Raw genomic sequence first — 458546 nt, forward strand, 5'->3', positions numbered from 1 at the left:
CCCGTAATCGGGTCCACACATCGGAAGAGCGGAACAGCCACCATCGGAATAAGACGGTGTGTTCCTGCGTCCTCGCTAGTGTTGCCTGCCCGCACCCCGAAGGGCCGTGCAGGTCTTTCCAAAGGAACCTCAACTTGCCGAAGCAAGTCGGGGTATCAACATATTTGGCGTTGACTTTTGGCACGCTGTTGAGTTCTCAAGGAACGGACGCTTCCTTCGTACTCACCCTCGCGGGCTTTCCTCCGGACGTTTTCGTTCGGTGTGTTTCCAACCTTACCAGATCATTTCCGCGCCGTTTCCGGTTTGGATTTTGTTTCCGGTGGCCGTTGGAGGGCCTTTGCCTTTCGGCGTGTTCACTACTTTAGCGGCTTTTCCTGGCGGCTCATAATCGGGCCGCTGAGGTCGGAATTCGGGCATGCCGAAATTCGAACCCGTTAGGGGAAGTCGTAGTAGTGGTTGGCCGCTCCGGGGCTGCTTGGTCGGGTCCGATGGACCGTTCCGACAGCAGTGCCCGTTTCAAGCGGCTCGGGCTACGTTAGGCGTGTGACGGGGTCGAGTCAAGTTGCCCGGCGGCGTGGCTTGTGTGCCCGGTAGGGGCTGACGGTGCGGTCGCCGGAGATCCAGAAGCGCCAGGGGTGGACTGCTCCTTCTCCTCCTACTCCTGTGCGGGGGCCGTTCTCCCGCTGGTCAGGCGGGGTCGGGGTGCCGTTCAGCACGGAGAGGGGGGATTCCGGGTCCGTGCAGAGGTCGGTGCCGTCGAGGGCACGGGTGATGTCGAGGGCGGTGGCCAGGCGGGCGGGGCCTTTGGCCAGTTCGTTGTCGTTTCGGGCTGAAAGTCGCCGTTTGCGGACGAGGTCGGCGCCCTTGGTGATCTCGCCGGCGCGGAGGAGGACACCGCTGGCCTTGTCCTCGGGGCCGCACACCAGGTTGAGGCTGAACCACATGCCGTAGATGAAGTAGACGTACGCATGGCCGGGTGGGCCGAACATCGAGGCGTTGCGGGCCGTGCGGCCCCGGTAGGCGTGCGAGCCCGGGTCGCGTTCGCCGTCGTACGCCTCCACCTCGGTGATGCGCAGTTCGATCGGGCCTTCGGGGGTACGGCGTACCAGGGTGCGGCCGAGGAGGTCCGGGGCGACGTCCAGGACGGGGCGGTCGAAGAACGGGCGGGCGAGCGGCGTACGGTCCGGTTTCGGCGCGATCATGCCTGCCGAGGGTAGTGGAACCCGGGTTGCCCCCACTCGTTGTGCGGGTAGGCGCGGAACCGGGCGCCTGTGTCGAGCGTTTGTACTGGTCAAGGCCGGAAGAGTTAAGGGGAGAGCATGGGATTCAAGAAGCTGCTGGCGAGCCTGGGTGCGGGTGGGGCGTCCGTGGAGACGGAGCTCACCGAGGCGAACGTCGTACCGGGTGGAGTGGTGCAGGGCGAGGTGCGGATCCAGGGCGGGTCCGTGAACCAGCAGATCGAGGGGCTGTCCGTCGGGCTCCAGGCGCGCGTCGAGGTGGAGGGCGGCGACCAGGAGGTCAAGCAGGACATCGAGTTCACCAAGGTGAAGCTCGGCGGGGCCTTCGAGGTGCAGGCCGGGGCGGTGCACGTGGTGCCGTTCGGGCTGGACATTCCGTGGGAGACGCCGGTCACCAGCATCGCCGGGCAGCAGCTGCGCGGGATGAACATCGGGGTGACGACGGAGCTGGAGATCGCGCGGGCGGTGGACTCCGGTGACCTGGACCCCATCAACGTGCACCCGCTGCCGGCGCAGCAGGCGATTCTGGACGCCTTCATCCAGCTGGGATTCCGGTTCAAGAGTGCGGACATGGAGCGGGGGCACATCCGGGGGACGCGGCAGCGGCTGCCGTTCTACCAGGAGATCGAGTTCTTCCCGCCGCAGCAGTACCGGGGACTCAACCAGGTCGAGCTGACGTTCGTCGCGGACGACCGGGAGATGGACGTGATCCTGGAGATGGACCGCAAGGGCGGCATGTTCAGCGAGAGCAGCGACTCCTACCGGGCGTTCCAGGTCGGGCTGCACGACTTCCAGGGGACGGACTGGGCGGCGTACCTCAACCAGTGGCTGGCCGAGGTCGGTGGACAGCGCAACTGGCTCTAGGGTCGGAAGCGTTCCAGGTGAGTGTTGGGCCAAGTAGGAAGGTGTTGACGTGACCGAGGGCAAGAGGGCGCCGCTGCCGCACGACTTCCATCCGCCGGTGGCTTCGTTCCGTGTGGTGAGCGACGACGTCGCGGAGGGTGCGGATCTGAAGGACGCCCAGGTGTACGCGGTCGGGAACACCTCGCCGCAGCTGCGCTGGGAGGGGTTCCCCGCGGAGACGAAGAGCTTCGCGGTGACGTGCTTCGACCCGGACGCACCGACCGGCAGCGGGTTCTGGCACTGGACGGTCTTCGACCTTCCGGCGTCCGTGACCGAGCTGGTGGCCGGTGCGGGTTCGGGGAAGTTCGAGGGGCTGCCGGAGGGTGCCGTACAGGCTCGTAATGACTACGGGTCGAAGGACTTCGGCGGGGCCGCTCCCCCGGCGGGCGAGCGTCACCGGTACGTGTTCACCGTGTACGCGGTGGATGTGGAGAGCCTCGCCGCACTGGGTGTCGGCCCGGACACTCCGCCTGCTGCTGTGGGCTTCAACCTGCGGTTCCACACGCTCGGGCGGGCGCAGCTCGTGGCGGAGTACGAGGCTCCTGCCGAGGGCTGAGTCGCGGTCCGAAAGATTCACGGGGTATTTGCCCGTTCCCGGTCTTGAAAGAGATCGGGAACGGGCAGTTTTTGTTTGGGGGGTGTGCGAGCCCTCCGCCGGGGACGCCGTTAATCCGTTGTCCATTGGAGCGCGTCCCGCCAGAGTTGATCCAAGCCCGCCACGGGGTGGGCCGGCACACGGAGGGTGGGCGGGATGCGTGACACGCTGGTTTTGAACGCGAGCTTCGAGCCACTGTCGACGGTGACTTTGAACCGTGCGGTGGTGCTTGTCCTGACGGACAAGGCCGTGGTCGAGAAGTCGCATCCCGGGCTGCGTATGCGCGCCGCCGCTGTCGATCTTCCGGTGCCGATGGTGATCCGGCTGAGCCGGTACGTACGTGTGCCGTTCCGAAGACAAGCTCCGTGGTCGAGGCGGGGTGTGTTGATACGGGACCAACACAGGTGCGCGTACTGCGGGAAGCGGGCGACGACCGTGGACCACGTGGTGCCGCGGTCGCGCGGTGGTGGTGACACCTGGTTGAACACGGTGGCTTCGTGCGCCGAGGACAATCACCGCAAGGCGGACCGTACGCCGGAGAAGGCGGGGATGCCGTTGCTGTTCGAGCCGTTCGTCCCGACGCCTGCCGATGCGATGCTGCTGTCGCTGAGGGGGGCGGAGTGGGACTCGCTGCCGGACTGGCTGGCGGATTCCGCCGCGTAGGAGTGCGGTCGCAGGAAGAGGGAGCCCGTCTCGTGGTGGAGGCGGGCTTCTTCGCGTACGGGCTTCTTCGCGTACGGGACCGGGTGTCAGGCCAGCAGGAGCTGGATGATCGCGACGATGCCGACGGCGACGATGACGCCGCGCAGGACCGTCGGGGGCAGGCGGCGGCCGACCTTGGCGCCGATCTGGCCGCCGAGGGCGGAGCCGACGGCGATGAGGAGGACGGCGGTCCAGTCGAATTCGGCGACGAAGAGGAAGAAGACGGCGGCGACTCCGTTGACGACGGCGCCCAGGATGTTCTTGACGCCGTTGATGCGCTGGAGGCTGTCGTTGAGGAGGAGGCCCATGAGGGAGAGGTAGAGGACTCCCTGGGCGGCGCCGAAGTAGCCGCCGTACGCGCTGGCGAGGAGGAGGCCGATCAGGAGGGCCGGGCCGCCGTCGGGGTGGGGGCCGGATGCGGGCTCGCCGTTCTGTTCGCGGCGGCGCTTGAGGGCGGCTGCGAGCTTGGGCTGGAGCACGACCAGGATCAGGGCCAGGCCGATCAGGACCGGGACGATCGTGTCGAAGGCGGAGGAGGGGAGGGCGAGGAGGAGGATCGCGCCGATCAGGCCGCCGACCAGGGCGGTGAGGCCGAGGCGGAGGACGCGGGAGCGCTGGCCGCGCAGTTCCTTGCGGTAGCCGATGGCGCCGCTGATGGAGCCGGGGACCAGGCCGAGGGTGTTGGAGACGTTCGCGACGACGGGCGGCAGGCCGGTGGCGAGGAGCACCGGGAAGGTGATCAGGGTGCCGGAGCCGACGATGGTGTTGATGGTGCCCGCGCCGATGCCTGCGGCGAAGACGGCGAGCATCTCCCAGATCGTCATGCGGTTCGTACCCCTCGTGCTGAGTGCTGATGATCGCTGCCGTGTGCAGCGATCATGCACGAGAGGGGTGGCGGATCAGTCGATGGGGGGCTGTTCGCGGCGCTCCTTGCCGCCGCCGGAACCGCCCGAATTCCCGCCAAGGGGGCCGAAGTTGCCCATCGCTCCGGAGAGGCCCTTGAGCGCGTCGCCGATTTCGCTGGGGACGATCCAGAGCTTGTTGGCGTCGCCCTCGGCGATCTTCGGGAGCATCTGGAGGTACTGGTAGGCGAGGAGCTTCTGGTCGGCGTCGCCCGCGTGGATGGATTCGAAGACCGTACGGATGGCCTGGGCCTCGCCCTCCGCGCGCAGGGCGGCGGCCTTGGCCTCACCTTCGGCGCGGAGGATCGCGGACTGCTTCTCGCCCTCGGCGGTGAGGATCTGGGACTGCCGGATGCCCTCGGCGGTGAGGATCGCGGCGCGCTTGTCGCGGTCGGCGCGCATCTGCTTCTCCATCGAGTCCTGGATGGAGGTCGGCGGCTCGATCGCCTTGAGCTCGACGCGGTTGACGCGGATGCCCCACTTGCCGGTGGCCTCGTCGAGGACGCCGCGCAGGGCCGCGTTGATCTCCTCGCGCGAGGTCAGGGTCCGCTCCAGGTCCATGCCGCCGATGATGTTGCGGAGCGTGGTGACGGTGAGCTGCTCGATGGCCTGGATGTAGCTGGCGACCTCGTAGGTGGCGGCTCGGGCGTCGGTCACCTGGTAGTAGATGACGGTGTCGATGTTGACGACCAGGTTGTCCTGGGTGATCACCGGCTGGGGCGGGAACGGGACGACCTGTTCGCGGAGGTCGATCCGGTTGCGGATCGAGTCGATGAACGGGACGACGATGTTGAGGCCCGCGTTGAGCGTGCGCGTGTAGCGGCCGAAGCGCTCGACGATGGCGGCGCTGGCCTGTGGGATGACCTGGATCGTCTTGATCAGGGCGATGAAGACCAGCACCACCAGAATGATCAGGACGATGATGATCGATGACATCGCTTCCCCGTGCCCTTCGTGTTGCTCGACGCTGCGCGGCCAAACCGGTGGGCCGGTGCCGCGGTGATGATCGAGTTTTCCAGATGGTCGTACGCCGTGCAGGGTGTTCCGTCTACCTCACGGACGCTCACATGACCACGGCCGTGGCTCCGTCGATCTCCACGACGTCGACCTGCTGGCCGGGCTCGAAGGTCTGTCCGGCGTCCAGGGCGCGGGCCGACCAGATCTCGCCGGCGAGTTTGATGCGGCCGCCCTCGCCGCTGTCGACGCGCTCCACGACGACGGCCTGACGCCCCCTCAACGCGTCCACGCCGCTGGCCAGTTGGGGGCGCTGACTTCGGTGCCGGGCGGCTATGGGGCGTACCACCACGATCAGGACGACCGACACCGCCGCGAACACGAGTACCTGGGTGACGAGTCCGCCGCCCAGGTACGAGGTGAGTGCGCCCGCGAGTGCGCCGACCGCCAGCATTCCCAGTTCGGGCATCGTCGTGACGACGAGGGCGATGCCGAGCACCGCCGCGCCGATCAGCCACCAGAGCCATGCGTCCATGTTCACAACGGTCATGGTAGGGGCGGGTGGTCGGCGCGGACAGGGCGCACGGGATTCACGTACCGGCTCAAGTGCGGTACGTACGGCAGGACTTAGCCCATCGGGAGGCCCTGCGCGGTGTAGCGGTCGCCGCGGTGCTCGACGACGAGCGGCAGGCCGAAGCAGAGGGAGAGGTTGCGGGAGGTCAGCTCGGTCTCGACGGGGCCGGCCGCGAGGACCTTGCCCTGGCGGATCATGAGGACGTGGGTGAAGCCCGGCGGGATCTCCTCGACGTGGTGCGTGACCATGATCATCGAGGGGGCGTACGGGTCGCGGGCGAGGCGGCCCAGGCGGCGGACCAGGTCCTCGCGGCCGCCGAGGTCGAGGCCGGCGGCGGGCTCGTCGAGGAGGAGGAGCTCGGGGTCGGTCATCATGGCGCGGGCGATCAGGGTGCGCTTGCGCTCGCCCTCGGAGAGGGTGCCGAACTTGCGGTCCAGGTACTCGCTCATGCCGAGGCGGTCGAGGAAGGCGCGGGCGCGCTGCTCGTCGACCTCGTCGTAGTCCTCGTGCCAGGTGGCGGTCATGCCGTAGGCGGCGGTGAGGACGGTCTCCAGGACGGTCTGCCGCTTGGGCATCTTCTCGGCCATGGCGATGCCGGCCACGCCGATGCGGGGGCGGAGGTCGAAGACGTCCACCTTGCCGAGGGTCTCGCCGAGGATGGCGGCGGAGCCGGAGGAGGGGAAGAGGTAGCTGGAGGCGATGTTCAGCAGCGTGGTCTTGCCGGCGCCGTTGGGGCCGAGGATGACCCAGCGTTCGCCTTCCTTCACCGACCAGGAGACGTCGTCCACCAGAGCCCGTCCGTCGCGGACCACGGATACGTCCACCAGCTCCAGTACATCGCTCATGAGCGCGTTGTCTCCCCATGCAGTATCGAAATGTCGCGTGTGCCTGTGGGCACAGCGCCCAAGGAAAACCTACGCCACCACTCGGACAGTCCGGCCCTTGGGATGGGTGCGGCCCGGAATCTAGGCTGGGACGCATGCTCACGGAACCACGTTCAGGAATGCTGGCGGCTTGGGGAAATGCCCTGTTGGGGGGTTTTGTCTCGCCGGATGACGCGGCGACGGCGATTGTCGGGGCCGATGCGGTGCACCGGGTGACCGGCGTGCCGGGTGAGGACGGGCCGGTCGGGCTCACGCTGGCGCTCGGGAGGCTGCGGGCGCTCGGGGCGACCGGCTTCCGGGTCGCGCTGCCCGCGCCGGGGCATCCGCTGGGGCTGAGCGGGCCGCCGGAGTTCAACGCGCGGGCGCTGGAGGCCGAGGAGGCGGTGGTCTGCACGGGGGCGGCACTGGGACTCGTACCGGAGATCGAGGAGATCGGGCCGCGGGGGGACGTGCGGACCGAGGTGACCTGGGTGTGTTCCGCGGTACGGGATGCGCCGCCGGCCGATGTGCCGTCGCTCGGAGAGGCGGAGCGGGAGCTGGCGGAGGCGCTCAGGGACGCGACGGCGGTGCTGGCGAAGCTGGACGTGGCGGGGTCGGGGCCGGTGGCGGAGGCGGCACTCGATGCGTACCGGGCGCGGGCGGAGGCTTCGACGGAGGTGCTGGCACCCGGGTATCCGGCGCGGGCGGTCCGCGTGCTGGAGATGGCGCGGCGGGTGGGGCTGATCGTTTCGCTGGCGTACGGCAACGGGCACGGGGGTGCGGTGAGCGCGTCGGAGATGTGGGCGCGGGGGGAGGCACTGCGGCCGGTGGAGCGGGTGGCGCGGCGGGCGACGGTGGCGGCGTACGGGGCGGTGGTGGAGCAGGGGTAGGGGGCCCGGAAGAGGGGGAGCCCCGCAGCAGGAGGCTGCGGGGCCCGAGTGGGGCGGAGCGCTCGGGTGCCGCTTGTCCCGCCCCGCTGCCGGGGTGCGCCTCCGGGCGGCGCAGCGGAAACGGCGAGAGCCCCGCGGTCAGGACCGCGGGGCTCTCGGAGCGTACTGACGTCAGGAGTTGACGCCGTCGTTGCCGAACGCGGGGTTCAGCAGGCCGATGACGTTGACCGTGTTGCCCACGGCGTTCACCGGGACGTGCACGGGGACCTGGACCTGGTTGCCCGAGCCGACGCCCGGGGAGCGCTCGGCCTTGCCGTTGGCGTCGGCGTCGGCGAATGCGGCACCGGCGGAGGCGCCCGCGGCGATACCGGCGACGGCGAGGACCACGGCGGCCTTCTTGGCAGTGTTCATGAAAGGTATTCCTTCTGCTGTTTACGGGGCGACCCCAACCTCGGGATCACAGGTTGGAGAACGCGTCGGTCCGCGGAACGACACGGCCCCGGACAAAGGTGCGCACGTTCGAAGCAATGCGGGGCCTGCGGGCTGACGCCGCGGGCCGGGCGTGGAACGGCCCCCGGGTGTGTGCCGGGGGCCGTTTTCCGCTGCGCGACGGGTCTCTGGCGAGGACCCGGTCGGTCAGTGGTTGACGCCGAGGTTCCCGAACGCCGGGTTGAGACCGCCGATGACGGTCACGGTGTTGCCGACCACGTTCACCGGAACGTCGACGGGGACCTGGACCAGGTTGCCCGAGCCGACGCCCGGGGACTGGACGGCCTTGCCCTCGGCGACGGACCCGCCGTGGCCATGGCCGTGGCCGTGACCCGTGTCGGTCGCGGAGGCGGCACCCGCACCAGCGGCGATGAGCCCGCCGGCGACCAGGGTGACGGCAGCGGCCTTCTTCAGGTTCTTCACTTCGGTTCCTCCTCGCGGTGGCTGCGGCCAGCCGCCGCAGCACGCCCTGGAGAACGCCCTGCCGCCGACGAGGTTGCGCCGTATGGATGACTTACACCCGACGGTATGAATCTCGTACCGGAGGGCGACGGTCCGGAAGACCCTCGGTCAGTCGGTCAGACCGTGCCTGACCGCGTAGAGCGCGGCCTGGGTGCGGTCGGCGAGGTCGAGTTTCATCAGGATGTTCGAGACGTGGGTCTTGACGGTCTTCTCGGAGAGGACGAGGGCGCGGGCGATCTCGCGGTTGGAGCGGCCGTCGGCGATGAGGGCGAGGACCTCGCGTTCGCGTTCGGTGAGGGAGGTGCTGCGGCCCTGGCCGTTGTGCGGGTCGTCCTGGGCGAGGAGGGCGCCGGCCACCTCGGGCTGGAGGAGGACGTGTCCGGCGTGCACGGAGCGGATGGCTCCGGCGAGGGCGTCCGGGTCGACGTCCTTGTAGACGTAACCGGAGGCCCCTGCGCGCAGGGCGGGGACGACGGTGCGCTGCTCGGTGAAGCTGGTGACGATCAGGACCTTGGCGGGGTTGGCGAGCTCGCGCAGCCGGCGCAGGGCCTCGATGCCGTCGGTGCCGGGCATCTTGATGTCCATCAGGACGACGTCGGGGCGCAGGGACTCGGCCTGGGCGACGCCCTCGGCGCCGTCCCCGGCCTCGCCGACGACCTCTATGTCGTCCTGGATCTCCAGGAAGGTGCGCAGGCCGCGGCGTACGACCTGGTGGTCGTCGACGAGGAGGACGCGGATCTTGGTCTTCCCCGAGGAAGTCTTCCCCGAGGAAGCGGACGGGGTGCTGCGACCGGGTTCAGGCACCGGGGACCTCCAGGGTGATCGTGGTGCCCTTGCCGGGCTCCGAGTGCACGGTCAGGGTGCCGCCGACGCCGCTCGCGCGGTCGCGCATGGAGACGAGGCCGAGGTGGCGGCCGGCCCGGCGGACTCCGGCGGGGTCGAAGCCGCAGCCGTCGTCGGTGACGGTGAGGCGGGCGCGGTCGTCCCGGGGCTTTTCGAGTACGACGTCCACGCGGGCGGCGCCGGAGTGGCGCAGGGCGTTGTGCAGGGCCTCCTGGGCGACGCGGAGCATGGCCTCCTCCTGGGCGGCGGGCAGGGCGCGTACGCCGCAGCTGTCGAAGACGACGTGGGCGGTGTGGGCGCGGTCCATGACCTGGACCTGGTTGCGGAGGGTGGCGACCAGGCCGTCCTCGTCGAGGCCCGCCGGGCGCAGTTCGACGACGGCGGCGCGCAGCTCGTCGGCGGCCTCGGCGGCGAGGGCGGCGACCTGGTGCAGCTCGTCCTTGGCGCGGGCGGGATCGCGGTCGACGAGGGCGGTGGCGGCCTGGGCGGTCAGGCGCAGGGAGAAGAGCTTCTGGCTGACCGCGTCGTGGAGTTCGTGGGCGAGGCGGGAGCGTTCCTCGGCGATGGTCAGCTCGCGGCTGCGCTCGTAGAGGCGGGCGTTGGTGAGGGCGATCGCGGCGTGCTGGGCGAGGAGCGTGAGGAGTTCCTCGTCGGCGGGGGTGAAGCCGCAGCCGCCGTCGACCTTGGGGCAGCGCTTGTTGGCGAGGAAGAGGGCGCCGATGACCTCGTCGCCGTCGCGGATGGGCAGCCCCAGGAAGTCGGACATGTCGGGGTGGGCGTCCGGCCAGCCCTCGAAGCGGGGGTCCTTGCGGACGTCGGCGAGCCGCTCGGTCTCGTTGCCGTGCAGCATCGCGGCGAGGATGCCGTGCTGGCGGGGCAGCGGGCCGATGGCCTTCCACTGTTCGTCGCTGACGCCGTCGACGACGAACTGGGCGAAGCCGCCGTGGTCGTCGGGGACGCCGAGGGCGGCGTACTCGGCGTCCAGGAGGTCGCGGGCGGAGGCCACGATCGTCTTGAGGACATCGCGGACTTCGAGGTGGCGGCTCATCGCGAGGAGGGCGGAGCTGACGGCGGCGAGGCCGCCGGGGGGCAGGTGGGGGCGGCCGGGGGTCATGTCCGTCACCGTACCGGTGGGGGTGTGGGGGTGTATCGGGCGTGGGGGTGAGAGGGGGAGGTCGTAGGGACTAGGTCTTCGGGGGTACGGGGGTGGGGTGGGCGGTGGTGTCGGGTGCGGGGGGGGGCCGGGAGCGGGACGGGCGGGCACGGGGGACCGGACGACGAACGAGGCGTGACGGAAACGTTCGCGATGGTTACGGGTGGTGAAGTTGTTACGTGGTTGATGTGAGGCCGGGCATAGGACGCAGGTCACTTACGAAGGGGCGTAGTGGAGGGATAAAGGGCGTGTGAGCGGGGGCGGTACGGGTCCGGGACGGTCCTGCGGGGGGACGTGTCCACTATCGGGGTTCGTATGTGGGGTCTTTGCGCGGGGATTTTGCGGGCGCTAAGAATTGCAGCCGTCGCGGAGTCCGCGGCAGTCCCCGTCCCCTTCGAGAGGTACGTCTGCATGTCCTCCGCCCCTGGCCATAGTCGCCTGACGAAGACCCATCGGGTCTCGATCGCCGGTGTCGCCGCTCTCGGCGCCGCCTCCCTCGCCCTGACCCTCCTGCCCGGCACCGGTTCCGCCGAGGCCGAGGCCGGGACGCAGGACATGGCCGCGGTCGCGATGGTCGCCCCCGAGGGCACCGGTGCCATGCAGGCGAAGGTCGTCGAGCAGCACGCCGCTGCCGACAAGCGGGTCAAGGACCAGGCCGCCAAGGAGAAGGCCGCCGCCGAGGCGAAGGCCAAGGCGGACGCGAAGGCCAAGGCGGACGCCCAGGCGAAGAAGCGCGCCGAGGAGAAGGAGGCGGCCAGCCGTGCCGCCGCCCGCAAGCCGGTGTACGCGAACAACCTGGACGGCTGGATCCGGGAGGCGCTGGACGTCATGAAGACGCGGGGCATCCCCGGTTCGTACGACGGGCTGCACCGCAACATCATGCGCGAGTCGACCGGCAACCCCCGGGCCATGAACGGCTGGGACGTCAACGCGCAGAACGGCACGCCGTCGATCGGCCTGCTCCAGGTCATCCAGCCGACGTTCAACGCGTACCACGTGCCGGGCACCCCGCACGACATCTACAACCCGGTCTCCAACATCACGGCCGCGGCCAACTACGCCGCCGCCAAGTACGGCTCGATCGACAACGTCAACGGCGCCTACTGAGCACCCCCGCACACGCAGGAAGGGCGGCTCCCGGATCACTCCGGGGGCCGCCCTTCCTCGTACTGCTACCAGGTCACTTGCGCATGACCTCGGGCTCGTGGCGGCGCAGGAAGCGCGCCACGAGGATGCCGCAGAAGGCGCCGATCGCCAGCAGTGCGCCCATGTTGATGAACCACTGCAGGACCTCGTGGTCCCAGAGCGGGTCCGGGTTGCCGGGGTCGTCGAGGTTGGGGCTGACCTTGTTGAAGTCGAGCGTGGTGCCGGCCGCGGCGACCGCCCAGCGGGACGGCATGACGTACGACAGGTAGTTGGCGAAGCCGCCGTTCAGGATGAACAGGCAGCCGGTGAAGACGACCTGGACGATCGCGAACATCACCAGCAGCGGCATCGTCTTCTCGGAGGTCTTCACCAGCGCCGAGATGATCAGACCGAACATCATCGAGGTGAAGCCGAGCGCCATGATCGGCAGGCACAGTTCGAGGAGCGGGAGGCCCTTGAGGATCAGGCCCTCCTTGGGGATCTCGCGCTGCGTGAAGCCGATGAGGCCGACGATCACGCCCTGGAAGGCGGTGATCAGGCCGAGCACGATGACCTTGGACATCAGGTACGCGGAGCGGGAGAGGCCGGTGGCCCGCTCGCGCTCGTAGATGACCCGTTCCTTGATCAGTTCTCGTACGGAGTTGGCGGCACCGGCGAAGCAGGCGCCGACCGAGAGGATCAGCAGGACCGTGGTCGCGGTGCCGTTGGGGGCGATGCTGCCGTTGGCGCGCGGTTTGTTGGGCAGCATGTCCTCGCCGGGCTGGATGAGGAGGCTGACCACGCCGAGGACGGCGGGCAGGATCAGCATCAGCGCCATGAAGCCCTTGTCGGAGGCGATGACGGACGCGTACCGCCTGACCAGGGTGGAGAGCTGGGAGAACCAGCCCTGCGGCTTCGGCGGGCGCATCTGCTGCGGCGGCGGCATGTGTACGGGCGTCGCGGCGACCGCGTCGATGTCCGCTGCGTACATCTGGTAGTGCTGCGAACCGCGCCAGCGGCCCGCCCAGTCGTAGTCGCGGTAGTTCTCGAAGGCGGAGAACACATCGGCCCAGGTGCTGTAGCCGAAGAAGTTCAGGGCCTCCTCGGGCGGGCCGAAGTAGGCCACGGAGCCGCCGGGGGCCATCACCAGGAGCTTGTCGCAGATGGCGAGCTCGGCGACCGAGTGGGTCACGACGAGGACCGTGCGGCCGTCGTCGGCGAGGCCGCGCAGCAGCTGCATGACGTCGCGGTCCATGCCCGGGTCGAGGCCCGAGGTCGGCTCGTCGAGGAAGATCAGGGAGGGCTTGGTCAGCAGCTCCAGGGCGACCGAGACGCGCTTGCGCTGGCCGCCGGAGAGGGAGGTGACCTTCTTCTCCTTGTGGATGTCCAGCTTGAGCTCGCCGAGGACCTCGTCGATCCGCTGCTGGCGCTCCGCCTCGGAGGTGTCCGCGGGGAAGCGCAGCTTGGCGGCGTACTTGAGGGCCTTCTTGACGGTCAGTTCCTTGTGCAGGATGTCGTCCTGCGGGACCAGACCGATGCGCTGACGCAGCTCGGCGAACTGCTTGTAGAGGTTCCGGTTGTCGTAGAGGACGTCGCCCTTGTTGGCGGGCCGGTAGCCGGTCAGCGCCTTGAGGAGGGTCGACTTTCCGGAGCCGGAGGGGCCGATGACCGCGATGAGGGACTTCTCGGGGACGCCGAAGGAGACGTCCTTGAGGATGTCCTTGCCGCCGTCGACCGTCACCGTGAGGTGGCGGGCGGAGAAGGAGACCTCACCGGTGTCGACGAACTCCTCGAGCCGGTCGCCGACGACGCGGAAGGTGGAGTGGCCGACGCCGACGATGTCGTTGGGACCCAGCAGCGCCGTGCCCGACTTCTGCATCGGCTGACCGTTGATGTACGTGCCGTTGTGCGAGCCGAGGTCGCGGATCTCCATGCGGCCGTCGGGGGTCGCGTGGAACTCGGCGTGCAGGCGCGAGACCTGGAGGTCGGAGACGACCAGCTCGTTCTCCAGGGCGCGGCCGATGCGCATGACGCGGCCGAGCGCCATCTGGTGGAACGTGGTCGGGCTGCGGTCGCCGTAGACCGGCGGGGCCCCCGCGGCACCGCCGGGCCGGCTGCTCTGCGCGGCGGCCTGCTGGCCGTGCTGCTGGTACGAGGGCTGCTGGCCCTGCGGCGGACGCGGGGCGCCCTGCTGCGGGGGCGGCTGGTGACCCTGCGGGGGCTGCTGCTGCCAGCTCGGCTGCTGCGGCTGCGGCCGGGCGGCCTGCTGCGGCGGCTGGTGGCCCTGGGGTGCCTGGTGCTGGGCGGGCGGCTGCTGCTGCTGCCAGCTCGGCGCCTGCTGGGCACCCTGCGGGCTGTGCGGCTGCTGTGCGGAGCCGCCTCCCCCGCCGCCGGAGCCGGACAGGACCAGCTGCGGGCCGTCGGTGGCGTTGCCCAGGTGCACGGCGGAGCCGGGGCCGATCTCCATCTGGTGGATGCGCTGGCCCTGCACGTACGTGCCGTTGGTGCTGCCGTGGTCTTCGATCACCCAGCTACGGCCGCCCCAACTGATCGTGGCGTGCCGCCAGGAGACCCTGGCGTCGTCTATGACCACGTCGCCCTGCGGGTCGCGCCCCAGGGTGTACGACCTGGACGAGTCGAGAGCCCAGGTCCTTCCATTCAATTCCAGTACGAGTTCCGGCACTCCATGCCCCACTAGTTGTCCCCCGTAGTTACGCCCGTCACCGGGAGTCTAGGGATGGTGAACATCGGGGGGAACTATTTCAGGCCCGGGCTCGAATACGAAAGTCGGCCCATGTGAAAAGGGGGTGCGCACAGCCGTCGCGCGCCCGTTGACTCGGCAGAAACACCACCGGAGAGTGGTAAGCGGCCATGAGTGCGTACGTCTGCGTACGGATCATGTGGGAGCCGGTCGAAGAGGACTTACCGGTACGGATCGGGTGGTCTGATGGGTGGGAACGGTCGGGTCGGGGTGCGCTGGGGCGACGTACTTCTCGCCTCAATTGCCGCTGTGAGCTGGGCTTTGGTCGGAATGGCGGGCACCGCGGCGCTCGGACTGCACCTGCTCGGGGCGGACGCCGCCGGGTCGTTGCGGTCGATGACGGCCGCGGTCGTCGTCCTGGCGGTGGGCGGCTCCGTCACACCGACCGGGAGCGTCTCGGCCTTCGGGATAGAGGGCGCCGCGGCGCGAACGGCCGTCGACATTGCGCCACTTGGGGTGGGTCTGGTCGGGGCCCTGCTGCTCGGATTCTTCTTCCTGCGCTCGCTGAAGCGCGCGGGGCGGGAGATTCCGGGGAGTGAACTGGCGGTGCGGGCGGGGTCGTTGGTGGTGTTGTTCCTCGTCACGCTCGGTGGTCTCGCGTGGGCGGGTCACGACGTCATCACGATTGACGGCGCGAAGCTCGGACTCGACAAAATTCCCGGAAATGATCTTCCTGGTGGCATCGCGGACAAGCTTCCCGGTGATCTCGGCGGACTGCTTCCGGACCGGATCTCCGACCTCGTCGATGCAAAGGCGACGGTCGGTTTCTCCGTGAATACGGGGACATCGTTGGTGGCCGGTGCGGTGTGGGTGGTCGGGGTGCTGATCATCGCGCTGCTGGCGTCGCGCAGGACGCCTTTGCCCCGGGGTTGGGACGCGGTGCACCGGGTGCTGCGGCCGGCCACGTCGGCGCTGACGGCCGTGCTGGTGGTGGCGGTGCTCGCCGGTCTCGCGGCCGCGCTGTACGCGGCGATCGGGGACGACCGGCCGGGGCGGGTGCTGGGGGCCGCGCTGCTGGGGGCACCGAACGGGGTGTGGCTGGCGGTGCCGTTGGGGCTCTTCGTGCCGTGGGAGGGGCGGGCGACGGGGTCGTTGGTGGGGGTGCTGCCGTCGCCGGCCGATCAGCTGTTGTCGGGGGCCGACGAGCGGGCGTTGTCGGTGGGGCGGCTGGCCGAGTTGGACGGGCGGGTGTGGCTGCTGGTTGTCGCGGTGATCGTGATGATGCTGTACGCCGGGGTGCTGGCGGCGGCGCGGACGCCGCGGGAGGAGCTGTCCCGGGTCGGGTACGCCGGGCAGTGCGCGGTGGCGCTCGGGACGGTGACCGGGGTCGCGCTGCCGTTGCTGGTGTGGCTGACCGGGGTGTCGGCGGACGCGTCACTCTCGGTGCTGGGGTTCGACGCGGTCGGGGCGGGGCTCTCGCTGAGCGGGAGCGTGCCGATGGCGTTGCTGCTGGGTGTGGTGTGGGGGGCTGCGGCGGGGGCGGCGGGGGCGTTGCTGGCGTGCGTGGCGGGGGCGGAGGGGTCGCGGGCGGCTCCCTTGGCGTTGCCGCCTTCGGGAGGGGGGCGGGGGGACCGGACGTATCCGGATCTGGCGTACGTGCCGGGGCCGTACCGGCCGTCGCCCGCGTACGGGCCGGGCTCCGGGGCGGGTGAGGGCGAGGCGAATCCCTATCTGCGGCCGTTGCGCGAGGTGGAGGACGGGGTGCGGCCCCGCCCCGGGGAGCCGGGGCGGGGGGCTCCGGCGGAGGCTTGGGGGCCGGGGGTGCCGCCTGCGCCTCGGGGTGCGGGGGCTTCGCCGGGGGCTCGGGATGCGGGGGCTCCGCCGGGGGCTCGGGATGCCGGGGGCGGTTCGCGGCCGCCGGTCGGGGGTGGTCGGTCCGGGCCGCCGCCTCGGGGTGGGGCTGGGGTGCAGCCGCCGACCCAGGCCGGGTCGCCGCCGGCCCGGAGTGGGCCGCCGCCCGCGCGGGGGGCGGAGCCGCCGTCGGCGGGGTCGATGGGGTCCGTGCCGCATCGGAAGACGAAGGACGGGAGGCATTCGGCGCCGACGATTACGGGGATTCCGGGGCCGCCTGTCCCTCCGGGGGCGCCGGGGAAGGGGCGAGGGGGTGCGGGCTCCTCGGCTCCGCCGCCCGAGGAGGAGGGGCCTCCGCCTCCCGGGGCGCCTGGGAGGGGGCGGAAGTAGGGGGCTGTTCGTGTACGGGGTGGGGTGGGCCGGTGGGCGGTCGGTGGGCCGGTACCGGGGTGACCGGTGGTCGGTTTCGCCCCGGCCCCGCCCCTTCACCTAAAGCGCTCGGCCGCGCGGTTTGTGGGTGGCTGGTCGCGCAGTTCCCCGCGCCCCTGGATGGATGCCCTTCGGGCACCATCCCCCGTCGTGGCCCTGTCCGGTGGTCAAGACGGGTGGGGACTTGGTCGGTGGGGGCCGATACGGTGGGGGGACCATGAGCGCACTGCCGAATAATGATGTTCCGACCCTCCTCGTCAAGATCTTCGGGAAGGACCGGCCCGGGATCACCGCCGGGCTCTTCGACACCCTCGCCGCCTATGCCGTCGACGTCGTCGACATCGAGCAGGTCGTCACCCGTGGCCGCATCGTGCTGTGCGTGCTCGTGACCGAGCCGACCGTCGCCGCCGCCGGTGAGCTGCGGGCGACCGTGCACAGCTGGGCCGAGTCGCTGAAGCTCCAGGCCGAGATCATCTCGGGTGTCGGTGACAACCGGCCGCGTGGGAGCGGGCGTTCGCATGTCACCGTGCTCGGGCATCCCTTGACGGCGGAGTCGACGGCCGCCATAGCGGCCAGGATCACCGACACCGGCGGCAATATCGACCGTATTTTCCGGTTGGCGAAGTACCCGGTGACCGCGGTGGAGTTCGCCGTGTCGGGGGTGGAGACGGAGCCGCTCAGGACCGCGCTCGCGCTGGAGGCGGCGGGCATCGGGGTGGATGTCGCGGTCGTGTCCGCGGGGTTGCACCGGCGGGCGCAGCGGCTCGTGGTGATGGATGTCGACTCGACGCTCATTCAGGATGAAGTGATCGAGCTGTTCGCGGCGCATGCCGGGTGTGAGGCGGAGGTTGCCGCCGTCACCGAGCAGGCGATGCGCGGGGAGCTCGACTTCGAGCAGTCGTTGCATGCGCGGGTGGCGTTGCTGAAGGGGCTCGACGCCGGGGTCGTGGAGAAGGTCCGGGCCGAGGTGCGGATGACGCCGGGTGCGCGGACGCTCGTACGGACGCTGAAGCGGCTCGGGTACCAAGTGGGCGTGGTTTCCGGGGGGTTCACCCAGGTCACGGACGCGCTGAAGGAAGAGCTTTCGCTCGACTTCGCGCAGGCCAATACGTTGGAGATCGTCGACGGGAAGCTGACGGGACGGGTCGTCGGGGAGGTCGTGGACCGCGCCGGGAAGGCGCGGCTGCTGCGCCGGTTCGCCGCCGAGGCCGGGGTGCCGCTGGATCAGACGGTGGCGATCGGGGACGGGGCGAACGACCTCGACATGCTCAACACGGCAGGGCTCGGTGTGGCGTTCAACGCGAAGCCGGTCGTGCGGCAGGCCGCCGACACCGCGGTGAACGTGCCGTTCCTGGACACCGTGCTGTATCTGCTGGGCATCACGCGGGAAGAGGTCGAGGCCGCGGACGGGGACGCCGACCACGCGCACTGAGACGTACGGGAAGGGGGCGCCGGCAGCGGATTCGCTGCCGGCGCCCCCTTCTTCGTAACCCTGTGGGCCGTAGCCCTCGTATCACCGATCAGTCGTGCGGCGCCCAGTAGTCGACCAGCTTGGCCGCGCCCAGTTCCACGGACTTCCACGTGCCGGTGAATTCCAGGACCGCGTACGTCGCGGTCGGGAAGCCGCCCTTGGTCATCTTGGCCAGCGCGTCCGGGTCGGCCTGGCCGGCGAGGCCGTCGGCGACCGCGTGCATGCCCGGGTTGTGGCCGATGACCAGCAGGTTCGTGACGTCGTCGGGGGTCTCGTTGAGGACGGTGATGATCTCGCCGGTGGAGGCTTCGTACAGCCGGTCCTCGTAGACGGTCTTCGGGCGGTGGCCCAGCTCCTGCACGGCCAGCTTCCAGGTCTCACGGGTCCTGGCGGCGGTGGAGCAGACGGCCAGGTCGAAGGTGAGGCCCGTGTCGGCAAGCTTGCGGCCTGCGGTGGCCGCGTCCCGGCGGCCCCGGTCGGCGAGCGGCCGGTCGTGGTCGGACACCTGCGGCCAGTCGGCTTTGGCGTGCCGGAGAAGGACGATCCTGCGGGGTGTATCGACGCTCATGCACCCCAGCTTCGCACGAAATGCGCGCCGGGGCCCGGGGTGTTGGCGCGGTCCCCCACCACGGGTGACCGGTCAGAGCGGCAGTACGTCGAGGAGGAGGCCGAGCAGGTACGCGAGGCCCGGAGCGTCCTGCGCGGCGGGCGACGCGTGCGCCTGCCCGGGGCCCGTCATCAGGACCAGGAGCACGACGAAGGAGAGCACCGGGAGGACCGCCGCCCACCACGGCAGGCGGTTGCCCGTGGGGGCCCGGCGCGCGGTGCGGGCTGGGCTGTGAGCTGGGGCCGACATGGCCGCCTCCGTGAGGTCTGCGGGCGGTACCCGGTGTGGATACCTAGAACCTACGGAGTACGGGCCGCGCGGCCCATCCGGTGAACTACCCACTCGACCCTGAGTCCAGCCCCCTAGGGGATGGTGGGGACAACCCCACCATCGGCCCCCGGGGAGCGGGTCACGGGGAGGCGATCGTGGCGATGACCGCGATGATCACCGTGACGAGGAGCATGGCGCCGAGGACCGCCAGCAGCTTCTTCTGGCCGTTCCGGGGATTCGGGTCGAGTACAGGCATAGTGCCCAGTCTCGCACCCTTTGCCCGCTCCCCCGCCGCCGGGTCAGGCGGCCAGTTCCGCCTCGATGGTGCGGTTGCGGCCGGCCAGGACGCCGACGACCATCTGCGGCAGCATGAGCGCCGCCATCAGCGCGATCGGCAGGCCCCAGCCGCCGCTGGCGTCGTGCAGCACGCCGATGAGCAGCGGGCCGGGGATGGAGATCAGGTAGCCGATGCTCTGCGCGAAGGCGGAGAGCTTGACGACGCCCTGGTGGCTCTTGGCGCGCAGGCCGATCATGGTGAGCGCGAGCGGGAAGGCGCAGTTGGAGACGCCGAGCAGCAGGGCCCAGGCCCAGGCGCCGCCCGCCGGGGCGAGGTAGAGGCCCGCGTAACCCGTCAGACCGCACAGGCCGAGGACGAGGACGACCGGGCCCTGGTTGGTGAGGCGGGTCGCGACGCGCGGGATGACGAAGGCGAGCGGGATGCCCATGGCCATGGTCAGCGCGAGGAGGATGCCGGAGGTGCCGGCGGAGATGCCCGCGTCGCGGAAGATCTGCGGCATCCAGCCCATCGTGATGTACGCGGCCGTGGCCTGGAGGCCGAAGAAGAAGGCCAGCGCCCAGGCGGTGCGGGACTTGACCATGCGCAGACCGGGGGCGGGCACCGCGGCGGCCGACTCCAGGGCCTCGACCTCGGGGGTCTCGGCCTCGGCCTTGGCGGTGGCGGCCTTGCGGTCACGGCCGTGCTTGATCGCCAGCGGCAGCCAGACGCAGAGCGCGAGGGCGCCGAGGATGCCCCAGACGGCGAGGCCGGTCTGCCAGCTGCCGCCGAGCGCCTTGGTGAGCGGGACGGTGGACAGGGCGGCCAGCGAGGTGCCGATCGCGAGGGCCATCGAGTAGAGGCCGGTCATGGTCGAGACCTTGTCCGGGAACCACTGCTTGACGATGGCCGGCAGCAGGATGTTGGACACGGCTATGCCGACCAGGGCGAGCGCGCTCGCGATCAGGAAGCCGGGGGTGCCGCCGAGGAAGGGTCGCAGGAAGAGTCCGGCGGCGATGGCGGTCATGCCCGCGCAGACGATGGACGCCGGGCCGAAGCGGCGGGCCAGGCGCGGGGCCATGATGCCGAACACCGCGAAGCAGACCGACGGCACGGACGTGAGGAGCCCGGCGACCGTGCCGCTCATCCCCAGGCCCTTGCGGACCTCTTCGAGGAGAGGGCCGAGGCTGGTGATGGCGGGGCGCAGGTTCAGCGCGGCGAGGACCAGGCCGACGATCATGAGCCGCACGAGCCATGCGGAGTACGCGGGGGTCTTCTTCTGCGTGTCCGGGGCGGTGCGGGGCTTGTGTGCGGTGCGGGGCTCGGGGCTCAGGGTCCTGGTTTCATCGACTGGCATAAGGTCCATCATAGAATCATGGGATGATTGGTTGTCCAATCGTCGTCCCGACCCCGTCCGCCGCAGCACCCCTCCCCGAACGAGGAGCACCATGACGCTGACCTCTCCCCGGCGTTCCGCACTCTCCGACCAGGTGATCACCGCCCTGCGCAACCAGATCACCTCCGGCGAGTGGCCCGTGGGGTCACGCATTCCGACCGAGCCCGAGCTGGTCGAGCAGCTCGGGGTGGCGCGCAACACCGTCCGCGAGGCGGTGCGCGCCCTCGCGCACAACGGCCTGCTCGACATCCGGCAGGGCTCCGGCACGTACGTCGTGGCGACGAGCGAGCTGGCCGGGGTGATGCACCGCCGGTTCGCGGACGCCGATCCGCTGCACATCGCCGAGCTGCGCTCCACGCTGGAGTCGTCGGCCGGGCGCCTCGCGGCGCAGCGCCGTACGGACAAGGACGTACGGCAGCTGGACGCGCTGCTCGCGCGGCGGGAGGAGGCGTGGGCGTCGGGCGACGCCGAGCAGTTCGTCCTGGCGGACGCCTCCCTGCACCTGGCGGTGGTGGCGGCCTCGCACAACGACGTGCTGATCGGGCTGTACGCGGACCTCGGCGATCTGCTGCGGGACTGGCTGCGCCTGGACATCGGGCACGAGCTGCGGCCCGAGGACCACATGGACCACGCGCGGCTGATCGAGGCCATCCGGGCGGGTGACGCGGAGGTCGCGGCGGCCGAGGCGGCGGGCTACTCGCTGAAGTGCCTGGCCGAGCGGGGGTCGCTCACCCGCGCCTGACCGTGCTCACCGTGGCACCCGCGCCTGACCGTGCTCTCCGTGGCACCCGCGCCTGACCGTGCTCACCGTGGGCGCACTCCTCTGACGGGCGGTGGCGGCAGCGGTGGATCGGGGGCGCGTTCGTGGGTGACCCAGGCGCCGGCGACCTCCTTCCAGCAGCGGCTGGTCAGCCGTACGGTCTCGGCCGGGCCGACCTCGACGGGGGCGGCGTCGCCGTCGAGGTCCCACCAGCGCGCGCACTCGGTGTGCAGCCGGACGAGGTCGGCGTCCGGGTAGGGGTTGTGGCAGTACGCGACGGCCTTCGAGCGCTCGATCACGGTCCGGCAGGCCGACCCGAAGCGGGCCGGCTCGGCGGGGGCGGCGTGCGCCACGGGCGCGGGGCCGTCGTCGGGAAGGGCGGCGTGGACGGCGGCGGTGCCCAGGGTTCCGGCCAGGACTATGGAGGTCAGGACGAGCGCAGCGGCTCTTCTGCTTCTGGCCGACACCCGTCGCCTCCTCCCGTGCGCATCGGGCGCACGCCTCGAGCGACGTACGCGCAGAAATCGGGCCGGTTTCGTCCCGGTTCGATCAGTCTGCGGGGAGTTCGCGGGGTTTTCGACTTGAGAGGCCTCTGACGAGCACGTTCCGTCGAGGAGGGTTGACAGGCCGTTTGGCCTGAATATGTTACATGCAACATTGAGCATGTCCGTGACCCTTCCGGGAGGACCTCCATGCAGCCCAGGCACACCCCTGACGTCGCCCGCCCTCTGCGTTGCGACCTTCTGCTGTCGGGCGGGCGGGTGGTGACCGTCGACGGACGGCGGTCCGTGTACGAGCCGGGCTCGGTGGCGATCTCGGGCAACCGCGTCGTGGCGGTCGGCCCGGCCGCCGAGATCGACGCCCAGTGGGAGGCGGTACGGACCGTCGACTGCCGGGGCAAAGCGGTGCTGCCGGGCTTCGTCGACGGGCACTCGCACCTCTTCCAGGCGCTGGCCAGGGGCATGGGCGAGGGGCTGTCGATCTGGCCGTGGCTGTGCGAGTTCATGTGGCCGTACTCGATAGCCGTGGACCCCGAGGACGCCCGGGTGGCGGCCACGCTGGGCGCGGTCGAGGCACTGCGCTCGGGCATCACCACGGTGATCGACAACCACTACGCGCCGACCGACCCGGACACCGTCCTGGCCGTGGCACGGGCCGTCGAGGCGGCGGGCCTGCGCGGGGCGATCGCGCGCGGGATGCTCGGCCACAAGACCGAGGTGGCGGTACGACGGGGGCTGCCGGACGCGCTCTACCGGTATTCCACCGAGGAGGAGCTGGACATCACGCGGGACTGCATGCGGCGCAGGCCGCCGCGCAGCTCGATGGTGGAGATCTGGCCCGCGCCGCTCAATCTCAGTTACGTCGACCAGGACCTGGTCCGGGGTGCGGTGGAGCTGGCCGCCGAGTTCGGGACGCGCTGGCACACGCACTGTTCGGAGGGGGCCAAGGATCCGGCGAGCTACCTGGAGGCGTACGGCATCCGGCCGGTGGAGTGGCTGGCCAGGGAGGGGCTGCTGGACGAGCGGGCCACCCTGGCGCACGCGATCTGGCTGGACGACGCCGAGGTCAAGCACGTCGGCGAGCGCCGGGCCGGCATCTCGCACAACCCGACCTCCAACGCCTACCTCGCCTCCGGCGTGATGCGCCTGCGCGAGCTGCGGGACGCGGGAGCGGTGGTGTCGCTGGGCACCGACGGGCCGAGCGCCGGGCACCGGCAGGACATGTTCGAGGTGATGAAGCAGACCCTCTTCGGCCAGCGCCAGCACCACCTCGACCCGGCCTCCGCCCGCTGCGAGGAGGCCCTGGAGCTGGCCACCCGCGAGGGCGGGAAGTACGCGGGCACCGGCACCGGCACGCTGTCGGTGGGCGCGGCGGCGGACGTCGTGGTCGTGGATCTGGACCGGCCGCACCTGCGCCCCGTGCACCGCACGGTCGCCACCCTCGTCTACTCCGCGCGCGGCAGCGACGTCGAGATGACGATCGTGGACGGCCGGGTGGTGTACGAGGACGGCCGCTGCACCCTCGTGGACGAGACGGCCCTGCTGGCCGAGGCGCAGGAGCGGGCCGAACGGCTGGTGTCGCGGGCCGGGTTCGACGCCCTGCGCAGCTCCTGGCAGCACTGAGCCGCCCCGTACTCCCCCAGGATTTCCCCCCACCGGCTTCCTCCCGGGCCGCACAGACCTCCCGAGCACCACAGCCTCCCGAGAAATCGCAGGACCCACGGCTGCCCGTCCGCGGCCACCGTACGTGCGCATACAAGGACCCCTGCCGTCACGGGCGGCGGGTGGAGGGAGAACGCACAATGTCCCGCACCACAGAACAGGGCTCTTCGGAACAGGAGTGGACGGACGACCAGTCGTCCGACCCGGTGGAGGCCGTGCCGTCCGCCTGGCGGCTCGCCGTCTACGGGTTGCAGCACGTGCTCGCCTTCTACGCCGGCGCGGTCGTCATGCCCCTGCTGGTCGCGCAGGGAGTCGGCCTGCCGGACAAGGACATCGGGATGCTGGTCAACGCGTCACTGCTGACCTGCGGCATCGCCACGCTGATGCAGGCGGTGGGCTTCAAGGGGGTCGGCATCAAACTGCCGATCGTGCAGGGCACTTCGACCACGGCGGTTCCCTCGCTGGTCTCGGTGGGTCTTGCGGCCGGTGGCGCGAAGGCCGGGATGCCGACCGTGCTGGGGGCGGTGATCGCGGCGGGGCTCGCCCTGTTCGTGATCGCGCCGATCTTCAGCAAGCTGGTGAAGTTCTTCCCTCCGCTGGTCACGGGCACCATCGTGACGATCGTCGGGATCACCCTGCTCGCGGTGGCCGCACGCCAGGTGGGCGGCGGCGACCCGAGCGCGAAGACCTTCGGGTCTCCGGCGCAGCTGGGTCTTGCGGCGGTGACGTTCGTGGTCATTCTGCTGCTGTACAAGTTCTCGCGCGGCTTCATGGCCACGATCGCCGTCCTGGCGGGGCTGGTCATCGGCACGGTGGTCGCCGCGATGCTGGGGAAGACGGACTTCTCCAAGATCGGGGACGCCTCCTGGTTCGGGATGGCGGCGCCCCTGCACTACGGCGTCGAGTTCGACACCGTCGCGATCCTGGCCATCTTCATGGTGATGATCATCGTGGCGGTGGAGTCCATCGGGCAGTTCTTCGCGGTCGGCGAGATCGTCGGGCGCGAGGTGGACGGCAAGGGCGTCACCCGGGCGCTGCGGGCGGACGGGCTGGCCACGGCGGTCGCAGGGGTGCTCAACTCGTTCCCCAGCACGGTCTATTCGCAGAACATCGGGCTGATCCGGCTCACCCGCGTCAAGAGCCGGTGGATCATCGCGTCGGCCGGCGTGATCATGATCCTCTTCGGGATGGTGCCCAAGATCGGGGCGATCGTGGCCTCGATGCCCGCCTCCGTGCTCGGCGGCGCCACGATCGTGCTCTTCGCCACCATCGGCGTGGTCGGCATCCAGATCCTGCTCCAGGCGGACCTCACGGACCAGCGGAACACCATCCTGGTGGCCGCCAGCCTGGGCATCGGCTTCCTGCCGACGGCGTTCCCGCAGTTCGCGGAGCAGATGCCGACCCGGCAACTGCATGCACTTTTCGAGAGCGGAATCATCCTGGGCACCCTCACGGCTGTCCTTTTGAACCTGTTCTTCCACCATTTGCGGCTGCCGACAGGGCGCAGGAAGGAGGCTCAACCCGTTGACCCGCCGGAACATTACATGCAACATGAAGTCCACACGGAGAAGGACCCCGTACAGCAGGGTCCCGGGCCCGTGTAGCACCTGACGACAGCGATGAGGGATGGGGAGGCGAGGATGGCGACCGACAAAGCACAGCAGGCCGTGCAGCACACTGTGAATCCGGTCGCGGCCGGGAGTCTGCTGGCGGACCGCGCGTACGACGAGCTCAAGGCCGCCGTGCTGGCGAACCGTCTGCGTCCGGGCGACGCACTGTCCGTGCCGGCACTCGCCACACAGATGGGCATCAGCCGCAGCCCCGTCAGGGAAGCCGTGCAGCGGCTGATCCACGACGGACTCGCCTCCCACGTCCCGCACCGGGGCGCCGTGGTCTCCACCGTCGACCTGGAGGACGTACGTCAGCTGTACGTGGTCCGCGAGGTCATGGAGGGACTGGCGGCGCGCCTGGCCACCGAGCGGCTCGACGCCACCAAGGTCGGCGAACTGCGCGACCTGCTGGAGCGGCACGAGCGCGTGGTCACCTCGGACTACGACGAGACCGCGCACATCGAGATGGACATGGCCTACCACAGCCTCATCCGCGAGGTCGCCGGGAACACCCACCTGACCTCGGCCCTGGACACCATCCAGGGCAAGGCCCACCTGGCGCTGCACTCGCTGTGGCGCAGCCCGGAGGCCCCCCGGCTCGCCGTGGCCGAGCACCGCCGGATCTTCGAGGCGATGACGGCCGGCGACCCGGACGCGGCGGAGCTGGCGGCGCGGGAGCACATCAGACGCCTGCGCATCCGGCTCTCCCAGGCGGTGGCCGCGGGCCCCGACCAGGACGACACGAGGGGGCCGGGGATCCACCCGGTGGCGTAACTCCCGTACAGCACACAGCACTTGCTGGAACTGCACCACATCGCACCACCCAACCCCATTGCCGTGGAAGGGAAGTGATCGATCGTGAGCACCGCTACCGGAATCCGGAATGGGGTGGGCGAAAGCGTCCGGCGGCCCGACGGCCGGCTGAAGGTCAAGGGGGACTTCGCGTACTCCTCCGACCTGCACGCGGACAACATGGTGTGGGGCGCGACCCTGCGCAGCCCGCACCCCTCGGCCCGCATCGTGCGCTTCGACGCGAGCAGGGCCCTGAAGCTCCCCGGTGTCGTCGCGGTGCTCACGCACGAGGACGTCCCCGGACATCCGCTGTACGGCATGAAGGTCGCCGACCAGCCCGTACTGGCCAAGGACGAGGTCCGCTACCAGGGCGAGCCGGTGGCCCTGGTGGCCGCCGAGCACCCGGAGACCGCCCGCCGGGCGCTGCGGCTGATCGAGGTCGAATACGAGATACGCACCCCGCTGACCGACTCCGAGCAGGCGGTCAGCGGCGAGGGCCCCCGGGTGCACGCCCAACGGGTGGACGGCAAGGACGAGTTGGGCAATGTCGTACGCCATGTCCGCATCCGGCACGGTGACATGGCTCAGGCCGAGCGGCTCGCCGAGGTCGTCGTCTCGGGGACGTACGACGTGGGCATGCAGGACCAGGCGTTCCTGGGCCCGGAGTCGGGGCTCGCGATACCCGCCGAGGACGGCGGGGTCGACGTCTACGTGTCGACCCAGTGGCTGTACGACGACCAGCACCAGATGTGCTCGGCGCTCGGCCTGCCCCCGGAGAAGGTCCGGCTGACGATGTCCGGCGTGGGCGGCGCCTTCGGCGGCCGCGAGGACGTCTCCGTGCAGATCCACTCCGCGCTGCTGGCCCTGCACACCGGACGCCCGGTGAAGATGAGCTACAACCGCGAGGAGTCCTTCTTCGGGCACGTCCACCGCCACCCGGCGAAGATGTGGTTCGAGCACGGGGCGACGCGCGACGGGAAGATCGTCTACGTGAAGGCGCGGCTGGTCTTCGACGGCGGCGCGTACACCTCCACCTCGCAGGTCGTCATCGCCAACGGCTCGTACTTCGCGGCCGGGGCCTACGAGGTCCCGCACGTCGAGATCGACGGCTACTCGGTCTACACCAACAACCCGCCCTGCGGCGCGATGCGCGGCTTCGGCGCCGTCCAGTCCTGTTACGGCGTCGAGTCGAACATGGACAAGCTGGCCAGGGCCCTGGGCATCGAGCCGGTGGAGCTGCGGCTGCGCAACGCCATGACGACCGGCACGATGCTGCCGACCGGGCAGGAGGTGGACGGGCCCGCACCTGCGGCGGAACTGCTGGAGCGGCTGCGCGACCGGCCTCTCCCGCCGCCCGGCGAGGGGACCTTCGGGCTCCCCGGCGGCCTCAACAACACCACCCGTGGCGAGGGCATCAAGCGCGGCGTCGGGTACGCGATCGGCGTCAAGGCGATCGGCTTCTCCGGCGGCGTCGACGACCGCTCGGTGGCCCGGGTGAGGCTGTCCCTCGCCGACGGCGAGCCGGTGGCGCAGGTGCACACCTCGGCCGCCGAGTGCGGGCAGGGCATCGTCACCATCCAGGCCCAGATCGTACGGACCGAACTCGGCGTCCAGCAGGTCACGGTCCTCCCCGCGGACACCCAGGTCGGCGACGCCGGCTCCTCCTCCGCCTCGCGCATCAGCTGGATGAGCGGGGGTGCGGTGCAGGGGGCGTGCAAGGCGCTGAAGCAGCGGATCACCGAGCTGAGCGGCGACGGGGATCTCGGCCGACTCCTCGCCGTGCACGGTTCGTTGGAGGAGGAGTACGAATACTCCCACCGGCGGACCTACCCCGTGGACCCGGAGCGCGGGCAGGGCCAGGCGCACATCGCCTTCGCGTTCGCCGCGCACCGCGCGGTGGTGGAGGTCGACACCGACCTCGGCCTGGTGAAGGTGGTGGAGCTGGCGACCGCCCAGGACGTCGGCAAGGCGATGAACCCGCTCGCCGTCGAGGGGCAGATCGAGGGTGGCAGCGCCCAGGGCCTGGGGCTGGCCCTGATGGAGGAGCTGCACGTGAAGGACGGCAAGGTACGCAACCCCTCCTTCACCGACTACCTCATCCCCACCATCGCGGACATGCCGTCCGTGCCCATAGACCTTCTCGAACTGCCGCACCCCGACTCGCCGTACGGCCTGAACGGGGTGGGCGAACCGCCGACCCTCTCCTCCACGCCGGCCATCGCGAACGCCCTGCGCGACGCGACGGGCCTGGAGCTGGGCAGGGTGCCGGTGCGGCCCGACGACTTCACCGACCCGGTGCGGTCCTGACACCCGACGAGCAGCCGAAGGAGGTGAGGCGGGCCCTGCCCTGGGTCCCCAAACGGTTCACCACGGTCCACACAGCAGTACGTACGACCAGAACCCGCAGGGAAGGAACAGCACCTTGATCATCGACACCCACATGCACCCCACCAACATCGTCGACCAGGCATGGAGGCACGACGGCACGCCGTTCACCGGCGAGCGCACCCTGGAGATGATGGACGGCCCCTACATGATCAACGGGAAGCCGCGCCGTATCGACATGGGCTGCATCATGCCCCCGCCGGGCAACTCGGTGTGGCAGGACGGGATGCGCGGTGGGCGCGAGGGCATCCGGGACTACATGTCGTACATCACCCACCTGGTGACGACGTACCCGGACCGCTTCATCGGCAACTTCATGTACAACCCGCGCTTCGGGCCGGAGAACGGCGCGGCGGAGCTGCGCCACCACGTCAAGGAATACGGCTACAAGATGGTCAAGCTGCATGCCAACATGCACGCTTACCGCCCGGACCGGGCGCTGGACTGGCTGCGTCCGGTGCTGAAGGTCTGCGACGAGCTCGGTGTCCTCGTCCTGATCCACACCGGTGACGGGCCGTACTCGATCCCGACGCAGTTCTACCCGATCATCCGCGAGTTCCCGAACGTCAACTTCATCCTCGGCCACTTCGGTGTGCAGACGGGTGGCGTGTACTGCTTCGAGGCGCTCTACATGATCCTCGACTCGCCGAACGTGTACGGCGAGTCCGGCTGGCTCCTCCAGTCGCGCATCGTGGAGTTCGCGCAGCAGATGGAGAAGCACCAGCTGGTCTTCGGCACCGACTCGCCGCCCAACGAGCCCGGCATGTGGGCCCGTGAGCTGGAGGTCCTGATGGGCCCGCCGCCGCAGGGCATGAACCTGAGCGAGGAGCACCTGGAGGGGTACCTCGGGAACAACGTGGCGAAGCTGCTGGGCATCGACCCGACGCCGCCGCCGCGGGACCAGGAAGAGGCGCAGCTGCGGCTGAAGAGCTCGTTCGCGACGCTGGAGAACCCGTCGGCCAAGTCGGCGGCGGAGATGCGCGCGTAGCTCCCCGGACCGGGGGTGGCTCCGATGCTCGGGAGGCTCGGGGCCACCCCCTTTTCCGTACAGATTTCCCTGCCGATACATAGCTCGTTCTTCGTGTGAGAAAAGTGGTGTCGCCATGCAGCAGCGCATCGGTCATCTCGTTCCCTCCACCAGCGTCGGCGTCGAGCGCTGGGTGGCCCAGATCTGCAAGCCGGTCTCCATCGAGGTGGCCCATCCGATCGCCCGTGCCTCGCTCCCCGAGGTGATGAGCGGCCCGGCGATCGCCCCGTCCCAGTCCGGTGAACTCACCCGTGCCGCCTCGCAGTTGGCGGACGCCGGGGTCAGCGCGGTGGTGTGGAGCGGCAGCTCCTCGGACCTGCACGGGGCGGCGCACGGGCGGGCGATGGCGCGCTGGGTGGAGGAGGTCACGGGGGTACGGGCCTCGACGGTCACCCTCGGCCAGATCGACCTGCTCTCGCGCCGGGACATCGTGTCGATGGCGCTGGTGTCGGCGGGCAACGAGCAGACGGCGGGACGCCTCGCGGACACCTACCTCGCGGCCGGGTTCAAGATCGCCTCGGTGACCGCGCTGGGGCTGGCGAACGCGCGGGAGGCGGCGGAGCTGCCGGTCTCCCGGGTGCGCCGGGTGCTGAAGGAGGCGGACTCGCTGGACGCGCAGTGCATCGTGGTGGCGGGCACGGAGCTGCCGGTGGCGCCCGTGGCGGCGCTGATGGAGCGGGAGTTGGGCAAGCCGGTGTACGACGGGGCGCGGGTGGCGATCCGTACCGGTCTTGAGCTGCTGGGGCTGTCGGTCGTGGCGCCCGAGTGGGGCGAGATGTTCGGCGCGGAGAAGCCGGCCGGGGTGTGCTGTGACTCGCACTGAAGTCTCCCAGGACCTCAGGGACTTCCTGCGTACGTACGCGCAGGCGCACCCCGAGGACGTGCTGACCGTCGAGGAGAAGCTCGACGGCGAGGACGTCGCCGCGCTGGCCATGGAGCTGGCGGCCCGGGGGCGGGAGGAGATGCTGGTCTGCCGGGACGTGGCGGGGCTCGGCACGCCGGTCGTCACCAATGTCTTCGCCTCGCGCAGGCGGGTGGCCCGGCTGCTGGGCACCGACCCGGCCGGGCTGCACGAGGCGTACCAGGCGGCCTCCGCCCGCAAGTGCACCCCGCGCGTGGTGGCGGACGGGCCGGTCCTGGAGGTGGTGGAGTCGGGTGCGGACGTGGACCTGGCCGCGCTCCCCCTCATCCAGCACTTCGCCTCCGACCGGGGCCCGTACATCACCAGCGGGATCATCGCGGCGGAGGCCCCGGCGGACGCACCCGGCCGGGCGGGGAACCTCAGCTACCACCGCTCGATGGTGCACAGCCGCAACGAGCTGGCGACGAGCCTGCACTCGCGCGGCCACCTGTGGCAGTTGCTGCGGCTCGCCGAGGAGCGGGGCGAACGGCTGCCCGTGGCACTGGTGCTGGGCGGCCACCCCCTCTTCATGCTGGCGGCCTCGGCCCGGCTGGGCGCGGACGTGGACGAGCGGGACGTCGCCGGGGGACTCTTCGGGGCGCCGCTCGACGTCGTACGGACTCCGCAGTACGGGATACGGGTGCCGGCGAGCGCGGAGATCGTGCTGGAGGGGTACATCGACCCGGCGCGGCACGCGGAGGAGGGGCCTTTCGGGGAGTTCTCCGGCTACTCCTCCGACCGGTCGACGAACGACGTGCTGACGGTGGAGACGGTGCTGCGGCGCTCCGACGCGCTGCTGCTCGACGTGGTCGGGGGCAACACCGACGAGCACCTCAACCTGGCACGGATTCCGCGCGAGTCGGAGATGGCGCAGAAGCTGAAGGAGCGGTTCCCCGAGGTCACGGCGCTGTACTACCCGACGTCCGGGACGCACTTCCACGCGTACGTCGCGATGCGGTCCTCCCGGCCGGGGCAGGCGCGGCAGATCATGCTCGGGCTGCTGGGCTGGGACCCGTACCTGAAGACGGTCGTCGCGGTGGACGCGGACGTGGACGTCACGGACGACTCGCAGGTGCTGTGGGCGATGGCCACCCACCTCCAGCCGCACCGGGACGTCTTCATGGTCGACGGGCTGCCGGGCAGCCCCCTGGACCCGTCCTCCACCGCGAACGGGACGACCTCGCGGATGGCGCTGGACGCGACGCGGGGGGCGGATTTCCACGGGGTACGGATCCGGGTGGACCCGGAGCGCGTGGAGCGGGCGCGGGGGCTGCTGGGCTGAGCCGTCCCCGGCGGGGGCTGCGTGCGGCACGGGGGCCGGGTCCGGCGGCCCGTGTGAGGCACATGGGGTGAACCCCCATGTGCCTCACCGCAATTGTGGTGTCCCACCACATGGGTGCGGGGCGGCTCCCCTCCCTACCGTTTCGGCCCATGACGCACCTCCCCCGCACCGCCCTCGTCACCGGCGCCGCCCGTGGCATCGGCCGCGCCTGCGCCCGCGCCCTCGCCGAGGCGGGCGCCACCGTGCACGTCGTCGACCGCGACGGCGACGCGGTCAAGGCCGTGGCCGAGGAGACCGGCGGGCACGCCCACGTGGTGGACCTGGCCGACCCCGAAGCCCTCGCCGCACTCCCCCGCGACATCGACGTCCTCGTCAACAACGCCGGGCTCCAGCACGTCGCACCCCTCACCGAACTCCCGCCGGAACGCTTCGAGTTGATCCAGCGGGTGATGGTGACGGCCCCCTTCCTGCTGCTGCGGCAGACACTCCCCCACATGTACGCCCAGCGCTGGGGCCGCGTGGTCAACATCTCCAGCGTCCACGGCCTGCGCGCCAGCCCGTTCAAGGGCGCGTACGTCGCCGCCAAGCACGCCCTGGAGGGGTTGAGCAAGGTCGCCGCCCTGGAGGGCGCCCCGCACGGGGTGACCAGCAACTGCGTCAGCCCCGGCTACGTACGCACCGAGCTGGTCGAGGGCCAGATCCGCGACCAGGCCGAGGTGCACGGCATCAGCCCCGACGACGTCGTCGGCGACGTCCTGCTGACCCGCTCCCCCGTGAAGCGGCTCCTGGAGCCCGAGGAGGTGGCGGCGGCCGTGCTCTGGCTGTGCGGTCCGCACGCCGCGTCCGTCACCGGTGTCTCCCTGCCCCTGGACGGCGGCTGGACCGCCAACTGATCCTGCCCCCGCTCCCCTTCCGACCTCCCCTCCTGAAACCGGTGACCTCCCATGACCACTGCCTCCCCGCCCGCGACGCCACGCACCGGCATCGCCCGTATCGTCGGTGCGAGCCTCATCGGCACGACCGTCGAGTGGTACGACTTCTTCCTGTACGGGTCTGCCGCCGCCCTCGTCTTCAACACCCTGTTCTTCCCGACCTCCGACCCGCTGGTCGGCACGCTGATCGCCTTCGTGACGTACGCGATCGGTTTCGTCGCCCGGCCGCTCGGCGGTGTCGTCTTCGGGCACTTCGGCGACCGGATCGGCCGCAAGAAGCTCCTGGTCGTGAGCCTGCTGATGATGGGCGGCGCGACCTTCGCGATGGGCCTGCTGCCGACGTACGGCTCCATCGGCGTCGGCGCGCCGATCCTGCTGACCGTGCTGCGGCTGGTGCAGGGCTTCGCGTTGGGCGGCGAGTGGGGCGGGGCGGTGCTGATCGTCTCCGAGCACGGGGGCGCGAAGCACCGTGGTTTCTGGGCGAGTTGGCCGCAGGCGGGCGCGCCCGGCGGGAACCTCCTCGCCACGGGTGTGCTGGCTTTGCTGGCGGCGGTGCAGTCGGAGGAGGCGTTCCTGTCGTGGGGGTGGCGGATTCCGTTCCTGCTGTCGGGCGTGCTGGTGGTGATCGGGCTGTGGATACGGGTGTCGGTGTCCGAGTCGCCGGTCTTCCTGGCCGCGCAGGCGGAGGCCGCGCACGGGGCGAAGGAGCAGGCGCCGGTGGTCGAGGTGTTCCGGCGCAGTTGGCGCGAGGTGCTCACCGCGATCGGCACCCGGTTCGGCGAGAACATCTCGTACTACCTCCTGACCTCCTTCCTGCTCGTGTACGTCACCGTGCACCTCGGCCTGCCCAAGAGCACCGCGCTGAACGCCGTGCTGATCGGCTCGGCCGTGCACTTCGTGACGATCCCGGTGTGGGGCGCGCTCTCCGACCGGATCGGGCGGCGGCCGGTGACGCTGATCGGTGCGGTCGGGATGACGGTGTGGGCGTTCGTGTTCTTCGCCCTGCTGGACGGGAAGTCGTTCGCGGTGATCACGCTGTCGGTGACGGCGGGGCTGCTGCTGCACGGGGCGATGTACGGGCCGCAGGCGGCGTTCATCTCGGAGATGTTCGACACCAAGGTGCGGTACTCGGGGGCGTCGATGGGCTCGCAGCTCGCGTCGATCGTGGCGGGGGCGCTGGCCCCGATCATCGCCGTGGAGCTGCTGAAGGACTTCGACACGACGCTGCCGCTGAGTCTGTACCTGGGCGGGGCGGCACTGGTCACGGCGGTGACGGTGTACTTCGCGAGGGAGACGCGGGGGCGGGACCTGACGCGGAACGCGGTGGGCGGGAGTGCGGCGCCGGTGCGGGCGACGGCCGAACACCGCTGACCGGAGCCCCCCGGTCTGCCGAACACTGCTGACCGGAGCCCCCGGTCTGTCGAACACCGCTGACCGGAGCCCCCGGTCTGTCGCGCCCGAGCCCGGCGCGGCAGGCTGGGGCACCTCCCGTTGTCCTCTCGTACGGACGGACCCTCCGCCACATGACCCACACCGCCGACGCCCTGCACGAACTGCTCGATCTGCTCGCCGCCGGCGCGAGTGCCGAGGACCTCGCGGGCCCGGCCGCACGGGCGCGGGCGGCCGGGACCGGTGCGGCGGACACCGCCCGGCTGGCGGAAGCCACGGAGGCGGCGCTGGCGGTACGCCGCACCCTCGACCAGCACCGGCGGCGCGAGGCGGAGCTGGCCGCGCTGTTCGACACGGCCGGTGACCTGGCGGCGCTGCGCGGGCTGGACGCCGTGCTGCGGGCCATCGTGCGGCGGGCCCGCACCCTGCTGGGCGCGGACGTGGCGTACCTGACGCTCAACGACCCGGCGGCGCAGGACACGTACATGCGGGTCACCGACGGATCGGTCTCCGCCGCCTTCCAGCAGTTGCGCCTCGGCATGGGCGAAGGTCTGGGCGGTCTGGTCGCGCAGAGCGCCCGGCCGTACGCCAGCCGCGACTACCGCACCGACCACCGATTCCTGCACACGAGGGCCATCGACCACGGGGTCGGCGAGGAGGGGCTGCGCGGCATCCTCGGGGTGCCGCTGCGGCTGGGCGAGCAGGTGATCGGGGTGCTGTACGCCGCCGACCGGGCGCCCCGCGAGTTCACCCCGGACGCCATCGCCCTGCTCGGTTCGCTCGCCGACCATGCGGCGGTGGCCATCGACGGGGCGCGGCGGATGGAGGAGACCCGGGCCGCGCTGGTCGGCCTGGAGGCGGCGAACGCCACCGCCCGCGCGCACAGCGAGTCCCTGCGCCGGGCCTCCGACGCCCACGACCGGCTCACCGAACTGGTGCTGCGCGGCGGCGAGGTGGGCGAGGTCGCGGCGGCCATCGCGGCCCTCCTCGACGGCAGCCTGACCGTCCACGACACCGACGGCACGGAACTGGCCCGGGTGGGCGAGGGCCCCACCGCCCCGCCGGAGCAGGCCCTCGCCGCCTCCCGCACGCACGGGCGCGCCGTGTACGCCGAGGGGGTGTGGACCTGCGCGGTGCTGGCCGGTTCGGAACTGCTGGGCGCTCTCGTGCTGTCCGGCCGGGGCGGCCCGCAGGGTCCGACCGCCCTCGCCGGCGCCGACCTGCGCCTGTTCGAGCGGGCCGGTCTGGTCACCGCCCTGCTGCTGCTCCTGCACCGCTCGGTCGCCGAGACCGAGGACCGGGTGCGCGGCGAACTCCTCGACGACCTGCTGACCGACGCCCCGCCCGGCCGCCGGGGCACCGGCAGCCTCGCGCTGCGCGCCAAGCGGCTCGGCGTCGACCTGGCGGCCCCGCACGCCGTGGCCGTACTGGACTGCGATCCTCCGGTACGGTCCCGGCTGGCCGCCGACGTGGCACGGCGGGCCCGTGCGCTGGGCGGCCTGGCCGGCACCCGGGAGGGCCTGGTCGTGCTGCTCGCGCCCGCCGCTCCCGGGGAGCTGGCCCGGGACCTCGCGCACGACCTGGCGAAGGCGCTGGGCAGTCCGGTGACCGTCGGGACGGCCGGGCCCGCCACGGGCCCGGCCACGTTCCCGCACGCGCACGCCGAGGCCCGCCGCTGCCTCGACGCCCTGCACGCCCTGGGCCGTACCGGCGACGGCGCGGACCTCACCGAACTCGGCTTCCTGGGCGTGCTGTTGGGCGACCGGGCGGACGTCGCCGCGTACACCGCGCGCGTGCTGGGACCCGTACGGGACTACGACGCGGAGCGCGGAACGGAGCTGCTGCGCACCCTGGACGCGTACTTCGCGCAGGGCGGCAGCCTGGCGCGGGCCAAGGACGTGCTGCACGTGCACGTGAACACGGTGGTGCAGCGGCTGGAGCGGGTCGGGCGGCTGCTCGGCCCGGACTGGAACACCCCCGGCCGCGCCCTGGAACTCCAGCTCGCGCTGCGGCTGCACCGGCTGGCGCAGGGCGGTGGGTCCGCGTCCGTCTCGCCGTTGGCGGAGGGAGCGGGGCCCGGACATGGGTGAGGGGCGGGCCGTCACCGGCCCGCCCCTCACGCTCAGCCCCGAAAGGCTAGGCGCCGATCATGTGCACGCCGCCGTCGACGTGGATGATCTCGCCGGTCGTCTTCGGGAAGAAGTCCGACAGCAGGGCGACGATGCCCTTGCCCGCGGGCTCCGGGTCGGCCATGTCCCACTTCATCGGGGAGCGCTCGTCCCAGACCTTCGCCAGGTCCCCGAAGCCCGGGATGGACTTCGCGGCCATCGAGCCGATCGGGCCCGCCGAGATCAGGTTGCAGCGCAGGCCCTCGGCGCCCAGGTCACGGGCGAGGTAGCGGGAGGTGGCCTCCAGCGCGGCCTTCGCCGGGCCCATCCAGTCGTACTGCGGCCACGCGAACTGCGCGTCGAAGGTGAGGCCGACGATCGAGCCGCCCTCGCTCATCAGCGGACGGCAGGCCATCGTCAGCGACTTCAGCGAGAAGGCGGAGACGTGCATGGCCGTGGAGACCGACTCGAACGGCGTGTTCAGGAAGTTGCCGCCGAGCGCGTCCTGCGGCGCGAAGCCGATGGAGTGCACGACACCGTCGAGCGAGCCCAGCTCGTCCCGTACGAGATCTTCGAGACGGTCCAGGTGCTCCTGGTTCGTCACGTCGAGCTCGATGACCTTCGCCGGCTTCGGGAGCTTCTTGGCGATGCGCTCGGTCAGCGTCGGGCGGGGGAAGGCCGTCAGGATGACGTTGGCACCCTGCTCCTGCGCCACCTTGGCCGCGTGAAAGGCGATGGAGGACTCCATCAGGACACCCGTGATGAGGATGTTCTTGCCTTCGAGGATTCCACTCATGGCGATCAGTGACCCATGCCCAATCCGCCGTCAACCGGGATGACGGCTCCAGTGATGTACGACGCGTCGTCCGAGGCGAGGAACTTCACCGCTGCGGCGATCTCCTCCGGCTGCGCGTATCGGCCGAGCGGCACCTGGGCGACGATGCCCTTGCGCTGGTCGTCCGTGAGCACCTGGGTCATGTCGGTGTCGACAAACCCGGGCGCGACGACGTTGAACGTGATGTTGCGCGACCCCAGCTCACGGGCGAGGGAGCGCGCGAACCCGACCAGACCGGCCTTCGAGGCGGCGTAGTTGGCCTGCCCGGCCGAGCCCAGCAGACCCACCACCGAGGAGATCAGCACGACGCGGCCCTTCTTGGCGCGCAGCATGCCGCGGTTGGCACGCTTCACGACCCGGAAGGTGCCGGTCAGGTTGGTGTCGAGGACGGACGTGAAGTCCTCCTCGGACATGCGCATCAGGAGCTGGTCCTTGGTGACGCCGGCGTTGGCCACCAGCACCTCCACGGGACCGTGCTTCTCCTCGATCTCCTTGTAGGCCTGCTCCACCTGCTCGGTGTCGGTGATGTCGCACTTGACGGGCAGCACGCCCGCCTTTTCGAGCTCCGCGGGGTCGCCCGAGCGGTAGGTGATGGCGACCTTGTCGCCTGCGTCGACGAAGGCGCGGGCGATGGCGAGGCCGATGCCCCGGTTTCCTCCGGTGACGAGAACCGAGCGGCTCAACGGATCACCCTTTCGATAGCGGTCTGGTTCCTCCGAACCTATCCGCCCACCACCCCCGGCGCAGAATCGGGCGGCGACAGTGACACGGGGTGCCACCTGTGGGGACCCTACAGATGGCACCCCCGGGGTCACGGTGGTGTCCGCCCCGCGACCGCGCTCAGCCGTTCGCCGGGTTTCCGCAGCACTTCTTGTACTTGCGGTCCTCGCCGCACCAGCAGGGAGCGTTGCGCGGCGGGGGCCATGCCATGGGCTCGGTGGTACGGGCGAGTTCTGCCTCGTACGCGGCGCGGGTGGCGGGGTCGCCCGGCGAGCGGCCGGTACGCGCCGCGTGGTCGGTCAGGCCGTCCAGGCCGGCGTGGACCACCCCCAGGCGGAATGTGCCTGCGTCGGCGCGGGCGCGCAGCGAATCCTCGGCGTCGCGCCGATGGGCGGCGTGGTCGGCGCCGTCACCGCCGTGGCTCTCGCCGAAACTCGTGGCCGCCTGCGGCCAGGCGGCCAGGAGCCGGGAGAACTCCGCGGCGGGCCAGTAGACGGCCCCGGCCGACACGGTGCCCGCCGGTGCGTGCTCCGCCAGCTGAGCGGCGATCGCCTCCTCGTACATCTCGTCCTGCACCTGTCGGCCCCGCACCGGGTCATGCAGGTCGTCGAGCGGGCGGTGGATGCCGTTGGCGCCGAAGAAGCCGCCCCTGCGGTCGTGGAAGGTGTGGGCCAGGTCGTCCCAGTCGTCGTGGGCCGCGCCGGTCGCCCGTCGCACGCGGTGACGGGCCACGAAGAGCGAGGCGATGCCCGGCGCCCGGGCTTCGATCGTGTCCGCAGTCGTCGGGGCTCCGGCACCCAGGAGGTGGGAGAGGGCCGCCGTGTACCAGTCGGCCGCCGATTCGGCGCTGTCGTACTCCTCGAGCGCCTCGCCCCCGTACTCCCAGGCGTCGACGGACTTCGGGTGCCTGCGGCGCAGTTCCGCCATTCCGGCCCTGGCCTCCTCCGGCCGTCCGGCCTCCCAGAGCGTTGCGATGCGGTAGGCGCGTACGAGGTCCGCGTCCTCGACGGGCGGTCCCTCGGGGTCGAGCAACCGGTCGTACACCTCGATCGCGCGATCGAATTCCTTCGCGTCCTTCCAGGCCTGGGCGGCCTCCTCGAGAATTTCCTCGCGCTGCTCGGGGAACCGCTCGGCGTCGGCTTCGAAATCGCGGGCCCACTGGGCGTAGTCGGGCCCGGTGGATCGCTTCTCGCCGCCCGCGTCGCCGACGACGTGCGTGTTCGTGTTCTTGCTGCGGTGCCGGGTGCTGCCCCTGCTGCGCTTGCTCGCCATGAACAGCACCGTAGCGGCGGGGCGAAGCCCGTACGGACCGTGTGGGAGAAGTGACGGACGTGCTTGACTTTGGGCGGCACGGGCCGGGTCGGGTCGGTGCGCCGGACCATGGGAGATGGGGATGCAGCCAGTGGCTCATGAGGTTGATCAGTCGTTTCTGGAACTACCGTTGCGCGCCCTCGCCGACGCCGCTCTCGCGCGGGCCCGGGCGCTCGGGGCCGCGCACGCCGACTTCCGGTTCGAGCGGGTGCGCAGTGCGTCCTGGCGGCTGCGGGACGCGAAGCCGTCCGGGTCCAGCGACTCCACCGACCTCGGGTATGCGATGCGAGTGGTGCACGGCGGGGCCTGGGGGTTCGCCTCCGGGGTCGACTTGTCGATGGACGCCGCCGCGCGGGTCGCGGGGCAGGCCGTGGCGATGGCCAGGCTGTCGGCGAAGGTGATCAAGGCGGCCGGGTCCGACGAGCGGGTGGAGCTGGCCGAGGAGCCGGTGCACGAGGACCGGACCTGGGTCTCCTCGTACGAGATCAATCCGTTCGACGTGCCGGGCGAGGAGAAGGCGGCGCTGCTCGCCGACTGGAGCGGGCGGCTGCTGCGGGCGGACGGGGTGGCCCATGTGGACGCCTCGCTGCTGACCGTGCAGGAGAACAAGTTCTACGCCGACACGGCGGGGACGGTCACCACGCAGCAGCGGGTGCGGGTGCATCCGCAGCTCACGGCGGTGGCCGTGGACGGGACGTCCGGCGAGTTCGACTCGATGCGGACGATCGCGCCGCCGGTCGGGCGGGGCTGGGAGTACCTGACGGGCACCGGGTGGGACTGGAACTCCGAGCTGGAGGAGATCCCGGGGCTGCTGGCCGAGAAGATGCGGGCCCCGAGCGTCGAGGCGGGGACGTACGACCTGGTCGTCGACCCGTCCAATCTGTGGCTGACGATTCATGAGTCGATCGGGCACGCCACCGAGCTGGACCGGGCGCTCGGGTACGAGGCCGCCTACGCGGGTACGTCGTTCGCGACCTTCGACCAGCTGGGCAAGCTCGCGTACGGGTCGTCGGTGATGAACGTGACCGGTGACCGCACCGTCGAGCACGGTCTCGCCACCATCGGGTACGACGACGAGGGCGTCGCCGGGCAGTCCTGGGACCTGGTGAAGGACGGCACGCTCGTCGGCTACCAGACCGACCGGCGCATCGCGAAGCTCACCGGGCTCGGGCGGTCCAACGGGTGCGCGTACGCCGACTCCCCCGGGCACGTGCCCGTGCAGCGCATGGCGAACGTGTCGCTCCAGCCGGAGCCGGGCGGGCTGTCGACGGAGGACCTGATCGGGGGTGTCGAGCGCGGGATCTACGTGGTCGGCGACCGGTCGTGGTCGATCGACATGCAGCGCTTCAATTTCCAGTTCACCGGCCAGCGTTTCTACCGGATCGAGAACGGGCGGCTGGCGGGGCAGCTCCGTGACGTCGCGTACCAGTCGACGACCACCGACTTCTGGGGCTCGATGGAGAAGGTCGGCGGCCCGCAGACGTACGTGCTGGGCGGCGCCTTCAACTGCGGCAAGGCCCAGCCGGGCCAGGTCGCGGCGGTCTCGCACGGCTGCCCGTCGGCCCTCTTCCGGGGCGTCAACATTCTGAACACCACGCAGGAGGCCGGGCGATGAGCCGCGTGAGCAAGCCGTACGAGATCGTCGAGCGGGCGCTGGAGCTGTCCACCGCCGACGGGTGCGTCGTCATCGCCGACGAGGAGTCGTCGGCCAATCTGCGGTGGGCGGGCAATGCGCTGACCACCAATGGTGTGACCCGGGGGCGCACCCTGACCGTCGTCGCGACGGTGGACGGGGCCGAGGGCACCGCCTCCGGGGTCGTGTCCCGGTCGGCGGTCACCGCCGAGGAGCTGGAGCCGCTGGTACGGGCCGCCGAGGCGGCGGCGCGGGCGGCGGGTCCGGCCGAGGACGCGCAGCCCCTGGTCGAGGGCGTGCCGGTGTCCCCCGACTTCCGGGACGCGCCCGCCGAGACGTCGTCCGCGGTCTTCGACGCGTTCGCCCCCGCGCTCGGCGAGGCCTTCGCCCGCGCCAGGGCAGGCGGGCGCGAGCTGTACGGGTTCGCGAACCACGAGATGACGTCCAGCTATCTCGGTACGTCGACGGGGCTGCGCCTGCGGCACGACCAGCCCAACGGGACGCTGGAGGTCAATGCCAAGTCCCCGGACCGTACGAAGTCGGCCTGGGCCGGGCGCTCCACCCGTGACTTCAAGGACGTCGACCCCGGGGCCCTGGACGAGGAGCTGGCCCAGCGCCTGGTGTGGGCCGAGCGGCGCATCGACCTGCCCGCCGGGCGGTACGAGACGCTGCTGCCGCCGAGCGCGGTCGCGGACCTGCTGGTGTACCAGCTGTGGTCGTCGGGGGCGCGGGACGCAGTGGAGGGGCGGACGGTGTTCTCCCGGCCGGGCGGCTCCACCCGGCTCGGCGACACGCTGTCGTCGCTGCCGCTGACGCTGCGCAGCGACCCGAACGAGCCGGGTCTCGAGTCCGCTCCCTTCGTGCTGGCGCACTCCTCGGGCGGCGACTCGTCCGTCTTCGACAACGGGCTGCCGCTCGCACCGACGGAGTGGATCAAGGACGGGAAGCTGGAGCGGCTGATCACCACCCGCAACACCGCCGCCCTGACCAAGCTGCCGGTGGCCCCGGACATCGACAACCTGATCCTGGACGCGGGCGGCACGAAGTCGCTGGACGAGATGGTCGCGGCGACCGGGCGCGGGCTGCTGCTGACCTGCCTGTGGTACATCCGCGAGGTCGACCCGGCGACGCTGCTGCTGACCGGCCTGACCAGGGACGGCGTGTACCTGGTGGAGAACGGCGAGGTCGTCGGCGAGGTGAACAACTTCCGGTTCAACGAGTCGCCGGTGGACCTGCTGTCGCGGGCCACCGAGGCCGGTGTCACGGAGAAGACGCTGCCGCGCGAATGGGGCGACTGGTTCACCCGGGCCGCGATGCCCGCGCTGCGGGTGCCGGATTTCAATATGAGTTCTGTCAGCCGGGGCGTATAACCTCGGTCAGCAAGCATCGGTACCGGCAATCACCGCGTACCCGCGCATCTACTGCGTACCTGTACATCTGAGGAGATCTGAGAATCGTGACGGACATCGTCGACGAGCTGAAGTGGCGCGGGCTGTTCGCCCAGTCCACGGACGAAGACGCACTGCGCAAGGCGCTCGCGGACGGCCCCGTCACGTTCTATTGCGGCTTCGACCCGACCGCGGCGAGCCTGCACGTGGGACACCTGGTGCAGGTGCTCACCATGCGCCGGCTCCAGCAGGCGGGTCTCAAGCCGCTGGCGCTGGTCGGCGGGGCCACCGGGCAGATCGGTGACCCCCGCCCGACCGCCGAGCGCACGCTGAACGACCCGGAGACCATCAAGGAGTGGGTGAACCGGCTGCGCTCGCAGATCGAGCCGTTCCTCGACTTCGACGGCTCGCAGTTCGCCCACCCGGCCACGATGGTGAACAACCTGGACTGGACCGGCGGCATGTCCGCGATCGAGTTCCTGCGGGACATCGGCAAGCACTTCCGGGTCAACAAGATGCTGACCAAGGACTCGGTCGCCCGCCGGCTGGAGTCCGAGCAGGGCATCAGCTACACCGAGTTCAGCTACCAGCTGCTCCAGGGCATGGACTTCCTGGAGCTGTACCGCCGCTACGGCTGCACCCTCCAGCAGGGCGGCAGCGACCAGTGGGGCAACCTCACCGCCGGTCTCGACCTGATCCACCGGGTCGAGCCGGAGGCGGTGGTGCACGCGCTGGCGACGCCGCTGATGACGAAGGCGGACGGCACCAAGTTCGGCAAGACCGAGGGCGGGGCCGTCTGGCTGGACCCGGAGATGACCACGCCGTACGCGTTCTACCAGTTCTGGCTGAACGTGGACGACCGTGACGTCTCCAAGTACATGCGCATCCTCAGCTTCCGTACGCAGGCGGAGCTGGAGGAGCTGGAGGCGCAGACCGAGGAGCGTCCGCAGGCCCGTGCCGCCCAGCGTGCGCTGGCCGAGGAGCTGACGACGCTGGTGCACGGCGCCGACCAGTGCACCGCTGTCATCGCCGCGTCGAAGGCGCTGTTCGGCCAGGGTGAGCTGACCGACCTGGACGAGCCGACGCTGAAGGCCGCTCTCTCGGAGCTGCCGCACGCGCAGGCGGAGGGCCTGGGGCCGGTCGTCGACCTGCTGATCGCTGCGGGCCTCGCGCCCAGCAAGGGCGGCGCGCGGCGCACCATCAAGGAGGGCGGCGCCTACGTGAACAACGTCAAGGTCACCGCCGAGGACGCCGAGGTCACCGCCGACCAGCTGCTGCACGGCCGCTGGCTGGTGCTGCGCAAGGGCAAGAAGAACCTGGCGGCGGTGGAGATCACGGGCTGAGCCCTCGTCGTACGAAAGCCCTTTTCGTTACGACACGGCAGCGGGCCGGAAACCCCCCTCGGGGTTCCGGCCCGCTCGCCGTCTCAGGCCCTGCTTCTGTTCCCGCGGACCATCGTGTAGAGCGCGTCACCCACGCCGACCACGGCCACAGCGCCGATCAGCTGGAAGAGGTGCCGGCCCCAGTCGACGCCGCGGGTCTCGTCGATCCCGAAGCGGGCGGCGATCCAGTTGCCGATCACTGCTCCGATCATGCCGAGGATCGTCGTCAGCCAGAGCGGGATCTGCTGCTTGCCCGGGATGATCGCCTTCGCGATCAGACCGAGCACCAGTCCCACGATGATTGCCCACAACCAGCTCATGTCGCCTCCTCGTACGGGCGCGGATGTGCGCTGCGACCAAGTCTGGGCGGATACCCCGTACGGCGCATGTCGGACACCGCCGTACGGGGGAGGCATGGTCGGCTTTGCCCAGACTGTACGGGCCCCGCTCTGCCGCCTGTCCGAGGGCGGGCGTACCGTGGAGGGATCCGGGCCGGGGAGCGCCCGGCGCAGGAATCGGGTGGTGGAATCGTGGTGCGGAAGCTGCGCGGGGCCGAGGTCGTACGGATCACCGGAGCCCGCCAGGGCCTCGCGGAGGACGTACGGGGCAGGCAGCGCCGGTACGTCATCTCGATGGCGATCAGGACGGTCGCGGTCATCCTCGCCGCCGTGCTGTGGAACGTGGAACGTCCTGTGGCGATCGTGGCGCTGGCGCTGGGCGTGCTGCTGCCGTACGTCGCGGTGGTGATCGCCAACGGCGGCCGGGAGAACGCGAAACCCCTGCCCAGCACCTTCGTTCCGGCACCGGTGCGGCCCGCGATCGGGCCGCCGCTGGAGGGCACCGTGATGGGCCCCGACGAGGGCCCGTTCCGGGACGCGGAGGCGGCTTCGAATGCGGCGGGTCCGGTCAACGAGCCCCGGGGACGGACCACTTAACTCCGGCCAAGCTCAAGAAAACCTCAGATCAATCATGACGTTCCGGTGCACCGCACCCCGTCCCCCGTGACATACTTCGTAGGCGCTCCGCATCCCCCGTCGGAGCGACGGACCGACGCCGGGCAGCTCCCCCCGTGGCTGCTCGGCGTCGCCTTTTTGTTTTGGGACTGTTGTGGTGAGCGAAGAGAACCCCGTCTGTTCCGCCAAGGGCTGCCGCGTGGACGCGGTCTGGGTGCTGGCCTGGAACAACCCGAAGCTGCACGCTCCGGAGCGCCGCAAGACGTGGCTGGCCTGCGAGGAGCACCGGGAGCACCTGTCGCAGTTCCTCGGTGTCCGGGGCTTCCTCAAGGACGTCGTGAAGCTGGCCGACTGGGAAGAGCCTCCTGCCGTCTGAGGCCCTCCCCCGCCCGGACGTCCGCTCAGCCGCCGATCGCCGACATCGGGCGGTCCGGCTGGAGGAAGGTCGGGTCGTCGAGGCCCGAGCCGGCCTTCTTGCCCCACATGGCGACCTTCCACAGCTCCGCGATCTCCTGGTCCGTGGCGTCCGAGCGCAGGGCGGCGCGCAGGTCGGACTCCTCGCGGGCGAAGAGGCAGGTGCGGACCTGGCCGTCGGCGGTGAGCCGGGTGCGGTCGCAGGCGCCGCAGAACGGGCGGGTGACCGAGGCGATGACGCCGACCCGGTGCGGTCCGCCGTCGACCACCCAGCGCTCGGCGGGTGCGGAGCCGCGCGCGGTGTCGCCCTCCTCGGTGAGGGTGAAGCGGGTGCGCAGGGACTCCAGGATGTCACCGGCGGTGATCATGCCGTCGCGCTTCCAGCCGTGCTGGGCGTCGAGCGGCATCTGCTCGATGAAGCGCAGTTCGTAGTCGTTCTCGACCGCCCAGGCGAGGAGGTCGGGGGCCTCGTTGTCGTTGAGGCCCGGCATCAGGACGGCGTTGACCTTGACCGGGGTGAGCCCGGCGTCGCGGGCGGCGGCCATGCCGTCGAGGACGTCCTGGTGGCGGGAGCGCCTGGTGAGGGTCTTGAAGACGTCGGGGCGCAGCGTGTCCAGGGAGACGTTGACCCGGTCGAGACCGGCGGCCTTGAGGGCGGTGGCGGTGCGCTTGAGGCCGATGCCGTTGGTGGTCAGGGACATCTGCGGGCGGGGCGTGAGGGCGGCGCAGCGCTCGACGATCCCGACGAGGCCGGGGCGGAGCAGCGGTTCGCCGCCGGTGAAGCGGACCTCGGTGATGCCCAGCTCGGTGACGGCGATGGAGATGAGCCGGACGATCTCGTCGTCGGTGAGCAGGTCGGACTTGCCGAGCCACTGGAGGCCCTCTTCGGGCATGCAGTACGTACAACGCAGGTTGCAGCGGTCCGTCAGTGACACGCGCAGGTCGGTGGCGACCCGGCCATAAGTGTCGATGAGCACTGTGGGCCCCCTCCCCGATGGGTGACTGGTATCTCCGACACTACGCGACGGCACTGACAACGCCTGAGGGCCGATTGGCACGAGTCGCGACGGGGCCGCGTCGTAGAGTCCTACGACGCGGCCCCGGGGGTTCGTACGGGAATCGACCGGTCAGTGGGCACCGGTGCCCGTGAGGGACTTGACCTCCAGCTCGGCGTACTTGCCCTTGTCGGGCTCCTCCTTGGAGAGGATCGAGCCGAGCCAGCCCAGCAGGAAGCCCAGCGGGATCGAGATCAGGCCCGGGTTCTCCAGCGGGAACCAGGCGAAGTCGACGCCCTTGAACATCGAGGTGGGCTTGCCGGAGACGACCGGCGAGAACAGCACCAGGAAGACCGCGGCGAAGAGACCGCCGTAGATCGACCACAGGGCGCCCTGGGTGGTGAAGCGCTTCCAGAAGAGGCTGTAGAGGATCGTCGGCAGGTTGGCGGAGGCGGCGACCGCGAAGGCGAGGGCGACGAGGCCGGCGACGTTGAGGTCGCGGGCGAGGGCGCCGAGCGCGATGGAGACGATGCCGATGAAGACGGTGGCCCAGCGGGCGGCCTTCATCTCCTCCTTCTCGGTGGCCTTGCCGCGCCGGATGACGTTCGCGTAGATGTCGTGCGCGAACGAGGACGACGAGGCGAGGGTGAGGCCCGCGACCACCGCGAGGATCGTCGCGAAGGCGACCGCGGAGATGACGGCCAGGAGGATCGCACCGCCGGTGGAGCCCGAGCCGCCGCCGATCTCGAGGGCGGCGAGCGGGGCGGCGGTGTTGCCGGCCTTGTTGGAGGCGGTGATGTCGCCCGGCTTGAGGAGGGCGGCGGCGCCGAAGCCCAGGACGATCGTCATCAGGTAGAAGGCGCCGATGATGCCGATGGCCCAGTTGACGGACTTCCGGGCGGCCTGCGCGGTCGGGACGGTGTAGAAGCGGATCAGGATGTGCGGCAGTCCGGCCGTGCCGAGGACCAGGGCGATGCCCAGCGAGAGGAAGTCAAGCTTGGACAGCGCGGTCGCGCCGTACTTGAGACCCGGCTCCAGGAAGCCCTCCTTGCCGCTGTTGGTGGCGGCGGCGCCGAGGAGTTCGGAGACGTTGAAGTTGAACTTCAGCAGGATCAGGAAGGTGATCAGCAGGGTGCCCGCGATGAGCAGGACGGCCTTGACCATCTGCACCCAGGTGGTGCCCTTCATGCCGCCGATGGTGACGTACACGATCATCAGGACGCCGACCAGGGCGACGATGGCGATCTTGCCGCCGTCGCTGGTGATACCGAGCAGCAGGGAAACCAGCACACCGGCGCCGGCCATCTGCGCCAGCAGGTAGAAGATCGACACGACGATGGTCGAGGTGCCCGCGGCGGTGCGCACCGGGCGCTGCCTCATGCGGTACGCGAGGACGTCGCCCATGGTGTAGCGGCCGGAGTTGCGCAGCGGTTCGGCGACCAGCAGCAGCGCGACCAGCCAGGCGACGAGGAAGCCGATGGAGTACAGGAAGCCGTCGTAGCCGAAGAGGGCGATGGAGCCCGCGATGCCGAGGAAGGAGGCGGCGGACATGTAGTCGCCGGAGATCGCCAGGCCGTTCTGGAAGCCGGTGAACTGGCGGCCGCCCGCGTAGAAGTCGGCGGCGCTCTTGGTCTGACGGCCCGCCCAGACGGTGATCCCGAGGGTGGCGACGACGAACAGGGCGAAGAGGGTGATGATCAGCGTGCGGTGCTCGCCCGCACCCTCACCGGCGGCGAACTGCCACCCCATGTTGAGCGTGCTCATTCTCCGGCCTCCAGGCGGGACTTGATCGCTGCGGCCTTCGGGTCGAGCTTGGTCGCCGCGTGCCGCGAGTAGAACCACGCGATGAGGAAGGTCGTCAGGAACTGGGCGAGTCCGAAGACGAGGGCGACGTTGATGTTGCCGAAGACCTTGGTGCCCATGAAGCCGCCGGCGTAGTTCGACATCAGTACGTACAGCAGGTACCAGGCGATGAAGGCGACGGTCAGGGGGAAGGCGAACGAGCGGTGGGCACGGCGCAGTTCGCCGAATTCCGCGCTCTCCTGCACCGCGACGAACTGCTCCGTCGTGGGCCCGGTGGGCTGGATTTCCGGGCCGCCCTGGGGCGGTGGTGCATCGGTGGTCACGGATTCTCCTCGCGACGCGGTCGGAATGGAGGGGGTCAAGGGGACCTCATCTGGACGGGGGCGGACGGCTTGCCTCCCCCTGTCAACGGCACGGCCCGCGGGGCGTCTCGGTTCAACGGACGCGTTTTCTTTTCCGAACTCATTGATTGCACCCGTTGATCAGCGATAGCTTCGCTGGTCATGTACCCGTCCAACCGCATTTCTGCGGTGGGACGTTCGGCACGGATGATGTGGAGATCCCATGGCTCATCTGGGAAGCAGACGGTCTCGCGTACTGGCTCTGCCCGTCGGGCTGGCTCTGACCGCCTCTCTCGGAGTGCTCCCGCTGGCTACGGCCAACGCGGCGCCCCTGGAGGCCGCACCCGCGGCAGCCCCCGCGGCGGACGGCCCCAAGCTGTCGTACGTCGTCAACATCGAGGGCGGAAAGTCGACGGCCGCGTCGGTCAAGAAGGCGATAGCCAAGGCCGGCGGCACCGTCGTGATTTCGTACGACAAGATAGGCGTCATCGTCGTCACCTCCCAGAACCCCGAGTTCGGGAAGCAGATCCGCACGGTGCGCGGTGTCGAGTCGGCCGGTGCCACCCGCACCAAGCCGATCTCGGCCGCGAGCACCACGGACGTCGGCGGCACCAAGGTGCTGACCGAGGCCGAGGCCAAGCAGGCCGCGGCGCTGGCCAAGAAGGCCGACAGCGTGCAGGACCCGCTGGAGCCGCTGCTGTGGGGTCTGCCGGCGATCCGTGCCGACAAGGCCCACAAGAAGACCCTCGGCAGCAAGCGGGTCAACGTCACCGTCATCGACACGGGCGTCGACGACACCCACCCGGACCTGGCGCCGAACTTCGACACCCAGGGCTCCGCGAGCTGCGTCGGCGGCAAGGCGGACACCACGCCCGGCGTGTGGCGTCCGAACGCCGGCGAGTCGGACCACGGCACGCACGTGGCGGGCACCATCGCCGCCGCGAAGAACGGCGTCGGCGTCACCGGTGTCGCGCCGAACGTGCGTCTCTCCGGCATCAAGGTCGCCAACCCGGACGGCATGTTCTACACCGAGGCGATCGTCTGCGCCTTCGTGTACGCGGCCGACCACGGTGCGGACATCACGAACAACAGCTATTACACCGACCCGTGGATGTTCAACTGCAAGGACGACCCGGACCAGGGCGCCCTGGTCGAGGCCGTCGACCGGGCCCAGCGGTACGCCCGGAAGCAGGGCACCATCTCGGTCGCCTCGGCGGGCAACTCGAACTTCGACCTCGGCGGCAAGGAGATCCAGGACAACTCCAGCCCGAACGACACGACTCCGGGTCCGCGCACCATCGACCCGAAGAAGTGCCTCGACATCCCGATGCAGCTGGACGACGTGATCACGGTCTCCGCCACCGGCGCGAAGAACCTGAAGTCGTCGTACTCCAGCTACGGCAAGGGTGTCGTGGACGTGGCGGCCCCCGGCGGCGACTCCACCGCCTACCAGGAGCCGGAGGGTCCGGCGGTCAGCGGCGGCATCCTCTCGACGCTGCCCGGCGGCAAGTACGGCTACAAGAACGGCACCTCGATGGCGTCCCCGCACGTCTCGGGCGTTCTCGCGCTGCTGAAGTCGACGCACCCGAACGCCACTCCGAACCAGCTGGAGCGGATGCTGACGTCGCAGGCGGAGTCCACCGCGTGCGGTGACCCGTACGACATCAACAAGGACGGCAAGATCGACGCCGTCTGCCAGGGCGGGGTGAACGACAACGGCTTCTACGGGGCCGGGATCATCGACGCGCTGCGCGCCGTTCGCTAGGTGACAGGGTGAGGGGTGCGAGCCGTCGGTACGGCTCGCACCCCTCACGCATGTCCTACAGCCGCACCATCACCTTGAGAGCCGTGCGGGCGTCCATCGCCTTGTAGCCGTCGGGGACCTGGTCCAGGGGGACGGTCGCGTCGAAGACCGGGGACGGGTCGATCGTGCCGTTCAGTACGTCGGCCAGCAGCTCCGGGAGGTAGGCGCGGACCGGGGCCACTCCCCCGCGCAGGGCGATGTTGCGCCCGAACATCACGCCGAGGTCGAGTCCCGTGGCGCTGCCGTGCGGGACTCCCACGTAGCCGATCGCACCGCCGTCGCGGGCGATCGAGACAGCCGTGCGCATGGACTGCTCGGTGCCCACGGCCTCGATGACGCAGTGCGCGCCCTGGCCGCCGGTCATCTCCCGTACGGCGTCCACCGCCTCCTCGCCCCGTACGGCGACGACGTCCGTCGCGCCGAAGGTGCGGGCGATGTCGGTACGGGCCGTGTGCCGGCCCAGCGCGATGATCCGCTCGGCACCGAGCCGCCTGGCGGCCAGTACGCCGCACAGGCCGACCGCACCGTCCCCGACCACCGCGACACTCGCGCCGGGCCGCACACCGGCCCCCACCGCCGCGTGGTGGCCCGTTCCCATGACGTCGGAGAGCGCCAGCAGGGCCGTGAGCAGCCGTTCGTCGGAGGCGGCGTCGGCGGGCAGCTTGACCAGGGTGGCGTCGGCGAAGGGCACCCGGACCGCCTCGCCCTGGCCGCCGTCGGAGCCGACCGAGCCCCAGAAGCCGCCCTCGGGGCAGGACGTCATCAGGCCCTCCGCGCAGAAGTCGCAGGTGCCGTCGGACCACACGAAGGGCGCGACGACCAGGTCGCCCGCCTTGAAGGCGCGCACCTCGGTGCCCGCCTCCTCGACGACGCCCAGGAACTCGTGCCCGATGCGCTGCCCGGGCTTGCGGGCCGACTCGCCCCGGTAGGCCCACAGGTCGCTGCCGCAGATGCAGGCGCGCAGGACGCGGACCACCACGTCGGTGGAGTGCTGGAGAGCCGGATCGGGGACTTCTTCGACGCGGATGTCACGGGGAGCGTGGATGACGGTGGCGCGCATGGGGGGGCATCCTTGCTGGTCAGAGGGCAGTGCGCCTATCACCGTACGCCGGAACGGCCGAGCCTTCGCGCTGGGGCGAAGCCGTGCGCCCCGGGGCGCGCAGCACGCCCAGGGCCAGCAGGCACTGCGCCGCCGCGTAGGTGGCCATCACCCAGAAGTCGGGGGCGGGGAGCTGCGGCCACTGGGCCACTCCGGTGGCGATCAGGGTGTCGGACAGCAGGAACAGCGCGCCGCCGATGCCGGCGTACGGGCCCAGACCGCTCGACCGGAAGGCCATGACGGTGAGCAGCAGGCTGTATCCGGCGACCGGGATGCGCAGGTCGGCGGGGAGGTCGGCCCACAGGAGCGCCACCGTGCCGACGAGCGCGAGGGCGTACAGCGCGCCCAGCGGGCGGCGCATCGGTGCGCCCTTGAAGAGCAGCAGGTAGCAGATGTGGCCGAGGGCGAAGGAGCCCATGCCGAGCATGAAGGCGGGGTCCGCGTCGAAGAGCAGCGCGACGTCTCCGCCCCAGCCGAAGAGGAGCGCCGCCACCAGGAGGCGCGGGCCGCCTCGTACGGCGACGTAACCGGCGAGCAGCGGCATCAGCAGCGGTTTGGTGACGGCGTGCACCGTCCACACGTCCGCCAGCAGGCCGCCGAGGTCGACGGCGGTGGCGAGGAAGAACGCGGCGAGGAGGGCGCGGGCCGCCCGGTCGCGGCTCATGCGGCGGGCTCGGGCTGCTGGGCGGGGGTGGTCGCGGTGGCGGGGGTGTCACCGGTGCTGGTGCTGGCGCCCCTGTCACCCGTGCCGGTGCTCGCGGCGGTGTTCTTCGGCTGCCAGCCCGGGCCGCCGAAGACACGGCCCGCGCGCTCGCGCCAGGTGCTCGCCGCGCGCACGTCGCGGGCGATGGCCGCGTACTCGTGGGTGGCCACGCGCAGGGGGTTGTAGGTTTCGATGTTCTTCGTCAGACCGTAGACGGGGCGGTCCGTCTCGGACACGAAGGAGCGGAAGATCCGGTCCCAGATGATCAGGATGCCGCCGAAGTTGCGGTCGAGGTAGCCGCCCTGCGAGGCGTGGTGCACCCGGTGGTGCGAGGGCGTGTTGAGGACGTACTCGAAGGGGCGCGGCAGCTTGCCGACCCGCTCGGTGTGCACCCAGAACTGGTAGACGAGGTTCGAGGAGGAGCAGAAGGCCAGCGCAGCAGGGTGGACTCCGCACGCGATCAGCGGCAGGTAGAAGGGCCACACGGTGAGCGTCGTCCAGGGCTGGCGCAGCGCGGTGGTGAAGTTGAACTTCCGGCTGGAGTGGTGGACGACGTGACAGGCCCACAGGATGCGCACGACGTGGTGGCCGCGGTGCGACCAGTAGTAGAAGAAGTCCTGCGCGAGCAGCATCAGCGGAATCGTCCACCACAGCACGGGGATGCGGGCGGGCGTCAGCTCGTACACCGCCGTGTAGATGGCGACGATCGGGATCTTCCACAGGAAGTCGAAGCCGATGCTGCCGAGCCCCATGGTGATGCTCGTGGCGGCGTCCTTGGTCTCGTACCCCTCGGCCTCGTCGTCGGGGTGCAGACGGTAGCTGACGATTTCGAGCACGGTGAGCAGGACGAAGGCCGGGATGGACCACAGCACGACATCGGGCAGGTTCGGCATTCCCGCACGATAGGACGGCGGACCGGGGCTCGACTAGGGGTTGTTACCGACAAGTATGTAAGAAGTTTCGTCAGGAGTCGGGAGTCAGGAGTGCGGGCGGTCCGTGTGCCGGTTCTCGTGGTACGTCGGTGACGTGACCAGCGTCAGCAGCCGCTTGTCGATCTCGACGGGGTCGACGAGTTCGGCCAGGACCTGCGTGGGTACGGCGTCGGGGTCGCGCAGGAGCGCCATCAAGAGGTGCTCGGCACCGGTGTGCCGGTGCCCGAGCCCCACGGCGATCCGCCCGGCCTCCGCGACGAGGGCGTCGAACCGGGGCGTGGAAGGGGGAGTTCGCTCTTCTCGCATACGTGCCATGGTGGCCGACCCGCGCCCGGGGCGGAACCGTGCGAACAGGCCCGATGCGGGCGCGCGGAGGCCTATGCGCCGGTGGCTCCCAGCAGGGTGCCGACCAGATAGGTCACTCCCATCGCGACGGCACCTCCGGCCATCGTCCGCACCACGGCCGGTCCGGGCGGCGCCGCACCCAGCCGGGCACTGCCCCAGCCGGTGCAGGCCAGCGCCACCAGTACGGAGACCACCGTGACCGGAAGTCGCCAGGACTGGGGCGGCAGGATGATCGCCAGCAGCGGCAGCAGGGCGCCGACGGTGAAGGCGATGAAGCTGGCCCAGGCGGCGTGCCAGGGGTTGGCGAGCTGGTCGGGGTCGATGTTGAGTTCCATGCTGGTGTGCGCGCGCAGGGCGTCGCGCTCGGTGAGCTGCTGGGCGGACTCCCGGGCGACCTCGGGCGACAGGCCCCGGCTCTCCAGGATCTGCGCGAGTTCGGCGAGTTCCTCCTCCGGCTGCTCGCGCAGCTCCTTCTTCTCCAGGTCGACGGCCGCCTTCTCCGAGTCGCGCTGCGTCGACACCGAGACGTACTCGCCCGCCGCCATGGACAGGGAGCCCGCGAGGAGTCCGGCGAGCCCTGCCGTCAGGAGCGTGGAGCGGGAGTCGGTGGCGCCCGCGACGCCGACGACGAGGCCGGCCGTGGAGACGATGCCGTCGTTCGCGCCGAGGACCCCGGCCCGCAGCCAGTTCAGCCGCGAGCCGAGGTCTTGGTGGTGCGGTTCGTAGGTGCCCGTTTCGTCTGTCATGTCGCGGAGGATGCCACCCTGGTCCTCACCAGACGCGTACCGACCCGCCCGGCGCGAAGGCGGGGCTGGTGGCGTCGGCGGGCACCTTCTCCAACGGCTGGGCGATCTCCTCCACGGTGGGTCCCACCTTGGCGGCGATCGCGTCGAGCAGCTCCAGGTCGAAGCCGTACACCCGGGCGGCGTTCCCGCCGACCATGGCGGCGACCTCCTCGCGCGGCAGCCCGGCGTAGGCGATGCGCAGGCCCTCGCGGGAGTAGGGGGCGGTGCCCTCGTCGTGCGGGTAGTCACTGCCCCACATGATCTTGTCGAGGCCGATCTTCTCGCGCAGCGGCACCTCGTGGGGGCGCATGAAGCTGGCCCCGACGAAGCAGTTGTCGCGCCACACCTCGCTGGGGCTGTTGCCCATCGAGGCAGCGAGCCCGGCGCCGAACTTGGACTCCGCGGTGGCCGCCTTCGTCGCCGCCGCGACGAGCCGCGAGTGGTAGTAGTCCAGCATCTCGACGACGCCGGGGATCCACCCCGAACCCTGCTCGGTGAGCACCAGCCTGAGGTCCGGGTGGCGTTTGAAGGCCCCGCCGAAGATCAGGTGCCAGAGCGCCCGGTGCGAGAACCACGTCGTCTCGACCATGAACACCGCGCGCGCGGCCGGCTCCTCGCCGAGCGGCGGCGACGCCGATCCGCCGTGGTGGTTGACCGGCACGCCCAGTTCCGCGCAGACGGCCCAGATCGGGTCGTACGTCGCCGAGTACAGCTCCGGGATGCCCGAGCCCGGCGGGGCGCCCGGGAGGAGCACACCGCCGGTCAGGCCCGCCTCGTGGGTGCGGCGGATCTCCCGTACCGCCTCGTCCACGTCGTTGAGGAGGATCTGCGCGACGCCGGCCCGGCGCCCGGGGGCGTCCGCGCAGAAGTCGGCGAGCCACCGGTTGTGGGCGCGCAGTCCGGCCCACCGCTGCTCGTACTCCTCCTTGGTGGGCGCGGGGGCCATCAGGGAGGCGGTGGGGAAGAACGGCGGGATGGTGTTGGGGAAGACGACCTCGGCGACGATGCCGTCGGCCTCCAGCTCGGCGAGGCGGCGGGCGGAGTTCCAGTTGCGGTCGGCGGTGTCGGCGAGAAGGTCCTCGTAGGGATTGGTGTAGGTGGCCGCCCAGGCGTCGAAGTCGGCGTGGTGCTTCTTCTCCAGGTACGGCCGGTAGTCGAGGAGGTCGGCGCCGGCGTGGCAGTCGGCGGAGATGACGGTGTACCGGTCCATCACAGGACCCCGATCTGCGGGAAGTCGTGGTCGGTGAGCCAGTGGCGGCCCACTTCGCGGGACTTGGCCCAGGACTGTTCCACGGCGGCCTGGTCCTGGGGCTGGCCCAGTTCGTCGGGGGTGGGGCCGATGCGGCGGGCGAGCGGTGCCAGCTTCTCGGTGTCGAAGCCGAAGACGTCGGCGGCCGCGAGGCCGAGGATGCGGCGGGTCTCGGTGACGGGGATGTCGTGGAAGGTGTTCTTCAGCCACTCGCGGGTCTTGGGCCAGGTGCCCTCGGGGTGCGGGAAGTCGCTGCCCCAGAGGATGTTGTCGACGCCGATCTCGTACCGCTGTGCCAGCTCGCGCCTCTTTGTGTTGGTGGCGCAGACGAACACCTGGCGGTCGAGGTATTCGCTCGGGGGCCGCTTCAGCTCCTCGAACGGGGAGAGCTTCTTGCCGCCGTGCGCGCCGAGGTAGAGGCGGTCCATGAACCAGAGCTGGTTCGGCAGCCACCAGCAGCCGGACTCGGCGATGCCGAACTTCAGGCCGGGGTGGCGTTCGAAGGCGCCCGACCAGAGCAGGAACCACAGGGGGCGGGCGGGCCACCAGGTGACCTCGCTGACGTAGATGCCCAGGTGGTCGCCGTACTCGTGGCGGGGCGCGGCACCGGAGTGGGTGACGACCGGCATGCCGGTCTCGGCGGCGGCCGCCCACACCGGGTCGTAACGCCGGTCGTGGTAGGGGGCCTTGTCGACCCACATCGAGGGGATCATCAGCGCGCCGAGCCCGGACTCCTTGGCACGGTGCACCTCGGCGACGACCTTGTCGACCTCGCCGGTGATCGGCAGCAGGGCGACACCGCAGTGGCGTTCGGGGTTCTCGGCGACGAACTCCGCCAGCCAGCGGTTGTGCGCCTGCGCGCCCGCCATCCCCAGTGCGGGGTCCTGGTCGCCGGAGAGACCGAGGCCCACGCCGAAGGGGGCGGCGGTCTGGCTGTCGACGGCGTCGGCGTCCGGGAAGACGACCTCGGCGGCCACGCCGTCGCCGTCCAGCTCCTTGAGGCGCTGGGCGGAGTCCCAACCGCCGCGCAGGCCCTCCTCGTTGTCCTGGAACCACTTGGCGGCGAAGGCCTCGTTGCGCACGCCGAGGCGGGTCATCTCCTCGCGGCGGGCGTCGCGCTGGCCGAGGAAGTCGTCGAAGGCGCGGTGGAAGGCGCTGTCCAGGTAGGGCCGGTACTGCTCGGTGGGCAGTCCGGCGTGACAGTCGGAGGAAATGATCAGGTAGGGGTCTCGTTCGGTCACGTTCGATCACGCTCCTGGAGGCGGAACCGGTCGGAAGCAGTCACAGCCGGGTCAGCCAGTCGAGTCAGTCGAGTCAGTCGAGGATGAACTTTTCGAGGTACGAAGGATTGGCACGGTCCAGCATCGACTGCGACCGCGCCCGGATCTGCCGGTCGCTGTGCTCGCTCGCCGGGAGCATCCAGAACCGGTCCGCCCTGATCCCGTCCACGACCACGCCCGCGACCTCCTCCACCGGCGTGAACTCGATCTCGTGCCCGGCCTCCTTCATCGCCGCCTCCCACTGGTCGAGGCTGCGGTAGGGCGACTTGCGCGGGCGCTCCTTGGCGTACCGCTGGGGACGGTTGCGGTGCGACTCCCACAACCCGGTGCGCAGCATGTGCGGTCCCGGGAACAGCACGGAGGCGCCCACCTGTGCCTGTTCCGCCTTCAGGTGCGCGTACAGCGACTCCGTCATCGTCACCACGGCCGCCTTGGTGACGGCGTACACGGAAGCCGTCGGCAGGGGTGCGATGCCGCCGTCGCCGGAGGAGGTGTTCACCACGTGCCCGGGCTCGCCGCCCGCGAGCATGCGCGGCACGAAGGCCTGGACGCCGTGGAAGACGCCCCAGACGTTGACGGAGAACGCCCATTTCCAGTCGTTGGGCTCGTGCTCCCACATGCGGCCCTCGGCGCCGGAACCGACGCCGGCGTTGTTGCACAGGACGTGCACCGCGCCGAAGGCGTCGTACGCGGCGTCCGCCAACTCCCGTACGGAATCGCGCTCACTGACGTCGACGACGCGCGCCAGCACCTGCGCACCGCCCTCGCGCAACTCCGTGGCGGCCTTGTCGAGGGCTCCCTCCTCGACGTCCGCGAGGACGACCTTGAGCCCCTCGTCGGCGAACCGCCGGGCCATCGCGAGTCCGATGCCGCTCGCGGCACCCGTGACGACGGCGACCTGTCCCTGACGCAGCTCCATCAGGCGCTCCCCTCCGGCGGGCCGTCGAGGATCTGCTGCGGGTCGTCGTAGCGCTGGTGGATGTACGGCAGCAGGGCCTGCGCGCTCACCCGGTCCACGACCTTCCCGCTCTGGTCGCTGGTCTTCTCGCCGAGGGTGATCTCGACCAGGCGGCGCACGGGGAGGTCGGCGACGGGGTCGTACATCGACTCGCGCAGCACGACGTCGCCGGTGATCTGCTCCAGCTTGCGGACCTTCTCGTGCCGGGTGCACTGTACGAGCACCGGGTCGGCGTCGAAGCCGCGGCCGTCGACGGCGGGGAGGAACTTGAAGTAGAAGTCCACCTTCTCCACCGGCTCCGGCAGCGGCAGCGGCCCGGAGACCGCGCCGCGCACCTCCACGAAGGCGATGCCGTGCCGGGCGAGGGCGGCGCGGACGGTGAGACCGTCGCGCTCGACGGTGACCTCGCCGAGCTTCTTGGGCTCGCCGAAGACCTCGCGGCCGCCGATCAGGGCGCGCTCGTGGGTCATCGGCATGACCAGGGGGTACCAGCCCTCGCGCCCGTTGTACTCGGCGGCGACGGCCACCGAGCCCGCGCCCAGCGGGTAGCCGGGCAGGTCGACCTTGCTGATGTTGGCGCGCACCAGAGGCCGTCCGGTGGGCTTCAGGGGTGGCGGCAGGACGGCCGCCACGGCGTCGGGGTCGCTCTCCCAGACGGCCACCACACCGGTGGACCAGATGTCGGGGAGCTTCGAGCTCTTCGTGCGCGCCGCCTCGATCTCCGCCTCGGTGCGCGGTCCGTACCGTACGCGTGCCATTGCCGTACCACCCTTCGTCGGTCGTGCCGTTCGCGGGTCGGTTCTGCTGTAACACAGTTACAGGAGGAGCGATGAAGGGTAAAGAGACGTGCACCGAAGGAAGTTGGGGGACATGCCGAGAGTGCAGCTCACCCGCGAGGACGTGCTGGACGCCGCCACGCGGCTGGTCGTGCAGCACGGCCCGCAGGACCTGACCATGCGCAAACTGGCCGCCGAGCTGGGGACGGCGGTGACGTCGATCTACTGGCACGTGGGCAACCGGGAGTCGCTCCTGGACGCCCTCGTGGAGCGGACGGTGCAGGAGATGGGCGCGCTGGTGCCGCGCGGCCGCACACCCGTCGACCGGGTCGTGTCGGTGGCCCGCGCCCTGCGCCGCGAGCTGCGCGCCCGGCCGCACCTGATCGCGATGGTGCACGAACGCGGGCTGACGGAGCGGATGTTCCTGCCCGCGCAGCAGGCGCTGGTGCACGAGGTGCACGCGGCGGGGCTGCGGGGGGCGCGGGCGGCGGGGGTGGTGCGGGCGGTGCAGTTCCAGGTGGTGGGGCACGTCCTGGTGGAACGCAACCGGGAGCGCTCCCCTGTGCAGTCCCCCGCCGAGGCCGATCTGTGGTCGCCCGACCTCGCCGAGCACGACCCGGCCCTCGCGAGGGCCTTGGCCCGCCCGGCGGACCCGGAGCGGGTGTTCGTGGTGTCGGTGCGGGCGCTGGTGGGGGCGCTGCTGGGGGCGGCGGCCGGCTGAGGGCCCGGAAGCCGGTGGAAAAACCGGTTGATGGCTCCCGGAGGTCTCTCTACGATCGGCGGCGCGGGGGCGGCTCCGCGCGCGCTTCCTTCTCACTCACCCTGATCCCGTAGCGCGCCCACTCTCCGCCCCCGTCACAAGACGTCGCCGCGCCGGTGCGCGCGCCCGTGTCCCCTTCGCGGAAGGCCCCCTTGCCCTCACCCCAGTCCGTGCTGCTCCGCCGCACCCAGACCGTGCACCTCGACTCCGCCCCGGCCCCCGCGGCCGACCCGCGCACCGCGCCCCGGCTGGTCGTCCTGGAGGCGGAACTCCTCGACCGGGGCTATGCGTTGACCGCGCCCCTGCACGCCGCGTTCGCCGCCCTGGACCATCTGGACCTGGCCCGCGAGGGCCGCCCGCTGCTGTCCGCCGTCGACGAGCTGCTGGGCTCGCACCGCCCGCACACCCCGCTCTACCAGCGCTTCCCGCTGACCGTCCCGAAGGACTCCGGGCAGCTCTACGTGGACCGGGTGTTCGCCCTGCTCCTCCAGTCCCCCGGCCAGCGCTGCGTCCTGTGCGGGGCCTCCTCGACGGTGCATCCGGTGTCGCCGTGCGCCCACCTGGTCTGCCGCACCTGCTGGGACGGCTCGGACTACTCCGCCTGCCCGATCTGCCACCGCCGTCTCGACCCGGCCGACCCGTTCCTGACCCCTGTCGCACCGGCGCCGCGCACGACCTCCCGTCGTGCCGCCTTCGCCGGGGAGCTGCGGCTGCTCTCCCTCGGCACCGACCTCGCTGCCGCGTCGGCCGTCGAGGCCCGGCGGCTGATGGGCCGCCAGACCCCGCTCTCGGGGCAGGAGTACGCGGATCTGGCCGCCCTTCTCCCGGTCCTGCCCGCCGGCCTCTCCGCGCTGCCCGAGGACATTCCCGTACGGGAGACCAAGGCCCTCGTCCTGGGCACCCTGCTGCGCGAGCCGCGCACCGCCGACGCCGTACGGGCGCAGTTGCGCGAACGGCTCACCACCGCCACCGACGTGCTGCGCCTGCTGTGCGTGCACTCCGGAGGCAACGCCGCCGTGCTCAAGCCCCCGCGCTTCCGCAGCCTGCCGCGCGCCCTGCGCCGCGAACTCCTCGCCGTGCTCGACGGCCTGCACCTGGGCTCCCTCATCGAGGACCTGTCCCGCCACCCCGGCCCCTGGAAGCGCGCCGCCGAGCGCCTGCACCCGTACGAGCAGTACGCACGCCACCCGAAGGCCGCCCTCGCCTTCGCGGTCCTGCGCGAGAGCGACGCGTACGCCTTCCCCGCACTGCGCGACCTCGCCGCGCAGCACCCGCAGTGGGTGACGGTCGAGGACGGGCGGATCCGGGCCGTCACCTGGAACGGCCAGGTCGAGGTCGCCCTCGCCGCCCGCGAACTCCCGCACGCCACCCGGCTGTTGCGTCAGCGTCCGGGCGAGCTGCTGCGCCGTCTCGATCACGTACTGCGGCTGTACGAGGCCGAGGGCGCGACCGGAGACCCGGCCCCGCTCACCGAGGCCCTCACCCACGCGCTCCCCCGCGCCGGGGTCGGCGCACTCCTGTCCGCGTACGGCGCGCTGCGCATACGCCACCGGTCCGGCCCCGGCGCACGGCGCGTCTTCTTCCCGCGCGGCGAGGTCACCCGCGCCTTCGCGATCCCGGAGGACCGGGCTCCGCTGCCCGGCGCGCTCACCGCGCGGGTGTGCGGCCTGCTGGAGGCCGAAGTGCTGCGCCGGCTCGCCGCCCGGGAGCCGTACGAGCACGTCCTGTTCGACGAGGCGCTGGAGGACCTCAACGTGCCGTTCGCCGAGCACGCGTCCGCCGCCTCGCTGGTGGCCGTGCCCCGGGGCAGCCGCCAGCCGCTGCCGCCGGGCGAGGTGCTGCGCCTGTTCCTGCACTGGACGCAGCCCGCCGACACCCGGGTGGACCTCGACCTGTCGGTGGCGTTCTACCGCAGCGACCTGACGTTCGCGGGCCTGTGCGACTACACCGCGCTGCGCCACCTCGGGGGTGCGGCCGTGCACTCCGGGGACCTGACGTCGGCGCCCGCGCCCGCCGGGGCGACCGAGTACGTCGACCTGGAGCTGCCGCTGCTCGCGCACGCGGGCATCGCCTACGCCCTGCCCGTCGTCTTCTCCTTCAACAACATCCCCTTCGAGAAGCTGCCCGACGCCTTCGCGGGCTTCATGGAGATCGACGGCGGCCGTCCCCGCGACTCCTCCTACGACCCGCGCACCGTCCGCCAGCGCTTCGACCTCGCGGGCGACTCCCAGGTCTGCGTCCCCATGGTGGTCGACCTGCACCGCCGCGAAGCCCTGTGGACGGACCTCCATCTGCCGCCCGCGGCGGGCTTCCAGAGCATCGCCTCGCACACCGCCGACCTCGGCAGGATCACCCGCGACCTCCTCTCCTACTTCGCCTCGGGCAGCCGTACGACCCTGGGCGATCTCGCCCGCTGGCACGCGGCGGCCCGCGCACCGGAGGCGACCGTGGTGCGCCGGGAGGGGGCGCTGTGGACGTACCGGCGCGGGAGCGGGGAGAGCGCCGCCGCCTTCGCCGCCCGCCTGGCCGCGCTCGAAGTGCCGCAGGAGTACGGCACGTCGGCGGACCTGGAGCGGCTGCTCGCCGGGAAGCGGGTGCTGGTGGCCCGGGTGCACGGGGAGCCCGTGCCGGAGAAGGCGAGCGGCACCGCCTACCGGCTCTTCCCCGGACCCGTCGACGGGCACGAGGACGTGACGCGGGTCACGGCCGGGGACCTCGTCGCGGAACTCGGGCCTCAGCAGCCGGAGGTGGCGTCCGGCGGGGTCGCGGGTACGGCGGCGGAACCCCGCTCCGTACTGGGCGAATAGGGGACTGTCAGTGGCGGCCCGTATTCTCTGTGACCATGCTCGATGACCAGACCACAGCGGCAGCAACCTGGCCGACCGCCTACCCGAAGGGGTACGCGGTCGTCGACGTGGAGACCACCGGTCTCTCCCGCGACGACCGGATAATCTCCGCCGCCGTCTACCGCCTCGACGCGCACGGCGACGTGGTCGACCACTGGTACACCCTGGTCAACCCCGAGCGGGATCCCGGTCCGACGTGGATCCACGGGCTGACCACCGAGGTCCTGGAGAGCGCGCCGCTCTTCCCGGAGATCGCGGGCGAGCTGTCCGAGCGGCTCGACGGGCGGGTCCTCGTCGCGCACAACGCGATGTTCGACTGGTCGATGCTGGCACGGGAGTACGCACGCGCCGGGCACACCGCCCCGGTGCGCCAGCGGCTGTGCACGATCGCGCTCGCCAAGGAGCTGGCGCTGCCGCTGCCCAACCACAAGCTGGCCACGCTGGCCGCCCACTTCGGCGTCGTCCAGCAGCGCGCGCACCATGCCCTGGACGACGCACGCGTGCTCGCGGAGGCGTTCCGGCCGAGCCTGCACGCGGCGGCGCAGGGCAACGTACGACTGCCGCTGCTCGAGTGCCGTCCGCTGACCGAGTGGTCGGACGCGCCCGCCGCGCCCCGGATCGGCTACCAGTCCTCGTACGGCGGCAGCGGCGGCGGCGGACAGGGCAGTTGGCGGCCCTCGAAGAAGCGGCCCGCCTGCCCGTACCCGAACCCGGGGCGCTACGAGGCGGACAAGCCGCTGATGCAGGGGATGCGGGTGGCGTTCTCCGGCGACACCTCGGTCGACCGCGACCTCCTGGAGGACCGTACGGTCGAGGCGGGGCTGCACGTGGCGACGAGCGTGTCGCGGCTCACGAGCCTGCTGGTCACCAACGACCCCGACTCGGCGACGTCCAAGACGCTCAAGGCGAAGTCCTTCGGCACCCCGGTCGTCGACGAGGCCGCGTACACGCACCTGCTGCGGGACGTGGCTCCGGCGCGCGCGGACGGGTGACGGACGGGCGTGCCCTGCACGCCCACCGCTGCCCCGCACCGCACCCTGTGCCTCATGGCACGATGCGAGGTTTGCGGAAACGACTACGGCATGTCCTTCGAAGTGCACGCACAGGGTGCGGTGCACGTCTTCGACTGCTTCTCCTGCGCCATCCACCGGATGGCCCCGATCTGCGAGCACTGCCGGTGCCGCATCATCGGCCAGGGCGTCGAGGTCGAGGGCCACTGGTACTGCGGTGCGCACTGCTCCCGGGCGGAGGGGAAGGTGGGCATCGTCGACAAGGTGTAGGCGCCGAAGCCTTCCGTCCCCCGGCTCGGGCAACCCGCCCACCGGGGGACTTCTCCCGCCAGGTACCGTCAAAGCGTGTACCGCTTCCTGTTGTCCCGGCAGTGGGTGATCCTCACCCTCCTGGCGCTCGTCCTCATGCCCGTGATGGTCGAGCTCGGCTTCTGGCAGTTCCATCGCCACGAGCACAAGGTCGCGCAGAACCAGCTGATCTCCGGGAACCTCAAGGCGAAGCCGAAGCCCGTCGGCGAGCTGACCTCCCCCGGGCACACGGTCCCCACCAAGGACTTCTGGCGCACGGCGACCGCCACCGGCACCTTCGACACCGCGCACGAGGTCGTCGTACGCCGTCGCACCTCCACCGACGACCAGGTCGGCTTCCACGTCCTGACGCCGATGAACCTCAAGGGCGGCGGCACGGTCCTGGTCAACCGGGGCTGGGTGCCCTTCGCCACCGACCAGCAGGCGTTCCCGCACATTCCGGCCCCGCCCAGGGGCGAGGTCACGGTCACCGGCCGGCTCAAGGCCGACGAGACGACGTCCGGCAGCGGCATCAAGGACCTCGAAGGCCTCCCGCCCCGGCACGTCATGCTGATCAACAGCGAGCAGCAGTCCAAGCTGCTGGGCCGCCCGGTGCTCGGCGGCTATCTGGAGCTGACCGCTCCGGTTCCGCCCGGCGGCAGCCCCGAGGTGATCGCCGCTCCCGACTCCGACTCGATCGGCCCGCACATGGCGTACGCCGTGCAGTGGTGGCTGTTCGTGGCGGCGGTGCCGGTCGGCTGGGTCATCCTCGTACGACGCGAGAAGCGCGAGCGGGACGCGGCGGCGGCGGCCGGGGCGGCGCAGGACGCCGAGGAGGCGGCCGAGGCGGAGAAGTCCGCGACGGCCTCCGCCTGACACCGGGGCTGGTGCTCGCAGTTGCCACCAGCGCCGGTGCGCGCAGTTGTCACCAGCGCCGGTGCGCGCCCTGTGGCCAGTGTGAACAGGTGACCGACCTGACGGATTGGCGCCGTCTTCCGCCGGGAACACGCCCTGCGTGACCCAACGCATCGAGGACTACGCGCTCATCGGGGACCTCCAGACCGCGGCCCTGGTCGGCCGCGACGGTTCCCTCGACTGGCTCTGCCTGCCCCGCTTCGACTCCGCCGCGTGTTTCGCGGCGCTGCTCGGCGATCAGGAGAACGGGCACTGGCGGCTGGCCCCTGAGGGTGCGCGCACCTGTGCCTCGCGGTCGTACATGGGCGACTCGCTGGTCCTTCAGACCCTGTGGGAGACCCGCTCCGGCAGCGTCAAGGTCACCGACTTCATGCCGCAGCGCGACCAGGCCCCCGATGTCGTACGCATCGTGGAGGGCCTGTCCGGCGAGGTCACCGTGCACTCCACGCTGCGGCTGCGCTTCGACTACGGGCACATCGTGCCGTGGGTGCGGCGCACCGACGGGCACCGGGTGGCGGTCGCGGGCCCCGACGCGATCTGGCTGCGGGACGTGTCGCGCCCGGCGGACGGCACGGAGGGCGAGGGGCCTCGGGTGAAGACCTGGGGGCAGCAGTACAGCACCCGCTCCTCCTTCTCCGTGAAGCCCGGCGAGCAGGTCGCGTTCGTGATGACCTGGCATCCCTCGCACGAGTCGAGGCCCAAGCTGATCGATCCGTACGAGTCCCTGGCGCAGAGCCTTCAGGACTGGGAGGAGTGGGCGGCGAAGTGCACCTACGACGGCCCGCACCGGGACGCCGTCCTGCGCTCCCTCATCACCCTCAAGGCCCTCACCTACGCGCCGACCGGCGGCATCGTCGCCGCGCCCACGACCTCGCTGCCGGAGGAGCTCGGCGGCGTACGCAACTGGGACTACCGCTACTGCTGGCTGCGCGACTCCACCCTGACGCTGGGCGCGCTGCTGTCCGCCGGATACCTGGACGAGGCCGCGCAGTGGCGGGACTGGCTGCTGCGGGCGGTCGCCGGGGACCCCGCGGACCTGAAGATCATGTACGGCATCTCGGGCGAGCGCCGACTGCCGGAACTGGAGCTTCCGTGGCTGCGCGGGTACGAGAACTCCGCGCCGGTACGGATCGGCAACGACGCCGCCGAGCAGTTGCAACTGGACGTGTACGGCGAGGTCATCGACTCGTTGTACGTCGCCCAAGAGGCCGGGCTCGCGCCCAAGCCGCACGCCTGGAAGCTCCAGCTCAGCCTGCTGGGGTTCCTGGAGACGATGTGGCGCGAGCCCGACGACGGGCTGTGGGAGGTGCGCGGGCAGCGCCGCCACTTCGTGCACTCCAAGGTCATGGCGTGGGTGGCCGCCGACCGGGCGGTACGGACCCTGGAGGCGGACCCTTCACTTCCGGGGGACGCGGCGCGCTGGCGGACGATGCGCGACGAGGTGCACCGGGAGGTCTGCGAGAAGGGGTACGACCCCGAGCGCAACACCTTCACCCAGTCCTACGGATCGGCGGAGCTCGACGCCGCGACGCTGCTCATCCCCCAGGTGGGCTTCCTGCCGCCGGACGACCCCCGGGTGGTGGGGACGGTGGAGGCCGTACGCGCCGAACTCGCCCGGGACGGCGGCTTCGTCCGCCGCTACAGCACCGACGAGGGCGACACGGCGGGGAGCAACCGGGTCGACGGGCTGCCGGGCGGCGAGGGCGTGTTCCTGGTCTGCTCGTTCTGGCTGGCGGACGCGCTGCTGCTGACCGGGCGGGTCAAGGAGGCGCGGGAGCTGTTCGAGCGGCTGCTCGGGCTGTGCAACGACGTCGGGCTGCTGGCCGAGGAGTACGACCCGGCGGCCGGGCGGCAGCTCGGCAACTTCCCGCAGGCGTTCAGCCACATCGGGCTGGTCGGCACGGCGCAGGCCCTGGCCAGGGAAGAGGCCCAGGAGGAGGCGCGGGCCGAGGAAGGTGCAGGATAGGGCCATGGATCTTGGACTGAAGGACCGGGTGTACGTCGTCACGGGTGCGAGCCGGGGGCTCGGCTTCGCGGCGGCGAAGGAACTGGTGGCCGACGGGGCGAAGGTCGTCCTCACGGCCCGCGACGAGAAGGCCCTGGCGGACGCCGCCGGCGAACTCGGCCCGAACGCGGTGGCGTTCGCGGCGGACAACGCGGACCCCGCGACGGCGGAGCGGCTGATCGCACAGGCGCGGGCGCGCTTCGGCGGGTTCGACGGGATTCTGATCAGCGTGGGCGGTCCGGCTGCGGGCGGCACCGCCGACAACACCGACGAGCAGTGGCGGGACGCCTTCGAGTCGGTGTTCCTCGGGGCGGTCCGGCTGGCCCGGACGGCCGCGGCGGAGCTGGGCGAGGGCGGTGTCATCGGCCTCGTGCTGTCGGCGTCCGTGCACGAGCCGATTCCGGGGCTCACCATCTCCAACGGCCTGCGGCCGGGGCTGGCCGGGTTCGCGAAGACCCTCGCCGGGGAGGTCGGGCCGCGGGGCATCCGGGTGATCGGGCTGCTTCCGGCGCGGATCGACACGGACCGGGTGCGGTACCTGGACTCACTGGCCTCCGACCCCGATGCGGTACGGGAGGCGCACTCGGCCCGCATTCCGCTGCGGAGGTACGGGACGCCGGAGGAGTTCGGGCGGACGACGGCGTTCATGCTGTCGCCGGCGGCGTCGTACCTGACCGGGATCATGCTTCCGGTGGACGGGGGGTCCCGGCTGGGGTTCTGAGGGGGTCCCGTGCGGGGCGTGGAGGGGTTTCGGTCCCGTGCGGGTGCGTCGTGGCTGGTCGCGCAGTTCCCCGCGCCCCTGATGGCATGCCTTCCGGGCCTACCGCACCCGGTGGGTTCGGCCGTGGGCACGGAGGCGGACCAGGGCCGGCAGGCGCGGGGTGCCGATGGAGGTGCCCGCCCGCGTCAGGGCGGACTCCGTGACCTCCGTCAGCACCCCCGACGGGGTCGACGACGGAGTCAGGGTGAGGGTGATGCGGGCACGGGGTGCATCCTGACGGCCCATCAGGGAGACCGTCGCCCGGTCCACGCCGGGGACCGACTCGACCTCCTCGCCGAGGACCCGTTCGAGGGCCCGGCCGCGGAGGAGGACGGAGGACTCCGGGTCGCCCACCCGGACCGTACCCAGCCGTTTGCCCCGGAGCTGGACCAGCAGCCACCACAGCCCCAGCACCGCCACCACCGCCAGGCTCGCGACCACCGCCGGCCACCACCAGCCCTCGTCCCGCCACCTGGTCCGCTCCGCCGCGCTCAGCAGCACGTCGTCCCGGCCCGAGAAGAGCCACCAGGAGGGGACGGAGGCCCCGAGGCCCGCCGCCAGCGCCGTGCCGCCGAGGGCGATGAGGGCCAGGCCGGTCAGGCCCAGCAGCACCCTGTTCACCGGGTTGCGCATGCCTGGCTCACCCCCGTTCCACCTTCACCGCGACGGACGGTTCGCGGACGAGGCCCAGGTCCGTCACACCAGCCCGCATCGCCTCGCCCAAGTCCTCGCGTACGTCCTCCAGTTCGCGGAAGTGCGAGACCGCGCGCACGGTCACCCGCCCCCGGCCCACCCGCACCCGCGCCGCCTGCACCCCCGGCACCTCCATCGCCCGCTCGCGCAGCACCAGCGCCGCCGCACCCCGGTGGAGCCCTGCCCGCACCTGACCGTCGCCCCGCATGGGCAGCAGCGCGCGCAGCCCCGGCGTCACCGCCAGCACCACCAGCCACAGGCCCAGCGCCACCGCCAGACCCGCGCCGACCTGCACCCACACCTCGCCCAGCGGGCGCTCGGCGAGGGCGGCGGCGAGTTCGCGCCGCCAGCGCATCCCGGGGCGTCCGGAACGTACCGCGATGACGTCGTAGAGGAGGAGGCCCGCGCCTGCCAGCAGGACCGTCGCCGCCAGCGCCGCCGGGACGCGTCGCGCGGACCAGAAGCGGGCGCGGTCCGCCGGGGCACGCCGTACGGCCGGTTCGCGTTCGGCCTCCAGCGTGGGTACGTGCTCGCTCACCGCATCCTCCCGCTCTCCGGGGCCACCCGGTGCAGCCGCTCGACCAGCACGGTCACCTCGGACACCGTCATGCCCGCCAACTCGCCTACCCTGCTTGCCACTTGACGACGCACCGAGGCGCACTGGGCACCGATGTCCGAGGGGTACGTCAGCTCCATGCCGATCCGCACCCGGGCCGACCCGTCCCGTACGTCGACGGTGGCGTGCGGCTCCCTGCCTTCTTCCGGCGGCTCCGCGAGCGCCTCCCGCGCGGCCCGTGCGGCGATCTTCGCGACGACCCGGTCGGCGATCCGGGTCGCACCGCGCTCGGCGGCGGGAATCGCTCCGGCCACCGGGGCGGCCGCCGTCCGCGTCACCGCGGCCGGGGCCTGGTCCGCGGGCGGTCGTCGTGGTCGCGGCCCCGGTCGCGCGGGCGCAGGAAGTCGCCCGGGTCCAGGTCGCCGTCGAGGTAGCGGCCCACCATGAGGCCGATCAGCCCCAGCGCCGCGACCACCACGAACGCGCCGAACCCGCCGAAGTACCCGGCGAAGCCGAGTGCGATGCCGACCGCCAGGCCGACCAGGGACCAACTCATCGGACCGTCCTCACTGCCGTGTACGGAACTGCCACGTGCGGGATCGCCCCGCAAAGGATCGCTGCGTACGGAGGGGTCTCCCCCGGTGTCGTGCCACCGCGCGCGTTCACTGGAGCCGCTGTTCCGGCTCGTCCTCTTCCTCGTCGGGGAGCTTCACATCGCCGACCGCGATGTTGACCTCGACCACTTCGAGGCCCGTCATCCGCTCGACCGCCGCGATCACGTTCTCCCGCACCGCCTTGGCCACGTCCGCGATGGAGACGCCGTACTCGACCACGATGTCCAGGTCGAGGGCTGTCTGCACCTCGCCGACCTCGGCCTTCACACCCCGGCTGACCGACTTCGCACTGCCGCCTGGCACCCGGTCGCGGACCGCGCCGAAGGTGCGGGAGAAGCCGCCGCCCATCGCGTGCACGCCCACCACGTCGCGGGCCGCGAGTCCGGCGATCTTCTCGACGACGCCGTCGGCGATCGTGGTGCGGCCCCGGGTCGCCGGGTCACCGCCGCCGCGCTGGGGGGTGTTGGCCCTGGAGGCACTGGAGGGGAGTTCCTTTTCCAGTCCGCCTGGCCTGATGCTGCGCTCTTCGGTGTCAGCCATCGCCGTTCGTCCCTTTCCGGGGGGTACGCGCTCCTGGACTCCGTTGCCACACTAAGTCCGCCTGCCCGATGTCGCGCCTGCGATGCGGCAGGCTGGACCCATGACAGACCCCGTGGCAGACCCCGTGGAAGTCACAGCACCCGCAGCGTCCGGAGGCGGTTGGGCGCAGGCCGTGCGCAGGCGCCTGGGCGTGGGGCGGCTGCTCCCGCTCGGCCCGCCCGAGGACGGTTCCTGGCTCACGGAACGCGCGGCCGACACCGTCCTGCGCCGTGCCGCCGAAGGGGTCGGGGGCGTGGCGCTCGGAACCCTCCGGGTGGGGCTCGCCGCCCCGGACGCCCCGCCGCCCGCACCGGCGGTGCCGCCGCCTCCGGGGGCGCTGCCGCAGGGGCCGCTGCGGGTGGAGGCCGAGTTCGAGGCCTCGGCGGCGCAGCCGATCCCGGACACCGCCCGGCGGCTGCGCAGCGCCCTGACGGATGCGGCGCGTCAACGTCTGGGCCTGGCGGTGACGGACGTGGACCTGCGGGTGACCGGGCTGCTCGGGGAGGCGGGGCGGGGCAGCGCGCCGGACGCGCCCGGCAACGTGACGGACGTACGCGAAGAAAAGGCTGCCCCGGCTGCTCCACCCGGGCTACCGGGCTCCCCCGAGGCTTCCGCCGCACACGCCGCCACCGCCGTGCCCGGGGTGCTGCGCCTGACCGAGGTGCTCGGTGCGCCGGTGCACCACGACGACGCGGCGCCCCCCGCGGGCCACGTCCGGGTGGAGGTGGCCGTGAGCGGGGAGCGCCGCGCGCTGGACGTCGCCCGGGAGGTCCGCGCCGCCGTGGCGGACGCGGTGCCGGGGCAGCCCTCGGTGACCGTGCTGGTCACCGAGGTCCATGCCTAGGTCAGGACTAGTACAGCGCTAGTACAGGGCTAGTCGGAGAGCCCCGCCAGGTCCCGCAGGCGGCGGGCCTGCGCCGCGCGCTCCGCGGTGCGCTGGTCCTCGTACGAACGCCCCGAAGCACCCTGGAGCAGCGCCTTGGTCTCCACCGTGGCGTCCCGGGGCGCGGCCAGCAGCGCGGCGGTCAAGTCCCGTACCGCGCCGTCGAGTTCGTCGTTCGGCACGACGAGGTTGGCGAGGCCCGTGCGCTCGGCCTCCGCCGCGTGCACGAAGCGGCCCGTGGCGCAGATTTCGAGCGCGCGGGCGTACCCGACGAGGCCCACCAGGGGGTGGGTCCCGGTCAGGTCGGGCACCAGGCCGAGACTGGTCTCGCGCATGGCGAACTGCACGTCCTCGGCGGCGACCCGCAGGTCGCAGGCGAGGGCGAGCTGGAACCCGGCACCGATCGCATGGCCCTGGACCGCGGCGATGCTGATGATGTCGGGACGGCGCCACCAGGTGAAAGCCTCCTGGTAGCGCGCGATCTCCGCGTCGAGGTCCGCGTCGGAACCCCGCGCGAGGTCGAGGAAGGACGGCTCACCGTCGAAGCCCTCCGGGGCGAACGCCTGCCGGTCGAGGCCGGCGGAGAAGGATTTGCCCTCTCCGCGCAGCACGACCACCCGGACGGTCCCGGGCAACGCCCTCCCGGCCTCCGTCAACGCCCGCCACAGAGCGGGAGATTGGGCGTTGCGCTTGGCCGGGTTGGCCAGGGTCACCGTGGCTACGGCGTCCTCGACGGTGAGTTGCACGCCGTCTTTGTCGAGTACGAGGTCGTGAGAAGCCATGGGGTGCCTCCGGGGTCGGTACGGTGCCGTCACCTGTTAAGTGACTGCACAGTAACCACCCGGAGAACCCGGCCGACCACCGGCCCCGTACGAGCGGGCTACGACGGTCAGGCCGTGGCCTTCTTGCCGCGTGTCGCTCCGCCGCGTCCCCGCAGCGTCACTCCGGACTCACTCAGCATCCGGTGCACGAATCCGTAGGAGCGGCCGGTCTCTTCGGCCAACGCCCGGATGCTCGCACCGGAGTCGTACTTCTTCTTCAGGTCTGCCGCGAGCTTGTCGCGCGCGGCGCCGGTAACCCGGCTGCCCTTCTTCAGAGTCTCGGCCACCCGTGCCTCCTCAAGGAAGTGCGCTCTGGACTTCTCATGATCACCCCTCCCCGCGTTCCTGGCCACCCATTCGGCAAGGTCCGTACAACAAGGTTCGCCGTGGAGGAAGTGACGACCGGCGGCGGAATACGGAATTCCGCGTGTCGTTCGCCATACCGGAATCCGGTGACTCTCGGGAATGTCCAGGTCAGCGCCGCAAAACGATCAGTGGCACGACGAAGGCCCGCCCCGGTGCGGGGCGGGCCTTCGGTTGCCAGGGGGCGCGCCGGGGTACGAGAGGCACTCACTCAGATGAAGGATCACGCGTAGGCCGAATGATCCAGCCGGAGTGGATCAGACCGGGCCCGCTGCCAGGGCCTTTGACGCCGGACTATGCCAGTGCCACGTCTGTCTCCCGGCCGGCCCCGTGCAGGTCAGGCCAGTGCCACGAGGTCCGCGTAGTCGGGGCCCCACAGGTCCTCGACGCCGTCGGGGAGCAGGATGATCCGCTCCGGCTCCAGCGCGTGGACGGCGCCCTCGTCGTGGGTGACGAGGATGACCGCGCCCTTGTAGGTGCGCAGCGCGCCGAGGATCTCCTCGCGGCTGGCGGGGTCGAGGTTGTTGGTGGGCTCGTCGAGGAGCAGGACGTTGGCGGAGGAGACCACCAGGGTCGCCAGCGCCAGACGGGTCTTCTCGCCGCCGGAGAGGACCCCGGCCGGCTTGTCGACGTCGTCGCCGGAGAAGAGGAAGGAGCCGAGGGTCTTGCGCACCTCGACCAGGTCCAGGTCGGGGGCGGAGGAGCGCATGTTCTCCAGGACCGTGCGGTCCGGGTCGAGCGTCTCGTGCTCCTGGGCGTAGTAGCCCATCTTCAGGCCGTGGCCCTCGATGACCTGTCCGGTGTCGGGCTTCTCGGCGCCCGCGAGCAGGCGCAGCAGGGTCGTCTTGCCCGCGCCGTTGAGGCCGAGGATGACGACGCGGGAGCCCTTGTCGACGGCCAGGTCGACGTCGGTGAAGATCTCCAGCGAGCCGTACGACTTGGACAGGCCCTCCGCCATCAGCGGGGTCTTGCCGCAGGGCGCGGGCTCGGGGAAGCGCAGCTTGGCGACCTTGTCGGAGACGCGGACGGCCTCCAGGCCGGAGAGCAGGCGCTCGGCGCGCTTGGCCATGTTCTGCGCGGCGACGGTCTTGGTGGCCTTGGCGCGCATCTTGTCGGCCTGCGAGTTGAGGGCCGCGGCCTTCTTCTCGGCGTTCTGGCGCTCGCGCTTGCGGCGCTTCTCGTCGGCCTCGCGCTGCTGCTGGTAGAGCTTCCAGCCCATGTTGTAGACGTCGATCTGGGCGCGGTTGGCGTCCAGGTAGAAAACCTTGTTGACGACCGTCTCGACCAGCTCGACGTCGTGGGAGATCACGATGAAGCCGCCGCGGTAGGTCTTCAGGTAGTCGCGCAGCCAGACGATGGAGTCCGCGTCGAGGTGGTTCGTGGGCTCGTCGAGGAGCAGGGTGTCGGCGTCCGAGAAGAGGATGCGGGCCAGCTCCACGCGACGGCGCTGACCGCCGGAGAGGGTGTGCAGCGGCTGGCCGAGCACACGGTCGGGCAGGCCCAGCGCGGCGGCGATGGTGGCGGCCTCGGCCTCGGCGGCGTACCCGCCCTTGGTGAGGAACTCCGTCTCCAGGCGCTCGTACTTCTTCATCGCCTTTTCGCGGGTGGCGCCCTGCCCGGTGGACATCTTCTGCTCGTTCTCGCGCATCTTGCGCAGTACGGAGTCCAGCTCGCGGGCGGAGAGGATGCGGTCCTTGGCCAGGACGTCCAGGTCGCCGGTGCGGGGGTCCTGCGGGAGGTAGCCGACCTCGCCGGAGCGGGTGATGGTGCCGCCGGCCGGGTTGCCCTCACCTGCGAGGCACTTGGTGAGGGTGGTCTTGCCCGCGCCGTTGCGGCCGACGAGGCCGATGCGGTCGCCCTTGGCGATGCGGAAGGACGCGTTCTCGATGAGGATGCGGGCGCCGGCGCGCAGCTCGATGCCGGAGGCGGTGATCACGGAAAAACTCCTGTGCGGGGTGTGACGGCGGAAGGTCGGACGGGCGGGCTCTTTACTTCGACGCCGCTAATGCGCAAGGAGAGGTGCCATACGGCCCAGTCTAACGGGCGTTCGCAAGCTCTTTTCGGGGGCTCGTTCGGGGCTCACGGGGGTCAATCGCGCGGGCCCGGGGCGGATTCCCTGCGGCCCCCGGGGTCGGGTGTGCCGCGGTCCTGGTCGTGGGCGGTGCGGCCGTTGCCGAGGGGGTTGCGGCCTGGAGCCATGCGACCCAGCGCGTCGACGGGCACGATCTGCTCGGTCCAGGCCGCCGCCCCTCCACAGGGCTGCGCCACGAGCAGGACGTGCCCCCGGCGGGCGGTGCGGGCGGGGACGAACCGGCAGCCGGGCTTGGCGGGGAGCACCCAGCGCAGGTCGCCGTCGACGGTGCGGTACGCCGCGATGTGGTGCGGGGTGAGCACCGCCAGCATCTCGGCGGCCGGGTCCAGCGGCTGGAGGACTCCGGCGGGGCGGCCGTCGAAGGCGGGGATGGCCCGGTGCCAGCGGACGGCGTGCCCGTCGCCGCGCACGGTGTCGGTGACCAGTCCGTCGCTCCACAGGGCGAAGAGGTGGCCGGGCACCGCGTGCACGGTCAGGGGGGTGTGACCCGTGCGGGTGTACGTCCAGCGGGTGCGTCCGGAGTGCGTGTCGTACGCCTGGATCTGGGCGCCCCGGATGCGTACGGCCGGGTCGGGGGCGGGCCGGGGCCCTTCCGGTGCGACGAGGCGGTCGCCGTAGGGGGCGGGGCGGGTCTGGTGGGCGGCGGTGAGCAGGGGCACGGCCAGGAGGGCGGCGAGGACGGGCAGCAGCAGCCGGGCGGGGCGGGTGCGCAGGGCGGCGGCCAGACGGGCGAGGCGGCGGCGGGTGCGCAGGCGGGCGATCCGCAGCAGCGGGATGGGGGCGGGACTCGCGGGGCGGCGGTCGGGGCTCTGTCCGGGGTCGGTCATGGGTGGCGGGTTCCCCCTTGTGCGGCGGTGCCCCGGGGGTGGGCCCGGCTTGGCTCAGAACGTATCGGCGCGGGCGGCGGGGCGGAGCCCGCTCCGACGGCGACACGACGGAGCGAGGGGACGGTGGTCCCCCGTTCGGCGGTGCTCCGGCGGCCCACGCGAAAGGGCAGAAGGGGATGAATGGGCTGATACTCGGCGCAAGGTGGCGGAGTGCCGTCACCGGGCCGGTCGGGACGAGAACCGGTCAGGCAGCGGCCCGTCACGGCGGCGGCCGGTCCAGGCAGCACAAGCAGAGGGTGGTGTGGCCCCGTGCAGTTCGACGACGACGCCAATCTGGACAGCTCGGAGGTCCGGGACGTGCGCGGCAGTCGCATTCCCGGCGGAAAGGCCACGATCGGCGGAGGCATCGTCGGTTTCATCGCCCTGATCATGGGCGTGCTGTTCGGGGTGGGCCCGGACCAGCTGGGGCTGTCCTCCGGCGAGCAGCAGCCCGGCGGCTCGGTGTCCGCGCAGGCGCAGGTGCAGACGGGCTGCAAGACGGGGCGGGACGCGAACACCAAGGAGGACTGCCGGATCCTGGGCGTGGTCAACAGCGTGCAGGACTTCTGGCGGGCGGAGTTCGCGCGCCGGGGGGCCAGGTACGGCGACGCGAAGACGGTGTTCTTCTCGCACCGGGTGCCCACGGCCTGCGGCACGGCCTCCTCGGCGGTCGGCCCGTTCTACTGCCCCGGCGACCGGCAGGTCTATCTGGACCTGGGCTTCTTCGACGAGCTGCGCACCAAGTTCGGCTCCAGCGGCGGGCCGTTCGCGCAGGCGTACGTGGTGGCGCACGAGTACGGGCACCACATCCAGAACACGATGGGCACCCTGGCCCGCTCGCAGGACGGCCGCCAGGGCGCGAACAGCAACGCGGTCCGCGTCGAGCTCCAGGCCGACTGCTACGCCGGCGTGTGGGCGCACCACGCGACCCGTACGCCCGACGAGAAGTCCGGGAAGCCGCTGATCACGAAGCTCACCGACGTCGACATCCGGGACGGTCTGGACGCGGCGGCGGCGGTCGGCGACGACCGGATCCAGGAGAAGTTCCAGGGCCGGGTGACGCCGGAGAGCTGGACGCACGGGTCGGCGGCGCAGCGGCAGCAGTGGTTCTACAACGGGTTCCGCACGGGCGACATGGGGCAGTGCAACACCTTCCGCTAAGTCATGCTTGGCGGCATTCGCGCTGGTCAGGGCCGATTGTCAGACCCCCCTGCCAGACTGTGTCGTGGGTCACAGAAGTGGCCCGGACGCAGGCGGACGAGCGAGTGAGGGTGGACAGGATGAGCAGCACACCGACCATGTATCCGACCTTCCTGTACAGGGACGCGAAGGCGGCGATCAAGCTCCTGACGGAGGGCTTCGGCTTCACCGAGATCGCCGTGTTCGAGGGCGAGGGCGGCCTGATCGAGCACGCGGAGCTGGCGTACGGAAACGGCGCGGTGATGCTCGGCAGCAAGGGCCGGGCCGGGCAGTTCGCACAGCTGATGGCGGACGCCGGTCCGACCGGTGTGTACGTCGTGGTGGGCGACACCGACGCGCACCACAAGCGGGCCGAGGAGTTCGGGGTGGAGATCCTGATGCCGCCCACCGACCAGGACCACGGCTCCCGGGACTACATGGCCCGCGACCACGAGGGCAACGTGTGGTCCTTCGGGACGTACGTACCGGGGGTGTCGGCCGGCTGACGGGAAGCCCGCCGGCCGGCCTCGCGTCGGCTACGCGCCGCCGGTGTGCACCTGGAACGCCGCCCGGCGCACGGCCTTCGCGAGGGCCGGGTCGGGGTGGGCGGCGGCGAGCGCGACCAGGACCTGCACGGTGCGCGGGTGTCCGACGGCGCGGACCTCGTCGAGCAGGGCGGGGACGGTGCCCTGGACCGCCGATTCCAGGTGGCGGACCAGCAGTTCGCTCTCGCCGTGGTCGGCGACGGCCGCGGCGGTGTCCACCCAGAGCCAGGTGGACTCCTCGCGGGTGAGCCGGTCGTGGGCGTCCTCGGGGTCGTCGCCCTCGTGCTCGGCCAGCCAGAGCAGGGCGTACGGCCGCAGGGCGACCTCTTCGGCGGCGGCGCGGACCTCGGCCTCGGCGGGGGCGCCGACGACACGGAGCGCCTCGAAGGCGAGGCCGCGCAGGAGGGCGTCCTCGCCGCGGGCCACTTCGAGGAGTTCCAGGACGGCGGTGCCGACCGTGCGGGCGGCGAGCCAGGCCCGGTACTCGGCGCGGGCGGGGCCGGGGGTGAGACGGGCGCAGCCGCTGAGCATGGCGTCGGCGGACTGCTCGATGTTCCCGGCGGGGCTCTGCGCGGCGACGCAGATCTGCTCCAGCTTGACCCAGACGGCCCAGCTGCCGAGCGGGGTCAGGGTGGCCTGGCCCTCGCCGAGGGTGAGGGCGCCGACGGAGGCGAGCCCTTCGAGGGCCCAGTCGAGGAGGAGGGAGAGGGGTACGGGCACCGAGTGGTTCGTGGACTGGGCGGGGATGCCGTGCAGGTGGGGCGGGACCTCGCAGCGTTCCTCGTGCAGTTCGGCGACGCGCTGCTCCAGCAGGTCCAGGAGGGCCGGGACCAGGACGGGTCCGGCGGAGAGCTGAAGGAGGGAGAGCACCTGGGGTACGGACTCGACGACTTCCGCGACGGTGACGGGCGCGATGTCCTTCGGCGCGGGGTGGACGATCGACCAGGCGTCGAAGAGGGCGACCCAGCCGCGCAGCACGGCGGCGTCGTCGCGGTCCCAGGCACGCAGCCGCCAGCCGGGGCGGGCGTTGCTGCCGTGGATCTCGACGAGACCGGCGAGGCGGGCCCGGTCCCAGCCGGCCCGGACCTGAGTCTCGGTCAGGCGCAGTGCCTCGGCGGCGCGTTCGGCGGAGACGTCGGACAGGCGTCCGGCCTGGCCGGGGCGGGGAGCGGCGCCGCGGGCGCGCTCGGTGTCGGCCCAGCGCGCCACGCGGGTGGCGTCGGCGAGCACTTCCCGTGCGTGACGGGCCAGTTCCGCCTGGGCGGGGGTTCCCTCGGGGGGGCGGGTTGCCGGGCGGGTACGCCGGTTCGTCACGGCCCGTCGGGCTGTGGCGAGGGGTCGCGGGCGGACAAGTCGGAGCCTGGAGTCGCGCGGTGTACGGGACGTCACGTGCAGCAGTGTCTCCGCTGAGTGCCCGAAAGCCCAAACGGAATCCTCCTCACCGCCCACGCGGCGTCGTGAAATCTGCTACGTGGACGCGTCCGGCGGGGCCCTGCGGGGTCAGACGAGGGGGGTGAGGAAGCGGCGCAGGGCCTCTTCGTAGGCGGCCGGGTCGGCGTTCCACATGGCGGCGTGGGAGGCGTCCCGCACGGTGTGCAGGGTGACCAGGTCGGGGCGGGCGTCGGCGAGGGCGCGGGACGGGCCCCAGGGGGCGACGGTGTCGCCGGGGCCGTGCAGGATCAGCGCCGGGACCCGCAGGCCGTCCGGGTCGGCGGCCTCGCGGAGCCGGTCGCCGTGCGGTCCGGTGCTGCCCTGGGCGGCCCGGACGGCAAGCGGAAGGAGGGCCGCGGGGGTGCGGCGGGCGGTGGCCAGGGCGCGCACCGTCGCCTCCCAGTCCAGCACCGGCGAATCGAGCACCAGTCCGGCGATGTGGTGGCGCAGGGCCGAGGAGGTGGCGGCGTGCAGGGCCATGGCGCCGCCGGTGGACCAGCCGTACAGGATGATCCGCTGCGCGCCCTCGCGGACGGCGTGCCGGATCGCGGCGTCGAGGTCGCGCCACTCGGAGTCGCCGAGGTGGCCGAGTCCGTCCGGGGAGCGGGGTGCGCCCGGGTCGCCCCGATAGGCGAGGTCGAGCACCGGCAGGCGGAAGCGGTGCAGGAACTCCATGACGTTCAGCGGGTGCTCGCGGGTGGCGCCGAGGCCGTGCACGGTGATCACCCAGGTGGTGGCTCTGGCGCCGGGGACGAACCAGGCGGGCAGGGAGCCGAGCTCGCCCATGACGTCGACGTGGCGGAAGTCGAGGCCCAGTGCGGTGCCGGGGTCGCCGCTGTGGACGTTCGGGGTGAGGTGGAGGCGGGCACCGGGTTCCAGGGAGCCCCGGGTGACCCGTTCCAGGCGGCGCACCACGGTGTCGGGCTCGTGCGGGGCGGCCTCCAGGACGGGGCCGACCACGGCGTGCACGCCGTCGCCCTCCAGGCCGTACACCCCCGGCCTGAGCGTGGCGAGCCCCCTGGTCAGGGTGACCTGTCCGGGGGCCGTGGCGTGCACGGTCACGCGGGGGTCGCCGGGGAGGGGCCGGCCGGGGGGCGCCTTGAGCGCCGCGTCGCCGGCATACCGGGCGGCGGCGACCGCTGCCGCGCCGAGGCCTATGAGTGTGGTGACGGCTGCTGCCGTTGCTTTGGCCGGGTGCACTGTCCCAGTGTCCGTACGCCCGGCCCGGGCTGCCAGTGGGCGGGGTCCCCTCGGGGACCTTCGGTGGGTCAGCCCGGTTGGCCGTAGCCGCGGAGGCGGTCGGCGGCGGCGGCGAGCTCGGTCTCGGAGAGGAGGGAGGGGGACAGGCCGGGCACGGAGGAGGCGGTGAGCCAGACGCGGCACATCCACTCCAGCTGGGCCGTGCGGTCGTAGGCCTGGGAGAGGGTGGCTCCGTAAGTGAGGGTCCCGTGGTTGCGGAGCAGGCAGCCGGTGCGGTCGCGCAGGGCGAGGCGGACGTTCTCGGCCAACTCCTTCGTCCCGTACGTCGCATAGGCCGCCGTCCGTATCTGGCCCCCCAGGGCCGCCGCCATGTAGTGCACCAGGGGCAGCCGGTCCACGAGGGTCGAGACGGCGGTGGCGTGCACCGCGTGGGTGTGCACGATCGCGCGGGCGTCGGTGTCGGCGTACACCGCGAGGTGCAGGGGCAGCTCGCTGGTGGGGGCGAGGCCCCCGAGCACCCGGCGGCCCGAGGGGTCGACGCCGGTCACGTCGTCGGGGGTGAGCCGGTCGTAGGGCACTCCGCTCGGGGTGACCAGGACGAGGTCCTCCCCGACGCGCACGGAGACGTTCCCCGAGGTGCCGACGACCAGCCCGTCGGCGACCGACCTGCGGGCCGTGTCCACCAGCTCCCGCCACGCCGCCGCCACCGCGTCCGTCACCCGAGTCGTCGCCATGCTGCGCATCCTGCCAGCAGCGGCGCGGCACTGTAGCCCGGAGGCCCGGGGTCCGTAAGGGCGCGCTCCCGCCCGCCGTCGGATTGGCCGGAGATCGACCGGCTTTTCCCGATCTTCCAGTAACCTCTGCCCAGATTTGTCATGCACGTAGCCATTCCGGGGGGAATCATGGCCCGTGATCACAAACCGTCGCTCCGGCACGTCCGCATCCGCGCCCTCTCAGCCACCGCCGCCGCCACCGCCGCCCTCACCCTGGGCACGACCGTCCTGCTGACCGGCCCCGCGGAGGCCGCCGGCCAGCCGCGCGGCCACGACGTGTCCGGCCACCAGAAGAACGTGGACTGGAAGAAGGCCAAGCAGCAGGGGGCCACCTTCGTCCACGTCAAGGCGACCGAGTCCCACACCTACCGCAACCCCTACTTCGCCCAGCAGTACAACGGCTCCCGCAAGGCGGGCATCAAGCGCGGGGCGTACCACTTCGCCCTGCCCCACCAGTCATCCGGCAGGGCCCAGGCCGCCTTCTTCGTACGCAACGGAGGGGGATGGCGGAACGACGGGAAGACCCTGCCGCCCGCCGTCGACCTGGAGAACAACCCGTACAAGAAGATCAACAAGAAGAACAAGTGCTACGGCCTGAAGCCGGCCCAGATGCGCACCTGGATCAAGTCCTTCAGCGACGAGGTGCGCCGCAGGACGGGCCGCCGCCCGGTGATCTACACGACCACCCTCTGGTGGAACGACTGCACCGGCCGCAGCACCGCCTTCGGCCGGAACCACGCCCTGTGGCTGGCGCGCTACAACGACTCGCCGGGTCCGCTGCCCGCGGGCTGGTCGTACTGGACGATCTGGCAGTTCAACAACGCGCGCGGCTCACTTCCGGGTGACCAGAATCTCTTCAACGGTTCGCACGGCAGGCTGAGCGCCTTCACCCGCCGTTGACGACCCCTTCCGTTCCCCGCCGCCCCTAGGGCTGCACCGCCGTTCCGGTGAAAAGCGGAACGGCGGTGCGGCGTTTCGGGTCACCGGGATGCCCCGCCCAGTTCATCTTCCGTTCACTCAGGTTGCTTACGTTCCAACGGCCACTGACCTCAAACGATTGCCTGGGTAAATGGAACACATCACGCTCCTTCTCGGAATCGTGATCGTGACCGCTCTCGTGTTCGATTTCACGAACGGTTTCCACGACACTGCCAACGCGATGGCGACCACCATCTCGACCGGCGCACTCAAGCCCAAGACGGCGGTGGCCATGTCCGCCGTGCTGAACCTCGTTGGTGCTTTCCTCTCCGTGGAGGTCGCCAAGACGATCTCCGGAGGGCTGATCAACGAAAGCGGCATCACGACAGAAGTGATCTTCGCGGCGCTGGTCGGCGCCATCCTCTGGAACCTGTTCACCTGGCTGATCGGCCTGCCGTCCAGTTCCTCCCACGCACTCTTCGGCGGCCTCATCGGCGCCACCCTGATGTCGGTGGGCGCCTCCGGCGTCAACGGCAGCGTCGTCATCACCAAGGTGCTGCTGCCCGCGATCGCCGCGCCGATCGTCGCCGGCATCGCCGCCTACCTCGCCACGAAGCTCACCTTCAAGCTCGCGTCCAAGACCGACGAGAAGGCGACCGCCAAGGGCTACCGGGCGGGCCAGATCGCCTCCGCCGGTCTGGTCTCCCTCGCGCACGGCACCAACGACGCGCAGAAGACCATGGGTGTCATCACCCTGGCCCTGGTCACCGGCAACGTGCTGGCCCCGGGTGCCAACCCCCCGATGTGGGTCATCGTCTCGGCCGGTGTCGCCATCGCGCTCGGCACCTACCTCGGCGGCTGGCGCATCATCCGCACCATGGGCAAGGGCCTCACCGACCTCAAGCCGCCGCAGGGCTTCGCCGCCCAGACCGGCGCCGCGACGGTCATCCTGGCCTCCTCGCACCTCGGCTTCTCCCTCTCCACCACGCAGGTCTGCTCCGGCTCCGTGATGGGCTCGGGCCTCGCGCCCAAGGGCGGCGTGGTCCGCTGGTCGACCGCGACCCGGATGTTCGTCGCCTGGGGTCTGACGCTGCCGGCCGCCGGTGCGGTCGCCGCCGCCGCCGAGTTCCTCACCGGTCAGGGCACGTGGGGCGTCACCGCCGTCGCGATCCTGCTGGTCGCGGGATCCGGGGCGATCTGGATGGCCTCCCGCCGCAAGCCGGTCGACCACACCAACGTCACGGCCGACGACCTCGACTTCGCAGCCGCCCCGGTTCCGGCCGCCGAGCCCGCCGGTGTCGTCACCACCGCCATCGCCGCGGTCACCCCGCCGCCGGCCGGTGCCTTCCCGGCCGAGACCCACTCGACCACCGGTGACCTGAAGACCACCCTCCACTCCCCCACCCCCGACCCGGCCCGCCCGGCCGCATCGGTCTGAGGGACTTTAAGGACGCATCGACATGAACATCGACTGGGCAGCTCTCGGCACCGTCTTCGGCGTCAGCCTCGTGGCCACCGTCGCCCTGGTGGGCCTGTTCACCCTCGGCATCGTGGGCCTCTCCAAGCAGACCGCGGCCGCCGCCTCGGGCGGCTCCGCCCCGGCCGCACGCACCGGCGCGTACGCCTGCTTCGCACTGTGCGCGGCGGCGGTGGCGTACGGGATCTTCCTGATCGTCGCCTGAGGCGCACTCCTTCCGAAACCGCCCCGCGCCCCGCGCGCGGGGCGGTTTCGCATACGCCCCCTGCGGACCCCCTGTGGACCTCCGCACACCCGCCTCCCGCAGGTCAACACCAGGTTGACGGGTGTTCGCGGGGCGTGGTGGACTGCCGGAGCCAATACGGCGGCATGGAGAGGAAGCCGGTGCGAATCCGGCGCGGTCCCGCCACTGTCACGGGCGACCCGACCAGGGGCGTCCCGAAGCCAGGAACTCCCAGCCGTGCGTCACCTCGATCCAGGGCGCGGACCCTGAGTGAAGGACACATCGCCATGCCCGGCTGCGGTACACGCGGTTCCGTTGTCATGCCCCCGTGCTGCTTTGTCGCCGGTGCGGCCCTCGGGATGGTCTGCGACGCCCTGTTCGGCGATCCGCGCCGGGGGCATCCGGTGGCCCTGTTCGGGAGTGCTGCCGCCGCCGTGGAGAAGGTGTTGTGGCGGAACGACCGGGGGCGGGGTGCACTGCACACACTGGTCTGCGTGGGCGGCGCTGCCGGGGCTGCTGCCGTCGTCTCACGTGTCGTACGCCGCTCCCCCGTCGCCTCCGTCGCGTTGACCGCCGCCGTCACCTGGTCCGTCGTCGGCGGTACGTCGCTGGGGCGCGAGGCCCGGGCGATCGGCGGGGCGCTCGCCGCCGGGGACCTGGAGCTGGCCCGGGAGCGGCTGCCGCACCTGTGCGGGCGGGACCCGCAGGCACTGGACGGGCAGCAGATGGCGCGGGCCGTGGTGGAGTCCGTCGCCGAGAACACGTCGGACGCGGTGGTGGGTGCGCTGGTGTGGGGGGCGGTTGGAGGGGTGCCGGGGCTGGTGGCGTTCCGGGCGGTGAACACGCTGGATGCCATGGTCGGGCACAAGTCGGCGCGCTATCGCCGGTACGGGTGGGCCTCGGCCCGCCTGGACGACGTGGCGGGGTGGCCGGGTGCGCGGCTGACGGCGGCGCTGGCCGTCCTGGCCGGAGACGACTCGCGCGGCGCGCTCGCCGCCTGGCGTGCGGACGCGGCGCGGCACCCGAGCCCCAACGCGGGCCCCGTCGAGGCGTCCTTCGCGGGCGCGCTGGGCGTGCGGCTCGGCGGGACGCTGTCGTACGCGGGCCGGGTGGAGCACCGGGCCGTGCTCAACGGGGAGACCGGGCGGCCCGTGGCCGTGCCGGACATCGAACGTGCGGTGCGGCTGTCGCGCCGGGTGGGCGTGCTGGCGCTGGCCGCGTGTGCGGCGGGGCGGCTGGCGTTCTCGTACGCGAAGGGACGTAACGCATGAGTGGCGGCGGGTTGTTGGTCGCGGGGACCACGTCGGACGCGGGCAAGAGCGTCGTCACGGCGGGGATCTGCCGGTGGCTGGTGCGGCAGGGGGTGAAGGTCGCCCCGTTCAAGGCGCAGAACATGTCGCTGAATTCGTTCGTGACCAGGGAGGGCGCGGAGATCGGGCGTGCCCAGGCGATGCAGGCGCAGGCGGCGCGGGTCGAGCCGACGGCTCTGATGAATCCGGTGCTGCTGAAGCCGGGGAGCGACAAGTCCAGCCAGGTCGTGCTGCTCGGCAAGCCCGTGGGCGAGATGAGTGCGCGCGGCTTCTTCGGCACGGCGGGCGGGAAGACGTACGGGAAGGGTGTCCAGGGCGGGCACCGGGAGGCGCTGCTCGGGACGGTCACAAAGTGCCTGGCGGAGCTGCGCGAGCAGTACGACGCGGTGATCTGCGAAGGGGCGGGGAGCCCGGCCGAGATCAATCTGCGGCGGACCGACATCGTGAACATGGGCATCGCGCGGGCCGCGGACTTCCCCGTGGTGGTGGTCGGGGACATCGACCGCGGGGGCGTCTTCGCGTCGTTCTTCGGGACGACGGCGCTGCTGGCGGAGGCCGATCAGCGGCTGGTCGCGGGGTACTTGGTGAACAAGTTCCGGGGCGATGTCTCGCTGCTGGAGCCGGGCCTGGACATGCTGGAGGACCTCACCGGGCGCAAGACGTACGGTGTGCTGCCCTTCGCGCACGGGCTCGGCATCGACGAGGAGGACGGACTGCGGGTGTCCCTGCGGGGCGCGGTCCGCGAGTCCGTGGTGGCGCCGCCGGTCGGCGAGGACGTGCTGCGGGTCGCGGTGTGCGCGGTGCCGCTGATGTCCAACTTCACGGACGTGGACGCGCTGGCGGCCGAACCGGGTGTGGTGGTCCGCTTCGTGGACCGGGCGGAGGAGCTTGCGGATGCGGACCTGGTGGTCGTGCCGGGGACGCGGGGGACGGTGCGCGCGCTGGAGTGGCTGCGCGAGCGCGGGCTCGCGGGCGCTTTGGCCCGGCGGGCCGCCGCCGGGCAGCCGGTGCTGGGGATCTGCGGCGGCTTCCAGCTGCTGGGCGAGCTGATCGAGGACGAGGTCGAGTCGAAGGCCGGGGTCGTCGAGGGGCTCGGGCTGCTGCCGGTGCGGGTGCGGTTCGCACGGGAGAAGACCCTGGCGCGGCCGGTGGGTTCGGCGCTCGGGGAGGCCGTGGAGGGGTACGAGATCCACCACGGGGTGGCGGAGGTCCTGGGCGGGGAAGCCTTCCTGGACGGGTGCAGGGTGGGCTCGGTGTGGGGCACGCACTGGCACGGGTCGCTGGAGAGCGACGGCTTCCGGCGGGCCTTCCTGCGGGAGGTGGCCGCGGCCTCCGGGCGGCGGTTCGTGCCCGCGCCGGACACGAGCTTCGAGGGGTTGCGCGAGGAGCAGCTGGATCGGCTCGGGGATCTGATCGAGCAGCACGCGGATACGGAGGGGCTGTGGCGGCTGATCGAGTCCGGCGCGCCGGTGGGGCTGCCGTTTGTGCCGCCGGGGGTACGGGGGTGAGGGGGGCTGTTTTGCGGGGTGCGGCCGAGGTTGGCGTGGCCGGGGGCCGTCCGCGTGGGCCGGTGCCGGGCGTGCGGGCAGGGGCCGGAACCGGGGCGGGCCCGGATCGGGCGTACCGCCCCCTTGCCCGCCCGTCCCGCCCCCGGGGGGCGGCCCCGCCGCCCAAGGGGGCGAGGGCGGAAGTGGGAGGGGCGGCCCTGCCGCCCGCGCAGCGAATCCGTATGGAGCCGGAAACGACGATGGAGACCGTATGAGTACGCCTTACCCCTTTACCGCGATCGTCGGGCAGGACGACCTCCGGCTCGGGCTGTTGCTCAACGCCGTGTCGCCCGCCGTCGGCGGTGTGCTCGTGCGTGGGGAGAAGGGCACCGCCAAGTCCACCGCCGTACGGGCCCTCGCGGCGCTGATGCCGCAGGTGCACGTGGTGGAAGGGTGCCGGTTCTCGTGCGACCCGGCCTCGCCCGACCCGGCGTGTCCTGATGGGCCGCACCAGGCCGGTGACGGCGTGTCGCGGGACGCGCGGATGGTGGAGCTGCCCGTCGGGGCCTCCGAGGACCGCCTCGTCGGGGCGCTCGACATCGAGCGCGCGCTGAGCGAGGGCGTGAAGGCGTTCGAGCCGGGCCTGCTGGCCGACGCCCATCGCGGGATCCTGTACGTCGACGAGGTCAATCTGCTGCACGACCACCTCGTGGACCTGTTGCTCGACGCCGCCGCCATGGGCGCGTCGTACGTCGAGCGCGAAGGCGTCTCCGTGCGGCACGCCGCGCGGTTCCTGCTGGTCGGGACCATGAACCCCGAAGAGGGCGAACTGCGCCCCCAGTTGCTGGACCGGTTCGGGCTGACCGTGGAGGTCGCCGCGTCGCGGGACACCGACCAGCGGGTCGAGGTCGTACGGCGACGGCTCGCCTACGACGACGACCCGGCGGCGTTCGCCGCGAAGTGGGCGGGCGAGGAGGCCGACCTGCGCGAGCGGATCGCGGCCGCCCGCGCCCTGCTCCCCCACGTCCGCCTCGGCGACGACGCGCTGCGCCAGATCGCCGCGACCTGCGCCGCCTTCGAGGTCGACGGCATGCGGGCCGACATCGTGATGGCCCGCACCGCGACCGCGCTGGCCGCGTGGGCGGGGCGTGAGGACGTGCAGGAGGAGGACGTACGGCAGGCCGCGCTGCTCGCGCTGCCGCACCGGCGCCGGCGCAACCCCTTCGACGCGCCCGGCCTCGACGAGGACAAGCTCGACGAGACGCTGGAGCAGAACAGTCCGCCGGAGCCCCCCGAGGGCGAGGGCGACGACGACCCGGACCCGAATCCGGACGGACCCGGTGGCGGCGGCGGTCTCCCGCCGCAGGGCGACGGCCCCGACGCGCCCGAGTCCGCCGACTCGGAGCAGGGCCCCGAACAGGACGACACGCCCGAGCAGCAGCCCGCCCCGGCCGGAAGCGGTGGCGCCGAGCAGCCCGCCGCCAAGGCCGCCGAGCCGTTCCGCACCAAGATGCTGAGCGTGCCGGGTCTGGGCGAGGGCGCTGCCGGACGCAGGTCCCGGGCGCGCACCGAGCACGGCCGCACGACCGGCGCCGTACGCCCCCAAGGCGCCCTCACCAAGCTGCACTTGGCGGCGACCGTGCAGGCCGCCGCCCCGCACCAGCACGCGCGCGGACGCACCGGGCGCGGTCTGGTCGTACGCCGTGACGACCTGCGGCAGGCGACCCGGGAGGGCCGCGAGGGGAACCTCGTGCTGTTCGTGGTGGACGCCTCCGGGTCCATGGCGGCGCGGCAGCGGATGAGCGCCGTGAAGGGTGCGGTGCTGTCGCTGCTCCTGGACGCCTACCAGCGGCGCGACAAGGTCGGACTGGTCACCTTCCGGGGGAAGGACGCGGAGGTCGCGCTTCCGCCGACGTCGTCCGTGGACGCGGCGGCGGCCCGGCTGGAGCTGCTGCCGACCGGCGGACGCACGCCCCTCGCGGCGGGGCTGCTCAAGGCGCACGAGGTGCTGCGGGTGGAGCGGCTGCGCGATCCGTCGCGGCGTCCGCTGCTCGTGGTCGTGACGGACGGGCGGGCGACCGGCGGTCCGGAGCCCGTGGCGCTCGCGGGGCGGGCGGCGCGGCTGCACGAGGCGGAGGGCATCGCCTCGGTCGTCGTGGACTGCGAGTCGGGGATGGTACGGCTCGGGCTCGCGGCGGAGCTGGCCCGGGAGTTGGGCGGCACGGCCGTCACGCTGGACGAGCTGCGCGCGGACTCCATCGCCGGGCTGGTCAAGGACGTAACTGGAACTTCGAGGAAGGCCGCGTAACGATGCCGCAGGGACAGCCGGAAAACGTACCGAACGACGGGCTCACCACCCGCCAGCGCCGCAACCGGCCGCTGCTCATGGTGCACACGGGCATCGGCAAGGGGAAGTCGACGGCCGCCTTCGGGATGGCGCTGCGCGCCTGGAACCAGGGCTGGCCGATCGGGGTGTTCCAGTTCGTGAAGTCGGCGAAGTGGAAGGTAGGCGAGGAGAACGCGCTCAAGGCGCTCGGCGCGACGGGCGAGGGCGGGACCGTCGCCTGGCACAAGATGGGCGAGGGCTGGTCGTGGGTGCAGAGGGACCTCCACGGCGACAACACAGACAACGAGGAGAAGGCCCGGGAGGGCTGGGAGCAGGTCAAGCGGGATCTGGCCGCTGAGACGTACAAGTTTTATGTGCTCGATGAGTTCGCGTATCCGCTGCACTGGGGGTGGATCGACGTGGAGGAGGTCGTGCAGGTGCTGCGCGACCGGCCGGGGACGCAGCACGTGGTGATCACGGGGCGGAACGCGCCGCAGGCGCTGCTGGATGCCGCTGACTTGGTGACGGACATGTCGAAGGTGAGGCACCCGATGGACGCGGGTCAGAAGGGCCAGCGGGGCATCGAGTGGTAGCACGGATCGTGGTGGCCGCGCCGTCGTCGGGCAGCGGGAAGACCACCGTCGCGACGGGGCTCATGGCTGCCTTCACGGAGCGCGGGCTGGCCGTTTCGCCGCACAAGGTGGGGCCGGACTACATCGACCCCGGGTACCACGCGCTGGCGACGGGGCGGCCGGGGCGCAACCTCGACGCGTACATGTGCGGGCCGGACTTGGTGGGCCCGCTCTTCGAGCACGGGGCCGCCGGGTGCGACCTGGCGATCGTCGAAGGCGTGATGGGCCTGTACGACGGGGCTGCCGGGCAGGGCGAGTTGGCGTCGACGGCGCAGATCGCGAAGCTGCTACGGGCACCGGTGGTGCTGGTGGTGGACGGGTCGTCGCAGTCGCGGTCGGTGGCGGCGCTCGTGCACGGCTTCGCGTCGTGGGATCCGGAGGTGCGGATCGGGGGCGTCATCCTGAACAAGGTGGGGTCGGATCGGCACGAGGAGCTGTTGCGGGAGGCCCTCGACGGGTCGGGGGTGCCCGTGCTGGGTGCCTTGCGGCGGGCGAAGCAGGTGCGGACGCCGTCGCGGCACCTCGGGCTGGTGCCGGTCGCCGAGCGGCGGGCCGAGGCGGTCGAAGCTGTGGCTGCTCTGGCCGAACAGGTGCGGGGCGGGGTGGACCTGGAGGCCGTGCTGGCGTTGGCACGGGGTGCGGGGACGACCGGTGCGGTGGCGTGGGAGCCCGGCGCCGGGGCTGGGCAGGGGAAGCGGACGGAAGGTGCGCAGCCCGTAGTTGCCGTGGCCGCCGGGCCCGCGTTCACGTTCTCGTACGCGGAACACGCGGAGTTGTTGAGCGCGGCCGGGGCCACTGTCGTACCGTTCGACCCTCTCCACGATGAGCAACTGCCCGACGGGACCAGCGGGTTGGTGATCGGGGGCGGGTTCCCCGAGGTGTACGCACCCGAGTTGTCGGCGAACGAACCGCTGCGGAAGGCCGTGGCCGCATTGGCGGCGGCGGGCACTCCGGTCGCGGCCGAGTGCGCCGGGCTGCTGTACCTCGCGCGGTCGCTCGACGGGCAGCCCATGTGCGGGGTGCTCGACGCCGAGGCGCGGATGTCGGAGAAACTGACGCTCGGGTACCGGGAGGCCGTGGCCGTCGGGGACAGTGCGCTGGCCGCCGCCGGGACGCGGCTGCGGGGGCACGAGTTCCACCGGACCGTCATCGAGCCCGGGGCCGGGGCCGCGCCCGCGTGGGGGTTCACGCATCCGCAGCGCCGGGTGGAGGGCTTCGTACAGGGCAATGTGCATGCCAGTTATCTGCACACGCACTGGGCGTCGGCCCCGGAGATGGCGTACCGGTTCGTGGAGCGGTGCGCACAGCGATGAACGCGCACTCACTCCGCCGCGATGCCCACCACCAGCCAGATGAAGCCCGCGCCCGCCACCGTGCACAGCAGGGTGGAACGGGCCGGGTGGCCGTGGTGGGCCTCGGGGAGGATCTCGGCGGCGGCCAGATACAGCAGGACGCCGCCGAAGAAGCCCAGATAGCAGCCGAGGAGTTCGGCCGGGAGGGTGAACAGCAGCGTCGACGCCGCGCCCACCACCGGGGCCGCCGCGTCCGCGAACAGCATGGCCAGGGCCTTGCGGCGGGCGTTGCCGTACAGGCTGGTCAGTGTGTACGTGTTGAAGCCGTCGGCGAAGTCGTGCGCGACGACCGCGAGTGCCACGGCGAGGCCCATGCCGCCGCCGACCTGGAAGGCCGCGCCGAGGGCGATGCCGTCCATCAGGCTGTGGCCGACCATGGCGGACGCGGCCGTCAGCCCGACCTCGGGGATGCGCTCCCCCTCCTCTCCCCCGTGCGCGGCGTGTCGTCCCGCGAGGAGGTGCTCGCCGACGTGCGCGGCGAGGAAGCCGCCGACGAACAGCAGCAGAGCGGCGGGCACCCCGAACACCACGCTCTCGGCCGCCTCCAGGGCCTCCGGCAGCAGGTCCAGGCCGACCACGCCGAGCATCAGCCCGCCGGCCAGGCCCAGCACGAGGTGCCGCCGGTCGGTGACGCGCTGGGCCACCCAGCCACCGAACAGCGTCATCAGGAACGCGCCGAGCGCGACGAGGACCGCCATGTACGCCATGAGCCCTTGCTAGTCGATGGGCGAGGTGCGGCGCATGTCGGGATGGGCCGATTCGCCGCGCGAAAGGATGTCCGGTGAGTGCCGTGGATGCTTCCGTACGGGTGACCGCACGGGTGGCCGTGGGGGTCGGGGCGTGCGAGGACGCGCCCGTGGACGAGCTGTACGCGTTGGTGGTGGACGCCCTCGCCGAGGCCGGGCTGCCGCTCGGTGCGGTCGGGGCGCTGGCGACCGTCGACGTGAAGGCGGACGAGCGGGCGATCGTGGAGTGCGGGCGGCGGCTGGGGGTTCCGGTGCTGTCGTACGGGGCCGAGGTGCTGGCCGGTGTGACCGTGCCCAACCCGTCCGGGCGGGCGCTGAGTGCGGTGGGGACGCCGTCGGTGGCGGAGGCGGCGGCGCTCGCGGCAACGGGCACCGGCGGCGAACTCCTCGTACCGAAAAGGAAGTCGAGCCCTGCGGGGCGTCCGGCCATGGCGACGTGCGCGGTGGCCCGTACAGGGATGGGTGTGTCGCGGTGACCTTTCTTGACCATGACCTGCGGCATCACGGAGATGCGGAGGTGCGGGGCGCGTCCGCCGGGCTGGTGGATCTCGCGGTCAACGTACGGTCCGGGACGCCGCCGGAGTGGCTGAAGGCACGGCTCGCCGCCTCGCTCGACACCCTCGCCGCGTACCCGGACGGGACGGGCGCGCGGGCGGCGGTGGCGGCGCACCACGGGCTGCCGGTGGAACGGGTGCTGCTGACGGCGGGGGCGGCGGAGGCGTTCGTGCTGATCGCGCGGGCTCTGGAGGTGCGTCGGCCGGTGGTGGTGCACCCGCAGTTCACCGAGCCGGAGGCGGCGCTGCGGGATGCGGGGCACCAGGTGGGGCGGGTGCTGCTGCGGGAGTCGGAGGGGTTCCGGCTGGATGTGGACGCAGTGCCGGAGGATGCGGACCTGGTGGTGATCGGGAATCCGACGAATCCGACGTCGGTGCTGCACCCGGCCTCGGACATCGCTCGGCTTGCCCGACCCGGGCGGGTGCTCGTCGTGGACGAGGCGTTCATGGACGCGGTGCCCGGGGAGCCGGAGGCGCTCGTGGGGCGGACGGATGTGCCGGGTCTGGTGGTGCTGCGGAGTCTCACGAAGACGTGGGGGCTGGCGGGGCTGCGGGTGGGGTACGTGAGTGCTGCGCCGGAGGTGATCGGCTTGCTGGAGCGGGCTCAGCCGTTGTGGCCGGTGTCGACGCCGGCGTTGGTGGCGGCGGAGGGGTGTGTCTCCCCCCGGGCGCAGGAGGAGGCGGCGGAGGCGGCGCTCGCCATTGCCGCCGACCGGGACCACTTGCTGGCGGGGCTCGCCGAGCTGGGGTCGGTGAGGGTCGTCGAGGGGGCTCGGGCTCCCTTCGTACTGGTGCGGGTGCCGGGGGATGTGCGGGGGCGGTTGCGGGAGCGGGGGTTCGCGGTGCGGCGGGGGGACACGTTTCCCGGGCTCGGGGAGGGGTGGGTGCGGGTCGCGGTGCGGGACCGGGGGACGACGGACCGGTTCCTGGCGGAGCTGGGGAAGGTGGTGGCGGAGGGGTAGGTGGGGGGTGCTGCCCCTACTCGCACTCCTCCGCCGAAGCCTCCGCGCACAGGTTCCGCTCGACCTTGGTCAGCAGGAGCAGCAGGGACTCCCGTTCGGCCTCGGAGAGACCGGCAGCCGTCCGCGCCTCCAGCGCCGCCCACGCCCCCGTGACCTTCTCGCGCAGGGCGCAGCCCTGCGGGGTGGCCTCGACCAGCGAGGCGCGGCGGTCCGCCGGGTCCGGGCGGCGGCTCACGTAGCCCGCCTGCTCCAACCGCTGGAGGGACTTGGTCACCGTGGAGGGGTCCAGGCCGACGGCCTTGATCAGCTCCGACTGGCGGACCGGGCCCGCCTCCCACAGGTGCATCATCACGAACTCCTGCCCCGGGTAGAGGCCCAGGCACCTCAGCACCTTCCCCGCCGCGATCCGGTGCAGCCTGGCCACCGTCGCCAGGGAGGAGCTGACCGGTCCGACATCGGGACAGGCGGGGTCGTCGGGGTTCATGGCGGGGCCTCGTTCCAAGCGGCGGCGGAGAGTTCTCATTACTTTAACTTGGTCGGCCAAGTAATGGGTTACAGTGGCGCAGCAGAGATTACTTGGCCGACCAATAAATAGCCTTGGGGGCTTGCCATGACCACCACCGCCTTCACCCCGCACGACCTCTCCGGCACCACCCTCGCCAACCGCATCGCCCTGGCCCCCATGACCCGCAGCCGCGCCGGCGCGGGCGGCGTGCCGACCGAGCTGGTCGCCGAGTACTACGCCCAGCGCGCCTCCGCCGGGCTGATCGTCACCGAGGGCGTGCAGCCGTCGGTGGTCGGCCAGGGCTACCCCTTCACCCCCGGCCTGCACAGCCAGGAGCAGGTCGCCGGGTGGCGCAAGGTCACCGACGCGGTGCACGCCGAGGGCGGCGTGATCTTCGCCCAGCTCATGCACGGCGGCCGGATCGGGCACCCGAGCCTGCTGCCCGACGGGCTCACCCCGGTCGCGCCCTCCCCGGTGACCCCGGCAGGCAAGCTGTTCGCCGGTGAGGGGCTGGTCGAGTTCGGCGAGCCGAGGGAGCTGACCGGCGACGAGATCCGCGAGACCGTCCAGGACTTCGCGCGTGCCGCCCGCAACGCGATCGACGCGGGCTTCGACGGGGTCGAACTGCACGGCGCCAACGGCTACTTGATCCACCAGTTCCTGTCCGCCAACGCCAACCTGCGCACCGACGAGTGGGGCGGCGACACCGTCGAGAACCGCATCCGCTTCGCCGTCGAGACGGTGCGGGCGGTCGCCGCCGAGATCGGCCCGGAGCGCACCGCGATCCGCCTCTCCCCCGGCAACCCGTACAACGACATCACCGAGACCGACGTCGAGGCGACGTACGAGGCCCTGGTCGACGTCCTTGCCCCGCTCGGCCTCGCCTACCTGCACGTCCTGGAGGCCACGGACACCTACCGGGCGCTCACCCCGGTGCTGCGCGCCAAGTTCGACGGGACCTTCATCCTCAACCCGCACACCGAGGGCCCCACCGACCACCGCGCGCTGCCGCTCCTGGACGAGGGGGCCGCCGACCTGCTGGCGTTCGGCGCGCTGTTCCTCGCCAACCCGGACCTGCCCGCCCGCCTGGCCACCGAGGGCCCGTACAACGCCCCCGACCCGGCCACCTTCTTCGGCGGCGACGCGAAGGGCTTCACGGACTACCCGGTGCTGAACAAGTAGCCCCTGGACGCGACGAAGCGGGCCGGCCTCTCCATGAGAGGCCGGCCCGCTTCGTACGAGCGAGCGAACTACTGCACCGGCGTGAAGTCCCGCGCACCGATGAAGTCCGGGCGGCGGACCGGAGCCGCGAAGGGCTCCACCGCCGTGTTCTCCACGCTGTTGAACACGATGAAGACGTTGCTGCGGGCGTACGGCGTGATGTTGTCGCCGGAGCCGTGCATGCAGTTGCAGTCGAACCAGGTGGCCGAACCGGCGCGCCCCGTGAAGAGCTTGATGCCGTGCGCGTCGGCCATCCGGGTCAGCGCCGCGTCGGACGGGGTGCCCGCGTCCTGCATCTGGAGGGACTTCTTGTAGTTGTCCTTCGGCGTCTCGCCCGCGCAGCCCAGGAAGTGCTTGTGCGAGCCGGGCATGATCATGAGCCCGCCGTTGGTGTCGAAGTTCTCCGTCAGCGCGATCGAGACCGAGACGGTGCGCATGTTCGGCAGGCCGTCCTCGGCGTGCCAGGTCTCGAAGTCGGAGTGCCAGTAGAAGCCGGACGCCCCGAAGCCGGGCTTGACGTTGATCCGCGACTGGTGGACGTAGACGTCCGAGCCGAGGATCTGGCGGGCCCGGCCCACCACGCGCGGGTCCCGCACGAGCTGCGCGAAGACGGTGCTGAGCTTGTGGACCTCGAAGACCGACCGTACGTCCTGCGACTGCGGCTCGATGATCGAGCGTTCGTCGGCCCGCACCGCCGGGTCGGCGACCATGCGGTCCAACTCGGCCCGGTACAGCGCCACTTCGTCGTCCGTGATCAGCTGGTCGACGGTGAGGAAACCGTCCCGCTCGAAGCCGGAGAGGTCACCGGCCGTGATCGGGCCCTCGGCGTCCGGGGCCCAGAGGACGGGGTCCTGGCGGGGGGTGGTGACCTCGGTGGCGCCGCGCGTCGGGTAGAGGTCGCCCGTCGCGGACCCTGCGGGGCTGGTGAGTACGTCGGTCATGGCTCAGACCTCCTCGGTCAGCAGCGGGTAGACGCCGTTCTCGTCATGGTCCTCCCGTCCGGTCACGGGAGGGTTGAACACGCACACGCACCGGAAGTCGGTCTTCGGGCGCATGGTGTGGCGCTCATGGCCGTCCAGCAGGTACATGGTGCCGGGCTCGATCCAGTGGGTCTCGCCGGTCTCGTCGTTGGTGAGTTCCGCCTCGCCCTCGACGCACAGGACGGCCTCGATGTGGTTCGCGTACCACATCTGGGTCTCCGTACCCGCGTACAGCGTCGTCTCGTGCAGGGAGAAGCCGACCTTCTCCTTGGCGAGCACGATGCGCTTGCTCTCCCAGGTGCCGGTCTTCGCCTTCACATGGCGGTCGGTTCCTTCGATGTCCTTGAACGAGCGGACAATCACGGTGACATGGGCCTTTCTCTTACGTACGGATTTCGTGTGCGGCGGCGAGGGGTCAGGCGGTTTCGCGGACCGCGCGGGCCAGGATCCGCAGCCCCTCGTCGAGTTCTTCGGCGGAGATGGTGAGCGACGGGAGCAGCTTGACGACCTCGCTCTCCGGGCCCGAGGTCTCCAGGAGCATGCCGAGCTCGAAGGCGCGGCGGCACACGGCGGTGGCGCGGCCCTTGTCGGTGAACTCCATGCCCCAGACCAGGCCGCGGCCCCGGAAGCTGACGCCGGCCTCGGCGTTCTCGTCGGCGATGGCGAGCAGCGCACGCTCGACCAGCTCGCCGCGGGCCAGGGTCTGCTTCTCCATCTGGCCGTCGGCCCAGTAGGCGTTGAGTGCGGCGGCGGCCGTGACGAAGGCCGGGTTGTTGCCGCGGAAGGTGCCGTTGTGCTCGCCGGGCTCCCAGACGTCCAGCTCCGGCTTGAACAGGCAGAGCGACATGGGCAGTCCGTAGCCGCTGATCGACTTCGAGAGGGTGACGATGTCCGGCTGGATGCCCGCCTCCTCGAAGGAGAAGAACGCGCCGGTGCGGCCGCAGCCCATCTGGATGTCGTCGACGATCAGCAGCATGTCCTGGCGGTGGCACAGCTCCTGGAGGGCGCGCAGCCACTCGGCGCGGGCGACGTTGATGCCACCCTCGCCCTGGACGGTCTCCACGATCACGGCGGCCGGCTTGTTGAGGCCCGAGCCCTGGTCCTCCAGGAGGCGCTCGAACCACAGGAAGTCCGGGACCTGGCCGTCGAAGTAGTTGTCGAACGGCATCGGCGTGCCGTGGACCAGGGGTATGCCGGCGCCGGCGCGCTTGAAGGCGTTGCCGGTGACGGCGAGCGAGCCCAGCGACATGCCGTGGAAGGCGTTGGTGAAGGACACGACCGACTCGCGGCCCTTGACCTTGCGGGCCAGCTTCAGTGCGGACTCAACGGCGTTGGTGCCCGTCGGGCCCGGGAACATCACCTTGTAGGGGAGGTCGCGGGGGCGCAGGATCACGTTCTGGAAGGTCTCCAGGAACGCACGCTTGGCGGTCGTCGCCATGTCCAGGCCGTGGGTGACGCCGTCGCGCTCGATGTAGTCGATCAGGGCGCGTTTCAGGACCGGGTTGTTGTGCCCGTAGTTGAGGGACCCGGCACCGGCGAAGAAGTCGAGGTAGGTGTGGCCGTCCTCGTCGTACATGCGCGAGCCCTGTGCGCGGTCGAACACGGCGGGCCAGCTGCGGCAGTAGCTCCGGACCTCGGACTCGAGGGTTTCGAAGACGCTGAGTTCAGGCGCAGTCAGGCCGTAGGCCTGTCCGGTAGGGCTGGTGGTGGGAGACGGGTGGGCGGGGGGCGTGATGGTCACTGCGGTCTCCTGGGATGGGGAGAGGGCGGGTGTACGAAGAAGAAGTTCGGGGCCCGCCGACACGAGGGGCGGGGCGGTACGCGTACGGCTCAGGCCGCGACCGGTGCGATCCGGTACAGCACCTCGGGCAGGTGGCTCTCGCCCGGGTCGGCCGGGAACACGCCCGCGTCGAAGAGGACTTCGCGGCTGACGCTCGCGCCCCGGCGCTCGGCGTAGGAGGTGAACAACCGGTCGGACGGAACGTTGTCCGGCGTGATCGTCGTCTCGACGGTGGTGATGCCGTGGCTGGCGGCGACCTTCAGGGTCAGCGCGTCCAGCAGCGTTCCGGCCAGGCCCCGGCCCCGGTGCGCGTTGTCCACCGCGACCTGCCAGACGACCAGCGTCTCGGGGCGCTCCGGACGGACGTACCCGGTGACGAAGGCGATCGGGTCGCCGCCGGGCCGGTCGCGGGCGACCACCGAGGTCGTCGCGAAGTCGCGACACCACAGGAGGTAGCTGTACGAGGAGTTCAGGTCCAGGACCTGGGAGTCGCGGGCAATGCGCCAGATCGCAGCTCCGTCCTCCACTCGCGGGCTGTCGATCTCCAAAACTGACGTGGTTACTGGGTCTGCTTGTGCGGCAGTCATGTCGATGAAATTTACCGAGGGAATTCAAAAAATGCATGGAGGGACGGGGTTGGCTGATTGCGCTCCTCGTGTTATCGCGCGAGCGCGAGCCGCTGGTGAACCGGTCGCAAATCAAGCAGATTTGCCCGGAAATTACCGGGCAAATCTCCTTGCGTGTGGGGTCGGTCACACGTCCGAAACACCTCGGAACCCCCTGCGAAATCTTGGCGTTTAGCCCTTGGAGGAGCGGGCATAAGAAAACGGGAAGCTGCGGTGAATAAGCAGCTTCCCGTTTTCTGTTCGTCGACTGTGAATTTCCGGGATTACCCGTTATCCCGTCGACAATTATTGGTGAATTATTCGGAGGGCCAGGTTTCCGTCACGGCGGCCCGGGCAGAAGCGATCTCCGTGCCCGGTGCGCCGAGCCGCTCCAGTGCCCCGGCCAGTGCCTCCAGCGAGGCGAGCACGGCTTCGCGGGTGGCGTCCGCGCCGTAGTGGTTGACCCGGATCATCTCCTTGGCGAGCGCACCGCCGCCCGCGATCAGCGGCGCGGAGGGGTCGAGGGCGAGGGCCTTCGCGACGACCTCGGAGGCGTCGAGCCCGCCGGTCACCCGCAGCGTGGTGGCGACGGGGGCCGCGGCCCCGGCTTCGTGCACGAACGGCTCGAGGCCCCCGCCGAGCGCGAGCGCGCCCGCCCGGGTCGCCTCGGCGGCCTTGGCATGCCGCGCCATGACGGTGTCGAGGCCTTCGGCCTCGATGCGGTCCAGGCAGGCTTCGAGCGCCAGCATCTCCAGCTGCGCGGGGGCGAACATCAGCGCCTTGCGGCCGCCGTCGATCCAGCGCGCCTTCCAGTCCAGGAGCGAGAGGTAGGAAGCGCGGGGCGCGTCCGGGTTGGCGGCGAAGCGCTCCCAGGCGCGGGCGCTGACCGAGACGGCGGAGACCCCGGCGGGGCCGCCCATCGCCTTCTGCGCGCCGATGATGCACAGGTCGACGCCCCACTCGTCGGGGCGCACCGGCTCCGCGCCGACGGAGGCGACGGCGTCCAGGTAGAACAACGCACCGTGTGCGCGCACCACTTCGCCGATCTCGGCGACCGGGTTGGTGTTGCCGGTGGCGGCCTCGGCGTGCACCAGGGACACGAAGTCGATCTCCGGGTGGGCGGCGAGCGCCTCGCGGACGGCGTCGGCGGTGACCGCCGCGTGGAAGGGCACCGCGAGGTCGTGCACGGTGGCGCCGCAGTCGCGCAGCCAGTTGCCGAAGGTCTGCCCGTACGGACCGGTGACGATGTTCAGCGCGTGCGAGCCGCGCGGCGCACCGGCGCGGATGCACGCCTCCAGCGGCAGCAGCGCCTCCCCCTGCATGATCACGACGTCCTGCTCGGTGCCGAGGAAGGCGGCGACCTTGCGGTCGATGCGGGCGACGTCCGCGGCGGTGAGGGCGGGCAGGTCCAGCAGGCTCAGGGTCACGGCGGTGCTCTCTTCGGATCAGTGTTCGGCCTTACTCGGCCGAGGGTAGCCCCACCCCCGGGGAGGGGCTCGACGCCCGCCCCTGCTCCCGGGCGAGCCGGGCGACGGCCGTCCGCAGCCACCGGTGCGCCGGGTCGGCGTCCAGGCGCAGGTGCCAGGCCATGCCGTGCTCCGCCTCGGGCAGGTCGAGCGGGATCTCCAGGACGACCAGCGCCATCTCCCTGGTCGCGTACGGGGCGAACGCGGCCGGCACCAGCGCCAGCACGTCCGCGCCCAGCGCCATGAAGCAGGCCGCGCTGTACGTCGGCACGGTGGCCAGCACGTCCCGGGCGAGCCCGAGGGCGTGCAGCCGCTCGTCGACGACGCTGTGCGGGCGGCCGTGCCGGGAGACGGTGACGTGCGGGACGGCGGCGAACTCCTCGACGGTGAGCGGCCGTCGGGCGAAGGGAGCGCCCTCCCTGGCGACCGCCGCGTAGCCGCCGGTGCCCAGCGGCAGGCTGCGCACGTCCGGCGGCAGCGCGGGCAGCACGCCGACGTCGAGGTCCACCCCGTCGCGCAGGTCGGCGGGGTCCTCGTCGCCCTCGGGCAGCATGCGCAGCCGTACACCGGGGGCGGCCTCGGCGGCGTACGCGACGAGGTCGGAGCCGATCGACACGCAGAAGCTGTCGCTGGACCGTATCGTGAACTCCCGTTGCAGTGAGGCTAGTTCGAGCGGCTGCGGCGGCTGGAGCGCCATCGAGGCGGCCTCCAGCGCGGCCCGTACGCCCGGCCGCATGGCCTCGGCTGCGGGGGTCGGCACGAGACCGCGCCCGGCCGGTACGAGGAGGGGGTCGCCGACCACCCGGCGCAGCCGTCCCAGGGTGCGGCTCATCGCGGAGGCGGAGACGCGCATCTCGGCTGCGGCCCCGGCGACACTGCCGGTGCGCAGGAGGGCGTCCAGGGCGGGAAGGAGGTTCAGATCCGGGAGCTGCATGGAACGCAATCCTAGATTGACGATTCGGAACTTGTGGTCAGCATTGGCCGGGGCCGACGATGGACACCTCCCGGCGGCCGCGGGGACCCATCCACTCCACCCACCCTCCCCTCGGAGAGTCATGATCGACGCACGTCAACGCAGCATCGCGCTGCTCGTCGCGGGCTGTTTCTTCATGGAGAACCTGGACGGCACCCTGGTGTCGACCGCCGCCCCCGACATCGCCGCGTCCCTGCACACCACCCCTGCCTCCGTCGGCCTCCTCGTCACCTCCTACTTCGTGACGCTGGCCGTCCTCATACCGCTCAGCGGCTGGCTGACCGCGCGCCTGGGCACGCGGCGGGTGCTGCTGGGCGCCATCACCGTCTTCACGCTCGCCTCGCTGGGCTGCGCCCTGGCCACGGACGTCGGCCAGATCGTCGCGCTGCGGGTCCTCCAGGGGGCGGGCGGCGCGATGATGGTGCCGGTCGGCCGCCTGGTGGTGCTGGGCGGGGCGGCCAAGCCCGACATACCGCGCCTGGTGGCGTTCATCGTGTGGCCGGCGCTCGTCGCGCCGGTGATCGCCCCGCTGCTGGGCGGGCTGCTGACGACGTACGCGAACTGGCGCTGGCTCTTCCTGATCAACATCCCGCTCGGGCTGCTGGCCCTGCTGGTCACCCGCCGTCTGATCCCGGCCGGGAAGCGCGGCACTCCCCCGCCGCTGGACCTCGTCGGCACGGTGCTGATCTGCGCGGGGCTGGGCGGGATCACCTGGGCGGCGCACTTGGTGTCGGAGCCGGTGCAGGCCTGGGGCGTGATCGCGGCCGTGACGGCGGTCTCGGCGCTCGCGCTGGCGGTGTCGGTACGTCATCTGCTGCGCACCCCGCACCCCCTGATGGACCTGCGCACCCTGCGCGTCACCACCTTCCGGGCGTCGGTGACGGGCGGTTCGCTCTTCTGGATCGTGGTCGGGGCGATCCCCTTCCTGCTCCCGCTGCTCTTCCAGGACGCGTTCGGCTGGAGTGCGGTGAAGTCGGGGGCGGTGGTGCTGTTCGTGTTCGTCGGCAACATCGGGATCAAGCCCGCGACGACGTGGCTGCTGCACCGCTTCGGCTTCCGGAGGCTGCTGCTGGTGGCGACGGTCGGGCTGGCGGCGACATCGGTGGCCTGCGGTTTCCTGACGGCGGACACACCGGTCGCGGTGATCGCGGCGCTCGCGGTGCTCAGCGGGGCGGCCCGCTCGCTGGGCCTCACCTGCTACATCACCATCTCCTTCGGCGACGTGCCGCCGGAGCAGATGCGGGACGCCAACACCCTTTCCGCGACGAGTCAGCAGCTGATGGCGGGGCTCGGCGTCGCGGTCGGCGTGATGGCGCTGCGGGCGGGCGGCGCGGTGAGCGCCGGGGCGGCGTACCCGATCGCCTTCGGGCTGCTCGCCCTGGTGGCACTGGCCGCGACGGCGGGCGCGCTGCGGCTGCGCGGGGACTCGGGGCGGGCGGTGCTGGGCGGGCGCGACTCCGGGCGCACGCAGACCGCCGTCGCGGCCGACTGAGGCCGCATCCGGCCTCGTACAGTGCTGGAATGAGCGATCACAAGGTGCTGCACGTGAAGGGCCGGGTGCTGGTCGGGCCCGAGGACGTACGGGACGAACTGTGGGCCGTGGACGGCCGCATCACGTACGAACGCCCGCCTGGTGCAGGGGAGTTGACCACCCTGGAGGGCTGGGCGATGCCCGGTCTGGTCGACGCGCACTGCCATGTCGGGCTCGACGGGCACGGGGCGGTGGACGCCGAGACGAGCGAGAAGCAGGCCCTCACCGACCGGGACGCGGGGACGCTGCTGATCCGGGACGCCGGGTCGGCGGCGGACACCCGCTGGATCGACGACCGGGACGACCTCCCGAAGATCGTCCGGGCGGGCCGGCACATCGCCCGCACCCGCCGCTACATCCGCAACTACGCGCACGAGATCGAGCCCGGGGACCTGGTGGCGTACGTGGCGGCCGAGGCGCGGCGCAGCGACGGCTGGGTGAAGCTGGTCGGCGACTGGATCGACCGTGAGGCGGGCGACCTCACCCCGTGCTGGCCGCGCGGCGAAGTGGAGGCGGCGATTACGGAGGCGCACCGGCTGGGGGCACGGGTCACGGCCCACTGCTTCGCCGAGGACTCCCTCCGCGACCTCGTGGAGGCCGGGATCGACTGCATCGAGCACGCGACGGGCCTGACCGAGGACACCATCCCCCTCTTCGCCGAACGCGGCGTCGCCATCGTCCCGACCCTCGTCAACATCGCCACCTTCCCGCACCTCGCGGACGGCGGCGAGGCGAAGTTTCCGCGCTGGTCGGCGCACATGCGGGAGCTGCACGCCCGCCGGTACGACACGGTGCGCGCGGCGTACGACGCGGGCATCCCGATCTTCGTCGGCACGGACGCGGGCGGCTCCCTGGCGCACGGTCTGGTGGCGGAGGAGGTCGCCGAACTGCTCAAGGCGGGCATCCCGGCCCGGGACGCGCTGGACGCGACGGCGTGGGGCGCGCGGGAGTGGCTGGGCCGGCCGGGGCTGGTGGAGGGTGCTCCGGCGGACCTGGTGGTGTACGAGGCGGATCCGCGGGCCGACGTACGGGTGCTGGGGGCGCCGCGGCACGTGGTGGTGAACGGGCGGGTGGTGTCGGGGCGTTGACGCGAGGGGGCCGTCGCCGTCATGCGTCTCCCCGCGCGCTCCCCCGACCGGGCGAACGATCACCCCCGGAAACGAACCCCCTTCCGCGAGAAGGGGAACACACTCCCGAAAACCACCCCTTGGAGTGAACTAACCCTCCGCGCCCCCTCATTCACTCTCGGTGCGTAAGGATTCCCCTGTCTCGGTCGCCCGACCGCGGCCGCCACGGTGTCCCCCGTGACGGACGGCCGCGGGTCGGGCGGCGTCATTCACGCATGTTCCATTTGTGGGGGTCCACCGCTTTGAACAGCTCTCTCTTTCGCATGCCCGCACTCGCTCAGGCCGCCGGGGCGTTGACGCTGCTGGCCCTGGCCGCAGGCCCGGCACAGGCCACCGGCACCCCTTCCGAGAAGGGGACGGCACAGGCGTCGGTCCTGACGGCGGGCCTGGACGTGTCCCTGCTCAACAAGACGCTGAACGTGCCGGTGAAGACCTCCCTCAACGAGGTGACGGCCCCCGGGACCGCCTCGCGGACGGCGCTGACGGTGACGGTGGACGGCGTCGACAAGGGGCAGCCGGTGTCGATGCTGCGGGCGGACGTGGCGACGGCGAAGGCGGACGTGCGGGCGGAACGGGCGGAGGCGCACGCGGAGTTGGCACGGGCGAAGGTCCACGTGCCGGGCCTGCCCCTGCTCTCGCTGATCGAGGTCGAGAACGTGACCTCCCGGTCGGTGTGCGTGGCGGGGGCGCGCCCGGAGGCGGAGGCGAACGCGCTGGGCCGGGTGACGGTGCTCGGGAAGCGGGTGACGCTGACGGCGGGCGGCCCGACCCGGGTGCGGGTTCCGGCGGTGGGCGAGGTGACCCTCACCCTCTCCAAGACGCACACGACGACACGGAAGGCGGCTGCGGCGGCGCTGGAGCTGAAGGTGTCGGTGAACCCGCTGAAGCTGAACGTGGCGGAGGTGGAGGGCCTGGTGACCCTGGCCTCCACCGCGTGCACGGTCCCGGACGTCCAGACCCTGAAGCAACCGGCACCGGCCGCCCCCCGACCGCAGACGGTGACGGCGGACCCGGTCAACCTGGCCGAGACGGGCGGCAGTTCGGCGACGCCGTACCTGGTGGGCGGCGGGGTGCTGTTGCTGGCGGTGGGCGGGGTGGCGGTGGCCCGCGGCAGGAGGGCGTAATGGACCGCCCCCTGGGGCGGCGGGCCCGCCGCCCCAGGGGGCTAGCCCAGGACGGACAGCACCCGGTCCGCGTCCGCCGACGAGTTGTACAGGTGGAAGGACACCCGCAGGTTCCCCGCCCGGGAGGACACCCGGATGCCCGCCCCCTCCAGTGCGGCCGCCCGGTCGCCCAGGCCGGGCACGGCCACGATGGCGGAGCCGGGTGCCGCCACCGGGGCGTGCCCCAACTCCCGCAGGCCGGACCGGAGTCGGTCCGCGAGCGAGACGTTGTGGGCCCGGACGGCCTCGATCCCGAGCGACTCCACGAGGGCCAGCGACTCCACCGCCCCCTGGTAGCAGAGGAAGGGCGCCGACGTGTCGTACCGCCGCGCGGAACGGGCCAGTTCCGCGATCGGCCCGTACGTGCTGCCCCAGATGTCCTCCGCCGCCGACCACCCGGCCTGGATCGGCGGCGTGACCTCCTGGGCCTCCTCCGAGACGGTCAGGAAGGACGTCCCGCGCGGGCACATCAGGTACTTGTACGCCGCCGAGACGGTGTAGTCGTACGCCCCGGCGTCCACCGCCAGCCACCCGGCCGCTTGGGACAGGTCGGCCAGCGTGCGCGCCCCGTGCGCGGCGGCGGCCGCCCGTACCGCCGTGTCGTCGGCGAGCCGCCCGTCGGCGGACTGCACGACGGCCCACGCCACCAGCGCCGTCTCCGGCCGCACCTCCGCCGCGAGGTCGTCGAGCGGCACGCAGCGCACCTTGAGGTCGGGCCGTACGACGAAGGGCTGCACGAGTGAGGAGAACTCGCCCTCGGGGAGCAGGACTTCGGACCCCGGCGCCAGGGCCGCCGCCACCACCGAGGTCTGCGACGCGACCGACGTGCCGACGGCGACCCGGTCCGCCGCGATGCCGACCAGCCGCCCGTAGGCGGCCCGGGAGAGGTCGAAGGTCTCGTACGTGCCCGCGTCGGGCCGCACCCCGAGGGCGCTCTGCTCGGCGAGCGTGGTGACGGCCTCGACGGTGCGGCGCGGCAGGAGCCCGTACGAGGAGGTGTTCAGATACGTGCCTTCGGGCGCGAACTCTCCCGGAGCGAGCGCGGAGGCGGCGGAATCGGGACGGGGAGTGGAGGTCATACGGGCACTCTGCCCGGCCCTCAGCTCCCCGTCCACAGCGTTTCGCGGGCCGGACCCTCCTGGATCCCGCCCGGCCAACACGCCACCGCTCAGGAGCAGTTGCCGTCCACGTCGCAGGTCTCGCCGTCGGCCGCCGTCGCCACCTGCACCAGCGGCGACCGCCCCTGCCACGCCTGCTCCAGCGCCTGCGTGAAGACCTCGGCGGGCTGCCCGCCGGAGACCCCGTAGCGGCGGTCGAAGACGAAGAAGGGCACACCGTTGGCGCCCAGCTCGGCGGCCTCGCGCTCGTCGGCGCGCACCGCGTCGGCGTACGCGGTCGGATCGGCCAGCACCGCGCGCACCTCCGCCTCCTCAAGGCCCGCCCGTACCGCGATGCCCACCAGCACCTCGTCGTCGAAGACGGACGCGGTCTCGGCGAAGTTGGTGCGGTAGGCGAGGTCGAGCAGCTCGCTCTGGAGGCCGCGCTCCTTGGCGAGGTGCAGGACGCGGTGGATGTCGAAGGTGGAGCCGCTGTCGCGGCCCTCGGTGACGTACGCCAGGCCCTCGGCGTGCGCGTTGGAGGCGACGGTCTCCTCCATGGCGCGCACCTGCTCGGGCGTACGGCCGTACTTCTTCGCCAGCATGTCGACGACCTGCTCGACGTCGCCCTTGGCACGGTTCGGGTCGAGCTCGAAGGAGCGGTGGACGACCTCGACGCCGTCCCGGTGCGCGAAGGCTTCGAGGCCCTTCTCGAAGCGGGCCTTGCCGACGTAGCACCAGGGGCACGCCACGTCGGACCAGATCTCGACGCGCAGGGGGGCGGCGGGGGTCGTCATGTTCTTCTTCTCCAGGTCTCATACAAGTACAAGCGTCAACAACAGGGGCAACCCCCGCGCCGCCGTCCGCATTCCCGCCCCGTCCGCTCTCGCGTTCGATAGCCTGCGGGACCCGCCCGCCCCGCACCGCCCGGAGGACCACCATGCTCCCCTCGAACCCCGAGTCGACGGACCTGCGGATCTCCCTGCGCGAGGTCCGGGACGGCGACCTCCCCGTCTTCTTCCGGCAGACGAACGACGCCGTCGCCCTCGACATGGCCGCCTTCACCGCCGAGGACCCGGCCGACCGCGAGCACTTCGCGACGCACTGGCGGCGGATCCGCAACGACCCGCAGGTGGTCGTCCGGACCGTGGTCGGCCGCACGGCGGACGGCGAGGAGGTGGTGGTCGGGAACGCGGCCGTGTTCGGGCCGCCCCGGGAGCGGGAGATCACCTACTGGATCGGCCGGGAGCACTGGGGCCACGGCCTGGCCACCCGTGCGCTGCGGGCGCTGCTCGACCTGGTGCCGGACCGGCCGCTGTACGGGCGGGCGGCGGCGGACAACACCGCTTCGATCCGGGTGATGGAGAAGTGCGGGTTCGTGCTCTCGCACCGGGAGAAGGGGTACGCGAACGCGCGCGGCGTGGAGATCACGGAGGCCGTCCTTCGGCTCGACGCGTAGGTACCGCCCGCCGCCCCCTCCCCCACGCGGCGGAGGCGGTTCGGCCACGAGCAGGACGTACGCGAGCGTCCCGAGCGGCAGCGTGGAGGCATGACCAGCACACCGCTCACTCCCCCGCGGCCGACCGCCCCGAGCTCCCCCGTCCGGGCCCTGCGCGCCCTGGCGGTCGTCGCCTGCGTTCCGTACCTCGCCCTCAAGGTCACCTGGATCGCGGGCGGCCGGCTCGGCATCCCCGACGGCAGCGCGCTGCTCAAGGAGCCGACGCTGATGGCCGTCGCCAACTCCGTGACCGTCCTGATGGACACCGCCGTCGTCGTGCTGGCCCTGCTGTTGACGCAGGGCTGGGGCCGCCGGGTGCCCGGCGCGCTGCTCGCGCTGCCGATGTGGGCGGCGTCCGGGCTGCTCGCGCCGATCATGGCGGGCTTCCCGTTGCAACTGCTCTTCGGCGACTCCTCCGGCGTGGCACCGCCCGACGAGACGCCCTTCCTCGACGCGTGGGTGTTCGCCGTGGTGTACGGCGGGTTCCTTGCGCAGGGGCTCGCCCTGGGGGCGCTGTTCGTCCGGTACGCGAGACAGCGCTGGGGGCACCTGTGGCGGGGGCCGGTGGCCGGGCTGCCCCGCCCGGACGGCCGGGTCCGGACCACCGGATTCGCCGCAGCCGTGCTGGCGGCCGTCTGTTGCGTACCGCACCTGCTGGCCGCCTTCGGCGCAGGCGCGCACGGGGAAGCGCTCACCGTCAACGCCCGGCTGGTCTCCGGGGTGCACGGCGCGTTCGCCCTCGCCGCCGTCGCCGGGCTGCTGATGCTCGCGCTGCGGCTCGGCGGCCGGACTCCGCTGGCCGTGGCCCTGGCCCTGGCCTGGACGGGAGTGGGGGTGCTGGGCAGTTGGGGCGGCTGGATGCTGGCCACCGGGAGCCTCGTCGGGAGCGCGGACCGGGCCCCGCTCACTGACCTGCTGACCTACGCTGTCCAAGTGATCATCGGCCTCCTCGCCCTGGTGGGCGGAACGTCCCTCTTCGCCCGGCTGAGGCAGCAGCGGGAGCACGCGGCATGAGCCAACGGGCCCTGTGGGCATGGCTGTTCGGGCGGACGGCGCGAATCGGCTGGCTGCACCTGGTGGTGGGCGGGGCGCTGCTGATGCCGTTCTACCTGCTGGCGACCGTGGCCATCGGCCCGTTGACCGGGGAGAACAGTCCCTTCCTTTCGGTGCCGGGGCAGTTCTACGCGTTCGTGGCGGTGCTGCCGCTGGTCGCGGTGTTCGGGCTGCTGGCCCCGGCGCGGCCGTTGTCGGTGGCGACGATCCGCTCGCTGGGGCTGGCGTCGGGGCGGGCCGACGGCTTCCCGGAGGGTCCGGCCAGGACGCGGGCGGCGCGGGTGCGGACGTCGGGGTGGTTCACCCTGCATCTGGCGCTCGGCGGGCTGGTCAGCGGGGCGTCGCTGGCGCTGACGCCGTTCGCGGGCGTGCTGGTGGCCCTGCCGTTCGTGCCCGCGCTGCGCAACTCCGACTGGGGCGTGCGGGAGCTCGAAGGGAAGCCGTGGCTGGTGGCGCTGATGCCGCTCGCGGGCATCCTGGCGATGCTGCTGCTGGCCGCCGCGAGCGCGGGCGCCTCGGCGCTGCTGGCCCGGTGGGCGCCGCTGCTCCTCGGGCCCACTCCGGCCGACCGTCTGGCGGCGGCCGAGCGCCGGGCCGCCGACCTCGCCGTACGCAACCGGCTGGCCCGCGAGCTGCACGACTCGGTGGGGCACGCGCTGAGCGCGGTGACCCTCCAGGCGGGGGCCGCCCGCAAGGTCCTGGACAGCGGGCGGGCCGACGACGTGGAGTTCGTACGGGAGGCACTCGCCGCGATCGAGGACACCACCCGGCGCACGGTCGGCGAACTCGACGCCGTACTGGGGGTGTTGCGGCGCGGCGAGGACGCCCCCGAGGACGGCACCGGCCCCACCCTGGAGTCCCTGGACGGCCTGCTGGCCCGCAGCGGCGTACCGGTGACCCGCACCGGGGACGACGACCTGGCGAAGGTGCCGGAGGCGGTGTCCCGGGAGGCGTACCGGATCGTCCAGGAGGGGCTGAGCAACGCGCTGCGGCACGGCGGCGCGCACCCCGTCTCCCTGCACCTGGCGGTCACGGCAGACCGGGAGCTGGAGATCGTGCTGGAGAACCCCCTGCCGGAGCACCCCGCTCCGGTACGCCCCGGCGGCGGCCGGGGCCTGCGCGGCATGGCCGAACGGGCCGTGCTGCTGGGCGGCCGCACCGAGGCCGGCCCGCACGCGTCCGACGGGGTCTGGCGGCTCACCGCCCGGCTGCCGCTGGCCGACCACCCCGATACAGGCCCCCGATGACCACGACTCCCGCAAGAGGCCCCCGATGACCGCCACGCCCGACGCCCTGGGCACCCCCGCCACCTCCGCCACCCCCGTCCGCCTCGTCCTCGCCGACGACGAGCGCATGGTCCGCACCGCCCTGCGGGTCATCCTGGACGCCGAGCCCGACCTGGAGGTCGTCGGCGAGGCGGCCACCGGTGCGGAGGCCGTGTCCGTGGTGCGGGCGATGCGCCCCGACGTCGTACTCATGGACGTACGGATGCCCGAGATCGACGGCATCCGCGCCACCGAGCAGATCCTCGCCACGCTCCCCGAGCCGCCCCGCATCGTCGTCGTCACCACCTTCGAGAACGACGCCTACGTGTACGAGGCGCTGCGCGCCGGCGCGGCCGGGTTCCTGCTGAAGCGGGCGGCCGCCGAGGACCTGGTGGCGGCGGTGCGCCTGGTCGCCCGGAGCGACAGCCTCCTCTTCCCGGCGGCGGTGCGTTCGCTGGCCGCCGAGTACGGCCGGGACAAGGCGGTGGCCGCGCCGCCGTGGGCGGCCCGGCTGACCGAGCGGGAGGCGGCGGTGCTGCGGCTGATGGCCAAGGGCCTCACCAACGCGGAGATCGCCGCCGCCCTCAACTTCGGCGCGGCCACCGCCAAGACCCATGTGGCCTCGGTCCTCGCGAAGACGGGGGCCCGGGACCGTACCCAGGCGGTGATCCTGGCGTACGAGACGGGTTACATCCAGCCCGGCTGAGCGCCCCCGGGAGAGACTCCCGCACCTGAAGAAAGCATGAGAACCCCCACAGAACGGAACTCCTGTCCGATCCCCGTTCGTCCTCCCGGGCAGGATGAACAAGACGATCAGGCGCGCCGCCGTGTTCTGCCTGCTGCTGGTCCTCGCACTGCTGGTGCGGGTGACCTGGGTGCAGGCCTACCAGGGCAAGGCGCTCGCAGAGAACAAGGACAACCGGCGGAACATCGTGGCGCAGTACGCGCACCCGCTGGGCAACATCATCGTGGCCGGTTCGCCGGTCACCGGATCGGCGAAGACGGAGGGCGGAGACCTCAAGTACAAGCGCACCTACACCGACGGGCCGCTCTACGCCCCGGTCACCGGCTACACCTCGCAGGTGTACGGGTCGACCCAGCTGGAGGGCATCTACGGCAAGATCCTCGACGGCACGGACGACCGCCTGAAGAACCCGTCCGACCTGATCCAGGGCAAGCACACCCGCCCCGGCAACGTGGTCACCACCATCGACCCGGCCGTCCAGAAGGCCGCGTACGAGGCGCTGGGCAAGAAGAAGGGCGCGGTCGTCGCGATCGACCCGAAGACCGGCCGGATCCTCGGCATGGTCAGCACCCCGTCGTACGACCCGTCCACGATCACCGGTTCGCACGACGGCGAGGCGTGGAAGAAGCTCAGCTCGGGCGACGACGAGGACAAGGCGATGACGAACCGGGCGATGCGCCAGCCGCTGCCGCCGGGCTCCACGTTCAAGCTGGTGGTGGCCTCGGCCGCGCTGGAGGACGGCCTGTACGCCTCGGTGGACACCCCGACCGCCAGCCCGAACCCGTACACCCTGCCGGGCACCAGCCAGGTCCTCGACAACGAGAACCGCTCCGCCCCCTGCGAGAACGCCACGCTGCGCACCGCCCTCAAATACTCCTGCAACAACGTCTTCGCGAAGCTGGCCGTGGACCTGGGGCAGGACAAGGTGAAGGCGATGGCGGAGAAGTTCGGCTTCAACACCGACAAGCTGGACGTCCCGGTGCGCGCGTACGAGAGCGTCTACCCCACCGGCATGGACAAGGCGCAGACCGGGCTCTCCGGCATCGGCCAGTTCGACGTGACGGCCACCCCGCTCCAGATGGCGATGGTCTCCGCCGCCCTGTCGAACAACGGTGAGCTGCCCGCCCCGCACATGGTGTCGGAGGTGACGAGCGCGGGCGGCGACGTACTGGAGAAGCACGCGGACGGCGCGGACAGCAAGCGCATCGTCTCCGAGCGCACGGCACAGCAGCTGCGCAGCGCGATGGTCACCGTCGTCGAGGACGGCACGGGCACCAACGCGCAGATCCCCGGCGCGGAGGTCGGCGGCAAGACCGGCACCGCCCAGCACGGCGTCGCCAACAGCAAGACCCCGTACGCCTGGTTCACCTCCTACGCGAAGGACAAGAACACCGGCAAGGAGGTCGCGGTGGCCGTCCTGATCGAGGACTCGGGCGCGGCCCGCTCGGAGGTCAGCGGAAACGGGCTGGCGGCGCCGGTCGCGCAGAAGACGATGAAGGCCGCCCTGGGAAGGTGACCCGGAAAGGGGTGCCGGGCGCGCCCGGCACCCCTTTCCGTGAGGGCTACTTCACGCCCGCCCAGCGCTTGACCGTCGCCTCCGCCTCGGCGCGCTGCTCCGGGACCAGCTTGGAGATCAGGGCGCCGTGGTTGGAGTTCGGGGCGACGTACAGGTGCGAGTCGCGCTTCGAGGGGCGGTAGCGCTCGGCGCTCCACGGGTCGTTCTGGCCGTAGACGAACATCATCCGCTGGCCCTTCTTGTTCACCCAGCGGTCGACGTCCTTGGCGTCCCAGCCGCTGTAGCGGGTGCGCATGTCGGCGGGGAGCAGGGAGTTGGGCTGGTAGATGTCCGGGTAGTTGCGGACGTCACGCAGGTGCTGGAACTTCAGGTCGGCCCAGCCGAGTTGGGCGGCGGCCTGACGGTAGTAGGGGCCGGAGCCCGCGGGGCCCGCGTCGGCGTCGGAGTAGATCGACAGGCCGTGGCCGAGCGACCAGTCGTACAGCTCCTTGTCCGTGGCCTTCTTGGCGTCCGGGACGGTGGGGCAGTTGGTGTACGAGCCGGACTGCCAGAAGTTCCACACCTGGTCCAGGACCGAGAACTCGTAGGCGCGGTCGGTGGTGCCGAGCTGCTTGAAGGTGAGGCCCTGCTCCTTGGAGGTGGCCTCGAAGAGCGGGAGGATCGTCTTGCGGCGGACCAGCATCTCGCGCTGCACGGCGTCCAGCGCGGTGCGGCACTCGGGGGTGCCGACGGTCTTGAAGAAGTTGTCGTAGACCCGGTCGTCGCGGTTGTCGGCGTCGTTGGGTGCGACGTAGGCGACGACGGCGTCCAGGTCCTCGGGGTAGAAGCGCTCGTGGTAGGTCTGCGTCATGCCGCCCTTGCTGGCGCCCGTGCCCAGCCACTTCGCCGTGTAGATGCGCTTCATGGCCTGCACGATGTTGTGCTCGTCGGCGGCCTCCTGCTGGATGGTGAGCTTGCTCCAGTCGGTCTTGCCCTCGGGCACCGACTTGCCGAAGAAGCGGTGCTCGACGCTGATCTGGTTGGCCCCGAGGAGGGTGGTGATCTCGCGGGTGCCGGAGGAGAGGGTGTAGCCGCCGGTGTAGTGCACGACGGGGGCGGTCTCGGCCTTGTGCCACAGCGTGAACTGCTGCTCGAAGGTGCCGCGCCACGGCTTGTCGTGGTCGATGGGCTGTCTCAGCATGAGCGTGAAGAAGGGGCGGCCCTCCTTCTGCGTCTCCGAGACGATCCGCAGGCCGGGGATCTTCTCCAGCTTCTCGCGGATGGTGGCGTCCTGCGCGACGGCGGAGCTGCCGCTGGGTGCCGCGCTGGCGGCACTCCCGGCGAGCACGCTGGTCGTGGCTATGAGTCCGGCACAGAACAGGGCGGGAAGTACCTTCGTACGCACGCTGATTCCCCTCGGGCGGATGGTGACGCAAGTGATGTTTGCGCCGCAGCCCCGCATCGTATGCACGGCTGCCCGCCCGTCGTCAGCCCCTTCGGCCCCCTGATCGGTTTCCGGTGTCCGCTATGTGTACTGCGTGGTGAACTCATCGGCTGCGGGCACCCATTGGGGGTCGCGCCCGCCGAGCCCCACCACCCGGTCCAGGAACGGCGATCCGTCCGGTACGTCCACGACGGGACCGAACATGGGGGCGCGGGCCGGATTGTCCGCCTCCGGGGCGAGCAGCGCGTAGACCACCTGGAGGCTGGAGCGGTCGCAGGCGAAGGGCCGGCCGGTGGCGCGGGCCAGGTCCCAGCCGTGCAGCACCAGTTCGTCCAGGGCGATCTGCGCGGCGACCCCGGCGGGCAGCGGGGTGCCGCCGACGGTGGTGGACCCGGTCCAGGCGTCCTTCTCGTGCCAGGAGTCGACGAGCGCGGCGAGCTGCCCAGGCAGCCGGTGCCGCCAGTCGGCCGGAAGGGCGGGCCCGGCGGGGGGTTCCGGCTCCTTGCGGGCGGCGGCACGGAACGCCGCCGTCAGGTGGACGAGATGGGCGAGGAGGTCCCGCACGGAGAACTCGGCGCAGGGCGTGGGCCCGTCCAGCCCGCCCTCGGCCACGCCGTCGAGGAGCCGGGCGAGTCTGCGGGCCGCCGGTCCGAGGTCGAACACGACGGCGGTGGGGGCGGCGGTCGTGGTGGTCGTCATCAAGGTCCCTCTCCTGGAACTTCCCGGAGCCGCGGCGGCAGCGAGCGGTGCGGCCGTCGCGGCAGCGACGAAAGGAAGACCCCGGGCGGCCCGAAAACTCATCGAAACGGGCCGAAGTTCTTCGGATTTCCTGCGAACTCCCATGTCAGCATGGGTGGATGAGGCAACAGCTGGAAGGAACCGACGGGCCCGCGATACGCCGTCTCGACCTCGGGCACTTCGTCCGCCCCGCGAGCGAGACCGGCACCGGCCGCCCCCGCGCCGAGGCCGTCCTCGCGTACCTGGTGCGCCGCCCGCAGGGCCTGCTCCTGTTCGACACCGGCCTCGGCAGGGGCGACGCGGAAGCCGACGCCCACTACCGGCCCCGGCGGCGGGAGCTGACCGACGCCCTGGCCGGGGCGGGCGTGTCCCCGGGCGATCTGTCGGCGGTGGTCAACTGCCACCTCCACTTCGACCACATCGGCGGCAACCCCGCACTCGCCGGGCTCCCCGTCTTCGTACAGGCGAAGGAGCTGGCGCAGGCGCGGGCCGGGGACTACACGATCGACGCCCTGGTGGACCCGCCCGGCGCACCCCTCGCCTACGAGGAACTGGACGGGGAGGCGGAGATCTGGCCGGGCGTGCGCATCGTGCCCACCCCCGGACACACACCGGGCCACCAGTCGCTGGTGGTGGAGGGACCGGAGGGGGCGACCGTGCTCGCGGGGCAGGCGTACGACTTCGCCTCCGAGTACAGCCACGCGGAGCTTGAGGCACGGGTCGGGCCCGGTCCCGCCGAGCGGCCCTGGCTGGAGCGGCTGGCCGAGTTCGCGCCGCAGCGGGTGCTGTTCGCGCACGACCGGGCGGTGTGGACCCCGTAGACGCATGGATCTAAGGAGCCCGGAAGCCCGGAATCTAGGGCACCTTCCCGATCCGCCGGACCCGCCCGCGCTGCCACGCTGACCCCGCCCCCACCCGGACGGAACGAAGGCGGACCCGGCAGTGACCACAGAGACCACAGAGACCACCAAGCGTCGGCCGCACGTCCTGCGGGACCGCAACGCCGCGCTCTTCCTGTCGGTCGTCGTGGTGTCCGGCTTCGGCACCACGGCCCTGTGGCTGACCGCCGGAATCTGGGTCAAGGACCTGACGGGCTCCGACTCGCTGGCCGCGCTCACCACCTTCTGCATGTGGCTGCCGGTACTGGCGGGCCCGCTGCTGGGCGCGGTCGCCGACCGGTTCCGCCGCCGCCCGCTGCTGGTCTCGGTGAACCTCGCGACGGCGCTGCTGCTCGTCTCGCTGGTCGCCGTCGACACGCCGGACCGGGTGTGGATCCTGTTCGTCGTGCTCTTCCTGTACGGGATGGCCGGCACCCTCACGGACGCCGCCGAGTCCGCACTGGTCGCCACGGCGGTCGACAGATCACTGCTGGGCGACTTCAACGGGCTGCGGATGACCGCCCAGGAGGGCACGAAGCTGCTCGCACCGCTGGCCGGGGCCGCCCTGTTCACCCGGTTCGGCGGGCTGCCGGTGGCACTCCTTGACGCGCTCACCTTCGCGCTGGCCGCCTGGCTGATCGTACGGCTGCGGCTGCGGGTGCGCGAGGACGTCAAGCCCCAGCGCACGGAGGGGAATTGGGCCGACGGAGCACGCCATCTGTGGCGCTCGCCCGTACTGCGGCCCCTGGTGCTCGCCGCCTCCGCGACGATGGTGCTCTCCGGGCTCAACGGCGCCATGATCTTCACCGTCGTCGACAAGGGCCTCGGCCGCTCCCCCGCGTACACCGGGGTGCTGTACGCGGTCCAGGGCGCGGGCACCGTCCTCGTCGGCGTCCTCGCGGGACCGCTGCTGCGCCGGATGCCGGAGCGGGTGCTGGCCGCGGCGGGCATCGCGCTGTTCGCGGTGTCGACGGCGGTGCGGGCGCTGCCGTACGACGCGGCGGTGCTGGCGAGCAGCGCGGGCGTGGGGCTGGGGCTGCCGTGCGTGCTGATCGTGGCGCTGACGGCGGTGCAGCGGGAGACGCCGGACGCGCTCCTGGGACGTACCTCCGCGACCGCCACGTCGCTGGTGTACGGGCCGATGACGGCCGCCATCGCGCTCGGCTCGGGGCTGGTCGCGGTGCTGGACCACCGCTGGGTGCTGGCGGGGGTCGGCGCGGCCGGGGCCGTCACCGCGCTCGGGCTCGGGCTCGCTTTCGGCTTCCGTAGCACGAACCGCCGTACTACGGCCATTACTTGACGCGAACGCATCGCGCTCCCTAGCGTCGCGACGGTCGCCGACCCCACCGGCCGCACCGTCGCGGAACCCTTGAGGAGCCCCTCCCATGCCCGCAGCTTCCCGCACACTCCTGCTCACCGGCGCGGCCGGCGGCATCGGCACCCTGATGCGGGGGCTGCTCCCGGCGTACGGGTACGAGCTGCGGCTGTTCGACGCGACGCCCATCGAGGGCGAGCCGACGGCGGTGACCGCCGACCTGGGCGACAAGCACGCGCTGCGGGAGGCCGTCGAGGGGGTGGACGCGATCGTGCACCTCGCGGGCATCTCCCTCGAAGCCCCCTTCGAGAAGATCCTCCGCGCCAACATCGAAGGCACGTACAACCTCTACGAGGCGGCCCGCGAGGAGGGCGTGCGCCGGATCGTGCACGCCTCCAGCAACCACGCGGTCGGCTTCACCCCGGCCCCCGGCCCGGGCGGCCCGCTGGTCCCCGCCGACACCCCGCACCGCCCGGACACCTTCTACGGCCTGTCCAAGGCGTTCGGCGAGGACCTGGCGCAGCTGTACTGGGACCGGGACGGGATGGAGACGGTGTCGGTGCGGATCGGCGCCTGCTACATGGAGCCCTCCACCGTGCGGATGCTGGCGGTGTGGCTGAGCCCGGGCGACGCCGCCCGCCTCTTCGACGCGGCCCTGACCGCCCCGCACGTCGGGCACACGGTGGTGTTCGGGTCCTCGGCGAACACCCGGCTGTGCTGGGACCTGTCGACGGCGCGGGCGCTGGGGTACGACCCGCAGGACGACTCCGAGCAGTACGCGGAGAAGCTGCTGGCGGAGCACGGCGAACTGGCTCCGGGCGACCCGGAGCACGACTTCCTCGGCGGGGCCTTCTGCACCGACCCGCCGCAGTGGCCGTACTAGGAGCGGGGGCTACGGGCCCGGCCGTCCGGAAGATCTCGGAACGGCCGGGCCCGGGACCGCGGGGCCTCCCGCGCCCTGCGCCCCCGGGACCGACCGGTGAGCATCGCCGACGAACCCACCGGGGGAACCGGAAAAGAGCGAGCGCGCCCGCGATACGGGACAACCTAGGGGGCCGTACGGAACGGCACGATCCGTTCCGCGCGGTCCTCGTCCGCTTTGCGCGGCGAACCCGGCGCTTTGTGCGGTGACCCCGGCGCTGTGTGCGGCGAACCCGGCGCTGTGTGCGGCGAACCCGGCGCTGTGTGCGGCGAACTCGCCGCTTTGTGCGGTGAACCCGGCCCCGGGTGCCGCAGGGTGTGCGAGGGGCTCTCGCCGAACCGGTCCCGGTAGGCGGCCGCGAACCGGCCCAGGTGCCCGAAGCCCCACCGGAAGGCGACGTCGGCGACGGTCGTCCCGGCCGCCCCGCCCTCCGCCGCCCGGGCCAGGTCCGTACGCACCCGGTCGAGGCGGATGCCGCGCAGGTACGCGGTCGGGGTCGTCCCCACGTGCTGCCGGAAGCCCTCCTGGAGGCGCCGGACGCCGACCTGCGCCACGGCGGCGAGGGAGGCGGCGGTGTGGGTGTGCTCGGGGTGGGCGTGGATGAGGTCGAGGACCCGCTTGACGGGGGCGGGCCGCAATGGGGGTGCGGGGGCGGCCAGTTCCTCCCGGTAGGGGTGGTCGGCGGCCAGCAGCAGTCCGTTGAGCAGGGTCTCCTGGAGGGGGGCGGCCATCAGCGCGTGCCCGGGCAGCCCGTCGGCGTCGCGGGCCTCCTCCACGGCCCAGGACATCAGCCGCGCCCAGCTGCGTCCGGCGCCCCGCGAGACGTCGATGTCCGGCGTGAAATCGACGGGCCCGCGCAGGGTGCGGTCCAGCAGGCACTCCAACTGGCGGTGCAGGGCGGCAGGTTCGATCTTCAGGGCGAGCAGCCGGCAGTCCCTGCTCCAGTGGTCGATGCGGGTGACGGACTCCGGGTCGAGGACGCAGCCGCGCTGCGGGGTGGCGACCGCCTCGGCCCGGCCGTGCTGCCGCCAGGCGAGGGTGCCGTCCAGCAGGACGTTGACGTGGTAGTGGCCCAACTCCCCGAAGCGCATCCGCAGATCGGCGCCGAGGACGAGGTCGCCGACGGTGAGGGAGCCGACGTGCGCGGTGTCGATCCGGGACTCGAACTCACCGGGCTCGCCCAGGGGATCGATGCGGGTGGTGTAGAAACTCTCGCCGATCGCCTGACGCGTCTCGTCGAGGTCGGCGGACCTGAAGGTGTGCACGGGCGCCAGGGTAGGACCGGTCCGTCACCCCGCCGGGGCCGCTTCTGTCCAAATTCACTCGCGCGGGCGGTTTCCCGTACCGGACCATTGCGCCCATGCCCCGACCCCATGGATTCCGGTACGAGCAGCGCGGCGACGGCACGGTCGTCATCACCCACCACCAGCGTGCGGCCTCCACCCTGCGCGGTGGCCGGGCGGAGAAGTTTCTGGCGGAGGTGGAGAGCGGCGACGAGCAGCTGGTGATGGCCCGCTGGACGGGTGCGTACAAGTTCGGCAACGAACGCATGGCCCGCAACCACCCCCGCAACCGCTGACCCCACCGGTTTCCGCAGGTCAGACCCCCCTTACTGAGCCATCCGGGCGGTGCACGCAAATTCGTCCGAAGGTAAGGGAACGGCAAAGCGCCCCCGGTCGTTACCTGTGACATGACCGCAATGACCCCTGGCTCGAACATTCCGCTTCCCACCGCCCGCGTGGCCGTGGACGTCGCCGCCCCGGTGCGGCTCGACGTGTCGGGCCTGCTGCTCACCGCCGACGGCAAGGTGCGCTCCGACGACGACTTCATCTTCTACAACCAGGCCTCCGGCCCCGGCGTGACCTACCGCTCGGGCGGCGGCACGGCCCCGGACGCGATCCTGGTGGACACGGGCGCACTGCCGCCGGGCATCGAGCGGGTCGTGGTGACCGCGAGCCCGGACGCCGCCGGCCAGACCTTCCAGGGCATCGAGCCCACGGCCACGGTGCGCGGCGCCGACGACAACGCCGTGATCGCCACCTTCACGCCCCCGCAGCTGGGCACCGAGACCGCCCTGGTCGTGGTCGAGGTCTACCTGCGCAACGGCGCGTGGAAGGTCCGCGCGGTCGGCCAGGGGTACGCGAACGGGCTGGCGGGCATCGCCACGGACTTCGGCGTCTCGGTCGAGGAACCCGCCCCGGCCGCCCCCCAGGCCCCTCCCGCCCCGGTGGCCCCTGCCGCCCCGGTGGCCCCTGCCGCCCCGGTGGCCCCTGCCGCCCCGGTGGCCCCTGCCGCCCCGCCCGCCCCCACCCGCGCCCACGCCGCCACCCCGCCGTCCGCGCCCACCCCCTCCTACGACCCGCGCGTGGCCTCCCCGGCGGCTCCGGCGGCTCCGGCCGCTCCCCCGGCCCCGCCCGCGCCCGCCGCCCCGGCCATGGGCTCCGGCAAGATCAACCTGGACAAGGGCCGGGTGAGCCTGACCAAGAACCAGACGGTCTCCCTGGTCAAGGGCGGCCGCCCGCTGCTCTCGCAGGTCAAGATGGGCCTGGGCTGGGAGCCGGCGTTCCGCGGCAAGGACATCGACCTGGACGCCTCGGTCATCGCCTACGACGGCAACCGCAAGATGATCGACAGCTGCTACTTCGGCAAGCTGTCCATCCTGAACGGTGCGATCAAGCACTCCGGCGACAACCTCACGGGCGAGGGCGCGGGCGACGACGAGGTCATCGTGGTGGACCTCGGCCGCATCCCGGCGGAGGCCACCGGCCTGGTCTTCACGGTGAACTCCTTCACCGGCCAGAAGTTCACCGAGGTCGCCAAGGCCTACTGCCGCCTGCTCGACGGCGCCACGGGCGAGGAACTGGTCCGCTTCGACCTGACCGGCGCCGAGCCGCAGACGGGCGTCATGATGGCCAAGCTGATCAAGCAGTTCAGCGGCGAGTGGGAGATGACCGCGATGGGCGACTTCGTGAAGTCCCGCACGGTACGCGGCATGGTGAAGCCGGCGGCCCAGGCGCTGTAGGCAATCCGCAGGTTGGATCACGGGACCCGGGCAACGATGGCCCCTCGACCTCTCCTACGGGAGGCCGAGGGGCCATCGTGACGAGGTCCTGATCCGGTGGGGTGGGTCACCGGAACACGACCGACCTCTTACTTGCCGCCGGCTCTGATCCACTCCCACTTGTACGCGCAAGCCACAGCGGGAGTGACCACCATGGAGATCATCCACAGGCCCACGCTCGCCGGCGAGTAGATGTAGTAGTGCCATGCCGTCGGCAGGACGAGGGGCACGAGCAGAAGGACGAGCAGTACGCCCCACACTCCCAGCGTCAGACCAGCAACCCGTGCCGCCACAAGTTCCCCCTGCTGTCGTGATCGCGGACACCCGGGAACGACCGTAGCCCCCGCTCGAGCGGGGACGGCGTCGGGTAGGCGGTTGCAGGGACAGGGGGAAAGCGTGGGGACGGAGAGGTCCGGTGCGTGACGGATGCCACGTGCTGGAGGGGTTTGGTGGGGAAGGCCCGGACGTAGCCTGGAAGGCATGTCCACCACCTCTCCGTCCGCCCCCGGCCCGGAGCCCGCAGGGCCCGAGGCTTCCGGTGCGGACCAGACGAACGCGGCGATCCGCCGCCTCGTGGACGCGCAGACGACGGACGGGGCCTGGCCCTCGGAGGAGTACGAACTGCTTCTCGTCGAGTGGGCGGCCGCGATGCGCGACGACGCGACCGAGCCCGTTCCCTAGTCCCGGAACGCGGAGAAACGCCTCCGCCCCGTGTCCCGATCGTGATGATCGGGACACGGGGCGGAGGCGTTTTCCCGGAGCCGCGGGGGCTCAGAGCTTGGTCAACTTGGAGTAGGGGCTGAGGATCCGCCCCTGACGTCCGGAGAAGTCGATGAGCACGGCGAGGTCTCCCTCGACGCCGACGACTCTTCCGAGTCCGAATTGATCATGCGAAACCCGGTCTCCCACCTCGTAGTTCTCAATGGGCGGGGCGGCCGGGGCCGGGACGTTGAAGGGACTGGACGGCAGGTGTCGCCGGGCTCCGGCTGGCTTTGTCATTACCTTCAGTATGCGCCCACCGGAGGCCAGATGCCATGCCCGCATCCCGCCAGGCACTCCCGCCCGCTCCGTCGCACGCCCCCCGTCCGCCCCGCGGCCCGTCCCTCGTCAGGCCTCCCAGGGCCAGTTCGCGGACCGCCCCGACTCCAGGAGGGGGACCATCCTGAAGGCCGCATCCGTCAGCCCGCCGAAGGTGTGGCGGCCGGGCGCGCCGGACGGAGCGTGACCGGTCGCGTACCCCTCCAGGTTCCAGGTGTACGTGGGTACATGGGCCGGGACGGGCTCGAACACGGCGTCACGGTGCGTGGCGGCCGCCTGTTCGTCGGTGACGATCAGCACCCGGTCGTGGCCGGCGTAGTGCTCGCGCACGGCGGCCGCGGTGCGGGTGCCGCCGAGGTCGCCGAAGCGCTCCAGGATCTTCAGCACCGACTCCCCCTTCGTGTACGTCACCGGACGGCTGTCCGTGCCGAACTCGACCAGGTCCGCCGACTCGGCCCGCAGCGCGAGCGCCGTGCCGAAGATCGCCGCCGCGTCCGCCCGGTTGAGCTGCGAACGCTCCGAGACCTGCGACCAGAACATCGAGCCCGAGCGGTCGATCAGCACCAGGGTGCGGCCCGGCAGCGCGGGCACGTTGGCCAGCGAGTGGCCGAGTGCCTGCTCCAGCGGGTACGCCCAGCGCAGCGACGGCGCGTGCTGGTAGGCGGCGAGATAGCGGAAGGGGAACTGCCGTCCCCTGGCGACGACTTCGGGATCCGCGATCTTCGCAGCGACGCGCGCCGCGACCTCGTCGCAGACGCCCGCCTCGTCGAAGTTGCGGAGGTTGCGCAGCAGCGCCATGGTGCCCATCGAGGGGATCATCGCCTCCCAGGCCCGGGCGTCCATCGGCCCCTGGAGCCAGCCCGCGAGGGCCTCCCAGGTCAGGCCCGCCTCGGCCAGGCGCTCGGCGGCGTCCGGCCCGTCCAGGACGGCGGGCCGCTCCGCGACGGGCAGTTCCATGAGCGCGCGGTGCGCGGTGAGCGTCCGGTTGGACGCGGGCGGCACGGCGGTCTCGGGGTGGTGACGGCGGTCCAGGGCGTACTGGAACAGCTCGCCCTGCCACGGCTTGTCGGGGTCGGGCGAGGCGTGCACCAGGTTGAGGACGTCGCCGAAGCGGAACCCCTTGGAGGCGGTGTCGTACTTCAGCAGCGACGTGCCGTGGTAGAGCCGCTGGACGGCGTCGGCGATGCCGCGCTTGACGGGCTTGGGGATGGCGCGGCCGTACAACGCGGTCCAGTACGCGAGGAGTTCGCCCGGCTCGTCGGGGCGCTGGAGGACGGAGGCGATCACGCTGCGGTTCGTCGGGCCCCCGGGCGCGACCCCGGTCGGGCCCGCGTCGAGGCGGGCCTTGACGTACTCGGCGGCGCCGACGATCGACGCGGTGCGCATCTGGCCCTCGCCGCGCAGCCAGCCGAGGAGGCCGGCGGTCCACTCGGGGTCGCTGACGGCCATCTCGCGCACGAGGGTCGCGTAGCGGGTGTCGCGGGCCTCGCCGGTCTCGTAGAAGGTGTTCTGCGTGACGAAGTTGGCGACCGCCAGGAGGAAGAGCTCCGACTTCGCGTCACGGACGTGTCCCGTGCCGCCCTGGTGGTTGACGGTCGTCCGCCCGGTCGTGGTCACGGGCGATACGGGCTGACGCGCCTTCGCGGCACGGGTGTTGAAACGAGCCATGGTGAATTCCCCCGAATTCCCTTGATACGGCATGGGATTGAGGGAGGGCCGCGCGCGAGAAGAAAGGGTGTCCGAGGTCATGAGCGGCGACGGACTGGCTTTCGGTGCTCTACCGGACTGAGCTACACCGACCCGAAGTCGATGACGGGATTCGAACCCGCGACCGCCGAATCAATGAAGTAACCGTTGCCTGCGCACCGGACACCCCTTCTCGCGCTTGGCCTCCCGAGTTCAGAAATGGCGACGGCGTTGAGTTCTCGCAAAGAAGTAGCCGTTGCCTGCGCACCGGGAGGTGCACGAAAGTCTGCGCGCCCAGAGTTCCGATGCGGCGGAACCGGTGATTTCACAGGCACCGAGTGGAAGCGGCACGAGAATTCGTACCGGAATTCCACCCAGGAACCTCCATCGGAAGTAGGTCCTGCCTGCGCACCTGGGCACGGCCCTGACTCTAGGAGTACGTCCCGCACTCGCGCCAGGCATTTATCGCCGGCCGGTGCCGTACGTCACAGCCCCCTCCCCCGCGCAACCGCGCACCCCGCCCCACGCGTCGCAATCAGCGTCCGGCGCCGTCCGGGCGAGCGGGAGGGGAGCCGAGGGAATGTCAGCCGCAGCGTCCGAAGCCGGGTCGACCGGTTCGGGACGGGATCCGGGTCGATACCACGTCGTCGCACCGCTCGGGGAGGGCGGCATGGGGCGGGTGGAGCTGGCGCGCACCCCGGCGGGGCGGCTGGTGGCGCTGAAGACCCTGCATTCCCGGCTGGCGTCCGACGCCCGGTTCCGGGAGCGGTTCCGGCGGGAGGTGGCGGCGGCGCGGGCGGTGGACGACGTGTTCACGGCGGCGGTGCTTGACGCGGACACCGAGGCCGAACTCCCCTGGCTGGTCAGCGAGTTCTGTGCGGGGCCGTCCCTCGTGGACGTCATCAGCGCGCTCGGCCCGCTCGACTCGGCGGCGCTCGGCACGCTCGGCGCGGCCCTCGCCGAGGCGCTCGCCGCGGTGCACGCGGCCGGTCTGGTGCACCGGGACCTCAAGCCCGCGAACGTCGTCGTCACCCACGACGGCCCCAAGATCCTCGACTTCGGACTGGCGAAGGGGGCGGCGGAGGCGGACGGTGAACCCCTCACCGGCACGGGCGAGTTGGTGGGCACGCTCGGCTTCATCGCGCCGGAGCAGCTGGGCCGGGAGCCCGAAGCGGGGCCCGCCGCCGACGTGTTCGCGTTCGGGGCACTGCTGGTACTGGCGAGCACGGGCCGCAATCCGTACGGTTCGGGCACCGCCCCGCAGGTCCTGCACCGCACGCTGCACGAGCCGCCGTGCCTGCTGGGTGTGCCGGACGCGGAGTGGGAGGGCTTCCTGGGCCGGTGCCTGGCCCTGGACCCGGCGGACCGGCCCACGGTGGCCGAGGCCCTGGAGTGGTGTGCGGAGAGGGCTGCCGCGCTGCCGTGGTGGGAGGAGGAGCCGGTCGCCGGTCTCGTACGGGAGCACGAGGAGGCGACGGCGGAGCTGGTCGCGGCGCAGGAGGAGTGGGAGGACGAGGTCCCGGAGGCCTTCCGGGTGCCGGGCGCGCCCGGCTCGGGGGATGTGCCGGGCGCACCCGTGGACGTACCGGCCGGGCCCGTCGACGTACCGCCGCATCCGCAGTCGCCTCCGCGCCGGCGGCGGTTCCTCGCCTGGGCGGGGGCGGCCGTGACCGCCGTGGGGGGCTCGACCACGGCAGCGGTGCTCCTGCTGGACGAGGGGGCGCGGTCGCAGGAGAAGGCGGCCCCGGTGGCCTGGACGGCGGGCCGTACGGTGTGGTCGCGCGACCTGGAGTCCTCGCCGGCGTACGGCGGGGAGGTGCTGCGGCATGCGGAGGCGCTGTTCGTCCGCACCGACTCCCGGCTGACCTGCTTCGACGCGGCGTCGGGCGAGGTGCGGTGGACCTTCGACGACGCCATGAACATCCGGAGCGTGCGGCCGTCGGAGGACACCGTGCACGTGCTGTGGCAGGCGCCCCTCGGCTCGGTGGTCGCGGCGCTCGACGCGAAGTCCGGGGCGCGCCGCTGGGAGACCCGGCCCCTGGTCATGAACCCCTTCCGGCGCAGCGCCACGAACACTCCGGCCAGTGAACTCGAAGGCCAGTCGGCGCACTTGACGGTCGACGGCTCGGTGGTCTGCCTGGTCACCCACTCCACCCCGGCCACCCTGTGGGAGCAGCGCACGGAGCCGGACAGGCGCTGGCGGGCGTACGGGTTCGACGCGCGCGACGGCAGGCCGCTGTGGCACCGGGCGGGCACGGTGACGGGCGTGCCCGCCGTGCACCAGGGCGGCGGGCGGCTCGCCGTCGCCACCTCCGAGCGCGCGGTGTCGGTCCGTGAACCGGCGGACGGGCCCCTGGTGGTCCTGCGCGACCGGGACGGCACCCCGGAGCGGGAGATCCCGGGCGGTTCGGCGCACCCGGAGGCACATCCGGGGGCCACGGGGGTGCGGCACTACCCGGGCCCGGCGGCGGTCGCGGCCGTCGATCTGGCCTCGGGCGAGCGGCGCTGGTCGCGCCCGGTGGGCAATGAGGCGACGGTCACCCCGACGGCGACGGACGGCCTGGTGCACACGGGCGACTGGGGCGATCTGCGCGCGCTGGACGCGGCGACGGGCCACCAGTTGTGGGTACGCACGGACGTGCGCCGCCTCGACGACAGCGAAGGGACCCCGCCCCTGGTGTCCGGCGGACTCCTCTACGCATCCGGCTCCGACCCCTCCCTGCCCGCCGACTCGGGCCGCCGCTCGACAGGTTGGGGCGTGCACGCCCTGGACGCCCGCACGGGAAAGCTGGCGTGGGCGGTGCCGGTGCCCCGCCTGAGCCGGGTCCGCTCGGCGGCGGGCGGCGGCCTGCTGCACCTGTGCGTGGACCGCACCCTGCTGACGCTGCGCGGCCCGGGGGCGGCGTGAGCGGGGCGGCCAAGGAGCGTCCGGGCCCGAGACGCGGCGGCGGCGTGCGGGCCGAGGTGCGGCCGCCTGCTCTGGGGGGCGCCGCATGACCGAGCCGCTGCTGTCCGGCGACCCGCAACACCTCGGCCGGATACGGCTGTCGGGGCGGCTCGGGGCGGGTGGGATGGGGCAGGTGTTTCTGGGGAGGACGGCCGGGGGGCGGCTCGTCGCGGTGAAGACCGTGCATGCGCACCTGGCCGCCGAGCCGCACTACCGGGAGCGGTTCCGCCGGGAGGCCGCCGCCGCGCGGGCGGTCACCGGGGCGTACACGGCGGCGGTGCTCGACGCGGATCCGGACGCGGAGGTGCCGTGGCTGGCGACGGCGTACCTGCCGGGGGTGACGCTGCGGCGCACGGTCGCGCGGGCCGGTCCGCTGCCGGTCGCGGCGGTACGGGCCTGCGGTGCGGCCCTCGCGGAGGCGTTGGCCGCGATCCATGCGGCCGGGATCGTCCACCGGGACCTCAAGCCGTCGAACGTGCTGATCACGGCGGACGGGCCGCGTGTCATCGACTTCGGCATCGCCCGCCTCACCGGCTCACCGCTGTCCGCGCTGACCTCGGCGGAGGACATCATCGGCACGCCCGGGTTCATCGCGCCGGAGCAGGTCACGGAGGGCGTGGAGGTCACGGCGGCGGCGGACGTGTTCGCGCTGGGGGCGGTGCTGGTGTTCGCGGCGACCGGCGAGGGGCCGTTCGGGCGGGCGGGTGCGGCGGTGCTGCTGTACCGGGCGGTGCACGACGCGCCGGAGTTGGGTGAAGTCCCTTGGGAGGTACGGGACTTGGCTGCCCGGTGTCTCGACAAGGACCCGGACCGCCGCCCGGGGGTCCCCGAGGTGCTGGCCGCGTTGAAGGAGCCGGGGGCTCCGCTGTGGTGGCGGGAGGGGCCGGTGGGGGCGCTGGTCCGGGAGGCGGAGCCGCGGGATGCTCCGGGTCCGACGGGATCGCGGGAGGGCACCCCCGCCGAGCCCGAGGACACTCCCGCCGAGCCCGAGGACACCCCCGCCGACCCTGAGGACACCCCCGCCGTCACCGAGGCCCGGACCGCCTCGCGGGCCCGCCGCCGCGCTCTCGGCCGCCGGGCCCTGCTCGGCGCGGCCGGGAGCGGGGCCGCCGGCCTGGTGGTGTGGGCCGGGCTGCGGTCCTTCGGGGCGGGGCCGGAGGAAATCCCGGCCCTCGACTGGAAGTTGACGGGCGGGTCACGGTCTCCCGGGGCACTGCGGTGGTCCCGTACCGCCGAAGAGGGCCTGGTGGACGGGGTGTTGCTGGCCACGGGAGCAGCGGGCGTGCTGCTGGCGCACGGCTCGGACGGCTTCGGCTCCACGCAGGGCGCGGTGCACGCCCTCGGCACGGCGGACGGTGCGGCGCGCTGGTCGGCGGGGAGCCGGGCGGAGGTGCCCCGCCTGTGGGGTGTGGTGGGCGGGGTGCTGGTGGCCCCCGAGCTGAAGGACACCGGGATCGCACTGAAGGACGGCGCGGAGGCGGAGGTGCGGGGGCTCGGGGTGGTGGCACCGGGCTGGTTCGTGGCGGCGGGCGCGGGCGTGGCGGCAGGGGCGGGGCCGGATGTGGTGGCGTACACCGAGAGCGGCGGCAAGGAGCTGGCCGGGCCCTCGTGGAAGCTCCGCTCGACCGGCCCCTGGAGCCGCCCCGCCCTCGCCGGGCGCGCGTTGCTGCTGACCGGTCCCGCACCGACCCCCGTGACCTGCTACGACGTGTCCGACGGCCGGGTCCTCTGGAAGCAGCCGAAGGTCGAGGGGCCCGTGGTCGCGACCGGCACGGACGGCCGCCGGTTCCATCTGCTCACCGGATCGGGCGTCCTGCACGTCCTCGACGTCCGTACCGGCGCGCACCTGGCCGGCCCCTCGCTCGGGCTGCGGCCCGGGGCGGGGGCGAGCGCGCTGGCGTACGCGCACGGGACGGGGCTCGCGCACGCCGCCGGGCAGGTGACCGGTTTCGACCCGGTGACCGGCAAGCGGCGGTGGAGCGTGGCGAGCACCGGGCTGGAGTCGAGCTGGCGGGCACTGCCGGGCGGCACGGGACACGCGCCGCCGGTGGCCGGGGGCCTGCTCCTGCACCGGCCGGGCCCGGGCGTCGTACGGGCGGTGCGGCTGGCCGACGGCACCAAGCAGTGGGAGCGTGCGGGCGGCACGGGTGCCTCGCGTCCCCCGGTGGTCGCCGGGAGCACGGTGTACGCGGCGACGGGCGCGACCTGCACGGCGTACGCCCTCACCAGCGGTGACCCGGCCCGCACCTGGACCGCGCCCGGCACGATCACCGACCTGGCGGCCGACGCCTCGGGCTGGTACGCCCGCCTGGACAAACGCACCGTGCAGGCGGTGAACCGGGTCTGACCGGGCGCGGCCCCGGGGTGCATGATCGTCGTACGGACAGCCGCCCCACCGAAAGGCCCCCCATGCCCACCGCTCCTTTCCCCTCCACCGGCCGCCGCGTCCTGGTCAGCGGCGCGTCCCGCGGTCTCGGGCGCGCCCTCGCCCGGGCGTTCGCCGCCAACGGCGACCTGGTCGCCGTGCACTTCGGCGCGCGGCGCGAGGAGGCCGAGGAGACCCTGGCCTCGCTCAACAGCAGCGGGCACGTGCTGACCGGGGGCGACCTGACCACCCCGGAGGGCGCCAAGGCGGTCGCCGACGCGGCGGCCGAGGGGCTCGGCGGGATTGACGTACTGGTCAACAACGCGGCGGTGAACACCCCGCACCCGCTCGACTCCACCCCGTACGAGGACTGGGCGGCGGCGTGGCAACAGCACGTTTCCGTCAACCTGCTCGCGACGGCGAACCTCAGCCACCTCGCCGCGCAGCGCATGATCGCCCAGGGCGGCGGCGGGCGCATCGTCAACGTCGGCTCGCGGGGCGCGTTCCGGGGCGAGCCCGACCACCCGGCGTACGGCGCGACGAAGGCGGCGGTGCACGCGCTGGGGCAGTCGCTGGCCGTGCACCTGGCCCCGCACGGCATCGCGGTGGCGTCCGTGGCCCCCGGGTTCTTCGCGACCGAGCGCGTGGCGCACCGGCTGTCGGGGGCGGAGGGCGAGGCGATCCGGGCGCAGAGCCCGTTCGGGCGGGCGGGGCAACCGGAGGAGATCGCGGAGGGCGTGCTGTGGCTCGCCTCGCCCGCCGCCGAGTGGGCCTCGGGAACCGTGCTGGACCTCAATGGGGCTTCGTACCTGCGGACTTGAGGTCTGTACCGGCAGAAACAAGGTCGACTCACGCAGATCACCTCTCTTCCCAAGATTTCATGCGGAATGCCTTGACCCCCGGTGCGGGCGGCAATAGACATGCCGTACCGGCCGGGGTCGGGGGAAAGCCCCGGCGGTGACAGCGACCGCGAGGGGGCGAGCCATGTGGATGCCAGGCAGGCCCGTGACCTCCATGAGAGCCGGCTGCTCCAGCTGGCCAATGTGACCGGAGTCAGCACCGGGCGGGACGAGTACACGGGCGAGGACGTGATCGTCGTCTTCGTGACGCGGATCGTGTCCCGCGACGGGCTCCGTTCCACCGACGTGGTGCCCGGGGAACTCGAAGGCGTGCCCGTGCGCGTCGTCGCCATCGGCGATGTCGAGGCCCAGGACGACTCCGAGGAGTTCTGACCAGAGGTCTGGCGCCGGACCCCTGCGCGCTCCCCGGACCCGTATCCGTACGCGTACCGCTCCGCGCCCTTGCGCGCACCCGTACGCCACAGGAATCACTCCGCTCTCCGTACGACACAGGCACCACTCCGTACGACACACGCACCCCACACACTCACCGGGGAAGAGGTGGTCTGGCGTGAGCCAGCCCGAGATGATGCGAGGACCCACCGGCGGGCAGATCAGCGACAGTTCGCGCCAGCAGGCGCTGTCGGACTTCCTGCGTCCGCAGTCTCCGCTCGCCAATGTCGTCGGCTTCGGCCACGGCGTGAAGTGGACCAACGGCGAGCCGACGGGCGAGCCCGCGGTGCTCGTCCTCGTGAACCAGAAGGTTCCCGAGTCGATGCTCCCCGAGCGCGACGTCATTCCGCGCAGGATGGACGACGGCACCCCCACCGACGTGGTGGCGGTCGGCCACATCTCCGCGCAGCGCTTCCAGCAGCGCGGCCCGCAGCGCAAGAGCGCGCACGAGCAGGACCAGTACCGCTCGGACGGCAGCGTCAGCGAGCAGTCGGGCATGCTGTCCCAGCCGATGCTCGAAGAGGCCTCCGGGCTCGGCTCGTTCGAGCCGCAGCTCCTCAAGCGCCGGATGCGTCCGGCTCCCTCCGGCATCTCCGTCGGCAACGTGCAGGTGACGGCCGGCACGCTCGGCAGCGTGGTGTACGACTTCCTGCCCGGCGCGACCACCGATCCGCCGGTGGCGGGGATGGGCACGCCCGCGAAGTTCTACATCCTCAGCAACAACCACGTGCTCGCCGACTCCAACCGTGCGCCTTCGGGCAGCCCGATCGTGCAGCCGGGCTTCTTCGACGGCGGCCGGGCCCCCGCGGACACCATCGGCACGCTGGACCGCTTCATCAGCATCCAGTTCGCCCCGCAGATCCCGCTGGAGCGGCACAACAACATCGTCGACGCGGCGCTGGCGGCGGTCGACTTCCAGGACGCGACGCGCGAGCAGTACTTCAGCGGCGCGCCGAGGGCCTGGCGGCGGCGGACCAACATCGCGGTCGGCGACCGGGTGAAGAAGACCGGCCGCACCACGAACATCAGCTTCGGCCGGGTCATCGCGACCGACGCGACCATCGACGTGAACTACGGCACGGCGGGCACCGCCCGCTTCAAGGACCAGATCCTCACGACGAACATCTCGGCGGGCGGCGACTCCGGTTCGCTGGTCACCTCGCTCGACAACGTCGCCGTCGGTCTGCTCTTCGCCGGGTCCCAGGTCGTCACCGTGGCCAACCACATCGAGCACGTGCGCGCCCTGCTGCGCGTCGAGATCGCCGAGCAGCTGGCCTGACGGCCTGCCCCACGGCGGAAGGAAGGTCCACCACCATGACCACCCACTCACGCAAGTCGTCCAAGGCCGAGTCGGAGCAGCGCCGCGAGCACCGCTACCTGAACGCGCAGGGCGCCGAGGTCAAGACCCGTGACGAGGCGTTCGCCCCGTTGCAGGACGTGACGGCCGAGGCCCTCGCGGTACCCGTGAAGCTCCAGCTCAACAACGGGGCGACCACGTTCGAGATGGAACTGCGCATCAACCCGAACACCTACCCGTTCACGGTGACCGGCGGTCGTATCACCTCCGGGATCTGCGGGGCGCCGTGGGACATCACGGGCGGCTCGATCGGCAACCAGCTGCGGCTGGACGCCAAGCGGGCCGGCCAGGGCTCCTGCGCCAACACCATCACGATCGTCGGCCAGTACCAGAACCCGCCGTCCTACCGGGGCACGTACGGCTTCGACGGGGCGTCGTCGTCCTTCAACCACACCACGCTGTACCAGATCTGACGTCACGTCATTTCTCTGTACGGGCCCGGGGCGCGCGCCCCGGGCCCGTACGCGTGTCTCACTCCTGCTCCCACCACCAGTCCAGCGCGGGCACGCCGGGCACCGGCCCGTCCTGCTCGCCGCCGGGGGCGGGGCGGTCGGTGACGGTGATGCCGTACGAGGCGCCCTCGACCGGCACGGGGTGCCGGTTGCGGGGGCTGGCGTAGCGGGGGGCGTCGCTCATCCACCGCATGCATCCGGCGACGTACGTCTCCAACGCCTGGACGTAGCGCGGGAGTTCGGGGTGGCGGCGGCCGGTGATCAGGCGGTCGGCGCGGGTGGCGAAGTACGTCATCGCCCGGTCCCGCAGGACCACCGCCTCGGGGAGCACCTCGCGGGGGGTGCGGCCGCGCTGGCGGGCGAGGACGTTGACGAGGTTCTGGGCGGGCGGGGTGAGGTGGTCGTCCATGGCGTACGAGAAGAGGTCGTTGTCGCAGGAGACGATGAATCCGGCGGCATCGGTCAACGCCTGCACGGGGGCGGCGAATTGGATGTCCGGCGGGAGCTGTATCGCGTTCGCCACTTCACTGAAGGCGAGCGAGAAGCGGGTGCCGTTGACCGAGACGCGGTGGGCGACGTAGTCGTTGAGGGAGGGCATCCGGCCGCGTTCGGTGTTGGCGGTCTGCCCGGCGACCCCGGCGAGCCAGTCCCGGGTGCCGGTGGTCAGCCGGTGCAGCTGGGTGGGCGTGAAGCGGGCTCGGGTACGGGTGACGAGGTCGTCCAGGGCGGCGGAGAGCGCGCCGGGCGGGAGGAGCCCGGAGCCGGGGGCCTCCAGGGCGCGCAGTACGCGCTGGCCGTGGTCGACGACGACTGCCGTGCGTCCGGCGGCGCTTCCGGAGTCCTGCCAGTCGTCGACGGCCCACGCCCAGTAGTTCCACTCCATGAAGAGCAGGAGGGTCTCGGCGTCGCCGTGCGGGATGGCCCGGCAGACGAAGTCGGGGTTGTGGATGGCCTGCGCCCAGGCCCGCTCGGTGGCGTCGGGGTACAGGTCGTACCGGTCGGCCCAGGCGAGGGCGTGCACACCGAGCGCTTCGGCATCGGGATGCACCCCCGCGTCGGGCAACGGGCAGTAGAACGGCGGCAGCGCATCGCCGAGCGCGGACCTCGGCCCGGCCGCCCCCCGCCGCGCGGCATCGGCGGCGGTCCGCCCGAACCGCTGCGAGACGATCTCACCGGTGCGGGGGGCGGGGGCGCGCCCCGACGCCCCCGGGTCCGCCGAACCGGAGGCATCGCCCGTACGGCTGGACGCTCCCCCCGTACGGCTGGACGCGTCCCCCGTCCGCCCGCCCGACCCCTGCCCTCGCGGGACCGGTGCACCGTGGCCCGGCGTTTCCCGGGGGGACGTGCCGCGCCCCGCGCCCGGTGCGTCGTCGCCCGGGACCGGGGCGCCGGTGTGTTCCGGGGCGGCCTTGGCCGGTGCCGGAGCCGGCGTCGGGCCGCCGGTCAGGCGGAAGAGGAGGAGGCGGGTCTCCAGGGCGTGGTCGCGCCAGACGCGGTAGAACTTGCCGTGGGTGAGGGCCGATTCGACCAGGCGGTCGCGGGCGATCGGCGAGCCCCGGCCCTGGTCGACGGCCTCGATCTCGGCCGTCGTCCACGCCATCGACTGCACCCAGAACTCGGCGACCCGGTCGGTGATGTCCTCGTCCAGCTCCAGTTCGAAGCCCGCCGCGCGGGCCGCCGCGATGTACTCGGTGAGGGTGCCGAGCCGGGTGCGGTAGTAGCCGTCGACGAAGTCCGTCCACTCCGGGCGGCACAGGAAGTGCTCCTGGATGCCGAACCAGCCGCCCGGCCGCAAGGTCTTCGCCATCACCGAGAAGAGCCGCTCGCGGTCCATGTAGCCGGAGCTCTCGATCGCCACCGCCGCGTCGAACGCGCGCTCCCGGTCCCAGTCGTGGACGTCGCCCAGGACGGCGGTGACCTGCCCCTGGGCGCCTGCCCTGCGGGTGAATTCCTCTATCACCGGTATGTGGTCGGGGGTGACGGTGAGGCCGGTGACGTGGGCCCCGTGCTCCTGCGCCCAGAACAGCGAGCCGCCGCCGAGCCCGCAGCCGACGTCCAGGAGTGTCTCGGGCGGCGCGGCGGCCACGTCCCACAGGTCGGCGGCATGTGCCAGCACGGCCTCCTGGGCGGCCAGGATGCGACGTTTGAGGACCCGCTGCGCCACGGTGGTCTGCGGGTGCTCGCCGGGTCCGAACATCCCGACATGGAAGTGGGTACGGGGTCCCGGCCCGTACTTGTGCAGGATGTCGGACGTCTTGCGGGTGTAGTACGTGGGCACCTGGCCGGGATCGAAACCCGCCCGGCCGATGAGGGCCGGGCCTGCGGTGGCGGGCGTCATGGAGGAATCCTTCTCGGGGCCGTGGACGACACGGATGCGCGGCCTAAGCCGCGCCGGGCCGCTCGCGCGCGCAGGAGCGCCCTGGGGCGAGCAGCGGACGGGCGCCCGGTTCCGATGAGTCCCGGGGCGCCGAACAGCCGTGCAGGGGGAGGGACGACGTAGCCCTTCCGCTACCGGTCCCACGGTGGGGGGCCATGGGCCGGGGCCATCGTCATCGGAAACTGCCTCTCGGCCGGCGCACAGCCCTCGGAGGTACGCCACACCCTGCGGCATCGAACCGATACCCATCACAAGGGAGCGTGAACCGGTCAGGATGCGCCCCCCGTGCGCCGTTTTCTTCCGGCCACCCGGAACGGCCCGCTCCCCTCCCGGCCTGCGGCAATGGGCACATGCCCCGGGCACAGGACTGCCCCCAAGTGCTGTGCACCTGGGGGCAGTTCAGGACATCCGCAGGACCGCGTCGGGTCGCCCGCCGTCTAGTCGGCAGCCTCGGCCGCGGTCTCGTCCGCCGTCGCGGCCGTGGCTACGCGCCCGTCCGCGAGCGGGCCTTGAAGGCCGCCTTCTTCGCCTCCTTGGCGATCTTCTTCTCGGGGTGCAGCCGCCCCATCGCGTCCAGCACCGCCGCCGTCGCCGGGTGGTCGACCCGCCAGGCGGAGTCGAGGAATCCGGTGTGCTGCCCCACCAGGCCCACCACCAGTTCCTCCAGCTCCGGGGTCTCCCCGTCCGCGTCGAGCTGGGCGGCGATGGTGTCGACGGCCAGCCAGAACACCATCTCCTCCGGCGGCACCGGCACGTCCGCCGCGCCCCGCTCGGCGAGCCACACCCGGGCGAGCCCGCCCAGTTCCCGGTCGTCCAGGACGGCCCGCACCGCCGGCTCCGCCGAGGCGTCGACCAGCAGCAGACCCTCCTGGCAGCGCAGCCTGCGCAGCGGCGCGCCCGGGTCCTCGCCCCGGGCGGCGGACAGCAGCTCCTCGGCCGCGGCGGCCGGTTCGCGCCGGGCCAGCCACTGCTCCAGCTCGGCGCGTCCGGCCTGCTCGGGGTAGTACGCGAGGGAGTCCAGGAGTACGTCCGCACCCTTGTCGGCGAGGTCGCCGACGGCGGGGGCGTCCACCCCGGCCTCCAGCATCCGGGCCCGTACGCCGTACAGGCCGAGCGGGTTCAGACGCACCATGCCGTACCGGGCGACGTCGTCCTCGTCCAGCTCCTCGGCGGCGGCGGCGGGCGTGTCCGCGGACTCCTCGGCCATCAGCGCCTCGTCCACCGGTCGGTACGCCACCAGGCCCACCGGCTCCAGCACCCGGAACTGGTCGTCCAGACGCATCATCGCGTCCGAGACCTGTTCCAGTACGTCATCGGTGGGCTCGCCCATGTCGTCGGGCACGATCATCGAGGCGGCGAGCGCGGGCAGCGGCACCCAGCCGTCCTCGGGGCCGCCCTCGGAGACGGTGAGCAGATAGAGGTTGCCGAGGACGGCCTCCAGGAACTCCGCTTCCTGCTGCGGGTCCCAGTCGAGCGCCTCGAAGTCGAGTTCGCCGTCCTCGCCGAGGATCGCGCCGAGGTCGTCCAGGACGGGGGCGGTGGCGTCGGCGAAGGCCGTCTCGAAGGCCTCCAGCCACAGCCCGAGCACGTCCTGCGGGGAGCCTCCGGCGATCACCGCGAGAGCCTCGCCGGGCGCGGCCGTACCGTAAGCACCCTCCGCCTCGGGGTCCTCCGGGTCGGTGATGTCCACGAGACCGGTGTCCACCGCCGTGCGCCAGGCCTCGCTCGCGTACGCGGCGGCGTCCTCGTCGTCCTCCACCCCGTCCGCCGGACCCAGCTTCAACAGGGCGGCCGCGTCCGGGAGCTGCTCCTCCACCAGCTCGCCGCCCGCGCCTACCCGGGTGTCCGGCGAGGCCCAGCGGGCGAGCGTGACGGCGCGGGCGAACAGCGGCGCGGCCAGCGCGTCCCGCGCCAGCTCCGCGTCCGAGTGCAGCCGCACCGGCGGCAGGGTGGGGCGGTCTTCGGACATCTGGGGGTTCTCCTCGGTGACGCAGGCGGTGACGCGCGTGGGGCAAAAGGGGGTGGAGCGGGTGGAGCGGCCCCCAGCGTAGACGTATTTGCACCGATGACATGGGGTTCATGTACCCGTCAGGTTTTGTGCACCGGCGGCTCATCCGCAGAGCCTTGACAACACCCGTACGCAGGAAAGAGATTGACGCGCGTAGAACCTTTCCCGCGCGGGCCCCTGCCGTCCGCGCGCAGCCCTCACTTCCGGAGTCCCCTGATGACCTCCCGCTCCCTGCCGAGAACCACCGCGGTCGCCACCCTCCTCACGACGGCCCTCGCCGCGGGCCTCCTCACGGGTGCCGCGTCGGCGTCCGCCGACGACGCTGCCGCCGCCCCGGTCCGCATCCACGACATCCAGGGCTCCACCCGGACCTCCCCGCTCGCCGGCAAGCAGGTCGCCGACGTGGAGGGCATCGTGACCGGAGTCCGTACGTACGGTTCGAAGGGCTTCTGGTTCCAGGACCCGAAGGGCGACGGCAACGCCGCCACCAGCGAGGGCGTCTTCGTCTTCACCTCGTCCAACCCGACCGTGGCGGTCGGCGACGCGGTGAAGGTGTCGGGCACGGTCACCGAGTACGTGCCGGGCGGCCTGAACTCCGGCAACCAGTCCCTCACCCAGCTCTCCAAGCCGACGGTGACGGTCCTCTCCTCCGGCAACGCGGTCCCGGCGCCGGTCCTCATCGACGCCCGCTCGGTGCCCTCCCGCTACGCCCCCGACGGCGACCCGGCGGCCGGCGGCAGCATCAACGGCCTGACCCTCAACCCGCGCCGCTACGCGCTGGACTACTACGAGTCCCTGGAGGGCCAGAACGTCCGCGTCGGCACCTCCCGCGTCGTCGGCGCGACCGACACGCACGCCGAGCTGTGGGTGACGGTCAAGCCGCACGAGAACGCCAACCGGCGCGGCGGCACGGTCTACGGCTCGTACAACGACCAGAACACCGGCCGCATACAGATCCAGCAGCTGGCCCCGCTCGCCCAGCAGCCGTTCCCGAAGGCGAACGTCGGCGACGTGCTGTCCGGCGGTGCGACCGGTCCGCTCGACTTCAATCAGTACGGCGGCTACACGCTCACCGCCCAGTCCCTGGGCAAGGTCACAGGCCGCGGCCTGAAGCGCGAGACGACCCGCAAGCAGGGCAAGCACGAGCTGGCCGTGGCCACGTACAACGTGGAGAACCTCGACCCGACCGACCCGCAGGAGAAGTTCGACGCCCTCGCCAAGGCGGTCGTCGAGAACCTCGCCTCGCCCGACATCGTCGCCCTGGAGGAGATCCAGGACGACAACGGCGCGAAGAACGACGGCACGGTGAGCAGCGCCGCCACGGTCAAGAAGTTCACGGACGCGATCGTCGCGGCGGGCGGCCCGGCGTACTCCTGGACCTCGATCGACCCGGAGAACAACAAGGACGGCGGCGAGCCCGGCGGCAACATCCGCCAGGTCTTCCTCCACAACCCGGCCCGGGTCTCCTTCACCCACCGCGCGGGCGGCGACGCCACGACCGCCACGGGCGTCGTCCGCTCGGGCCGTGACGCGGCGCTCACCCTCTCCCCCGGCCGCATCGACCCGGCGAACGCCGCCTGGACCGACAGCCGCAAGCCCCTGGCCGCCGAGTTCCGCTTCCGGGGCGAGCCCGTCATCGTGATCGCCAACCACTTCGGCTCCAAGGGCGGCGACGAGGCCCTGACCTCGCACCACCAGCCGCCGGTCCGCTCCTCGGAGGTCCGCCGCCTGCAGCAGGCCCAGACGGTGAACACCTTCGTGAAGGACGTCCTGAAGGCGGACCGCAGGGCGAACGTCCTGGTCCTCGGCGACATCAACGACTTCGAGTTCTCCGCCACGACCAAGGCCCTCACCGACGGCGGGGCCCTGCGCGCCGCCGTGAAGTCCCTGCCCCGCCCGGAGCGCTACTCGTACGTCTTCCAGGGCAACACCCAGGTCCTGGACCAGATCCTGACCAGCCCCGCGATCGACGACTTCGCCTACGACAGCGTGCACATCAACGCGGAGTTCGCCGACCAGAACAGCGACCACGACCCGCAGGTGCTGCGCTTCCGCCCGTAGGTCCGCCCGCGCCGCTACACCTCCGCACTCAGGCTCAACGCGGGGGTGAAGCGGCGCACTTGACTGTGCGTCAGTCCGGGGAAGTCCTGGACGCGCCGCCACTCCTCGGGGGTCTCGCCGGGCGCGTCCAGCATCGCGGCGTGCGAGGCGGCGTCGGCCCACTCGGCGAAGTTGAGGGCCCGGGAGCCGTCGAGGCCCACATGGAAGTGGGCGGAGAGAGCGCCGTCCCGCCCGCCTTCGCCGGACGTGGCGCCGAGCGCGGCGAAGACGGTGTCCACCCACTCCCTGGCCCGCACCGGGTCGGGCGCGTCGAAGTCCACCTCGACGACGGCGACGCTGCCCGGGAGGCGGTCGTCGCCCTCGGTGACGCTGCTGCGGTACAGCTCGTACGAGTTCAGCCCGAGGCGCCGTACGCCCGGCACGGCGGCGTCGATCTCGTCGTTCCGCGCGTCGCGGCCCTGCCTGAAGAACGCCCGGTGGGCCTCGTCGTCCGCCCACTGGCTGTAGTGCAGCAGCGTCCGGCCGTCCTCGCCGACGTACACGCTGTACGACAGCGGCCCCCGCTCGGGCCACTCGCGCGACGTCCACGCCTTCTCGATCGCGTCGACGGCGGCCCGCTGGGCCTCCGGCGAACCCACGTCCCAGGTACTGACCTTGACGACTCCGACTCCCGAACGGGTCACATCCGGGCGGCTGTTGACGGCGACTGCGGTCATGACGATCCCCTCGTCCGTGCGCCGGCGAGGCTCCCCCGCGCGGCTTCGGGATCATCCTGGAACCTCAAGTCTGCTTGAGGTCAAGCGGATCGGCCGCCGCTCACTTCGGCGGGGACAGCGTCCACGGGGTCACGTCGAAGGCGTCCACCATCTGCACGTCCCCCTCCAGCGGGAAGCTGCGCGCCGGGAATCCGGGCCCGGCGGCCAGCTCCAGGGCCTGCGCCTTCTCGACGCCGTCGTACGGCCGCCAGTCCAGCCGGGAGTACGCGACCGCGCCCGGCTCCAGCATCACCACGGCGTCCGCCCGCTTGCCCTCCTCGCGGACGTCCACCTCGATGTCGAGCACACGGCCGTCGGCGGCGTACGCCCGGACGTCCGGGCGGCCGGAGAGACTGTAGGGCACGTTGCCGCAGTTGGTGAGGGTGACGGCGGCCGACCGGTGCGACAGGGCCGCCTGGATCTCCCCCAGCTCCACTCGCACACCGGCGTAGCACTCGCGCGTCACCGGCGGACTGTACGTCGCGCCCGCCGACGGCGTCACGGCCTGCGGCGGCGCGCTCGGCCGGCCGGGGGTCACCGGGGTGACCGCGGGCGAGGGCGTCGCGGCGCTCCGCGTGGGCCGCTGCTCCCCCTCCCCGGAAGGGACCAGGAAGCCGTCGCAGCCGCTGAGCACCAGCACCCCGAGCAGCGCCGCCGCGCCCGCCTTCACACCCGTACGGAAATCCACTCCACCGCTCCCCTGGTCCCACTCGTCGCGCGCGCGTCCCCCGCCTTGCCGGGATCATGCCAGATCCGGAACCACAGTCCACTTCTGCTTACCTTTCGAGCGGAGAAGTTCTAAGTGGACCTGAACAGTGCGGACGCCCGAGACTGCACCCATGACGACCCCCGCCGCCCTCGGCCGCGCTCTCTGCGCGATGATCACGCCCTTCTCGCCCACCGGTGACACCCTCGACCTGCCCGGCGCCCAGAAGCTCGCCGACCACCTGGTGACCACCGGCGGCTGCGACGGCCTGGTGCTGAACGGCACCACCGGGGAGTCCCCGACCACGAGCGACGCCGAGAAGACGGCGCTCGTGAAGGCGGTACGAGAAGCGGTCGGCGGGGCCGTCCCGCTGCTCGCCGGAGTCGGCAGCGCGCACACCGCGCACACCGTGGAGCTGGCCCGCGCGGCCGAACTCGCCGGCGCGGACGGCCTGTTGGTGGTCTCCCCGTACTACAGCCGGCCCCCGCAGGCCGCCCTGGAGGCCCACTTCCGCCGGGTCGCCGACAGCGTCGGCATCCCGGTCGTCCTCTACGACATCCCGGGCCGCACCGGGGTGCGCATCGAGCCCGGGACGATGCTCCGGCTCGCCGAGCACCCGCGCATCGTGGGCGTGAAGGACTGCGCGTACGACTTCCTGGGCAGCGCGAAGGTCATGGCCCGCACGGACCTGGCGTACTACTCGGGCTGCGAGGAGCTGAACCTGCCGCTGCGCGCGGCCGGCGGCACCGGCTTCATCAGTACGGTCGCCAACGTCGCCCCGCAGGCGATGCGGGCCCCGCTGGACGCGTACGCGCGCGGCGACGTGGCGGCGGCGACCCGCCTGCACCACCGCACGCTCCCCCTCGCCGAGCTGATGATGGCGTCCGGGCTGCCCGGCACGGTCACCGTGAAGGCCCTGCTGAACGCGCTGGGGCTGCCCGCGGGACCGGTCCGCGAACCGTTGCAGCCCGCCGCCACCGAAGTGGTCGACGGGCTGCTGGCCGCGTACGAGGAGCTGGCGCGTCAGGACTGATCGGGGGCCTCCGCACCCTCCACCACGTACGTCCGCCCCAGCACGGCCGCGTGCTCCAGCACGTCCTCCAGCGGGTCGTCGATCTGCCCGGTGTTCAGCAGGGACACCCGGGGGGCGTTGTGCGAGTTCTCGTGGGTCTCGTCGGCGTGCGCGGCGGAGGCGGCGAGGACCGGAAGGACAAGGGCTGCGGCTGCGACGAGGGCCGTGCGCATGATCGGCTGATTCATGATCGGCTTAACCACCCGCACGGCCCAAAGGTCACGGAGCGCAATCGCCCGCTCCCCGTACCGTACAAAAGCGGCGTGAACCGGCACCTTCCGGTTGTATGTGGCCATGAGCGACACGGACGAGTTCTGGCTGACCAGGCGCACCGGGCTGACCCCGACCGCACCGCCCGCCGAGCGGCTCAGCGACCGGACGGTGCTGGACGAGCCGACCCGGCCCACCCTGCCGGAGCCGGACGCATCCGTGGCCTTCAGCCGGGAGGGGATCGCGGCCGCCCAGCACTTCAAGGACATGCACGACATGTACCGCAGGGAGATGTGCCAGGTGCGCGAGAGCCTGCGGCAGGTGGAGGAGGGCGTACGGTCGATCGGCGACGCCCGCGACGACCTGAACCGGATGTCGATCCGGGCCAACGACTGGGCGCTGGGCGGCATCTGCCAGCGCCAGTGCCTGTCCCTGACCGGTCACCACACGATGGAGACGACCGTCAACTTCCCGTTCCTGGCGGCCACCGACCCGGACCTGGTACCGGTCGTGGAGCGGCTCGACCAGGAACACCTGGCGATCCACGGGCTCATCGAGGACATCGACCGGGCACTGATCCACCTGGTCACTCATCCGGCGGACTTCGCCCCGCTCCGCGAAGCGCTGGACCTGCTGAGCGACACCCTGCTCTCGCACTTCGCCTACGAGGAACGCGAACTCCTCGCCCCCTTCGCCCGCTACGGCCTCCAGTAGCCCCACACCCCTTGGGGCGGCGGGGCCGCCCCCTTCCCCTCCCCCATTGCCCCCTTGGGCGGCGGGGCCGCCCGTCTCCTCCCTCGTCCCCAGCCCCCTTGGGCGGCGGGGCCGCCCCCCCGGGGGCGGGACGGGCGGGCAAGGGGGCGGCCCGCCCGATCCGGGCCCACCCCTGCATCCCCCGGCCCGCCCCCACCACGGGCCGAGCCCCCGAAGTGGCCCGGCCCCGCCCCCGTACCGCCCACGCCTAGTTGTGGCTGTGCAGCACCTCGTTCAGCCCACCCCACACCGCATTGTTCGGCCGCGCCTCGACCGCCCCGGACACCGAGTTCCGCCGGAACAGGATGTTCGACGCCCCCGACAGCTCCCGGGCCTTCACGATCTGCCCGTCGGGCATCGTGACCCTCGTCCCGGCGGTGACGTACAGCCCCGCCTCGACGACGCACTCGTCACCCAGCGCGATCCCGACCCCGGCCTCCGCACCGACCAGGCAGCGCTCACCGATGGTGATCCGGACGTTCCCGCCCCCGGACAGCGTGCCCATCGTGGACGCACCGCCACCGATGTCGGAGCCGTCCCCGACCACGACACCCGCCGAGATACGCCCCTCGACCATCGACGTCCCGAGCGTGCCGGCGTTGAAGTTCACGAAGCCCTCGTGCATGACAGTGGTGCCCGCCGCCAGGTGCGCACCGAGCCGCACCCGGTCCGCGTCGGCGATCCGCACGCCCTTCGGCGCTACGTAGTCCGTCATGCGCGGGAACTTGTCGACGGACGTCACCTGGAGGTGCAGGCCCTCGGCGCGCGCGTTCAGCCGGACCTCCTCCACGGAGTCCACCGCGACCGGCCCCAGCGAGGTCCACGCCACGTTCGCGAGCACCCCGAAGAGGCCGTCCAGGTTCTGGCCGTGCGGCTGCACGAGGCGGTGCGAGAGCAGGTGCAGGCGCAGGTACGCGTCGTGGGCGTCCAGCGGCTTGTCGTCGAGGGAGGCGATGACCGTACGGACGGCCACGACCTCGACGCCGCGCCGGGCGTCGGGGCCCAGCGCCTTGGGGGCGGAGGCCCCGAGGAGTTCGGCGGCGCGCTCGGCGGTGAGGCGCTCGGTACCGGCCGGGCCGGGCTCGGCGACGAGCTCGGGGGCGGGGAACCAGGTGTCGAGGACGGTGCCGTCGGCGGCGACGGTGGCGAGTCCGGCGGCGACGGCGCCGGTGGTGCGAGTAGCAGTCGTATCGGTCATGACAGGAAACCTAACCGGCCGCGCCCCGCACGGGCGAACCGGTCTCGCCCTCCGGAAGCGTGCCGCCCGCGGAAATTCCGCCTTCCGGAAGCACGCCCTCCACGGAAGCGGGCTTCCCCGCGCGCGGCCTCGTCCGCCCCGCCACCACCACCGCCGCCCCCGCCAGCACCGCCACCCCGGTGCACAGCGGCCACAGCAGCCCCGGCGCCGCCTCGTACAGCGCCCCGCCCAGCGGCGGCGCCAGCACCACCCCGCTCACCGACACCCCGGCGTACAGGCTCTGGAAGGTGCCCTGCGCGTGCGCGGGCGCCTGGTCGGCGACGTACGCGTTGGCCGGGGTCTTGTAGAGGATCTCCCCGAAGGTGAGCAGCAGCATCATGGCCGCCGCGACCGCGATCCCCGACCCGAGCATCAGCAGCCCGTACCCGAGCCCGACCAGCATCAGCCCCACCCCGACGATCATCAGCGGGGCGCGCTTGCGCAGGACGGCGGCGGCGGGCAGTTCCAGCAGCAGGATCACCCCGCCGTTGACGGCGAACAGCCACCCGTACACCTGGGTGGCGTGCCCGTGGTCGCCGAGGAAGACCGGGAAGGTGGAGAAGAGCTGCCGGTAGACGATGTCCGCGAAGAAGCTCGCGACGAGCAGCACCACGACAGCGGGCCGCGCCCGCAGCTCCCGCCACACCCCGTGCCCCGCCGGGGCCGGGGCTGCTTTCCGCGCCCGGCCGCGCGCGGGCAGCACCCGGGCCGCGTACAGCGCGAAGAGCAGCGTCCCGACGCCGTCCATGACGAAGATCGTCGTGTACGAGAACGAACCGGCGACCAGCGCCCCGAGCGGGGCCCCCACGGTGAACCCGGCGTTGCCCGCCGCCCGCATCACGGCGAACCCCTGCCTGCGCACCGCGTCCGGCACGGTGACGGCGATCAGCGCCGAGTTGCAGGCTCGGACGGCGCCCTGCGCGTAGTTGCACAGCGGCAGCAGCCCGTACAGCGCGACGACCGGGATGAGGGGCAGCAGCACCAGCGTGGTGCCCGAGAGCACCGCCGCGCACAGCAGCGCCCTGCGGTGCCCGAACCGGTCCCCGAACCCGCCGCCGGTGAAGTTGCCCGCGACCAGGCCGATCCCGCCGATCCCGCTGAGGACACCGGCCTGCGGGACCGAGAGCCCGCGCTCGTCCGTCAGGTAGACGAACAGGTAGATGAAGGTGAAGGCGACGACGGCGTTGAAGAAGATGCCGAGCGCCAGCATCCACACGGCCCTCGGTATGCCCTTGAACGTCTCCAGCATGTCGCCCCCCATAGTCCGTTCCTTTTCGGAACTGACTATGGCACCCTCACTTCCGCAAGGTCAAAGCCTTAACGCCCGAAGCGAGGGGTCCCGTGCGGGAACCAGTCACCACCGAGTCCGAGCACGTCCGCGCCCTGCGCGGGGAGCGCCTCCCGGAACTGCTGCTCACCGCGTCCGACGGCACCCGCCGCGACCCGGTCGCCGACCGCACCCCGTTCACGGTGCTCTACTTCTTCCCCGGCGCGTACGCCGACGCCGCCGCCTACCCGCCCGGCTGGGCCGGCCTCCCGGGCGCGAAGGGCTGCACGCGACAGTCCTGTTCGTACCGTGACCAACTTGCCCTCTTCACGGCGGCGGGCGCCACGGTCCACGGCATCTCCACCCAACTCCCCCATGAGCAGCGGGCCTTCTCCGCCAAGGAGCAGCTGCGCTTCCCGCTCCTCTCGGACGCGGACCTCGCCCTCGCGGGCGCACTCGGCCTCCCGCTCTTCGAGGCGGGCGGCATCACCCGGCTGCGGCGCACGACGCTGGTGGTGGCCCGGGACCGGACGATCCTCGAAACGATCCCCGCGACCACGGACGTCGAGGAAGGCGTACGGTCCGCACTCACCGCGGTCCAGGCCCGAAGCGGTCGGCCAGCCAGTTGCTGAACGCCTCGACGCGCGGGCGGCTACGAGTGTTCTGGAAGGCGCGGATCCGCCACTCCCCGCCGCTGCCCGCATCCCGCACCAGCACGTACGTCTGGACGGACAGCGCCCGCGCGGAGGGCTTGACCTGCTTGCCCTTGAGGACCGCGCCGCGCGAGTGGACGAGGGCGACGTCCGGGGCGGGGAAGGTCACGGAGTCGATCTCGGCGAAGAGCCGGGAGTCCTTCAACACACCCTCGAACAGACCCCGGTGGCCCTCCTCGATGGCGGTCCGGCCGCGCATCCGGCCACCGAAGAAGGTGACGTAGTCGGCGTCCTCGGTGAAGGTCGCGCCGAAGGCGGCGGTGTCGGCCCAGGCGAGCCGGTTGCGCTCGAAGAGGGCGCGGACGGCGTTCTCGTCGGTGGTGTGCTGCGTGATGTTCACGGCTGCTCCTTGGGTTCGCCCGGCGGCGTGGGATAAGATTGCTTGCACACATGCAATATATGCACGCGTGCAAGCAATGGGCAAGGGGTCTGCCCGTACCGGACCCCAAGCCCCCCTCCCGACGGAAGCGAGCAGCCGTGTCCGACCGCACCGCCCCCGATCCCCTGCTCCTCGCCCTGGGCGACGCCTACCGCCCGTACTTCACCGCCACGACCCTCAGCGGGCAGGCCGCCGCCGACGCCCTGGGCCAGAACCCCACCGACTTCCACGCCCTCGACGTGCTGGAGCGCTCCGGCCCCCTCACCACCGGCGCCCTCGCGGCCCGTATCGGCCTCACCCAGAGCGCGACCACCCGCCTGGTCGACCGCCTGGTGCGCAACGGCTGGGCCCGCCGGGTCCCCGACCCCGACGACCGCCGCCGGGTCGGGGTCGAGGCGGTGCCGCTGGCCCCGCAGCAGGTGCGGGACTCGCTGGGCCCGGTGCGCGAACACATCGGCGCGGTCCTCGCCGCCTTCACGCCCGACGAACTCCGCGTCCTCCAGCGCTACTTCGAGCTGGCGGCCCCGGCCCTGCACGAGGCCGCCGCACAGACCCGAAACCCCGGGAGGCCCGCTACTCCGTCACCGTGAAGGTCACCGCCCGCGCCTTCCGCCACGCCGGCTGCGGCAGGTCCTTGGCCGCCACCCCGGTCCCGTACCAGTCCGCCGAGCCGCAGTCCGCGATCAACTGCACGCGCGCGCCGGGCACTTCGAGGTCCGGCACATCGACGACGCACTCCCAGCCGCCCGGATCGCCCGTCGGCAGGTCCATCACGCGGACCGCCCCGTGGTCGGGCTGCCCGTCCCAGGTGTAGAGGGCGTACGGGTCGGAGTTGTCGTCGGCGGCCCAGGACCCGGCGACGATCAGGTACTGGTCGCAGGAGTTGCGGCGCAGGTCCCGCACGCTCAGCCCGTCCAGGTCCAGCAGCACGGGCTCCCCGAAATCGGCCCGCGCCTCCCGCTCTTCCACCAGCGCGTCCACGTTCAGTACGGGGACGAGCAGGGCCGCGCCGCCCGCCTTCGCCGGGACCAGCGGCGCCCGGAAGCCGACGTACGCGATGCTCGTGCTGCCCGGTGCGAACTCGAAGCCCTCCGCGTTGAACGCGTCGATCCGCTTCGGCCCCCGCCCCTCGGCCGCGCCCGCCGCGAAGCCCAGTTCACCGCCCCGGGACTGGTCCCAGGCGATCAGGTCGGCGCGCAGCCCCCGGTACGCGCCGTCCAGCAGCAGCTCGGTGCCCGCACCCGCGCCCCGCACCCGTGTGCGGAACAGCAGCGACCGGTCCGGGCGGAGCTTCCCCTCCTTGCTGTTGGACATCGACCCCAGCCAGTACACGGCGTCCGTGTCGCCCGCACGGGCCACGCCCTCGATGTCGATCTCCTTGCGCGCCCCGAGCCGCTCCCCGAAGTCCCAGCCGCGCACCGGCCCGCCGGACGCCCCGCGCGCGTACAGCCGCAGCGTGTTGGACTCGTCGTCGGCGAGTACGAGATGGCCGCCGCCGACGTCGACGGCCGCCGAGGAGTCGCACGCGCCGGTGAAGTACCGGGTGTCGGCGGCGTGCTGTACGGGACCGGACGCGGCGTAGTGCAGCACGGCGGTGGCGTCCAGCCCGCCGAGCCCGGTGACGCGCAGGGTCAGGTCGCACAGGCCGCGCCCCCGGGCCCGTACCGCCACCTCCCGCTCGGCGCCGCGCCCGCGCACGGTGACGTCGCCGGCGCCCGCGACCCGGGAGTCGGAGGAGGCGACGGCGACGACGGACAGGTCGGCGGGCTCCGCCCCGGCCTGCGAGACGAGCACCCGCACGGTCGGATCGGCGGTGGCGCCGACCGCGCCGGAGAGGTGGTCGGCGGAGAGGGAGACGACCGGGGCAGCAGACGGTGGTGTCATGGCAACGCCCTTCGACGGCACGGCTGTTGGGCCACAACCTAGGACGAAAGGGCCCGCAGCAGAACGTTCCTCGTCACCACCGGCGGAGCAGAACGCTCCCCGTCACCACCGGCGCAGCGGAAAGCGCCCCGTCACCACTGCGTGCTGTGCGCCCACACCCGGCTGAAGTCCCCTGCGGCCAGGTCGGCGCGCCGGGCGAGGAAGTACAGGGGGCTGCCGAGTCCCGGCTGGTCGCCCAGCTCGAAGAGGGGCACCCACTCGTCCCGCTCCCGGCGCAGCGCCTGAAGGTTGCCGGGGACGGCGCACCACTGCCCGAAGACGGTCCGCGGGTCCTGCTCGCCTTCCACCAGGGACTCGTCGCGGCCCTCCCGCCCGTCCGTGCCGGGCACGCCGAGGAAGTCGACGGCGCAGTTCAGCCGTACGTCCTCCTCGTGCTCGTCGAGGTGGCCGAGCATGTCGTACCAGTCGACGGGGCCCGTCGTCAGGTCGTACGCCTCGGCGTCGATCTCCTCCTGCGCGGACGGCGTCAGGTCGAGCGGCCCCTCCCCCTCCTCTTCCTCCTCCAGGACCCCCCGCTCGGCCAGCGCCGTCCCCAGCAGTGCGGGCAAGGTCAGCGCGCGGACGGCGACGACGCGGTACGGCTCCTCCAGATAGGGCCCGTCCTCGGCGAACTCCCGGTCGTCCTCGTCCTCCAGCTCCTCCGGCGGGCTCGGCACCTCCCGGGTCCGTGCGGTCTCCGCGTCGGGGAAGTACAGCACCTGGCAGGGCGTGTGGCCCGCCACGCTGTACTCGGGGTCCTGGACGAAGAGGTACAGCAGCCCCTTCTCCGGCAGCGCCCCCGCCACGTCCGCCCCGGCCAGCTCCGCCAGGTCGAACTGCGCGACGAAACGCAGCCCCCACCCGTCCGGCCATCCGGCCTCCTCCGGCAGTTCCGGCTCCCCGCCGACCCGGCTGAAGACGGCGTCCTCCGTCTGCTTCAGTGCGATCCCGTACTCCGCCATCGCGACGATCTCGTCGGCGTACGGCGCGATCCGCCCGTACGCTGCGATCTTCTGCCGCAGCCCGGCAATGTCCTCGGCCCGTTCCCTGCCCCTGTCCACCATTCCGCAGATCCTACGAACCTCGGTACGGTGACCCTCCATCCCCTCCATCCCCTCTGGCCCCCCTGAGCACACGGAGCACGCAGTGACCTACCCCGGCGGCCCCCACCAAGGCCCCCCTCCCGGCCCCGGCTGGGGCGGCGGCTGGGCCCCGCCTCCCCCGCCCCCGCCGAAGCCCGGTGTGATCCCGCTGCAACCGCTCGCCGTCAGCGACGTCCTGGGCGGCACCTTCTCCGCCTTCGGCCGCCACTGGAAGCCGCTGATCGGGATCGCCGCCCTGGTGCACGGGGCGGCCCTGCTGCTCGTGGGCGGTGCGGCTGCCCTGGCGTTCTGGGGCCACGTGGACACCTTCCACGCGCTGGAGCGCGCGGGCCGCAACGACTCCCCCGTCGGGTCCGAGGTGACGACCCTGGCCGTCAGCTTCGGGCTGGTGGCGGTGCTGGGCGCGGTGTGCCTGCTGTTCGCCACGGCGGTGTCGCACGCGGCCTCGACGGTCGCCCTCCAGGAGGCGGTCCTCGGCCGTCCGACCACGTTCCGCGGAGTGTGGCGCAGGGCGGTGCGCCGGGTCCCCGCGGTCGCCGGGACGCTGCTGATTCCGGCGCTGTCCCTGCTCGTACTGATGGCCCTGTTCCTGACCGGGTACATCGCGCTGATGCTGGCGTACGTCGAGGACGTCGGCGGCAGCGCGGCGAACTGGCTGGCCGCGGTCGGCGTGCTGGGCGCGCTCCTGTTCGTGCCGGTGGCCGTGTGGCTGTGGGTGAGCTTCGCCTTCGCCCCGGCGATCGCCGTCTTCGAGTCGGCGGGCCCGATGCAGGCGCTGCGCCGCTCGGCGCGGCTGGTGAAGGGCTCCTGGTGGCGGATCTTCGGGATCTCGCTGCTGGTGTACGTGATGGCGTGGATGGCGAGCTGGCTGATCCAGATCCCGTTCAGCGTGCTGAGCATCTTCTCGCTGATCCCGAGCATGGCCGCCGTCGCCCCGAACGCCGGCGAGGAGCTGACCGCGGTGCAGGTGATCCTGTCCATGAGCGGCTACCTGCTGATCACCCTGCTGGGCAGCTTCGTCAGCCAGATCGTGGTGATCTTCTTCCCCCAGCTCGCCACCGGCCTGCTGTACGTGGACCAGCGCATCCGCCGGGAGAACCTGGCCCCGAGCCTGGCCGAGGCGGCCTTCGGCCCGCCGCCCCCGCAGCACTGAGACACGACTGTGCCCCCGGCGCTCCTTGCGAGGAGCACCGGGGGCACAGCCGTACGTACAGGCGGGAACTCAGACGTTGAAGCCGAGCGCGCGCAGCTGCTCGCGGCCGTCGTCCGTGATCTTGTCCGGGCCCCACGGCGGCATCCAGACCCAGTTGATCTTGAGTTCGTTGACGATGCCCTCGGTGGCCGACTTGGCCTGGTCCTCGATGACGTCGGTCAGCGGGCAGGCCGCCGAGGTGAGCGTCATGTCGAGGGTCGCGATGTTGGCGTCGTCGACGTGGATGCCGTAGATGAGGCCCAGGTTGACGACGTCGATGCCCAGCTCGGGGTCGACCACGTCGTACAGGGCTTCGCGGACCTCTTCTTCGGAGGCCGGCTTGGTGGTCAGGGTCTCTTCGCTCATGCCGACTTCTCCTTCTTCTCGCTCTCACCCAGGGCCTGGGCGGTCGCGTCCTTCCATGCCATCCAGCTCAGCAGGGCGCACTTGACCCGGGCCGGGAACTTCGAGACCCCGGCGAACGCGACGGCGTCCTCCAGGACCTCCTCCATCGCGTCGTCGGGCTCGATGGTGCCCTTGGACTGCATCAGCTCCAGGAAGGTCTCCTGGATCCTGCGGGCCGTCTCGAGGTCCTTGCCGACCAGCAGGTCGTTCAGCACCGAGGCGCTGGCCTGGCTGATGGAGCAGCCCTGCCCCTCGTAGGAGACGTCCTCGACGCGCTCCCCGTCGTACTTCACCCGCAGCGTGATCTCGTCGCCGCAGGTGGGGTTGACGTGGTGCACCTCGGCGTCGCCGTCGCGCAGGCCACGCCCGTGCGGGTGCTTGTAGTGGTCCAGGATGACTTCCTGGTACATCGAATCCAGCTTCACGATCCCCAGCCCTTAACCGAAGAAGTTCCGTACGTGCTCCAGGCCGTCGACCAGTGCGTCGACCTCGCCGGGCGTGGAGTACAGATAGAACGACGCTCGCGTGGTGGCAGGAATTCCGTACCGCAGGCAGACCGGGCGCGCGCAGTGGTGTCCCACGCGGACCGCGATGCCTTCCTCGTCCAGGACCTGGCCCACGTCGTGCGGGTGGATGTCGCCGAGGGTGAAGGAGAGCGCGGCGCCGCGGTCCTCCGCCGTCGCCGGACCGATGATCCGCAGGTCGGGCACCTCCAGGAGGCGCTTGACCGCATACTCGGTGATCGCGTGCTCGTGGCGCGCGATGTTCTCCATGCCGATCGCCGAGAGGTAGTCCACGGCCGCACCGAGGCCGACGGCCTGCGCGATCGGGGGCGTACCCGCCTCGAACTTGTGCGGCGCCGGGGCGTACGTCGACGAGTGCATCGACACGGTCTCGATCATCTCGCCGCCGCCGAGGAACGGCGGGAGGTCCTCGAGGAGCTCCTGGCGTCCCCAGAGCACGCCGATGCCCGTGGGTCCGACCATCTTGTGACCGGTGAAGGCCACGAAGTCGGCCTGGAGGGCCTGTACGTCGAGCACCATGTGCGGGGCGGCCTGCGAGGCGTCGATGCAGACCAGCGCGCCGACCTGCTGCGCGCGGCGCACGATCGTCTCGACCGGGTTGATCGTGCCCAGCAGGTTGGAGACCAGCGTGAAGGAGACGATCTTCGTCTTCTCGGTGATGATCTCTTCGATGTTCGAGAGGTCGAGGCGGCCGTCGTCGGTCAGCCCGAACCACTTCAGCTTCGCGCCCGTGCGCTGCGAGAGCAGCTGCCACGGCACGATGTTGGAGTGGTGCTCCATCTCCGTGATGACGATCTCGGTCTCGCGGTCGACCCGGTAGGGCTCGTCCGCCCAACCGAGCATGTTCGCCACGAGGTTGAGCGACTCCGAGGCGTTCTTCGTGAAGATGACCTCGTCGCGGCTCGGCGCGTTGATGAAGGCCGCGACCTTGTCGCGGGCGCCCTCGTACAGCGCCGTGGCCTCCTCGGCGACCGTGTACACACCGCGGTGCACGTTCGCGTTGTGCAGCTCGTAGTACTCGTTCAGCGCGTCGAGCACCTGGCGCGGCTTCTGCGAGGTCGCAGCGGAGTCCAGGTAAACGATCTTCTTGTCCCCGTGGACGATGCGGTCCAGCAGGGGGAAGTCCTTGCGGATCGCGTCCGTGTCGAGGAGGCCCGGCAGGTTTGTCACGCGGCTGCGCCACCCTTCGTGTACTTCTCGTAGCCCTCGGCCTCGAGCTGGTCGGCGAGCTCCGGGCCACCGGACTCGACGATCTTGCCCGCCGAGAAGACGTGCACGAAGTCCGGCTTGATGTAGCGCAGGATGCGCGTGTAGTGCGTGATCAGCAGCGTGCCGACCTCACCGGTCTCGCGGACGCGGTTGACGCCGTCGGAGACCTGGCGCAGGGCGTCGACGTCCAGACCGGAGTCCGTCTCGTCGAGGATGGCGATCTTCGGCTTCATGAGCTCCATCTGGAGGATCTCGTGACGCTTCTTCTCACCGCCCGAGAAGCCCTCGTTGACGTTGCGCTCGGCGAAGGACGGGTCCATCTGGAGCTGCTCCATCGCGGACTTGACCTCCTTCACCCAGGTGCGCAGCTTGGGGGCCTCGCCGCGCAGCGCCGTGGCCGACGTACGCAGGAAGTTGGAGACCGAGACGCCGGGGACCTCGACCGGGTACTGCATGGCGAGGAACATGCCGGCGCGGGCACGCTCGTCGACGGACATCTCCAGGACGTCCTCGCCGTCGAGGGTGACGGTGCCGCTGGTGATCGTGTACTTGGGGTGACCCGCGATCGAGTACGCGAGGGTGGACTTGCCGGAGCCGTTGGGGCCCATGATGGCGTGGGTCTCGCCCTGCTTCACGGTCAGGTCGACGCCCTTGAGGATCTCCTTGGTGCCGTTCTCGACATCGACGGAGACGTGCAGGTCGCGGATTTCAAGCGTTGCCATGGGGTACTCAGGACTCCTGGGTGACGGAGACGAGCACATCGTCCCCTTCGATCTTTACGGGGTATACGGGGACGGGGCGCGTCGCGGGAAGACCGGACGGCTTGCCGGTGCGGAGGTCGAAGCTGGAGCCGTGCAACCAGCACTCGATGGCACAGTCCTCCACCTCGCCCTCGGACAGCGAGACGTTCGCGTGCGAGCAGATGTCGTTGATCGCGAAGACTTCGCCCTCGGTCTGGACGAGCGACACCGGCGTGCCGTCGACCTCGACCCGCTTGGGGGTGTCGGTCTCCAGCTCGCTCAGCGACGCCACCTTCACGAACGCCATCAGACCGAAGCCTCCAGCTCCGCGTCGATCTTCGCGAGCAGGCGCTCCTCGACGTCCGTGACGCCGATCTGCTGGACCAGCTCGGCGAAGAAGCCGCGGACGACCAGCCGGCGGGCCTCGTCCTCGGGGATGCCGCGGGACTGGAGGTAGAAGAGCTGCTCGTCGTCGAAGCGGCCGGTCGCCGAGGCGTGGCCCGCTCCGGCGATCTCGCCGGTCTCGATCTCCAGGTTGGGGACCGAGTCGACGCGTGCGCCGTCGGTGAGCACCAGGTTGCGGTTCATCTCGTACGAGTCGGTGCCCTCGGCGGCGGCCTGGATCAGGACGTCGCCGATCCACACGGCGTGCGCGTCCTGGCCCTGGAGGGCGCCCTTGTAGGCCACGTTGGACTTGCAGTTCGGGACGTTGTGGTCGACCAGGAGGCGGTGCTCCTGGTGCTGGCCCTGGTCCGTGAAGTACAGGCCGAACAGCTCGGCCTCGCCGCCGGGACCGGCGTACGAGACGCGCGGGTGCAGGCGGACGACATCGCCGCCGAAGGTGACGACGACGGACTTGAACGAGGCGTCGCGGCCGACGAGCGCGTTGTGCTGCGCCACGTGGACGGCCTTGTCGTCCCAGTCCTGCACGGACACGACGGTCAGCTTCGCGCCGTCGCCGAGCACGTAGTCGACGTTGGCGGCGAGCACGCCGTCACCGGTGTGGTCGATGACCACGACAGCCTCGGCGAACGCGCCGAGCTCGAAGACCTGGTGGCCGTAGGCCGTACCGCCGCCGCCGTGCACCGACACGCGGATCGGCTCGGTCAGCACGGTCTCCTTGGGCACCGAGACGACCGAGGCCTTCTCGAAGGAGCTGTACGCCTGGGCCGCGACGCGGTCCACGGGCGTGCCGGCCTTGCCGAGGCGGGCGTCGGTGCGGTCGACCGTCTCGACGGTGACGCCCTCGGGGGCCTCGACCTGGACGGTCAGCTCGCCGCCGGCCTCGGCGGTGCCGTCGTGCAGACCCCGCAGACGGGCCAGCGGGGTGAACCGCCACTCCTCCTCGCGGCCGTGCGGCACGGGGAAGTCCGCCACGTCGAAGGACGGCGGCGCGCTCATGCGGGTGGCGGTGGTGGATTCCGCCGCCACCGCGATGGAACCGGCGGTGGTGGAACCCACCGGGATGTTCTGAGCCTCAGCCATGGCTGTCGTGTAGCTCTCTCTCTGGATCAAGAAGTCTGTTGCCGCTGACGGGAGTGGGGACCGGCCTCAGCCGACCGACCCCTCCATCTGCAGCTCGATCAGCCGGTTGAGCTCCAGGGCGTACTCCATCGGGAGCTCCTTGGCGATCGGCTCGACGAAGCCGCGCACGATCATCGCCATCGCCTCGAACTCGGTCAGACCGCGGCTCATCAGGTAGAAGAGCTGGTCCTCGGAGACCTTGGAGACGGTCGCCTCGTGGCCCATGGACACGTCGTCCTCGCGCACGTCGACGTACGGGTACGTGTCCGAGCGGGAGATGGTGTCGACCAGCAGCGCGTCACAGAGCACGTTGGACTTCGACCCCGGCGCACCCTCGCCGATCTCGATGAGACCGCGGTAGGACGTACGGCCGCCGCCACGCGCCACGGACTTCGAGACGATGTTGGACGACGTGTTCGGCGCCATGTGCACCATCTTGGCGCCGGCGTCCTGGTGCTGGCCCTCGCCCGCGAAGGCGATGGAGAGCGTCTCGCCCTTGGCGTGCTCACCCATGAGGTAAACAGCCGGGTACTTCATGGTCACCTTGGAGCCGATGTTGCCGTCGACCCACTCCATGGTCGCGCCCTCGTACGCCACGGCGCGCTTGGTGACCAGGTTGTAGACGTTGTTCGACCAGTTCTGGATCGTCGTGTAGCGGCAGCGGCCGCCCTTCTTCACGATGATCTCGACCACGGCGGAGTGCAGCGAGTCCGAGGAGTAGATCGGCGCGGTGCAGCCCTCGACGTAGTGAACGTAGGCGTCCTCGTCGACGATGATCAGCGTGCGCTCGAACTGACCCATGTTCTCCGTGTTGATACGGAAGTAGGCCTGGAGCGGGATGTCGACGTGGACACCCTTGGGCACGTAGATGAACGAGCCGCCCGACCACACGGCGGTGTTCAGCGACGCGAACTTGTTGTCGCCGACCGGGATGACGGTGCCGAAGTACTCCTTGAAGAGTTCCTCGTGCTCCTTCAGCGCGGTGTCGGTGTCGACGAAGATGACGCCCTGCTCCTCCAGGTCCTCACGGATCTGGTGGTAGACGACCTCGGACTCGTACTGGGCCGCGACACCGGCGACGAGGCGCTGCTTCTCCGCCTCCGGGATGCCGAGCTTGTCGTACGTGTTCTTGATGTCCTCGGGAAGCTCTTCCCAGGAAGCGGCCTGCTTCTCGGTGGAGCGCACGAAGTACTTGATGTTGTCGAAGTCGATGCCCGACAGGTCGGAGCCCCAGTTCGGCATGGGCTTCTTGTCGAACAGACGCAGGCCCTTGAGACGCAGCTTCAGCATCCACTCGGGCTCGTTCTTCTTCTCCGAGATGTCGCGGACGACAGCTTCGGACAGGCCACGCTTGGCCGCGGCGCCTGCCGCGTCGGAGTCGGCCCAGCCGAACTCGTACGTACCCAGGCCCTCGAGTTCGGGGTGGGCAGTCTCCTCGATAGGGAGAGTCATGCGGGGTTCCTCCCGGCCGTGCTTGCTGATGCTGAATGTGCGGTCTTGGGGATGTACGTCGTGCAGACCCCGTCGCCGTGGGCGATGGTGGCCAGTCGCTGGACGTGGGTCCCGAGCAGCGCGGAGAAGACCTCGGTCTCCGCCTCGCAGAGCTGCGGAAACTGTTCCGCGACGTGGGCGACAGGGCAGTGGTGCTGGCACAGCTGCTCTCCGACCGGTGCGCTACGCGCCGTAGCAGCGTACCCGTCGGCGCTCAGGGCCCTTGCCAGAGCCTCCGTGCGCTGCTCGGGGGGCGCCGCCTCGACGGCCTCGCGGTACGCGTGGGCCTGCGCGGCGATCCGGGCGCGGGCGAAGGCGGTGACGGCCGCCTCGCCCTGCTCGCCGCCGCCGGCCGCCCGGGAGATCCAGGTCAGGGCGTCGGCCGCGAGCTTGTCGTACGACTGGTCGAAGGCGTCCCGGCCGCAGTCGGTGAGCGCGAAGACCTTGGCGGGTCGGCCGCGCGTGCGCGCCCCGTACACCCGCTGCTCCTTCGCCTGCACCACATCGTCGGCGGCGAGAGCGTCGAGGTGGCGGCGCACGGCGGCCTGGGTGAGACCGAGGCGCTTCGCCAGATCGGCGACCGTCGACGGGCCGTGGTCCAGGATGGAGCGCGCGACACGGTTGCGGGTGGACCGCTCACCGGTCGCGACGTCCGTCTGGGGGACCTCGCCTTCGTATTTCACAACGCCATTGTTGCGTAATTCTTCTGAGCGTGACAACCCGGATCCTGAGCAAGATCGGTGGACTGCATCACTTAGGTAAACCTAAGCTGACCTGCGGAAATGATCACCGAGGACGAAATGCGGAGGCGCCTTCCGAGGGTCGGTGCCAGACTCCCCGACCATGTCGACCACTCCCGTCCGCGGCCCGCTGTGCACCCGCGACTCGCTCGCCGCCGACCTGCGTGACCTGGGCGTACTCCCCGGCGAGACCCTCCTCGTGCACTCCTCGCTCAGCTCTCTGGGCTGGGTCAACGGAGGCCGGGTAGCGGTCGTCCAGGCACTCCTGGACGCGCTCGGACCGGAGGGCACCCTCGTCGCCCCCGCACATTCGGGCGACTACTCGGACCCGGCCGAGTGGGGCAACCCTCCCGTCCCCCAGGAGTGGTGGGACCCCATCCGCGCCACGATGCCCGCGTACGACCCGGTCACCGCGCCCACCCGGGGCATCGGCGTGCTTCCCGAAGCGGTACGGACCTGGCCGGGCGCCCTGCGCAGCGCGCACCCGCAGACCTCCTTCGCGGCGATCGGCCCGTGCGCCGGGCACGTCACCGGGGACCACGCACTGGACTGCCGACTGGGTGAGCGCAGCCCCCTGGCCCGGCTGGAGGAGGTGGGGGCCCGCGTGCTCTTCCTCGGTACGGGCTGGGCCACCTGCACGGCCTTCCACCTGGCCGAATACCGCGTCCCCTCGCCGGTCGTGGACAACTCCTTCCCGGTGGCGACGCCGGAGGGCCGCCAGTGGGTGACGGTCCGGGACACGGACGTCTCCGAGGAGGGCTTCGCGGACCTGGGCGCGGCGTACGAGAAGGAGCGCCCGGTGGTACGTGGCCGCGTGGGCGCCGCCGAATCCCGCCTCTTCCCCCTGACGGAGGCAGTGGCTTACGCGGAAGGCTGGCTGCGGGAGAACCGATCCGGGGGCTGAGCCGCCCCTCAGCCCGAACGGACCGCCCCGCCCACGTACCAGTTCAGCCCACCCACCAGCAGTCCCCCGCCCACGATGTTCCCCGGCACGGTGAAGACCAGGTTCCGTACCAGCTCGCCCGGGGTGGAGAACCCCTCGAAGAGCCCGAGCGCGTACAGGGCCATGTCGGCGACACAGTGCTCGAAGCCCGCCGCCACGAACACCAGCACCGGCAGCCACAGCACCAGGATCTTCGCGACCTCGCCCCGCATCCGGAAGTACATCCACACCCCGAGGCAGACCAGGAGGTTGCACAGCACGGCCCGCCAGAAGAGCTGCCCGCCGTCGAGCGCGTTCTTCGCCCGCAGCATCTCGTGCAGCATCGCCCGCGCGGACGGAGCGGCGGTCACTCCCGAGGCGTGCGCCATGGCGGCCAGCCCCAGCGTCCCCAGCAGGTTCCCGACCAGGCACAGCGCCCAGGTCCCCACCAGCGCCCGGCGCCCGGTCCGCCCGGTGAACGCCCCCACCAGCATCACCAGCACGTTCGACGTGAACAGCTGCGCCCCGGTGCACATCACCAGCGTCAGCGCGATCGGGAAGACCGCGCCCTCCACCAGCCGCACCCACGGCGACCCGGCCGCGACCAGCGGGGAGACGGCGGTGAGCAGCAACACCTCGCCCACCGCGATGTACGCCCCGGCCAGCAGCGCCGACACCAGATAGCCCGACGGCCGCCTCAGTCCGTGGGCCTTGTGCACGGCCTGCCGGGCGGTCTCCTCGACGTTCTCCGCAATGCTGATCACTCTGTCGACGCTATGACCGGCCGGTAACCCCTTCCGACCGAAAAGGTCACCAGTCACGGGCCCTCCGGCCTCCGGCCCCGGGGGACCTCCGCCCCCCGCCGATCCGTTTCACGCCGCCGCCTAGACTCGCTCCCATGTCACATGAGCCCGTCGTCCAGGTCACCGGCCTGGTCAAGCGGTACGGATCCAAGACCGCGGTCGACGGCCTCGACCTCACCGTCGCCTCCGGCACCGTCACCGCCGTCCTCGGCCCCAACGGCGCCGGAAAGACCACCACCGTCGAGACCTGCGAGGGCTACCGCAAGCCCGACGCGGGCACCGTCCGGGTGCTGGGCCTCGACCCGATCGCCGACGCCGCGAAGCTGCGCCCGCGCATCGGCGTGATGCTCCAGTCCGGCGGCGTCTACTCCGGCGCCCGCGCCGACGAGATGCTGCGCCACATGGCGAAGCTGCACGCGCACCCCCTCGACGTGGACGCACTCATCGACCGCCTGGGGCTCGGCAGTTGCGGCCGTACGACCTACCGCAGGCTCTCCGGCGGCCAGCAGCAGCGCCTCGCGCTCGCGATGGCCGTCGTCGGCCGCCCGGAGCTGGTCTTCCTGGACGAGCCGACCGCGGGCCTGGACCCGCACGCCCGCCGCTCCACCTGGGACCTGGTCAAGGAACTCCGTGCGTCCGGGGTGAGCGTCATCCTCACCACGCACTTCATGGACGAGGCCGAGCAGCTCGCCGACGACGTCGCGATCGTGGACACCGGCAAGGTCATCGCCCAGGGCTCCCCCGCCGACCTCTGCCGGGGCGGCGCCGAGAACACCCTGCGCTTCACCGGCCGTCCCGGGCTCGACATGACCTCGCTCCTCAAGGCCCTCCCCGCCGACACCGTCGCGGAGGAGCTGATCCCGGGCACGTACCGCATCGGCGGCAAGATCGACCCGCAGCTGCTGGCCACGGTCACCACCTGGTGCGCCCAGCACGGCGTGATGCCCGACGGCATCTCGGTCGAGCGCCGCACCCTCGAAGACGTCTTTCTTGAGCTGACCGGTAAGGACCTGCGTCCATGAGCACCGCCCCTTACACCCCCATGCCCGGAGCGGCCCCGCTCGGCCGGATGATCGGCGCGCAGACCGCCCTCGAAACCAAGATGCTGCTGCGCAACGGCGAGCAGCTCCTCCTCACGGTGATCATCCCGGCCCTCCTCCTGGTCCTCTTCTCGGCCGTCGACATCATCGACACCGGCAAGGGCAAGTCCGTCGACTTCCTCGCCCCCGGCATCCTGGCGCTCGCCGTCATGTCGACCGCGTTCACCGGCCAGGCCATCGCCACCGGCTTCGAGCGCCGGTACGGAGTCCTCAAGCGGCTCGGCACCTCGCCGCTCCCCCGCTGGGCGCTGATGACGGCGAAGACGCTGTCCGTCCTGGTCACCGAGGTCCTCCAGGTCGTCCTGCTGACCGCCATCTCCTTCGGCCTCGGCTGGTCGCCGCAGGGCAACCCGGTCTCCGTACTCCTCCTGCTGATCCTCGGCACGGCGGCCTTCTCCGGCCTCGGTCTGCTGATGGCGGGCACGCTGAAGGCCGAGGCGACGCTCGCCGCCGCCAACCTCGTCTTCCTGCTCCTCCTCGTCGGCGGCGGCGTCATCGTCCCGCTCGACAAGTTCCCGGACGCCGTGCAGAACGTGCTGGGCCTGCTGCCCATCTCCGCGCTCTCCGACGGCCTGCGCGACGTCCTTCAGCACGGCGCGTCGATGCCCTGGGGCAACCTCGGGATCCTCGCGGTGTGGGCGGTCCTCGGCCTCGGAGCGGCGGCGAAGTTCTTCCGCTGGGAGTAGCCGCGAGGGGCGGTTGGGAGTGACATCACAGCTCTTCACCGCCCCCCTCGTGAAAACTCGCACAAGCACCGGCCTACGATGGTTGCCGTGTTGACCCCCCTCGCCCTCATCGCCAAGCGATGGACGCCCACGCCCCGTACGCTCCAGCGCGCCGCGATGTCGGCCGTCGTGATGAGCGTCCTCATCATCGTGACCGGCGGCGCGGTCCGGCTGACCGGTTCCGGTCTCGGCTGCGACACCTGGCCCAAGTGCACGTCCGACAGCCTGTTCGTGACGCCCGAGCAGGGCTTCCACGGGTTCGTCGAGTTCGGCAACCGCATGCTGACGTACGTCCTGTCGGCGGCCGTCGGCTGGGCGATCATCGCGGCCCGCTCCACCAAGCCGTGGCGGCGCAGCCTCACCCGCACCGCCTGGGGCATGTTCTGGCTGGTGATGAGCAACGCCGTGGTCGGCGGCATCACCGTGTGGATGGGCCTGAACCCCTGGACGGTGGCCGGTCACTTCCTGGCCGCCAACGCCCTTCTGGCGATGGCCACCATCACCTGGCAGCGCACCCGCGAGGGCGACGGCGCCCCCATCCCGCGCGTGCCGGGGCCGGTGCGCAGGCTGGGCTGGGCGATCGTCGCGGTCACCGCCGTACTGATCGTGCTGGGCACCTCGGTGACCGGTTCCGGCAAGCACGCGGGCGACAAGAGCGAGGTGCCGCGCATGCCATGGGACTGGACGGACGCCGCCCATGTGCACGCCGCCGCCGCGTGGGTGGTGTGCGCGCTGGCCATCGCGATGTTCCTGGTGCTGCGCATGGTGGACGCCCCGGACGACACCCGGCACCGCTCCCGCGACCTGCTGGTCGTGCTGGTCGCCCAGGGCGCGGTCGGTTACGTCCAGTTCTTCACGCAGGTCCCGGAACTCCTGGTCGCCTTCCACATGCTGCTCTCCTCGCTGATGTGGATCGCCGTGATCCGCCTGCTGCTGAGCCTGCGCGAGCGCCCGGCGGAGACTCCGGAGCCGGTGGCGGACTCCCCCGCGGCCCAGGTGCCGGCGAGCGCCTGACCGTACGCGCGAGAAAAAGGGCCCAGGAGGCGATCCCGGGCCCTTTTGCCGTACGTACGCCCCCTACACCAGCCGGTACACCCGCCGCGCGTTCCCCGCCGCGATCATCCCGGCGACCCGTTCCGCGTCCGGCTTCGACCAGGCCCCCTCGGCGACCCACCCGCCGAGCACCCTGCCCAGCGCCTCCTGGAACAGCCGCGCACCCACCACGTGCAGTTCCGGCAGCCCGCGCGCCCCGCTGGAGAAGAGCACCTTCCCGAACGGCGCCAGCTCCAGCATCTCCGCGAGCACGGCCGCCGCCCCCGCACCCGTGTGCGACAGGGCAGGCCCCAGGTCCGCGTACACGTGCGGGAAGACGCCCGCCAGGTGCGCCGCGTGCCGGTGGTACGGGTAGTCGTGCAGCAGCACCAGATCGGTCCCGAGCCCCGCGCTCGCCGCCGCGAACTCCGTCAGCCGCTCCGGGTCCCCCGCCACGTGCAACTGGAGCGGCAGCCCGCAGCTGACCGCGTTCCACAGCAGATGCCGCAGGAGTACGGGGTCGGACAGCCGCCCTCCGGCCCGGCGTCCCGCCAGCCAGCGTCCGGCGGCGCCCCGCACCTCGCCCGGCCCCGGCGGGTGCGGCGCGAGGGCGAGCCCGTGCCGCACCCCCGCCACGGAGGTGAAGGCGACGGCGCTCCTGGTCGCGGCATGCATGGCCTCGCCCAGATTCGCGAGGAAGCCCTCGGCGGTGCCGGACGTGTCGGCGATCTGCTCGGCCAGCAGTTCCAGCCGTACGATCTCGTGCGCCTCGGCGTCGCCCGTGACGGCCAGCTCCTGGGGGCAGGTGAGGTCTCCGGGGAGCCCGGTGTCGACCAGGTAGGCGGCGATGCCGGTGCCGCGCAGGAGCCGCCGCCCGGCCTCCAGGACGCCCAGTTCGCGGCGCCGGGCCAGATAGCGGGCGGGCGGACAGTGCGGCTCCAGACCCAGCAGGGGCGGGCACCAGCGGCGTACCGCGAAGCCCGTCTGGGTGTCGAAGAAGGTGGTGCCGGGGGCGGGCGGTGCGGGCGTGCGGCCCAGATGCGCCTCGAAGGTGCCGAGACCCAGCTCGGTGCGGAGCACGCCGTGGCAGTAGTGGTCCACCAGGGACGGCGGGGTGACGAACATCGGGACTCCCTGTGGGTGGCGTGACGCGTGTGACGCTTCCACAGGGCCTAACGGGTGAGGCCCGCCCCGGGTATCGAGGGCGGGCCCGTTCGCTGAGCCTTGCCTACGCCTTGCGGGGCTGGGAGCCGCCGAGCTGAATGCCGCCCATCCGCTTCCACTCGTACGGGCCGGTCTCGACCTTCGCGGCGAACTCGCCGTCGAAGTCCTCGTGGACGGTGATCCCGGCCTTCTCGGTGGCCGCCTTCGCCACGTCGTAGGTGGGGGCCACCAGGTCGCCCCACGCGCCGTCGTCGCCGACCAGGACGATGCGGGTGCCGCGCTGCCCGATGTACGCGAGCTGGCCCTCGGCGCCGCCGTGCTGACCGGCGAAGGCGGTGATCTGCTTGGCCAGCTTCGCCGTCCTGCGCGCGGCCGACTTCTCGGCCGACGTCGACGTGGGCCGCTCTGCCTGCTTGGTGTCTGCCATGAGCAGGATGCTACCGACGAGTAGCCGAACTGGCGACGGGCGGGACACGTGGCCTTGACCACGTGTCCCGCCCGTCGGGAGCCGTACGGATCAGAAGCGGATGAAGGGATCCACCGCGACCGCCACGAACAGCAGCGAGACGTAGGTGATGGACCAGTGGAACAGCCGCATCTCCTTCAGCTTCGCGCCCGTGATCTCGGCCTTGGCACGGGCCTGGAGGCCGTGCGCCTCCCACAGCCACCAGCCACCGGTGACCGCCGCGACGATCGTGTAGAACCAGCCCGTGTAACCCAGCGGCTGGAGCAGCAGGGAGACGGCCACCATCACCCAGCTGTACGCCACGATCTGCTTGGCGACCGCCTTGTTGCCCTTGACCACCGGCAGCATCGGCACGCCGACGCGGGCGTAGTCGTCCTTGACCTTCATCGACAGCGGCCAGTAGTGCGGCGGCGTCCAGAAGAAGATGACCAGGAAGAGGATGACCGCGGCCCACGACATCGAGTTGGTGACCGAGGACCAGCCGATGAGGACCGGCAGGCAGCCGGCGATGCCGCCCCAGACGATGTTCTGCGCGGTGCGGCGCTTCAGGATCATCGTGTAGACGACGACGTAGAAGAGCAGCGCACCGAGCGACAGCGCGGCGGACAGCCAGTTGACCAGCAGCCCGAACCAGAGCGTGGAGATCACCGCGAGCGAGATGCCGAAGACCAGGCACTCGCGCGGGCTGACCATCCCGGTGACCAGCGGACGCTGCGACGTGCGGTCCATCAGCGCGTCGATGTCGCGGTCGATGTACATGTTGAGCGCGTTCGCGCCACCGGCGGAGAGATATCCGCCGAGGCAGGTGGCCAGCACCAGCCAAAGGTCCGGGACACCCTGCTCCGCCAGGAACATCACCGGGACGGTGGTGATCAGCAGGAGCTCGATGATCCTCGGCTTGGTCAGTGCAACAAACGCCTTGACCCGGGCTCCGAACGGCCGATGGCCCCCCGGGCTGGGAGTCGAAGCGACCCCTGCGGGTCGGGACTCGACGGCCGTCACGCACACCCCTGACAGAGAAATCCTGAAGCAAGCTCCGGGCGTGAAGGCCCGGTAAAGACTTGCGCGTACCACGCCACTCTAGACGTTGCCCATACGTCGCCCTTCGCCGGGGTGGGGTCGTGTTGGGCCGACCGTGAACAACCCGCGGGACGAGGCACCCGAGGAGTAGTGTCCGGATGTATACGGAAATGCGTTCGCCGAGAGGCGAACCCCCTCGGAGACGCGCACTCTGGACTGTGACGCCTTGCCATTCCACCGGCGTGGACTCGAAATTTTGCGCGTTCTTCCGAGGGTAGGCTCGACAGCGCCCCGGTGCGGCGAACAGACACCGGGTCACTAAAACATTGTGGAGAGGAGCCCTGACCCAGGGTGAGCACCAAGCCGACCACCACAGATGACCTTGAGTGGACCGAATTGGACCAGCGGGCCGTAGACACGGCTCGCGTCCTGGCCGCGGACGCCGTACAGAAGGTCGGCAACGGCCATCCGGGTACGGCGATGAGCCTGGCTCCGGCCGCGTACACCCTCTTCCAGAAGGTGATGCGGCACGACCCGGCGGACGCCGACTGGACCGGCCGCGACCGCTTCGTGCTTTCCGCGGGCCACTCGTCCCTCACGCTCTACACCCAGCTCTACCTGGCCGGGTTCGGCCTGGAACTGGACGACCTGAAGTCGTTCCGCACCTGGGGGTCCAAGACGCCCGGTCACCCGGAGTACGGGCACACGGTCGGCGTCGAGACCACGACCGGTCCGCTCGGGCAGGGCGTCGCGAACGCGGTGGGCATGGCGATGGCCGCCCGCTACGAGCGCGGTCTGTTCGACCCCGAGGCCCCGGTCGGCGAGTCACCGTTCGACCACTTCATCTACGCGATCGCCGGCGACGGCTGCCTCCAGGAGGGCATCTCCGCCGAGGCGTCCTCGATGGCCGGTCACCAGAAGCTCGGCAACCTCGTGCTCCTGTGGGACGACAACCACATCTCGATCGAGGGCGACACCGAGACCGCGATCTCCGAGGACACGCTGAAGCGGTACGAGGCGTACGGCTGGCACGTCCAGCGCGTCGCGCCGAAGCCGGACGGCGACCTGGACCCCGAGGCGCTCTACAACGCGATCCAGGCGGCCAAGGCCGTCACGGACAAGCCCTCCTTCATCGCGATGCGCTCGATCATCGCCTGGCCCGCGCCGAACGCGCAGGGCACCGAGGCCTCGCACGGCTCGGCGCTCGGCGACGACGAGGTCGCGGCCACCAAGCGCGTGCTCGGCTTCGACCCGGAGCAGACCTTCGAGGTCTCCGACGCGGTCATCGCCCACACCCGCAAGGCCCTGGACCGGGGTGCGGAGGCGAAGGCCGAGTGGGAGAAGGGCTTCGCCGCCTGGCGCACCGCCAACCCGGAGCGCGCGGCCGAGTTCGACCGCATCAACGCGGGCGAGCTGCCCACGGGCTGGGAGGAGAAGCTCCCCGTCTTCGAGACCGGCAAGGGCGTCGCCACCCGTGCGGCCTCCGGCAAGGTCCTGCAGGCGCTGGGCGCGGTCATCCCCGAGCTGTGGGGCGGCTCGGCCGACCTCGCGGGCTCCAACAACACGACGATCGACAAGACCTCGTCGTTCCTCCCCGAGGGCAACCCCCTCCCGGAGGCGAGCCCGTACGGCCGCACCGTGCACTTCGGCATCCGCGAGCACTCGATGGCCGCCGAGATGAACGGCATCGCGCTGCACGGCAACACCCGTATCTACGGCGGCACCTTCCTGGTGTTCTCCGACTACATGCGCAACGCGGTGCGTCTGTCCGCGCTGATGCACCTGCCGGTCACGTACGTGTGGACGCACGACTCGGTCGGCCTCGGCGAGGACGGCCCCACCCACCAGCCGGTCGAGCACATCGCCTCGCTGCGCGCCATCCCGGGCCTGAACGTGGTCCGCCCGGCGGACGCCAACGAGACGGCCATCGCCTGGCGCGAGATCCTCAAGCGGTACACGAAGGTCTTCGGCAAGGGCGCCCCGCACGGTCTGGTGCTGACCCGTCAGGGCGTGCCGACGTACGAGGCCAACCAGGACGCCGCCCGTGGTGGGTATGTGCTGTTCGAGGCAGAGGGCGGCGACGCCCAGGTGGTCCTGATCGGTACCGGCTCCGAGGTCCAGCTCGCCGTCGAGGCGCGCGAGGCGCTCCAGGCCGAGGGCATTCCGACGCGTGTCGTGTCGATGCCGTCGGTGGAGTGGTTCGAGGAGCAGGACCAGGCCTACCGGGACAGCGTCCTTCCCCCGTCGGTCACGGCGCGTGTGGCGGTCGAGGCCGGTATCGGTCTCACCTGGCACAAGTACGTCGGTGACGCGGGCCGGATCGTCTCGCTGGAGCACTTCGGTGCCTCGGCCGACGGCAAGGTCCTCTTCAAGGAGTTCGGCTTCACCGGCGAGGCCGTCGCCGCCGCCGCCCGGGAATCTCTCGACGCCGCCCAGCGCTGACGCTCGTATACACGATCTAGGAGATGCATTTCTCATGACAGACGCACTCAAGCGCCTCTCCGACGAGGGCGTTGCGATCTGGCTCGACGACCTGTCGCGCAAGCGGATCACCTCCGGCAACCTCGCCGAGCTGATCGACCAGCAGCACGTCGTGGGCGTGACCACCAACCCGTCGATCTTCCAGAAGGCGATCTCCTCCGGCGACGGCTACGAGGGCCAGCTCAGCGACCTCGCGGCCCGCAAGGTGACCGTCGAGGAAGCCATCCGGATGATCACGACGGCGGACGTCCGTGACGCCGCCGACATCCTGCGCCCCGTCTTCGACGCGACGCAGGGCCAGGACGGCCGGGTCTCCATCGAGGTCGACCCGCGCCTGGCGCACGACACCGCGGCGACCATCGCCGAGGCCAAGCAGCTCGCCTGGCTGGTGGACCGCCCCAACACGCTCATCAAGATCCCGGCGACGAAGGCCGGTCTGCCGGCGATCACCGAGGTCATCGGCAAGGGCATCAGCGTCAACGTCACGCTGATCTTCTCGCTGGAGCGCTACCGCGAGGTCATGGACGCCTACCTGGCGGGCCTGGAGAAGGCGAAGGCCGCCGGCCTGGACCTCTCCAAGATCCACTCGGTGGCCTCCTTCTTCGTGTCCCGCGTGGACACCGAGATCGACAAGCGCCTCGACGGCCTGGGCACGGACGAGGCCAAGGCCCTCAAGGGCAAGGCCGCGCTCGCCAACGCCCGCCTCGCCTACCAGGCGTACGAGGAGGTCTTCTCCTCCGACCGCTGGGCCGCGCTGGACAAGGCGCAGGGCAACAAGCAGCGTCCGCTGTGGGCCTCGACCGGCGTCAAGGACCCGGCCTACAAGGACACTCTGTACGTGGACGACCTCGTCGCCCCGGGCACGGTGAACACCATGCCGGAGGCGACCCTGGAGGCCACCGCCGACCACGGGCAGATCACCGGCAACACCATCGCGGGCACGTACGAGCAGGCCCGCGCCGAGCTCGACGCCGTCGAGAAGCTGGGGATCAAGTACGACGACGTCGTGGAGCTGCTGGAGACCGAGGGCGTCTCCAAGTTCGAGGACGCCTGGAACGACCTGCTCAAGTCGACCGAGGCCGAGCTCAAGCGCCTCGCTCCTTCGGAGGGCTGACCACTTGTCCAGCAGCAATCCGCTGCGTGACGCACAGGATCGACGGCTCCCGCGCATCGCGGGGCCGTCGGGCCTGGTCATTTTCGGCGTCACGGGCGATTTGTCCCGTAAAAAGTTGATGCCTGCCGTCTACGACCTGGCCAATCGCGGCCTGCTGCCGCCGGGCTTCTCCCTCGTCGGCTTCGCCCGCCGCGACTGGGCCAGCGAGGACTTCGCGCAGGTCGTGCACGACGCCGTCAAGGAGCACGCGCGCACGGAGTTCCGCGAGGAGGTCTGGCAGCAGCTGATCCAGGGCATGCGCTTCGTCCAGGGCGACTTCGACGACGACAAGGCGTTCGAGACGCTGAAGGCGACGATCCAGGAGCTCGACAAGGCGCAGGGCACGGGCGGCAACTTCGCCTTCTACCTCTCGGTGCCCCCGAAGTTCTTCCCGCAGGTCGTCCAGCAGCTGAAGAAGCACGGGCTGGCCGAGCAGAAGGAGAACTCCTGGCGGCGCGCGGTCATCGAGAAGCCCTTCGGCCACGACCTGGACTCCGCGCAGGAGCTCAACCGGATCGTGCACGAGGTCTTCCCGCCGAACGAGGTCTTCCGCATCGACCACTACCTGGGGAAGGAGACGGTGCAGAACATCCTGGCGCTGCGTTTCGCCAACCAGATGTTCGAGCCGATCTGGAACCGGTCGTACGTGGACCACGTGCAGATCACCATGGCCGAGGACATCGGCATCGGCGGCCGGGCCGGGTACTACGACGGCATCGGCGCGGCCCGCGACGTCATCCAGAACCACCTCCTCCAGCTGCTGGCCCTGACCGCGATGGAGGAGCCCGCCTCCTTCGACGCGGACGCGCTGGTCGCGGAGAAGTCCAAGGTCCTGGGCGCGGTCAAGATCCCCAAGGATCTGGGCCGGGACACCGTGCGCGGCCAGTACGCGGCGGGGTGGCAGGGCGGCGCGAAGGCCGTCGGCTACCTCCAGGAGGACGGCATCGACCCCAAGTCGAAGACCGACACCTACGCCGCCGTGAAGCTGGAGATCGACAACCGCCGCTGGGCGGGCGTCCCCTTCTACCTCCGCACCGGCAAGCGCCTCGGCCGCCGGGTCACGGAGATCGCGGTCGTCTTCCAGCGCGCCCCGCACTCCCCCTTCGACCACACCGCCACCGAGGAGCTCGGCCAGAACGCGATCGTCATCCGCGTCCAGCCGGACGAGGGCGTCACCGTGCGCTTCGGCTCCAAGGTGCCGGGCACCTCGATGGAGATCCGGGACGTGTCGATGGACTTCGCGTACGGCGAGTCCTTCACGGAGTCCAGCCCCGAGGCGTACGAACGCCTCATTCTGGACGTGCTCCTGGGCGACGCCAACCTGTTCCCGCGCCTGGAGGAGGTCGAGCAGTCCTGGCGGATCCTCGACCCGATCGAGCAGTACTGGGACACCCACGGCAAGCCCGCGCAGTACGCGTCCGGCACCTGGGGCCCGGTCGAGGCGGACGAAATGCTTGCACGAGACGGACGGAGCTGGCGCCGGCCATGAGGATCGACCTGACGGACACCACGTCCAGCAAGATCAACAAGGCACTCGTGCAGGGACGGCGGGCCATAGGAACCCCCGCCGTCGGCATGGTGCTGACCCTCGTCATCGTCACCGACGAGGAGAACGCGTACGACGCCCTCAAGGCGGCGAACGAGGCCTCCCGCGAGCACCCCTCGCGCACCCTGGTCGTCGTCAAGCGGTTCTCGCGCTCGCCGCGCGACCGTTCGAAGGCGCGCCTGGACGCGGAGGTACGGCTCGGCGCCGACGCGGGCACCGGTGAAACGGTTGTGCTGCGGCTGTACGGCGAGGTCATCAACCACGCCCAGTCGGTCGTGCTGCCCCTGTTGCTGCCCGACGCGCCCACGGTCGTCTGGTGGCCGGTGAACGGTCCCGTGGACCCGGCCAAGGACCCCCTCGGTGCCCTCGGTCAGCGCCGCGTGACCGACACGTACGCCGCCGAGCAGCCGATCCACGAGCTGACGGCACGCAGCGAGAACTACACGCCGGGCGACACGGACCTGTCCTGGGCCCGCATCACCCCGTGGCGCTCGATGCTGGCCGCCGCGCTCGACCAGCTCCCCACCAAGGTCACCTCGGTCGAGGTGGAGGGCGAGGAGTTCAACCCGAGCTGCGAGCTGCTGGCCATGTGGCTGGCGGACCGCCTCTCGGTGCCGGTCAAGCGCACGCTCTCCGCCGGTCCCGGTCTCACGGCCGTACGGATGGAGACGGCGGACGGCCCGATCGTCCTCGACCGCGCCGACGGCTCGCTGGCCACGCTGTGCATGAACGGCCAGCCGGACCGCGCGGTGGCCCTCAAGCGCCGCGAGACCTCGGAACTGCTCGCCGAGGAACTGCGCCGCCTGGACCCGGACGACACCTACGCCTCGGCGCTGAAGTTCGGCGTGGACCGGCTGGGTGCGGTCGTGGAGAAGGCGGAGGCGGAGGCTTCCAAGACGGGCGAGGACGCTGCGGCTTCCGAGACCAAGCCCGCTCCGGCGAAGAAGGCCGCTCCCGCCAAGAAGGCGGCCGCCAAGTGATGAGCAGCTCGCCGCAGTTGGTGGTGCACCGGGACAAGGAGCTGATGGCTCAGGCCGCGGCGGCCCGCCTCATCACGAAGATCGTCGACGCGCAGGCCGCCCGCGGCTCCGCGTCGGTGGTCCTCACCGGCGGCCGCAACGGCAACGGCCTCCTGGCGGCGCTGGCCTCCTCCCCGGCCCGGGACGCGATCGACTGGTCGCGCCTGGACCTGTGGTGGGGCGACGAGCGGTACGTCCCGGCCGACGACCCGGAGCGCAACTACACGCAGGCCCGCGAGGCCCTGCTGGACGCGGTCCCGCTGGACCCGGCACGGGTGCACGCGATGCCGGCCTCCGACGCGGGCTTCGAGGACGCGGACTCGGCGGCGGAGGCCTACGCGGCCGAGCTGGCGGCGGCCGCGCGCCCCGAGGACCACGGCAAGGTGCCCACTTTCGACGTCCTCATGCTGGGCGTCGGCCCGGACACGCACGTCGCGTCGCTCTTCCCGGAGCACCCGGCGGTGCGCGAGACCGAGCGGACGGTGGTCGGCGTCCACGGCGCCCCCAAGCCCCCGCCCACCCGCATCTCGCTCACCCTCCCGGCGATCCGGGCGGCCCGCGAGGTGTGGCTGCTCGCGGCGGGCGAGGACAAGGCGAAGGCGGCGGCAATCGCCCTCTCGGGCCCCGGCGAGATCCAGGCCCCGGCCTCGGGCGCCTACGGGCGTGCCCGCACGCTCTGGCTCCTGGACAAGGCTGCGGCCTCGGAACTCCCGAGGTCCCTCTATCCCCCGGCGTCGGCCTGACCTTCGCCCCGGAACGCACCGCGGCCCGGCACTTCCCCTCACAAGGGGGACGGCCGGGCCGCGGTGCGTCGCGGGTCCTCAACGGGGTGCTGGTCCTGCGAGGTGCGGTCCTACGGGGTGCTGGTCCTACGGGGTGCCGTCCGGGTCCCGTTCCAGGAACGGGCCGAGCAGCCCCGGCACCGCCTCACCGGCGAACTCCAGACCCTCGCTCTGCCCCACGTCGTACGCGGAGTACGCCCCGACCCCGGCGGCCGTCGTCGCCGTCACCGTGACCAGGCCGGCCCTGCGCTGGAACACCGACTGCTTCACGGTGAAGCCGATCACCCCGTCCCGCCGCAGCGCCACCGTCGCCCGCCGCATCGACCCGGACCGCACCACCAGGTACTTGCCCGTGAGCCCGTGCCCCAGCGAGCGGTACGCGTCCACCGCCAACAGCGCGGCCACCGGCAGCAGCACCACCACGGCCGCCACCGCGACCCACACCAGCACCTGCGTCAGCAGCACGCCCAGCAGCAGGAGCGACGCCACCACCCCGAGCACCGAGCCCAGCGCCCAGCGCAACCGCCGGCCCCGCGCAGCCACCGGGTGCCCCCGCAGACGTACCGCCGAGGTCGGGGAGACCGGCTCCCGCAGCACCCGCGCGGCCACCGTCTCCGCCAGTTCCTTCGGGGCGGGCGGCAGGAGGGTCTTGCGGTCGGTCTTCTGGTCGGTCTCGGTCTCCGCGAGGCCGGTCGCCACCGCGTCCAGCCGGGCCGCCCCGGACAGCCGGATGCCGAGCGGTTCCAGCACCTCGACGCCCCGAAGCCGCCGCTCCTCGATGGAGATCGACCGCGAGGTGAACAGTCCCCGCTGCACCCGCAGCGTCCCGCCCGGCTCGCGGTCCAGCCGGTACCCCCACCACATCTCGACGAACAGCCCCAGCGCGCCGACCGCCCCCGCGATCAGCAGCACCACGGCCAGCGTGAGGACCATCCAGAGCACGGTGACCCCGTCGAACAGGTCGCCGACCCACTGGATCACCTCGACCTGGAGCCCGAACCACTCACTGCCCTGCATCAGGGCACCACCGGCACCGAGGCCGAGGAGCGGTGCGGCGAAGGACAGCGGCGCGTACCTGATCCAGCGGGGGTCGAGCGTGGCCAGCCTGCCGTCGGTCTCCTCGGCATCCTCGCGGACCGCGTGGTCGAGCAGTTCGCGGCGCAGCCGGTCGCCCTCGCGGCGGGTGACCGGGGTGATCTGGAGGATGGAGTCCGCTCCCGCGGCGCTGTGCTCCCCCGTACCGATCCGCACCTTGACCAGCCCGAGGACCCGCAGCAGCGGATGCGCGGTCAGGTCGACGGTGCGGATGCGCTCCCGGCGCAGCGAGCGGCGCTTCACCAGCAGCAGCCCGGTGTGCAGTTCGGCCCGCTCGGGACCTATCCGGTACCGGGTGTGCCGCCAGCGCAGGTACTCCAGTCCGGCGGTGCCCAGGAGGAGGAGCGCGGCCCCGCCCAGCACCCAGGCGAGCGCCCGCACCACCCCGAAGGGGACGGCGAGGGCGACGAAGGCGGGCACGCCGCCGCTGAAGGCGATGCCGCCCATGAGGGTCACGGCGACGAGCACGGTGCGCCGGTCCAGCTTCTGCCAGGGGACGTCGGCGGGGGCGTCCCCGGCCGGGGCTGTGTGCATCCCCTCCGGGGACGCCCCGTCCGCGCGCGTGCCGCTCATGTCGCGTCCCCGGGGGTGGCCCCGGTGATCTCCGTGAGCTGCTCCGCCAGTTCGGCGGCGACCTCGTGGTCGAGCCCCTCGATCTTGACGGCGCCCTTGGCGGACCCGGTGGTGACGACGACGGTGGCCAGCCCGAAGGCCTGCTGCAGCGGGCCGCGCACGGTGTCCACGGTCTGGATCCGCGACATCGGCGCCACCCGCCACTCCTGCCAGAAGTACCCGGTGTGGATGTACACCGCGGACTCGGTGACCTCCCAGCGGTGCACCCGGTACCACCAGCCGGGCAGGAGCAGGGCGGCGAGGAGCCCGGGAACGGCGATCAGCGCCGCGGGGAGGAACAGCCAGAACCTGGCCGGTTCGATCAGCACTCCCAGCAGGACGAGGACGAGGACCGGCGGCAGCACCAGCAGCAGCCACTGCACCCGCCACCAGGGGACGACCCTGCGGTCGAACCTGTTCTGCGGCGGTCTCAGCCGCACCGTCCCCGTGCCTGCTCCGGTCCCCGACACCGTCACCCCTCACCCCTCAGCGGATCGGCCTCAACGGCCGCGCAACGTACGGTACTTGCCCACGAGAGCCGCGGTCGAACTGTCGAGCGCCTCGCCCTTCTCCGTTCCGGTCAGCACCGGTTCGATCTTCTTCGCCAGGACCTTGCCCAGCTCGACGCCCCACTGGTCGAAGGAGTCGATGTTCCAGATCGCGCCCTGGACGAACACCTTGTGCTCGTAGAGGGCGATCAACTGGCCGAGCACGGACGGCGTCAGCTCGTCGCTGAGGATCGTGGTGGTCGGGTGGTTGCCGCGGAAGGTCTTGTGCGCCACCAGCTCCTCGGCGACGCCCTCGGCCCGTACCTCGTCCGGCGTCTTGCCGAAGGCCAGCGCCTGCGTCTGGGCGAAGAAGTTCGCCATCAGCAGGTCGTGCTGGGCCTCGAGCCCCGGGGTGAGGTCGGCGACCGGGCGGGCGAAGCCGATGAAGTCCGCCGGGATGACCTTGGTGCCCTGGTGCAGCAACTGGTAGTACGCGTGCTGCCCGTTGGTGCCCGGGGTGCCCCAGACGACCGGTCCGGTCTGCCAGTCGACGGGGTTGCCGTCGCGGTCCACGGACTTGCCGTTGGACTCCATGTCGAGCTGCTGGAGGTAGGCGGTGAACTTCGACAGGTAGTGGCTGTACGGAAGGACCGCGTGCGCCTGTGCGTCGAAGAAGGCCCCGTACCAGACGCCCAACAGGCCCAGCAGCAGCGGTGCGTTCTGCTCGGCGGGGGCGGTGCGGAAGTGCTCGTCGACCTGGTGGAAGCCGTCCAGCATCTCGCGGAAGCGGTCCGGGCCGATGGCGATCATCAGCGAGAGGCCGATGGCCGAGTCGTAGGAGTAGCGGCCGCCGACCCAGTCCCAGAACTCGAACATGTTGGCCGTGTCGATGCCGAAGTCGGCGACCTTCTCGGCGTTGGTGGACAGCGCCACGAAGTGCTTGGCGACGGCGGACTCGTCGCCGCCCAGCTTCCCCAGCAGCCAGTTGCGGGCGGAGGTGGCGTTGGTGATGGTCTCGATCGTCGTGAACGTCTTGGAGGCGACGATGAAGAGCGTCTCCTCGGCGTCCAGGTCGCGGATCGCCTCGTGCAGGTCGGCGCCGTCCACGTTGGACACGAAGCGGAAGTCCAGCTCGCGGGCGGTGAAGGAGCGCAGCACCTCGTACGCCATGGCCGGGCCGAGGTCGGAGCCGCCGATGCCGATGTTGACGACCGTCTTGATGCGCCGGCCGGTGTGCCCGGTCCACTCGCCCGAGCGGACCTTGTCGGAGAAGGCGGCCATCTTGTCGAGGACGGCGTGCACGGCCGGGACGACGTTCTCGCCGTCGACCTCGACGACCGCTCCGCGCGGGGCGCGCAGCGCGGTGTGCAGGACGGCGCGGTCCTCGGTGGTGTTGATCTTCTCGCCGCGGAACATGGCGTCGCGCAGCTCGGCGACGCCGGTGGCCTCGGCCAGCTCGCGGAGCAGGCCCAGGGTCTCGTCGGTGACCAGGTGCTTGGAGTAGTCGAGATACAGGTCGCCGACCTGGAGCGTGTAGCCCGAGCCGCGGGCCGGGTCGGCGGCGAACAGGTCGCGCAGGTGGGCGTCGCCCAGCTGCTCCCGGTGCTTGCCCAGCGCCGCCCACTCGGGAAGCCGGTTCAGCCTGGTGCGGCCGTTCTTCGAATCCATCGCGTTCATCTCGGACATCAGCCCACTTCTACTCGTATCCGCATGCATCCCCCGCTGCTTCCCCAACTTAATTGATCAGAGGTGCGAGTGCGGCCACGGCCAGCCCCATCAGCGCGGCCGCCAGCAGGGCGGGTGCGTTCAGTCCCCAGGAGGCCGCCGCGAGTCCCGCCAGGAGCGCCCCGAGCGGGGCTCCGGCGACCGCGAGGGTGCGGAAGGCCGCACTGACCCTGCCCAGCATCTGTGCGGGGCTGCGCTCCTGCATCAGGGTCGTCTGGTTGGCGTTCCACACGATGCCCATCAGCCCGAAGACCGCCATCGCCGCGACCGCCGCCACCGGCGAGCGCACCGTGCCCAGCACGACCAGACAGCCGGCCTGCACCGACCCCGCCAGGAACACGCTCCGTATGCGCCCCACCCGCCTGGCCAGCCGTCCGGCGACCAGCCCGCCGACCACGCTGCCCACGCCGTACGCCGTGATGGCCGCCGCGAATCCGGCCTGCCCGGCGTCCAGCCAGCCGGTGACGTGCAGCACCAGGGTGGCGATGAGCCCGCCGACGCCGATGTTGCACAGCGTCGTCGCGGTGCACAGGCCGCGCAGCTGCCGGTCCGCCCACAGCACCTTCAGCCCGGCCGCGATGTCCCCGCGCAGCGTGCTGCCCGCCGGGCGCGGCGGCCGCTCTGGCGCCGGGACCCGCAGCGAGGCGATCAGCACGGCGGCCAGGACATAGGTGACCGCGTCGGCGGCGTACGGCACCGAAGGGCCCCAGAACAGCAGCACCGGCACCAGCGGGGCGGCCAGGAAGGTCCCCGCCACCTGCTGCCCGGTCATCAGCCGGGCGTTCGCCGAGCCGAGCGCCTGCGCCGGGACGAGCGAGGGCAGCAGGGCGGTGGCCGCGTTGTCGAAGAGGGTCTGGAGGGTGGTCAGTGCGAAGGCCACCACGATCAGCAGGGCGATCGACGCGTGCCCGAGCGCCACGGCCACCGCGAAGCCCGCCATCAGCAGCCCGCGCACGAGGTCGACGGCCCACATCGCCCGCCGCTGGTCGACCCGGTCGGCGACCGCCCCGCCGAGCAGCCCGAACAGCAGCCACGGCAGGAACCCGCACGCGCTCACCAAGGCCACCAGCACCGGGTCCCGGGTCAGCGTGGCCGCGAGCAGCGGCATCGCGGCGGTGCGCAGCGAGTCGCCGAACTTGGACACGACGGCCGCCGACCACAGCCGCCCGAACCCCCCGCGCCACGCGGGCGCCTGCACCGCCACCGCCTGCACCGCTGCCACAACTACCCCCGCGAGCCGAGCCGTTCAGATCCGGCAACGCCAGATCATGCAAGGACCGTAAGGGGTACCACTGACAATCGCGCTGACCTGCATAAACGCTGCCCTGCACGAACAGCGAAAGCAGCGAGGGCCGGACACCCTCCGGTGTCCGGCCCTCGCTCCGTTCCTAGATCTCGCCCCGCAGTTTGGCGAGCGCCTCCGCGAGGATCGCCTCGCCGTCCGCGTCGCTGCGCCGCTCCCGCACGTAGGCGAGATGGGTCTTGTACGGTTCCGTGCGCGGCGGATCCGGGGGGTTGTCCCGGTCCTGACCGGCCGGGAATCCACAGCGCGGACAGTCCCAGGTGTCCGGGACCTGCGCGTCGCTGGCGAAGCTGGGCTGCGTCTCGTGCCCGTTGGAGCACCAGAAGGAGATGCGCAGGCGGGGCGCGGACTCGCCGCGCTCGGCCTCACCCATCGGCCCCGCTCCGACCCGGCTTCCCCGGATCGCGTTGCCACTTGCCACGGTCGTAACTCCCTGCGTGATGTGCTGCGGGACTACGTCGTACTGCCCCGCGGCGAGCGCCCAGTCTGCATGAGGCCCAACGCGCGTCCAGTGACGGGAGTTACACCCCGACGCCGGGACGCCTGCCCATGATAGGCCGCGATCCCGGCGTCGTACCGGACGATGCGCGTCAGCCGTCGAGCTTCATCAGCAGCGCGAGCGCCACGATGAGGCCGAACCAGACCAGACCGACGACCACGGTGATCCGGTCGAGGTTGCGCTCGGCGACCGAGGACCCTCCGACGGACGACTGCATGCCGCCGCCGAACATGTCGGAGAGACCGCCGCCCTTCCCCTTGTGCATCAGAACCAGCAGCATCAGCAGCAGGCTGAATACGATCAGGGCGATCGAGAACCCCATAACCACGGCTGGACCAACTTCCTCGGATCAAGTCTCGAAACAGACAAAGACGACGGGGGCCGGTGGCGAGCCACCGACCCCCGTCAGAGTACGACGGATCGGCCCGAGGGCCTACTCACTGCCGGTACTACTGGCAGTGGCCGCGGCCGACTACTGGTCGCGGAAACGGACGATCTTGACGAACTCGTCGGCGTCCAGCGCCGCGCCGCCGATCAGCGCACCGTCGACGTCGGGCTTCGCCATGATCGCGGCGACGTTCCCGGACTTCACGGAGCCGCCGTACTGGATGCGGACCTTGTCGGCCAGCTCCTGGGAGTACAGCTCGGCCAGCCGCCCGCGGATCGCACCGCAGACCTCCTGCGCGTCCTCGGGCGTGGCGACCTCGCCGGTGCCGATGGCCCACACGGGCTCGTAGGCGATGACGATGGACTCGGCCTGCTCGGCCGGGATGTCCTTGAGGCCGCCGTCGACCTGGGCCAGCGTGTACTCGACCTGCTGGCCGGCCTTGCGGATGTCCAGGCCCTCGCCGACGCACATGATCGGGGTGAGGCCGTGCCGATACGCGGCCTTGACCTTGGCGTTGACGACCTCGTCGGTCTCGTTGTGGTACTGGCGGCGCTCGGAGTGGCCGATGGCCACGTAGGAGCACTTGAACTTGGCCAGCATCGCACCGGAGATCTCGCCGGTGTACGCGCCGGAGTCGTGCGCCGAGAGGTCCTGGGCGCCGTACTTGATCTTCAGCTTGTCGCCGTCGACCAGGGTCTGCACGGAGCGCAGGTCGGTGAAGGGCGGCAGGACCGCGACCTCGACCGCGTCGAAGTCCTTGTCGGCCAGCGCGAAGGCGAGCTTCTGGACGTGGGCGATGGCCTCGAGGTGGTTGAGGTTCATCTTCCAGTTGCCCGCCATCAGCGGGGTACGGGTGGTGCTCATCTAAGGATCAGTCCTCCAGTGCGGCAAGGCCGGGCAGGGTCTTGCCTTCCAGGTATTCGAGGCTTGCGCCGCCGCCGGTCGAGATGTGGCCGAACGCGTTCTCGTCGAAGCCCAGGATGCGGACCGCGGCGGCGGAGTCGCCACCGCCGACGACCGAGAAGGCGTCGCTGTCCAGCAGGCCCTGCGCGACGGCGGCGGTGCCACCGGCGTAGTCCGGGTGCTCGAAGACGCCCATCGGGCCGTTCCAGAAGACCGTGGCGGCGTCGGCCAGCTTGGAAGCGTACAGCTCACGGGTCTTGGGGCCGATGTCCAGGCCCTCCTGGTCGGCCGGGATGGCGTCGGCCGCGACCGTGGTCGGGTTGGCCGGGGTCTTGCCCTTGAGGTCGGGGAACTCCGCCGAGACCAGCACGTCCACGGGAAGGACGAACTCGACGCCCTTCTTCTTCGCCCGGTCCAGGTACTCCAGGACGGTCGGGATCTGGTCCTCCTGGAGCAGCGAGATGCCGACCTCGTGGCCCTGGGCCTTGAGGAAGGTGTACGCCATGCCGCCGCCGACCAGGATGCGGTCGGCCTTCTCCAGCAGGTGGTCGATCACGCCGAGCTTGTCGGAGACCTTGGCGCCGCCGAGGACGACGACGTACGGGCGCTTGACGTCCTCGGTGAGCTTCTTCAGGACGCCGACCTCGGTGGCGATGAGGTCGCCGGCGGCGTGCGGCAGGCGGGCCGGGAGGTCGAAGACCGAGGCGTGCTTGCGGTGCACCGCGCCGAAGCCGTCGCCGACGTACAGGTCGGCGAGGGAGGCGAGCTCGTCGGCGAAGGCGCCGCGCTCGGCGTCGTCCTTGGACGTCTCACCGGCGTTGAAGCGCAGGTTCTCGATGACGGCGACCTTGCCGTCGGTGAGGGCCTCGACGGTCGTACGGGCGGACTCGCCGACCGTGTCGGTCGCGAAGGCGACCTCGGCGTCGAGGATCTCGCCGAGCCGCTTGGCGGCCGGGGCCAGGGAGAACGCCGGGTCCGGGGCGCCCTTGGGGCGGCCCAGGTGCGAGGCGACGATCACGCGTGCGCCCGCGGCGGCGAGCTTGGCGATCGTGGGGGCGACGGCGCGGATGCGGCCGTCGTCGGTGATCGTGGTGCCGTCGAGCGGCACGTTGAGGTCGGCGCGGACGAAGACCCGCTTGCCGGTTACGCCATCGGCGATGAGTTCGTCGATCGTCTTCATGAAGTACGGCTCCTCAGAAGGGCTGGACAGACGACAGGGCTCGTACAGCGCCGCATTGCGCTGCCCGAGCCCTGTCGCTCACATCTTGATGCTCTCAGCTGTTGCTGATCAGAGCTGACCGCCGACGAAGACGGTCAGGTCGACCAGACGGTTGGAGTAGCCCCACTCGTTGTCGTACCAACCGAGGATCTTCACCGTCTTGCCGTCCTGGACCATGGTCAGGGACGAGTCGAAGGTGCACGACGCCGGGTCGCTCACGATGTCGGAGGAGACGATCGGGTCCTCGGTGTAGTAGAGGATGCCCTTCAGGTCGCCGTCCTCGGAGGCCTTCTTGAACGCGGCGTTGACCTCGTCCTTGGTGACCTCGCGGCCGAGCTCGACGACCAGGTCGGTGGCCGAACCGGTCGGGACCGGCACGCGCATGGCGATGCCGTCGAGCTTGCCCTTGAGCTGCGGGAGGACCAGGGCGGTGGCCTTGGCGGCACCGGTCGTGGTCGGGATGATGTTCTCGGCGGCGGCGCGGGCGCGACGCAGGTCCGAGTGCGGGAAGTCCAGGATGCGCTGGTCGTTGGTGTACGCGTGGACCGTCGTCATCAGGCCCTTGACCAGGCCGAAGTTCTCGTCGAGAACCTTGGCCATCGGCGCCACGCAGTTGGTGGTGCAGGAGGCGTTGGAGATGACGTGGTGGTTGGCCGCGTCGTACTTGTCCTGGTTGACGCCCATCACGATGGTGATGTCCTCGTCCTTGGCCGGAGCCGAGATGAGGACCTTCTTCGCGCCACCGGCGATGTGCTTCTCCGCGTCGGCCTTCTTCGTGAAGATGCCGGTCGACTCGATCACGATGTCGACGCCCAGCTCGCCCCACGGGATGTCGGCGGGGTTGCGCTCGGACAGCACCTTGATGGTGTGGCCGTCGACGGTGATGGTGTTCTCGGTGTGCGACACCTCGGCCTTGAGGCGGCCCAGGATGGTGTCGTACTTCAGAAGGTGTGCGGTGGTGGCGGTGTCACCCAGGTCGTTGACAGCCACGATCTCGATGTCCGCACCCTGCTCCAGCAGCGCCCGGAAGTAGTTGCGCCCGATGCGGCCGAAGCCGTTGATGCCTACGCGGATCGTCACGAACCGATCTCCTCGTTGGTACGCCGGGGTTTCGACGCCTCGGCGAGCTTGAATGGGATGTCCCCGACCGCTCCCGACCCTACCTCTCCGTAGACCTTCACGTCGCATCGAGTACGGCCGTGCCGTGGCCGGAACACAGCCCGGCGGCCCGTACTCCCCAGTAGTGAAGCGGGTAGTACGGGCCGCCGGGACCTTTGTCCGTATTACTCAGCGTGACCGCGCGGGCCTGCTGCTGACGCCGTCGGATCAGCCCTTGATGCTCCGCAGGGCCTTCTCCAGCAGCTTGGCGCGCTCCCCCGCGTCCGGCACGTGCTCCAGGCCGAAGCCCAGGAGCGCGGTGTCACGGGTGGTGACTGCCGCGTACGTCTGGAACAGCTCGCCGGTGCGGGCCCACGGAGTGGTCACCGCCGGGCTGCCCGCGGGGGCGGCCGTCGGTGCCCAGATGCCGAGGGAGGTCTCGAAGCCCTCCGCGTCACGGTCGGCGCCGCCGACGGTGAGGCGGGTGTCGTCGAGGAAGACGCCGCGGCCCAGGTCGCTCGGGTCGGTGACATAGGCCAGGGACAGCTCGACCTTCTTGCCCGCGTAGGCGCTCAGGTCGAAGGAGACCTGCTTCCAGCCGCCGGAGGAACCGGTGAAGCTGTTCCACTGGCCGCTGGTGCCGCTCGCGGTGCAGCCCGCGTCGCCCCGGGTGAGGTAGTGCGCCAGGAAGGGGTGTGCCTCCATGTAGAAGCCCTGGTCGCACTGGCTCGGGACGGTGTTCTTGGTGAGGCCGCTCTTCTCGGGCAGCGTCGTGTAGTCCTCGGCGCCCGCGGTACGGGCCTCCAGGAACGCGTGGTCGTAGCCGGGCTCGGTGTTCCAGTTGAGCGCGGCGCGCAGGGTCGGCTGGTCGGCGGCGGTGACGCCGGTCAGGTCGACGGTGCGGGTGAGGCGCTTGTACTGGCCGCTCTGGCTGGTCGCGGACGCCATCCAGGAGCCCTGGTAGGGCGCGTACGGGTTGTTGATGCCCGTGTAGCGGCCCGCCTGGGCGCTCTTGAACTGCGGGAACTCGGCCGCGGGCAGCGAGTCGGAGGTGACCAGGTAGGCGCCCGCGGTGTCCAGCGGGTTGCCGGGGGCACCGGTGAGCGGGGTGGTGACGCCTGCCAGGCCGCCCGCTCCGGCGAGACCGGTGGCGCCGGGGGCGTTCACCCGGCCGTAGGCGCCGAGGTAGTACTGGCTGAAGTCGTCGGTGAGGGCCGGGCCGAGCTGGGCCGCGCCGCCGGCCTTCTCACCGGCCTCGACCAGCTTGCCGCCCTCGTTGAGGTACTGGCGCAGCTGGTACTGGGTCGCGCCGCCCGGCGTGTTCGCCCCGGTGTAGTGCACCACCGAGTCGAAGTGGCCGAGGACGCCCAGCGAGTGCGGGGCACCCTGCGTGGCGACGTCCCAGACGGTGACGGAACGGCCGTTGGCCTTCAGCGCGTCCACGTACTTCTGGACCTGCGTGGCGGGCGCGCCCTCCTCGGCGACGACCAGGTGCGCGGCCTTGGGCGTGTTGGCGAGCGTGTACGTGAAGTGCTCGCTCTCGGTGGGCTTTCCGGCCTTGGTCTCGCCGGTGAACCACACCTCGACCTTGTCGCCGGGCTTGCCGTCCTGGACCTTGGCGCGGTAGTCGTCGAAGTAGGTGTTGTCCTCGTCGCCGTAGCGCAGGCCGCCGTCCCAGGCCTTCAGCGCCTGGTCGTGCACCTTGCCGCCGTTGACGCGGTACTTGAGCTCCTTGTCGCGCACCGACTTGCGGACCGTGACGTTGATCTCCTGGTCCTTGTCACGGGCGTACGAGGAGGTGAACGGGTCCAGCGTGAAGTCGGGGGCGTCGATGCCGACGGAGGACTTGGGCTGGTCCGGGGTGAGCGTGGTCTCGGCGACGGAGAGCGCGAAGGGGATGTTCTTCGCGAACTCCTGCTGGATCAGCTTCTCGTCGTCGGGGAAGTTGAAGCCCGACATGCAGTCGCGGGCGTTCCACTTGTCGTTCGGGTCCAGGTCGGAGATCGTCTGGCAGGTCGACATCTCGGGGGTGAACATCTTGATGCCGTTGACGTTGCCCGCGTGGCCGTCGGCCTCGCCGTTGGTGACGTACAACTCCGAGGAGACCTGCGGGTGGTAGCCGGGGACGGCCGAGTTCTCCGGGGTGCCGGCGAGGGCCTTGAGGGCCACGTCGTCGGGGGTCGGGGTGGCGACCTGCCAGCCGACGCCGTAGAGCAGCAGCTCGGCGGCCGAGTGGTAGTTGATCGCGTACTTGAAGCCGATGCGCTTCTGGAAGCGGTCGAGGGCGACGGTCTCCGGCTCGGACATCGCCTTGGGGCCACGGAAGGTCTCGTCCGAGGGGTCGGGGGACGAACCCTCGTTGTCGTAGCCCCACTTGTAGGCGAAGTTGCGGTTGAGGTCGATGCCGTCGCCGACGTCGGTCTTGCCGCTGCCGTTGGTGTCGCGGAGGTTCTTGCGCCACAGGCGGACGTTGCGGTCGGTGGGCGCGGTGTGCGTGTAGTCGTAGCCGTCCGGGTTGGCGGACAGCATGAACCACAGCTCGCTCTTGTCGACGAGCCTGGTTATCTTCGCGTCCTTGCCGTACCCGTTGACGAAGTGGTGCATCAGCCGCCGGGTCATCTCCGGGGTGATCCACTCACGGGCGTGCTGGTTGGACAGGTAGAGCGTGGCGGGCTTGGAGCCGTCGGCACTCTGGCGGGCGTTCTTGGTGAGCTTGAGCGCCAGGATGTCCTTGCCCTGGACCGTCTTGCCGATGGAGACGACCTTGGCGATGGACGGGTTGGCCTGCGCAACGGCCAGCAGCTCCTCCTGGAGACCGCCCTTGCCGCTGTACGGACGGAACACGCCGTCACCCGCGGCCGCGGCCCGCGCCTTGGCGGCGGGGAGCTTGCGCTCGCTCAGGTCCACGCCCTGGGTGCGCAGCTCGGCGGCCTGCTTCTGGGTGAGGATCAGCTCGACGGTGGCGGTGCCCTTGGCCGGGACCTGCTCGCTCAGTTCGTGGGCGTCGGTGCCGGCCTTGAGGAGCAACGGCACCTGCGCCTGGGTGACCTTGGCGTCGAAGACCGAGACACCGTTGTCGCCCCCGGCGGCGTTTCCGGCGGGCTGGGCCTGCGCCACGGGTACTGCGGCGACTCCGGCTATCAGCAGTGAAGAAGCGGCGAGTATCGATCTCGCTCTGCGTCTCATGTGCCCCCCTTGCTGTTGTCTGTCACGTGAGTGAACAGACGTCAGAATCATGACCATTCATGGCCACGTCAAGAGCACATCAGCAACACATAAAGCTGCCCCTGACACCCAATTGGGCGTCAGGGGCGGGGAGTTGTGGCGGAGTCATGAATTCCGCCGTACCGGGGCGCTACAGGCTGGAGGCCATCCCGTTGGCCATGCCCGGCGCCATCGTGCCGGTCATGCTGCTGGTCGCGTTGTTGGCCAGGGAGTTGCTGCCCGCGAGGGAGGCGGCGAGGCCCTTGGCCATCTCCTCCTCGATCTCCTCGGTCATGTCCTCGGTGAGGTTGCACTCCGTCCCCGGGATGCCGAGGTCCTGCGCCCGCTTGTCCGCCATGGCGAGCAGTCGGCGGATACGGCCCGCGACGGCGTCCTTGGTCAGCGGCGGGTCGGCGAGCGCGCCCAGCTCCTCCAGCGAGGCCTGCTTGTGCTCCATGCGCAGACGTCCGGCGGCGGCGAGGTGCTCGGGCACCTCCTCGCCGAGGATCTCCAGCGCGCGCTGCACGCGGGCGCCGGCCGCGACGGCGGCGCGGGCGCTGCGGCGCAGGTTGGCGTCGTCGAAGTTGGCGAGCCGGTTGGCGGTGGCGCGGACCTCGCGGCGCATCCGCCGCTCCTCCCAGGCCAGCACCGAGTCGTGCGCGCCGAGCCGGGTGAGCAGGGCGCCGATCGCGTCGCCGTCGCGGACGACGACCCGGTCCACGCCGCGCACCTCGCGCGCCTTGGCGCCGATGGAGAGCCTGCGGGCCGCGCCGACGAGCGCGAGCGCCGCCTCCGGACCCGGGCAGGTGACCTCCAGGGACGAGGAGCGGCCCGGCTCGGTGAGGGAGCCGTGCGCGAGGAAGGCCCCGCGCCAGGCCGCCTCGGCGTCACAGGTGGCCCCCGAGACCACCTGCGGGGGCAGACCCCGGATGGGCCGCCCGCGGCCGTCCACCAGGCCCGTCTGGCGCGCCAGTTGATCGCCGCCCGCCACTACCCGTACGAGAAAACGAGAACCCCTGCGCAGACCGCTGGGGGCCATCACCACCAGCTCCGAGCTGTGCCCGAAGATCTCCAGGATGTCCTTCTTCAGCCTGCGTGCCGCATAGCTGATGTCCAGCTCCGCCTCGATCACGATGCGCCCGCTCACCAGGTGCAGGCCGCCCGCGAACCGGAGGATCGCCGAGACCTCTGCCTTTCTGCAGCAGGTCCGGGTGACGGGGAGCCGGGAGATTTCGTCCTTCACCGCTGCCGTCATCGCCATGGGCCGATCCTTCCATGCATCCGAAAAATACGGTCGTACGCGGCTGCCAGGAGCTCCGGGTCGTGCTTGGGGGCTCCGTCGGGCCGGGCCACCGGCGCCAGCTCGACCGTCGCACCGAGCCGTTTGGCGGCATCGGCGAGTGAGGGAAGGTCGGGCACGGCGGCCTGATCGGCCAGCACCACGTCGAAGGCGAGTTTAGGGGCGTGTCGGGCCAAAACCTCCAAATGACGCTGCGGGGAAAAGCCCTCGGTTTCGCCCGGTTGGGGCGCCAGATTGAGGGACAGAATCCGCCTCGCCTTGGTCTCCACCAGGGCATCGAGCAGTTCCGGCACCAACAGGTGGGGGATGACGGAGGAGAACCAGGAACCGGGTCCGAGAACCACCCAGTCGGCGTCACGAACCGCCGCCACCGCCTCCGGAACGGCCGGCGGATCGTGCGGTACGAGATGCACCGACTGCACCTCGCCGGGGGTCAGCGCGACGGTCGCCTGCCCGCGCACGGTGTCGACGTCGTCGGGGCGCTCGGGGTCGTGGCCGCGTACGAGCGCCTGGAGCTCCAGCGGGACCGCGGACATGGGCAGCACCCGGCCGTGCGCCCCCAGGAGCTTCCCGACCAGGTCCAGGGCCTGGACGTGGTCGCCGAGCTGCTCCCACAGGGCGACGATCAGGAGATTGCCGACCGCGTGCTCGTGCAGGTCGCCCTTGGACTGGAAGCGGTGCTGGATGACGCGGGACCAGGTCTGACCCCAGTCGTCGTCGCCGCACAGCGCCGCGAGGGCCTTGCGCAGGTCGCCGGGGGGCAGGACGCCGAGCTCCTCCCGGAGCCGGCCGCTGGAGCCGCCGTCGTCGGCGACGGTGACGACCGCGGTGAGGTCGCCCGTGATGCGCCGCAGCGCGGCCAGCGAGGCGGACAGGCCCATGCCGCCGCCGAGGGCGACGACCTTGGGCGTGGCGCCGCGCCTGCCGCGTGCGGCGCGCGGGGCCGGCTCACTGCCGGGCGCGCTGGTGACCCTGCGCAGGCGGTGCAGCCGGACGGTGCGGTTGGTCACTCGCGCCCCATGTCCCGGTGTACGACGACGGTCTCGACGCCCTCGGTGGACAGGCGGGCGGCCAGCTTCTCGGACATGGCGACCGAGCGGTGCTTGCCGCCGGTGCAGCCGACCGCGATGGTCACGTACCGCTTGCCCTCGCGGCGGTAGCCGGTGGCGATGAGCTGGAGCAGCTCGGTGTAGCGGTCGAGGAACTCCTTGGCGCCGGGCTGGTTGAAGACGTAGCCCGACACCTCCTCGTTGAGGCCGGTGAAGGGGCGCAGCTCCGGGACCCAGTGCGGGTTGGGCAGGAAGCGGCAGTCGACGACGAGGTCGGCGTCGACGGGCAGGCCGTACTTGTAGCCGAAGGACATGACGGTGGCGCGCAGCTCCGGCTCCTCGTCGCCGGCGAACTGGGCGTCCATCTTGGCGCGCAGTTCGTGGACGTTGAGGCTGGAGGTGTCGATCACCAGGTCGGCGTCGCCGCGCAGCTCGCGCAGCAGGTCGCGCTCGGCGGCGATGCCGTCGGTGATGCGGCCGTCGCCCTGGAGGGGGTGCGGTCGGCGGACCGACTCGAAGCGGCGGACCAGGGCGTCGTCGGAGGACTCCAGGAAGACGATGCGCCGGGTGACGCCCTTGGCGTCGAGGTCGGCGAGGGACTCGCGGAGGTTGTCGAAGAAGCGGCGGCCGCGGACGTCGACGACGACGGCGATGCGGGCGACGTTGCCCTGGGAGCGGGCGCCGAGCTCCACCATGGTGGGGATCAGCGCGGGCGGCAGGTTGTCGACGACGAACCAGCCGAGGTCCTCCAGGCACTTCGCGGCGGTGCTGCGGCCGGCCCCGGACATGCCGGAGATGATGACCAGCTCGGGGATGGGCGTCTCGGCGGCCTCGGCGGTCTCCCGCGTGGTGCCCGTACTCACGTGTGCTCCGTCTCGGTCGGTGTCCTGGCCCGGTGCGGGGCCCGGTGCAGGGCCTCGGTCAGGCTCTGGGCTGTTCTGCTGGGTCATGCGTGCTTCCCCCGTTCTCCGACGTGGCCGCCGCGGGTGCGGTTGCCTCGTCCTCCTCAATGATCTCTCCTGTCGCCGTGTTCACGGCGGGTGCGGCCGGGGCCGCCGCTGCGAGGGCCGCGGCGACGGTCTCGGCCGTTTTGCGGCCTATCCCCGGAACCTCGCAGATCTGATCAATTGTGGCGGATCGGAGCTTCTTCACCGAACCGAAGTGCTTGAGGAGCGCCTGCTTGCGGGTCTCGCCCAGGCCCGGCACCTCGTCCAGGGGTCCGGCGCGGAACCGCTTGGCCCGCTTGGTGCGCTGGTAGGTGATGGCGAAGCGGTGGGCTTCGTCACGTACCCGCTGGAGGAGGTAGAGGCCCTCGCTGGTGCGCGGCAGGACCACCGGGTCGTCCTCGTCGGGCAGCCAGACCTCCTCCAGGCGCTTGGCGAGGCCGCAGACGGCGATGTCGTCGATGCCCAGCTCGTCCAGGGCCCGCTGGGCGGCGGCGACCTGCGGCTGGCCGCCGTCGACGACCACGAGCTGCGGGGGGTAGGCGAAGCGCTTGGGACGGCCGTCGTCCTCCTGGAGCTGCTCCTCGGGGATCTCGCCGCCCATGAGGTCGCCGGTCTTCTCCTTGGCGGCCAGGTACCGCTTGAAGCGCCGGGTGATCACCTCGTGCATCGAGCGGACGTCGTCCTGGCCCTCGAAGGACTTGATCTCGAAGCGCCGGTACTCGCTCTTGCGGGCGAGGCCGTCCTCGAAGACCACCATGGAGGCCACCACGTCGTCGCCCTGGAGGTGCGAGATGTCGTAGCACTCGATGCGCAGCGGCGCGCCGTCCAGGCCGAGGGCCTCGGCGATCTCCTCCAGGGCGCGGGAGCGGGTGGTCAGGTCGGAGGCGCGCTTGGTCTTGTGCAGGACCAGGGACTGCTGGGCGTTGCGCTGGACCGTGGCCATCAGGTCCTTCTTGTCGCCGCGCTGCGGGATGCGCAGCGAGACGTTCGAGCCGCGCTTGGCGGTCAGCCACTGGCCCACGGCGGCGGTGTCCTCGGGGAGGGCGGGGACGAGCACCTCCTTGGGGACCGCCTCGCCGCTCTCCTCGCCGTACAGCTGCTGGAGGGCGTGCTCGACGAGGCCGGAGGTGTCGACGTTCTCGACCTTGTCGGTGACCCAGCCGCGCTGGCCGCGCACGCGTCCGCCGCGCACGTGGAAGATCTGCACGGCGGCCTCCAGCTCGTCCTCGGCGAGCGCGATGAGGTCGGCGTCGGTGGCGTCGTTGAAGACGATCGCGTTCTTCTCCAGGGCCCGCTTCAGCGCCTCTATGTCGTCGCGCAGGCGGGCGGCCTTCTCGTACTCCATGTCCTCGGCGGCGATCATCATCTGCTGCTCGATGCGCTTGAGGTACGTGCCGGTGCGCCCGGCCATGAAGTCGCAGAAGTCCTCGGCCAGTTCGCGGTGCTCCTCGGGGGTGACCTTGCCGACACAAGGGGCCGCGCACTTGCCGATGTAGCCGAGCAGGCAGGGGCGGCCGATCTGCGCGGAGCGCTTGAAGACACCGGCGGAGCAGGTGCGCACGGGGAAGACGCGCAGCATCAGGTCGACGGTCTCGCGGATCGCCCAGGCGTGGCCGTACGGACCGAAGTAGCGCACGCCCTTCTTCTTGGGGCCGCGCATCACCTGGACGCGCGGGAACTCCTCGTTCATCGTCACCGCGAGATGCGGATAGCTCTTGTCGTCGCGGTACTTGACGTTGAAGCGGGGGTCGAACTCCTTGATCCAGGAGTATTCGAGCTGGAGCGCCTCGACCTCGGTGGAGACGACCGTCCACTCCACGGACGCGGCGGTCGTCACCATCGTCCGCGTGCGCGGGTGGAGGTTGGCCAGGTCCTGGAAGTACGAGGACAGGCGCGGGCGCAGGCTCTTTGCCTTCCCGACGTAGATCACCCGGCGGTGTTCGTCGCGGAAGCGGTAGACCCCCGGCGAGTCGGGGATCTGGCCCGGCTTGGGACGGTAGCTGGAGGGATCTGCCATGGGTGAAGCCTACTTGCGGGCACTGACAGTCGGGGCGTCCCGGGTGGGACGCCCCGACCGTGGTGCGGTGCCGGTTACTGCTGGGTGCGCTTTCGCAGTCGTACGACGGTGAGGCCGGCGGCGGCGAGGAGTGCGGCCGCTCCCCCGGCGGCCACCGGGGCGGCGGGGCTGCTGCTGTCCGCAGCCGTCTCCTCGGCGGCGGCGCTGTAGCCGCCGGCCTTGCCCTGCTTGGCGTAGGCGGTGCCGGGGAGCTTGTCGGCGTACGCGGCGTGGACGCGCTTCTGGTAGGCGGCGAGGGTGGTGCCCTTGGCGCCGACGGCGCGGGCGGCGTCCTCGTCGAGGGGCAGCACGCGGGTGGCGTCGTGGACGTACCAGGCGTCGATCTGGGGCTCGCGGAAGACGGTGCCGCCGGGGAGGGCGCGCGCACCGGCGCCGGCGTAGCGGGTCTCGTCGTCGCCGGTGGCGATGTTCACGACCTTCCACGCACCGTCGTGGGGTGCCATCCACAGGGAGGCCTTCTGGCCGTCGGAGGAGACGGCGGTGGTGGCCATGAAGTCCAGCTTCGAGGCCGCGGCGCCCTTCTTGCCGGCGACGAAGTCCGCGGAGAGCGTGTGCACCGGCACGGTGGCGTCCTGGACGCGGGGTGCGGCGGCGCTGCGGGCGACGGCACCGTCGCGGGCGAAGAAGCGCGACAGGGTGTCGAGGGTGGTGGGCGCGGTGGCCGCCTGGTGGGCCTTGGCGGCGGGGGTCTCGTCGGCCGTGGCCTCGGCGGCGGCGCCGAGCAGCAGGGTGGTGGTGACGGCGGCGAGGGCGGCTGCTCTGAGGTGCCTGGCGTGGAGTGTCATGGCGTCACGCCCCGATCTTGTAGAGCGAGTGGGTCCAGGAGAACTCGTTGTTGTTCACGTACCAGTCGTGCGAGGCCCAGTTGTAGCGGCTGTTGGACTTCCACGGGTCGCCCCAGTAGACCCAGCTGTTGGCGGTGTCGTAGCCGTAGATGACGTGCATGTGGCCGCCGCCGCTGGACCACTGGATGCGGGTCTCGATGGGGCGGTTGGCGGATATCTCGGTCTGCACGGTCGGGTAGCGCAGCCAGCCGGTGACGTAGGAGCCCGGGTTGATGCCCGCCCAGCTCAGGCCGGTCTGGACGTTGCCCAGGGTGGCCTGGTTGTTGGGGCAGGTGGTGTTCTGGTTGCGGTTGAAGGCGGCGTTGCAGAACTGGTTCTGGCTGTAGTTGCGGCCGAACCAGGTGGCGATGGTGTTGCCGGAGGCGGCCCAGCACCAGTTGGTCTTCTCCTGGGCCTGCATGGTGATGTTCAGGCGCTTGGCGGCGAGCAGGGGGGCCGCTGCGGCGGCGGGCTGCTGCTGTTCGGCCGCGGCGGCGGGACGGTCGCCGGGCACGGGTGCGGCGGTGGCCGTCGCCGTGGGGACGGCGAGCAGCAGGGCGGCGGTCAGGACGGCCGGGGAGAGCCGTCTGAGGGTCGTGCGGGGACGGGTGTCGCTTCGATCGCGCATCGCGTTCCTCCCGAGGCGGGGGGTGATAGGTGGAGGAGCGCGTCCGGACGCTGTTGAGGAGCATCGGGTGTTGTCGAGTGCAGGTCAACACGCTTCAATGCGGGGTGACGCGGAGCTGTGAACGCGGTGGCCCTGATGTGAACGGAGCCCTCCCGTCCACCAGCCCGCTTCGCCGACGGCGGCGCGCCGGTGCGGTGTGCCCTCGTGAATGTTCACTGCCACCGGAGGAGCCGTGATGCGGCAGCACCCGACACCGGACGCCGACGACTTCCCTCCGGCGGAGGCCGATCTGGAGCAGCTGCTGCGGACCGGTCCCTTCCATCTGGCGCTGCGGGCGGCGCTGCAACTGCGCGGGCTGCCGTTGCAGCGGGTGCGCCACCATCTGGCGGGGCGCGGGATCACGGTGGGGGTGACCAGCCTCAGTTACTGGCAGCAGGGGGCGCGCCGGCCGCAGCGGCCCGAATCGCTGCGTGCTGTACGGGAGTTGGAGGACGTGCTGCGGCTGCCCGCCGAGTCGCTGATCCGCCTGCTGGTGGCGGAGGGCGCGGCGGAGGGCGAGCGGCCGCAGGGCCGTTCGTACCGGGCGCTGGTGGAGGCGTCGGGGTCGGTGGAGATGCTGCTGGCGGAGCTGGAGTCCCCCGTCGACGGCGGGCTGCACACCGTCGGTCATCACGAGCGGGTACGGATCGGGCCCGACCGGGAGCTGGTGGGGCGCGACTCCCAGCACGTGGTGCGGGCGCACCGGGACGGCGTCGACCGCTACCTGGCCGTGCACCACGGCGACCCGGGCTGCGATCCGTCCCGGGTGGCGGTGCGGGCCGGGGAGAACTGCCGCACCGGGCGGGTGCGGTGGCACCGGGAGACCGGGCTCGTCGTCGCGGAGATGCTCTTCGACGCACGGCTGCGGGCCGGGGACACGTACTTCTTCGAGTACGGCTTCGAGGACGGCACCGGCGGGGCCTGCGTGGAGTACGTGCGCGGCTTCAGCTTCGCGGGCGGGCAGTACGTGCTCCAGGTGCGCTTCGACGAGCGGGCGCTGCCGGTGCGGTGCCGCCGCTTCGCCCAGTCGTCGGCCGGGGCGCCGAGGGCGGCGCGGCAGGACCTGACGCTGAGCGGGCGGCACGGCACGGTGCACTTCGTGGAGCAGGGGGTGCGGCCGGGGATTCTCGGGGTCGACTGGGACTGGGAGTAGCGAATCGGGGGTGGCGACCCGGGAGAGGCAACTCGGGAGAGGCGACCCGGGAGAGGCGACCCTTTTTGATCGGTTCGGGCTACTGCACGGTGACCGTTCCCGACCGGATCAGGCGTCCGGGCCGGCGATCAGCTTGCCGTCCTTGACCTTGACCGGGACGGCGGGCAGCGGGGCGGTGGCGGGGCCCTTGAGCGCCTGGCCGGTGGTGGTGTCGAAGCGGCTGCCGTGGCAGGGGCAGTTGCCCTCGTTGCCCTCGACCCGGTCCAGCTCGCAGCCCGCGTGGGTGCACTGGGCGCTGAACGCCTTGTACTCGCCCTTCTTGGGGCAGCTCACGATGACGCGCTGCTCCTTGTACAGCTTGGAGCCGCCGACCGGCACCGCCGCCGGGTCGCCGAGGTCGACCGGGGCGGTCGGCGTCGGCGTCTGGGCGTGTCCGAGCTTGGACTCGGTGGAGCAGGCGGCGGCGCCGAGCCCGGCGGCCCCGGCGAGTGCGACGCCCTTGAGGACGGTGCGGCGGGCGGCGGACGGGATGCCGGACATGGGGCTCTCCACGGGTGCGGTGCGAGTGGGCGCGGCACCGCACGGCCGCGGGCTTGCGGCGGGGCGCGATGCCGTCCCGACGATACCTGTGGGGCGGGCGGGGCCGGTGCGCCGGGGAGCGCGTCGGACCAGGGTTGACGCGAGCGCGTCAGGATCCGGGGAGGGTGTCCGGAAGCTCTTGGTCCGGCACACCGGGCGGCACCGCGGGGCAGGCCGTGCCGTCCTCCGGAAGCGTCCCGTCGACCAGATAGGCGTCCGTCTTCTCCCGGATGCACGGCGAGCTGGCGTACGCGCCGTGGCCCTCGCCGTCGTACCGCAGCACGACGGCGTTGCCGAGCCGCTGCGCGGTCTCCTCGGTCCACCGGTACGGGGTGGCGGGGTCGCCCTTGGTGCCGATCAGCAGGACCTTGGGCGCCTTGACGTTCTCCAGCGTCCGGATGAAGTCGGTGCCCGCGGGCCAGCCGGTGCAGGAGATCGCGCCGCCGATCATGTCCCGGCCGAAGTCCGGGGACGCCTGGGTGAAGTCCTTCTCGATCCGGGCGAGTTCTTCGTCCGTGAGGGGGGTGCGGTCCGGGTCGTCGGCGCAGTTGACGGCGAGGATGGCTTCGTCGCCGTTGCCGGACATGTCGCCGAGTTCGTTGAGTTCGGCGAGGATCGCGGGGTCCCGGTTCTTGTCGATCTCCGCGATGCCGAACGCGAGCGCGCCCCAGGCCTGGGGGGCGTACATCGCCATGCTCATCGCACTGCGCAGCTCCGCCACACCGAACTCACTGCCGTCCTTGGCCTTGAGCGGGGCCTTGCCGAGGGAGGCGACGACCCGGTCCACGGTGCCGGTGGCGTCCTTGACGGTGCTGCCGAGCGGGCAGTCCTTCTTGTACTGCTCGGCGCAGGTGGCCAGGAAGGTGTCGAAGGCCTGCTGGAAGGCGCGGGCCTGGTTCAGGCCGGAGACGCGGGAGTTCTCGGTGAGGGTGTCCACGGCGTCCAGGACGAGCCGCCCCGACTTCTCGGGGAACTGGGCCGCGTACACGGACCCGAGCCGGGTCCCGTACGAGATCCCCATGTAGTTCAGCTTCTCGTCCCCCAGCGCCTGCCGCAGGACGTCCATGTCGCGCGAGACGTTGATCGTCCCGACGTGGGGCAGCAGCTTGCCGGTGTGCTTGGCGCAGCCGGCGGCGATCTCCTTGGCCTCCTTGACCAGCTCACCGGCGTCGAGCTTCTGCCCGTCGGCCGGCGTCTGCGGGGCGCCGTCACCTTCCTCCAGCTCCCCCTCGGCCTCCTTGCCGCAGGTGACGGGCGCACTCCGGCCGACCCCCCGGGGGTCGAAGCTGACCAGGTCGTACCGCTTGCCCAGGCTCTTGTACGTGTCCTTGGCCTCGGCCAGCGTGGTCAGGCCGGAGGCGCCGGGGCCGCCGAAGTTGAACACGAGGGAGCCCTTGCGGTCGGTGTCGGCGCCGGAGGTGCGGTAGCGCCCGACGGCGAGATCGACGGTGCCGAGGCCGGGGTTGGCATAGTCGATCGGAACGGTGAGCCGGGAGCACTCCATGCCCTTGAGGGCGGTGCCGCCCTTGGGCTGCTCGTCGGCCGTGCAGTCGCCCCAGGTGAGCTTCTGCCCGTAGAAGCGGGCGAGGTCGGGGGCGTCCTCCGCGAGGGCGGCACTCACACTCCCGGCAAGCAGGAGGGCGGTGCCGGTGAGGGCGGTCGCAGTGCTGCGTATGTGCATCCCGGGTGTGCCTTTCACGAGGCGGCCCCCTGGGCCCACCCTAGGGGGGTGTGCGGGGGCGCGCAGCGCGGGACGAACCGGGGGCCGGGGAATGGCTGCCCGGAGGGCATGCCATCAGGGGCGCGGGGCTGTTTCGATGTGCGGCTCCGCCGCGTGAGCGCGACCAGCCACGACGCACCCGCACGGGACCGAGACCCCCCACAGCCCCGCGGGTTGAGGTGAAGGGGCGGGGCTGGGGCAAAGTGCCTCAGGCAAACGCCGGACGCGGGCCGCCCCCCCGCCAAGGGGACCGACCCGCGCCCACGCACCGTACGACCGCGAAGGGTCAGGCCTTGCGCGCCCTCGCAGGAGCCTTCTTGGCCGGAGCCGCAGCCTTCTTGGCCGGAGCCGAAGCCGCAGCAGACGAAGCCACCGTCTTCTTGGCGGCAGCCTTCTTCGCCGGAACCGCCTTCTTCGCGGCCGAAGCAGCCTTCACCGGAGCAGCCTTGCGGGCCGCGGCCTTCTTCCGCCCCGCCCCCGCCGGAGTCGCATCACTGATCCGGCTCGGGTCGAGAATGTCCCGCAGGAACTTCCCGGTGTGGCTGGCCGGCACCCCGGCCACCTCCTCCGGTGTCCCCTCGGCGACGACCATGCCGCCGCCCTTGCCGCCCTCGGGGCCCATGTCCACGACCCAGTCGGCGGTCTTGATGACGTCGAGGTTGTGCTCGATGACGATCACCGAGTTGCCCTTGTCGACAAGCCCCTCAAGGATCTTGATGAGCTTGCTGATGTCCTCGAAGTGCAGACCCGTCGTCGGCTCGTCCAGGATGTAGACGCTCCGCCCGGACGACCGCTTCTGGAGCTCCGCCGCCAGCTTGACGCGCTGCGCCTCACCGCCGGACAGCGTGGTCGCCGCCTGCCCGAGCCGTACGTACCCGAGCCCGACCTCGTTCAGCGTCTGCAGGTACCGCGCGATCGAGGTGACCGGCTCGAAGAACTCCAGCGCCTCCTCGATCGGCATGTTGAGCACCTCGGCGATGTTCTTGCCCTTGTAGTGCACTTCGAGGGTTTCGCGGTTGTACCGCGCACCGTGACACACCTCGCACGGGACGTAGACGTCCGGCAGGAAGTTCATCTCGATCTTGATGGTGCCGTCGCCGGAGCAGTTCTCGCAGCGGCCGCCCTTGACGTTGAAGGAGAAGCGCCCCTGCTGGTAGCCCCGGACCTTCGCCTCCGTCGTCTCCGCGAACAGCTTGCGGATCTTGTCGAAGACTCCGGTGTACGTCGCCGGGTTGGACCGCGGGGTGCGGCCGATCGGCGACTGGTCGACGTGCACGACCTTGTCGAGAAGCTCGTCGCCCTCCACCCGGGTGTGGCGGCCCGGCACACTGCGCGCACCGTTCAGCTCGCGCGCCAGGTGCGTGTACAGGATGTCGTTGACCAGCGTCGACTTGCCCGACCCGGAGACACCGGTGACGGCGGTGAGGACACCCAGCGGGAAGGTGACGTCGATGTCCCGCAGGTTGTTCTCGCGCGCCCCGTGCACCGTGAGGTGACGCGAGGGGTCAACGGGCCGCCGTACGACCGGAGTCGGAATGGCCCGCTTGCCCGACAGGTACTGACCGGTGATGGACTCCTTGTTGGCGAGCAGCCCCTTCATGGAGCCGCTGTGCACCACCTTGCCGCCGTGCTCACCGGCACCGGGGCCGATGTCGACGATCCAGTCGGCGACCTTCATGGTGTCCTCGTCGTGCTCCACGACGATCAGCGTGTTGCCCATGTCGCGCAGCCGCACCAGCGTCTCGATGAGCCGGTGGTTGTCGCGCTGGTGCAGGCCGATGGACGGCTCGTCCAGGACGTACAGCACACCCACCAGACCCGACCCGATCTGCGTGGCCAGCCGGATGCGCTGTGCCTCACCACCGGACAGGGAACCGGCAGGACGGTTCAGCGACAGGTAGTCCAGACCCACGTCGACCAGGAAGCGCAGCCGCTCGTTGACCTCCTTGAGCACCCGCTCGGCGATCGTCTTGTCGCGGTCGTTCAGCGTGAGCTGCGCGAGGAAGTCGGCGCACTCGCTGATCGACATCGAGGAGACCTCGGCGATGGACTTCTCCATCACCGTGACCGCGAGGATCAGCGGCTTGAGGCGTGTGCCCTCACAGGTGGGGCAGGGCACCTCGCGCATGTAGCCCTCGAAGCGCTCGCGGCTGGAGTCGCTGTCGGACTCCGCGTGCCGCCGCTTGACGAACGGCACCGCGCCCTCGAAGGAGGTGGTGTAGGCGCGCTCGCGGCCGTAGCGGTTGCGGTAGCGGACCTCGATCTGCGTCTTGTGGCCGTACAGCAGGGCCTTCATGGCGCGCTGCGGCAGACCGGCCCACGCCATCGACGTACTGAAGCCGAGCTCGCTCGCCAGGGCGTTGACCAGGCGGGCGAAGTAGTCCTTGGTGTGTCCGTGCGACCAGGGGTGGATGGCGCCCTCGTCGAGGGACTTGTCCGGGTCGGGGACGATCAGCTCGGGGTCGACCTCCATGCGCGTACCGATGCCGGAGCAGTCGGGGCAGGCGCCGAAGGGCGAGTTGAAGGAGAAGGAGCGCGGCTCCAGCTCCTCGAAGGACAGGTCGTCGTACGTGCAGTACAGGTGCTCGGAGTACATCCGCTCGCGGTCCGGGTCGTCCGCGTCGAGGTCGACGAAGTCCAGGACGACCATGCCGCCGGAGAGCCCGAGGGCGGTCTCCACGGAGTCCGTGAGGCGGCGCTTGGCGCTCTCCTTCACGGTGAGGCGGTCGATGACCACCTCGATCGTGTGCTTCTCCTGCTTCTTGAGCTTGGGCGGCTCGGTGAGCTGGATGGTCTCGCCGTCCACCCGGGCACGGCTGTAGCCCTTGGTCTGGAGGTCGGCGAAGAGGTCGACGAACTCGCCCTTGCGCTCGCGCACCAGCGGCGAGAGCACCTGGAAGCGGCTGCCCTCGGGCAGCTCCAGCACCTTGTCGACGATGGCCTGCGGGGACTGCCGGGCGATGGGCCGTCCGCACTCGGGGCAGTGCGGCTTGCCGATGCGGGCGAAGAGCAGGCGGAGGTAGTCGTAGACCTCGGTGATGGTGCCGACCGTCGAGCGCGGGTTGCGCGAGGTCGACTTCTGGTCGATGGAGACGGCGGGCGAGAGACCTTCGATGAAGTCCACGTCCGGCTTGTCCATCTGGCCGAGGAACTGCCGCGCGTAGGAGGAGAGCGACTCGACGTAGCGGCGCTGCCCCTCGGCGAAGATCGTGTCGAACGCGAGGGAGGACTTGCCCGACCCGGAGAGCCCCGTGAACACGATGAGGGAGTCGCGGGGGAGGTCGAGCGAGACGTTTTTGAGGTTGTGCTCGCGAGCGCCACGAACGATGAGACGGTCGGCCACGCCGGTTCGCACCTTTCTGGAGAAGAAAGCAGGTGCTGAGAAGCAGGCTGCTGAGGTGGAGTGCCACGGACAAGAGGTCGTACAACACGGTCATGCACAGCGGTCGTACAGAACGGTCGCCGAGCCCCGGGCACCGCTCCCTTTCCAACGGTATCCCCGGGCTCGAATGTTCCCTTCGAGCGTATAGCACGTACATTCGATTTGCGGCCAGATGGCATCCGCTTCACCCGAACGAGTGGCTGCGTCTTGCGCTGCGGCCTATCGTCTGCCTCATGAATGATCATGTGCACGATCTGGCCCTGCTGAGCGACGCCACGAGCCGTCTGCTCGCCGCCGCGGCCACGCTGGACAACGCCGCCGTGGCCGAACCGTCACGGCTGCCCGGCTGGAGCCGCGGACATGTGCTGGCCCACCTCGCCCGCAATGCCGACGCCCTCCAGAACGTCCTCGCAGGCCGCCCCATGTACGTCAGCGCCGAGGCCCGCGACGCCGACATCGAGCGCGACGCCCCGCGCCCCCTGGACGTACAGCTGGACGACGTACGGACGACGGCGGAGGACTTCGGGCGCACGGCCGAGGCGTACGACGACTGGAGCCGCACCGTCGAGCTGCGCAACGGCGTCAAGGACGCGGCGTCCCGGATTCCGTTCCGGCGGCTGATCGAGATCGAGCTGCACCACGTGGACCTCGGGATCGGGTACGAGCTGGAGGACCTGCCGGAGGAGTTCACCGGGCGCGAGATCGCCTTCCTCGCGGACCGCTTCGCGGGCAACGCCACTGTCACCGCCGCGACCCTCACCGCAGCCGACGGCCGGCAGTGGAGCACCGGGCGCAAGGACGGCGACGCCGTCACCGTCACCGGTGCCGCCGCCGACCTCCTGGGCTGGCTCGCGGGCCGCCGCGACGGCGGTGCGCTGAGTGTCACCGGCGGTGCGCTCCCCGTACTGCCGCCGCTGTAACAGCCGCTATAGGCTGCCCGGTATGACGTACAGCGGAGCGGTGAAGGTCGGCGGACCTGCGGATGTGCACGAGCTCAAGGACCTGATGATCTCGAAGGTCGCCGTCGGGTCGATGAACAACAACGCGTATCTGTTGCGCTGCCGGGACACCGGTGAGCAGTTGCTGATCGACGCGGCCGCCGAGCCGCACACCCTGCTGTCGCTGATCGGTGACGACGGCATTGCGTCCGTCGTCACCACGCACCGGCACGGCGACCACTGGCAGGCCCTCGCCGAGGTGGTCGCCGCCACCGGTGCGCGCACGCTCGCCGGGCGCCACGACGCGGAGGGCATCCCGGTGCCCACCGACACCCTCCTGGAGGACGGCGACACCGTACGGGTGGGGCGCGTGGAGCTGACCGCACGGCACATCGTCGGGCACACCCCGGGGAGCATCGTCCTCGTGTACGACGACCCGCACGGCCACCCGCACGTGTTCACCGGCGACTGCCTCTTCCCCGGCGGCGTCGGCAACACCTTCGGCGACGCGGACGCCTTCGTCTCGCTGCTGAACGACGTGGAGGCGAAGGTCTTCGCACCACTGCCGGACGAGTCCTGGGTGTACCCGGGGCACGGCGACGACACCACGCTCGGCGACGAGCGCCCGCACCTCGCACAGTGGCGCGAGCGCGGCTGGTAGCACCACCCCCGGACGCAGTCCGCACCCGTCACGCACTCGTGACCGCACGGCCCTCCCGGACGCCGCGGTTCCTCGGGGACAGTGGACGAAAGGGAGGGCCCCGCCATGAAGAAACCCCGCGCCGCCGCTGCCGTCGCCGTTCCGTTCCTCGCGCTGGCCCTCCTGCTGTCCGGATGCTCGCAACGGCAGACGTCCGAAAAGGCCCCCGGCACACAGCAGTCGGCGGCCGCAGGGCAGTTGTCCGCGCAGGACGCGGCCAAGCTGAAGTCGCTGCGACAGGTGGACGGCCATCCGTTGTGGCAGATGCGCTACGACGGTCCGTACGAGCGGCTGCGCGAGGTCAGGGTGGAGCAGCAGGCGAACTTCGGCTGCTCACTGTTCTTCGCAGGCGGCAACAAGAACGACCCGCAGTACGCACGGAACTTCGACTGGCAGCACGGACCGGCACTGCTGCTGTTCACCAACCCTCCGGACGGCTACGCCTCGGTGTCCGTCGTGGACACCACCTACCTGGGGCTGACCTCCTCCGCCGACTTCACCACCGAGCGCGGCAAACAGGGTCTGCTCCAGGCTCCGTTGCTCCCCTTCGACGGCATGAACAGCAAGGGCCTCGCGGTGGGCTTCGCCTCCGTGGACCGCGCCGACGGGCCCAAGGGCGGCACCAAGGTGGGCAGTACGCGGATCCAGCGCATCGCCCTCGACAAGGCGGCCACCGTCGCGGAGGCGCTGAGGCTCTTCGAGGAGTACGAACTGGACTTCACCGACAGTCCCCCGCTGCACTACTTCCTCGCCGACGCGACCGGCGACTCGGCGGTGGTCGAACTCGTCGGCGGGAAGATCGCGGTCGCCGAGCGCGGCCGGCGGCCGTGGAACGGCGCGGTCAACTTCACCTTCGCCGACACCCCCGCCGCCGAGCGCCTGGAGGACCGCCGCTACGGCGCTGCCACGAAGACGCTGGACGCCGCCAAGGGGGCACTGAACACGGACAGTTCGCTGGGACTGCTGCGCACCGTCGCGCAGTCGCACACCCAGTGGTCCGTGGTGTACGGGCTGAAGACCGGCAAGGTGACGCTGGTGACGGGTCAACGCTGGGAAAAGCGGCACGAGTTCACGCTCCCCATGGACTGAGGGGCAGGGGGGCGGCGGGCCTGTCCGGGTGATCTTCCGCGGTGAGTCGGTACGACTAGTGCGGCGCACCCCTTGAGGGCGCGGCGCTTCGGGTAACGACGCCCGCATGCATGCTTCACGATCACCTGCCCGTCCGGGCGGCCCCTCCATGCTCCGGCTCGCGAGCGCCTCGCTCGCCGGAACGGCCATCGAGTTCTACGACTTCGCGATCTACGGCACGGCCGCGGCCCTCGTCCTCGGTCCCCTCTTCTTCCCCTCCTTCTCGCCCCTGGCGGGCACTCTGGCGGCCTTCGGCACCTTCGGCGTGGGTTTCGTCGCCCGGCCGGTCGGCGCGGTCGTCTTCGGGCACGTGGGCGACCGCTTCGGGCGCAGACCCGTGCTGTTCTCCTCGCTGATCCTGACCGGGGCGACGACGGTGGCGGTCGGCTGTCTGCCCACGTACGACTCCATCGGCCTCCTCGCGCCGGTACTGCTGATCCTGCTGCGCTTCCTCCAGGGGCTCGGGCTCGGCGGCGAGTGGGGCGGGGCTGTGCTGCTCACCGTGGAGCACGCGCCCGCGCACCGGCGGGCGCTGTGGGCGAGCTTCCCGCAGACAGGCCCCTCGATCGGATTCCTGCTGGCGAACGGCGTGATGCTGGCGATGTCGGCGGGCCTCACCGACGCACAGTTCACCTCGTGGGGGTGGCGGGTGCCGTTCTGGGCGGCGGGCGTGCTCGCCGCCGCCGGGCTGCTGCTGCGCTCCTCCCTGGAGGAGACACCGGACTTCAAGGAGCTGGCCGCCAAGGGCGAGCGCGCGGGGGCGCCGTTCGCCGAGGTGCTGCGCGACCACTGGCGGCTGGTGCTGCTGACCGCGGGAGCGCTCTCCCTCGGGTACGCGCTGGTCTACACGATGTCGACCTGGTCGCTCGCGTACGGCACCGAACGCCTCGGCGTGGACCGCACGGTGATGCTCAGCTGTGTCATGGCGGCGGTGGTGCTCAAGGGCCCGCTGATCCCGGTGGCGGCGGTGCTCGGGGACCGGGTGGGGCGGCGGCCCATGTGCCTGGTCGGATGCGCGCTCAGTGCCCTGTGGACGTTTCCGATGATGGCGCTGCTGGCGACCGGGCAGCCGCTTTGGATGTTCCTGGGCTTCCTGGGCGGGTCGCTGTCGTTCGCGGCGATGTTCTCGGTGATCGGCGCCTATCTGCCGGAGCTGTACGCGCCCCGCGTGCGGTGCACCGGTGCGGCGCTGGGCTACAACCTCGCCGGGGTGTTCGGCGGTGCGCTCACACCGATCGTGGCGACGGCGGTGTCGTCCTCCGGGGAGGGCCCGCCGTGGGGCGTGGCGGCGTACCTGACGGGCATGGCGGTGGTCAGCCTGGGCTGCTTCGCGCTGCTGCCGGAGACGCGGCCGGCGCCGGTGCGGGCGGCAAAGGCCGGGGCGGAAGGGGCGGCGCCGGCCTGATTCCGGGTGGTCACCACGCACGGCGGCGGCGTACGGCACTGTGCCGTACGCCGCCGCCCGTGTGCCGAACGGGTCAGGACTCGATCGGAGCCTTGTCCTCCTTGGCGGCCTCCGCCGCCTCCCGCTTCTTGTTGGCCATCAGGCTGGTGATCGTCGTGACGACGAGGACGGCGCAGATGACGGACAGCGAGACCGCGATGGAGATCTCGGGGACCTTCACGCCGCTCTCGTGCAGTGCGTGCAGCACCAGCTTGACGCCGATGAAGCCGAGGATGACGGAGAGGCCGTAGCTGAGGTGGACCAGCTTCTTGAGCAGGCCGCCGATCAGGAAGTACAGCTGGCGCAGACCCATCAGCGCGAAGGCGTTCGCGGTGAAGACGATGTACGGGTCCTGGGTGAGGCCGAAGATCGCCGGGATCGAGTCCAGGGCGAACAGCACGTCGGTCATGCCGATGGCGAGCATGACGACCATGAGCGGCGTCAGGATGCGCTTGCCGTTCTTCTGGATGAAGAGCTTCGTGCCGTGGTACTGGTCGGCGACGCCGAACTTGTTCTCGATCTTCTTCAGCAGGGCGTTGTCCTCGGGGGCCTCTGCCTCCTCACCGGCACGCGCCTCCTGGACGAGCTTCCAGGCGGTGTAGATGAGGAACGCGCCGAAGATGTAGAAGACCCACGAGAAGTTGGCGATGACCGCTGCGCCGGCGGCGATGAAGATCGCCCGCAGCACCAGGGCGATCAGTACGCCGATCAGCAGCACCCGCTGCTGGAGGTGGGACGGCACCGAGAACTTCGCCATGATCAGCACGAAGACGAAGAGGTTGTCGACGCTCAGGGACTTCTCGGTGATGAAGCCCGCGAAGAACTCGCCGGACGCCTTGCCCTCGCCGAACACCAGCAGGCCGAGTCCGAAGATCACGGCCAGGGCGATCCAGACGACCGTCCAGATGCCCGCTTCCTTGGTCGACACGTCGTGCGGCTTGCGGCCGATGAAGAAGTCCACCGCGATCAGGGCCGCGAGGGCCAGGATGGTGATGATCCAGGTGTTCAAAGAAACGTCCACTGCGCCTCCGGCAGATAGCTACGGCAACTCAATCAGCGTCGTCGCTGCCGGAGGTCTCTTCCACCCGAGCCGCTCTCTGGCGTGCGCCGGGCCGATGCCCCGGGACCGATGGCGGTCCGTATTGACGGGTACATCGCAGGCCGGGAGTACTCCCCTCCGCTCCACCGAGGGTACCCGAAACACCAAGAACAGGTAAAGGAAAAGGTAAACAATCCCCAAAGGCGCAGGTCAGAGGTCCTTGATCCGCCGGTACGATCAGCGGCCGAAAGCCCTTCTGGCCGCCGCCACCTGGCTGAGCACGTTCCACAGCACCTGGCTCCCGGGCGGTGCGAGCAGCGGTTCGTACGTCCAGGCGTGGCCCACCCACGGGTCGGCGAGGTGTGCGTCGGGCACCGGGGTCAGTCGCAGCAGCGAACGCCACAACGGGTCCAGCACCGGGCCGTACGCGTTCGCGTCCTCCCGGTCGGCCACCATCATCAGATGCACGCCGACGGACGGACCCTCGTCCGCCAGATAGCGCAACTGGGTGACGGCCCGGTCGTCGAAGCCGTGCGGGAAGTCGTTGACGATGAGCAACTGCTCGGCCGTGTCCAGGTGCGGCGGCAGCGCGTCCGAGGCACCCGCCCGAATCGCCATCTGCACGAGGTCCACGCGCTCGGTGAGCCTCGCCAGCACCTCGGTCACCCCCTGCGCGCCCACGGCCGGCGGCGAGGCCAGCACCCCGGACTTCACCAGCGGCGCGAGCGCGGCGGACGCGGCGCCCGCCGGGTCGATGACGTGCACGGTGAACTCTCCGGCCGGGTACGCCCCGAGCAGCCGCGCGGCGTGCGCCACGGCGGTGTCCATGGCGACCCGGCGCAGCTGGTCGGTGTCCATCATCATCGCGGCCTCGGAGCCGGTGCGGCCCGCGTCGATCCACAGCCCGCGCTCAAGCGGCAGCCGCACCAGCAGCGGAATGTGCAGGTCGGGGCGCTCCGGCAGGTGGAGGTCGCCGATGCGCAGCGCCATCGGGATCTCCATCGGCACCTTGTAGGCGTGCCAGGCGGGGTTGTCCCAGCGGGCGAAGGCGGGCGGCAGCGCGGGCTCGACCACCTCGGACTCGGCGACGAGCTGGGCGAGGTCGCGGTCCAGGACGGCGCGGGCCTGCTCGACCAGCGCGTCGCGCTTGGCACGGGCGGCCTGGCGGGCGGCGTCGCCGGTGCCGCCGATGCGGCTGCGCGGGTCGGAGAGGACCTTGTCCAGCTCCTGCTCCATGCGGGACTCGGCGAAGTCGACGGCGCTGCGGTAGGCGGCGGCGGTGCGGGCCAGGTCCTCGAACATGCCCCAGACCTGGTTGTAGAGCCGCTCCTCCATCGACCAGCCGGAGGCGTCGCCAGCGACGGGCCGCGGCGGCTGCCCCGGCTCCGGGGGCTCGGGGCGCGACGGCTGGGTGGGCGGGGCGGGCGGCTGCGGGGACGGGGTGGCGGCGGCCGCGGGCTGCTTGCGGCGGCGGGGGTGGCTGTAGTCGATGGGGCCGTCGGGCGGGGTCTGCGGCTGGGGGGTCTCCGGCTGCGGTACGGGAGCGGGCTGGGCCGGTGTCCCCGCGCCGGTGAGGCTTCCCCGTACCCCGTCCTGGGCGGCGGCCCCCTGGCGCGCGGTCTGGCGGGCCCGGTCGCCGTCGGCGGTGCGGGGCGGCGGCGGGGCCACCGAGCGGGCCAGGCCGCGGCCGACGGCGTCCTGGATGGCGGCGGCCAGCTCGCCCGCCTGCGCCAGGCCCTGGTCGGCGAGCAGCTCGGCGAGGCCGCCCGCGTACCCCTGGCCGACGGCCCGTACCTTCCAGGCGTCCTGGCGGCGGTAGAGCTCCAGGGCGACGACGGCGGACTCGGCGTCCAGGCCGGTCAGCGTGAAGGTGGCGACCTCGTCGCCGTCGAGGCCGGTGACCGCGACGAAGGGGGCGGCGACCGCGCCGAAGCGGGCCGGGAAGCCGACGGCGGTGGGCAGCGCCAGCAGGACGTTCACCCGGTGCGCCGCCTCGGGGAGCGCACCGAGGTCGACGGCGAGACGGTGGTCGGCGGCGGCCTGCCGGGACACCTCCAGGCCGGGGAGCTGGTGGGCACCGGGGTGCGCGACCCACTCCGTGCCCCGTACGGTGCCGTGCTCGTCGACGAGCGTGGCTCCGGCGACGACCGGCTGACCGGCCGAGACCCGGATCTCCAGACGGGCCTGGGGCAACGGGTGGTTCTGCCCACGGACCAGCTCGGCCGTCATCGTCTTTCTCCCCCACCGTCGGTGTTCATCACTGGGTCCGCATGCGCGCGCCTGTCACGTGAATGCGGTGCAGCTCCCGGCGGCCTGGTGCCTCCGGGAGCTGCGGTACTGCTGTGGATCCTGTGCCTAGAGGTGCGTGCCTACAGGTGCGGCAGGATCGACGGCATCAGGTCCTGGAAGGTGCGCCCGTTGGCCGGGTTGCCGAGGGCGGTCATCTGCCAGCCGGCGCCCGCGCGGCTTACCTTGGCCATGATCTGGGCGGTGTACTGGCCGCCGCCGTCGAGGGTGTAGCGGGCCAGCTCCTGGCCGTTGGTCTCGTCGACGATGCGGCAGAACGCGTTCTGCACTTCCTGGAAGGTCTGGCCGGTGAAGGAGTTCACCGTGAAGACGATCTGGTCGATGTGCACGGGGACCCGCTGGAGGTCCACGAGGATCGCCTCGTCGTCGCCGCCCTGGCCCGCGCCGCCGACCAGGTTGTCGCCGGTGTGCTTGACGGAGCCGTCGTCGCTGACCAGGTGGCGGAAGAAGACCACGTCCACCGGCTGCTTGTCCGCGAAGAGGACCGCCGACGCGTCGAGGTCGACCTCACGGGTGCGCGAGCCGAACAGACCGCGGCGCGGAGCCGCCTGCCAGCCGAGCCCCATCCGCACCGCGGTCAGGGTTCCCCCGTCGCTCTTCTGCAGGCTGATGGCCTGGCCCTTGGTCATGTTGACCGTCACGCGCTACCCCTCTCCACAAACCCCGTCACCGCCCGTGTGTGCGGTTGTCAGCACCCTACGCAGTCCGCCGGACGCGGTCGCAACTCCGGTGCGTTTTGTGTCGTTCCTGCAACACTCCACCGGGCGCCGCGCTCACGCCTGTCCCGCCTCCCTCATCATGCGCAGTTCCTTCTTGAGTTCGCCGACCTCGTCGCGCAGCCGGGCGGCCACCTCGAACTGGAGCTCCGCGGCGGCGGCGCGCATCCGGGCGGTCATGTCCTCGATCTGCTGGGCCAGTTCGGCGGCCGGGCGGTCGGTGAGGACCTCGGTGGCACCCTTCTTGCCCTTCGCCGCCTTCGCGGCCTTGCCGCCCAGCGCCGGGACCGGGGCCTTGGCGTCCTTGCCCGCCTTGGGCTTGCGGTAGTCGGTGCCGAGCAGCTCCTCGGTGTCGACCTCCTCGCGGGCGATGGTCGCGACGATGTCGTTGATCTTCTTGCGGAGCGGCTGCGGGTCGATCCCGTGCTCCTTGTTGTACGCGACCTGCTTCTCGCGGCGGCGGTTGGTCTCGTCGATCGCCTTGGCCATCGCCGGGGTGATCCGGTCCGCGTACATGTGCACCTGGCCGGAGACGTTGCGCGCCGCGCGGCCGATGGTCTGGATCAGGGAGGTGCCGGAGCGCAGGAAGCCCTCCTTGTCGGCGTCGAGGATCGCCACCAGGGAGACCTCGGGCAGGTCGAGGCCCTCGCGCAGCAGGTTGATGCCGACCAGCACGTCGTACTCGCCGGCCCGCAGCTCGCGCAGCAGCTCGATGCGGCGCAGCGTGTCGACGTCGCTGTGCAAGTACCGGACCTGGATGCCCAGTTCGAGGAAGTAGTCGGTGAGGTCCTCGGCCATCTTCTTGGTGAGCGTGGTGACCAGGACGCGCTCGTCCTTCTCGGTGCGCTTCCTGATCTCGTGCACCAGGTCGTCGATCTGGCCCTCGGTGGACTTGACGACGACCTCCGGGTCGACGAGTCCGGTGGGGCGGATGATCTGCTCCACGAAGCCGTCGCCGCGCGAGAGTTCGTACGTGCCCGGGGTGGCCGACAGGTAGACGGTCTGGCCGATGCGCTTCTGGAACTCCTCCCACTTCAGCGGGCGGTTGTCCAGCGCCGACGGCAGCCGGAAGCCGTGGTCGACCAGGGTGCGCTTGCGGGAGGCGTCGCCCTCGTACATGGCGCCGATCTGCGGGACCGTGACGTGCGACTCGTCGAGGACCAGCAGGAAGTCCTCGGGGAAGTAGTCGAGGAGGGTGTGCGGGGCGGTGCCGGGGGCGCGGTCGTCGAAGTGCATCGAGTAGTTCTCGATGCCGGAGCAGCTGCCGATCTGGCGGAGCATCTCCAGGTCGTACGTGGTGCGCATGCGCAGACGCTGGGCCTCCAGCATCTTGCCCTGCTTCTCCAGCTCCCCGAGGCGCTCGGCGAGCTCCTTCTCGATGCCGTTGATCGCCTTTTCCATGCGCTCGGGGCCGGCGACGTAGTGGCTGGCGGGGAAGACGTACAGGCTCTGGTCCTCGCTGATGACCTCGCCGGTGAGCGGGTGCAGCGTGGACAGGGCCTCGATCTCGTCGCCGAACATCTCGATGCGGACGGCCAGTTCCTCGTACACCGGGAAGATCTCGATGGTGTCGCCGCGCACCCGGAAGGTGCCCCGCTGGAAGGCCATGTCGTTGCGCGTGTACTGGATGTCGACGAAGCGGCGCAGCAGGGCGTCGCGGTCGATCTCGTCGCCGACCTTGAGGGAGACCATGCGGTCCACGTACTCCTGCGGCGTGCCGAGGCCGTAGATGCAGGAGACGGAGGCGACCACGACGACGTCGCGGCGGGTGAGCAGCGAGTTCGTCGCGGAGTGGCGCAGCCGCTCGACCTCCTCGTTGATCGAGGAGTCCTTCTCGATGTAGGTGTCCGACTGCGGGACGTACGCCTCGGGCTGGTAGTAGTCGTAGTACGAGACGAAGTACTCGACGGCGTTGTTGGGCAGCAGCTCGCGGAACTCGTTCGCCAACTGGGCGGCGAGGGTCTTGTTGGGCGCCATGACGAGCGTGGGGCGCTGGAGCTTCTCGATCATCCAGGCGGTCGTCGCCGACTTGCCGGTGCCGGTGGCACCCAGCAGGACGACATCCTTCTCACCTGCGCGAATGCGCTTCTCCAGCTCGGCGATGGCCGCCGGCTGGTCACCGCTGGGCTGGTAGGGACTGACGACCTCGAAAGGCGCCACCGTACGTTCGATCTTGGAAACGGGCCGCATGCAACCACCGTACGACCCACCACTGACACTCACGTGGTGATCGGCCTTCGGGGGCGGGTGGAAGGCCGGGCGGGCGGGGACGGGCAGGCGGGTGGACGGGGCGCCAGGCGGGCGGGAAGCCGCGGCGGCCCGGTCGCGGACGGTGCGGATGCGTACCGGATCTGTCACAAGGCGTGATGAACGCACGTGTCACATCGTTCACCGCGTGGCCATTCCGCACCTGTTCCCCGTTGGCGCGCAGCTGTCACGCTCGGTCGCCCGAGTCGTCTTCTCGCGCAAGGAGAGATCCATGCTCACCCTCGCTGTCACCGCGACCCTGACCGCTCTCGCCGGCGGGACCGCGGGCGCCCTGCAGCCCCCGGTCGCCCCCGCCGCCGCCACTCCCCTGGTGATCGCCCACCGGGGCGCCTCGGGGTACGCGCCGGAGAACACCCTGGCCGCCGTCGACAAGGCGCGCCGGCTCGGCGTCGACTGGGTGGAGAACGACGTCCAGCGCACCAAGGACGGCGAGCTGGTGATCGTCCACGACGACAGCCTGGCGCGGACGACCAATGTCGAGCAGGTGTTCCCGAAGCGCGCCCCGTGGAAGATCAAGGACTTCACGGCGGCGGAGATCCGCAGGCTGGACGCGGGCAGTTGGTTCGGCCCCGCGTACGCGGGCGCGCGCGTGCCGACGCTCAAGCAGTACCTCCAGCGGGTGGACCACAACAAGCAGAAGCTGCTGATGGAGGTCAAGAACCCGGGGCTGTACCCCGGCATCGAGAAGGACATCCTCAAGGTGCTGCGCGCACAGGGGTGGCTGGATGCGGCGCACGTGCGGTCGCGGCTGGTGGTGCAGAGCTTCGACGCGGCGAGCGTCCGGTCCGTGCACGCCCAGCACAAGGGGCTGATCACCGGGCTCCTGGGCACGCCCAAGGTGGCCGATCTGCGCACGTACGCGGCGTACACCGACCAGATCAACCCGCAGCACACCACGCTCAGCAAGGAGTACGTGGCGGCCGTGCACCGGCTGAAGGGCGCGCACGGGCAGCGGCTGCGGGTGAACACCTGGACCGTGGACGACGCGGCGAACGCGAAGAAGGTCAAGGGCTTCGGGGTGGACGGGGTCATCAGCAACAAGCCGGACGTGGTGCGGGCCGCGATGCAGGGCTGACCTGCGGTTTCCTTGCGGGCGGGGCTCGTTGTCAGTGCCCGGTCGTACCGTGGGGGCGTGAACAGCGAAACGCCTTCGGCGAGTTGTGTGGAGTGGACCGTGGTCGCCAGTGACATCGGTCCGCTCCTGCTGGCCGCGACGGATGTCGGGCTGGTGAGTGTGGTCTTCCACGCGGACGAGAAGGTCCGGGCGAAGTCCCTGGAGCTGCTGGCGGCGCGGCTGGGCGCCGAGTTGGCCGAGGTGGCGGAGCCGATACCCGCGTCGAGCCGGCTGGCCGAGCCGGTGCGCCAGTTCGCCGCCTACTTCGCGGGCACGCTGCACCGCTTCGACCTGCCCCTGGACTGGTCGCTGACCACGGGGTTCAACCGCCAGGTGCTGCGCGAGCTGAACGACGGCGTGCCGTACGGGTCGGTCGTCGGGTACGGGGACCTGGCGGGCCGGGTGGGCCAGCCCGGGGCGGCGCAGGCGGTCGGCGCGGCGATGGGGTCCAATCCGCTGCCGGTGGTGGTGCCGTGCCACCGGGTGGTGGAGAGCGGCGGCGGGCTCGGCGGGTTCGGGGGCGGCCTGGAGACGAAGCGGGTGCTGCTGGCGTTGGAGGGGGTGCTGCCGGAGCCACTGTTCTGAGGGAGGTGTTCCGAGGGGCTGTTCGCGGGGTCCGGGGCCCGGGTCCTCCACCTGCTGCGGTGGGCGGGATTATCTGGTGCCCTGGGGGGTGTGGGCTGTCACACTGCGGCGGTGACGACATCCTTTGACAAGTACACATACATATTCGGCCCCCTTTCCGTGACCGCCGCCTCCTCGGCCCGCGACCTCGTCGGCCCCTGCGGAGAGGCGTGTACGAAGTGAGCACCACGGACAGGAACGACCACCCGGAAGGCCCCGGGGGACGCCCTCCGGCCGCGGCGGCCTCGGACGCGGCCTCGGACACACCGGGCCCCGGCGACACCGACCCGGCCGCCGGAGGCCTGGTCGCCGGAAGCCCGGCCGCGGACAGCACGCCGACGGCACCGGCCCCGGCCGCCCCACCGGCGGGTCCTCCCCCCGTCACCGAGGCCGAGCTGCCCGCGCTCCAGCGGCGGACCACCGCCGTCCTGGTCACCAGCCAGATCCTGGGCGGTCTCGGCGTCCCCTTCGGCATCACCCTCGCTCCCGTCCTGGCCACCGAGATCGCGGGAAGCGAAGCCTTCGCCGGGCTGGCCCCGACCGCCTCCGTGGTCGGCACGGCCCTGCTGTCGGTGCCGCTGGCCGCCCTGATGACGGCGCGCGGACGGCGTCCCGGGCTCGCGCTGGCCTATCTGATCGGGGCGCTCGGCGCGGCGGTCGTGGTGCTCGCCGCCCTGCTGGGGAGCTTCCCTCTGCTGCTGCTCGGCATGGCCGGGTTCGGCGCGGCCTCGCTGGCGAACCTCCAGGCCCGGTTCGCGGCCGCCGACCTGGCCGCCCCCGAGCGGCGCGGCCGGGCGATCTCGACGGTGGTCTGGGCGACCACCATCGGCGCGGTGCTCGGCCCGAACCTCGCGGCCCCGGCCGGACGCACCTTCGCCGGTACGTCGCTGCCGGTGACGGCGGCGCCGTTCGTGTGGGCCGCCGGGATCTTCCTGATCACCGGGATCATCGTCACCGTGCTGATGCGCCCCGACCCGCTGCTGACCGCGCGGGCGCTGTCCCCGCAGGAGGACCACTCGGCCGCGAGCCGCTCGCTGAAGGCGGGCATCGCCGCCGTGAAGGCCTCGCCGAGGGCCCGGCTCGCCCTGGTGACGGTCGCCGTCTCGCACACCGCGATGGTGTCGATCATGACGATGACGCCGGTGCACCTGGGCCACCACGGCGCCGGGCTGGAGCTGGTGGGCCTGGTGATCAGCGGCCACATCGCGGGGATGTACGCGTTCTCGCCGGTCATGGGGTGGCTCGCGGACCGGCTCGGGCGGCTGTCCGTGATCGGGCTCGCGGCCGGGCTGCTCTCGCTCGCCGCCCTGCTCGCGGGCACCTCCGGCGGCAGCCACGGGCAGACCGCCGCCGGACTCTTCGTGCTGGGCCTCGGCTGGTCGGCCGGGCTCGTCTCGGGCTCCGCGCTGCTGACGGACTCCGTGCCGCAGCCCGCCCGGGCCGCCGTGCAGGGCCTCTCCGACCTCACGATGAGCTCCGCGGCGGCCGTCGGCGGGGCGGCCGCCGGGCTGATCGTCGCGCAGGCGGGCTACGGCTGGCTGAACGCGGCCAGCGCCCTGCTGCTGGTGCCGATGGCGGTGCTGGCGCTGTTCGCGGCGCGTACGGACAAGGCGTGAGCCCGTACACAAGGCGTGAGCCCGTACACGTAACGACCCAGGAGGGTCCCTAGACGCGAGGGCCGCTAGAGGCTGATGTGGTAGGCCTTGCGCAGCGTCTCGTGGACCGTCCACGTCGTGCGGTCGCCCTCGCGCAGCACGCACGCGTCGCCCGGGCCGATCTCCAGGGTCGCGCCGCCCTCCACCGCGACGGTGGCGCGACCGCTGACCACGACGAACAGCTCGTTGGCCTCGGTGTCGGTCACCACGCCCGGCGTGATCTGCCAGATGCCCCGCAGCTGCTGGCCGTCCGGGGACTCCCACAGCACCTTGCCGGTGACCTCGGGAGTTCCGGAGACGATCTGCTCGGGGTCGAGCGGCTCGGGCTCCAGCTCGGCGTCCGGAATGTGCACGGAGAAAGAGGCGGGAAGTTGATCAATAGTCGTCATGGCCGGTCACCTTAGCGGTGCCGCCGCGCACCACTGCGACCAGGCCCGCAGCAGCCGTCGAAGCAAGGGTGGGGAAACCGTGATGAACGGTGGCGCGTGCTCCGGCGCACTCCGGGCACAGGTATGACACCAACCTTCAGGTAAGGCACCGGCCTTACTGTGTGCGCTACAGCCAGGGAGCTGCTGCCATGGAGATTTCGGGCATCATCAGCGCGATCGTGATCGGCCTCATCATCGGCATCCTCGGCAGGCTCGTGGTCCCGGGCCGCCAGAAGATCGGCATCCTGTGGACCATCCTCGTCGGCATCCTGGCGGCCCTGGCGGGCGCGGCCATCGCCAAGGCGCTCGGTGTGAACGACACCAAGGGCATCGACTGGATCGAGTGGCTCATCCAGATCGGTCTGGCGGCGGTCGGCGTCGCGGCCCTCGCGAGCGCCAAGTCCGGCAACCGCGGCCGGGGCCGCAGCCACAGGTAGACGCAGGTCGCCACAGGTGGCCGACGCTGCGACCGGGGCCCGGTCCAACGGGCCCCAACCGGAACCCCCGCCCGCCTCTTCGCCCCGTTGTGCCCGGAGTCTGGCCGGATCCCGCCGCGCGGGTGCAGACTCCACAGCGCGCACAGCGAACGGTCCTCGCAACCCTCCGCCGCACGGAGGTTGCGACACTCCGCGACACGAGTCGAAGGGGCGGGTGCACCATGAGCACAGGCACCACGAGCACGGGCACGACGGGCACGGGCACAGGCACCACGGGCAACAAGGCGGTCGCGTACCTCAAGCCCGGCGCCGTCGAAGTGACGACCATCGACTACCCGGCGCTGGAACTGCGCGACGGCCCCGGCGTCGCCCCCGACAACGTCGGCCGCACCTGCCGCCACGGGGTGATCCTGAAGGTCCTCGCCACCAACATCTGCGGCAGCGACCAGCACATGGTGCGCGGCCGCACCACCGCCCCCGAGGGCCTGGTCCTCGGCCACGAGATCACCGGCGAGGTGGTCGAGCGCGGCCCCGACGTCGAGTTCATCCAGAACGGCGACGTCGTCTCGGTCCCCTTCAACATCGCCTGCGGCCGCTGCCGCAACTGCAAGGAACGCAAGACCGGCATCTGTCTCAACGTCAACCCGGCCCGCCCCGGGGCCGCTTACGGCTATGTCGACATGGGCGGCTGGGTGGGCGGCCAGGCCCAGTACGTGATGGTCCCGTACGCCGACTTCAACCTGCTCCCCTTCCCCGACCGCGACGCGGCCCGCGAGAAGCTGCTCGACCTGGCGATGCTCTCCGACATCTTCCCGACCGGCTTCCACGGCGCGGTCTCGGCGGGTGCGGGCGTCGGTTCCACGGTGTACGTCGCCGGGGCGGGCCCCGTCGGACTGGCAGCAGCCGCGTCCGCCCAGCTCCTGGGCGCGGCCGTGGTCATCGTCGGCGACCTGAACGCCGAACGCCTCACCCAGGCACGGAGCTTCGGCTGCGAGACCGTCGACCTCACCCGGGGCCGGGTCGAGGACCAGATCGCCGAGATCCTGGGCGAGCCCGAGGTGGACGCGGCCGTCGACGCGGTCGGCTTCGAGGCCCGCGCGCACGGCCGCCCGGACGCCGAGGAGGCCCCGGCCACCGTCCTCAACTCCCTGATGACGCTCACCCGCGCCGGCGGCGCGCTCGGCATTCCCGGCCTGTACGTCACCGACGACCCCGGCGGCATCGACCAGGACGCCCGCACCGGCACGCTCAAGGTGCGCCTGGGGCTGGGCTGGGCGAAGAGCCACAGCTTCACCACCGGTCAGTGCCCGGTCATGCAGTACCACCGGGCCCTGTCGATGGCGATCCTGCACGAGCGCGTCCAGATCGCGATGGCGGTCAACGCGACGGTGATCCCCCTCGACGAAGCCCCGCGCGGCTACGCCGAGTTCGACCAGGGCGCGAGCCGCAAGTACGTCCTGGACCCGCACGGCGCACTGAACGGCGTCCGGCCGGTGTGACCCCGGGGGCTGCCGGGCGACGCGGGCTACTCCCCGTCGCCCGGCAGCCCGGTCCACGCCGGATGCCGGGCGTCGTCGGCCCGTACGACCACGTCGGCGGCCTCCGAGGGGGCGGTCTCGGCCTCGTACCGTACGAAGGCGGGCAGCGTCCACCGCTCGCTCTCGGCGGTACGCCGCTCCAGCGCCCCCGGCGACAGCCGCACGTGCACCGCCAGGTCGAACGGGAACCACCGGCCGAGCAGCAGCGGCCCGTGCACCAACAGCACGCCGCCGGGCGGGAGTTGTACGTACGGGCTGCGCGTCGCACGGTCGGCGACCGGGTCCCACAGATCGGGCAGCACACGCCCGTTCCCCCCGGCCTCCAGCGGCCCGAAGACCTCGCGCCACAGGGCCCCGGTGTCGAACCACCCGTCGAAGTACGTGTCCGGGTCCTGCTTGCCGTACTCGAAACGCAGCGAGGCGGACCGCAGGAAACCGTGCGTGTCGACCTCGTGCACGACGCGTCCGCGGTCGCGCAGGGCCTCGGCGAGCGGTGCGGCCAGCTCCCCCGTGCGCGCGGCGGGCGCACCGTCGATGCCGACCTTCAGCCAGGAGCTGCCGTCGGAGGGCTCCAGCCCGTCGAGATGCCGGGCCAGCCGTCCGGCGAGGCGACCCCAGGTGATCGGTAGAAACTGCACGCGCCCATCATCGCCGGTCCGGGGCACGGCGGCCTCTCCGGAGGGGGTCGGCTTGACCTTGCCACTGGCGTCAGGGTTGCACCCTCACCCCCATGAACCCCTCTCTCACCACCATGACCCCCTCTCCCCATCAGCGCGTCGTCCTCGTCACCGGAGCGGGCACCGGCATCGGCCGGGCCACCGCCCTCGCCTTCGCGGCGGAGGGCGCCCGGGTGATCGCCGTGGGCCGCAGACCGGAGCCCCTGACGGAAACGGCAGCCCAACACCCCACCCGCATCACCCCGTTGACCGCCGACATCACGGAGGACGGTGCCGCCGAAGCCCTCGTACGGGAGGCGGTCGCAACGTACGGACGCCTGGACGTCCTGGTCAACAACGCCGGAATCGTCGGCGAAGGGGCGCTCGGCAGCTGCACCCGGACCGGCATCGAGACGCAGCTGGCGACGAACCTGATCGCCCCGGTACTCCTCACGCAGGCCGCACTGCCCGCGCTCGCCGAGCACGCGGGCGTCGTCGTGAACATCAGCACCTCGGTCGGGCAGCGCGCCTGGCCGGGAAACTCGGTGTACGCAGCCTCGAAAACCGCGCTCGAACTCCTCACCCGCAGCTGGGCGGTGGAGCTCGCGCCGCGCGGCATCCGCGTGGTGGCCGTCGCGCCGGGCGCGGTCGACACCCCGATCGGCGAGCACCGGGGCCTTTCGCCGGACGAGCAGGACGCCGTACGGAACTGGCAGGTGGCACACACTCCGCTGGGCCGCATCGGCCGCCCCGAGGAGGTCGCCTGGGCGATCACTCGGCTGGCGGCACCGGAGGCGTCGTTCGTGACGGGGGTGGTGCTGCCGGTGGACGGGGGTGCGGTGGTGGCGTGAGCGCTCGACGTCGTACATGACAGTCGTACGTGATACGAAGTCCCCCGGGCGGCGACACGGGGGCGGACACCATGCGCATCGGAGAACTGGCACAGGCAACGGGGACGAGCACACGCGCCCTGCGGCACTACGAACAGTCCGGGCTGCTCACCTCCCGCCGCGAGGCCAACGGCTACCGGACCTACGACCCGGAGCGCTCCGTCGTACGGGTACGCAACATCCGCCAACTCCTCGACGTGGGGCTGACCTTGGAGGACGTACAGGACTTCGCCCCGTGCCTGGACGGCGACGTGCTGGCCGCCGTCCCCTCGGAGTCGAAGCTGCGGATCGCCCGGGACCGGCTCAGCGTGCTGAACGCGCGGATCGCAGCACAGACGGAGGCACGGGACAGGCTGGCGAGGGCACTGGAGGAGGCGGAGGCGGCGGGCGGCGCCGCCTGACGAGGGGACCGCACGGCGAAGCGGGGTATCCCCCTCCCATGAACCTCGTGGTCGTCGAACCCCTCAAGCGACGGCACTGCGCGGACTGCCGCCGGGGCCCGCTCCCTCTGCACATCCTCGAGTACAACGCGCCGCGCTGCCTGGACTGCGCCGACCTGGGCCACCTCGTCCTCCTCCCGCGCGGCAACGCGGCCCTCACCCGGCGGGCGCGGGAGGCCAGTTCCCTGTGGGCGGTGGTCGTCCGCTACCACAAACGCCGCAAGCGCTACGAACGCCAGGGCCTGCTGGTCGAGGAGGCCGCCCTCGCTCGCGCCGAGTCCGCGTGCCTGGCCGACGCCGAGGCCCGCGCCCGCCGCCGCGACCGCGACGCGGCCCGCCGCGCGGCCGAGGACCTCACCTTCACGGCGTCCTTCACCGTCGCGATCCTCGCCCTCTTCCCGTCCTGCCCACCCGACCGCGCCCACGCCGTCGCCGCCCACACCTCCCAGCGGGGCAGCGGCCGGGTGGGCCGCAGCGCGGCGGGCCGCACCCTGGACGAGTCCGCCGTGACGGCCGCCGTCCGCGCCTCGGTACGCCATGTGGACACCCCGTACGACGCACTGCTGATGGCGGGGGTGCCGAGACAGGAGGCGCGGGGGCGGGTGGGGGCGGCGATAGAGGGAGTGCTGGCGGGGTGGCGCGAGAACCCTTCGGCCTCGGACCGGGCACGCTAGGCTCCCTGCACGCTCCTTGGGGAGGAGCGTGCGTCTCAACGCACCTGAAACACGCCGCGGTTCACGCCCCGGCTTCTTCGTCCCGTGGGGGGATCTCTTGCAGGAAATGATCAAAGGCGCGAACGTCTCGCTGTCCGCGCTGACGGAACACCCTGAATCCTTCACGATCGGCCTGCGTTGGAGCAGCCCGAACGGCGAGGGGGACGCCGACGTGTCCGTGCTCCTGCTCAGTGCGGACGGCAAGGTACGGAGCAACGACGACTTCTTCTTCTACAACCACCAGACCGCTCCCGACGGAAGCGTCCAACTCCTCGGCCTGACACCGACCGACGACGGCACCGAGGACCGGATTCAGGTCTCCCTCCCGGCCTTGCCCGACGACGTCGTCAGGTTGGTGGTCGCCGCCAGCCGACACCACCGGGCGGCCTTCGGCGAGTTGGAGAATCTGGAGCTCGAACTCACGGACGGAACCGGCGAGAAGATCCTCCGGTTCGCCATCGCCGACGCGACCACGGAAAGCGCCTTCGTCTTCGGCGAGATGTACCGGCGTGGCGACGAGTGGAAGTTCCGCGCGGTGGGACAGGGGTACGACACCGGGCTCGCCGGGCTGGCCACCGACTACGGCATCGACGTCGACGAGGACGACGACCAGGGGAGCCAGGACGAGTCCCCGGCACAGCAGGACGACACGCAACCGCAGCTCCGTCCCGCCGTACCCGCACAGGCTCCGGGCAAGGACACACCCGCTCCGGCCTCTCGCGCAGAGACTGTGGCGGTGCCCTCCGCGCCGGCTTCCGCGGAGCCTGCCGCCGCCCCCGAACCGGCACCGCGTCGCGTACGTACGGCCAAGAAGAAGGTCACGCTTCCCAAGGTGGCCAAGGCGTCGCTCGCAGAGCACGACACCTGGCGCCCCTCCCGCCTGTTTCCGGCGTCGTCGCTGAAGAGCGACAGGGAACGCGAGATGAGGGCCACCTCCGTCCTGCTGTCAGTGATGGCTCAAGTGCCCGAGTTCGGACGCCGGTTGACGGCCGGGTTCGGCGCACCTGCGGGGCGCATGGAGACCTTCACGGAGGTTCAGCTGCCGCACGGGGAGAACCCGAAGCGGCCGGACGGCGTCATCAGGATCGAACGCGCGGGGAAGCTGTGGACCGCTCTGGTCGAGACCAAGACCAACGGCAATCCGCTGAAGAGCGAGCAGATCCAGGACTACGTCGACATCGCCGCCAGGCGCGGATACGAAGTCGTCATCACCCTCTCCAACGACGTCGCCCTGGAAGGCAGTCCGCTGGTCGACGTCAAGATCGACCGTCGGCGGAAGAACAAGGTCACCCTGTGGCACCTCTCCTGGGCCGAAGTGGCGCACCAGGCGCAGATGCTGATCCGGCACGAAGGCGTGCGGCACGAAGCGCACGCCTGGCTCCTCCAGGAGCTGCTCCACTATCTCCAGCACGAGAACTCGGGATGCCACGGCTTCCAGAACATGGGTCCTTCCTGGGTTCCGGTACGCAACGGCATCGACGAGGAAACCCTCTGCCCCGGTGATCCTCGCACCGTACGTGTGGTGGAGAGCTGGGAGCGGCTGGTCCGGCAGGTCTGTCTGCGTCTCGGCGGAGAACTCGGTGTGAAGGTGATCCCCGTCCAGCGGACGAAGCGGGGGGCCGACCCGCAGTCCCGGCGGGTCGAACTCGCCGACCGCTTCTGCGAGGACGGGCGGCTGCACGCGGACATCCGGGTCGACGGAGCCGTCGGCATCATGTCGCTCACCGCCGATCTGCGAATGGGGAGACTCCGTACGTCCGTAGACGTTCCCGCTCCGGAACAGGGGTACCCACTGAGCTGGGCCAAGCGTCTGGTCAAGCAGTTGGAAGGCGCGCCGGCGGACCTCCACGTACAGACCCTCCTCGAAGGCGAAGTGACCGGTCCTCGCGGAACCATGGAGAAGCTGCGCAGGGAGCCGGGCGATCTTCTTCCGAAGGGGGCGGTCCCCATCACGGGGTTCCGGCTGTCGCTCTCCAAGAGCGTGGGCAGCACCCGGGGCAACGCGGAGACGGGGTTCATCAGGTCCGTGGATGCCGCCGTGGCACACTTCCATCTGGCCGTCGTGGCCCAGGTGGTGCGGTCGTCGGCGGCACGCGGCAGAACGACAGTCACTGCAGGCTGACCTTCTGGTCGAGCACGAGCACGGCACGGAGGCCGTCCCCGAAGGTTCCGGGGGCGGCCTCCGCTGGCTCGCGCCCGGGTCAGGTGCCGCGCAGGCGGTTCAGTACGTCGACGGGGTCCGGGCCCGGTGGGCCCTCCGGCCACCAGTCGTCGGTGCCCGTTTCGGAGGCGTAGCCGTACCAGAGGGCGTCGTCCTGGCCGTAGCGGAGCTGGAAGCGGCCGGCGGTCAGGCGGTTGCGGGTGGGGCGGAAGTTCAGGCCGAGGACGAGCAGGGTGGAGCGGGCCCGGTCGAAGGGGCCGGCCGGTGGGTCCCAGGGGGTGTCCAGGACGGCGAGGGCTTCGGGGCCGCCCTGCCGCCAGGCGGCCACGGCCTTGGCCAGTTCGGTGGGAGTACGGCCGAGGGAGCGGGTCAGTGAGGTGTAGAGGGAGCGGGTCGACGCGGTCAGGCCCGAACCGGGCTGGGCGGCGGCGATCCGGACCGCGTCCTGCCAGGGGGTGAGCACGGCGAACGGGTCCGTGCCGGTGGTGAGCAGGGCGTGTGCCCGGTGGGCCGCGTCGGTGGCGAGGTGGTCCAGGGTGAGCGGGTCGGGGGCGCTGCGGAGGTGGGAGGGCGGGTACGAGGGGGGTGTGCCCGGGTGCGGGGGTGCCGGGAAGGCCGGGGGCAGCTCGCCGAGGGGGCGGGCGAGGGCTTCGCGGGCGGGGAGTGCGGGGACCGCCGGAGGTGTGCGGGACTCGGTGGCGGTGCGGGCGGCGTTGCGGTGGCCGAGGGCGTCGAGGACCTCGCGTTCGTCGCGGCCCCGGAGCAGGAAGACGACGAAGGGGTCCTCGTCGACGATGCGGGCCACCTGGTAGCAGAGGGCCGCAGCATGCTTGCAGGGGCGGCCCGCGTCCGGGCAGGTGCAGGAGGGCAGGAGGTCGCCCGCGGTGGCGGGCAGGAGGGGGATCTCCGCGAGCGGGAACTCCGGGTCGAGGAGGGCCTGCGGAACCGTCTTGGCGAGGAGGGACTCCAGGTGGGCGGGGTCGGCGGCGGCCGCGTCCAGGAACGTGTCCCAGTCCTCCGGGGCGAGGGTGCGCAGGCGCAGTTCGGCACGGTAGGGGCGGGCGCGGCTGCCGCGTACGTACGCCACGACGCGGCCCGGCGTGACGGTGATGGTGTCGACGTGACCCGCGTCGGCGTAGGCGCGGCCGCGGGCGAGGCGGGCGGGGTCGAGGGAGAGGTCCTCCAGCGCGGCCACCCACGCCTTGCCCCACCAGGTGACGGCGGGACCGGTCGCCTCGGGATCGGGCGGGAAGGTGCGGCGGCGGTCGGAGGTGGAGCCGCCGGTGGCGGATCCCGGTCCGGTGGCGGCGCTGCGTCCGGTGCCGGATCCCGGTCCGGTGCCGGTCGGGGCGGGCTGCTGGGGGCCGCGCCGGGCGGGATGGAGGTCGGTCGCATCGGCGAGGGTGGGCTGGGTGCCGCGGCCCACGGGGCGGGGCCCCGACGGGGCGGGCCGGCCGGCGCGCCAGGTGACCTGGAGGTCGGCCGAGGTGGAACGGGCGGCACGCCGCACGGGCTCGGGGTCATCCGGGGCGGGCTCGGTGAAAGCGGGCTCGACGGAGGCGGGTCCGGCAGGGTCGGGCTCGACGGAGGGGGGCTCGGTGGGCCAGGTGCCGAGCCGTGCGGGTCCGGCTCCGAGTCCGGCTCCGGCTCCGGCTCCGGTGCGGGCGTCGTCCGGGGCGGCCAACCAGGCCTGGACTGCCTGCCTCGCGGCCCGTTCGTCGTTCCGGGTGCTGTCCGGTGCGGCCGACGAGATCGGCTGGGGGTCGCGTCCTGCGGCCGTCGGCTTCTTCCCTCGGAGGTCCGTCTCCCCCGGGAGGCCTTCCGTGCGGCGGGCCGCATCTCTCGCGACCTGTGCCTCGCCCCGCGCAGTCTCCGTGTCCGGCGAGGGCGGTCGGCTGTCGCGTCCTGCCTGCGGCAGGGCCTCTCCTGCGGAGTCCGCCGCACCGGACGTCGCATGCCGGACGGCGCGGCGGGCGGCCCGGGCAGGGGTCGGCGTAGCGTCCGTGCCCGCTGCCGGGGGCTCGGCGGCGCGTCGGGTGTCCTCCCGGGTCGTGCCCCTGCCTGCCCGCGCGGCGCGCAGGGCCTCCCGGGCGGCCTGTGCGGCGGCGCTTCGGGTTTCAGCCGTCTCGGGAGGCTGAGGCTCCGATTCGGGTCGTACGGGCTCGGTGTCGGCCGGATCGGTGGCCTTCGGGCGGTGGATGCCGGTCAGCTCGGGGTGTGCGTCGCGTGGGGTCATGACGGCCTGCGCAGAGAGACGAGGTCGGCCAGTTCGCGGTCGGTGAGCTCGGTGAGGGCGGCCTCGCCGGAACCCAGGATGGCGTCCGCCAACGAGCGCTTGGAGGCCAGGAGTTCGGCGATCCGGTCCTCGACGGTGCCCTCGGCGATGAGGCGGTGGACCTGGACGGGCTGGGTCTGGCCGATGCGGTAGGCACGGTCGGTGGCCTGTTCCTCGACCGCCGGGTTCCACCAGCGGTCGAAGTGCACGACGTGGGCGGCGCGGGTGAGGTTGAGGCCGGTGCCCGCCGCCTTCAGCGAGAGCAGGAAGACGGGGACCTCGCCGGACTGGAAGCGGTCGACCATCTCCTCGCGCTGCGCCACCGGCGTTCCCCCGTGCAGGAGTTGGGCGGGGACGGCGCGGGCGGCCAGGTGCTGGGCGAGCAGGCGGGCCATGGTCACGTACTGGGTGAAGATCAGGACGGAGTCCTCCTCGGCGAGGATCGTGTCGAGGAGTTCGTCGAGGAGGGCCAGCTTGCCGGAGCGGGCCGAGGCCAGGCGGGCCGGGTCCTCCTTCAGGTACTGCGCGGGGTGGTTGCAGATCTGCTTGAGGGAGGTCAGCAGCTTCATGATCAGGCCGCGTCGGGCGATGCCCTCGGAGGTCTCGATGACGGCCATCGTCTCGTGCACTGCCGCCTGGTAGAGGGCGACCTGCTCGCGGGAGAGGGACACGGGGTGGTCGGTCTCGGTCTTGGGCGGCAGTTCGGGGGCGATGCCGGGGTCGGACTTCTTGCGGCGCAGGAGGAAGGGGCGGACCAGGCGTGAGAGGCGCTCGACCGCCTCCGGGTCCTCGCCGCCCTCGACCGCGCGGGCGTGCCGGGCGCGGAAGGAGGTGAGGGGGCCGAGGAGGCCGGGGGTCGTCCAGTCCAGGAGGGCCCACAGCTCGGAGAGGTTGTTCTCGACGGGGGTGCCGGTGAGGGCGACACGGGCCGGGGAGGGGATCGTACGCAGCGCCTTGGCGGTGGAGGAGCGTGCGTTCTTCAGGTGCTGGGCCTCGTCGGCGACGATCATGTTCCAGCTGTGTTCGGCCAGTTGGGCGGCGCTGGTGCGCATGGTGCCGTAGGTGGTGAGGACGAATCCGCCGTCGTACGGGCGCGGGTCGGGCGGGGTGTCTTCGGGGCGCGTGCCGGCCGCCGTGAACAGGCCATCGGCGGGCGGCTCGTCCAACGTGCGGGTCGTGCCGTGGAAGCGGCGGACGGGGACGCCGGGGGCGAAGCGCTCGATCTCGCGCTGCCAGTTGCCGAGGAGGGAGGCGGGGCAGACCACCAGGGTGGGGGCGGTGCGGGTGCCCGGGGTGGGGCGGGCGGCGTCCGCCCGGTGCAGGTGGAGGGCGATCACGGTGATCGTCTTGCCGAGGCCCATGTCGTCGGCGAGGCAGCCGCCGAGCCCGAGGGAGGTCATGAGGTCGAGCCAGGCCAGACCGCGGAGCTGGTAGTCGCGCAGGGTGGCCTTCAGGGCGGGCGGCTGGGGGACGGTGTCGGCGCCGCCGCGCGCGAGCCGGTCGCGGAGGGTGGCCAGCGCCCCCACCGGCACCGCGTCGACCCGCTCCCCGTCGACCTCGGCGGTGCCGGTGAGGGCGACCTCCAGCGCGTCGGCCGGGTCCAGCAGCCCCAACTGCCTTTTGCGTGCCTTGCGTACGAGTGCGGGGTCGACCACCACCCACTGGTCGCGCAGCCGGACCACCGGGCGGTGCTCCTCGACCAGGGCGTCCATCTCGGCCTCGGTGAGGTCCTCGCCGCCCAGTGCCAACTGCCAGCTGAACGCGAAGAGGTGCTCGGAGTCGAAGAACGGTGTGCCGTCGGTGGCCGAGCCGGGTGCGGGGCGCACCACCGCCGTGGCGGTGAGCGTACGGGCCAGGTCGCGGGGCCAGTGGACGGCGACCCCGGCGGCCTCAAGGCGGTGCGCCGCCGCACCCAGGAGGTCGTACAACTCCTCGTCGGAGAGCGGCAGTACGTCGGGTGCGGGCTGCTCCAGGAGGCGGGCGAGCGGTGGCCAGACGCGTCCGGCGCGGCGCAGGGCGAGGACCGTGTCGACGCGGGCGCGGGGGCCGAAGGACTCGCCGCCGTCGCCGGACCAGAGGTCGGCGGCGTCGACCAGGTGGGTGGGGTCGGCGAGGCTGTGCACCTGGACGACGGCGGCTCCCGCGCGGCGCGCCCGGGGCCGGCGGCCGTCCTCGGCGTCCTCCTCGTGGGGGTCGAAGAGTCCGTACGCCGGCAGGTCGAGCCGGAGCGAGACCCGCACCCCCGCGTCCGCGCCGGCCGCGACCTCGGCGGCCCACTCGCGCAGCCGCGGCAGGTGCTGGGCCTCGGACGCGGCGTACGCGTCCCCGAAGGCGAGGGCGGCGGCGGGGGTCCGGGGCAGTACGTCGGCGACGGCGTCCACGAAGGACCGCACCAGGTGGGCGGGTTCGGGGACCTGGAGCGGGGTGCGGCCGGGAAGCGGGGAGGCGTACCCCTCGGGCGGGAGCGCGGCGGCGATCGCGCGCAGCTGGGCGACGTCGGATGCGTCCGGCGGCCCGGCCCGCCAGGCGTCCTGGTCGCCCGGGGTGAGTCCGGGCAGCAGGAGCCCGCGTGCGACGAGGTGCAGGGCGTGCAGGGCGGCGGCGCCCCAGCAGCGGGCGGCGGGGTGGGCGGCCGGGGCGTGCCGGGCGGCGACGAGCAGGGGCAGGGCGTCGGCGAGCGGGAGGAGCCGGGCCGCGACCGTACGCGTACGGACGACCGCGCCCTGGCGGCGGACGACGGTGAGGGTGTCCTCGGCGCCGGGCGGCGGAGGCCCGTCGGGGGCCCACAGGGCGATGCGGGCGTCGCGGGGCAGGGGTGCGGGGACGTAGAGCGCGGCCGTACCGGCGGGAAGACGCGTCGCGTCGGACGCGTCGGAGCCCCCTGGCCCACGACCGTCGGAGCCCTCCGGCCCACGACCGGCCCGCGACGGCGCGTACGAGGTGTCCATGGTGGCCGCGCCTCCCCTCCGGTTGTGCGTCTGCGCAGGTCGGCGCAGGTTTCCTTCGTGGATCTGCGAGTGTACGGGTGGGGTCTGACAATGCGGGTCGCGCGAAGGGGGCGCGGTGTACGGGGACGGGGCGTGCGGGAGGCCGGTCCCGGGCGGCAGAGCGTCGTCGGCTACCTCAGCAGGAAGCTCTCCGCCGCCCTCGCCCCCGACTCCGCACCTTCGTGCACCCGCAGCTGCGTCGAGTGGCCCGCTCCCTTGAGGACGACGAGTTCGGCCTGCGGCAGCCGGGACGTGACCTCCCTGGCCCAGGGCAGCGGCGTGGAGATGTCGCGGTCGCCCTGGAGGAGCAGGACGGGGGCCTTGAGCGCCCGGTAGCCGTCCGCCGCGTCGAGCGCGCGCGACACGGGCCAGTGCAGGCAGGTCTGCGCGATGCCCTGTCCGGCGGCGGTGCGCGCCTCGAACGGCCAGACGTCCCGTTCCCTCAGCTTGCGCACGGCACGGTCCAGCGCGGCGGCCCGCCTGGCCTCCGGCGATGCCGCGTTCCCCCACGGGAAGGGCGTGTCCGCGCACAGGGTCGCGGCGTGCAGGCCCGAGCTGAACTCCTTCGGCGACGATCCGTCCGACTCGGCGAACCCCTTCACCAGTGCGTCGAGTTGCCCCGTGTCTCCCGCCGCCGACTTGTGGAGTGCGCCGAGGATGCCGTAGCGCGGGTTCTTCAGCGGGGCGTCGATGATGCTGGCGGTGACGAGCAGGTTGAACACACCGACGCCGTTGCCGTCCCGGCGGACGACCTTCGCGAGGTCGGCCGCCGGGTCGTAGCCGCAGGACTGTTCGCGGCAGGCGGTGCGCAGCACCTGTGCCGCGTGCCGCAGCGACGCCGTGTAGAGGCCGTCGGCCGCGTCCAGGGGTACCACGGAGTCCAGGACGAGCCGGGTGACGTTCCCCGGGTGCGTCAGCGCGTACTGGCCCGCGGTGAAGGTCCCGTACGAGACACCGTCCAGGCTCCACCGCCGCACGCCCAGCGCCCGGCGCAGGTCGTCGAGGTCGGCGACGGCGTCGGCGGTGGTGAAGTGGTTGCGCGACTCCCCCAGCCGCTCGGCGCACGCGCGCACGGCCGCGCGCGTGGGCGGCACGGTGTCGCTGCCGCCGACCTCCTTCTGGAGCTGCGGGCAGTCGAGGGCGGTGCCTCCGGTGCCCCGCTGGTCGATCATGACGAGGCGGTAGTCGGCGACCGCCCGGGGCAGCCCCTCGCGCACCTTCTTGAGGTACTCCACGCCCGGTTGTCCCGGCCCTCCGGTGAGGAAGAGCAGCACCCCTCGGGGAGCGTCCGCGTTGTCCGCCGCGGCGACCTGCAGCTTCAGGACGCCCTTGCGCCGGGTGCGGTCCAGGGGCACCACCAGTTCCGAGCAGGTGGCTTTCTCGGCACCGGGACAGGGGTGCGAGTTCGTCAGCACCGGCTTGCCCGGTGGTGCGCTCTGCGGGGGTGCCGAGCCGACGCAGGAGACCAGGGCGAAGACCGCGGCCGCGGTCGTCGTGCACACACGGGTGAGAGCAGGCATGGGTCACTCCCGGCGGAAGGTCGTTGGGGTCGCTCTCATCCTGGGCCGCGGTGCGGCGCGGGCGTTGAAGATTCGTGCTCGATGGGTGCGCGTCGCGCGGGCGTCCGCCGTACGGGCGCCAGCTCCTGTCGTACGGAACTGGGCACGGCCCCGGTGTACTGGCGCACCACCCGCGTCAGATGCGCCTGGTCGGCGAACCCGTACGCCGCCGCGAGTGCGCGCAGCCCCGGTCCGCCCTCCGCCAGGGCGTGCAGCACGGCCCGTACCCGCACCTGGTTGCGGTAGGCGGTGAGGGTGCTGCCGGTGACGGCGCGGAAGACCCGGCTGAGGTGGTGCGGGGAGGCGCCCACGGTCCGGGCCAGCTCGTCGAGGGTGAGGGCGGGCAGGTGCTCCGGGTGGGCCGTCAGGGCAGCGCAGGCATCGGCGGCGAGTCTGCGGTGCGCCTTGGCCGTCGCCGGGCCGCAGGAGCCGCGCACGGTCCACTGCCCGGCCGCACCGGCGACCCCGTCGAGCAACGCGTGGGTGCGCTCGGTGAGTTCGAAGACGTCCGCGCCCCTGCGGGCGGCTGCGACGAACGCCCGGTGCCGGAGATCGGTCGCACCGTCCACGGCGACGGCGCGAGCACCGGAGAGGTGGGGTGCGCGGGGGCGGCGGTCGAACCGGTCGGCGAAGTACCGCGCATCCATCTGGAGGATTGTTGAACGATCCCCCGATCCTGCGGGATGGGCGATGTGGTGCTCGTCGCCCGGGCGCAGCAGATGGCCGCCGGTGACGTCGACGAAGAACTCCTCGCCGTTCACCCTGCGCAGGTATCCCCCGGCCCGGGTCAGTGCGACGCCGTACATGTCCTCGCGCCCCGGGCCCACGAACCCCGTGCGGTCCTCGCAGCAGTGGATGTCGGTCACCGTGAGGGCGTCCGTGCAGAACAACGTCTGCCCGGCACCCCGGCGTTCGCGCACGACCTCGCTCCACCGGGCGGGCACCCGATCCCCTCCGAAGACCCTGTCCACGCCTCCTCCCGTCAGAGGGCCAGCGTGCCGACACCGGCGTACCAGTGCCCGCCCGCACGCAGGTGGTCCCCCACCGCACGCTCCAGCGAGGTGCGCCGGGGCAGCCCGGACACGGGGAGATCGGGGTCGCCGAAGACGAAGCGGACGGTCCACGCGTCGTACTCCTCCTCCCCCTGGACGATCCGCTCGAACAGGTCCTGGAAGCGCAGGATGCGCGATCCCTCGGGCAGCCGGTCGCGCAACTGCGGGTCGAGCAGCCAGGACTCGCAGATCGCGATGTCGTGCCGCTCACCGGGGAAGTACCGGGGGAAGAAGGCACGGGCCCATTCCAGGGACGCCGCGCACGCGCTCGGCGAGAGCGGGCCCAGGAAGTCCGGTATGTGGATGCTCAGGCAGGCGTCACCGACCCTGCCCGGCCGCCCCGCCAGCTCCAGGCAGGAGCCGGCCCACGCCTGCACGTGGGTCCGCTGGAACTGCAGGCGGCCCAGCTGGAAGATCTCGCCGCGGAAGTGCATCCGGATCCAGTTCGGCACGGACAGCCCGCCCTCGCCGAAGCGCCTGCGGTGCACCGCCATGTTGCGCCCGAGGTCGGCCAGCGTGCGCCGGGACACCTCGTCCGGGATGCCCAGAGCGCGGTGGTGGGCGCGTACGTGCGGGAGCATCGCGACGAAGACGTTCACCGCGAAGTACCGCCCCGCCGCCCCGTACGCCTCCGGTAGCACCGGGAGCTTCACCCCCCGGCCCGGCACGCCCATGTCGCGCACCAGCCCCTGGACGCAGCGTTCCAGGAGCCAGCGCCACCCCGGGTCCTCGGTCGTCGTGCGCCGCACGGCGACCAGCGGGTTGATGTCCTCGTGCGGCACCGTGAGGTCCAGGAGCACCTCGGGCAGCCCGTCCGCCTCCGGCAGTTCGACTGCCGCCCCGACCCCCTCCAGCGCCTCCAGCTCGCGCAGCCAGTCCGCCAGTTCCGCGTCTTCCCGCAGCGACTTCCGTACGTCCGTCACAGCCCGCCCCTCCCGCTCGATGCCTCCGCCTGAATCCCCGCCATGACCCGCACCCCGCACCACTCCGTCCACATGCCGAGACGAGCTCATCCACCATCCGGACTTCGGTTGTGACGCGACGCCCCCGGCGGAGAAGATGCGGACATGGCCCCTGCTCTCGTATCGCGTCGTCACGTGGATCTGCTGCGTGTCTCGACCATGCTCTGTCGGGCCATCTCCTGCCGTACATACGGCTGCTGACACTCGTTCAGCCACTTTTCCCGCACGGGCAAACGCCCCGCTCCGCAGTGACGGACTCGCACCGCACCTGACCGCCTCTTTCCAGGGGCGTCGTCCCGCTGTGCCGCCGCGCCCCCCTTGCTTCCCTTCCGTACGGTTCCCTGTCGCACCTGTGCGTCACGGGGCCGTCCCCTGCCTGCTTCCCGAGGTCCTCCATGCCCAGCACCGTGCCCGCAGCCACGCCCGGCGCCCATTCCAGCACCAGTACCGGTGCCAGGAAACAGCCCCTGTTGCACTGGTTCCTGCCCACCGGCGGCGACGGCCGCGACCCCGGCGGCGTCACCGCCGTGCAGGGGCGCACGGACGCCGCCACCCGCCGCCCCGCCGACATCGGCTACCTCTCGCAGGTGGCCCGCGCCGCCGAACAGGCCGGATTCCACTCGCTGTTGACGCCCGTGGGCCTCGGCTGCGTGGACCCGTGGATACTCACCGCCGCCCTCGCCCAGCACACCGAGAAGATCGGCTTCCTGGTCGCCTTCCGGGCCGGATTCGCCAGCCCCACGCTGCTGGCCCAGCAGGCGGACGCGTTCCGCCGGTTCGCGGGCGGCCGGCTGCGGCTGAACGTCGTCACCGGCGGCGACCCCGTCGAGCAGCGGGCGTACGGCGACCACTTGGCGCACGACGAGCGGTACGCCCGCACCGCCGAGCTGATGGCCGCCCTGCGCGCCCTCCTGGAGGGCAAGGACGCCGACCACACGGGCGACCACTTCCGCCTGGAGGGCGCCCGCCTGGTCGACCCCGCCGTGCAGCACCCGGTGCCCCTGTACTTCGGCGGCGCCTCCCCCGCGGCCGAGGACGTCGCCGCCGCGCACGCCGACGTACAACTGCTGTGGGGCGAGCCCCCGACGGCGATCGCCGAGCGCATCGCGCGGCTGCGGGCGAAGACGGAGGCGGTGCGCGGGGAGAGCGCGTCGCTGCGGTTCGGGCTGCGGCTGCACGTCATCGCCCGTGACACCGCCGACCAGGCGTGGGCGGAGGCGGACCGCATCCTGTCCCGGCTCGACCCGGAGGCGGTGCGCGCGAGCCAGGCCCGGTTCGCGGCGATGGACTCCGTGGGGCAGGCCCGGATGGCCGCCCTGCACGGCGGCAGCGCCGACGCCGCCCAGCTGGAGATCGCCCCCAACCTCTGGGCCGGCATCGGTCTCGTACGGGAAGGCGCGGGCACCGCACTGGTGGGCTCGCACGAGGAAGTCGCCCAGCGGCTGTACGAGTACCGGGCGCTCGGCGTCGACGAGTTCGTGCTCTCCGGCTACCCGCACCTGGAGGAGGCGTACCGGGTCGGCGAGGAGGTCGCCCCGCGCCTGCGCGCCCTCGTAGAGGCGGCCGGTGCATGACGCTCACCACCGCCCCCAAGAAGCCCGCCGCCGCCCCGGAGAAGCCCGCCCCCACCACACCCCGCACCGCGCCCCGCTTCGCCGCCCTCCGCTGGGCCGCCCTCCGCTGGGCCGCCCTGCGCCTGGTCGCCCTGGCCGTCCTGCTGGGCGCCTGGCAGCTGGTGGTCGCGGCGGAGCTCTGGCCGCGCGTCCTGGTGCCCTCCCCCGGCGAGGTGTGGCACCAGTTCGTGCAGTCCTCGACCGTCCACGACGGGGTGCGCGGGCAGAGCGGCCACCTGCTGATCGAGCACCTGGGCGTGAGCCTGCGCCGCATCGGCATCGGCACCGGGTACGCGGTCCTCGCAGGTGTGCCGCTGGGGCTGCTGATCGGCGCGGTCCGCCCGATCGCCGTCGTCCTGGAACCCGCCGTGACGTTCCTGCGGACGCTGCCGCCGCTGGCGTACCTCTCGCTGCTCGTCATCTGGTTCGGCATCGACGAGTCGCCGAAGGTGTGGCTGCTGATCATCGCCTCCCTGCCGCCGATCGCCGCCGCGACAGCCGCTGCCGTACGCACGGTTCCCGAGCACCTCATAGAGGCGGCCCGCGCCCTGGGCGCGGGCCCGCTGTCACTGCTGCTGTCGGTACGGCTGCCCTCGGCGCTCCCCGAGATCCTCACCGGTGTGCGCATCGCCGTCGGCGTCGCGTACACCTCCGTGGTCGCGGCGGAGACCATCAACGGCGTCCCCGGCATCGGCGGCATGATCCGCGACGCCCAGCGCTACAACCAGACCGCCGTCGTCATCGTCGGCATCATCGCCATCGGCCTGTCCGGCATCCTCCTCGACGCCCTCCTCAAGGGCCTGGAGCGCGCCCTCGTGCCCTGGCGCGGCCGCAAATGACCACCCAGGCCACCCAGCCCACTCACACCCACCGGAGCCCCGCCATGTCCCCGTTCAGCCGCCGCGCCCTCCTCCTCGCGGCCACCGGCGCCCTCACCGCCCTCACCGCGACCGCCTGCGGCTTCGGCGGCTCCGAGAGCGCGGGCAGCACCGACGCGTCCGGCAAGACCGTCGTCCGCATCGCCTACCAGGCGATACCCAACGCCGACCTGGTGGTGAAGAACCAGCGCCTGCTGGAGAAGGCCCTGCCGGACGTGTCCGTGAAGTGGGTCAAGTTCGACTCCGGCGGCGACGTCAACACCGCGGTGATCGCCGGTTCGGTGGACCTGGGGCTCGCGGGCTCCAGCCCCGTCACCAAGGGCCTCTCCGCGCCCCTGAACATCCCGTACAAGGTGCTCTGGATCCACGACCTGATCGGCGACAACGAAGCCCTCGTCGCCAAGAAGGGCATCAACGGCGTCAAGGACCTGGCGGGCAAGAAGGTCGCCACCCCCTTCGGCTCGACCTCGCACTACTCGCTGCTGGCCGCCCTGAAGTCGGCGGGCGTCCCCGCGGACAAGGTGCAGGTGCTCGACCTCCAGCCGCAGGACGCGCTCGCCGCGTGGAAGCGCGGCGACATCGACGCCGCGTACGTGTGGACGCCGACCCTGGACGAACTGACCAAGGACGGCAAGATCCTCACCACCAGCCGCCAGGTCGCCGACGCGGGCAAGCCGACCGCCGACCTCGGCATCGTCACCGACGCCTTCGCCAAGGAGCACCCCGAGGTCGTCACCGCCTGGCTCAAGGCCCAGGACCAGGCCGTCAAGCAGGCCAAGTCCGACCCGGCGAAGGCGGCGGCCTCCATCGGCAAGGAGCTGAACGTCTCGCCCGCCGACGCACAGCGGCAGCTGAAGCAGTTGGTACTGCTCACGGCGAAGGAGCAGACGGGCGCCGACTACCTGGGCCGCCCCGGCGCCCCCGGCAAGCTGGCCGCGAACCTGCGGGACGCCGCCGGGTTCCTGAAGGGGCAGAAGGCCGTGGACGCGGTGCCGCCGCTCGCGGACTTCCAGAAGGCGCTCGCCGTCGAGGAGTTGAACCGTGCCGCAGGCTGAGACCGTCGTCGCGGGCCCCGAAGTGCTGCTGGAGGACGTCACCGTCCGGTACGGCCGCAACGCGCGCTCCCTGACCACCGCTGTCGAGGGCGTCTCGCTCACCCTGGCCGACGGCGAGTTCACCGTCCTGGTGGGCCCGTCCGGCTGCGGCAAGACGACCCTGCTGCGGGTGGTGGCGGGCTTCGAGCGGGCCACGGAAGGCACCGCTCTGGTACGGGGTTCCGCTCCCGCCCCTGGCACCGGCACCGGTGTCGTCTTCCAGCAGCCACGCCTGTTCCCGTGGCGCACCGTCGGCGGCAACATCGCCTTCGCGCTCGCCCGGCACGGCGTCCCGCGCGAGCAGCGCGCCGCCCGCACCGCCGAACTGCTGGAGCGGGTCGGCCTCGCGGGCAAGGCCGCACGGCGCACCTGGGAGCTGTCGGGCGGCCAGCAGCAGCGGGTGGCGATCGCCCGGGCGCTGGCGGGCGAGCCCCGACTGCTGTTGATGGACGAGCCGTTCGCGGCCCTCGACGCGCTCACCCGTGAGCGCCTCCAGGAGGAAGTGCGCACCCTCGCGGCGACGTCCGGCACCACAGTGCTGTTCGTGACGCACTCGGCGGAGGAGGCGGTGCTGCTCGGCACGCGTGTGCTGGTGATGGCCGCGCCGCCGGGAAGCCCCGGCCGTATCGTCTCGGAACTCGCCGTCGACCTGCCGCGCACCTCCGACACCGACCCGGCGGCCCTGCGCGCCACCCCGGATTTCGCCCGGCTGCGGGGCGAGTTGACGGCCACCATGCGGGAAGCGGCGACGCTGGACGCGTGAGTGCGGGGCGCCGCTCGCACACAGCGGCGCCCCGCACCGTACAGGAAAAGGTCAGCTCCCCAGCCCCGCCCGCTCCCTCAGCTCCTGCCAGACCTTGCGCACCTGGGGCTCCAGCGCCTCCAGCGGCCCGTCGTTGTCGATCACCAGGTCGGCGACGGCGAGCCGCTGCTCGCGCGTGGCCTGCGCCGCCATCCGCCCGCGCGCGTCCTCCTCGGAGGTCCCGCGCAGCCGCACCAGCCGGTCCAACTGGGTCTCGGGGGACGCGTCCACGACGACCACCAGGTCGTACAGCGGCGCCAGTGCGTTCTCCGTCAGCAGGGGTACGTCGTGGACGACGACGGCGTCGGCGGCCGCGGCCTGCTCCAGCTCGGCGGAGCGTGCGCCCACCAGCGGGTGCACGATCGCGTTCAGGACCTTCAGCTGCTGCGGGTCGGCGAAGACGATCGCCCCCAGCGCGGGCCGGTCCAGCGCGCCCTCCGGCGTCAGGATGTCCTTGCCGAACGCCGCCACCACGGCGTCGAGCCCGGGAGTCCCGGGCTCGACGACCTCACGCGCGATCTTGTCGGCGTCCACGACGACCGCGCCGTACGACGCGAGCAGCCGCGACACTTCACTCTTGCCGGCGCCGATACCACCGGTCAGGCCCACTCTCAGCATGACCGGCAGCCTAGAACGCCCGTCCGGCGACCTACAGGTCGCCCTCCCGCTCCGCGAGGAACTTCTCGAATTCCAGGCCGATCTCGTCCGCCGACGGCAGGTCCTTGGCCTCCGCGACGAGGCTGCCGCGCGTCTCCGCGCCCGCCACCGCGTCGTACTGGTGCTCAAGGCCCTGGACCAGCGCGACCAGTTCCTCGTCGCCCTCGCCGACCTGGCGGTCGATCTCGTCCTGCGTGCGGCGGGCCTCTGTGCGCAGCGCGTGCGCCACCGAGGGCAGCACCAGCCCCGTCGCCGCCGTGATCGCCTCCAGGACGGTCAGCGCCGAGTCCGGGTAGGCGGAGCGCGCCACATAGTGCGGCACGTGCGCGGCGACGCCGAGGACGTCGTGGCCCGCCTCCGTCAGCCGGTACTCGACCAGCGACTCCGCCGACCCCGGCACCTGCGCCTCGTCGAACGGGCTGCGGTGCCCCGGCACCAGGTCGGTGCGGTTGCCGTGCGGGGTCAGGCCCACCGGGCGGGTGTGCGGGACGCCCATCGGGATGCCGTGGAAGTTCACCGCGAGGCGCACCCCGAGGCGCTCCACGATCTGGCGCACCGCCGCCGAGAACCGCTCCCACTCGACGTCCGGCTCGGGCCCGGAGAGCAGCAGGAACGGGGCGCCCGTGGCGTCCTGCACCAGGTGCACTTCGAGCGAGGGCGTCTCGTAGTCCGACCACTGGTCACGCTTGAACGTCAGCAGGGGGCGGCGGGCCCGGTAGTCCACCAGCCGGTCGTGGTCGAAGCGCGCCACGACCTGGTGGGGCAGCGTGTCCAGCAGCTTCTCGACGATCTGGTCGCCGGTCTCCCCCGCGTCGATATAGCCGTCGAAGTGGTAGAGCATGACAAGTCCGGCCGACTCCTGGGCCAGCGCCATGTCGACGACGGCCAGCCCCTTCGGCTCCCATGCGTACAAACCCTGCGGATCAAGCACGATTCCCGCTACCTCCTCGCGTTTCACAGGGAAGAACGTGCCGCAGGGCGTGGGCATTCCCTCCGACGGCCCCTTCCCTCATACGAGTGGACAAGCCCACAAGCGGGAACCGCACCAAGATCACCTAAACCGGGCGGACCGAACCACAATCGGGATCACGATCTCGACCACAACCAGGACTGCGACCACGACCCCGCCCGCGCCCCCGCCCGCGACCGCTCACGCCAGCACCCGCGCGTGCAGCGCCCCCACCGCCTTGCGCGCCGACGTGAACGCCCCGTGCTGCCAGGCGTCGGTGTGGCTGAGGTAGTCGCCCGCGAAGTACACCCGCCCCGCCGCCTTGTTGAGGGGCGCGAACGCAGGGGCGTCCGGGCCGCCCGCCAGGGAGTGCCAGGCGGTCTCCAGGTGCGGTGTCTGCCGCCAGTGGTGCGAGAGGTGCGCGGCCAGTTCGGTGCGGTACTTCTCGCCGTGGATCTTGACGCCCTGGGCGACGGCCCGCTCCATGCGCGCCTGCGGCGACAGCTTCGCGTACGCGTCCGCCTGCGCACCGTAGTTGTAGTAGCCGACGATCAGCCCGCGTCGGCCGTGGTGCCCGTACGACGGGTACCAGATGTGCGAGAGGTCCAGGTCGGTCTCGGTGATGCCGCCGTAGATCCGGTGGTCGGACTCCCACCAGCGGCTCTTGTACTCCAGGCCGATCTTGCCCGCGGAGAACGTCTTGCAGGCCTCCAGCGCGCTCTGCACCGCACCGCCCAGGTTGTGCGCGGTCTTGGCCAGGATGTTGGGCGGCAGGGCGGCGATGCAGTAGTCGGCCTCGATGCGTTCGGTGCGCCCGCCGTGGGTATAGGTGACGCTGACGCCGTCGGCACGGTCGGTGATCTTCGTGACGACGGCCCCGGTGCGTATCCGGTGCACCCCGACCGCCCGCGCGAGCGCCCGGGGTATGCGGTCCATGCCGCCGACGGGCTGGAACATCAGCATCGCCTGGTCGTAGCCGAACTCGAAGGAGAAGTAGCGCCCGACACCGCTGGCGAAGACCTCAGAAGCGGACGGCACCCCGCCGAGCTGCACCCCCGGCACCCCCGCCTCCGCCGGGTCGACGGTGAATCCCCTGCGCTCGCTGCCGCTGTACTTCATGCGCTCGCCGAGGTCGCCGTAGTCCTTCAGGAACTCCATCAGGCGCTCCTGGTCGGCGCGGGTGAGCTCCTTGTCGAGGGCGCCCTTGTCGGTGGCCTTGGCGAGCAGCTCGGAAACGTACCCGTAGACGTCCGCCTTGGCGGTGCGATAGCGGACCGGGGACTTCATCCCCGCTTTCTCGTTGTAGAGGTAGGCATTCGCATTGGTGTTGGTGAACACCTCGAGAGGGACGCCGAGTTCGCGGCAGTAGTCCATGGTGACCATCCACTGCGGGATGCGTCCGGGACCGGCGTTCATGTACTGGCCCTCACTGAAGCGCGCGTGCTGGCGCACTCCGTCGACGTCCACGGTGACGTCCCCTCCGCGCACCGTGAAGTTGCGTCCGCCGGTACGGTCCCGGGCCTCCAGGACCGTACAGTCGTAGCCCGCCTTGCCCAGCTCGTACGCACAGGCCAGCCCGGCGATGCCACCGCCCACGACGACGACCTTCGCGGCGCCCCTGCCCTTCAGCGTGAAGTCTCCGCTGCGCGGCGCCCGGAACGCGGGCTCGCGGGCGTCGGCGGCCGCCGTGGGGGCCAGCCCCAGCGCGCCCATGGTGGCGAACATGGCGCCCGCACCGCCGGCCGCGCCGACCTGCTTCAGAAAGCTCCGGCGGCTTCCTGCCCGTACCCCTGCCTCTGCCATCGCGCCAGGCCCCTCTCGCTCCGTCACTCCGTGATCTTGAAGACCCCGGAATCCTGACAACGGATCGTTTCGGCCCGTACGACTTAGCTGTATCCCACAAGTTTCCGTGCGTTACGGAACCGGAAACGCGCCCCGGACACCCCGGACATGCGACAAGGCCCGCTCCCCCGAAGGGGAACGGGCCTTGTCGTTCAGCCAGTTCGGCTCCCGACCGTCACACCGTGACGGTCAGGCGGCCTCGCGACCGGTGAGGGTCAGAGCATTCAGCTCTGGCCGCCCGCCAGCTTCTCGCGGAGCGCGGCCAGGGCCTCGTCCGACGCCAGGGCGCCGGAGTTGTCGTCCGACTCCGAGGAGTACGAACCACCCGAGATACCAGCGCTGGCGTTGCCACCGGCGGCGGCCGGAGCGGCAGCGCCCTCGGCAGCAGCGGCCTCGTCGGCCTCGCGGGACTTGATGACCTGGGCCTGGTGCTGCTCGAAGCGCTGCTGCGCCTCGGCGTACTGACCCTCCCAAGCCTCGCGCTGGGTCTCGAAGCCCTCGAGCCAGTCGTTCGTCTCGGGGTCGAAGCCCTCGGGGTAGATGTAGTTGCCCTGGTCGTCGTACGAGGCAGCCATGCCGTACAGCGTCGGGTCGAACTCGACCGAAGCCGGGTCGGCACCGAAGGACTCGTTGGCCTGCTTCAGCGACAGCGAGATCCGGCGACGCTCGAGGTCGATGTCGATGACCTTGACGAAGATCTCGTCGTTGACCTGGACGACCTGCTCCGGGATCTCCACGTGGCGCTCGGCCAGCTCGGAGATGTGGACCAGACCCTCGATGCCCTCGTCCACGCGGACGAACGCACCGAACGGAACCAGCTTCGTGACCTTACCCGGAACGACCTGGCCGATCTGGTGGGTACGGGCGAACTGCTGCCACGGGTCTTCCTGCGTCGCCTTCAGCGACAGGGAGACACGCTCGCGGTCCATGTCGACGTCGAGGACCTCGACGGTGACTTCCTGGCCGACCTCGACAACCTCGGACGGGTGGTCGATGTGCTTCCAGGAGAGCTCGGAGACGTGCACGAGACCGTCGACGCCACCCAGGTCCACGAAGGCACCGAAGTTGACGATCGAGGAAACGACGCCGGAGCGGACCTGACCCTTCTGGAGGGTCGTGAGGAACGTCTGGCGAACCTCGGACTGGGTCTGCTCGAGCCAGGCACGGCGGGACAGGACCACGTTGTTGCGGTTCTTGTCCAGCTCGATGATCTTGGCCTCGAGCTCCTTGCCCACGTAGGGCTGGAGGTCGCGGACACGACGCATCTCGACGAGGGAGGCCGGCAGGAAGCCACGGAGGCCGATGTCGAGGATGAGACCACCCTTGACGACCTCGATGACGGTGCCGGTGACGATCCCGTCCTCTTCCTTGATCTTCTCGATCGTGCCCCAGGCACGCTCGTACTGAGCGCGCTTCTTGGACAGGATGAGACGGCCTTCCTTGTCCTCCTTCTGGAGAACCAGGGCCTCGATCTCATCGCCCACGGCGACGACCTCGTTGGGGTCGACGTCGTGCTTGATGGAAAGCTCGCGGGACGGGATGACGCCTTCGGTCTTGTAACCGATGTCGAGCAGGACCTCGTCCCGGTCGACCTTCACGATGACGCCGTCGACGATGTCGCCGTCGTTGAAGTACTTGATCGTCTCGTCGATCGCGGCGAGGAAGGCTTCCTCGTTACCGATGTCGTTGACCGCTACCTGCGGGGTGGTAGAGGTGGTCTCGGTGCTGCTCGTCATGTGGGAAAGGGCTCCGGTACGGACAGAAGTCGTAGGTACTGCTACGCCGTGAGCCTGTCGCTCTGCAGAAGCCGGACAGCCGAAGAAGCACCGAACCGGAACACCGGCGGGCGCCTCGAAAACCGAGGAGACATACATACAGATACGAGCGCGGCCTGCTAGGTCTGAGGCGCGCAGGCTCGCAGCGCAACTTGTAGCATACGGGGGCTGCCGGGCAGGGTCAATGCGCGAAGGCACACACCCGGGGCGGAACGCCTCATACCCGGCACAACTCGGGTTCGGCGAGGCCACAATGGGCTTCCCGCTCCCCCTCGACCTCTTCCCCGCGGAACCTCGCCGGAACCCCTCCCGGGTACTCGCCGAGCTCTCGGCGAGTACCCGGGAGGGGTTCCGGCGGAGCCTACTCAGACTATTCAGACGGGCGCAATGATCCACGACGAAAACTCCTCCGACGCCGCCTCACTGGACGCCCTCGGCACCGGGGACGACACCGAGCCCGAGGCCACCCGGCGTGACGCCGACGAGACGGAAAGCAGCCGGGCCAGCCGGGGCTGGTGGGACCGCAACGCGGACGAGTACCAGCTGGACCACGGGACCTTCCTGGGCGATGACCGCTTCGTGTGGGGCCCCGAGGGGCTCGACGAGGTGGAGGCGGAGCTGCTGGGCCCCCCGGAGGACCTCAAGGGGCTCGACGTGCTGGAGATCGGCGCGGGCGCGGCCCAGTGCTCGCGCTGGCTGGTGAAGCAGGGCGCACGCCCGGTCGCCGTCGACCTCTCGCACCGCCAGCTCCAGCACGCGCTGCGGATCGGCGGCGGCGAGGACGGGGTGTCCCTGGTGCAGGCCGACGCCGGGGTGCTGCCGTTCCGGGACGGCTCCTTCGACCTGGCGTGCTCGGCGTACGGGGCGGTGCCCTTCGTCGCGGACCCGGTGAAGGTGTTCCGGGAGGTGCACCGGGTGCTGCGGCCGGGCGGACGGTGGGTGTTCTCGGTGACGCACCCGATCCGCTGGGCGTTCCCGGACGAGCCGGGGCCGGAGGGCCTGTCGGTCTCCGCCTCGTACTTCGACCGCACTCCTTATGTGGAGCAGGACGAGCAGGGGCGTGCGGTGTACGTCGAGCACCACAGGACGCTCGGGGACCGCGTCCGGGACGTCGTCGCCGGGGGCTTCCGGCTGGTGGACCTGGTGGAGCCGGAGTGGCCGGCGTGGAACAGCTCGGAGTGGGGCGGCTGGTCCCCCTTGCGGGGGAATCTGATCCCGGGCTCGGCGATCTTCGTGTGCGAGCGGGACTGACGCCCTTTCCGTACGAGCGGGACTGACCCGTTCCGTACGAGCGGGACTGACGCCCTTCCACGGGCCCGTACGACACTGTGGGGGTGATCCGTAGCGAAGCCCTCGACCAGTTGCCCGTACGCACCGCGGTGCCCGCCCTCGCGCAGGCGCTGGAGGCGCACGGTGCGGCGGTGCTGTGCGCGCCGCCCGGCACCGGCAAGACGACGCTGGTGCCGCTGGTGCTGGCGGGCCTGGTGGGCGGCGGGCCGGTGCGCAGGGTCGTCGTCGCGGAGCCGCGCCGGATCGCCGCCAGGGCGGCGGCGCGGCGCATGGCGTGGCTGCTGGGCGAGCGGGTGGGCGAACGCGTCGGCGTCACCGTGCGCGGCGAGCGCACTGTCTCCAAGGACACCGTCGTGGAGGTCGTCACGACGGGTGTGCTGCTGCAACGGCTTCAGCGCGACCAAGAGTTGACCGGCGTCGACGTCGTCGTGCTCGACGAGTGCCACGAGCGGCATCTCGACGCGGACACCGCAGCCGCCTTCCTCCTGGATGTACGTTCCGCCCTGCGGCCGGAGCTGCGGCTGGTGGCGGCGTCCGCGACGACGGATGCGGCGGGGTGGGCGGATCTGCTGGGCGGCGCACCGGTGGTGGAGGCGCAGGGGGTGTCGCACCCGGTGGAGACGGTGTGGGCGCCGCCCGTGCGGCCGGTGCGTCCGCCGCACGGGATGCGGGTGGATCCTGCGCTGCTGTCGCACGTCGCCGCTGTCGTACGTCGTGCACTCGCCGAGCGCGAGGGCGACGTGTTGTGCTTCCTGCCGGGGGTGGGCGAAATCGCCCGTGTGGCGGGGCAGTTGAGCGGGGTCGGGGCCGAGGTGCTCCAGGTGCACGGGCGGGCCCCTGCGGCCGTGCAGGACGCCGTGCTCGCGGGTTCCTCCGCCGGGCGTCGGGTGGTGCTGGCGACGTCGGTGGCGGAGTCGAGCCTGACCGTGCCGGGGGTGCGCGTCGTCGTGGACTCGGGGCTGGCGCGTGAGCCCCGTACCGACCATGCGCGGGGACTGAGCGCACTGACGACCGTACGGGCGTCCCGCGCGGCGGCACGGCAGCGTGCGGGGCGGGCCGGGCGCGAGGCGCCGGGCGCGGTGTACCGGTGCTGGGACGAGGCCGAGCACGGGCGGCTGCCCGCCTTCCCGAACCCGGAGATCAAGGTGGCCGACCTGGCGGCGTTCGCCCTCCAGGCGGCCTGCTGGGGCGACCCGGACACCTCGGGCCTGGCCCTCCTCGACGCTCCTCCGGCGGGCGCGATGACGGCGGCCCGGGAGGTCCTGACGGCGGTCGGCGCGGTCGACGCGCAGGGCCGGGCCACCGACCGTGGCGTACGGCTGTCGCGGCTCGGCCTGCATCCGCGCCTCGGCCGGGCGCTGCTGGACGGTGCTGCGGAGATCGGGGCGCGGCGGGCGGCGGAGGTGGTGGCGCTGCTGAGCGAGGAGCCGCCCCGGGAGTACGGGGACGACCTGGCGGAGGCGTGGCGGGCGGCCCGGCGCGGGAACGACGCGTACGGGGCCCGTTGGAAGCAGGAGACGCGGCGGCTGGCGTCGGGGGTGCAGGGCGAGGGTGCTCCCCTGGCGGACGACGCGGCGGCCGGCCTGGTGGCGGCCCTCGCCTTCCCCGAGCGGGTGGCGCGGGCGCGCGGCGCGGGGGCGTTCCTGATGGCGTCGGGGACGGGCGCGGAGGTGGGTGAGGGGTCGCGGCTGCGCAGTGCGCCGTGGCTGGCGGTGGCGGTCGCGGACCGTCCGGCGCACGCGGCGTCGGCCCGGGTGCGGCTGGCGGCGGTCGTGGACGAGGAGACGGCGAAGCTGGCGGCGGAGCACCTGTACGGGGTGCGGGAGGAGGTCCGCTGGGAGGGCGGGGACGTGGTGGCCCGGCAGGTGGAGGCGCTGGGGGCGGTGGAGCTGACCGTACGCCCGCTGAAGGAGCTGCCCCGGGAGCAGGTGCGTTCGGCGCTGGTGGAGGGGTTGCGGAAGGAGGGGCTCGGGCTGCTGCGGTGGACGCGGGACGCGCAGGGGCTGCGGGAGCGGCTGGCGTTCCTGCACCGGGAGCTGGGAGCACCGTGGCCGGACGTGGCGGACGGGGCGCTGGTGGAGTGCGCCGGGGAGTGGCTGGAGCCGGAGCTGTCGCGGGCGCGACGGCGTGCGGACCTGGGCCGGATCGAGGCGGGGCAGGCGCTGAACCGGCTGCTGCCGTGGGCGACCGGGGAGGCGACCCGGCTGGACGAGCTGGCACCGGAGCGGATCGAGGTGCCGAGCGGGTCGCGGATCCGGGTGGACTACTCCGGTGAGCAGCCGGTGCTGGCGGTGAAGCTCCAGGAGATGTTCGGGCTGTCGCAGACACCGAGGGTGGGCGTCACCCAGGCCCATAGCGGGGTACCGGTGCTGGTGCATCTTCTGTCACCGGCAGGGCGACCGGTTGCAGTCACAGCGGACCTGGCGTCGTTCTGGCACGAGGGCTACCGGGGCGTACGGGCGGAACTGCGGGGCCGCTACCCGAAGCACCCGTGGCCGGAGGACCCGACACAGGCAGTGGCAACACGACACACCAAGGCACGGACGCCCCTTTAGGGGCGCGGGGCTGGGCCCCCGGTGCTGCCCCCTATGCAAGGGGCGCCGGCACCGGCGGCTCAGCCACGACCGCGGCCGGCCTGCGGCTGCGGGCCTCCAGCCACAGCGCCAGCCCCAGGAGGACAAGGCCGAGTCCGAGGAAGCCCCAGGGCAGATACGAGGTCAGCAGAAGGACCAACGTCCGGTTGGACTTGACGAGCGCGACCGTCGAGTCGACGTAATCCGCCCGCATCTTCACGTGCCCGGCGAACGCCGTCACCTTGTCCCGCCCCTGGAGCAGGCTGCCGCCGCGCATCTCCTCCTGGTGGATCTCCTCCCCGTTCACCGGGGCCCCCGTCACCGGGTCGATCCAGAACATCCGCTTGGTCGTGTACCACATGCTCGTCCCGGTCTGCTTCTCCAGCTTGGTGGAGTCGATCCCCGGCAGCGGCATCTTCTTCGGGTACGGCACCTTGGTCCACGGGATGGTCTGCTCGAAGTAGTAGACCTCCATCCCCCGGAACTCCTGCGTCCCCTTGTAGTGGATCGGGGCGGTGAGGCGGGCGCGCGCGTCGTAGTACTCGTAGTCGCGCTTCTCCGTCAGGAACGGCCACTTGAACTCGATGCCGCGCCGCTGCACCGGGTCCCCGTCGACCATCTCCCCGGTGGCGTGCACGGGGTCCTGGGTGTGTGCGTCGAAGATGTAGCGCTCGGGGATGGTGGAGACCATCTTCCCGTCGGGCCCGGCGATGAAGGAGAGGGCGTCCCAGACGACCACGTCCCGCCCGGCGGTCTTCTCGATCCGCTCCGACTCCTCGACGTTGCCCTTCAGCGTCTGCACGACGGTGAGTTTGTCGACCTTCTTCGGCTGCATGGTGCCGTAGTCGAGGAGGGTCGCGGGCTTCGCCTCCAGGACCATGTCCTGGTACTGGCTGGGCGGGATCTTGGCCAGGCGCGGGAACGCGTACCACCGCAGCAGCGGGGACAGGGCGGTGAAGAACACCGCGAGGGCGAGCAGGACCAGTCCGGCTTTGCGTCGCATCGTGTGCCGCCCCCGCTATTTCTTGACTGCCGGGACGGTGGTCAGCAGCGGTTTCGGCGAGGTCTCGCCGGACGGGGCGCCGATCGCCGTGATCGTGAGGACCAGGGCGAACGCGGCGACCAGCCCCACGGCTGCGGCGATGAGGGCACGCATGTCCCGACTCCCTCCCGGTAGAAGGTTTCTGACGTTCCGTCAGGGAGGGGGCACCGTAGCAACGGCAGCACGAGAGGGGAACACCGAAGCGGGCACGGAAAAAGGGGGAGGCACCGGGTCTGCCCGGCACCTCCCCCTTTCAGGGACCCGCTGCCGCTACGGCTTCGGCGACGAAGAGGCCGACGGGCTCGCGCTCGTCCCCGGCGACTTCGTGGGCGTGGTGGTCGGCTCCTTCGTCGGCTCCTTGGTGGGAGGCGTCGTGGGCGGAGTCGTCGGAGGCGTGGTCGGCGGCGTCGTGGGAGGCGTCGTCGGCGGGGTGGTGGGCGGTGTGGTCGGCGGCGTCGTGGGCGCGGCCGTGACCGTCAGGGTGACGTTCAGCGCCACCCCGTCGGCGACGATGCGCAGCACGTACGTCCCGGCCGTGTCGCCCGCGTACAGCTTCGGCAGCGCGACCGTGCCGTCGGCGGCCGTGACGAGCCCGCCCACGGTGCGTACGGCGGTGCCGTCGGCGGCCTTGAAGTACGGGCCCTTGGTACCGACGACCACGGCGGACACCTTGGCGCCCTTGAGCGCCTTGCCGTCGGCGGTGGCCTTGACCTCGACGGCCCCGGCGAACGCCTCGCCCGCCTCGGCCTTGAGGGCTGCGGCGGACGTGCGGGTGATCGCGTCGGCCTTCGGCGCGGGGGCCTCCTTGGCGGTGACCGTCGCCCAGAACTCGGTGGCCGGTGCGCCCGGCGTCGACGCGCGGATCACGAACGCGCCCGCCTTGTCGCCCGCGTCGAGCACCGGGGCGATCGCCTGGCCGTTCTTGTTGGTGGTGACGGTGGTGCGCAGCGCGTTGCCCGGGAAGCGGGCCTCCGTGGCGCCGACGACCAGGAACTCGACCTTGACGCCCGCGACGGGCTTGCCCGCCTTGTCGAGAACCTGCACACCGGGCCTGGTGGCGAAGTCGTCACCGGCGACGGCGGTCAGTTTTGTGGCGCCGACGGCCTTGAGCCCTGCGGCACCGGTCGGCGTGGTCGGCGGGGTGGTCGGGGTCGGCTTGCCGCCGGGCTTGGTGGTGCCCGGGGTGGGCGGCGCGGTCCCGTTGCCGTTGCCGGTGGGGGTCTTGATGTGGCTGTCGGGCTCGGGGGTGGTCGGCTGGACGCCGGTGCCGTCGGGGACGGTGTGGGTGCCGCGGTTGTAGAAGTCGTACCAGGACAGGACGGTCCGCAGGTACTCGCGCGACTGGTTGTAGCTGAGGATCGCCTTCTCGCGGTCCTTCGGGTTCGTCATGTCGCGGGAGCCCGCGCACAGGTAGTGCCCGGCGGCGAGGGCCGCGTCGTAGATGTTGTTGGGGTCCTTCTTGCCGTCCCCGTTGCCGTCCTTGCCGTTGCGGGCCCAGGTGGAGGGGATGAACTGCATCGGGCCGACGGCGCGGTCGTACGTGCTGTCGCCGTCGTACGCGCCCTTGTCGGTGTCCTTGATGTTCGCGAAGCCGATGCCGTTGAGGACCGGGCCCAGGATCGGCTTGAGGGTGTCGCCCTGGGCGTTGACCTGGCCGCCGCGCGCCTGGCCGGACTCCACCTTGCCGATGGCGGCGAGGAGTTGCCAGGGCATCCGGCAGGACGGGTCGGCGGACTCGATGGCCGCCTGCGCCTTCTTGTACGCGTCCAGGACGGTCGCGGGCAGGCCCGCCTCGACGGTGCCGTCCGGGGCGACCGTGCCGTTGCTCGTGCCCGGCAGGTTGATGCCCGACTCGGGGGCGCCGGGGGTGACGAGCGGCGGAAGGTCCGTGTAGTAGGGGGAGTTGCCGGTGGCCGCCGACTCCGGTCCCGGCTTCGCGCCGGCCGTCTGTCCGTCGTACGTGGTCCCGGCGGCCCCGGGAGCCTGTGATGCGGACAGGGCGGCCACGGCTATCGCCGCGACCGCCGTCGTGGTCGCTCCCTTGCGCAAGCGGCGACCGAACTGTGCAGCCATGCGACTGGTCCCTCCCCATCGGCGGCGGTGCGCGCTCCCCAGCGCGACGACCCACGTGACACTACGACAACTCTTGGCCCCGGAACACAGGCTTCTGAACGCTTTTCACCTCTTCGACACTTTCGTATCCCCTCGTATCCCCAGAAAGTCCGGTCACCGCAGTCCCGCATACTGAGCGTCATCGATCACATGTGGACAAGCTGTGTCCGAGGGGGGACAGCTGTGCCCTAGGGGGGACCCCATGCCGTTCACACTCAGCCATGCCGCCGCGGTGCTGCCGGGCGTGCGCCGCGACGGCACCGGGCGCGGCCCCTTCCTGCCGTCGGCGCTCGTCGCGGGCTCCTTCGCCCCGGACCTGACGTACTTCCTGGCTTCGGTCCTGCCGGGCGGCATGTCCTTCGGCCACTTCACGCACTCGGCCTGGGGCGTCGTCACGGCGGACGTGCTGTGCACGGCGTTGCTGGTGCTGTTGTGGGTGCGTTCGCGCGAGCCGCTGGTGGCGCTGCTGCCGCGGCGGTGGCAGGGGCCGGTGCACGGGTTCGTGCGCGGGGCGCGCTGGGGGGCCGTGTCGCCGTCGCTGGTGGCGAAGTTCGTGCTGTCGGCGGTGGTCGGGTCGCTGACGCATGTGGCGTGGGACCTCTTCACGCATCCCGGGCGGCTCGGCATGGAGCTGTTCCCGGTGCTGGGGAAGATGTACGCGGGCTTCCCCCTCTACACCTATGCGCAGTACGGGTCTTCGGCGCTGGCGGCCGTCGTCCTGTGCTGGTTCGGGGTGACGGCGCTGCGGCGGCAGGCGGGGGCATCGCCCGACGGCGTACCCCTGTGGGACCGGCGCCAGAGGATCCTCGCGCTGACCTTGCTGGGCGGCGGCGCGGTGCTCGGCGCGGTGGCGCGGATCGTGCGCTGGCAGGCCCACCAGACCGTCCCGCTGCGGCCGTTCGACTACATCCCCACGATCTGCTTCGGCGCGGGCGCGGGTCTGCTGGTGGGGCTTGTGCTGTACGTGGTGTGGGCGGGCCGGTGGCATCCCGCGGCACCGGCTTCCAGGGACCGGGAGGCGGCTGCGGACACGGCCGGGGCCCGGACCCGTACCCGATCGCACTGATCGCGCACGGGGCCGGGCCCCGGATCCGGCACCGCGTCAGTGCGCGGCGGACTCCCAGTTCTCGCCGAAGCCGACCGACACGTCGAGCGGCGCCCGCAGTTCGACGGCGCCCGCCATCTCCCGGCGGACGATCTCCTCGACCTTCTTCTTCTCACCCTTGGCGATCTCCAGCACGATTTCGTCGTGCACCTGGAGCAGCATCCGGGACGTGCACCCGGCCTTCTCCAGCGCCGCGTCGACATTCAGCATCGCGACTTTGACGATGTCGGCGGCGGTGCCCTGGATCGGCGCGTTGAGCGCCATCCGCTCGGCCATCTCGCGGCGCTGCCGGTTGTCGCTGTTGAGGTCCGGCAGGTAACGGCGGCGGCCCAGCATCGTCTCCGTGTACCCGGTGGCCCTGGCCTCCTCGACGGCGCGCTGGAGGTAGTCCTGCACCCCGCCGAACCGCTCGAAGAAGGTGTTCATCAGGCCGCGCGCCTCGCCCGCGTCGATGTTCAGCTGCTGCGAGAGGCCGAAGGCGGACAGACCGTAAGCCAGGCCGTACGACATGGCCTTGATCTTGCGGCGCATCTCGGCGTCGACCTCGGAGCGCTCCACGCCGAACACCTGGGAGGCGACCGTGGTGTGCAGGTCCTCGCCGGACTTGAACGCCTCGATGAGGCCCTCGTCCTGTGACAGGTGGGCCATCACGCGCAGTTCGATCTGGCTGTAGTCGGCCGTCATCAGGCACTCGTAGCCCTCGCCGACGACGAAGCCGCGGCGGATCGCGCGGCCCTCGTCGGTGCGGACCGGAATGTTCTGGAGGTTGGGCTCGGTGGAGGACAGGCGTCCGGTCGCGGCCACCGTCTGGTTGAAGGTGGTGTGGATGCGGTCGTCGGCGGCGATCGTCTTGATCAGACCTTCGACGGTCACCCGCAGCTTCGCCTGCTCGCGGTGGCGCAGCATGATCACCGGCAGCTCGTGCTCGGTCTGCGTCGCCAGCCACGCCAGGGCGTCCGCGTCCGTGGTGTAGCCGGTCTTGGTCTTCTTCGTCTTGGGCAGTGCCAGCTCGCCGAAGAGGATCTCCTGGAGCTGCTTGGGCGAGCCGAGGTTGAACTCGCGGCCCGCCGCGTCGTGCGCCTCGGTGACGGCCTGCTGCACCGCGCCCGCGAACTGCTGCTCCATGGCGGTCAGATGCGCGCGGTCGGCGGCGATGCCGTGCCGCTCCAGACGGGCCAGCAGGATCGAGGTGGGCAGCTCCACGTCGTGCAGCAGCTCGGCAGCGCCGACCTCCTTCAGCTTCTGGGTGAAGGCGTCGCCCAGGTCGAGGATCGTACGGGCCTGCCCCATCAGGGCGTCCGCCTCGGCCCGCTCGTCCTCCTCGGAGCCGAACGCGAGCTGCCCCTCGGCAGCGGCGGCCGGGGCCAGCTCGCGGCCCAGGTACTCCACCGACAGGGCGTCCAGCGCGAAGGAACGGCGGCCCGGCTTGACCAGGTAGGCGGCGAGCGCGGTGTCCATGGTGACGCCGTTCAGCGACCAGCCGTGCTCGGGCAGGACCCGCATCGCACCCTTGGCGTTGTGCAGGACCTTCGGGCGCTTCGCGTCGGCGAACCAGGCGGCGACGGCCTTGCCGTCGGCCTCGTCGAGCTGCGACGGGTCGAACCAGGCGGCCGCCCCGTCGGCTGCGGCGAGCGCGATCTCGGTGACGCTGCCCGTGCCCAGGGACCAGGTGTCCACCGTGGCGACGCCCAGCGGCTGCGCGCCGTGCTCCGCCAGCCAGGGGGCGACCTCGCCGGTGCCGAGCACCGAGCCGTCCAGCTCCAGACCTGCTTCCGGGGCGGCGGCCTCCTCCTCGGCGGCCCCCGGGTCCACCGCGTACAGGCGCTCGCGCAGGGACGGGTTGCGGATCTCCAGGACGTCCAGGACACCGGCGACGGCGTCCCGGTCGTACGGGGCGCGCTCCAGGTCGGCCGGGGTCTTGGGCAGCTCGACGTCGCGCACCATCTCGGTGAGCTTGCGGTTGAGCTTGACGGCGTCCAGGTGGTCGCGGAAGTTCTGCCCGGCCTTGCCCTTGACCTCCTCGGCGCGCTCGACCAGGTCGGCGAACGAACCGAACTGGTTGATCCACTTCGCGGCGGTCTTCTCGCCGACGCCCGGGATGCCCGGGAGGTTGTCCGACGGGTCGCCGCGCAGCGCCGCGAAGTCCGGGTACTGCTGCGGGGTCAGCCCGTACTTCTCCTCGACCTTCTCCGGGGTGAAGCGGGTCAGCTCGGAGACGCCCTTGGTGGGGTACAGCACGGTGACGTGCTCGGTGATGAGCTGGAAGGAGTCGCGGTCGCCGGTGACGATCAGTACGTCGAAGCCGGCGGCCTCGGCCTGGGTGGCGAGCGTGGCGATCACGTCGTCGGCCTCGAAGCCGTCGATCGCGAAGCGGTCCACGTGCATCGCGTCCAGGAGCTCGCCGATCAGCTCGACCTGGCCCTTGAACTCGTCGGGGGTCTTGGAGCGGTTCGCCTTGTACTCCGGGAACTCCTCGGAGCGCCAGGTCTTGCGGGACACGTCGAACGCCACGGCGAGGTGCGTGGGCGCCTCGTCACGCAACGTGTTCGCCAGCATCGACGCGAAGCCGTAAATGGCGTTCGTCGGCTGGCCGGTCGCGGTCGTGAAGTTCTCCGCGGGCAGCGCGAAGAACGCACGGTAGGCCAGGGAGTGCCCGTCCATGAGGAGCAGGCGGGGGCGCGCCCCGGCGGTCTCAGGGGTCTTGTCTGCGGTCTTCGCTGCTGTTTTTGCCACGCCCCCGATCCTAGGCGGCGCCACTGACAATCCGGTCCGCCCGCCGGTCACGCCCCGCCCCTGACGTACTCACTGTCAGTGGTCCGTGACAGGATCGAAGAGGTACTCATCAGGTTGAAGGATCCACCGCTCGAAGGGGAGCGCCATGGCAGCGAAGCCGCCCGCAGGGGACCCGGTCCAGGACGCACCGCAGGTCGCGGCCCCCCAGCACGCCGCCGCCGGGCTGCCCGCCATCGCGCACACCCTGCGCGCCGCCCATCAGCAGATGGGTACGGTCCGCACCGCCCGCACCCTCCTGAAGGTCAACCAGAAGGACGGCTTCGACTGTCCGGGCTGCGCCTGGCCGGAGGAGGACAAGCGGCACACGGCGGAGTTCTGCGAGAACGGCGCGAAGGCGGTCGCCGAGGAGGCCACCGTCCGCCGGGTCACCCCGGCCTTCTTCGCCCAGCACCCGGTCTCCGACCTCACGGAGCGCAGCGGGTACTGGCTGGGGCAGCAGGGCCGGATCACCGAGCCGATGTTCCTGGACGAGGGTGCGGACAGGTACGTGCCCGTCACTTGGGAGCGCGCCTTCGAGCTGATCGGCAGCGAGCTGAAGGCGCTCGGCTCCCCCGACGAGGCCGTCTTCTACACCTCGGGCCGCACGAGCAACGAGGCGGCGTTCCTGCTCCAGCTCTTCGCCCGCGAGTTCGGTACGAACAACCTGCCCGACTGCTCCAACATGTGCCACGAGTCCTCCGGCTCCGCGCTCACGGAGACCATCGGCATCGGCAAGGGCAGCGTCTCCCTCGACGACCTGCACAAGGCCGAGCTGATCATCGTCGCCGGGCAGAACCCGGGCACGAACCACCCGCGCATGCTGACCGCCCTGGAGAAGGCCAAGCACGCGGGCGCGCAGATCATCTCGGTGAATCCGCTGCCCGAGGCCGGTCTTGAGCACTTCAAGAACCCGCAGACCCCGCAGGGCATGCTCAAGGGCACCTCCCTCACCGACCTCTTCCTCCAGATCCGCCTCGGCGGCGACCAGGCCCTCTTCCGCCTGCTCAACAAGCTGATCCTGGACACGCCGGGCGCGGTCGACGAGCTGTTCGTACGGGAACACACCCACGGGTACGAGGAGTTCGCCGCCGCCGCGAAGGCCGCCGACTGGGACGAGACGCTCACCGCGACCGGCCTGGAGCGCGCCGACATCGAGCGCGCCCTGAAGCTGGTCCTCGCCTCCAAGAGCGTCATCGTCTGCTGGGCGATGGGCCTCACCCAGCACAAGCACTCCGTGCCCACCATCCGCGAAGTCGTCAACTTCCTCCTGCTGCGCGGCAACATCGGACGCACCGGAGCCGGTGTGTGCCCGGTGCGCGGCCACTCCAACGTCCAGGGCGACCGCACCATGGGCATCTTCGAGCGGCCCGCCCCTGCCTTCCTCGACGCCCTCGACAAGGAATTCGGCATCACCTCGCCCCGCCACCACGGGTACGACGTGGTCCGCGCCATCCAGGCGCTGCGCGACGGCGACGCCAAGGTGTTCTTCGCGATGGGCGGCAACTTCGTGGCCGCCACCCCCGACACGCACGTCACCGAGGCCGCGATGCGCCGGGCCCGGCTCACCGTGCACGTGTCGACCAAGCTGAACCGCTCGCACGTCGTCACGGGCACCCGCGCGCTGATCCTGCCCACGCTCGGCCGCACCGACAAGGACGTGCAGAAGAGCGGCAAGCAGTTCGTCACCGTCGAGGACTCGATGAGCATGGTGCACGCCTCGCGCGGGAACCTGCCGCCCGCGAGCAGGCATCTGCTCTCCGAGCCCGCCATCGTCGCCCGTATGGCGCGTGCCGCCCTCGGCAAGGAGTCCGCCACGCCCTGGGAGGAGTTCGAGCAGGACTACGGGCTCATCCGCGACCGGATCTCCCGGGTCGTCCCCGGCTTCGAGGACTTCAACTCCCGCGTCGCCAGGCCCGGCGGTTTCGTCCTCCCGCACGGCCCCCGCGACGAGCGCCGCTTCCCGACGGCCACCGGCAAGGCCAACTTCACGGCGGCCCCCATCGAGTACCCCGAACTGCCCGAGGGGCGGCTGCTGTTGCAGACCCTGCGCTCCCACGACCAGTACAACACCACGATCTACGGCCTCGACGACCGCTACCGGGGCATCAAGGACGGCCGCCGCGTCGTCCTGGTCAACCCCGAGGACGCGCAGGCGCTGGGGCTCGCTGACGGCTCGTACACCGATCTGATCAGCGAGTGGAAGGACGGCGTCGAGCGGCGCGCACCGGGCTTCCGCGTCGTGCACTACCCGACCGCGCGCGGCTGCGCGGCCGCCTACTACCCGGAGACGAACGTCCTGGTGCCGCTGGACGCCACCGCCGACACCAGCAACACCCCCGCCAGCAAGTCCGTGGTGGTCCGTCTGGAACAATCACCGACCGTCTGAGCGTTCGCTTAGTCACCCGGACCAGACAGTCCGGCCACCGGACCTCACGGTCACGCACATCGAACGGAGCCTGGCCCATGGGCGAGCAGTCCACCGCGAAGTTCCCGCAGGAAGTCGTCGACGAGTACGCGGCACTCGGCGTCGACCTGGTGTCGATGTTCTCCGCCGGCCACCTCGGCACGCGCATGGGCGTCGAGATCGTCGAGGCCTCCGCGGACCGCGTCGTCGGCACCATGCCCGTCGAGGGCAACACCCAGCCGTACGGCCTGCTGCACGGCGGCGCGTCCGCCGTCCTCGCCGAGACGCTGGGCTCGGTCGGCGCGATGCTGCACGGCGGCAGCAAGAAGCTCGCCGTCGGCGTGGACCTCAACTGCACCCACCACCGCAGCGCCCGCAGCGGACTGGTGACCGGCACGGCCACCCCCGTCCACCGCGGACGCTCCACGGCGACCTACGAGATCGTCATCACCGACGAGCAGGACAAGCGGGTCTGCACGGCCCGTCTGACCTGCATGCTCCGGGAGATCGACCCCGCCGCGGTCAAGGGCTGACCGGCAGCGTCACACTGCTGAGCCCGGCCCGGACCGACATCTGCGTCCCGGCCGGGTAGCGCAGGGTGTAGTCGAAGTCCGTCGACACGAGGACGACACCGAGACGGTGCCCCTTCTTGAAGACGTACTCCTGCGGCTGCATCCCCCACTTCAGGGCGTACTCCCGGCCCTCGACGACCTTGTCCTGGCGGGACGGCGAATTCCGGTTGCGAATATCCAGCCACCCCCGGGAGACGATCTTGAAGTCGGCGCTCTCCGTGCGGTGCCTGGTGCGGTACCTGCACCCGGTGTCGCCCGGTATGCCCGTCCCGTAGCAGGTCTGCGGCTGCGTGGTGTCCTGGAAGACGCCCGACGTGGCCCGGGTGTCCTTCCCGTAGTCCACCAAAAACGCCGTCACGTATGGCGAGGTGCCCTTGAGCGAGGCCACCACCGACAGCTTCGGCACGCCGTTGACCCGCAGGTCCTTCGTCAGGGCGCCCGTTGTGTACGCGAGGCGGTTCGGGTTGTCCGCGTCCGGCGCGGCCACCAGCTGCTCGGCCTTCACCGTACGGCCCGCGTCCGTCAGGGTCTCCTTGACCGGGAAGCCGGGCCACGCCCCGAGCCGTCCGTCCGCGTTCAGCCGCAGCGTCTGCTCCCGGGTGCCGCGCGCCGGCCACTCCGACTGCCGCTTCCAGGTGAAGTCGGCCTGCTCGACGTCGACCTTGGGCTCGTCGAGGGCACCGTTCTTCAGCCCGTACAGCCAGTAGTCGAACCACTGGTGGGTCTGCCGCAGCCACTCCTCCATGCGCAGCGGCATGGGGTCGCTGTGCCCGGCCTGGTGCAGCCACATCTTGCGCGGGACGTTGTGCTTCTTCAGGGCGTCCCACAGCTGCACGGAGTTCTTGGTCTTGACGTTCCAGTCGTTGAAGCCGTGCACGACGAAGACCCCGGCCTTGATCTTCCCGACGTCCTTCAGGTAGTCCCGCTCCTTCCAGAACGGGGTGTAGTCCCCGCTCTCGCGGTCCTGCTCGGCGGTCAGCCGGTCATGGACCGGAGCACAAACCTCCGGATTCTTCCGGCTGTTGACGCCCTTGGCGAGGATGTCGGTGTCCTCGCCCTGGTAGCCGCCCGGCGCGACGACCCCGCCGTTCGCCCGGTAGTAGTCGTACCAGGACGAAATCCCCGAGATCGGCACGATCGCCTTGAGGCCCTTCACGCCGGTCGAGGCGACGGCGGTGGGCAGGGTGCCGTTGTACGAGATGCCCATCATCGCCGAATTGCCCGTCGACCAGGAGGCCTCGACCGGCTTGCCGTCCGGGTCCCAGCCCTTGGCGCGGCCGGCCAGCCAGTCGACGGCGGCCTTCGCACCGAGGGTCTCGTTGCGGCCGCCGGAGGTCGAACAGCCGGTGGCCTCACCGGAGCCCACGTTGTCGACCTGGGCGACCGCGTAGCCGCGCGGCAGGTAGTAGTTGTCGTAGTAGCCGCCGTACGTCACCGGGCCCGCCGCCGCGAGGGAGGGCACGCGGGACTCGCCCAGGCGCTTGCCCAGCGGCAGTCCGTCGCCGTCCAGGTCGACGTTGTGGAAGGGCACTTCGGGGCCGCCGCCCCAGTACGGGCTGGCCTCGATGATGGTGGCCACCTTCAGCCCGGCGTCGGTCTCCTTGGGGCGCAGGATCCGCATCCGGATCGTGTCCCGCTTGCCGTCGAGGTCACTGTCGGTCTCGGTCTCGACGTCGACCTGCTGGTAGACGGCGTCGGCGCGGGAGAACACCGGCTGCGTCTCGTTGTTGACGATCTTCAGCGCGGGATCGGGCGCCGGTTCCGGCGCGGCGGCGGCCGGGGTGGGCAGCGCGGTGAGCAGGGAGGCGGCGAGGGCCGCCATGCCCCACTTGCGTACCGCTCGGGTACGGGACGCCGTACGGGGTGTGCTCGGTCTCGCCATCGTGCCTGCCTCCAGGGGCGCGGGGGATGTACCGGATCACGCGCGTAGCGCACAGCACATTCCACCGCCCTCGCCACTCCCGCACCAGATGGCGGCACGGATCGCCGGAAGGCCGCGGACAGCCGTGACGGCGGAGCCCCCGGGCCCGCGAAAGCCCTGCGGCGCGCTTTGCCCACGCAATCCCGTGCATCCCAACTGCCGCTGCGGGAAGGCAAGTTCTACTTTGGGGAGATGGAAAAGATGCGCACGGCCGCTATCGCCATCACCCTTGCCGCCACCGCCGTACTGGCGGGCTGCGACAGCGGCACGGACCGGGCCCAACCGCCCGCGACCACCCAGACGTCCGCCTTCCCCCCGCCCTCCTTCCCGCCGGCCTCCGCGAAGTCGTCCGCGCAGATCTGCGCGGAGATCACCTCCCACTGGGTGCGCGAACGGCTCGCCGGTCGCGGCACCGGCGACTTCATGAAGGAGGGCCTCTCCAACGGCACCAACAACATCGTCGTCGCCGTCATGGCCGCCGCCACCGAGGAGCGCAAGCGGGCAGGCGACGCCGCCGCCGAGAAGCTCATCACCGAACGCACGCAGCACGACTGCGCCGAGCGGTACCGCACCGCGACGCCCACCGGCAACCCCTGGCACTGAGCACACAACCCCGCGCCGGACAGTGACCGGTTACCGGGGTTCACCGTCCGGATGCCGCGAGAATGTTACACAACGTAACAATGACGAGAAGCGGAATAAGTGCATCCAGCACGCTTCACGGGGCACCGCGCAGCCCTCTCTGCACAAGTTGTCCGCATAGCGGACTGTCAGCACCATGAATGCCCCAAGCCCCTTAATCATGCTGGGAGTTCTCGGTATTCGAGATTCCGCACCCCACCGGAAAAGACCGAAAAGCCCGGCCTGTAACCCGAGCTTCTGGCCACGGCATAACAAGAGCGTCACATCCTGCGCACGTCGCTCCCCGGCGCTTCTCCCTGCGCTTAGAGTCACGGCCAGTCACCGCGCCGCCGGGCGCGTCACCGCAGCACCGCGCACAGCAACACCCATGTACAGCCCGGCGATCGACACGGCCCCTCATGTCGAGGAAGCCGCGCCAGGGAAAGGACCCCTTCGTGCGACACCGTTCTTTGCTCATACTCACCACCGTGCTCACCACCGGAGCACTGACCCTCACCGCCTGCGGCTCCCGGGACGACAAGGGCGGCGACGGCGACAAGGGCGGCAAGACCAAGGTCGTCATCGGTGTCGACTCCCCCACCAGCGGCGACCTCTCCGCGCTGGGCCTCGGCATCCGCAACTCCGCCGACCTCGCGGCCAAGACCGCCAACAAGAACAACACGGTCCCCGGCGTCGAGTTCGTCACCCAGCCCCTCGACGACCAGGGCCAGCCCAACGTCGGCCAGCAGAACGCCGCCAAGTTCATCAGCGACAAGGACGTCATCGGCGTCGTCGGCCCGCTGAACTCCAGCGTCTCCCAGTCGATGCAGAAGCCCCTCAACGATGCCAAGCTCACCCAGATCTCCCCGGCCAACACCGGAACCGAGCTGACCCAGGGCGACGGCTGGAAGACGGGCGACAAGAAGCGCCAGTTCGCCACCTTCTTCCGCACCGCCACCACCGACCAGGTCCAGGGCGCCTTCGCGGCCAAGTACCTCAAGGAAACCGCGAAGATCGACCAGGTCTACCTGATCGACGACCAGAAGACCTACGGCGCCGGCCTCGCCGCCTCCTTCAAGGACCAGTTCACCAAGCTCGGCGGCAAGGTCGTCGGCACCGACCACGTGAACCCCGACGACCGCGACTTCAACGCCGTCGTCACCAAGGTCAAGTCCTCCGGCGCCAAGGCCGTCTACTACGGCGGCGAGTACCCCGCCGCAGGCCCGCTCAGCCAGCAGCTCAAGGACAGCGGCAACAAGATCCCGCTCATGGGCGGCGACGGCATCTACAGCGCCGACTTCCTCAAGCTCAACAAGAAGGCCGAGGGCGACCTCGCCACCTCCGTCGGCAAGCCCGTCGAATCCCTCGACTCGGCCAAGAAGTTCATCGCCGACTACAAGAGCGCCGGCTACAAGGAGGCCTACGAGGCCTACGGCGGCGGCACCTACGACGCCGCCTGGTCCATCGTGGAGGCCGTGAAGATCGCCGTCGCGGACAACGGCGGCAAGGTCCCCAGCGACCTGCGCACCAAGGTCCTCGGCGCCATGTCCAAGGTCAAGTTCGACGGAGTGACGGGCCCCGTCTCCTACGACGAGTTCGGCGACACCACCAACACCATGATGACCGCCTACCAGGTCGAAGGCGGCGCCTGGAAGCCGAAGTTCAGCGAGGCGTACAAGCCCCAGTCGTAATCCGACTGCTCGCACCACGCGACACCCCCAGACCGCGCGGGCGCGCCACCAGCGCTCCCGCGCGGTGCCATATTCCGAACCACTGACGGAGGCCCTGCGGTGCACGAACTGCCGCAACAGCTGGCCAATGGACTCATCCTCGGCGCGATGTACGGTCTCATCGCGATCGGCTACACGATGGTCTACGGCATTGTCCAGCTCATCAACTTCGCCCACGGCGAGATATTCATGGTCGGCGGCTTCGGCGCCCTGACCGTCTACCTGATACTGCCCGCCGGGTTCTCCCTCGGTGCCGCAATCCCGCTCATGATCCTCGGCGGAATCGTCGTCTCCGTCGCCGTGGCCACCGCGGCGGAACGCTTCGCCTACCGACCACTGCGCAGCGCACCACGACTGGCCCCCCTGATCACCGCGATCGGGCTCTCCATCGTCCTCCAGCAACTCGTCTGGCAGTTCTACCCGGACGCGAAGAAGGACCACCCCTTCCCGCAGTTCAAGGGCGAAGCGATCAGCCTGTTCGGCGCCAACATCCAGCCCGGCGGCATCTTCCTGCTGATCGCAGCCCCGGTCTCCATGATCATCCTCGGTTTCTTCGTCAACAAGACCCGCACCGGCCGCGGCATGCAGGCCACCGCGCAGGACCCCGACACCGCCAAGCTCATGGGCATCAACACCGACCGCATCATCGTGACCGCCTTCGCGATCGGCGCCGCCTTCGCCGCCGTCGCCGCCGTCGGATACGGCCTCCACAACGGCCAGGTCGGCTTCCGCATGGGCTTCATCCTCGGCCTGAAGGCCTTCACCGCAGCCGTCCTCGGCGGCATCGGCAACATCTACGGAGCCATGCTCGGCGGCCTCGTCCTCGGCGTCGCCGAAGCCCTCGCCACCGGATACATGGCCGACGTGCCCGGCATGGAACTCTTCGGCGGAGGCAGCTGGAAGGACGTCTGGGCCTTCGCCCTCCTCATCATCGTCCTCCTCGTCAGGCCCCAGGGCCTGCTCGGCGAGCGCGTCGCGGATCGGGCGTGAGCACCATGACCAACACCACGAAGACCACCGGCACCGACAGCGCCACCGAGCAGCCGCTCGTCCCGCTGCCCCCCGCCGCAGCCCGCCCCCTCACTCTGGCCGGCTCCGCGATCGCCCTCGTCGGCACCTTCCTCGCCTGGACCTGGAGCTCGGAGTTCCCCGGCGACCTCACCGTCACCGGCTACCCCGGCGGCCTCCAGAACGTCACCCTGGCCGTCTCCGTCCTCACCCTCCTGTTCACCCTCTCCGGGTACGGGATCAAGGGACTGCGCTGGCTCACCCCCGGCGGCACCAACAGCCCCGTACGCCTCCTGGCACTCGCCACACTCGGCGCCACCGGCTTCACCATGGGCGCGATCTCCGTCGTGCTCGGCGGACTCGTCAACCTCGACCCCGGCGCCTGGATCTCCGGCATCGGCTCGCTCCTCGCCGCCGTCGGAGCCTTCGCCCTCCCCCACGACGTAGCCGGCGAGGACACCCCCGCCACCAGCTTCTGGGGCCGCCTCCGCCACAGCCTCAAGGCCCCCGCGCCCCGCGCACCCCAGCAGCTCCCCGCCTGGGCCGAGATCCTCACCCTGGCCGGCACCGTCGCCCTCGGCCTCGCCGTCTTCGCCTACGGCGTCGACATCGAAGACCCCGAACTCTTCATCGGTTTCCTCATCGCCATCGGCTTCGCCTTCAGCGGATTCGCCAAGGCGGGCCTGCTGCGCCGGCTCGCCCAGCTCGCCGCGACCCACCGCAGGGTGGCCATGCTCGCGGCCCTCGTCGCCGCGATCTGCTTCCCCTTCACCCAGACCAACGACCAGTACGCCCTCATCGGCGCCCAGGTCCTCATCTTCGCCACCGTCGCCCTCGGCCTCAACGTGGTCGTCGGCCTCGCCGGACTCCTCGACCTCGGATACGTCGCCTTCCTCGGCGTCGGCGCCTACTCCGCGGCCCTCGTCTCCGGCACCGCCAGCTCCGCCCTCGACGTCGAATTCCCGTTCTGGGCGGCGGCCCTGGTCGGCGCGGCCGCCTCCCTGATCTTCGGCGTGATCATCGGCGCACCGACCCTGCGACTGCGCGGCGACTACCTCGCCATCGTCACCCTCGGATTCGGTGAGATCTTCCGCATCACCGTCCAGAACCTCAACGGCAACACCGGACCCGACGTCACCAACGGCTCCAACGGCATCACCAACGTCCCCGACATCACGGTCTTCGGCTTCGACCTCGGCCAACCGCACGACATCCTCGGCTTCAGCCTCACCAGGTCCTCGAACTACTTCCTGCTGATGCTGCTGTTCACCATCGTCGTCGTACTCGTCTTCCGCCGCTCCGCCCAGTCCCGCATCGGACGCGCCTGGGTCGCCATCCGCGAGGACGAGACCGCCGCCACCGCCATGGGCATCAACGGCTTCCGCCTCAAACTCATGGCCTTCGCACTCGGCGCCTGCCTCGCCGGCTTCGCCGGCTCCGTACAGGCACACCTCGGCTACAGCGTCACACCCGAGCAGTACCAGTTCGCCGGCAGCGTCCCGCCCAACTCCGCGTTCCTCCTCGCCGCCGTCATCCTCGGCGGCATGGGCACCATCGCCGGCCCCCTCATCGGCGCGGCACTCCTCTACCTCATCCCGGCCAAGCTCGCCTTCATGCAGGACTACCAGCTCGTCCTCTTCGGGCTCGCCCTCATCCTGCTGATGCGCTTCCGGCCCGAAGGCCTCGTCGCCGACCGGCGCAAACAACTCGAATTCCACGAAACCGGCCAGACGGACACCCCCGACGAAATCCTGCCCGCCACGGCCACCGGCACCACGAAGGCGGGGGCGTGAACACCATGGCAACTCCCACAGCCACCACCACGACCGTCCTCGACGCCAGCGGCGTCACCATGCGCTTCGGCGGCCTCACCGCCGTCCGCAGCGTCGACCTCCAGGTCAACTCGGGCGAGATCGTCGGCCTCATCGGCCCCAACGGCGCCGGCAAGACCACCTTCTTCAACTGCCTCACCGGGCTGTACGTCCCCACCGAGGGCAAGGTCAGCTACAAGGGCACCGTCCTGCCGCCCAAGCCCCACCTCGTCACCCAGGCAGGCATCGCCCGTACCTTCCAGAACATCCGGCTCTTCGCCAACATGACCGTTCTGGAGAACGTCCTCGTCGGCCGCCACACCCGCACCAAGGAAGGCCTCTTCTCCGCCCTCCTGCGCGGCCCCGGCTTCAAGAAAGCCGAAGCAGCCTCCCACGCACGCGCCATGGAACTCCTGGAGTTCATCGGCCTCGCCCACAAGGCCGACCACCTCTCCCGCAACCTGCCCTACGGCGAACAGCGCAAGCTGGAAATCGCCCGGGCACTGGCCAGCGACCCCGGACTCCTCCTCCTCGACGAGCCCACCGCAGGCATGAACCCGCAGGAGACCCGCGCCGCCGAAGAGCTCATCTTCGCCATCCGCGACCAGGGCATCGCCGTACTCGTCATCGAGCACGACATGCGGTTCATCTTCAACCTCTGCGACCGCGTCGCCTGCCTCGTCCAGGGCGAAAAGCTCGTCGAAGGCACCCCCGACGTCGTCCAGAGCGACGAACGCGTCGTCGCCGCGTACCTCGGCACCCCCTTCGAAGGCGCCCCCGGCGCCGACGAGGCCGCCGAAGTCGCGGCGGCCGAGGCCCACGCCGACGCACAGAGCACCACCCGCACGGACCGCACAGAAGGAGACACCCAGTGACCGCCCTTCTGGAGGTCGAGGACCTCCGCGTCGCCTACGGCAAGATCGAAGCCGTCAAGGGCATCTCCTTCACCGTCGAAGAGGGCCAGGTCGTCACCCTCATCGGCACCAACGGCGCCGGCAAGACCACCACCCTGCGCACCCTCTCCGGGCTCCTCAAGCCCTCCGGCGGCAGCATCCGCTTCAACGGCAAGCCGCTCGACGGCATCCCCGCGCACAAGATCGTCGCGCTGGGCCTCGCCCACTCCCCCGAGGGACGCCACATCTTCCCCCGGCTCACCATCACCGAGAACCTCCAGCTCGGAGCCTTCCTCCGCTCCGACAAGGAAGGCATCGCCAAGGACATCCAGCGCGCCTACGACCTCTTCCCCATCCTGGGCGAACGCCGCAAGCAGGCCGCAGGCACCCTCTCCGGCGGCGAACAGCAGATGCTCGCCATGGGCCGCGCCCTGATGTCCCAGCCCAAGCTGCTCATGCTCGACGAACCCTCCATGGGCCTCTCCCCGATCATGATGCAGAAGATCATGGAGACCATCGTCGAGCTCCGCGCCGGCGGCACGACGATCCTCCTCGTCGAGCAGAACGCCCAGGCGGCGCTCTCCCTCGCCGACCAGGGCCACGTCATGGAGATCGGCAAGATCGTCCTCTCCGGAACGGGCCAGCACCTCCTCCACGACGAGAGCGTCCGCAAGGCGTACCTCGGCGAGGACTGATCCTTCCGTACGTGTACGAATCCGTACGTGTACGAAGAGGCCCGCCCCGCACTGTGACAGTGCGGGGCGGGCCTCTTCACGTACTCCGAGGACCGGGGCCTACTGCTCCTTGGCCGCCTTCTTCTCCTCGGCGTCCTCGATGACCGCCTCGGCGACCTGCTGCATGGACAGCCGGCGGTCCATCGACGTCTTCTGGATCCACCGGAAAGCGGCCGGCTCCGTCAGCCCGTACTGCGTCTGAAGGATCGACTTCGCCCGGTCCACGAGCTTGCGCGTCTCCAGCCGCAGCGTGAGGTCCGCGACCTCGTTCTCCAGCGTCTTCAGCTCCGCGAACCGCGAGACAGCCATCTCAATGGCCGGAACGACATCACTCTTGCTGAACGGCTTCACGAGGTACGCCATGGCCCCGGCGTCCCGCGCCCGCTCGACCAGGTCGCGCTGCGAGAACGCGGTGAGCATCAGCACCGGCGCGATCGACTCCGCCGCGATCTTCTCGGCGGCGGAGATGCCGTCCAGTACAGGCATCTTCACGTCAAGAATGACCAGGTCCGGCTTGTGCTCCCGGGCCAGCTCGACAGCGGTGGCACCGTCTCCGGCCTCACCGACGACCGAGTACCCCTCCTCCTCCAGCATCTCCTTGAGATCGAGCCGAATGAGGGCTTCGTCCTCCGCGATGACGACACGGGTCGTCAGCGGCGGAACGTGCGACTTGTCGTCGTCGGCGACGGGCTGGGGCGACTCGGGGGTGGTCACGGGGCTCCTCGATACGGGGCAGATACTGCTGCCAAGAGCGTACCTAGCTGCGGTATGGTGGTCATGCAGCGGGTCGGGGTAAACCTTCGATTCGTTAGGCCCCGGTAGCCCAACTGGCAGCAGGCAATGGATTCAAAACCCATACAGTGTCGGTTCGAATCCGACTCGGGGCACTTTTCCTTCGATTCCAAGGTCACGTGATTTTGGCGACACACCACACGAACGTGTGAGCGTGTCGCCTTTTTCATGCGCCAAGGCGGGATCACTTGCAAGATCGTCCCCGTGTACGACATTGCAACGCGCAAGCGAGCCCTTTCCCTCGTCGCCGGGGGCCGCAGTCTGAACTCCGTGAGCAAGGAAACCGGCATATCCCGGTACGCCATCCGCTGCTGGCAGACCCGCATCGAACCCCTCCCCCGCATCATCGGCGCGCCGATCCGCGACACACCGGCGGACCCGGCCGCGTACTCGTACCTTCTCGGGCTCTACCTGGGCGACGGCTGCATCAGCGAGCACCCCCGGAACACGGGCCACTACCTGCGCATCGCGTGCGCCGACGCCTGGCCCGGCCTCATCGAGGAATGCCGGGCAGCGATCACGGACGCGCACCCAGAGAGCAAGGTCTACCTTGCCCAGCGGCAGGGGTGCGTCAACGTGACGAGCTACAGCCGTAGTTGGACCCACCTGTTTCCGCAGCACGGGCCGGGCAAGAAGCACGATCGGCGCATTCACCTTGAACCGTGGCAGCAGTGCATCGTGGACGAGTTCCCCTGGGAGTTCATCCGGGGGCTCATCCACTCGGACGGATGCCGCGTCACCAACTGGACCACGCGGCTCATCGGCGACGTGCGCAAGCGATACGAGTATCCGAGGTACTTCTTCACCAACAAGTCCGAGGACATCAGGCGGATGCTGACGAACACTCTCGACGCCCTTGGCGTGGCGTGGAAACAGCCCAATGCATTCAACATCTCCGTGGCCCGACGGGCGTCCGTCGCGTTGATGGACGCCCACGTCGGGCCCAAGTACTAGCGGGTCACGCCTACCTGGGAGAGTCGTCCTCGCCGATGTGGTGGATGCGGACGAGGTTGGTGGAGCCGGGGACGCCGGGCGGGGAGCCGGCGGTGATGACGACGACGTCGCCCTTCTGGCAGCGGCCGATGCGCAGGAGCTGTTCGTCGACCTGGGCGACCATCTCGTCGGTGGAGTCGACCTTCGGGCCGAGGAAGGTCTCCACGCCCCAGGTGAGGTTGAGCTGGGAGCGGGTGGAGGACTCCGGGGTGAAGGCCAGGAGGGGGATCGGGGAGCGGTAGCGGGAGAGGCGCTTGACCGTGTCGCCGGACTGGGTGAAGGCGACGAGGAACTTGGCGCCCAGGAAGTCGCCCATTTCGGCGGCTGCGCGGGCGACCGCGCCGCCCTGGGTGCGGGGCTTGTTGCGCTCCGTGAGGGGCGGCAGGCCCTTGGCGAGGATGTCTTCCTCGGCCGCCTCGACGATGCGGGACATCGTGCGGACGGTCTCGATGGGGTATTTGCCGACGCTCGTTTCGCCGGAGAGCATGACGGCGTCGGTGCCGTCGATGACGGCGTTGGCGACGTCGGAGGCTTCAGCGCGGGTGGGGCGGGAGTTCTCGATCATGGAGTCGAGCATCTGGGTCGCCACGATGACCGGCTTGGCGTTGCGCTTGGCGAGCTTGATGGCGCGCTTCTGGACGATCGGGACCTGCTCCAGGGGCATCTCGACGCCGAGGTCGCCGCGGGCGACCATGATGCCGTCGAAGGCGGCGACGATGTCGTCGATGTTCTCGACGGCCTGGGGCTTCTCGACCTTGGCGATCACCGGGAGGCGGCGGTTCTCCTCGCGCATGACGCGGTGGACGTCCTCGATGTCGCGGCCGCTGCGGACGAAGGAGAGGGCGATGATGTCCGCGCCGGTGCGCAGGGCCCAGCGGAGGTCTTCGATGTCCTTTTCGGAGAGGGCGGGGACGGAGACGGCGACGCCGGGGAGGTTGAGGCCCTTGTGGTCGGAGACCATGCCGCCCTCGATGACCTTGGTGTGGACGCGGGGTCCGTCGACCGAGGTGACTTCCAGGGTGACCTTGCCGTCGTCGACGAGGATGCGTTCGCCGGTGGTGACGTCGGTGTTGAGGCCCTCGTAGGTGGTGCCGCAGGTGTGGCGGTCGCCCTCCATCGGCTCGACGGTGATGGTGAACTCGTCGCCGCGTTCAAGGAGTACGGGGCCTTCGCGGAAGCGTCCGAGGCGGATCTTCGGGCCTTGAAGGTCGGCGAGGATGCCGACGCTGCGGCCCGTTTCGTCGGACGCTTTCCGTACGTGCTGGTAACGCTCCTCGTGTTCGGCGTAGGTGCCGTGGCTGAGGTTGAAGCGGGCGATGTCCATTCCGGCTTCGACCAAGGCCTTGATCTGGTCGTATGTGTCGGTGGCGGGGCCCAGGGTACAGACGATCTTTGCTCGGCGCATACCTCCGAGCCTAGGGCTTACCGGCGGGTAGGTAATTGGCTCCGTATGACTACTCAACAACCTTTGCATGAAAGGTTATTGACAAGTGTTGAATTGTGCGCGGGGGTGCTCTGATGAGCAATTCCCGGGAATGTGCGGGGTGTTGCGGTTCAGAGTTGCGGGGGTGCCATCGTGAAGCGTGCGTTGACGTGGGCGTAGACGGTCTGGCGCTGGGGTTCGAGGTCGAGCGGAGGAGCTTCCTCCGCCATGGGGGCGGCGGAGCGCATCATGGCGCCGCCGTAGCCGATGTGCATGTCCATCGGGGCGCTCTCGCTGCCGTCGTCGGCGAGTTCGAGGAGGGCGACGAGGTGGGTGCCGAGGGCCTCGGCGTAGGCGCGGGCGCGGGCGACGGCCTCGTGGACGGCCTGGGTGCGGGCCTGCGCGTACACGGGTGAGGTGGGGCGGAGCTTCCACCAGGGGCCGTCGACGCGGGTCAGTTCGAGGTCGGAGAGGCGGGTGGTGAGTTCGCCGAGGGCGGTGAAGTCGGCGAGTTCGGCGGAGACGTGGACGCGGCCGTGGTAGGCGCGGACGTGTTCGCCGCGGCCCTTGCGGGTGAGTTCGGGGTTGATGGAGAAGGAGCCCGTTTCGAGCTTCTCGACGGCGTCGCCGTACGTCTTGATCAGGTCCAGGACGGAGGCGTTGCGCCGGGTGAGGTCGTCGAGGGCGGTGCGGCGGTCGGTGCCGCGGGCGCTGACGGTGATGCCGATGCGGGCGAGGTCGGGGTCGACTTCGAGGCGGGCCTCGCCGCGGACGGCGACGCGGGGTGCGTCGGGGGTGCCGTAGGGGGCGGCGGTGGTGGGGATGTCGGTGGTCATACGGGCTCCCTCGGTCGGCGTGCACACACCGTTCGGTGGCGCACTCGGTCGGCGTACGCGCACGGCTCGGTGGCGTACGTCCACTGTGGCATCCGGGTCTGACATCGGGCAGTCACCGGATCGAAACCTGTCAGGGGTGTCGCGGCAGCCGGGCGTGGGTCAGAATCTACGCGCGTTGTGCATGGGCAACGCGGAAATCCCTGTGTGGACGAAGGAGTTCAAATGCCGCTGAATCGGCGGAAGTTTCTGGGGCAGGCCGCTGCGACGGGCGCCGGTGTGGCCCTGGCGGGCGGGGTCGCGGGATCCGCGGAGGCCGCCGACCACGGTCATGGCCACGGCGGTCACGGCCCGGGCCGCCCGCCGAAGCGTTACTCCTTCACCGTGATGGGCACGACCGACCTGCACGGAAATGTCTTCAACTGGGACTACTTCACCGACAAGGAGTTCGACGACAAGGCGCACAACGACGTGGGCCTGGCGAAGATCTCGACCCTGGTGAATGCGGTCCGCAAGGAGAAGGGCCGCCGCAATACGCTCCTGATCGACGCGGGCGACACCATTCAGGGCACCCAGCTCTCGTACTACTACGCCAAGGTCGACCCGATCACCGCGAAGCGCGGTCCGGTGCACCCGATGGCGCAGGCCATGAACAAGATCGGCTATGACGCGGCCGCGCTCGGCAACCACGAATTCAATTACGGAATTCCGGTGCTGCGGAAGTTCGAGGAGCAGTGCGATTTCCCGCTCCTGGGTGCGAATGCGCTGGACGCGAAGACGCTGCGGCCCGCGTTCCGCCCGTACAGCATGCACCGTCTGCGCACCCCGCACGGGCGTGACGTGAAGGTGGCCGTGCTCGGCCTCACCAACCCCGGCATCGCGATCTGGGACAAGCAGAACGTGCAGGGGAAGATGGTCTTCCCGGGCCTGGAGGAGCAGGCGGCGAAGTGGGTGCCGAAGCTCCGCTCGATGGGCGCGGACGTGGTGATCGTCTCGGCGCACTCGGGTTCGTCGGGCACTTCTTCGTACGGTGACCAGCTCCCGTACGTCGAGAACGCGGCCGGCCTGGTCGCCGAGCAGGTCCCCGGCATCGACGCGATCCTGGTCGGTCACGCGCACACGGAGATCCCCGAGTACTTCGTCGAGAACAAGAAGACCGGCAAGAAGGTCGTCCTGTCCGAGCCCCTGAAGTGGGGCCAGCGGCTGACCCGGTTCGACTTCGAGCTGGTGTGGGGCAAGGGCAGTTGGACGGTGGAGAAGGTCCAGGCGAGCGTCCTGAACTCGAACACGGTCGCCGAGGACCCCCGGATCACCGGGATGCTCGGTGACGAGCACAAGAAGGTCGTCGCGTACGTCAACCAGGTCATCGGCACCTCCACGGCGGCGATGACGACCGCCGAGGCGGCCTGGAAGGACGAGCCGCTCATCGACCTGATCAACCTGGTGCAGGTGGAGACGGTGAAGGCGGCCCTCGCGGGTGGCGCGTACGCAGCGCTGCCGGTGCTCTCGCAGGCGTCCTGTTTCTCGCGGACGGCGTCGGTCCCGGCCGGCCAGATCACGATCAAGGACGCGGCGGGCCTGTACCCGTTCGAGAACACCCTGGAGGCGCGGCTGCTGACCGGCGCGCAGATCAAGGAGTACCTGGAGTACTCGGCGAGGTACTACGTGCAGACCCCGGCGGGCGGCCCGGTCGACACGGCGAAGCTGACGAACGCCGAGAACACCCCGGACTACAACTACGACGTCGTCTCCGGTCTGACGTACGAGATCGACATCGCGAAGCCGAAGGGTTCGCGGATCGTGAAGCTGTCGTACGACGGGAAGCCGCTGGACGACAAGGCGCAGTTCGTGTTCGCGGTGAACAACTACCGGGCGAGCGGCGGCGGCGCGTTCCCGCACATCGCGTCGGCGAAGCAGCTGTGGGCGAACTCGGAGGAGATCCGGAACACGATCATCACCTGGGTGAAGGCGAAGGGGACGGTCGACCCGAAGACCTTCGCGGCGGTGGACTGGAAGCTGACGCGGGACGGCACGCCGGTGTTCTAGCTTGTGCGTTTGTATGAGGAGAGGCCGCGCCTGTGGACAGGGCGCGGCCTTCTTTCTTGGGTTGCGTGTCTACTGGACCTAGACCTTCAGCTTGACGAGGCTCTCGCGCTGGTGCGGGAGCATCGGGCGGGCCGGGGTGTTGAGGCCGAAGGTGGTGAAGGCGGTGCGGGCGGGGAGGGGGTAGACATCGGTACCGGTGAGGTGGTTGAGGATGACGGCGCTGCGCCAGGCGGCGAGTCCGAGGTCGGGGGCGCCCACACCGTGGGTGTGGCGTTCGGCGTTCTGGACGTAGACGTTGCCCTGGACGACGGGGTCCAGGACGAGGCGCTGGTGCTCGTCGATGCGGGCGCGCTGGGACTTGTCGCGCTTCATGTACGGGTCGAGGGCGGCCAGGATGCGGTCGACGGGGCGTTCCTGGTAGCCGGTGGCGAGGACGACGGCGTCGGTGGTGAGCCGGGAGCGGGCGCCCTGCTGGCCGTGCTCCAGGTGGAGTTCGACCTTGGTGGTGGCGACGCGGCCGGCGGTGCGGACGTGGACGCCGGGGGTGATGGTGACGTCGGGCCAGCCGCCGCCCTGGGTGCGGCGGTAGAGCTCGTCGTGGATGGCGGCGATGGTGTCGGCGTCGATGCCCTTGTGCAACTGCCACTGCCGGGGCAGGAGTTCGTCCCGTACGCCTTCGGGGAGGGCGTGGAAGTAGCGGGTGTAGTCCGGTGTGAAGTGCTCGAGGCCCAGCTTCGAATACTCCATCGGCGCGATGGCCTCGGTGCGGGCGAGCCAGGTGAGTTTCTCGCGGCCGACGGGGCGGGCGCGCAGCAGGTCGAGGAAGACTTCGGCGCCGGACTGGCCGCTGCCGATGACGGTGACGTGTTCGGCGGCGATCAGGCGGTCGCGGTTGGGGAGGTAGTCGGCGGAGTGGAGGACCGGGACGCCGGGGGCTTCGGCGAGGGGTTTGAGGGGTTCGGGGACGAAGGGGGCGGTGCCGACGCCGAGGACGAGGTTGCGGGTGTACGTGCGGCCGAGGGCTTCGGCCTCGCCGTCCGCGTCGAGCTGGGTGAAGTCGACTTCGAAGGCGGTGCGTTCGGGGTTCCAGCGGACGGCGTCGACCTGGTGGCCGAAGTGGAGGCCGGTGAGGCGTTCGCTGACCCAGCGGCAGTAGGCGTCGTACTCGGTGCGCTGGATGTGGAAGCGTTCGGCGAAGTAGAAGGGGAACAGGCGCTCGCGGTCGCGGAGGTGGTTGAGGAAGGTCCAGGGGCTGGAGGGGTCGGCGAGGGTGACGAGGTCGGCGAGGAAGGGGACTTGGAGGGTGGCGCCCTCGATGAGGAGGCCGGGGTGCCAGTGGAAGGCGGGGCGCTGTTCGTAGAAGGCGGTCTTCAGGCCGCCGTGGATGCCGTCGGCGAGGGCGGCGAGGGAGAGGTTGAAGGGGCCGATGCCGATGCCGACGAGGTCGTGGGGCTGGTCGGGCTGAGGGGGCTGGGGGGCCTGTGGAGGCTGGTCGGCGGTCATCGGTGGCTGAGCCTTTCGGGGTGGGCGGGGGTCGGGTGCGTGAGCGCGAGGTCGAGCAGGGCGTCCAGGTCTTCGGGGGTGACGTGCGGGTTGAGGAGGGTGGCCTTGAGCCAGAGGCGGCCTGCGGTGCGGGTGCGGCCGAGGACGGCGCGGCCCTCGGTGAGGAGGCGGCGGCGCAGCTGGGCGACGTCGTCGTCGGTGGCGCCGGCGGGGCGGAAGAGGACGGTGCTGAGGGTGGGGCGGTCGTAGAGCTCCAGCCCCGGATGCTTCTCGACGCGGTCGGCGAGGAGGCGGGCGGCGGCGAGGGTGCGTTCGATCAGGTCGGCGAAGCCGTCGCGGCCGAGGGACTTGAGGGTGACGGCGATCTTCAGGGCGTCGGGGCGGCGGGTGGTGCGCAGGGAACGGCCGAGGAGGTCCGGGATACCGGCGTCGGTGTCGTCGTCGGCGTTGAGGTAGTCGGCCTGGTGCGCGAGGGGGCTGAGGGCGGAGCTGTCGGGTACGGCGAGGATTCCGGCGGCGACCGGCTGCCAGCCGAGTTTGTGCAGGTCGAGGGTGACGGTGTCGGCGCGGTCGAGGCCGTGCAGGAGGTGGCGGTGGCCGGGGCTGTACAGCACGGGCCCGCCGTAGGCGGCGTCGACGTGGAGGTCGGCGCCGTGCTGGGCGCAGAGGTCGGCGATCTCGGGGAGGGGGTCGATCTGCCCGGTGTCGGTCGTTCCTGCGGTCGCGGCCACGAGGAGGGGGTGGTGCAGGTGGGTCAACGCCTCGTCGAGGGCGGCCAGGTCCAGGATGCCGGAGGGGGCGGGCACGACGACGGGCTCGGGGAGCCCGAGGAGCCAGGCGGCGCGGGTGAGCGAGTGGTGGGCGTTGGCTCCGACGACCAACTGCACCGGTCCGTGCAGGCCGTGCTTCTCGCGGGCGAGGAGGAGGGCGAGCTGGTTGGACTCGGTGCCGCCGGTGGTGACGAGGGTGTCGGGGTGCGGGCCGGCCGGGAAGACCTCGGCCGCGAGGGTGCGGGTGAGGGCCTCCTCCAGGGCGGAGGCGGCGGGGGCCTGGTCCCAGGAGTCCATGGACGGGTTGAGCGCGGAGGCGGCGAGGTCGGCGGCGACGGCCACGGCCAGCGGCGGGCAGTGCAGGTGGGCGGCGCAGTGGGGGTGGGCGGGGTCGGCGGCGCCTGCCGCGAGGGCGTGCACGAGGGTGCGGAGCGCTTCGTGCGGCCCGGTTCCGGTGTCGGGGAAGAGCGGCCGGACCGCCTCTTCCACCTGGGCGGTGCTGCGCGCGGGACCGCCGGCCGGGAGGGGCCCCGGGCGGGCGGAGGCGCCGGTGGCGAGGGCGGTGAGGACCGTACCGAGCAGTGGCCGCAGGGCGGTGGGCCCGGTGGGCCCGCCGGCGAGGGGGGTGTGGGGCGGGGCCTGGCCCTGACCGGGTACCGGGTTCTGTGCCGACGGCGGCGCGCTCATGCGGGTCCTTCGGGGGTGGTGTGGTGCGGGGTGCGGGCACACCAGGGTGTACAGGGAAGGAGGTGGGTGTCCGGAGTGGACAACGAGCGCAACTCGAAAGTGGTACGGGGGTGTGGGGAGGGGGAGTTGGGGGTGGGGGGCTGGTATAGGGGGTGGGCCCCGTCCGTGTCGCACCCGGTGCCGGGGGCGGTAGGAGTGCGGCCCGCCGCAGTTGGGCTGCGGCGGGCCGGGCGAAGGTGGTGCGGAGGGGGTTACTTGGTGGAGCGGACCCGCAGGGCGCGGGAGAGGGCGTCCAGTTGGTCGGTCAGCTTGCGGCGCAGTGCCGGGGTGAGGTCGGGCGAGGCCAGGTGCTCCTCGCCGAGGGCCAGGGCGGCAGGCGTCACCTCGTAGAGCGGGAAGGCGTGGTTGCCCGCCGCCTCCGCCATCGCCGGGCCCCGGCGCACCGCGAGGGCCTGTGCCTGCGGGTAGTAGCGGGGCACGTAGTCCGCGACGAGTTCCGTCTGCTCGGGCTGCCAGAAGCCCTGCGCGGTGGCGGTGAACAGGTAGTTGGAGAGGTCGTCGGAGGCGAAGAGCCGGTCCCAGGCCGCCGCCTTGGCCTCCGGGGTGGGGAGTGCGGCCCGGCACCGGGCGGCACCCTGCTGGCCGGTGGCGCTGGGGTCGCGGTCGAGTTCGCGGTCGATGGCCGCCTCGTCGGTCGCGCCGAGCACGGCCAGCCGGTACAGGATGCTCCACCGGAGTTCGGGGTCGAGGAGGGGTCCGCCGGGGACGCTGTCGTTGTCGTACCAGTCCTGGATGCTGTCGGGCTGGGTCGCGGCCCCGACGAAGTGGCGTACGGCGACCAGCCGCAGCCCGGGGTCGTTGCCGTCCTCGGTGCGGCGCATGAGGTCGCGGCAGAGGGCGGTGAGGGTGCCGAGGGCGGCGGGGCGCTCGTCCGGGCCGAGGTAGCGGTCGGCGATCTGCTGGGCGGCGAACGCGAGGACGCCCTGCACGACGGAGAGGTCGCTCTCGTACGGGAGGTGGGCGCGGGCGGCGTCGAGGTAGGCGGCGGGCGGGAGTTGGCCGTCGCGGACCATGTCGCGGGCGGCGTTCCAGACGACGGCGCGGGTGAGGGCGTCGGGGAGGCCCGCGAGGGAGCGCAGCGCGGTGTTCCAGGAGGCGGGGTCGAGGCGGACCTTGGCGTACGTCTGGTCGCCGTCGTTGAGGAGCAGCAGGGCGGGCCGCCGCCCGGGGCGGGGCGCGCCGGCCTGTGCGGCGGCGGCCGCGTCGGGTCCGGGGCCGGTGTCCGCGCCCGGCTCCCGGGGGTTCGACGGGACGTCGAGTTCGAAGCGCTCGCGCAGTACGAGCGTGTCCGCGTCCACCAGGTCCTGGTCGTACGCCCCGACCGTGATCCGGTGCGGGCGGGAGCCCGCGTGGGCGATGTCGAGGGTCCAGCCCGCGTCGGTGTCGGCGACCGCGGGGGTCAGGGTGTCGACGCCGGTCGTGCGGAGCCAGGACTCGGCCCAGGCGTGGACGTCGCGGTCGGTGGCGGTGGCGAGGTTGTCGAGGAGGTCGGCGAGGGTGGCGTTGGCGAACTTGTGCCGGGTGAAGTGGGCGTTGATGCCCGCGAGGAAGTCCTTCTCGCCCATCCAGAAGACGAGTTGGCGCAGGGCGGAGGCGCCCTTGGCGTAGGAGATGCCGTCGAAGTTGAGGAGGGCGGTGGCGGTGTCGGGGACGGCTTCGGGGTCCGGGGCGACGGGGTGGGTGGAGGGGCTCTGGTCCACGTCGTAACCCCAGGTCTTGCGCGCGATGGCGAAGGCGGTCCAGGTGTCCTTGAAGCGGGTGGCCTCGGAGAGGACCTGGTAGGCCATGTACTCGGCGAAGGACTCGTTGAGCCAGATGTCGTCCCACCACTGGAGGGTGACGAGGTCGCCGAACCACATGTGGGCCATCTCGTGCGCGATGGTGGTGGCGCGGGACTGGCGCTGGGTGTCGGTGACGGCGGACTGGAAGACGTAGGTGTCGCGGAAGGTGACGAGCCCCGGGTTCTCCATCGCGCCCGCGTTGAACTCGGGGACGAAGGCCTGGTCGTACGAGTCGAAGGGGTACGGCTCGTCGAACTTCTCGTGGTACCGGTCGAAGCAGTCCTTGGTGATGCCGAGGAGCTCGTCGGCGTCGCGGTCCAGGTGGGGGGCGAGGGAGCGGCGGCAGTGCAGGGCGAAGGGCAGCCCGGCGGATGGGGTATCCCCTGCTCGAGCGGAGCCGAGAGCTTGGGGAACGGTGCGGACGGTGTGCCAGGGGCCGGCGATGACGGCGACGAGGTAGGTGGAGATGAGGGGGGTGGGGGCGAAGGTCCATCGGCCGTCGTCGGTGCGGCCGGTCTCACGGGAGTTGGCGGCGACGCTCCAGCCCTCGGGGGCCGTGACCGAGACCTCGAAGACGGACTTGAGGTCGGGCTGGTCGAAGGCGGGGAAGACGCGCTGGACGTCGTCGAGGAAGAGCTGGGTGTAGACGTACGTCTCGCCGTCGGCGGGGTCGGTGAAGCGGTGCATGCCTTCGCCGGTGCGGGAGTAGCGCATGGCGGCGTCGATGCGGAGTTCGTGGTCGCCGGGGGTGAGGCCGGTGAGGGGGAACCGGTTGTCGGCGAGGGCGTCGGGGTCGAGGGGCTGCCCGTCGAGGGTGACGGAGCGCAGGGTGGCGGGCTTCAGCTCCAGGAAGGTGTCGCCTGCGGTGCGTGCCGTGAAGTGGATGACGGTACGGGAGTCGAAGGTGTCGTCGCCCTGGGTGAGGTCGAGGTCGACCGTGTAGTGGCGGGCTTCGATGAGCTGGGCTCGGGTCTGCGCTTCGTTGCGCGTCAGTACGGGCATGGGGACATGGTCGCCGATGCGGGATTGCGGGGACGGATGCGGGGCGCGCAGCCGGTGCGGGGGCGGGGGCGCGCAGCCGGTACAGGGGTGGGGCGGAGGGTGCCGGGGCCCGCCGGGAGCGGGAGGGGCCGCCCCCTTGCCCGCCCGTTCCGCCCCCGGGGGGCGGCCCCGCCGCCCAAGGGGGCTCGGCGGAAGTGGGAGGGCGCCCCGTCGGCGGGGAGGGTTACTCGGCCGGGGTGTCGGCGATCTGCTCGTGGTGGCGGATGACCTCGGCGATGATGAAGTTGAGGAGCTTCTCGGCGAAGGCGGGGTCGAGTTTGGCGGACTCGGCCAGCCCCCGCAGGCGGGCGATCTGCCGGGACTCACGGGCCGGGTCGGCCGGCGGCAGGTGGTGTTCGGCCTTGAGGTGCCCCACCTGCATCGTGCACTTGAAGCGCTCAGCGAGCATGTGGACGACGGCCGCGTCGATGTTGTCGATGCTGTCGCGGAGCCGGTCGAGTTCGGCCCGTACGGACGGGTCGACGGGACCGGTGGGACCGGCCTGACCGGCGGAACCGGCGGGACCGGTGGAGTCGAGGTTGCTGGTCGTCATGGTCAGGCAGCTTACGTCGATCACGTGGGGATCGTCGGCGGGTGTTCGGGATCCGGGATCTGGTTGCTCCAGCCACCGGGTACGGTCCGCCCCTGCTGCTCCCGGAAGCGTACGGGCGCGATGCCGACCCGCCGGGTGAAGAGGCGGGAGAAGTAGGCGGGGTCGTCGTACCCGACCCGGCGGGCGACGGCCGCGACGGGGAGTTCGGTGGCGGCCAGGAGTTCCTTGGCGCGGCCGAGCCGGATGCCCAGGAGGTAGTCCTTGGGGCTGCACCCGGCCCCGCGCCGCACCGCGGTGCGCAGTTCGGCGGGGGTCATGCCGTGCCGGGCGGCGTGTTCGGCGACGGACAGCGGCTGGAAGGCGTCGCGGGCGAGGGCGGCGAGGACGGGGTCGCCGTCGGCGCCGAGGTCGGCGCGGGCCCGGCGCAGGGCGACGAGGAGTTCGTGGACGGCGGCCCCGGTCTCGACCTCCAGGAGCGGGTTCCCGCGCCGCGCGGCCCGTGCGATGCGGCCGACGGCGGCCCGCGCCCCGGCGGTGTCCGCGAGCGGGACGACAGGCCGGTCGGGCTCTATGTAGCCGAGTTCGGTGTACGTCGCGGTGGCGGGCCCGGTGAAGTCGACGAAGCTCTCGTCCCAGCCGGTGTCCGGATCGGGACCGTAGTGGTGCGGGACGCCCGGGGTGACCCAGAGCAGCGCGGGCGCGGTGACGGTCGTACGCCGTCCGTCCGCGCCCCGGAACCATCCGCTGCCCGCGCTGATGACGACGGCGACGTGGTGGTCGAGGGTGCGGGGGCCGACGGTGGGCAGGGCGCCGTGCTGGAGGCCGACGCCGAGGCAGACCAGGCCGAGTTTGTGGTGGGTGGGGCTGGGGGTGAAGTAGCGCATCCAGGTGTGGTACATCCGCGTCCCTCGTCCTCGCCTCGTCCTCGTCCGCCCTCAACCGTCCAACTTCCGTTGATCTTTGTCCATGGACCCGCCCGCCCGCCAGAGGGGAGGGTGTGTGCCTTGATGTCGACTTCTCAAGAGGGCGGGACCGTGGCTGACTTCACCGTGGGTGACCAGGACTTTCTGCTGGACGGGCGACCGGTGCGGCTGCTGTCCGGGGCGCTGCACTACTTCCGGGTGCACGAGTCGGCGTGGGACCACCGGTTGGGGATGCTGCGGGCGATGGGCCTCAACTGCGTCGAGACGTACGTCCCGTGGAATCTGCACGAGCCGGACCCGGGCCGGTTCCACGACGTGGAGGCGCTGGGCCGGTTCCTGGACGCGGCGGCCGCGGCCGGGCTGTGGGCGATCGTGCGCCCGGGACCGTACATCTGCGCGGAATGGGAGAACGGCGGGCTGCCGCACTGGCTGACCGGCCCGCTCGGCTCGCGCGTGCGCACGCGCGACGGGGCGTATCTGGGGCAGGTGGAGCGGTGGTTCCGCAAGCTCCTCCCCCAGGTCGTGCAGCGGCAGATCACGCGGGGCGGCCCGGTCCTGATGGTGCAGGTCGAGAACGAGTACGGAAGCTACGGCTCCGACTCCGCCTACCTCGCCCGGCTGGCGGGCTTCCTGCGCGAGATCGGCATCACGGTCCCCCTCTTCACCTCCGACGGCCCGGAGGACCACATGCTGACGGGCGGTTCGATACCGGGTGTCCTCGCCACGGCGAACTTCGGCTCCGGGGCGCGGGAGGCCTTCGCGACCCTGCGCCGCCACCAGCCGGCGGGTCCGCTGATGTGCATGGAGTTCTGGTGCGGCTGGTTCGAGCACTGGGGTGCTGCGAAGGTCGTGCGGGAGGCGGGTGACGCGACGCAGGCGCTGCGCGAGATCCTGGAGTGCGGGGCCTCGGTCAACCTGTACATGGCGCACGGCGGTACGAACTTCGCGGGCTGGGCGGGGGCGAACCGGTCCGGCGAGCTGCACGGCGGCGAACTCCAGCCGACGGTCACGTCGTACGACTACGACGCGCCCGTCGACGAATTCGGCCTCCCGACGGAGAAGTTCTGGCGCTTTCGGGAGGTGCTGGCGGAGTACGCGGACGGCCCGCTCCCCGAGGTCCCCGCCCCGCCCGCACGGCTGGCCGGACCGGCCCCGGTGGACTTCACGGGCTGGGCCCCCCTGCCGGACGTCCTGTCCGCGCTGGGCGGCGAGGAGACGGAACGGGGCGTTCCGGCGACCTTCGAGGAGCTGGGGGTGGGCCGGGGCCTGGTCCGCTACCGGGTGGAGATCCCGGGCCCCCGGCAGCCGTACCCGCTGGGCGTGCGGGGTCTGCGCGACCGGGCTTCGGTGTACGTCGACGGCGTGCACGCCGGAACGCTGACCGCCGAGGACGCCTACCTGCCGGAGCCGGTCGCCGGTCCCGCGACGGTGGACCTGTGGGTGGAGTCGCTGGGCCGGGTCAACTACGGCCCCCGGGTCGGCGAACCGAAGGGCCTCACGGGGGGCGTCCTGCACGAACGCCAGTACCTCCACGGGGTGCGTTCCCGGGCCCTGCGCCTCGATTCCTTCGAGGACGCGGAGGCCGTCCGGAAGGTGTCCGCCGGGCCGCTGCCTTCCGGTCTTCCGGCGGGGCTGTACGTGGGCGGCTTCACGGTTGCCTCGGCCGGGGACGCGGCGCTGGAGCTGCCCGGGTGGGGGCGGGGCTTCGCCTGGGTCAACGGCTTCTGCGTGGGCCGCTATTGGCCCTCGGCGGGCCCGCAGTCGACACTCTTCGTGCCGGGGGCGGTGGTGCGGGAGGGCCTGAACGAGGTGTGGGTGCTGGAGCTGGAGGGCGGGCCGCAGGGGCGCGGTGCGGTGCGGGTCGAGTAGTCGGCACCCGGTGCCGGGGCGGTTTTCTCCCCAGCCCCGCCCCTTTCCCTAAACCCGCGGGGGCATCGTGGCTGAGGTCTTGCGCAGTTCCCCGCGCCCCTGAAAGGGGCGCGGGGAACTGCGCGAGCAACCAAAACCCAAGCCGCGCGGCGAGCGCTTTAGGGAAAGGGGCGGGACCGGGGCGAATCCCGGGGGTCCGGGGGCGGAGCCCCCGGCCGGAACAGCAACCACGAACCGGCCCGCACAGGAGCCCCCCTCTCGCGCTAAAGCGTCGACGCCGCCTGCGCAATCGCCGACGCAAACGTCGACACCTCCGTGTACACACCCGGATAGTTCGGCCGCGCACACCCATTGCCCCAGCTCACGATCCCGACCTGGACCCACGCCCCCGCGTTGTCCTTGCGGAACATGGGCCCGCCCGAGTCGCCCTGGCAGGTGTCGGTGCCGCCCTGCGCGTACCCGGCACAGATCTCCTCACCGGCGATGAGGGTGGGGTACGACGACTTGCAGGACGCGTCCGACACGAACGGCACCTGCGCCTTGAGCAGGTACCGCTGCTGCGCCCCGCCCTCCCGGTTGGCGCCCCAGCCGGCGACGGTGAAGGTCCCGGAGTTGTACGACGTGTTGGTGGCGATCTTCAGCGTGGGCTGGTTGATCGGCTTGGCCAGCTTGATGAGCGCCCAGTCCTTGCCGTCGCCGTTGTAGCCGGGGGCCTGGAGGACCTTGGTGGACTTCACCTTGACGGCGCTGGAGCTCTGGAGGTCCACGACGCCGCCGGTGGCGGTGATGCTGGTGTTGTTGCCGGAGCCGTCGACGCAGTGGGCGGCGGTGAGGACGATGTCCTTGGCGTAGAGCGCGCCGCCGCAGCCCATGGAGAGGCGGACCATGAACGGGAACTCGCCCTGGGCGGCGCGCGTTCCTCCTACGACGGGCTGGGTGCCGGAGGTCCCGGCGGTTCCCGCGGACGCGCCCGCGGGCTGGAGGCTGATCGCGGCGAGGGCGACGGCGCCTATGACAGCGGATCTCTTGACGGCACGGAGTACGTTCTTCAACGGAGTGCCTTTCAGTGGGGGGTTGAGAAGGACGCGCACTGGGGGGAGCACACACCGACGCAACGCTGGCATGAGCCCGTCAACGCGCTGTTGGATTATGTGGAGTTGATCCATCGGCCGACAAGGCTTGCTTTTCGGCCAGCTCGCGCCGGACGTCCGGGACCGGTGGTGGCAGAGGGGCGCACGCATGGGCATCGGCAGCGAGGTCGAGCACGGCTTCCCGCATCTGGACACGGTGAGACGCGCGCTGACCGCGCTGTACCGCCGGATCGGCGAGGACGGGGTGCACGCGTACGTGCCGAGCGTCTTCCCGGCCGACGTCGCCTTCTCCGTACAGGACGATCCGCACCTCGGCGCCCAGGAGGTGGCCCGCGCGCTCGTGGCCCATCTGCGGCTTCCGGACGCCCGGATGATCGTCAGCTACCGGAAGATGGAGCATGCGGCAGGTGTGGAACTCACCGCCGGACCCGAGTACTTCATCGAGCTGAACGAACGCTTCCTCGACCACCGCCGCGACATCGGCGCCGCCCTCGCGCACGAGATCACCCACGTCCTCCTGCACCGCCTGGACCTGTCCCTGCCGGGCACGCGCGACAACGAGATCCTCACCGACACGGTGACCACGTACCTCGGCGCGGGCTGGCTGCTGCTGGACGCCTTCCGGCAGGACGGGGCCTCCAGCCAGAAGCTCGGTTATCTCACGCCGGAGGAGTTCGGTTACGTCCTGGCCAAGCGCGCCCTCGTGTTCGGCGAGGACCCGGCCCCCTGGTTCACCAGCGCGGAGGCGTACACGGCGTACACGAAGGGCATGGCGCAGGCACTCCGCGACACCCGGCAGCCGCCCCTGACCGAGGCCGGCCGCCTCGCCCGCCACCGTTACGCCAAGGACCGCCGGCACGCCCTGGAGAACGGCGGCTCGGGCACGCCGGGCCCCCTCGCCCCGTACGCCTTCGAGGGCGAACCGGCCGCCCTGCGCGTCTCGTTCCCCTGCCCGACCTGCCACCAGCGGCTGCGCCTGCCGGTGCGCGGGGCGCTCAGGGCGCGCTGCGGGCTGTGCCGCTCGGTGCTGTCCTGCGACACCTGACTCGTTCGTCACTCCCGCCCGCACAGCCCCTGACCTGCGGGAACACTCGGCGGTCCGCGTAGGGTCGAGGGATGGACCACGACCCGACAGCGGGCCTGCGGGACCTGTTCGAGGCTGTGCACGGTGGCGAGGACGACGCTGTGGTGCGGCTGCTCCGGGCAGGCGTCCCCGCGGAGGCCACGGACACCGACGGAACCACGGCCCTCTATGCGGCGGCGGTCAACGACCGCCCGGGGGCGGTGCGTTCGCTGCTCGCGGCGGGCGCGGACCCGGACCGCCCGTGCGGCCCCGAGGGCGGCGACCTGCCACTGTGCGCGGCGGCGGTCGGCGGCCACACCGAGGTCGTACGGGCGCTGCTGGCGGCCGGGGCCCGCCCCGACCTGCGCGAGGACTACGGCTTCACCGCGCTGACCTGGGCGGCGGGCCGCGGCCACGCGGAGACGGTGGAGGAACTCCTCACGCGCGGCGCCGACCCCGACCTCCCGGGCCCCGGCGGCGAGTCGGCCCTGGTCCTGGCCGCGCGGCGCGGCTCCCCGGCGACGGTGCGGGCGCTGCTGCGGCACCGGGCGGCGGACCGGAAGGCGGCACTCGCGGAGGCGCGAGGGTGGCTGGAAAGTGACGTGGAGCACACGGTGAGGCGACGGTTGCAACAGATGTACAGGGTGCGCGAGGGCGACGCGTTCGCGGCGCGCAGCGTGGTGGAGGAGGGCGGCACGACGCTGGTGGTGGAGCTGCTGCGGGACGGCATACCGGTGGCGTCCGACGAGCAGCAGACGGCGCACGCGGCCGTGGTCACGCGCCTGGAGTGCGTACTCGGCGTGCACACGCCGGTCGCGGAACTGGCGGAGCGGGCGGTGCGCTCCGGCGACCCGGAGGGCAACGACTGGCGGGAGGCGGTGGCGGCGCTGTGGCAACGGGCGGACGGGGAGACGTTCCGGGCGGCGGCGACGTGGTGCGCGGAGGCCCCCACTTCCTCCGGCTTCCTCCACCAAACTTTCGCAGCGGACGTGCTGGCGAGGGTGGGAACCAGTGGGACGGCGGTCCCCCTGCTGCGCTCGCTCGCCTCGCGCGAGGGCCCGGCGCACCTGACGCGCGCGGCGGTGCGGGCGCTGGGGCGGCACGGGGATGCGGCGGGGCTGCCGGAGGTGCTGGGGCACGCGGGACACGCGGATGCGGGGATACGGGAGAGGGTGGCGAGGGCGCTGGGGCGGCTGGGACTCGGGGAGGCTTCGACGACCGCCCTCATCACGCTGGCGCGGGACGGGGACCTCGGGGTGCGCGGGGCGGCGGTGGAGGCGTTGGCCCGGGCGGCGCTCAACGGCCTGACGACCGACCCGGTACGGGAGGCCTTGGCAGCACAGGTCGGCGACGGCGCCCCTTCAGGGGCGCGGGGAACTGCGCGCCCAGCCACAACGAACCCGCACATGCCGGGGTCCGGGCCCCGCCCGGGGAACGGTGGAAGGGCGGGTAGGGGACCGGCGCCGCAGGCAACCGCACCCACGCCCTGGCGGGACACGGAGCGGACGGATCTGGCGGAGGCAGGGGCAGGGGCTGAGCCAGAGGCAAGCCCCACCCTGCCCCCGCTCTCCCCCACCCACCCCGCCTACGCCGAAGCGGCCCGAGGTCTGGCCGCCTGCCAGGACCCCCGGGCCGCCACCGCCCTGTGGCGCGTGCTGGCGGACGGAGTCCCCGACTCCCCCGCCCACCGCATCGCCCGCGACGCGCTCGCCCTCGTACAGGACGAGACCCTCAGGCGACGCCTGGAGTGGACGACGCCGCGTCTCCGGTAGCCGCGCCCGCGACGCCCGCCGCGATGTCGTTGACCGCAGCCCAGCTGAACGCCATCGCGGGCCCGATCGTCGCCCCCGGCCCGGGGTACGTCTCCCCCATGACCGCCGCCGAACAGTTCCCGGACGCGTACAGCCCCTCGATCACGGAGCCGTCCTCGCGCAGCACACGCGCCTCGGTGTCGGTCACCAGACCGCCCTTGGTGCCGATGTCGCCGGGGTGGACGGGGATCGCGTAGAACGGCCCCTTCTCCAGCGGGGCGAGGTTCGGGTTCGGCAGCGTCGGGTCGCCGTAGTAACGGTCGTAGACGCTGTCCCCGCGCCCGAAGTCCTCGTCCTTGCCGGCATCGGCGAAGCGGTTGAACTTCCGGACCGCCGAGGGCAGTTGCGGCGCCTCGATGAGCGTGGCGAGCTGCTCGATCGTCGCGGCCTGCTTCAGGAACCCGGTCTGCGTCCAGGACTTGGGGAAGGGCTGGCCCGGGAAGAGGCCGGCGAAGAGGTACCGGGACTTGGAGCGGGCGTCCAGGATCAGCCAGGACGGGACGGTCGTCGCGTCCGGCCGGTCCGCCTCGTACATCGCGTCGACGAACTGGTGGTACGGGGCCGCCTCGTTGGCGTACCGCTCCCCCGCCGCGTTGACGATGACCATGCCCGGAATGCCACGGTCCGCGACCAGGAAGAAGGAGTTCTCGCCCGGCGGACAGACGGACGGCGCACCCCACACCTTGTCCAGCAGGTCGGTCGCCGCGCCCAGTTCCTCACCGAGCCGCAGCGCGTCGCCGACCTGCCCCTCGGAGGCGTGCGTCCAGGCGCTGGAGGTGGGTGCCGGAAGGTGCTTCTCCCGCAGTTCCTGGTTGTGCGAGAAGCCGCCGGAGGCCAGGACGACACCGCCCTTGGCCCGTACGGAGACCTCCTTGCCGTCGCGGGTGACGCGCACGCCGGTGATCCGGCCGCCGTCCTCGTCGCGTACGAGAGCGGTCAGCGGGGCCGACAGCCACAGGTCCGCGCCGTGCTTGTCCAGCGACAAACGCAGCCGGGCGATCAACGCCTCGCCGAGCGAGAGCAGCTTCTTGCCGGTGACCAGCGCCTTCGCGGCCCGCGCACCGACACGGACGGAGGCCTTCCGGCCGGCCCAGGTGCGGCTGATCATGTTGACGTAGCGGAAGTCGTACGAGGTGATGGTGAGCCCGTACGTGGGCAGGCCCGCGCGGCGCATGTCGGCGGCGAGCGGCCCGAGCTTCTTCAGGTCGGCGATGCGGGGCTCGATGGAGCGGCCCTGCGCCATGCCGCCCATGGCCTCGGGGTAGTAGTCCGAGTAGCCGGGGGTGTACATGAACTGCACGTCGGTGCGGTCGTGGAACTCCTTGACCATGCGCGGCCCGTGGTCGAGGTAGGCCTCCTTGCGGTCCTCGGATATCCGGTCGCCGACGGTGGCGTCGAGGTAGGCGCGGGCCTTCTCGCGGGTGTCGCCGAGGCCCGCCTCGTCGAGGTGGAAGTTGGTGGGCACCCAGATCGCGCCGCCGGACAGGGCGGTGGAGCCGCCGTACTTGTCGGTCTTCTCCACGACGAGGGCGCTCAGGCCGCGCAGCCGGGCGGTGAGGGCGGCTGCCATTCCGGCGGCGCCGGACCCGACCACGACGACGTCGTAGGTGTGGTCCCAGTGCGGGGAGGCGGTCGACGGAGAATCGGTCATGTGAACACTCCGGTGGCGTAGTCACTGCGGAAGTAGAGCAGGGGCGATCCGTCGGGGCGCGCGTCCAGGTCGAGGACGCGGGCGGTGATCACGTAATGATCACCCGCCTCGTGGACGGCGTACAGCTCACAATCGACCGTGGCCAGCGCGTTCTTGATGCGGACCGCGTCGTTTTGGGTGCGTTCCCAGGCAACCCCGGCGAACTTGTCGGCGCCTCGCCGGCCGAGGGCGGCGCAGGTGTCGGCCTGGTCGTCGGCGAGGATGCTCACGCCGAAGCGGCGGGCCCGCTCGACCTTGGGCCAACTGCTGGAGTTCTTCCCGACGCAGAGCAGGACCAGCGGCGGGTCGAGGGAGAGCGAGGCGAAGGACTGGCAGGCGAGACCCACCGGGTCGCCGCCCTCGTCGAGGGCGGCGACGACGGTGATGCCGCTGGCGAAACGTCCCAGCACGTCGCGGAAGCGGGCGGGGTCGACGGGGGTGTCCGTCCCGGCAGCAGCCTCCGTCCCGGCAGGGCGGTCGGGTTCACCCGAAGGGGTGAGGGTGGCCGGGAACTCCCCTGCGGCTCCCGGCCGTTCTTCCCGTACGAGGTGATCAGCGGAGGGTTGGCCCGTCAGCCGTTCCACTGGTGGCCCCAGAAGCTGTCCGAAGTCATTTCCTTCGCCACCCAGTCGGCGGGGTCGACGATCAGTCCGTCCCAGCCGTACTCGACCTGGAAGCCACCCGGCGCCTGGGCGTAGAAGGAGACCATGTGGTCGTTCGAGTGACGGCCCAGAGAGGAGGCGATCGGCACTCCGGCCTTCTGCATGCGGTCCAGGCAGTAACCGACGTCGTCGAGGGTTTCCAGCTCGACCATGAAGTGCACGATGCCGGGCGGCAGCGCGCCCGGGTAGAGGCCCAGGCTGTGGTGGCGGCGGTTGGGGCTGAGGAAGTGCATCGTGTAGAAGTCCTCGCCGGGCTTGCCCGTGGGCACGGCGACGGGCGGCAGCTTCATCGAGTCGCGCAGCTGGAAGCCGAGGACGTTCTCGTAGAACGCCAGGGTCTCCTCGGTGTCCGGTGCGGGGACCACGACGTGCCCGAGCCCGAGGTTGCCGGCCTTCGGGGTCGAGGTGACGAAGCGGTTGCCGTACGGGGTGCCGAGCGGGCTGTGGTCCTGGGCCTGGCCCCAGAAGATCTCCAGCGGGTTGCCGCTGGGGTCCTGGAGGTGGATGAGGCCCTGGACGCGGCGCTCGGCGAGGGTGGCGGCGTCGGCCTGCTTGACGACGACTCCGGCGGCCTCCAGTTCGGCGGCGGTGGCGGCGAGCGCGGCGGCACTGGCGACCTCGAAGCCGGCGGCGAGGAGCCGGTCGGTCTCACCGGCGACGATCTGAAAGCGGTGGATGCGGTCGTCGATGCGCAGGTTCAGCTGCTGCTCGGTGGAGCCTTCGGCCTCGACCATGCCGAGGATGTCGAGGGTGTAGGTGCGCCACTCGTCGAGCTTGGTGGTTTCGAGGCGCAGGTAGCCAAGAGCGCGGATGTCCATGGTCGGTTCCTTAGGAAAGGGGGCCGGACAAGTCCCTCCGGCGAGGGAGAATCCAGCCCCTCCGGCGGGGAAAGACCAGCCCCTCCGGCGGTTGAGGAGCGGGGGTCCGGGGGCGGCGCCCCCGGCAGTGACACCAGCCGGGCACGGTGCGGCACGGGCCAACCCGTACCGCACAGCGCCCGAGCGCCTCAGTGGCGGAAGAAGTCGATCGCCAGGCGGTTGAACTCGTCGGCCTGCTCGCGCTGCGCCCAGTGGCCGCAGTGCGGGAAGACGTGCAGGCGGGCGTTGGGGATGGCCTTGAGGGCGACCAGTGCGCCGTCGAGGGGGTTGACCCGGTCCTCCCGGCCCCAGGTCAGCAGCGTGGGCTGTCCGATGCGGTGGGCCTCGCGCCAGAGCATGGTGTCCTCGGGCCACTTGGCGAAGGAGGCGCCCATGCGGGCGTTGCCGAGAGCGGCCTCCGGGTCGGTGGCCTGGGCGTACCGCTCGTCGATCAGCTCGTCGGTGACGATCGCCGGGTCGAAGGCGAGGGTGGTCAGGAAGGTCTTCATCTGCTCGCGCGTCGGCGTGGCCGCCGTGCTGAACTCGAAGAGCCGCTTGATGCCCTCGGTCGGGTCGGCGTGGAAAAGGTTGATGGAGACGCCGCCGGGGCCCATGAGGAGCAGCTTGGCGACCTTGTCCGGGTGGTTGAGGGCCATCCGGGTGGAGGTGCCGCCGCCGAGGGAGTTGCCGATGAAGTGGGCCTGGGCGATGCCCAGTTCGTCCATCAGGGCGGCCACGGCGTCGGCCGCGTAGGAGAAGAAGTCCTTGTCGAGCTCCGGCTTGTCGGACTTGCCGTAGCAGGGCTGGTCGACGAGGAGAGTACGGAAGTGCTCGGCGAAGACGGGCAGGTTGGCGCCGAAGTTGGACCAGCCGGAGGCGCCGGGGCCGCCGCCGTGCAGCATGATCACGACGGGGGTGTCCGGGGTCGCGTCGGCGGGGGCGGCCTCGTGGTAGTGCAGGGTGAGGCCGCCGGCCTTGGCGGTGCGGGACGAGGACTCGTACGTAATGTCGGCGTTGCTCACAGCATCGTGTCCTGGATGTCGAGGCCGAGGGCGCCCTGGCCGAAGAGGACGAGCGCGCGCTCGGGGTCGTTGGCGGCGTGGCCGCGGCCGGTGTGGGCGTCGCGCCAGGCGCGCTGGACGACGTTGGTGGCCTTGTTGCGCATGGCGCTGCCGCCCGCGTTCTCCATCAGCAGGTCGACGGCGGCCACCGAGCGCTCGGTGGCCAGCACCTGGTCGCGGCGGGCGCGGGTGCGCAGCTCCATCGGGAGTTCCTCGCCGCGTACGGCCAGGTCGTACAAGTCGCTGATGTTGCGCTCCAGTTGGAGCCAGCAGGCGTCGATGTCGCTGGCGGCGCGGGCGATGCGGACCTGCGCGAAGGGGTCCTCGGCGACCTGCTGGCCGTAGGAGATCCGGAAGCGCTCGCGGGTGGCGGAGACGTACGCCTCGTAGGCGCCCTCGGCAATGCCGACGATCGGGGTGGAGATGGTGGTGGTGAAGACGGAGGCGTACGGGAGCTTGTAGAGCGGCTCCGGGTTGACCTCCTGGCCGGGGGTCTTCAGCGCGGTGACCGGGCCGAAGCTCAGGGCGCGGTGCTCGGGGACGAACACGTCCTCGCAGACGATGTCGTTCGAACCGGAGCCGCGCAGACCGACCGTGTCCCACACGTCGTTGATCGTGTAGTCGGTACGCGGAATCAGAAAGGTCCGCATGTCGACGGGCCGGCCCTCGGCGTCCTTGATCATGCCGCCGAGCAGGGCCCAGTCGGCGTGGTCGCAGCCGGAGGAGAAGTGCCAGGCGCCGGTGACCTTGAAGCCGCCCTCGACGGGGGTGACCGTGCAGGTCGGCGCGTACGACGAGCAGATGCGCGTGCTCGGGTCCTCGCCCCACACCTCGTCCTGGGCGCGGACGTCGTAGAGGGCGACGTGCCAGGGGTGGACACCGACGACCGAGGAGACCCAGCCGGTGGAGCCGCAGGCCTTGGCGATCTCCTTGACGGCGGAGTAGAAGGCCGCGGGGTGCGCGGCGAAGCCGCCGTACCGCTTCGGCTGGAGGAGGCGGAAGAAGCCGGTGGCCTCCAGCTCCTTGATGCTGGCCTCGGGGACCTTGCGCGCCGCCTCGGCCTCCGCGGCGCGCTCGCGCAGCGTCGGGGCCAGTGCGCGGACCGCTGCGAGAACTTCGAGGACTGCTTCGTCACCCATGCGTGTCGCCTCTCGGGAAGTGCGGGATCGAGTGGAGTGGCCAGAACGTACGCCGCGGGGTTCGGGCACGAAATACCGGGTTCCCACTGAGCGGGAAGGGGGCCGGGAGGTGGCTCCGGGGGCGTCCGGAGGGACCTCCGCGGGGACCTCAGCCGGGACCTCCGCGGGATCCGGCGCACCCCCGAAACGTATTCCGAAAAGAAATACCTCAGTACGACCTCTTCCCCCCGAAGCGACCCCCGTGACAGGGTCGCCCCAAGGCCGCCCGCACGTCCGCAATGTCGCGGATGCGTACCGCACACAGGGGTTCCTCTGATGACTGATCTCATGCCGGAGCAGACGACGCTCGCCGAGATGATGACACGTGCCACTACTGGGCACTCGCCGCAGGGCCACCCGACCCCCGAACAGCCCCTCTCCCTCCTGGAGAAGGCCGCGAAGGTGCTCGGCGCGTTCGACGGGGCCCAGCCGAGGCTCTCCCTCACGGAGGTCGTACGGCGCTCGGGCATCCCGCGCTCGTCGGCGCACCGCATCCTGGACCAACTGGTGGGCCTGCGCTGGCTGGACCGGGAGGGCCGGGACTACCGGATGGGCATGCGGATGCTGGAGCTGGGGGCGCTGGCCTCCCACCACAACCGGCTGCGCCGGGCCGCACTGCCCCGGCTGCACGCCTTGCACGAGCAGACGGGCCATCTGGTCCATTTGTCGGTGTTGGACGGCACCGAGGTGGTCTACCTGGAGCGGATCGGCGGCCTGGACGACACGAGCGTCCCCTCGCGGGTGGGCGGCCGGATGCCGGCGTATTGCACGGCGGCGGGCAAGGCGGTCCTCGCCTTCAGCGAGCCGGACGCGGCGGAACACGTGATCGCGGCGGGGTTGCGTCCCCGGACGCCCTCGACGCTGGTCCGACCGGCGTCCCTGCGCCAGGAGTTGGCGGCTGCGCGCGACCGGGGCCTGGCCTTCGACCGGGAGGAGGCCTTCCGGGGTGTGGCGTGCGTGGCGGCTCCGCTGAGGGGAGCGGGCCGGGCGGTGGCGGCGATCTCGGTGTCCTGCAAGGGGGGCGCGACGGCTCACCGCGAGCTGGAGCGGCTGGCCCCTGCGGTCCTGGCGTGCTCGCGGGCGGTGTGGCGGGAGCTGTACGGGCCGGGGCGGGCCAGGACGCGGGCGGCGTCGGCGGCGCCGGTCCTGCCGGCCGTGCCGGAGCACAGGATGTCGGAGCAGGCGATGGACAACATGATGGGGTGGCTGGGGCGGAGCGAGTGGATGTAGGCGGGTGAGCCTTGCCCCGGTGCCGGGGTGGGCCGGGGGCCATCGGGTCTTGCCGGTGCCGGTGGGTGCGGGCAGGGGGCGGAACCGGGGTGGCCCGGTATCGGGCGAGCCGCCCCCTTGCCCGCCCGTCCCGCCCCCGGGGGGCGGCCCCGCCGCCCAAGGGGACGAAGGAGGAGGGGAGGGCCCCGCACAAACCCCCCTCCCCCCTACTCGTACGTGACCTCCACCCGCGCACTCAACGGCACGGCCTGGCAGGCCAGCACATACCCCTCCGCCAGATCCTCCTCGTCCAGCACGTCATTGCGCAGCATCTTCACCTCACCCGAGACGACCCGGCAGCAGCACGCGCTGCACGCCCCCTCCCGGCAGGAGAACGGCGCGTCGATCCCCGCCGCCAGCATCGCGTCGAGCAGCGGAACGTCCTCCGCCCACCCCACCTCGTGCTCCTCGCCGTCCAGCGAGACCCCGGCCACGAAGGACCCGTCCGAAGCGACCTCGACCGGCGCACGGTCGAAGACGTCGTCGGCCAGCGAGAAGTACTTCTCCCGGTGCACGACCCGCGCCCCGGCCCCCCGCAGCGCCTCCTCCGCCGCGTCCATCAACGGCGCCGGCCCGCACAGATACGCGTCCCGCCCTGCGTACGCGGCCAGCGCCGCCCCGAGCATCCGCGCCGTGGGCAGCCCCTGGAGCGACTCCAGCCAGTGCACGACCGCCAGCCGCCCCGGGTAGGCCTCGGCCAGCCCCCACAGCTCGTCCCGGAAGATCACGGACCCCTGGTCGCGGTTCGCGTACAGAAGAACGACGTTCCCCCGCCCGGCGGTCAGCACGGACTTGAGGATGGACATGCACGGTGTGATCCCGCTGCCCCCGGCGACCAGGACCACGTCACGGTCCAGGTCGCCCGGGGTGAAGGTGCCGGCGGGCGCGAGCACCTCCAGCTCGTCGCCCGCCGCCACCTCCTCGCAGACCCAGCCGGAGCCGAGCCCGCCGGCCACCCTCTTCACCGTGACCTTCATGGGCTCCCCGGTGTGCGGGGAGCTCGCCAGGGAGTAGCACCGGGCGGCACCGCCCGGGACGCGCACCGTGAGGAACTGTCCCGGGGTGTAAGGAAGTTGTGCGTTCAGCACGAGCGACACGGCGTCGTCCGTCTCCCGTACGACCTCCGCGACCCGCACCTTCACGGACCCACTCATGCGCCGCCCACCTCCAGCAGCCCGGAGGCGACGGCGGCATCGATGGAGTCCCTCAGTTCCCCGCAGGACCGCACCCGGGCGCTCAGCTCCCCGGCCGCGACCTTCTCCCGGATGCGCGGGCAGACCTCCGCGGCCTCATCGGTCCACTGCACCTGCGTATGCGCAGGACTGAACTTCTCGCACAGGACCTGATTCCCGCAGGCCCCGCACTCCACAGCACGCATCACGAACCGGACCCCGCAGCGATCTGAGCCTCCGCCGCCTTCCGCGCCGCGATGTTCGCCTCGGCCTCGGCCCGCCACGCCTCGTTGGCCCGGGTGGTGTCGATCTCGAACTCGAAGCGCCGGACCATCTCGTCCTTGACGTCGGCCGCGTCCACGTAGAACTGCTCGTACCAGCGCCGCAGTTGATAGACCGGCCCGTCCTCCTCGGTCAGCAGCGGGTTGTCGATCCGGGTCTTGTTCTTCCAGATCTCGACGTCCTGCTCGAAGCCGACGGCCAGCCCCTCGGAGGTGGCCTGCGCCGCCTGCTCGGCCTGCTCGTCCGTCATGCCGGGGAGCTTCTTGACGATCGCCCCGTACATGAGCATGAAGCTGTTCTCGTCGATGGGGTAGTGGCAGTTGATGAGCACGGACTCCATCTCCAGCCCGCCACCGACGTCCGCCCACAGCTTGTCGATCATGTACGACGGCCCGTAGTACGAGGCGTCGGACCGCAGCCCGCCGGAGGCCGACAGCGTCCCCAGGTCGATGTCCGGCCGCGGCGACGACTCCATGTACTGGGTCGCGACGTGCCCGTCGAAGACGTTCTTGAAGTATTCGGGGAACGCGTAGTGCACGTAGTAGAAGTGCGCCATGTCCACGACGTTGTCGACAATTTCCCGGCAGTTGGAGTTGTCGACCCGCAGGTAGTGCCAGGACCAGTCGCTCCACTCACCGGCGTCGGGGCCGTGGATGCCCTCGATCTCGGGGATGGTGACGTCGTCGGTGGGCTTGGAGCCCTCCGGGTCGTTCCACACGTACAGCTGCTTGTTGCGCTCCAGCGTCGGCCAGGCGCGGGTCTTGGCGCGCGGGGGGACGCGGCGGGCGTACGGGATTCCGGCGCACTTGCCGTTGCCGGACCAGCGCCAGTCGTGGAAGGGGCAGGCCACCGCGTTGCCCTTGACGGTGCCGTGGGCGAGGTTGCCGCCCATGTGCGGACAGTAGGCGTTGAGGACGTGGAGTTCGCCGTCGTCCTCGCCCTGGAAGACGACGAGCTTGGTGCCGAAGGCCTGTATCTCGTGCGGCTTGCCGTCCCGGAAGGATTCGGCCAGCCCCAGGCAGTGCCAGCCGCGCGCGAAACGGGTGGGCAGCGCGGCGGCCTCGATGACGCGGACGTCTTCTTCGTTCTGCGACATGGGCTGCGGCGACACGTCGGGCTGAACGGACATGGTTCTCCCCCTACTTGATGATCGCGTGCTGCGACTGGCTGGATTCTGCTGCAAGTTCAAGTGCGATGTCGATCAATTGGTCCTCCTGGCCGCCGACGAGCCTGCGCTCGCCCGCGCGGAGGAGAATCTGGGCCCCGGAGACGCCGTAGCGCTCGGCCTGCCGGTAGGCGTGCTTGAGGAAGCTGGAGTAGACCCCGGCGTGGCCCATCATCAGCGACATGCGGTCGAGCAGGCACTCGTCGTCCATGACGGGCCGGACGACGTCCTCGGCCGCGTCGATGATCTTGAGTACGTCGACGCCGGTACGGATCCCCATCTTCTGGCAGACGGCCGCGAAGGCTTCCACCGGAGTGTTACCGGCACCCGCCCCCAACCGCCGCGTAGAACCGTCGATTTGAAGCGCCCCGGCACGCACCGCCGCGACCGAGTTCCCGACCCCGAGCCCGAGGTTCTCGTGCCCGTGGAACCCGACCTGGGCGTCGTCCCCCAGCTCGGCCACGAGCGCCGCGACCCGATCCGTCACGTCGTCCATGACCATCGCACCGGCCGAGTCCACGACGTACACGCACTGGCAACCGGCATCGGCCATGATCCGCGCCTGCTTGGCGAGGTTCTCGGGCGTGGTCGAGTGGGCCATCATCAAGAAGCCCACCGTCTCCAGCCCCATCTCCCGCGCCAGCCCGAAGTGCTGGACGGAGATGTCGGCCTCGGTGCAGTGCGTGGCGATGCGGCACACGGAACCGCCGTTCCCGTGAGCGGCCCGGATGTCGTCCTTCACCCCCAGCCCCGGCAGCATCAGGAAGGCGATCTTCGCCTGCTTCGCCGTGTCGACGGCGATCTTGATGAGCTCCTGCTCGGGCGTCTTGGAGAACCCGTAGTTGAAGGACGACCCCCCGAGCCCGTCCCCGTGCGTGACCTCGATGACGGGCACACCGGCCCCGTCGAGGGCGCCGACGATGTTCCGTACGTCCTCGCCCGTGAACTGGTGGCGCTTGGCGTGCGAGCCGTCGCGCAGGGAGGAGTCGGTGATGCGGATGTCGAGGGCGTCGGAGTACGTTCCGCGCGCGCTCGGCGTGTAGGTCCGTACGCTGCTCATGCCTGCATCCCCTTCGCGAACTCCTCGCCGACCTTGGTGGCGGCGGCGGTCATGATGTCCAGATTTCCTGCGTACGGCGGCAGGAAGTCGCCGGCGCCCTCGACCTCCAGGAAGATCGCGACGCGCGCCATCCCCCCGTTCATCGCGGACGGCTCGTCGAACTGCGGTTCCGTACGCAGCCGATAGCCGGGCACGTACGCCGCCACGTCCTCCGCGACCTGCTTCACGGACGCGATGATCGCCTCGCGGTCGGCGTCCTCCGGAATGGCGCAGAAGACGGTGTCGCGCATGATGACCGGCGGATCGGCGGGGTTGAGGATGATGATCGCCTTGCCGCGCCGGGCACCGCCGATCTCCTCGATGCCGCGCGAGGTGGTCCGGGTGAACTCGTCGATGTTGGCCCGGGTCCCGGGCCCTGCCGACACGGACGCGACCGAGGCGACGATCTCCGCGTACGCGACAGGCACGACCCGCGAGACGGCGTACACCATCGGGATCGTCGCCTGACCACCACACGTGATCATGTTGACGTTGTCCTCGTCCAGGTGCGCGGTGAGGTTCGCGGGCGGCACCACGGCGGGACCGACGGCAGCGGGCGTCAAGTCGACTGCCTTGATGCCGAGTTCGCGGTAGCGCGGGGCGTTGGCCCGGTGGACGTACGCGCTGGTCGCCTCGAAGACGATGTCCGGCTTCTCGTCCTGGGAGAGGAGCCAGTCCACCCCTTCATGACTGGCCTCGACACCCAACTTCCGTGCGCGCGCGAGCCCTTCACTCGCCGGGTCGACGCCGATCATCCACCGTGGCTCGATGTGCGCGGACCGCTGGAGCTTGTAGAGCAGGTCGGTGCCGATGTTGCCGGAGCCGACGATGGCGGCGGTGGCTTTCCTGACAGGGTCTGCGTGCTTCATCGCGTACGTACCTCAGCTGAAGGAGAGGGAGACGGAGCCGAGCCCGGAGAACTCGGCGGTGTAGGTCCGGCCCGCGACCACGTCGACGGCGCGCGTGCAGGACCCCGGCAGCACCACGTGCCCCTTGCGCAACGGAACACCGAAGCGGGCGACAGTACGGGCCAGCCAGGCGACGGAGGCGGCGGGATCACCGAGCACGGCGTCACTGCGCCCCTGGGTGATCAGCTCGTCCCCGCACCGGAGGGTGGCGTCGATGGCCCGCAGATCCAGCTCGCGCGGGTCGCGCCCCTCGCCGATGACGTACCCGGCCGACGAGGCGTTGTCCGCGATCGTGTCGGCAATCCCGATCTTCCAGTCGGCGATCCGACTGTCAATCAACTCAATTGCGGGTACGACGAGTTCGGTCGCGGAGAGCACATCGGCAACGGTGCACCCCTCCCCCGGCAGGTCGTCCCCGAGCACGAAGCCGACCTCGACCTCGACGCGGGGCGCGCAGTAGCGGGCCGCGGGCACGGGGGTGCCCTCGTGCAGCTCCATGTCGTCCAGGAGGTGCCCGTAGTCGGGCTCGTCGACGCCCATCATCTGCTGCATCACCGGCGACGACAGCCCGACCTTGTGCCCGGTGATACGGGCACCGGCGGTGATGCGGTGGCGGATATTAAGAAGCTGGATCTCGTACGCGTCCTCGGTGGAGATACCGGGAAAGGCGGCGCTCCCGGCGAGGGGCGCGACCGGCGTACGGCTGTGCTCGGCGGAACGCAGCAGCTCCGCGGCCTCCTGCCTCCGGTGGTCGTCGAGCATGGGGGCGGTCCTCCAGGGCGGTGGGGCGGTGCGGTTCCGGCGAGGCTAAGGGGGACTCGGGACCGCCCGGGAGGGCCAATTCCCACTGACCGGGAAAGGGGTCGGGGGCCTTGGAGGTACGGAAAAGGGGTGGGCCGGAGTGCGTCTCCGGCCCGCCCCAGGACGCGCCGCTTTCCGATAGATTGCGGCCATGACCGGACAAATCAGGCTTCTCGTGCCCTGGCTGGCAGTCCTGGGTGCAGGCGCAGGTTGGGGCGTCGTCGCCGGGCCGCGATGGCTCGCCCTGCCGGCGGTGGTCTGCTACGCAGTGACCCTTTTCAAGGCGAGACAGCACTACGGGTCGTACGGCTTCCTCAACCGCCGGGACAAGGTCGTCGTGATCGGTGCACTGGCTCTCGCTGTCGCCGCTGCCACCGTCACGGCGTCGGCCCCGTAACCGGTCTCGCAGGGGGCAGCCGCGCCTGGCTAATACGGCGGCTCCGCGAACAGTTCGCGCAGCCAGCGGGCGATGTCTGCGCCGCCATCGTCACCGGTCATGGCCTCCGGGAAGAGGCGGCCCCAGGCGCCTGCCCGGGAGACCGCGCCGAGGCGGCAGGCCAGGCTCACCGCGCGGTGGAGTTCGGCGGTGGTGAGTCCGTCGCCGGTCCACGGTTCCAGGTAGGCGTCGCGGAGGCGGGGCAGGATCTCGGGGCCGAAGAGGTGGCGGGCGACGCGGGCGTTGACCAGGAGGCTCGCGAAGGGGTGCCCGACGACGGCGTCGCCCCAGTCGAAGAAGGCGTACCGGTCGGGGTGGCCGGCACTGGGGGCGAAGACCTGGTTGGCATGGAGGTCGGAGTGATCGAGGGAGGCGGGAATGCCGAATCCCTCCAACTCCGCGCACCAGTCGGCGACTTGACCGGCCCTGGCCAGCATGGCCGCCCGCTCCCCCGCCGAGAGGGCCGCACAGGCCTCGACCATGCGCTCGTACGTCTCCACCAGCACGCTGTTGCGCAGGCTCGGGACGCCGAGGGCCTCCGCCTTGTCGGCGTACGGAATCAGGGCGCGCTGCATGGTGGCGTACTGGCGGAGGGGTTCCTCCCATGCATGGGGGTCGCCCTGCGCGTCGAGCACGTCGGCAAAGAGGGTGCCACCGTCGGGCCACAGGGCCCAGCCCCGCTCGACGTCGACGGCGTACGGATGCAGTACGTGCTCGGGCACCCACCGGGCGAGGGCCTCGCCGAGTCCGGCCTCGAAGGCGGAAGCGGGCGGGTTCGCCTTGAACCAAGCACTGCTGCCGCCCTCCAGCCGGAACCTCACCAGCACCGACCAGGGCCGGATACGCACGGCCCGCGCCCGCGCCGGGACCTCCCTCATTCCGGCCTCGCGGAGGACCCGCGCGGCCCAGCCGAGGGCCTGCGCCTGCCAGCAGGGGTCGTCCCAGGGGGTACGGGTTCCGGCGTAATCCCCCAGGTCGAGGGTGGTTTCGGTGTGTCCGTGGTCCATCGCCCCATCAGACCACCGCGAACGCCGACGCTCCAGCGAGTATCCCGCCCGCATTGCGCATCCAGAATTCCGTAGGTGCCGGCCTGCGGAATTGACGCAGACCATCAACCGCCGCCCCGTCCAACACTCTTGGTGCGTCAACGGCACCGTCGGGCCCTGTTGACGAGCACAACGGTCAGCGGACCGACGACGAGTCCAATGGCCGCACCCAACAGCAAGACGGTGAGAGCACTCACTTCCGGGCCTCCGCTTCCGCTTTCGAAATCCACTTCCGCAAGGCGCATTCTTCGCACCTCAGAGCTTCCTCTTCCTGAAGCCGTGATTCCAAACAGCCAGTATCAATATCGTCACGAGAACCACTATGCAGATCCCCAGCCCGGTGTACGCAAGGTCACCGCTCTTCAGCCCGCAAAAGAGAGCGCCCGCAGCGACCAGCAGCGAGAGGAGAGTGAAGATGACCAGATTTTGCACGAGACTTCCATCTGGTTAACCTGCAAAGAAGGGAGACGACGAACAATCCGTGGTGGTGGCAGGATCTAGCGCCTGCGACGCCGCATTGCTCCTATGCCCATGGAAATAGCGACAACGACGAACAAGCCGATGAATATCGCTATCCCCCAACCAGGCAAATTTGGACCGTCACCAACACCGAGCACGCGCAACATTCCGCCCTCCCCCCCCCTTCCCGTGATGCCCCATCATGGAATTCCCGGGTACCCCAGGGCTCCCGGTTGAACCCCATCCCCTCGGAGGGAACGGCCTTCCCGGCCCAGGCGCCCACGAAAGCGAAGATCATGGCTATTTCGGACGTGACCTCATCCCGAGTAAGCCGCCGATCAGGATGAAAATTTCAGCCAGAGGTTCACCCCTGGTGGCAGCGTCCATGCGCATGGTGTCCCTACTTCTTCAATCGGACGTAAAAAGCCGCAGCGATACCGATGATGACAACCACGGTGGCTATAATCGCGCCGGAAGTACCGGACAGCGCGGCAAGCGTGTTACTTTCCACTAAACCCTCCGATGATGAGGTTCTCCGACTGGGGCGGCTGACTGGCCTGGGAGAAAGCTGAATGGCTCTCCCTCATGCCCAAATCATTTATCCCCAGGCATCCATTCCTTCCTCCTCAACCTTGTCACCCACGTAGTCCCCAATCTTGAAACACGCGGCGCCCACGAGAGCCCCACCGACTCCGCCCGTAGGAGCTCCTGCAGCTACAGCGACCGTTCCGCAAGCAGAATCCGTAAGCGCACCAGCTGCCATCCCCGCACCGATAGCGGCAGCTTTGCCGTACTTCCCGTTCGCCAGCGCGCCCACAGCTTCTGCCCCAGACTTGACGTCGCCGTAGAGACCGACAGCTTTGGTGGCGCCCTTAAGCACTCCGCCTACGCTCAACGTTCCGTTGGGGTCGATGCGGTTGACGGGGTCGCCTTCGGCGTAGAGGTAGGGGTTCTTCTCCTGGCCCGAGGGGTCGGGGCTGGTGAAGCGGCCGATACGGGGGTCGTAGTAGCGGGCCTATGGGTGGTAGAGGCCGGTGGGGTCCTGGTAGCCGCCGGCGAACCGGTCGGGCTGGGGGACCTTTTCGGTGAAGGTGCCGTCGACGCCGCGGGGGCTGTAGCGGTACTCGTTCACCTTCGCGCCCGTCTCGTCGGCCAGGGCCAGGACGGAGCCGAGTGCGTCGGTGAGGTAGTAGTACGACTTGCCCCCGGTCGTCATAGAGCTCAGGGTGCCCCCGGGCTCCCGGCCGAATCCCATGTCCCCGGACGGGTGGGTCTTCGCGGAGAGGCCTAGTGGTGCGTAACCGGTATCCGCCCAAGCCCTCGTGATGCGCGGGTGGACGGTCGAGGCGCGGAACCGACGGCAGTGCCAGAGGCACCGCCCACCCTATGAATCTGAAAGCGAGAGATTGCCGTCGCCGTCGTAGATGTAGGTGACCGTGGGGGAGAACTCCGTAATGTAGTCCCGGTTGAAGGAACCGACCAACTGGGCTACTGGCTGCTCCTGGATGTGCCCCGCTCCTCGGAAGTCTGAGGAGCGGGGCACCGTGCTGCTTACCAGAAACCGGGAGTCCCTACTTCTTTCGGCTCTTCGCGGCGAATGCGACTATTACACAGAGCACCACGACTCCGATGAGAATCCAGACGGGTACCCCTCCCAGTCCCTTGTAGGACAAGGTCACCAAACTCTGAGTCTCCGTCATCAGTAATCCTCCCATGCCATCTGGCAGTTAATGGTTGTTAGCTTGTGGCCTTCTCGTAGGCTGCGTTCGTCAGCTCCCCAACCGCCATCCCGCCCACTGCACACGGGACGGCACCTGCTCCGCTCGTGAGGGCGGTGCAGCCAGCGGTGAACGCTTTGTCTGCGGCGAAGCTGAGAGCTGTTCCCGCCGCTTCCTTGTACTGGCCCTCGGCCATCTGAGCACCGAATTCCCCGATTGCGAGAATGTCTGACGCCGTCCCGAGCTTCTTCATCGCTTTTCCTGCGAAACTCTTGAGGCTAAGAGTCCCGCTGGGATCGATGCGGTTGACGGGGTCGCCTTCGGCGTAGAGGTAGGGGTTCTTCTCCTGGCCCGAGGGGTCGGGGCTGGTGAAGCGGCCGATACGGGGGTCGTAGTAGCGGGCCTTGAGGTGATAGAGGCCGGTCGGGTCCTGGTAGCCGCCGACGAACCGGTAGGGCTGGGGGACCTTTTCGGTGAAGGTGCCGTCGACGCCGCGGGGGCTGTAGCGGTACTCGTTCACCTTCGCGCCCGTCTCGTCGGCGAGCGCGAGGACGGAGCCGAGTGCGTCGGTGAGGTAGTAGTACGACTTGCCCCCGGTCGTCATGGAGTTCAGGGTGCCCGAAGCTTCCCTGTTGAATCCCATGTCCCCGGTCGGGTCCGTTTTCGCGGAGAGGCCCAGGGGGCCGTTGTGCATGGTGGTGTCGCCGTAGAAGAGGCGCTCGGACTGGTCGGTGGAGCCGTACAGGCCCGTGTACTTCTTCCCGGCCACTGTCACCGAGGTCTGCTGGGAGTGATCCGACCACACCCCGCCGGTGCGGGCGCGCTCGACGCCGCTGGCGCCGTCGGTCTCGTTGCCCGCCTTGTCGTAGCCCCAGCCGGCCGTCGAGCCGGCGCGGGAGGTGATCTGGGAGGCGTCGTTGTAGGTGAGGGCGATGCCCGACGGGCAGCCCTTCGCCGAGCCCTGGGAGGTGAGGTTGCCCGCTGCGTCGTAGCAGTACTGGTAGGAGGCGGCGAGGGTGGTGCCCTTCTTCTCCTCGGAGTAGGAGAAGCGGCCCGCGCTGTCGTAGGTGTAGGTCTTCGTCAGGCCCATCACCCCGTCCGTGCTGGTGCGGATCTTCGTGCCGTCCTTGGTCGCCGTGCCGGCCACGTAGGAGTAGGTGTACGAGGTGTTGGTCAGGGTGCCCTTGGGCGAGGTTGCCTTGATCAGGGTCGGGCGGCCGGACTTGTCCAGCGTGGTGTCCTGGACGGTCCCGCCCGGGTACGTGGTCTTCGTGCGCCTGTCGTTGTTGTTGTAGGCGTACGTCGTTGTCTTGCCCGTCGGGTCCTTCAGGGTGGTGAGGCGGTTCGCGGCGTCGTAGGTGTAGTCGGTCAGGCCCGCCGGGTCCTTGTAGGTGTCGACGTTGCCTGCGGCCGTGTAGGTGAGCTCGGTCTGGGAGCCGTCCTGGAGGGTGCGGATGGTCTCGCGGGAGAGCGGGTCGAAGGCGTACTTGATCAGGCCGCCGTCGTCTGTGCGCCGGGAGAGGTTGCCGTCACCGTCGTAGACGTAGGTGACCGTGGTCGTGGAGGACGAGACCTCGGTGATGCGGTCGCGGGTGTCATAGGTGAACACGGAGTTCACGCCGCGGCCGTCCACCGACGTATCGACACGGCCCAGCGCGTCGTAGGTGTAGGTGGTCTTGCCGAGCGGGGCGGGCGGGGTGACCTCGATCAGGTTGCCCTTGGCGTCGTACTGGAACTTGGTCACCTTGCCGCGGGCGTCGGTGACCGTGCACCGCTGGCCCTCGAAGCCGCCGCAGGTCGGGGTGGCCTTGTTGTAGGTGTACTTCTCGGTGCCGCCGCCGGCCCCGGAGACGGCGACGGATTCGGTGTTGCCCGCCGCGTCGTAGGTGAAGGAGGTCTTCTCACCGTCGGCCGACTCCATCGTGCCGGGAACATCCCGGCCCGCCTTGGTGGCGTATCCGCCGACCGTCGAGGTCGCCCCGGTGGGGAGCTTCGCGGAGGTCGGGTTGTTCCGGGCGTCCCAGCCGTACGCGGTCTCGTTGCCCGGAGTGCCGCCCACCCCCATCGCGTCGGTGGCGGTCTTGACGTTGTGGTTCGCGTCGTACGTCGAGGAGCGGGAGTGGCCGAGCGCGTCGATGGTCTTGGTGACGCCGCCGTCCGCGTTCAACTCGTAGGTGGTGGTGTGCTGTTCGGGGTCGGTGACCTTTGTCTTGTTCGTCTCGTACGTGTATGAGTAGGTGGGGCCCGTGTGCGCGTTGCCGTTGAAGGCCGTCGCCCGCTGCATCGAGGTCACGCGGTTCTGCGCGTCGTAGCCGAAGTTGGTGACGCGGCCGTCCGGGGTCGTGATCATCGTCAGGCGGCGCGAGGAGTCGTACCCGAAGACCGTCGACTTGCCGGACGTGTCCGTCGTCTTCGCGAGGTCGCCGGCAGGGTTGAGGTCGAAGACGGCGGTGCGGCCGGTGTGGTCCTTGGCCTGCCACTGCGAGGCGTCCGTCTTGACCAGGTCGATCCAGCGGCCCGAGCGGGTCTCGGTCAGCTTGAAGCCCTTGTGCTCGGTGCCCTCGTCGTGCTGGGTCACCGTGATGGTGCCGTTGTTGCGGTCGGTGACCTTGGTGAGGGTGCCGCCCGCGCTGTACGTGTCCTTGGAGCCGGACTTGCGGTCGGTCAGGGTGAAGGTGCCGTCCGCGTTCGCCTTCAGGTCCTTGGAGTACCCGGCGGGCGTGGTGTACGTGCCGTCGGCCTTCTTCGTGAAGCGCACCGAGGCGCCGGTGGCGTCGAACCAGGCGAACTCCGTGTCACTGACCTGCGCGTACCGCTCCCAGCCCTGCCACCACCGCTGCGAGACCTTGCCCCACGGGGCGTCGATGGAGTTGTACGTCCTCGTCAGCTGGAGGGACTGGCCCACACCCGGTACGTCGAAGTCGGTGGCCGCGAGCATCAGGTTGCCGGTCGAGTAGTTCACCCGGGCGACCAGGGCATCCGTGATCCGGAAGTCCGAGATCCGGTGCCAGGGCACATCGCCCTGCCCCTTCGGGACGTCCGCCAGCAGCGGCGCGGCCGGAGCGGCGAGGCGGGCCTTGTGCGAGGAGCGGGCGCGCTGCTTCTGCGCGGCCCGCCACGCGGCCCGGTCCTTCGACACAGCCGCTTCCGCGACCGGGGCCGGGGCCTTGTTCGTGCCGACCTTCACCGGCGGGATCGGCAGCTTGGGTGCGTCCTTCTTGCCCCACACCGAGGACGCCGGGACCGGCGGCGGCTCCACCGGGTCGGCCATCGCGGTCGGGAGCGCTCCCGCGCCCAGGGCGAGCACCGCCAAGGCCACCGTCAAAGAGCGTCTCGCCCGTACCTGCGTACGGGCATGGGTGTGCTTCTGCATCAACTTCCCCCCACGGAAAGTCAGTTGCCGACAGCCCCAACGGCCACCGGAGGCGCACACGTTCACACACTTCCCCCACGAATGTGGGGGCCGTGCCCCCAAACTTCGAACACATGCGCGCAGGAATCAGCCCCTCCCCTTCGCACGGAAAGTCACGACATCTCCGGATGGAGGCGAGGGCTCCGCCCGACGGCCCGGGTCGCGACAGGACGGAACATGGCTTGAATATGCGCCCACGAAGGCAGGGAAATTTGCTGCCGGGAAGATCAGAATACGAACGCAGAGCGCTGAGAGGCGGGACGCTTTCGTGGGGATGTGTTCCATTACTTGACAGGTCAGAGCCTGGAGTGCCCCCGCCTCCAGCCTTCGGACCTCAGAGGCCCACGCAAAGCCCGCGACCCCACTCATCACTTCTGCGTACAAGGCAAAAAATGGGAGACGTGCGCATGAACGGGGGCCGGAATCATCACTGGCCGCCCGCAAGGCCGCACGCCCCTCCGGACCGGGCGAAACGGGGCCTCCCTGCGCCGTGAACGAGGGCCTCAACCACGCCTGCCGGTGCGGTGCCCGGTCGCGACCCTCGCCGGCCCCATGGGACGCGCATCACTGCTGACTCTTCACCGGAGCAGCACCATTGACCCCGTTGTTGAACTAGCTTGCGGTGCTAGTGAGTTGGGGCAGCACCGCCCCTCCGTCGACCCAGGGGGAACCGACCGCATGGCGAAGCAGCCCGATCTCACCGAATCACCAACCCCTTCCGCCACCGCCCTCGCCGCGCAGGCGGGCCTCGGGCAGTGGTCGGGCTGGACGTTCGTCCCGTACAGGGGTCTGGGGTACAAGAAGTGGAAGGACTGCCGCCTCTACCTCTACGCGGGCGGGGTCGTCATCACCGACAACCGGGTCGGCTTCGAGATCACACGCGACTGGGCGAACACCCGCGTCCTGGAGTACCGCCGCACGATCAACGGCAGTACGAAGGACGCCCGTTACACCCTCATCGACCCGGCGGGCGTCGGGGTCAGCATAGGCCCCGGCGGCCGCACCTTCCTCAAGGGCGACAAGCAGATGCACGGCATCACCGAGGTGCTGAGCGGGGCCCCGTTCCTCTACCCGGGCGACTGGGGCAACTACATCCAGGACGGCATCACCAAAACGCAGCTCCCGTCCGTCCTGGCCCGGATCGAACGCGGGGAGAGCGTGCGGTTCGGGGCGTTCACGGCGGACCGGCACGGCGTGACGGGCAGGAAGCGCACCGCCGCGTGAACGGAGATCGCCGACTACTGGTCGTACGACGGGAAGCTGTACTTCAACGACGTCAGGAAGCGTTCGGTCGGCGACGGGGCGAGCACGCACGACATCACGAACGTCAACGTCTTCCTGAACGTGGTGCAGCGCCTCAAGCGGGGGCAGGCGCAGTAGACCGCCGCCCTCGCGGGTGCGGGGCGGCGGGTCTGGTGGCGGTGCGGTGTGCCTCGCCGGGCGGGTCAACGGGACTGGAACGCGCCCGACTTGATGCCGATGATGAAGGAGGAGAAGGCGGGGGTCGTCAGGCCCAGGCTCGGGCCGCCCGGGTTCTTGGAGTCACGGACCGGGACCACGCCGTGCGAAGCGGCGAGGTTGGCCGCGATCTCGATGCAGTTGCCGCCGTTGCTACTGTAGGAGGACTTGAAGAACTGCGGTTCGGTCACGGTGCGCCCTTTCGGAACTGTTGGATCATGGCCACGGATTCCGCTTGGGAAAGCGCTTCGGCCTGAATCTGATGGTAGGCCGTCAGCGTGGGCACCACGAACGCGCTTTCCCTTTCCAGATGGCCTCGTTGGGCCGATTCGGCGTAGAGGATCGTCTTGCGGTCCTCCATCGTGACAAGCAGTACAGGCATGTCGAAGGACCTCCGCTCACCGAGGGAGTACGGCGCCACTTGCAGAACGGTGGTGGGCAGTTCCGCGAACGCGAGCAGCCGGTCCATCTGCCCCTCCATGACCTTCGCCCCGCCCACCGGACGCCGCAGACAGCTCTCGTCCATCACCGCGTGGATGAAGGGCGGGGGCGTGCGCTCCAGGGAAGCCTGGCGTGCCGCGAGAAGCGTCAGCCGCTCCTCCGCCTGCTGTTCCGTGATGGCGCCCCGCTGCACCGCGCCCCGAGTGATGGCCGCCGCATAGTCCGACGTCTGGAGCAGGCCCGGGATGATGCCCAGCTCGAACAGCCGGATCTCGGCGGCCTTGACCTCCAGCGCGAGGTACTCGGTAAACCCCTCCAGCAAGGAGGTGTTGCGCACCGAGTTACCCCGCCGCTCGAACAGGTCACCGGTTCCCAACGCCCTGTCAGCACTCTTCGAAAACCGAGGAGTTGGGGATCGTCGACCAGTTTCCACAGCCGAGATGTGCGTCCCCGAGTAGCCCATGCGAGCGCCGAGTTCATCCTGCGTCCAGCCGCGTTCGTCCCGCAGGATGCGTAAACGGTCGCCGTACGCTGCGGCTGGCGAGCTTCCCGGCTCCAGGTCTTTGCGGTTCAAGGGTCCCCACCCGACTCTCCGTGCACAGATCGCAAGTTGAAGGCATGCCCGGCTCACGCCACCCTGAACCTCCCCAGTAGTGACCCCACTACGGAGAGGAGCCACCCATGCCCAGCACCGCCCGCGCCTGGCTCGCCGCGCTCACGGCGGAGTACGGCACGGAAGGGACCCTGCACGTCCCCCACGAGCCGACCGACTCCCCCACCCCCGAGGGCAACACCGACCCCGAAGACCCCACCACCCTTGCCGAGTTGAGCGAACGCGTCGCCGAGTACAACCGCCGGCGCCGCATGTTCGGGGGCCGGTGATGGCCGGACACACCGTCCTGCGATTCGTCCCGTACCGCATCGCCCCCGACCCCCTCTCCGAGCCCGAGTACGAAGCGGTCTGCGTCTCCGGCGACGACGCCGACTGCGGAGCCGCGTCCGGTACCAGCGCGACCCCGGAGCCCGTCGCCGCCTGGCAGTTCACCCACAGCGGCGAGACCGGCCACACCCGCTTCCGGCGCACCTTCCACGAGTACACGGTGACGACCCCCGCCGACGGCTCGGAGTGCTCCATCGTCCCGAGGGGAGAGCAGGGACCCTCGTGACCTGGGCACAGGACAGGCCGAAGGTCCCTTTCCTTCAGGACCGACGCACGGTTGCATGAACCCGAAGTCGATCAAGCGCGCAACCGCACGTGCCGAGTACGGGAATCCTCATGCTGACCAACGCCGTCGCCACGGCCGTCCTCCTCGCGGAACTCGGCATCATGCTCCGCTACCGCCTCGTGCACCGCCGCCGCGAACGCCCCAGTGAATGGCCGCAGTTGAGCGACGTACGGTACGGGCATCTCGCCGCGGCCCTGGCGGCGGCAGCGGTCGGGTGGCTGCTGGGCGGGGCGGAAGCGAGCTGGGGCGTCTTCGTCACGGGGCTGTTCCTCGGTACGTTCGTCCCGGCCTCGGCCGCGCTCGCGGTGAGTGTCCTGTGGAGGCCGGTGTTGGGGTGGGTCGTCTGCGTGGCAGGCGGTCTGACGATGGGGCTCAGCTCGCTCTGAGCACCCCCGGCACGGGCCCCACCGCCCCAGGGGGAACCGACCGCATGGCAGGGAATCCCGGCCTCACCGAACCCCCGACCCCGCCCGCCGCCGCCCTCAGAAAGCGCCCGGTCGGCGACTCGGCGAGCACGCACGACATCACCAACGTCAACGTCCTTCTGGACGTGGTGCAGCGGCTCAAGCGGGGAGCCGCCCCCCAGGGACCTGCACAGGCGCAGCCGCCGGGCCCGGGCGGGCCGGGCGGCTGCGTAACGCCGTGTCCTACCGCGCCCCGTACACCGGCTGCGGCCGCTCCGCCTCCGCCAGCAGCTTCGACGCCGCCTCGCCCGCCTCCGCCGGAGTCCACCGCGCGCCCTTGTCCGCCGTCGGGCCCGGACGCCAGCCCTCCATCACCGTGATCCGGCCCGCCTCGGCCTCGAAGACCCGGCCCGTGACGCCCTCGGAGCCGTCCGAGCCCAGCCACACCACCAGCGGCGAGACGTTCTCGGGGGCCATCCCGTCGAAGGCGCCCTCGCCGGGCGCGGCCATCGTGTCCGCGAAGGTGGCCTCGGTCATACGGGTGCGGGCCGCCGGCGCGAGGGCGTTGACCTGGACTCCGTACCGGCCCATCTCGGCGGAGGCGACCAGCGTCAGGCCGACGATCCCGGCCTTGGCGGCGGAGTAGTTGCCCTGGCCGACGCTGCCCAACAGGCCCGCCCCAGAACTGGTGTTGACGACCCGTGCCAGCCGTTGACGACCCGCCTTCGCCTCCGCGCGCCACCACTGCGCGGCGTGCTTGAGGGGGAGGAAGTGGCCCTTGAGGTGGACGCGCATGACGGCGTCCCAGTCGTCCTCGTCCAGGTTGACCAGCATCCGGTCGCGCAGGAAGCCCGCGTTGTTGACCAGGGTGTCGATGCCCCCGAAGGTCTCCACAGCGGTGGCGATCAGCGAGGCCGCGCCTTCGGTCGTCGCGATGTCACCGCCGTGGGCGACTGCCTCGCCGCCTGCGGCCCGGATCTCGGCGACAACCTCCTCGGCGGGGCTCTGCGAGGCCCCGGCCCCGTCCGCGCTCACGCCCAGGTCGTTGACGACCACCTTCGCGCCCTCGGCGGCGAAGGCGAGCGCGTGGGCGCGGCCCAGGCCGCGTCCCGCACCGGTCACGACCACGACGCGTCCCTCAGCGATACCCATGTCAGTTCCCCTCAGCTTCGGTGTTGTTCACATTTGCGGCGTCCAGAAAGGCGGGGCGCTCGCCGCCCCCGTGCACCAGCAGCGATGCGCCATTGACGTACGCCGCCTTGGGCGAGGCGAGGAAGACCGCCGCGTCGCCGATGTCGGACGGTTCGGCCATCCGTCCCGCCGGGATCGTCCGGGCGACCGCCGCGAGGCCGTCCTCGTCGCCGTAGTGGAGGTGGGACAGCTCGGTGCGGACCATGCCGAGGACGAGGGTGTTGACCCGGACCTCCGGGGCCCATTCCACGGCCATCGAGCGGGTGAGGTTGTCCAGGCCCGCCTTCGCCGCCCCGTACGCGGCGGTCCCGGGCGACGGGCGGGTGCCGCTCACGCTGCCGATCATCACGATCGATCCGCCGGTCGCACGCAGGTGCTCGTACGCAGCGAGCGAGGCCGTCATCGGGGCGATCAGGTTGAGTTCGACGACCCGCGCGTGGCGGGCCGGGCCACCCTCCTCCAGGAGCCGGTACGGGGTACCGCCCGCGTTGTTGACCAGCACGTCCAGTCGTCCGTACGTCTCCACCACCCCGGCGAAGAAGTCCGCCACCGCGTCCGGCGCCCGCAGGTCCACCGACCTGAACTCGGCCTTGCGGCCGCCCGCTTCGACCGGCTCGTCCGGCGGCCTGCGGGCGCAGATCACGACCTGTGCGCCCGCCTCCAGGAAGGCCCGCGCGATGCCCGCGCCGACCCCCCGGGTACCGCCTGTGACGACGGCGACCCTCCCGTCCAGTTCCATTCGCTGCTACCTTCCCTACACGAACAAGCACCTAACAAATGTTTGGTGGAAAGGTAGCTGATCCGTTCATGGGTGTCTCCACCTCCCGCCCCGGCCCCTCTGATTCCAGCCGTGGCATCGCCGTCGTCACCGTCGACTTCCCGCCGGTCAACGCCCTGCCCGTCCAGGGCTGGTACGACCTGGCCGACGCCGTACGAGAAGCCGGCCGCGACCCGGACGTACGCTGCGTCGTCCTCACCACCCCGCCCGGCAGCCGGGGCTTCAACGCGGGCGTCGACATCAAGGAGATGCAGCGCGAGACCGCGAACGGGGGCGGACACCAGGCCCTGATCGGCGCGAACAGCGGGTGCGCCGAGGCCTTCGCCGCCGTGTACGAGTGCGAGGTGCCGGTCGTCGCGGCCGTCGCCGGGTTCTGCCTGGGCGGCGGGATCGGGCTCGTCGGCAACGCGGACGCGATCGTCGCCTCCGACGACGCCACCTTCGGCCTGCCCGAGCTGGACCGGGGCGCGCTCGGCGCGGCCACCCACCTCTCGCGGCTGGTTCCGCAGCACCTGATGCGCGCTCTGTACTACACCTCGCGCACCGCCACCGCGCAGGAGCTGCACCACCACGGGTCCGTGTGGAAGGTCGTCACGCGGGACGAACTGCACGACACCGCACTGGAGTTGGCGCGCGAGATCGCCCTCAAGGACGGCTATCTGATCCGGCTCGCGAAGGCCGCCATCAACGGCATCGACCCCGTCGACGTCCGCCGCAGCTACCGCTTCGAGCAGGGCTTCACCTTCGAGGCCAACCTCAGCGGCACCGCCGACCGTGTCCGCGACACCTTCGGCGAAGGCCGCAAGAACAGCAAGAACAGCAAGGAGAAGGACCAGTGACCGACAAGACGATGACGCCCGAAGAGGTCGTCTCCCGCCTGCGCAGCGGCATGACGATCGGCATCGGCGGCTGGGGTTCGCGCCGCAAGCCGATGGCGCTGGTGCGCGCGATCCTGCGCAGCGATCTCACCGACCTGACCGTCGTGTCGTACGGCGGACCCGACGTCGGTCTCCTCGCCGCAGCCGGGAAGATCCGCAAGCTGGTCACCGCGTTCGCGACGCTCGACTCCATCGCCCTGGAGCCGCACTTCCGCACCGCCCGCCAGGAGGGTGCCTTCGAGCTGACCGAGGTCGACGAGGCGATGTTCATGTGGGGGCTGCACGCCGCCGCGAACCGCCTGCCGTTCCTGCCCGTCCGGGCCGGCATCGGCTCCGACGTCATGCGGGTCAACCCCCAGCTGCGTACGGTCACTTCGCCGTACGACGACGGGGAGACCTTCGTCGCGATGCCCGCCCTGCGGCTGGACGCCGCCCTGGTCCACATGAACCGCGCGGACCGGCTCGGCAACGGCCAGTACCTGGGCCCGGACCCGTACTTCGACGACCTCTTCTGCGAGGCCGCCGCCGAGGCGTACGTCTCATGCGAGCGCGTTGTCGACACCGCCGAGCTGACGAAGGAGGCCGCCCCGCAGTCGCTGCTGCTCAAGCGCACCTCCGTGACCGGCGTGGTCGAGACCCCGAACGGCGCCCACTTCACCACCTGCACCCCCGACTACGGGCGCGACGAGGCCTTCCAGAAGCTGTACGCCGCCACTGACTGGCCCGAGTTCGCCGAGCGCTTCCTGTCCGGCGAGGACGAGTCGGCGTACCAGACCGCAGTCAAGACCTGGCACGAGGAGCAGTCGAAGTGAGCACCGAAGCACAGCAGCAGACGTCCACCGCCTCCCGCGCCGAATACTGCGTGATCGCCTGCGCCGAGGCCTGGCGCGACAACGGCGAGGTGCTGGCCAGCCCGATGGGCCTGATCCCCGGCATCGGTGCGCGCCTGGCCAAGCGCACCTTCTCCCCCGACCTGCTCCTCACCGACGGCGAGGCGCTCATCGTCGGCCTCGACGGGACGGCCGAGGGCTGGCTGCCGTACCGCCACCACCTGACCATGGTCACCGGCGGCAAGCGGCACGTCATGATGGGCGCCAGCCAGATCGACCGGTTCGGCAACCAGAACATCTCCTGCATCGGCGACTGGGAGCGGCCGGCCAGGCAGCTGCTGGGTGTGCGGGGTGCGCCGGTCAACACCCTGAACAATCCGACCAGTTACTGGGTGCCGAAGCATTCGCCCCGGGTCTTCGTCGAGAAGGTCGACATGATCTGCGGGGTCGGTTACGACAGCGCGGAGGCGGCCGGTCCGTCCGCGACCCGCTACCACCGGCTGCCGCGCGTGGTCAGCAACCTCGGGGTCTTCGACTTCGAGACGCCGGACCACTCGATGCGGCTGGCCTCGCTGCACCCGGGCGTCACGGTGGAGGAGGTCCGCGAGGCCACCGGCTTCGCGCTCACGATCGCCGACGACGTTCCGTACACCCGCGAACCGACCGCCGAGGAGCTGCGGCTGATCCGCGAGGTCATCGACCCGAAGGGGACGCGCGACCGTGAGGTGAAGCCCGTATGAGCGACTCCGGGACCCCTGTGTTGGAGACTCCGTTCACCCGGCTCGTCGGCGTCCGGCACCCGCTCGTGCAGACCGGCATGGGGTGGGTGGCGGGGCCTCGCCTGGTCTCCGCGACCGCGAACGCGGGAGCGCTGGGCATTCTCGCCTCCGCGACGATGACCGTCGAGCAGCTGAAGGGGGCGGTGCGGGAGGTCAAGTCCCGTACGGACGCGCCGTTCGGGGTGAACCTGCGGGCGGACGCGGGCGATGCGCGGGAGCGCGTACGGATCATCATCGACGAGGGCGTGAAGGTGGCGTCCTTCGCGCTCGCCCCGTCCAAGGAGCTGATCGCCGAGCTGAAGGACGCCGGGGTCGTCGTGATTCCGTCGATCGGCGCGAAGCGGCACGCGGAGAAGGTCGCCGCGTGGGGTGCGGACGCGGTGATCGTGCAGGGCGGGGAGGGCGGCGGGCACACCGGTGACGTCGCAACGACCGTGCTGCTGCCGCAAGTTGTGGACGCGGTCGACATTCCGGTGGTCGCCGCGGGCGGCTTCCACGACGGGCGGGGGCTGGTGGCCGCGCTCGCGTACGGGGCCGCCGGCGTCGCCATGGGCACCCGCTTCCTGCTCACGTCGGACTCGACGGTGCCGGACGCGGTGAAGGCGAAGTACCTGGAGGCGTCGGTCAAGGACGTCACCGTGACGACCGCCGTCGACGGGCTCCCGCACCGGATGCTCCGCTCGGAGCTGGTGCAGACGCTGGAGCGGTCCGGGCGGGCGAGGGCGCTGGCACAGGCAGTGGTGCGCGCAGCGTCCTTCAAGAAGATCTCCGGGCTGAGCTGGCCGCAGATGGTCCGCGACGGGCTCGCCATGAAGCACGGCAAGAGTTTGTCCTGGAGTCAGGTCCTGTTGGCCGCCAATACCCCCATGTTGCTGAAAGCTTCGATGGTCGACGGTCGCACCGACCTCGGCGTCATGGCGTCGGGGCAGGTGGCGGGCCTGATCGAGGACCTGCCGAGCTGTGCCGAGCTAGTGGCACGTGTCATGGCCGAGGCCGAAGCCGCACTCGGAGAGCTGCACGCGCTCCACACCCTGCCAACACCAGGGTGAAATCCGCTCACATCAACGGGAGTTGACCTCCATGAGCCGCAACCGAGTACGACTGGCCGCAGGCGCGGCCGTGAGCGCCCTGGCGCTCGGCGCGCTGCCCGCGACGGCGGTCGCGCAGGCCCCTGCCGCCGCCCCCGCCGTCACGGGCAGCGCGTCCTCGCACCACTCCGGGCGCCACCACGGGAACACGATCCGGCAGATCCCGCTCCAGGGGGCGGTCAACGTCCGCGACGTGGGCGGCTACCGCACGTACGACGGGGACAAGGTCCGGTACGGCCTCGTCTACCGCGCGGACGCCCTCGGCAAGCTCACCGATGCGGACGTGAAGACCCTGGCGGGGCTGCGGCTCGGCAAGGTGGTCGACTACCGGGTGCCGGTGGAGATCCAGTACGACGGCCAGGACCGGCTGCCCGCCGGGCTCGCCGTCACGGCCCGCCCGGTCAACGACAGCGGTCTGTACGGGCAGATGATGGGGGCCATCGCCACCAAGGACCCGGTGAAGCAGGAGGCGGCGCTGGGCGGGACCAAGGGGTCCGACCTGATGAAGAAGGTGTACGGGACGCTGATCAGCGACCCGGCGAACACCGCGCAGTTCGCGCAGACCTTCCAGGACATCGCCCGCAGCTCCTCGCGCTCCGCCGTCCTCTTCCACTGCACCTCGGGCAAGGACCGCACGGGGTGGACGACGTACGTGCTGCTGCGGGCGCTCGGCGTCCCGGAGCAGACGGCCCGCCGCGACTATCTCGCGTCGAACACGATTCGGGCGGCTGCGGACAAGAAGGTCCGGGAGGGGCTGAAGCAGGCCGGGATGATGCAGAACCCGGACCTGCTGATCCCCCTCCAGGAGGTGCGTGACGCGTACCTGGACACGGCGCTGGCGGAGGTCACGAAGCGCTACGGCTCCTTCAACGGCTACCTGAAGAAGGGCCTCGGCCTGGATCACCGGGCCCTGGACCGCCTCCAGGACCGTCTGACCGACTGAGGTTCCCGCGGTCCGGGGCGACCAGGCACCGGGCCTGTGACACCCGTGAGGGGCCCGTCCGACCGGACGGGCCCCTCACTTCGTGCACGTTGTGCCCGTTCGGTCAGGCCGCCGTGCGACGCCCGGTCTGGCCGCCGCCCTGTCGGCGCTGGCCGCCGGACTGGCCCTGGCCTGCTCCGGCGCGCGACTGGCCGCCCGTGCGGGAGGACTGTCCGGCTCCGGTACGGGACTGACCGCCACCGGCGCGGGACTGGCCCGCCCCACGGGACTGACCGCCGCCCGCCGACGACCCGCCGCGTGCCGGGCGACCGCCCGACGCCGGGGCGGAGGCACCCGTACCGCCACCCGAGCCGCCCCGGCGACCCCGCGTGCGGCTGCGGCCGTCCGAGGAGGAGGACGGGCGGCGCTTCGAGGGCTGCGGCTGGGGCGGGGTCGGGACCTCCAGGGCCACGGCCACGCCCGACGGCTCGCGGGCACCCGTGATGGTCGCCAGCTCCTCGTCCGTGGACTTGATGCGCACCGCGCTCGGCGTGATGCCCGCGTCGCTCATCAGCCGGGTCATCTCGCGCTTCTCCTCGGGGAGGACGAGCGTGACGACGACGCCGGACTCGCCCGCGCGGGCCGTACGGCCGCCGCGGTGCAGGTAGTCCTTGTGGTCGGTCGGCGGGTCGACGTTGACGACCAGGTCGAGGTCGTCGACGTGGATGCCGCGCGCCGCGACGTTGGTCGCGACGAGCGCCGTGACCTGGCCGTTCTTGAACTGGTCCAGCGTCCGGTTGCGCTGCGGCTGCGAGCGGCCGCCGTGCAGGGCCGCCGCGTAGACGCCCGCCGCGAGCAGGCGCTTGGCGAAGCGGTCGGCGGCACGCTTGGTGTCCACGAACATGATCACGCGGCCCTCGCGGGCCGCGATCCGCGCCGCGACGGCCTTCTTCTCGGTCTCGTCCATGACGTACAGGACGTGGTGGTCCATCGTCGTGACCGCACCGGCAGACGGGTCCACCGAGTGCACGACCGGGTCGGACAGGAACATCTTGACCAGCTTGTCGATGTTCTTGTCGAGGGTCGCGGAGAAGAGCATCCGCTGACCGCCGGGCTCGACCTGCTTGAGCAGCGCCACGACCTGCGGCATGAAGCCCATGTCGGCCATCTGGTCGGCCTCGTCGAGGACCGTGATGGAGACCTGGTCGAGGCGGGCGTCGCCGCGCTCGATGAGGTCCTTCAGGCGCCCGGGGGTCGCGACGAGGACTTCCGCACCGCGCCGCAGCGAGTTCGCCTGCTTGGTGATCGACATGCCGCCGACGACCGTGGTGAGGCGCAGGTTGACCGAGGTGGCGTACGGGGTCAGCGCGTCCGTGACCTGCTGCGCCAGCTCACGCGTCGGTACGAGGACCAGCGCGAGCGGCGCGTGCGGCTCGGCGCGACGGCCCGCCGTACGGGCCAGCAGCGCCAGGCCGAAGGCCAGCGTCTTGCCGGAGCCCGTGCGGCCGCGGCCCAGGATGTCCCGGCCGGCGAGCGAGTTCGGGAGGGTCGCGCCCTGGATCGGGAACGGCTCCGTCACCCCCTGCGCGGCGAGGGTCTTGAGGAGTGCGGCGGGCATGTCCAGCGCTTCGAAAGCCTCGACCGACGGCAGCGCGGGGGTGATGGTCTCCGGCAGTGCGAATTCACCCTGGGGCGGCGTGGACCGGCGGGCGGGGCCCTTGCCGGAATTCTTCGTCGAAGCCTTGCCGCGGCCCCGGGACGGGGCGGCACTCGACGGTCGGTTGCGCGCCGGACGGCCGGTGCGCTCGGAGGAGGATCGTTCGAAACGGGTCATGCAGTAATTGCCTTCTTCCTGGGGACACCCAAGGGGGTGGAAGCCGATCGCGGAATACGACGGCGCTCCGCGAGTTGCGCGAACACAACGCAAGCCGGGGCCCGCACCTTCACGGTGCGGGCCCCGGCTCGAGGCTTCGCGCGTCCGGGCAGACTAGGCCGGGACGATGTTCTCCGCCTGCGGGCCCTTCTGGCCCTGCGTGACGTCGAAGGAAACCTTCTGGCCTTCCTGGAGCTCACGGAAGCCCGAGGTGGCGATGTTGGAGTAGTGGGCGAAGACGTCGGCGCCGCCGCCGTCCTGCTCGATGAAGCCGAAGCCCTTTTCCGAGTTGAACCACTTCACGGTGCCAGTAGCCATTTTTATCTCCTAAAACAGGGGCAGAGCCGGAAATTCGCACTTTACGAATTCCTCGTCGCCGCAATGACCCCATCCGGAGAGCCGGAAACCGGCAATGACCGGAAAAACAAATGTGCGCCTGCCGAAGTTCTCGTCAGGCGCACATAAAGTTCATGGGTACCAAAACTGCAACTCGCCTACCGTAGCACGCCCCCGCGCCAGGCGCGCGGTGAAACGTGCCCGGTCAGGCGCCGCATGGGCTAACGCCGTTTCGCGGCTGCCACGTGTTCACCCGCCCGCCTCGCTGCGTCTGCCCCCGCCCGCCTCGCTGCGTCTGCCCCCGCCCGCCTCGCTGCGTCTGCCCCCGCCCGCCTCCCTGAGTACACGGCGTCCGCGATCGACAGCCCGCTCACGTACGCGTGCGAGCACACCCCCACCGCGCTGCGCCCGGCCGCGTACAGCCCCTCGATCTCGGAGCCGTCCTCACGGAGGACCCTCCCGGTCTCGTCGTGCACGCGCAGGCCGCCCAGCGTGATCATCGGCATCGGGTAGAACATCGACGTGTCGAGGGAGCAGTCGAAGGCGTAGTACGGACCGTGGTCGAGGGCCTGTACGTACGCGGAGGGCTTGCCCAGGGGGTCGGGGGTGCCGGCGCGGGCGGCGGCGTTGTACGTGTCGAGGGTGCGGGCGAGGCCGACCGGGTCGACCCCGAATCCGGCGGCCGCGTCGACCGCCGTCCTCCCCTTCTTGTGTCCGACCGTGAAGAGGTAGCCCATCTGTGCCTTCTGGAAGAAGACGGTCTGGGTCCCCATCTCCTTCCAGGCCCGGTCGAGGACCGCCTTGTCGACAAGGAGATACGCGTGTCCTTCGTGGGCGCTGACGATGCGCTCGCCGACGGCGGCCCCGTAGAGCAGCTCGTTGCAGACGCGCTGTCCCTTGCGGTCGACGAGGAGGCCGCGGCCGAGGGTGACGGGCGGGGAGTAGAAGCGCCAGGCGGAGACCCGGTCGAGGTGGCCGGTGGCCCCTCCCGCCTCCGCCCCCAGCCGTATCCCCGACCCGTCGTCGCCGACGGTGCCGAGGGCCTGGCCGGGGAGGAAGTCGGGGGCGTGGGCGGCCAGCATCTCCTTGTTGAACACGAACCCGCCGGCGGTGACGACGACCCCGTGCCGGGCGCGGACTCGGACGGTGCGCCCGCCGCGCTCCAGGCGTTCGACGGCCTTGTTGAGGGGGCCGGTCAGGTCCGGGGCGTAGTTGTTGCCCTTCCCGAGGGCGAGGGAGAGCGCCCGGTGGGCGCGGGCGGCGGCTCCGGTCAGCTGCCGCAGCTCCGCGCCGACGACCCTCCCGTCCTCGACAATCAGGCGCTCGGCGCGGGTCTGCGGTACGAGGCGTACGCCTCGGGTGCGGGCAGCTTCGGCGAGATGCCCGAAGAGCACCTTCCCCGAGGCGAGGCCCTTCGCCTTGGTGCGGTGGCCGCGGGGGGCGGGGACGGCGGTGTCGCTGTAGGGCGGGAACTGCTCGTTGCCGGAGTAGTAGAGAAGGTAGTCGTCGGTGGGGTAGCTGGTCTTGAAGGGGCAGAGGGTGCCCTCGTACTCGGCCCCGTGGGAGGCCAGCCAGTCGAGATTCCCGGAACTCTTCTCGCAGAAGTCACGGAGGAGGGCGTCGGAGACGACCCCCTGCGTCTCCTCCTTGAGGTACGCGAACATCGCGTCGACGCTGTCCTCGACTCCGGCCTCGCGCTGGGGGCGGGTGCCGCCGCCCGCGTACACGACTCCCCCACTGAGGGCGGTGGCTCCACCGCCGAAGAAGCGGTCGACGGCGACGACGTGTGCGCCGGCGTCGGCGGCCTCGATGGCGGCGCAGGCTCCGGCGCCGCCGAAGCCGATGACGAGGACGTCGGTCTGAACATCCCAACTCATGTGCGATCCCTGCCCTGTTGGTCATCCGGTGCGGGCCCGCGCCCGGGGCCGACTGGGCAGTCGGGGCGGGCCCCTGTCTGTGCCGTCCCCGGCACGGGGGTGTTCTCGCCCCAGCCCCGCCCCTTCACCTAAACCCTGCGGGGCTGTTGGTGGGGTGCTGTTCCCGATGGGGCTACGCCCCTTGCCCCCTGCACGGGCTGCGCCCGCGCGTCCTCAAACGCCGGACGGGCTGAATGATGCCGCGCGGCGAGCGCTTTAGGTGAAGGGGCGGGGCTGGGGCGAAAACCGGGGGTCCGGGGGCAGCGCCCCCGGTGTGGACAGCAGTCACCCACCGGCCCGCGCCCGGAGCCCCGCCGACTACACCCGCTCGATGATCGTCACGTTCGCCTGGCCGCCGCCCTCGCACATCGTCTGGAGGCCGTAGCGGCCGCCCGTCCGCTCCAGTTCGTGCAGCAGCGTCGTCATCAGCTTGACGCCGGTGGCACCCAGCGGGTGCCCGAGGGCGATGGCGCCGCCGTTCACGTTGACCCGCTCGGGGTCCGCGCCCGTCTCCTTCAGCCAGGCCAGCGCCACCGGCGCGAACGCCTCGTTGATCTCGACCAGGTCGATGTCGTGGATGGACATGCCGGTCTTCTTCAGGGCGTAGGCGGTGGCCGGGATCGGGGCGGACAGCATCCGGATCGGGTCCTCGCCCCGCACCGACAGGTGGTGGATACGGGCGCGCGGGGTCAGCCCGTACTCCCGTACCGCCCGCTCGGAGGCGATCAGCATCGCCGCCGCACCGTCGGAGACCTGCGAGGAGCACGCGGCGGTGATCGTGCCGCCCTCCATCACCGGCTGGAGCCCCGCCATCTTCTCCAGGGAGGTGTCCCGCCGCGGCCCCTCGTCGACGGTCACGTCCCCGTACGCCACGGTCTCCCGCTCGAAGCGGCCCTCGTCGATGGCCCGCAGCGCCCGCTGGTGCGAGCGGAGTGCGAACTCCTCCATGTCGCGCCGCGTGATCCCCCACTTGTCGGCGATGAGCTGCGCGCCGTGGAACTGGTTGACGGGCGCGTCGCCGTACCGGGCGCGCCAGCCCTCGGAGCCCCGGTAGGGGCCGTCCGTCAGGCCCAGCGGTTCCGCCGCCTGGCGGGAGGCGAAGGCGATCGGGATCTGCGTCATGTTCTGGGTGCCGCCGGCGACGACCAGGTCCTGGGTGCCGGACATGACGCCCTGCGCCGCGAAGTGCACCGCCTGCTGGGAGGAGCCGCACTGGCGGTCGATGGTCACGCCCGGCACCTCCTCCGGGAGTCCGGCCGCCAGCCATGCCGTACGGGCGATGTCGCCGGCCTGCGGGCCGACGGTGTCCAGGCAGCCGAAGACGACGTCCTCGACCAGGGAGGGGTCCACGCCGGAGCGCGTCACCAGGGCCTTCAGGACATGGGCGCCCAGGTCGGCCGGGTGGACGGCGGCCAGGCCGCCCTTCCGCCGCCCGACAGGGGTGCGTACCGCTTCGACGATGTAGGCCTCGGCCATGACGACTCCAATTTCACGTGGGCTATTCGGTACGTACGGCGATCCCGTCCAGCACCATCGACAGGTACTGGCGGGCGATTTCCTCGGGGCTGTGCTGTCCGCCGGGCCGGTACCACGACGCCGCCACCCACACCGTGTCGCGCACGAAGCGGTAGGTGAGGCGGATGTCGAGGTCGTCCCGGAAGACCCCGTCGGCGACTCCGCGCTCCAGCGTTCCCAGCCATGCCTTCTCGAACTTGGTCTGCGAGTCGGCGAGGTAGTGGAAGCGGGGCTGCGCGGAGAGGTGGCGCGATTCCTTCTGGTAGATGGCGACGGCGGCACGGTGCCGGTCGATCTCCCGGAAGGACTCGGTGACGAGGGCCTCGATGGTCTCCCTGGGGCCGAGCGAGGAGGCGAGCACGGTGTCGTACCCCTCCCACAGTTCGGTCAGGAAGGTGGAGAGGATCTCGTCGAGCATCGATTCCTTGGAATCGAAGTGGTAGTAGAGACTGCCGGCGAGCATGCCCGCCGCGTCGGCGATCTTGCGGACGGTGGTGGCGTTGTACCCCTGCGCGGCGAACACCTCGGCCGCGGTGTCGAGGAGTTCGCGGCGGCGCTGGGGGGACGCGGTCACCTGGGACTTCTTGTTGGTAGGCACCCGCACATTGTCCGGCAGCGGCCGGGCGCGCCGGGTCCGCGGCCACGCATGCCGACTGCCGCCGAAGGGCCACGCACGCCGGCCGCCGCCGAAGGGCTACGCATGCCGGCCGCCACCGAAGGGGCACGCACGCCGGCCGCCACCGAAGGGCTACGCATGCTGGCTGCTGACGGAGACCGTCTCGCCCGTCATGTACGAGGAGTAGCCGCTCGCCAGGAAGACGATGACGTTCGCCACCTCCCACGGTTCGGCGTACCGCCCGAAGGCCTCCTTGGAGGTCAGCTCCTCCAGCAGTTCGGGCGTCGTCACCTTCACCAGGTGCGGGTGCATCGCCAGGCTCGGCGACACGGCGTTGATCCGTACGCCGAACTCCGCCGCCTCGACGGCCGCGCACCGGGTGAGCGCCATGACGCCCGCCTTCGCGGCGGCGTAGTGGGCCTGCCCGGCCTGGGCGCGCCAGCCGATGACGGAGGCGTTGTTGACGATCACGCCGCCGCCCCCTGCCGCCTTCATGGACCGCAGGGCCGCCCGCGTGCAGCGGAAGGTGCCGTTCAGCGTCACGTCCAGGACCTTCGACCACTGCTCGTCGGTCATGTCGACGAGGTCCGAGGTGCCGCCGAGCCCGGCGTTGTTGACGACGATGTCGAGCCCGCCGTGGGTCTCCTCCGCCAGCGCGAAGAGTGCCCCCACCTGCTCCTCGTCCGTGACGTCGCACGGCAGCGACGCCACCTTCTCCGCCCCGAACTCCTCGGCCAGCGCCTCGTGGCTCTCCTTCAGCCGCCGCGCGTGCGCGTCGCCGAGGACGACCCTGGCCCCCTCCTCCAGGAAGCGGCGCGCGGTCGCTCCGCCGATCCCGGCCCCGGCGGCGGCGGTGATGACCGCGCTGCGGCCGTCGAGGAGCCCGTGCCCCTTCACGTACGCGGGAGCTGTGCTCATGCCCGTGCCTCCTTGGGAAGTCCGAGCACGCGCTCGGCGATGATGTTGCGCTGGATCTCGTCGGAACCCGCGTAGATGGTGTCCGCGCGGGCGAAGAGGAAGAGGCGCTGCCAGTCGTCCAGTTCGTACGGTCCGGACTCGGCGAGCAGGGAGGCCGCGCCCCGCACGTCCATGGCCAGTTCGCCGAGGTCGCGGTGCCAGCGGGCCCAGTGGTTCTTGGCCACCGAGGGCGACACGTCGCCACGCCGGGCGTGGGCGCGCATGGCCTCCAGGCCGGTCCAGGCGCGTACGAGACGGTCCTGGATCAGCGGGTCGGCGAGAGCGCCGGTACGCCGGGCCAGGTCGACCAGACCCTCCAACTCCCTCGCGAAACCGACCTGTTGGCCGAGCGTCGAGACTCCCCGCTCGAAGCCGAGGGTGGCCATCGCGACCCGCCAGCCGTCGCCGACCTCGCCGACGACGTGCGGGGCGTCGGTGCGGGCGTCGTCGAAGAAGACCTCGTTGAATTCGGAGGTCCCGGTGAGCTGGACGATGGGGCGGACCTCGACACCCGGCTGGTCCATGGGGACCAGGAGGTAGGAGAGGCCCGCGTGACGGCGGGAGCCCGGTTCGGTGCGGGCGACGACGAAGCACCACTGGGACTCGTGGGCGAGGGAGGTCCAGATCTTCTGGCCGTTCACCCGCCACGTGTCACCGTCGAGCTCCGCCCTCGTCCGTACGTTGGCGAGGTCGGAGCCCGCGTCGGGCTCGCTGTAGCCCTGGCACCACAGTTCCTCGACCGCCACGATCGGCGGCAGGAAGCGGGCCTTCTGCTCCTCGGTGCCGTACGCGATGAGGGTCGGGCCGAGGAGCTGCTCGCCGATGTGGTTGACGCGGGCGGGGGCGTCGGCGAGGGCGTACTCCTCGTGGAAGGCGATCTGCTCCTCGATGCTCGCGCCCCGGCCGCCGTACTCCGTGGGCCAGCCGACGCAGGTCCAGCCGTGGGCGGCCATGTGGCGCTCCCAGGCCAGGCGCTCAGCGAAGGCCTCGTGCTCGCGGCCGGGTCCGCCCCTGCCCTTCAACTCGGCGAATTCTCCACTGAGTTGCTCCCGTAGCCAGTCCCGGATCTCGGTGCGGAACTCCTCGACGCTGCTCATGGCCGTACGTTAACCTACCAAACACTTGTTAGGGAAGGATGGTTCGCCATGACAGCCGAGACGCCCGACACGTCCGCTGCGTCCGATTCGACCGCCGCCGAGCCCGTTCTGTACGAGCGGCGCGGTCCGGTCGCGTACGTCACCCTCAACCGCCCGCGTTACCGCAACGCCCAGAACTCCGCGATGACCTACGCCCTGGACGCCGCCTTCTACCGGGCCTCGGAGGACAACGAGGTCAAGGTGATCGTGCTGGCGGGCTCGGGCGACCACTTCTCCGCCGGGCACGACATCGGCACCCCCGAGCGCGACGCCCACCTCCCCTTCGAGCGGAAGGCGGGCCTGTGGTGGGACCACTCGGACAAGGCGGGCGCGGAGAGCCGCTTCGCCCGCGAGTCCGAGGTGTACCTCGGGATGTGCCGGCGCTGGCGCGAGCTGCCGAAGCCGGTGGTGGCGTCGGTGCAGGGGGCGTGCGTGGCGGGCGGGCTGATGCTCGCGTGGGTGTGCGACCTGATCGTGGCGTCGGACGACGCCTTCTTCGCGGACCCGGTCGTACGGATGGGGATTCCGGGTGTCGAATACTTCGCGCACCCGTGGGTGATGCCGCCGCGCATCGCGAAGGAGTTCCTGTTCACCGGTGAGCGGATGAGCGCACGGCGGGCGTACGAGGTCGGGATGGTCAACCGGGTCGTGGAGCGGGCCGAACTGGCCGACCTTACAAGGCAATTGGCGGAGAAGATCGCCGAGATGCCGAGGCTCGGGCTCGCCCTCACCAAGCGCGCCGTGAACCAGGCGGAGGACCTCCAGGGCCTGCACACGGGCATGGACTCCGTGTTCGGCCTGCACCACCTCGCGCACGCGCACAACGCGGAGACGGCGAAGGACTCGCTGGGCGGGATGGACGTGGCGGCGATGAAGAAGGCCGGTAGCTGACGTGGACCTCGACTTCAGTGCCGAGCAGGACGCCTTCAGGGCCGAGGCGCGGGCCTGGCTCGCGGCCAACGTGCCCGCCGAGCCCCTCCCCTCCCTGGAGACGGAGGAGGGCTTCGCCGCCCACCGCGCGTGGGAGGCGCGGCTGGCCGCCGACCGGTGGTCGGTCGTCTCCTGGCCCGAGGAGTTCGGGGGCCGGGGCGCGGACATCTTCCAGTGGCTGATCTTCGAGGAGGAGTACTTCGCGGCGGGCGCGCCAGGACGGGTCTCGCAGAACGGCATCAACCTCCTCGCCCCGACCCTCTTCGACCACGCCACGCAGGAGCAGCGGGCGCGGGTGCTGCCGTCGATGGCGACCGGCGAGGTCATCTGGGCGCAGGCCTGGTCCGAGCCGGAGAGCGGGTCGGACCTCGCCTCGCTCCGCTCAACTGCCGTACGGACGGAAGGCGGTTGGTCGCTCTCTGGTCAGAAGACGTGGTCCTCGCGGGCCGCCTTCGCGGACAAGGCGTTCGGCATCTTCCGGACCGACCCGGACGCGGGCAGGCCGCACCGGGGACTGACGTACCTGATGTTCGACCTGCGCGCGCCGGGCGTCACCGTCCGGCCGATCGGCCGCCTCGACGGCAAGCCCGCCTTCGCGGAGCTCTTCCTCGACGAGGTCTTCGTGCCCGACGAGGGCGTCATCGGCGAGGTCGGCCAGGGCTGGCGGATCGCCATGTCGACCACCGGCAACGAGCGCGGGCTGATGCTCCGCTCCCCCGGCCGCTTCCTGGCCGCCGCCGACCGCCTGGCCGCCGACTGGCGCGCGCACCGCGACCCGGCGGAAACGGCGGTACGGGACCGGGTCGCCGACGCACTGATCGGCGCCCGCGCCTACCAGCTCTTCACCTGGACGAACGCGTCGCGCTTCGCCGCCGGGGAGACCATCGGCGCGGAGTCCAGCCTGAACAAGGTCTTCTGGTCCGAGTACGACATCGCCCTGCACGAGACCGCACTCGAACTACTGGGCCCTGAGGGGGAGTTGGCGGACGGCGAATGGGCGGAGGGCTACGTCTTCTCGCTCGCCGGACCCATCTACGCCGGTACGAACGAAATCCAGCGCGACATCATCGCCGAGCGCCTGCTCGGCCTGCCGAAGGGACGCCGCTGATGCGCTTCCTGCTGACCCGCGAGCAGGCCGACTTCGCCCGCTCGCTGGACGCGATGCTCACCGCCGCCGACACCCCTGCCGTGGTGCGGGCCTGGGAGAACGGCGACCACGGGCCGGGCCTGACGGTGTGGCGGCGGGTCGCGGAGGCCGGGGTCTTCGCGCTGGCCGTCCCGGAGACGTACGACGGAATGGGCCTCCTGCCGGTCGAACTCGTCCTGGCATTCCGGGAGTTGGGACGTCATGGCGTCCCCGGCCCGTACGTCGAGACGGCTGCGGCGGCGGTGCTGCTGGCCGGGTCGCCGGACTTGGCGAAGGAGTGGCTGCCGAGGATCGCCGCCGGGGAGGCGGTGGTGACGCTCGCCGAGGAGGGCGGGTACGCGCTGGACGCGGACGCGGCGGAGGGCGTTTTCGTACTGGGCGACCGGGTCACCGGCGCTTCGGCCGGTTCGGCCGGGGAGCTTCGGGTGTCGGCGGACACGGCGCGGAGGCTGTACGCGGCGGAGAGGGCGGGGGACGCGCTGCCGGTCTCCCCCGAATCCCTCACCGCCGCCCGGGAGTTGGCGATGCTGCTGACGGCCGCGCAGGCGCTCGGGGTCGGGGACACGCTCCTCGCCCAGACGGTGGCGTACGTGAAGCAGCGCACCCAGTTCGGGACGCCGATCGGGGCCTTCCAGGCGGTGAAGCACCGGCTGGCGGACACGCTGGTGGGCCTGGAGTTCGCGCGCCCGCTGCTGTACGGGGCGGCGCTGAGCATGTCCGGGCCGGACATCGCGGCGGCGAAGGTCACCGCGGGCGAGGCGTCCTACGCGGCGGCCCGCACGGCCCTCCAGCTCCACGGGGCGATCGGCTACACCCAGGAGCTGGACCTCTCCCTCTGGCTCCGCAAGGCACGGCCGCTGCGGGACGCGTGGGGGACTCCGGGGGTGTGCCGGGCCAGGGTCCTGGAGGGCTGAGGCGGCCGGAGGCGGGGGCGGCGCACTCCAAGGATCGGCGCACCCGAGGGGCGGCGCACTCCGAGGGCCGCCGCCCCGCCCTCCGACTCCGCCCTCCGGCTCCGCCCCACCCCTTGCCTCCGGCGGTTACACGTGTCAGCATCCGGCGTGAACACCGTGTGAACCGGTGCCCGTGTCACGAGCGGCGCACCGGTTCGCACCGGGTCCGTCCCCCTCCCCGCCCCTCGGAGGCACCCTCATGTCCAGCCCCTCCCCGACGCACCGGCCCCGGGCCCTCCTGCCCGCCGCCGCGGTGCTCCTCGTGCTGCCCGTGATCGTCGGCGTCCTCGTGCGCGGAAACGTCACGAACCCGCCCTTCCAGGGGCTCGACAACACCTGGCTGCGCTGGATGGGCGGGCCCCACGACGGCCTCCCGCAGACGGTCGCCGGGGCGCTGAACTGGTTCGGCGGACCGTACGGCGCGCTCGTGCAGCTCGCCGCCGTGATCCTGCTGTTCGCGGTCCGGCGCCGGCGTTCCGCCCTGTTCCTGTTCACCGCCGCGATCGGCGGGCAGCTCGCGATCCAGGGCATGAAGCACATCGTCGACCGCCCGCGCCCCGCCAACCCCCTCGTCACCGTCGACCACGGGTCGTTCCCGTCCGGGCACGTCGCGACCATGGCCATGGTGGTCGTCGTCATCGGCGTGCTGTGCGTGCCGCGCGCCGCCCGCCGCTGGTGGTGGCCGGTGGCGGCTCTTCTCGTCCTCACGATGATGTGGAGCCGCACCTGGCTGCACGCGCACTGGCTGTCGGACACCGCCGCCGGCGCCCTCGCCGGCGCGGGCACGACCCTGCTCCTGTGGTGGGTCTTCGCCCCGCTGCTGGCGAAGGACGGCAGGCGCAAGGCCCCGGCCCCGGAGGCGGCCGCCGCCGCCCCCGCTACTCTCGGCGCATGACTGCCAGGCTTCAGTGCACCGTGCTCGACTGCCCGGAACCGCTCGTCCTCGCCGAGTTCTACGCGGCGCTGCTCGGCGGGCGGGTCAATCAGCCGGACCCGCAGTGGTCCCTGGACGACGACTGGGCGACCGTACACACTCCGCAGGGGCAGGTGCTCGCCTTCCAGCGGGCCGCCGGTCTCCGGCCCCCGCAGTGGCCCGACCCCGCGCACCCGCAGCAGTTCCACCTCGACCTGGCCGTCCCCGACCTGGCGACGGCGCACAAGGAGGTGCTCGCGCTGGGCGCGCGGCCCCTGGAGTACGACCCGGACGAGCGCGGGTCCAACGTCTACGCCGACCCGGCGGGCCACCCGTTCTGCCTGGTCAGGAGCTGAACTCCGGTACCGGCGTGACCGATGGGGCCGTCGTCCGTTGGTATCGGTATGAAGAAACGAAGCATGGCCGCAGCCGCCTCCCTCGCCGCCGGGTTCGTCGCCGCCCTGGTCTCCCCCGCCCCGGGTGCGCACGCGGCGGAGCCCGCGGACCAGCTCACCCGGCTCCCCGTCTCGGGCGAACTGCTCGACGAGGTGACCGAGACCGCCACCGGGACGGTCACCGGCAACGCCGCCAACACCGCTCAGACCGCCACCGGCGTCGTCCCTCCGGCCGCTCCGTAGCCGTACGTACGAGAGATGCCCGCACCCCCTCGGAGTCCGAAAGGGGTGCGGGCATCTCGCGTACTCGCTCTCCGGCACCGCACCGAGGCCGGTGAGCACGCGCCCGCTCAGGGGTGGCGCAGCGTGACGAGCGCCGTGCGGCCGGCCGTCCGGAGCAGTCCCCCGGAGTCGGGGCCGGTGAACACCAGGGCGTCGTACGGCTCCAGGTCGGTGGCCGTCTGCCGGAAGAAGACCGCACCGGGGTCCAGGGGCAGCGCGATCAGGGTGCCGCCGCCCTCCTCCGGTGCTCCGACCGCCGCGTCGCCCCGTACGACCTCGACCTGAGCACCGTACGAACTCCCTCTGCGGTGCATGACGTTGAGGTTCACGACGGGCCCGCCGAGCAGGCGGCAGCCGGTGGGCACGTCGCCCGGGAAGTGCTGCGGGACGAAGCGGGTGTCCACCCGGCGCGGGCCGATCCCCTCCAGGGTCAGGTCCATGCCGTCGCCCTCGACCATGGTCAGGACGCGGTCGACGCCGGGGAAGGCGGAGAAGGGCCCGTCCGCCGCCACCTCCGCGAGGCTGACCCGCCAGTCGAAGTCCGCGGCCCCCTGCGGCCACGCGGCGATCTCGCGGGTGATGCCGCCGCCGTTCTTCCAGGGGACGGCGGTGCGGTCGGCCGCGCGCAGGAGCTTCATCGGGACAGGGCCTTCCGGGGGAGGTGGGCGGTCCGCCCGAGGTTACGCGAGCACCTCCGTCCGGGCTTCGGGGGTGAAGCCGAGGAGGATGGCCAGGCGGTGGCGGTGGGTGTCCGGGGAGCCGAGGAAATGGGCCGTGCCGTGGGCGCGCTTGAAGAAGTCGTGGGCCGGGTGCTCCCAGGTGATGCCGATGCCGCCGTGGAGCTGGATCATCTCGCCCGCGATGTGCTGGTACGCCTCGGAGCAGGCGGCCTTCGCGGCTGCGGCGGGGCCGGGGGCCGCGTTCGCGTCGGCGGCGGCCAGGGCGAGGGAGCGGGCCGCCTCCAGGAGGACGTACGCGTCGGCGATGCGGTGCTTGACCGCCTGGAAGGAGCCGATCGCGCGGCCGAACTGGACGCGGTCCTTGGCGTACTGGACGGTGATCTCCAGTGCGCGGTCGGCGGCTCCGACCTGTTCGGCGGCGAGTGCGGTGATCGCGAGGTCGCGGACCCGGGCGAGGATGCGTGCGCCGTCCGTGCTGATCAGGCGGGCCGGAGCGGCGTCCAGGACGATCCGGGCGAGCGGGCGGGTGCGGTCCATGGCGGGGAGCGGGAGGAAGAGGCCCTCGGGGTGCAGGACTTCGAAGAGGGCGAGGCCGGCCGGGGTGCGCGCGAGGGCCAGCAGGACGTCCGGGGCGTCGGCGGCCGGGACGTACTCCTTGGTGCCCGTCAGCAGCCAGTCGCCGGTGGTCGTGCTCTCTTCGGCGTACGTCGTGAGGTCGGCGGCCTCCCAGGTGCCGCGGGGGTTGTCCTCCCCGGCCTCCGCCCAGGCGAGGGCGGCGACGGACGCGCCGTCGGCGAGGGGCGGCAGCAGGCGGGCGCACACCTCGTCGTTGCCGGACGCGATCAGGGCCTCGGTGGCGAGGACGGCCGAGCCGAGGTAGGGGACGGGGCTGAGCGCCCTGCCCAACTCCTCCATGACGACGTGCACTTCGGTACGTCCCGGGCAGCCGAGGCCGCCGTACTCCTCGGGTATCGCGAGCGCGGCGACGCCGATGTCGCGGGTGAGGGGCTTCCAGGCGGCGGGGCCCTCGTGCCGGGCGAGGACGGACCGTACGGCCACCCTCAGCTCCTCCTGCTCCTCGGTGGGGTTCAGGGTGCCTGCGGGGTGAGCGGGGGTGCGCGCGTTCATGCGGGTGGGGTTTCCTCTCCTCGTGCGGCGCGGCGCAGCCTGCCCTTGAGGAGCTTGCCGCCGGTGTTGCGCGGCAGGGACTCGACGAGGACGAAGCGGCGCGGGACCTTGAAGTTGGCGAGCCTCTCCCGCGTCCAGGCGGTGAGGGCCTCGGGGGTCAATTGCGTGGTTTGCGCTGCCTGTTGGGGGACGACGAAGGCGACTCCCACCTCTCCCAGGCGGTAGCCGGGGGCGCCGACCACGGCCACGTCGGCGATCGCCGGGTGGCCGAGGAGGACGTTCTCGACCTCCGCCGGGTAGGTGTTGAAGCCGCCGACGACGTACATGTCCGTGAGCCGGTCGGTGAGGGACAGGTATCCGCGGGCATCAAGGATGCCCACGTCTCCCGTACGCAGCCAGCCGTCCGGCAGGACGGATTCCGCGGTGGCGGCCGGATCGTCCAGGTATCCGCGCATCACGTGGTAGCCGCGCACCTGTACTTCGCCGGGCTCGCCGGCGGGCAGCGTCCCGCCGCTCGGCGCGACGACGCGCACCTCGGTGCCGGGCAGGGGCAGCCCGACCGTGCGGGCGACGGTGCGGGCGTCGGCGTCCGTGGGGCAGACGGTGACGACGCCGCCCGACTCGGTCAGTCCGTATGCCGTGAAAACGTCCCTCGCGCCGAGGGAGTTCCGGATCCGCTCGACGAGTTCGGCGGGGACGGCGGCGGCCCCGGTGCCGACAAGGCGCAGGGCGCTCAGGTCGTGGGTGGCGCGCTCGGGGTGGGCGAGCAGGCCGTGGAAGACGGTGGGCGGGCCCATCAGGCAGGTGACCCGTTCGGCGGCCAGGCGGTGCAGGACGCGGTCGGCGTCGTACACGGTCTCGGGGAGCATGGTCGCGCCGCGCAGCAGGCAGGCGAGGACCCCGGCCTTGTAGCCGAAGGCGTGGAAGAAGGGGTTGACCAGGAGGTAGCGGTCGCCCTCGCGGAGGGTCACCAGGCGGGACCAGGAGTCGTACAGGCGCAGCGTCTGGGCGTGCGTCATCATGACGCCCTTGGGGCGGCCGGTGGTGCCGGAGGTGTAGAGGATGTCGCAGAGGCCGCCGGGACGGACCGCGGCGGCACGGGCGACGCGGTCGGCGTCGGGGATACGGGTGCCGGCGGCGAGGTAGTCGGCCCAGGAGAGGGTCGTACGGGAGTCGGGCGTACGGGGTTCGGGCGTTCGGAGTTCAGGCGTACGGAGTTCGGGCGTACGGGAGTCGAGGGCCGGGCCGGTCGCGTCGCCGCGCAGGACCACCGTGGTGCGGAGGGAGCCCAGGTCCTCGCCGGAGGCGTGCAGGGCGGCGACGTAGTCCGTGCCCAGGAAGTCGCGTTCGGCGAAGAGGAGGGTGGCGCCGCTGCGGCGCAGGATGTCGGCCGCTTCCGGTGCCTTGTAGCGGGTGTTGAGGGGGACCAGGACCGCGCCCGCACCGATCGCGCCGAGGGCGGCGGCGATCCATTCCCTGCTGTTCGGGGCCCACATCGCCACCCGGTCGCCGGGGCGGACGCCGTGCGCGAGGGCGGCGCGGGACGCGGCGGCGACCTCCTCGGCCAACCGGGCGAAGCTCCACCTCACCTCGCCGTCCGCCAGCGCCTCGCGCTGCCCGAACGCCTCGGCGGCGTACCGCGGGAGACCGGCCAGGGTCGCGGGGAGCGGGGGCCGCGGCTTCGGGTCACCGGTCAAGGAACCCTCCTCGATGCCTACTTGACGTGTGGGCGTGGCCGGTATCCAATCACAGGTGTTTCGGTTAGGCATATACCTAGTCGAAACAAACTCGGAACACTCCGCGGACCCGCACCCCACGAGAGGACTCCCCCGTGACCACTGCCGTCGCCCCCGCCCAGCACACCTCCCACCACTCCTCCCGCCCCGGCCCCGCCGACCCGCACCGCCGGGTCGAGGGCGCCGACATGCGTACCGCGATGAGCTCCTTCTGCACCGGGGTCGCCCTGATCACCGCACTGGAGCCGGACGGCCGCCCGACCGGCATGGCCGTGCAGTCCTTCTCGTCGGTCTCGCTCGACCCGCCGCTGATCTGCTTCTGCCCCGCGCACACGTCCTCGACCTGGCCGAAGATCCGGGCGGCGGGGCGCTTCGCGGTCAACATCCTCGGCCACGACCAGCAGGACCTGTGCCGGCAGTTCGCGATGCCGGGGGCGGACAAGTTCGCGGGGGTCGACTGGACGCCGGGGGTGTACGGGGCGCCGCTGGTGGCGGGGGTGCTGGCAACGGTCGAGTGCGAGCTGGCGGACGTGCTCGACGGGGGTGACCATGCGATTGCGCTGGGGCGGGTCGTGGATCTGGCTGTTCACCGGGAGGGTGAGCCGCTGGTCTTCTTCCGGAGGGCGTACGGGCGCGTTCCGCGGTGAACCTTCGGGGCGGGGTTCTGCGGGGGATCAGGCCCCCTTGCCCCTCTCCAGCTCCTCGATGTCCGACAGCATCGCGTCCGCCAGGTCGCGTTCCGACGCGTAATAGCGTTCGGCCCACTTCAGGGTCAGGGTCGGGTACGCCCACGCCGCCTCGTCCTTCGAGCCCTCCACGTCCGCGACCGCCCTGCGGCGCATCTTCTCCGCGAACTCCCGGTGCCGGGCGAGCACTTCGCGCATCTGGTCGGGTTCGAGGAGGTGGCCGAGCCACAGGCGCAGCATCGGGCCGTGCTTGAGGACCGGCGGGTCCACCGGGGCCTCGCGGGCCCAGCGGCGGACCGCGGTCATGCCCTCGTCGGTGATCCGGTAGACCCGCTTGTCGCGGGTGCCGGTCCCCTGCGCGACCAGCCGCGAGGACGCGAAGCCCGCCTTCTCCAGGCGTTTCAGCTCGCTGTAGATCTGACTGAAGGAGGGGCTCCAGTAGAAGAAGCGGAGCGACCAGTCCGACCACTTCTTCAGGTCGTACCCCGACAGCTCCTCACCGAAGGAGAGCAGCCCGAGCACCGCCCAGCTCGTCGCGGGCAGCGCGGGGAGGTCGTCCCCGTCCCCCGTGCTCGCGCCGTGCACTCCCTCGTCTGCTGCTTCCTTCTTCGCCACGCCCGGCAGTCTACGGGCGGACCCCGCCACAACCCTTCCCCCTCTTCACTATGCCTGCTAGAAGTATTTCTATTAGGCATAGCAAGGAGAGGACCCCGCATGAAGTTCTCGATGATCTTCGAGGCGCAGCTCGCCGATCCGAGCCCCGAGCGCGAACGTCAGGTCATCCACGACTGCGTCGAACAGGCCGTGTTCGCCGAGGAGATGGGCTTTGACCGCATCTGGGCCGTGGAGCACCACTCCCTCACCCAGTACGCGCACATGAGCGCCTCCGAGATCTTCCTGACCTGGGTCGCCGCCCGTACGGAGCGGATCCGGATCGGGCACGGAGTCGTGACGATGCCCTTCGGCTACCAGCACCCGGTGCGCGTCGCGGAGCGGGCCGCGATGCTGGACGTGCTCTCCGGCGGGCGGGTGGACCTCGGTGCGGGGCGCGGGGCCACCCGGCAGGAGATGAAGATGTTCGGGGTGCGGTCCGAGGACACGTATCCGCAGATGGAAGAGGCTCTGCGGATCGTCTCCGCCGCGTGGCGGGAGGACGAGTTCGCGTGGCACGGGAGCATCGACATCGGTCCCGGCGCCGTCCTCCCCCGCCCCGTCCAGGGCCCGCATCCGCCGCTGTTCATGGCGTGTTCCAAGCACGAGACCCTCAAGCTGGCCGCCGAGCTCGGCATCGGCGCGCTGGTGATGGGCTTCGCGGGCGTCGACGACGTACGCGAGATGCGCAAGGTGTACGACGAGGCCCGTGCGACCCGCACCGGCGAGCGCTTCGTGTCGAGCGAGGTCAACGACCACCTCTCGGCGCTCTGCCCGACGGTCGTGCTGGACGACGCGGACCGCGCCCTGCGTCTGGGCACGCGCGGCCAGCGTTTCTTCGCCGAGTCCATCGCGCACTGGTACGGCAACGGGCCCGCCCCCACCGGGTACGCCGAGGACGAGGACCACACCGCCGCCCTCGCCGCGAGCCGCGACGAGCTGGTCGCCAGGCTGCACGAGGCGAACATCCCGGCCCGCCCGGTCGACACCGGCACCTTCAACGCCGAGCACGCGTACGGCGACCCGCAGACCGCCGTCGCGTACGTCGAACTGCTGCGGGCGATCGGCGTGGACGAGGTGATGTGCCTGATCCAGATGGGCACGGTGCCGCAGGAGGTCTGCATGGAGACCATCCGCCATTGGGGCGAGACGGTCATTCCCCACTTCAGGAAGTTGGAGAGCAAGTGAGCGGCGAAGTGAGCAACAGCAGCACGGGCATCAGCCTCGAAGGCAAGGTCGTCGTCGTCACGGGTGCCGGGCGCGGCCAAGGCGCGACGGAGGCCCGGCTGTTCGCCGAGGCCGGGGCGCGTGTGGTGGTCACCGACCTGCGCGAGGACGAGGGCCAGGAAGTGGCCAAGTCCCTTGACGGGCAAGGGTTGTTCGTACGTCATGACGTGGCGGACGCGGAGAGCTGGGCGGAGGTGACGCGGGCCGCGCTGGACGCCTTCGGCCGGATCGACGCGCTGGTGAACAACGCCGCGCTGTGGCGCACCGCGCCCGTGGACGAGGAGACGCAGGAGAACTTCGAGACGCTGATACGGGTCAACCTCGTCGGCCCGTTCCTCGGCATCCAGGCGGTGGTGTCCGCGCTGAAGGAGGCCGGCGGCGGGTCGATCGTCAACATCTCCTCGACGGCGGGCCTGGTCGGCATCCGGGGGCACGCGGCGTACGGGTCCACGAAGTTCGGGCTACGGGGGCTGACGCGTGCCTCCGCGCTGGACCTGGCCCCGTACAGGATCCGGGTGAACTCGGTGCACCCCGGCGCCATCGACACCCCGATGATCGCGGCCACCTCCGGCAAGGACTGGTCGCACCTGCCGCTGGGCCGGATGGGCCGCCCGGAGGAGGTCGGGGAGCTGGTGCGGTTCCTGGTGTCGGACGCCTCCTCGTACGTCACGGGTACGGAGTTCACGGTGGACGGCGGCTCGACGGCCGGCTGAGCCGGGTGCGGCGGCAGCCCGACGGCCGCCGGTCCGCCGTCCATCGCGCCCGGCTCACCGCATGGGGTAGCGGGTGGCGAGCCGGGTCATGACGAGGCGGCGCTCGCCGGGGCCGAAGTAGTCGGGGTCGTCGGCCTCCACGACGAAGTCCAGCGAGCGGTAGAGCCCGACGGCCGTACGGTTGCCGGGCTCCACCGTCACGCGGACGGCATGCACCCCGTCGCGCTCGGCCCGGCGCACGGCGGCCGACAGCAGCCGACGGCCGAACCCGAGGCCCTGGTACCGCTTGTCGACGACCAGGTCGAGCACCCAACTCACCTGCGTGCGGGAGGAGTTGGCGACGAGTACGTATCCGAGGAGGGCCCCCGGCCCGTCGCCGTCCTCGAAGCCTTCGCGGCCTTCGAGAACGAGGACGCCTTCGCCGTGCACGTCGAGGAGCTGGCGCAGGACGTGGGGGCTGTAGGCCTCGCCTCCGTACGCGGCGATGTCCAGGGCCACCACCTGCGGAAGGTCACTCTTCGTAGCCGAACGCACTTCGGCTGATTCGGTGCAGACCGGGGTATATCCATCCCCTTGAGACTCCATTTCGCCCTCATCTCCTCGTCCCCCCGGTGAATGTGCGCGAGCCTTGTCACTCGGTGTACTCGCCGGGGGGAGTTCTGTCCAGCGTCGGGACAGGGCCGGAGGGGGAGGGCGGTCAGGTTCCGGACGCTCCGGGCGCCCCGGACTGTTCCCGGAAGGCCGGGAGGGCGAAGAGGCGTTCCTTGGCCGGGTCGTCCATCAACTCGACGAGGGGCAGCACCAGTTCCCAGAGATCGCGGGTGTCGACCTCGCGGGCGAGGGCGTCCAGTTCGGCGTCTTCGAGGCCGCCCGCCGCGTCGGCCACGACCTGCCGGGACTCCGGCGGCAGCACCTCCACCAGCGGCAGGAACGCACCCCAGAGTTCCGTGGCGACGACAGCGCGTACGACCTGACGGAGCGTCTCGGGGCTCCGCAGGGAGGGAAGTTGGGCGACGGCCAGCCGCTCCTTCTCGTCCAGGAGGGCGACGAGCGGCAGCAGCGACTCCCACAGGTCCTGCGCGGCCGTGGCCCGTACGAGAGCCTCCAGCTCCTCCTGCGGGCGGGCGGCCGTCAGCCGGGCGACCCGGACCCGCTGCTCGCCGGTCACCATGCCCGCCACGGCGAGCGCCTCGGGCCAGCGTCCGGCGGCGGAGGCGGCGGCGATGACCTGGGCGAGCCGCTCCTCCCCCATCAACTCCACGATCTCGCCGAGCCGTTCGGGCCGGTCGACCACGGCTCCGGTGCGCAGCACCAGTTCGTCCGGAACCTGCGGCAGGATGCGCGCGAGCGCCGAGTCCCGGATCTCCCCGACGAAGCGGCCCATGGTGAGGTGGTCGCCGCGCTCGGCGAGGGCGACGGCGATCCGTACGACCAGCCCCTCGTCCAGATTGCCCACGATCCCCGGAATGCGGCGCGGGTCCAGGTGCGGGCAGGACTCGGCGGTGAAGGGTACGGGCAGCTTCTCGATGATGTCGGCGGCGCGGCGGGGCTCCAGCCGCCCCGCGACGGCGGCGGCCAGGCGTGGCCCGAGGGCCTTCTGCGAGATGGCGGCGGCGACCCCGGCCGGGACGAGCTTGGTGGCCCCGGCGATGCGGTCGAGCATCTCGGGCTGGCCGTCGAAGAGGGCGGCGACGGCCTGTTCGCGCAGCCGGCGCAGGTCGTCGACGGGCAGGGCGGCGAGGAAGGCGAGGCTCTCGGGCTCCTCGCCGAGGAGGGCGGCGATCTTCTGGATCTCTGCGCGGGTTCGGAGCTTGTCCATGGCTGCGGTCACCTCACTGCTTGAAGAGGATGCGGCGTACGGGACCTCGGGCGAGGGCGGGGACCAGGGCGAGGGCTTCCTCGGCGGCCTCGTTGAGTCCGGTGGCGCGGCGGGCGTGCTCGCGGGTCAACGCGTCCGTGAGGGTGTCCAGTTGGGCGGGATCGAGGTGTTCGCCGAGGGTGGCGGGGGGTGGGGCGTGGAGGGCGGCGGCGAGGCGGTCGAGGGCTTCATTGCTCATGGAGGTCTCCCGTTTGCTACGGATGGGTAGCGAGCGTGGAGCGGAACTGACTTTTAGTCAATAGTATGCGCAGGGTGGGGTGTTGGGGGCGGGGATGTCTGTCGTCCGGATCGGTCTTGACCTCAAGTCCGCTTCAGGTCGGAAGGTATGAGCCATGAAGCCGATACGACTCTCCCGCCCCGCCCTCACCCTGGCGATCATCCTGCTCGGATACCTCACCCTCCCGATGTCGATGACCGGCACGACGATCGCCCTCCCGGAGATCGGCCGCGACCTCAACGCGGCGGGCCCCGGCCTCCAGTGGGTGGTGACGGGCTACTTCCTCACCGCGTCGGCGGTGATGCTGGTGGCGGGCTCGCTGGGCGACCTGTTCGGCCGCCGGAAGGTGTACGCGTCCGGGGCCGCCCTCTACACGGCGGGCACCCTCGTCGCGTCGACCGCGCACGACATCCTGCTCCTGGACGTGGCCCGCACGGTCGCGGGCGCGGGCGCGGCGGGCGTGATGGCGGGCGGCGGCGCGATCCTCGCCTCCACCTTCCAAGGGGCCGCGCGGACAAAGGCGTTCGCGGCGATCGGGACCGTGGCGGGCATCGGCATCGCGGCGGGCCCGTCGCTGTCGGGGCTGCTGGTGGGCTCCTTCGGGTGGCGGACCACGTTCCTGGTGTTCGGGGTGGCGGGCGTCGTCATCCTCGCGGCGACCCTGCTGATGCAGGAATCCCGGGCGGACGTACGGCCGAAGGTGGACCGGCCGGGGGCCGTGACGTTCATCGCCGGCCTGGCGCTGACGATGTTCTCGGTGCAGCAGACGGGGGCCGGCAGGTGGGTGGGGCTGGCCGCCGGGCTGGCGCTGCTCGCGCTCTTCGTACGGATCGAGCGGCGGAGCGACCATCCGATGCTGGACCTGGCGCTGGTCCGGGACCGGAAGTTCATGGGTTGGATCGTGGGCGGTACAGCCATCGCGATGGGCTCGTCGGGCGTGATGATCTACTTCCCCACCTTCCTCCAGGGGCCGGGCGGGCTGTCGGCGGGCGGGGCCGGGCTGGTCATGCTGCTGATGACAGCGCCGGTGTTCGTGGTGCCGCAGGTGTCCGCGCGGCTGGTGAACCGGGGGGTGCAGCCCCGCCATCTGTTGGTGAGTGCGCTGGGCCTGTCCTTCCTGGGGAACGCGGTGCTGGCCGTGGTGCTGCACCCGGGGATCGGGGCGGCGGGGCTGGCGGTTCCGCTGGCGCTGATCGGGGTCGCGAACGGGCTCGCGATGGGGCTGGTGGACGGTCAGGCGATGGGGCTGGTCGACCAGGCGCGGGTGGGGATGGCGTCCGGGCTGCTGAACACCGTTCGGGCGGGGGCCAACGCGATGATGATGGCGGTGTTCGGGGCGGTGCTGGTGGGGTTGCTCGGGGTGCGGCTCGGGGACGCGGCTCTTGCGGCCGAGGTGGCTGCGGGGCGGCCCGGGGCGGGCCACGCGGGGGCCTTCACGTCGGTGTGGCAGGTGGCGTTGGGTGGGGTGGCGGTGGTGCTGGTTGCGGCGGCGGTGCTGGTGGCCCGGATGCTGCGGGCCCGCTCCGGGGCGACGCTGGACCGGGGCCCGGTGCCGGCCCCTGTCGGTGCGGGGCGCTGAGGGCGGGTCTCCTGTGCGGGTCGGTGGTGGGTTGCTGTTCCGGCCGGGGGCTCCGCCCCCGGACCCCCGGGATTCGCCCCGGTCCCGCCCCTTTCCCTAAAGCGCTCGCCGCGCGGCTGGGTGGGTGGTTGCTCGCGCAGTTCCCCGCGCCCCTGAAAGGGGCGCGGGGAACTGCGCAAAACGCCAGCCACAACGCCCCCGCGGGTTTAGGTGAAGGGGGCGGGGCTGGGGCGAAAAAGGCCCCCGTGCCAAGGACGGAACACGAAGGGCCCGGCGCAGCCGCCACCCCCCGCCGGACACGGGGCACCTACAACCCCTCCCCCAGCGGCAGCCGATGCACCCCCGGCAGAAACTCGTCCAGCTCCCCCGGAACGAACCTCGCCATCCCCACCACATGCCAGAACTCCCCCTCCACATCCCCCTCACTCTTGTAGCCGCCACCCGGCACCAACGCCGCCCACGCCCCCGGCACCCCCACCAGCGTCGCCCGCAACACCGGCTCCCCGGACGAAGGCACCCGCCACAGCCGCACCGTCCCGTCCTCCCCCGCACTCGCCAGCATCCGCCCGTCCGGCGAGAAGCCCACCGACAGCACCCGCCCGGTGTGCGCCGCCAGGTCCGCGACCCGTTCGCCCGTCTCCGCGTCCCACAGCAGGACCCTCCGGTCGTCCCCGGCCGACGCGACCAGGGGGCGCGTCGGGTGGGCGGCGACGGCCCAGAGCCGGCCGCCGAGGCCCTCCAGCCGGTGGGCGATCTCCCCGTCGCGCCACACCAGCACCGCCCCGTCCCAGCCCGCACTCGCCAGCCACTCCCCGCGCTCCCCGGAACCGAAGGCGACGCCGTACACACGATCTTGATGACCCGTCAGGTCTGCGACGAGGGCACCACTCCGGGCCTCGCACACCCGGACGTGGCTGTCGTCGCATCCGGTGGCCAGCACGTCCGACCCCCGCCGGAACGCTATCGACCGCACCCTCCCCCGGTGCTGGTCCAGCACGCTGACCTGCGCCCCCGTCGACCGGTACCAGAGCCGTACCGTGTCGTCGTCGTTGGCGGTGGCCAGCAGCGTGCCGTCGGTGTTGAAGGCGGCCGCCCACACGTGTTCGGTCTCGGCGTCGAACTCGCGGAGGTATTCGCCGCCCCCGGGGTTCCACAAATAGACGTCCCCGTCATTGCTCGCCGTGGCGAGGACCGACTCCGCCGGGCTGTAGACGGCGGACACCAACCGGTCGCCCCGGCCGGTGAGTTCGTGGGTGCGCTGGCCCGTGCGCGTGTCCCACAGGCGTACGACACCGTCGTTGCCCGTGGCCGCAAGTTGCGAGCCGTCCGCGCTGAAGCGGACCGATACCACGCGTCGGCCGTGGCCGCGCAGGATGCGCTTGCCCTGGCCGGTGGCGGCGTCCCAGATGCGGGCGCCGCCATCGTTGCCGACCGTCAGGAGCTGGCTGTCGCCGGGGCGGAACGCGCACGCCCACGCCGAACCCCGGTGCTCGGCCGGCTGCCGGGGGCGCAGCGTCACCGTGTGGCCCCCGCTGCGCCGGTCGGCCACCGTCCAGACCCGTACCGCGCCGTCGCTGTCGCAGGCCGCCAGCAGGCGCCCCTCATCACCGAAGAGGACCTGGTAGACGGCCCCCGTGAAGCTCTCCAGGGCGCCCGCGGGAGTTCCCACCACCGGGTCCCACAGCTTGACCCGGCCCTCGGTGTCGCCGCTGGCCAGCAGGGTTCCCGAGGGGTGGAAGTCGAGGGTGTAGACGCGTCCCGCGTGCCCGGTCAGTTCGTGGAGCTGCGTCCCGTCCGTGGCCTGCCAGATCCGTACCGTCCCGCGTTCGTCCTCGCCCATGTCGGCGGTGGCGAGGAGGGTGCCGTCGGGGCTGAAACGGGCCCGGTAGACGGCACCTTGGTGGCCGGGGAGTTCGTACGCGCACTCCCCCGTCGCCAGGTCCCACACCCGCACCCGCGCCGCCGCGTCGCCCGTGACCAGCAGGCGGCCGTCCGGGCTGAAGACCGTGGTGTAGACGGGCGCGGTGTGGCCGGGGAGGCGGTGCACCGGTTGTCCGGTGGCCGTGTCCCAGACCGTGACGAGGCCCTCCCGGTCGCCGGTCGCGAGGCGGGTGCCCTCGGTGTCGAGGGAGACCGGCCAGACCCCGTCCGGGTGGACGTCGATGCGGTGGCGGCACTGTCCGGTGACCGGGTCCCACAGGCGTACGGTCCCGTCGGAGCCGCCGGTGGCGATCGTGTCGGGGCGGAACTTCACCGCGTACACCCGGCCCACGTGGCCCTGGAGGGTGCGCAGGGCGAGGCCGTTGTCCGTGCCGCACAGGAGGACTCCGCCGTCCTCGCTGCCGACGGCCAGGAGTTCGCCGTCGGGGCTGTAGGCGATGGGCTCGGGGAGTCTGCTCGTACGCATGTCGAAGCCGTACGGGACGCCCACGGCGGACGGGCGGAAGCCCGCCTCCACCGGCATGCCCGGCGCGATGGCCGCCCACCTCAACTCCGGTGCCACGCGCACCGCTTGGTCGGTCTCGGCGTCGATGAGCGCGGCCCGGATCCACCTGCTGCCGGTGAGGGTGACGTCGGCGATGCGGGCCCGGGTGAGGCGCGCGCGGGACAGGTCGGCGCCCGTGAGGTTCGCGCCGGTGAGGTCGGCGCGGTCCAGGCGGGCTCCGGTGAGGCGGGCGTCGGTGAGGTCGGCGCGGGTGAGGTTCGCGCCGACCAGGGTGGCGTCGGTGAGGTCCGCGCCGGTGAGGTCGACGCCGGAGAAGTCGCGGTGCGAGAGGTCCTCGCCGGCGAGGCGGGCGCCGCGCAGGTCGGCGTGGGAGGGGACCTTGAGGCGGTTGCTGATGCGCAGGGCGTTCGCGCGGGCGGCGTCACCGCCGCCGTGGGCGGGTGAGTCGAGGACGTTGCGCACCCAGCGGACGCATTTCTCGTGGTCGGCGAGGTCGCAGAGGAATTCGACCGAGAGCTGGCTGAGCTGGCCCGCCGACAGCAACCCGTGCTGTCCCCGGTCGAGTTGGGCCGCCGCCTCGCGGGCGACCAGCCACTCCACCACCGAGCCGTGGATGAACTGGAAGACCCCGTCGTCGCTGCGCACCAGCAGCGTGCCCGCGCCGACGGCCTGCGCGGACTCGTGGACCGTCATCGGGGAGGCGGTCAGGCCGGTGAGGGTGCGGCCGGACATCTCCGTCAGTTCGTCCAGGCGCAGCGCGGTGCGGCCGGACTCCCACAGGCGCAGGGCGAGTGCGGTGACCGCCTTCCAGAGGGCGTCGATGTTCAGGCCGGGCGGGGCGCCGGGGCCGCCCTGGGCGCGTGTCTCCTCGTACGACAGCCAGGCCGTGAAGACGTCCTCGTACAGCCGTGCCGGGCTCAGCGCCCGGCCCGCGCCCGCGACCGTGCGCAGCTGGTCGGCGGAGAGGTCGGCGACGAAGGACAGCAGCCGGGGGTTGCGGCACAGGGCGAGCAGGTCGGGGATGCCTTCGAGGAGGTGGAAGCGCTGGTCGGCGACGCGGTCGTCGTTGTAGGTGTTGCGGAGGTAGGCGTGGATCTGGCGGGGGGTGAAGCCCTCCACGGACAGCACCTTGCGCTGCGGGAGAAGGCCGACCTGCTCGCCGAGGGCGGTGAGGACCTGCTGCTGGTTCTTGAAGTGCTGGGTACGGCTGCTGACGACGATCTTGGTGTTGCCGACGCAGGCGTCGATGAGGACCTTGAGGTGGTCGGCCGCGCTGTCGTACGAGACGCGGTTGACGAGTTCGTCGAAGCCGTCGAAGAGGAGGACGACGCGGCCCTGGGCGAGCATGTAGCGCAGGGCGCGCAGGTCGATGGTGTCGACGTGGTGGCTCGCGAGGTGGGCGGCGACCAGGCCCTCCAGGGACTGCGCCCGGTCGAGGGTGTTGAGGGGGATCAGCAGCGGGATCAGGTGCGGGAGTTGCTCGGGTATGCGGCGGGCCAGCTCGCGCAGGGCGAAGGTCTTGCCGTGGCCGAAGTCGCCGAGGAGCAGGACGAAGCGGCCGTGGTCGTCGTCGAGGAGTTCCAGGAGCGCGTCGAGGAGGCCGTCGCGTTCGGTGGAGCCCTGGCCGTCGCGGCGGGAGGTGTCGCGGTAGCGCTGCGGGAGGTAGAGGTCGGGGGCGTACTGGCCGCCCTCGTGCAGGGCGGCGGTCTGCGCGGCGACGTGTCCGCGCAGGTCCAGCAGCCCCTGGAACTGGAGGAAGCTGCGCACCTGCACCCGCACCCCGTGCCGGGCGGCCCGCTCGCGCAGCCCCCGCTGCGGCTCCTCGCCCGCGTAGACGATCACGGCCTCCGCGTCGGTGTCAGTGGCATGCACCTGCGCGGTGAACCGGTCCAGGTCCTCGGCGGTGGGCGTGCCCGGGTGCACGGCGATGCGCTGCTGCCGTACGACGCCCTCCTCCTGCCAGGTGGCGAGGATCTGCGCCATGTCCTCGGGCGAGCGGCGGGCGGCGTCGCGCAGGCTCACGCCCTCGCGCTTGACCCGGCAGATCTCCTTGACCCGCTCGACGAGGGAGTCGGCGGGGTCCTCGGCGGGCGCGGGCTCAGTCGTCGCCGCCGGAAACCCCAGGTCGGGCAGGTCGGGTACGGGGAAGACGCGCCCGGTGCGCCGCCAGTCGACGGCGAAGGACTCGGCCTCGGCGGCGGGCCGGTCGGTCCACCGCTCGGCGCCCTCGGCGGTGACCCGCAGGAGCTGGAAGCGGGCGGGGGCGGCGGCGCCGAAGAGCTGGAGGGGCGCGGGCCGTTCGGCGGCCCCCTTGCCGCCGGCCGATGCGTCTCTCGTACGGTCGCCGACGCGTCCGGGAGCGGCCTTCCCGACCCCCGCCAGCTCCGCCCGGCTCGGCCGCCCCGTCGCCGTGCGCGGCCCCCCGGTCGGCCCGTGCAGCAGCAGGTTCAGCCGGGGTGCGGCGAGCCGGGCGAAGGTGTCGGCGTCCCGCAGCGCACCGGGTCCGCCCGCCGCGTCGCCGGGGCGGGCGGTGCCGGTCAGCGGGTGCCGGAGTGCGCCGATCCGGAGCCAGCCCTCGGCCTCGTACTGGCGCAGCGCCTCGGAGAACCACGCCGCCTGGTCGCGTCCGATCAGCCCGAACTGCTCCTCGGGGCGGTGGCTGAAACCGATCGAGGAGTTGAACCCGGCGACCACCGTGTTCAGCTCCGGCACCGGGAACAGGGTCCACGGCTGGTCGCTGTCGAAGACGGTGTCGAGCCCCTGGTAGAAGCTGCGGAAGAGGCGGGTGTAGTGCCGCCACTTCGGCCAGTACGGGGGCTGCGGGGCGACCTCGTCGGCCTCGCAGGTGTGGAAGTAGCCCAGGCACGCGGCCTGGCTGACGTCCTGCCCGCCGGGGACGATCATCACGCGCTGCGGGGGCAGCTCCAGCTGGGAGCGCAGGGCGGTGAGGAAGCTGAGCGCCTGGTCGCACTCGCGGGGGCTGCCGGAGGCGGTGAGGTCGCCGGTGACGACGAGGAGGTCGGGGGCGGGGGCTCCGGCGTCCCGCAGTTCGATCAGGTCGCCCCGGATCTCGCGGGCCAGGGTGTCGGGTTCGCGGCCGCGCCCGAAGTCGGGTCCTGCCAGGTGGAGTACGTTGACGGCGCCCTCGCCCTGACCTGCCGTGCCGCCGCCCGCGAGGGGGTAGGCGGGGGCGGTGACGGGCCGTCGGCGGCCGGCCCAGCCGGGCCCGCCGAGCCGGCTGCTGCCGGGCTCGGGCACCCCGGGCAGGTCGGGGGCGGCGGGGCGGGGCGTGGCCCGGCCGGGGAAGCCGGGGCGTACGGACGGGCGGGCGTTGCCTTCGAGGGCCTGCTCGATACGGGTCAGCAGCAGCCCGCGCGCGGTCTGCGGGTCGGCGACGCCCACCAGGTCGACGTACGTGAGCGTGGCCAGCAGGCCCTCTATGGGCGTGTCCTCGACCCGTACGGTCAGCAGCTTGCGCTCGGGGGCCTGCGGGGAGGACCGCAGGGCGGCCTGCCACTCCATGCGGCCGTAGGTGGAGCGGGCGTAGTGGCGGGAGAGGACGGCGATGACGGCGGCGGACTCGCTGACGCCCCGGTCCATGAAGTCGATGAAGTTGGTCCCCGCGACGAAGTCCCAGGCCTGGACGACGGTGCGGTACCCGGCGTCCTCCAGGGTCCAGGCGATCCAGGACGCCCACTGTTCGTCGGCCGGCGAATAACTGATGAAGAAGTCCAACTCGCTTGCCCCGTCCCCGAGTTCCCCGTGGGTGGCCATACGCCCCATGGTAGGGCGCACCTCCGGAGAAGTGATCTGCTCCGCAGTACGTCCCCTCCCTGCGAGGGGATCCCTCCGCAGCACGCCCCCTCCCGGAGAAGTGGTCCGCCCGGCACACGTCCTCTCCCGGACAAGTGAGCGGGCCCGTAACCTGTCCCGGTGCACCTCCTCAGACGTCTTCATCCGCTGGACTGGGTGGCCTTCGGGCTGCTCGCGCTCGGGCTGCTCGCCGTGGCGACCGGGCTGCTGCCGACGAGTCCGGCGGGTGACGTCATGGAGCGGATCGGCCCGCTGCTGCTGTTCCTGGCCACGGTGATCGTGCTGGGCGAGCTGACCGGCAAGGCGGGCGTCTTCGACGTGATCGCCTCCTGGGTGGCCCGGACGGCTCGCGGCAACTACCTGGCGCTCTTCCTCCTGTGCGTGGCCTTCGCGTCCGTCACGACCATCGCGCTGAACCTGGACACGACGGCGGTCCTCCTCACCCCGGTCATGCTGGCGCTGGCGACGCGGGTCGGGATCGCCGCGCTGCCCATGGCGATGACGACGGTGTGGCTGGCGAACACCGCGAGCCTCCTCCTCCCCGCCTCCAACCTCACCAACCTCCTCGCCGCCGACCGCATCGCGCTCTCCGCGTCCGGCCTGGCGGCGACCCTGTGGGCGGCACAGCTCGCGTCGATCGCGGTGACGACGGCGTGCCTGTGGGGCTTCTACTGGCGGCGCGGCAAGCGGGGCGCGGACCGCTACGAGCCGCCGACGACACCGGTCCCGGCGGACCCGGTCCTCTTCCGGGTGAGCGCGGCGGCGTGCGCGGGCTTCCTCCTCGCCATCCTGGTGGCGGACGTCGAGCTGTGGATGGCGTCGGGGGCGGCGGCGCTGGTCGTGGTGGTGGTCTTCGCGGTACGCCGACGCGCCGAGCTGAAGTGGTCCCTCATCCCCTACCGGCTGCTGATCCTGGTCCCGGGGATGTTCCTGGTCGTGGAGACCATCAACTCCAACGGCCTGCACACCCTCCTCTCCGCCGCCCTCGGCTCGGACGACGGGCTGCTCGGGATGCTGCGGTCGGCGGGCGTCGGAGCGGGCGTCTCGAACGTACTGAACAACCTTCCGGCGTACGTCGCCGGGGAAGCCGCCATCCCCGCCGGCAACTCCCACCAGCTCCTGGCCCTGCTCATCGGCGTCAACGTCGGCCCGGTCGTCACCCCGTGGGCGTCGCTGGCCACCCTGCTGTGGTTCGAGCGGTGCCGGTGGCACGGGACGAAGGTCAAGCTGGGCCGGTTCCTGGGCACGGGCTTCGTGCTGGCCGTGACGGCGACGCTGGCGTCGACGCTGGCGCTCGCGGCCAGCACCTGACCGGTCACCGGGCCGCCGCCACCCGATGCACCACCTGATCAGCGCGCCGTCGCCCGCGCCACTTCCTCCAGTACGTAGTCCAAGGTCGCCCCGCGCCCCGCGACGAAGCTCCGCCCGCTCCCCGGCCCGCTGAACCCGGGCCGGAACGGCTCCCCGGCGAGGGTCCGCAGCTCCACCCCGGCCTCGGCGGCGAGCAGCGCCCCGGCGGGCAGGTCGACGCCCTCGGCCCGGTAGCCGACGAAGGCGTCGATGGCCCCCCGGGCGAGCAGGCTCCACCCCATGAGCGGGGCCCACAGCTGGAGAACCCGTCGGCAGCGCTGCTCCAGCGCCCCGCGCAGGGCGGCGGCGACGGGATCGGCGCGCGCCACGTCGTACCCCTGTGTCCAGGCGACGACGGGTCCGGCGGCGGGCAGCCCGGCCGGGGGCCCGGTGAGCGGGCCGCGCGGCCCGTGGGCCCCGCGCCCGGCGACGGCGTGCCAGGTCTGCTGGGTGACGGGTTCGTGGACGACGCCGACCACGGGCCGCTCGCCGAGGCACAGGCCGACCCCGACGACGTACACGCAGAGCCCGATGGCGACGTTGTTGCTGCCGTCGAGGGGGTCGACGAGCCAGGTCCGCTCGCCCGCCCCGGGCAGCTCCCCCGCTTCCTCCGACAGGATCCGGTCGGCGGGGAAACGGCGGCGGATGCGCTCCAGGACGATGCGCTCGGAGGCGAGGTCGAGATCGGTGACGACGTCTCCGGCGCTGCCCTTGCCGGTGACGGTGCGCAGATCCCCGTAGCGCCCCCGCAGCAGGTCGCCGGCCTCCTCAACGGCGGCTACGGCGGTCTTCCGCTCGTCCTCGTAACTCCTGCGCGCGTCCTCGTACGTACGGTGCTCATGGGCCACGGCGGTCCATCCTCCCGAGCGCGGTGCTGACGGTGCGGGCGGTCTGGCGGGCGTCGCACAGGCGACGCGACGATCGGGTGGCGCGGCCGTCGAGCGGGCCCAGCGACCGGTCGAGCCGGCCGGGCCTGACCAGCCCGAGGACGAGGGTGGCGGCGGGCTGCCCGTCCTCGACGACGGTGGCGTGGAACCTCCCGGCGGACAGGGTGTAGCTCTCGCCGCCGGAGCTGACCCGGCGGGGGCCGGGGGCACTGCGTACGACTTCGTCCGTCGGGAGGATCTCGTCCGTCCCGTCCGGATCGCTCCTGACCTCGAACACGCGGTGGGTGGGCCGGTCGCCGCCGTCCTCGGTGTGCACCAGCAGATTGGCCACCTGCCCGTACAGCACATGGCTGTGCAGGTCCCAGCTGTGCGAGTGCAACGGTGAGATTCCCGGTTCGGGCCCGGCCCCCTCCTCGAAGAGGTGCACGCACACCCCGCGCGGCCCCTCCCTCAGCAACGGCAGGCACAGAAACCCGAGCGGATGCCGCACGGCAGGCAACTCCCTCTCCCCCGTGGCGATTTCGACGAGTGCGGCGCGGGCACGGTCCCGCAGGAGGACGGTGTGCCTGCGGTCAAGGGCCGCTTCGAGTTCCTCGTAGTCCAGGCTTGCGATGGCACTTGCGCTTGCGCTTTTGTTTGCTTTTGCGTGTGCGTCCATGCCGGTGCGCCCCCGCGGGGACGCCTCACCTCCGATAGGGGTCCTCCGCGTGCAGGGCCTTCACGATGATCTCGCCGACGTCGCTCTCGGTGAACGAGCGCGGCAGCCCGATCCCGAGGGCGTCGAACAGGGCCCGGACCTCGTCGACGGTGGGTTCGGGCGCGAGGTGCGGGGCCCGGCGCAGGTCCAGCTCGGTGGCCTGTTCGCGGCTCTGGTGGAGTTCGGTGACGTAGTAGTCGTAGAGCGGCTGGCCCTTGCGGATCAGCAGGTTGGTGCGGGACGGGTCGTCCTGGGTGATGACCAGGCACGTCTCGGACAGGTCGAAGCGCAGCGTGGACACCACGGACGACAGATGGACGGCGATCTCCAGCGTGGCGAGCTGCTGCCGGTAGCAGGCGGCTGCCAGCACGGTCGCGTACGCCTCCTTCTTGACCCGGTCGCGGGTCCACAGGGCGGCGGTGGCGGCGGCCCGCTCACCGGCGAACATCTGCCGGAAGCGGGAGTAGGCGGCGCAGGCGCGGTCGTCGGCCGGGTTCACGATGTCGATCTTGATGTTGAGCTGGGAGCGCTGGTTCTTCGCCGACTCCACGCACTTGGGCAGGGTCACCGCGCGCAGATAGGTGCCGGTGCCGCCCTTGAAGTACCAGAGGTGGGTGTCGCGGCGGGCGTCGCGCAGCGCGGAGGCGACCTCGCTGCCGAGCAGCGACCTGACCATCGCCTGGTCCTCCAGCGCCTGCCGGGTCCCGGCCAGGGCCTCCTGGATGCTGGTGGGCTGGCGGACGCGCTCGACGATCGACCCGATGGCGAGGGCGCCGAGGACGAGCAGCGTCGCTCCCGACACCACGTCGTCGGTGAGGACGTCGCCGAAGATGTCGAGAAGGCCGATGGTGAGCGCGATACCGGCCGCGACAACGACGTCGACGTTCTTCATGACCCAGGTGACGAAGCGCTCGATGCGTCTCGCGGGCACTGTCATGTGCGGCCCTCCATGCTCTCAACTCCCCCGTGATTCCCCCTGATTACTCGATCGTAGGGAGGGGGAGGGCGGGGGCGCCAGGGGGCACGGGGGGTGGTCGGGGGCACTGGATAAGGGTCCCGGCAGGAGGGCACCTGTGCGAAGACCACACTCGTCGGTAGCGTGGCCGCCATGACAACGGATGTCGTGGTGGTCGGCGCCGGAGTAGTCGGCTTGTCCACAGCGGTCTGTCTGGCCGAGGCCGGAGCGTCGGTCGCGGTGCATGCGGCCGCGCCGCCACATCTCACAACCTCCGCGGGCGCGGGCGCAATGTGGGATCCCTATCTGGTCCACCCGCGACAGCGGGTGGACGTATGGGGCGCCTCCACCTACACGGAGTTGTCCCGGCTCGCCGATACCGGCGTGGGGGTACGCATGGCCTTGGGAACCCAGCAGTCACGCACCGTCTGCGACCCTCCGGAATGGCTCGACGTACTCGGCGGGCGGTTGTGCACCCCCAGCGAGTTGGCACCCGGTTACCGCAGCGGCTGGCGTTACCGGGCACCCGTGGTCGACATGCCCCTTTTCCTGGAGCATCTTCACAACCGACTGATCTCGGCCGGGGGGCGCGTGGCCACGCGCATCTACCGCACCTTGCGGGAAGCGGCGGAGGCTGCCCCGATGGTCGTCAACTGCACAGGAACCGGGGCTCGTTCGTTGGTTCCCGATTCTTCGCTGACGGCGGTGCAGGGCCAGTTGGTGGTGGTGTCGAACCCGGGCATCTCCGAGTTCTTCTGCGACGACACCCCCGACTCCGAGGAGCTGACCTACATCTATCCGCACAGCGACACCGTGGTGCTGGGCGGTACCACACGGCCGGACGTCTGGGACCTGCGGCCCGACGCGGACGCGGCCGAAGCGATCTTCGCGCGCTGCGCCGCTGTCGATGGACGGCTGCGCGGAGCCAGTGTGCTCGGGCATCGGGTCGGACTGCGCCCCGCGCGTCCCCGGGTAAGGCTGGAGGAGGAGCGGTCGGCATCGAAGGGGCGGTTGGTGCACAACTATGGTCACGGAGGGGCGGGGCTGACCCTCTCCTGGGGATGTGCACGTGAGGTCGCCCGCCTGGTACTGGGCGGGTCAACGGCGGACCTGCCAGGTGGGACGGCGCGCTGACATTCCTGCCTCCGGTCCTCTGCGGAAGAGGTAGACGAGAGACCGTGCGGCGAGGGCCGTCATCAACGCGGCGGCCCACGGCCAACTGGCGGAACCGCGGACGACCAGCAGGACCCCCAGGATCGGCGAGAGACAGGTCAGGGCCGCGAGCACGACCGTGGGAAAGGTCCAGCGGAAACGGTCGGCGATGGAGAAGCGTGAGCGCTCGTACAGGGCCAATGCCACAGTGAGCAGCGCCCCTGCTGTCAGCGCAGAAGCCTCACTGCCCGTCACCTCGGCGTAGGTGATGGGCAATGAGATGAGGAAGGGGAGCACTCCGCCGTACTCGGAGAGAACATTGCCCCACTTCATGATCCTGCCGAAGGCATTGGAGCGCATGCGGGCGAGTTCACCGGAGGCACTCGCATAGATGATGAGGGACATGGTGGTCGCGAACGTCGCCCCGATCAGCAGGACGCGTACGTCGTCCGGGAATCGCTGGGAAGCGAAGGAGAAGCCGAGCAGGAAGGTGATGGCCGCCAGCACGGCCCCGGAGAAGGTCAGGCCCGCCGCCGCCTCGTCCGACTGGAGCGTGGCCGGATCGTCGCGCTCGAATCGCGACACCTCGAAGGCCGGTTCGCCCATGAGGCGGACCAAGGCAGTGATGCCCACGTCCGGGGCGGCGATCGCGCGGAGCAGGTGGTCACGCTCGGCCAGGGGTATCAACTGCCGCGAGTCCGGGTCGATGTACTCGACGCGCAGCTTGAAGCGGTAGCACAGGCGGACGTCGGGCTCGGTGGGGGACGACTCGATGGAGTCGGGAGCAAGGAATCCACGCGAGAGCAGAAGGCCCGCGGACGGGAGATCATCGAGGCCCACCACCGCGGAGACGGAGGTGTCAGCGGGAGTGCCCGCCAGCAGTTGGTCGAGGAGCAGCCGGCCGATGCCGGTGCGTCGGTGTCGAACACACACCGCCATCGACGTGATCCGTACGTGGTCGGGCGTCGGTGTCTCGGAGGTCAGGTACCCGAGCACCTCGCCCTGCCGTTCGGCGATCAGGAGGCGGCCGGTGGTCAGGCCGGTCCCGAGGACCTCGTCGAGCAATCGGCTCTGCTGGAGACGCACGGAACGCCTCGGGCCCGTACGACGTGGACGCACGCTCAGCCGGCACGCGTCTTCGGCGATTTCCCGAATCGCGACCATGTCCTGCGGACCTGCCGTTCTTGTGACCGCAGTTCCCGGAGACATCGACATTCCACCCCCCTGCGTCTTCTCCGTAAACCCCACTGCCTCACATTCATCTCAGGAAGAACACGAATAACCCCCTTCCCAATCAGCGCCCACCACTTTATCGATTCGCCCCGGAGGGGGAGGATAGCTGCCAGAGCGGAGGCGCACACGGGATGCGGATCGAGCCACGGCAGCAACTCCTGGAAACCTGGCGCGCCCTGGTGAAGAGTTCCTTTCCCGACGGGAAGCGGGAAGGGGACCATTGGGCGACGGGGAGCAGCGTCGCCGACACCGAACGCCTGTTGTGTCTGATGTATCCGGCGACAGAGATTCCGGCACTCCGGCTCGACGATCCCGACCGCATCGCCTCTGACGTACTGGATGTCCTGAAGCCCCTCGGCGGACGCCTCGAAATACCCATGAAGATCATCGAATTCCTCGGTGATTACACGCGTCGGCACATGACAGAAGACGGCACACCCACCTTCGGCGGCGGCTACTACTTACATCCCGGCACCACGGACGCAAAACCGACCGACGACCAGAAGAGGCTGGGCGTGGTCGACTCCTACTCCATGTCCGTGACGCTTTCCCTGGCTACGCTCGGATTCCTCAGGGAGTTCCTCAGGACAGCGCACCGCGCGGAATTCGTGGCGCGTGCGAAGGAGCTGGAGGTGGAAACCAAGAAGCGTCTCACCGCAGCGATGATCAGCCTGTTGCGAAGTTTCAGCGTCCACACCTTCGCGGCCGAGAGCTCCCGAGGCCGCAGCCTGATCGAGTTGGTCAACCAGGAACAAGTCCCCGGCCGGATCGTCGTGCGGCAGTTGCAGCAACGACTCAAGCCGCTGCGGGCCGTGATCCGCGACTCCTTCGTCCTCGGCGTCGACACCATGGGGGAACTCGCCGACGAGAACACGCTGTTCGAGTGCGGCTGGTCATGGGGGCTGGTGACTGGGGCACCCCAGGTTCTCGTCGCGACCGCGGGTCTCCACCAGCCCGAGGGTGTCGCCGCCGATGTGCCTTATCTCTACTTCACCGTGGTCGCCCTCGACGGCATTGTCGACCTGTTCTCCGACCGCACTCTCACCCTCGGCCTCCTGGACGACGAGCAGCAGCGCCTCTCTGACGCACTGCGGATGCGGTGGGAGATCACCCAGCAGTACTGGTCCGCGATCGCCCGGTTCGGGGGCGACGGAAGCTGGCCGCTGGAGGACATCCCGTGGCCCACGACAGTTCCACAGACACGCTCCGAGTACTCGGAGTACTCCACCCTTTCCGTAACCGCCATCCTCGTGCAGGACCTGGTACGCCGACGCGCCACCGATGACGACCTGACGCGGACCGTAACGGTCATGGAGGAGCTGGCGGTCCGGGCCAGGGTCACCCGGCGGCTGACTCCCGGCGACCCGGCGATGGCCCTGCACAGTCCGGGAGTGCGGCTTCCGCTGTTCGGGGCGGAAGAGCTTGGCCCGCCTGTCGAATGGCAGGTGTCCGACTTTTCCGCGCAGCTCTTCAAGCGGACCATTCAGCTCGCGGCACTCTCGAAGAATCTCGACTCCCACGACCGGCTGCTCCGGCTCGGGGAACACCTGCTCGACCATCTGTGGCGGCGCCGTATCTCACGCGGTCCGGGAGCCCGGCTCTGGGACAACGTGCAGGCGGTGTACCCGCACTCCCCCGACACCTCCGGACAGCCGGTGTCCTGGAGCATGTCGGAACGCATGGTGGAAGGCAGGTCGCCGCCACCCATCTCTATGAGCAACCCCCCATCAGAAGCCGCGAACTGAGCACTGTCGCGACAGCTCTGCTCATCGAGGCGGGGCAACTGTTCGGCGTGGAGCTGCTGCATGCGAAGGGCCAGGAGGACGACGCGCGGGAACTCAACCTGAAAAGCGTGGACATCACCCTGCGTCACGCCAGGAAGGTGGCCACCCAACAGCCCGGCACCGCCTGCGCACTGGCAATGGAAGCCTTGAGGACCCTCAACTCGCTGACCCGCGCCCGCGACGCCGGCACCAAAGGGGGCTGAGGCCGTGCTCGTCTTCGCCGCGTCCGACAAGGGCGGCACGGGCCGCTCCGTCACCAGCGCCAACCTCGCCTACCGGCGGGCCCTGCGCGGGGACGACGTCTGCTACCTGGACTTCGACTTCGGGTCTCCGACGGCCGCAGCCGTCTTCGCCGTGCCCGACATCCCGCGCGGCGCCGCCTCCGGCGGCCTGCACAGCCATCTGCGGGGCGCGGTCACCGAGCCGCTGCGCATCGACGTGTGGGACCGCTCCGAGCACGACTCACTGCGCTACGCCCCGGCCGGTGCCGGACGCCTGGTGCTGGTGCCGGGCGACCTGGGCGGCGGCGAGTTCGCCACCGCCCAGGAAGCCGTGAACCGGTGTACGAAGCTCTTTGCCCAGTTGGAGGAGGAGTTCGACCTGGTACTCGTGGACCTCAGCGCGGGCCGTTCCTTCGCGGTGGACATGGCACTGGAGAGCACCGCCCGCCCCGAACTGCGCTCCGCCCCCTGCCATTGGCTGGTCTTCCACCGGTGGACCCGGCAGCACATCCTCGCCGCCGCCGGACTGGTCTACGGCGAGCGCGGCCTGCTCGCCAACGGCATCGCCCTCGGCCACGACCCGGCCAGGCTGCGTGCGGCGCTTCGCTTCGTGCGGGCGGTGGTGCCGGGCCAGGACTCCCCCGGCATAAAGCACGCGCGCCCGCCCCAGTCGGTGTGGATGCACGCGGTCAGCCGCCAGCTCGATGCGCTCGCCGCGGAGAACGGACTCGGTCACGGCAAGGTGCTGGGGAGCGTGCCCGAGGAGCCGGTGCTGAAGCTCCAGGAGCAGTTGATCACCGATGAGGACGTGCTGGAGACCCAGGTCGCGAACCCCGAGACCCGCAGCGCCCTGGAACAGCTGGCCCGTCGCCTCGTCGACGACAAGGCCTGGGAGGAGTTCTGATGGAGTCCGTGTTCCGCGAGGAGACCGCGGACCCCCGCACCGAGTCCGTCCCGCTGTCCCATCTCTCCCTGGAACTGGGCCACTTGTACATGGAGGACTTCGCGGCGGGCCGCACCCGGCTGCGCTCGCACTTCGACGAGGTGCGGCCGTGGGCGGAGGCGGCCCGCGCCGCCGCCGTCCGCACCCATGGCCCCCGGGCCCGGGTCAGCACCTGCTTCCTCGTCGACGACTACTTCACCCGCCACTCCTCCCCAAGCCTGGTGCTACCGATGCTGTGCGAGGAGGCGGAAGCCGCAGAGGTACGCATCGACTACCTGGCCCGTGAGTCGGGCTGCGCGCGGGCCGGGAACCGGGAACCCGCCCGCGCTGTGGAGGGGCGGCTGGTGGAGTCGCCGCCGCCCGGCAGCGACGGCTCCCGCCCGCCCGCCTCCGAGGTTGGCTGGCTGAGCAACGGACAGCGCAGCCCTGGGCACCATGCGGACTCCGCCGAGGCGATGGCCGGCACACCGCCCGCGTGGGCGCCCGCCTCGGAGACCGGGGCCCGGGAGCACTCGGTGTTCCTGGACGTGGAACTGTGGAGCGAGCAGAAGGGCGAACGGCTTTGGTCCTGCCCCTTCCTGGCGGGTGTATGGCAGTTGCTGCGGCTGGGGATGCTGCGGCACGACGGGGCCGCCGTGCTGCGCCCCGAGGAGTTCGGCGGCACCTTCCCCGCCGAGTGGGCGGCCCTGCCTGCGCTGCTGCGGCTGAACCGCCGGGCGCAGCCCTTCGCCGCGTACCGCACTTTCTCCGTACTGCCCACCCGCTTCCTGCCCGTGGAACACGCGGTACGGGTACTGCTGGGGCAGGTGCACATCGAGGCACCGGTGCGCGAGCAGGTGGAGCGGCGGGCCAAGGGAGAGGGCGTGGTGCTGCCTCCTGAGCTGCCCGACAGGGCCCACTACGCGTTCGCCCTCGAACCGTGACGGCGGCAGTGGAAATGACTCGCCCAAAACGCGACAAGGTGTCCGGAAACAAAGACGCGGGCCACGAGACGGTTGTGGTGTGCGGGGAGGTGCGCACCGCCCTGCTTCAGACCTCGCTGCCACTGTCCCAGGACCAGTGCGCCCGGTTCCTGGCGCTGCGCCCGGACGAGCCGGTGCGCGTCTCCGAGCGCCCCAATGTGTACGCCGTCTCCCCCGACCTGCTGACCGGCGTGGACTGCCGACTGCCCGCCGCTTCCGGCTCACGGGTGCGCGGTGTGGGTACGGTCCGTGCGCACGCTGCGCTCACCGGCGGGCGGGTGATCCAGGCGAGCGCCCACTTCCAGTACACGACCTCGGTCTCTGGGCAGCGGCTGCCGTGGAGCCACTACCTGGTGCGCCCCGGCCTGGTGGAGCGGCTGGGCCGGACGACGGCCGATGACCTGACGGCAGGCTTCCTCGCACCGCGGGCGACCGAGCCGGGCCTCCTGGACCCTGGATCGATCGCGAGCCGACTGCTGGACCGCGCTCGGGGCCATGAACTGTTGGACGGACAGCCACCACTGAAGTCCCGACGGACCCGGCTGCGCTGGGCGGTGCGGCAGGTGCCACCGGGAGCCGAGCCCTCTGTGCACTTCACGATCGTCGACACGGAACGGAGGACCCTGCTCCTACTACTGCCAGGCCTGATGGACGCGAAGGCCGTGGCGTCGGTACCGCCATTCTGCGAGGAACTGGCCCTTCATGACTGGCTATTGACCACACTGATACGTGTCGTGGAGCGCCGCGCACTGGGCTCGCTGAGCGGACCCGAGGTGGCGAATCGGCTCGGGCCCGCCGTCAGCCATTTGCTGCACCTTTGGCTGCCGGGTGCCCGCAGTGGGCGAGAGCTGCCGGAACTCTGGAACGGTGTGGAACAACAACCGGGGTTCACCCGCCAGTGGCAGACGCTCGTCCAGCGCATCCGCGACCAACTGGCTCTCCAGTCGCTTCCCTTGCACGATTCCGCGCCGGAGTCCTCGCGCGCGCCGACATCAGCGCCGAGGAGATGATCCGGTATGTCTCAAGGAACGCCCCGCATACCGTCCGTGTTGAAGAAGGCTTCCGTCATGGTGCTCGCCGGTCTCGGAGGGTTCCTGCTGACGACGCTCGTGAGCAACGAGGGCCCGGACGACGCCCTGGTGACATTGGCAGTGTCGGTGTTCGCCGGAGGGACGGCCCTCATGCTGGTGTCCCTGCACGAGATCAAACGGCGGCTCCGCGGCGTGGAGAAGCGCTTCGACGCGCACATGGGTTCGGTCAAGGAGATGTTCGGCCGAGGCTTTGCGCAGATCAACGAGTCAACGGCACTCGTCCAACGGCTGGATGACTCCGCAGTGGAGACGCGGGAGGTCATGGAGCTGGTGTCGCGGGCCGCCGGGATCAAGTCGGCCACCGCCCCGATAGTGCACAAGTTCGCCAAGTCCGAGATCGCCCGACTGTCGGAGCTGATGGACGACCTGCGTACCGGAGAAGCCGCCTACCAGGGCGAGGACCACGACTGGCTGCTGACGCTGGCCCGCAGTGCCACCGCGTCCATCGACGCCACCAGCACCTCGATCGACCAGGCGTTCTGGGACACCGAACTCGGCAAGACCTACTTGCGCGCCCAGCACGCGGCGATCCAGGAACGGCAGGTGCAGGTGCGGCGCCTGTTCATCGTGCCGGACGGGCAGGGGCCCGACAGCCCGGTGATCTTCCGGCTGCGCGAACAGCAGGAGGACCTAGGCATCAAGGTGCGGGTGGTGTCGATGGCGGAGCTGACGCCGAGCACCTGGCTCCAGCCGAAGTACAACTTCATCGTCTTCGACGACGCGGTGAGCTACGAGATGACGCTCGCGGTCGGCGAGCAGCCCGAGCCGGAAATCGAGACGACGCTGATCACCCTGCGCACCGTCGACGTGCTCCAGCGCAAGGTCCGTTTCGAAAGCCTCTGGCAGCAGGGCGCCTGAGCACCCGGGAACGCGCCGCGGCGCCCACCCCAGTTGTCCGGTCGGGGACGAGTCGGGGAGGGCGCCGCGTTCAGTTCCGCACGACGCTGGGCGGGACGAATGTGGGGTTTCGCTCAGGACACCGTACGCCAGGTCCTACCGGCGGCGCACAGGGGCCCGGGACTAGACGGTCAGCGCCCGGTCCGTCGGCTTCACCGGGGCCGGGAGTGCGCTGACACCCGTGAGGTAGCGGTCCACCCCACGCGCCGCCGAGCGGCCCTCCGCGATGGCCCAGACGATGAGGGACTGGCCGCGGCCCGCGTCGCCGGCGACGAAGACGCCGTCGACGTTGGTCGCGTAGTCGCCGTCGCGGGCGATGTTGCCCCGCTCGTCCAGCGCGAGGCCGAACTGCTCGACCAGGCCGTTGGACTGGTCCGTGCCCGTGAAGCCCATCGCGAGAGTGACGAGCTGGGCGGGGATGACGCGCTCGGTGCCCGCCTTCTGCTCCAGCTTGCCGTCCTTGAACTCCACCTCGACGAGGTGCAGCGACTGCACGTTGCCGTCCTCGTCTCCCTCGAAGTGGGTGGTGGAGACGGAGTAGACCCGCTCGCCGCCCTCCTCGTGCGCGGAGGTGACCTTGTACAGCATGGGGAAGGTCGGCCAGGGCTGGTTGGCGTTACGGTCCTCGCCCGGCTTGGGCATGATCTCCAGCTGGGTCACGGACAAGGCGCCCTGGCGGTGGGCGGTGCCCACGCAGTCCGCGCCCGTGTCGCCGCCGCCGATGACCACGACGTGCTTGCCCTCGGCGGTGATGGGGGCGACGGTGAGGTCGCCCTCCTGCACCTTGTTGGCGAGGGGCAGGTACTCCATCGCGAAGTGGATGCCGCCCAGGGAGCGGCCCGGGACCGGGAGGTCGCGGGAGACCGTCGCACCGGCGGCGACGACCACCGCGTCGTAGCGGCGGCGCAGCTTCGCCGCGTCGATGTCGCGGCCGATCTCCACCTCCGTGCGGAACTTGGTGCCCTCGGCCCGCATCTGCTCGATGCGGCGGTTGATGTGCGACTTCTCCATCTTGAACTCGGGGATGCCGTAGCGGAGCAGGCCGCCGATGCGGTCGGCGCGCTCGTAGACGGCGACCGTGTGGCCGGCCCGGGTGAGCTGCTGGGCGGCGGCCAGACCGGCGGGGCCGGAGCCGATGACGGCGACGGTCTTGCCGGAGAGGCGCTCCGGGGGCTGCGGGGTGACGTCGCCGCTGTCCCAGGCCTTGTCGATGATGGTGACTTCGACGTTCTTGATGGTGACGGCGGGCTGGTTGATGCCCAGGACGCACGCCGACTCGCAGGGGGCGGGGCAGAGGCGGCCCGTGAACTCCGGGAAGTTGTTCGTCGCGTGCAGGCGCTCGGAGGCGGCGCTCCAGTCCTCCCTGTACGCGTAGTCGTTCCACTCGGGGATGAGGTTCCCGAGCGGGCAGCCGTTGTGGCAGAACGGGATGCCGCAGTCCATGCAGCGTCCGGCCTGCTTGCTGATGATCGGCAGGAGGGACTTGGGAACGTAGACCTCGTTCCAGTCCTTCACCCGGTCCTCGACGGGGCGGGACTGGGCGACTTCGCGCCCGGTGGTCAGAAAGCCCTTGGGGTCAGCCATTGGTCGCCGCCTCCATCATCTTCTCGGTGGTCTCCTGCTCGGAGAGACCGGCGAGCTCAGCGGCGTCCTTGGCGGCGAGCACTGCCTTGTACGTGGAAGGAATGATCTTGCTGAAGCGGGCGGCAGCGGCGGGCCAGTCGGCCAGCAGCTTCGCCGCGACGGTCGAGCCGGTCTCCTCCTGGTGGCGGCGCACGACGTCGTGCAGCCACTGCTGGTCGGAGGTGGACAGGGCCTCGATCGCGCCCAGGTTGCCCGCGTTGACGTTGTCCCGGTCCAGGTCGATGACGTACGCGATGCCGCCGGACATGCCGGCCGCGAAGTTGCGTCCGGTCTCGCCGAGGACGACCGCGTGGCCGCCGGTCATGTACTCGCAGCCGTGGTCGCCCACGCCCTCCGAGACGACCGTCGCACCGGAGTTGCGGACGCAGAAGCGCTCGCCGGTGCGGCCGCGCAGGAACAGCTCGCCGCCGGTGGCGCCGTAGCCGATCGTGTTGCCCGCGATCGTGGAGTACTCGGCGAGGTGGTCGGCGCCCCGGTCCGGGCGGACGACGATCCGGCCGCCGGAGAGGCCCTTGCCGACGTAGTCGTTGGCGTCGCCTTCGAGGCGCAGGGTCACGCCGCTGGGGACGAACGCGCCGAAGGACTGGCCTGCCGAGCCGGTGAAGGTGATGTCGATGGTGTCGTCGGGCAGGCCCGCACCGCCGAACTTCTTCGTCACCTCGTGGCCGAGCATCGTGCCGACGGTGCGGTTGATGTTGCGGATGGCGATCTGCGCGCGGACCGGCTGGGCGGCCTCGGCGGAGTCCGCGTGGAGGGCGTCGGCGGCCAGCTTGATCAGCTGGTTGTCGAGGGCCTTCTCCAGGGCGTGGTCCTGGACGGTGACCTGGTGGCGGACCGCGCCCTCGGGCAGCTCGGGCACGTGGAAGAGGGGGGCCAGGTCGAGGCCCTGGGCCTTCCAGTGGCGTACGGCACGGGAGGTGTCGAGCAGCTCGGCGTGGCCGACGGCCTCTTCGAGGGTACGGAAGCCCAGTTCGGCCAGCAGTTCGCGGACCTCCTCGGCGATGTACTGGAAGAAGTTGACGATGTACTCGGCCTTGCCGGAGAAGCGTTCGCGCAGCACCGGGTTTTGGGTGGCGATGCCGACCGGGCAGGTGTCGAGGTGGCAGACGCGCATCATGACGCAGCCGGAGACGACGAGCGGCGCGGTCGCGAAACCGAACTCCTCGGCGCCGAGCAGCGCGGCGATGACGACGTCGCGGCCGGTCTTCAGCTGGCCGTCGGTCTGGACGACGATGCGGTCGCGCAGGCCGTTGAGCAGCAGGGTCTGCTGGGTCTCGGCGAGGCCGAGCTCCCAGGGGCCGCCCGCGTGCTTGAGGGAGGTCAGCGGGGATGCGCCCGTTCCGCCGTCGTGGCCGGAGATCAGGACGACGTCCGCGTGGGCCTTGGAGACACCGGCGGCGACCGTGCCGACGCCGACCTCGGAGACCAGCTTCACGTGGATGCGGGCGGCCGGGTTGGCGTTCTTGAGGTCGTGGATCAGCTGAGCCAGGTCCTCGATGGAGTAGATGTCGTGGTGCGGCGGCGGGGAGATGAGGCCCACGCCCGGCGTCGAGTGACGCGTCTTGGCGACCCACGGGTAGACCTTGTGGCCGGGCAGCTGGCCGCCCTCGCCGGGCTTCGCGCCCTGCGCCATCTTGATCTGGATGTCGTCCGCGTTGACCAGGTACTCGGACGTCACACCGAAGCGGCCGGAGGCGACCTGCTTGATGGAGGAGCGGCGCGCCGGGTCGTACAGACGCTCCGGGTCCTCGCCGCCCTCACCGGTGTTGGACTTGCCGCCCAGCTGGTTCATGGCGATGGCGAGGGTCTCGTGCGCCTCCTGCGAGATGGAGCCGTACGACATGGCGCCCGTGGAGAAGCGCTTGACGATCTCGGACGCGGGCTCGACCTCGTCGATGGAGATCGAGGCGCGGTCGCTGCTGAAGCCGAAGAGGCCGCGCAGCGTCATCAGGCGCTCGGACTGCTCGTTCACGCGGTCCGTGTACTTCTTGAAGATGTCGTACCGGCGGTTGCGCGTGGCGTGCTGGAGGCGGAAGACCGTCTCCGGGTCGAACAGGTGCGGCTCGCCCTCGCGGCGCCACTGGTACTCGCCGCCGATCTCCAGGCGGCGGTGCGAGGCGGCGATGCCGGAGGCCGGGTACGCCTTGGCGTGCCGGGCGGCGACCTCCTTGGCGACGACGTCCAGACCCGCGCCGCCGATCTTGGTGGCGGTGCCGTTGAAGTACTTCGCGACGAACGCCTCGTCCAGGCCGACGGCCTCGAAGACCTGCGCGCCCCGGTAGGAGGCGACGGTCGAGATGCCCATCTTGGACATGACCTTCAGGACGCCCTTGCCGAGCGCGTAGATCAGGTTCCGGATGGCCTGCTCGGCGTCGTCGGTCTCGATGAAGGTGCCCGCGCGGACCAGGTCCTCGACGGACTCCATCGCGAGGTACGGGTTGACGGCTGCGGCGCCGTACCCGATGAGCAGCGCGACGTGGTGGACCTCGCGGACGTCACCGGCCTCGACCAGCAGACCCACCTGGGTGCGCTGCTTGGTGCGGATGAGGTGGTGGTGGACGGCGGAGGTGAGCAGCAGCGAGGGCATCGGCGCGTGCTCGGCGTCGGAGTGCCGGTCGGAGAGCACGATCAGGCGTGCGCCCGCCTCGATGGCGGCGTCGACCTCGGTGCAGATCTCCTCGATACGGGCGGCCAGGGCGTCCCCGCCGCCACTGACCCGGTACAGGCCGGACAGCGTCGCGGCCTTCATCCCGGGCATGTCGCCGTCGGCGTTGATGTGGATGAGCTTGGCCAGCTCGTCGTTGTCGATCACCGGGAAGGGGAGGGTGACCGAGCGGCAGGATGCGGCGGTCGGCTCCAGGAGGTTGCCGGCCGGGCCCAGCGAGGAGCGCAGCGAGGTGACGAGCTCCTCGCGGATGGCGTCCAGCGGCGGGTTGGTGACCTGCGCGAAGAGCTGGGTGAAGTAGTCGAAGAGCAGCCGGGGGCGCTCGGAGAGGGCCGCGATCGGCGAGTCCGTGCCCATGGAGCCGAGCGGCTCGCCGCCCGTGCGGGCCATCGGCGCGAGGATGACGCGCAGCTCTTCCTCGGTGTAGCCGAAGGTCTGCTGGCGGCGGGTGACCGAGGCGTGGGTGTGCACGATGTGCTCGCGCTCGGGGAGGTCTTCGAGCTCGATCTCGCCGGTTTCGAGCCACTGCTCGTACGGGTGCTCCGCCGCGAGCTGGGCCTTGATCTCGTCGTCCTCGACGATGCGGCGCTCGGCGGTGTCGACGAGGAACATCTTGCCGGGCTGGAGGCGGCCCTTGCGGACGACCTTCGCGGGGTCGATGTCCAGGACGCCGACCTCGGAGGAGAGGACGACGAGGCCGTCGTCGGTGACCCAGTAACGCCCGGGGCGCAGACCGTTGCGGTCGAGGACCGCGCCGACCTGGGTGCCGTCGGTGAAGGTGACGCAGGCCGGGCCGTCCCAGGGCTCCATCATCGTGGAGTGGTACTGGTAGAACGCGCGGCGGGCCGGGTCCATGGAGTCGTGGTTCTCCCACGCCTCGGGAACCATCATCAGCACCGAGTGCGGCAGCGAACGCCCGCCCAGGTGCAGGAGTTCGAGGACCTCGTCGAAGGACGCCGAGTCGGAGGCGTCGGGCGTACAGACGGGGAAGATCCGGTCCAGCTTCTCCGCACCGAAGAGGTCGGAGGCGAGCTGGGACTCTCGGGCCTTCATCCAGTTGCGGTTGCCCTTGACCGTGTTGATCTCGCCGTTGTGCGCGACGAAACGGTACGGGTGGGCCAGCGGCCAGCTGGGGAAGGTGTTGGTCGAGAACCGGGAGTGCACGAGCGCGACGGTGGTCGCGCAGCGGCGGTCGGAGAGGTCAGGGAAGAACGGCTCCAGCTGCCCGGTGGTGAGCATGCCCTTGTAGACCAGGGTGCGCGCGGAGAGCGACGGGAAGTACACACCGGCCTCGCGCTCGGCGCGCTTGCGCAGGACGAACGCCTTGCGGTCCAGGACGATGCCCTCGTTCTCACCGTCCGAGACGAAGAGCTGCTTGAAGGTCGGCATGGTGGCGCGTGCGCCGTTGCCCAACAGGGCGGGGGTGACGGGGACTTCACGCCACCCGAGGACGGTGAGGCCCTCTTCGCCCGCGATCGTCTCGAGCTGTGAGACGGCGTCGGCGGCGAGCACCTCGTCGGCGGGCAGGAACGCGATGCCCACGGCATATGCCCCGGCCGCCGGAAGCTCGAAGTCCACGACCTCGCGGAGGAAGGCGTCCGGGACCTGGAGCAGGATGCCGGCGCCGTCACCGGAGTCGGGCTCGGAACCGGTGGCACCGCGGTGTTCGAGGTTGCGCAGTACGGTCAGCGCCTGCTCGACCAGCTCATGGGAGGCCACACCGGTAAGGGTGGCGACAAAGCCGACGCCGCATGCGTCGTGCTCGTTGCGGGGGTCGTACAGCCCCTGCTGGGCGGGGCGACCGTCCATGGGCGACCAGGCGTGGGTACGCATCGGCACTCCCGTCGTCGTCGTGGCATATGCAGATACCGAGGGACGACACTGGCCCTCCGCGAAATTTCGTGCAGGTTACATGATGGCTGGCTTCTCAGGAAGCGGAAGGCGCATTCCACCATGCGGACACCGCGCGAAGCGGTGGATGTGGTGTGGAGGCGGACAGAACGCCACTCTCCGGACCGTAGCGAAGCAAGCTTCATTGCCTGCGGCGCTTACGGCTCATGCCCGGCGGTCAACTAGACGAAACCGATGAGTAACGACTACTTATGCGACACCTTGCATATAGCCACATCCTACGGGGAGAGTCCGGGATCCGCGCCGGGGCGTACGTCACACTCGCCATCGGGTGCGGAAAAACCCCCGGCGGTCCGGCCACCAGGGGTTTCCTCCCCTTGTCGGGGACGTACGACATCGTCAGAGCGCCGCCCCGAAGAGCGCACCCAGCCCGTACGTCACCGCGGCCGCGGCCCCGCCGAGCGCGAGCTGCCGCAGTCCGCTGAACCACCAGGTGCGCGCGGTCACCCGTGCCACCACGGCCCCGCACCCGAAGAGCCCCACCAGCGCCAGCAGCACCGCGGGCAGCAGCGAGGTGGCCCCCAGCAGGTACGGCAGTACGGGCAGCAGCGCGCCCAGAGCGAAAGCACCGAACGACGACACGGCGGCCACCAACGGCGACGGCAGGTCGTCGGGGTCGATCCCGAGCTCCTCCCGCGCGTGGATCTCCAGCGCCTGCTCGGGGTCGACGGACAGCTGCCGGGCGACCTCGCGGGCGAGTTCGGGCTCGACGCCCCGCGAGACGTACAGCGCGGCGAGCTCCCGCTCCTCGTCGGCGGGGTGCTTCTTCAACTCCTCGCGCTCGACGTCGAGTTCGGCCTGTACGAGCTCCCGCTGGGAGGCGACGGAGGTGTACTCGCCGGCCGCCATCGAGAACGCACCGGCGGCCAGACCGGCCAGGCCCGTGATGACGATCGTCTGCTGCGAGACGGCGCCACCGGCCACACCCGTCATCAGCGCCAGGTTGGACACGAGCCCGTCCATCGCCCCGAACACCGCAGGACGCAGCCAGCCGCCGTTCACGTCCCGGTGGGTGTGGTTGTCGCGGTGCGCCTCGTGCAGTGTCGCTTCGGTCTCGATGATCGCCATGCTCGTCTTCCCCGTGCCCCTCTTCGTCCCTGCGGCCGGGGTGCGCCCCGACGAGATCGAAAGTACGCACGATTCGAAGTTCGCGCTAGCAAGGAAGGCCGTACTTACTTGGTACGAGGGGGAGTTGCCCGCGCTTTCCAAGGCAAGCCTTCCCTCACCCGGCCGGGGCGCGCCGGACCGCCCGGCGGTCGACCGGGTGACACGTGGGGCGTGGCCGAGCCCCGGCGCGGCCTCGGTGTGGCACAGATTTCGCATGGACCTGACCACACGGCCCGTGCCGCCTCCGCCCGGCCCGGCCTGCCCGCCCGCCCGCACCCCGCACGACCGGGCGCGGGGCGCGCTCCTGGGCCTGGCCGTCGGCGACGCGCTCGGGGCTCCGGCCGAGAACCTCAAGCCCTCGGAGATCCGGCGGCGTTGGGGCCGTATCGAAGGCTTCGTCTCGGACGACCCGGCCGGTACGGACGACACCGAGTACGCGATCTTCTCCGGCCTGCTCCTCGCCCGGCACGGCTCGGCGCTCACCGTCGCCCACGTCGAACGTGCCTGGCACCGCTGGATCGCCGACCTGGACGAGGGCCCGTTCCGGGGCGCGGGCTTCAGCGAACGCGGCACCCTGGAGAACCTCCGCCGGGGCCTCGCCGCCCCCATCTCCGCGCAGCACCGGCACGCCTGGAGCGACGGTCTCGCCATGCGCGCGGCCCCCTTCGGGGTGTACGCCGCGGGCAACCCCGCCGAGGCGGCCCGCCTGGTGGCCATCGACGGAACGGTCAGCCACGAGGGCGAGGGCATCTACGGCGGCCAGGCGGTGGCCGCGGGCGTGGCCGCCGCCATGACCGGCGCGGGCCTCGCCTCGATCATCGCCGCAGCCCTCTCGGTCATCCCGATGGACTCCTGGACCGCCCGCTCGCTGCGCCGCGCGGTGGCGGCGGCCGACCGGGGCGAACGCGCGGTCCGCACGGCGGTGGTCATCGGCGGCTACCCCTGGACCGACCTGGCCCCGGAAGCGGTCGGCCTCGCCTTCGGGGCCTTCACCGCGGCCCGCGGCGACTTCCGCGCCTCGGTCCTCACGGCGGTCAACATGGGCCGCGACGCCGACACCACCGCAGCGGTCGCGGGCGCCCTCGCCGGCGCCCTGAACGGCGCCTCCGCCATTCCCCCCACCTGGTCCTCCGCCATCACCCCCTCCCGAGGCACCTGCCTCCCCACCATCCAGGGCCACCACATCCAGGACGTGGCCGACCTCCTAGCGCCCCACAGGGGCGGGGGGACCTGCGCGCCCACCCCGGCCAACCTCCCCACCCTCAGGGGCGCGGGGAACTGCGCGACCAGCCACGACGCACCCGCACCCACACCCCCAAGCCGCGCGGCGAGCGCTTACGGGAAGGGGCGGGTAGGGGGCAGCGCCGCAGGCAACCCGCACCCACCGACAACCCGCACCACCACCCCCGACAGGGGCACCCCCACCACCACAGCCCCCGGCACGGGCACAGGCACCGGCACAACCCCCACCCCCACCCCCACCCCCGCCTCCCGAATCGAGGCCCTCCTCCTCACCCTCTCCGCCGGCGACGCCACCGGCTGGCCCTCCGCACGCCACCGCGCCACCCGCATGCCCGACTGGACCCGCCGCCTCACCCGCGAACTCGACACCTTCGCCGAGCTGAACGCCACCACCACCCTCCCCGTCCCCCTCGCCCTCAACCAGCCCCCGGAGCCCCTCCGCCTGGGCCCCTCCGACGACGCCGAGTGGGCGGCGTTCACCGCACTGACCCTCATCGGCGCAGGCGTGGGCCGTACGACCGACCCCGACGAAACGGACGCGGCCGCCCGCCGCGCCCTCACCCGCGCCTGGAACTCCCTCGCCGCCGAAGTCGCCGCCGCCTCCGCCCGCGCCCCCGAGGTCGAGTCCGCCGTACTCCCCCTCCGCGCCCGGATCTCCGTACGCGCCGGTCTCGGCAACCTCGCCGCCGGCCTGCGTCCCCCCGCCACCGGCCACGACAACCCCCACTTCTTCGACGACGCCGCCTGCGTCCGTGCGGCGGTCCTCGCCGTCGTCCACCCCGGCGACCCGGCCGCCGCCGCCGAACTCGCCGAGTACGACGCCCGCTTCACCCAGGACGGCGACGGCGTGCACGGCGCCCGCGCGATGGCGGCGGCCGTCGCGAGCGCCCTCGGTGGGGGCGGCATCGACGACGCCGTGACCGCCGCCCTCGCCCAACTCCCGCCGGGCACCGAGATCGCCCGCAACGCCCACCACGCCCTGCGCCTGGCCCGCGCCGCGGACGGCGCGTTCGCCCTGGTCCCCGCCCTGGAGCACCACATCGTCGACCACGTCTACAGCTACGGAATCGCCGCCGCCGAAACCGTCCCCGTCGCCCTCGCCCTCACCGTCGCCGCGCACGGCCACGCCACCGAGGCGGTACCGGCCGCCGCCTGCCTGTCCCGGGTCGCGGACTCCGCCCCCGCCCTGGTCGGAGCGCTCACCGGAGCCCTGGGCGGCAGCGCGGTCCTGCCCACCGCATGGCGCGAAACCTGCCGCACCCTGGTCGGCTGCGCCCTCCCCCGCCTCGCGGGCACCGACCTCGTCGCCCTCGCCGCGCAACTCGCCGGACCGCCGCACCCTCCCCAACCAACCCCCCAAAAGGGATGATTCCCCCATGACGACGACCACGCGGACACCTGCGCCCACCCTCTCCGAACGCATCACCGGCAGCCTCGTCGGAGCCGCCGTCGGCGACGCGCTGGGCGGCCCGGTCGAGGGCTGGACCCCGGAGCAGATCCAGGAGCGGCACGGCGGCACGGTCCGGGGCATCGTCGGCCCCTGGTACGGCGACGACTGGCGCACCGCGCGCCCCATCGCGCCGTACCACAAGGGCGACGGGCACGTCACGGACGACACCTTGATGACGCACGCGCTGATCCGCGTCTACGAGAAGGCCCGCGACCACCTCACCGCCTACTCGGTCGCCGACCACCTCGTCCCGGAGATGATCCAACACCCGCTCTGGATTCCGGAGTTGGAGTCCGAGGCCCTCCCCCTCCAGCGCGTCTTCCTCGCCGAGAAGTGGATCGTCGCGCGCCTGCACTACGGCCATGTCGACCCCCGCGAGGCGGGCACCGGCAACATCGTCAACTGTGGTGCGGCGATGTACATGGCCCCGGTCGGCCTGGTCAACGCGGCGAACCCGCAGGCCGCGTACGCGGAGGCCCTCGACGTCGCGGGCGCCCATCAGTCCTCGTACGGCCGCGAAGCCGCCGGAGTCTTCGCGGCGGCGGTCGCGGCGGCCTGCACCCCGAACGCCACCCCCGCCTCCGTCGTCGACACCTGCCTCGCCCTCGCCAAGGACGGCACCCGCTCCGCCATCGACGCAGTGGCCCAAGTCGCCTCATCCGTACGGGACTTCGAGTCCGCCATCCCTCTCCTCCGCGCCGCCGTCTCCCCCTTCGACACGGTCGGCCCGGACTACCGCGCCCCCTCCCTGGGCGCCCGCCGCCCCTCCCGCCTGCACGCCATCGAGGAACTCCCGGTCGCACTCGGCATGCTCCTGGTCGCGGACGGCACGTACCGCCCGTCCGTCCTCGGCGCGGTCAACTACGGCCGGGACTGCGACTCGATCGCGACGATGGCGGGGGCGATCTCGGGCGCGCTCGACGGGGGCGCCGGAATCCCCGCCGAGTGGTCGAAGCAGGTCGCCGAGGCGAGCCGCCTGGACCTGCACGCCCCGGCCCGCGCCCTGACGGAGGTGGCCGTCGAGATCCACACCCGCGACCTGGCCCACCGCCGTGCCCACGAGTCGGCGTTCGCGCACCTCACGGACCCGCGATGACCGACACACTCCGCCTGACCTGGGTCCAGCCGGAGGACCTCGTCGGCCACGAGCTCCGCCAGGCGGAGGAGGACGGCCGCGATCCTTCATCGGTACGTTCCCTCCGCGCCCGGTGGCTCGCGGCGGGCGGCCACGGGGCCCTCGACCGGGCGGGAGCCTCCCCGGCCTGCCCCTCACCCGGGCTGCGCACGCTCGCGGAGTCCCTCCTCGCCGAACTGGCAAGCCTCCCTGCCGAGTTGACCGCCCTGGAACCCACCCCGTACCCGGCGATCCGTGCCGCCCTGTCCTCCGGTCGCACTCCGGGCGAGGGGAACGCCCGCAGGGGCGCGGGGAACTGCGCGACCAGCCACGACGCACCCTCACCCACACCCCCCACCCCTTACGAATCCCGCCTCCACAACGCCTGGCTCGGCAGAGCCACCGGCTGCCTCCTCGGCAAACCCGTCGAAAAGCTCCCCCTCCGCGCCATCCGCCACCTCGCCCAAGCCGCCGGAAACTGGCCCCTCACCACCTACTTCACCGAACGAGGCGTCCCCGACGCCCTCCTCGCCGCCCACCCCTGGAACAAGCGCTCCGCCCCCACCTCCCTCGCCGAGAACATCGACGGCATGCCCGAGGACGACGACCTCAACTACCCCCTCCTCAACCTGCTCCTCCTCCAACGCCACGGCCGCCGCTTCACCACCCACGACGTCGCCCGCCTCTGGCTCGACGAGCTCCCGGCCGGACGCACCTTCACCGCCGAGCGCATCGCGTACCGCAATCTCCTCGACGGCATCGAACCCCCGCACACGGCCGTCCACCGCAACCCGTTCCGCGAGTGGATCGGCGCGTCGATCCGCGCCGATCTGCACGGCTGGACCAACCCCGGCGACCCCACCGCCGCCGCCGAACAGGCCCACCGGGACGCGACCCTGACCCACACCGCCAACGGTGTCTACGGAGCGATGTTCGTCGCCGCCGCGATCGCCGAGGCCGCCACCGGCACCACCGACGTCCACCACGCCCTGCGCACCGGCCTCGCCCACGTCCCGCCCCGCTCCCGCCTCGCCGACGCCGTCCGCCTCGGCATCGACACGGCCGAGGCGTACGACGACTTCGACGCCGTCGCCGACCGCCTCCACGCCGTCCTCGGCCACCACCACTGGGTGCACGTCCTGCCCAACACCGCGCTCCTCGCCGCCGCCCTCACCCACGCCGACGGCGACTTCTCGCACTCCATCTGCCGTGCGGTGTCCGGGGGTTGGGACACCGACTCCAACGGAGCCACCGCGGGTTCCCTCGCCGCGCTCCTCTCCCCCGCCCCCGTCCCCACCCGCTGGACGGCCCCCCTCCGCAACCGTCTCGCCACCTCCCTCCCCCGCCTCGACGGCATCGGCTTCGACACCCTCGCCCGACTCACCCACCGAGAGGCCCTGCGCCCATGACGCCACCACCCCCCACCCTCACCGTCCTCGGCAGCACGAACATGGACCTCGTCGTGTACGTCGCCAAGGCCCCGGCCGGCGGCGAGACGGTGTCCGGCCGGTCCTTCACCACCGTCCCCGGCGGCAAGGGCGCCAACCAGGCCATCGCCGCCGCCCGCGCCGGAGCCGACGTCACGATGATCGGCGCGGTCGGCACCGACTCCTTCGGCGAACAGCTCCGCGCCGCCCTGGCCCACTCGGGCGTCGACACGGACTCCCTGCGCACCGCCGAGGGCCCCTCCGGCACCGCGCACATCGTCGTGGACGACGACGGCGGCAACTCCATCGTCGTCATCCCGGGCGCCAACGGCACCGTCACCGGCCTCTCCCCCGGCGACGAGACCGTCATCTCCCAGGCCCACGCCCTCCTCCTCCAGCTCGAACTCCCCCTGTCCGTCGTCACCGAGGGCGCACAGACCGCCCGCCGCCACGGCGTCCGTACGATCCTGACCCCGGCCCCCGCCACCACCATCCCGCCCGAACTCTTCGCCGCCACCGACCTGTTGGTCCCCAACGAGCACGAGGCCGCCGCCCTCACCGGCCTCCACGACCCCCTGCTCGCCGCCCGCACCCTGCTCGACCACGTCCCGGCAGTGGTCGTCACCCTGGGCGCCGCCGGCTGCGCCTACGTCACCCGCAACACCCCCGACCCCCTCTTCGTCCCGGCCGTCCCCGCCACCCCCGTCGACACCACGGCGGCGGGCGACACCTTCGTCGGCGCCCTCGCCGTCGCCCTCGCCGAAGGCCGCCCCATGCACGAAGCCCTCCCCTGGGCGTCCGCCGCCGCCTCCCTCTCCGTCCAACGCCCCGGCGCCTCCACCTCCATGCCCTACCGCCAGGAGATCGACGCCCTGTGACCCCGGACCACCCCACGCCGCCGCCCCTCCAAGGCCTCCGCGTCCTCGACCTCGCCACCCTCTTCGCCGGGCCCCTCGCCGCCACCCTCCTCGCCGACTACGGCGCCGACGTCATCAAGGTCGAACATCCCACCCGCCCCGACCCCTCCCGCGGCCACGGCCCCGCCAAGAACAACATCGGCCTCTGGTGGAAACTCCTCGGCCGAGGCAAACGCACGATCACCCTCGACCTCTCCCACCCCGACGGCCGGTCCACCCTCCTGCGCCTCGCCGCCACCGCCGACGTCATCATCGAGAACTTCCGCCCCGGCACCCTCGAAAAGTGGAACCTCGGCTGGCCGGAGCTCTCCGCCGCCAACCCCCGCCTGATCCTCACCCGCGTCACCGGCTTCGGCCAGTACGGCCCGCACTCCCGCCGCCCCGGCTTCGGCACCCTCGCCGAGGCCCTGAGCGGCTTCGCCGCGTACACGGGCGAGCCCGACGGCCCCCCGACGCTCCCCCCGTTCGGCCTCGCCGACTCCATCGCCGCCCTGGCCACCTCGTACGCCGTCATGACGGCCCTCCGCGCCCGCGACACGACGAACCGCGGGCAGGTCGTCGACCTCGCCATCATCGAGCCGATCCTCCTGGCCCTCGGCCCCCAGTCCCTCTGGTACGACCAGCTCGGCTACGTCCAGCCCCGCACCGGAAACCGCTCCCGCAACAACGCCCCGCGCAACACCTACCGCACGGCGGACGGCAGTTGGCTCGCCGTCTCCACCTCCGCCCAGTCCATCGCGGAACGCGTCATGCACCTCGTCGGCCGCCCCGACCTCATCACCGAACCATGGTTCGCCACGGGCACGGGCCGCGCCGAGCACACCGACCTCCTGGACGAGGCGGTCGGCTCCTGGATCGCCCGCCACACCCGCGCGGAAGCCATCGCCGCCTTCGAAGAAGCGGAAGCAGCCGTCGCCCCCATCCAGGACATCCGCGACGTCATGACCGACCCCCAGTACACGGCCCTCGACACCATCACCACCGTCCCCGACCCCGAACTCGGCCCGCTGCGCATGCAGAACGTCCTCTTCCGCCTCTCCGAGACCCCCGGCACCATCCACTGGGCGGGCCGCCCGCACGGCGCCGACACCGAAGCCGTCCTCACCGAACTCGGCCTCTCCCCCGCCGAACGCACCGCCCTGCGCGAATCCGGAGCCACCGCCTGATGCCCAGCACCACCCCACTGACCTGGCTGTACGTTCCCGGGGACCGCCCGGACCGGGTCGCCAAGGCCCTCGCCTCGGGCGCGGACGTCGTCATCGTCGACCTGGAGGACGCGGTCGCCCCCGACCGCAAGGAGTACGCCCGCGCCGCCACCGCCGACCTGCTCTCCGACACCCACCCCACCCCCGTCCACGTACGCCTGAACGCCCTGGACTCCCCCCACGCCCAGGCCGACCTGCAGACCCTCGCCCCCTGCCCGGGCCTCTCGGGCCTGCGCCTGCCCAAGGTCACCGACTCCGCCGAGATCCGCCGCATCGCCAACCACACCCCCGCGACCCCCCTCTACGCCCTCCTCGAATCCGCCCTCGGCATCGAGCACGCCCACCACATCGCGACGGCCCACCCCTGCCTCGCGGGCATCGCGCTCGGCGAGATGGACCTCCGCGCGGACCTGGGCGTACGGGACGAGGACGGCCTGACCTGGGCGCGCAGCCGCGTGGTGGTGGCGGCCAGAGCAGCCGGCCTGCCCGCCCCCGCCCAGTCCGTCCACCCGGACCTCACCGACCTCGAAGGCCTCGCCGCGTCCTGCACCCGGGGCCGCACCCTCGGCTTCTTCGGCCGCGCGGCCCTGCACCCGCGCCAACTCCCGGTCATCGAGCGGATGTACCTGCCCACCCCCGCGGAGATCGATGAGGCGGAACAGATCCTCCAGGCCTCGGCCACCGACGACGGCGCCCTGATGCTCCCCGACGGCCGCTTCGTGGACGCGGCGGTGACGGCGGGCGCACGCCGCACCCTGGAGGTGGCGAACCGCAACCGCTGACCGGCGCCCGCACACACGAAAGGGCCGCCGGAACCCTTCGGTCCCGGCGGCCCTCCCGACCACGCACGATGCGCTGCGTCAGCTCTTCTTCGCCGACCCGGCCTCGTCCTTCACGTCCTCGCCGTCGGCCTTCTCGCCGTCGGCCTTCTTGAGGTCGGCCTTCTTGGAGTCGGCAGCCTCGGCCTTCACCTCGGTCGCGCCCTCGGACTTCTTGGACGCCTCGGCCTCCTCGGCCTTCACGTCCTTCTTCTCACCGGCATCCTTGGCATCCTTGGCATCCGCACCGGCATCCGCACCTTCACGGTCCGGCTCCACGATCTCCTCGCGGCCGGGACGCAGCCGCGACGACAGCACGAAGTAGACGACGGCCAGGACGAAGATGATGATCGCCGTCCAGACGTTGAGGCGCAGCCCCAGGATGTGGTGCGCGTCGTCGATGCGCATGTACTCGATCCAGCCGCGCCCGGCGCAGTACAGGGCGACGTACAGCGCGAAGACCCGCCCGTGCCCGAGCTTGAACCGGCGGTCGGCCCAGACGATCACGGCCGCGACGCCGAGGCACCACAGCGACTCGTAGAGGAAGGTCGGGTGGTACAGCCCCGGCTCGTCCCCCTTGGTGATCTTCAGCGCCCAGGGCAGGTCGGTCGCCCGGCCGTACAGCTCCTGGTTGAACCAGTTGCCCCAGCGGCCGATGGCCTGCGCGATGACCAGCGCGGGAGCCATGGCGTCGGCCCAGGCCGGAAGCGGGATCCCCCTCCTCCGGCAGCCGATCCAGGCACCGACGGCACCGAGCGCGACGGCGCCCCAGATACCGAGTCCGCCTTCCCAGATCTTGAAGGCGTTGACCCAGTTCTTCCCCTCGGAGAAGTAGAGCTGGTAGTCGGTGACGACGTGGTACAGCCGCCCGCCGACGAGGCCGAACGGCACGGCCCAGACGGCGATGTCGGCCACCGTCCCGGGCTTGCCGCCTCGGGCGATCCAGCGCTTGTTGCCGTACCAGACGGCCACGAAGACGCCGATGATGATGCAGAGCGCGTAGCCGCGCAGCGGGATCGGTCCGAGGTGGATCTCACCGGCCGCCGGGCTGGGAATGAAGGCAAGGTTCATGACGGAGTCGACGCTACCTTGCCGAACAGGACCACAGACAACCCACCCGACAACGTCTGGGTAACAGGCCCCTGCTTCCGCGCGCCCCGCAGGGGCGCGGGGAACTGCGCGAGCAACCAGAACACAAGCCGCGCGGCGAGCCCTTTAGGGAGAGGGGCGGGACCGGGGCGAATCCCGGGGGCCCGGGGGCAGAGCCCCCGGCCTGAACCGCAACCACCCCCCGCCCCGCACGGAACCCCCTACCGCCCCGGCGCCGAAGAGCCCCGCACACCCGGAGGAGCCCCGACCGGCGACGGGGCCACCGGCGCCTGCGTCCCCACCGGCTTCCCCTTGTTCGCCTCATCCACCCACTTCACCAAATTCGCCGGCGAAATCTGCTCATTCCCCTTCTGCGGGAAAATCGCCCCCCCGTTCAAAAGCACCGTCGGCGTCGCCTTGTAGGGCGACTTGTCGAAGTCCGCCTGCACCTCCCCGACCCACCCCGCATGGGTCCCCTTCTCCACACACCCGTCGAAGGTCGCCCCCCGCAGCCCGGGCACCTTCCCGGCAAGCTCCAGCAGGTAGCTCTTCTTCCCGAAGGCGTCGTCCGTCTCCTCCGGCTGATTCCGGAAGAGAACATCGTGATACTCGTGGAACTTCCCGGCATCCTGCGCACACCCGAGCGCGTTCGCCGCGTATTTCGACCCGTTCCCCTTCACCCCGTTGTCGATGAACGACACCAGGTGGTACTCGGCCCGAACCTTCCCCTCCTTCTCCAACTTATTGATGGTGTCCCGCATGCTGTTCTCGAACATCCCGCACGCCGGGCACCGCATGTCCTCGTACACGGTCATCAGGGACGGTGCGTCGGTCATCCCCACCGGGATGGCGACCTTCCCCTTCCCCACCGCCCCGGCGGGCGCGACGACCGGCCCGGCCTTGTCGGAGTCGTCCTTGCCGCCCCCGCTGTTCGCGGCGACCACACCGGCCACGGCGGCCAGCCCGAGCACACCGACCACCGCCGCACCGACGACCAGCACCCGGCGCCGCTTGTCACGCGACTTCTGTGCTTCGCGTTCCTTGATGAGCCGCTCACGGGCGGTTCGCTTGCCTTCGAAGTTCTTCTCACTCACACCCGCAGCAACGAATCGGGGCGGCACCGATGTGCCACCCCGACCCGAAATCCACTCAAATGGACTACGGAACTTTAAAGTTACGCACCCGGCAGACGGACGTCAGTCCCGCCTGACACCGGCAGCCAGCTCCCCCGCAAGCTCCTTCACAGCCCGCAGCCCAGCAGCCTCGTCCTCCGCATCCAGCATCCGCTTCACAAACGCCGACCCGACGATGACCCCGTCCGCGAAGGCCGCAACTTCCCTGGCCTGTACGGCATTCGAGACCCCGAGCCCGACGCACACCGGCAGCTCGCTGCCCGTGGCCCGGGTCCGCCGCACCAGTTCCTGCGCCTCGTGCCCCACGGACTCGCGCGTCCCGGTGACGCCCATGAGCGAAGCCGCGTACACGAAGCCCGACCCGGCGGCGGTGATCGTCGCCAGCCGCTCGTCCTTGCTGCTGGGCGCGACCACGAACACCGTGGCCAGCCCGTGCTTCTCGGCGTGCTCGCGCCACAGCGCGGACTCCTGCACCGGCAGGTCCGGCAGAATGCACCCGGCCCCACCGGCCTCCGCGAGCTCAGCGGTGAACCGCTCGACGCCGTACCGGTCGATCGGATTCCAGTACGTCATGACCAGCACCGGCACCCCGGTGGCGGCGTGCGCCTCCCGGACCGTGCGCATCACGTCGGCGATCTTGACCCCGCCCCGCAGCGCGATGTCGTCGGCGGTCTGGATCACCGGACCGTCCAACACCGGGTCGCTGTGCGGCAGTCCGACCTCGACCACGTCCGCACCACCGGCGACGACGGCCTTGACCGCCTCGATCCCGCCGTCCACCGTCGGGAACCCGGCGGGCAGGTACGCGATCAGCGCGGCCCTGTTCTCCGCCTTCGCCGCGGCGAGGGTGTCACTCAACAGCTGTACGTTCCCGCTCACTTGGCGTCCCCCGCAATCTCCGCAATGGCAGCGGCGTCCGCCTCGACGGCGGCGTCCGTGTCGTACAGCCCGAAGTACCGGGCCGCCGTGTCCATGTCCTTGTCGCCGCGCCCGGACAGGTTGACCAGGATCAGCCCGTCCTTGCCCAGCTCCTTGCCGAGCTCCAGCGCCCCGGCGAGCGCGTGCGCGCTCTCGATCGCCGGAATGATGCCCTCCGTGCGCGACAGCAGCCGCAGCGCCTGCATCGCGGCGTCGTCCGTGACGGCCCGGTACTCGCCGCGCCCGATGTCCTTGAGGTAGGAGTGCTCGGGCCCGATGCCCGGGTAGTCCAGTCCGGCGGAGATGGAGTAGGGCTCGGTGATCTGGCCCTCCTCGTCCTGGAGCACGTACGACCGCGAACCGTGCAGGATGCCGGGCTCGCCCGCGCTCAGCGTGGCCGCGTGCTCCCCGGTCTCGATGCCGTGCCCGGCGGGCTCGCACCCGACGAGGCGCACGTCCGCGTCCGGGATGAACGCGTGGAACAGCCCGATCGCGTTGGACCCACCGCCCACACACGCCACAGCGGCATCGGGGAGCCGGCCGGCCCGCTCCAGAATCTGCCGCCGCGCCTCGACGCCGATGACCCGGTGGAAGTCGCGGACCATGGCCGGGAAGGGGTGCGGTCCCGCGACCGTACCGAAGAGGTAGTGCGTGCGGTCGACGTTGGCGACCCAGTCCCGGAACGCCTCGTTGATGGCGTCCTTGAGCGTGCGCGAGCCGGACTTCACGGCGACGACTTCCGCGCCGAGCATGCGCATCCGCGCGACGTTCAGCGCCTGCCGCTCGGTGTCGATCTCACCCATGTAGATCGTGCATTCGAGCCCGAACAGCGCGCACGCGGTGGCCGTCGCCACTCCGTGCTGCCCGGCACCGGTCTCGGCGATGACCCGGGTCTTGCCCATGCGCTTGGTCAGCAGGGCCTGCCCCAGCACATTGTTGATCTTGTGGGAGCCGGTGTGGTTGAGGTCTTCCCGCTTCAGGAAGATCCGGGCCCCGCCCGCGTGCTCGGCAAACCGGGGCACCTCGGTCAACGAACTCGGCCGACCGGTGTAGTTGACCATCAAATCGTCGAGTTCGGCCGCGAACGCCGGGTCCGCCTTGGCCTTCTCGTACTCGACGGCGACCTCGTCCACCGCGGCGACGAGCGCCTCGGGGATGAACTTGCCGCCGAAATCACCGAAATAGCCCTCGGTGGTGGGCACCTGACCCTGGAGGTCGGGAACGAAGAACTCGCTGGGCATGCGGAAACTCCTCATCGAGAACGCGCGCGCACCGCGCACGTCCGAGGGGAACTGAAGATGACGTCACTGTCGCTGGATACAACGCCCCACGGGGACGTTCAGCGACGGCGCCATCGCATGCCGTTGATCTGGCCGGGCTCGGAGCCGATGTGGTACCGGACCCGCCGGCCCCGCACCCGTCGCGCAGGCGCACGGCAGCCGCGAGGGCGGCAACCGCGGGCGAGACGGGCGTGGACGGTCATGGCGGGAGTCTAGCCCCGCCCGTGCCGCAACGCGGGGTGGGCCCCGGCGGCGACCAGGTCGGACACGGCGGCCTTGGGGTCGCGGCCGGTGACGAGCGACTCGCCGACCAGCACCGCGTCGGCGCCGGCGTTGGCGTACGCGATCAGGTCGTGCGGCCCGCGCACACCCGACTCGGCGATCTTGACGATGTGGTCCGGGATCTCCGGGGCGACGCGCTCGAAGGTGCCGCGGTCGACCTTGAGGGTCTTCAGGTTGCGGGCGTTCACGCCGATGATCTTGGCTCCGGCGGCGACGGCGCGGTCGACCTCGTCCTCGTCGTGGACCTCGACCAGCGGGGTGAGCCCGATGGACTCGGCCCGCTCGATGAGCGACACGAGCGCGTCCTGCTCCAGGGCGGCGACGATCAGCAGCGCCAGGTCGGCACCGTACGCACGGGCCTCCCAGAGCTGGTAGGCCGTGACGATGAAGTCCTTGCGCAGCACCGGAATGTCGACCTTGGCGCGTACGGCTTCCAGGTCGGCCAGCGAACCGCCGAAGCGGCGCTGCTCGGTGAGCACGGAGATGACGGCGGCGCCGCCCGCCTCGTAGTCGGCGGCCAGCCCGGCCGGATCCGCGATGGCGGCAAGCGCGCCCTTCGACGGACTCGACCGCTTCACTTCACAGATCACCTTGACGCTGTCGCCGCGCAGGGCCGCGACACCGTCCTTGGCGACGGGCGCCTTGGCAGCCCGCTCCTTGAGCTCCTCCAGGCTGACACGTGCCTGCCGCTCTGCGAGGTCGGCGCGGACGCCTTCGATGATCTCGTCGAGCACACTCACGCGAGCTGCCCCCTTCCGGGACGGTGGTGGAGGGCCAGGATCGGCCACGAGCGATGGTATCCGCACCGGGCCGATACCCCTGCATCCGCCCGCCGGATATCCCACTACCTGGTCACTGCCTGCGGTTTCAGGGCGCGAGGGCGGAGCCGAACGGCAGATTCCGGACCACGCTGAAGACCGCGAACACCCCACCCAGGACCCACCATTGGACGCGCGTCAGCCGTACGTCCATGGCCCGCCCCTTCACGGCCCGTGTGACCCAAACCACCATGAACACGGCAAACGCCGCATACCCCACCACGGCCATCGCATTCGCCCCGAGCGCGGCAACGACGTCACCGTGCGCAACGGCATGCGCACTGCGCAGCCCCCCGCACCCGGGACAGAGGATGCCGGTCATGGCCAGCAGCGGACAGGTGGGATAGTGCCCGGCCTCATTGGGATCGACGGCCCCCACGTACGCGAACGCACCAAGGACCCCCGCGAGGGTGGCCAACGGCGCGACAAGCCGCTTCCCGAGCGAGGCCTGCGCGGGAACGGGAACGGGCACGGGGGCTGACGAGGAGGCATCCACGCCCCCGATTCTCCCCTCCCCCTCCCAGGAACGCACGCACCGGTAGGTCATTCAGCGGGCCCTGGGGGACGGCCCCGCCGTCCAAGGGGGCCGGGGGGTGGGGGGGGAAGGGTGCTGCGAAGCAGCCCCTTCAGGGGCGCGGGGCTGTTTCGATATGCGGCTCCGCCGCGTGGGCGCGACCAGCCACGACGCACCCGCACAGAACAGAGACCACCCAAGACCCCGCACGGGACCGAGACCACCCACACCCCCGCACCGACCCCCCGAACGCGGAAAGGCGCGGCCCCGGAGTCCAGGGCCGCGCCTCTCGCGTTCGTACAACCGAGCGGAGCTACTGAAGCTGGGCCCGACCGGCCGCCGCCCGCGCCTCCCCCAGCGCCGAGGACTCCTTCGGCATGCCGAGGCCCGACATCCGCATGCCGAGACCGACCAGGCCGCCGACCACGGAGATGCCGATGCCGGCCCAGAAGCCCACCGGCTGGGCCATCACCATGTACGCGCTGGAGACGCAGATGCCGATGAAGGCGATCACTACGCCGGTCCAGGCGGCCGGGGTACGTCCGTGGTGTCCGCGGCTAACGCCCGCCATGAGGTGCTCCTTGGTGTGTCTTCGTTATGTCTTCCGCAGGAAAGCTCGGGGCTCATTGTTCCCCACCCGGCCACCGCGCGTGACTTCGGGTCACCCTTCGCGCGTCGGCGCGGCGGTGGGGTCCTCGCCCCGGTCGAGGGCCTTCCACAGTTCCTCGGGCCGCTCCGGGTCCGCGGGGCGGCGTGCGGCCGCCCTGTTGCGCGGGCCGCCTTCACGCTCGTACCGCCCGCCCATGCCCGGCCACGTCCGCCCGAACCGCAGCGCGAGGAGCCCGGCCACCAGGATCAGCAGGCCACCGAAAGCGGTGACGTACGGCCAGCCCGTTTGGGTGAGGCCGCTCACCGTGGCGGCGGCGTCGCCGGACAGCTTCGCCGCCTGTTCGTCCAGGGCCGCGTGGTCCCCGGCCCCCAGCAGGGAGGCGGCGATCGCCCCCGCGCCGCTCAGCGCCAGCAGGGTCGAGACCAGGATCCGTCCGGCCCGGCGCACCGCGAAGATCGCGACGAGTGCGGCGAGCCCGACGATGGCCAGGGCTGCGGGCACGCCGGTGATGGCCTGCCCGTCGGCCTCCAGGGTCTTGGAGCCGATGCCCGCGACGGTGGCGGTGCCCGACCGCCAGGTCTGCCCGGAGGCGATCAGGACGACGGTGGAGCCGAGGGCGCCGAGCAGCAGGGCCGCGGCGAGGCTTCGGCGGCCCCCGCCGCGTGCGGCGGCGGAGGAGGTCTGGGGAGTGGGGGGTACGGCGCTCACACCCCCACTATCCCTCACCCCTGTTTCAGCGCCCGAGCCGGTTCGCCGTGTGCACGGCCCGCAGGACCGCCGCCGCCTTGTTGCGGCACTCCTGGTCCTCCGCCACGGGGTCGGAGTCGGCGACGACACCGGCCCCGGCCTGCACGTACGCCGTTCCGTCCCGCAGCAGTGCGGTGCGGATGGCGATGGCGGTGTCGGAGTCCCCGGCGAAGTCGAGGTAGCCGACGCAGCCGCCGTACAGCCCGCGCCGGGTGGGCTCCAGCTCCTCGATGATCTGCATGGCGCGCGGCTTCGGGGCCCCGGACAGGGTGCCCGCCGGGAAGCAGGCCGTCAGCACGTCGAAGGCGCTCCGCCCCTCCGCGACCCGACCGGTCACCGTGGAGACGATGTGCATGACGTGCGAGTACCGCTCGATGGACATGAAGTCGACGACCTCGACCGACCCGGGCTCGCAGACCCGCCCCAGGTCGTTGCGCCCGAGGTCGACCAGCATCAGGTGCTCGGCCCGCTCCTTGGGGTCGGCCATCAGCTCGTCGGCGAGCGCCTGGTCCTCCTGCGGGGTGGCGCCCCGGTGCCGGGTCCCGGCGATGGGGTGCACCAGCGCCCGCCCGTCCTCGACCTTGACGAGGGCCTCCGGGCTGGAGCCGACCACGTCGAACCCGTCGAAGCGGAAGAGGTACATGTACGGCGACGGATTGGTCGCCCGCAGCACCCGGTAGACGTCCAACGCGCTTGCCGTGCACGGCATTTCGAACCGCTGCGAGGGTACGACCTGGAAGGCCTCGCCCGCCCTGATCCGCTCCTTGATGTCCTCGACGGCGGCCTGGTAGGCCTCGCCGCCCCACTTCTCGGTGCAGAGCGGAACCTCGGACGGCGGCAGGACGGCCGGGGCGGTCGGGACGGCCCGCGAGAGGTCCGCCTCCATCGCGTCGAGGCGGGCGACGGCGTCCGCGTACGCCTCGTCGACGCCGCTGTCGAGGTCGTTGTGGTTGATCGCGTTGGCGATCAGCAGGACGGTGCCGTGGCGGTGGTCCAGCACCGCGAGGTCGGAAGTGAGGAGCATCGTCAGCTCGGGGAGGCCCAGCTCGTCCTCGCCGTGCTCGCCGATCTTCTCCAGGCGGCGCACGATGTCGTACCCGAGGTAGCCGACCATGCCGCCGGTGAACGGCGGCAGGTCACCGGCGAGGTCGCGCGGGGTGTGCAGGGCGGCCACGGTCTCCCGGAGCGCTTCGAGGGGGTCGCCGTCGGTCGGTACGCCGACGGGCGGCGTCCCGATCCAGTGGGCGCGGCCCTCGCGTGCGGTGAGGGCGGCGGAGCTGCGGACGCCGACGAAGGAGTAGCGGGACCAGGACCGGCCGTTCTCGGCGGACTCCAGCAGGAAGGTGCCGGGGCGTTCGGCGGCGAGTTTGCGGTAGAGCCCGACGGGGGTGTCGCCGTCCGCGAGGAGGGTGCGGCTGACGGGGATGACGCGGCGGTCGGCCGCCAGCTTGCGGAAGGTCTCCAGGTCCATGGCCGCTGACCCTACTTGTCGTCCGTGCTCAGGAGCACGTCGGCGTCGAAGCAGGTGCGCTCGCCGGTGTGGCAGGCGGCGCCGGTCTGGTCGACCTTGACCAGCAGGGTGTCGCCGTCGCAGTCCAGCGCCACCGACTTCACCCGCTGGACGTGGCCGGAGGTGTCGCCCTTGACCCAGTACTCCTGGCGGCTGCGCGACCAGTAGGTGCACCGGCCGGTGGTGAGCGTGCGGTGCAGGGCCTCGTCGTCCATCCAGCCGAGCATCAGGACCTCGCCGGTGTCGTACTGCTGGGCGACGGCGGGGACCAGCCCGTCGGCGGTGCGCTTGAGGCGGGCGGCGACGGCGGGGTCGAGAGCGCTGACGGGGGCGCTGTCGGGACGGGTCTGGGGTGCGGGCGTACTCATGGGGCAATTGTGCCGCTTACGGTGCAGGGCTTGGCCCGACGTCCACTGTGCGGACGCCCCCCGGTCGCCGTACGCTGGCCGACATGTCGACCCATGCCAAGCGTGAACGACTCCTTCTCGCCGACCTGTTGGAAGCCGCGGGCCCGGACGCCCCGACCCTCTGCGAGGGCTGGAACGCGCGGGACCTCGCCGCGCACGTGGTGGTCCGCGAACGCCGCTCGGACGCGGCGGCCGGGCTGCTGGTGCCCGCCCTGCGCAATCGGCTGGAGCGCGTCCAGGCGGAATTCGCCGCGAAGCCGTACGAGGAACTGGTGCAGCTCATCCGGACGGGGCCGCCGCGCCGCTCCCCGTACGCGCTCAAGCAGGTGGACGAGGCGGCGAACACCGTGGAGTTCTACGTCCACGCGGAGGACGTGCGGCGGGCGCAGGAGCAGTGGACGCCGCGGGTGCTGGACCCGGTGTTCGCGGACGCACTGTGGTCGCGGGTGGAGAAGATGGCCCGGGTCGTCGGGCGCAAGTCGCCCGTCGGGCTGGTGCTGCGCCGCCCGGACGGCCAGACGGCGGTGGCCCACCGGGGCACGCCGGTCGTCACGGTCACCGGCGAACCGGGCGAGCTGATCCTCTTCGCCTTCGGCCGCCAGGACCGGGCCACCGTGGAACTCGACGGTGACAAGGACGCCGTCCTCCGCCTCCACGAGGCCAAGCTGGGCCTCTAGGGCCCGTCCGGCGGATCTTGTCGCGGTCGCGGGCCCTGGCCCCGTTCGGGCGGGGCCGCCTACTTCGGCAGCTCCGCCCCCCGCACCTCGCGGGACCCGACTCCCACCACCGCCGCCAGCCCGCACAGCACCGAGCAGCCCACGAAGACGGTCGGCACCGACCACACCGCCACCGCCGCCCCCACCACGGGGTACATCAGCGGCGCGATGCCCAGACTGACCAGGGACAGCACGGACGTGACCCGCCCCAGGAAGGCGGGGGCCGTGTTCGTCTGGACGAGGCCGGCCGTCATCCCCCCGCTCATGGCCACCAGCAGCCCCATCGGTGCCGCCACCGCCACCGCCCACGCCAGCGTCGGCACCGAGCCCAGTACCGCCACCAGCGCCGAGCCCGAGGCCAGCGAGATCAGCCGCACCCGCCCCGCGTGCGCCACCCGCTTGACCACGGTCAGCAGCAGCGCACTGCACGCGGCGCCCACGCTGAAGGCCCCGACGATCCAGGCGATGCCGGGCGCGCCCCAGCCCCGGTGCGAGGACAGCAGCACGATGCCGACGTTGATGACGGGGATGCCGCCCAGCTCGAAGAGGATGTTGGAGCCGACGAGCGGCCCGACCAGCTTGTGCCGGCGCAGATAGCCGAGGCCCTCGGTGAGGTCGCCCCAGACGTTGCGCTTCTTGTCCGGATCGCCGGTGTCCTCCTCGGACTCCGGCAGCGGTGCCACCCGCAGCGCCACCAGCAGCACCAGCGACACCGCGAACAGCCCGCCCGCCACCGCGAACGCCGCCGCGGGCCCGCCGAGCCCCATCGCGAGCCCCGCCACCGGTGCGCCGAGGATGCCGCCGAAGCGGTTGGTGAGGGCCTTCATGCCCTGGACCCGTACGAGCTGGTCGGGGCCCGTGATGCGCGGTGGCAGCGCTCCCACGGCCGGCAGGAACAGCGCGTCGACCGCGCCGAAGACCAGCGCGACCACCACCAGCACCCACACGGCGGGTCCGGTGATCATCAGGAGTGCCGCGATGCCCAGGATCACGGCGCAGCGCACCGCGTCGGAGCCGATGACGACCTTGCGCGGGCCGAACCGGTCGGCGATCACCCCGCCGCCGAGCATGAGGACGGCGCGGGGTATCGCCCCGGTGGCCATGATCATGCCGACCTCGGCGGGCCCGCCCGCCTGCGCGGCCGCCCAGCCGAGGGCGAGGAAGTAGATGCTGTCGCCGACGAGCGAGGCGGCGTACGCGGCGAGCCAGCGCAGCACATTGCCGTCCCGGTACGCGGGTCTGCCCGCCGGGCCCGCTTCCCCGGTCTCGTCCTCGACCGGTTCCACACGTGATTCAGACATCGCTGGCAAGACCTCTCAGGGACGGAACGGAAAGCCGAACATCTGGACGGAGACCTGCTCGCGCCCCTCCGTGTCACCCGCCGCCTCGGCGGCGCGCCCGCGCTCCCGGTAGGCGATGATCAACTCGCGGATCTCTTCGGACAGTTGCTGGAACTCGGTGACGGTCAGCCGGGGCATGTACTCCCAGTTGAAGGCCGCGTCCACCCACTCCTTGCCCCAGCTCGCGCTGTGGTCGAGATAGGTGTCGTACCGCTCCTGCCGGGCCCGCAGGAGCTGGCGGGTCACCTGGCCGACGACGGCCACGCTCTCCGGGGCGTCGCCGAAGTCGGAGTTGCGGAAGGTGAATCCGCGCTCGACCCGCCACCAGCGCTCCCGGCCGTCACTGCTCATCTCCGGGGCCTCGACGATGAAGCCGTGCGCGGCCATCTTCCGCAGGTGGTAACTGACCAGCGAGACCGCCTCGTCGACCCGGTCCGACAGGTGCGAGGCGGTGGCGGCACCCCCGGTGAACAGGGCACGGTACAGCTCGATGCGCAGCGGGTGGGTGAACACTTTGAGGGCATCGAGATCCGTGATGCGCCGAGGCTCGGGCGGATGTTCGGTTTCCGGTGCCATGTGCGCACAGTAAGGAAGGAAAGGAAAGTTGCGCAATATTCTTTGCTCAACTTTTCAGGCGCAACTCCCTTTTCTTCACAGTTACTTGACGGTCTACCAGCGGACTCGCAGCGTCCGGACGCCGCGGATGAGCAGTCCGGGAATCCACGGTCCGGCGTCCGGCGACCCGTCGGCCGCCAGCTCCGGGAAGCGCTCCAGGACGCTGCGCAACGCGATGCGGCCCTCCAGCCGGGCGAGCGGCGCGCCGAGGCAGAAGTGGATGCCGTGCCCGAAGGCGATGTGGCCGCGGGCGTCGCGCCGGATGTCGAAGCGGTGCGGTTCCTCGAAGCGCTTCTCGTCGCGGTCGGCGTCGGCCATCACGATCACCACCGAGGACCCGGCCGGGATGTGCGCCCCGCCGAACTCGATGTCCTCGCGGGCGATGCGCGGTGTCGAGCCCTCGACGGGCCCGTCGTAGCGCAGCGCCTCCTCGACGGCCCCGTCGATCAGACCGTCCAGGTCACCGCGGAGCAGGGCGAGCTGGTCGGGGTGGTTGAAGAGGGCGCGCAGGCCGTTGCCGATCAGGTTCACGGTCGTCTCGTGGCCCGCGACGATCAACAGGAAGGCCATGGAGAGGAGTTCGTCCTGGCTGAGCCGGTCGCCGTCCTCGTCGGCGGTGTGGATGAGCGCGCTGAGCAGGTCCTCGCCCGGCGCCTTGCGCTTGTCCTCGATGAGCCCGGTGAGGTACGGCATGGCCGCCCCGTACGCGGCCTGTTCGGCCTCGGGGCTGGTGGGTGCCACCACCTCGTTGGACCAGCCCCGGAAGGCGTCCCGGTCCAGGTCGGGCACCCCGAGCAGGTCGCAGATGACGGTCATCGGCAGCGGGAAGGCGAGCGCGTCGATGACGTCGGCCGCGCGCGCCCCGTCCGCCGCCATGGCGTCGAGCAGCGCGTCGGTGACCTGCTGCACGCGGGGCGCGAGGGCCTCGATGCGGCGTGGCGTGAATTCGCGGGCCACCAGCCGGCGCATCCGGGTGTGGTCCGGCGGGTCGCTGAGCAGGACGTGCGCGTTGCCGGGCCCGTACGCGTAGGCGGGCAGCACCGGTGCGAGGTGGCCGTGGGTGCGCCAGTCCCGGCTGAACCGGGGGTCGGTGTAGGCCGCACGGCATTCCTCGTGCCCGACGACGAGCCACAGGTCCTCGCCCTCCGGGGTCAGCACGCGGTGCACCGGGCCCCGGGCGCGCAGTTCGGCGTAGACGGGGTAGGGATCGGCGACGAAGTCGGGGCTGAGCTTCAGGAGTTCGACGGCGGGCACGGGACTGGGCGCGGACATGACTGTTCCCCCTCGGATGGACTTCCGAGGGGGAACGCTAGTCAGTGCCGATCTTCCACCACAGCAGGTTTTACGACAGTTGTACGAAGAACTTGCCGGGTCCGGGTCAGCGGACCGGGTGACCGGCGCTGCTGAGAGCCGACTTGACCTCGCTGATCCGCAGATCGCCGAAGTGGAAGACGGAGGCGGCGAGGACCGCGTCCGCGCCCGCGTCGACGGCCGGGGCGAAGTGCTCCAGCGTGCCCGCACCGCCGCTGGCGATGACGGGCACGGTGACGTGCCCCCGCACGGCGGCGATCATCTCGGTGTCGTAGCCGTCCTTGGTGCCGTCGGCGTCCATCGAGTTGAGCAGGATCTCGCCCGCGCCCAGCTCGGCGGCCCGGTGCGCCCATTCGATCGCGTCGATGCCCGCCGAGCGGCGGCCGCCGTGCGTGGTGACCTCGAAGGAGCCGGACGCGGTGCGCCGGGCGTCGACCGACAGGACCAGCACCTGACGGCCGAAGCGCTCCGCGATCTCGCGGATCAGCTCGGGGCGGGCGATGGCGGCCGTGTTGACGCCCACCTTGTCGGCCCCGGCCCGCAGCAGCTTGTCCACGTCGTCGGCGGTCCGCACGCCGCCGCCCACCGTGAGCGGGATGAAGACCTGCTCGGCGGTGCGGCGCACCACGTCGTAGGTGGTCTCCCGGTCGCCGGAGGAGGCGGTGATGTCCAGGAAGGTCAGCTCGTCGGCGCCCTCGGCGTCGTACAGTTTGGCCATCTCGACGGGGTCGCCGGCGTCGCGCAGGTTCTGGAAGTTGACGCCCTTGACGACTCGCCCGTTGTCGACGTCCAGGCAGGGGATGACCCGTACGGAGACGCTCATGCGGCCCCTCCCCGGTACGCCTCGACCTCGACCTCGACGACCAGCGAGGGGTCGACGAAGCCGGAGACGATCAGCATGGACGCGGCCGGGCGGACGGTGTCGAAGAGCTCCTTGTGGGCGCGGCCCACCTCGTCGACGTCGCGGGCGTGCGTGATGTACATCCGGGTGCGGACGACGTCGGCGCGGGTCAGGCCGAGCTGCTGGAGGGCCTTCTCGGCGACGCCGAAGGCGGTCATGGTCTGCTCGTACGGGGTCCCGGCGTCGATGACGCCGTCCACCACGGACGTGCAGCCGGCCACCAGGACAAGCCCGTTGGGCAGTTCCACGGCGCGCGCGTAGCCGAACTGCTCCTCCCAGGGAGCGCCGGTCTGGACGCGGCGCACTGGCGAAGAGGTCATCGGGAGACCGCCTCCAGCGCCTCTTCCAGCGTGAACGCCTTCGCGTACAGCGCCTTGCCGACGATCGCACCCTCGACGCCGTCCGGCACCAGCGAGGCGATGGCCCGCAGGTCGTCCAGCGAGGAGACGCCGCCGGAGGCCACGACGGGCTTGTCGGTGGCGGCGCAGACGTTCTTCAGGAGCTCCAGGTTGGGGCCCTGGAGGGTGCCGTCCTTGGCGATGTCGGTGACGACGTACCGGGCGCAGCCCTCGGAGTCGAGGCGGGCCAGCGTCTCGTACAGGTCGCCGCCGTCACGGGTCCAGCCCCGGCCGCGCAGGGTGGTTCCCCGTACGTCCAGGCCGACCGCGATCTTGTCGCCGTACTGGGAGATGACCTTCGCGACCCACTCGGGGGTCTCCAGGGCGGCGGTGCCGAGGTTGACGCGCTTGCAGCCGGTGGCGAGCGCGGCCTCCAGGGAGGCGTCGTCGCGGATGCCGCCGGACAGCTCGACCTTGATGTCCATCGCGGCGGCGACCTCGGCGATGACCTTGCGGTTGTCGCCGGTGCCGAAGGCGGCGTCCAGGTCGACCAGGTGCAGCCACTCGGCACCGGACTTCTGCCAGGCGAGGGCCGCCTCCAGCGGGGAGCCGTACGAGGTCTCGGAGCCGGACTCGCCGTGCACGAGGCGGACGGCCTGGCCGTCGCGGACGTCGACGGCGGGCAGCAGTTCAAGCTTGTGCAGCGAAGACATCAGAGGGTTCCGATCCAGTTGGTGAGCAGCTGGGCTCCGGCGTCGCCGGACTTCTCGGGGTGGAACTGGGTCGCCCACAGTGCCTGGTTCTCGACGGCCGCGACGAAGGGCTCGCCGTGCGTGGACCAACTGACGCGCGGGGAGCGGATCTTGGGGTTGGTCACTTCGAGGGTCCAGTCGTGGACGGCGTACGAGTGCACGAAGTAGTAGCGCTCGTCGGCGTCCAGACCCGCGAACAGCTCCGAGCCGGGGGCCGCCTCGACGGTGTTCCAGCCCATGTGCGGTACGACGTCGGCCTTGAGCGGGGCGACCTCGCCGGGCCACTCGTCCAGGCCCTCGGTCTCGACCCCATGCTCGATGCCGCGCTCGAAGAGGATCTGCATGCCGACGCAGATGCCGAGGACGGGGCGTCCGCCGGACAGGCGGCGGCCGACGATCCAGTCGCCGCGCGCCTCCTTCAGGCCCTTCATGCAGGCGGAGAACGCGCCGACGCCGGGCACCAGCAGCCCGTCCGCGTTCATCGCGGTGTCGTAGTCGCGGGTGATCTCGACGTCCGCGCCGACCCGGGCGAGCGCCCGCTCGGCCGACCGGACGTTGCCGAAGCCGTAGTCGAAGACCACGACCTTCTTCATGTTCGTCATTCCCAGAGTCCCTGAATACGCAGGATGCCCGCGACCAGACACATCACGGAGGCGAGGGCGAGCAGCACGATGACGCCCTTGGGCATCTTCTGCTTGGAGAAGGAGTACACGCCGCCGGCCAGGAAGAGGCCGACGACGATGAGGATGGTGTTGAGACCGTTCATGGGGTTACAGCGCGCCCTTGGTCGAGGGGAGGATGCCGGCCGCGCGCGGGTCGCGCTCGGCGGCGTAGCGCAGTGCCCGCGCCAGGGCCTTGAACTGGCACTCCACGATGTGGTGCGCGTTGCGCCCGTACGGCACGTGGATGTGCAGGGCGATCTGCGCCTGCGCGACGAAGGACTCGAAGATGTGCCGGGTCATGGTCGTGTCGTACGTGCCGATCATCGGCGCCATGTTCTCGGGCTCGGTGTGCACGAGGTAGGGGCGGCCGGAGAGGTCGACGGTGACCTGGGCGAGGGACTCGTCCAGCGGGACGGTGCAGTTGCCGAAGCGGTAGATGCCGACCTTGTCGCCGAGGGCCTGCTTGAAGGCGGCGCCCAGCGCGAGCGCGGTGTCCTCAATGGTGTGGTGGGTGTCGATGTGCAGGTCGCCGTCCGTCTTGACCGTGAGGTCGAAGAGGCCGTGGCGGCCGAGCTGGTCGAGCATGTGGTCGTAGAAGCCCACGCCCGTGGCGACGTCGACCTTGCCGGTGCCGTCGAGGTCGATCTCGACGACGACGGAGGTCTCCTTGGTCGTGCGCTCGACACGTCCGATGCGGCTCATGCGCTCTGCTCCTTCTTGAGTGCGCGTACCGCTTCCAGGAACGCGTCGTTCTCGTCGGGGGTGCCTGCCGTGACCCGCAGCCAGCCCGGTACGCCGTTGTCCCGGACCAGGACGCCCCGGTCGAGGATCTGCTGCCACACGGCGTGCGCGTCGTCGAAGCGGCCGAACTGGACGAAGTTGGCGTCCGACTCGGTGACCTCGTAGCCGATGGCCCGCAGCTCGGCGACCAGACGGTCGCGCTCGGCCTTCAGCTGTTCGACGTATCCGAGCAGGGTATCGGTGTGCTCCAGCGCGGCGAGCGCGGTGGCCTGGGTGACGGAGGACAGGTGGTACGGCAGCCGTACGAGCTGGACCGCGTCCACCACGGCCGGGTCGGCGGCGAGGTAGCCGAGCCGCAGCCCGGCCGCGCCGAAGGCCTTGGACATGGTGCGGGAGAGCACCAGGTTCGGGCGGTCCTCGATCAGCGGCAGCAGCGAGGCGCGGTGGCTGAATTCGCCGTACGCCTCGTCGATGACGACCAGGGACGGCTTGGCGGCCTGGGCGGCGTCGTACAGCGCGAGGACGGTGTCGGCCTCGACGGCGGTGCCGGTGGGGTTGTTGGGGCTGGTGATGAAGACGACGTCGGGCTTGTGCTCGGCGATGGCCTTCTTCGCCGCTTCGACGTCGATGGTGAAGTCGTCGTTGCGGGGGCCGGAGATCCAGCCCGTGCCCGTGCCGCGCGAGATCAGCGCGTGCATCGAGTACGAGGGCTCGAAACCGATGGCGGTACGGCCCGGGCCGCCGAAGGTCTGGAGGAGCTGCTGGAGGATCTCGTTGGAGCCGTTGGCGGCCCACAGGTGCTTGACGGTGACGTCGTGACCTGCGGTCTTCGTGAGGTACTTGGCCAGTTCCGTACGGAGCTCCACCGCGTCCCGGTCGGGGTAGCGGTTGAGGTCCCGGGCGGCCTCGCGGACGCGCTCGGCGATGCGGTCGACCAGGGCTTCGGGGAGCGGGTACGGGTTCTCGTTGGTGTTCAGCCGGACGGGGACGTCCAACTGGGGGGCGCCGTAAGGGGACTTGCCCTTCAGCTCCTCGCGGATGGGGAGGTCGTCGATGTTCGTCATGCCTTCGGGACCTTCCATCCGAACCTGGCCTTGATCGCCGCGCCGTGCGCCGGGAGGTCCTCCGCCTCGGCGAGCGTCACCACGTGGTGGGCGACGTCGGCGAGGGCCTCGCGGGAGTAGTCCACGACGTGGATGCCGCGCAGGAAGGACTGGACGGACAGGCCCGAGGAGTGGCAGGCGCAGCCGCCGGTGGGCAGGACGTGGTTGGAGCCCGCGCAGTAGTCGCCGAGGGAGACCGGGGCGTACGCGCCGACGAAGATCGCGCCCGCGTTGCGGACCCGGTCGGCGAGGGCGGCGGCGTCGGCGGTCTGGATCTCCAGGTGCTCGGCGCCGTACGCGTCGACCACCTTGAGGCCGTCCTCCAGCGATTCCACCAGCACGATCGCGGACTGCCGCCCGGCGAGCGCCGGGAGGATCCGGTCGGCCTTGTGCTTGCTGGCGTCGACCTGCGGTACGAGTTCGTTCTCGACGGCGTCCGCGAGCGCGGCGGAGTCCGTGACGAGGACGGCGGCGGCCAGCGGGTCGTGCTCCGCCTGGGAGATCAGGTCGGCGGCGACGTGCATCGGGTCGGCGGTGTCGTCCGCGAGCACGGCGATCTCCGTGGGGCCGGCCTCGGCGTCGATGCCGATGCGGCCCGCGAAGTAGCGCTTGGCGGCGGCGACCCAGATGTTGCCGGGGCCGGTGACCATGTTGGCGGGCGCGCAGGACTCGGTGCCGTACGCGAACATCGCGACGGCGGTCGCGCCGCCGGCCGCGTACACCTCGTCGATCCCGAGCAGCGCGCACGCGGCCAGGATCGTGGGGTGCGGCAGGCCGCCGGTCTCGGCCTGGGCCGGGGAGGCCAGCGCGATCGACGCAACGCCCGCCTCCTGCGCCGGGACCACGTTCATGATCACGGACGACGGGTAGACGGACCGGCCGCCGGGCGCGTACAGGCCCACGCGGTCGACGGGCACCCACTTCTCGGTGACCGTGCCGCCGGGCACGACCTGCGTGGTGTGGGTGGAGCGGCGCTGTGCGCGGTGGACGAGCCTGGCCCGCCGGATCGATTCCTCCAGGGCGGCCCGCACCTCGGGATCCAGCTTCTCCAGCGCGTCGGCGATCGCCTGCGCCGGGACCCGGACCTCGGCCAGCGTGACCCCGTCGAACCTCTCCGCGTACTCGATCAGCGCCGTGTCGCCACGATGATGCACGTCCTCGCAGATCGGCCGCACCTTCTCCAGGGCGGTCGTCACGTCGAAGTCGGCTCGGGGCAGCAGGTCGCGCAGGGCTCCACCCTCGGGGAGGGCCTTGCCGCGCAGATCGATTCGTGAGATCACGGGCCCAATTCTCGCAGACCGCTTCCGGCCACCGGTCGCCCGTATCACTGGCTGATACGAGCCACAGTGGTCCCGGGTGTCACCGGTGACGGCTAGCGTGCACTGCGTTACGTACGCGAGCGAGGGGATGGGCGGCGCAGTGACCGAGGCGCAGCGGGACGACGAGGCGCCCGACTGGCTCAGCGCGGCGGAGCTGGGGATGTGGCAGGCGTTCCGCAACGGCAGCACCTGTGACCTGCGGGCGAACGACCCCCTCGCCGATGATCCGATGGCCGCCCGCTCCTGGGGGCCCGAGCGCACGGTCCGCGCCAGGGTGGTGGCGTTGCTGCTGCTCAGCGGTCCGGGCGCGCTGCCGGGCCGGGTGGCGGCGCTGAAGCTGCGCGGGGTGCAGATCACCGGGGAGCTGAACCTGTCGGGCGGCACGGTGGCCCCGTACGTGGAGATGAACGGGTGCCGGTTCGACCGCGAGCTGCGGCTGCCGGAGTGCCGGTTCACGACGCTGCGCCTGGTGGGGTGCTCGATCCCCCGGCTGGAGGCGGCCCGGCTGCACACCGAGGGCGATCTGCATCTGCCGCGCTGCCGGGTGGAGAACGGGGTGCGGCTCACCGACGCCCAGATCGGCACGGACCTGCTGATCAACCAGATCGTGATCGGCCGCGACCGGCGCGGGAAGTCGCTGCTCGCCGACGGGCTCGCGGTGGCGCAGGACCTCCAGGCCGAGCTGATCGAGACGCACGGCGAGATCAGCCTGCGCGGCGCGAAGGTCGGCGTGTCCCTGAGCCTGCGCGGCAGCCGCCTCAGCAACCCGTACGGAAAGCTCGCGCTGAACGCCCCCCAGCTCACGGTGGAACGAACGCTCTACCTGACTCCGGCCGGGCTCTCCTCGCAGACGTACGGGAACACCACGCCCCCGTACGGCATCGGCCGGGGCGTCGGCAACACCCCCGCCCGGGGCGTGCGCATGCAGCGCTTCGAGTGCCTGGGCGGCATCCGGCTGGACGACGGACGGTTCGGCGACGCGATCGACCTCCAGGACGCGCGCTTCACGCTGGAGAACGACCAGCAGCTCTCGCTGCGCCGCATCCAGACCCCCGAGCTGCGCTTCCTCTGCGAGCGCCCGGAGCGGGGGAAGGTCGTGCTGTCCGGAGCGAAGATCGTCACCCTGGTCGACAAGTCGACGAGCTGGCCGGGGCCCGGCCAGCTGTCGATGGGCGGGTTCGCGTACGAGGTCCTGGTCCCGGTGGGGCACTTCCCGCTGGCCAGGCGGCTGGAGTGGGTGACGGCGGCGACCCCCGAGTACGCCCCGGAGCCGTACGAACGCCTGGCCGCCGTCAAGCGCAACAGCGGCGAGGACTCCGAGGCCCGCGAGGTCCTGCTCACCAAGCAGCGCCGCCGCCGCGAGACGCTGCCGCTGGCCGGGAAGGTGTGGGGCGTCCTCCAGGACTGGACGGTGGCGTACGGGTACCGGCCGGGCCGGGCGGCGCTGTGGATGGCGGTGCTGTGGGCGGCGGGGACCCTCGCCTTCTCCCGTTACGACCCCCAGCCGATCAAGGCCGACGAGCACCCCCAGTGGAGCGCGCCCCTGTACGCCCTGGACCTCTTGGTCCCGGTCATCAACCTCGGCCAGGACGGCTACTGGCTCCTCACGGGCGTCTGGCAGTGGGCCGCCGCGGGCCTGATCCTGCTGGGCTGGATCCTGGCGACGACCGTCGCGGCGGGCGCCTCGCGGCTGCTGCGGCGGGGGTGAGGAGGGGGTGAGGAGAGTCTCGTTCACCGCGCCTTCCCCGCACCGCCACACGCCCTCCCCGCCCGCCCCTTCTCCCCCCGCTTTCTTTACCGTCCCTTGACCGGAAACCGTACAACCTTCGCGCCGCTACCAAAGCTTCACAGACCGCCCCTGGCACCCCGCTCACCTGCGGTTTTCAATGGCTGGACCATGTCTTTCCTTCGCGCCCTGATGAGCACCGCACGCCGGTCCCGCCGGGTCTCGCCGCGCCCGGCCGGCGGGCCGTCCGCCACGGACTCCGCCGACGACTGCACCGCAGAAGAAGACCTGCTGCTCGACGCCCCCGACGCGCGCATCGCCCCCGCCATCGTCGCCGCCGCCCAGGGCCGCTACGCACCCGCCGCCGCCCTCCTGGCCGCGACCCGCGAGGACGCCGAGTGGGAGAACCGCGACCGGTACACGCTGCGGCTCGCCGCGTTCGCCCACCACCGGCAGGACTGGCTCACCGACTGGCTGCTGGCCGCGCCCAGCGACCCGGACGCGCTCCTGGTCAAGGCCGAGCTGGAGGTCCGCAGGGCGCTGGAGTCCCCGGCCCCCGCCGACCGGCTGCGCCCGGCGGGCCCGCTGATCGACGCGGCGGCGGCCGGTGCGCCCTGCGACCCCGTGCCCTGGCGCATCGCGCTCGACCACGCACGCGGCACCCAGGCCGCCCACGACACCTTCGAGGCGCTGTGGGGGCAGGCCGTCCGCCGCTCCTCGCACCACTACGGCTGCCATGTCGCCGCCCTGAAGTACCTGGCCGCACAGGGGTCCACGTACCGCGAATGCTTCGACTTCGCCGAGCAGGCCGCCGACGACGCGCTGCCCGGCTCGCTCATCCAGGCGCTCCCGCTGCGGGCCGCGTTCGCACTGCTCGCCGGTCGGGACGCGATGGGCGGGCGGCCCCTCGCGGTCGACCTGACCGCCCGTATCGACAAGGCGGCCGACCTGGCGATCACGCTGTCCGCCGAGTACGCGCCCGGCGACCCGTGGACGGCGGAGGTCCGCAACCTCCTGGCGTACGTCCTGGTCTCCCGCGAGCGGTGGGCGGACGCGGTGGAGCAGTTCCACCTGATCGGGCCGTACGCGACGTCCTTCCCGTGGGCCCGGCTCACCGAGGACCCGCTCGGCCGGTTCCTCGAACTGCGGGACACGGCACGCTCCCTGGCGGGCGCGGGACCGGCCCCGGCGGCGGGCCGGACGAAACCCGAGGGGTCCCGTAAATGGACTCCCGGACGCAGCAGGTCCGACGGCCATTACGCTTGAGCGCTGTGACCACCGCTCGCCTGCCGCTCTTCCCGCTCAACTCGGTGCTGTTCCCCGGCCTCGTCCTGCCGCTGAACGTGTTCGAGGAGCGTTATCGCGCCATGATGCGCGACTTGCTGAAGTCGTCCCCCGACGCGGACGCGGGCTCCGACTCCGACGACGGTACGGACGACGAGGCGCGCCGCTTCGCGGTCGTGGCGATCCGTGACGGCCGGGAGACCGCCCGCACCGCGACCGGGATGCCCGACGACCCCACCGCCCTCACCGAGCAGGGCCCGGCGGCGGGCTTCGGCGCCGACCCCATCCAGGCCTTCCACCGGGTGGGCTGCATCGCGGACGCGGCGACCATCCGCGAACGCGAGGACGGCAGCTTCGAGGTGCTGGCCACGGGCACGAAGCGGGTGCGGCTGCTGTCGGTGGACGCGAGCGGCCCCTACCTGGTGGCCGAGCTGGAGGAGCTGGAGGAGGACCCGGGCGACGAGGCGGGCGCCCTCGCGGAGGGTGTGCTGCGTGCGTTCCGTACGTATCAGAAGCGGCTGGCGGGGGCCCGCGAGGCGACCCTGACGACGGCCGCCGACCTCCCCGACGAGCCGTCGGTCGTCTCCTACCTGGTGGCGGCCGCGACCATGCTCGACACCCCGACCCGGCAGCGGCTCCTCCAGGCCCCCGACACGGCGACCCGGCTGCGCGAGGAACTGACGATCCTGCGCCAGGAAACGGCCCTGATCCGGCACCTGCCGTCGATCCCGGCCGAGGCCCTCACCCGGGCCCCGACCTGCCCCAACTGACGATCGGATTACGTACGTTGGCGAAGAAGAAGCAGGCCGCGCAGTCGGGCGGGACTCCCGCGACGGTGGCCCTGACGGCGGCGGGCACCGCGTACACGGTGCATGCGTACGAGCACGACCCGGCGGCCGCGTCCTACGGCGAGGAGGCCGCCGCAGCGCTCGGCGTCACCCCGGACCGGGTCTTCAAGACGCTGGTCGCGGACGTGGACGGGACGCTGACCGTGGCGGTCGTGCCGGTGGCCGGCTCTCTGGACCTGAAGGCGCTGGCGTCCGCCGTCGGCGGCAAGAAGGCGGTCATGGCGGACCCGGCGGCGGCCGAGCGCACAACGGGGTACGTCCGGGGCGGGATCTCCCCTCTCGGCCAGCGCAAGAAGCTCCGCACGGTGCTGGACGCGTCGGCCTCCGCCCACGCCACGATCTGCATCTCGGCGGGCCGCCGGGGACTGGAGGTCGAACTGGCCCCCGGCGACCTGGCCGCACTGACCTCAGCGGTCCTGGCACCGATCGGGCGCGCCTAGGGGCGCGGGGCTGTGTCGATTTGCGGCTCCGCCGCGTGGGCGCGACCAGCCACCCGCCCACCCGCACGGGGACCGTTCACAGCCCCGCGGGTTTAGGTGAAGGGGCGGGTCAGGGGCAGCCCGCCGCAGGCGAAACAGCAACCACACACGCCCCGCGGCGACACCGCACCCACCCCGCCCGCCCGCGCAGCCCTACGCCGGGCGCTTGCCGTGGTTGGACTTGTTCTTCTTCACGCGCCACTTCCGCTTGCGGGTCTTCTTGGACATCGCGTCACACCCCTCACGGTCGGACCGTTTCCCTAGGTCCTAGCGGAGGAAGGGCACCGCGTCGACCCCCTACGCGTCCCGAGGACCGTGCGCCCCCTGGGACGGCGTCCCGTAATACGCCCCCCACTCGAACTCCGGCTCCGGATCCCGCACCCCCCACACCGCCGTCAGCCCCAAGTGCACCAGCACCCCCACGAAGGCCCACGCCAGCAGCGCCCCCTTCGCCCCCAGCTTCAGCGGCGCGTCGAAGACGACCCCCGCCCCCACCGCCTTCGCATGGGCCACCACGTCCGCCGTCGGCCCGAACCAGCCCCCGGCCATCCACCCCAGCCACGCCCCCATGAGCGCCCCGAGCGCGATGCCCACGACCATCGGAATCCCGCCCCGCCGGTGGAACAGGAACGCCCCGATCCCGGTGAGCAGCCCCATCCCCAGCGACAGCAGCACGAAGACGCCGTCCGCCCCGGCCGCCTCCTCCCCCTCGGTGTCCTTGAGGAAGACCGCCTTGTCGGTCGAGATCAGCGGCACCTTCGGCGCCAGCCACGCCCACAGCGCGCCGAGCACCAGCCCCAGCACGGCGGTCACGACCAGCACGACCAAGGCCTTGCGGATGTCCGTGGCCAGTTCGGCGTTGCGGTCACAGGCGTTCTCGGCCGGCGGGTACGCCATCGCGTCGGTCGCCCCCTCGGGCGTCTGCCAGGGGTCGTGCGGCGAAGGCTGGTGAGGCGGTGTCAGAGGAGCGGTCACCCTGACATCGTGCCAGGCCCTCCCGGGCGACGCCTCATCGGACGTCCCCCGCACACGGCCCTCAGCGGACCGCAGCCCTCCGGTAGGCCCACGTCGCCACGGCCAGCGAGACCACCCCGACCCCGGCGCAGACCGCGAGGTCGACGCCGACCGCCGCCCAGTCCGGGTGTACGTCGAAGGTGCGGGCGAAGGCCTCCACCCCGTACGTGGAGGGCAGCAGGTCCCGTGCGTACTGGATCAGCAGGGGCATCCGCTCGGTCGGGAGCACGCCCAGCAGCAGCGCCGCCGACATCCCCAACTGCCCCAGCAGCGTGGCCAGTTCGGGCTTGGGCGCGAGCAGCCCGAGTGCCGCGCCGAGTCCGGCGAGCGCCGCACCGGCCAGCGGGATGACCGCCGCGAGCACCCACAGGTGCCCCATCGGCAGGTCGAAGAGCACGCACCCGATGCCCGCCGTGACGAGCGTTCCGGGCACGGTGAAGGAGGCGTACGCGCCCGCCGCGCCCAGCACCACCGAGGCGGGCGGCACCGGCAGCGTGGCGTAGTGGTCGAGTCCGCCACTGGCCCTGAGCTGCCCGAAGTACTGGGCGAGCAGGTTCAGCGCCACGAAGGCGACGACCAGCACGCTCGACCCGGCGACGACCGCCCGCGCCTCGCCGCCGCCGTCCACGACGCCCCGCATCAGGATCATGATCCCGACGGACTGGAACGTCGCCACGAACAGAAGCGGGATGCGCGCCACCCGGGCGCGCGAGAGCTGCGCCCGGTACACGGCCGCCAGGGAGGGGAGGAAGCGTGCGGCGGGGGCGAGTTCCCCGGCCGCCTCCGCTTCCGTGCGAACCGCTGCGGACCCCGTCGTACCCACTGCTTCGATGGCTCCCGCGCTCACGCCTTGACCAGCCCTTCCGTACGCCCGCCGCCGAGCGCGAGGTACACGTCCTCCAGGCTCGGGGTGGCCAGCGTGAAGTCGTCGAGTGCGGCGAACGCCGCTCCCGAGGTGACCGCGGCGACCGCGGCCCGCGCCTCGTCCGGAGCCAGCCGCAGCGTCCAGCGCCGCCCGGACTCCTGCACCCCTGCGCCCAGCTCGCGCAGGGCCGCCACCTCGGGGACGTCGAGGGGGGCCCGCTCCCGCCACACCAGTTCGACCCGGACCTCGTCGGCGACGTGCGCCTTGAGTCCGGCCGGGGTGTCGCAGGCGATGACCTTGCCGTGTTCCAGGACGGCGACCCGGTCGAGGACGGTCTCGGCCTCGATGACGTTGTGGGTGACCAGCAGGACGGTCGCGCCACGATCGGCGCGCCGTCGGTCGACGGCCGACCAGACCGCGCGCCGGGCGACCGGGTCCATGCCGGTGGTCGGCTCGTCCAGGACCAGCACCGGCCGCTCCCCGACCAGTACGGTCGCGAAGCACGCCAGCCGGCGCTGACCGCCGGAGAGCTTCTTGAGCGCCTTGCCCGCGATGGGGGTCAGGGCCAGTTCTTCGAGTACGTCGTCACGCTCGGCGCGCGCCTGCTTCAGCGTGAGTCCGCGCAGCCGGCCGGTGGTCTCCACGGCCAGCGACACCGTCAGCTCGTCGAGAGCACTGCTCTCCTGGCCGAGGTAGGCCAGCAGCCGGGAGGCGCGCTCGGGGTGGCGCACCAGGTCGTGGCCGAGGACGGAGACACTGCCCGCGTCGGGGCGCATGAGTCCGGTGAGCTGGCGCACCAGGGTGGTCTTGCCCGCGCCGTTGGGGCCCAGCAGGCCGAAGATCTCGCCCCGGCGCACGGCGAGGGAGATGCCGTCGCTGGCCCGGACCTCGGGCACGGCGGGCGCGCCGCGCCGGGCGCGCGCGGCGGCGTACACCTTGACCAGGCCTTCGACCGCGCACACGACGTCCCCGTCGTGGCCCCTGTCCCGGGGGCCTTCGTGCGGCGCCGAGGCCGTGCCCGCTGTCTCCGTCACCCGTGCGGTGCTGCCCGTACTCACGAGCAACGACCATACGGGGTCCCCGGCGGCGCACCCGCCGCCGGGTCCCTCCCCCGGCGTACGGGTTGCGGCGTTTCGTCCAGGTGATCTTGAGGCGGTCCGGTGCGCGGGGTCAGTCGGCGACCGTGGCGTGTTCCGCCGCCGCCCGGACGTCGATCTCGCGCCAGAAGCCCGCCCGGATCGCGTACCGGTCGTGCTCGTCGATCTGGTCGTCCTTGTGCGCGAGGAGACCGAAGCGGGCCGCGTACCGCAGCAGCTCGCCGTCGATGCGGTGCGGGATGCGCGGGTACATGGTGGAGAGCTTCTGGGTGTGGACGGGCTCCGGGAGGCGTTCCATCCAGCGGCGGGCGAAGACCTGGCCGACCTCGAAGGGGTCGCCGCCGACGGTGGTGATGTCCTCCTCGCGGTCCGCCCAGCGCTGCTCGGCGCTGGTGAGCTGGGCGAGGGTGGGCAGGGACGCCGTTTCGGGGGGCTCGCCGAGGGCGGGCCCGGAGCCGGGGCGCTCCACCCAGCCCTTGTCGGAGGACCAGCGCAGGGTGGCGCTGGTCGCCGGGGGGTGCGGGGCGTGCCCGGGGTGCTGGGCGGGCTGGGTGCCGGGCCCGCGCAGGCCCGCGAGGTCCTTCGGGGTGGGTACGGTGCGGCCGGTCGCGGCGGCGGGGGCCTCGGCGGAGCCGTTGCGGGCGGGGGCCGGGGTGCCGTTGGCGCCGGGGGCCCGGGCGGCACGGGCCTGGGCCTCGACGCGGGCCTGGGCCTCCGCCTGGGCGGCGAGCGCGGACTCGGGCAGCGGGGCGGAGAGGATCGCAGCGATCTCGGGGCGGGGGGCCGGGGGCGGGGCGCAGATGCCGCCGTACTCCTTGGCCCGTACCGCGCGGGTGATCCAGACCCGGTCCAGGACGCGGCGCTCGTCGGCCTCGGCGACGAGGTCCTCGGACTGGTTGTAGTCGCCGTCGGCGGCCTGCACGGCCCAGAGGTGGACGGCGACGCCGTGTTCCTTGGCGGACATCAGGCCGGGCAGCAGATCGCCGTCGCCGGTGACCAGCACGATGTCGGAGCAGGCCCGGTTTCTGGCCAGTTCGGTCAGCTCGGCGTGCATCGCGGCGTCGACGCCCTTCTGCGCCCAGCGGCCGTCGCTGCGGGTCAGGGCGCCCAGGCGGACGGTGACGCGCGGCATGACGCGCAGCCTGCGGTGCTCGGGCTGCGGCACGCGGTCGGGGGCGCCGTCGAACCAGTAGATGCGCAGCAGCGGCTGCTGCGTATCGGCCTCGGCGCGTTCGCGCAGGCCCTGGATGAGGGCGGCGTGATCGACGGTGATGCGCGAGCGGGCCGGCTCCCCGGCCAGCAGACTCGCGGCGGCGCCCAGCAGATAGCCGGCGTCCACCAGGACGACGCAGCGGTCCACGCGTTCCACCCTCTTTCTGGAACCTCGAAAAGTGTTCGAAGAACGTTGAAGATCTCGAAAACAAAGGACAAGGATCGGCAGGCTTTACGGGTTTCTACCGAGTCTGCCCGACCTCGCGAGGCTTAACGGCCGGAACTCGATCATCGGCGTGGCGACGGGCGAAGTTACCGCGCAGGTTACTCCCGATGGCGTCCGATTACGTACGGCAATGATCCAAAATGCGAGGTCTGTCCTGCTGTGTGAGTCTGGTCGCGGCCCTGGCACCGACACCTTTCAGGAGGCATTCCATGGCCAAGAACAAGAACTCCCGCAAGCAGCCGACCGCTCAGGACAAGGCTTCGCAGCAGTCCGAGAAGAGCAGCTCCTTCGAGGCGCAGTCGCAGTCCCCGGCGCAGGGCAGCCCGGCCGACGTGGCCCGGAAGCACCAGCGGCGTTTCGGCCACAACTGATCACTGCTGACATACGTGAAGGCGCCCTCCCCGTGCACGGGGAGGGCGCCTTCTTGCTTGCTCGTACGGCTCAGCCGGCCGGCTCGTACGGCTCAGCCGGCCAGGCAGCTCGGGCCCAGCAACACCTTCAGGTCACCGAAGAGCGCCGGATCGGCCGTCACCCGGTGCCGGTCAAGCCGGAGCACCGTCGTCTTACGAGGCCCCTGAAGCTTGATCCGCACCTCGGTGTTGCCCCGGTGGTGGGACAGGATGTCGCCCAGCTTGCTGATCATCGGCGGGGTGACCTTCACGGTCGGAATGGTCAGCACGACCGGCGCATTGGTGCCCGCGTTGGACAGGTCCGGGACCTGGAGCTCCATCGCGACCAGCCGGGGCACGTCCTCACGCTTGTCGAGCCGGCCCTTCACGAAGACGACCGTGTCCTCCACCAGCTGGGTGGAGACGAGCTGGTACGTCGCCGGGAAGAACATGCACTCGATGGAGCCCGCCAGGTCCTCCACCGTGGCGATCGCCCACGCGTTGCCCTGCTTGGTCATCTTGCGCTGGAGGCCGGAGATGATGCCGCCGACCGTGACGACCGCGCCGTCGGAGTGCTCGCCGCCGGTGAGCTGGGCGATGGCAGCGTCCGCCTTGTCGGACAGGACGTGCTCCAGGCCGAAGAGCGGGTGGTCGGAGACGTACAGACCGAGCATCTCGCGCTCCTGCGCGAGGAGGTACGACTTCTCCCACTCGATGTCGGAGAACTCGACGTCGAGTCCGAAGCCGGGCTCGCTGCTGTCCTCCTCGCCGCCGCCGAACAGGTCGAACTGGCCCTCGGCCTCCTTGCGCTTGACCTGCACCACGTTGTCGATCATCGGCTCGTGGTGGGCGACGAGGCCCTTGCGGGTGTGGCCCATCTCGTCGAAGGCGCCGGCCTTGATGAGGGATTCCACGGTGCGCTTGTTGCAGACGACGGCCTCGACCTTGTCGAGGAAGTCGGGGAAGGAGGTGTACTTCCCCTTCGCCTTGCGCATCCGGATGATCGAGTCCACGACGTTCTGACCGACGTTGCGGACGGCGGTGAGGCCGAAGAGGATCACGTCGTCGCCCTGGGCGGCGAAGTTGGACTCCGACTCGTTGACGTTCGGCGGGAGCACCTTGATGCCCATGCGGCGGCACTCGTTGAGGTAGACGGCCGACTTGTCCTTGTCGTCCTTCACCGAGGTCAGCAGGGCCGCCATGTACTCGGCGGGGTAGTTCGCCTTCAGGTAGGCGGTCCAGTACGTGACCAGGCCGTACGCGGAGGAGTGCGCCTTGTTGAACGCGTATCCGGCGAACGGCACCAGGACGTCCCACAGCGCCTGGATGGCCTGGTCGGAGAAGCCGTTCTTCTTCGCGCCCGCCTGGAAGAGGACGAAGTTCTTCGCCAGCTCCTCCGGCTTCTTCTTGCCCATCACGCGGCGCAGGATGTCGGCCTCGCCGAGGGAGTACCCGGCGATGATCTGGGCGGCCTTCTGCACCTGCTCCTGGTACACGATGAGGCCGTAGGTCAGACCCAGAGTCTCCTTCAGGGGCTCTTCGAGCTCCGGGTGGATCGGCGTGATCTCCTGGCGGCCGTTCTTGCGCTCCGCGTAGTTGGTGTGCGAGTTCATGCCCATCGGGCCCGGCCGGTACAGGGCCGAGACGGCGGAAATGTCCTCGAAGTTGTCGGGCTGCATCTGGCGCAGCAGGGAGCGCATGGGGCCGCCGTCGAACTGGAAGACGCCGAGCGTGTCACCGCGGCAGAGCAGTTCGAAGGTCTTCGGGTCGTCGAGCGGCAGGGAGAGCATCTCCAGGTCGATGCCCTTGTTGGCCCGGACCATCTTGACGGCGTCGTCCATGATGGTGAGGTTGCGAAGGCCCAGGAAGTCCATCTTGAGCAGGCCGAGCGACTCGCACTGCGGGTAGTCCCACTGCGTGATGGTGACGCCGTCGGTGTGCCGCACCCAGATCGGCGCGTGGTCGACGATCGGCTCGCTGGACATGATCACGCCGGCCGCGTGCACACCCATCTGACGGACCAGGCCCTCCACACCCTTTGCGGTGTCGATGACCTTCTTGACGTCCGGCTCGTTCTCGTACATCCCCCGGATCTCGCCCGCCTCGCTGTAGCGCGGGTGCTTGGGGTCGGTGATGCCGGAGAGGTCGATGCCCTTGCCGAGGACGTCGGCGGGCATGGCCTTGGTGAGGCGGTCGCCCATCGCGTACGGGTAGCCCAGCACGCGGGCCGAGTCCTTGATCGCGTTCTTGGCCTTGATCTTGCCGTAGGTGCCGATCATGGCGACCTTGTCGGAGCCGTACTTCTCCGTCACGTACCGGATCACTTCGACGCGCCTGCGCTCGTCGAAGTCGATGTCGACGTCGGGCATGGAGATGCGCTCGGGGTTGAGGAAGCGCTCGAAGATCAGGCCGTGCGTGATCGGGTCGAGGTCGGTGATGCCCATGGCGTACGCGACGATCGAACCGGCCGCGGAACCACGGCCGGGCCCCACCGCGATGCCCTGGTTCTTCGCCCACATGATGAAGTCGGCGACGACGAGGAAGTAGCCGGGGAAGCCCATCGAGATGATGGTGTCCATCTCGTACTCGGCCTGCTTCTGGCGGTCCTCGGGGACGCCGCCCGGGTAGCGGCGCTGCATGCCGACCCGGACCTCCTCCTGGAACCAGGTGACCTCGGTGAAGCCGTCGGGGATCTCGAACTTCGGCATCAGGTCGCGCTTCTCGAACATCCCGGTGGTGTCGATCTGCTCGGCGACCAGGAGGGTGTTGCGGCAGCCCTCCTGCCAGGCGTCCGAGGAGTCCACCGCGTACATCTCGTCGGTGGACTTCAGGTAGTAGCCCGTGCCGTCGAAGCGGAAGCGGTCCGGGTCGGAGAGGTTCTTGCCGGTCTGGATGCACAGCAGGGCGTCGTGCGCGCTCGCCTCGTGGGCGTAGGTGTAGTGCGAGTCGTTCGTCACCAGCGGCGGGATGCCGAGTTCCTTGCCGATCTTGACGAGGTCGTCGCGGACCCGGCGCTCGATCTCGATGCCGTGGTCCATCAGCTCCAGGAAGTACCGGCCCTTGCCGAAGATGTCCAGGTAGTCCGATGCCGCCTGCTTGGCCTCGTCGTACTGGCCCAGGCGCAGGCGGGTCTGGAGCTCGCCGGAGGGGCAGCCCGTGGAGGCGATGAGCCCCTCGGACCACTGGGAGATGGTCTCCTTGTCCATGCGCGGCCACTTCTGGAGCCAGCCCTCGGCGTACGCGTCGGAGGACAGCTTGAAGAGGTTGTGCAGCCCGGTGCTGTTCGCCGCCCAGATCGTCTTGTGGGTGTAACCGCCCGAACCCGACACGTCGTCGCGCTTCTGGTGCGGCTGGCCCCACTTGATCTTCCGCTTGTTGCGGCGGGACTCCGGGGCCACGTACGCCTCGATGCCGATGATGGGCGTGACGCCCGCCTTCTGCGCGGAGTGGAAGAAGTCGTACGCCCCGTGCAGGTTGCCGTGGTCGGACATCGCGATGTGGGACATGCCCATTTCATTGCACGCGTTGAACATGTCCTTGAGCCGCGCGGCACCGTCCAGCATCGAGTACTGGGTGTGTACGTGGAGGTGCGTAAAGGGCGGCTTGGTCACGGCGGGGGCCTCCGGTGGCGGGTCGGTGACAGGCGTTGCGAACGAGAGTCGAGTCTACTTCCACCCACTGACAACGCCCCGGGTTCGACAGTCCGCCGGACCCCCCGGGCACTCAGGGGTACGGTCGTGCGTTGGACGTGACGACGGGTGCCCCGGCACCCCGGCGCCCCGTCCGAAAAAAGCACCCCGCACGCACATGAACGCCCGCACCAGGAGGCCCCGGCGATGTCGGTTCCGCAGACAGATGCCACCCAGCGCGGCGAGGAGATCCTCGCCGTGTTCGACACCGCCTTCGGCCAGCTGCTGGCCGCCGACCCGGCGGCCTTCCGGGTCAAGTTCCGCAAGATGGCCGCGTCCGCCTTCGCCTTCTACCGGGGCACGGCCTGCCTCTTCTACGCCGACCAGGAGCGCGAGCAGCACGCGGGCCCGTACCTGGACGAGCGGACCTCCCGGGTGTGGATCCACGGCGACCTGCACGCCGAGAACTTCGGCACGTACATGGACGCCGAAGGCCGCCTGATCTTCAACGTCAACGACTTCGACGAGGCGTACGTCGGCCCCTTCACCTGGGACCTCCAGCGCTTCGCCGCCTCGATCGCCCTCATCGGCTACCAGAAGGCGCTCGGCGACGACCAGATCACCGACCTGGTGCGGGTGTACGCGGCCGCCTACCGCGAGCGCATCCACCAGCTCGCCACGGGCGCCAAGAACGACGAGGTGCCGCCCTTCACCCTGGACACCGCGCAGGGCCCGCTGCTCGACGCCCTGCGCGACGCCCGCTCGCTGACCCGGTTCTCCCTGCTGGACTCGATGACGGAGATCCGTGACTTCGAGCGGCGCTTCGCGCCCGGCGGCGGCTCCATCGACCTGGACGCCGCCACCCGCTACAAGGTGCTGGCCGCCTTCGACGGCTACCTGGAGACGCTGCCGGAGTCCTCGCTGACCCGCCCCGACTCGTACCGCGTGAAGGACGTCGTGGGCCGCCGGGGCATCGGCATCGGCTCGGCCGGTCTGCCTTCGTACAACATCCTGCTCGAAGGCAACAGCGACGCCCTCGAGAACGACGTGATCATCTACATGAAGCAGGGGCAGACCCCGGCGGTCTCCCGGCACATCACGGACGCCGCCGTCCGCGACTACTTCCAGCACGAGGGCCACCGCACGGTCATCTCGCAGCGCGCCCTCCAGGTGAACGCCGACCCGTGGCTGGGCTGGACCGAACTGGACGGGCAGGGCCAGCTGGTCGCCGAGGTGTCGCCGTACGCGGTGGACCTGGACTGGTCGGACATCGACGAGCCCGACGAGATCGCGGCCGTCGTCGCCGACCTCGGCCGGGCGACCGCCACCATGCACTCCGCCGCCGACGACGAGAGCGGCCACTCGCTGGTCCCCTTCTCCACCGAGCGCGCCATCGACGCGGCCATCGCCGCCGACGAGGAGGGCTTCGGCGAGCTGCTCGTGGACTTCGCGCACAGCTACGGGGCTCGCGCCCGCGCCGACCACCAGATCTTCGTGGACCTGTTCCGCAACGGTCGCATCACAGGTCTGTAGCCCTTAGAAGGCCCTTACGGGGGCCCATGGCACACTCACTCACGATGGGCATATCCAGGACTCCGCTTCGCACCCTGCGGGCAGCACTCTTCACGGCACTGGTCGTGACGCTGTCCGTGGGTTCGCACGTGCTGCTGTCCGGAGTCCCGCTGCCGCCGCTGACCGTCGTCGCCCTCGGCGCCGCCGTCTTCGGCCTCGCGTACGCACTGGCCGGGCGGGAGCGCGGCTTCGGCCCGATCGCCGCCCTGCTGGTGCCCCTCGAACTCGCGGCGGACACGCTCTTCACCACCGGACAGCACGTCTGTTACGGGCCGTCCGGCGGCCCCGTCGCCGGTGCGTTGCGCTCCTTCGGGTTCGACGTGCTGTGCGGCGGCACCCCGGTCGGCACCCCCTTCGCGCACGCCGGGGCCGGTGAGCGCGCCGCGCAGCTGCTGGCCTCCCCCGACCCGGCGCTCCCCTGGCTGCTGCTCGGGGCGCACCTCACGGTCGGGCTGCTGGCCGCCCTGTGGCTGCGGCGCGGCGAGGCCGCCCTCGCCGGTCTGATCCGTACGGCCGCCTGCCTGGCGTTCCGGCCGCTGCTGCTCGCGGTGGCCACCGTGGCGGGCTTCTTCGCCGTACGGGGTCCGGCGCGTCCGGCGACGCACCGCGACGCGGCGCCCGCCTGGCTGCGCACCCGGCACCTCGTGCACTCCGTGGGGCGGCGCGGGCCGCCCGCCACCGGGTTCCACCTCGCCGCCTGAGCCCGCAGCGGGCCCGGCAGACCCTCGTACGGCAGATTTCAGTACCCACGGAGTGAAACGATCATGAGCGCACGCAACAACCAGGCGAACAAGGCAGCGGCCCGCGAGCGGCTGAAGGCAGAGCGCGAGCGGCAGGCGAAGAAGGACAAGACCAAGCGCCAGCTCGTCGTCGCCGGGTCGGTCGTGGCCGTCCTCGCGATAGCCGGCGGCGTCGGCTACTTCGTCGTGCAGGCCAACAAGCCGAAGGCGTGGGAAGCGGCCGCGGACGTGGCCGAGAAGGGCTCGGTCACCAAGCCCGCCAACACCTCCGGCGCCGACGGCACCACCGTCGTCATCGGCAAGGCCGACGCCAAGAAGACCCTGGAGCTGTACGAGGACCCGCGCTGCCCGAGCTGCGCCGCCTTCGAGCAGGCCAACGGCGAGCAGGTGAAGAAGGACGTCGACGCCGGCAAGTACAAGGTCCAGTACGTCGGCGCGACCTTCATCGACAACATGGCCGGCGGCGAGGGCTCCAAGAACGCCACCAGCGCGCTGGGTGCCGCCCTCAACGTGAGCGGCGAGGCGTTCCTGGAGTACAAGGGCAAGCTGTACTCGCAGGCGAACCACCCCGACGAGCGCGAGGACAAGTTCGCCGACGACAACTACCTGATCAAGGTCGCCGACCAGGTCCCCGCCCTGAAGGGCAACAAGAAGTTCCAGGACGCGGTCAAGGGCGGCACCTTCGACGCGTGGGCGCTGAAGATGTCGGCGAAGTTCGACGCCAGCGGCATCAAGGGCACGCCGACGCTGAAGATGGACGGCAAGACCCTCGTCAAGGAGGGCACCGAGGCCGCGCCGATGGCCCCGGCGGACTTCGCGGCGGCGATGGAGAAGGCCCTCAAGGCCTGACCTCGGGCCCGACCCCAGGGCTGACTTTCCGTCAAATTTGGCTGAACGCCTGGTCAACGGGTGGGTGAACCTTCACGGTTCGCCCACCCGAAGGACCTACTGATCAGTAATGTGATCACCCGTGACCAGTCAAATCACTCCTGCCACGGGTGTCGCCTCCTTCACCGGAGCCCCCTCCCGCCGCACGGCCCTCAAGGCCGCTGCCGCCACCGCCTTCGTCGCCCCGGCCCTCGCCGCGACGTCCGCCGCCCCCGCCCACGCGGCCCCCGCCGCCGCCCCCGTGTTCCTGCACGGCGTGGCCTCCGGGGACCCGCTGCCGGACGGCATCCTGCTCTGGACCCGCATCACCCCGACGCCCGAGGCCACGCCCGGCTCCGGGGCCGGCCCGGACGTCGCGGTGGCCTGGGAGGTCGCCGAGGACAAGGCCTTCGCCCGCGTCGTCGCACGGGGGACGACGACCGCGAGCGCCGCCGCCGACCACACGGTGAAGGTCGATGTAAGGGGCTTGCGCCAGGCGACCGACTATTACTTCCGCTTCTCCTGCGGCGACGTCCTCTCCCCCGCCGCCCGCACCCGCACCACCCCGGCCACCGAGTCCGCCGTCGCGGGCGTGCGCTTCGGCGTGGTGTCCTGCGCCAACTGGGAGTCCGGTTACTTCTCCCCGTACCGCCACCTCGCGGCCCGCTCCGACCTGGACGCGGTCCTGCACCTGGGCGACTACATCTACGAGTACGCGACGGGCGGCTACCCGGAGCCGAAGTACGTCGTCCGCCAGCACGAGCCGAAGCACGAGATCGTCACCCTCGCCGACTACCGCCTGCGGCACGGCACGTACAAGACCGACCCCGACCTCCAGGCCCTGCACCACAGACACCCGGTCGTCGCGATCTGGGACGACCACGAGTTCGCCAACGACACCTGGTCGGGAGGCGCCGAGAACCACACCCCCGGCACCGAGGGCGACTGGTCGGCGCGCATGGCCGCCGCCAAGCAGGCCTACTTCGAGTGGATGCCGGTCCGCACCTCCACCGCCGGCACCGTCTACCGCCGTCTGCGCTGGGGCAAGCTGGCCGACCTGCACCTGTTGGACCTGCGGTCCTTCCGCTCGGAGCAGTCCAAGGTCGGCAGCGGCAAGGTCGACGACCCGGAGCGTACGATCACCGGCCGCGCCCAGCTCGACTGGCTGAAGTCGGGGCTGGCCGCCTCCGACGCCTCCTGGAAGCTGGTCGGCACCTCGGTGATGATCTCGCCGATCGCCTTCGGCTCCGTACCGGCGCACCTCTTCGAGCCGATCGCCGAGCTGGTCGGCCTGCCCAAGGAGGGCATCGCCGTCAACACCGACCAGTGGGACGGCTACACCGACGACCGCAAGGAACTGATCGGCCACCTGAAGGACCGTTCCGTCACCAACACGGTCTTCCTCACCGGCGACATCCACATGTCCTGGGCCAACGACGTGCCGGTGAAGGCCGCCACCTACCCGGCCTCGGGCTCGGCGGGCGTCGAGTTCGTGATCACCTCGATCACCTCCGACAACCTGGACGACATGCTGCACGTCGCCCCGCAGACCCTGTCGCTCGCGGCGGGCGCGGCCGTGAAGGCCACCAACCGCCATGTGAAGTACGTCGACATGGACTCGCACGGGTACGGCGTCCTGGACGTGACCCCCGAGCACTCCCAGATGGACTACTACGCGATCTCCGACAAGACCCGCAAGGACGCCACGAGCGCCTGGCGCAGGTCCTACCGCACCCGCACCGGCACCCAGCGCGTCGAGCGCGTGTACCAGCCGGTGCGCTGATCCACGGACGGGGGCCGCCCTGCGGCGGCCCCCGCTGCTACAGCGTCTCCAGGAACCCCAGCGCGACCTTCCAGGTCTGCTCCGCCGCGGCCTCGTCGAAGTCGGGCAGCTCCGCGTCGGTGTACAGGTGCCCGGCCCCGGCGTAGCGGTAGATCTCGACGTCCGCCCCGGCCCGCTGCATCTGGAGGTACCAGGCGTTCAGCCAGTCCTCGGACTCGAAGGGGTCCGGGTCGGCGACGTGCAGCTGCACCGGCAGCTCGTCGACGGAGGCGTCCTCCGCGATGTCCGAGGTGCCGTGCAGGAGCAGCAGGCCGCGGGCCTTCTCGTCGCCCAGCGCGAGGTTCTGCGCGACCGCGCCGCCCCAGGAGAAGCCCGCGTAGACCAGGCCCTTCTCGGAGTGGGGCGCGGCGGCCAGCACGGCCCGGCGCAGCAGTTCCTCGCGGCCGATCCTGTCCAGGACCGCCTGGCCCTCCTCGACGGTGTCGGCCGTTTGACCGTCGTACAGGTCGGGCACGTGCACCTGGTGCCCGGAAGCGCGCAGCCGCATCGCGGCCGCGTGCACGGCCGGGCGCAGACCGTAGACGGAGTGGAAAAGAATGATGTCCATTCCGTCCATCCTGCCACCAGCGCCGGAGTCGCGAATTCATGGAGAACGTACTGCGTCCGTTGATCGTGCTGGGCGGCTCGGTCGTGCTCACCCTGTTCGTCGGCTGGATCGTCGACGTGGTGCTGCGCCGGGCCGACGCCCGACACCACGAGACCCCCCTGTGGGGGCTGCTGCGCCGCTGCCGGCCGCCCCTGATGGTCGTGCTGCTCGCCGCCCTGCTGCGCGGTGCGTACGACCAGACGAAGCTCAAGCTCATCGAGGACCACGAGAAGGGCATCGGACAGGTCCTGTCCCTGGTCCTCATCGCGGCGACGGCCTGGCTGATCGTGCGGGTGGCGTCCACGATCGTCGAGTCGTCGTACGCCCGCTACGCCTCCCAGCAGTCCCGCGACGCCGCGCGCGTCCGGCGCGTACGCACCCAGGTCACCCTCATCATGCGGATCGTGACGGCCGTCGTCGGCGTGGTCGCGGTGGCCGCCATGCTCATGACCTTCCCGAACATGCAGGCCATCGGGAAGTCGATGCTGGCCTCGGCGGGAATCATCGGAATCGTCGCCGGTGTCGCCGCGCAGTCGACGCTCGGCAACCTCTTCGCGGGCTTCCAGATCGCGTTCGGCGACATGGTGCGGATCGGTGACACGGTGGTCGTGGACGGCGAGTGGGGCGTGGTCGAGGAGGTCACGCTGACCTTCCTGGCGGTACGCACCTGGGACGAGCGCCGGATCACCATGCCGGTGTCGTACTTCACCAGCAAGCCCTTCGAGAACTGGTCGCGCGGCGGCGCGCAGATGACCGGCACGGTCTTCTTCCAGCTCGACCACCACGCCCCGGTCGCCGCGATGCGCGACCGGCTCCGCGAGATCCTGGCCGCCACCCCCTCCTGGGACGGCCGCGACTGGAGCCTGGCCGTCACGGACACCACGCCCAACACCATGGAGGTGCGGGTCGTGGTCACCGCGAAGGACGCCGACGACATCTGGACCGTACGGTGTGCGGTCCGCGAGCAGATGATCAACTGGCTGTGCGCCGAGCACCCCTACGCCCTCCCCAAGGTCAACACGGCGGAGGCGGTCCCGCCCCCGGGCGACCAGTGGCCCACCCGTTCCTCCTCCAACGGCCGCGCCCCGCGCCCCGAGGAGATCCACACCAACAACGCGGACATCCGCACCGACGACGACGCCCCACCCCCCGGCGCCCGCGGCGCGGCGGCCCGCCGCTCCACCGCCTCCCCCGACGGCGCCCAGCCGCGCACGGGCCGCGGCTAGCACGCGCAGTGCGAAGGGGCCGGACTCCGCCCGGGAGTCCGGCCCCTTCGCGTACGCCTACCTGCGCAGCAGCTTCTTCTGTACGGTCTCCAGCGGACCCTGCGCGAACCGGCGCAGCCACAGCGTCGCGAGGCCCACCAACAGCGCGCTCAGGCCCGCCCAGACGCCCATCACGGCCCAGGGCCCGTCACCGGCCCAGCGGGCGGCGAGGCCGAGCCCGAAACCGTAGAACAGCAGCATGCACAGGACGTTCTGCAGCACGTAGCAGGACAGCGCACACCGCCCCACCGCGCTGAACCCGGCGACGGCCCACGAGGACTCCCGGGCCCGGTCCACGAGCGCGCCGATCAGGCCGATGAGGCCGAGGGCGACGACGGGGGCCGCGACGTAGCGCTCGATGAGGACGTAGTCGCCGCCCCCGAGCCCGGCGGCGACCGTGAGCGGCAGCCCGGCCCCGAGCCCCCACCGCAGCATCCGGGCGCGCAGTGCCCGCCCGCGCGCGTCGTCCCCGAAGGCACCGGCCCTCAGCAGCCGTACGCCCAGCAGGAAGAGGAACACCAGCAGCCCGAAGGTGAGCACGGGCTCCATCCGCAGCACGAAGGCGTTCTGCAGCCGTACGAGGACCTGCTCGCCGTAACTGCCCTCGGCGTACAGGGCGACCGTTTCCGGGCCGACGGTGTCCTTGGTCCCGTCGCCGCCCGACGCCAGCAGCCAGGTCCCCAGCAGCATCAGGGTCAGGTGCAGCGCTCCCTGTCCCCACATCAGGATCTTCCGGAAGCGTTCGGTGCGGGTGAGCGACCAGGCGACCAGGAGCGCGGTGACGGCGTACCCCATGAGCACGTCCCAGGCGAAGACGAGCACGAAGTGCACGGTCCCCTCGGCGAAGAGGAACAGCGCCCGCCACTTGTACGGTCCGGGCCACGGCGTCCCGCGCCGCCGGGCCGACTCGAACTGGATGGCAAGCCCGACGCCGAACAGGATCGTCAGCAGCGACAGGAACTTGCCGTCCGCCAGCATCCGGAAGACGCCCTCGGCCGCCCCACCCACGGTGCCGTCCCGCAGGGGTGTCTCCATGCCCCCGTGCAGGATGCCGAGTTCGCCGCCGGCGCCCGCGAAGATCCACACGTTCGTCATGAGCGTGCCGAGAATCGCCACCCCGCGCAACACATCAAGCAACGGCAGCCTCTTCCCGGCCCCCCGCCCGCCCTCCCGGCCCGCCGCCCGATCCGCCTGCCGGCTCGCCCACTGGCCCGCCGCCACCGCTCCGGGAGCGTGCGCCGCTCCGACCACACCGCTATCCACCATGCCCACCTCAACTCCCGTGACCAACCCGCCTTTTCATGGTCACGGCCCCACCCGGGCAATACGTCCTGCGCGCTGCGGACCCCCTGCTACACCCTTCGATGCACCCCGCCCCCTCGCCGTCCCCCTGGAGCCCCACCACCCCGCCCCTCGGACTACACCCTCTTCCGCAGCCATCCCCTTGAACGACGGGGCCACCCTCCCCTCCTCCCTCGCCCCCTTGAGCGGCGGAGCCGCCCCCTCCCTCTCTCCCTCGCCCCCTTGGGCGGCGGGGCCGCCCCCCGGGGGAGGAACGGGCGGGCAAGGGGGCGGCCCACCCGATCCGGGCACACCCGGACACCGGCCCCTGCCCGCACCCCCACCCCCGGCCCACCCGGGCCCCGCCCCCTACCTCATGCTCCGCAGATCCAACTGGTGGAGGACCCGGTCCACCACCTCCGGATCCACCCCCGCCTCATTCCTCGCCGCCAACACCTCATGCCGCGCCGCCGACATCATCTCCCTCTGAATCCGCAGAACCGCCTTCACCCGCCCCGCCCTCTGCGCATACGCCTCCCGCCGCTCCTCGTCCACGATGTCCGGACTGATCCGCGCCCCGATCTCGAAGGCCCCCCGCTGCAACCGCTCGGACACCTCCTCCGGCAGCTCCTCGACCTCCTCGATCTCCTTCAGCCGCCGCTTGGCAGCCGCCGCGGCCCGCACCGCCAGGGTGTGCTCCAGCTCCCGCTCCGCATCGGAGTCCGCCCGCACCCCGAGCTTCCGCACCAGCCACGGCAACGTGAGCCCCTGAAAAACCAAAGTCGTCATGATGACGCAAAAAGCGATGAACAAAATCTCGTCCCGCGCCGGAAACGGCTCCCCCGAATCCGTCTTCAACGGAATGGCGAGCACCAGCGCCACGGACGCCACCCCGCGCATCCCCGCCCACCACATGACGACGGTCTCCCGCCAGGTCATGGGGATGTCCTCGTCGACGTCCCGCCGCTTGTGCAGCCGCTTCGCCAGCCACGTCGCCGGCAGCAGCCACAGCAGCCGCACCCCGACCACGACGACCACGACGACCGCGCCCCACCCGAGCATCTCGGCGAGCCGCCCGTCCGCGAGCCCGAAGACGCTGTGCAGCTCCAGCCCGATGAGCCCGAAGGCCACACCCGTGACCAGCGTGTCCACGATCTGCCAGAACGTCTGCCCGGCCAGCCGCCCCTGCACGTCGTCGGCATCGACCGCATGCGACGCCAGGTACAGCGCGGACGTGAGCACCGCCAGCACCCCGGACCCCATGAACTCCTCCGCCAGCACATAACTGACGAAAGGCACCAGCAGCGTCAGCCCGATCTGAAGGGTGGCGTCCCCCAGGAACCCCATCAGCTTGTTGCTGATCCACCCGAGCCCGCCCCCGACCGCCACGGCGACGACCGCCGACAGCACGAGCTCCCCCATCGCGGCGGGCCAGGAGAACGTCCCGCTCACCGCCGCACCGATCGCCACGTGATAGAGCACGATCGCCGTGACGTCGTTGAACAGCCCCTCCCCCTCCAGGATCGAGACGAGCCGCCGGGGCAGCCCCAGGGCCCCCGCCACAGCGGTCGCCGCCACGGGGTCCGGCGGAGCGACCAACGCCCCCAGTGCCACGGCAGCGGCGATCGGCAGCCCCGGCACGAGGGCATTGGCCACGCCCGCCACAGCAGCCGTCGTCACGAACACCAGGGCCACGGCCAGCAGCAGAATGGGCCGCCAGTTGGCGGTGAACTGCCGCCAGGAGGTCCGCTGCACAGCGGCGTACAGCAGCGGCGGCAGCACCAGCGGAAGGATGTACTCCGGCGGGATGTCCGGATTGGGTACGAAGGGTACGAGCGCCAGCACGACCCCCGCCAGGGTCATCAGCACCGGCGCGGGCAGCCCCAGCCGCTCCCCCAGCGGGACCGAGACCACCGCCCCGAGCAGCAGCACGAACAGCAGGGCCAACTGATCCACGGGCATGCCTTCCGGGCGCGAACGATCAAGACCCCCAGCGTGCCACGAACGCCCCAAACCGGCACAAAGGGCCCCCTCCTCAGAGGGGGCCCGCCGGTAAGTACCGTCCGTCAGACCAGCTCGCGCCGCATCGCCCGGTGGTCGATCCCCGCGTCCAGGAACACCGGCCCGTACGCCGCGTACCCCAGCCGCTCGTAAAAACCCAGCGCGTGCGTCTGCGCGTGCAGGTCGACCGCGGTCAGCCCGCGCTCCCGGGCCGCCTCCTCGATGCCGCGCACGAGCGCCGCCCCGACGCCGAGCCCGCGCGCCGCCGCGCTCACCGCGAGCCGGCCCAGCGAGCCCACCTCGGGGCCGCCGCCGGTCTTCCCGGCCGCGTCCGCCCCGTACAGCAGGCGTCCGGTCCCCAGCGGCGTGCCGTCCTCGCCGACCGCCAGGACGTGCACCGCCGTGCTGTCGTACGTGTCGTACTCCAGCTCCGCGGGCACCTCCTGCTCGACCACGAAGACCTCCTTGCGCACCGCGAAGCACGCCTGAAGGTCCTCGGGCCCGTCGGCCGGCCGCACCGTGTACGGCACGACGTCGGAGGTCACTCGCTCTCCGCCCGGATCACGTCCAGCGCGTGCTGGAGGTCGGCCGGGTAGGCGCTCTCGAACTCGACCCAGTCGCCGCTGCCCGGGTGCGTGAACCCGAGCCGCATGGCGTGCAGCCACTGCCGGGTCAGGCCGAGCCGCTTGGCGATGGTGGGGTCCGCGCCGTACGTCGTGTCGCCGACGCAGGGGTGGCGGTGGGCGGACATGTGCACGCGGATCTGGTGCGTGCGGCCCGTCTCCAGCTTGATGTCCAGCAGCGACGCGGCGCGGAACGCCTCGATGAGGTCGTAGTGGGTCACCGACGGCTTGCCCTCGGCCACCACGGCCCACTTGTAGTCGTGGTTGGGGTGGCGGCCGATCGGGGCGTCGATGGTGCCGCTCATCGGGTCCGGGTGGCCCTGCACGAGCGCGTGGTAGCGCTTGTCCACGGTCCGCTCGCGGAACTGCTGCTTGAGCGAGGTGTACGCGCGCTCCGACTTGGCGACGACCATCAGCCCGGACGTGCCGACGTCGAGCCGGTGCACGATGCCCTGGCGCTCGGCGGCGCCCGAGGTCGAGATCCGGTACCCGGCGGCGGCGAGCCCGCCGATGACGGTGGTCCCCGTCCATCCCGGGCTCGGATGGGCGGCCACGCCCACCGGCTTCACGATCACGACCACGTCGTCGTCGTCATGGATGATCTCCATGCCCTCGACGGGCTCGGCGACGATCTGGACCGGCGCGGCGGGCGCGGGCATCTCGACCTCCAGCCAGGCCCCGCCGTGCACGCGCTCGGACTTCCCGACCACCGAGCCGTCGACCTGGACCTTTCCGGCAGCGGCGAGCTCGGCCGCCTTGGTGCGGGAGAACCCGAACATCCGGGAAATGGCGGCGTCGACGCGCTCGCCCTCAAGGCCATCGGGAACGGGCAGGGTGCGGATCTCGGGAATCGTACTCACCCGTCGAGTATGCAGGACCGCACCGACAAGCCCTTACCGCAAGCCTGCGACCTCAGCTCTTGTGGACCGTTCCGTCCGGGTCCAGCCCCTTGAACGACAGGATCACGATCAGGATCCCGCCGCAGACCACAGCGGAATCCGCCAGGTTGAAGACCGCGAAGTGCGCGGGCGCGATGAAGTCGACGACCGCCCCCTCCAGGAAGCCGGGCGTACGGAAGATCCGGTCGGTGAGATTGCCCAGCGCACCGCCGAGCAGCAGCCCGAGCGCGATGGCCCACGGCAGGCTGTACAGCTTGCGGGCCAGCCGGGCGATCACGATGATCACCGAGGACGCGATGATGGTGAAGACGATCGTGTACGCCTCGCCGATCCCGAACGCGGCGCCCGCGTTGCGGATCGCCCGGAACTGCAACAGCTCCCCGATCACGTTGATCGTCTCGCCGCTGGGCTCCAGCTTGGCCACGACGAGCAGCTTGCTGCCGAGGTCGAGCGCGTACGCGATGAGCGCGACGATCAGCAGGAGCGGCAGCTTCCGCTTGACCTGCGCCGCGACACTCGCCCCGCCCTCGGCCGCCGTCTCCGCGCCCTCGGCCTCGTCCTTCTTCACGGCAGCCGTCTCGCCGGCACCCTCGTTCTCCGAGGACTTCTCCGGCCCGGCTCCCTCCACATCTGGCGTACCGATGATGCGCTCCGCCTCTGCCACGTCAGTCCCTCGCCCTCGTACCTGATTGGCACGAGACTACGGCACACCCGTACGACCCACCCCGACCCCCGCCCAGCCCTCGCAGCCCTCGCAGCCCGCCCAGCCCTCGCAGCCAACGAGGCCCCCTCCCCACAGCCCCCTTGGGCGGCGGGGCCGCCCCCCGGGGGCGGAACGGGCGGGCAAGGGGGCGGCCCGCCCGACACGGGCCCACCCGGACACCGCCCCCTGCCCGCACACCCGGCACCGGCTCAGCCCCGCCCCGTACCCCCGCCTAGTACCGCCTCTCCTGCTTCTGCTTGCACTCCACACACAACGTCGCCCGCGGAAACGCCTGCACCCGCGCCTTCCCAATCGGCTTCCCGCAGTTCTCACAGATCCCGTACGTCCACGCGTCCAACCGGTCCCGCGCCCGCTCCGTCTGCTCCAGCATCTCCCTGGCGTTCGCGGCCAGCGACATCTCGTGCTCGCGCGTCATGTTCTTCGTGCCGGTGTCCGCGTCGTCGTCCCCCGCGCTGTCCCCGGAGTCCCGCATCAGCCCGCTCAGCGCCTCCTCCGCGGAGACGATCTCTGCCCGCAGCCGCAGGATCTCGCTGTCCAGCTCGGCCCGTGCCTCGGCGATCTCGTCGGGCGTCCAGGGGTCCTCCCCCGGCCGGACGGCCAGCTGCCCGGGCACCACGGCCGTCGTGGCGCGGGCCGGCGGCACCGCCTTCTTCCTCGCCGTCGCCGCTCCGCCCGGACTCTTCTTCGCAACCACCGTCTCGGCTCCCGTCTCCGCGGCCTGAGCCGCCCCCTCGGCCGCGGACGCGGCCTGCTTCCCGGTCGCCGCGGCCACTTCCGCGGTCTCCGGCCCATCGCTGACGGCCTCGTCGACAGCCGCCTTCTGCACAGCCTTCTCAGCCGCTTTCTTCCCCGTCGCCTTCTTCGCCGCACTCTTCTTGACGGCGGCCTTCTTCGCGGGAGCCGCAGCCTTCTTCGCCGGAGCCGCGGCCTTCTTCGCGACCGCCTTCTTGGCAGCAGCCTTCTTGGCCGGAGCCTTCTTCACAGCACCAGAGGCACCCGAGGCGCCCGAAGCACCGGAAGCACCCGCCTCCGCCGCCTCCGCTTCCGTCCCGGACGCCGCTGCTCCGGTGGTTCTCTTCGACGCCGACTTCTTCGTTGCGGCGGTCTTCTCAGCCACCATGGCCGCGGCCCCTTCACATTTTGTGATCTTGCACGCGAATCGTGCTGGGACGATAAATCGACCCGAACGCCGCGGCAACGGGGCACACCGCCGATTCCGCCCTCCTCCCACCTCGCCCCGACGGACCTGCATCCGTTGTTCCCAGCTCTCCGCCGGGTAATCGCACCGCAGGACCGGGCCCGAAGCCCGTCAGCCCCCGTATGGCCATTCGGGTCACACCGGCCCCCCGCCCGCCGCCCCGCGAAAACCGGTGAGCCGCCTCGCACCCCGCCCCGTACACTGGCCCGAGCGAAAGGCATCGATGGGGCCGAGTAGCGCCGCACGCAGCGATGAGCGATCCGGGGACGGTGAGAGCCCGGGGGCGAGCACGGCGTGAAGCATCACCCCGGAGCCGCCGGAAGAAAGCCCGCGCACGGCAGGACACGACCGCGAGGGCGAGTAGACCCGGCATCGCGCCCCTAATGAGGGGGCCGCGGACGCACGTCGTCCGGGGCCAAGGAGGGTGGTACCGCGGGAGCAGCAGCAGCGCTCTCGTCCCTCCGACGGAAGCCAGCAGTCCGCCGGAGGAAGAGCACCTGATGACACCGCCGCAGTACAACCCGGTCCCCGCACAGGTCGACCTGCCCGCCCTGGAGCACGCCGTTCTCGACTTCTGGGAGCAGGCCAAGGTCTTCTCGAAGTCCCTGGAGGCCTCCGAGGGCCGCCCCGAGTGGGTCTTCTACGAGGGCCCGCCGACCGCCAACGGCATGCCCGGCGCCCACCACATCGAGGCCCGCGTCTTCAAGGACGTCTTCCCCCGCTTCCGCACGATGCAGGGCTACCACGTCGGCCGCAAGGCCGGCTGGGACTGCCACGGCCTCCCCGTCGAGCTGGCCGTCGAGAAGGAGCTCGGCTTCAGCGGCAAGCAGGACATCGAGAACTACGGCATCGCCGCGTTCAACGACAAGTGCCGCGAGTCCGTCACCCGCCACACCGACGCCTTCGCCGAGCTGACCCAGCGCATGGGCTACTGGGTCGACCTGGACGACGCGTACCGCACGATGGACCCGGAGTACGTCGAGTCCGTCTGGTGGTCCCTGAAGGAGATCTTCAACAAGGGCCTCCTCACCCAGGACTACCGCGTCGCCCCCTGGTGCCCCCGCTGCGGCACCGGCCTCTCCGACCACGAGCTGGCCCAGGGCTACGAGACGGTCGTCGACCCCTCCGTCTTCGTCCGCTTCCCCCTGACCGGCGGCCCCCTGGCGGGCCGGGCGGCGCTCCTGGTCTGGACGACGACCCCCTGGACCCTCGTCTCGAACACGGCCGTCGCCGCCCACCCGACGGTCCGCTACGTCGTCGCCACCGACGGCACCGAGCAGCTCGTCGTCGCAGAGCCCCTGCTCGAAAAGGCCCTGGGCGAGGGCTGGGAGGTGACCGGCGAGTCCTTCACCGGCGCCGAGATGGAGCGCTGGACCTACCAGCGCCCCTTCGACCTGGTCGAATTCCCCGCCGAGGCCCACTTCGTCGTCAACGCCGACTACGTCACCACCGAGGACGGCACCGGTCTCGTCCACCAGTCCCCCGCCTTCGGCGCCGACGACCTCGTCGTCTGCAAGTCGTACGGTCTCCCGGTCGTGAACCCGGTCCGCCCCGACGGCACCTTCGAAGAAGAGGTCCCCCTCGTCGGCGGCGTCTTCTTCAAGAAGGCCGACGAGAAGCTCACCGAGGACCTGGCCGCCCGCGGCCTGCTCTTCCGCCACGTGCCGTACGAGCACAGCTACCCGCACTGCTGGCGCTGCCACACGGCGCTCCTCTACTACGCGCAGCCGTCCTGGTACGTCCGTACGACCGCCGTCAAGGACCGTCTCCTCGAGGAGAACGAGAAGACCAACTGGTACCCGGACACGGTCAAGCACGGCCGCTTCGGCGACTGGCTGAACAACAACATCGACTGGGCCCTCTCCCGCAACCGCTACTGGGGCACCCCGCTGCCCATCTGGCGCTGCGAGGACGACCACCTCACCTGCATCGGCTCCCGCGCCGAACTGACCGAGCTCACCGGCCAGGACCACTCCGCCCTGGACCCGCACCGCCCGTACATCGACGACGTCACCTTCACCTGCACCCACGACGGCTGCTCGCTCAGCGCGACCCGCGTCCCCGAGGTCATCGACGCCTGGTACGACTCGGGCTCGATGCCGTTCGCGCAGTGGGGCTACCCGTACAAGAACAAGGAGATCTTCGAGAAGCGCTACCCGGCGCAGTTCATCTCCGAGGCCATCGACCAGACCCGCGGCTGGTTCTACACGCTGATGGCGGTCGGCACCCTGGTCTTCGACAAGTCCTCGTACGAGAACGTGGTCTGCCTCGGCCACATCCTCGCCGAGGACGGCCGCAAGATGTCCAAGCACCTGGGCAACATCCTCCAGCCGATCCCCCTGATGGACCAGCACGGCGCCGACGCCGTGCGCTGGTTCATGGCGGCCGGCGGCTCCCCGTGGGCGGCCCGCCGCGTCGGCCACGGCACCATCCAGGAGGTCGTCCGCAAGACGCTCCTCACGTACTGGAACACGGTCGCCTTCCAGGCCCTCTACGCCCGTACGTCGTCCTGGGCGCCCAGCGCCGCCGACCCGGCCCCCGCCGACCGCACGGTCCTCGACCGCTGGCTGCTCTCCGAGCTGAACGCGCTCGTCGACCAGGTCACGCAGGCCATGGAGTCGTACGACACCCAGAAGGCCGGCAAGCTCCTCTCGGCCTTCGTCGACGACCTCTCCAACTGGTACGTCCGCCGCTCCCGCCGCCGCTTCTGGCAGGGCGACAAGGCGGCGCTGCGCACGCTGCACGACGTCGTCGAGACGGTCACCCGCCTCATGGCCCCCCTCACTCCCTTCATCACGGAGCGGGTCTGGCAGGACATGGTCGTGCCGGTGACCCCCGACGCGCCGGAGTCCGTCCACCTCTCCTCCTGGCCCAAGGCCGACCTGGCCGCCATCGACCCGACCCTCTCGACCCAGATGGCTCTGGTCCGCCGCCTGGTCGAGCTGGGCCGGGCCACGCGCGCCGAGTCCGGCGTCAAGACCCGCCAGCCCCTGTCCCGGGCCCTGGTGGCGGCGACCGGCTTCTCCGCGCTCTCCCCCGACCTCCAGGCCCAGATCACCGAGGAGCTGAACGTCTCCTCCCTCGCCTCCCTCTCCGAGGTGGGCGGGTCCCTGGTCGACACCACCGCCAAGGCGAACTTCCGCGCCCTGGGCAAGCGGTTCGGCAAGGGCGTCCAGGACGTGGCGAAGGCGGTCGCCGCGGCCGACGCGGCAGCCCTCTCCCTCGCCCTGCGCGACGGCGAGGCCCCCCTGGTCGTGAACGGCGAGACGATCCTCCTCACCCCCGAGGAGGTCATCATCACCGAGACCCCCCGCGAGGGCTGGTCGGTCGCCTCCGACTCCGGCGCGACGGTCGCCCTCGACCTCGAAATCACCCCGGAGCTGCGCAAGGCGGGCCTGGCCCGCGACGCGATCCGCCTGATCCAGGAGGCCCGCAAGAACTCGGGCCTGGACGTCGCCGACCGCATCGCCGTCCGCTGGACCTCCACCTCCCCGGAAACGGCGGAGGCCCTGACCCACCACGCCCCCCTGATCTCCGACGAGGTCCTCGCCACCGACTACGCCGAGGGCACCCCGGACTCCACCTACGGCTCCCCCTTCACGGACGAGCCCCTCTCCCTGACCTTCCACCTCCGCAAGATCTAACCCCGCAGTCCCCCAGTGGGGCGGGCCCAGGAACCTCCACCTTCCTGCGCCCGCCCCTCCTTTTTTCCGCGCCCCTAAAGGGGCGCGGGGAACTGCGCGAGCAACCACAACACAAGCCGCGCGGCGAGCGCTTTAGGGAAAGGGGCGGGACCGGGGCGAATCCCGGGGGTCCGGGGGCAGAGCCCCCGGCCGGAACAGCAACCACGAACCGGCCCGCACAGAACCCCCCTCCGACCCCACGGCAAAAGGGGCGGGCCCCAGGACCGAAATGGTCCCGGGGCCCGCCCCTCAGCCTGCCGACGGCTACGCGTTCATCACGCGCACTACCGGCCTCAGTTGTCGTCCTCGTCGATCAGAAAGCCCCGCATCGGCGACGGAGCCTGCTGCATCGGCGGCTGGCCCTGCGGCCGCACCGGCGCCATCGGCTGCGTCATGGCCGGAGCCATCTGCTGCTGCCCGCCGTAGGACGGAGCACCGTTCGCCTGGCCGCCGCCCATCGGGGAGGGCGCGCCCATCGACGGGTTCCCACCCATGGAGTGCCCCATGGAGGACGCCCCGGCCGGAGCCATCGTGCTGCTCATCTGCGGGGCCGGCGGCAGCGAGGCCGTCGCCGGGGTCCGCGGCGGAGCGAGCGAGTCGTCGGCCTGGGTCTCCAGCTGACGCAGCTGCGACTCCAGGTAGGACTTCAGACGCGTGCGGTACTCGCGCTCGAAGCCGCGCAGGTCCTCGACCTTGCGCTCCAGCGTGGCGCGGGCGGACTCCAGGGAGCCCATCGCGACGCGGTGCTTCTCCTGCGCGTCCCGCTCCAGCGCGTCGGCCTTGGCGCGGGCGTCCCGCTCCAGGCCCTCGGCGCGCGAACGAGCCTCGCCGACGATCTTGTTGGCCTCGGAACGGGCCTCCGCGATCGCCTGGTCGGCGGTCTGCTGCGCCAGCGAGAGCACGCGGGCGGCGCTGTCGCCACCGGGCTGCTGCATCGGAGGCTGCTGCTGCATCGGGGGCTGGCCCATCGGACCGGGGCCACCCATCGGGCCCTGGCCCATGCCCTGCTGCTGGCCCATCGGGCCACCCTGCATCGGACCCTGGCCCATCGGGCCGGGACCGTGCTGTCCCTGCATCGGGCCGGGGCCCTGACCCATGGGGCCGCCCTGCATCGGGCCCTGGCCCATCGGGCCGGGACCCTGCTGGCCGCCGGGGCCTGCGGGGAGCTGGAGCTGGCCGCCCTGCTGCTGCATCTGCTGCTGCGGGGGCTGCTGCTGCTGAGGCGGTCCGGATATGGCCGCGGGGACGGGCGCGCCCGGGCCACCGGGCCGGTTGTCCTGCGGTTCCGGCTTGCGCATGCCCTGCTGCTGCTGGTTCTGCGCTGCCGCACGGGTCGCCGCGGCCAGCTTGGCTCGCAGGTCCTCGTTTTCGCGGAGCAGGCGGGTCAGTTCGGACTCGACCTCGTCGAGGAAGGCATCAACCTCGTCCTCGTCATAGCCTTCTCGGAGGCGGACGGTCGTGAACTGCTTGTTCCGCACGTCCTCGGGGGTCAGCGGCATCTCTTCTTCACCTCTACGTAGTCGTCGGCAGTCGGCAAGACCGTATCGCTCACACCCTGCTCGCAACGTTGTTCACGATGGCGATCAGGATGTAGACGATGATCATCAGAACGAAGAAGGACAGGTCGAGTGCCACGCCCCCGAGACGCAGCGGCGGAATGAACCGCCGCAGAAGCTTGAGCGGTGGATCGGTGACAGTGTAGGTGGCCTCCAGAACGACCACCATCGCCTTGCCGGGTTGCCACGAGCGGGCAAACTGGAAGACGTAGTCCATGACGAGCCGGAAGATCAGCACGACGAGGAAACACATCAACGCGATGTAGATCACGTCCAGTGCGATGCCCATTCCCGTGCTTCCCTCTCCCCTGGCTCACGCCTCGGTCCGGCCCCTGTGGCCGGTTGTTCCCGGTGGTCCTGCTCTCGGATCTGTCAGCTCTGGTTGAAGAAACCGCCCTCTGCGATACGGGCCTTGTCCTCCGCCGTGACATCGACGTTAGCAGGCGACAACAGGAACACCTTCTGCGTCACTCGCTCAATGCTGCCATGCAGACCGAAGACAAGACCTGCGGCAAAGTCGACAAGTCGCTTCGCGTCGGTGTCGTCCATCTCCGTGAGGTTCATGATCACCGGAGTGCCCTCGCGGAAGTGTTCCCCGATGGTACGGGCCTCGTTGTAGGTCCGGGGGTGCAACGTGGTGATGCGGTACGGCTCCCGCTCGGACACGACCTTGGGCATGATCACCGGTGCGTTCTTCTCCAGGCTCGGACGTTCAGGTGTGATGGACGCCACGGGGGCGATTCGTGCGGGTCGTCCGCTTTCCGCCGGAAGCTGAACGGGCTCGCGGGGGGCCGGCGGCTGTACCGCTCGTACCGGTTCGTCCCGCTCCCGCTCGACCTGGTGCGGGGGCTGGTGACGACGGTGGTCGCGCTCCGGCTCCGGCTCGGGTTCGAAGTCGTCGTCGGGGTCAAAGCCCCGGCCGTCGTACCCATCGTCCTCCACGAGGCCGAGGTAGACCGCCATCTTGCGCATAGCGCCGGCCATTTCCTGAGTCCTCCGCTCTGTGGTGGATCGGCCTCGTCACCAAGTGCCAGCGATCCACTGGGCCTGCCCCCGAATAGTGGGGATGACCATATTTTCTGCTGTGGTCCGACTGCTTCGCGACGTTACCCGAGGCGAGGGCGCACGCCGAGTACCGCAGTGCCGACGCGCACATGTGTCGCACCGGCCGCCACGGCCTCGTCGAGGTCCGCACTCATTCCCGCAGACACCATGGTGGCAGCCGGATGTGCGGTGCGCAGGCGGGTCGAGATTTCCATCAGCCGCTCGAAGGCGGCCCGTTGGCGGCCCGCGTACTCACCGGACAGGGGCGCGACGGTCATCAGGCCGTCGAGACGGAGTCCGGGCGCCTCGGCCACGGCCGCCGCCAACTCCTCGACGCCGTCCGGCGAGACGCCGCCCCTTTCACCCCTTTCGCCCACTTCGGCGTCCAGGGCCACCTGGAGCAGACAGCCGACCTCGCGCTCGGCCCGCAGTGCCGCCGAGGACAGCGAGCCCACCAGCTTCAGCCGGTCCACGGACTGCACCTCATCGGCGTAACCGACCACCGAACGCACCTTGTTGGTCTGCAACTGCCCGACGAAGTGCCAGGTCAGCGGCAAGTCCGTGGACGCTGCGGCCTTCGGGGCCGCGTCCTGGTCGCGGTTCTCGGCGACATGACGCACCCCCAGCTCCGCGAGCAGGCGCACATCGCTCGCCGGGTAGGTCTTGGTGACCACGATCAGGGTCACTTCTTCACGTGCGCGCCCGACAGCTGCACAAGCGGAAGAGATACGTTCCTCCACCTGCGCCAGGTTCCTGGCGAGTTCGTCCTTGCGCGCCGCGAGCGCGGCGACGTCTTCCGTACGGTCCATCTGCCCTACCCGTCCAACCAGACATATCCGGCGAGCCGCCCCGTGGTGCGGTCCCGCCGGTAGGAGAAGTGGTCGCCCGACTCGCGGGTGCACACCGGCGACTGCGACCGCGTCCGCACCCCGAGCGCCGCGAGCTGGGCGTGCACTCCGGCGCTGACGTCGACGGCCGGGGTGCCCCAGCTCGTCTCGGCCCAGCAGGCCGGTTCGATCGCGGCGGCCTCGGCCCGCATCTTCTCGGGCACTTCGTAGCACTTGCCGCAGACGGCGGGCCCGGTCCACGCGTGGATACGGGAGGGATCGGCGCCCAGCGCCACCATCGCCTCCACCGCCGAGGGCACGACCCCCGCCAGCATCCCCGGCCGTCCCGCGTGCGCCGCCCCGGCCACCCCGGCGACCGGGTCGGCCAGCAGGACGGGGGTGCAGTCGGCGGTCAGCACCGCGAGGGCGAGCCCCCGACGGGCGGTCACGACCGCGTCGACGGAGGGGATTTCCGCGTCGGAGCCCCAGGGCCCGTCGACCACGGCCACGTCCCGCCCGTGCACCTGGTTCATCCAGACCACCTGCGCCGGATCGAGCCCGAGGGACTCGGCCGCCAGCTTCCGGTTGGCCCGTACGGCGTCGGGGTCGTCGCCGACCGCCCCGCCCAGATTGAGCTGCTCGTACGGAACGGCGCTCACCCCGCCCCACCTGTCGGTGAAGCCGAAGTGCGCGCCGTTCTCGTCGTCGTACCGCTGTATCACCTAGACGATCCGGATCACTTCAGGAAGTCCGGTACGTCCAGCTCCTCGGCCGAGGTGTCCGCGTAGGACGGTCGGGCCGGCGGGACGTGCGGCGGATTCGTCTGTACGGGGACCTCGTTGACCGGTGCGGGCTGCTCGACCGGGGCCGGGGCCTCCTCGCGCACCGGCACGGAGCCGATGCCGGTCGGCCGGGACGGCTCCGGCGCGGGGCGCGTCGGCGGGGCGCTCTCCTCGCGCTTCTGCGCCCCGGCGCCCAGCACGTTCTCGCGCCGGGCCGGCGGCTGTCCGCCGTCGAATCCGGCGGCGATGACGGTGACCCGTACCTCGTCGCCCAGGGCGTCGTCGATGACGGCGCCGAAGATGATGTTGGCCTCGGGGTGGGCGGCCTCGCTGACCAGCTGGGCGGCCTCGTTGATCTCGAAGAGACCGAGGTCGGAGCCGCCGGAGATGGAGAGCAGGACGCCACGGGCGCCGTCGATGGAGGCTTCCAGGAGCGGCGAGGAGATCGCCATTTCCGCCGCCGCCACCGCACGGTCGTCGCCGCGCGCCGAGCCGATGCCCATGAGCGCCGAACCGGCCTCGGACATGACCGACTTGACATCGGCGAAGTCGAGGTTGATCAGGCCCGGGGTGGTGATCAGGTCGGTGATGCCCTGGACACCCGAGAGCAGGACCTGGTCGGCCGACTTGAAGGCGTCGAGCACAGAGACCTGACGGTCGCTGATCGACAGCAGTCGGTCGTTGGGGATGACGATGAGGGTGTCGACCTCTTCGCGGAGCTGGGCGATGCCGTCCTCCGCCTGGTTCGCACGCCGTCGGCCCTCGAAGGTGAACGGGCGGGTGACCACGCCGATCGTCAGGGCGCCCAGCGAGCGGGCGATGTTGGCGACGACGGGTGCGCCACCCGTTCCGGTGCCACCGCCTTCGCCTGCCGTCACGAAGACCATGTCGGCCCCCTTGAGGACCTCCTCGATCTCCTCGCGGTGGTCCTCGGCCGCCTTGCGGCCGACGTCGGGGTTGGCGCCTGCGCCAAGTCCTCGGGTGAGTTCACGGCCGACGTCCAGCTTGACGTCGGCGTCGCTCATCAACAGCGCTTGCGCGTCGGTGTTGATGGCGATGAACTCGACGCCCTTCAGACCGACCTCGATCATCCGGTTGATGGCATTGACACCACCGCCGCCGACACCGATGACCTTGATGACTGCGAGGTAGTTCTGCGGTGCTGCCACGTCGAAGGCCTCTCGCCTCGATTTACGTGCCGCCACGGAGTTTGCAGCGCCGCGACGACTGATGCCGATTTGGGACGGTCCGAACGCCGACCCGAACCCTAACGCTGAAGTTTAGGGTTACCAGTGTGTCTGTTCCTTGGACTCTTCCGAACAGGACACTAAGTCGACAAGTGGTGCGCGTTCAACGAACACGCCGAACCTCCCGTTTTTCTTTTCACCCTATGTGATCACCCATATCGCTGACCAACCAGGGGGCTGACCGGCCCGAAGAGCCGTCAACTCCCCGATGACGCAGGGGCGGTGGGAGCGCTCACGTCGAAGTGCTTCGCGTCGGGGGACGCTTTCATCAGGGCGAGCAGGGCCCGGGACTTGGCCTCGCCACTCTCACCACTGCCCCAGAAAACGCTGCGGTCACGGCCCAGTTCCAGTGTGATCGCGTCGTACGAAGTCACCTTCACCACCGTCAGGTTACGGGCCACGGCCGCCGGAAGCCCACTCGCGACCCGCACCGCCTCGGCCAGCAGCCGCTGTTCGCCGAACCGGCGCAGACTCGGGGAGCGGGTGGCCGCCAATTCGAGGCGCGGTACCCCGGCGGTCGGCTTTGTCACAGTGGCGAACCGCACACCGTTTCTGTCCACCTCGGTGAACTTCCCGGCGGCGGAGGGACCTTCGGTGAGCAGCAGGACGGGCTTTCGCTCCGTCACTTTCAGACCGATTCCGTGCGGCCACGACCGGACCACGTCGATCGTGTCGATTCGCGGCAATTCCTTGCGCAGCCGGTCCTCTATGGCGCCGGTGTCCACGGAGATCATCGGGATGCCGGTGGGCACGGCCGCCGCGTCCAGCACCTGCTGGGGCGTCAGCACCCGGGTGCCGGTGGCCCGTACCTGTTCGACGCGCAGCCAGTTCGAGCCGTACAGCGCCCAGACGATGCCGCCGCAGAGCAGGACGGCGGCGGCGAGGAGGAGAACGACCGGGCGGCTGACTCGAGTCCGCAGCCGCCGCAGCCTGCCCGGGCGTCCCTCGCGGGGCGCCCGGGGCGTGGCCGGATCCGTCTGCGCTCTGCCGCCGCGTTCGCGGGTGCTGGGTCCGGCCACGTGCCCGTCGTCCTCCTCGTCCGGGGACCGGTCAGCCGGCCCTGCGTGCGGCGATCGCCTGGTAGACCATGCCGACGAGCAGGTCGTCGGCGTCCCGGCGGCCGAACTCGGCGGCCGCGCGCGACATCTCGTACAGCCGGTGCGGATCGGCGAGCACCGGAAGGACGTTGCCCTGCACCCACTCGGGGGTGAGCGCCGCGTCGTCGACCAGCAGGCCGCCGCCCGCGTTGACCACCGGCTGGGCGTTGAGCCGCTGTTCGCCGTTGCCGATGGGCAGGGGTACGTAGGCGGCCGGGAGCCCGACGGCGGAGAGTTCGGCCACCGTCATGGCGCCCGCGCGGCAGAGCATCATGTCGGCCGCGGCGTACGCCAGGTCCATCCGGTCCACGTACGGTACCGGGATGTAGGGCGGCATTCCGGGCATGTTGTCCACGCGCGGCAGTTCGTTCTTCGGGCCGACCGCGTGCAGGATCTGGATTCCGGCGCGCTGGAGGTACGGGGCGGCCTGCTGGACGACCTCGTTGAGGCGGCGGGCGCCCTGCGAGCCGCCGGAGACCAGCAGCGTCGGCAGGTTCGGGTCGAGCCCGAACGCGGCCCGCGCCTCGGGGCGCACGGCCCCGCGGTCCAGCGTGGCGATGGTGCGGCGCAGCGGGATGCCGATGTAGCGGGCGTTGCGGAGCTTGCTGTCGGGCGTGGAGACCGCGACGGCCGCCGCGTACCGCGAACCGATCTTGTTGGCCAGGCCCGGGCGGGCGTTGGCCTCGTGGACGATGATCGGCACCCCGAGGCGCTTGGCCGCGAGGTAGCCGGGCAGCGCCACGTAGCCGCCGAAGCCGACCACGCAGTCGGCCTTGGTGCGCTCCAGGATCTGCTCGGCGGCCTTGATGGTGCCGCGCAGCCGCCCGGGGACGGTGATCAGTTCGGGGGTGGGCTTGCGGGGCAGCGGAACGGCGGGGATCAGCCCGAGCTCGTAGCCGCGTTCGGGAACGAGCCTGGTCTCCAGGCCCCGTTCCGTGCCGAGGGCCGTGATCCCCACGGTGGGGTCCTGCCTGCGCAGGGCGTCCGCGAGGGCGAGCGCGGGCTCGATGTGGCCGGCGGTCCCCCCACCGGCGAGTACGACATGCACCGAAATTCACCGCTCTCCGGACGGACGCTTGGTGACGCGCCGTCTCATCGTTTTCCACTTCGTCCCGGGCCGCCTCATGGCCAGAGCGGCCCGCGCCGCCGGGTCGTCACGCGCGAAGGCGATCAGCAACCCTACGGCGAACATGGTCGGCAGCAGCGCCGAGCCCCCGTACGAGAACAGCGGGAGCGGGACACCGGCGATCGGCAACAGGCCGAGCACCGCACCGATGTTGATCGTGGCCTGCGCCATGATCCAGGTCGTCACGCCTCCCGCGGCGTACCTCACGAAGGGGTCCTCCGTGCGTCCGGCCACGCGGATACCCGCATAGCCTAGGGCCGCGAACAGGGCGAGTACCGACAGCGTCCCCGCCAAACCCAGTTCCTCACCTGTGATGGCGAAGATGAAGTCGTTGTGGGGTTCGGGAAGTTGACCCCATTTTTCCACACTTGCACCGAGTCCCGATCCGAACCAGCCGCCGGACGCGAGTGCGTAGATTCCGTGCACGGCCTGCTGGCACTGCCCCTCGGGACCCATCTCGGTGCTCAGTACGCAGTCGAGCCGGGCCATCCGGTTGGAGCTTGTCTTGATCAGTACGAAGCCCAGGAAGCCGGCGAAGGCGAGGACGCCCGCGAACAGCCGGGTCGGCGCCCCCGCCAGCCACAGCAGGCCGAAGAGGATCGCGGTGAGGATCATCGCGGTGCCCATGTCGCCGCCGAGCATGATCAGCCCGAGCAGCATGAAGGCGACCGGCACCAGCGGCACCAGCATGTGCTTCCACTGGGCGAGGAGGTGCTTGTCCTGCTTGCGGGCCAGCAGGTCCGCGCCCCACAGGACCAGCGCCAGCTTGCCGAACTCGCTGGGCTGGAGCTGGAAGGGGCCGCCGATGGAGATCCAGTTCTGGTTGCCCTTGACCGCGTGCCCTATCCCGGGGACCTGGACCAGGGCCATCAGGAAGACCGTACCGGCGAGGAGCGGGTAGGAGAGTGCACGGTGCAGCTTGACGGGCATCCGGGAGGCGGCCAGCAGCAGGACGCCGCCGATGACGGCCGCGAGGAGCTGCTTGCGGAAGAAGTACGAGCCCGGCAGGTCGTAGCGGAGCGCCGTGATCATCGAGGCGGAGTAGACCATCACCAGCCCCAGGCCGATGATCAGCAGCGCACTGCCGAGGATCACGTAGTAGGCGGTCAGCGGCCGGTCCCAGGCCCGCTGGAGCCGCTCGTAGAGCTTGCGGGGGCCGCCGCTGCCGCGCGGTCGGCCGGGGGCCGTCCGGCCGCGCGGTGCGGCCGGACGGGCGCCTGACGTTCTTCTGGCCGTGGCCGGCATCTCGGTGGTCCCCTCCAACAACTCGTGCGCCGATGAAGCCGGGGGCGGTGCCTGCGGGCGGCTAGGCCCGGGTGTCGGCCAGTTCGCGTACGGCGTCGGCGAAGGCCTCGCCGCGCTTGTTGTAGTTGGCGAACATGTCCATCGAGGCGCAGGCCGGGGCCATGAGCACCGTGTCCCCCGCCGTGGCGAGTGCCGCCGCCTCGCGGACCGCCGCCGGCATCGCCCCAGTGTCGGTCCGGTCGAGGTCGACCACCGGCACTTCGGGGGCGTGTCGCGCGAGGGCTTCGCGGATGAGAGCACGGTCGGCGCCGATCAGCACGACGCCACGCAGGTGCTTCGCGGACTTCTTCACCAGCTCGTCGAAGGTGGCGCCCTTGGCGAGGCCGCCCGCGATCCACACGATGGACTCGTACGCCGCCAGGGAGGCCTCGGCGGCGTGCGTGTTGGTGGCCTTGGAGTCGTCGATGTACGTGACGCCGTCGACGTCCGCGACGTGCTCGATGCGGTGCGCGTCGGGGCGGAAGGCGCGCAGGCCGTCCCGTACCGCCGCGGGTTCCACGCCGTACGCACGGGCCAGCGCGGCGGCCGCGAGGGCGTTGGCGAGGTTGTGCGGGGCGGCGGGGGTCACGTCGGAGACCTCGGCGAGCTCCTGGGCGTTCTTCTGCCGGTTGGTCACGAAGGCACGGTCGACGAGGATGCCGTCGACGATGCCGAGCTGCGAGGGGCCCGGGGTGCCGAGGGTGAAGCCGATGGCGCGGCAGCCCTCCTCGACGTCGGCCTCGCGGACCAGGTCCTCGGTGGCGGTGTCGGCGACGTTGTAGACGCAGGCGACGGTGTTGCCCTCGTAGATGCGGCCCTTGTCGGCGGCGTACGCGTCCATGGAGCCGTGCCAGTCGAGGTGGTCCGGCGCCAGGTTGAGGACGGCGGCGGAGTGGGCGCGCAGGGACGGGGCCCAGTGCAGCTGGTACGAGGAGAGCTCGACGGCGAGGACGTCGTACGCGTCGCCCTGGAGCACCACGTCGATGATCGGGGTGCCGATGTTGCCGACGGCGGCAGTGCGCTTGCCTGCCGCGGTGAGGATCGACGCGAGCATCTGGGTGGTGGTGGTCTTGCCGTTGGTGCCGGTGATCGCGAGCCACGGTGCGGCGTCCGGGCCGCGCAGCTGCCAGGCGATCTCGACGTCGCCGACGACGTCCACGCCCGCCTTGGCCGCCGCCTCGAACAGGGGGCTGGAGGGCTTCCAGCCGGGCGAGGTGACGACCAGTTCGGTGCCCTCGGGGAGGGTGTCCGCGTCTGCGAGCCGTACGGCGATGCCTTCGCTCTGAAGCTCCGCTGCGCGGGCCTCGTGCGTGGCGCTGTCGCCGCCGTCCACGACGGTGATGCGGGCGCCGAGGCCGGCCAGGGCGCGGGCGGCGCTGATGCCGCTCACGCCGAGACCGGCGACGGTGATGTTCTTGCCGTTCCAGCTGGTCACTTACCGGCTGCCCATCCTGCGTAGAAGAGACCGAGACCGACGATCACGCACATGCCCTGGATGATCCAGAAGCGGACCACGACGAGGACTTCGGACCAGCCCTTGAGTTCGAAGTGGTGCTGGAGCGGCGCCATCCGGAAGACGCGCTTGCCGGTCATCTTGAAGGAACCGACCTGGATGACCACCGACATGGTGATCAGTACGAAGAGGCCGCCGAGGATGGCGAGCAGCAGCTCAGTGCGGGAGCAGATCGCGAGGCCCGCGAGGGCGCCGCCGAGGGCCAGCGAACCCGTGTCGCCCATGAAGATCTTGGCGGGCGAGGTGTTCCACCACAGGAAGCCGAAGCAGGAGCCCATCAGCGCGGAGGCCACGACCGCGAGGTCGAGCGGGTCGCGGACCTCGAAGCAGGCGTTGGGGTTGGTCAGGCCCTGCGCGTTGGCGCAGGACTCCTGGAACTGCCACAGACCGATGAAGGTGTACGCGCCGAAGACCATCACGGAAGCGCCGGTGGCGAGTCCGTCGAGGCCGTCGGTGAGGTTCACGCCGTTCGACATCGCGAGGATCATGAACAGCGCCCACACCACGAACAGCACCGGGGTGATGGACCAGCCGAAGTCGGTGACGAACGACAGCTTGTCGGAGGCCGGGGTCTGGCCGCGGCTGTCGGAGAAGTTGAGCGCGAGCACCGCGAAGGCGATGCCGACGATCAGCTGGCCGAGCATCTTCGCCTTGGCCCGCAGACCCAGCGAACGCTGCTTGACGATCTTGATGTAGTCGTCGAGGAAGCCGACGAGGCCCATGCCGGCCATCAGGAACAGCACCAGCACACCGGAGATGGTGGGCGAGCTGGAGGTGAGCACCTTCGTCAGGGCGTACGCGATGAGCGTGGCCAGGATGAAGGCGATGCCGCCCATGGTCGGCGTACCGCGCTTGCCGTGGTGGCCGCGGGGGCCGTCGTCGCGGATGAACTGGCCGTAGCCCTTGCGGGCCAGCAGCTTGATCAGCAGCGGGGTGCCGATGAGCGTCAGGAAGAGGCCGATGGCCCCCGCGAAGAGGATCTGACTCATGCGCCGGCGACCTCACCCTCGGTGGCGGGTTCGAGCAGGGCCTGGGCGACCGCTTCGAGGCCGACCGACCTGGATGCCTTCACCAGCACGACGTCCCCCGGGCGCAGTTCCCCGCGCAACAGGTCGATCGCCGCCTGCGTGTCGGACACGTGCACCGACTCCTCACCCCACGAACCCTCGTTATAGGCGCCCAGTTGCAGCCAGGACGCTTCCCGGCCCCCGACTGCCACCAGCTTGCTGACGTTGAGCCGGACGGCGAGCCGTCCGACCGCGTCGTGCTCGACGAGCGACTCGTCCCCGAGCTCGGCCATGTGCCCGAGCACCGCCCACGTGCGACCCCCCTGTGCCTGTGAGGCTTTGCCCATGGCCACGAGCGCGCGCAGGGCGGCTCGCATGGATTCGGGGTTCGCGTTGTAGGCGTCGTTGACAACCGTCACGCCGTCAGGCCGCTCGGTGACCTCCATGCGCCAGCGGGAGAGGGTACCCGCCTCGGAGAGCGCCACGGCGATCTCGTCGACGGACAGACCCAGCTCATGGGCGACGGCGGCCGCGGCGAGCGCGTTCGACACGTGGTGCTCACCGTACAGCCGCATGGTCACGTCACTGCACCCGGAGGGTGTGTGGAGCGTGAAGGTGGGGCGTCCGTCCTCGGTGAGGCGCACGTCGGCGGCGCGTACGTCGGCGGTCTCGGACTCGCCGAAGTACAGGACGCGCGCCTTGGTGCGCGAGGCCATCTCCCGTACGAGATGGTCGTCCGCGTTGAGCACGGCGACCCCGTCGGCCGGGAGGGACTCGACCATCTCGCCCTTGGCCAGCGCGATGTTCTCGCGGCTGCCGAACTCGCCGACGTGCGCGGTCCCGACGTTCAGGACGAGGCCGATGCGCGGCGGGACGAGGCCGGTCAGGTAGCGGATGTCGCCGATGTAGCGGGCGCCCATCTCCAGCACGAGGTGACGGGTGTTTTCAGCCGCGCGCAGTGCGGTGAGCGGCAGCCCGATCTCGTTGTTGAGGTTGCCCTCGGGGTAGACGGTGGGCGCCTTGCGCTCCAGGAGCTGGGCGATGAGGTCCTTGGTGGACGTCTTGCCCGCGGACCCGGTGAGCGCCACGACGTCGGCGCCCAGGCGCGCCACGACGCTGCGGGCGAGCGCGCCGAGCGCCTCCGTCACGTCCGGTACGACGATGGCGGGCACCCCGACGGGGCGCGTGGCCAGCACGGCTGCCGCGCCCGCGTCGATCGCGCGCGCGGCGAAGTCGTGGCCGTCGACCCGCTCGCCCGCGTACGCGGCGAACAGGCTGCCCGGACGCACCTGGCGGGAGTCGATGACGACGGGCCCGGTGACCTTCAGCTCCGTGTCCGGTATGTCGTGGGTCTGTCCGCCCACGAGCCCGGCGATCTCGGCGAGGGTAAGGGGGATCATTTCCGGTCAGCCCCTCTTGTCTTTCTTGGCTTCCATGCGGCGCTCGACCGCCGCGCGGAGCACGGTGCGGTCGTCGAAGGGACGGACCACGCCGTTGATGTCCTGGCCCTGCTCGTGGCCCTTGCCGGCGACGAGGACGGTGTCGCCGCTCTGCGCTCGGGCGACCGCCTCGGCGATGGCGGCGGCCCGGTCCTCGAAGACGGCGACGTCGCCGCGCTCGTGGGCGGGCACCTCGGCGGCTCCGGCGAGCATGGTCGCCAGGATCGCGAGGGGGTCCTCGGAGCGGGGGTTGTCGCTGGTCAGTACGGCCGTGTCGGCGAGCCGTGCGGCGGCTGCGCCCATCGGTCCGCGCTTGTGGGTGTCGCGGTCGCCGCCGCAGCCGAGCACGATGTGCAGCTGCCCCTCGGTGACCTTGCGCAGGGCGCGCAGGACCGATTCGACGGCGTCCGTCTTGTGCGCGTAGTCGACGACGGCGAGGAAGTCCTGCCCCGCGTCGACGCGTTCCAGGCGGCCCGGGACGCCGGGCACGGCGGCGATGCCGTCGGCGGCGGTCTGCGGGTCGTACCCGGCGGCGGCCAGGGTGACGATCGCGGCGAGGGTGTTGGCGACGTTGAAGGGTCCGGGCAGCGGTGCGGTGGCGTGCACGTGCTCGCCGTTCGGTCCGATCACCATGAAGGTGCTGGACTGCGGGCCCACGTCGACCTTCTCGGCGCGCCAGTCGGCGTCCGGGTGGCCCTCGGCGGAGAACGTGATCACCGGCACGGTGGCCTCGGTGACCAGGCGGCGGCCGTACTCGTCGTCGAAGTTGAGCACGCCGAGCTTGGACCGCTTCGGGGTGAAGAGCTGTGCCTTCGCCTGGAAGTAGTCCTCCATGTCGGAGTGGAACTCCATGTGCTCCGGGCTCAGGTTGTTGAAGACGGCCACGTCGAAGACGCAGGCGTCGACCCGGCCGAGCACCAGGGCGTGGCTGGAGACCTCCATGGCGACCGACTTCACGCCGCGTTCGCGCATCACCGCGAACAGGGCCTGGAGGTCGGTGGCCTCGGGGGTGGTCCGCTCCGACTTGATGCGCTCGTCGCCGATGCGCATCTCGACCGTGCCGATGAGACCGGGGAGGTCTCCGGCCGCCTTGAGACCGCCTTCGACGAGGTACGCCGTGGTGGTCTTGCCGGAGGTTCCGGTGATGCCGATCTGGAGCAGGTCGCGGCCGGGGTTTCCGTAGATGTCGGCGGCGAGCTGGCCCATGTGGGCGCGCGGGTTCTCCACGGCGAGTACGGGCAGACCGGTCGCGGCGGCGCGCTCATAGCCCGTCGGGTCGGTGAGGACCGCGGCGGCGCCGAGTTCGGCGGCCTGGGCGACGAAGTCCGCACCGTGCAGGCGGGCCCCGGGGAGGGCGGCGTAGACGTCGCCGGGGCGGACCGCGCGGGAGTCGTGCGTGATCCCGGTGACTCCGGTGCTTCCAGTGGTTCCTGTGGTCTCTCCAGGTCCTGGGGACTCGATGCCCAGCCGTTCGGCCAGCTCCCCGAGGGTCGTCGGGCGGACCCGGTCCGGCCTGGGCGCTCCGGGGTAGTTCACCGGGGCGTCCTTCTGGGTGGTTTGGGACTGATCAGCGTGTGGCACGGCGGTGAGCGTACCCGCCGGACCGGGCTGCGGGCGAAAGCAGGGGGGCTGCGCAACCCGTTTTCGGTGGTCGTTGGTGAGCGTTGTCACTGAGGGTTTCCGCTCCGGTACTCGGGATTCCACTTCGGCGCCCGCGCTTTTGCGTCACTGGCCCGGTTCGAAGGTGACCGGGAGCCGGGCGGGCTTGCCGCCGGTCGGGGCGACCTGGCGGGTCTTCAGGGCGAACTCCATGACCTGCTTGTAGATGGGGCCGCAGATCTGGCCGCCGAAGTAGCTGCCCTTGGTGGGGTTCTGGATGGCGCAGTAGACGGTGATCCGGGGCTGGTCGGCGGGCGCGAACCCGGCGAAGGAAGCTGTGTAGCCCTTGTAGCGGCCGGTCTGGGGGTCCACCCGGTTGGACGTGCCGGTCTTGCCGCCGACCCGGTAGCCGGGGATGCGGGCCTTGGTGCCGGTGCCCTCCTCGTCGTCGACGACCGACTCCAGCATCTTGGCGAGGGTCTTGGCCGTCTGGTCGCTGACGACACGGGTCTTCTTCGGGGCGGGCGCGGGGGTGAACCGCCCGTCCGGGCCCTTGGTTCCGCGTACGAGGGTGGGGTCGATCCGCACGCCGCCGTTGGCGATGGTGGAGTACACGGAGGCCGCCTGGAGCGCGTTGACGGACAGGCCCTGGCCGAAGGGGATCGTGTACTGCTGCGAGGTGGACCATTTCTCGGGCGGGGCCAGGATGCCGGGGGTCTCGCCGGGGAAGCCGAGGCCGCTGCGCCGGCCGATGCCGAACTTGGTGAGGTAGGAGTGCAGCACCTTGTTGGCCTCGGCCTGGGTGTCGCCGAGTTCGCCGGTGGCCAGGATGGTGCCGATGTTGGAGGACTTGGCGAGCACCCCGTTGAGGGTGAGGTACCAGGTGGGGTGGTCGATGTCGTCCTTGAAGAGGCGGTCGCCGCGCTTGAGCCGGTTGGGGACGACGACGTGGGTGCCCGGGTGGGCCGCCTTCTCCTCCAGCACGGCCGCCATGGACATGATCTTCGAGGTGGAGCCGGGCTCGTAGGCGTCCTGGAGGGCGGCGTTGCCCATCGCCGCCGCGTTCGCCTGCGAGAGGTCGTTGGGGTCGAAGCCGGGGGCGTTGGCCATGGCGAGGACCTCGCCGGTGCGGGTGTCCTGGACGATGACGTACCCGCGGTCCGCCTTGGACTTCTTGACCTGCTCCTCGATGGCGCTCTGGGCGGCCCACTGGATGTCGCGGTCGATGGTGAGCTCTATGTCGGAGCCCGGCACCGCGGGGGTCTCGTTGGCGCCCGCGGTGGGCACCCGGCGGCCGTTCGCCTGGGCGAAGGTGACCTCGCCGTCCTTGCCGGCGAGTTCCTTGTCGAGCTTGACCTCCAGGCCGCCGGCGCCCCGGCCCTCGGCGTTGACGTAGCCCAGTATTCCGGCGGCGAGGTCGCCGTTGGGGTAGACGCGTTTGCTGCTGGCCTCCTGGAGGATGCCGCCCAGGAGGTTGGCGGCGGAGTTCGGCTTGCGCGCGTTCGCGGCGGCGGCCTTGTCCCCGTACACGCTCTTGAGGTCCTTGATCTGCTTCCAGACCTGGGGGGTCTGACGGCGGGCCAGGACGACGTACCGCGACTTGGGGGAGGCGAGCTTCTTCGCGAGGTCGGCGGGGGTCCTGCCGAGGATCGGGGCGAGGATCGCGGCGGCCTGCTGCGGCGCGTCGGGGATCTTGGCCTGCTCGGGGGTGAAGAGGAAGGGGTCGGCGGTGATGTCGTGCGCGTCGACGCTCGCGGCGAGCGCGATGCCGCTGCGGTCGGTGATCTCGCCGCGCTCGGCGGTCAGCGTGTGCTTCGCCTGCCGCTGGCGTTCCGCCTTGTCGGTGTACGTCGCCGCGTCCACGGCCTGCACCTGGAAGAGGCGTACGACGAAGGCCAGCATCACCAGTGTCAGACCGAGGCTGACCAGGCGGAGCCTCGGCTTGGGGCTGCCGAGCCGGAGCGTCTTGGCCTTCGCGGCGGGGCGGCGGGCCGGGGCGGGCCTGCGGGCGGCCGGGCGGCCGGGGGCCGGGACCCGGCGGCGCGGTCCGTCGTTCGGGGGCACAGCCTTCGGGGGCACTGCGTCACCTGCCGGGGGTCGTCGGAGTCTGCTGCCCGGAGGTGGGCGGGGGCGATGTCTGGGGTGTCCGGGGGGACGGTGGCACCTGTGCGGGGGGTGGTGCCTGGTTGACGGGTGGGGCCTGGCCCGCGGTTCCGGGGGCGACCGGGGGGACGGCCAGGGCGTGCTGCGGACGCACCGGTTCCGGGGCGGGCTCCGGCGGCGGGGCCTGGCTCGGGGTGCCGCGGACCGTGCCGTCGGGGTCCAGGAAGGCCGGGGAGCCGCCGGGGACCATGCCGAGCTCGCGGGCCCGGCGCTCCAGGGCGCCGGGGGCGGAACGGTCGTCGACGTCGCGCTGGAGGGCCTGCTCCTCGTCGGTGAGCTCGGTGGTCTGCTTCTTGAGGTCGTTCAGCTTGAACGAGCCCTCGTTGAGCGCCGAGTTCAGCATGAGCAGGCAGATCAGGCCGCCGCCGAGCAGCACCACGACCAGCAGCACGAAGGGGGTGCGGGCCGCCTGGGCGGGCCCGGACGGCATCAGTTCGGAGAGCCTCGCCGCTCTCCCCCGTACTTGCTTGGCCGGTTTGCTCAACTGGCTTCTTCCTCCCGGATGCGCTGGGCGCCGCGCAGCCGGGCGGGGGCCGCCCTGCGGTTCTCGGCGACCTCTTCCTCGGTGGGCAGCTCCGCGCCGCGGGTCAGGAGCTTCAGGCGCGGCTGGTAACGCTCGGGGACCACGGGCAGTCCGGGCGGGGCGGTGTTGGCCGCGCCCGCCGCGAAGACCTGCTTGACGATGCGGTCCTCCAGCGACTGGTACGACATGACGACGACCCGGCCGCCGACCGAGATCGCCGCGACGGCTGCCGGAATGGCGGCCTCCACGCTGTCCAGCTCGCCGTTGACCTCGATGCGCAGGGCCTGGAAGGTGCGCTTGGCGGGGTTGCCGCCGGTGCGCTTGGCGGCCTGCGGGAGGGCGTCGCGGATCAGCTCGACCAGGCGGGCGCTGTTGCTGAAGGGCTCCTTGTCGCGCTCGCGCACGATCGCCGAGACGATGCGCTTGGCCTGCTTCTCCTCGCCGTACTGGCGCAGGATCCGCACCAGCTCTCCGGGCGCGTACGTGTTGAGGACCTCGGCTGCGCTCACCCCGGTCGACTGGTCCATGCGCATGTCCAGGGGTGCGTCCTGGGCGTACGCGAAACCGCGGTCGGCCTCGTCGAGCTGCATGGAGGAGACGCCCAGGTCGAACAGGACGCCCTGGACGCGCGGGATGCCGAGCTTCTCAAGGACCTCGGGCAGCTCGTCGTAGACCGCGTGCACCAGGGTGGCGCGCTCGCCGAAGGGGGCCAGGCGCTCGCCGGAGAGGCGCAGGGCCTCCTTGTCCCGGTCCAGGCCGATCAGGCGGACGTCGGGGAACTGGGTGAGGAGGGCTTCGCTGTGGCCGCCGAGCCCCAGGGTGCAGTCGACGACGACCGCGCCGGGCTCGGAAATGGCCGGGGCCAACATGTCCAGGCACCGCTGGAGCATCACCGGGACGTGTCGGGTCTGGCTCATGCGCCCTCTCAGACAAAAGCGCGCGGCTTGCAGAGTGCACATACGGCCCGGTCCCCACCCGCCCGGGAAGGGGAGCCGGTCCGGAAACCGGCCGACGAGCGGGCGGAGGCCGGGCCGTACGTACTGCCGCGCGGGGAACTCACTGGATTTCGTACAACGCGTCACTTTAGTCCACCGGCCCTCGCGGTCAATCAACGGGCGACGGACCGCGCGGCGTGCCCGCGACAGTCCCGGCGGCCGCTGTTTCACTCGTTCGAGGGAAGGGTGGGGGGCTTGTCCGGGGCCTTGTGGGTTAGCTCACAACAGGGTGGGTTGACCTCCTTTTTCCCCTCCCCCGGCAGGTCCGCACCCGCGGTGACCATTACCGTCATAGTCATGTCGACTTCCGCATCTTTCCCCGAGGGTTCCGACACCGACCCGACGGTCATCGACCGCCTCGTCAAGGCCAATCAGGAGTACGCCTCCGGGTTCAGCGACCCGGGGATGGACGCCCGTCCGGTCCTGAAGGTCGCCGTGGTGGCGTGCATGGACGCCCGTCTCGACCTGCACGACGCACTGGGCCTCGCGCTCGGCGACTGCCACACCATCCGCAACGCGGGCGGTGTGGTCACCGACGACGTGATCCGCTCGCTGACCATCAGCCAGCGCGCGCTCGGCACCCGCAGCGTCATACTCATCCACCACACGAACTGCGGCCTGGAGTCCCTCACCGAGGACTTCCGCCACGAGATCGAGGACGAGGTCGGCCAGCGCCCGTCCTGGGCGGTCGAGGCCTTCCGCGACGTCGACCAGGACGTACGGCAGTCGATGCAGCGCGTGCGGACCTCGCCGTTCCTGCTGCACACCGACCACGTGCGCGGTTTCGTCTTCGACGTGACCACGGGTCTGCTGCGGGAGATCGACCCCGCCTGAAGCGTGCTCGGCACGCACTGCGGGTGTGCAAAAAAGCCCTGACTCCGGCATTTCGCACTCACTTGTCCACAGGCGAGTGACACGAAGCGGTAACGGCAACAAGAATGCGTACGAGACACCCGGTCGGGAACCTTCCGACCGCGGTGTCCGTGTTTCGGGGTGGGCCGTTCGCGTCGTCGTGACGCCGGCCCGTATGGGCCGAGGAGGGCCGGGTGACGACCTATGACGATCGAGCGAGCCTCACAGATCTGACCACCACAGCGGAGCGGGTCCGCAGGTCGGTGGAGGCTGTGATCGAGGGCAAGCCGGAGGTCGTACGACTCTCGCTGACCGTGCTGCTCGCCGAGGGGCACCTCTTGATCGAGGACGTGCCGGGCGTCGGCAAGACGATGCTCGCCAAGGCGCTGGCCAGATCCATCGACTGCTCGGTGCGCCGCATCCAGTTCACGCCGGACCTTTTGCCGTCCGACATCACGGGTGTGTCGATATACGACCAGCAGCGGCGCGACTTCGAGTTCAAGCCGGGCGCGATCTTCGCGCAGATAGTCATCGGCGACGAGATCAACCGTGCGTCGCCCAAGACGCAGTCCGCGCTCCTGGAGTCCATGGAGGAGCGCCAGGTCACCATCGACGGGCAGACGTACGAGCTGCCCAACCCGTTCATGGTGGTGGCCACCCAGAACCCGGTCGAGATGGAGGGCACCTACCCCCTCCCCGAGGCCCAGCGCGACCGCTTCATGGCCCGCGTCTCCATCGGCTACCCCTCCCCCGAGGCGGAGCTCCAGATGCTGGACGTGCACGGCGGGGTGTCCCCGCTGGACGACCTCCAGCCGGTGGCGCACGCCCACGACGTGGTGAAGCTGATCGACGCGGTGCGCACGGTGCACGTGGCGGAGGCGGTACGGCGCTACGCGGTCGACCTGGTCGGCGCCACCCGCAACCACCCCGACCTGCGCCTGGGCGCCTCTCCGCGCGCCACCTTGCACCTGCTGCGGGCCGCGAAGGCCTCCGCCGCGCTCAGCGGCCGGGACTACGCGCTGCCCGACGACGTGCAGGCGCTGGCCGTGGCGGTCCTCGCGCACCGGCTGCTGCCGACCGCGCAGGCCCAGCTGAACCGGCGCACCTCCGAGCAGGTCGTGCTGGACATCCTCCAGCGCACGCCGGTGCCGACCGGCTCCGGCACCCCCGCGCCGCCGTACGGTGCGCCCGGCGTCCGGCCGCTGTGATGTCCGGCCGGACCCCCGAGCCCGAGCCCGGGGAGAAGGGCGGGGTCAGGGCGGCGCTGGCCGGGCTGACCACGCGCGGCCGGTCGTTCCTGGCGGCCGGGCTGGCCGCGGCGGTCTGCGCGTTCGTGCTCGGGCAGGGCGACCTGCTGCGGGTGGGCGTGCTGCTGGCGGTGCTGCCGCTGATGTGCGTCGTGGTGCTGTACCGCACCCGCTACCGGGTCGCGGGCAGCCGCCGGCTGACCCCGGGGCGGGTGCCCGCGGGGTCCGAGGCGCGGGTGCACCTGCGGATGGAGAACGTCTCGCGGCTGCCCACCGGTCTGCTGATGCTCCAGGACCGGGTGCCGTACGTGCTGGGGCCCAGGCCCCGGTTCGTACTGGACAAGGTGGAGGCGGGCGGGCGGCGCGAGGTGTCGTACCGGGTCCGCTCCGACCTGCGCGGACGCTATCCGCTGGGGCCGCTCCAGCTGCGGCTGACCGACCCGTTCGGGATGTGCGAGCTGAGCCGGTCGTTCAGCGCGTACGACACCCTGACCGTGATCCCGCGCGTGGAGGCACTGCCTCCGGTACGGCTCACGGGCGAGGCCAACGGGTACGGCGACGGGCGACTGCGCTCGCTCGCGCTGGCCGGCGAGGACGACATCATTCCGCGCGGCTACCGGCACGGCGACGACCTGCGCCGGGTGCACTGGCGCTCCACCGCCCGCTACGGCGAGCTGATGGTGCGCCGCGAGGAGCAGCCGCAGCGGGCCCGCTGCACGGTGCTGCTCGACACCCGGCGCGGCGCGTACGCCGGGGCGGGGCCCGACTCGGCCTTCGAGTGGGCGGTGTCGGGAGCGGCTTCGGTCCTGGTGCACATGCTCGAACGGGGCTTTTCGGTACGGCTGTTGACCGACACCGGCAATTCCGTGCCCGGCGAGGGGTCGGGCGGATTCGCCGGTTCCACGCAGGAGTCGGCGGACTCGGCCGGGCTGATGATGGACACCCTCGCGGTCGTGGGGCACTCCGAGGGCGGCGGGCTGTCCCCTTCGTACGAAGTGCTGCGCGGCGGCAACGACGGGCTGCTGATCGCCTTCTTCGGCGATCTCGACGACGACCAGGCGGCGATCGCCGCCCAGATGCGCCAGCGCACCGGCGGCGCGGTCGCCTTCGTCACGGACTCCGCGGTGTGGACCGCCGAGCCCGACCGGGAGGCGGAGCTGCGGGAGCGCGCGGAGGAGCGGATGCGGCTGCTGTGCGAGGCGGGGTGGACGGCGGTCTCCGTACCGCCGGGGACACCGCTGGAGACGCTGTGGCAGCAGGCCGACGCGCAACGCACGGGCGTGGCGGAGAGCAAGAGCATGAAGACGGGAACATCGGGGATGTCGGGGATCTCGGGGGGCTGGTCATGAACGAGGACTGTCCCGGGGCGGGCGGGGTGCTGGTCGGGTGCGGGAACCGGCGTGGGTCGGGCGGGGTGCTGTGGTGAGCGGGCGCGGGCGGATGACGCTGTGCGCGCTGGCCGCCACCCTGATGGCGGCGGGTGCGCTGATTCCGCTGGTGATGGACGCGGACTGGTTCCCGATGGCGGCGCTGCTGGTGGCCGTGCAGGCGGGCGTGGGCGCGCTGGCGCGGCGGGTGCCGCTGGCCAGGGCGCTGACGGTGGTGGTGCAGCTGGTGGCGTCGATGCTGCTGGTGACGCTGTTCTTCGTGGCCGACAAGGCGGTCCTCGGGGTGCTGCCGGGGCCGGACGCGGTCGAGGAGTTCGGGCGGCTGCTGACCTCCGGCACCGCCGACATCAACCGGTACGCCATTCCGGCGCCGGCCTCCGAGGGCATCCGGCTGATGCTGGTCGGCGGGGTGCTGCTGATCGGGCTGGCGGTGGACGCCCTCGCGGTGACCTTCCGCAGTGCGGCCCCGGCGGGGCTGCCGCTGCTCGCGCTGTACTCGGTGGCCGCCGGGCTGACCGGCGGCGGGGCGAGCTGGCTGTGGTTCCTGCTGGCCGCGACGGGCTACCTGCTGCTCCTGCTGGCCGAGAGCCGGGACCGGCTGGCGCAGTGGGGCCGGGTGTTCGGCGGGGCGGGCCCCGCCAAGCAGCGCAAGAGCGCGGGCGGCATCGAATCGGGCAGCGGCGCGCCGCTGGCCCCGATACGCACCGGCCGCCGGATCGGCGTGCTCACCCTCGGCATCGCCCTGGTGATCCCGGCGCTGCTGCCCGCCCTCGACGGCGGGCTGCTCGGCGGGCGCGGTCCCGGCGGCGGCGGGGTGGGGGGCGGCGGGACCATCTCGGCGGTGAACCCGCTGGTCTCCCTCCAGGAGAGCCTGAACCAGCCGTCCGACCGGGAGGTGCTGCGCTACCGCACGACGGCGCAGCAGCCGCAGGACATGTACCTGCGGATCGTCGCCCTCGACCAGTTCGACGGCACGGCCTGGAAGTCGTCGGAGCGCAAGATCAAGGACGTACCGGATCCGCTGCCGAGGCCCCAGGGCCTGGGCACCGACGTGCCCACGGCGGAGATCAACACCAATATCTCGGCCGCCCAGTCGTACACCCAGAACTGGCTGCCGCTGCCGTTCCCCGCGACGAAGGTCGAGATCCAGGGACGCTGGCGGTACGAGCCGGAGGGCCGGACCCTGGTCGGCGACCGGGGACAGACGACGAGCGGGGTGTCGTACAAGGTCCGGAGCCTGGCCGTGCAGCCGACCAGGGAACAGCTGGCGAACGCGCCCGAGGCGCCGGCCGCGCTGCTCAAGGAGTACACGCAGGTCCCCGGCTCGCTGCCGCCGTCGGTCAAGCGGACCGCGCTCCAGGTCACCCGGGGCGCGGCCAACGACTACGAGCGTGCGGTCAAGCTCCAGAACTGGTTCGCCTCCGAGGGCGGCTTCACGTACGACACGCAGGTGCAGTCGGGCAGCGGTTCGGCGGCCATCGCGCGCTTCCTGGAGCAGAAGGAGGGCTTCTGCATCCACTTCTCCTTCTCGATGGCGGCGATGGCGCGGACGCTCGGCATTCCGGCGCGGGTCGCGGTCGGGTTCACGCCCGGCACGATGAAGTCCAACCAAGAGGTCTCGGTCGGGCTGCGGGACGCGCACGCGTGGCCGGAGCTGTACTTCGAGGGGCTCGGCTGGACCCGGTTCGAGCCGACGCCCACCCGGGGCACGGCCCCGGAGTACACCCTGGCGGAGACCCCCTCCGACGACGCCAGCAGCAGCGCTCAGCCCTCGACCGGTGCCGGTGCCTCGCAGAGCCCGGCGCCCAAGCCGTCCGACAACTGCCCGGCGGCCGAGCGGAAGCTGGGCAACTGCGGTGGCGCCCAGCAGGCGGGTGCGCTGCCGCCGACCGACGACGGGATGCCGACCGGCACGATCGTAGGGATCGCGGGAGGCGTGCTGGGCCTGTTGCTCGTGCTGTCGCTGCCGTTGCTGTGGCGGACCCGGGTACGGGCGGTGCGGCTGAGGTCGGGCGGGCGCAGCCCGGCCGACGCGGCGGCGCGCACTCTGGCCGCCTGGCGGGAGATCATCGACTCCGCGTGGGACTACGGGACCGCGCCGGACGAGTCGCAGACGCCGCGCCGGACGGCGGCGCGGATCGTGCGGCTGGGGTCGCTGGAGGGCGAGAGCGCCGAGGCGGTGCACCGGGCGGCCGGTGCCGTGGAGCAGGTGCTGTACGCGCCGGTGCCCCGGGCCGGCGGTGGTCTGGTGGACGACGTGCACCGGGTGCGGGCGGGGCTGCGGGAGCGGGCAGGTCGCCGGAAGCGGTGGCGGGCGCTGCTGCTGCCGCGTTCGACCGTGCGGGTGGTGTGGGCGCTGTCCGCGCGGTGGGACGCGCTGGTGGGCAGGTGGTCGGGGAACGGCCGCCTGGACCGGTGGTCCGCTGCGGTGCGGCGGACGGCGCGTCAGCGGGGGTGAGCGCGGGGGCGGTCGGCGGGGCCCGGGGTACGGGTCCCGTCGGCGCACCTGTGGGCGCGTGCGTGGGCAGGGATGCGTGTGAGCGGATACGTGTGAGGGGCGGGCACCCGAAGGTGTCCGCCCCTCACACGTACATGTCGTTGGCCCTGCCTGGCACAGGGACCGCTCAGCCGCCTTGTTGGTCGGCCGCTCGGCTGCTCAGCTGCCCTGCTGCTCGTCGCGGCGGCGCTGCCAGCGTTGCTCTATGCGGTTCATGACCGAGCGGCGCTGACGGGGCTGACGGCCTGCGGCCGCCATTCCCGGCACGGGTTGTTCGCCCGGTTTGGGAGCCTTGCGCCATCCGGTGACCGCGAGGACGGCACAACCGAGCATGACAAGGAAACCGACCACGCTCACCCAGATTTGCTGGGCGACCATGCCGGCCATGAGGAGCGCGATACCCACCAGAAAGCCTGCGACCGCCTGGTAGACCCGTCGCCGGGTGTACGTACGCAGCCCGCTTCCCTCAAGCGCTGTCGCGAATTTGGGATCTTCGGCGTACAGCGCTCGCTCCATTTGCTCGAGCATTCGCTGCTCGTGCTCCGAGAGCGGCACGGAGTCCTCCTACTCGTCGGTCGCGGGGGGCGACCGGATGCGGCCCTTTCAGAATAGGCAGGGAATCGCCCCCGTGAAACCCGCCCTCTACGCCATTTCGCCAATCCGGGCCGCCGTGCCGGCTTGGCTGTTGAAGCGTGCATTCCCCAACGGCCGACCCGTCATGCCGACGGTGTCCCCCGATCATACGGGGCCCGGAGGCTGATCGGGGGGCCCGCGGCGGACTCCGTACTTCCCTGGTACCCCGACTCGTCGCTGATCAGCCCCCGTGGAGGGGATGTTCGCAAGGACGGGGCCCGTTGCTCCGGACGGGATCGCGGGCCGTGATCACGGCTCGCGGAGCGGGGCCCGCGGCCCGTCGGAGGGGCCGCCCGGTGCCGTCAGGCGTCGCTTCGCTTGGCGCCCAGGACGTGCAGTTGGGTGGCCACCGCGTGGAAGGCGTCGAGCTCGGCGGCGGCGGCCTCCAGCTTCAGGAGGGCCTCCATCGCGCCGGGTTCGGTGTCGACCAGGACGCCGGGGACCAGGTCGGCGAAGACCCGTACGCCGTGTATGGCGGCGACCTCGACACCCGCGCCCTGGGCCAGCTCGCGGAGCTGGTCGGCGGTGAAGCGGCGGGGCACCGGGTCGCCCGCGCCCCAGCGGCCGGCCGGGTCGGTGAGCGCCTGACGGGCCTCGTTGAAGTGTCCGGCGAGCGCGCGGGCCAGGACGGCGCCGCCGCTTCCGGCGGCGAGCAGGCTGAGCGTGCCGGACGGGCGGAGCGCCTCGACCACGTTGCGCAGGCCTTCGGCGGGGTCGTCGACGTACTCCAGCACCCCGTGGCACAGGACGGCGTCGTAGCCGTCGCGCTCGACGACGTCGAAGAGGCCGAGCGCATCGCCCTGGACGCCGCGGACGCGGTCGGCGACGCCCGCCTCGGCGGCCCGGCGCTCCAGCGCGAAGAGGGCGTTGGGGCTGGGGTCGACGACGGTGACGCGGTGGCCGAGCTTGGCGACGGGCACCGCGAAGTTCCCGGTGCCGCCCCCGGTGTCGAGGACGTCCAGGGTGTCGCGGCCGGTCTCCTTGGCCCGGTGGTCGAGGGCGTCCTTGAGGACTTCCCAGACCACGGCGGTACGCAGGGAGGCGCGGGGGCGCATCGATTCCGACACGGCATTGACTCCTCGGTGAACGGTGCGGGGCGAACGGTGCGGCCAGCCCCCGCGGACACGGCTGGGCCCAGCCTAATGGGCACGGCCGCCGACCCCGCCCAGGTCACCCCGGGTGCGCACGCCCGTCGGCGGCCGACTGCCCGGGTCGTCCCGCCTGCGGGCCCCCGCTCTCCCCCGGCCGGCCGGGTCATCGGGCCTGCGGGCCCCGCTCCTGTCCCTCCCTGCTGCGCGGCAGCGTCGGCTGGAGTACGAGCATCCGCTCGACCAGACGCAGGAACATCGCGGTGTCGCGGATCAGGTCGTCGGCGTCCCGGGTGCTGGCCGCGCCGCGTATGCCCGCCTCGGCGCGGGCCCGCTTCTCGGCGCCGGAGGCGAACAGGGCGCTCCACTCGGTCAGTTCGGGCGCAGTCTCGGGCAGCACCTCCCAGGCGCTGCGTATCCGCTGCCGGCGGCGCGGGGTGGGTTCGGGGCGGCCCCGGGCGGCCAGCACGGCGGCGGCCGTGCGCAGGGCGGCCAAGTGGGCACTCGCGTACCGCTCGTTGGCGGTCTCGGCGAGCGCGGCCTCCTCCAGGCCCCGGTGGGCCTGGGCGAGCAGATCGAGGGCCGCGGGCGGCGCCTGGGTGCGGCGCTGCACGGGGTGAACGTCGGCCTGTGCCATGACGAACCTCCTGTCTCGGACAACGGCACGGATGCCGTCTGAGCCCACTGTGAGGGACGCCACTGACAATCCGGCCTGACCTGGGCTTTTGGCGCCGGGGGTGCAGGGCATACTTTTGAACTGACTGGTCAGTTCAAAAATGGGGAGGGTGCGTGGACAGCCCGCACACCGGGACGGCAGAGGCGTCCGACGCCACAGGGGAAGCCCAGGGGGGCGACGCCGTGGGCGAGGCCCGAGGGGCCGCGGTCGGCGCGGTGGGCTTCGGGCTCAAGGGGCCGCGCGGCTGGGCGTTCCGGGGCGTGGACTTCACCGCGCCCGCCGGTTCGTTCGTCGCGATCGAGGGCCCGTCCGGGTCGGGCCGCACCTGCCTGCTGCTCGCGCTCACCGGACGGATGCGCGCCACCGAGGGCCACGCCGAGGTGGCCGGCCTGCGACTGCCGAAGAAGATGGCGGGCGTACGGCGGATCAGTGCGCTCGGCCCGGTCTCCGGGGTCAGCGACCTCGACTCCGCGTTCACCGTCGCCGAGCACCTGCGCGAACGTGCCCTGCTCCAGCGCCGGTTCGACGGCTCGCTGCGCTCGCTCCTGAAGAAGCCCTCGGTGCGCAGGGCCGAGGCCCGGGCCCGGATCGACGCCGCCATGGCCGCGGTGGGCCTGGACCTCGCCGCCCTGCCGAAGGGCGAGCGGACGTCCGTACGCGATCTGGAGCGGCTGGAGGCGCTGCGGCTGTCGATGGGCCTGGCGCTCATGGGCGCGCCGCGCCTGGTCGCCGTGGACGACGCGGACCTGAAGCTGTCGGACGCCGAGCGCGAGGAGGCCTGGGAGCTGTTCCGGTCGATCGCCGACTCCGGCGTCACCGTGGTCGCGGTGTGCAGCGCGCCGCCGAAGGACGCCCTGCTGGTGTCCGTGCGCAACGTACGCGACGAGGCACCCAAGCACGCGAAGAAGAACACCGGTGCTGCGACCGCGGCCGGTGACGTGTCGATCGAGGAGGGGGCGGCCGATGCGCTCGCCGAAACTGGCCGCTCTTGAGCTGAAGCGCTTCGGCAGGGGGAAGCTCCCCCGTGCCGCGCTGGTCGCGCTCCTGCTGCTGCCGCTGCTGTACGGCGCCCTGTACCTGTGGTCCTTCTGGGACCCGTACGGGCGGCTCGACAAGATCCCCGTGGCGCTCGTCAACGACGACAAGGGTGCGACCGCCGCCGGCAAGAAGATCACCGCCGGTGACGAGATCACCGAGAAGCTGCGCGACAGCAAGGTCTTCGACTGGCAGGAGGTGAGCGCGAAGGACGCCAAGGACGGTGTCGAGAACGGCGCGTACTACCTGTCGCTGACGATGCCCTCGGACTTCAGCGAGCGGATCGCCTCCAGCTCCGGCGACAGCCCGGAGACGGGTGCGCTCCAGGTGCACACCAACGACTCCAACAACTACATCGTCGGGCAGATCTCCCGTTCGGTGTTCTCCGAGGTGCGCCGGGCGGCCTCCACGAACGCCTCCCGGGGCTTCCTCGACAAGATCTTCATCTCCTTCTCCGACATCCACGAGGCGACCGAGAAGGCCGCCCAGGGCGCCAAGGACCTCGACGGCGGCATCGGGAAGGCCAAGAAGGGCTCCAAGGACCTCGCCGACGGGCTGACGAACGCCAAGAAGGGCAGCGGCGACCTGTCGGGCGGCATCAAGAAGCTCGACCAGGGTGCGAGCGACCTCGCCTCCGGCGCCAAGCAGGTCGCCGACGGCACCAAGGTGCTGGCCGACAAGGTCAACGGGATCTCCGGCAAGGTCCGCCCGTACCTGAAGGACGACGGCACGTCGGTCGCGCACGCGGCGCAGCTCGTCGCGGACTCCTCCAAGATCACCCGCAACCACCTCTCGACGCTGGTCAAGCGGGCCCCCGGGGCCGCGAAGGAATCGCGCAAGATCGCGGGCGACCTGGCCGCCCTGCACCAGGAGTTCTGCGTGAACGCCCCCCAGGGGGCGGAGGACGACCCGAAGGCCGCCGCCGCGGCGAAGGCCTGCCCGATCCTCAAGAAGGGCGTCACGGCGGCCCAGGAGGCCGCCACGGTGGCCGAGGACGTCAACGCCATGGTCAAGGACAGCAACAGCGACCTGGCCCTCCTGGACACCCGTCTGAAGGACGTCCAGGACAAGTCGCAGAAGCTCGTGCGTGAGGCCCCGCACCTGGACGAGGACCTGGGCGCGGCCGTCGCGAAGGTCAACGCGCTCAACTCCGGCGCGCAGAAGGTCTCCCAGGGGGCGGCCAAGCTGCACACCGGCCTGGGCTCGGCCCGCAACGGCGCCACCGATCTCGACCAGGGCGTCGGCAAGCTGAAGACCGGGGCGAACAACCTGGACGGCGGCCTGTTCAAGCTGGCCGACGGCAGCGGCAAGCTGGCCGGCGGTCTGCACGACGGCGTCGACAAGATCCCCGACTACGACAAGGACTCCCGCGACAAGCGCACCGAGGTCATGGCCGACCCGGTGAAGCTGGCCTCCGAATCGCTGCACAAGGCGCCCAACTACGGCACCGGTTTCGCCCCGTACTTCATCCCGCTGTCCCTGTGGGTCGGCGCGATGGTGGCGTACATGCTCATCCAGCCGATGAGCCGGCGCGCACTGGCCGCCGGTGCCTCCGCCTGGCGGATCGCCTTCGCGGGCTGGCTGCCGGTGGTGGCGCTCGGGGTGCTCCAGGTCGGGGCACTGATGGCGGTGCTGCACTACGCACTGGGCCTGGAGATGGCGCGCACGGCCGGGACGCTGGGCTTCCTGGTGCTGGTGTCGGCCTGCTTCGCGGCGATCATCCAGTGGCTGAACGCCCGGTTCGGGGCGGCAGGACGCATCCTGGTGCTCGCGGTGCTGATGCTCCAGCTGACGTCGGCAGGAGGCACCTACCCGGTGCAGACCTCTCCGGGGTTCTTCAACGCGCTGCACCCGTTCCTGCCCATGACGTACGTCGTCGAGGGGCTGCGCAGGCTGATCTCCGGCGGCGGTCTCGAGCCGGTCTGGACCGGCAGCCTGGTCCTGGCCGCCTTCACGGCGGGCGCGCTCGCCCTGACCGCCCTCTCCGCCCGCCGCAAGCAGGTGTGGACGCTAGACCGCCTGCACCCGGAGCTGAGCCTGTGAGCACGGCACCGGTGGACGCCGGGGGGCCTGGGAGAATCAGCCCCATGGACAGCACCAGCACGCGCCGCCGCAACACCCGGCAGAAGCTCTACGAGGCGGCCGTGACGTTGATCGCCGAGAAGGGCTTCTCCTCGACCACCGTGGAGGAGATCGCCGAGCGTGCCGGTGTCGCCAAGGGCACGGTGTACTACAACTTCAAGAGCAAGAGCGAGCTCTTCGAAGAGCTGCTGCGGTACGGGGTGGGGCTGCTCACGGCCTCCCTCCAGGAGGCGGCCGACGAGACCGCCGCGCGCGGCGGCAGCAAGGTCGAGGCACTGGACGCGATGATCCGCGCCGGTCTGCTCTTCATCCACCGCTATCCCGCGTTCACGCAGCTGTACGTCGCCGAGCTGTGGCGCACCAACCGGGCGTGGCAGTCGACGCTCCTGGTGGTGCGCCAGCAGGCGGTGGCCGTCGTGGAGCGGGTGCTCACCGAGGGGGTGGCGGACGGCGAGCTGAGCGAGGAGATCGACATCCCGCTCACCGCGGCGGCGCTGGTCGGCATGGTGCTGGTGGCCGCGCTGGACTGGCAGGCGTTCCAGAGCGAGCGCTCACTGGACGACGTGCACGCGGCGCTGTCGCGGCTGCTGCACGGGCGGGTGGGCGGCGGGCGTCCCTGACGCCGGGGCCGGGGGCCGGTTTCTGTCACCAGGGCCGGTGCTCGTTTCCGTCACCGGCCCCGGTGCTTGCCTGAGCCCCTGCGCCCACGTCTGAGTATCCGTACCTAGTCCCTGAGATGAGTAGGTGCGCGGATGGGCTCCCACCTGGGCAGACGACAGAGTGGGAACCACGGAAGGGGCGCTCGCGCCGAGACCGCCGACACGGGGCGGCGGAAGCGGCGCGAGACCCTGGACGTAACGGGGAACGGGGGAAAACGCACCGGCCCGGTGACGCTCGGGGGGATCGAGCCTCACCGGGCCGGCGTTTTCCTGAACGCCCTGTTGCCGGCACCGGCTGGTTACGATCACCTGCGTGTCGGTCATCCCCCTGGTGTTCACGAGCGGCTGGGCCAGCGGCATCAACGCCTACGCGGTGGTGCTGCTCCTCGGTGTCTTCGGCGCGACCGGAATCAGCGACGAGGTGCCTGCCTCCCTGCAGCGCACCGACGTCATGGTGGTCGCCGGAATCCTCTTCCTGATCGAGGCGGTCAGCGACAAGATCCCTTACGTGGACTCGCTGTGGGACAGCGTCCACACGGTGATCCGGCCGATCGCCGGAGCGGTGGTCGGAGCGCTGCTGGCCGGACAGAACGGCTCGCTGCCGGAGCTGGCGGCGGGCGCGATGGGCGGTTCGACCGCGCTGCTGAGCCATCTGGTGAAGGCTGGGACGCGGATGGCGGTGAACACCTCGCCCGAGCCGTTCTCCAACATCGTGCTGAGCACGGCTGAGGACCTGGGCGTCGCGGGGATCGTCAGCTTCGCCATGTTCCATCCGGTCGCGGCGGCCTCGATCGCCGGGGCGCTGCTGCTGATCGGCCTGGTGATACTGGTCTTCCTGGCGAGCCGGATCAGGCGCTTCCGCCGCCGTCGGGCGCAGCGCCGTGAAAAGAAACGCCTGACGGGAACGGGTGGGCCGCCTCCTCGCTGAGTTGTCAGTGGTCCCGGTTAAAGTCACTGGCATGGCACGGATTGTGGTGATCGGCGCCGGGCTCGGCGCGATGGCGACCGCCGCCCGGCTGGCCGTCGCGGGCCACCGGGTGACGGTGTACGAACGCGGCGGCACGCACGGCGGGGCGGTGGGCCGCTTCGAACGGGACGGCTTCGCGTTCGACACGGGACCGGGGCTGCTGCATCTGCCCGCCGTGTACCGGGACCTGTTCGTCAAGACCGGCCGGGAGTCCCTGGAGGACTCCGTCGATCTGGCCCCGGTCGACCCGGCGAGCCGCCACCTGTTCGCGGACGGCACGGACGTCTCGCTGCCCAACGCCTCGCGCGGCGCGGTGGCCGCCCTCTCCGACACGCTCGGCGCGGAGCAGGCCGAGCGCTGGGACGCGTTCATGGGCCGCGCCGGGGACGCCTGGGACCGGGTCCGCAGGCCGCTGCTGGAGGAGCCCCTGTGGCCGAACTGGCAGGTGCTGGGCAAGGACCCGTACCCCTCGGTCCCGACCCGCCGGCTGCTGCGCGAGCGCCGGGCCTCCACGCTCGCCGAAGTCGGCGCCTGGGAGCTGCGCGACCCCCGCCTCGTGGCCCTGCTGGAGAGTTACGCCCTCGCGTTCGGCCTCGATCCGCGCCGGGCACCCGCCTCCGCCGCCGTCCTGCCGTACATGGAGCAGACTTTCGGCACCTGGTACGTGCGCGGCGGCATGCGGGCGTTGGCGGACGCCGTGTACGCGCGCTGTCTGGCCCGCCGGGTCGAGTTCGTCTTCGGCGCGGAGGTCGTCGCCGTCACCGCGCGGGACGGCCGGGTCGGCGGCGTGGAGCTGGCGGACGGCACCGAGGTGGAGGCGGACCACGTGGTGGCGGCCGTGCACCCGGCGGTGGTCAACGGACTGGTCCATGGCCGCCCGGACGGCCCCTGGGAGGGCCACGAGCTGTACGCCGAGGGCGACTTCCAACCGGATCTGGAGGTGTCGGGCGCGGGTCGTGTGACGGTCTGCCTGGCACTGTCCGGTGCCCGTGACCCGCAGGCCGCCCACCGCACGGTGGTCCACTCCTCGGACCGCACGGCCGAGCTGCGTACCGTCTTCGAGGACGCGGGAGCGCCGAAGTCGCCCACTGTGTGGGTCATGCGCCCCGACGACCCGGCCCTGCGCCCCGACGACGCGCACGAGACCGTCGTTCTCACCGCTGCGGCCCCGTCCCTGGACCTCGACGACTGGACGCCCTCGCTGGGCTCCGCCTGGGCGGACGCGATGGTGGCGCAGGCGTCCCGGGCGGTCCCGGGGCTGGCCGACCGCATCCTGTGGCGCGAGGTCCGCACCCCCCGGGACATCGCCGCGCAGACCGGCGCGCCCGACGGCAACCTCCCCGCACCGGCTCTGGCGGGTGCTTCGGGGCGCTGGCTGATGCGGTCCAACTCCCCCCGCCTGCCCGGCCTCTACGCGGCCGGCGGCTGGGCGCACCCCGGCGGCGGGCTCGCGCACGCGGGCATGTCGGGCGCGCTGGTCGCCGGGCTGATCGTCGAGGGGGACGACTTCCGGGGCTCGCAGTAGGAACACGCGAAAGGGCCCGAACCCCCGGTGGAGGTTCGGGCCCTTTCGGTTGCTCAGTAGCGGTACTGCCCGTTCGCGCCCGTGTCGTACCCGTTGGGGTAACCGGCGGGCTGCTGCGGGGTCTCGGGGCCCAGCGGCTGCTCGCCGTCGCGCTGCTGCGGCACCCACACCCCGCCGGGCGGGGTCTCGCCCGGGTAGTTGTCGTAGGGGCCGGGGTACATCTGCTGCTGGCCGCCGTAGGAGTCGTACTCGGTGCCGCCGTAGGACTGGGTGCCGATGTACGGGTCGGAGTAGGCGGCGTACTGCTGCTGCCCGGTGTCGTAGGCGTAGGCCCCGGTGTCGGCGCTCGCGTGCGAGTGACCGCCCTGCGGGTCGTACCTGGGGTAGGAGCCGCTGCCGAAGTCGTCGTGGCCCTGCGGCTGCGGTGCGGCCGAGGGGGCGGGGTAGGGCGACGAGGCGTCGTAGATCCCGTACCGGCCGGTCTCGTCGGGCATCGGCTGCGGCTCGTAGACCGGGGTCTGCGGGTCGCCCTGATGCGCGGCGCCGTGGCCCTGGTCGTAGCCGGGCACACCGTCGAACCCGGCGCCCTGGCCGCCCTGTTCGCCGTACTCCAGGCCGGAGACCTGGAGGGTCGGCTGCTGCGCGGGCGCTTCCGCGTTGCCCCGACGGCGCTTGCTGGCGCCCGGGCTGCCGCCGATCGCCCAGCCGGTGGAGAAGCCCCGGCGGAAGGACAGCGTGACGTACGTCTGGCCGACGGCGAAGGCGATCGCGCCCGCGCCGATCACCACGACGGACGGCAGCAGCACGCCGACCACGACGACGGCGAAGCCCGCGAAGGCGAGCACCCGCCAGCGCAGCCGCGCCTTGTACTGCAACAGCACTTCGCCGAGCAGCCACAGCGCGACCACGCCGAATGCGATGTAGAGGACCGTCCAGCCCATGTACGCCCCTCTCCTGCGGCCGTGGCGTCCCCTGGTGGACGCGGCGGCGCGAGTACAGCTGTGATGACTGCTTACGACTGCGTCGGCAGTGACGTCTGGTCGTGCAGTCCGAGATTCTCGTAGATTTCGAGCGTCGCCGTCGAGTTGTTCAGCGTGATGAAGTGCATTCCCGGTACACCTTCGGCAAGCAGCGTCGCGCAGAACTCCGTGGCGAACTCGATGCCAATGGAGCGTACAGCGGCGGGGTCGTCTTTGACCGCGAGCATGCGTTCTTTCACGGCGTCCGGGAAATGCGCGTTGCTGAGCTGCGGAAGCCGGTCGAGCTGCTTGACCAGCGTGACAGGCATCACTTCCGGGATGATCGGCGTGTGGCAACCCGCTGCTTCCACGCGGTCACGCATCCGCAGATAGCTCTCCGGGTCGAAGAACATCTGGGTGATGGCGTAATCGGCACCGGCCCGGCACTTCTCCACGAAGTGGCGGATGTCGGAATCCCAGTTCTCCGAGCGCGGGTGCATCTCGGGGAATGCGGCGACGCCGACACAGAAGTCGCCGGACTCCTTGATGAGTTCGACGAGTTCGGACGCGTACGTCACGCCTTCGGGGTGCTTGACCCATTCGCCCATCGGGTCGCCCGGCGGGTCGCCGCGCACGGCGAGGATGTTCCGGATGCCCGCGTCGGCGAACTGGCCCACCATGTTGCGCAGCTCGGCGACCGAGTGGTCGACGGCGGTGAGGTGCGCGACGGGGGTGAGCGTGGAGTCGGAGGCGATCTTCTGCGTGGCCTTGACCGTGCCCTCGCGGGTGGAGCCGCCCGCGCCGTAGGTCACGGAGACGAAGCTGGGCCGCACGGCCTCGACCCGGCGCAGGGCGTTCCAGAGGTTCTGCTCGCCCTTCTCGGTTCTGCGGGCCGAGAATTCGAAGGAAAACGACGTCTTTCCGGTCTCCAGCAGCTCACGCACCGTAAGGGCGCGATCTGATCTGGTGGAAGCTGTGCCAAGGGCCATGCCGAGAGATTAGCCAGCGGGGCGGCGCAGGCCCAACCACCCAGGAGGCATAGGTCCGTTATGCCGGTTTCTTGTCCACCCTTCGGACAGTTATCCGGCGCACCGTGAACGGTTACTGATCGTATGACCTGATCCTTTTGGCCAGGTCGGCGGCGGCGGAGGCCGGATCGGCGGCCTCGGTCAGGGCGCGGACGACCACGACCCGGCGGGCTCCGGCGGCCAGCACCTCGTCCAGGTTGTGGGCGTCGATGCCGCCGATGGCGAACCAGGGGCGCGGCTGGTCCAGGGAGGCCGCGTAACGCACCAGGTCGAGGCCGGGGGCGTGGCGGCCGGGCTTGGTGGGGGTGGGCCAGCAGGGGCCCGTGCAGAAGTAGTCGACGCCGGGCTCGGCGACGGCGGCGTCCACCTCGGACTCGGCGTGCGTGGAGCGGCCGATCAGGATGTCGTCGCTGTGGGCACCCAGGATCGCGCGGGCGGCGGGGACGGGCAGGTCGCCCTGTCCGAGATGCAGGACGTCGCTGCCGATGGCGTGCGCGACGTCGGCGCGGTCGTTCACCGCGAGGAGCTTGCCGTGCTTGCGGCAGGCCTCGGCCATGACGGCGAGGTGCTCCAGCTCCTCACCGGCCTCCATGCCCTTGTCGCGGAGCTGGACGATGTCCACGCCCGAGGAGAGCACGGCGTCCAGGAAGGCGGGGAGGTCCCCCCGCTCCTTGCGGGCGCCGGTGCACAGGTAGAGCCGGGCGTCGGCGAGCTGCTCGCTGGGCGTGGGCATGGTGCGGTTCCCCCCGTGGTGGCGGGGTCGGGCCCCGTCGGTCGGCGGCGGGTGTGCGGCCGGCCCGGGGCCGGCCGCACACCGCCGTGGTGTGGTGCGGCGGATCAGAGGGCGAGCGCCTGGGCGCGGCGCTTCACCTCCGTGCCGCGATTCTCGCTCAGGGCCTGCGCGGGGGTGCCGGGCAGGGTCGGGTCGGCGGTGAAGAGCCACTCCAGCATCTCCACGTCGGAGAAGCCGTCGTCCTTCAGGACCGTCAGGAGCCCGGGCAGGCCCTTGACGATCTGGTTGCCGTCGATGAAGGCGGCGGGCACCTGGAGCGAACGGTTCTCACCGCGTCGTACGGCGATGAGCTGGCCGTCCTTCACCAGCTGCCGCACCTTCGTCACCTCCAGGTCGAGCATCTCCGCGATGTCGGGGAGGTAGAGCCAGGCGGGGACGAGGGCGTCGATCTTTGCGTCAATCTCGGTCACAGGACAAGCGTGCCATCCAGGACTGACAACCGGCACCCGGGCCCGGCACCCACTACGGATTCCGTACGGGCCGGGCGGGTGCCGTGACGGATTCCGTACGGCCGTCTCCGGCGTCACGGATTCCGTACGGCCGTCTTCAACGTCACGGATTCCGTACGGCCGTCTTCAGCGGTACGGACGGGTCGGCGGCCCGCACCGGGTCCAGGGCCGCACCCGCCTCCACCAGCTTGCGCCCCTGCGCCAGGTCGCGCGGGCGGCCGACCGCGAGGAGCGCCACCAGGGCGCCCTCGCGCAGCCAGCACACCGACCACGAGGGCGAGGAGGGGTCGCCGCGCCAGATCATCTCGTCGGCGTCCGCGTGGTGGCCGATGTACTGCACGAAGCGGCCGAACTGCTCGGACCAGAAGTAGGGCACCGGATCGTAGGGCGGTGCCGCCGTGCCCATGACGTGGGCGGCGACGGTGCGCGGGCCCTGGAGGGCGTTGTCCCAGTGGTGCACGAGCAGGCGTGTGCCGTAGCGGTGCGAGGGGAAGGACGCGCAGTCGCCGACGGCGTACACGTCGGGCACGGAGGTGCGCAGGTGCTCGTCGGCGGTGATGGAGCCGTCCGCGCCGAGTTCCACGCCGGACCCCGCCAGCCAACCGGTGGTGGGTCTGGCTCCGATGCCGACGACGACCGCGCCGGCGGGGATGCGGCGGCCGTCGGCGAGCAGCACCGCGCCCGGTTCCACCGCGGCCACCCGTGCACCGGTGAGCAGTTCGGCGCCGCCCTCGGCGTACCACTGCGCCATCGGCACGGCGATCTCGGCGGGCATCGTCCCGGCGAGCGGGCGGTCGGCGGCCTCCACGACGGTGACCGCGCAGCCGGCCTCGCGGGCGGCGGTGGTGAACTCCGCACCGATCCAGCCGGCGCCGACTACCACGACGTCGCTCTGTGCGTCCAGCACCGGACGCAGCCTGTGGGCGTCGTCGAGCGTCCTCAAGAGGTGCACGCCGGGGGCGCCGAGGGTGCCGGGGAGCGTGATGGGGTCCGCTCCTGTGGCGATCACCAGGAGGTCGTACGGAACCGGTCCCGCGAGGGTGTCGATCTCGTGGTCGTCCGGGCGCAGGGCGACGACCTCGCAGCCCAGGCGCAGTTCGACGCCGAGCGCCGCGAAGTCGACCTCGAAGGCGGAGCCCTCCGCCTTGCCGAGCAGCACCGCCTTGGACAGCGGCGGCCGGTCGTACGGCGGGTGGGGTTCCGCGCCGATCAGGGTGACCGGGCCGGGGAAGCCCTGCTCCCGCAGGGCGACGGCGGTCTGCACCCCGGCCATGCCCGCGCCGACGACGACGATTCGCTTCTGCTCGCTCACGCGACCACCTTACGTTTCTGACGAGCCGTCAGGACTGCTGTTCCGCAGCGGCTTCCTGTCCGCCGCCGGGCACTTCCTCGACGACACTCGTGCCACTGCCGTCCTGGGACTCCCATGCCCAACTCTCCTCCAGCCGAACTCGGCCGTCGGAATCCAGGGTGACCTGCGACAGGCAATGACCCGAGGACGTCGTCCCGTCGTGCTTCAGCTGCACGTACCGGAAGTCGAGCCGGTCGCCCTCGCGCGTGCCCACCAGGTGTCCGCGCACGACGTCGCCGCCCGCGTACTCGGCCCAGATCCGGCCGTCCTGTTCGTGGTAGGCGAAACGGGTGCGGGTGCCGACCTGTCCCGGTGCCTGGTCGGCGACCGGCGCGAGGACGAGTCCGTCGAGCGAACGGGGCACGGGACGTACCTCACAGTCTGTTGAACCCAGGGACTAGTCTGGTCACCGTACAAGCACTCACGGGAGCCCGGCGGACCGGGCTGAGAGGGAGGCTGACCAGGCCTCCGACCGTACGAACCTGATCCGGGTCATGCCGGCGAAGGGAGGGGCTGGACGCCCATGCACACCTCTGCGGAAAAGCCGTACGACGTCCTCGTCGTCGGGGGCGGGATCATCGGACTGGTCACGGCCTGGCGGGCCACCCAGCACGGACTGCGCGTCGCGCTCGCCGACCCCGAACCGGGCGGCGGGGCCGCCCAGGTGGCCGCCGGGATGCTGGCCGCCGTCACCGAACTGCACTACGGCGAGCAGACCCTGCTCGGCCTCAACCTCGCCTCCGCACGCCGCTATCCGGACTTCGTCGCCGAGCTTCAGGAGGCGAGCGGGCAGGACACCGGCTACCGCGCGTGCGGCACCCTGGCCGTCGCCCTGGACGCCGACGACCGGGCCCACCTGCGGGAACTGCACGCCCTGCAACGGCAGTCGGGGCTGGAGTCGGAGTGGCTGAGCGGCCGCGAGTGCCGCCGCCTGGAGCCGATGCTGGCGCCCGGCGTGCGCGGCGGGCTGCGGGTGGACGGCGACCACCAGATCGACCCGCGCCGCCTCGCCGCCGCCCTCCTGACGGCCTGCGAGCGCGCCGGAGTGGCCCTGCACCGTACGAGCGCCGAACGACTGTCGGTGGTACGGGAACGGGCGCGCGGCGCGCTCCTGGCCGACGGCACACAGCTCGTCGCCGACCAGGTGGTGCTGGCGGCGGGCTCGCTCAGCGGGCAGCTCGCCGGGGTGCCCGAGGAGGTGCTGCCGCCGGTGCGTCCGGTCAAGGGGCAGGTGCTGCGGCTGACCGTGCCGCCCGCGTACGCACCCTTCCTGAGCCGCACGGTGCGCGCGGTGGTGCGCGGCAGCCACATCTACCTGGTGCCCCGCGAGAACGGCGAACTCGTCGTCGGCGCCACCAGCGAGGAGCTCGGCTGGGACACCACGGTGACGGCGGGCGGGGTGTACGAGCTGCTGCGCGACGCCCATGAACTCGTCCCCGGCATCACCGAACTCCCGCTCACCGAGACCAGGGCCGGACTGCGCCCGGGCTCCCCCGACAACGCACCGCTGCTGGGCCCCACCCTGCTGCCGGGCCTGGTGCTCGCGACCGGGCACTACCGCAACGGTGTGCTGCTGACACCGGTGACGGGCGACGTCATGGCCACCGTGCTGACCACCGGGCAACTGCCCGACGAGGCCCGCGCCTTCACCCCGCGCCGGTTCGCCGGTGCCGCACCCGCATTCGTACGACAGGAGCAGCCCGTATGAGCACCACGCTGAACGTGTCCGTCAACGGCGAGGGGCGGGCGGTCTCTCCCGGCACCACCCTCGGCGACCTCGTCGCGACGCTCACGCGCGCACGCGCGGGCGTGGCCGCGGCGCTCAACGAAACAGTGGTGCCGCGCGGGCAGTGGGCGGACACCGCCCTCGGCGACGGCGACCGCGTCGAAGTGCTCACCGCAGTCCAGGGAGGCTGAACACCATGGCCGACGACCTCTTCACACTGGGCGGCGTCTCCTTCACGTCCCGCCTGATCATGGGCACCGGCGGGGCACCCAGCCTCGACGTCCTGGAGCGCTCACTGATCGCCTCGGGGACGGAGCTGACGACGGTCGCCATGCGACGGCTCGATCCGTCCGTGCAGGGCTCCGTGCTGTCCGTGCTCACCAAACTGGGCATCCGGGTGCTGCCGAACACGGCGGGCTGCTACACGGCGGGCGAGGCGGTGCTCACCGCCCGCCTGGCGCGGGAGGCGCTGGGCACGGACTGGGTGAAGCTCGAAGTCATCGCGGACGAACGCACCCTGCTGCCGGACCCCATCGAGCTGCTGGACGCGGCGGAGATCCTCGTCGACGACGGCTTCACCGTGCTCCCGTACACGAACGACGATCCGGTGCTGGCGCGCAAGCTGGAGGACGTGGGCTGTGCGGCGGTCATGCCGCTGGGCTCCCCCATCGGTTCCGGGCTCGGCATCCGCAACCCGCACAACTTCGAACTGATCGTGGACCGGGCGCAGGTGCCGGTGATCCTCGACGCGGGGGCGGGGACGGCCTCGGACGCGGTGCTGGCGATGGAACTGGGCTGTGCGGGTGTGATGCTCGCCTCGGCGGTGACGCGGGCGCAGGAGCCGGTGCTGATGGCCGAGGCGATGCGGCACGGGGTGGAGGCGGGACGCCTCGCCCACCGGGCGGGACGCATCCCCAGGCGCCACTTCGCGGAGGCGTCGTCGCCGGAGGACGGGATGGCGCGGCTGGACCCGGAGCGGCCGGCGTTCTGAGGACCGGGCGGCGGGGGGCCCGCACCCGGACCCCCCGCCCCCTGTCACAGCTCGGCTTCAGTACGGCCGCACCCCGTACGCTCCCGTCCGACCCGCCCCTACCGGCTCGTAGACTCCCTCCGTGGACACGACCCTCCAGGACCCCCTCGTCGGGCAGCTGCTCGACGGCCGCTACCGCGTCGAGGCACGCATCGCCGTCGGCGGGATGGCCACGGTCTACCGGGCCGTGGACACCCGCCTCGACCGCGAACTCGCCCTCAAGGTGATGCACCTCTCGCTGGCCGCCGACGCCACCTTCGTCGAGCGGTTCATCCGCGAGGCCAAGTCGGTGGCCCGGCTCGCGCACCCCAACGTGGTCGGAGTCTTCGACCAGGGCACCGACGGCGACTACGTCTACCTGGCGATGGAGTACATCGCGGGCTGCACCCTGCGCGACGTCCTGCGCGAGCGCGGCGCGCTCCAGCCCCGGGCGGCCCTCGACATCCTGGAGCCGGTGCTGGCGGCACTGGGCGCCGCGCACCGGGCCGGTTTCGTGCACCGCGACATGAAGCCCGAGAACGTCCTGATAGGGGACGACGGCCGGGTGAAGGTCGCCGACTTCGGTCTCGTACGCGCCGTGGACACGGTCACCAGCACCACCGGGTCCGTCCTCGGCACGGTCTCCTACCTGGCGCCGGAGCAGATCGAGCACGGCACCGCCGACACCCGTACCGACGTGTACGCGTGCGGTGTCGTCCTGTACGAGATGCTCACCGGTGCCAAGCCGCACTCCGGCGGCACACCGGCACAGGTGCTCTACCAGCACCTCAACGAGGACGTGCCGCCCCCGTCGGCCGCCGTGCCGGGGCTCGCGCTGGAGCTGGACGAGCTGGTGGCGAGCGCCACCGCGCGGCACCCCGACGCCCGTCCGTACGACGCGGTGGCGCTGCTGGGGCAGGCGCACGCCGCCCGCCTCGCCCTCTCGGACGCGCAGCTGGACGTCGTACCGCCGCAGGCCAAGGGGAGCGTGCCCACCGGTCCCGAGGAGCGCACCAGCGTCATTCCGCGCACCCCCGCGCCCGCCCCGGAGCACACGAACGTCCTGCCGCAGGTGCTGCCGGACGAGCGGCAGCACACCAGTCGGCTGGTGCGGCCGTTGCCGCAGGAGCCGGAGCCCGTACGACAGGGTCCGCGGCGGTCGGCGCCGTCGCGGCGCACGCTGGTGTCGCTGGTCGTCGCCGTCCTTCTGGTGCTGGGGGTGGGCACCGGGGTCTGGTACATCAACTCCGGGCAGTTCACCGAGGTTCCGCGGCTGTTGAGCAAGTCCGAGAAGGACGCCCGCAAGCAGCTCGGTGACGCGGGGCTCGACGTGAAGGGTGTGGAGCGGAAGTTCAGCGACACGGTCGCGCGCGGCGCCGTCATGGACAGCCGTCCGGCACCGGGCGAACGCATCCGGGTGAACGACGCGGTGACGCTGGTGCTCTCGCGCGGTCCGGAGATCGTGAAGGTGCCCGACCTCAAGAGGGTGCCGCTGGCGAAGGCCAGGCAGGAACTGAAGGAGGCGGGCCTCGCACCGGGCGTGGTGACCCGGGCGTTCAGCGAGGACATCCCGCTGGGCGCGGTGATCAGCACCGACCCGCAGGCCGGCACCGGGCGCTCCCCCGACTCCGCGGTCGCAATGGTGGTCAGCAAGGGGTCGCCGGTGGACATGCCGACGGTGACCGGGCGCAGCGTCGAGGAGGCCACCAGCACGCTCGAAGGGCTCGGCCTGAAGGTCGAGGTGGCCTCGGAGCAGGTCAACTCGCCCGCTCCGGCGGGCCAGGTGGGCCGTCAGTCGGTGCCTGCGGGCACCCGGCTCGGCCAGGGCGAGAAGGTCACGCTGACGGTCTCCAAGGGGCCGCGGATGGTGCCGGTGCCGGACGTGATCGGCAAGCAGGCGGACGAGGCGACCCGCATCCTCAAGGGCGCGGGCTTCCAGGTCGAGCTGGACCGGCCGATCTTCTCCTTCAGCAAGGTGATCGAGAAGCAGTCCGTGGCGGGCGGCCAGGAGGCCGCCGAGGGCAGCACGATCACCATCACCACGAAGATCCTCTAGCGCAGTAAGTACCTGTGCCAGGACGCCCCCGCGAGGGGCGTCCTGGGGGTGCGGCATCCTGGACGGTGATGAGCACCGCAGATACCCCCACCCAGTTCCCCGCCGACTTCCCGGCCTCCCGCAATCCGGTCGGCGGCCACGTCCCCGTCGCCGGCGGACTCGCCTCCACCGGTCTGCCGTACGCCCGCGAGATGGGCGCGGAGGCCGTGCAGGTCTTCGTCGCCAACCCGCGCGGCTGGGCGACCCCCGTCGGGAATCCGGCGCAGGACGAGCAGTTCCGCGAGGCCTGCGCCGCCGAGCGCATTCCGGCGTACGTCCACGCCCCGTACCTGATCAACTTCGGCTCGCACACGGAGGCGACCGTCGAGAAGTCCGTGGAGTCTCTGCGGCACTCGCTGCGCAGGGCCCGGGACATCGGTGCGCTGGGCGTCGTGGTGCACACCGGCTCGGCGACCGGCGGGCGCCCCCGCGAGGAGGCCCTGGCACAGGTGCGCACGCACATGCTGCCGCTGCTGGAGGAGCTGACGCACGAGGACGACCCGTTCCTGCTGCTGGAGTCCACGGCCGGTCAGGGTTTCTCGCTGTGCTCGCGGACCTGGGACTTCGGGCCGTACTTCGACGCCCTGGACCACCACCCGAAGCTGGGCGTCTGCCTGGACACCTGTCACATCTTCGCGGCGGGTCACGATCTCGCCGGGCCCGGTGGCATGAAGCAGACGCTGGACCTGCTGGTGGACACGGTCGGCGAGGGCCGCCTGAAGCTGATCCACGCCAACGACTCCAAGGACGTCACCGGCGCGCACAAGGACCGGCACGAGAACATCGGTGCCGGTCACATCGGCGAGGACCCCTTCCGGGAGCTGTTCTCGCACCCGGCGACGGAGGGAGTGCCGCTGGTCATCGAGACGCCGGGCGGCAAGGAGGGGCATGCGGCGGACGTGGCGCGACTGAAGGAGCTGCGCACGGTCTGAGGGATTCCCGAGACGCTTGAGGAATACCCCTGGGGGGTATACGGTTCCTGTCATCGACAGGGACCGCTACCTGAGTTGGGGGCACACCGTGCAGCACCACGAGGCACACGTTCACGGGGACCACGCGCAGCACGAGGGCCACGCCGGACACCCGCAGGGGCAGCACGCCGGACACGGGGACCACGCGGCACACGGCGACCACGCCGGGCACGAGGGCCACGCGCAGCACGGGCACGCCCACGGCATCGCCGGCGGCAAGGTCACCTGGCGCGCGGCCGCCCAGGCCACCCTGCACTGCCTGACCGGGTGCGCCATCGGCGAGATCCTCGGCATGGTGATCGGCACCGCGCTCGGCTGGGGCAACGTACCGACGATGATCCTGGCCATCGTGCTGGCCTTCTTCTTCGGTTACGCGCTCACCCTGCGCGGCATCCTCAAGGCGGGCGTCGACTTCCGTACGGCCTTCAAGGTCGCCCTCGCCGCCGACACCCTGTCGATCGCGGTGATGGAGCTGATCGACAACGGCGTGATCGCCTTCTGGCCCGGCGCGATGGACGCCCATCTGACCGACGGGCTGTTCTGGGCGGTGCTCGCGATCGCCCTCGGGGTCGCCTTCGTGATCACCACACCGGTGAACAAGTGGATGATCGGGCGCGGCAAGGGGCACGCGGTGGTGCACCAGTACCACCACTGAGCACCGCGCACGCAGGACGGCTCCGGGCTGCTACAGCTCGGGGCCGTCTCCCGGTTCCTCCTGGTAGGAGTAGCGCTGCTCACGCCAGGGGTCGCCGATGTTGTGGTAGCCGCGCTCCTCCCAGAAGCCGCGGCGGTCGGCGGTCATGTACTCGATGCCGCGGACCCACTTGGGGCCCTTCCACGCGTACAGGTGCGGGACGACCAGGCGCAGCGGAAAGCCGTGTTCGGCGGTGAGCAGGTCGTCGCCCTTGTGCGTGGCGAGGATGGTGCGCTCGTCCGTGAAGTCCTTGATGCGGATGTTGGCGCTGTAGCCGTACTCGGCCCAGACCATGACGTGCGTGACACCGGGGGCGGGCGGCGCGAGGTCCAGGATCGTACGGGCGGCAACGCCACCCCATTCGGCCCCCAGCATGCTGAATTTCGTGACGCAGTGGAGATCGGCGACGACGGTGTCGAAGGGGAGCGCCGAAAACTCTTCGTGGTTCCAGCAGTGCTTCTCGCCGTCCGCGGTCGCGCCGAAGACGCGGAATTCCCAGCGGTCGGGCTTGAACTTGGGGACGGGCCCGTAGTGGGTGACCGGCCAGCCGCGCTGCAGCCGCTGTCCCGGCGGAAGCTCGGAGTGCTCGATGTCGCGGTATTCCCGGCTTTCCGGCTGACCCATGTCATCCATGGTGACAGACCGCGAGGGGTGGTCATGACCGGGTCTGGGCCGATTCGGGCAACTCCTACTAAGGAGGCACTTACTGGACGGCCTCCGAGAACCGGTGCAAGGATGCGCGCAATCTGCCCGGTCCCCCCCCTGGAAGGAGCCCAGCGATGCAGGGCGACCCCGAGGTCATTGAATTTCTCAACGAGCAGCTGACCGCCGAACTGACGGCGATCAACCAGTACTTCCTCCACGCGAAGATGCAGGACAACTTCGGCTGGACCAAGCTCGCGAAGTACACGCGCGCCGAGTCCTTCGACGAGATGAAGCACGCGGAGATTCTTACCGACCGCATCCTCTTCCTCGAAGGGCTGCCCAATTACCAGCGCCTCTTCCACGTACGGATCGGCCAGACGGTCACCGAGATGTTCCAGGCGGACCGCATGATCGAGGTCGAGGCGATCGACCGGCTGAAGCGCGGTGCGGAGGTCATGCGGGGCAAGGGCGACATCACGTCGGCCAAGATCTTCGAGGACATCCTCGCGGACGAGGAGCACCACATCGACTACCTCGACACCCAGCTGGAGCTGGTCGAGAAGCTCGGTGAGCCGCTCTACATCGCCCAGCTGATCGAGCAGCCGAGCGAGGCCTGAAAGCCGCTCTCGCAGCCGTAGGGACAGGCCCTAGGCGGCTTCGTCGAGGGCGATCTTGTCCGGCTGGTCGGTGACGGCCGACAGCTCGCGCTGGGCGATCAGCTCGCGGCGCGGGCAGGCTCCCCGGCCCAGCAGGCCCTGGATCGTACGGACGCAGTTGCCGCAGTCCGTGCCGGCCTTGGTGACGGAGGCTATCTGGCGCGGGGTGCACGCTCCGGCGGCGGCGTGAGCCTTGATCTGCTGGTCGGTCACGCCGAAGCAGGAGCAGACGAACACGCGGACACCTCGATCCCACAGCCAGGCGATTCCTTGGTCAGGTAAACCTAACCTTACCCGTGGCGAGGTGTGGGGGAAACCCCCGGTACGCCAGTGGGGCCCGGATCACAGATCCGGGCCCCACTGCGCTGCGTTCGGACGCACCGTACTTACTGTGCGCGGTACATCTCCGCCACCAGGAACGCCAGGTCGAGCGACTGGCTGCGGTTCAGGCGCGGGTCGCAGGCCGTCTCGTAGCGCTGGTGCAGGTCGTCGACGAAGATCTCGTCGCCGCCGCCCACGCACTCGGTGACGTCGTCACCGGTGAGCTCGACGTGGATGCCGCCCGGGTGGGTGCCCAGACCCTTGTGGACCTCGAAGAAGCCCTTGACCTCGTCCAGGACGTCGTCGAAACGGCGCGTCTTGTGACCGGAGGCGGCCTCGAAGGTGTTGCCGTGCATCGGGTCGGTCACCCACGCCACGGTGGCACCGGAGGCGGTGACCTTCTCGACCAGCTCGGGCAGCTTGTCGCGGACCTTGTCGGCGCCCATGCGGACGATGAAGGTCAGCCGGCCGGGCTCGCGGTCCGGGTCCAGCTTGTCGATGTAGCCGAGCGCCTCGTCGACGGTGGTCGTGGGGCCGAGCTTGATGCCGATCGGGTTGCGGATCTTCGAGGCGAACTCGATGTGCGCGCCGTCCATCTGACGGGTGCGCTCGCCGATCCAGACCATGTGGCCGGACACGTCGTAGAGGTTGCCCGTGCGCGAGTCCACGCGGGTCAGCGCCGACTCGTAGTCCAGCAGCAGCGCCTCGTGGGAGGCGTAGAACTCCACCGTGCGGAACTCCGCCGGGTCGGTCCCGGCGGCCTTCATGAAGTTCAGCGCGTTGTCGATCTCGCGGGCGAGCTGCTCGTAGCGCTGGCCGGACGGCGAGTTCTTCACGAAGTCCTGGTTCCAGGCGTGCACCTGGCGCAGGTCCGCGTAACCGCCGGTGGTGAAGGCGCGCACGAGGTTGAGGGTGGACGCCGAGGCGTTGTACATCCTCTTGAGGCGCTCGGGGTCCGGGACCCGGGCCTCCTCGGTGAAGGCGAAACCGTTCACCGAGTCGCCCCGGTACGTCGGCAGGGTGACGCCGTCACGGGTCTCGGTGCCCTTGGAGCGCGGCTTGGAGTACTGGCCGGCGATCCGGCCCACCTTGACGACGGGCACGGACGCGGCGTACGTCAGCACGGCGCCCATCTGGAGGAGGGTCTTCAGCTTGTTGCGGATGTGGTCGGCGGAAACGGCGTCGAAGGCCTCCGCGCAGTCGCCGCCCTGGAGCAGGAACGCCTCGCCCTTGGCGACGGCTCCCAGTCGGGCGCGCAGCTGGTCGCACTCGCCCGCGAAGACGAGTGGCGGATACGATTCGAGGTCCGCGACAACATCGCGCAGCGCCTCGGCATCGGGGTACTCGGGCTGCTGCGCCGCAGGAAGGTCGCGCCAGGTGTTGCCACCCTTGAGGGTGGTCTTCGCGTTCACGGTCACCCGGCCAGCCTACGGGGTGTACAAGGGTGCTCCGCGCAACGCTCACAAGCTGAGACGGCGCGTCCACTTCCAGTGGCCGGGAACCTTCAGGGTCGCGCCGGGCCTGCCGTCCTCGGCCCCGGCCAGCGGCACGCGCGCGCTGAACGGCGCGTCGGCCACCCGCAGGGCCAGTTCCCACTCCCCCGGTTCCGCGGCTCCCAGCGGTGCCGACAGGGTGAACCGGTCGCCCGCGTGCCGGGTGATCCGCAGGCCTTCGAGTACGACGCTGCGCTCGTCCCGCACCAGCAGCAGGTCCAGCTCCGCCTGCGCCGGGCAGCCGGGCAGGGTCACCGCCGCGGTGACGTGCGGAGCGAACAGGGGGCGCCGGGTGACGGCGACACGGGCGTCCGCGCCGAGCCGGTGGCGGCGGGCGCCGACGTCGAGGTTGAGGTGGTGGTGCGGCACGGAGGCGTAGACCGTCGCCGGGACGACGGGGGTGGCGCCGCCGCCGGTGAGGTGCGGGACGGGCTCGGGGAGGTCGTCCGGCGCGCACAGCCAGGCGGTGCGGGTGAGGCCGCCGGCGGTGACCCGGATCCGCAGGGTCCAGTTGCCGTCGGCGAGCGGG

The 458546-nt window shown here is 71.3% G+C and carries 409 protein-coding genes, 1 tRNA gene, 4 pseudogenes and 2 riboswitches (1 of these 416 running past the window's edge); of the genes and pseudogenes, 179 read left to right on the forward strand and 235 right to left on the reverse strand.

The window, feature by feature from the left end; all coding sequences use genetic code 11:
• Positions 1 to 557: 557 nt before the first annotated feature.
• Complete coding sequence (locus IE269_RS04360) at positions 558 to 1202, reverse strand: DNA-3-methyladenine glycosylase (RefSeq protein ID WP_189821398.1); 645 nt, start codon at positions 1200 to 1202, stop codon at positions 558 to 560.
• Between the two features lie 117 nt (positions 1203 to 1319).
• Between IE269_RS04360 and IE269_RS04365 the strand changes: the two genes are divergently transcribed.
• The 3 genes from IE269_RS04365 to IE269_RS04375 all read left to right on the forward strand — a co-directional run bounded on the left by IE269_RS04365 (position 1320) and on the right by IE269_RS04375 (position 3399).
• A complete protein-coding gene (locus tag IE269_RS04365) occupies positions 1320 to 2102 on the forward strand; it encodes a sporulation protein (RefSeq protein ID WP_189821399.1) in 783 nt (260 codons plus the stop codon).
• 49 nt (positions 2103 to 2151) lie between these two features.
• On the forward strand, positions 2152 to 2697 hold the full coding sequence (locus IE269_RS04370) for a YbhB/YbcL family Raf kinase inhibitor-like protein (RefSeq protein WP_189821400.1): 546 nt from the start codon (positions 2152 to 2154) through the stop codon (positions 2695 to 2697).
• 195 nt (positions 2698 to 2892) lie between these two features.
• A complete protein-coding gene (locus IE269_RS04375; protein WP_189821401.1) occupies positions 2893 to 3399 on the forward strand; it encodes an HNH endonuclease in 507 nt (168 codons plus the stop codon).
• A gap of 86 nt (positions 3400 to 3485) precedes the next feature.
• On the opposite strand, the gene IE269_RS04380 is transcribed toward IE269_RS04375, so the two are convergent.
• The 4 genes from IE269_RS04380 to IE269_RS04395 form a co-directional block, all read right to left on the reverse strand.
• On the reverse strand, positions 3486 to 4262 hold the full coding sequence (locus tag IE269_RS04380; protein WP_189821402.1) for a sulfite exporter TauE/SafE family protein: 777 nt from the start codon (positions 4260 to 4262) through the stop codon (positions 3486 to 3488).
• Positions 4263 to 4337: 75 nt separating this feature from the next.
• The gene (locus IE269_RS04385) at positions 4338 to 5276 is read right to left on the reverse strand and encodes an SPFH domain-containing protein (RefSeq protein WP_189821403.1); all 939 of its coding nucleotides are present in this window, start codon (positions 5274 to 5276) and stop codon (positions 4338 to 4340) included.
• Between the two features lie 127 nt (positions 5277 to 5403).
• Positions 5404 to 5844: an NfeD family protein gene (locus IE269_RS04390; protein ID WP_189821404.1), complete on the reverse strand. Its 441-nt coding sequence runs from the start codon at positions 5842 to 5844 to the stop codon at positions 5404 to 5406.
• A 77-nt stretch (positions 5845 to 5921) separates the two neighbouring features.
• A complete protein-coding gene (locus IE269_RS04395; RefSeq protein WP_189821405.1) occupies positions 5922 to 6713 on the reverse strand; it encodes an ABC transporter ATP-binding protein in 792 nt (263 codons plus the stop codon).
• 134 nt (positions 6714 to 6847) lie between these two features.
• Here IE269_RS04395 and IE269_RS04400 point away from each other — a divergent pair, with 134 nt between their 5' ends.
• Positions 6848 to 7621, forward strand: a complete 774-nt coding sequence (locus IE269_RS04400; protein WP_189821406.1) for a hypothetical protein — start codon at positions 6848 to 6850, stop codon at positions 7619 to 7621.
• Between the two features lie 171 nt (positions 7622 to 7792).
• Here IE269_RS04400 and IE269_RS04405 read toward each other — a convergent pair whose 3' ends face one another.
• The 4 genes from IE269_RS04405 to IE269_RS04420 all read right to left on the reverse strand — a co-directional run bounded on the left by IE269_RS04405 (position 7793) and on the right by IE269_RS04420 (position 10529).
• On the reverse strand, positions 7793 to 8032 hold the full coding sequence (locus tag IE269_RS04405; protein WP_189821407.1) for a chaplin: 240 nt from the start codon (positions 8030 to 8032) through the stop codon (positions 7793 to 7795).
• 225 nt (positions 8033 to 8257) lie between these two features.
• The gene (locus tag IE269_RS04410) at positions 8258 to 8533 is read right to left on the reverse strand and encodes a chaplin family protein (protein WP_189821408.1); all 276 of its coding nucleotides are present in this window, start codon (positions 8531 to 8533) and stop codon (positions 8258 to 8260) included.
• A gap of 147 nt (positions 8534 to 8680) precedes the next feature.
• Positions 8681 to 9310 carry a response regulator gene (locus tag IE269_RS04415; protein WP_189822033.1) on the reverse strand — a complete coding sequence of 210 codons (630 nt, stop codon included), beginning with the start codon at positions 9308 to 9310 and terminating at the stop codon, positions 8681 to 8683.
• A gap of 58 nt (positions 9311 to 9368) precedes the next feature.
• Positions 9369 to 10529 (reverse strand): GAF domain-containing sensor histidine kinase, encoded by a 1161-nt coding sequence (locus IE269_RS04420; protein ID WP_189821409.1) that lies wholly within the window; start codon positions 10527 to 10529, stop codon positions 9369 to 9371.
• A gap of 450 nt (positions 10530 to 10979) precedes the next feature.
• Between IE269_RS04420 and IE269_RS04425 the strand changes: the two genes are divergently transcribed.
• A complete protein-coding gene (locus tag IE269_RS04425; RefSeq protein WP_189821410.1) occupies positions 10980 to 11675 on the forward strand; it encodes a transglycosylase SLT domain-containing protein in 696 nt (231 codons plus the stop codon).
• 73 nt (positions 11676 to 11748) lie between these two features.
• Here the strand turns inward: IE269_RS04425 and IE269_RS04430 are convergent, their stop codons facing one another.
• The gene (locus IE269_RS04430) at positions 11749 to 14376 is read right to left on the reverse strand and encodes an ABC transporter ATP-binding protein/permease (protein WP_189821411.1); all 2628 of its coding nucleotides are present in this window, start codon (positions 14374 to 14376) and stop codon (positions 11749 to 11751) included.
• Positions 14377 to 14640: 264 nt separating this feature from the next.
• Here IE269_RS04430 and IE269_RS04435 point away from each other — a divergent pair, with 264 nt between their 5' ends.
• Both IE269_RS04435 and serB read left to right on the forward strand, forming a co-directional pair.
• A complete protein-coding gene (locus IE269_RS04435; RefSeq protein WP_189821412.1) occupies positions 14641 to 16635 on the forward strand; it encodes a streptophobe family protein in 1995 nt (664 codons plus the stop codon).
• Between the two features lie 256 nt (positions 16636 to 16891).
• Positions 16892 to 18106, forward strand: coding sequence for a phosphoserine phosphatase SerB (gene serB / locus IE269_RS04440; protein ID WP_189821413.1), 1215 nt, complete (start codon positions 16892 to 16894; stop codon positions 18104 to 18106).
• Positions 18107 to 18194: 88 nt separating this feature from the next.
• Here serB and IE269_RS04445 read toward each other — a convergent pair whose 3' ends face one another.
• The 4 genes from IE269_RS04445 to IE269_RS04455 all read right to left on the reverse strand — a co-directional run bounded on the left by IE269_RS04445 (position 18195) and on the right by IE269_RS04455 (position 20653).
• The gene (locus tag IE269_RS04445) at positions 18195 to 18713 is read right to left on the reverse strand and encodes a SixA phosphatase family protein (RefSeq protein ID WP_189821414.1); all 519 of its coding nucleotides are present in this window, start codon (positions 18711 to 18713) and stop codon (positions 18195 to 18197) included.
• Positions 18714 to 18785: 72 nt separating this feature from the next.
• Positions 18786 to 19001, reverse strand: a complete 216-nt coding sequence (locus IE269_RS04450) for a hypothetical protein (protein ID WP_189821415.1) — start codon at positions 18999 to 19001, stop codon at positions 18786 to 18788.
• Between the two features lie 160 nt (positions 19002 to 19161).
• Positions 19162 to 19278, reverse strand: a complete 117-nt coding sequence (locus IE269_RS42965; protein ID WP_268253607.1) for an SGM_5486 family transporter-associated protein — start codon at positions 19276 to 19278, stop codon at positions 19162 to 19164.
• Positions 19279 to 19321: 43 nt separating this feature from the next.
• Positions 19322 to 20653 (reverse strand): CynX/NimT family MFS transporter, encoded by a 1332-nt coding sequence (locus tag IE269_RS04455; protein WP_189821416.1) that lies wholly within the window; start codon positions 20651 to 20653, stop codon positions 19322 to 19324.
• Positions 20654 to 20744: 91 nt separating this feature from the next.
• Between IE269_RS04455 and IE269_RS04460 the strand changes: the two genes are divergently transcribed.
• Positions 20745 to 21434 (forward strand): FadR/GntR family transcriptional regulator, encoded by a 690-nt coding sequence (locus IE269_RS04460; RefSeq protein ID WP_189821417.1) that lies wholly within the window; start codon positions 20745 to 20747, stop codon positions 21432 to 21434.
• A gap of 62 nt (positions 21435 to 21496) precedes the next feature.
• Here IE269_RS04460 and IE269_RS04465 read toward each other — a convergent pair whose 3' ends face one another.
• On the reverse strand, positions 21497 to 21919 hold the full coding sequence (locus IE269_RS04465; protein ID WP_189821418.1) for a hypothetical protein: 423 nt from the start codon (positions 21917 to 21919) through the stop codon (positions 21497 to 21499).
• 225 nt (positions 21920 to 22144) lie between these two features.
• Between IE269_RS04465 and IE269_RS04470 the strand changes: the two genes are divergently transcribed.
• From IE269_RS04470 to IE269_RS04515, 10 genes are all read left to right on the forward strand, one after another.
• On the forward strand, positions 22145 to 23575 hold the full coding sequence (locus IE269_RS04470) for an amidohydrolase family protein (protein ID WP_189821419.1): 1431 nt from the start codon (positions 22145 to 22147) through the stop codon (positions 23573 to 23575).
• Between the two features lie 179 nt (positions 23576 to 23754).
• Positions 23755 to 25218, forward strand: a complete 1464-nt coding sequence (locus IE269_RS04475; RefSeq protein WP_189821420.1) for a nucleobase:cation symporter-2 family protein — start codon at positions 23755 to 23757, stop codon at positions 25216 to 25218.
• Positions 25219 to 25254: 36 nt separating this feature from the next.
• Positions 25255 to 25998: a GntR family transcriptional regulator gene (locus tag IE269_RS04480; RefSeq protein ID WP_189821421.1), complete on the forward strand. Its 744-nt coding sequence runs from the start codon at positions 25255 to 25257 to the stop codon at positions 25996 to 25998.
• An 84-nt stretch (positions 25999 to 26082) separates the two neighbouring features.
• Positions 26083 to 28323, forward strand: coding sequence for a molybdopterin cofactor-binding domain-containing protein (locus IE269_RS04485; RefSeq protein ID WP_189821422.1), 2241 nt, complete (start codon positions 26083 to 26085; stop codon positions 28321 to 28323).
• A gap of 115 nt (positions 28324 to 28438) precedes the next feature.
• Complete coding sequence (locus IE269_RS04490) at positions 28439 to 29389, forward strand: amidohydrolase family protein (RefSeq protein ID WP_189821423.1); 951 nt, start codon at positions 28439 to 28441, stop codon at positions 29387 to 29389.
• A gap of 115 nt (positions 29390 to 29504) precedes the next feature.
• On the forward strand, positions 29505 to 30251 hold the full coding sequence (locus IE269_RS04495; RefSeq protein WP_189821424.1) for an aspartate racemase/maleate isomerase family protein: 747 nt from the start codon (positions 29505 to 29507) through the stop codon (positions 30249 to 30251).
• Complete coding sequence (locus IE269_RS04500; protein WP_189821425.1) at positions 30238 to 31611, forward strand: UbiD family decarboxylase; 1374 nt, start codon at positions 30238 to 30240, stop codon at positions 31609 to 31611. Before IE269_RS04495 ends, IE269_RS04500 begins: the two co-directional genes overlap by 14 nt.
• A gap of 149 nt (positions 31612 to 31760) precedes the next feature.
• Positions 31761 to 32504: a 3-hydroxybutyrate dehydrogenase gene (locus IE269_RS04505; protein ID WP_189821426.1), complete on the forward strand. Its 744-nt coding sequence runs from the start codon at positions 31761 to 31763 to the stop codon at positions 32502 to 32504.
• A gap of 51 nt (positions 32505 to 32555) precedes the next feature.
• Entirely contained in the window at positions 32556 to 33914 is a 1359-nt protein-coding gene (locus IE269_RS04510; RefSeq protein WP_189821427.1) for an MFS transporter, read from the forward strand.
• Between the two features lie 152 nt (positions 33915 to 34066).
• Positions 34067 to 36022 carry a helix-turn-helix domain-containing protein gene (locus IE269_RS04515; RefSeq protein WP_189821428.1) on the forward strand — a complete coding sequence of 652 codons (1956 nt, stop codon included), beginning with the start codon at positions 34067 to 34069 and terminating at the stop codon, positions 36020 to 36022.
• Positions 36023 to 36068: 46 nt separating this feature from the next.
• Here the strand turns inward: IE269_RS04515 and fabI are convergent, their stop codons facing one another.
• From fabI to IE269_RS04530, 3 genes are all read right to left on the reverse strand, one after another.
• A complete protein-coding gene (fabI, locus tag IE269_RS04520) occupies positions 36069 to 36836 on the reverse strand; it encodes an enoyl-ACP reductase FabI (RefSeq protein ID WP_189821429.1) in 768 nt (255 codons plus the stop codon).
• A gap of 5 nt (positions 36837 to 36841) precedes the next feature.
• Positions 36842 to 37558 carry a 3-oxoacyl-[acyl-carrier-protein] reductase gene (fabG, locus tag IE269_RS04525; protein ID WP_189821430.1) on the reverse strand — a complete coding sequence of 239 codons (717 nt, stop codon included), beginning with the start codon at positions 37556 to 37558 and terminating at the stop codon, positions 36842 to 36844.
• Between the two features lie 157 nt (positions 37559 to 37715).
• Entirely contained in the window at positions 37716 to 38867 is a 1152-nt protein-coding gene (locus tag IE269_RS04530) for an SEC-C metal-binding domain-containing protein (protein WP_189821431.1), read from the reverse strand.
• 130 nt (positions 38868 to 38997) lie between these two features.
• On the opposite strand from IE269_RS04530, the gene IE269_RS04535 reads away from it, so the two are divergent.
• From IE269_RS04535 to tyrS, 3 genes are all read left to right on the forward strand, one after another.
• Positions 38998 to 40521 carry a TldD/PmbA family protein gene (locus IE269_RS04535; RefSeq protein WP_189821432.1) on the forward strand — a complete coding sequence of 508 codons (1524 nt, stop codon included), beginning with the start codon at positions 38998 to 39000 and terminating at the stop codon, positions 40519 to 40521.
• Positions 40518 to 41909, forward strand: coding sequence for a metallopeptidase TldD-related protein (locus tag IE269_RS04540; RefSeq protein WP_189821433.1), 1392 nt, complete (start codon positions 40518 to 40520; stop codon positions 41907 to 41909). The genes IE269_RS04535 and IE269_RS04540 overlap by 4 nt, the downstream gene beginning before the upstream one ends.
• An 86-nt stretch (positions 41910 to 41995) precedes the next feature.
• A complete protein-coding gene (tyrS, locus tag IE269_RS04545; protein WP_189821434.1) occupies positions 41996 to 43270 on the forward strand; it encodes a tyrosine--tRNA ligase in 1275 nt (424 codons plus the stop codon).
• A gap of 83 nt (positions 43271 to 43353) precedes the next feature.
• Here tyrS and IE269_RS04550 read toward each other — a convergent pair whose 3' ends face one another.
• The gene (locus tag IE269_RS04550) at positions 43354 to 43629 is read right to left on the reverse strand and encodes a GlsB/YeaQ/YmgE family stress response membrane protein (protein WP_189821435.1); all 276 of its coding nucleotides are present in this window, start codon (positions 43627 to 43629) and stop codon (positions 43354 to 43356) included.
• A 213-nt stretch (positions 43630 to 43842) separates the two neighbouring features.
• Here IE269_RS04550 and IE269_RS04555 point away from each other — a divergent pair, with 213 nt between their 5' ends.
• Positions 43843 to 44244 (forward strand): DUF3099 domain-containing protein, encoded by a 402-nt coding sequence (locus tag IE269_RS04555; protein WP_229897890.1) that lies wholly within the window; start codon positions 43843 to 43845, stop codon positions 44242 to 44244.
• 175 nt (positions 44245 to 44419) lie between these two features.
• On the forward strand, positions 44420 to 44638 hold the full coding sequence (locus IE269_RS04560; RefSeq protein ID WP_189821437.1) for a hypothetical protein: 219 nt from the start codon (positions 44420 to 44422) through the stop codon (positions 44636 to 44638).
• 25 nt (positions 44639 to 44663) lie between these two features.
• Here the strand turns inward: IE269_RS04560 and moaA are convergent, their stop codons facing one another.
• The 3 genes from moaA to IE269_RS04575 all read right to left on the reverse strand — a co-directional run bounded on the left by moaA (position 44664) and on the right by IE269_RS04575 (position 47797).
• A complete protein-coding gene (gene moaA / locus IE269_RS04565; RefSeq protein ID WP_229897868.1) occupies positions 44664 to 45653 on the reverse strand; it encodes a GTP 3',8-cyclase MoaA in 990 nt (329 codons plus the stop codon).
• 150 nt (positions 45654 to 45803) lie between these two features.
• Entirely contained in the window at positions 45804 to 47435 is a 1632-nt protein-coding gene (locus IE269_RS04570; RefSeq protein WP_189821439.1) for a solute symporter family protein, read from the reverse strand.
• Entirely contained in the window at positions 47432 to 47797 is a 366-nt protein-coding gene (locus IE269_RS04575; protein WP_189821440.1) for a DUF485 domain-containing protein, read from the reverse strand. The genes IE269_RS04570 and IE269_RS04575 overlap by 4 nt, the downstream gene beginning before the upstream one ends.
• Before the next feature lie 241 nt (positions 47798 to 48038).
• Here IE269_RS04575 and IE269_RS04580 point away from each other — a divergent pair, with 241 nt between their 5' ends.
• The gene (locus IE269_RS04580; RefSeq protein ID WP_189821441.1) at positions 48039 to 49580 is read left to right on the forward strand and encodes a S8 family peptidase; all 1542 of its coding nucleotides are present in this window, start codon (positions 48039 to 48041) and stop codon (positions 49578 to 49580) included.
• Between the two features lie 55 nt (positions 49581 to 49635).
• On the opposite strand, the gene IE269_RS04585 is transcribed toward IE269_RS04580, so the two are convergent.
• The 9 genes from IE269_RS04585 to IE269_RS04625 form a co-directional block, all read right to left on the reverse strand.
• The gene (locus IE269_RS04585) at positions 49636 to 50679 is read right to left on the reverse strand and encodes a zinc-dependent alcohol dehydrogenase family protein (RefSeq protein WP_189821442.1); all 1044 of its coding nucleotides are present in this window, start codon (positions 50677 to 50679) and stop codon (positions 49636 to 49638) included.
• 19 nt (positions 50680 to 50698) lie between these two features.
• The gene (locus IE269_RS04590; RefSeq protein ID WP_189821443.1) at positions 50699 to 51382 is read right to left on the reverse strand and encodes a lysoplasmalogenase; all 684 of its coding nucleotides are present in this window, start codon (positions 51380 to 51382) and stop codon (positions 50699 to 50701) included.
• Entirely contained in the window at positions 51379 to 52314 is a 936-nt protein-coding gene (locus IE269_RS04595) for a sterol desaturase family protein (protein ID WP_189821444.1), read from the reverse strand. The genes IE269_RS04590 and IE269_RS04595 overlap by 4 nt, the downstream gene beginning before the upstream one ends.
• Before the next feature lie 84 nt (positions 52315 to 52398).
• Entirely contained in the window at positions 52399 to 52659 is a 261-nt protein-coding gene (locus tag IE269_RS04600) for a Clp protease N-terminal domain-containing protein (protein ID WP_189821445.1), read from the reverse strand.
• A 71-nt stretch (positions 52660 to 52730) separates the two neighbouring features.
• A complete protein-coding gene (locus IE269_RS04605; protein WP_189821446.1) occupies positions 52731 to 53444 on the reverse strand; it encodes a VIT1/CCC1 transporter family protein in 714 nt (237 codons plus the stop codon).
• 25 nt (positions 53445 to 53469) lie between these two features.
• On the reverse strand, positions 53470 to 54693 hold the full coding sequence (locus tag IE269_RS04610; protein WP_189821447.1) for an amidohydrolase family protein: 1224 nt from the start codon (positions 54691 to 54693) through the stop codon (positions 53470 to 53472).
• The gene (locus tag IE269_RS04615) at positions 54693 to 55973 is read right to left on the reverse strand and encodes an amidohydrolase family protein (RefSeq protein ID WP_189821448.1); all 1281 of its coding nucleotides are present in this window, start codon (positions 55971 to 55973) and stop codon (positions 54693 to 54695) included. Before IE269_RS04615 ends, IE269_RS04610 begins: the two co-directional genes overlap by 1 nt.
• A 73-nt stretch (positions 55974 to 56046) precedes the next feature.
• The gene (locus IE269_RS04620; RefSeq protein WP_189821449.1) at positions 56047 to 56931 is read right to left on the reverse strand and encodes an SDR family oxidoreductase; all 885 of its coding nucleotides are present in this window, start codon (positions 56929 to 56931) and stop codon (positions 56047 to 56049) included.
• Complete coding sequence (locus IE269_RS04625) at positions 56931 to 57728, reverse strand: acetoacetate decarboxylase family protein (RefSeq protein WP_189821450.1); 798 nt, start codon at positions 57726 to 57728, stop codon at positions 56931 to 56933. The genes IE269_RS04620 and IE269_RS04625 overlap by 1 nt, the downstream gene beginning before the upstream one ends.
• A 112-nt stretch (positions 57729 to 57840) precedes the next feature.
• On the opposite strand from IE269_RS04625, the gene IE269_RS04630 reads away from it, so the two are divergent.
• The 7 genes from IE269_RS04630 to IE269_RS04660 all read left to right on the forward strand — a co-directional run bounded on the left by IE269_RS04630 (position 57841) and on the right by IE269_RS04660 (position 66291).
• Positions 57841 to 58467 (forward strand): TetR/AcrR family transcriptional regulator, encoded by a 627-nt coding sequence (locus IE269_RS04630; RefSeq protein ID WP_189821451.1) that lies wholly within the window; start codon positions 57841 to 57843, stop codon positions 58465 to 58467.
• 191 nt (positions 58468 to 58658) lie between these two features.
• Complete coding sequence (locus tag IE269_RS04635) at positions 58659 to 61313, forward strand: MXAN_6230/SCO0854 family RING domain-containing protein (protein WP_189821452.1); 2655 nt, start codon at positions 58659 to 58661, stop codon at positions 61311 to 61313.
• 29 nt (positions 61314 to 61342) lie between these two features.
• The gene (locus tag IE269_RS04640; protein ID WP_189821453.1) at positions 61343 to 62344 is read left to right on the forward strand and encodes a DEDDh family exonuclease; all 1002 of its coding nucleotides are present in this window, start codon (positions 61343 to 61345) and stop codon (positions 62342 to 62344) included.
• A 54-nt stretch (positions 62345 to 62398) separates the two neighbouring features.
• Positions 62399 to 62632 carry a hypothetical protein gene (locus IE269_RS04645; protein ID WP_189821454.1) on the forward strand — a complete coding sequence of 78 codons (234 nt, stop codon included), beginning with the start codon at positions 62399 to 62401 and terminating at the stop codon, positions 62630 to 62632.
• A gap of 75 nt (positions 62633 to 62707) precedes the next feature.
• Entirely contained in the window at positions 62708 to 63526 is an 819-nt protein-coding gene (locus tag IE269_RS04650; protein ID WP_189821455.1) for an SURF1 family cytochrome oxidase biogenesis protein, read from the forward strand.
• Between the two features lie 139 nt (positions 63527 to 63665).
• Positions 63666 to 65531, forward strand: a complete 1866-nt coding sequence (locus IE269_RS04655) for a glycoside hydrolase family 15 protein (protein WP_189821456.1) — start codon at positions 63666 to 63668, stop codon at positions 65529 to 65531.
• A gap of 4 nt (positions 65532 to 65535) precedes the next feature.
• Positions 65536 to 66291 carry an SDR family oxidoreductase gene (locus IE269_RS04660; RefSeq protein ID WP_189821457.1) on the forward strand — a complete coding sequence of 252 codons (756 nt, stop codon included), beginning with the start codon at positions 65536 to 65538 and terminating at the stop codon, positions 66289 to 66291.
• 99 nt (positions 66292 to 66390) lie between these two features.
• Here IE269_RS04660 and amaP read toward each other — a convergent pair whose 3' ends face one another.
• The 5 genes from amaP to IE269_RS04685 form a co-directional block, all read right to left on the reverse strand.
• Positions 66391 to 66963 carry an alkaline shock response membrane anchor protein AmaP gene (gene amaP / locus IE269_RS04665; protein WP_189821458.1) on the reverse strand — a complete coding sequence of 191 codons (573 nt, stop codon included), beginning with the start codon at positions 66961 to 66963 and terminating at the stop codon, positions 66391 to 66393.
• Between the two features lie 7 nt (positions 66964 to 66970).
• Entirely contained in the window at positions 66971 to 67561 is a 591-nt protein-coding gene (locus IE269_RS04670) for a DUF6286 domain-containing protein (protein WP_189821459.1), read from the reverse strand.
• Positions 67558 to 67917, reverse strand: coding sequence for an alkaline shock response membrane anchor protein AmaP (locus IE269_RS04675; RefSeq protein WP_229897866.1), 360 nt, complete (start codon positions 67915 to 67917; stop codon positions 67558 to 67560). The genes IE269_RS04670 and IE269_RS04675 overlap by 4 nt, the downstream gene beginning before the upstream one ends.
• Positions 67914 to 68135 (reverse strand): hypothetical protein, encoded by a 222-nt coding sequence (locus tag IE269_RS04680; protein ID WP_189821460.1) that lies wholly within the window; start codon positions 68133 to 68135, stop codon positions 67914 to 67916. The genes IE269_RS04675 and IE269_RS04680 overlap by 4 nt, the downstream gene beginning before the upstream one ends.
• 106 nt (positions 68136 to 68241) lie before the next feature.
• Entirely contained in the window at positions 68242 to 68733 is a 492-nt protein-coding gene (locus IE269_RS04685; protein WP_189821461.1) for an Asp23/Gls24 family envelope stress response protein, read from the reverse strand.
• A 100-nt stretch (positions 68734 to 68833) separates the two neighbouring features.
• Between IE269_RS04685 and IE269_RS04690 the strand changes: the two genes are divergently transcribed.
• Positions 68834 to 69616 (forward strand): nucleopolyhedrovirus P10 family protein, encoded by a 783-nt coding sequence (locus IE269_RS04690; protein WP_189821462.1) that lies wholly within the window; start codon positions 68834 to 68836, stop codon positions 69614 to 69616.
• A gap of 29 nt (positions 69617 to 69645) precedes the next feature.
• Here IE269_RS04690 and IE269_RS04695 read toward each other — a convergent pair whose 3' ends face one another.
• From IE269_RS04695 to IE269_RS04710, 4 genes are all read right to left on the reverse strand, one after another.
• A complete protein-coding gene (locus tag IE269_RS04695; RefSeq protein ID WP_189821463.1) occupies positions 69646 to 70437 on the reverse strand; it encodes an enoyl-CoA hydratase/isomerase family protein in 792 nt (263 codons plus the stop codon).
• A gap of 107 nt (positions 70438 to 70544) precedes the next feature.
• Positions 70545 to 70763, reverse strand: a complete 219-nt coding sequence (locus IE269_RS04700) for a helix-turn-helix domain-containing protein (protein ID WP_185035675.1) — start codon at positions 70761 to 70763, stop codon at positions 70545 to 70547.
• A 413-nt stretch (positions 70764 to 71176) separates the two neighbouring features.
• Positions 71177 to 72775, reverse strand: a complete 1599-nt coding sequence (locus tag IE269_RS04705; RefSeq protein ID WP_189821464.1) for an ABC-F family ATP-binding cassette domain-containing protein — start codon at positions 72773 to 72775, stop codon at positions 71177 to 71179.
• Between the two features lie 152 nt (positions 72776 to 72927).
• Positions 72928 to 73758 (reverse strand): hypothetical protein, encoded by an 831-nt coding sequence (locus tag IE269_RS04710; RefSeq protein WP_189821465.1) that lies wholly within the window; start codon positions 73756 to 73758, stop codon positions 72928 to 72930.
• Between the two features lie 309 nt (positions 73759 to 74067).
• Between IE269_RS04710 and ypfJ the strand changes: the two genes are divergently transcribed.
• Complete coding sequence (ypfJ, locus tag IE269_RS04715) at positions 74068 to 74958, forward strand: KPN_02809 family neutral zinc metallopeptidase (protein ID WP_189821466.1); 891 nt, start codon at positions 74068 to 74070, stop codon at positions 74956 to 74958.
• Positions 74959 to 75077: 119 nt separating this feature from the next.
• Positions 75078 to 75482, forward strand: coding sequence for a VOC family protein (locus IE269_RS04720; protein ID WP_189821467.1), 405 nt, complete (start codon positions 75078 to 75080; stop codon positions 75480 to 75482).
• Between the two features lie 30 nt (positions 75483 to 75512).
• On the opposite strand, the gene IE269_RS04725 is transcribed toward IE269_RS04720, so the two are convergent.
• The 3 genes from IE269_RS04725 to IE269_RS04735 all read right to left on the reverse strand — a co-directional run bounded on the left by IE269_RS04725 (position 75513) and on the right by IE269_RS04735 (position 78886).
• Positions 75513 to 76910, reverse strand: a complete 1398-nt coding sequence (locus tag IE269_RS04725) for a hypothetical protein (RefSeq protein WP_189821468.1) — start codon at positions 76908 to 76910, stop codon at positions 75513 to 75515.
• A gap of 111 nt (positions 76911 to 77021) precedes the next feature.
• Positions 77022 to 78152, reverse strand: coding sequence for an alpha/beta hydrolase (locus tag IE269_RS04730; protein WP_189821469.1), 1131 nt, complete (start codon positions 78150 to 78152; stop codon positions 77022 to 77024).
• A gap of 68 nt (positions 78153 to 78220) precedes the next feature.
• Positions 78221 to 78886 carry a class II aldolase/adducin family protein gene (locus IE269_RS04735; RefSeq protein WP_229897865.1) on the reverse strand — a complete coding sequence of 222 codons (666 nt, stop codon included), beginning with the start codon at positions 78884 to 78886 and terminating at the stop codon, positions 78221 to 78223.
• A 168-nt stretch (positions 78887 to 79054) separates the two neighbouring features.
• Between IE269_RS04735 and IE269_RS04740 the strand changes: the two genes are divergently transcribed.
• The 8 genes from IE269_RS04740 to IE269_RS04775 all read left to right on the forward strand — a co-directional run bounded on the left by IE269_RS04740 (position 79055) and on the right by IE269_RS04775 (position 88611).
• Positions 79055 to 79825, forward strand: a complete 771-nt coding sequence (locus IE269_RS04740) for a lysozyme (RefSeq protein ID WP_189821471.1) — start codon at positions 79055 to 79057, stop codon at positions 79823 to 79825.
• A 169-nt stretch (positions 79826 to 79994) separates the two neighbouring features.
• The gene (locus tag IE269_RS04745; RefSeq protein WP_189821472.1) at positions 79995 to 81281 is read left to right on the forward strand and encodes an inorganic phosphate transporter; all 1287 of its coding nucleotides are present in this window, start codon (positions 79995 to 79997) and stop codon (positions 81279 to 81281) included.
• Between the two features lie 22 nt (positions 81282 to 81303).
• Positions 81304 to 81525: a hypothetical protein gene (locus tag IE269_RS04750; protein WP_189821473.1), complete on the forward strand. Its 222-nt coding sequence runs from the start codon at positions 81304 to 81306 to the stop codon at positions 81523 to 81525.
• Between the two features lie 121 nt (positions 81526 to 81646).
• A riboswitch (cobalamin riboswitch) is annotated at positions 81647 to 81794 on the forward strand.
• 69 nt (positions 81795 to 81863) lie between these two features.
• The gene (locus tag IE269_RS04755) at positions 81864 to 82814 is read left to right on the forward strand and encodes a cobalamin biosynthesis protein (RefSeq protein ID WP_189821474.1); all 951 of its coding nucleotides are present in this window, start codon (positions 81864 to 81866) and stop codon (positions 82812 to 82814) included.
• Positions 82811 to 84361 carry a cobyric acid synthase gene (locus tag IE269_RS04760; RefSeq protein ID WP_189821475.1) on the forward strand — a complete coding sequence of 517 codons (1551 nt, stop codon included), beginning with the start codon at positions 82811 to 82813 and terminating at the stop codon, positions 84359 to 84361. Before IE269_RS04755 ends, IE269_RS04760 begins: the two co-directional genes overlap by 4 nt.
• Positions 84362 to 84611: 250 nt before the next feature.
• Positions 84612 to 86648, forward strand: coding sequence for a putative cobaltochelatase (locus IE269_RS04765; protein WP_189821476.1), 2037 nt, complete (start codon positions 84612 to 84614; stop codon positions 86646 to 86648).
• A 2-nt stretch (positions 86649 to 86650) separates the two neighbouring features.
• Positions 86651 to 87259: a cob(I)yrinic acid a,c-diamide adenosyltransferase gene (gene cobO / locus IE269_RS04770; protein WP_189821477.1), complete on the forward strand. Its 609-nt coding sequence runs from the start codon at positions 86651 to 86653 to the stop codon at positions 87257 to 87259.
• Positions 87253 to 88611 carry a cobyrinic acid a,c-diamide synthase CobB gene (locus tag IE269_RS04775; protein ID WP_189821478.1) on the forward strand — a complete coding sequence of 453 codons (1359 nt, stop codon included), beginning with the start codon at positions 87253 to 87255 and terminating at the stop codon, positions 88609 to 88611. Before cobO ends, IE269_RS04775 begins: the two co-directional genes overlap by 7 nt.
• Positions 88612 to 88619: 8 nt before the next feature.
• Here IE269_RS04775 and IE269_RS04780 read toward each other — a convergent pair whose 3' ends face one another.
• Positions 88620 to 89348 carry a ZIP family metal transporter gene (locus IE269_RS04780; RefSeq protein WP_189822035.1) on the reverse strand — a complete coding sequence of 243 codons (729 nt, stop codon included), beginning with the start codon at positions 89346 to 89348 and terminating at the stop codon, positions 88620 to 88622.
• Between the two features lie 83 nt (positions 89349 to 89431).
• On the opposite strand from IE269_RS04780, the gene IE269_RS42970 reads away from it, so the two are divergent.
• Positions 89432 to 89872, forward strand: a complete 441-nt coding sequence (locus IE269_RS42970) for a cobalamin biosynthesis protein (protein WP_268253606.1) — start codon at positions 89432 to 89434, stop codon at positions 89870 to 89872.
• Positions 89869 to 90912 carry an Rv2231c family histidinol phosphate aminotransferase CobC gene (gene cobC / locus IE269_RS04785; RefSeq protein WP_229897863.1) on the forward strand — a complete coding sequence of 348 codons (1044 nt, stop codon included), beginning with the start codon at positions 89869 to 89871 and terminating at the stop codon, positions 90910 to 90912. Before IE269_RS42970 ends, cobC begins: the two co-directional genes overlap by 4 nt.
• A gap of 16 nt (positions 90913 to 90928) precedes the next feature.
• On the opposite strand, the gene IE269_RS04790 is transcribed toward cobC, so the two are convergent.
• Complete coding sequence (locus IE269_RS04790; protein WP_189821479.1) at positions 90929 to 91396, reverse strand: MarR family winged helix-turn-helix transcriptional regulator; 468 nt, start codon at positions 91394 to 91396, stop codon at positions 90929 to 90931.
• Positions 91397 to 91522: 126 nt separating this feature from the next.
• On the opposite strand from IE269_RS04790, the gene IE269_RS04795 reads away from it, so the two are divergent.
• Positions 91523 to 92599, forward strand: coding sequence for an alkene reductase (locus tag IE269_RS04795; RefSeq protein WP_189821481.1), 1077 nt, complete (start codon positions 91523 to 91525; stop codon positions 92597 to 92599).
• A gap of 68 nt (positions 92600 to 92667) precedes the next feature.
• On the opposite strand, the gene thpD is transcribed toward IE269_RS04795, so the two are convergent.
• The 6 genes from thpD to IE269_RS04825 all read right to left on the reverse strand — a co-directional run bounded on the left by thpD (position 92668) and on the right by IE269_RS04825 (position 98403).
• Positions 92668 to 93579, reverse strand: a complete 912-nt coding sequence (gene thpD / locus IE269_RS04800) for an ectoine hydroxylase (protein ID WP_189821482.1) — start codon at positions 93577 to 93579, stop codon at positions 92668 to 92670.
• 3 nt (positions 93580 to 93582) lie between these two features.
• Complete coding sequence (locus IE269_RS04805) at positions 93583 to 93981, reverse strand: ectoine synthase (RefSeq protein ID WP_189821483.1); 399 nt, start codon at positions 93979 to 93981, stop codon at positions 93583 to 93585.
• Between the two features lie 52 nt (positions 93982 to 94033).
• Positions 94034 to 95296 carry a diaminobutyrate--2-oxoglutarate transaminase gene (gene ectB / locus IE269_RS04810; RefSeq protein WP_189822037.1) on the reverse strand — a complete coding sequence of 421 codons (1263 nt, stop codon included), beginning with the start codon at positions 95294 to 95296 and terminating at the stop codon, positions 94034 to 94036.
• A 152-nt stretch (positions 95297 to 95448) separates the two neighbouring features.
• Positions 95449 to 95985 (reverse strand): diaminobutyrate acetyltransferase, encoded by a 537-nt coding sequence (gene ectA / locus IE269_RS04815; protein WP_189821484.1) that lies wholly within the window; start codon positions 95983 to 95985, stop codon positions 95449 to 95451.
• Positions 95986 to 96320: 335 nt separating this feature from the next.
• Positions 96321 to 97430, reverse strand: a complete 1110-nt coding sequence (locus IE269_RS04820) for a pyridoxal-phosphate-dependent aminotransferase family protein (protein ID WP_189821485.1) — start codon at positions 97428 to 97430, stop codon at positions 96321 to 96323.
• A 31-nt stretch (positions 97431 to 97461) separates the two neighbouring features.
• Positions 97462 to 98403, reverse strand: coding sequence for a LysR family transcriptional regulator (locus IE269_RS04825; RefSeq protein WP_189821486.1), 942 nt, complete (start codon positions 98401 to 98403; stop codon positions 97462 to 97464).
• Positions 98404 to 98524: 121 nt separating this feature from the next.
• On the opposite strand from IE269_RS04825, the gene IE269_RS04830 reads away from it, so the two are divergent.
• The 3 genes from IE269_RS04830 to IE269_RS04840 all read left to right on the forward strand — a co-directional run bounded on the left by IE269_RS04830 (position 98525) and on the right by IE269_RS04840 (position 102224).
• A complete protein-coding gene (locus IE269_RS04830; protein ID WP_189821488.1) occupies positions 98525 to 99934 on the forward strand; it encodes an MFS transporter in 1410 nt (469 codons plus the stop codon).
• Between the two features lie 29 nt (positions 99935 to 99963).
• The gene (locus tag IE269_RS04835; protein WP_189821489.1) at positions 99964 to 101061 is read left to right on the forward strand and encodes an amidohydrolase family protein; all 1098 of its coding nucleotides are present in this window, start codon (positions 99964 to 99966) and stop codon (positions 101059 to 101061) included.
• A 302-nt stretch (positions 101062 to 101363) separates the two neighbouring features.
• Positions 101364 to 102224 (forward strand): SCO1860 family LAETG-anchored protein, encoded by an 861-nt coding sequence (locus IE269_RS04840; protein ID WP_229897862.1) that lies wholly within the window; start codon positions 101364 to 101366, stop codon positions 102222 to 102224.
• 41 nt (positions 102225 to 102265) lie between these two features.
• Here IE269_RS04840 and IE269_RS04845 read toward each other — a convergent pair whose 3' ends face one another.
• Positions 102266 to 103342, reverse strand: a complete 1077-nt coding sequence (locus IE269_RS04845; RefSeq protein WP_189821491.1) for an aminotransferase class V-fold PLP-dependent enzyme — start codon at positions 103340 to 103342, stop codon at positions 102266 to 102268.
• Positions 103343 to 103431: 89 nt separating this feature from the next.
• Entirely contained in the window at positions 103432 to 104136 is a 705-nt protein-coding gene (locus IE269_RS04850) for a DsbA family oxidoreductase (RefSeq protein WP_189822038.1), read from the reverse strand.
• 194 nt (positions 104137 to 104330) lie between these two features.
• Here IE269_RS04850 and IE269_RS04855 point away from each other — a divergent pair, with 194 nt between their 5' ends.
• The 5 genes from IE269_RS04855 to IE269_RS04875 all read left to right on the forward strand — a co-directional run bounded on the left by IE269_RS04855 (position 104331) and on the right by IE269_RS04875 (position 109437).
• Complete coding sequence (locus tag IE269_RS04855) at positions 104331 to 104819, forward strand: GNAT family N-acetyltransferase (RefSeq protein WP_189822039.1); 489 nt, start codon at positions 104331 to 104333, stop codon at positions 104817 to 104819.
• Positions 104820 to 104909: 90 nt separating this feature from the next.
• Positions 104910 to 105872: a hypothetical protein gene (locus IE269_RS04860; RefSeq protein WP_189821492.1), complete on the forward strand. Its 963-nt coding sequence runs from the start codon at positions 104910 to 104912 to the stop codon at positions 105870 to 105872.
• The gene (locus tag IE269_RS04865) at positions 105869 to 107158 is read left to right on the forward strand and encodes a sensor histidine kinase (protein ID WP_189821493.1); all 1290 of its coding nucleotides are present in this window, start codon (positions 105869 to 105871) and stop codon (positions 107156 to 107158) included. The genes IE269_RS04860 and IE269_RS04865 overlap by 4 nt, the downstream gene beginning before the upstream one ends.
• 25 nt (positions 107159 to 107183) lie before the next feature.
• On the forward strand, positions 107184 to 107882 hold the full coding sequence (locus tag IE269_RS04870; RefSeq protein WP_189821494.1) for a response regulator transcription factor: 699 nt from the start codon (positions 107184 to 107186) through the stop codon (positions 107880 to 107882).
• Positions 107883 to 107976: 94 nt separating this feature from the next.
• Positions 107977 to 109437, forward strand: coding sequence for a peptidoglycan D,D-transpeptidase FtsI family protein (locus tag IE269_RS04875; RefSeq protein ID WP_189821495.1), 1461 nt, complete (start codon positions 107977 to 107979; stop codon positions 109435 to 109437).
• Between the two features lie 46 nt (positions 109438 to 109483).
• Here the strand turns inward: IE269_RS04875 and IE269_RS04880 are convergent, their stop codons facing one another.
• Together IE269_RS04880 and IE269_RS04885 are read right to left on the reverse strand one after the other, a co-directional pair.
• Entirely contained in the window at positions 109484 to 110821 is a 1338-nt protein-coding gene (locus tag IE269_RS04880; RefSeq protein WP_189821496.1) for a S28 family serine protease, read from the reverse strand.
• A 120-nt stretch (positions 110822 to 110941) separates the two neighbouring features.
• Positions 110942 to 111559, reverse strand: a complete 618-nt coding sequence (locus IE269_RS04885) for a TIGR03086 family metal-binding protein (protein WP_189821497.1) — start codon at positions 111557 to 111559, stop codon at positions 110942 to 110944.
• 158 nt (positions 111560 to 111717) lie between these two features.
• Here IE269_RS04885 and IE269_RS04890 point away from each other — a divergent pair, with 158 nt between their 5' ends.
• The 3 genes from IE269_RS04890 (at position 111718) to IE269_RS04900 (ending at position 114674) form a co-directional block, all read left to right on the forward strand.
• Positions 111718 to 112419, forward strand: a complete 702-nt coding sequence (locus IE269_RS04890) for an N-acyl homoserine lactonase family protein (protein WP_189821498.1) — start codon at positions 111718 to 111720, stop codon at positions 112417 to 112419.
• A gap of 121 nt (positions 112420 to 112540) precedes the next feature.
• Positions 112541 to 113776, forward strand: a complete 1236-nt coding sequence (locus IE269_RS04895; protein ID WP_189821499.1) for an MFS transporter — start codon at positions 112541 to 112543, stop codon at positions 113774 to 113776.
• Positions 113777 to 113861: 85 nt separating this feature from the next.
• Positions 113862 to 114674, forward strand: a complete 813-nt coding sequence (locus tag IE269_RS04900) for an NAD-dependent epimerase/dehydratase family protein (protein ID WP_189821500.1) — start codon at positions 113862 to 113864, stop codon at positions 114672 to 114674.
• A 164-nt stretch (positions 114675 to 114838) separates the two neighbouring features.
• On the opposite strand, the gene IE269_RS04905 is transcribed toward IE269_RS04900, so the two are convergent.
• Positions 114839 to 115978 carry an AraC-like ligand-binding domain-containing protein gene (locus IE269_RS04905; protein ID WP_189821501.1) on the reverse strand — a complete coding sequence of 380 codons (1140 nt, stop codon included), beginning with the start codon at positions 115976 to 115978 and terminating at the stop codon, positions 114839 to 114841.
• 95 nt (positions 115979 to 116073) lie between these two features.
• On the opposite strand from IE269_RS04905, the gene IE269_RS04910 reads away from it, so the two are divergent.
• On the forward strand, positions 116074 to 116292 hold the full coding sequence (locus IE269_RS04910) for a hypothetical protein (protein WP_189821502.1): 219 nt from the start codon (positions 116074 to 116076) through the stop codon (positions 116290 to 116292).
• A 111-nt stretch (positions 116293 to 116403) separates the two neighbouring features.
• On the forward strand, positions 116404 to 117735 hold the full coding sequence (locus tag IE269_RS04915; RefSeq protein ID WP_189821503.1) for a TerD family protein: 1332 nt from the start codon (positions 116404 to 116406) through the stop codon (positions 117733 to 117735).
• A gap of 128 nt (positions 117736 to 117863) precedes the next feature.
• Here IE269_RS04915 and IE269_RS04920 read toward each other — a convergent pair whose 3' ends face one another.
• The gene (locus tag IE269_RS04920) at positions 117864 to 118067 is read right to left on the reverse strand and encodes a hypothetical protein (protein WP_229897860.1); all 204 of its coding nucleotides are present in this window, start codon (positions 118065 to 118067) and stop codon (positions 117864 to 117866) included.
• Positions 118068 to 118254: 187 nt separating this feature from the next.
• Between IE269_RS04920 and IE269_RS04925 the strand changes: the two genes are divergently transcribed.
• Positions 118255 to 118455: a hypothetical protein gene (locus tag IE269_RS04925; RefSeq protein ID WP_189821504.1), complete on the forward strand. Its 201-nt coding sequence runs from the start codon at positions 118255 to 118257 to the stop codon at positions 118453 to 118455.
• Positions 118456 to 118545: 90 nt separating this feature from the next.
• Here the strand turns inward: IE269_RS04925 and IE269_RS04930 are convergent, their stop codons facing one another.
• Positions 118546 to 118773 (reverse strand): hypothetical protein, encoded by a 228-nt coding sequence (locus IE269_RS04930; RefSeq protein WP_185025425.1) that lies wholly within the window; start codon positions 118771 to 118773, stop codon positions 118546 to 118548.
• A gap of 108 nt (positions 118774 to 118881) precedes the next feature.
• Positions 118882 to 120480, reverse strand: a complete 1599-nt coding sequence (locus IE269_RS04935; protein ID WP_189821505.1) for a TROVE domain-containing protein — start codon at positions 120478 to 120480, stop codon at positions 118882 to 118884.
• A gap of 598 nt (positions 120481 to 121078) precedes the next feature.
• Here IE269_RS04935 and IE269_RS04940 point away from each other — a divergent pair.
• The 6 genes from IE269_RS04940 to IE269_RS04965 all read left to right on the forward strand — a co-directional run bounded on the left by IE269_RS04940 (position 121079) and on the right by IE269_RS04965 (position 128872).
• Positions 121079 to 123406: a protein kinase domain-containing protein gene (locus IE269_RS04940; RefSeq protein WP_189821506.1), complete on the forward strand. Its 2328-nt coding sequence runs from the start codon at positions 121079 to 121081 to the stop codon at positions 123404 to 123406.
• A gap of 85 nt (positions 123407 to 123491) precedes the next feature.
• Complete coding sequence (locus IE269_RS04945; protein ID WP_189821507.1) at positions 123492 to 125792, forward strand: protein kinase domain-containing protein; 2301 nt, start codon at positions 123492 to 123494, stop codon at positions 125790 to 125792.
• A 62-nt stretch (positions 125793 to 125854) separates the two neighbouring features.
• Positions 125855 to 126631 carry an SDR family NAD(P)-dependent oxidoreductase gene (locus IE269_RS04950; RefSeq protein WP_189821508.1) on the forward strand — a complete coding sequence of 259 codons (777 nt, stop codon included), beginning with the start codon at positions 125855 to 125857 and terminating at the stop codon, positions 126629 to 126631.
• A gap of 165 nt (positions 126632 to 126796) precedes the next feature.
• Entirely contained in the window at positions 126797 to 127042 is a 246-nt protein-coding gene (locus tag IE269_RS04955; RefSeq protein WP_189821509.1) for a hypothetical protein, read from the forward strand.
• A 178-nt stretch (positions 127043 to 127220) separates the two neighbouring features.
• Positions 127221 to 128381 (forward strand): chymotrypsin family serine protease, encoded by a 1161-nt coding sequence (locus IE269_RS04960; protein WP_229897859.1) that lies wholly within the window; start codon positions 127221 to 127223, stop codon positions 128379 to 128381.
• A gap of 35 nt (positions 128382 to 128416) precedes the next feature.
• Positions 128417 to 128872: a hypothetical protein gene (locus IE269_RS04965; RefSeq protein ID WP_189821510.1), complete on the forward strand. Its 456-nt coding sequence runs from the start codon at positions 128417 to 128419 to the stop codon at positions 128870 to 128872.
• Between the two features lie 58 nt (positions 128873 to 128930).
• Here the strand turns inward: IE269_RS04965 and IE269_RS42975 are convergent, their stop codons facing one another.
• Positions 128931 to 131249, reverse strand: coding sequence for a terpene synthase family protein (locus tag IE269_RS42975; RefSeq protein WP_229897856.1), 2319 nt, complete (start codon positions 131247 to 131249; stop codon positions 128931 to 128933).
• A 523-nt stretch (positions 131250 to 131772) separates the two neighbouring features.
• Positions 131773 to 133257, reverse strand: a complete 1485-nt coding sequence (locus IE269_RS04980; RefSeq protein ID WP_189821511.1) for a hypothetical protein — start codon at positions 133255 to 133257, stop codon at positions 131773 to 131775.
• A gap of 255 nt (positions 133258 to 133512) precedes the next feature.
• On the opposite strand from IE269_RS04980, the gene IE269_RS04985 reads away from it, so the two are divergent.
• Positions 133513 to 135357, forward strand: a complete 1845-nt coding sequence (locus tag IE269_RS04985) for an endonuclease/exonuclease/phosphatase family protein (protein WP_189821512.1) — start codon at positions 133513 to 133515, stop codon at positions 135355 to 135357.
• Between the two features lie 14 nt (positions 135358 to 135371).
• Here the strand turns inward: IE269_RS04985 and IE269_RS04990 are convergent, their stop codons facing one another.
• The gene (locus tag IE269_RS04990; RefSeq protein ID WP_189821513.1) at positions 135372 to 136073 is read right to left on the reverse strand and encodes an antibiotic biosynthesis monooxygenase; all 702 of its coding nucleotides are present in this window, start codon (positions 136071 to 136073) and stop codon (positions 135372 to 135374) included.
• 100 nt (positions 136074 to 136173) lie between these two features.
• Positions 136174 to 136800 carry a DUF4232 domain-containing protein gene (locus IE269_RS04995; protein WP_189821514.1) on the reverse strand — a complete coding sequence of 209 codons (627 nt, stop codon included), beginning with the start codon at positions 136798 to 136800 and terminating at the stop codon, positions 136174 to 136176.
• A 151-nt stretch (positions 136801 to 136951) separates the two neighbouring features.
• On the opposite strand from IE269_RS04995, the gene dapA reads away from it, so the two are divergent.
• Complete coding sequence (gene dapA / locus IE269_RS05000; RefSeq protein ID WP_189821515.1) at positions 136952 to 137851, forward strand: 4-hydroxy-tetrahydrodipicolinate synthase; 900 nt, start codon at positions 136952 to 136954, stop codon at positions 137849 to 137851.
• Here the strand turns inward: dapA and IE269_RS05005 are convergent.
• Positions 137842 to 138078, reverse strand: a complete 237-nt coding sequence (locus tag IE269_RS05005; protein WP_438817574.1) for a hypothetical protein — start codon at positions 138076 to 138078, stop codon at positions 137842 to 137844. The genes dapA and IE269_RS05005 overlap by 10 nt on opposite strands.
• Before the next feature lie 106 nt (positions 138079 to 138184).
• Here IE269_RS05005 and IE269_RS05010 point away from each other — a divergent pair, with 106 nt between their 5' ends.
• Complete coding sequence (locus tag IE269_RS05010; protein ID WP_189821516.1) at positions 138185 to 138814, forward strand: hemerythrin domain-containing protein; 630 nt, start codon at positions 138185 to 138187, stop codon at positions 138812 to 138814.
• A gap of 247 nt (positions 138815 to 139061) precedes the next feature.
• Here IE269_RS05010 and dapD read toward each other — a convergent pair whose 3' ends face one another.
• Together dapD and IE269_RS05020 are read right to left on the reverse strand one after the other, a co-directional pair.
• On the reverse strand, positions 139062 to 140051 hold the full coding sequence (gene dapD / locus IE269_RS05015; protein WP_189821517.1) for a 2,3,4,5-tetrahydropyridine-2,6-dicarboxylate N-succinyltransferase: 990 nt from the start codon (positions 140049 to 140051) through the stop codon (positions 139062 to 139064).
• Positions 140052 to 140061: 10 nt separating this feature from the next.
• On the reverse strand, positions 140062 to 141336 hold the full coding sequence (locus tag IE269_RS05020) for an MFS transporter (RefSeq protein WP_189822044.1): 1275 nt from the start codon (positions 141334 to 141336) through the stop codon (positions 140062 to 140064).
• 116 nt (positions 141337 to 141452) lie between these two features.
• Between IE269_RS05020 and IE269_RS05025 the strand changes: the two are divergent.
• Positions 141453 to 141989, forward strand: a pseudogene (locus IE269_RS05025) (peroxiredoxin); the annotation flags it as partial.
• Here the strand turns inward: IE269_RS05025 and IE269_RS05030 are convergent.
• A complete protein-coding gene (locus tag IE269_RS05030) occupies positions 141946 to 142410 on the reverse strand; it encodes an SgcJ/EcaC family oxidoreductase (RefSeq protein WP_229897854.1) in 465 nt (154 codons plus the stop codon). The pseudogene IE269_RS05025 and the gene IE269_RS05030 sit on opposite strands and share 44 nt — an antisense overlap.
• A gap of 137 nt (positions 142411 to 142547) precedes the next feature.
• On the opposite strand from IE269_RS05030, the gene IE269_RS05035 reads away from it, so the two are divergent.
• Complete coding sequence (locus IE269_RS05035) at positions 142548 to 143039, forward strand: MarR family winged helix-turn-helix transcriptional regulator (protein WP_229897852.1); 492 nt, start codon at positions 142548 to 142550, stop codon at positions 143037 to 143039.
• On the opposite strand, the gene IE269_RS05040 is transcribed toward IE269_RS05035, so the two are convergent.
• Entirely contained in the window at positions 143023 to 144333 is a 1311-nt protein-coding gene (locus IE269_RS05040; RefSeq protein WP_189821519.1) for a hypothetical protein, read from the reverse strand. The two genes, IE269_RS05035 and IE269_RS05040, sit on opposite strands and share 17 nt — an antisense overlap.
• Before the next feature lie 131 nt (positions 144334 to 144464).
• Complete coding sequence (locus IE269_RS05045; RefSeq protein WP_189821520.1) at positions 144465 to 145436, reverse strand: DUF1963 domain-containing protein; 972 nt, start codon at positions 145434 to 145436, stop codon at positions 144465 to 144467.
• 178 nt (positions 145437 to 145614) lie between these two features.
• Here IE269_RS05045 and IE269_RS05050 point away from each other — a divergent pair, with 178 nt between their 5' ends.
• Positions 145615 to 146628 (forward strand): DUF7847 domain-containing protein, encoded by a 1014-nt coding sequence (locus IE269_RS05050; RefSeq protein WP_189821521.1) that lies wholly within the window; start codon positions 145615 to 145617, stop codon positions 146626 to 146628.
• Between the two features lie 69 nt (positions 146629 to 146697).
• Here IE269_RS05050 and IE269_RS05055 read toward each other — a convergent pair whose 3' ends face one another.
• The 8 genes from IE269_RS05055 to IE269_RS05090 all read right to left on the reverse strand — a co-directional run bounded on the left by IE269_RS05055 (position 146698) and on the right by IE269_RS05090 (position 153243).
• Positions 146698 to 147033, reverse strand: coding sequence for a metal-sulfur cluster assembly factor (locus IE269_RS05055; protein WP_189821522.1), 336 nt, complete (start codon positions 147031 to 147033; stop codon positions 146698 to 146700).
• Positions 147030 to 147497, reverse strand: coding sequence for a Fe-S cluster assembly sulfur transfer protein SufU (gene sufU / locus IE269_RS05060; RefSeq protein ID WP_189821523.1), 468 nt, complete (start codon positions 147495 to 147497; stop codon positions 147030 to 147032). The genes IE269_RS05055 and sufU overlap by 4 nt, the downstream gene beginning before the upstream one ends.
• A 12-nt stretch (positions 147498 to 147509) precedes the next feature.
• Complete coding sequence (locus IE269_RS05065; protein ID WP_189821524.1) at positions 147510 to 148766, reverse strand: cysteine desulfurase; 1257 nt, start codon at positions 148764 to 148766, stop codon at positions 147510 to 147512.
• A complete protein-coding gene (gene sufC / locus IE269_RS05070; protein ID WP_189821525.1) occupies positions 148763 to 149527 on the reverse strand; it encodes a Fe-S cluster assembly ATPase SufC in 765 nt (254 codons plus the stop codon). The genes IE269_RS05065 and sufC overlap by 4 nt, the downstream gene beginning before the upstream one ends.
• A gap of 7 nt (positions 149528 to 149534) precedes the next feature.
• Entirely contained in the window at positions 149535 to 149852 is a 318-nt protein-coding gene (locus IE269_RS05075) for a non-heme iron oxygenase ferredoxin subunit (protein WP_189821526.1), read from the reverse strand.
• On the reverse strand, positions 149852 to 151030 hold the full coding sequence (gene sufD, locus IE269_RS05080) for a Fe-S cluster assembly protein SufD (RefSeq protein WP_189821527.1): 1179 nt from the start codon (positions 151028 to 151030) through the stop codon (positions 149852 to 149854). The genes IE269_RS05075 and sufD overlap by 1 nt, the downstream gene beginning before the upstream one ends.
• A gap of 66 nt (positions 151031 to 151096) precedes the next feature.
• Positions 151097 to 152521 carry a Fe-S cluster assembly protein SufB gene (sufB, locus tag IE269_RS05085; RefSeq protein ID WP_189821528.1) on the reverse strand — a complete coding sequence of 475 codons (1425 nt, stop codon included), beginning with the start codon at positions 152519 to 152521 and terminating at the stop codon, positions 151097 to 151099.
• Complete coding sequence (locus tag IE269_RS05090) at positions 152518 to 153243, reverse strand: helix-turn-helix transcriptional regulator (RefSeq protein WP_189821529.1); 726 nt, start codon at positions 153241 to 153243, stop codon at positions 152518 to 152520. The genes sufB and IE269_RS05090 overlap by 4 nt, the downstream gene beginning before the upstream one ends.
• Positions 153244 to 153403: 160 nt before the next feature.
• Here IE269_RS05090 and IE269_RS05095 point away from each other — a divergent pair, with 160 nt between their 5' ends.
• Positions 153404 to 154204 (forward strand): AAC(3) family N-acetyltransferase, encoded by an 801-nt coding sequence (locus tag IE269_RS05095; protein ID WP_189821530.1) that lies wholly within the window; start codon positions 153404 to 153406, stop codon positions 154202 to 154204.
• A gap of 8 nt (positions 154205 to 154212) precedes the next feature.
• Here IE269_RS05095 and IE269_RS05100 read toward each other — a convergent pair whose 3' ends face one another.
• Positions 154213 to 154986 carry a formate/nitrite transporter family protein gene (locus tag IE269_RS05100; RefSeq protein WP_189821531.1) on the reverse strand — a complete coding sequence of 258 codons (774 nt, stop codon included), beginning with the start codon at positions 154984 to 154986 and terminating at the stop codon, positions 154213 to 154215.
• A gap of 134 nt (positions 154987 to 155120) precedes the next feature.
• On the opposite strand from IE269_RS05100, the gene IE269_RS05105 reads away from it, so the two are divergent.
• The 3 genes from IE269_RS05105 (at position 155121) to IE269_RS05115 (ending at position 157864) form a co-directional block, all read left to right on the forward strand.
• On the forward strand, positions 155121 to 156047 hold the full coding sequence (locus IE269_RS05105) for an ABC transporter ATP-binding protein (protein ID WP_189821532.1): 927 nt from the start codon (positions 155121 to 155123) through the stop codon (positions 156045 to 156047).
• Positions 156044 to 156811 carry an ABC transporter permease gene (locus tag IE269_RS05110; RefSeq protein ID WP_189821533.1) on the forward strand — a complete coding sequence of 256 codons (768 nt, stop codon included), beginning with the start codon at positions 156044 to 156046 and terminating at the stop codon, positions 156809 to 156811. The genes IE269_RS05105 and IE269_RS05110 overlap by 4 nt, the downstream gene beginning before the upstream one ends.
• Positions 156812 to 156889: 78 nt before the next feature.
• On the forward strand, positions 156890 to 157864 hold the full coding sequence (locus tag IE269_RS05115; protein WP_189821534.1) for a COX15/CtaA family protein: 975 nt from the start codon (positions 156890 to 156892) through the stop codon (positions 157862 to 157864).
• 63 nt (positions 157865 to 157927) lie between these two features.
• On the opposite strand, the gene IE269_RS05120 is transcribed toward IE269_RS05115, so the two are convergent.
• From IE269_RS05120 to IE269_RS05130, 3 genes are all read right to left on the reverse strand, one after another.
• Positions 157928 to 159007 carry an amidohydrolase gene (locus IE269_RS05120; RefSeq protein WP_189821535.1) on the reverse strand — a complete coding sequence of 360 codons (1080 nt, stop codon included), beginning with the start codon at positions 159005 to 159007 and terminating at the stop codon, positions 157928 to 157930.
• Between the two features lie 103 nt (positions 159008 to 159110).
• Complete coding sequence (locus tag IE269_RS05125; RefSeq protein WP_189821536.1) at positions 159111 to 159473, reverse strand: hypothetical protein; 363 nt, start codon at positions 159471 to 159473, stop codon at positions 159111 to 159113.
• A gap of 90 nt (positions 159474 to 159563) precedes the next feature.
• Entirely contained in the window at positions 159564 to 160520 is a 957-nt protein-coding gene (locus IE269_RS05130) for a heme o synthase (RefSeq protein ID WP_189821537.1), read from the reverse strand.
• A 363-nt stretch (positions 160521 to 160883) separates the two neighbouring features.
• Between IE269_RS05130 and tkt the strand changes: the two genes are divergently transcribed.
• Genes tkt through pgl form a run of 5 tightly spaced genes read left to right on the forward strand, consistent with a single transcriptional unit; the run spans position 160884 to position 167474 of the window.
• Positions 160884 to 162974 carry a transketolase gene (gene tkt, locus IE269_RS05135; RefSeq protein WP_189821538.1) on the forward strand — a complete coding sequence of 697 codons (2091 nt, stop codon included), beginning with the start codon at positions 160884 to 160886 and terminating at the stop codon, positions 162972 to 162974.
• A gap of 34 nt (positions 162975 to 163008) precedes the next feature.
• On the forward strand, positions 163009 to 164127 hold the full coding sequence (tal, locus tag IE269_RS05140) for a transaldolase (protein WP_189821539.1): 1119 nt from the start codon (positions 163009 to 163011) through the stop codon (positions 164125 to 164127).
• 4 nt (positions 164128 to 164131) lie between these two features.
• Positions 164132 to 165655 carry a glucose-6-phosphate dehydrogenase gene (zwf, locus tag IE269_RS05145; RefSeq protein WP_189821540.1) on the forward strand — a complete coding sequence of 508 codons (1524 nt, stop codon included), beginning with the start codon at positions 164132 to 164134 and terminating at the stop codon, positions 165653 to 165655.
• A complete protein-coding gene (gene opcA / locus IE269_RS05150; RefSeq protein WP_189821541.1) occupies positions 165652 to 166692 on the forward strand; it encodes a glucose-6-phosphate dehydrogenase assembly protein OpcA in 1041 nt (346 codons plus the stop codon). The genes zwf and opcA overlap by 4 nt, the downstream gene beginning before the upstream one ends.
• Complete coding sequence (pgl, locus tag IE269_RS05155; protein ID WP_189821542.1) at positions 166692 to 167474, forward strand: 6-phosphogluconolactonase; 783 nt, start codon at positions 166692 to 166694, stop codon at positions 167472 to 167474. Before opcA ends, pgl begins: the two co-directional genes overlap by 1 nt.
• 126 nt (positions 167475 to 167600) lie before the next feature.
• Here pgl and IE269_RS05160 read toward each other — a convergent pair whose 3' ends face one another.
• From IE269_RS05160 to IE269_RS05235, 16 genes and pseudogenes are all read right to left on the reverse strand, one after another.
• Complete coding sequence (locus IE269_RS05160; RefSeq protein WP_438817573.1) at positions 167601 to 169181, reverse strand: PH domain-containing protein; 1581 nt, start codon at positions 169179 to 169181, stop codon at positions 167601 to 167603.
• Entirely contained in the window at positions 169178 to 169696 is a 519-nt protein-coding gene (locus IE269_RS05165; protein WP_229897850.1) for a PH domain-containing protein, read from the reverse strand. Before IE269_RS05165 ends, IE269_RS05160 begins: the two co-directional genes overlap by 4 nt.
• 24 nt (positions 169697 to 169720) lie before the next feature.
• Positions 169721 to 171394 carry a glucose-6-phosphate isomerase gene (gene pgi, locus IE269_RS05170; protein ID WP_189821543.1) on the reverse strand — a complete coding sequence of 558 codons (1674 nt, stop codon included), beginning with the start codon at positions 171392 to 171394 and terminating at the stop codon, positions 169721 to 169723.
• A 49-nt stretch (positions 171395 to 171443) separates the two neighbouring features.
• A complete protein-coding gene (locus IE269_RS05175) occupies positions 171444 to 172655 on the reverse strand; it encodes an MFS transporter (protein WP_189821544.1) in 1212 nt (403 codons plus the stop codon).
• 166 nt (positions 172656 to 172821) lie between these two features.
• Positions 172822 to 173157, reverse strand: coding sequence for an RNA polymerase-binding protein RbpA (locus tag IE269_RS05180; RefSeq protein ID WP_003957010.1), 336 nt, complete (start codon positions 173155 to 173157; stop codon positions 172822 to 172824).
• A 169-nt stretch (positions 173158 to 173326) separates the two neighbouring features.
• Entirely contained in the window at positions 173327 to 173557 is a 231-nt protein-coding gene (gene secG, locus IE269_RS05185) for a preprotein translocase subunit SecG (RefSeq protein ID WP_189822049.1), read from the reverse strand.
• 150 nt (positions 173558 to 173707) lie between these two features.
• Entirely contained in the window at positions 173708 to 174487 is a 780-nt protein-coding gene (tpiA, locus tag IE269_RS05190; RefSeq protein ID WP_189821545.1) for a triose-phosphate isomerase, read from the reverse strand.
• Positions 174488 to 174494: 7 nt separating this feature from the next.
• The gene (locus IE269_RS05195) at positions 174495 to 175706 is read right to left on the reverse strand and encodes a phosphoglycerate kinase (protein WP_189821546.1); all 1212 of its coding nucleotides are present in this window, start codon (positions 175704 to 175706) and stop codon (positions 174495 to 174497) included.
• A gap of 108 nt (positions 175707 to 175814) precedes the next feature.
• Positions 175815 to 176825, reverse strand: a complete 1011-nt coding sequence (gene gap, locus IE269_RS05200; RefSeq protein WP_189821547.1) for a type I glyceraldehyde-3-phosphate dehydrogenase — start codon at positions 176823 to 176825, stop codon at positions 175815 to 175817.
• 246 nt (positions 176826 to 177071) lie between these two features.
• Positions 177072 to 180029: a M14 family metallopeptidase gene (locus IE269_RS05205; protein ID WP_189821548.1), complete on the reverse strand. Its 2958-nt coding sequence runs from the start codon at positions 180027 to 180029 to the stop codon at positions 177072 to 177074.
• A 298-nt stretch (positions 180030 to 180327) separates the two neighbouring features.
• A pseudogene (gene whiA / locus IE269_RS05210) lies at positions 180328 to 181308 on the reverse strand (DNA-binding protein WhiA); the annotation flags it as partial.
• Entirely contained in the window at positions 181299 to 182357 is a 1059-nt protein-coding gene (locus IE269_RS05215) for a gluconeogenesis factor YvcK family protein (protein ID WP_189821549.1), read from the reverse strand. The pseudogene whiA and the gene IE269_RS05215, both read right to left, overlap by 10 nt.
• Positions 182354 to 183346 (reverse strand): RNase adapter RapZ, encoded by a 993-nt coding sequence (gene rapZ, locus IE269_RS05220; RefSeq protein ID WP_229897848.1) that lies wholly within the window; start codon positions 183344 to 183346, stop codon positions 182354 to 182356. The genes IE269_RS05215 and rapZ overlap by 4 nt, the downstream gene beginning before the upstream one ends.
• Entirely contained in the window at positions 183318 to 185360 is a 2043-nt protein-coding gene (uvrC, locus tag IE269_RS05225) for an excinuclease ABC subunit UvrC (protein WP_189821551.1), read from the reverse strand. Before uvrC ends, rapZ begins: the two co-directional genes overlap by 29 nt.
• A 74-nt stretch (positions 185361 to 185434) precedes the next feature.
• Complete coding sequence (locus IE269_RS05230) at positions 185435 to 186205, reverse strand: hypothetical protein (protein ID WP_189821552.1); 771 nt, start codon at positions 186203 to 186205, stop codon at positions 185435 to 185437.
• A gap of 4 nt (positions 186206 to 186209) precedes the next feature.
• Positions 186210 to 186872, reverse strand: coding sequence for a papain-like cysteine protease family protein (locus IE269_RS05235; protein WP_189821553.1), 663 nt, complete (start codon positions 186870 to 186872; stop codon positions 186210 to 186212).
• 235 nt (positions 186873 to 187107) lie between these two features.
• On the opposite strand from IE269_RS05235, the gene IE269_RS05240 reads away from it, so the two are divergent.
• Positions 187108 to 188064 carry a hypothetical protein gene (locus tag IE269_RS05240; RefSeq protein WP_189821554.1) on the forward strand — a complete coding sequence of 319 codons (957 nt, stop codon included), beginning with the start codon at positions 187108 to 187110 and terminating at the stop codon, positions 188062 to 188064.
• A 108-nt stretch (positions 188065 to 188172) separates the two neighbouring features.
• Here the strand turns inward: IE269_RS05240 and IE269_RS05245 are convergent, their stop codons facing one another.
• The 3 genes from IE269_RS05245 to uvrA all read right to left on the reverse strand — a co-directional run bounded on the left by IE269_RS05245 (position 188173) and on the right by uvrA (position 193706).
• Complete coding sequence (locus IE269_RS05245) at positions 188173 to 188604, reverse strand: Rieske (2Fe-2S) protein (RefSeq protein WP_189821555.1); 432 nt, start codon at positions 188602 to 188604, stop codon at positions 188173 to 188175.
• 148 nt (positions 188605 to 188752) lie between these two features.
• Positions 188753 to 190324, reverse strand: coding sequence for an alpha/beta hydrolase (locus IE269_RS05250; RefSeq protein ID WP_189821556.1), 1572 nt, complete (start codon positions 190322 to 190324; stop codon positions 188753 to 188755).
• Between the two features lie 325 nt (positions 190325 to 190649).
• Positions 190650 to 193706, reverse strand: a complete 3057-nt coding sequence (gene uvrA, locus IE269_RS05255) for an excinuclease ABC subunit UvrA (protein ID WP_189821557.1) — start codon at positions 193704 to 193706, stop codon at positions 190650 to 190652.
• Between the two features lie 272 nt (positions 193707 to 193978).
• Here uvrA and IE269_RS05260 point away from each other — a divergent pair, with 272 nt between their 5' ends.
• From IE269_RS05260 to IE269_RS05275, 4 genes are all read left to right on the forward strand, one after another.
• On the forward strand, positions 193979 to 194665 hold the full coding sequence (locus IE269_RS05260; RefSeq protein ID WP_189821558.1) for a maleylpyruvate isomerase family mycothiol-dependent enzyme: 687 nt from the start codon (positions 193979 to 193981) through the stop codon (positions 194663 to 194665).
• Positions 194666 to 194687: 22 nt separating this feature from the next.
• A complete protein-coding gene (locus tag IE269_RS05265) occupies positions 194688 to 195344 on the forward strand; it encodes an MBL fold metallo-hydrolase (protein WP_189821559.1) in 657 nt (218 codons plus the stop codon).
• A 105-nt stretch (positions 195345 to 195449) separates the two neighbouring features.
• On the forward strand, positions 195450 to 196472 hold the full coding sequence (locus tag IE269_RS05270) for a carcinine hydrolase/isopenicillin-N N-acyltransferase family protein (protein ID WP_189821560.1): 1023 nt from the start codon (positions 195450 to 195452) through the stop codon (positions 196470 to 196472).
• 148 nt (positions 196473 to 196620) lie between these two features.
• Entirely contained in the window at positions 196621 to 197916 is a 1296-nt protein-coding gene (locus IE269_RS05275) for an MFS transporter (protein WP_189821561.1), read from the forward strand.
• 73 nt (positions 197917 to 197989) lie between these two features.
• Here the strand turns inward: IE269_RS05275 and IE269_RS05280 are convergent, their stop codons facing one another.
• The 4 genes from IE269_RS05280 to uvrB all read right to left on the reverse strand — a co-directional run bounded on the left by IE269_RS05280 (position 197990) and on the right by uvrB (position 204207).
• The gene (locus tag IE269_RS05280) at positions 197990 to 198976 is read right to left on the reverse strand and encodes a TerC family protein (RefSeq protein ID WP_189821562.1); all 987 of its coding nucleotides are present in this window, start codon (positions 198974 to 198976) and stop codon (positions 197990 to 197992) included.
• A 255-nt stretch (positions 198977 to 199231) separates the two neighbouring features.
• Positions 199232 to 201223, reverse strand: coding sequence for a TerD family protein (locus tag IE269_RS05285; RefSeq protein ID WP_189821563.1), 1992 nt, complete (start codon positions 201221 to 201223; stop codon positions 199232 to 199234).
• Between the two features lie 140 nt (positions 201224 to 201363).
• On the reverse strand, positions 201364 to 201942 hold the full coding sequence (locus IE269_RS05290) for a TerD family protein (RefSeq protein ID WP_189821564.1): 579 nt from the start codon (positions 201940 to 201942) through the stop codon (positions 201364 to 201366).
• Between the two features lie 132 nt (positions 201943 to 202074).
• Positions 202075 to 204207 (reverse strand): excinuclease ABC subunit UvrB, encoded by a 2133-nt coding sequence (uvrB, locus tag IE269_RS05295; protein ID WP_189821565.1) that lies wholly within the window; start codon positions 204205 to 204207, stop codon positions 202075 to 202077.
• A gap of 289 nt (positions 204208 to 204496) precedes the next feature.
• Between uvrB and IE269_RS05300 the strand changes: the two genes are divergently transcribed.
• The 3 genes from IE269_RS05300 to IE269_RS05310 all read left to right on the forward strand — a co-directional run bounded on the left by IE269_RS05300 (position 204497) and on the right by IE269_RS05310 (position 207639).
• Positions 204497 to 205360 (forward strand): glycerophosphodiester phosphodiesterase, encoded by an 864-nt coding sequence (locus IE269_RS05300; RefSeq protein ID WP_189821566.1) that lies wholly within the window; start codon positions 204497 to 204499, stop codon positions 205358 to 205360.
• A gap of 57 nt (positions 205361 to 205417) precedes the next feature.
• On the forward strand, positions 205418 to 205984 hold the full coding sequence (locus tag IE269_RS05305) for a methylated-DNA--[protein]-cysteine S-methyltransferase (protein ID WP_189821567.1): 567 nt from the start codon (positions 205418 to 205420) through the stop codon (positions 205982 to 205984).
• A 434-nt stretch (positions 205985 to 206418) separates the two neighbouring features.
• Positions 206419 to 207639 carry an MFS transporter gene (locus IE269_RS05310; RefSeq protein WP_229897883.1) on the forward strand — a complete coding sequence of 407 codons (1221 nt, stop codon included), beginning with the start codon at positions 206419 to 206421 and terminating at the stop codon, positions 207637 to 207639.
• A gap of 65 nt (positions 207640 to 207704) precedes the next feature.
• On the opposite strand, the gene IE269_RS05315 is transcribed toward IE269_RS05310, so the two are convergent.
• Positions 207705 to 208067, reverse strand: a complete 363-nt coding sequence (locus IE269_RS05315; protein WP_189821568.1) for a cupin domain-containing protein — start codon at positions 208065 to 208067, stop codon at positions 207705 to 207707.
• Between the two features lie 188 nt (positions 208068 to 208255).
• Between IE269_RS05315 and IE269_RS05320 the strand changes: the two genes are divergently transcribed.
• Entirely contained in the window at positions 208256 to 208543 is a 288-nt protein-coding gene (locus IE269_RS05320) for a GlsB/YeaQ/YmgE family stress response membrane protein (protein ID WP_189821569.1), read from the forward strand.
• 221 nt (positions 208544 to 208764) lie between these two features.
• Positions 208765 to 210042, forward strand: coding sequence for a formaldehyde dehydrogenase, glutathione-independent (gene fdhA, locus IE269_RS05325; protein ID WP_189821570.1), 1278 nt, complete (start codon positions 208765 to 208767; stop codon positions 210040 to 210042).
• Positions 210043 to 210068: 26 nt separating this feature from the next.
• On the opposite strand, the gene IE269_RS05330 is transcribed toward fdhA, so the two are convergent.
• The gene (locus IE269_RS05330) at positions 210069 to 210719 is read right to left on the reverse strand and encodes a nucleoside/nucleotide kinase family protein (protein WP_189821571.1); all 651 of its coding nucleotides are present in this window, start codon (positions 210717 to 210719) and stop codon (positions 210069 to 210071) included.
• A 92-nt stretch (positions 210720 to 210811) separates the two neighbouring features.
• Between IE269_RS05330 and IE269_RS05335 the strand changes: the two genes are divergently transcribed.
• The 4 genes from IE269_RS05335 (at position 210812) to IE269_RS05350 (ending at position 214902) form a co-directional block, all read left to right on the forward strand.
• The gene (locus IE269_RS05335) at positions 210812 to 211588 is read left to right on the forward strand and encodes an SDR family NAD(P)-dependent oxidoreductase (protein WP_229897847.1); all 777 of its coding nucleotides are present in this window, start codon (positions 210812 to 210814) and stop codon (positions 211586 to 211588) included.
• A gap of 71 nt (positions 211589 to 211659) precedes the next feature.
• The gene (locus IE269_RS05340; protein ID WP_189822052.1) at positions 211660 to 212028 is read left to right on the forward strand and encodes a MerR family transcriptional regulator; all 369 of its coding nucleotides are present in this window, start codon (positions 211660 to 211662) and stop codon (positions 212026 to 212028) included.
• 38 nt (positions 212029 to 212066) lie between these two features.
• A complete protein-coding gene (locus IE269_RS05345) occupies positions 212067 to 212741 on the forward strand; it encodes a DUF2293 domain-containing protein (RefSeq protein WP_189821572.1) in 675 nt (224 codons plus the stop codon).
• Positions 212742 to 212847: 106 nt separating this feature from the next.
• Positions 212848 to 214902: a TerD family protein gene (locus IE269_RS05350; protein ID WP_189821573.1), complete on the forward strand. Its 2055-nt coding sequence runs from the start codon at positions 212848 to 212850 to the stop codon at positions 214900 to 214902.
• Positions 214903 to 214981: 79 nt separating this feature from the next.
• Here the strand turns inward: IE269_RS05350 and IE269_RS05355 are convergent, their stop codons facing one another.
• The 5 genes from IE269_RS05355 to IE269_RS05375 all read right to left on the reverse strand — a co-directional run bounded on the left by IE269_RS05355 (position 214982) and on the right by IE269_RS05375 (position 223737).
• Positions 214982 to 217177 carry an SWIM zinc finger family protein gene (locus IE269_RS05355; RefSeq protein ID WP_189821574.1) on the reverse strand — a complete coding sequence of 732 codons (2196 nt, stop codon included), beginning with the start codon at positions 217175 to 217177 and terminating at the stop codon, positions 214982 to 214984.
• Positions 217174 to 220164 carry a DEAD/DEAH box helicase gene (locus tag IE269_RS05360; RefSeq protein ID WP_189821575.1) on the reverse strand — a complete coding sequence of 997 codons (2991 nt, stop codon included), beginning with the start codon at positions 220162 to 220164 and terminating at the stop codon, positions 217174 to 217176. The genes IE269_RS05355 and IE269_RS05360 overlap by 4 nt, the downstream gene beginning before the upstream one ends.
• A 170-nt stretch (positions 220165 to 220334) precedes the next feature.
• Complete coding sequence (locus IE269_RS05365) at positions 220335 to 221723, reverse strand: alpha/beta hydrolase (RefSeq protein WP_189821576.1); 1389 nt, start codon at positions 221721 to 221723, stop codon at positions 220335 to 220337.
• 35 nt (positions 221724 to 221758) lie between these two features.
• Positions 221759 to 222682, reverse strand: coding sequence for a helix-turn-helix domain-containing protein (locus tag IE269_RS05370; protein WP_189821577.1), 924 nt, complete (start codon positions 222680 to 222682; stop codon positions 221759 to 221761).
• Positions 222683 to 222744: 62 nt separating this feature from the next.
• Positions 222745 to 223737: an acyltransferase domain-containing protein gene (locus IE269_RS05375; RefSeq protein WP_438817572.1), complete on the reverse strand. Its 993-nt coding sequence runs from the start codon at positions 223735 to 223737 to the stop codon at positions 222745 to 222747.
• 434 nt (positions 223738 to 224171) lie between these two features.
• Here IE269_RS05375 and IE269_RS05380 point away from each other — a divergent pair, with 434 nt between their 5' ends.
• The 4 genes from IE269_RS05380 to IE269_RS05395 are packed head-to-tail and all read left to right on the forward strand — an operon-like array spanning position 224172 to position 228124.
• Positions 224172 to 225350, forward strand: a complete 1179-nt coding sequence (locus tag IE269_RS05380; protein WP_189821579.1) for an LLM class flavin-dependent oxidoreductase — start codon at positions 224172 to 224174, stop codon at positions 225348 to 225350.
• Complete coding sequence (locus IE269_RS05385) at positions 225347 to 226228, forward strand: ABC transporter permease (protein WP_189821580.1); 882 nt, start codon at positions 225347 to 225349, stop codon at positions 226226 to 226228. Before IE269_RS05380 ends, IE269_RS05385 begins: the two co-directional genes overlap by 4 nt.
• A 44-nt stretch (positions 226229 to 226272) precedes the next feature.
• Positions 226273 to 227322: a taurine ABC transporter substrate-binding protein gene (locus IE269_RS05390; RefSeq protein WP_189821581.1), complete on the forward strand. Its 1050-nt coding sequence runs from the start codon at positions 226273 to 226275 to the stop codon at positions 227320 to 227322.
• Entirely contained in the window at positions 227309 to 228124 is an 816-nt protein-coding gene (locus IE269_RS05395; RefSeq protein WP_189821582.1) for an ABC transporter ATP-binding protein, read from the forward strand. The genes IE269_RS05390 and IE269_RS05395 overlap by 14 nt, the downstream gene beginning before the upstream one ends.
• A gap of 51 nt (positions 228125 to 228175) precedes the next feature.
• Here IE269_RS05395 and coaE read toward each other — a convergent pair whose 3' ends face one another.
• From coaE to rpsA, 4 genes are all read right to left on the reverse strand, one after another.
• Positions 228176 to 228781, reverse strand: coding sequence for a dephospho-CoA kinase (gene coaE / locus IE269_RS05400; RefSeq protein ID WP_189821583.1), 606 nt, complete (start codon positions 228779 to 228781; stop codon positions 228176 to 228178).
• A gap of 31 nt (positions 228782 to 228812) precedes the next feature.
• Positions 228813 to 229751: a PAC2 family protein gene (locus IE269_RS05405; RefSeq protein WP_189821584.1), complete on the reverse strand. Its 939-nt coding sequence runs from the start codon at positions 229749 to 229751 to the stop codon at positions 228813 to 228815.
• A 219-nt stretch (positions 229752 to 229970) separates the two neighbouring features.
• Positions 229971 to 231494, reverse strand: a complete 1524-nt coding sequence (locus IE269_RS05410; RefSeq protein ID WP_189822053.1) for a flavin monoamine oxidase family protein — start codon at positions 231492 to 231494, stop codon at positions 229971 to 229973.
• Between the two features lie 341 nt (positions 231495 to 231835).
• Positions 231836 to 233347 (reverse strand): 30S ribosomal protein S1, encoded by a 1512-nt coding sequence (rpsA, locus tag IE269_RS05415; protein WP_189821585.1) that lies wholly within the window; start codon positions 233345 to 233347, stop codon positions 231836 to 231838.
• A gap of 426 nt (positions 233348 to 233773) precedes the next feature.
• Here rpsA and IE269_RS05420 point away from each other — a divergent pair, with 426 nt between their 5' ends.
• The gene (locus IE269_RS05420; protein ID WP_229897844.1) at positions 233774 to 234637 is read left to right on the forward strand and encodes a class I SAM-dependent methyltransferase; all 864 of its coding nucleotides are present in this window, start codon (positions 233774 to 233776) and stop codon (positions 234635 to 234637) included.
• An 83-nt stretch (positions 234638 to 234720) separates the two neighbouring features.
• Positions 234721 to 237231: an ATP-dependent helicase HrpB gene (hrpB, locus tag IE269_RS05425; RefSeq protein ID WP_189821586.1), complete on the forward strand. Its 2511-nt coding sequence runs from the start codon at positions 234721 to 234723 to the stop codon at positions 237229 to 237231.
• A gap of 31 nt (positions 237232 to 237262) precedes the next feature.
• Here hrpB and pgfA read toward each other — a convergent pair whose 3' ends face one another.
• The 3 genes from pgfA to IE269_RS05440 all read right to left on the reverse strand — a co-directional run bounded on the left by pgfA (position 237263) and on the right by IE269_RS05440 (position 240364).
• Complete coding sequence (gene pgfA, locus IE269_RS05430) at positions 237263 to 238252, reverse strand: cell envelope lipid trafficking protein PgfA (RefSeq protein ID WP_189821587.1); 990 nt, start codon at positions 238250 to 238252, stop codon at positions 237263 to 237265.
• A gap of 15 nt (positions 238253 to 238267) precedes the next feature.
• On the reverse strand, positions 238268 to 238405 hold the full coding sequence (locus IE269_RS05435) for an SPW_0924 family protein (protein WP_189821588.1): 138 nt from the start codon (positions 238403 to 238405) through the stop codon (positions 238268 to 238270).
• 156 nt (positions 238406 to 238561) lie between these two features.
• On the reverse strand, positions 238562 to 240364 hold the full coding sequence (locus IE269_RS05440) for a lytic transglycosylase domain-containing protein (RefSeq protein ID WP_189821589.1): 1803 nt from the start codon (positions 240362 to 240364) through the stop codon (positions 238562 to 238564).
• A gap of 241 nt (positions 240365 to 240605) precedes the next feature.
• Between IE269_RS05440 and IE269_RS05445 the strand changes: the two genes are divergently transcribed.
• Complete coding sequence (locus IE269_RS05445) at positions 240606 to 241469, forward strand: DUF4184 family protein (RefSeq protein WP_189821590.1); 864 nt, start codon at positions 240606 to 240608, stop codon at positions 241467 to 241469.
• A gap of 36 nt (positions 241470 to 241505) precedes the next feature.
• On the opposite strand, the gene polA is transcribed toward IE269_RS05445, so the two are convergent.
• Positions 241506 to 244169 (reverse strand): DNA polymerase I, encoded by a 2664-nt coding sequence (gene polA, locus IE269_RS05450; RefSeq protein ID WP_189822055.1) that lies wholly within the window; start codon positions 244167 to 244169, stop codon positions 241506 to 241508.
• Between the two features lie 217 nt (positions 244170 to 244386).
• On the opposite strand from polA, the gene IE269_RS05455 reads away from it, so the two are divergent.
• On the forward strand, positions 244387 to 246666 hold the full coding sequence (locus IE269_RS05455; RefSeq protein ID WP_189821591.1) for an FdhF/YdeP family oxidoreductase: 2280 nt from the start codon (positions 244387 to 244389) through the stop codon (positions 246664 to 246666).
• 77 nt (positions 246667 to 246743) lie between these two features.
• On the forward strand, positions 246744 to 247217 hold the full coding sequence (locus tag IE269_RS05460) for a PaaI family thioesterase (protein ID WP_189821592.1): 474 nt from the start codon (positions 246744 to 246746) through the stop codon (positions 247215 to 247217).
• On the opposite strand, the gene IE269_RS05465 is transcribed toward IE269_RS05460, so the two are convergent.
• The gene (locus tag IE269_RS05465) at positions 247207 to 249138 is read right to left on the reverse strand and encodes a Xaa-Pro dipeptidyl-peptidase (RefSeq protein WP_189821593.1); all 1932 of its coding nucleotides are present in this window, start codon (positions 249136 to 249138) and stop codon (positions 247207 to 247209) included. The two genes, IE269_RS05460 and IE269_RS05465, sit on opposite strands and share 11 nt — an antisense overlap.
• Positions 249139 to 249378: 240 nt before the next feature.
• On the opposite strand from IE269_RS05465, the gene IE269_RS05470 reads away from it, so the two are divergent.
• The 6 genes from IE269_RS05470 (at position 249379) to IE269_RS05495 (ending at position 255935) form a co-directional block, all read left to right on the forward strand.
• Complete coding sequence (locus tag IE269_RS05470; protein ID WP_189821594.1) at positions 249379 to 249780, forward strand: hypothetical protein; 402 nt, start codon at positions 249379 to 249381, stop codon at positions 249778 to 249780.
• Between the two features lie 488 nt (positions 249781 to 250268).
• Positions 250269 to 251489, forward strand: coding sequence for a branched-chain amino acid ABC transporter substrate-binding protein (locus tag IE269_RS05475; RefSeq protein WP_189822056.1), 1221 nt, complete (start codon positions 250269 to 250271; stop codon positions 251487 to 251489).
• Between the two features lie 99 nt (positions 251490 to 251588).
• Positions 251589 to 252518, forward strand: coding sequence for a branched-chain amino acid ABC transporter permease (locus IE269_RS05480; RefSeq protein ID WP_189821595.1), 930 nt, complete (start codon positions 251589 to 251591; stop codon positions 252516 to 252518).
• A gap of 5 nt (positions 252519 to 252523) precedes the next feature.
• Complete coding sequence (locus IE269_RS05485; RefSeq protein WP_189822057.1) at positions 252524 to 254329, forward strand: branched-chain amino acid ABC transporter permease; 1806 nt, start codon at positions 252524 to 252526, stop codon at positions 254327 to 254329.
• Positions 254330 to 254334: 5 nt separating this feature from the next.
• Positions 254335 to 255222, forward strand: a complete 888-nt coding sequence (locus tag IE269_RS05490; RefSeq protein ID WP_189821596.1) for an ABC transporter ATP-binding protein — start codon at positions 254335 to 254337, stop codon at positions 255220 to 255222.
• Complete coding sequence (locus IE269_RS05495) at positions 255219 to 255935, forward strand: ABC transporter ATP-binding protein (RefSeq protein ID WP_189821597.1); 717 nt, start codon at positions 255219 to 255221, stop codon at positions 255933 to 255935. The genes IE269_RS05490 and IE269_RS05495 overlap by 4 nt, the downstream gene beginning before the upstream one ends.
• 99 nt (positions 255936 to 256034) lie before the next feature.
• Here IE269_RS05495 and IE269_RS05500 read toward each other — a convergent pair whose 3' ends face one another.
• Positions 256035 to 256688 carry an ANTAR domain-containing response regulator gene (locus IE269_RS05500; RefSeq protein WP_189821598.1) on the reverse strand — a complete coding sequence of 218 codons (654 nt, stop codon included), beginning with the start codon at positions 256686 to 256688 and terminating at the stop codon, positions 256035 to 256037.
• Between the two features lie 98 nt (positions 256689 to 256786).
• On the opposite strand from IE269_RS05500, the gene IE269_RS05505 reads away from it, so the two are divergent.
• Both IE269_RS05505 and IE269_RS05510 read left to right on the forward strand, forming a co-directional pair.
• Positions 256787 to 256861 (forward strand) — tRNA-Leu (locus IE269_RS05505).
• 109 nt (positions 256862 to 256970) lie between these two features.
• Positions 256971 to 257720 (forward strand): hypothetical protein, encoded by a 750-nt coding sequence (locus tag IE269_RS05510; protein WP_189821599.1) that lies wholly within the window; start codon positions 256971 to 256973, stop codon positions 257718 to 257720.
• 10 nt (positions 257721 to 257730) lie between these two features.
• Here the strand turns inward: IE269_RS05510 and pyk are convergent, their stop codons facing one another.
• Together pyk and IE269_RS05520 are read right to left on the reverse strand one after the other, a co-directional pair.
• Positions 257731 to 259164 (reverse strand): pyruvate kinase, encoded by a 1434-nt coding sequence (gene pyk, locus IE269_RS05515; protein ID WP_189821600.1) that lies wholly within the window; start codon positions 259162 to 259164, stop codon positions 257731 to 257733.
• Positions 259165 to 259313: 149 nt separating this feature from the next.
• On the reverse strand, positions 259314 to 260018 hold the full coding sequence (locus IE269_RS05520; RefSeq protein WP_189821601.1) for an SIMPL domain-containing protein: 705 nt from the start codon (positions 260016 to 260018) through the stop codon (positions 259314 to 259316).
• 222 nt (positions 260019 to 260240) lie between these two features.
• Here IE269_RS05520 and IE269_RS05525 point away from each other — a divergent pair, with 222 nt between their 5' ends.
• Positions 260241 to 262061, forward strand: a complete 1821-nt coding sequence (locus IE269_RS05525) for a 5'-nucleotidase C-terminal domain-containing protein (RefSeq protein ID WP_189821602.1) — start codon at positions 260241 to 260243, stop codon at positions 262059 to 262061.
• Positions 262062 to 262139: 78 nt separating this feature from the next.
• Here the strand turns inward: IE269_RS05525 and IE269_RS05530 are convergent, their stop codons facing one another.
• The 5 genes from IE269_RS05530 to IE269_RS05550 form a co-directional block, all read right to left on the reverse strand.
• Positions 262140 to 263564, reverse strand: a complete 1425-nt coding sequence (locus IE269_RS05530) for a lysine N(6)-hydroxylase/L-ornithine N(5)-oxygenase family protein (RefSeq protein ID WP_189821603.1) — start codon at positions 263562 to 263564, stop codon at positions 262140 to 262142.
• Positions 263561 to 265021, reverse strand: coding sequence for a pyridoxal phosphate-dependent decarboxylase family protein (locus IE269_RS05535; RefSeq protein ID WP_189821604.1), 1461 nt, complete (start codon positions 265019 to 265021; stop codon positions 263561 to 263563). The genes IE269_RS05530 and IE269_RS05535 overlap by 4 nt, the downstream gene beginning before the upstream one ends.
• Before the next feature lie 251 nt (positions 265022 to 265272).
• Positions 265273 to 267864 carry an aminopeptidase N gene (pepN, locus tag IE269_RS05540; protein WP_189821605.1) on the reverse strand — a complete coding sequence of 864 codons (2592 nt, stop codon included), beginning with the start codon at positions 267862 to 267864 and terminating at the stop codon, positions 265273 to 265275.
• A gap of 223 nt (positions 267865 to 268087) precedes the next feature.
• The gene (locus IE269_RS05545) at positions 268088 to 268456 is read right to left on the reverse strand and encodes a chorismate mutase (RefSeq protein WP_189822058.1); all 369 of its coding nucleotides are present in this window, start codon (positions 268454 to 268456) and stop codon (positions 268088 to 268090) included.
• Positions 268457 to 268476: 20 nt separating this feature from the next.
• Positions 268477 to 269355, reverse strand: a complete 879-nt coding sequence (locus IE269_RS05550; protein WP_189821606.1) for a helix-turn-helix domain-containing protein — start codon at positions 269353 to 269355, stop codon at positions 268477 to 268479.
• A 135-nt stretch (positions 269356 to 269490) separates the two neighbouring features.
• Here IE269_RS05550 and IE269_RS05555 point away from each other — a divergent pair, with 135 nt between their 5' ends.
• Positions 269491 to 271248 carry a glycoside hydrolase family 35 protein gene (locus IE269_RS05555; protein ID WP_189821607.1) on the forward strand — a complete coding sequence of 586 codons (1758 nt, stop codon included), beginning with the start codon at positions 269491 to 269493 and terminating at the stop codon, positions 271246 to 271248.
• Positions 271249 to 271511: 263 nt separating this feature from the next.
• Here the strand turns inward: IE269_RS05555 and IE269_RS05560 are convergent, their stop codons facing one another.
• Entirely contained in the window at positions 271512 to 272300 is a 789-nt protein-coding gene (locus IE269_RS05560) for a S1 family peptidase (RefSeq protein ID WP_189821608.1), read from the reverse strand.
• 187 nt (positions 272301 to 272487) lie between these two features.
• Between IE269_RS05560 and IE269_RS05565 the strand changes: the two genes are divergently transcribed.
• Both IE269_RS05565 and IE269_RS05570 read left to right on the forward strand, forming a co-directional pair.
• Positions 272488 to 273384, forward strand: coding sequence for a hypothetical protein (locus IE269_RS05565; RefSeq protein ID WP_189821609.1), 897 nt, complete (start codon positions 272488 to 272490; stop codon positions 273382 to 273384).
• A gap of 71 nt (positions 273385 to 273455) precedes the next feature.
• Complete coding sequence (locus IE269_RS05570; protein WP_189821610.1) at positions 273456 to 275174, forward strand: ankyrin repeat domain-containing protein; 1719 nt, start codon at positions 273456 to 273458, stop codon at positions 275172 to 275174.
• Here IE269_RS05570 and IE269_RS05575 read toward each other — a convergent pair.
• The 5 genes from IE269_RS05575 to hsaA form a co-directional block, all read right to left on the reverse strand.
• Positions 275134 to 276864, reverse strand: a complete 1731-nt coding sequence (locus IE269_RS05575; RefSeq protein WP_189821611.1) for an FAD-dependent oxidoreductase — start codon at positions 276862 to 276864, stop codon at positions 275134 to 275136. The two genes, IE269_RS05570 and IE269_RS05575, sit on opposite strands and share 41 nt — an antisense overlap.
• Positions 276861 to 277487 carry a flavin reductase family protein gene (locus IE269_RS05580; protein ID WP_229897843.1) on the reverse strand — a complete coding sequence of 209 codons (627 nt, stop codon included), beginning with the start codon at positions 277485 to 277487 and terminating at the stop codon, positions 276861 to 276863. Before IE269_RS05580 ends, IE269_RS05575 begins: the two co-directional genes overlap by 4 nt.
• Positions 277475 to 278383 carry a VOC family protein gene (locus IE269_RS05585; RefSeq protein WP_189821612.1) on the reverse strand — a complete coding sequence of 303 codons (909 nt, stop codon included), beginning with the start codon at positions 278381 to 278383 and terminating at the stop codon, positions 277475 to 277477. The genes IE269_RS05580 and IE269_RS05585 overlap by 13 nt, the downstream gene beginning before the upstream one ends.
• Before the next feature lie 188 nt (positions 278384 to 278571).
• Positions 278572 to 279444, reverse strand: a complete 873-nt coding sequence (gene hsaD / locus IE269_RS05590; RefSeq protein WP_229897842.1) for a 4,5:9,10-diseco-3-hydroxy-5,9,17-trioxoandrosta-1(10),2-diene-4-oate hydrolase — start codon at positions 279442 to 279444, stop codon at positions 278572 to 278574.
• Entirely contained in the window at positions 279441 to 280622 is a 1182-nt protein-coding gene (hsaA, locus tag IE269_RS05595; protein ID WP_189821613.1) for a 3-hydroxy-9,10-secoandrosta-1,3,5(10)-triene-9,17-dione monooxygenase oxygenase subunit, read from the reverse strand. The genes hsaD and hsaA overlap by 4 nt, the downstream gene beginning before the upstream one ends.
• A 315-nt stretch (positions 280623 to 280937) precedes the next feature.
• On the opposite strand from hsaA, the gene IE269_RS05600 reads away from it, so the two are divergent.
• Complete coding sequence (locus IE269_RS05600; RefSeq protein ID WP_229897841.1) at positions 280938 to 281891, forward strand: IclR family transcriptional regulator; 954 nt, start codon at positions 280938 to 280940, stop codon at positions 281889 to 281891.
• Between the two features lie 206 nt (positions 281892 to 282097).
• Here the strand turns inward: IE269_RS05600 and IE269_RS05605 are convergent, their stop codons facing one another.
• The 6 genes from IE269_RS05605 to IE269_RS05630 all read right to left on the reverse strand — a co-directional run bounded on the left by IE269_RS05605 (position 282098) and on the right by IE269_RS05630 (position 287318).
• Complete coding sequence (locus tag IE269_RS05605; protein ID WP_189821614.1) at positions 282098 to 283084, reverse strand: ferredoxin--NADP reductase; 987 nt, start codon at positions 283082 to 283084, stop codon at positions 282098 to 282100.
• Positions 283081 to 283236, reverse strand: a complete 156-nt coding sequence (locus tag IE269_RS05610; RefSeq protein WP_229897840.1) for a hypothetical protein — start codon at positions 283234 to 283236, stop codon at positions 283081 to 283083. The genes IE269_RS05605 and IE269_RS05610 overlap by 4 nt, the downstream gene beginning before the upstream one ends.
• A 71-nt stretch (positions 283237 to 283307) precedes the next feature.
• On the reverse strand, positions 283308 to 284513 hold the full coding sequence (locus tag IE269_RS05615; RefSeq protein WP_438817570.1) for a 3-ketosteroid-9-alpha-monooxygenase, oxygenase component: 1206 nt from the start codon (positions 284511 to 284513) through the stop codon (positions 283308 to 283310).
• A 10-nt stretch (positions 284514 to 284523) separates the two neighbouring features.
• A complete protein-coding gene (gene dmpG, locus IE269_RS05620) occupies positions 284524 to 285609 on the reverse strand; it encodes a 4-hydroxy-2-oxovalerate aldolase (protein ID WP_189821616.1) in 1086 nt (361 codons plus the stop codon).
• Positions 285606 to 286517 carry an acetaldehyde dehydrogenase (acetylating) gene (locus tag IE269_RS05625; RefSeq protein WP_189821617.1) on the reverse strand — a complete coding sequence of 304 codons (912 nt, stop codon included), beginning with the start codon at positions 286515 to 286517 and terminating at the stop codon, positions 285606 to 285608. Before IE269_RS05625 ends, dmpG begins: the two co-directional genes overlap by 4 nt.
• Before the next feature lie 12 nt (positions 286518 to 286529).
• Entirely contained in the window at positions 286530 to 287318 is a 789-nt protein-coding gene (locus tag IE269_RS05630; protein ID WP_189821618.1) for a 2-keto-4-pentenoate hydratase, read from the reverse strand.
• Positions 287319 to 287508: 190 nt separating this feature from the next.
• On the opposite strand from IE269_RS05630, the gene IE269_RS05635 reads away from it, so the two are divergent.
• Positions 287509 to 287754 (forward strand): hypothetical protein, encoded by a 246-nt coding sequence (locus IE269_RS05635; RefSeq protein WP_189821619.1) that lies wholly within the window; start codon positions 287509 to 287511, stop codon positions 287752 to 287754.
• A 29-nt stretch (positions 287755 to 287783) separates the two neighbouring features.
• Here IE269_RS05635 and IE269_RS05640 read toward each other — a convergent pair whose 3' ends face one another.
• From IE269_RS05640 to IE269_RS05655, 5 genes and pseudogenes are all read right to left on the reverse strand, one after another.
• Positions 287784 to 288800, reverse strand: coding sequence for a phosphotransferase (locus IE269_RS05640; RefSeq protein ID WP_189821620.1), 1017 nt, complete (start codon positions 288798 to 288800; stop codon positions 287784 to 287786).
• A gap of 294 nt (positions 288801 to 289094) precedes the next feature.
• Complete coding sequence (locus tag IE269_RS05645; protein ID WP_189821621.1) at positions 289095 to 289271, reverse strand: hypothetical protein; 177 nt, start codon at positions 289269 to 289271, stop codon at positions 289095 to 289097.
• A gap of 625 nt (positions 289272 to 289896) precedes the next feature.
• Positions 289897 to 290301, reverse strand: a pseudogene (locus tag IE269_RS43695) (RHS repeat-associated core domain-containing protein); the annotation flags it as partial.
• 12 nt (positions 290302 to 290313) lie between these two features.
• Positions 290314 to 290553, reverse strand: a complete 240-nt coding sequence (locus IE269_RS43700) for a hypothetical protein (RefSeq protein ID WP_474184324.1) — start codon at positions 290551 to 290553, stop codon at positions 290314 to 290316.
• 482 nt (positions 290554 to 291035) lie between these two features.
• Positions 291036 to 294389, reverse strand: coding sequence for an RHS repeat-associated core domain-containing protein (locus IE269_RS05655; RefSeq protein ID WP_229897839.1), 3354 nt, complete (start codon positions 294387 to 294389; stop codon positions 291036 to 291038).
• A gap of 717 nt (positions 294390 to 295106) precedes the next feature.
• Between IE269_RS05655 and IE269_RS05660 the strand changes: the two genes are divergently transcribed.
• Entirely contained in the window at positions 295107 to 295652 is a 546-nt protein-coding gene (locus IE269_RS05660; RefSeq protein ID WP_189821622.1) for a hypothetical protein, read from the forward strand.
• A gap of 221 nt (positions 295653 to 295873) precedes the next feature.
• Here the strand turns inward: IE269_RS05660 and IE269_RS05665 are convergent, their stop codons facing one another.
• A complete protein-coding gene (locus tag IE269_RS05665) occupies positions 295874 to 296077 on the reverse strand; it encodes a DUF397 domain-containing protein (protein WP_189821623.1) in 204 nt (67 codons plus the stop codon).
• Positions 296074 to 296901, reverse strand: coding sequence for a helix-turn-helix domain-containing protein (locus tag IE269_RS05670; RefSeq protein ID WP_189821624.1), 828 nt, complete (start codon positions 296899 to 296901; stop codon positions 296074 to 296076). The genes IE269_RS05665 and IE269_RS05670 overlap by 4 nt, the downstream gene beginning before the upstream one ends.
• A 107-nt stretch (positions 296902 to 297008) precedes the next feature.
• Here IE269_RS05670 and IE269_RS05675 point away from each other — a divergent pair, with 107 nt between their 5' ends.
• The 3 genes from IE269_RS05675 (at position 297009) to IE269_RS05685 (ending at position 297939) form a co-directional block, all read left to right on the forward strand.
• Positions 297009 to 297209, forward strand: a complete 201-nt coding sequence (locus IE269_RS05675; RefSeq protein WP_189821625.1) for a hypothetical protein — start codon at positions 297009 to 297011, stop codon at positions 297207 to 297209.
• Positions 297209 to 297493, forward strand: a complete 285-nt coding sequence (locus tag IE269_RS05680; RefSeq protein WP_189821626.1) for a DUF7848 domain-containing protein — start codon at positions 297209 to 297211, stop codon at positions 297491 to 297493. Before IE269_RS05675 ends, IE269_RS05680 begins: the two co-directional genes overlap by 1 nt.
• Before the next feature lie 110 nt (positions 297494 to 297603).
• A complete protein-coding gene (locus tag IE269_RS05685) occupies positions 297604 to 297939 on the forward strand; it encodes a hypothetical protein (RefSeq protein ID WP_189821627.1) in 336 nt (111 codons plus the stop codon).
• Positions 297940 to 298200: 261 nt separating this feature from the next.
• On the opposite strand, the gene IE269_RS05690 is transcribed toward IE269_RS05685, so the two are convergent.
• A complete protein-coding gene (locus tag IE269_RS05690; protein WP_189821628.1) occupies positions 298201 to 299109 on the reverse strand; it encodes an SDR family oxidoreductase in 909 nt (302 codons plus the stop codon).
• A gap of 1 nt (position 299110) precedes the next feature.
• On the reverse strand, positions 299111 to 299887 hold the full coding sequence (locus tag IE269_RS05695) for an SDR family oxidoreductase (RefSeq protein ID WP_189821629.1): 777 nt from the start codon (positions 299885 to 299887) through the stop codon (positions 299111 to 299113).
• A gap of 68 nt (positions 299888 to 299955) precedes the next feature.
• Here IE269_RS05695 and IE269_RS05700 point away from each other — a divergent pair, with 68 nt between their 5' ends.
• From IE269_RS05700 to IE269_RS05720, 5 genes are read left to right on the forward strand one after another with little or no spacing between them, the layout of a single operon-like run.
• Complete coding sequence (locus IE269_RS05700) at positions 299956 to 300765, forward strand: enoyl-CoA hydratase family protein (protein ID WP_189821630.1); 810 nt, start codon at positions 299956 to 299958, stop codon at positions 300763 to 300765.
• Entirely contained in the window at positions 300762 to 301616 is an 855-nt protein-coding gene (locus tag IE269_RS05705; RefSeq protein ID WP_189821631.1) for a CoA transferase subunit A, read from the forward strand. The genes IE269_RS05700 and IE269_RS05705 overlap by 4 nt, the downstream gene beginning before the upstream one ends.
• Entirely contained in the window at positions 301613 to 302374 is a 762-nt protein-coding gene (locus IE269_RS05710) for a CoA-transferase subunit beta (RefSeq protein WP_189821632.1), read from the forward strand. The genes IE269_RS05705 and IE269_RS05710 overlap by 4 nt, the downstream gene beginning before the upstream one ends.
• A gap of 20 nt (positions 302375 to 302394) precedes the next feature.
• Positions 302395 to 303462, forward strand: a complete 1068-nt coding sequence (locus IE269_RS05715) for an NAD(P)H-dependent flavin oxidoreductase (RefSeq protein ID WP_189822064.1) — start codon at positions 302395 to 302397, stop codon at positions 303460 to 303462.
• Positions 303463 to 303493: 31 nt separating this feature from the next.
• Complete coding sequence (locus IE269_RS05720) at positions 303494 to 304444, forward strand: tyrosine-protein phosphatase (RefSeq protein ID WP_189821633.1); 951 nt, start codon at positions 303494 to 303496, stop codon at positions 304442 to 304444.
• 103 nt (positions 304445 to 304547) lie between these two features.
• On the opposite strand, the gene IE269_RS05725 is transcribed toward IE269_RS05720, so the two are convergent.
• The 7 genes from IE269_RS05725 to IE269_RS05755 all read right to left on the reverse strand — a co-directional run bounded on the left by IE269_RS05725 (position 304548) and on the right by IE269_RS05755 (position 312733).
• A complete protein-coding gene (locus tag IE269_RS05725) occupies positions 304548 to 306257 on the reverse strand; it encodes a DEAD/DEAH box helicase (protein WP_189821634.1) in 1710 nt (569 codons plus the stop codon).
• 153 nt (positions 306258 to 306410) lie between these two features.
• Complete coding sequence (locus IE269_RS05730) at positions 306411 to 306614, reverse strand: cold-shock protein (protein ID WP_003969786.1); 204 nt, start codon at positions 306612 to 306614, stop codon at positions 306411 to 306413.
• A 239-nt stretch (positions 306615 to 306853) separates the two neighbouring features.
• Positions 306854 to 308509 carry an FAD-binding protein gene (locus IE269_RS05735; RefSeq protein WP_189821635.1) on the reverse strand — a complete coding sequence of 552 codons (1656 nt, stop codon included), beginning with the start codon at positions 308507 to 308509 and terminating at the stop codon, positions 306854 to 306856.
• Between the two features lie 357 nt (positions 308510 to 308866).
• Positions 308867 to 310024, reverse strand: coding sequence for an acetyl-CoA C-acetyltransferase (locus tag IE269_RS05740; protein WP_189821636.1), 1158 nt, complete (start codon positions 310022 to 310024; stop codon positions 308867 to 308869).
• A gap of 22 nt (positions 310025 to 310046) precedes the next feature.
• Complete coding sequence (locus IE269_RS05745; RefSeq protein WP_189821637.1) at positions 310047 to 310661, reverse strand: TetR/AcrR family transcriptional regulator; 615 nt, start codon at positions 310659 to 310661, stop codon at positions 310047 to 310049.
• 150 nt (positions 310662 to 310811) lie between these two features.
• Positions 310812 to 311597, reverse strand: coding sequence for an SDR family oxidoreductase (locus IE269_RS05750; protein ID WP_189821638.1), 786 nt, complete (start codon positions 311595 to 311597; stop codon positions 310812 to 310814).
• The gene (locus tag IE269_RS05755) at positions 311594 to 312733 is read right to left on the reverse strand and encodes an acyl-CoA dehydrogenase family protein (RefSeq protein ID WP_189821639.1); all 1140 of its coding nucleotides are present in this window, start codon (positions 312731 to 312733) and stop codon (positions 311594 to 311596) included. The genes IE269_RS05750 and IE269_RS05755 overlap by 4 nt, the downstream gene beginning before the upstream one ends.
• A 48-nt stretch (positions 312734 to 312781) precedes the next feature.
• Between IE269_RS05755 and IE269_RS05760 the strand changes: the two genes are divergently transcribed.
• The 6 genes from IE269_RS05760 (at position 312782) to IE269_RS05785 (ending at position 317353) form a co-directional block, all read left to right on the forward strand.
• Positions 312782 to 313663, forward strand: a complete 882-nt coding sequence (locus IE269_RS05760; protein ID WP_189821640.1) for an enoyl-CoA hydratase — start codon at positions 312782 to 312784, stop codon at positions 313661 to 313663.
• Position 313664: 1 nt separating this feature from the next.
• Positions 313665 to 314810 carry an acyl-CoA dehydrogenase family protein gene (locus tag IE269_RS05765; RefSeq protein ID WP_189821641.1) on the forward strand — a complete coding sequence of 382 codons (1146 nt, stop codon included), beginning with the start codon at positions 313665 to 313667 and terminating at the stop codon, positions 314808 to 314810.
• Complete coding sequence (locus IE269_RS05770) at positions 314810 to 315763, forward strand: acyl-CoA dehydrogenase family protein (RefSeq protein WP_189821642.1); 954 nt, start codon at positions 314810 to 314812, stop codon at positions 315761 to 315763. The genes IE269_RS05765 and IE269_RS05770 overlap by 1 nt, the downstream gene beginning before the upstream one ends.
• 238 nt (positions 315764 to 316001) lie before the next feature.
• The gene (locus IE269_RS05775; protein WP_189821643.1) at positions 316002 to 316697 is read left to right on the forward strand and encodes a phosphatase PAP2 family protein; all 696 of its coding nucleotides are present in this window, start codon (positions 316002 to 316004) and stop codon (positions 316695 to 316697) included.
• On the forward strand, positions 316694 to 317071 hold the full coding sequence (locus tag IE269_RS05780) for a VOC family protein (RefSeq protein WP_189821644.1): 378 nt from the start codon (positions 316694 to 316696) through the stop codon (positions 317069 to 317071). Before IE269_RS05775 ends, IE269_RS05780 begins: the two co-directional genes overlap by 4 nt.
• A gap of 63 nt (positions 317072 to 317134) precedes the next feature.
• Complete coding sequence (locus tag IE269_RS05785) at positions 317135 to 317353, forward strand: hypothetical protein (protein ID WP_308436960.1); 219 nt, start codon at positions 317135 to 317137, stop codon at positions 317351 to 317353.
• Between the two features lie 107 nt (positions 317354 to 317460).
• Here IE269_RS05785 and IE269_RS05790 read toward each other — a convergent pair whose 3' ends face one another.
• The 3 genes from IE269_RS05790 to IE269_RS05800 are packed head-to-tail and all read right to left on the reverse strand — an operon-like array spanning position 317461 to position 320969.
• On the reverse strand, positions 317461 to 318030 hold the full coding sequence (locus IE269_RS05790; protein ID WP_189821646.1) for a HutD/Ves family protein: 570 nt from the start codon (positions 318028 to 318030) through the stop codon (positions 317461 to 317463).
• 42 nt (positions 318031 to 318072) lie between these two features.
• Positions 318073 to 319200, reverse strand: a complete 1128-nt coding sequence (locus IE269_RS05795; RefSeq protein WP_229897836.1) for an acyl-CoA dehydrogenase family protein — start codon at positions 319198 to 319200, stop codon at positions 318073 to 318075.
• Positions 319197 to 320969 carry a FadD3 family acyl-CoA ligase gene (locus IE269_RS05800; RefSeq protein ID WP_189821647.1) on the reverse strand — a complete coding sequence of 591 codons (1773 nt, stop codon included), beginning with the start codon at positions 320967 to 320969 and terminating at the stop codon, positions 319197 to 319199. Before IE269_RS05800 ends, IE269_RS05795 begins: the two co-directional genes overlap by 4 nt.
• 62 nt (positions 320970 to 321031) lie before the next feature.
• Between IE269_RS05800 and IE269_RS05805 the strand changes: the two genes are divergently transcribed.
• Complete coding sequence (locus tag IE269_RS05805; RefSeq protein ID WP_229897833.1) at positions 321032 to 321583, forward strand: flavin reductase family protein; 552 nt, start codon at positions 321032 to 321034, stop codon at positions 321581 to 321583.
• A gap of 27 nt (positions 321584 to 321610) precedes the next feature.
• Here IE269_RS05805 and IE269_RS05810 read toward each other — a convergent pair whose 3' ends face one another.
• On the reverse strand, positions 321611 to 322237 hold the full coding sequence (locus IE269_RS05810) for a PadR family transcriptional regulator (protein ID WP_438817568.1): 627 nt from the start codon (positions 322235 to 322237) through the stop codon (positions 321611 to 321613).
• Positions 322238 to 322336: 99 nt separating this feature from the next.
• On the opposite strand from IE269_RS05810, the gene IE269_RS05815 reads away from it, so the two are divergent.
• The gene (locus tag IE269_RS05815) at positions 322337 to 323461 is read left to right on the forward strand and encodes an LLM class flavin-dependent oxidoreductase (RefSeq protein ID WP_189821648.1); all 1125 of its coding nucleotides are present in this window, start codon (positions 322337 to 322339) and stop codon (positions 323459 to 323461) included.
• 8 nt (positions 323462 to 323469) lie between these two features.
• Positions 323470 to 324213: an SDR family NAD(P)-dependent oxidoreductase gene (locus IE269_RS05820; RefSeq protein WP_229897831.1), complete on the forward strand. Its 744-nt coding sequence runs from the start codon at positions 323470 to 323472 to the stop codon at positions 324211 to 324213.
• Positions 324214 to 324267: 54 nt separating this feature from the next.
• On the opposite strand, the gene IE269_RS05825 is transcribed toward IE269_RS05820, so the two are convergent.
• The 3 genes from IE269_RS05825 to IE269_RS05835 form a co-directional block, all read right to left on the reverse strand.
• The gene (locus tag IE269_RS05825; RefSeq protein WP_229897829.1) at positions 324268 to 324714 is read right to left on the reverse strand and encodes a GNAT family N-acetyltransferase; all 447 of its coding nucleotides are present in this window, start codon (positions 324712 to 324714) and stop codon (positions 324268 to 324270) included.
• A gap of 196 nt (positions 324715 to 324910) precedes the next feature.
• Positions 324911 to 326032: a hypothetical protein gene (locus tag IE269_RS05830; protein WP_189821650.1), complete on the reverse strand. Its 1122-nt coding sequence runs from the start codon at positions 326030 to 326032 to the stop codon at positions 324911 to 324913.
• A 13-nt stretch (positions 326033 to 326045) separates the two neighbouring features.
• A complete protein-coding gene (locus IE269_RS05835; RefSeq protein WP_189821651.1) occupies positions 326046 to 326270 on the reverse strand; it encodes a hypothetical protein in 225 nt (74 codons plus the stop codon).
• Positions 326271 to 326424: 154 nt separating this feature from the next.
• Here IE269_RS05835 and IE269_RS05840 point away from each other — a divergent pair, with 154 nt between their 5' ends.
• Positions 326425 to 327888, forward strand: coding sequence for an MFS transporter (locus IE269_RS05840; protein ID WP_189821652.1), 1464 nt, complete (start codon positions 326425 to 326427; stop codon positions 327886 to 327888).
• A 307-nt stretch (positions 327889 to 328195) separates the two neighbouring features.
• On the opposite strand, the gene IE269_RS05845 is transcribed toward IE269_RS05840, so the two are convergent.
• On the reverse strand, positions 328196 to 334108 hold the full coding sequence (locus IE269_RS05845) for a WD40 domain-containing protein (RefSeq protein ID WP_308436959.1): 5913 nt from the start codon (positions 334106 to 334108) through the stop codon (positions 328196 to 328198).
• A 159-nt stretch (positions 334109 to 334267) separates the two neighbouring features.
• Between IE269_RS05845 and IE269_RS05850 the strand changes: the two genes are divergently transcribed.
• Positions 334268 to 335458, forward strand: coding sequence for an SLC13 family permease (locus IE269_RS05850; protein WP_229897827.1), 1191 nt, complete (start codon positions 334268 to 334270; stop codon positions 335456 to 335458).
• A 38-nt stretch (positions 335459 to 335496) separates the two neighbouring features.
• Here IE269_RS05850 and IE269_RS05855 read toward each other — a convergent pair whose 3' ends face one another.
• The 3 genes from IE269_RS05855 to IE269_RS05865 are packed head-to-tail and all read right to left on the reverse strand — an operon-like array spanning position 335497 to position 338018.
• Positions 335497 to 336345, reverse strand: coding sequence for an inositol monophosphatase family protein (locus tag IE269_RS05855; RefSeq protein WP_189821654.1), 849 nt, complete (start codon positions 336343 to 336345; stop codon positions 335497 to 335499).
• Positions 336335 to 337042, reverse strand: a complete 708-nt coding sequence (locus IE269_RS05860; protein WP_189821655.1) for a hypothetical protein — start codon at positions 337040 to 337042, stop codon at positions 336335 to 336337. The genes IE269_RS05855 and IE269_RS05860 overlap by 11 nt, the downstream gene beginning before the upstream one ends.
• 25 nt (positions 337043 to 337067) lie before the next feature.
• Entirely contained in the window at positions 337068 to 338018 is a 951-nt protein-coding gene (locus IE269_RS05865) for a hypothetical protein (protein WP_189821656.1), read from the reverse strand.
• A gap of 171 nt (positions 338019 to 338189) precedes the next feature.
• Between IE269_RS05865 and IE269_RS05870 the strand changes: the two genes are divergently transcribed.
• Positions 338190 to 339170, forward strand: coding sequence for an FAD-dependent oxidoreductase (locus IE269_RS05870; protein WP_189821657.1), 981 nt, complete (start codon positions 338190 to 338192; stop codon positions 339168 to 339170).
• Here IE269_RS05870 and IE269_RS05875 read toward each other — a convergent pair.
• Complete coding sequence (locus tag IE269_RS05875) at positions 339135 to 340274, reverse strand: GNAT family N-acetyltransferase (RefSeq protein WP_189821658.1); 1140 nt, start codon at positions 340272 to 340274, stop codon at positions 339135 to 339137. The two genes, IE269_RS05870 and IE269_RS05875, sit on opposite strands and share 36 nt — an antisense overlap.
• Before the next feature lie 278 nt (positions 340275 to 340552).
• Between IE269_RS05875 and IE269_RS05880 the strand changes: the two genes are divergently transcribed.
• The 6 genes from IE269_RS05880 to IE269_RS05900 are packed head-to-tail and all read left to right on the forward strand — an operon-like array spanning position 340553 to position 346280.
• Positions 340553 to 342166, forward strand: a complete 1614-nt coding sequence (locus IE269_RS05880; RefSeq protein WP_308436958.1) for an SCO2524 family protein — start codon at positions 340553 to 340555, stop codon at positions 342164 to 342166.
• A gap of 47 nt (positions 342167 to 342213) precedes the next feature.
• Positions 342214 to 342408 (forward strand): hypothetical protein, encoded by a 195-nt coding sequence (locus IE269_RS42980; RefSeq protein WP_308436957.1) that lies wholly within the window; start codon positions 342214 to 342216, stop codon positions 342406 to 342408.
• A gap of 4 nt (positions 342409 to 342412) precedes the next feature.
• The gene (locus IE269_RS05885) at positions 342413 to 343330 is read left to right on the forward strand and encodes an SCO2523 family variant P-loop protein (RefSeq protein WP_189821659.1); all 918 of its coding nucleotides are present in this window, start codon (positions 342413 to 342415) and stop codon (positions 343328 to 343330) included.
• On the forward strand, positions 343327 to 344292 hold the full coding sequence (locus tag IE269_RS05890) for an SCO2522 family protein (protein ID WP_189822070.1): 966 nt from the start codon (positions 343327 to 343329) through the stop codon (positions 344290 to 344292). Before IE269_RS05885 ends, IE269_RS05890 begins: the two co-directional genes overlap by 4 nt.
• A gap of 38 nt (positions 344293 to 344330) precedes the next feature.
• Positions 344331 to 345341 (forward strand): SCO2521 family protein, encoded by a 1011-nt coding sequence (locus IE269_RS05895; protein ID WP_229897824.1) that lies wholly within the window; start codon positions 344331 to 344333, stop codon positions 345339 to 345341.
• 6 nt (positions 345342 to 345347) lie between these two features.
• Complete coding sequence (locus tag IE269_RS05900) at positions 345348 to 346280, forward strand: hypothetical protein (RefSeq protein WP_189821661.1); 933 nt, start codon at positions 345348 to 345350, stop codon at positions 346278 to 346280.
• A gap of 162 nt (positions 346281 to 346442) precedes the next feature.
• On the opposite strand, the gene IE269_RS05905 is transcribed toward IE269_RS05900, so the two are convergent.
• The 3 genes from IE269_RS05905 to IE269_RS05915 all read right to left on the reverse strand — a co-directional run bounded on the left by IE269_RS05905 (position 346443) and on the right by IE269_RS05915 (position 353607).
• Positions 346443 to 347903 carry a glutamate synthase subunit beta gene (locus IE269_RS05905; protein ID WP_189821662.1) on the reverse strand — a complete coding sequence of 487 codons (1461 nt, stop codon included), beginning with the start codon at positions 347901 to 347903 and terminating at the stop codon, positions 346443 to 346445.
• Entirely contained in the window at positions 347896 to 352461 is a 4566-nt protein-coding gene (gene gltB, locus IE269_RS05910) for a glutamate synthase large subunit (protein WP_189821663.1), read from the reverse strand. Before gltB ends, IE269_RS05905 begins: the two co-directional genes overlap by 8 nt.
• A 417-nt stretch (positions 352462 to 352878) precedes the next feature.
• Positions 352879 to 353607: a VIT1/CCC1 transporter family protein gene (locus IE269_RS05915; protein WP_189821664.1), complete on the reverse strand. Its 729-nt coding sequence runs from the start codon at positions 353605 to 353607 to the stop codon at positions 352879 to 352881.
• A 253-nt stretch (positions 353608 to 353860) separates the two neighbouring features.
• On the opposite strand from IE269_RS05915, the pseudogene IE269_RS05920 reads away from it, so the two are divergent.
• The 7 genes and pseudogenes from IE269_RS05920 to IE269_RS05950 form a co-directional block, all read left to right on the forward strand.
• A pseudogene (locus tag IE269_RS05920) lies at positions 353861 to 354863 on the forward strand (ADP-ribosylglycohydrolase family protein); the annotation flags it as partial.
• Positions 354864 to 355141: 278 nt separating this feature from the next.
• The gene (locus IE269_RS05925; RefSeq protein ID WP_229897879.1) at positions 355142 to 356257 is read left to right on the forward strand and encodes an ADP-ribosylglycohydrolase family protein; all 1116 of its coding nucleotides are present in this window, start codon (positions 355142 to 355144) and stop codon (positions 356255 to 356257) included.
• Positions 356258 to 356264: 7 nt separating this feature from the next.
• Positions 356265 to 357434, forward strand: coding sequence for an ADP-ribosylglycohydrolase family protein (locus IE269_RS05930; protein WP_189821665.1), 1170 nt, complete (start codon positions 356265 to 356267; stop codon positions 357432 to 357434).
• Positions 357431 to 358861, forward strand: coding sequence for an ADP-ribosylglycohydrolase family protein (locus tag IE269_RS05935; RefSeq protein WP_189821666.1), 1431 nt, complete (start codon positions 357431 to 357433; stop codon positions 358859 to 358861). Before IE269_RS05930 ends, IE269_RS05935 begins: the two co-directional genes overlap by 4 nt.
• Positions 358858 to 359757 carry a ribokinase gene (rbsK, locus tag IE269_RS05940; protein ID WP_189821667.1) on the forward strand — a complete coding sequence of 300 codons (900 nt, stop codon included), beginning with the start codon at positions 358858 to 358860 and terminating at the stop codon, positions 359755 to 359757. The genes IE269_RS05935 and rbsK overlap by 4 nt, the downstream gene beginning before the upstream one ends.
• A complete protein-coding gene (locus tag IE269_RS05945) occupies positions 359754 to 360962 on the forward strand; it encodes a CaiB/BaiF CoA transferase family protein (RefSeq protein ID WP_189821668.1) in 1209 nt (402 codons plus the stop codon). The genes rbsK and IE269_RS05945 overlap by 4 nt, the downstream gene beginning before the upstream one ends.
• Positions 360962 to 361783, forward strand: a complete 822-nt coding sequence (locus IE269_RS05950; RefSeq protein WP_189821669.1) for an HpcH/HpaI aldolase/citrate lyase family protein — start codon at positions 360962 to 360964, stop codon at positions 361781 to 361783. Before IE269_RS05945 ends, IE269_RS05950 begins: the two co-directional genes overlap by 1 nt.
• A gap of 78 nt (positions 361784 to 361861) precedes the next feature.
• On the opposite strand, the gene lgt is transcribed toward IE269_RS05950, so the two are convergent.
• The 11 genes from lgt to hisI form a co-directional block, all read right to left on the reverse strand.
• Positions 361862 to 362890, reverse strand: a complete 1029-nt coding sequence (gene lgt, locus IE269_RS05955; protein ID WP_189821670.1) for a prolipoprotein diacylglyceryl transferase — start codon at positions 362888 to 362890, stop codon at positions 361862 to 361864.
• Between the two features lie 239 nt (positions 362891 to 363129).
• On the reverse strand, positions 363130 to 364002 hold the full coding sequence (locus tag IE269_RS05960; protein ID WP_189821671.1) for a DsbA family protein: 873 nt from the start codon (positions 364000 to 364002) through the stop codon (positions 363130 to 363132).
• Between the two features lie 102 nt (positions 364003 to 364104).
• Positions 364105 to 364920 carry a tryptophan synthase subunit alpha gene (trpA, locus tag IE269_RS05965; protein ID WP_189821672.1) on the reverse strand — a complete coding sequence of 272 codons (816 nt, stop codon included), beginning with the start codon at positions 364918 to 364920 and terminating at the stop codon, positions 364105 to 364107.
• A complete protein-coding gene (trpB, locus tag IE269_RS05970; protein ID WP_189821673.1) occupies positions 364917 to 366200 on the reverse strand; it encodes a tryptophan synthase subunit beta in 1284 nt (427 codons plus the stop codon). Before trpB ends, trpA begins: the two co-directional genes overlap by 4 nt.
• A gap of 98 nt (positions 366201 to 366298) precedes the next feature.
• Positions 366299 to 366442: a tryptophan biosynthesis modulator TrpM gene (gene trpM, locus IE269_RS43705; protein ID WP_368861142.1), complete on the reverse strand. Its 144-nt coding sequence runs from the start codon at positions 366440 to 366442 to the stop codon at positions 366299 to 366301.
• A gap of 9 nt (positions 366443 to 366451) precedes the next feature.
• Entirely contained in the window at positions 366452 to 367261 is an 810-nt protein-coding gene (trpC, locus tag IE269_RS05975; RefSeq protein WP_189821674.1) for an indole-3-glycerol phosphate synthase TrpC, read from the reverse strand.
• A gap of 127 nt (positions 367262 to 367388) precedes the next feature.
• Complete coding sequence (locus IE269_RS05980; protein ID WP_229897822.1) at positions 367389 to 367835, reverse strand: DUF2752 domain-containing protein; 447 nt, start codon at positions 367833 to 367835, stop codon at positions 367389 to 367391.
• A 331-nt stretch (positions 367836 to 368166) separates the two neighbouring features.
• Positions 368167 to 368424: an HGxxPAAW family protein gene (locus tag IE269_RS05985; protein ID WP_189821676.1), complete on the reverse strand. Its 258-nt coding sequence runs from the start codon at positions 368422 to 368424 to the stop codon at positions 368167 to 368169.
• Positions 368425 to 368514: 90 nt separating this feature from the next.
• The gene (locus tag IE269_RS05990; RefSeq protein WP_189821677.1) at positions 368515 to 369171 is read right to left on the reverse strand and encodes a TIGR02234 family membrane protein; all 657 of its coding nucleotides are present in this window, start codon (positions 369169 to 369171) and stop codon (positions 368515 to 368517) included.
• Between the two features lie 25 nt (positions 369172 to 369196).
• The gene (locus IE269_RS05995; protein ID WP_189821678.1) at positions 369197 to 370681 is read right to left on the reverse strand and encodes an anthranilate synthase component I; all 1485 of its coding nucleotides are present in this window, start codon (positions 370679 to 370681) and stop codon (positions 369197 to 369199) included.
• Between the two features lie 11 nt (positions 370682 to 370692).
• Positions 370693 to 371088, reverse strand: coding sequence for a phosphoribosyl-AMP cyclohydrolase (hisI, locus tag IE269_RS06000; RefSeq protein ID WP_189821679.1), 396 nt, complete (start codon positions 371086 to 371088; stop codon positions 370693 to 370695).
• An 83-nt stretch (positions 371089 to 371171) separates the two neighbouring features.
• Here hisI and IE269_RS06005 point away from each other — a divergent pair, with 83 nt between their 5' ends.
• Entirely contained in the window at positions 371172 to 371804 is a 633-nt protein-coding gene (locus IE269_RS06005; RefSeq protein WP_189821680.1) for a TIGR03085 family metal-binding protein, read from the forward strand.
• A gap of 59 nt (positions 371805 to 371863) precedes the next feature.
• Here the strand turns inward: IE269_RS06005 and IE269_RS06010 are convergent, their stop codons facing one another.
• The 11 genes from IE269_RS06010 to hisD all read right to left on the reverse strand — a co-directional run bounded on the left by IE269_RS06010 (position 371864) and on the right by hisD (position 380886).
• Positions 371864 to 373144 (reverse strand): MFS transporter, encoded by a 1281-nt coding sequence (locus IE269_RS06010; RefSeq protein WP_189821681.1) that lies wholly within the window; start codon positions 373142 to 373144, stop codon positions 371864 to 371866.
• A 15-nt stretch (positions 373145 to 373159) separates the two neighbouring features.
• Positions 373160 to 373759 (reverse strand): winged helix-turn-helix domain-containing protein, encoded by a 600-nt coding sequence (locus tag IE269_RS06015; protein ID WP_189821682.1) that lies wholly within the window; start codon positions 373757 to 373759, stop codon positions 373160 to 373162.
• A 93-nt stretch (positions 373760 to 373852) separates the two neighbouring features.
• Positions 373853 to 375070: a cytochrome P450 family protein gene (locus IE269_RS06020; protein WP_189821683.1), complete on the reverse strand. Its 1218-nt coding sequence runs from the start codon at positions 375068 to 375070 to the stop codon at positions 373853 to 373855.
• A gap of 106 nt (positions 375071 to 375176) precedes the next feature.
• Positions 375177 to 375932 (reverse strand): imidazole glycerol phosphate synthase subunit HisF, encoded by a 756-nt coding sequence (gene hisF / locus IE269_RS06025; protein ID WP_189821684.1) that lies wholly within the window; start codon positions 375930 to 375932, stop codon positions 375177 to 375179.
• A complete protein-coding gene (locus IE269_RS06030) occupies positions 375929 to 376330 on the reverse strand; it encodes a RidA family protein (RefSeq protein ID WP_189821685.1) in 402 nt (133 codons plus the stop codon). The genes hisF and IE269_RS06030 overlap by 4 nt, the downstream gene beginning before the upstream one ends.
• Entirely contained in the window at positions 376327 to 377061 is a 735-nt protein-coding gene (gene priA / locus IE269_RS06035) for a bifunctional 1-(5-phosphoribosyl)-5-((5-phosphoribosylamino)methylideneamino)imidazole-4-carboxamide isomerase/phosphoribosylanthranilate isomerase PriA (RefSeq protein WP_438817567.1), read from the reverse strand. Before priA ends, IE269_RS06030 begins: the two co-directional genes overlap by 4 nt.
• A complete protein-coding gene (gene hisH / locus IE269_RS06040) occupies positions 377061 to 377702 on the reverse strand; it encodes an imidazole glycerol phosphate synthase subunit HisH (protein WP_438817566.1) in 642 nt (213 codons plus the stop codon). The genes priA and hisH overlap by 1 nt, the downstream gene beginning before the upstream one ends.
• Positions 377699 to 377866, reverse strand: a complete 168-nt coding sequence (locus IE269_RS06045) for a hypothetical protein (RefSeq protein WP_189821686.1) — start codon at positions 377864 to 377866, stop codon at positions 377699 to 377701. Before IE269_RS06045 ends, hisH begins: the two co-directional genes overlap by 4 nt.
• Before the next feature lie 4 nt (positions 377867 to 377870).
• Entirely contained in the window at positions 377871 to 378464 is a 594-nt protein-coding gene (gene hisB / locus IE269_RS06050; RefSeq protein ID WP_189821687.1) for an imidazoleglycerol-phosphate dehydratase HisB, read from the reverse strand.
• Positions 378461 to 379567, reverse strand: a complete 1107-nt coding sequence (locus tag IE269_RS06055; protein ID WP_189821688.1) for a histidinol-phosphate transaminase — start codon at positions 379565 to 379567, stop codon at positions 378461 to 378463. Before IE269_RS06055 ends, hisB begins: the two co-directional genes overlap by 4 nt.
• Complete coding sequence (hisD, locus tag IE269_RS06060) at positions 379564 to 380886, reverse strand: histidinol dehydrogenase (protein ID WP_189821689.1); 1323 nt, start codon at positions 380884 to 380886, stop codon at positions 379564 to 379566. The genes IE269_RS06055 and hisD overlap by 4 nt, the downstream gene beginning before the upstream one ends.
• 127 nt (positions 380887 to 381013) lie before the next feature.
• On the opposite strand from hisD, the gene IE269_RS06065 reads away from it, so the two are divergent.
• The 4 genes from IE269_RS06065 to ybaK all read left to right on the forward strand — a co-directional run bounded on the left by IE269_RS06065 (position 381014) and on the right by ybaK (position 385223).
• Positions 381014 to 382633, forward strand: a complete 1620-nt coding sequence (locus tag IE269_RS06065) for an oxidoreductase (RefSeq protein ID WP_189822073.1) — start codon at positions 381014 to 381016, stop codon at positions 382631 to 382633.
• A 189-nt stretch (positions 382634 to 382822) separates the two neighbouring features.
• Positions 382823 to 383917, forward strand: coding sequence for a hypothetical protein (locus tag IE269_RS06070; protein WP_229897820.1), 1095 nt, complete (start codon positions 382823 to 382825; stop codon positions 383915 to 383917).
• A 5-nt stretch (positions 383918 to 383922) separates the two neighbouring features.
• Positions 383923 to 384705: an LON peptidase substrate-binding domain-containing protein gene (locus IE269_RS06075; protein ID WP_189821690.1), complete on the forward strand. Its 783-nt coding sequence runs from the start codon at positions 383923 to 383925 to the stop codon at positions 384703 to 384705.
• Between the two features lie 17 nt (positions 384706 to 384722).
• Entirely contained in the window at positions 384723 to 385223 is a 501-nt protein-coding gene (gene ybaK, locus IE269_RS06080; protein WP_189821691.1) for a Cys-tRNA(Pro) deacylase, read from the forward strand.
• Between the two features lie 192 nt (positions 385224 to 385415).
• On the opposite strand, the gene IE269_RS43710 is transcribed toward ybaK, so the two are convergent.
• The 5 genes from IE269_RS43710 to IE269_RS06100 all read right to left on the reverse strand — a co-directional run bounded on the left by IE269_RS43710 (position 385416) and on the right by IE269_RS06100 (position 389607).
• Positions 385416 to 385490, reverse strand: a complete 75-nt coding sequence (locus tag IE269_RS43710; RefSeq protein WP_472941401.1) for a hypothetical protein — start codon at positions 385488 to 385490, stop codon at positions 385416 to 385418.
• 69 nt (positions 385491 to 385559) lie between these two features.
• Positions 385560 to 386237, reverse strand: coding sequence for an ABC transporter permease (locus tag IE269_RS06085; protein ID WP_189821692.1), 678 nt, complete (start codon positions 386235 to 386237; stop codon positions 385560 to 385562).
• 61 nt (positions 386238 to 386298) lie between these two features.
• Positions 386299 to 387099 carry an ABC transporter permease gene (locus tag IE269_RS06090; RefSeq protein ID WP_229897875.1) on the reverse strand — a complete coding sequence of 267 codons (801 nt, stop codon included), beginning with the start codon at positions 387097 to 387099 and terminating at the stop codon, positions 386299 to 386301.
• A gap of 20 nt (positions 387100 to 387119) precedes the next feature.
• The gene (locus IE269_RS06095) at positions 387120 to 388103 is read right to left on the reverse strand and encodes an ABC transporter ATP-binding protein (protein WP_189822074.1); all 984 of its coding nucleotides are present in this window, start codon (positions 388101 to 388103) and stop codon (positions 387120 to 387122) included.
• Positions 388104 to 388311: 208 nt separating this feature from the next.
• Complete coding sequence (locus IE269_RS06100) at positions 388312 to 389607, reverse strand: NYN domain-containing protein (protein ID WP_189821694.1); 1296 nt, start codon at positions 389605 to 389607, stop codon at positions 388312 to 388314.
• Positions 389608 to 389885: 278 nt separating this feature from the next.
• Between IE269_RS06100 and IE269_RS06105 the strand changes: the two genes are divergently transcribed.
• The gene (locus IE269_RS06105) at positions 389886 to 390047 is read left to right on the forward strand and encodes a hypothetical protein (protein WP_189821695.1); all 162 of its coding nucleotides are present in this window, start codon (positions 389886 to 389888) and stop codon (positions 390045 to 390047) included.
• A gap of 92 nt (positions 390048 to 390139) precedes the next feature.
• Here the strand turns inward: IE269_RS06105 and dnaE are convergent, their stop codons facing one another.
• On the reverse strand, positions 390140 to 393676 hold the full coding sequence (gene dnaE / locus IE269_RS06110) for a DNA polymerase III subunit alpha (protein ID WP_189821696.1): 3537 nt from the start codon (positions 393674 to 393676) through the stop codon (positions 390140 to 390142).
• Between the two features lie 225 nt (positions 393677 to 393901).
• Between dnaE and IE269_RS06115 the strand changes: the two genes are divergently transcribed.
• From IE269_RS06115 to IE269_RS06130, 4 genes are all read left to right on the forward strand, one after another.
• Positions 393902 to 395227: a DUF2252 domain-containing protein gene (locus IE269_RS06115; protein WP_189821697.1), complete on the forward strand. Its 1326-nt coding sequence runs from the start codon at positions 393902 to 393904 to the stop codon at positions 395225 to 395227.
• Between the two features lie 44 nt (positions 395228 to 395271).
• Positions 395272 to 395967: a hypothetical protein gene (locus IE269_RS06120; RefSeq protein ID WP_189822075.1), complete on the forward strand. Its 696-nt coding sequence runs from the start codon at positions 395272 to 395274 to the stop codon at positions 395965 to 395967.
• A gap of 63 nt (positions 395968 to 396030) precedes the next feature.
• Positions 396031 to 396855, forward strand: coding sequence for a thioredoxin domain-containing protein (locus tag IE269_RS06125; RefSeq protein WP_189821698.1), 825 nt, complete (start codon positions 396031 to 396033; stop codon positions 396853 to 396855).
• 121 nt (positions 396856 to 396976) lie between these two features.
• Complete coding sequence (locus tag IE269_RS06130; protein WP_229897818.1) at positions 396977 to 398656, forward strand: alkaline phosphatase D family protein; 1680 nt, start codon at positions 396977 to 396979, stop codon at positions 398654 to 398656.
• A gap of 37 nt (positions 398657 to 398693) precedes the next feature.
• Here IE269_RS06130 and IE269_RS06135 read toward each other — a convergent pair whose 3' ends face one another.
• Positions 398694 to 399272 (reverse strand): dienelactone hydrolase family protein, encoded by a 579-nt coding sequence (locus tag IE269_RS06135; RefSeq protein ID WP_189821699.1) that lies wholly within the window; start codon positions 399270 to 399272, stop codon positions 398694 to 398696.
• 29 nt (positions 399273 to 399301) lie between these two features.
• On the opposite strand from IE269_RS06135, the gene IE269_RS06140 reads away from it, so the two are divergent.
• On the forward strand, positions 399302 to 400528 hold the full coding sequence (locus tag IE269_RS06140; protein WP_189821700.1) for a mechanosensitive ion channel family protein: 1227 nt from the start codon (positions 399302 to 399304) through the stop codon (positions 400526 to 400528).
• A gap of 57 nt (positions 400529 to 400585) precedes the next feature.
• On the opposite strand, the gene IE269_RS06145 is transcribed toward IE269_RS06140, so the two are convergent.
• The 6 genes from IE269_RS06145 to IE269_RS06170 form a co-directional block, all read right to left on the reverse strand.
• Positions 400586 to 401833 (reverse strand): DUF418 domain-containing protein, encoded by a 1248-nt coding sequence (locus IE269_RS06145; RefSeq protein WP_189821701.1) that lies wholly within the window; start codon positions 401831 to 401833, stop codon positions 400586 to 400588.
• Positions 401834 to 402217: 384 nt separating this feature from the next.
• A complete protein-coding gene (locus IE269_RS06150; protein ID WP_189821702.1) occupies positions 402218 to 403804 on the reverse strand; it encodes a Na+/H+ antiporter in 1587 nt (528 codons plus the stop codon).
• 110 nt (positions 403805 to 403914) lie between these two features.
• Complete coding sequence (locus tag IE269_RS06155) at positions 403915 to 404394, reverse strand: GNAT family N-acetyltransferase (RefSeq protein ID WP_229897816.1); 480 nt, start codon at positions 404392 to 404394, stop codon at positions 403915 to 403917.
• Positions 404391 to 405332: an RluA family pseudouridine synthase gene (locus tag IE269_RS06160; protein WP_189821703.1), complete on the reverse strand. Its 942-nt coding sequence runs from the start codon at positions 405330 to 405332 to the stop codon at positions 404391 to 404393. The genes IE269_RS06155 and IE269_RS06160 overlap by 4 nt, the downstream gene beginning before the upstream one ends.
• 52 nt (positions 405333 to 405384) lie before the next feature.
• Positions 405385 to 406035, reverse strand: a complete 651-nt coding sequence (lspA, locus tag IE269_RS06165) for a signal peptidase II (RefSeq protein ID WP_189821704.1) — start codon at positions 406033 to 406035, stop codon at positions 405385 to 405387.
• 271 nt (positions 406036 to 406306) lie between these two features.
• Positions 406307 to 407215, reverse strand: a complete 909-nt coding sequence (locus IE269_RS06170; protein WP_189821705.1) for a TraR/DksA family transcriptional regulator — start codon at positions 407213 to 407215, stop codon at positions 406307 to 406309.
• 578 nt (positions 407216 to 407793) lie between these two features.
• On the opposite strand from IE269_RS06170, the gene ileS reads away from it, so the two are divergent.
• Positions 407794 to 410937, forward strand: a complete 3144-nt coding sequence (gene ileS, locus IE269_RS06175) for an isoleucine--tRNA ligase (protein WP_189821706.1) — start codon at positions 407794 to 407796, stop codon at positions 410935 to 410937.
• Between the two features lie 332 nt (positions 410938 to 411269).
• Here the strand turns inward: ileS and IE269_RS06180 are convergent, their stop codons facing one another.
• The 16 genes from IE269_RS06180 to rsmH all read right to left on the reverse strand — a co-directional run bounded on the left by IE269_RS06180 (position 411270) and on the right by rsmH (position 429100).
• A complete protein-coding gene (locus IE269_RS06180) occupies positions 411270 to 412475 on the reverse strand; it encodes a DivIVA domain-containing protein (protein ID WP_189821707.1) in 1206 nt (401 codons plus the stop codon).
• 49 nt (positions 412476 to 412524) lie between these two features.
• A complete protein-coding gene (locus IE269_RS06185; RefSeq protein WP_189821708.1) occupies positions 412525 to 412821 on the reverse strand; it encodes a YggT family protein in 297 nt (98 codons plus the stop codon).
• Positions 412822 to 412904: 83 nt separating this feature from the next.
• Positions 412905 to 413516: a cell division protein SepF gene (locus IE269_RS06190; protein ID WP_189821709.1), complete on the reverse strand. Its 612-nt coding sequence runs from the start codon at positions 413514 to 413516 to the stop codon at positions 412905 to 412907.
• Positions 413517 to 413638: 122 nt separating this feature from the next.
• Positions 413639 to 414385, reverse strand: coding sequence for a YggS family pyridoxal phosphate-dependent enzyme (locus tag IE269_RS06195; protein WP_189821710.1), 747 nt, complete (start codon positions 414383 to 414385; stop codon positions 413639 to 413641).
• 5 nt (positions 414386 to 414390) lie between these two features.
• A complete protein-coding gene (gene pgeF / locus IE269_RS06200; RefSeq protein WP_189821711.1) occupies positions 414391 to 415125 on the reverse strand; it encodes a peptidoglycan editing factor PgeF in 735 nt (244 codons plus the stop codon).
• Positions 415126 to 415139: 14 nt separating this feature from the next.
• Entirely contained in the window at positions 415140 to 416354 is a 1215-nt protein-coding gene (gene ftsZ / locus IE269_RS06205) for a cell division protein FtsZ (RefSeq protein WP_189821712.1), read from the reverse strand.
• 275 nt (positions 416355 to 416629) lie between these two features.
• Positions 416630 to 417451 (reverse strand): cell division protein FtsQ/DivIB, encoded by an 822-nt coding sequence (locus IE269_RS06210; protein ID WP_189821713.1) that lies wholly within the window; start codon positions 417449 to 417451, stop codon positions 416630 to 416632.
• Positions 417452 to 417482: 31 nt separating this feature from the next.
• A complete protein-coding gene (murG, locus tag IE269_RS06215) occupies positions 417483 to 418577 on the reverse strand; it encodes an undecaprenyldiphospho-muramoylpentapeptide beta-N-acetylglucosaminyltransferase (protein WP_189821714.1) in 1095 nt (364 codons plus the stop codon).
• Positions 418578 to 418583: 6 nt separating this feature from the next.
• Complete coding sequence (ftsW, locus tag IE269_RS06220) at positions 418584 to 419900, reverse strand: putative lipid II flippase FtsW (RefSeq protein WP_189821715.1); 1317 nt, start codon at positions 419898 to 419900, stop codon at positions 418584 to 418586.
• 61 nt (positions 419901 to 419961) lie between these two features.
• Entirely contained in the window at positions 419962 to 421374 is a 1413-nt protein-coding gene (gene murD, locus IE269_RS06225) for a UDP-N-acetylmuramoyl-L-alanine--D-glutamate ligase (protein ID WP_189821716.1), read from the reverse strand.
• A complete protein-coding gene (mraY, locus tag IE269_RS06230; RefSeq protein WP_189821717.1) occupies positions 421371 to 422441 on the reverse strand; it encodes a phospho-N-acetylmuramoyl-pentapeptide-transferase in 1071 nt (356 codons plus the stop codon). Before mraY ends, murD begins: the two co-directional genes overlap by 4 nt.
• Positions 422438 to 423859 carry a UDP-N-acetylmuramoyl-tripeptide--D-alanyl-D-alanine ligase gene (locus IE269_RS06235; RefSeq protein WP_189821718.1) on the reverse strand — a complete coding sequence of 474 codons (1422 nt, stop codon included), beginning with the start codon at positions 423857 to 423859 and terminating at the stop codon, positions 422438 to 422440. The genes mraY and IE269_RS06235 overlap by 4 nt, the downstream gene beginning before the upstream one ends.
• Positions 423860 to 423865: 6 nt before the next feature.
• Positions 423866 to 425569 (reverse strand): UDP-N-acetylmuramoyl-L-alanyl-D-glutamate--2,6-diaminopimelate ligase, encoded by a 1704-nt coding sequence (locus IE269_RS06240; RefSeq protein WP_229897815.1) that lies wholly within the window; start codon positions 425567 to 425569, stop codon positions 423866 to 423868.
• A gap of 54 nt (positions 425570 to 425623) precedes the next feature.
• Complete coding sequence (locus IE269_RS06245; RefSeq protein WP_229897874.1) at positions 425624 to 427561, reverse strand: peptidoglycan D,D-transpeptidase FtsI family protein; 1938 nt, start codon at positions 427559 to 427561, stop codon at positions 425624 to 425626.
• 19 nt (positions 427562 to 427580) lie between these two features.
• Complete coding sequence (gene ftsL, locus IE269_RS06250) at positions 427581 to 428144, reverse strand: cell division protein FtsL (RefSeq protein WP_189821719.1); 564 nt, start codon at positions 428142 to 428144, stop codon at positions 427581 to 427583.
• Positions 428141 to 429100: a 16S rRNA (cytosine(1402)-N(4))-methyltransferase RsmH gene (rsmH, locus tag IE269_RS06255; RefSeq protein ID WP_189821720.1), complete on the reverse strand. Its 960-nt coding sequence runs from the start codon at positions 429098 to 429100 to the stop codon at positions 428141 to 428143. Before rsmH ends, ftsL begins: the two co-directional genes overlap by 4 nt.
• Before the next feature lie 375 nt (positions 429101 to 429475).
• On the opposite strand from rsmH, the gene IE269_RS06260 reads away from it, so the two are divergent.
• The 4 genes from IE269_RS06260 (at position 429476) to IE269_RS06275 (ending at position 435123) form a co-directional block, all read left to right on the forward strand.
• Positions 429476 to 430012: a beta-class carbonic anhydrase gene (locus tag IE269_RS06260; RefSeq protein WP_229897814.1), complete on the forward strand. Its 537-nt coding sequence runs from the start codon at positions 429476 to 429478 to the stop codon at positions 430010 to 430012.
• A gap of 212 nt (positions 430013 to 430224) precedes the next feature.
• The gene (locus IE269_RS06265) at positions 430225 to 431238 is read left to right on the forward strand and encodes an AAA family ATPase (protein ID WP_189821721.1); all 1014 of its coding nucleotides are present in this window, start codon (positions 430225 to 430227) and stop codon (positions 431236 to 431238) included.
• The gene (locus IE269_RS06270; RefSeq protein ID WP_189821722.1) at positions 431238 to 432626 is read left to right on the forward strand and encodes a DUF58 domain-containing protein; all 1389 of its coding nucleotides are present in this window, start codon (positions 431238 to 431240) and stop codon (positions 432624 to 432626) included. Before IE269_RS06265 ends, IE269_RS06270 begins: the two co-directional genes overlap by 1 nt.
• 73 nt (positions 432627 to 432699) lie before the next feature.
• Complete coding sequence (locus tag IE269_RS06275) at positions 432700 to 435123, forward strand: transglutaminase TgpA family protein (protein ID WP_189821723.1); 2424 nt, start codon at positions 432700 to 432702, stop codon at positions 435121 to 435123.
• A 198-nt stretch (positions 435124 to 435321) separates the two neighbouring features.
• Here IE269_RS06275 and IE269_RS06280 read toward each other — a convergent pair whose 3' ends face one another.
• The 3 genes from IE269_RS06280 to IE269_RS06290 form a co-directional block, all read right to left on the reverse strand.
• Entirely contained in the window at positions 435322 to 435717 is a 396-nt protein-coding gene (locus IE269_RS06280) for a DUF3040 domain-containing protein (protein WP_189821724.1), read from the reverse strand.
• Positions 435718 to 436097: 380 nt separating this feature from the next.
• The gene (locus IE269_RS06285) at positions 436098 to 436862 is read right to left on the reverse strand and encodes a methyltransferase (RefSeq protein ID WP_189821725.1); all 765 of its coding nucleotides are present in this window, start codon (positions 436860 to 436862) and stop codon (positions 436098 to 436100) included.
• Between the two features lie 187 nt (positions 436863 to 437049).
• Positions 437050 to 437520 carry an SAV_6107 family HEPN domain-containing protein gene (locus IE269_RS06290; RefSeq protein WP_189821726.1) on the reverse strand — a complete coding sequence of 157 codons (471 nt, stop codon included), beginning with the start codon at positions 437518 to 437520 and terminating at the stop codon, positions 437050 to 437052.
• A 221-nt stretch (positions 437521 to 437741) separates the two neighbouring features.
• Here IE269_RS06290 and IE269_RS06295 point away from each other — a divergent pair, with 221 nt between their 5' ends.
• The 5 genes from IE269_RS06295 (at position 437742) to IE269_RS06315 (ending at position 443827) form a co-directional block, all read left to right on the forward strand.
• Positions 437742 to 438551 (forward strand): ATP-binding cassette domain-containing protein, encoded by an 810-nt coding sequence (locus IE269_RS06295; protein WP_189822081.1) that lies wholly within the window; start codon positions 437742 to 437744, stop codon positions 438549 to 438551.
• On the forward strand, positions 438523 to 440637 hold the full coding sequence (locus IE269_RS06300) for a YhgE/Pip family protein (RefSeq protein WP_189821727.1): 2115 nt from the start codon (positions 438523 to 438525) through the stop codon (positions 440635 to 440637). The genes IE269_RS06295 and IE269_RS06300 overlap by 29 nt, the downstream gene beginning before the upstream one ends.
• A gap of 44 nt (positions 440638 to 440681) precedes the next feature.
• Entirely contained in the window at positions 440682 to 441296 is a 615-nt protein-coding gene (locus IE269_RS06305; RefSeq protein WP_189821728.1) for a TetR/AcrR family transcriptional regulator, read from the forward strand.
• Positions 441297 to 441648: 352 nt separating this feature from the next.
• The gene (locus tag IE269_RS06310) at positions 441649 to 442263 is read left to right on the forward strand and encodes a DUF4126 domain-containing protein (RefSeq protein ID WP_189821729.1); all 615 of its coding nucleotides are present in this window, start codon (positions 441649 to 441651) and stop codon (positions 442261 to 442263) included.
• Between the two features lie 31 nt (positions 442264 to 442294).
• Complete coding sequence (locus IE269_RS06315) at positions 442295 to 443827, forward strand: phytoene desaturase family protein (RefSeq protein WP_189821730.1); 1533 nt, start codon at positions 442295 to 442297, stop codon at positions 443825 to 443827.
• Between the two features lie 53 nt (positions 443828 to 443880).
• On the opposite strand, the gene IE269_RS06320 is transcribed toward IE269_RS06315, so the two are convergent.
• The 6 genes from IE269_RS06320 to IE269_RS06345 form a co-directional block, all read right to left on the reverse strand.
• Positions 443881 to 444768, reverse strand: a complete 888-nt coding sequence (locus tag IE269_RS06320; protein WP_189821731.1) for a hypothetical protein — start codon at positions 444766 to 444768, stop codon at positions 443881 to 443883.
• Between the two features lie 71 nt (positions 444769 to 444839).
• Positions 444840 to 445775, reverse strand: coding sequence for a methylenetetrahydrofolate reductase [NAD(P)H] (gene metF, locus IE269_RS06325; protein ID WP_189821732.1), 936 nt, complete (start codon positions 445773 to 445775; stop codon positions 444840 to 444842).
• A gap of 112 nt (positions 445776 to 445887) precedes the next feature.
• A complete protein-coding gene (gene thiE, locus IE269_RS06330) occupies positions 445888 to 446547 on the reverse strand; it encodes a thiamine phosphate synthase (RefSeq protein ID WP_189821733.1) in 660 nt (219 codons plus the stop codon).
• A gap of 104 nt (positions 446548 to 446651) precedes the next feature.
• A complete protein-coding gene (locus IE269_RS06335) occupies positions 446652 to 447017 on the reverse strand; it encodes an Rv2175c family DNA-binding protein (protein ID WP_189821734.1) in 366 nt (121 codons plus the stop codon).
• A gap of 142 nt (positions 447018 to 447159) precedes the next feature.
• Positions 447160 to 448329, reverse strand: a complete 1170-nt coding sequence (locus tag IE269_RS06340) for an NAD(P)/FAD-dependent oxidoreductase (protein ID WP_189822082.1) — start codon at positions 448327 to 448329, stop codon at positions 447160 to 447162.
• Between the two features lie 67 nt (positions 448330 to 448396).
• The gene (locus IE269_RS06345) at positions 448397 to 448771 is read right to left on the reverse strand and encodes an avidin-fold protein (RefSeq protein WP_189821735.1); all 375 of its coding nucleotides are present in this window, start codon (positions 448769 to 448771) and stop codon (positions 448397 to 448399) included.
• 49 nt (positions 448772 to 448820) lie between these two features.
• Positions 448821 to 448933, forward strand: a riboswitch (TPP riboswitch).
• Between IE269_RS06345 and thiO the strand changes: the two genes are divergently transcribed.
• The 6 genes from thiO (at position 448931) to IE269_RS06375 (ending at position 454863) form a co-directional block, all read left to right on the forward strand.
• Complete coding sequence (gene thiO / locus IE269_RS06350; protein WP_189821736.1) at positions 448931 to 450115, forward strand: glycine oxidase ThiO; 1185 nt, start codon at positions 448931 to 448933, stop codon at positions 450113 to 450115. (Overlaps the previous riboswitch by 3 nt.)
• On the forward strand, positions 450112 to 450324 hold the full coding sequence (gene thiS, locus IE269_RS06355; protein WP_189821737.1) for a sulfur carrier protein ThiS: 213 nt from the start codon (positions 450112 to 450114) through the stop codon (positions 450322 to 450324). Before thiO ends, thiS begins: the two co-directional genes overlap by 4 nt.
• Positions 450325 to 450329: 5 nt before the next feature.
• On the forward strand, positions 450330 to 451124 hold the full coding sequence (locus tag IE269_RS06360; protein WP_189821738.1) for a thiazole synthase: 795 nt from the start codon (positions 450330 to 450332) through the stop codon (positions 451122 to 451124).
• A 121-nt stretch (positions 451125 to 451245) separates the two neighbouring features.
• The gene (gene pknB / locus IE269_RS06365) at positions 451246 to 453198 is read left to right on the forward strand and encodes a Stk1 family PASTA domain-containing Ser/Thr kinase (RefSeq protein WP_189821739.1); all 1953 of its coding nucleotides are present in this window, start codon (positions 451246 to 451248) and stop codon (positions 453196 to 453198) included.
• 68 nt (positions 453199 to 453266) lie between these two features.
• Entirely contained in the window at positions 453267 to 454169 is a 903-nt protein-coding gene (locus IE269_RS06370; RefSeq protein ID WP_189821740.1) for a deoxyribonuclease IV, read from the forward strand.
• Positions 454170 to 454257: 88 nt separating this feature from the next.
• Positions 454258 to 454863, forward strand: coding sequence for a DUF4396 domain-containing protein (locus IE269_RS06375; protein ID WP_189821741.1), 606 nt, complete (start codon positions 454258 to 454260; stop codon positions 454861 to 454863).
• 30 nt (positions 454864 to 454893) lie between these two features.
• Here the strand turns inward: IE269_RS06375 and IE269_RS06380 are convergent, their stop codons facing one another.
• Complete coding sequence (locus IE269_RS06380; RefSeq protein ID WP_189821742.1) at positions 454894 to 455526, reverse strand: sulfite oxidase-like oxidoreductase; 633 nt, start codon at positions 455524 to 455526, stop codon at positions 454894 to 454896.
• A gap of 155 nt (positions 455527 to 455681) precedes the next feature.
• Between IE269_RS06380 and bfr the strand changes: the two genes are divergently transcribed.
• Positions 455682 to 456164: a bacterioferritin gene (bfr, locus tag IE269_RS06385; protein WP_189821743.1), complete on the forward strand. Its 483-nt coding sequence runs from the start codon at positions 455682 to 455684 to the stop codon at positions 456162 to 456164.
• A 30-nt stretch (positions 456165 to 456194) separates the two neighbouring features.
• On the opposite strand, the gene IE269_RS06390 is transcribed toward bfr, so the two are convergent.
• From IE269_RS06390 to IE269_RS06400, 3 genes are all read right to left on the reverse strand, one after another.
• Positions 456195 to 456440 carry a (2Fe-2S)-binding protein gene (locus tag IE269_RS06390; protein ID WP_189821744.1) on the reverse strand — a complete coding sequence of 82 codons (246 nt, stop codon included), beginning with the start codon at positions 456438 to 456440 and terminating at the stop codon, positions 456195 to 456197.
• Between the two features lie 149 nt (positions 456441 to 456589).
• Positions 456590 to 457942: a class II 3-deoxy-7-phosphoheptulonate synthase gene (locus tag IE269_RS06395; RefSeq protein WP_189821745.1), complete on the reverse strand. Its 1353-nt coding sequence runs from the start codon at positions 457940 to 457942 to the stop codon at positions 456590 to 456592.
• 42 nt (positions 457943 to 457984) lie between these two features.
• Positions 457985 to 458546, reverse strand: the 3' portion of a protein-coding gene (locus tag IE269_RS06400; protein WP_189821746.1) for a glycosyltransferase family 2 protein. 713 nt of this gene lie beyond the right edge of the window; only the last 562 of its 1275 coding nucleotides appear in the window; the start codon falls outside the window, past its right edge; it ends in the stop codon at positions 457985 to 457987.

The sequence above is a fragment of the Streptomyces spiroverticillatus genome (genome assembly GCA_014650415.1).
GTDB lineage: Bacteria > Actinomycetota > Actinomycetes > Streptomycetales > Streptomycetaceae > Streptomyces > Streptomyces spiroverticillatus.

Coding starts and splice junctions, on each gene's coding strand:
- priA (WP_438817567.1), bottom strand. CDS start 377,061: ATGTCTTCGCTGCACAAGCTTGAACTGCTGCCCGCCGTCGACGTCCGC.
- IE269_RS05660 (WP_189821622.1), top strand. CDS start 295,107: ATGGCGAAGCAGCCCGATCTCACCGAATCACCAACCCCTTCCGCCACC.
- IE269_RS04890 (WP_189821498.1), top strand. CDS start 111,718: ATGAGGCAACAGCTGGAAGGAACCGACGGGCCCGCGATACGCCGTCTC.
- mraY (WP_189821717.1), bottom strand. CDS start 422,441: ATGAGTCAGATCCTCTTCGCGGGGGCCATCGGCCTCTTCCTGACGCTC.
- IE269_RS05340 (WP_189822052.1), top strand. CDS start 211,660: ATGCGCATCGGAGAACTGGCACAGGCAACGGGGACGAGCACACGCGCC.
- IE269_RS04735 (WP_229897865.1), bottom strand. CDS start 78,886: ATGGCGACGACTCGGGTGACGGACGCGGTGGCGGCGGCGTGGCGGGAG.
- IE269_RS05635 (WP_189821619.1), top strand. CDS start 287,509: ATGACCGGACAAATCAGGCTTCTCGTGCCCTGGCTGGCAGTCCTGGGT.
- IE269_RS05800 (WP_189821647.1), bottom strand. CDS start 320,969: ATGCCTAACCGAAACACCTGTGATTGGATACCGGCCACGCCCACACGT.
- IE269_RS04795 (WP_189821481.1), top strand. CDS start 91,523: ATGACCACCACCGCCTTCACCCCGCACGACCTCTCCGGCACCACCCTC.
- IE269_RS05410 (WP_189822053.1), bottom strand. CDS start 231,494: ATGTTCGCCACCATGGGCGCGCTGGGGCTGGCCCCCACGGCGGCCGCC.
- IE269_RS04965 (WP_189821510.1), top strand. CDS start 128,417: ATGACCACCCACTCACGCAAGTCGTCCAAGGCCGAGTCGGAGCAGCGC.
- dapA (WP_189821515.1), top strand. CDS start 136,952: ATGACGACCCCCGCCGCCCTCGGCCGCGCTCTCTGCGCGATGATCACG.
- IE269_RS05525 (WP_189821602.1), top strand. CDS start 260,241: ATGCCGCTGAATCGGCGGAAGTTTCTGGGGCAGGCCGCTGCGACGGGC.
- IE269_RS05785 (WP_308436960.1), top strand. CDS start 317,135: ATGGCCGCAGCCGCCTCCCTCGCCGCCGGGTTCGTCGCCGCCCTGGTC.
- IE269_RS05905 (WP_189821662.1), bottom strand. CDS start 347,903: ATGGCTGACCCCAAGGGCTTTCTGACCACCGGGCGCGAAGTCGCCCAG.
- thpD (WP_189821482.1), bottom strand. CDS start 93,579: ATGACCGACGTACTCACCAGCCCCGCAGGGTCCGCGACGGGCGACCTC.
- IE269_RS05440 (WP_189821589.1), bottom strand. CDS start 240,364: ATGGCTGCACAGTTCGGTCGCCGCTTGCGCAAGGGAGCGACCACGACG.
- IE269_RS04865 (WP_189821493.1), top strand. CDS start 105,869: ATGAGCCAACGGGCCCTGTGGGCATGGCTGTTCGGGCGGACGGCGCGA.
- IE269_RS05275 (WP_189821561.1), top strand. CDS start 196,621: ATGCTCCGGCTCGCGAGCGCCTCGCTCGCCGGAACGGCCATCGAGTTC.
- dapD (WP_189821517.1), bottom strand. CDS start 140,051: ATGACCGATACGACTGCTACTCGCACCACCGGCGCCGTCGCCGCCGGA.
- IE269_RS04940 (WP_189821506.1), top strand. CDS start 121,079: ATGTCAGCCGCAGCGTCCGAAGCCGGGTCGACCGGTTCGGGACGGGAT.
- IE269_RS06105 (WP_189821695.1), top strand. CDS start 389,886: ATGGCCAAGAACAAGAACTCCCGCAAGCAGCCGACCGCTCAGGACAAG.
- IE269_RS04510 (WP_189821427.1), top strand. CDS start 32,556: ATGACCACTGCCTCCCCGCCCGCGACGCCACGCACCGGCATCGCCCGT.
- polA (WP_189822055.1), bottom strand. CDS start 244,169: ATGGACGGGCACTCCCTGGCCTACCGTGCGTTCTTCGCGCTGCCCGCG.
- IE269_RS05355 (WP_189821574.1), bottom strand. CDS start 217,177: ATGACCCCACGCGACGCACACCCCGAGCTGACCGGCATCCACCGCCCG.
- thiO (WP_189821736.1), top strand. CDS start 448,931: ATGCACACCTCTGCGGAAAAGCCGTACGACGTCCTCGTCGTCGGGGGC.
- IE269_RS04950 (WP_189821508.1), top strand. CDS start 125,855: ATGCCCACCGCTCCTTTCCCCTCCACCGGCCGCCGCGTCCTGGTCAGC.
- IE269_RS05730 (WP_003969786.1), bottom strand. CDS start 306,614: ATGGCTACTGGCACCGTGAAGTGGTTCAACTCGGAAAAGGGCTTCGGC.
- IE269_RS05320 (WP_189821569.1), top strand. CDS start 208,256: ATGGAGATTTCGGGCATCATCAGCGCGATCGTGATCGGCCTCATCATC.
- IE269_RS05520 (WP_189821601.1), bottom strand. CDS start 260,018: ATGACCACCGACATCCCCACCACCGCCGCCCCCTACGGCACCCCCGAC.
- IE269_RS05575 (WP_189821611.1), bottom strand. CDS start 276,864: ATGACCGATTCTCCGTCGACCGCCTCCCCGCACTGGGACCACACCTAC.
- IE269_RS04680 (WP_189821460.1), bottom strand. CDS start 68,135: ATGAGTTGGTCCCTGGTCGGCCTGGCGGTCGGCATCGCACTCGGCTTC.
- trpB (WP_189821673.1), bottom strand. CDS start 366,200: ATGCCCAGCGAGTTCTTCGTTCCCGACCTCCAGGGTCAGGTGCCCACC.
- pyk (WP_189821600.1), bottom strand. CDS start 259,164: ATGCGCCGAGCAAAGATCGTCTGTACCCTGGGCCCCGCCACCGACACA.
- IE269_RS04645 (WP_189821454.1), top strand. CDS start 62,399: ATGGCACGATGCGAGGTTTGCGGAAACGACTACGGCATGTCCTTCGAA.
- IE269_RS04390 (WP_189821404.1), bottom strand. CDS start 5,844: ATGACCGTTGTGAACATGGACGCATGGCTCTGGTGGCTGATCGGCGCG.
- IE269_RS04980 (WP_189821511.1), bottom strand. CDS start 133,257: ATGTCCGAAGACCGCCCCACCCTGCCGCCGGTGCGGCTGCACTCGGAC.
- IE269_RS05265 (WP_189821559.1), top strand. CDS start 194,688: ATGACGTACAGCGGAGCGGTGAAGGTCGGCGGACCTGCGGATGTGCAC.
- IE269_RS05915 (WP_189821664.1), bottom strand. CDS start 353,607: ATGGCGATCATCGAGACCGAAGCGACACTGCACGAGGCGCACCGCGAC.
- IE269_RS06005 (WP_189821680.1), top strand. CDS start 371,172: ATGTCGACCCATGCCAAGCGTGAACGACTCCTTCTCGCCGACCTGTTG.
- IE269_RS06170 (WP_189821705.1), bottom strand. CDS start 407,215: ATGGTGGCTGAGAAGACCGCCGCAACGAAGAAGTCGGCGTCGAAGAGA.
- bfr (WP_189821743.1), top strand. CDS start 455,682: ATGCAGGGCGACCCCGAGGTCATTGAATTTCTCAACGAGCAGCTGACC.
- secG (WP_189822049.1), bottom strand. CDS start 173,557: ATGGGGTTCTCGATCGCCCTGATCGTATTCAGCCTGCTGCTGATGCTG.
- IE269_RS05625 (WP_189821617.1), bottom strand. CDS start 286,517: ATGAAGCACGCAGACCCTGTCAGGAAAGCCACCGCCGCCATCGTCGGC.
- IE269_RS04400 (WP_189821406.1), top strand. CDS start 6,848: ATGCTCACGGAACCACGTTCAGGAATGCTGGCGGCTTGGGGAAATGCC.
- opcA (WP_189821541.1), top strand. CDS start 165,652: ATGAGGATCGACCTGACGGACACCACGTCCAGCAAGATCAACAAGGCA.
- pgl (WP_189821542.1), top strand. CDS start 166,692: ATGAGCAGCTCGCCGCAGTTGGTGGTGCACCGGGACAAGGAGCTGATG.
- IE269_RS05010 (WP_189821516.1), top strand. CDS start 138,185: ATGAGCGACACGGACGAGTTCTGGCTGACCAGGCGCACCGGGCTGACC.
- lgt (WP_189821670.1), bottom strand. CDS start 362,890: ATGAACCTTGCCTTCATTCCCAGCCCGGCGGCCGGTGAGATCCACCTC.
- IE269_RS04530 (WP_189821431.1), bottom strand. CDS start 38,867: ATGGCGAGCAAGCGCAGCAGGGGCAGCACCCGGCACCGCAGCAAGAAC.
- IE269_RS05865 (WP_189821656.1), bottom strand. CDS start 338,018: ATGACAGTGCCCGCGAGACGCATCGAGCGCTTCGTCACCTGGGTCATG.
- IE269_RS05755 (WP_189821639.1), bottom strand. CDS start 312,733: ATGAGCAGCGTCGAGGAGTTCCGCACCGAGATCCGGGACTGGCTACGG.
- IE269_RS42975 (WP_229897856.1), bottom strand. CDS start 131,249: ATGACGCCCGCCACCGCAGGCCCGGCCCTCATCGGCCGGGCGGGTTTC.
- rapZ (WP_229897848.1), bottom strand. CDS start 183,346: ATGACCCAGCAGAACAGCCCAGAGCCTGACCGAGGCCCTGCACCGGGC.
- IE269_RS04475 (WP_189821420.1), top strand. CDS start 23,755: ATGTCCCGCACCACAGAACAGGGCTCTTCGGAACAGGAGTGGACGGAC.
- serB (WP_189821413.1), top strand. CDS start 16,892: ATGAGCGCACTGCCGAATAATGATGTTCCGACCCTCCTCGTCAAGATC.
- IE269_RS05125 (WP_189821536.1), bottom strand. CDS start 159,473: ATGGCAGACACCAAGCAGGCAGAGCGGCCCACGTCGACGTCGGCCGAG.
- IE269_RS04605 (WP_189821446.1), bottom strand. CDS start 53,444: ATGACAGACGAAACGGGCACCTACGAACCGCACCACCAAGACCTCGGC.
- fdhA (WP_189821570.1), top strand. CDS start 208,765: ATGAGCACAGGCACCACGAGCACGGGCACGACGGGCACGGGCACAGGC.
- rpsA (WP_189821585.1), bottom strand. CDS start 233,347: ATGACGAGCAGCACCGAGACCACCTCTACCACCCCGCAGGTAGCGGTC.
- IE269_RS05775 (WP_189821643.1), top strand. CDS start 316,002: ATGTCCAGCCCCTCCCCGACGCACCGGCCCCGGGCCCTCCTGCCCGCC.
- IE269_RS05780 (WP_189821644.1), top strand. CDS start 316,694: ATGACTGCCAGGCTTCAGTGCACCGTGCTCGACTGCCCGGAACCGCTC.
- IE269_RS05655 (WP_229897839.1), bottom strand. CDS start 294,389: ATGCAGAAGCACACCCATGCCCGTACGCAGGTACGGGCGAGACGCTCT.
- IE269_RS04945 (WP_189821507.1), top strand. CDS start 123,492: ATGACCGAGCCGCTGCTGTCCGGCGACCCGCAACACCTCGGCCGGATA.
- IE269_RS04985 (WP_189821512.1), top strand. CDS start 133,513: ATGACCTCCCGCTCCCTGCCGAGAACCACCGCGGTCGCCACCCTCCTC.
- IE269_RS05120 (WP_189821535.1), bottom strand. CDS start 159,007: ATGTTCGTCACCCCGCCGTCCCTGGTGGACCACTACTGCCACGGCGTG.
- IE269_RS05490 (WP_189821596.1), top strand. CDS start 254,335: ATGGCAACTCCCACAGCCACCACCACGACCGTCCTCGACGCCAGCGGC.
- IE269_RS04685 (WP_189821461.1), bottom strand. CDS start 68,733: ATGGCTGACACCGAAGAGCGCAGCATCAGGCCAGGCGGACTGGAAAAG.
- ectA (WP_189821484.1), bottom strand. CDS start 95,985: ATGACTGCCGCACAAGCAGACCCAGTAACCACGTCAGTTTTGGAGATC.
- IE269_RS05725 (WP_189821634.1), bottom strand. CDS start 306,257: ATGACCCGTTTCGAACGATCCTCCTCCGAGCGCACCGGCCGTCCGGCG.
- IE269_RS06260 (WP_229897814.1), top strand. CDS start 429,476: ATGTCGACTTCCGCATCTTTCCCCGAGGGTTCCGACACCGACCCGACG.
- metF (WP_189821732.1), bottom strand. CDS start 445,775: ATGGCCCTTGGCACAGCTTCCACCAGATCAGATCGCGCCCTTACGGTG.
- IE269_RS06270 (WP_189821722.1), top strand. CDS start 431,238: ATGTCCGGCCGGACCCCCGAGCCCGAGCCCGGGGAGAAGGGCGGGGTC.
- IE269_RS05605 (WP_189821614.1), bottom strand. CDS start 283,084: ATGAGTGGGTCCGTGAAGGTGCGGGTCGCGGAGGTCGTACGGGAGACG.
- IE269_RS06360 (WP_189821738.1), top strand. CDS start 450,330: ATGGCCGACGACCTCTTCACACTGGGCGGCGTCTCCTTCACGTCCCGC.
- IE269_RS05570 (WP_189821610.1), top strand. CDS start 273,456: ATGGACCACGACCCGACAGCGGGCCTGCGGGACCTGTTCGAGGCTGTG.
- IE269_RS05870 (WP_189821657.1), top strand. CDS start 338,190: ATGACAACGGATGTCGTGGTGGTCGGCGCCGGAGTAGTCGGCTTGTCC.
- IE269_RS04740 (WP_189821471.1), top strand. CDS start 79,055: ATGGCCCGTGATCACAAACCGTCGCTCCGGCACGTCCGCATCCGCGCC.
- IE269_RS04590 (WP_189821443.1), bottom strand. CDS start 51,382: ATGAGCCGCGACCGGGCGGCCCGCGCCCTCCTCGCCGCGTTCTTCCTC.
- IE269_RS06115 (WP_189821697.1), top strand. CDS start 393,902: ATGTCGGTTCCGCAGACAGATGCCACCCAGCGCGGCGAGGAGATCCTC.
- IE269_RS05315 (WP_189821568.1), bottom strand. CDS start 208,067: ATGACGACTATTGATCAACTTCCCGCCTCTTTCTCCGTGCACATTCCG.
- IE269_RS05160 (WP_438817573.1), bottom strand. CDS start 169,181: ATGAGCGGCACGCGCGCGGACGGGGCGTCCCCGGAGGGGATGCACACA.
- tal (WP_189821539.1), top strand. CDS start 163,009: ATGACAGACGCACTCAAGCGCCTCTCCGACGAGGGCGTTGCGATCTGG.
- trpM (WP_368861142.1), bottom strand. CDS start 366,442: ATGACCGTCCACGCCCGTCTCGCCCGCGGTTGCCGCCCTCGCGGCTGC.
- IE269_RS04580 (WP_189821441.1), top strand. CDS start 48,039: ATGGCTCATCTGGGAAGCAGACGGTCTCGCGTACTGGCTCTGCCCGTC.
- IE269_RS04860 (WP_189821492.1), top strand. CDS start 104,910: ATGACCAGCACACCGCTCACTCCCCCGCGGCCGACCGCCCCGAGCTCC.
- IE269_RS05040 (WP_189821519.1), bottom strand. CDS start 144,333: ATGACACCACCGTCTGCTGCCCCGGTCGTCTCCCTCTCCGCCGACCAC.
- IE269_RS06065 (WP_189822073.1), top strand. CDS start 381,014: ATGGGCGGCGCAGTGACCGAGGCGCAGCGGGACGACGAGGCGCCCGAC.
- hisB (WP_189821687.1), bottom strand. CDS start 378,464: ATGAGCCGCATCGGACGTGTCGAGCGCACGACCAAGGAGACCTCCGTC.
- IE269_RS04435 (WP_189821412.1), top strand. CDS start 14,641: ATGGGTGGGAACGGTCGGGTCGGGGTGCGCTGGGGCGACGTACTTCTC.
- sufB (WP_189821528.1), bottom strand. CDS start 152,521: ATGACTCTCCCTATCGAGGAGACTGCCCACCCCGAACTCGAGGGCCTG.
- IE269_RS04830 (WP_189821488.1), top strand. CDS start 98,525: ATGATCGACGCACGTCAACGCAGCATCGCGCTGCTCGTCGCGGGCTGT.
- hsaA (WP_189821613.1), bottom strand. CDS start 280,622: ATGGGTGACGAAGCAGTCCTCGAAGTTCTCGCAGCGGTCCGCGCACTG.
- IE269_RS04765 (WP_189821476.1), top strand. CDS start 84,612: ATGAGTACGCCTTACCCCTTTACCGCGATCGTCGGGCAGGACGACCTC.
- IE269_RS05530 (WP_189821603.1), bottom strand. CDS start 263,564: ATGACCGCCGACCAGCCTCCACAGGCCCCCCAGCCCCCTCAGCCCGAC.
- IE269_RS04845 (WP_189821491.1), bottom strand. CDS start 103,342: ATGACCTCCACTCCCCGTCCCGATTCCGCCGCCTCCGCGCTCGCTCCG.
- IE269_RS05585 (WP_189821612.1), bottom strand. CDS start 278,383: ATGGACATCCGCGCTCTTGGCTACCTGCGCCTCGAAACCACCAAGCTC.
- fabI (WP_189821429.1), bottom strand. CDS start 36,836: ATGAGTGGAATCCTCGAAGGCAAGAACATCCTCATCACGGGTGTCCTG.
- IE269_RS05950 (WP_189821669.1), top strand. CDS start 360,962: ATGCCCAGCACCACCCCACTGACCTGGCTGTACGTTCCCGGGGACCGC.
- IE269_RS06070 (WP_229897820.1), top strand. CDS start 382,823: ATGTCTTTCCTTCGCGCCCTGATGAGCACCGCACGCCGGTCCCGCCGG.
- uvrC (WP_189821551.1), bottom strand. CDS start 185,360: ATGGCAGATCCCTCCAGCTACCGTCCCAAGCCGGGCCAGATCCCCGAC.
- IE269_RS05815 (WP_189821648.1), top strand. CDS start 322,337: ATGAAGTTCTCGATGATCTTCGAGGCGCAGCTCGCCGATCCGAGCCCC.
- IE269_RS04620 (WP_189821449.1), bottom strand. CDS start 56,931: ATGGAGCTGCGTCAGGGACAGGTCGCCGTCGTCACGGGTGCCGCGAGC.
- IE269_RS04470 (WP_189821419.1), top strand. CDS start 22,145: ATGCAGCCCAGGCACACCCCTGACGTCGCCCGCCCTCTGCGTTGCGAC.
- IE269_RS06125 (WP_189821698.1), top strand. CDS start 396,031: ATGAGCGCACGCAACAACCAGGCGAACAAGGCAGCGGCCCGCGAGCGG.
- IE269_RS05845 (WP_308436959.1), bottom strand. CDS start 334,108: ATGGCCACCCACGGGGAACTCGGGGACGGGGCAAGCGAGTTGGACTTC.
- IE269_RS04870 (WP_189821494.1), top strand. CDS start 107,184: ATGACCGCCACGCCCGACGCCCTGGGCACCCCCGCCACCTCCGCCACC.
- IE269_RS04780 (WP_189822035.1), bottom strand. CDS start 89,348: ATGGCGGTCCTCGTCGCGCTCGGCGCGTTCCTGATGACGCTGTTCGGT.
- IE269_RS04695 (WP_189821463.1), bottom strand. CDS start 70,437: ATGGCTTCTCACGACCTCGTACTCGACAAAGACGGCGTGCAACTCACC.
- IE269_RS05860 (WP_189821655.1), bottom strand. CDS start 337,042: ATGGACGCACACGCAAAAGCAAACAAAAGCGCAAGCGCAAGTGCCATC.
- IE269_RS04885 (WP_189821497.1), bottom strand. CDS start 111,559: ATGACGACCACCACGACCGCCGCCCCCACCGCCGTCGTGTTCGACCTC.
- IE269_RS06340 (WP_189822082.1), bottom strand. CDS start 448,329: ATGGCCGGGGTGCAGACCGCCGTCGCCCTGCGGGAGCAGGGCTTCCCC.
- sufD (WP_189821527.1), bottom strand. CDS start 151,030: ATGGCTGAGGCTCAGAACATCCCGGTGGGTTCCACCACCGCCGGTTCC.
- IE269_RS04385 (WP_189821403.1), bottom strand. CDS start 5,276: ATGTCATCGATCATCATCGTCCTGATCATTCTGGTGGTGCTGGTCTTC.
- IE269_RS05005 (WP_438817574.1), bottom strand. CDS start 138,078: ATGAATCAGCCGATCATGCGCACGGCCCTCGTCGCAGCCGCAGCCCTT.
- IE269_RS05600 (WP_229897841.1), top strand. CDS start 280,938: ATGACTGATCTCATGCCGGAGCAGACGACGCTCGCCGAGATGATGACA.
- IE269_RS05270 (WP_189821560.1), top strand. CDS start 195,450: ATGAAGAAACCCCGCGCCGCCGCTGCCGTCGCCGTTCCGTTCCTCGCG.
- IE269_RS05260 (WP_189821558.1), top strand. CDS start 193,979: ATGAATGATCATGTGCACGATCTGGCCCTGCTGAGCGACGCCACGAGC.
- IE269_RS04790 (WP_189821479.1), bottom strand. CDS start 91,396: ATGAACCCCGACGACCCCGCCTGTCCCGATGTCGGACCGGTCAGCTCC.
- IE269_RS04495 (WP_189821424.1), top strand. CDS start 29,505: ATGCAGCAGCGCATCGGTCATCTCGTTCCCTCCACCAGCGTCGGCGTC.
- IE269_RS05900 (WP_189821661.1), top strand. CDS start 345,348: ATGTCTCAAGGAACGCCCCGCATACCGTCCGTGTTGAAGAAGGCTTCC.
- IE269_RS05830 (WP_189821650.1), bottom strand. CDS start 326,032: ATGGACAAGCTCCGAACCCGCGCAGAGATCCAGAAGATCGCCGCCCTC.
- IE269_RS04395 (WP_189821405.1), bottom strand. CDS start 6,713: ATGAGCGATGTACTGGAGCTGGTGGACGTATCCGTGGTCCGCGACGGA.
- IE269_RS04910 (WP_189821502.1), top strand. CDS start 116,074: ATGCCCCGACCCCATGGATTCCGGTACGAGCAGCGCGGCGACGGCACG.
- IE269_RS04375 (WP_189821401.1), top strand. CDS start 2,893: ATGCGTGACACGCTGGTTTTGAACGCGAGCTTCGAGCCACTGTCGACG.
- IE269_RS04755 (WP_189821474.1), top strand. CDS start 81,864: ATGCCCCCGTGCTGCTTTGTCGCCGGTGCGGCCCTCGGGATGGTCTGC.
- IE269_RS05740 (WP_189821636.1), bottom strand. CDS start 310,024: ATGGCCGAGGCCTACATCGTCGAAGCGGTACGCACCCCTGTCGGGCGG.
- ftsW (WP_189821715.1), bottom strand. CDS start 419,900: ATGCCGGCCACGGCCAGAAGAACGTCAGGCGCCCGTCCGGCCGCACCG.
- IE269_RS06180 (WP_189821707.1), bottom strand. CDS start 412,475: ATGCCGCTGACCCCCGAGGACGTGCGGAACAAGCAGTTCACGACCGTC.
- IE269_RS05245 (WP_189821555.1), bottom strand. CDS start 188,604: ATGTCCGGCATCCCGTCCGCCGCCCGCCGCACCGTCCTCAAGGGCGTC.
- rsmH (WP_189821720.1), bottom strand. CDS start 429,100: ATGAGCCAGACCCGACACGTCCCGGTGATGCTCCAGCGGTGCCTGGAC.
- IE269_RS05675 (WP_189821625.1), top strand. CDS start 297,009: ATGCCCAGCACCGCCCGCGCCTGGCTCGCCGCGCTCACGGCGGAGTAC.
- IE269_RS04745 (WP_189821472.1), top strand. CDS start 79,995: ATGGAACACATCACGCTCCTTCTCGGAATCGTGATCGTGACCGCTCTC.
- IE269_RS06235 (WP_189821718.1), bottom strand. CDS start 423,859: ATGATCCCCCTTACCCTCGCCGAGATCGCCGGGCTCGTGGGCGGACAG.
- IE269_RS04585 (WP_189821442.1), bottom strand. CDS start 50,679: ATGCGCGCCACCGTCATCCACGCTCCCCGTGACATCCGCGTCGAAGAA.
- IE269_RS05390 (WP_189821581.1), top strand. CDS start 226,273: ATGTCCCCGTTCAGCCGCCGCGCCCTCCTCCTCGCGGCCACCGGCGCC.
- IE269_RS06030 (WP_189821685.1), bottom strand. CDS start 376,330: ATGACCTCTTCGCCAGTGCGCCGCGTCCAGACCGGCGCTCCCTGGGAG.
- IE269_RS05545 (WP_189822058.1), bottom strand. CDS start 268,456: ATGACGACCAGCAACCTCGACTCCACCGGTCCCGCCGGTTCCGCCGGT.
- IE269_RS06300 (WP_189821727.1), top strand. CDS start 438,523: ATGCGCTCGCCGAAACTGGCCGCTCTTGAGCTGAAGCGCTTCGGCAGG.
- IE269_RS05720 (WP_189821633.1), top strand. CDS start 303,494: ATGAGCCGCAACCGAGTACGACTGGCCGCAGGCGCGGCCGTGAGCGCC.
- IE269_RS05835 (WP_189821651.1), bottom strand. CDS start 326,270: ATGAGCAATGAAGCCCTCGACCGCCTCGCCGCCGCCCTCCACGCCCCA.
- gltB (WP_189821663.1), bottom strand. CDS start 352,461: ATGCGTACCCACGCCTGGTCGCCCATGGACGGTCGCCCCGCCCAGCAG.
- IE269_RS05840 (WP_189821652.1), top strand. CDS start 326,425: ATGAAGCCGATACGACTCTCCCGCCCCGCCCTCACCCTGGCGATCATC.
- IE269_RS05075 (WP_189821526.1), bottom strand. CDS start 149,852: ATGGCGTTCGTGAAGGTGGCGTCGCTGAGCGAGCTGGAGACCGACACC.
- pgfA (WP_189821587.1), bottom strand. CDS start 238,252: ATGCGACGCAAAGCCGGACTGGTCCTGCTCGCCCTCGCGGTGTTCTTC.
- IE269_RS05795 (WP_229897836.1), bottom strand. CDS start 319,200: ATGAACGCGCGCACCCCCGCTCACCCCGCAGGCACCCTGAACCCCACC.
- IE269_RS05345 (WP_189821572.1), top strand. CDS start 212,067: ATGAACCTCGTGGTCGTCGAACCCCTCAAGCGACGGCACTGCGCGGAC.
- IE269_RS04710 (WP_189821465.1), bottom strand. CDS start 73,758: ATGACCGACCCCGGACAGAGCCCCGACCGCCGCCCCGCGAGTCCCGCC.
- coaE (WP_189821583.1), bottom strand. CDS start 228,781: ATGCTGAGAGTGGGCCTGACCGGTGGTATCGGCGCCGGCAAGAGTGAA.
- IE269_RS05750 (WP_189821638.1), bottom strand. CDS start 311,597: ATGAGCACAGCTCCCGCGTACGTGAAGGGGCACGGGCTCCTCGACGGC.
- IE269_RS05445 (WP_189821590.1), top strand. CDS start 240,606: ATGCCGTTCACACTCAGCCATGCCGCCGCGGTGCTGCCGGGCGTGCGC.
- IE269_RS06055 (WP_189821688.1), bottom strand. CDS start 379,567: ATGACGAACATCGACGACCTCCCCATCCGCGAGGAGCTGAAGGGCAAG.
- IE269_RS06315 (WP_189821730.1), top strand. CDS start 442,295: ATGGCACGGATTGTGGTGATCGGCGCCGGGCTCGGCGCGATGGCGACC.
- IE269_RS05385 (WP_189821580.1), top strand. CDS start 225,347: ATGACGCTCACCACCGCCCCCAAGAAGCCCGCCGCCGCCCCGGAGAAG.
- IE269_RS05680 (WP_189821626.1), top strand. CDS start 297,209: ATGGCCGGACACACCGTCCTGCGATTCGTCCCGTACCGCATCGCCCCC.
- IE269_RS05360 (WP_189821575.1), bottom strand. CDS start 220,164: ATGGACACCTCGTACGCGCCGTCGCGGGCCGGTCGTGGGCCGGAGGGC.
- IE269_RS05640 (WP_189821620.1), bottom strand. CDS start 288,800: ATGGACCACGGACACACCGAAACCACCCTCGACCTGGGGGATTACGCC.
- thiE (WP_189821733.1), bottom strand. CDS start 446,547: ATGCCCACGCCCAGCGAGCAGCTCGCCGACGCCCGGCTCTACCTGTGC.
- IE269_RS05770 (WP_189821642.1), top strand. CDS start 314,810: ATGCGCTTCCTGCTGACCCGCGAGCAGGCCGACTTCGCCCGCTCGCTG.
- IE269_RS06370 (WP_189821740.1), top strand. CDS start 453,267: ATGAGCACCGCAGATACCCCCACCCAGTTCCCCGCCGACTTCCCGGCC.
- IE269_RS04690 (WP_189821462.1), top strand. CDS start 68,834: ATGACAGACCCCGTGGCAGACCCCGTGGAAGTCACAGCACCCGCAGCG.
- IE269_RS05470 (WP_189821594.1), top strand. CDS start 249,379: ATGCGCACGGCCGCTATCGCCATCACCCTTGCCGCCACCGCCGTACTG.
- IE269_RS05110 (WP_189821533.1), top strand. CDS start 156,044: ATGAGCACCGCCCCTTACACCCCCATGCCCGGAGCGGCCCCGCTCGGC.
- IE269_RS04365 (WP_189821399.1), top strand. CDS start 1,320: ATGGGATTCAAGAAGCTGCTGGCGAGCCTGGGTGCGGGTGGGGCGTCC.
- IE269_RS04600 (WP_189821445.1), bottom strand. CDS start 52,659: ATGCGAGAAGAGCGAACTCCCCCTTCCACGCCCCGGTTCGACGCCCTC.
- IE269_RS04625 (WP_189821450.1), bottom strand. CDS start 57,728: ATGGCACGCGTACGGTACGGACCGCGCACCGAGGCGGAGATCGAGGCG.
- IE269_RS04480 (WP_189821421.1), top strand. CDS start 25,255: ATGGCGACCGACAAAGCACAGCAGGCCGTGCAGCACACTGTGAATCCG.
- pepN (WP_189821605.1), bottom strand. CDS start 267,864: ATGCCCGTACTGACGCGCAACGAAGCGCAGACCCGAGCCCAGCTCATC.
- IE269_RS06185 (WP_189821708.1), bottom strand. CDS start 412,821: ATGGGCATCGCACTGGACGTGATCTACATCGCGTTGATGTGTTTCCTC.
- IE269_RS05565 (WP_189821609.1), top strand. CDS start 272,488: ATGGGCATCGGCAGCGAGGTCGAGCACGGCTTCCCGCATCTGGACACG.
- IE269_RS06190 (WP_189821709.1), bottom strand. CDS start 413,516: ATGGCCGGCGCTATGCGCAAGATGGCGGTCTACCTCGGCCTCGTGGAG.
- IE269_RS04360 (WP_189821398.1), bottom strand. CDS start 1,202: ATGATCGCGCCGAAACCGGACCGTACGCCGCTCGCCCGCCCGTTCTTC.
- hisF (WP_189821684.1), bottom strand. CDS start 375,932: ATGAGCGTCTCCGTACGGGTCATCCCCTGCCTGGACGTCGACAACGGG.
- IE269_RS05485 (WP_189822057.1), top strand. CDS start 252,524: ATGACCAACACCACGAAGACCACCGGCACCGACAGCGCCACCGAGCAG.
- IE269_RS04380 (WP_189821402.1), bottom strand. CDS start 4,262: ATGACGATCTGGGAGATGCTCGCCGTCTTCGCCGCAGGCATCGGCGCG.
- IE269_RS05760 (WP_189821640.1), top strand. CDS start 312,782: ATGACAGCCGAGACGCCCGACACGTCCGCTGCGTCCGATTCGACCGCC.
- IE269_RS04515 (WP_189821428.1), top strand. CDS start 34,067: ATGACCCACACCGCCGACGCCCTGCACGAACTGCTCGATCTGCTCGCC.
- IE269_RS04660 (WP_189821457.1), top strand. CDS start 65,536: ATGGATCTTGGACTGAAGGACCGGGTGTACGTCGTCACGGGTGCGAGC.
- IE269_RS06380 (WP_189821742.1), bottom strand. CDS start 455,526: ATGGGTCAGCCGGAAAGCCGGGAATACCGCGACATCGAGCACTCCGAG.
- IE269_RS05690 (WP_189821628.1), bottom strand. CDS start 299,109: ATGGGTATCGCTGAGGGACGCGTCGTGGTCGTGACCGGTGCGGGACGC.
- cobO (WP_189821477.1), top strand. CDS start 86,651: ATGCCGCAGGGACAGCCGGAAAACGTACCGAACGACGGGCTCACCACC.
- IE269_RS04570 (WP_189821439.1), bottom strand. CDS start 47,435: ATGAGCACGCTCAACATGGGGTGGCAGTTCGCCGCCGGTGAGGGTGCG.
- IE269_RS04935 (WP_189821505.1), bottom strand. CDS start 120,480: ATGGCTCGTTTCAACACCCGTGCCGCGAAGGCGCGTCAGCCCGTATCG.
- IE269_RS05465 (WP_189821593.1), bottom strand. CDS start 249,138: ATGGCGAGACCGAGCACACCCCGTACGGCGTCCCGTACCCGAGCGGTA.
- hisH (WP_438817566.1), bottom strand. CDS start 377,702: ATGACGAACATGAAGAAGGTCGTGGTCTTCGACTACGGCTTCGGCAAC.
- sufC (WP_189821525.1), bottom strand. CDS start 149,527: ATGGCAACGCTTGAAATCCGCGACCTGCACGTCTCCGTCGATGTCGAG.
- IE269_RS05455 (WP_189821591.1), top strand. CDS start 244,387: ATGGCAGCGAAGCCGCCCGCAGGGGACCCGGTCCAGGACGCACCGCAG.
- IE269_RS05550 (WP_189821606.1), bottom strand. CDS start 269,355: ATGTACCACACCTGGATGCGCTACTTCACCCCCAGCCCCACCCACCAC.
- IE269_RS04460 (WP_189821417.1), top strand. CDS start 20,745: ATGACGCTGACCTCTCCCCGGCGTTCCGCACTCTCCGACCAGGTGATC.
- IE269_RS04875 (WP_189821495.1), top strand. CDS start 107,977: ATGAACAAGACGATCAGGCGCGCCGCCGTGTTCTGCCTGCTGCTGGTC.
- IE269_RS06015 (WP_189821682.1), bottom strand. CDS start 373,759: ATGGCACCGGAAACCGAACATCCGCCCGAGCCTCGGCGCATCACGGAT.
- thiS (WP_189821737.1), top strand. CDS start 450,112: ATGAGCACCACGCTGAACGTGTCCGTCAACGGCGAGGGGCGGGCGGTC.
- IE269_RS06120 (WP_189822075.1), top strand. CDS start 395,272: ATGGGCATATCCAGGACTCCGCTTCGCACCCTGCGGGCAGCACTCTTC.
- IE269_RS06195 (WP_189821710.1), bottom strand. CDS start 414,385: ATGGACCGTACGGAAGACGTCGCCGCGCTCGCGGCGCGCAAGGACGAA.
- IE269_RS05630 (WP_189821618.1), bottom strand. CDS start 287,318: ATGCTCGACGACCACCGGAGGCAGGAGGCCGCGGAGCTGCTGCGTTCC.
- IE269_RS04750 (WP_189821473.1), top strand. CDS start 81,304: ATGAACATCGACTGGGCAGCTCTCGGCACCGTCTTCGGCGTCAGCCTC.
- IE269_RS05435 (WP_189821588.1), bottom strand. CDS start 238,405: ATGCGTGCCCTCATCGCCGCAGCCGTGGGGCTGGTCGCCGCGTTCGCC.
- IE269_RS05880 (WP_308436958.1), top strand. CDS start 340,553: ATGCGGATCGAGCCACGGCAGCAACTCCTGGAAACCTGGCGCGCCCTG.
- IE269_RS04900 (WP_189821500.1), top strand. CDS start 113,862: ATGCCCGCAGCTTCCCGCACACTCCTGCTCACCGGCGCGGCCGGCGGC.
- IE269_RS06140 (WP_189821700.1), top strand. CDS start 399,302: ATGGAGAACGTACTGCGTCCGTTGATCGTGCTGGGCGGCTCGGTCGTG.
- uvrB (WP_189821565.1), bottom strand. CDS start 204,207: ATGCGGCCCGTTTCCAAGATCGAACGTACGGTGGCGCCTTTCGAGGTC.
- IE269_RS04425 (WP_189821410.1), top strand. CDS start 10,980: ATGTCCTCCGCCCCTGGCCATAGTCGCCTGACGAAGACCCATCGGGTC.
- IE269_RS06145 (WP_189821701.1), bottom strand. CDS start 401,833: ATGGTGGATAGCGGTGTGGTCGGAGCGGCGCACGCTCCCGGAGCGGTG.
- IE269_RS05300 (WP_189821566.1), top strand. CDS start 204,497: ATGCTCACCCTCGCTGTCACCGCGACCCTGACCGCTCTCGCCGGCGGG.
- IE269_RS04825 (WP_189821486.1), bottom strand. CDS start 98,403: ATGCAGCTCCCGGATCTGAACCTCCTTCCCGCCCTGGACGCCCTCCTG.
- IE269_RS04840 (WP_229897862.1), top strand. CDS start 101,364: ATGCCCGCACTCGCTCAGGCCGCCGGGGCGTTGACGCTGCTGGCCCTG.
- IE269_RS05735 (WP_189821635.1), bottom strand. CDS start 308,509: ATGAGTTGGGATGTTCAGACCGACGTCCTCGTCATCGGCTTCGGCGGC.
- IE269_RS05195 (WP_189821546.1), bottom strand. CDS start 175,706: ATGAAGACGATCGACGAACTCATCGCCGATGGCGTAACCGGCAAGCGG.
- IE269_RS04915 (WP_189821503.1), top strand. CDS start 116,404: ATGACCGCAATGACCCCTGGCTCGAACATTCCGCTTCCCACCGCCCGC.
- IE269_RS06305 (WP_189821728.1), top strand. CDS start 440,682: ATGGACAGCACCAGCACGCGCCGCCGCAACACCCGGCAGAAGCTCTAC.
- IE269_RS04540 (WP_189821433.1), top strand. CDS start 40,518: ATGAGCCGCGTGAGCAAGCCGTACGAGATCGTCGAGCGGGCGCTGGAG.
- IE269_RS04990 (WP_189821513.1), bottom strand. CDS start 136,073: ATGACCGCAGTCGCCGTCAACAGCCGCCCGGATGTGACCCGTTCGGGA.
- rbsK (WP_189821667.1), top strand. CDS start 358,858: ATGACGCCACCACCCCCCACCCTCACCGTCCTCGGCAGCACGAACATG.
- IE269_RS04455 (WP_189821416.1), bottom strand. CDS start 20,653: ATGCCAGTCGATGAAACCAGGACCCTGAGCCCCGAGCCCCGCACCGCA.
- IE269_RS05235 (WP_189821553.1), bottom strand. CDS start 186,872: ATGCGCGATCGAAGCGACACCCGTCCCCGCACGACCCTCAGACGGCTC.
- IE269_RS42965 (WP_268253607.1), bottom strand. CDS start 19,278: ATGCCTGTACTCGACCCGAATCCCCGGAACGGCCAGAAGAAGCTGCTG.
- ileS (WP_189821706.1), top strand. CDS start 407,794: ATGACACCGCCGCAGTACAACCCGGTCCCCGCACAGGTCGACCTGCCC.
- IE269_RS05935 (WP_189821666.1), top strand. CDS start 357,431: ATGACCGACACACTCCGCCTGACCTGGGTCCAGCCGGAGGACCTCGTC.
- IE269_RS05055 (WP_189821522.1), bottom strand. CDS start 147,033: ATGAGCGAAGAGACCCTGACCACCAAGCCGGCCTCCGAAGAAGAGGTC.
- IE269_RS05105 (WP_189821532.1), top strand. CDS start 155,121: ATGTCACATGAGCCCGTCGTCCAGGTCACCGGCCTGGTCAAGCGGTAC.
- tpiA (WP_189821545.1), bottom strand. CDS start 174,487: ATGAGCACCACCCGTACCCCGCTGATGGCGGGCAACTGGAAGATGAAC.
- IE269_RS05365 (WP_189821576.1), bottom strand. CDS start 221,723: ATGCCTGCTCTCACCCGTGTGTGCACGACGACCGCGGCCGCGGTCTTC.
- IE269_RS04925 (WP_189821504.1), top strand. CDS start 118,255: ATGTCCACCACCTCTCCGTCCGCCCCCGGCCCGGAGCCCGCAGGGCCC.
- IE269_RS06010 (WP_189821681.1), bottom strand. CDS start 373,144: ATGTCTGAATCACGTGTGGAACCGGTCGAGGACGAGACCGGGGAAGCG.
- IE269_RS04550 (WP_189821435.1), bottom strand. CDS start 43,629: ATGAGCTGGTTGTGGGCAATCATCGTGGGACTGGTGCTCGGTCTGATC.
- IE269_RS05995 (WP_189821678.1), bottom strand. CDS start 370,681: ATGGACCTGGAGACCTTCCGCAAGCTGGCGGCCGACCGCCGCGTCATC.
- IE269_RS05045 (WP_189821520.1), bottom strand. CDS start 145,436: ATGGTGGACAGGGGCAGGGAACGGGCCGAGGACATTGCCGGGCTGCGG.
- IE269_RS05115 (WP_189821534.1), top strand. CDS start 156,890: ATGGTTGCCGTGTTGACCCCCCTCGCCCTCATCGCCAAGCGATGGACG.
- IE269_RS04505 (WP_189821426.1), top strand. CDS start 31,761: ATGACGCACCTCCCCCGCACCGCCCTCGTCACCGGCGCCGCCCGTGGC.
- IE269_RS05380 (WP_189821579.1), top strand. CDS start 224,172: ATGCCCAGCACCGTGCCCGCAGCCACGCCCGGCGCCCATTCCAGCACC.
- dmpG (WP_189821616.1), bottom strand. CDS start 285,609: ATGAGCAGCGTACGGACCTACACGCCGAGCGCGCGCGGAACGTACTCC.
- IE269_RS43700 (WP_474184324.1), bottom strand. CDS start 290,553: ATGGGATTCGGCCGGGAGCCCGGGGGCACCCTGAGCTCTATGACGACC.
- IE269_RS05615 (WP_438817570.1), bottom strand. CDS start 284,513: ATGTCCGTTCAGCCCGACGTGTCGCCGCAGCCCATGTCGCAGAACGAA.
- IE269_RS05230 (WP_189821552.1), bottom strand. CDS start 186,205: ATGACACTCCACGCCAGGCACCTCAGAGCAGCCGCCCTCGCCGCCGTC.
- IE269_RS06135 (WP_189821699.1), bottom strand. CDS start 399,272: ATGGACGGAATGGACATCATTCTTTTCCACTCCGTCTACGGTCTGCGC.
- IE269_RS04595 (WP_189821444.1), bottom strand. CDS start 52,314: ATGCCGAACCTGCCCGATGTCGTGCTGTGGTCCATCCCGGCCTTCGTC.
- pgi (WP_189821543.1), bottom strand. CDS start 171,394: ATGTCCGAGATGAACGCGATGGATTCGAAGAACGGCCGCACCAGGCTG.
- IE269_RS05985 (WP_189821676.1), bottom strand. CDS start 368,424: ATGGCGGGCGTTAGCCGCGGACACCACGGACGTACCCCGGCCGCCTGG.
- IE269_RS05240 (WP_189821554.1), top strand. CDS start 187,108: ATGCGGCAGCACCCGACACCGGACGCCGACGACTTCCCTCCGGCGGAG.
- IE269_RS05285 (WP_189821563.1), bottom strand. CDS start 201,223: ATGACGGCCGAGCTGGTCCGTGGGCAGAACCACCCGTTGCCCCAGGCC.
- IE269_RS05350 (WP_189821573.1), top strand. CDS start 212,848: ATGATCAAAGGCGCGAACGTCTCGCTGTCCGCGCTGACGGAACACCCT.
- IE269_RS04445 (WP_189821414.1), bottom strand. CDS start 18,713: ATGAGCGTCGATACACCCCGCAGGATCGTCCTTCTCCGGCACGCCAAA.
- IE269_RS04835 (WP_189821489.1), top strand. CDS start 99,964: ATGAGCGATCACAAGGTGCTGCACGTGAAGGGCCGGGTGCTGGTCGGG.
- IE269_RS05695 (WP_189821629.1), bottom strand. CDS start 299,887: ATGGAACTGGACGGGAGGGTCGCCGTCGTCACAGGCGGTACCCGGGGG.
- IE269_RS06290 (WP_189821726.1), bottom strand. CDS start 437,520: ATGGCACAGGCCGACGTTCACCCCGTGCAGCGCCGCACCCAGGCGCCG.
- IE269_RS04405 (WP_189821407.1), bottom strand. CDS start 8,032: ATGAACACTGCCAAGAAGGCCGCCGTGGTCCTCGCCGTCGCCGGTATC.
- IE269_RS04720 (WP_189821467.1), top strand. CDS start 75,078: ATGAGCAGCACACCGACCATGTATCCGACCTTCCTGTACAGGGACGCG.
- IE269_RS04450 (WP_189821415.1), bottom strand. CDS start 19,001: ATGTCGGCCCCAGCTCACAGCCCAGCCCGCACCGCGCGCCGGGCCCCC.
- IE269_RS05790 (WP_189821646.1), bottom strand. CDS start 318,030: ATGAAGCTCCTGCGCGCGGCCGACCGCACCGCCGTCCCCTGGAAGAAC.
- IE269_RS05335 (WP_229897847.1), top strand. CDS start 210,812: ATGAACCCCTCTCTCACCACCATGACCCCCTCTCCCCATCAGCGCGTC.
- IE269_RS06320 (WP_189821731.1), bottom strand. CDS start 444,768: ATGGGCTGGACGGTCCTCTACATCGCATTCGGCGTGGTCGCGCTGTGG.
- amaP (WP_189821458.1), bottom strand. CDS start 66,963: ATGCGCAACCCGGTGAACAGGGTGCTGCTGGGCCTGACCGGCCTGGCC.
- IE269_RS05205 (WP_189821548.1), bottom strand. CDS start 180,029: ATGAGACGCAGAGCGAGATCGATACTCGCCGCTTCTTCACTGCTGATA.
- hisI (WP_189821679.1), bottom strand. CDS start 371,088: ATGAGTACGCCCGCACCCCAGACCCGTCCCGACAGCGCCCCCGTCAGC.
- IE269_RS05700 (WP_189821630.1), top strand. CDS start 299,956: ATGGGTGTCTCCACCTCCCGCCCCGGCCCCTCTGATTCCAGCCGTGGC.
- IE269_RS05460 (WP_189821592.1), top strand. CDS start 246,744: ATGGGCGAGCAGTCCACCGCGAAGTTCCCGCAGGAAGTCGTCGACGAG.
- IE269_RS06020 (WP_189821683.1), bottom strand. CDS start 375,070: ATGTCCGCGCCCAGTCCCGTGCCCGCCGTCGAACTCCTGAAGCTCAGC.
- IE269_RS04760 (WP_189821475.1), top strand. CDS start 82,811: ATGAGTGGCGGCGGGTTGTTGGTCGCGGGGACCACGTCGGACGCGGGC.
- IE269_RS05535 (WP_189821604.1), bottom strand. CDS start 265,021: ATGAGCGCGCCGCCGTCGGCACAGAACCCGGTACCCGGTCAGGGCCAG.
- IE269_RS05250 (WP_189821556.1), bottom strand. CDS start 190,324: ATGCACATACGCAGCACTGCGACCGCCCTCACCGGCACCGCCCTCCTG.
- IE269_RS05685 (WP_189821627.1), top strand. CDS start 297,604: ATGCTGACCAACGCCGTCGCCACGGCCGTCCTCCTCGCGGAACTCGGC.
- IE269_RS04420 (WP_189821409.1), bottom strand. CDS start 10,529: ATGACCCCCGGCCGCCCCCACCTGCCCCCCGGCGGCCTCGCCGCCGTC.
- IE269_RS05930 (WP_189821665.1), top strand. CDS start 356,265: ATGACGACGACCACGCGGACACCTGCGCCCACCCTCTCCGAACGCATC.
- IE269_RS05420 (WP_229897844.1), top strand. CDS start 233,774: ATGATCCACGACGAAAACTCCTCCGACGCCGCCTCACTGGACGCCCTC.
- IE269_RS05095 (WP_189821530.1), top strand. CDS start 153,404: ATGTCGACCACTCCCGTCCGCGGCCCGCTGTGCACCCGCGACTCGCTC.
- IE269_RS04630 (WP_189821451.1), top strand. CDS start 57,841: ATGCCGAGAGTGCAGCTCACCCGCGAGGACGTGCTGGACGCCGCCACG.
- IE269_RS04610 (WP_189821447.1), bottom strand. CDS start 54,693: ATGGACCGGTACACCGTCATCTCCGCCGACTGCCACGCCGGCGCCGAC.
- IE269_RS04930 (WP_185025425.1), bottom strand. CDS start 118,773: ATGACAAAGCCAGCCGGAGCCCGGCGACACCTGCCGTCCAGTCCCTTC.
- IE269_RS06045 (WP_189821686.1), bottom strand. CDS start 377,866: ATGAACGGTCTCAACACCATCCTCATCGTCGTCGGCCTCTTCCTGGCC.